This is a genomic window from Streptococcus koreensis, assembly GCF_003627135.1.
GTDB classification, from domain to species: domain Bacteria; phylum Bacillota; class Bacilli; order Lactobacillales; family Streptococcaceae; genus Streptococcus; species Streptococcus ilei.
This window is the reverse complement of record NZ_CP032620.1, coordinates 435,001-896,373: the sequence shown is the minus strand read 5'-3', so window position 1 is coordinate 896,373 and position 461,373 is coordinate 435,001. Positions and strand designations below refer to the sequence as shown.

The window sequence follows — 461,373 nt, the reverse complement described above, 5'->3', positions numbered from 1 at the left end:
GCATGATGACTTCAATGATTGGCGGAGGCATTGCAATGCTTTTCCCGAATGGATATAACAGATTGCTTAATGACGACATTTTGTCCACTCCACAAGCATTTTTGGGAGCCCTGGGCATTACCCTCGTCTATGGCTTTATTCTCCTAATCATTGGTTATAAAAAGTTTCAAAATTTAGAGTTTTGATGTGACAGGACTTGACCTGCTGCCTATAATCTAATGACGTATACCTTGTCTACAATGTACGATTGAAAGATACAGGTTTCTCTTTATCATTAAAAAAAGATTGGAACATAGCTCCAATCTTTTTTTCTTAACTCAACTCAGCCACAATGGCCTTGATTTGGTCTGCGGTGTGCACACCTGCTACTTGTTTGACAACTTGCCCATCTTTTTTAAAGAGTAGGGTTGGGATGGACATAATGCCGAAAGCACGAGCTGTATTTGGATTTTCGTCCACATCCATTTTCAGGATTTTTAATTCATCTTCTGAAAGTTCTTGGGATAATTTTTCTAGGATAGGGGCTTGCATGCGACATGGACCACACCAGGTCGCCCAAAAGTCTACCAAGACCAATCCTTCTTTTGTTTCTGCTTCAAATGTTGCGTCTGTAATTGCTTTTACCATTTTCTTTCTCCTTTAGTTTTTGTATTGATCGAGGTCTTGCTTCATCAAATAGAAGAAGACATCTCCGTAAGTTCCGTTGTAATCGAGTTCGTGCCCATTATAAGTCAATTTTTGAACTGGATAGTAATCCGCCACACCAATCAAGCAGGTCTGTTGAGAGCGTTCAAACTCTTCATAAGAATCAAAATGCATGACTCTTTCTTGTTTTGCACCATCTAGATATGTAATTTCAATCATATCAGTAACCTCTATTTCTTAAGATACACCCATTGTAACTCTGTTTATTACATCTGTCAAATGAAACGATTTACTTAGAATGATGAATCTTATTCGAAAAAAGACAATAAAAAAGAGGCTGGGCCAAAAGTCCTAGCCTCTCAATTGTCTTTGGATTGTCGAGCAAGACACAGTGGTTGAGTGGGCTCTACTACGCTGATTTCATCAGCTTTTACAGCCCTACTCAACTGTGCGGAGGTGGGACGACGAAATCGAATTCTAACGAATTACCGATTTCTGTCCAACTCTCTCCATTCTTGCTGGATAAAACGGTTCTAGACAAGGCACCGAGCCGAAGATAATATTGAAATTCTAGTAAAAAAAGAAAAGCTACTCTACAATAGAGTAACTTAACTTTTTTGTATTCAATCGAACACGGCCTAAGCACTTGGCAAAAAAGATAAAATTTCCTAGAAACTGAGGTTTCTTCGTCAATTTTCCTATTTTTGCTTTGTGCTTTTGACGGCCTTTGTATCTTGAATTAACGACGAAGGCCAAGAGAGTTGATCAACTCACGGTAACGGTTAACGTCGTTCTTACGAAGGTAAGCCAACAAGTTACGACGGCGACCGATTTTCTTCATCAAACCACGGTAAGTTGCGTGGTCTTTTTTGTGTTGTTTGATGTGGTCGTTCAAGTGGTTGATTTCCCAAGTAAGGACAGCAACTTGAACTTCTACTGAACCAGTGTCACCTTCGTGACGTGCGTATTGTGCAATGATTTCATTTTTTTTCTCTTTTGAGATTGCCATGATAAGCTCCTTTTCTTTATGCTCTATCCGAGTGGCAGGTTTGGCATATCCTGCTACCAAGAAAGAGTTAGTTGTCTATTCGACCTATCCATTCTATCAAGATTTCATCTTTCTGTCAAACACTTATGCTCCCTTCAAAAACAGAAATACGCTTCTTTGAATCATTTATTCTAGAAGCCCTTTAACAGAAAAAGACAAGAATCTTTTCAGATCATTGTCTTAGAATAGAGACAAATTTTTTTACATAAAAAAGTTAGATAATTACCCGAAAATGACTTTTATTTTTAGCCATTTAAGAAGATCAAAACTTTCCGCTGTGAGAAAAATGCCTGAAACATAATTGTTTCAGGCATTCGGAATTATTGAGACCTTAGGCTCAATAATTAGTCATGGAACTTTGATGAAGTTCGCTGACGTCTGTACTCACCTAAGGAAAATTTTTCAGAAGACTTTATCTTCAATCTGAGACAATTATCTTTTCAGATCATTGTCTTATTTATATTGTAGTTGTTAGTCAGCTTTCCGTTTACCACTTAACAGCATCGCTGCACCAACAAGAGCTAACAGAGCACTTACTCCGAACAAGCCATAAGAAGTGGCTTCACCAGTTGATGGAAGAATTTTTCTCTTTCCTTCTGTTGGTGTAGTTGGAGTTCCTGGTTTCTCCGATGTGCTTGGTGTGGTGGTCGATGGAGTCGTAGATGCTGGTGGAGGTGTAGTCGTAGACGGTGGCGGGGTTGTCGGTGGTGTATGACGGTTGGTTACCGTAAAACCATCGATAGTTGCTGTATACCCTGCTACTGGATCCTCTGTAATCGTGTAGACAATCTTCTTGCCTTCCTTGTATACTGGTAGATCCGTAAAGCTTGCCTGCCAATTGTCAGTAGCGGTGATTTCTTTTACGGCCACTTCTTGACCATCCGCAAGCAGACGAACTGTTACCTTATCTGGTCGAAGGCCATCTTTATTTTCCTTATCATCCCAGACTTTCTTGACAGCTACTTCTGTCACTTCTGGTGTACGGCTATTGGTAATATTCGTTCCTTCAACACTTGTTTCATACCCTGCAACAGGTTCTTCTGAAACTGTGTAGGCAATGAGATTACCAGCATCGTCAACAAGATCAAGATTGTCGAACTGATAGAGCCAATTGCCTTCCGCATCTGGTTTCACTTCTTTAGAAGCTACTTTTACACCGTTCGCTAAAAGATTGATGGTGATGGCTGATGGGCGTTTACCATCATGATTGTCATTGTCATTCCAGGTTTTCTGACCAGAAATGCTAGTTTTTTCTTTTTTGTTGATGACTTCACGCGAAATCGCAAGGTCATTTCCAAAATCTTCTTTGCTGATCTTAATTGGCTCTTCTGAGAGGACGTATCCTGTCGGAGCTTGAATCTCTTGAACAGTATAAGCTTGCTTGATCAAGCCAGCAACGGTTCCTGTACCCTTCTCATCTGTGGTAATGGTTCCGACTTGCTCACCAGTGTCATCTGCTGTCACAGTAAAGACAGCACCTGCAAGTGCTTGACCATTTTCTCCTTTTTTATGGATTGTGAAGGAATATTTCTCACCATTGAAGGCTCCTTCAAAGAATTGGTATAGAATATCTGCTTCTTTGTGTTGCTCTTTGACTTCTGTGGCAGTCATCGTCGCATTGTTTTTATATTCTGTATTGATGGCTGGGACCTTGTCCAAATAGACATCATAGCGAATGGTCATCCCTTGCTCAGGAGCTAGATCCCCGATATGAACAGTTAAAAAACGACCGTCCTCACTGACAACCGGAGAATAATGGCTGGTTACATTTGTGGTATCCCGCAAATGATAGGCACCATCTTCGTCACTGATCTTCCAAGTTCCTGTATGGATATTAACTGAATCTACCTTGATTTTACCATCTGTAAAGGCTAATTGGTCCTTAATATCAATATTATGGAGGGCAGTGTGACCTTGATTGATGTTCAAGGTATAAGTCAATTTCAATTTATCGCCTGAGTTTGTCCAGCCCCATTTGCTAAAGACCTCTGGAGTTGGAGGATACTCACCTGGATTGACTCCTTTATAATCAACCTTTCCACCTGAAATGACTGTTTTATCAACTGAAAGCGTAAAATCAAGTGTTGTATTTCCCTTAATCACGGAGTGGTCTACACGAGCAAAGAAACGCAACTTCCCTGTTACATTGGCCATTTTTTCAGGATAGTCTGTATAGGTCACCGTGATGACTTTTCGTTGATCATCTACTGTCGCAGTTGCAACTTTTTGGCCAGTTGGATCCAATAGGTCAATGGTATCTGTTTCAAAAACCTTAAAACCATCTCCAAGTTGGATGACTGTTTGATCGCCTGCTTTTACACGACCATTCGGTAAAACAAAGTTTGCTTCAACATTGAAACTTTCCCAAACACCGAGTGGTTCTGTTAAGTCACCGCCAGTCGCTTTAGAGATGTTCACAGAGCTTACAACATCATTGATCGTATCGGCATGTGCTTTAGTAACCCCATTGGGTTTAGCAAATCCTAAAGCTGCTAATAAAAACAAGGCAACTGTTGTCACAACAGCATAGAGCCACTTTTTCATAAACGATTTTTCTCCTTTTTACGTTTAGTAGATAAGTCCAGCCAGTAACGAAGATGATGCCCTATTACAGATTTTCACAAAACCTATCTTTTCTCATTATAGTTGATTTGCTTTGATAGTACAAGCAATTTTATATATTTTTTGTCTGTAACGTTCATTTTTTTGACACAAACAAAAAACTAGCTCCCTGTATCCTCAGTTTGCTAGCTTTCCCTTTGTTTATAATGGGATTCCAAAGACCTCTAAAAAAGCCAATTCAGAGGGCTGGAGCCTACGCCACTGCCCCAATTTGAGAGCGGGATCTAGACTCAATGGACCCATGGAAATCCGCTCGAGATCGGTGACTTCCTTGCCACAAGCTGCGACCATGCGCTTGACCTGATGGAATTTTCCTTCAGCGATGCGGATCTGAACCAAGCAACTATCGGCTTCTCGATCAACCTCCAGAATTTCCAAATCAGCTGGCAGGGTAGTGAAATCCTTCAATTCTATTCCTTCTTTGAAGCGGACGACATCTTCCTGGGTCATGATTCCAGCCACTTGAGCACGGTAGACCTTGTCCACATGCTTCTTGGGCGATAGCATGGCATGAGCCAGCTTACCATTATTGGTCAAGAGGAGTAAGCCATGAGTATCGATATCCAGCCGTCCGACAGGAAAGACTTCCTTGCGTCTCGCTGTATCATCTAGCAAATCTAAGACTGTTTGATGGTGGTCGTCTTCCGTTGCTGAAATGACCCCCTTGGGTTTATTGAGCAGATAGTAAACAAACTCTTCATGGAATAAACTTTCTCCCAGATAGCTCACTTGGTCTTTATCTGGATCAATGTGAACCTTGGCAGATGTCTCCACCTTCCCATTGACTTGAATTTTTTTCTGCTTGAGGACTTGCTTGACTTCTGTTCGGCTTCCCACTCCACAGTCCACTAAATATTTATCTAGACGCATGCTTATCTCCTTCATTCTTCTTATCATTATACCATGAACTGGCCTAAGATTCTTTCCTTTCCTAGTTTACAGCCCGTCTAGTCCATCAGCACCCCTCAATCAATTGGGAAACTTTCATTCTAGAAGGAATTATGATATGATGGTTTCTAGAAAAAAGGAGTGAATGAGAACATGTCTGCAATTGAAACCATTACAAAAGCTGCCCATCTAATTGATATGAATGATATTATCCGCGAAGGCCATCCGACTTTAAGAGCTATCGCAGAAGAGGTCACTTTCCCACTGTCAGATCAAGAGATCATTCTTGGGGAAAAAATGATGCAGTTCTTACACCATTCACAGGATCCTGTCATGGCGGAAAAATTGGGTCTTCGAGGAGGAGTTGGACTCGCTGCCCCTCAATTAGACATTTCTAAACGCATCATTGCTGTCCTCGTCCCAAACCCAGAGGATGAAGAAGGAAATCCTCCAAAAGAAGCATACTCCATCCAAGAAGTCATGTACAATCCTAAAATTGTCTCCCACTCAGTCCAAGATGCGGCTCTCGGAGACGGAGAAGGTTGTCTCTCTGTAGACCGTAATGTTCCCGGTTATGTGGTCCGCCACGCGCGCGTGACGGTGGACTACTTTGACAAAACAGGAGAAAAACACCGCATCAAACTCAAAGGCTACAACTCCATCGTCGTTCAACATGAGATTGACCACATCAATGGGGTCATGTTCTACGATCGGATTAATCCAAAAGATCCTTTTGCTGTTAAAGAGGGTATGCTCATTTTAGAATAAAAAAAAGACCGATGGGTCTTTTTTTATTAGGGTGTGACAGAAAAAGTTGTTGGAATCTCAATCCCATTTTGTAAGAGGGCATCATGATAGAGTTTATAATAAAGATGGTAAATGGCCACTTGGCTCCCCGACTGGACCATCATAGCGACGCGGAAGGAATAGCGACCCGTTCCCTTTTCGATTTGAGGTCCTAAAATCGTTGGACCATCTAAGATTTCTGGATGTTTCTGTGCCTGTTCATCGTTGACTTGCTGGAATATTTGATAAATCTTATCGAGATCAGTTTGAGCAGAAATCGGCATATCAATTAAGACGCGCTGGTTGCCCCGAGAGAGATTGCTGACAACCATAATATTGCGATTGGGGATAAAATGCAAGGTCCCATCTGCATCTCTCACCTGGGTTGTCCGAATGCCGACACTCGACACTGTCCCAGCGATGGTAATCGGACCATTCGTCACTCGAACAGTATCTCCAACATCCAATTGGCGCTCAAGGAGAATAAAGAAACCATTGACCAAATCCGATAAGAAGCCTTGAGCTCCCATCCCAATGGCAACTCCTGCAATTCCCGCTCCAGCTAAGAGACTAGAAACAGGTAAGCCGAGGATGGAAAGAATCCAGTAAATGAGGATGAAATAAAGGCAGTAAGTTAACAGACTTTCTACCAAACGCAAAATCGTTTTCTTCCGAGCGTCATCTTGTCCTACATAGTTCAAAGATGGTTTTAAAATCCGTTTCACCAAGCTACGAAGTAGTTTTTTTGCAAGTAAAAATAAGATAAATAAAATAGCTAAGGAAATCAATTTCGAAACCAATTCATCCATGATTTTGGTCCAATCAAACTGACTGACATAGCGAGAAAAAATATTCTTCATACCTTCTATCAATCTCCTTCTCTCTTTTTCTAATGGTTTGATTATATCAGATTTTAGGCTATAGAACCAGCACCCTTATTTAAATAACCATTGATTTTGCGCCCTTTCTATCGTATAATGGACGATAAACTTTCGAAAAAGGAGGTCCTTATGGTTAAACGGCTCATTCAAACTTGGAACAAAACCAACCTTATGAAGCGGATTGCAATTGGAATCTTCGTTGGAGCTCTCTTAGCTTTGCTTCTTCCTCAAGCATCTGCAATTGGTCTATTAGGGGAAATCTTTGTAGGTGGCTTGCGGGCAATTGCTCCTCTTTTAGTTTTCGCCCTTGTCGCTAACGCCCTCTCCCAACACCAAAAGGGAACCCAAACCAATATGAAATCAGTCATTGTCCTCTACCTCCTGGGAACTTTTGCGGCAGCCTTGGTAGCGGTCCTGGTTAACTATCTCTTCCCTATTACCATTTCTTTAACGGGAACTAGTGCTGAAGGAACTTCTCCCGATGGACTAGGGGAAGTCATCAGTAACTTTCTCTTAAAAATTGTAGACAATCCCCTCAACGCCCTTATTCAGGCCAATTATATCGGGATTTTATCCTGGGCCGTAGTCTTTGGTGTTGCTATGAGAGAAGCTAGCGAGCACAGCAAGGATCTCCTGCAAACCCTAGCAGATATTACTTCCAAGATCGTCGAATGGATTATTAACCTAGCTCCATTTGGAATTCTAGGCTTGGTCTATACGACGATTGCTGGACAAGGCTTTGATGGACTCAAGAGCTATGGGCTCCTCTTACTTCTCTTAGTTGGCACCATGTCCTTCGTTGCTCTCGTCATCAACCCGATTTTTGTCTACATCATGATTCGCAAAAATCCTTATCCACTAGTCTTTAAATGTCTACGAGTGAGTGGATTAACTGCCTTCTTTACTAGAAGTTCCGCTGCTAACATCCCTGTCAACATGAAACTTTGTAAGGAACTAGGTCTCAATCCCGATACTTACTCAGTTTCTATCCCTCTGGGATCTACTATTAATATGGCCGGAGCTACCGTCACTATTAACACCTTGACCCTAGCTGCTGTCAATACCTTAGGCATTCAGGTCGACTTTGGGACTGCCCTGGTCCTCAGTATCGTTGCAGCCGTCTCAGCCTGTGGGGCTTCTGGAGTAGCTGGTGGTTCCCTCCTCTTGATTCCTGTCGCCTGCAGCCTCTTTGGTATCGACAATGATATTGCTATGCAAGTAGTCAGCGTGGGCTTCATTATTGGTGTCATCCAAGATTCTTGTGAAACAGCCCTCAACTCATCAACAGACGTCCTCTTTACAGCTATTTCTGAAATGAAAGATTGGCCCAAAGAAAAACGCTATTAATTCAGAAAAACCAGATCACACGATCTGGTCTTTTTCTTTTTTCATAAAGTAGCTTTTGCTTTCCCTAAACATCGGAGGCGAAAGAGCGAATAAAGCAATTAGATGATATTTACGTTTTCAGAAGTTTCCATGAAAATTCCCCAGCAATCCCCAACTAGTCACTCAAAGAGAAACGGTTGGTCATCAAGTTGCTTGCATCTAATAAGACCTTATCCAACAAGCGATCCGTCGCTTCTTGAATCTGATCACTCATGGCTTGATTTTCTTTTTCAAAGTCAACGATATCCCCTGTTGCCAAGGCTTGATCCACTCGTCCAATCCGGGCATGTCCAAGGGCCATAGTGCTTTCTTGGTAATCTTCTAAATCTCCAACATGATGACTATAGTGGGCATCTGCTAAACCAGCAATAATCCGATTGGTCCAATAGAAGGAATCCGTTGTCACTTTTTCTGTCGTGTTAGCAAAATAATCCGGTGTCGTATCTACCTGTGTAAAGAAAGGAACGGCCGTATTGAAAGGCATAGATCCATAGCAAAGCCATTGAATGCCGGTTGTTTCTTGTGGACGATTTGGCCGCAATTGGAGAATCGCAGTCTGGCTAGTCCGGTTGATGCCAATGGTACGGAAGGTCCGACGACTATGAGTATCCCCTTCTGAACCATAGGGGTCATAAACTGAATCCTGATAGTGACTGCTAAGGACATATTTGACATCTTCAATCGTAATCTTGCGATAAGGTTTTTGACACCAAGGAAGGAAGAAGGAACGAGGATCTTGCTCTACTTCTGGGTTGAGGAAACGTTGAATATCCCAAGCACGTGGTGTGTTGTAATGACGGTCCTTGTCTCGTTGGCTACCAAAAGCATAACGAGGGTTAAAGGACGAACCATCGAAATCCAAGGCCAAGTGGTGACGTTCCACGAAATCTTTCAAGTCTGGATCACATAAAAACTCTTCCGGACGATCAAACTCAAAGCGATCACTTCCCAATTGATTGGGATTGGTCACATAGGCATCGTCAGGTACACGGCGGGCCATCCAGTGATGACCTCCGATGGTTTCCAACCACCAGATTTCATTGACATCGCTGATAGCCACTCCATTAGACTCATAAGTCCCGTATTCCTCTAGGAGTTTCCCCAAGCGTAGTACGCCCTCACGAGCAGTCTGGACATAAGGAAGAACTAAAGTCAACATGTCTTCCTCTCCAATGCCACTTTCCACCAGAGGGTCCGCCCCCAGGACTCGGCTATTGGTCGTAATGGTCTCTGTCTCACTCATGGCTACATTGTAACGATTGATCCCTGCTTCTCCCCAGATACCATCTTTTGGAATGGCATCCGGAACTGCTGTGTAACGAACAGGATTGTCGGGCAGGTCTATCTCAAAACGAGATAAGACTGACCGATAATGACGGGGTTGATCCTCTGGTTGAACGACGATAAATTTCTTAGGGGTAAACACTCCATTTTGAGAGTCTTCCGTGCGAGCTACAATTGTTGAACCATCATAACTGGCATCTTTTCCGACTAGAATGGTGGTGCAAGAATCTGACGAACGATTAGGGGTCATAAGCTTTCCTACTTTCCGTTTAAACTGACTGTATTATAGCAAAAAGCGTGCCTGATGGAAAGGCACGACTGACTCTTTGCTTATTTAAAAGTAACAATTGTTGCTCCGCTTCCTCCTGCATTTTGAGGAGCGTATTCAAAACTTTTCACATGCTTATTGCGACGAAGGTACTTGGTGACCCCTTCCCGGATGACCCCCGTTCCAATTCCGTGGATGATATCGACTTGGGCCATATTGTTGAGAAGGGCTTGGTCGATAAAGCTGTCTAATTCTTCCATAGCTTCCTCATATCGTTTGCCACGAAGGTCCAAGCGAGCCCGAGGCCCATTCGTGTTTGAACGTTTGACCACGTGGACCTGACGTTTTTTCGGTTGAAAAACGTCCTTTTCAGCTTTCAGGAGATTAAATTCTTTTTCTTCCAAGATCATTTTTATTAGTCCCACTTGGGCTTCCCAACGACCATCCTTGAGCTGCTTGGTAAGACTTCCTCTTTGCCCATAGCTGATCACCAAGATCTCATCTCCTACTTTTGGAGCACGGGCTTTTTTAGCCTGTTTCAAGACCTTGTTTTTCGATAGGTCGACCGTTTCTGGAGCCAATTTCTTCAACTGAGACTTGGCTTCAATAATTTCATGGGGCTTCAGTTGCGATTTGGCATGGAGACCTTGTAAGATCTGGTCGCTTTCTGCTAGAGCCAAATCTACAATTTCTTGCGCTTCTTTACGAGCCTTGTTGAGCTCTGTCTCCCGCTCTCGGGTCAATTCATTGTACAATTTCTTGAGGACGCGGTTGAATTTCAGATTTTCCTGTTCGACATCTCGAATGGACTCGAGGCGTTTGCGACTTTCCAAGGTCTGTGCTTCCAATTTTTCAATGATACGGTTGACATCCCGATCCTGATTGGTCATTCCTTGCGCGTGATTCACGATCACTTCTGACAAGCCTAGGCGACGCGCGATTTCAAAGGCATTGGAGCGCCCCGGAACCCCCTGCATAAAGCGATAAGTTGGTCGTAAGGTATCAGTATCAAATTCCATGCTGGCATTCTGGACACCAAGGGTCTCAATCCCATAGGCCTTGAGCTCTGGATAGTGAGTGGTTGCCATGGTCTTGATCCCTCGCAACCGGAGATCTTCTAGAATAGCGATAGCTAGCGAGGCCCCTTCCTGAGGATCCGTTCCGGCCCCCAACTCATCTAGCAAGACCAAGGATTCCTCATCGACCTGCTCTAAAATAGAAACAATATTGGTCATGTGACTGGAGAAGGTGGAAAGGCTTTGCTCGATCGATTGCTCATCCCCAATATCTGAGAAGATTTCTGTAAAGACAGCCACCTTGCTCCCAGACTCCGCTAGGATAGGCAGCCCTGACTGGGCCATTAATTGGGCTAGTCCCAAGGTTTTCAGCATGATGGTCTTCCCACCCGTATTAGGTCCTGTAATCACAATCTCTGTGAGGTCTTTTCCGAAGTGGACATCATTGGGAACAGCCTTCTCAATCAAGGGATGGCGAACCTGCAAGAGCTGAATTTCACCTTGATCTGACAAGGCTGGAATGGTCCCTTTTCGATCCTGTAAAAAGCGATGTTTGGCACGAACGAGGTCAATATGACCAATTAGCCAAGCATTGTTCCGGATTTCCCCCGCATGAGGACGAAGAAGGTTTGAAATTTCTTCCAATATCCGAAGCATCTCAAAGCGTTCATCCGCACGATGGTTAGCAATCTCTTCATTGAGATTGACGACCGCTCGAGGTTCGATATAGACGGTATTTCCACTAGCTGAAATATCATGCACCACACCGGCAATCCGATTACGGTAAGTGTTTTTAACCGGCAAGACATTTCGCCCATTTCTGCTAGCAATGATCTGATCAGCCAGCATTTCTGACTTGGTCTTCAGCAATTCTTGGAGAATGTCTCTTACTTGGTGTTCATTCTCTTGAATACGCCGACGAATTTTGGCCAAGGTTTCACTGGCAAAGTTTTCAATAAATCCAGCCTCATTAATGGCATGTAGACTTCCCTGCAACTGTGGAAGATCGACTAGATTTTCAAAAATTCGATCCAGTTTTTCCAAGCGGACATTTTCTAATTCATCATAAAAATTTCGCAATTCATGGGTCACGCGCAAGACTTTCTTCACCGCTAATAATTCATCAATATTGAGCGATGTTTCTAGTTCTAAACGTTTGGTCACTGGACGAATTTCTTGGATGGTGGGCACGCTAAAGTGCGGATGCTCCACAAATATCTGAGCCATATCCGCCATCTCAAGAAAGGCGGTTTCAATTGCTTCTTTTTTTGCAAGCGGGGCTAATTCCTGCAACTCTACTTCACCCTGCTCCGTTTGCAAATAGGGCTCTACTAAGTTTTTGACTTTTTGAAACTCTAAAGTTTCGAGAATTTTTTGATTCATGTTTCTCCACAACAGAAAAGGAGGCTGATTTTGGTCTGAGCCTCCCCTTCCTTTCTATAATATCTCTCATGAACTTTACACATGATGAGAAGTGATTACGCACCTAAGATTTTTACAACCCAAAGTTGTTTCAAGAGGCCTGCTGTAAGGGGACTATACTGCACCATAAATCGAATGAGGAAACTTCCATGGAGTCGATCTTGAATGGCTGCCATGGGGATTGTTGATAGAATTGTGAATCCCATTTGCAGAACAAAGTAGGTCACCAGGACAGCTAAAACACCACTGGCGATCTGAAACGGAAACTCCTCCCATTTTTCAGGCGTTGGAATCAAGGGAATAAAGAGTCCAATCACTCGACCAATCGCATAGACCAAAACAAACAAGATGAAATAAGCCAAACCAGCGTAAAAAACTTTGTCTAAGTGAAAGAGTTGGTCTGCACCATAAAAATAGGATTTTGAAGCTTGTGTTGCACTCGAAAATGGAATCCATAGACTAATGGTTTTTGCCAAGGACTGATAGCCTGAGCCTGCGACCAACATGGCCACCATCATGGTTAAAAAATAATATCCTTGAAGCAAAAATCCTCGTGAATACCCAATATAAAAACTCCAAGCTAGGATGAATAAAATCAGGATTGAAAACATGCAACTCCCCTTAATTAGATGATCTACCGACCAGGCCATCTAGGGCCTTGCGACGAAAATCTTCCAATTCTTTTTCCTTATCGTCAAACTCAATCTCACGACTTAATTGTGTTGATAAACTATTGATTGCTAATAAAATGGCCAGAGTCTCATCATCAGCAGCTGGCATTTGTTCTTTAATCGCTTCATATTTTTCCTTCGCGACCCGTTCAACTTCTTCCATGAAGAGATTATCATGATTGGTTGTGAGAGTCAGCGATTTATTACCGAAAGTAAATTTGTATCTATTTAAGCTGGACATAAAAAATCACCTCACGATATTATATCAAAATCTAGCCCGCTTGTCAGTAGGAAAATCCCCTTCCCATAGGAAATACTGGAGGTACTAGGGCCACGGTTTAACTTTTTTCGACCCAAGCGTGATACAATAGAGAAAGTAGGAAAGGACGTGTAAAATGACTATCTATGATTTCACTGTAATCGCCCAAGATGGGAGCCCCTTCTCCCTAGAAGCTTATCGAGGCCAAGTACTCCTCATCGTCAATACAGCAACAAGTTGTGGCCTGACCCCTCAATACCAGGGATTGCAAGAGCTCTATGAGCGCTACCATGACCAAGGTTTTGAAATCCTGGACTTTCCATGCAATCAGTTTATGGGCCAAGCGCCGGGGAGCGCAGAAGAAATTAATCAATTTTGTAGCCTCCATTATCAAACCAGCTTCCCTCGCTTCGCCAAAATAAAAGTCAATGGGAAAGAAGCCAGCCCCCTCTACCAATGGTTAAAAGAACAGGCTAGCGGTCCCTTGGGTTCCCGCATTGAATGGAATTTCGCCAAATTCTTGATTAATCGCCAAGGCCAGGTCGTCCACCGCTTCTCTTCAAAAACCGATCCTCAAGCAATTGAAGCAAGCCTAAAAGAAGTTCTTTCAGACTAAACTCAGCTGGTCTTTTTCTGGCCTTTCATCTAGCTTTTATGATACAATAAGGACTATGGAAACAATTACATTGTCCCCTCAAAATGAGGATATCCAAGCATTTGTTGGTCAGTACCAAGACCATCTGGCACCTTCAAAAAATCCATATATCCGTTATTTTTTTAAGGCACCTGGTGCAACAATTTCGATTTACACATCAGGAAAAGTTGTCCTACAAGGTAGTCAGGCGACGCGCTATGCAGAGTTCTTCGGTTACCAACAAGATCCGATAGACCAAGCACAGGCCGGACAAGACTTCCCCTTAATCGGAACAGACGAAGTCGGAAACGGCTCTTACTTTGGAGGGCTTGCTGTAGTGGCTTCACTGGTCAGCCCGGACCAACATGCCCGCTTAAAAAGTCTAGGAGTTGGGGACTCTAAGACCCTGGATGATCGAAAAATTCGAGCTCTCGCACCGATTCTCAAAAAAGAAATCCCACATCAGGCCTTACTGCTGACACCTAAAAAATACAATCAGGTCATCGCCTCTGGCTACAATGCGGTTTCTGTCAAGGTCGCTCTCCACAATCAGGCTATTTTTTTGCTCTTGCAACAAGGGGCAAAAGCTCAAAAAATTGTGGTCGATGCCTTTACGACCAAGAAAAACTATGATCGCTATGTTCAGGCAGAAGCGAATCAGGTCCCACAAGTCGTCACCCTAGAAGAGAAGGCCGAAGGAAAATACCTGGCGGTCGCTGTGAGTTCCATTATTGCTCGTGACCTCTTCCTCCAAAATCTGGAAGACTTGAGTCAAGAACTAGGCTATACCCTTCCTAGTGGGGCTGGTACTCCCTCAGATAAGGTTGCTGCTCAACTATTACAGGCCTATGGCATTCAAGCCCTTGACTACAGTGCCAAACTTCACTTTAAAAATACAGAAAAAGCAAAAAAATTGATAGAAAGATAAGTCATGAAACGTTCAAAAAAATCAAATAATCCAGTCCGTTCTTTCCTGAAAGAATGGGCGCTCTTTGGCCTCATTATTGGAGCCATTATTCTCTCGCGTATTTATCTGTGGACTCCCGTACGTGTCGATGGCCATTCTATGGATCCAACCTTGGCAGACAGTGAATACCTTCTTGTTATCAATAAACTACCTATCGACCGTTTTGATATCGTAGTCGCTAGTGAAACAGAAAATGGAAAAACCAAAGAAATCGTTAAACGAGTCATTGGACTCCCTGGCGAAACAATTGAGTACAAAAACGATGTCCTCTATATCAACGGCAAAGAAACTGACGAGCCCTACTTGAAAGAATACATTCAAAAATTCAAAGAGGATAAATTACAGTCAACCTATTCTGGAAAAGGGTTCGAAGAAAATGGAGAGCTCTTCCGCCAAATGGCACAGATAGCCGAAGCTTTCACCGTTGATAAAGACGGAAGTGCGACCTTCACGAAAAAGCTCTTGGATGACGAGTATCTACTCCTTGGTGATGATCGCATCGTTTCAAAAGATAGCCGACAGGTTGGGGCTTTCAAGAAGGATCAAATCAAAGGAGAAGCCGTTCTTCGCCTCTGGCCACTCCTTCCATTCCAGACTTATTAACCCATGATGAGAGTGGGACAGAAATCGGTCATTCGTTAGAATTCGATTTCGTCGTCCCACCTCCGCACAGTTGAGTAGGGCTGTAAAAGCTGATGAAATCAGCGTAGTAGAGCCCAATCAACCACTGCGTCTTGCTCGACAATCCAAAGACAATTGAGAGGCTAGGATTTTGTCCCAGCCTCTTTCAATATCTTTTTGAGAGATAACCTCTCTCTGATTACTACTTAAAAGGAAACTCTGCATGGAATACTATTTCTCAGGAACCATTGAGCGGGTCATTTTTGAAAATCAAAGTAGTTTTTTCCGTATCTTATTGTTGGATATCAATGATACAGATGCAGAGGACTATGATGACTTTGAAATTATCGTCACTGGAACAATGGCGGATATCGTCGAAGGAGAAGATTATACCTTCTGGGGAGAACTGGTCCATCATCCGAAATATGGCCAACAGTTGCAAATGACTCGCTATGAACGAGCCAAACCCACTAGCAAAGGCTTGGTTAAATACTTTTCTAGTGACCATTTTAAAGGAATTGGACTCAAAACCGCCCAAAAGATCGTGGATCTCTATGGTGAGGATACCATTGATAAAATCCTTCAAGCACCTGAAAAGCTGGCCTCTATCTCCGGACTTTCTAAAAAGAATCGCGAGGCCTTTGTCGAAAAACTACAGCTCAATTATGGTACGGAACGGGTCCTCGCCCAACTTGCTAACTATGGCATCCCCAATAAACTAGCCTTCCAAATCCAAGATTTCTACAAGGAAGAAACCTTGCAAATCGTCGAATCGGCTCCCTATCAACTGGTCGAAGATATTCAAGGAATGGGCTTTAAGATTGCCGATCAACTAGCAGAAGAATTAGGGATTGCCAGTGATGCACCTGAACGTTTCCGAGCTGGGCTTGTCCATAGTCTTTTGACCCTCTCATTAGAAACAGGGGACACCTACGTTGAAGCCAAAGAATTGCTCCAGGCCACCATCCAACTCTTAGAAGCATCCCGGCCCGTCGAGCTAGATCCAGCCAGCATTGCCCAAGAATTGGCCGGCCTCATCGAAGAAGACAAGGTGCAAAACATTGACACTAAGATTTTCAACAACAGCCTCTTCTTTGCAGAAGAAGGGATCCGAAGCCATATCGGTCGCCTACTAGAAAAAGGAAAGCAAGAATCTTTCGAGCTAGAAAAAATCGAGGAAACAATCAAACAGATTGAAAAAGAGCTTGCTATCCACTACGATCCCATACAACGGAAGGCCATCCAAGAAGCGATCCAGCAGAAAGTCTTTGTACTAACAGGTGGACCAGGAACAGGAAAGACAACCGTTATCAATGGGATTATCGGAACCTACGCTCGCCTGCACCAATTGGACCTTCGGAAGAAATCTCAATTACCAATTCTCTTAGCGGCTCCAACCGGTCGAGCAGCCCGCCGGATGAGTGAACTAACTGCTCTTCCTAGTGCAACCATCCATCGCCATTTGGGAATGACGGGAGACGACGACACGAGTCACTTGGACGATTATTTAGATGCTGACTTCATCATTGTCGATGAATTTTCTATGGTGGATACTTGGTTAGCCAATCAGCTTCTCAGCAATATCTCCTCCAATACTAAACTCTTAATTGTTGGTGATGCCGATCAACTTCCTTCTGTGAGTCCTGGACAAGTCTTGTCCGATCTCTTACAGATCCCAAGCATCCCTCAAGTCAAATTGGAACACATCTTCCGTCAAAGCGAGGATTCAACCATCGTCACTTTGGCCAGCCAGATTCGAAAAGGTCACCTGCCTCCTGACTTCACGGAGAAAAAGCCGGATCGTTCCTACTTTGAAGCGCCGAGCGAGCTCGTCGCCCCCATGATTGAAAAAATCACCAGCGCTGCCCTTCGCAACGGCATCCCGGCCCGGGACATCCAAGTCCTTGCTCCTATGTATCGCGGTTCTGCAGGTATTGATCAAATAAACAGCCTCATGCAAGAGCTTCTCAATCCATTAGAAACAGATGCTCTATTCTTTCAAGCGCTGGATTGCCAGTATCGAAATGGTGACAAGGTCATCCACTTAGTCAACGATGCTGAGAGCAATGTTTTTAACGGAGATATTGGTTACATCACCGACCTCTTACCGGCTAAATATACCGAATCCAAGCAAGATGAACTCACCATTCAATTCGACGGCAATGAATTGGTCTACCCACGCAATGAATGGTACAAGATTCGCCTGGCCTATGCCATGAGCATCCACAAGTCTCAGGGGAGCGAATTCCCTGTGGTCATTCTTCCCTTGACCAATCAGAGTCGACGGATGCTTCAACGCAATCTGATCTACACGGCCATTACTCGTTCCAAGAGCAAGCTCATCCTCCTGGGAGAATACACTGCATTTCACTTTGCGACACAGAATACTGGTACTGCTCGCAAAACCTATCTGATTGAACGCTTTTCTGATGTGCCTCCTCAGCGTACAGACTCTTCCTCACAGAGCCCTGTCCATCTGGAAGAGCCCGCTAAAAAAACAGAGCCCCAGAGCAAGCTCGTCTCAGTTGAAAACCACTCTGACTCATCTGATTCCCAACTTTCTCAACAAGGCTACCGATTAACAGAAGACAATTACTTAAGCATTGATCCCATGATCGGACTCACAGAGGAAGAGATTCAACATTTCTTCAAAAACTAGTTAAAAATTCCCCGTAGGGCAAGTATACCTACGGGGTTTCTTCTATTAAAGATCCTTCATACGATTCCTGAGACTCAGAAGAAAAATTAGTGAGGGTCAATCCTAAGAGGCGAATACCTGATGGGTTGGCCTCCAGACTCTGATAGAGCTCCTGGGCCACTCTTTGAATGACTTCTGGATCTCTGGTTGCTTCTTCTAAACTTCGTCTTTTAGTCAAGGTTGAAAAATCTGCATAACGAATCTTGAGAACCAAGGTCTTACCAATTTTCTGATGCTTGGTCAAACTGTTCGCCACCTTTTCAGATAGGTTTGCTAGTTCTTTTAGCACATCATCTTCTGCCACCAGCAATTTTCGATAGGTGCGTTCTTTTCCAATAGACTTGCGAATGCGATTGCTCTTGACAGGACTGTTATGGATCCCCCTGGCCTTTCGATAGAGGTCAAAACCAAAGCGACCAAAGTGATCGATTAGAGTCATTTCTGGAACTTCTAAGAGATCTGCTCCCGTATAAATTCCCAAATCATGTAGTCGCTCTACCGTCCTTTTCCCCACGCCATGAAACTTAGCTACGTCCAGCTGACTCAAAAACTCTTGAGCCTGCTCGGGTAAGATGACAGTCAGGCCCCGAGGCTTCTGGTAATCACTGGCGATTTTTGCTAGAAACTTATTGTAGGAAACTCCAGCAGAAGCGGTTAAGTGCAATTCGTTCCAAATGTCATGCTGAATCAAGCGGGCTATTTTGACAGCAGAATGAATACCAAGCTTATTATTGGTCACATCCAAATAGGCTTCGTCGATGCTCATGGGCTCAATTAGATCAGTATAGCGTTTGAAAATTTCTCTGACTTGGAGACCAACTGCTTGATACTTCTCGTAGTTGCCAGGGATGAAAACGGCCTGAGGACACCGTTCATAGGCTTCTTTGGAACTCATCGCCGAATGGACGCCATATTTTCTAGCCTCATAATTGCAGGTCGATACCACGCCTCGTCCGCCAGACAAACGGGGATCATGTCCGATGATGACCGGCTTTCCCTTTAATTGGGGATTGTCGCGTTCTTCAACGGACGCAAAAAAGGCATCCATATCCATATGAATAATCTTACGGCTCGTATCATTTACTAAAGGAAATATGAGCATAGGCAACCTCCTTTTTCATTATATCTCTATTAACGATTTTTTCCTACTAATTCCCACTTTTCTCAAGGCAAAAATATAATACAGTTTATTCAAAACTCCTGCTCTGTATTATAAAAGAATACATTATCTTTTTGTTATTCCCTTTGTGAAACCGATTTCTATGTGGTATACTACTATTGTAAGTGCAACAGATTTGTTGCTAGAAAGATATAAGAGGATTTAAACATGGTTGTTAAAACAGTTGTTGAAGCACAAGACATTTTTGACAAAGCCTGGGAAGGCTTCCAAGGGGAAGACTGGAAAGAAAGAGCCAGCGTCTCACGCTTTGTACAAGCTAACTACACTCCTTATGATGGAGATGAAAGCTTCCTAGCTGGACCAACTGAACGTTCTCTTCACATCAAGAAGATTGTTGAAGAAACAAAAGCGCACTACGAAGAAACTCGTTTCCCATACGATACTCGTCCAACATCTATCGCTGATATTGCAGCTGGATACATCGACAAAGAAAACGAACTCATCTTCGGTATCCAAAACGATGAGTTGTTCAAATTGAACTTCATGCCTCGTGGTGGTATCCGTATGGCGGAAACTACTTTGAAAGAAAATGGATATGAGCCAGATCCAGCTGTGCATGAAATCTTCACTAAATATGTAACAACAGTTAACGACGGTATCTTCCGTGCTTATACTACAAACATCCGTCGTGCACGTCACGCTCACACTGTAACTGGTCTTCCAGATGCATACTCACGTGGACGTATCATCGGGGTTTATGCTCGTTTGGCCCTTTATGGAGCTGACTACTTGATGGCTGAAAAAGCAAACGACTGGAACGCGATTACTGAAATCGATGAAGAAACAATCCGTCTTCGTGAAGAAGTAAACCTTCAATACCAAGCACTTCAAGAAGTTGTTAAATTGGGTGACCTTTATGGTGTAGACGTACGTCGTCCTGCCTTCGATACAAAAGAAGCAATCCAATGGACAAACATCGCCTTCATGGCTGTCTGCCGTGTGATCAACGGTGCTGCTACTTCTCTTGGACGTGTGCCAATCGTTTTGGATATCTACGCTGAACGTGACTTGGCTCGTGGTACTTACACTGAATCTGAAATCCAAGAATTCGTTGACGATTTCGTTATGAAATTGCGTACTGTTAAATTTGCTCGTACAAAAGCTTACGACCAATTGTACTCAGGTGACCCAACCTTCATCACAACTTCTATGGCTGGTATGGGTAACGACGGACGTCACCGTGTTACTAAGATGGACTACCGTTTCTTGAACACTTTGGACAACATCGGTAACTCTCCAGAACCAAACTTGACAGTTCTTTGGACTGACAAATTGCCATATAGCTTCCGTCGCTACTGTATGCACATGAGCCACAAACACTCTTCTATCCAATACGAAGGTGTAACAACAATGGCCAAAGACGGATACGGTGAAATGAGCTGTATCTCATGTTGTGTATCTCCACTTGACCCAGAAAACGAAGAACAACGTCACAACATCCAGTACTTCGGTGCTCGTGTAAACGTGCTTAAAGCTCTTCTTACTGGTTTGAACGGTGGTTACGACGATGTTCATAAAGACTACAAAGTATTTGACATCGAACCAATCCGCGACGAAGTTCTTGAATTCGAATCAGTTAAAGCAAACTTCGAAAAATCACTTGACTGGTTGACTGACACTTATGTAGATGCTTTGAACATCATCCACTACATGACTGATAAGTACAACTATGAAGCAGTTCAAATGGCCTTCTTGCCAACTCACCAACGCGCTAACATGGGATTCGGTATCTGTGGATTTGCTAACACTGTTGATACATTGTCAGCTATCAAGTACGCTACAGTTAAACCAATCCGTGACGAAAATGGCTACATCTACGATTACGAAACAATCGGTGAATACCCACGTTGGGGTGAAGATGACCCACGTTCTAACGAATTGGCAGAATGGTTGATCGAAGCTTACACTACTCGTCTTCGCAGCCACAAACTTTACAAGAACGCTGAAGCGACAGTTTCACTTCTTACTATCACTTCTAACGTTGCTTACTCTAAACAAACTGGTAACTCTCCAGTCCACAAAGGGGTATACCTCAACGAAGATGGTTCTGTGAACTTGTCTAAATTGGAATTCTTCTCGCCAGGTGCTAACCCATCTAACAAAGCGAAAGGTGGATGGTTGCAAAACTTAAACTCACTTGCTAGCCTTGACTTTGGTTATGCAGCTGACGGTATCTCATTGACAACTCAAGTATCACCTCGTGCTCTTGGTAAAACTCGTGACGAACAAGTTGATAACTTAGTAACAATCCTTGATGGTTACTTTGAAAACGGTGGACAACACGTTAACTTGAACGTTATGGACTTGAACGATGTTTACGAAAAAATCATGAGCGGTGAAGATGTTATCGTACGTATCTCTGGATACTGTGTAAACACCAAATACCTCACTCCAGAACAAAAAACTGAATTGACACAACGTGTCTTCCACGAAGTTCTTTCAATGGATGATGCATTGAGCTAAGATTCAAATAGATCTTTCAAACCAGTCGGAAACGGCTGGTTTTTTCTTGTCCTATCTTGACTAAATCTGTGGCAACTCTAGTACAAATCAGCGAATTTTTGATATAATGGAAGCAATCTATTAACAGAACAGGAAGAACAATGGAAGCGTCTAAAGATATGGACCGCGTGATTGATGTCCTCATGTTGGCAGGAACCCTCCTTTTAGAGAGTGGTTCTGAAATCCATCGGGTGGAGGATACCATGATCCGGATTGCTCATTCTCAAGGAATCGATGATTGTAATGCCTTAGCGATGCCAGTCGCTATTTTCTTTTCAATCGAAAATGCCAATATCACGCGGATGAAGCGGATCCTGCGGACCAATTACAATATCGAGAAGGTCTGTGATGTCAATCAGATTTCTCGCCAATTAGTCTCCGGACACATCAATCTCGAAGAAGCCTACCAAGCCTTGAGCCAATTGAAACAAAAGGCAGTCCCTTATACCAATCTGCAGTTAACCATTGCAGCTACTCTTAGTGCCCCTTTTTTTTCCATTATGTTTGGCGGGAATTTCTATGATGCGATTGGAGCAGGTATTGCGACTGTCTTTGCCTTTGCTTTCTCTCTATTAGTTGAGAAATACGTGCGCATCCCTTTTGCCACTGCTTTTGCGGCAGCCTTTGTCTTTGGCTTTTTGGCCCATATTTGGTCTCAATATAGTGGTTTTCCTTCCAATACCGATCTCATTATTGCCGGTTGTGTTATGCCCTTTGTTCCTGGTATTGCCATGACCAATGCGGTGCGAGACCTGATGAACAACCACCTCAATTCTGGGATGAGTAAACTCTTTGAGACTCTCCTCATTACTCTTGCCCTTGGTGCCGGAACGACCGTCGCCCTAGTCCTTATGAAATAAAATAATGAACCTAACAGACTTTTTAATCCAAGCGGTGGCCAGTTTGATTGCCATCATCACCTTTTTAATCGTCCTCAACGTGCAACGTTCTATGCTCATCCCGGGAGGCATTCTAGGCATGGCCATTTGGTTGCTCTACTATATCTTGAAAGGACCTACCAATGTTATTATCGCGACGTTTATCGCCGCCATTGTCGGTTCTTGTATCAGTCAAATTTTAAGTATCATCTACAAGACGCCTGTCGTTGTCTTTATGCTGGCTATTCTCGCTCCCCTGGTTCCTGGATATATTTCCTATCGGACTACCTCCTTCTTTGTCAGTGGCCAATATCAACAGGCAGTAACCAGTGTAACCCTGGTTGTTATTCTGGCCTTGGTCATCTCCATCGGGATGGCTAGTGGGTCTGTCGTCTTGAAACTCTACCATTCTTACCAACGCCATCAAAAAAGAAAAATGACCAATGCCAATTAGCATTGGTTTTTCAAAATTTATCTATGTAATCGCTTGCATTTTTGATTAAAAGGAGTACAATGATAGTGAAATAACAAATCCTTTAGAGTATGCGAGGTGCTGTATGATGATAAACAAGTATGTCAAGTATCTTCCTTGGATGATCCTAGGAGCCCTCCCCTCCTATCAATCAGCGACTTACTATGCCCGTAATTCATTTGACTTGTTCTATCTGACCTTGAACTTTCTGATTGTGTACATCGCTTTAATCGTCTTCTACGAAAAAGTTCTAAGAGACAAATGCAAAGAACTCTTCATACGAATCATGAGCAATCCTAAAAAAGATAAGCAAGACTAACAGGTGAAAGAGAGTGGGACAGAAATCGGTCATTCGTTAGAATTCGATTTCGTTGTCCCACCTCCGCACAGATGAGTAGGACTGTAAAAGCTGATGAAATCAGCGTAGTAGAGCCCACTCAACCACTGCGTTTTGCTTGATAATCCAAGGACAATTGAGAGGCTAGGACTTTTGTCCCAGCCTCTTTTTGATTTTCCTCCTCTCTTTTTCAAACAATCCCCTTGTCCAACTCGGTCCTAAGAATGATTTCCATTCTGTTCTGGCTTTTTCAAGGGAGTTTTGCTCTCAAATATGGTAAAATAGTAACGAAATATACTAGTAGATATCAAATTAAAAGAGGTTATTTATGACAATCGGTATTGATAAGATTGGATTTGCGACCAGCCAGTATGTCTTGCGCTTAAGTGAGCTTGCGGCTGCTCGAAATACAGATCCAGAAAAACTCAGTAAAGGGCTTTTATTGAAAGAACTGAGTATTGCCCCTATTACAGAGGATATCGTCACACTTGGAGCAAGTGCCAGCCATAGTATTTTAACCGAAGAAGAAAAAGAAGAAATCGATATGGTCATCCTAGCGACTGAGTCAGGAATTGACCAGAGTAAGGCTGCTGCTGTTTTCGTTCACGGACTTCTGGGTATCCAACCCTTTGCCCGGAGCTTTGAGATGAAGGAAGCCTGCTATGCTGCAACGGCCGCTTTGGACTATGCTAAACTCCATGTTGAAAAATTCCCACAAAGCAAAGTCTTGGTCATTGCTAGTGATATTGCAAAATATGGAATCGACACCCCTGGAGAGCCGACGCAAGGAGCTGGAGCTGTCGCTATGTTGGTGACGCAGAACCCACGTATCCTAGCATTCAACGATGATAATGTGGCTCAAACCCGGGATGTTATGGATTTCTGGCGCCCCAACTACTCAAGCACCCCCTTTGTCAATGGAATCTATTCAACTCAACAGTACTTGGATTGCTTGAAAACAACTTGGACAGAGTATCAAAAACGGACTGGTTTGACCTTGGATGATTTTGCGGCGGTCTGCTTCCACCTACCTTATCCGAAGCTTGCTCTTAAGGGCTTAAAAAAGATTCTTGACAAGAGTCTTTCTCCTGAGAAACAAGCCCAATTGCAATACAATTTTGAACAATCGATTCTCTACAGCCAAAAGGTTGGGAATATCTATACGGGTTCCCTCTTCCTAGGTTTGCTTTCTCTCTTAGAGAATCAACCTCAACTGGTTGCTGGCGACCGGATTGCCCTCTATGGATACGGAAGTGGCGCAGTTGCTGAGATTTTTAGCGCTCACTTGGTTGAAGGATTTGAGCAAATGCTCCATCCAAACCGTATGGCAGAATTGGATCAGCGAAAAGCTCTTACGATTGCCGAATATGAGAAGATCTTCTTCGAAGAGGCACAATTAGATGCTGAAGGCAATCAAACCTTCCAAGGTTACCAAGATCAAACCTTTGCCTTATCAGAAATCAACGAACACCAACGAACCTATGTAAAGGTAGAACACCATGGTTAAATTAACTGGTTTTTCAAAAGCAAGTCCAGCAGAGCGTATCGAGAAACTGGCTCAGGCCGGACTCCTTTCAGAAGAAGGACTACAAACATTAAGGGACAATGAAACATTGCCCCTTTCTCTTGCCAATGAAATGGTCGAAAATGTCCTTAGCACCTTGGCCTTACCCTTTGGTCTGGCTCCCGGCTTCCAGATAGATGGGCAGGAAGTCCAGGTCCCAATGGTGACGGAAGAACCTTCTGTCATTGCCGCTTCCTCATACGCTGCAGGCCTAATCAAGCGTTCAGGCGGTTTTCAGACCCAGGTTCACAAGCGCCAAATGATTGGGCAAGTAGCTCTCTATGATGTGAGCAATAAAGAAAAGGCCATTCAGGCGATTACAGGAGCTAAAGAAGACCTTCTCCAGCTGGCCAATCAAGCCTATCCTTCCATCGTTAAACGGGGAGGAGGTGCACGAAACCTCTGGATTGAGGAGAAAGGGGACTTTCTCATTTGCTACCTGTCCGTTGATCCCAAAGAGGCCATGGGGGCTAACATGCTCAATACTATGCTAGAAGCCCTGGTCGACCCTTTAGAAGACTTATCCGGGGGTCAAGGCTTAATGGCTATTTTGTCCAACCTAGCGACAGATGCTCTCGTCACTGCCAGGTGTAAGATAGACTACCGTTTTCTCAGTCGCGATCCCAAGGAAGCTGCCGAAATCGCTCAGAAAATGGCTCTGGCCAGTCAATTAGCGGCTGTTGATCCTTATCGAGCAGCCACTCACAACAAGGGCATTTTCAATGGCATCGATGCTGTCGTCTTAGCAACTGGGAATGACTGGCGCGCGATTGAAGCAGGTGGCCATACCTATGCTAGCCTCACAGGACAAGCTCAAGGACTATCTAGTTGGATCCATCATCCAGAACAGCAAGTCCTAGAAGGTCAGCTGACCCTTCCTATGCCCATCGCTACCAAGGGAGGCTCCATCGGACTCAATCCAAGTGTTCAGGTGGCTCATGAACTACTTGGAAATCCCGATGCCCAGACTCTTGCACGGATTATTGTATCCGTTGGCCTGGCGCAAAACTTTGCTGCGCTTAAGGCCTTGGTCAGCACCGGCATTCAACATGGGCATATGAAACTTCAGGCTAAGTCACTCGCCCTGCTTGCTGGCGCTACTCCGTCAGAGGTAGCTCCCGTGGTGCAAGCCCTGCTAGAGGATAGACCCTTTAACCTAGAAAAAGCTCAAGCTGTTTTAGAGAAAATTCGTCAAAATAACTAAAAAATCCTTCCGTGTAAACGGAGGGATTTTTGCTAGTTTCTTGAAGTTAATCATGGATGGAAGAGATTTGTTCGTACCCTTCTTTTACACGGCCATAGAGAAGATAGGGAACCTTTCTTAAATCGGCAATTGTCTGACAAGAAAGAGCACACATAATCAGGCGTAAATCCTCTTTCCAACCATTGACTTGGGCGATGACCTCTTCAACAGACTTCGTCTCTACCAGTTCTAAGATGGTTCGAGAAAGACCGACCCCCTTGGCTCCTAAAACAAGCGCCTTGATCATATCCAAGGGATGACGAACGCCACCAGAGGCAAGAATCTCAACCTGATTCATCAGTGGTTGAGTCCCAAGTAGGGCTTGGACTGTTGTTTGTCCCCAGTCATTGAGATAGGAACGATTTCCTCCCCGACGGTTTTCGATATAGGCAAAACTGGTTCCGCCTCTACCAGAAATATCAACGGTCCTGACACCTAGTTCGATGGCTCTTTGGATAGTTCCGGCATCCATACCAAAACCGACCTCTTTTAGCACCAACGGCACAGGTAGATGCTTTGCATAGTCTGCTAAATGGTCTTGCCAGTTTCTAAAGCTTCGTTCTCCTTCGGGCATGAGAAGCTCCTGCATGAGGTTGACATGGAGTTGGAGAAAGAGAGGCTGGGTCTCCTCAATGGTCCGCAAACCTAGCTCAAGCGGTTTGTCGATCCCGATATTGGTCGCAAAGAGAAGGTCCGGGTAAAGGTCCTTGACTCGATAAGACTCATCTTGGGGATCCTTTAGGGCTGCACTATAGGAACCCGTCACAAAGAGAATGCCACAGGCTTCTGCCACCTGGGCCAACTTTCGATTGATTTCTCCCCCCTTGGCACTACCACCTGTCATGGCATTAATATAAAAAGGGTATTCCCAATCACGACCCGCAAAATGAGTCGTCAAATCGACCTGATCTAAATCAATACTTGGTAAAGAGGAATGAATCAACTCAACCTCATCAAAGCTATTGTAACCTGGAGTCTGCTCCAAGGCCAAGCGAATATGTTCATCCTTTCGGTTGGTCGTCATACTCTCCCATCCTTTCTGAATATAATAAATCAATCCCTGCTTCTTGCCAGCGTCTGACGATCTCTTGGGCATCAGCCTCCTCAAATGCGAGGGCAATCCCACAATCTCCTCCTCCAGCACCACTGGATTTTGCGATGACCTCTAGTCCCTCTTCTGACCTCTTTAATTGGGCTAGTTTTTTGGTATAAATCAACTCACTCAGAGATAGAAGTAAATCACTAGCTCGACGGATAGAGGACCAGGCTAAGTCTCGGTCTGCTTCTTGAAAGGCAACTAAGAGGTCTTGTACAGCCTGCTCCGTCCCCTCTAAGAAGACTGGATCAATGGCTGAACGAACCTGGTTAATCAAATCTCTTGAAATAGCAGGTTCTTGGGTCCAACCCACTAAAAAAGTGTAGGCCAACTGAGGGGCAAGGGGCCGAATTTCATAGCCCCAATCAAGGGCTAAGACCTGGTTTAAATCCTGATTTTGTAATTGTTCAGCTAGTGCACGTCGGTCAAAGGATCGGTAGCTAACCAAGCCTTCATAGGCAATACAGGCTAGGTCTCCCATAGAGCCATTGTCTCCACGCCGAATCAACACCAAACAGGCCAAGCGAAAGAGCAAGTCTGCTGACAAAGGAAAGTCATAAAAAGCTGCCATGGCTTTGAGAGTCAACAAGACGACACTTCCACTAGAACCAATCCCGAATTTCTTACCCTCTCGCTCAAATTTCCCCCAAATACGTAAATCAAAAGGAACAGGTGTTACTCCTTGTGACTGGAGATAGGCGTTCATCAGATGCACGGTCTCTTGGATCAATGCATAGTCTGCCTGCGGAGTCAAGTCAACCGCGTAGGGAAACATATCCGACTGAATCCGATACATAGGGGCTGGTTGGATTTCTGCCTGCATGTAAATAGTGATAAACTGAATAACCGCTGTTTGTCCAGGAGTTAATACAGAATATTCCCCAACAATATAAAGCTTCCCACCTGCTCGAACTTCTTTCTTATTCTTCATGGGTCAAATCCTTGGTCTTGGAAACAATGATACGGTAGTCTTTTTCAAAAAGTGGAACCAACTGCTCCAGATCCTCTTCTAGACAGAGAACTTTCACATTGGGGCCTGCATCCATGGTGAAGTAGCATCGTTTCCCTTCTTCACGAAGAGAGCGCACGAACTCCATGGCCTCATAGCTCTTATCCGTCAAATAGGAGAAGGGTGGACTTGCAGTCTTGGTTGTAGAATGCATGAGAAGAGCATTCCGTTCGGTCAATTCTCCTACTTTTTCAAAATCATTGTCCTTCAGATAACCCAGCATATCTTGGTAATCTTGGGCTGACTGGCTAATCCATTCTTGGAAATTGGCAGAGGTTTCTGTGCACCGTTTCATTCCTTCCCGACTGGAAAGAATCTTTTGCTGGTCGTTTAACACCAGCATGATCATGGCCAGTTTGAGATCCGTTTCTACTTGGTAGATTGCTCCAGTATCCTTGTCCCAAGCAGCCAAAGGCCCAAAGAAGGAACGAGATGACGAGCCGGAAGCAAACTTAGCCGCTTGAGCTTGTTCTGCCTGAGTCATGCCCAGTTGGTAATAGCGATTGCAGGCTTTTACCAATGCAGACAAACCACTAGAACTAGAAGAAAGTCCTGCAGCTGTCGGCATATTGTTGCTGGTATCAACCCGAACAAAGCCTGTCTCCCCTTCTGGTTTAAAGCGGTCGATGACTGCTCCAATCTTGGCCTGCTCCGCTTCATTCTGGAAGACCCCATCAATATAGAAGGCATGAGCCTTGGCTTCAGGTCCCAAAGGGCTGAGGCGAGTCTCCGTATACATATTTTCCAAGGTCAAGGAAATGGAACTAGTTGATGGTACCATCGCTTCACTGTTTTCCTTACCCCAATACTTAATAATGGCGATATTGGCATACGATTTCACACTTACAGGTTTTCGATCCATAACTCCTCCACTCCTTTATTTCTTAGTTCTTTTGCGATCATCTCTGCTTGTTCCTGATCTGCAGCAAGGGCAATGATACAGCCACCGAGCCCGCCACCGCTCATTTTGGCTCCCAAAGCTCCACTCGCTAAGGCTAGTTCCACCAGTTGATCCGCTTCTGGACAACTCACTCCTACTGCCTGCAAATAATGATGACAGTCTGTTAAGATACGTCCCAAGGTGGGAGCATCTTTTTGGGCAAGAGCTTTTTCTGCTTGCTCAGTTAGAAGTCCAATTTCATGGAAACTTGCCAGGGCCTCTGTACCCAAATCCTTGACCTTCTGAATGGCTTCTTTGGTATGGCCACGGATACCTGTATCTGCAATAACCAGCTTGGCACCCAAATCAACCTCTAATTCACTAAAACCGACATTTCGAATGAATTTAATAGGCTTATCACTTAGACAGGTCTTGGCATCCAGCCCACTAGGATTCATATGGGCAATCATTTCCGCTCGATTGACCAAGATTTCCAAAGTCTCTTGACTCAAATCCCGCTTGAAGTAATCAAAGACTGCTCGAATTGCTGCAATACTGACAGCAGCCGAAGACCCCATCCCCCGCTGGGACGGAATCATGGAGTCAATTCGGCAAGCGATGGCCGCCTCCTCAATCCCCAAATACTCTAAGGAAGCGTAAACAGCCATAGATAAGCTATCATTCTCAAAAAGGACCCACGGACGATCCGCAGGTACAATCTGACAGGTGACCTGAATGTGAAGGAGAGGCAAGGCAATGGCTGGATAGCCATAAACAACTGCATGCTCTCCTATTAAAATAATCTTGCTATGTGCCTGTCCGACACCTATCGATCTAGTCATACGTCTCTCAGTTATCTTCATTCTTTCTGCTATAGATTGCTTGATACAATCCTCTCTCCTACCATTTTAATATAAAAAAAGAAAAAAAGCGATGGCTAAACCACGCTTCTTTCTCCGTCTTAGGAAGGATTTTTACTGGCCACTTCCATTTCTGTTTTGATGAGCTCCATCAGTTGATTTCGATCTAGTATCCATTGAGCCCGCTCATCTTTTTCATAGGTCCGATTGGATAGAAAAATAGCCGCCAATTGGAGCTTGCGGTTATAGAGAAGGAAGGTTCCTGTATAACCTGTATGGTCCAACCAGTCTCCTTCCAGATTCCAGGCCAGAGAGCGCGTCTTCCCTTCTTCTAAGGCATAGTTCTGCGATAGAATCTCTGCAAAAGGATCCTGTAAATAATGCTCCAGGAAAATTTCCATATCTCTAATAGTCGAGAACAGGCCTGCACTTCCAGCATGGACTCCCAGCACACGCGCTTTCGGATCATGGACGACGCCACCTGGAAGGCCACGAAGAGTTGGAACGGCTTGAGAAACCGGGCCAAAAGTAGTCTCCTTCATTTGCCAAGGTTCAAAGACTTGCTCCTGAAAAATATGGTCTAAGTCTAGACCAAACCACTTCTCCAGAAGAAAGCCCAACAAAAGAAAATTGACATCCGTATAGTGGAACTGGCGATTGTCCTTGAGTTTCAAGCAGTGCAAGGCTTCTTTTAAGCCCTCAGCATCCAAGTCATCTCGTCCAGGGATGAAAGGATCCAGTCCAGAAGTATGAGTCAAGAGCTGACGGATAGTCACCTCTGCTTGCTCCATATCCGGATAGTAGGAGGCTAAGGGGCGATCGATATCGATTTTCCCTTGCTGGACCAAGAAAGCAAAAATCGTTCCAACTCCGACTACCTTACTCACACTGGCCAAATCATAGGTTAGTCCGGCAACAACAGGCTCTTTTTTAGCTGGATCAGCTAGCCCCAAGTAATACTCCTGCCAGCTTCCTTTCTGATAGAGCGCAAGAGAGGCACCTGGGTAGATGCCTGCTCCTATTTGCTCTTGAATTTTTTGGATGATTTTTTCCATTTTTCTTCACTCATTTCAATCAGCCAAAGACTTGCTTAGGCTTCGAACCACCATTCAATCTTGCTTGGATCCTCAACCAAGACAAATTGTTGCCTTTTTGGTACAAAAGTCACCTGATCTCCAAAGCAAGAGGCCACTTCACTTGCTACAAATGGCTCTAGAATGACCTTGACCTGACAAAGGTCCCAAGTCTGTCCATTAGCTAGTGTGAGGTCCGGACCATCTGATGCTTCTAAGTCTAAATACTCTTCTAAGCCAGGTAGTTGTTGATAGAAAGCTGTAGAAGTCTCTACATTAGGTACACGAAGAACTATCTTTTCTACGAAAAACTCCGTCAAGGTTGTAAACTCTTCATTCGCTTGAAAATCTGGAACTTCCTCAATTTCAGTTAAACTGTCCACTTGCTCTTCCGCATGGAGCAAGATACGATCTCCTTCTGGCGAAAGAGCTTCAAAGGCATAGCCATTTTCCCCTCTGAAGAGGCGATCAACTTGATGACCACGAGCCAGAAGCCACTCAATTTCTTGCGGGTTGGTCACGCGAATCTTTAAGCAAGCCAAGCGTTTTGGTCCCTCAACCTTACGGGTTCTCATACTAGGGGATTCCTCTAAATAGAGGCGGTCTGTCTTCGATTGATCTCCAAGGGATAATAAAGCCCCATCTTCCAACAGGGTTTTCATTCCTAAGACCTTTTCAAAAAATTCTTGATTGACATTTCGATTGTTTGTTTTTAATACGGGTGAAATACTACTAATCTTATTTATGCACATAATTCCTCCAAGTCTTTTATATTTTAAAAGATTTTCTTTTTTTTTACAAGAAATCTTGTGCAAAAAAGACAGATTTCTCAAAATTTTGAATCTGTCTTTCTTTACTTAATATACTGTTCGTGTATGGACCCGCCCGTTTGGAGCTTCAAATTCGTATTCTAAGTAATCCTGATAGGTCCCTGGTGCAATCACTCCACGCACATCTAATACAGCCGTTCCCGCCTGTCCCACAATGGAATCTGCTAACAGGCAGCAATTCGTAGACAGAACAAAGTAAGATTTAAAACGCGAAGAAGTAAATTTATATAGCTCAGCCCCTAAATCATATTTCAATTTGTAAGCGTAGGTCGGCTGACCGTCTTCCAGTAACCTACTAGGTGGATCCCAAGGTTCTAACAACTGATCAATTTCAGCTAGACGCTTCTCTACTGCCTGATTCTCTTCTTCGGTAAGGGATAGGCTGTAGCCAAACAGCGTCTTTTGACTCTCTTTTTTACATAGTTCGATGTATGGTTCCTTATCCACTTTAAACAGTACGCCATCCCCAATCGTCCCAAATAGACGCTCTGAAAAGGGATCGTAACTTCCGTAAGAAATGACCTTCCCCTGATAACAAATATCTACATGCCCAATCGCTCCAAATAAGTTGCTGTCAGAAGTATGAACCAAAATTTCTAATTCCCTTGCCTCTTCTTCTTTTTTCACCAATCGATAAGGGCCTGTGTGTCCCGCCGAGCTCCCTTTTTGAAGAAACTGGTTAAACCGTTTTAACTCCTTAGCAGGGATAAAGGCTGCAAAGATAACCGGTAGGCTAATACGAAAGCGACGTTTTAACTCTTGGCCTTGTTGGTCTTTGTCAAATAAAATACCATCTCGAATATTAGAAATCCCCAACAAGACCAGATAAGCCCCCAAGAGGATAAATTGGAAGTGCCCATCTGAACCAGGTTCCAAGACAGTTGCTAGACCAATCCCACCGTTTAAAAGCGCATCCCATAAATAGAGCCAGCCTCCTTTTACCCGATTGGCCTTATAAAGCCAAAATGTGATCCCATAGACAATGGCACTCCCCAACTGATATGCCCCTAAACAAATCACAACTAAGTTTACGGGCAGACTACTCAGTCGATTCAACCAGATCAACGCAAGTGAAAGAAAAATAAACCAAATAGAGTGGCTATAGGAAATAGACTTGCTACGTAACAAAAAGCGAAGAAGAAAGCTTCCTAGTCCATCAACTAAAAAGTAAATGGCTAATAGATCCAAGGAAAATTTTGTGAAACCAACACCGTTTCGAAAAATGAGGATCCCAAAAATGACGGCAAGAACCCCAAACAATAAAGTCCGTCTTCTTGCAACTTCTTCAACAGATAATTTTCTCACCATGACACCCTCCTTCAGAGATCAAAGGTCTTTAGACAAATACTATTTTATCACGTATAATATAAGAAGTAAAGAAACAGTGAAGCTGATAAAAGGAGCATCCTATGAAATTCAATCAATATAGCTATCTACCAGTCGACCAAGCAGACATTCTAAAGGAACTGAAAGAAATCGGGTTTGACCTTCCCCTTCATCTTACAGAGAAAGAACTGTTTGAATGGTTTGTTCGCAAGGTTTATTTCACCTACAAAAATACAGATTATCCTCTCTCTAACCTAGTGGCGGATGCTGAAACAGATCTCCTGAGCTATTTCCAATCTGACCGCGAATGGTCGCCGGAGATTTTTTACACAGTAGCTCTCCAGTTGCTCGGTTTCCACTATTTTATTGACTTTGAAGATACGGACAGCTTTTTGAAAGAAGTCCAATTTCCGATTAAATATGGAAACTTGGTAGAGAATCTCTATCACCTCCTCAACACTCGAACAGTCAAAGGGAATTTACTAATCGAGCAGTTGGTCAGTGATAGCTTGATCCCTGAAGACAATCGCTACCACTTTTTCAACGGAAAAAGTCTAGCCACTTTTAACTGCCATGATGTGATCCGTGAGGTGGTCTATGTGGAAAGTCGGATTGATAGCGATCAAGATGGTCTTCCGGATCTGGTCAAAGTCAATATTATTCGCCCTCGCTATCAAGGTCAGATTCCAGCTGTTATGACTGCCAGCCCTTATCACCAAGGAACCAATGACAAGGCCAGTGACAAGGCGCTCTATAATATGAATGTGGACCTGGAGAAAAAAGAAGCAAGAAGCATCCAAGTCAGTCAACCCACGCTCGAAATCGTTGACCCAGTTGGAGAAGCTCAACTGGTCTCTGAGGCTGAAGAAACCCTCACTCATATCAACAGCAGTTATACTCTCAATGACTACCTTCTCGCCCGTGGCTTTGCCAATCTCTACGTCTCTGGTCTAGGGACCAAGGACTCCCAAGGCTTGATGACCAACGGGGATTACCGCCAAATCGAGGCCTACAAGAATGTCATCGACTGGCTCAATGGACGCTGTCGTGCATTCACAGACCATAGTCGCCAACGCCAAATCAAGGCTGATTGGTCTAACGGCAAGGTTGCTACGACGGGCTTATCCTACCTAGGGACCATGTCCAATGGACTGGCTACCACAGGGGTTGATGGCCTAGAAGTCATCATCGCAGAAGCCGGTATCTCTTCTTGGTACAACTACTACCGCGAAAATGGCCTTGTCACAAGTCCTGGTGGCTATCCTGGAGAGGATTTTGATTCGCTCGCTGAGTTGACCTATTCACGTGCCCTTCGGGCTGGAGACTATCTCCGCCACCATGCAGCCCATGTCGCTGATTTGGGACGGCTCAAGGAACAAATAGATCGCAAAACAGGGGACTACAACCAGTTCTGGCACGACCGTAACTACCTCCTCCAGGCAGACAAAGTCAAGGCTGAAGTCGTCTTCACCCATGGTTCGCAAGACTGGAACGTCAAACCCCTTCATGTCTATAATATGTTCCAGGCTCTTCCAGCAAACATCAGGAAACACCTCTTCTACCACAATGGGGCCCATGTCTATCTCAACAACTGGCAGTCCATTGACTTCCGTGAAAGCATGAATGCCCTACTTTCTAAAAAATTACTGGGCTACGATTCAAGCTATGAATTGCCAACTGTCATCTGGCAGGACAATACAGGAGAGCAAAGCTGGACTAGCTTAGAAGATTTTGGCAGCCAAACAGCTCGGCGGACCTTCTCTCTTGGTGACAGTGAAAAAGTTATCCAAAACCGCTATGCTACAGAAGACTATGAGCGCTATGGCAAGGCCTATCCAACCTTCTTAACCGATCTTTACCAAGATAAGGCCCAGCAAGTGACCATTGATCTTCCGATAGAAAAAGACCTACACCTCAACGGAAAAGCTCGCCTTCACCTACGGCTCCAATCTAGCACTGACAAGGGCTTGCTCTCAGCCCAACTGATGGAGCTAGGAAGCAAGAAGTACCTCCAGCCTTATCCAGCCGTCCTATCCGTCCGTACCCTTGATAACGGTCGTTACCATATGCTAGACAACTTGACCGAGTTGCCCTTCAAGGAAGCCGGCCAACGAGTAATTACAAAGGGGTATCTCAACCTTCAAAACCGTCATGATCTTTTACAAGTCGAACCTGTAACCCCAGGGGAATGGATGGAATTCGACTTTGAGCTCCAACCAACCATCTACAAGCTGGAAAAAGGGACTACTCTTCGCCTTGTCCTTTATACAACCGATTTCGAGATCACTGTCCGCGACCAAACGGACTACCAACTCACCATTGATCTGGCCAACTCCAGCCTAACCCTTCCTGAAATGGATTGAGAGATTACAGCCTTTTCTCCAGTCGTTCATTCGCCTGCTTGATTTGACAGCCTTGCCTACTTATGATAATATCTAAGAGAGTATTTCATAGAAAAAGAGTTTAGAGGATATTATGGCTATCGAAAAAACAGTCAGCGAAATTGCTGAAATTCTAGGAGTTAGTCGCCAAGCGGTCAATAACCGTGTCAAGGCCCTAGATCCTGAAGATACAGAAAAAAATGATAAGGGAGTTACCGTCGTAACCCGTAGTGGCTTAATCAAACTAGAAGAAATCTACAAAAAGACCATCTTTGAAGACGAGCCTGTCAGTGATGATGTCAAGCAACGGGAACTAATGGAGATTCTAGTCGACGAGAAGAATGCTGAAATCGTTCGTCTCTACGAACAACTAAAATCAAAAGACGACCAGCTAAAATCTAAAGATGAGCAATTAGCTAAAAAGGATGAGCAGTTGCGTGTCAAAGATGTTCAGATCGCTGAAAAAGACAAACAGCTCGACCAACAACAACAGCTAACCCTCCAGGCTATGAATGACCGCGAAACATTGAAATTGGAATTAGATCAAGCCAATGAAAAGGTTCAAGAACAAGAGAGTAAAGGCTTCTGGAGACGTGTCTTTGGTCGCTAAAAACTGACTTCGGTCAGTTTTTTCTATGCCTTTCCCTCCCCTCAACAATTAGAAAATCCAAAAACACCCATTAGATGAAGGAGTTCCCTTGAAAGAATTAAGCCACTATGTCTCCTTTGATTTAGAATTTAATCAATTTGAAGGAAAGTACCACATTATCCAAGTTTCTGCCGTCCGCTTTGCAGATGGCCAAGAAGTTGCCCACTACGATTCCTATGCCTATACGGATAAACCACTAAAGAGCTTTATCAATGGCCTCACCGGGATTACATCTGATAAAATCCTCCAAGCTCCCCCACTCGAGCAAGTTCTAACGGAGTTTCGAGATTTTGTTGCAGATAGTCCCCTCATTGGATACAATGCCATCAAGAGTGACCTCCCTATCCTAGCGGAAAATGGGCTAGAGTTCACAGACCAATATGCTGTTGATGTCTTTGAGGAAGCTTCTAAACGCCGGCCTTCTGACCTCCATGGGATCAAGAACTTGCAGCTCCATACAGTTGCTCAGTTTTTAGGGGTGGCTGGAAAATCCCACGATAGCCTAGAAGATGCCCGGATGACTGCCCTTGTTTATGAAGCCTTTCTCGAATCAGACCGGGCCCGGCAACTCCTAACCGAACAAGAATCCTTTTCTACCTCTCCTTTTGGTGGATTGGACCTCTCCAATTTTTTTAACGACTAAAAAGAGGCTGGGACAAAAGTCCTAGTCTCTCAATTGTATTTGGATTGTCGAGCAAGACGCAGTGGTTGAGTGGGCTCTACTACGCTGATTTCATCAGCTTTTACAGCCCTACTCAACTGTGCGGTGGTGGGACGACGAAATCGAATTCTAACGAATTACCGATTTCTGTCCCACTCTCTTTCTCTGTATGCTTAGAATGGCAATTTACCAGCAAAAGCTCCCAATTTTTTCTTGGTTGCCGCATCAATTTCTTCGATGGCCGCATTGATGGCTTGAACCGTCATATCAGCAAGAGTTTCTGTATCTTCTGGGTCCACTACTGCCGGATTAAATTCGATGGATACCACCTTCTTATCACCTGTCAAGGTAGCTACTACCAAATCCTGAGCAGACTTGCCAACAAATTGAGAAGCCGCCAACTCTGCCTGGCTTTGTTCCATTTGTTTCTGAAGCTTTTGTGCTTGCTTCATCATGTTTTGCATATTCATCATAAAATTTTCTAGATTCCTTTCGTATCAAGGGTTTAGACCCTGTTGCTTAATTTTTACTGCCCACTTCTGCCCATTTTTTTAAAAATCGTCAAATGCGTTAGCGACTTCTTTTTGTTGTGATGGGAACAAATGTGAGTAGATATTTATTGTTGTATTGATAGAACTATGTCCTAGTCGTTTCATTAGAGTGAAAAAGATATAATCCTTTCCTTCTCCTCTCCTCAATCCCTGATTTATCAAAAAAGCTACATGTGAATGCCTAAAATCATGGTTTCGAATCAATTTGAAGTCTTCTGGCAATCGTTTCTTGAATGCTGCTCTAAAGTTAGAGACATTCGGAGCAGTCATAGGCTCCCCTGAAAATTGGAAAATCTGCAAATCATCTGTTGAATCAGTTAGCTTAGACAGTCTCTGACTTTGTACTGACTTCCAGGTTTTCAACTCATCCACAAAAGCTTTATGGATATAGATTTCTCTATTTGATTGAGTCGTCTTTACAGATCCAATATGTATTTTCCCATTGCGATAATAGGCTGACTTACGGATCTTAATATATCCCTCGTCAAGAAAAACATCTCTCCAAGTTAAGGCAAGTGCCTCCCCCATACGAATTCCCGTAAACATGAGTACACGATACAGAAGTTTAAAAGGATACTCACTTTCTTCAAAATAAGATTCAAACTCCTTGAATTGTTCAGGAGTATAATAAGACATTTCTTTATGCTTTTCTGGAAGTTTCCGAATGGCATCACATGGATTATCCTGTCTATATCCTTTCGAAATAGCAATATCAAACAACTTATGAACAAAAATCATTTGTTGGTTAATATGCATTGGTGTAAGTGTCCCACCTTTTACACTTGGCTGTTCAATTAGCCAATCTCGATATTTTTTTACATCTTGAATGGTAACTGAAGACATATCAGCGTATTCAAAGAATCGCGCTACATATTGGGTATAGTATGAGTTCTGGGTATCTACTGTACCTTTTTTATTTCCACGAAGCTCATCTTCTTCTTTTAACATTACATAAAGAGAGGAAATGGTAAGTTTTTGTGTATTCTGTATCTGATTTAACTTATGGATACGGTAATAAGCCGCATATTCCTCTGCTTCTTTTTTTGTTAAAAAATTAGATTTACGATGTCGTGTACGTTTGCCAGTTAAGGAACTTTTACCATCACTAATATCAACTAGCCACAGTCCATCATCCTGTTTAATTACCGCCATGCTATTTTTCTCCTTCAGTCATGACAGCGTTTTGAAGGTTCCCCTCAATTATATCATTTTTTAATTGTATTTGAAAACCAAGAATGGATTCAACTGTGATAATTGGTACACGTCCAATGCGTTTGTTCTTATACCATTCAAATCCTTCTTGTACAAGCTGGCTCTTAGCTTTTCGTATTAATTTACTAGCTTGTGTTTCAGAATATCCAATCAATTCCATTAAATCATTTTTATCTACAACTTGAATCATCTATATCTATTCCTTTCTAATGTCCAATAACATAGGTAAATTGTTTGGCAGTTTCTGCATCAAATGTGCGGTAACTAATGATCCCTAACCCTTTTACATTACACTCTGAGACGAGAATTGAACCATCTGATTTGACCTGTTCCACAAATGAAATGTGTCCGTATATTGGATCAGCTCCAGCTTGTCCAGGGCTAAACGATAGAGCAGAGTGTTCTGTTGGTGTATGGGTTGTTGTGAAACCTGGCTTATTCATCCATTGTCCACCATTTCCCATAAATGGATCAAAGTTGACTCCGACTTGTTTTCCACGGTTGAAGACATACCAGGTACATTGTCCCCAAGGATAGGTACTAGTGATATATCCTGTGGTATCAATAGCTGTTGTCAGACTGTAACCTACCGGTATATCATTTGAAGTTACTCCTCCACCATCTCTAGTTTTTCCTGTAGTTTGTTCAGGAGCTTTTGGTGTTCCTCCATGTTCATCAATGAAGGCATCCAGTTTTTGCATGGTTTCTGCACGTCTTTTTCCCGATCCTGTGGTATCTGTGAAATAGACCCCGCCATCAGTTGCTGGATTGAGCGTTCCATTCGCAAACTTTTTAGCCTTGTCATCTTGAATTTTGAAAGTTTGGTTTTTATTTCCAATGATGGTTTGTTGGGTTAATCCGACAACAGCAACCTCATCGTTAAAGTTATTGGCATATTCTGGATTGGAGTCATAGGCCCCAAAACCAAACATATTGGCTCCAGGATTAGTGGCTACCCCAGCAGTTCCAAGAGAACTTTCATTCAGTGCAATTGCAACGATTCCACGGACATCAAGATTAGATTTAGCTTCCCATTCGAGGAGCTTTTTCCCATTAATTCGGTTCTTATCATAGGAGATTCCTAACGTATCTAAAAAGCCATCTAATTGCTCTGCTGTAATACCGAAGCGATGAACCAGTAGGTTGTGAGTATAGGGATCTCCATCTGACCAGTGATCCGCATAAGTCACTCCATTTTGGGATTGGGGTGAGCCATTCGTCCCACCACCTCCGACAGCCCCCATAAGGATAATGATTATGAGGACCGGTAGAAAGAGAGGAATGAGACCGGCTAATAGAAACCATTTTAGTTTTTTCATCGAATCTCCTTTCTAGTTAATGTCTTATATAAGCAGTGAACAAAACAGTCCCAAAACGCCATTTTGCATCTAAAACGACTGAATAGGACTTAGCCTGTAGGATGATTTGGTCTCTTTCTTGTTCTGAGACTGGAAACAAAAGAAGGAAATCGACTGAGCGTTTTCCTTCTTGGTAGGCTTGATAAAGAGTTTCTTCAAGAACTCTTGGAAAAGCAGTTCTTGAGCGTATCTTGGTATTCATATCATTCTCCTCTAAGTTGTTTTAAGCGTTCTGTTAATCGGTCTCTTCGTTCAATATTGGCTCTCAATTTATCATCTCGTGTCATAGTCTTTCTATAAGCACGAGTGAAGGCATTCGATCCTTGGGCTTTGTACATAGCTTGAGGGTCTTTATATCCTTCTAATTTGCGCTCAATACTATTAATGCGGAGTTGTTTAAATGGAGAAATCCATTCTTCTTTAAGAGTTTGGAATTCCTCGTTTGAACTTGGTGTTGGCTCCGCTGTGATTGGGGATTCCATTGAAGGAGTTGGTGTTTTTTCCTCAACTGGTTTAATCCCTTCTAGCATTGGCTTCGTTTTCGGAATGTTTGGTTCTGGAGCATCTGGACTTATTGGAGTCTCAAGCGTTTCCGTTGGGACCACTTCATCAGGTTGGTGCTCTGATTCCTTATTGGTAAAGAAAGAACCAACATTTTGGAAGTGACTCTTGGCATTCATCATCATCCCAGCTCCAAAACCAGCACTTGCTAAGGCAAAGTTTCCAAGGTGTTGAGCAGATGAAAGGCTTCTAGATGGCACTTGTGAAGCCACCTCTCTGGTCTTTGTGACTCCTTTTTCAACTTTGTTTCCAATATCACTCGCCACCATTCGTGCTTTAGAGCCAAGAATGAATTGGATCAACTCAGCTTTGTATTTCCATAGAAGGAAATATACAAGTCCTTTTGAGACAACTGAAATGAGTAGTTTAAAGACAAGGCCAAAGATGATCAAGGATGGAAGAGTTTTAAGGATGCCATCAAAGCCAGTAATGACGATGTTTTCAATCATTTTCTCAATGTAGAAGACTAACAAAGTCAGTAGACTCGTGATAGCTGGGAAAAGCAACCCGCCAAACATGACTTTCAAGACTCCAAAAATCAGATCCTGCATTCTTGGTACAAAAGACATCAATAGCACAATCGGAAAGAGCAGGATCATCATCAGGACAAGTGTCTGAGCAATGACGTTTAACATCTGAATCAAAATAACCGGTATCGCTAATACGAAGGCTTCACAGATTTTGAAGATGACATAAAACATGCGAGTGAAAATGAAATCGGGCATAGCTGAAACCCACCGGTTCTTTTCACCATCATCATTGGCTCCATTTCCTAGTTCATCCAGATATTTATTACGATCTTTCGATTTAACCGCTTTAAAGTTTCCATTCTTATCGCCTGTTCCTAATACCTTACTATCGTCAAAAGTCTCTTGTTTCCCATCTTGGCTGTTCTTATATTTCCCATTTTCTTGTCCAGTATTGACGAAAACGTAAGCTTTATAAGAGGTTTCTGCTATATAGCTATCTGCCATGGAATCACCAATTTTAATGGATTTATTATTTCCATACTCCACCTTGATATTCGTGATATTTTTAGTGACATCTTGAGAGACATGGTTAATGGTATCTAGTAGATACAGACCACCTGATGTTCCAGCGATTGTTCCAAAGTAACCAAAACCGAGGATAAGAACTAAAAAGACATGAAGGAGAGTTCTTGAAAAAGCTCCTTTCGAAAAGAAAAACTGATAAAAGAGATAGAAAGCTAGTATTAGAAGCAACATTGAAACGAGTGATTGTTTTGCGACTCCTCCAGAACTTGAACCGATGAATCCTTTCCAGATATTCATCGCTCCATTAAATACATAGTTCTTGTAGTTGGAATAGAGATCAATCTTTTCAAGAATTCGAATCAGCAAAGAAAAGAAGCCCACCACTGCGTTTAGAATGAAAAAGAAGAAGTTGACGAAAAGCTCATTAATCAGAACCCAAGCCCCGTTAAAGGAAGCAAACCCAGTTGGCTCCATATAGGACTTGAGAGAGAAGATATCGACTCCTCTTAATTTGTCAAAAGCTTCTTGCATGGATTCACCTCCTAACTAGCGTATTTATTTTCAAGGCTTGATGATACCGTAGCTTTCATTGGTTTTAGAAGCATATCAATATCTTCAAAGATGTTGTGTACAGAGATCATATTGAGATTACCATACACGTCATAGTACAGGCATTGACCAGAGATCATATTGTCAATCCATTCGAGATTGCTTTCAGTGACTTCGAGATTGACGTGTTTTAGGATATCTTCCCGTTCAGACTTTTCATAAAAGGCAAAGATGGTCCCAAATCCAGTTGTGTCATCATCATTTTCTGCATCATGTACAGATTGAGTAATCAGTGCCAAGGTATTATTTTTGGAGCGTCCAATCCGACGCATATTTTTGATAACGGCTTTTCCTTCTGCGGACTTCATAAGAATCCATGCTTCATCAAAGAACTCAATGGTATCTTCATTTTCATTTCGTTCTCCAAAGTGGGTACAGAAGGCTCCAAGCGCAAACATGAGAGCAATAGAGTTGCGTTCATGATCTGAAATTTTTGTGGAATCATCTTTTGGTAGTTTGAGGTTATTGACCTCTAGGATGGTCACTCGTGATTCATAGTTAAGGCCTTGAGTGGTCCCATCTGAAAAGGCTAGTTCCAAGATAGAGTTCGTCACAATTGATGTCAGATAACGACCAACTGACGCTATCTCAGAGGAAGTGGAGTCTCTCAGCACTTTTAGGACGTGTTTAAAGCCGACTTTCTCTCCAGCGACTCGTTTTTCTACAATCGCATTAATAGCTTCTGTGATCGCTGTTTTCTGGTCCATCGTGACATCATCTACTGCTTGTAGTAGAAACTCGAGCATGTTTTTTGCGACCTCTACAGCTTGTTCTTTATCTAGAACGACAATAGGATCTAAGACACCGTGGTTTGATGGAAGCGAGCTATCTAGTGTCACAAAGTTAAAGTTCTCAATCTGTCTCTTTCGTTCAGGATAGAGGCGTGCGAATTCAGGTGAGTTAATCACTTCTTGATAGTGATTTCTAAGTTCTCGTTTAGGATCAATGTAAAGGGTTTTGACATTCTGTAAAGCTACACTTAAAAAGATGATCTGAGCAAGGAAAGATTTCCCTTGTCCTGTTGCGCCCGTAATAATGATGTGTGGGTTCTTAGTGATCTTTCCAGCGATATCTTCCTTATTTCCCACTGTCGCATTGTAGAGGACGATATTTTTAGAAGAGTCAATAGCTTTAGCGATATTGTCCCAACGACCTGTCCAGTTATCTACTCGGCCGATATACCAACCGATACGGTTCCCAGAAGAGGTATTGGTAAAGGGCATGAGTTCTGAAAATCCACGAGCTGTGACCATATGTGTCCAGGTGCGAGTTTTCTTTTGGAGGTTTTCTCCATAGAGCAGCGCTTGAAAGAGATAGGGTCCGTCTTGAGAGGCCTCACTAATTTCGACTCCCATATCATCAAAGTAGTTCAAAACCACTTGTCGTCTTTGACGGAGCTGATTCACACTTGAAGCAGAGATAATCAGATAGGCTCCATATTCGATGATATCTTCCTTGTTTCCGACTTTCTTCATTAAGTCCTTTAGGGAGATGGAACCCATAATGATCTCATCTTGTTGGACAGTATCAGTATTTTCTGCCTCTTCCATGATGTTTCTGTAACGTGTATTCGATCGTCCCATTCGTCCCTTGATCTTGTTGGTATCAATGAATTCTGCCTTGATTCGTAGCTCAACGGGAAAGTTTAAGCGTTGGATAAATTCGCCAAGATGAAAACCATTGAATTGAACAGGAAATTTACCAACCGGAAGAATAGTCACAAAAGAAGATCCATAAGGGCTTTCTAGCTTAAGAAAGCCACCTTTTAGGACTTTGATCAAGGTATCTGTGATATTGAATTGAGCACGATTAGCGAGCACCTCCTTCTTGTAGTGAGGGATATAGCGAAGGTACTGCATCCGCTGGTAATAAAAGAGTTCTTCATTGGATAACCGTTTTGCCCGAAGAACGGAGAAGGCTTGAAAAATAGTGAATTCATCACTTTTATAGTCTTCATACCAAGTGGGACTTAATTCATATTCATAGCCAAGACCCTTGGCAATTTTTTCTGAGAACTCATTGAAGCTCTCATAGGCCAAGTCTTTGACGGTCGCTCCATGATTTTGTTTGCGTAAGGTCACTCCAACGACCCAATCAAACTGATAAGGGATTTCCATTTCATCTGTTAGACGATCCACTGTATAAAGAAGCAGTTCTTCTCCTAGTCCAAAACTATCATCTGCTAGAGCATCTGAAAAGTCCCGCATTTTCTCTTCTAAGAGATAGTCTTTAGGGATCAGAGATATTTCAAAGAACTTGTTTTTCTGGAGCTTCTTCATCATTTGAGCAACAGTGATTTTGTGTTTGCCCTTTTTTTCATCATCCGTAATTGTGATAGGAGTGTTGGGAATACGATAATAAGCCACGACTGTTTGATCTTTTTTGAGAGCTAGATTTTCATGTGTTTCCCTAATAGGATAGGTTAAAGTAATACTCATAGGTCCTCCTTTTCTATAGATTTGTTTTTTCAAAGACAATTTCTTCTATAGGCTCTATCCGATCTTCATGGTAGATAGCTTTTTTATTGATCTTAAAGTCCCAAAAGTAAATCAGGTAATCTCCAATAAAGACGTGCATCTTTTTACCGTGAGGCTCGTATTCAGTATAAAATTTGGCCAATTTGTAAGGAAGATACCAATAGAGCAAGAGAGAAATTGAGTGAGTGATTTTTGCGAGTGGCACAAAGATAAATCCTCCAAAGAGTAACATGGCCACAAAAATGATGATAAAAACAATGAAAAAGGACAACTGCATAGGTGTCGCAAAGTACCATAGTCGTGTGCCCTTTTTTGTCTTAATTTCTTGGATCCAATAAGGAGCATTTAGGCCCTTACTGTAGTCATAAAGTCTTTCTTCATTCATACTTAAAGTCCTGATTCAATACCGAAGAGTCGCAGGAACCAGCCGACTGCTTTTAGGATATCTTGTCCTTTCGCAATCGAAACAATAACGGCATAGAAACCAACGACTGAGAAGAGTTGAAGCCAAGAACTGTTTCGCCAGGCTTTGATCGCTAAGAGCACGGCAATAGCTGTTAGGATCCAAATTCCATCGCCTTGGAGGAAGATTCGTAGATTGTCTGTATTCATAGAGTTCTCCTATTCTTTATCATTTGCATAATTCAGTGGAATGATGTGTTCTAGTTTTGTGACATAGTAGGTCTTTTCTTTTTCTGAGAGAATAAAGGTGAAGTTTTCTGAATGAGTGGTCCATCCAACCTCAAAAGTTGCTTGGACATATGCGATTAGATTCTGACCGTCTTTTTTTAGATAGATATAATCAATTGTTTTGAAGGTGGTATTGGCTATAATATCCACATCCTTAGCAATCAGATTAAGGTTATCTTGGTTAGTAGTATAGTTGGTAAAGAAGACCTTGAGGAACTTTTCAACCTTCTTACGCTGAGTATCTGAAAAGTGATCGCTAGCGGTTAATTGAAGCTGATCGTCTTCGCTAAAGTGTCCAGCTTGTGAGGATTCTATAGCAGAAAACCAAGGAAGGCCAGAAACATAATATTTCCCATCTTTTTCATCAAATGGAATATTGAAACCTGTCACAATTTCTTTTTCTTCTGTGTTGTTATCCCGACGGATCGTTTCCTTATATTTGATCTTATAGGTCGCAACTTTTCCTTCTACAGTCACTAACTGAGAGTAGAGAAGTTCACTAGGATTTCGAACTTGACCTTGAGCTTTCACATCAGGAATGAAGTTGTAAAAGCTATTTAAGTATTCCACTTGAGCTTGTTGCTTATCCCCTTCTTGTGGAAGGGTGAAATAAGCATAGACATAGTCGTTCAAGTAGTACTGGAGTTTATAGTCGTATTTTCTACTAGACTCCATTGGCTGTGCCTTTTGTTTTTTAGTAGCCTCTACTTGAGCTTGTAGTGTACCTACCTTATTTGATAGTGTGATAGCACGAATAGATCCCAAGAGACCAACAAAAAGGAGGAAAGCAATTCCTCCTATGACTGCAATATTGACGGTCTTTTTATTGGTGACTTTTAGTTTTGGTGGACCTCCTTTTTTCTCCACCTTTTTAAAGTGAGAGAGATATTCTTTTGCTTGAAGCAAGTAGCGTTTGGCTTTATCCATAGATCCTCCTTTTAGAGAGTAGCGAGTTCAATGAGCTTTGAGCCTTTTGCATAGAGGCGCTTATTGGCTTTTTCGATCTCGCCATTAATGTAATAGTAGCCTCGTAGCTCAGTTTGGAGTTGTTCGATCAGGTCAGGTTTTAGGTCTTTGGCTTCTTCTTTTTTAAGGAGACTATTTAATTCTCCAGCCTTGGTCCAAGCCTCTCTGTGATCTTTCTTTTTAAGTAATTCTCCCAGTTCATTCGTGACTTGAGAGACTTTCTTTTCAAAAATAGTTTTAGTAGCCATTTCAATTTCCTTTCTAAATTTTTCTTGGTTTTCTTTGATGGTCTTTTGAATATAAGCAATGAGTGAGGGGCGCATTTTCTTATTTACGCTCAACACTTGACCATCTAAGGTAAAACAAGCATGTTCATAGTTATAGAACCCTCTACTATCTGGAAGATCTTCTGTACACCTGCCTGCACATTCATAGTAGAAGTCCTTTCCTTTTCGTAAGAGGATATACATATTCCAGAATTCATGTTCTGGAAGAAGTAAAAAGTCAGCTTGATAGATCTTCTTTAACATCTTAAGAAGCCTCAAGCAGATCATCGTAGCCTAGAGCTTGGTAGATAAAATCTGAATCGAACCAGAGCCAGTCATTGATTTGTCCTTCAGTTGGTGTATCACCAGAGAAGATATCTTCACAAATGACAGTTAGGGCATCTACTCCACCACGTTCACGGACAGTGTTCAAGGTGGTTAGTCCACCAGACCAAGCTTTAAAGTTTTCTAGTGAATTGATTTGAACTTTGTATTCCATATTGCTTTTCCTTTCTAGTGTTCATAATGTTTATTGGCTTTGAGAAGTCGTAACATGGCTTTTCCTCTATCTGTGATCTCTCCGCTGTTCTGAATCATTTTCATGTATTCTGTTTGCAGGATTTTATCTGCTTCAGTGACTAGTGCAAGGGAGTTCGCAACTTGATAGGTCAGCCAGCGAATCGTTCGCTCAATACTGTAAGGCTGTGGGTTGGTTGAAAGTTTTAAGGGTTCGACACCCCCAAAGAGCCGTTGCCATTTTTCATCGGGTTTATATGCTCCAAAACGAGTAACTCCATCATAGACTTGGATTTCTTTGTTTATGATGCCTCTAGCGATTTCTCCGAGATCTACACCATTGATGTATTCCTCCACAATGCCTTGAGCTTTCTGATCTGAAAAGCGGAGTTCATAGCGATTCCAGATACCAAAAATCTCCAAGGATTCGTCCAAGGAGATGTTTTCCATTCGAGCAATTTCATAGCGCTTTTCATAAAAGTTGAAATAGAGTTGACTTTGACGACTTCCAAAGTAAATGGACAAGCCGTGATTCGCTTCCATGTCTTCATTATCTGTGAAAGATCCACCACCCGTGATATTCCATTTCTTGATCGTGTCTAGGACAATCTCTTTGGAATAGAGTTTATCAATCAATTTGGGAATTTGAATTTGTTCGTCCTCGTGACCATAACCCTTATAGAGTTCATCTAGAGCGATATCGAGTCGCTTCACCCGAACGTCTTCATAGGAATAAAGAATGTTTTGAAGAAAGATCTGCCAAGTGATCCCCTTGTCTTCTAGAAGTAGTTCTAACTCACGGCATCCTTGCCCGGATAGCTGAAGGCAAGTTTGGTAGTCATTGGTCACAGACTTATCAAAGAAATCAAAAATCCAGATATCTCCTCGTTGCCACAAGTGGGTATAGTTCATAAGGCGAGTTTCTTGATCTGTAAATTCGCTTAAGTGACAGTGAAGGAAGTTTTCACAGAAAGCATCTAAATCTTTTAATCTAGGAAAGGTCAATCGTAGATAGTCGATTTGAGCTCGAAGACTGTTTTTATCGCAGTCTTGATAGTAACCGAGTCTCTCTTTTAGTTCTCTAAACTTATCAATCGTCAGTCCTCTTTCGCCTGTTTCATAGGAGCGATAGGTTCTTGTAGGTAGATCAACAGCTTGTGCAAATGCTTTTTGACTAAGTCCTGTTTGTTTTCTGAAATTCTTAATATGAAAAGGACTAATTTTGTCCATTCATCGCAACACCTCTTTCTAACAAAGTGACACACTTTTTTGACGAAAGTGACACACTTCATAAAAATTGAAAACCCAACTCCCATAAGGAATGAGGAGGGGTGGACTTGGCGTTTTTGCCAAATGTAACCCCCCTATTAGAAAACGGGGGTTGAAGTTTCATCATGGCCTAGAAACTTCGGGCTACGGTCTGCGCCTGACCTGCGGTCAGGCTTGCCCTTGCCCTTGTCCTAGCCCATGATGAACAATCGTCGCTTCAACTGCTTTTGGATAAGACCTGCGTCCTCCCTCTTCAAATTGAGCAAGGATTTCAAGAAGAAGTTTTTCTTGAAAAGGATCCACTAGAATAGCGGATACAGTCCGTTCAAAGATGATCCCTTGTTCTGTTAAGAGATAGATAATCTTGCGTAAGGTTGGCATTTTAAGATTTTGTTCGTCCGCAAATTCCTTGAGTGGTCGCTTGTTTGGTTCGTTTTCTACAACCTTCTCTTTCTCTATAGGATCAATTGTTTCAACTGGTGGTTTGTATTCTTCAAATACTGAAAAATCTTCTCCTTCAAACTCCATAATAGGAATTTTAGAGTAGGCATCGTAGAAGGAAAAGCCTTGATCAAGCGGTACATAGGGAGAGAAAAACTCACCAGCCAGCTCACCGTTGTTTGCGATATAGCCCCGTCCTTTGACTTTCACTCCGTTAATCTCATCTAGCTTTTTAAACTCTTTTGTTTTATTAGCATCTCCAAACATCATGTCATATCCTGTTGATTCTAAATGACCGACGGAGAGACGCTTCATAAAGTTATCCCGAAGAGCAGTTTTGATAAATTCCCCATCGGGCCGTTGCATAGCAAAGATAATAAAGACTCCAGCTTGACGACCTTCTAGAACTAACTGTGAGAGATATTCCATGAGTTCTGACTGTTGGCTATAGTCACGATCAATCTTTGCCATGAGAGCTGCCCACTCGTCGACCAGAATAAATTTTGGTTTCATGTCATAGTGAGTAAAGTTCTTTCCAGCTTGGAATTTTTGTGAAGTAGACATCAATTCATAGCGTTTTTCCATGAACTCTACATTCTCTTTAAAACAGTTGATGATATCTTCCTTACTGGTATAGACTCGACTATGGAAGACTGGTATTTTCTTTAATCCAGCCAGGTCCGAATTCTTTGGATCGCAGATATCGACAAATCCGATTTTAGCTAGAGCGTAGATAATGGTCATGAGAACAACGGTTTTTCCTCCACCTGTTCCACCGCCAATGAGAAGATGAGGTTCTTCAATATAATCCCAAGATACATCTTTCATTAGCTGGAGTTTGGATCCCTTGACTTTTACTTCATCAATTGTGATTCGGCTATCAATTCGGTTAATAGCAATTTCATATTTGATAAAACGGTTATCAAAGGTTTTATTACGAAAGTCCCCGTTAAACATGACTTCAAGCGTAGCTCCCAGATTTAAAAAGCGATCTTGGAACTTATTGCCTTCTAGAATGAAGCTCACTTCAATCTTGTAGCGAGACTGTTTGATATACACTTGAGGCAAGGTGATTTTTTCAATGATCTTGTTTTCACGTCTGACCTTTTTAACTAGATAAAGGTTATTCTCGAGCAAAAAGCGAGAAAGAATTCGAAGACTATTAAGTTTTTGAAAAAAGAGCATCTTCCTGTAGCAAACTCGATTAATAAACCAAGAGAGAAGCAAAGAAAAGAGAAATCCAGCTCCTAGAAAATATCCTTGAGGTAAGGGATGAACTTTTAATTCTTCTATATGTAAGTAGCTGTAGTAACTAATAGCCAACAAAAAAGGAAACCACCAGATAAACCATGTGATTCCCTTTAGTTTACGATGAAAAACACGAACTCTTTTTCCCCGATAGGTAAAGAGTTTCATCCTATATCACCTCCTAGTTTTCCTTCTTATTTTCTACCGGTTTGTTTTCTTTAGTCGGTGCGACTCCAGTTTTTTTCTTGATTTTAGAAGCAAAGAGCTTATAGATATCATTGCGATTGACATGGGTATGCGTGATAACAATATCTTCTAGTTCAATTTCTTCTCGGTATTTAATGCCCAGGTCTTCAATTTCAGACTCAGACATATCTGCGATAGTGAAAAATAGAGTTTCGTGCTGTACAGAAGAATGAATCCCTACGACAATTCCACGGATCTCACCTGTATTGACTTGTACAAATGAGCCATCAGGATTTCGTTGAGAGCGATCCACTTCAAAAATGATATCAGGACCTTCAATGCCTCGGAAAGTTAGTTTTCCAAGGACAGCTGGGACATCTAACCCGTCTGTAATAACACGATAAGTCTTGTCAGCAATTTGTAGTTTTTCTCCGTAGTTTAATCCAATTTTAGCCATGTGAATTTCTCCTTCTATTTCTTATTTTTTAAGTACCAATTTTTCCGCAAAGACATTGAGATAAGGTGCAACAGTATTGCCATTTAAAGCAGTGTCTGGGAAAAAGATTGGGTTGACAGTTTCTACTAGAGCATCTTCTGGGAAAACTGTTGTAGAGGCTGGTGTAATGACATGAAAGGCACCGTGCTCTGCGCTGTTTAGAATGTGACGTTGGTATTTGCCTTCTTTTCTAAAAATAGATTTAGGAGCATCTCCTAAACGTTCATAGTAAGCAGGGCCAATAAATTCTGGTTTCATTTTAAGTGTTTCTGAGATCATAAGATTTTCCTTTCTGAGTGTAAAATAAAAAGAGTTAAGCTAGTTGCTTCACTCTTGAGTAATAGTGATTAAAAATTTTGCGTTTATACATGCGACTATAAAGATCGATATCTCCATAAGCAAATCCTGTTTCTTTTGCCTTAGAGACCAAACGATCGATATCTACCAGGGCTTGACTATATAGTTTAGCTAGCAGACTTTCTGAGCTATCAAACATCTCATAAGTAAAGAGATAGTTATCATAGAGTCGTTTACATTGTAGTGCGAAAAAAGTTTGTCATATCATTCTCCTTTATTGTAATAAGTAAAAAAGCTACTAAGTGAAAAAAGGAAAGAACTTAGTAGCTTGAGAGTAAGTCTATCTTATTAGATAGACAGCAGTAAAGAAAAGTTATTTGGTTGGAAAGATCCCTCTTTCCACGGTGGCAACGTTTAGCAAGGTGCTTTGCGTCAATTACCATCGCTTTCCCAGCCAATCTCTTTAGGTAGTCATGATCATACCCAAGGGATTCTCTTACGCCCTTTGGCGAAGCCAGTTCACTTTACTATTCGGAAAAGTGCGAAAGTCCGAAATGCGTGGAAGCCCACAAGAATTGATTCTTGTTTTTTATCTTCACTTCAACCATAAAACGGACTTGACTTTTAGTATCAAAACATTTACAATAAAGGTACGAAGTTTAGTGTAGTTTGATAGTCAGTCCTCTGGTTGTCAGACGCACTTTTTATTTAATTGTCAATGATCGTGATTTAGCCTTGAAGATAAGGTTATTATTTTCAATTGCTATACAACTATCAGTTGTTGATTATATTATACAACCGTTAGTTGTAAATGTCAACGGTTTTCTGCAAAAATTTAAAATATTTTTTTGAGGTCACATATGGAATTCGCAGAACGCTTGAAAACACTAAGGAAACAAGTAAAACTAACACAGACTCAAATAGCTGAAAAACTAGATATTTCCCAACAAGCATATGCTTCATGGGAACGTGGAGCAAAAAAACCAACACAAGAAAATCTTGTTAAAATTGCACAAGTTTTAAATGTGTCCGTTGATTATTTAGTCGGGAACTCGGAAGAAAAATCAGATGAATTAGACAATATTGAATTGCTTTTTCGCATGAATTCAAAAGGATTGACCGAGGAAGAAAAGAAAGTTTTTAAAAGAGAGTTAATAGAATTTATGGAAGAGCGTAAGAAACTTTTTGATGAAAAATAAAATTTCTTTACTTTTTAGAAAGTTTTAAGAATAGATAAGTAGATCTATGCATACGGAGTAGAGAAATGAAATTTTTAAAAGAACTTAGAAAATTTAAAGTACTAACCAGAAGTTAACTCGCCAAACAATTTGGTATATCAGAACGTACAGTAGCTTGTTGGAAAAATAGGGAGACGGATATGTATCTGAGCACAGAGGTGACGTTAGTAAAATTCTATGATGTTAGTATGGATATTTTTGTAAGTAACTACAAAATATTAACTAATAATCAATTTTGGAAGTATTTTATTGAATAACTAAAGGGAAAAAATAATGGATTTTGGAAATGGGATTTTGTATATATTTATTGCATTACTAACTTTTTTAGTTGATAGTGCGATAGGATCATTGACTGATGCAGTTGAAAGCAAAGATAATTTTAAAAAAAGAATAAGAAAGTATAGTATAGCTAGCCTTATTTTCGTTTGCTTATACTTTATTATTTTTTATTTGACGACACAAACGAGCAAATTCAAATTTACTAGTGAAGATGGAGTTGCTTTACTAATAGTTTTTGTTATATCAATCTTGTATTTCTATTTAAATGCAACTGTTTCAACTTTTACAAAAAAGACTTTGGAAAAAAGACATATAGCAAAAATAAAGGCAAAAGAGGAAGCAAAGGTTAAAGCAGAAGCAAAATCGAAAAAACTAGCTGAGTCTGTAACTATAGAAAGTAATGATGAAATCAAATCCGAAGCAAAAGCTCTTATTACTAAACCTAAACCAAAAGAAACGGATAGAAGGGAGCTACTATGGGTTTACATGATCATTTTCAATTTTTTAATGATCTTTGTCATCTTTCTATTGAATTCAATTCTGCTAAGAGGAAAAAATTACATAAACGAGGATACAAGAGCGACTTTAACAATGGGAAGCAAAAAATATGAAATAGTGATTCCAAAAGATACGCTCTTTACTGTTGAATATTCTGCTCAAAATCGAAAAACTAATAATCCTATTGATGAAATCTTTAACTTTCAGGTAAGTGGCTCAGAGTATAAAATGCAAAAAGGTACATCTATTACGTTATTGGAAGATACTTTTTTACAAGCTGGACAGGAACTTTCGGTAAAATTAGTGAATAATAAAGAAGTATCTGACGTTAACTTTTATACAAACGATAAATCTGCGATAAAATTGATAAGGAAAAAAACTGTAGAATTATCCGAAGACTCAGTAGTATTACTTCACCAACAGGATTCCTACCTTGTTGTTGCTTTAGTATCTTTATATACTCAGATTATAATGCTGATTGTTTACTATCCTATTAAACATCAATATAATTTATAAAAGTAAATTTCCAGTGGACACTCGTCCACCTTTTTTATATAATTAACTCAACCTTATTGGTTTAGTTTAGTAAATAATACTTAAAGGAGGTATCATTCTGTGGATGAATTGTATACAAGAATAAGTACGTCTACAAAACATGTGTTATACCAATATATGAAAGATAATGATATTTCATTACTAAACTATAATTTCAATTACTTTTTTCAACATTGTATTGAGAAATATCAGATTCAAGTAATTAGTCACCACTTCTCGAATCACAAGATTGAGGGATTAACTGTTATTGATGAATTAGGTGTTAGTATTTCTTATGAAAAGGATAATCCAATTGTAAAACAGAATTTTACTCTGTGTCATGAACTGGGGCATTTTATACTTAAGCATGAAGGCACTTATTTTGCTGAATCTATTGATAATCAAGAGAACCTACTAGAGCGAGAAGCGAATATCTTCTCTGCTGTAGTATTAATGCCTGACATTGTTTTGTTGTCAAAGATTTATTATAGTTGCGACACCTTTCAACACATTAAAAATAGTCTGGATGTTTCAAAGCAGGCATTGTTTTTTCGCCTTTTAGATCTTCTTAGAGAGTATTATCCCGAACAAGAAAGTACCATTAAACAAGCTATCGATGCTTATATTGATGGACAAAATGCTTCTCTACTCCTTTTGTTTCACAGCATCAAAGAACAGATTATTACAGAGTTTAACGACTACCAAACTTCTCTAATTAAGAAGATAGAACTATCCATAAGCAAAAGAGGCTTCGTTACTAGTCAAGAGTACCCTGAACTTCTAAATCAAGAGAATTGGAAAACCATAAAGGATTGTCATGACAATCTAAAAGTATGGCTCGTTTATAACAAAGGAAAATCTATAGCTTATGTCTGGGATAAAAATAAGCTAACAGAAAAAGAGGCAAAACAAAAAGCTGAATTGAAATTACTATTAATGTGAGGTAAGTGATGTATCAATCAGAAAAACTAAAAATTCGTAGGAAAGAATTGAAATTAACACAAAAGGATATTGCAGATCAATTGGGTATTAGCTATCAAGCCTATTCCGCATGGGAACGTGGAGTAAAAGAACCATCTAGAGAAAAGGTAAAGCAGTTAGAGCAGATTCTAGAGGTCCCAATAGGTTATTTTACAGAGCCTGAAATCGTCCGGCTATATAATACTCTATCAGATGAAGGGAAGGGTCAAGTACTTAGCTATGTCAAAAACCTAGTTCAGAAAGAACAATGTAAGAATGTTATTTCAATATCAGAAAAACTATACGAATACCGTGTTTACGAAAAAATGTCTGCCGGTATCGGTTCATCGGTTTATAACGATCAGGGCTATGATACTGTTTATTTTGATAAAGAACTAGCTCATGATTTTGCCTCATGGATCTCTGGAGACTCGATGGAGCCCAAATATCAAGATGGCTCTGTGGCTCTCATTCGTGAGACAGGTTTTGATTATGATGGTGCAGTTTATGCCGTAATCTGCAATAGCCAGACCTACATTAAACGAGTTTATCGTGAGGAACATGGATTAAGATTAGTTTCTATCAATCCAAAGTATATAGATATTTTTCTTTCATATGATGAAGATCCGCGAATTGTGGGGATTATCGTTGGAAATTTTATACCACTGTATTGATTACATTATTTTATGATGTAGATAAAGTAGAAGAAGAAAGTTTCTCGACAGTAATTAAGTTTTTTAGAGATTAGTTTGGCTTTACATATTTACTCAAAGCTAACGCACTAAATATTGACTATAAAATTATATCAAAAACAAGCTTATAGTAGTTTATTATGCTGGAGGATTAGATAGATTAAAATGATTAACAGTTTCTAATTACTATTTTAAACATCACGAGGTATCAGGTATCAATCCTCCGGTTTAAAGAAGTGTGGATCTTTTCGGATCAGAACAAATCGCTTTATAGATGAGATGACTGAAAAATAAGTTGATTTTTTAGTACTATGTTAGACAATAAAATAGAACATTCGTGTTCTAATACCGAAATAATAAGTTCTCCATATTTAGTTAAATCTACAAATGGAATTTCTAACCAATTAAATGACGGATTTAAGCTTATTTAAACTGAATAAAAAACTTCAAAGAAAATAGAGATCATTATTATCGCTCCGATATAATTAATAGTGCATAGAGAGAATTAATTCTGATTTAATATAGCAGTATGATAGTGAAAGAATCATAGTAAAACACATGTTTTATACAAAAAAAGACCAAACTGATAGAAGAAAAAGCAGTTTGGTCTTTTTAGTTTAATAAAATTAAAGAGCTGTTTATTTTAATTGTATTGACAGGATATTAAAACAAATCACCACGTCAAAAGGAGTTGATCATTTACTTTCTTATTTTTCATTTTTTTCCCACTATTTTGTAAACGATCAATCATAGATGTACCACAATTTACAAGTAAGCTTCTTTCAAATAGTCCCTCAGGAGGGGTGATAGAAATATCCTTCTTCTTAGAGTCTCGCATACCGTTGATAGAGAGAATAACCCTTGCACCCCTACTCTTGCATTCCTCTATTTTTTTCCATAGGATATTAATGTCAAAGTCTTGAGCACCATAAATAATGCTTTGAGAATGTGTGTAAGGAGGATCGCAATAAACAACGTCTCCCAGTCCAGCACGATCCATTGACTCTGTATAACTCATGACATCAAAAGATGCTTTTTCTAATAAAGAACTCCAGAGTTCAACTCTTTTGGTGAAAGTCTCTGGCTTGATAGGGTTATGAGGGCCTCTAGGAGTGCTCATAAAACCATCAGATTTTCTAAATCTTATAACGCCAGAATAGCATGTCCTAGACAGGAGACAAAAGTCAAGTGGATTTTGCGTATTATTAAATCTGTCTCGTATTTCCAAATACTTGGTATCAGGATTATCATAGTATTCAGTTATTTCTCGTTCATAATAATCTGTAAGTTCATGTGGATTATTTTTTACTAGTGAGAAAATATCTACTAAGAAGGGGAGAATATCACTCCCATATGCATGATTAAATTTTGGAAAGAGTTCATTCTTATCTGAATTTAGTAGCTGAGCCAAAACAGCTCCACTACCTAAGAATGGCTCATAATAATTGTTGAATTCATTAGGCATATATGAGATTATCTCTTCAGCAAATCTTTGCTTGTTGCCAATCCATTTTAAAAGTGCAGGTACCATTTTTCCGTTTCTAACCTATTGTTACTTATAGTCTGTAGACTTATCGTATTCATTGGTATTATACTAGATTAGATTAGAGGTGTCAAGAATATGGTAAGTATACAAGTGAATTTTGGTGTAAAAGTAAGAGAATTGCGTCAAAAAAAATGTATGTCTCAGGAATACTTTGCAGATTTGTGTGGGCTGCATAGAACATATATAAGTGATGTAGAATTGGGAAAAAGAAATATATCTATAGAAAATATTCAAAAAGTTGCACTAGCATTAGAAATATCAATATCTGATTTATTTTACGAGGTTGAGAAGAATGAAACCATTTGACAAATACAAAAATCAAAATCTAGAGTTCTGGGCTTTCATAAAATATATATCTGAAAAACTAGGTTATAGTGAGAGAGGAAACGATTCAGTTAAATTTTATAGTTTAGATGAAATAAAAAATTTCTGTAATGAAAATAGTATCTTTTACGATGAAACTTTAGTTCAAAATGCTTTTGAATATATTGATGACAGGGCTAAACTGCTAAATAGTATTAAAGATTTATTTATGAAAGCAGAAGAGGCAGAAAAAGAATTTGAAAAACTAAAAAAGGTTTATGATGCAAATTCTTTTAGTTGTCTTTTGCCTATGAATAAACAGAGAAATGAGAAAAAAAAACCTGCATTTTTGACTTGTATGGTGAATATCTTAACTGAACAAACGCTTAGAGAATTGCTTGGGGAAACAGGGTCTCTAAATTTTGATTGTGATCCAAGAAATCTTACCTATGTTAAAGATTCTAAGAACCGATTAATAGGAGCTTCATCGAGACGCTTTGATGGAGCTTACCCGGCGACTATTTCTCCGAAAATAGTTTGGGAGATCAAAGAATATTATTACGCAACTACATTTGGAAGCCGTATTGCTGATGGTGTTTATGAGACTCAATTGGATGGTTTTGAATTTAAGCAAATTTTTGATGAAAAAGGTGTGAAGGTTCATCATATTTTATTTATAGACTCATACCATACGTGGTGGAAACAAGGTAAATCTTATTTATGTAGGCTTGTTGACGCATTAAATATTGGCCTTGTGGATGAAGTAATAATAGGTAAAGAAGTACTACAAAGATGGCCGGAATTGTTGAGTGAAATAATTCAAGATACCCCTAATTGAAAATTATAATTCTGACTTTTCCATTGATTTTACATTTTAATTTAAAATAAAAAGAGATAAGAATTTGAACTGCATCCCAAAAGTTAGACAAAAAATCTAACTTTTGAGGTGTTTTTTTGTTGCACTATATTTTACAATTTATCCAAATAAGGTAGAGTTTGAATTGAAATACTGTGCAAAATATCGCATTTGGCAAAAAGAAAAAACGCTTGAAATCAGCGTTTTTCTTATGTATTGATTCGTATTGAATGCTTACTTCACTTCTGTAAAAACAACGTTTATAAAAAATTATGCTCAAAATACTTCTTCCCTATCCATAAGTGGATAGGGTTTTTCGTTGTTCATTACACGTTCTAAACATTCAACACTAGATTGCAGATGAAACATTTCATATTTTCTATCTACTTCATCTCGAGAATTCCGTAGTCCTTCTAGATGTCGCTTTATATGCCATATCGCTCTTCTAATATTTTCTTCTTTTAAATTATTCATGAATACATTGTATAATAAAATATAATCCAATCTCTTTGATTAAACTAATTTGCATGAAATATAAACTATTTGGTTAAGAATAAGCTTAAAAGTTTTTTGAAGTAATCTATTCAGCACAAAAAAACACCTATTCAGTAAAATAGGTGTGAATGATGTTATTTATATCCATATTGTTTTAGAGCCTTTTTATACGCTTCACTATCTTTAAGATAGTAGTCATGCTTAACTCCACTAATATTAACAGAAAAGACCCCATCTTTAAATGAATATTCTTCTGTTCGACTTGCAATATTTTGTCCAGTTAATTCGATCGTATTCTTTTGTTTGTTAATAGTAAAGCCGTCAGCTTCTCCATGCTCAATGGAAGCATTATTTCCTTTAATAGTAAACGCTAACTCGTTTCTTTCACTTGAGATCCAATAATACTCACCATCTAAAGATTGGTAGTTGTTTTTAGAGCAAGCAATTAACGTAATTATTGATAATGAAAGTAGTAGTATACCTATTAATTTTCTCATAATCTGTGCCTCCTTCTATAATTTTAATTATACCAAAATAATATTACAAGAGTATGTCAGTGTCTGTTATAACGGAAAAATGAAGAAATGTCTATTATAACCTCAAATAACTATTCAGAATATAATTTTTTACTGAATATAATTAAGAAAAAACTAATCACGGTACTACCCTGGAACGTTATTTAGTTACCCTGTTTGAAGATTATAATTTCAAGCAAAGTCAACGAATCCATAATGGGTTTGGCTAATGTTCTGACACACTTGAAAGCTTATTTGATTAAAACTCCATAACTCTACTAGGGTGTTTACACAAAATTATTGACAGTATCAAATAAAATCAGATAGATTGAACTAAATGATTACCCAGAAGTAACTTTCATAATTCTTTTCACACTATCATCTTTGTCAACTAGAAAGCAATCTGGAAAAGTCATCTGCTTCCATTTTTTATAATCAAAATTTGGATCAAAATGATTGATTAAGATTCCTAGCAAATTTCCATGAGAACTTAGTAAAATAGTTTTATCTGAATACCTTTCTTCTAAATCCTGCAATAAATCTAAGATTCTCATTAATGCTTCTTGATTAGACTCACCTCCAATAAGTGATTTATATGGATTTTGCCATAAATATTGAATCGTTTCTTCAAACTCAGAATCTTCAATAAATCTTGAGGATAATTTTCTTTCACGCAAACGATCATCAAGCACTATCTTATCAAATTGTACAGGAGAACTATTTACTGTCTCAAAAGCTCGCTTATAAGGACTAGAAAAATAGTAATCAATATTAAAAGAATTCAAAAACTCCAACTGCTTAAGAGATGAAAATCCTTTTTCCGATAAAGTTCTATTAAAATCATCACTCGAAAATCTCGAATGGGCATGTCTAAGTAAAATATAAGAATTGTTCATAAATTATAATTACGCTGAAAATACATATAAGGAGGAAAGTTGTTTTATAAGCTCATATTATCTTACTTAACTATTAATTGTCAAGTAGATTCATTCATTTTACTCACACAAAAACCCCACCCAATGGGCAGGTTTTATCTGTTTTATTCAGCTTAATTTGACTATTAGCTTATATTGATAGTTAGATTTTTATTCAGAGCAAGTGCAATTTTGCTCATTGTTTCAATGCTTGTGTTATTTCCACGTTCAATGCGAGCAATGGTAGACTGTGGGACATGAGATAGGGAAGCTAGCTCTCTTTGGGTGAGACCTGCTGTTTGTCGTGCGTCATAAACTGCAATAGCACTTTCCAAAATAGCTTTTTCAGTTAAAAAGCCTTCTTTAAAATTATTGTCTGCTAGTTCGTTTTCTAAAAAATCATCAAATTTAATTGTGGTCATGGTTGTTGTCCTCAAATTCTTTCTTTAAATCCTTAGCGTGTTTTATCTCACTCTGGGGTGTTTTTTGTGTTTTTTTGGTAAAGCCATGGGTGATGATATAGCGTTCATTGATAACATGAAAATAAAGTGCCCTTTGAATGTTAGAAGCAACCTTTGAGCGGATTTCAAAGATGTCGTCATCTAGCTTTTTCACCCATTCCATACGTTGAGCAACTAAAAGACCATGCTCTTGTATAGTGGCGATAGTTGCCAGTAATTTTTGTTTGTCTTTAATTGGTATAGTTTGTAAAAATTCTAGGAACTCGGTGTGTCCATTTAACCGAGTATAAAATTCAAATTTTGGCTTTTTCATTGTACCTCCATGATAGCATATATTGTTCTTTTCTTCAAGAATAATGGTGTGAACTTTATCCAAATGCTATGCTACAATCATATAGTAATTATGTATTTTTTATTCTTAATCTTAGTTTTGGTTGTGAAAATAGTAGTAAATTTATTCCATCTGTTGACGGTTGAGATAAACTCTAAGTGACATTTATGTATGCCAAAGGAACACTTTGGGTATTTCTTGTAATTTTAGATTAATTTCTATATTAGGATAGTGTTGTATCATGTTGTTAAAAAATTGAAAAGATAAATATCATAGATTCGATTTGGTATAATAGTAATTGAAATTGATGTGCAGTAATTTTTGTTTAACTTGAGAATTGTTTTATAAGTTAGAATGGGATCATAATGTCGAAAATCACATTTCATGATAAAAACATGATAAAAAAATTTTTTAATGAGGGTGGATATGTTCTAGATTTTTCAAATCGTACTTTTGATAAATTTACTTATCACTCCATTGGTGTAAAAATTCAGGAAAAGTACGGTTTATCAAAAGGAAAGTCATTTGAAGCATATATAGATGAAGCTCTTGATAACGATATTATTAAGTTGGTAAGGGATTTACTAACTTATTATGATGACCTTCCAGATAGTAGTTCTGAAAAGACTGATATTAAGAATAAACAAGCAGAGAAGTTAAAAGAAAAGCTAAATTCCTATGCCCATATGGGGAAAGAAATAATAAAAACTGACGAGTCCTTTCTCACTAAAGGTGGCTTTGCTGAAATTTATTTACAAAATCATTCTCAACGGATTGTGAAAAAGTTGAAAAATGAATATAAACAGAACTCTGCTCTAAAAAGTCGCTTTAAAAGAGAGTTTGAAATTATGCAGTCTCTATCGCAAATAAATGGGATTATTAAAGTTTATGAATTCGATGAGTCAGAGTTTAGCTATACGATGGAGAAAGCTGATTTTACTTTAAATGATTATATTGTAAATAATGAATTAAAATTAAACCAAATATTTAATCTGTTGTTTCAAATATTGACAATAATGGCTGATGTTCATTCTCGAGGTATCTATCATAGAGATTTGAGTCCAAGCAATATTTTTCTATGTGATGGGCTTATAAAGATATCTGATTTTGGATTGGCTAAAGATTCTACTGTCAATCATTCTCATTTGACTATGAATACAAATAATTATGGGCAGTTTTATTATTGTGCGCCAGAACAGATAACTGGTCTAAAAAATGCAACTAAAATGAGTGATGTCTATTCATTAGGAAAGGTGGTTAATTTTTGTTTAACTGGAAACCCAACTAACGAAAAACATGTTCTACGAACTTTTGTTCAAAAAGCCACCTCTTATCAACCAGAATTAAGGTTTAGAGATGCAGGGGAAATGCTTGAACAACTAAGTTATCACCTGCGAATTTTTCATCAAAAGGATTCAAAGCAGAAAATATTAAAAAAAATTCAACAGAGAGAATATGATGAAACAATAACGATATATCTTAATAATATTTCGAATGTGGATTTGTGCCGGGAACTTATTGACATAGGAGAGAATTACAAATTGGCTTGCATTAAATTTATGAAAATAAGCCCAGAAAATGCACTATTCTTGATTCAAAAACTTTTTCCATCATTAAAAGAAGTTGCAACCTCTTTTTCTTCAAATGATATTTTTGCATCTCTTGCATTTGATGTATTAAAAGATGAGCATTTTGATTACTTGAGTAAAGAAATGGCTGCAAGGATGTTATATTATGTAGCTCGGGAAGTAAATCGTTTCTATGCCCAGAGGCTTATAGAGGACTTGAAACATAGTTCTATCGAACCAATGTTAGAAAATATTTTAGATGGTGAGTAGTTATGGATACTGTCAATAATTATGTGTAAACACTCAAAAAGAGGCATTTAAGCCTCTTTTACTCTCCTTCAAACACTCTGTCACTGTCCATTTACTGTCCAATATAATGTAATATTATTGAATATCGTTAATTTTTTTGAACTCTAAAGCCTTTAAAATCAAGATTTCTAATGATATCAAGACCTAAAGAATCTTAAATTAAGTCTTGCATGTTCATCATAAGATTTTCTAGATTCCTTTCCTAGCAAGGGTTTAGGCCCTTTTGTTTAATGCTTATTGCCCATTTCTGCCCAATTTCGAGCGCGATGGGGACTTCTCTCCTATTATAGCATGTTTTCCCCGTCCGAAAAAGCTGATTTTTTATTTAAACAGCGTTGTGACAATGAGTTGGACGTTTAAAAGAGTCAGAAGAGTAGCTACTCCGTAAGCTAAGTAGGTATTCCATTTTGCATTGACAAATTCTCCCATGATTTTTTTATTGGAGGTAAAGTAAACCAAGGGGAAAATTGAAAATGGTAAAGCCAGAGATAAGAAGACTTGAGAATAGACCAACAAATCATCTAGAACACTTTCCTGATCCCCAAATAGAAAGGCGACAATCAGGACCGGAGTGAGGGCCAACATCCTAGTAAAGAGGCGGACAAGCCATTGAGGAAGCCGGAATTTAAGAAAACCTTCCATGACAATTTGTCCCGTCAGAGTGCCTGTAATGGTTGAATTCTGACCACTTGCTAACAAAGCAACAGCAAAGAGGGTTGACAGAAAAGGACTTGCAATAGCTCCTGCAATGGCATTGTTTTGCAAGGCGTCATACATACTAGAGAAGGCTCCAATTTCTTCAGCGTGTCCAAAAAAGAGGGCCGCTCCGAGAATCAACAAGAGAGAGTTGACAACAAAAGCCAGGGTCAATTCAATATTGGAGTCCCAGGTCATGAAACGTACAGCCCGACGAACATCTGCAGGATCCTCATAATCGACCTTCCGTGTCTGTGAAATAGAGGAATGCAAATAGAGATTATGGGGCATGACGGTTGCACCAATAATCCCCAGGGCTAGCGTCAAGGCTTGTGATCCTTTAGGAAGACCAATGCCTACGATTTCCTTTTTGGGAATAAACCCAGCAAAAATTCCACCTATATCTGGTTTTGATAGGACCACAAGATAGATAAAAATCCCCAAAATGGTCAAAATCAAGGTGGAGACAATGGCCTCAATCTTGCGAAAACCTAAGTGCATGAGTCCAAGGAGGAGGAAGACATCCAGGATGGTGACCAAAATAGAAAAGAGCAAGGGCCATCCGAACAGCAAATGGAGCGCAATCCCCGAACCAATGACTTCTGCTAAATCTGTCGCCATCAAAGCTAATTCAATCACTAACCAGAGAATATAGCGGAGCCACTTGGGCAAATGCGTCGCTGTTGTCTGGGCCAAATCTTTCCGATGGACAATCCCTAGTTTCCCAGCCATCTGTTGCAATTGCATGGCAATCAAGGAAGACAAGAGAACCACCGACAAAAGCAAGTAACGATAGTGAGCCCCTCCAACAACGCTGGTGATCCAGTTCCCAGGATCCATGTAGCCCACTGCTACTAGGCTCCCTGGACCTGAAAATAATAACAAGGTCCTCCAAAAAGAAGTTCCCTTGGGAACCTTGACGGATTGATTGATTTCTTGGAGCGATTTCCGCTCTAACTGTTCTAAACTCATGATACCCTTCTTTCCACGACGTTACTTCCCCTTGATTATAGCACAAATGAAAAATTTCGGTAAATTTTCTCTGCATTTTCAATAAATCCCCTCCTAGCTCCCGCTTCACCATTTTCTTCGTATTCCTTTAGCGATTTTTTCTCCTTTGTTCCTCCAAATTGAACCGAATAGCTTCAAAAATGAACCAAATAGATTTTTCACCCTATCCTACTGCAAAAGCTTGTATACTAATCGTAACTGAAATACAGCTCAGTTATTTATTGAACAGCAAAGGAAAGAAACTATGATCTATGTCATTGAATACAATTATCCCTCTAAGATGTTGGTCGAACATATTAACAACTATCTGGAGAAAAAACGGGTTCGTAATCTACCAGTCAAGCTGGTCTATAATGGAAATATCTCCTATATTGACTATGACTTGAAAAACATCTACTTCTTCTCCTGTCAAGGAAATTCTGGAATCAACGCCTACAAAGAGCTCGAACGCATCCGGAGAAATGATCCTTTCGGACGCATTATCGTTCACTCTAACAAGGTGGACGGACGCAGACTCATGGACCACAAACTACAAGTATATGGTTTGATGGAACTAAGCCTTAGTGACTACGGAAAGCCAGACCTCTATTATCAAGAGCTTGACTTTTTGCTAGGTGATCTCTACGAAGAGCTCTGGGAAATGGCTGCAGAAGCCAAGTACGCTGCTGGGAAGAAAACCAATCAGCTCTTCCCACGCTGGGGTCCTGAAATCGGAATTTACCCACCTAAGCGTTATTCCATCCACCTCCGTCAAAATCCAAACGAAGACGATTAACTCATAAAAAGTGGAGCCTGGGGACAGGGTCCATTTTTTATGTTACAATGAACTGGAAATGAAATGAGATGAGAAAAAGGAGATCTTATGAACCACTACGATACCATTGTCATCGGAGGAGGCCCTGCTGGTATGATGGCTACTATCTCTAGTAGCTTTTATGGTCAGAAAACCCTTCTCATTGAAAAAAATCGGAAACTCGGAAAAAAATTAGCTGGGACTGGTGGAGGACGATGCAATGTGACCAACAATGGAAGCCTGGACGATCTCCTTGCAGGAATTCCAGGCAACGGACGCTTCCTTTACAGTGTCTTCTCCCAGTTTGATAACCATGATATCATCCGCTTCTTCACAGAAAACGGGGTCAAACTCAAGGTCGAAGACCATGGTCGCGTTTTTCCAGCCAGCGACAAATCGCGAACCATAATCGAGGCTTTGGAAAAGAAAATCATTGAACTTGGTGGACAAATTGCTACTCAAACAGAGATTATTTCGGTTAAAAAGATAGACGACCAGTTTGTCCTGAAATCAGCAGACCAGACCTTTACTTGTGATAAACTCATTGTCACCACTGGTGGAAAGTCCTACCCTTCGACGGGCTCTACCGGTTTCGGCCATGAGATTGCTCGCCACTTCAAACACACTATTACCGAGCTTGAAGCTGCCGAGAGTCCTTTATTGACGGATTTTCCGCATAAGGCCTTGCAGGGTATTTCACTGGACGATGTGACTCTCAGCTATGGCAAGCATGTCATCACCCATGACCTGCTCTTTACTCATTTTGGCTTGTCAGGCCCTGCTGCACTACGCATGTCTAGCTTTGTCAAGGGTGGTGAAATCCTCTCCTTAGATGTCTTGCCACAACTTTCTGAAAGTGATTTGCTATCATTTCTTGAAGAAAACCGTGAAAAATCCTTGAAAAATGCTTTGAAAATCATGCTCCCTGAACGCTTGGCAGAATTCTTTGTTCAAGGATATCCTGAAAAAGTCAAACAGCTAACTGAAAAGGAACGTGAGCAACTTGTCCAGTCTATCAAATCTCTCAAAATCCCTGTGACTGGCAAGATGTCCTTGGCCAAGTCCTTTGTAACGAAAGGTGGTGTCAGTCTCAAGGAAATCAATCCCAAGACCTTGGAAAGCAAACTGGTTCCTGGCCTCCACTTTGCGGGTGAAGTCCTGGACATCAACGCCCACACAGGTGGCTTTAACATCACTTCTGCCCTCTGCACCGGTTGGGTGGCAGGAAGTCTGCATTATGATTAAATATCAAAGGTTGTAAAAAATGAACAGAAGAGAATCAGTCGAATTTGTTAACATGTGTATGATTAAAAATGGGGACAAGGTTCTGGTTCAAAATCGAGTTAGTCCTGACTGGCCTGGCATTACTTTTCCTGGCGGACATGTTGAACGTGGCGAATCCTTTGTCGATGCTGTCATTCGTGAAGTGAGAGAAGAAACGGGTCTAACCATTTCTAAAACCCAACTCTGTGGCATCAAGGACTGGTACGATGATGAGGATTACCGTTATGTCGTCCTTTTTTACAAGACCGAACACTTTACTGGTGAGCTCCAGTCTTCAGACGAAGGAAAGGTCTGGTGGGAAGAGTTTGAAAATCTATCTCGTCTAAAACTTGCAACCAATGATATGTCTGATATGCTTCGTGTTTTTTTGGAAGATGATCTCAGTGAATTCTTCTACTATAAAGACGGTGACGACTGGCTTTATGATTTAAAATAGAAAATAATCGGCGGAGAGTCCTCCGCCGATTATTTTATTTGCTCTGTTTTTCAACATAGTGGGCAATCACATCTGATGTGTACTGGGCTGTTCCAGGTCCAAATTTATCAATATTCTCCTTGAACTCAGGGTTATAGACGTATCCTTTACCGATATATCCGAAGACTTCAATAGAGCAGTCAAATCCATAAGTACGGATGGCTTGCAAGAGCTTGCCTGCTTGCTTTTGGTTTTCAGTTGCTGTTGCAGGTAAACCAGCTTGAAGATTTTGTGCTAAGGTTTGAAAGACTTGGTTAAAGGCGACCGTAGACTCATCTTCGCGACCTTTTTGGCGTTCGAGGGCTTGATCCATGACTTCTTGTCCATATTTCTCTACCGCTTCTTGCTGATATTTTTGATGATCTTGATAGCTAAATCCAGTGAATTTTTCCTCAATGGTCATTTTTCTTTCTCCTTTTTGTTCTTGAATGGTTTTTTGCAAGGTGGAAATCAAGGTATCCAGATGTTGCCTTTCTCGAGTTAGATACTCCAACTGCCTAGTCAAATGGGGCAATAAATCTTTCCTTTCTTCCTTTAACAGCTCTGCTATTGTTTCTAAAGAAAAGCCTAGATATTTGTAGTAAAGAATGACCTGAAGGCGTTCCAAATCCTCTTGACTGTATGTTCGATAGCCGTTTTCCGACTTTAAGGGGACTAAGAGTCCTATCTTGTCATAGTGGTGCAGGGTCTTGACAGAGACACCTGAAAGCTGCGCAGCTTCTTTTATTTGGTACATGATTTCCTCCTTATACTCAATGAAAATCAAAGAGCAAACTAGGAAGCTAGCCGCAGGCTGTACTTGAGTACGGTAAGGCGACGCTAACGTGGTTTGAATTTGATTTTCGAAGAGTATTACATTGATAGTATAAACCCTCCCCTTAGGTCAGAGTCAAGTATTTTTGAGAAAATTTTTTAACTTTTTGAGAAAACTATGAAAACCTGAAAATCGCTTTCTTGACAGTCTTTAAAAATCATGATAGGATAATCAAGTCTATCAATCAAAGAAAAGGCTCAAAAGAGCCATTGAGAGAAGGCTATTTGACAACTCAAGTAGCCTTTTCTTAATTTAGAAAATAGAACGGAGTTTAACGATGTCTGAAAAATCGCAATGGGGCTCAAAACTTGGCTTCATCCTAGCCTCTGCAGGTTCTGCAATTGGGCTTGGGGCTGTTTGGAAGTTTCCCTATATGACCGCTGCTAACGGAGGTGGAAGTTTCCTCCTCGTTTTTTTGATAGCGACTCTACTCATCGGCTTTCCCCTCTTACTGGCTGAATTTACTCTAGGACGTGCAGCTGGTGTCTCTGCCATTAAAACCTTTGGAAAACTCGGTGGCCGTCGCTTCTACGATGGAATTGGCTGGATTGGAGCCTTTGCTCTCTTCATTCTTCTCTCCTTTTACAGTGTCATCGGTGGTTGGATCCTGATTTATTTAGGAGTTGCCTTGGGAGAATTATTTCAAGTCTTGACAGTTAGAGACTACACCCAGCTTTTCGGGGACATTATTTCAAATCCCTGGTTAGCTCTTGGAGCCCAAGCGATCTTCATCCTCCTCAATGTCTTGATAGTTTCCAAGGGGGTAGAACAAGGGATTGAAAAGGCCTCAAAATTCATGATGCCTCTTCTCTTCATCATTTTCTTAGTCATAATTGGTCGTTCCTTGACCTTAGCTGGTGCTTGGGAGGGAGTCAGCTATTTCCTCAAGCCAGATTTCTCCAAGATGACCAGCCAAGGTCTGCTCTATGCCTTAGGCCAATCTTTCTTCGCCCTCTCTCTTGGGGTAACGGCCATGTTGACCTATGCTTCCTATTTGGACAAGGACACTGATCTGGTCCAATCCGGCATTTCCGTCGTCTTCATGAATATTGCTGTTTCCATCATGGCGGGCTTGGCGATCTTCCCAGCTATGTCAGCCTTTCAAATTCCTTCTACTAGTGGACCGGGACTCCTCTTTGTGGTCCTTCCACAAGTCTTTGACAAGATGCCTTTTGGGACCCTCTTCTATCTGCTCTTCCTGCTCCTCTTTCTTTTTGCGACCATTACCTCATCCGTCGTCATGTTAGAGATTAATGTCGGAAATGTCACCAACCAAAACAACAAAAAGCGGGCTAAATGGAGTCAAATTATTGGCCTTCTGACCTTTATCTTTGGGATTCCATCAGCTCTATCCTATGGTATTCTCTCCAAATGGACCCTCTTTGGAAAATCCTTCTTTGATTGCATGGACTTTTTGGTTTCTAACCTCCTTATGCCTTTTGGGGCCCTCTGCCTGTCTTTATTTACAGGTTATATCTTTGACCAAGTCCTAGCTCAAGAAGAACTCAAGGTTGGAGAAGAGAAAGCCAAACGCTTCCTCTTCAAGACTTGGATTTTCTTGCTTCGCTTTGTGATTCCAATCGTCATCCTCATTGTCTTTATTACACAATTTATCTAAAACAAAATCCACGAGTCCATAGGGATTCGTGGATTTTTCTTTATTTTGTAAGGGAAACACGGAAATCATTGTATTTGCTATAATCAAAGTCTTCATTAAGTCCTGTTACAAATACAATCGGTGTATAATGGCCCTCTTCCAAAATGAAACCGGCTTTTACCTTCATATTGGCTCCACCAAGTCCAGCAATACCTGGAAGGAGAGCATCAAAAGCTCCAGGTTCGTCTGTTTCCCAGTAGTAGATATTGCCAGAAGCTTGGACTGCCTTTGCTTTCGTCGTTGCAGTACGAACAGGATTCAAATCAGCTTGATAGAAGTTCGCTGTCGTAGTAACTGTTCCGTCCGCAGCCACTGTCATTTGGACATCTTTGGCAATTTCAGTTGTTCCTGTCCAAGTCCCTACTAGCTCTTCTGGAACCATTTGAGACGAATCTGTAGCCTTATTAGCGCTTGCAGAACCAGATCCTGTATCGGTTTGACCTGAGTTTGCTGCATCTTGTGAAGCAGCTTGTGCTCCTTCTTGTGAAGCAGCTTCAGTAGCTTTTGTCTCTTTCTTTCCAGAAGCTGCCTTTGCTTTTTTCTGACTAGACTTCACCGTCGTTTGTGCTTCTTTGGCAGAAGAGTTGTTCTCCTCTTTTTTTGAGCCACAGGCTACGAGTAGGCTTGCAGAAGTTAATCCTAAAACTGCTAAACTTGTCCATTTTTTCATCATCATGATCCCTCACTTCATTTGATAGACACTATTATATTACAATATGACACAATGTCAAGTATTTTTTGAAATATTTTTGTAACATTCGTAATAAAAAGAAATCTATCTAAAAATTCAGGAGATTCAGGCAACAAGCAATCGTAAGAGAGCGACCAAGACAATTCCAAATAGAACAGTGCCCATTAGGTTTTTGTAGCGAAAGGCTACCAGCATGGTTGGGATGGCTGCTAGCAGATCCAACCATCGAACCTGAGGGAGCTGGCCCACCTTCCCATCCACTAAACTTGAAAGGATCAAGGCAAAAATGATGGCAATGGGAAGATACTTTAGAAAACGCAGGACTGGATCTGGTAGGCCCCGGTATTTGACCAAAACAAAAGGCAAAATACGTGGAATCCAGGTCACCACTGCTGAAATCAAAATAACCAAGAATACCCAACTATTCACGCGCATCACAAATCACCCCCACTAAACAACCTGTTAAAGTAGCCACTAAGACCGCCAACGATTGGGTCAAAAAGAAGGTTAAAAGGAAAAAGCTAAGGGCCACAGCAGCTAAAACAAAGAACATCGTTTTCAGCTTTTCCGTCAAGCGCATCCCTTGAAACTGACCTGCAAAAATCCCAATAAACATGGCAACTAAGGCAAAGTCCAGGCCAAAGGCACTAGGATTGGGCAAGAGTGAACCCAAGGCGGTCCCTAAAATGGTTGAGGAGCCCCAGGCTAGATAACCGACCACGTTATTGCCATGCATCCAGGGAACAGTGATCCGGTCACTTTTCAATTTTTCACTCAAATAAACCCCGTAACTCTCATCTGTCAACAAACTACCAATTCCAATATTATGGACCAGGCTAGCCTCCTTAAAATCAGGGGAGGTATGCAGACTCATAAGCATATTGCGCAAATTGATGAAAAAGACGGTTAAGGCAATATTCATGAGGGACGAATGAACGGCAATCAAAGAGATCATAGCAAACTGAGAAGCCCCCGCGTAAACCAAGAGACTCATCAAGCCCATTTCTAAAGGGGAGAGATAGGGAGACGCCACCACACCACAGGCCAAGCCAATACTGATATAACCCAAGGCTGTCGGAAGGGCATCCCTGACCCCCTGCTGAAAATTCTTTTCCACTCTTTCTTCCTTTCTTTTTTGATGCTATCTATTATAACAAAAAAGGGACGGGAATCGTCCTCCCGTCCTTTCTGTTCGTTAGTTAACTATTCTAAATTCTCTTCTATCGAGTCAAAAGCGAGACTTGGTTTGGCATTTAAGTCTAAGCTAGCAAAATTCCCCTTATTCCATTCGCTGACACTGGCATAGGCAATCATCCCAGCATTGTCCCCGCAAAGGCGTAAGGGTGGAATAATGACCTTGACATCCGTGATTTCTGCCGCCAGGCGTTCTCGTAAGCCTTGGTTGGCTGCGACTCCTCCAGCTACAACCAGGGTTTTAACTGGGTACTTTTCTAAGGCTTTTTTGGTTTTTGCCATGAGAATATCCATCACTGCTGCTTGGAAGGAAGCCGATAGGTCTTCCTTGGACAGGGTCTCGCCTTTTTGCTCGGCATTGTGGTGAAGATTGATAAAGGCAGACTTGAGCCCTGAGAAGGAGAATTCCAGATTGTCTTCCTTGATCATGGCACGGGGGAAATCATAAACATCCTGACCTTGGTGGGCCAATTCATCAATCTCACGACCGGCTGGATAGGTCAAGCCCATGACGCGTCCGACCTTATCATAGGCCTCACCGACCGCATCATCACGGGTTTCTCCAACAATCTTATAATCACCCGCCTCCGATACGTAAACCAACTCGGTGTGTCCACCACTAACCAATAGAGCTAGCAAGGGGAACTCCAAAGGCTCGACACTCTGAGCAGCCATCAAGTGACCAGCCATGTGGTTCACAGGAATCAAAGGTATTCCATGCGCCCAAGCAAAGGCCTTGGTAGCAGCAAGGCCGACCAAAAGAGCTCCAACGAGACCTGGTCCATAGGTCACAGCAACCGCTGTGACTTCTTCCTCTGTAATTCCCGCTTCTTCTAGCGCTTCCTCGATACAGGCCGTAATGACTTCGACATGATGCCGACTGGCCACTTCCGGAACCACTCCCCCGAAGCGTTTATGACTTTCAATTTGACTGGCAATGACATTGGATAAGAGCTCTGTGTCGTTCTTTAAAACGGCGACACTAGTCTCATCACAGGATGTTTCAAATGCCAAAATATATCTATCCTTCATTTGCTTCCCTTTTCATCATAATGGCGTCTTCGGTAGGTGCATGATAATACCCTTTCCGGCAACCAATTTCTTTAAATCCTTGTTTCTGATAAAGAGTCCGAGCTGGAGTATTTCCTTCTCTCACTTCTAAAAAGACCTCTTTCTCCCAGGGGATGGTTTCGAACAACTGACGAGCAATCCCTTGACCCTGCCACTTTTTTCGAACAGCAATTTGGACCACTTCTAACTCGTATAGGTTTTCTTGTATGCCCAAGAAACCGACCAATTCTTCCCCATGATAGGCGAAGGCATACCAATTTTGTGCTTGTCCAAGATCCGCGAGGATTTGCTCCAAGGTCCAAGGACTTTGTCCATAGACATCGTCTAAGATTTCTACCAACTGATGGGCTAAATCGAGTCGCCCCGCTTCCTTCTCGATTCGGATCATAGGCGTTTGATGTAGGACTGACCAGACTCTTGATGGTCCTTGAGCCAGTTTTCCTCTGCCTCTACGCGCTTGAGGTAATTGGGCACAAAGCCATGGACAGAGACAGGTTCTTTTTTAAGTCCCAATCGGCCGATCCGTACCGCATCCGGTAGACTTTCTCTTATCAAAGCATGTGGCAAGGCTTCTTGAATCTGTTCTCTAAAGGCTTCCACTTCACCGAGGAAGGTCACCTTCTCAGCGCCCTTGGCTCTTTCTAACACAGCCTCAAAAGAGAGGTGAGCCTCCGGATAGAGAAGTGTATCCTCTTTGTAAAAGCCCGCATAGACATGGTTGCGCCGGGCATCCATTACTGGAATGGCCAGACCTTCTATCCCTTCTGGCACCAAGGCTAGTAAACTAGACACCCCTACTAAATCAATCTTTAGGGTTTGAGCTAGAGTTTTAGCCGTTGCTACTGCAATCCGCAAGCCAGTATAGGATCCTGGTCCCTCTGCTACTACAATACGATCCAAGTCAGTTGGTTTCCAATCAATACTGGCCATCAAAAATTCAATGGTGGGCATCAAGGTAATGCTATGGTTTTTCTTGATCGTAAGCGTCAACTCCGCTAATCGGTTTTCTTCCTCCAAAAGGGCAACAGACAGGGCCTTACTGGAGGTGTCGAATGCTAATACTTTCATATTTTCTCCTCTTTGTCTGTCTCATATTATACTACAAATAGACGCCAAACGGTAGAGGAAGCACCCCCAGACTGTGAAATCACCTGCTCTCTATTCCTTCTAAAAAAGCGCTTCCTTCTGCTTTCAGACCCTGCTTGCATCTTTTCCTTAGAGCCTATTTATGGTATAATGAATAATAATTGTATCGAATCAGGACAACATAAAGCAAGAGTAGGTGTCTCAGCTAGCTACTAGCTGTTTCTTTTCTGCTACAGTCCGAATAAGTGAAAGGAACCGAAACGAAATGATTTACAAAGTTTTCTACCAAGAAACAAAAGAACGCAACCCTCGTCGTGAAACGACTCATGCCCTCTATCTCGATATTGATGCGAAGAATGAGTTAGAAGGACGCATTGAAGCTCGTCGCCTTGTTGAGGAAAATACATCTTACAACATCGAATTTATCACCCTCTTGTCAGACCAACACCTAGAATATGAAAAAGAGTCTGGCGCATTTGAAATTACGGAGTTCTAATCCATGGCATATACCTTAAAACCTGAAGAAGTTGGTGTTTTCGCCATTGGAGGTCTCGGGGAAATTGGTAAAAATACCTATGGGATTGAATACCAAGACGAAATCATCATTGTAGATGCGGGGATCAAGTTTCCTGAAGATGATTTGTTAGGGATTGATTACGTTATTCCTGACTATTCCTATATCGTTGAAAATATCGACCGTGTCAAAGGGGTCTTGATTACTCACGGACACGAAGACCATATCGGAGGAATTCCCTTCCTCTTGAAGCAAGCCAATGTGCCTATCTATGCTGGACCTTTGGCCCTAGCCCTTATTCGTGGAAAATTAGAAGAGCATGGCCTCCTTCGTGGTGCTAAACTCTATGAAATCAACCAAAATACGGAGTTGACCTTTAAGCATATTAAAGCGACCTTCTTCCGTACGACCCACTCTATTCCAGAACCTTTGGGGATCGTTCTCCACACGCCTCAAGGAAAAATTGTCTGCACGGGAGACTTTAAATTTGACTTTACTCCAGTTGGTGAGCCAGCCGATCTGCACCGGATGGCCGCACTAGGAGAGGAAGGCGTTCTCTGTCTGCTTTCTGACTCAACCAACGCGGAAGTCCCAACCTTTACCAACTCTGAAAAAGTCGTTGGCCAATCCATTATGAAGATTATTGAAGGCATTCATGGACGCATCATCTTTGCTTCCTTTGCATCAAACATCTTCCGTCTCCAACAGGCTGCAGATGCCGCTGTTAAAACTGGCCGTAAGATTGTTGTCTTTGGACGCTCGATGGAAAAGGCCATTGTCAACGGGATTGAGCTGGGCTATATCAAGGTACCACCTGGAACAATTATTGAACCAAGTGAGATCAAAGACTACCCGGCAAACGAAATCCTCATTATGTGTACAGGGAGCCAAGGGGAGCCAATGGCGGCACTATCTCGTATCGCTAATGGAACCCACCGCCAAGTGCAATTGCAACCGGGTGATACCGTTATCTTCTCATCTAGTCCGATTCCTGGCAACACAACTAGCGTCAACCGCCTGATCAACATCATCTCTGAAGCAGGAGTCGATGTCATCCACGGTAAGATTAACAATATCCATACCTCTGGACACGGTGGTCAACAAGAACAAAAGCTCATGTTGCGCTTGATCAAGCCAAAATACTTCATGCCTGTTCACGGTGAGTACCGCATGCAGAAAATTCATGCTGGACTTGCGCGTGATTGCGGAGTAGAAAAGGATAACATCTTCATCATGAGCAACGGTGATGTCCTTGCCTTAACAGCCAACTCGGCTCGTATCGCAGGAAGTTTCAATGCTCAAGATATCTATGTCGACGGAAATCGCATCGGAGAAATCGGAGCTGCTGTCCTTCGTGACCGCAAAGATTTATCAGAAGACGGTGTTGTCCTAGCTGTTGCGACAGTTGACTTCAAGTCAAAAATGATTTTAGCTGGACCAGATATTCTCAGTCGTGGTTTCATCTATATGAGAGAGTCTGGTGACCTGATCCGTGAAAGTCAACGTATCCTCTTCAATGCTATCCGAATCGCCTTGAAGAACAAAGATGCCAACATTCAAACCGTACACGGTGCTATTGTCAATGCCCTCCGTCCTTTCCTTTACGAAAGTACGGAACGTGAACCCATCATCATCCCGATGATTTTGACACCAGATGAAGAAAACTAAGTAAAAAGAATGAGGCTGGGACAAAGGTCCTAGCCTCTCAATTGTCTTTGGATTGTCGAGCAAGACGCAGTGGTTGAGTGGGCTCTACTACGCTGATTTCATCAGCTTTTACAGCCCTACTCAACTGTGCGGAGGTGGGACGATGAAATTGAATTCTAACGAATGACCGACTTCTGTCCCACTCTCATTTTCTATCTATGAAAAATGAGCTAGGTAATCAAACCTAGCTCATTTTTTGTATGGATTTGATTAGTACAAGTCCAAGTAGTTATCAATTTCCCATTGTGAAACGAAGGTTGCATAGCTTGCCCACTCGATGCGTTTGGCTTCTAAGAAGCTCGTGTAGATGTGTTCACCGAGAGCATTCTTAACTACTTCATCTTCCGTCAAGGCTTTCAAAGCATTGTGAAGAGTAGATGGAAGATCCGTAATTCCAGCTTCTTTACGCTCTTCAGCTGTCATGATGTAAATATTTTCTTCGATAGGAGCTGGCGCTTCAATCTTGTTCTCAATCCCATGCAAACCAACTTCTAAAAGAACAGCCATAGCGATGTATGGGTTAGCCATCGGATCTACGGAACGCAATTCCAAACGAGTTCCCATACCGCGTGAAGCAGGTACACGCACCAATGGGGAGCGGTTGCGTCCAGCCCAAGCGATGTATACAGGAGCTTCAAAACCTGGTACCAAACGTTTGTAGGAGTTGACAGTCGGGTTCATGATGGCTGTGTAGTTGTAAGCGTGCTTGATCAAACCACCAAGGAAATGATAAGCTGTTTCTGACAACTGCATTCCTTTTGGATCATTTGGATCAAAGAAGGCGTTGTTCCCTTCGGCATCAAACAAGGACATATTGCAATGCATACCAGAACCAGCGATACCAAATTTTGGTTTAGCCATAAAGGTTGCATACAAACCATGTTTACGAGCAATGGTTTTTACAACGAGTTTAAAGATTTGAATCTTGTCACAGGCGCGAAGAACTTCATCGTACTTAAAGTCAATTTCATGCTGACCTACAGCCACTTCGTGGTGACTGGCTTCTACCTCAAATCCCATTTGGGTTAAGACATTGACGATCTCACGACGAGTGTTATCCGCAAGGTCTGTAGGTGCCAAATCAAAATAGCCACCCTTGTCATTCACTTCAAGAGTTGGGTCTCCATTTTCATCCAGTTTAAAGAGGAAGAACTCTGGCTCTGGTCCAAGGTTGAACGATTTGAAGCCAACTTCTTCCATGTGACGAAGAGCACGTTTGAGGTTTCCACGTGGATCTCCTGCAAATGGTTCCCCTTCTGTTGTATAGACATCACAAATCAAGCCTGCGACACTACCGTTCTCATCTCCCCAAGGGAAAACAGTCCAAGAGTCCAAGTCAGGATAGAGATACATATCAGACTCATTAATCCGAACAAACCCTTCGATAGAAGATCCATCAAACATAGCCTTGTTTGATAAAACTTTTTCCAACTGTTCATCTGTCGCTGGAATTTCAACGTTTTTCATGGTTCCTAAGATATCTGAGAACATCAACCGAATAAAGGTTACATTTTTTTCTTTGACTTCGCGACGAATATCTTCAACAGTAATTGACATGTGTGTCTCCTTATGAATAAAGCAATAAGTAAAAAGAATGATCAGCGTAACTGACCATATGGCGATGAGGTCGTATGAAAGCGACTTTGCTGAAGAATGTCGCGATGAAGGGCCTTGCGAACTTCCTTCTCGCTAACTACCTTGGCAGCTTGGCGTTTAGCTTCTTTCTCAGCAATCCGTTTTTTGATTCCTGCAATATTAAGGCCTTCAGATAAGTAATCCTTAATCTCCAACAGGCGATCCATATCGTTGAGAGAAAACATCCGACGATTGCCCTCTGTACGATCCGGAGTAATGAGTTGTTGATCTTCGTAATAGCGAATCTGACGAGCTGTTAAATCTGTCAATTTCATAACACTACCAATCGGAAAGACCGCTAACGTTCGTCTTAATTCCTTTTCTTTCATATCCGACCTCCTTTCCCTTCTATTATAACGCAAAAAAAACCGATGTCAAGATTAAAATGTCATATAATCTCACATGGGTTTTCTTTTTTCTTTTATAAAGTCTCGAATGCGATCCACATCTGAATTAACTAAAATCGCTACAAAGACACCGATAAAGGTTTCAAAAATGCGGGCAAAAACATATAGGAAAGTTTCACCTGTAGGAATCGAGAGAGTAATAATCAGCATAGCTGATACGCCTCCGATAATTCCGGCTTTATTGTTCATGGCAACATTGGTCATAATGGTTAACATGGTCGCAATCGGTACAAAAATCAGGGTGACCCAATAGGCATCGTGGAAGAGGATCTTGATCATAAAGAATAGCAGAGCATAAAAACCACCGATGCTGTTGCCCATCACACGCGAAGCTCCGAAGTGAACACTCTTATCAAAATCTTCTCTCAAGCTAAAAACAGCTGTCAGAGCCCCAATTTGCAGTCCTCTCCAACCAAAGATACCAAAAATCAATAGAACCAGAAAAACGGCTATCCCTGTTTTGAAGGTCCGCATTCCCAATCGAAATTTGGAACGGTCAAATTTATGTCGTTTAAAGTAATCCATTGTCCCCTATCTTTCTATCTCTTTTATTCTAACATATTTCCAGAAAGGTTCAAGCAGGGAAATGAAGATCGACTAGCTTCCTTCTAATCTATAAAGACATCTTAAAAACTTTCCTTAGGTGAGTACGGACGTCAGCGAACTTCGAAGAAGTTCCATGACTTAGTTTTGAACCTAAAGTTTCAAAACTCCCGAGTGCTTGAAACAAATGTTTCAAGCACTTTTCTCACGGCGGAAAGTTTCGGGATTTCCTTGATTAATTTCAAAAATGAGATCATATTTTATTTCGATACAGAATCACTTATCTTATATAAAAATAGTTTGTATACATTCTAAAAAAAGCACCTTTCGGTGCTTCTTCTATGGTTTATGAGGAACCGTCTTATTTTTCTGTAAGTGCAGCCAAACCTGGCAATACTTTACCTTCAAGGAGTTCCATTGAAGCGCCTCCACCAGTAGAGATCCATGAGAACTTGTCTGCACGACCAAGGTTGATCGCTGCGGCAGCTGAGTCACCACCACCGATGATTGATTTAACGCCTGGTTGTTTCACGATAGCGTCCATGACACCGATTGTACCAGCTTGGAAGTCAGGGTTTTCAAATACACCCATAGGTCCGTTCCATACAACTGTTTTCGCACCAGTCAAAGCTTCGTCAAATTTAGCGATAGATTTAGGACCGATATCCAAACCAAGGAAGCCTGGGTCAACTGCTTCACCTTCAGTGTCTTTCACTTCAGTGTAGTCAGCAAATGCGTTCGCTTCTTTTGAGTCAACTGGCAAGATCAATTTGCCGTTTGCTTTTTCAAGAAGAGCTTTAGCGACATCTAATTTGTCTTCTTCTACAAGTGAGTTACCGATTTCGATACCTTGAGCTTTGTAGAATGTGTAAGTCATCCCACCACCGATAAGAACTTTATCAGCTTTTTCAAGCAAGTTTTCGATAACACCAATCTTGTCTGAAACTTTTGAACCACCAAGGATAGCCACGAATGGACGTTCTGGAGCTTCAACTGCTTCTTGGATGTAGGCAATTTCGTTTTCAAGAAGGAAGCCAGCAACAGCTTTTTCAACGTTTGCTGAGATACCAACGTTTGAAGCGTGTGCACGGTGAGCTGTACCGAATGCATCGTTTACGAAGATACCATCTCCAAGTGATGCCCAGTATTTACCAAGTTCAGGATCGTTTTTAGATTCTTTCTTGCCGTCAACATCTTCAAAACGAGTGTTTTCAACCAAAAGAACTTGTCCATCTTCAAGAGCGTTAATCGCAGCTTCCAATTCAGCACCACGAGTAACACCTGGAAGGAAAGCAACGTCTTGACCCAATTTAGCAGCCAAGTCAGCAGCTACAGGAGCAAGTGATTTTCCTTCTTTGTCTGCTTCTTCTTTTACACGTCCAAGGTGAGAGAAGAGGATTGCACGTCCGCCTTGCTCAAGAATGTACTTGATTGTTGGAAGAGCAGCAGTGATACGGTTGTCGTTTGTAATCACGCCATCTTTTACAGGAACGTTGAAGTCAACACGAACGAGAACTTTTTTCCCTTTCAAGTCAACGTCTTTAACAGTCAATTTTGCCATTGGATATGACTCCTTCTATTTTTAATACATGATAATTATATCACAAAAGATGTAAAAGAGGTAGAAAAATAGTGGATTTCTACTTCATAATAGCCTATCTGGATTGATGCTCCTGATTCAGAATCTACATCATGAAACCTCCCTTGTTTTTCACAAAGGAGGTTTATGATTGATTTTAACTTTTTTAAGCCTCTAGAAAACCTTACTCTTCTTTCTTCTTACCGGCCAAGAGGAAGCCTCCAAGTGCCGCTAAGAGTACAGCTTCTGCTGCAAAAGTAGCCTCTAAACTTGCAGTTGTTGGCAATTCCTTGTCAGTTTCTTTGCTTGTTTGATCTTGTTGAGAAGAACCTTCTTTAGACGGTGTTAAGTAGCGACTCAAAACTTGTTGAACTCGTTGATCCAGAAGATCTGATCCGTTTTCCTTTTGATTCAATGGATCAGTTGGTTTCATCGGATTCAATTGTTCTGGGGATTTTTGATTATCAGTCGGTTGGTCTGGTTTTGTTGGATTCTCCGGCTGAATCGGTTGATCTGGTGTCGCAGGTTTCTCTGGCTGAACCGGTTGATCCGGTGTCGCAGGTTTCTCTGGCTGGATCGGTTGGTCCGGTGTCACAGGTTGATCTGGCTGGATTGGCTGATCTGGTCCTTCCGTTTTTGCTAGCTTATAGACAATCGCATAGTGAGTAAAGTGTGGAGCTGTAAAGATGACTACATCTCCTACACGCTCAAAGGCTAAAGATTGAGGTGTTTGACCTTCTGGGAAGAAGAGGACTTGCTCCACTTCTCTATCTTTATCCACAGGTATTTTCACAAGTGATGAATGCTGTGTATCGACATCCTGACCACTTGCATCGACTCCTTCGATATCAAAGATAGCCGCTTCTCGTCCCTTCAGCTCTTCTTTTTCTACCTGATTTGCTTCAACTTTCGCGACTTTCAACCCCTTAACAACAGTAGGTTCCAAATTAGAGAACTGAACTTCAACTCCAGTTGCAGAGTCTACAAAGACTGCCGGCTTATCTTCTTTCAAGAGCGCAATCAAGGTTTCTAGGCCTGTTTTTGCGGTTGCCAGCGCTTCAGGAGTGAGTTCTGAAGAGTCTAGGACTTCTTTATTTTTCTCAACCAGTGCCTTCAAAGCATCACCAGAAGGATGATTTGGCTTGCTTGCTAATAGAGTGGTCGCTTCCTCTGTCAGAGCAGAGAGAGTTTCTTTTTCTTTTGTTAGATTGGCTTGTCCATCCAAGGCTTTCAAGAGAGCGGTCAATTGGTTTAACTGCTCATTGACTTGATCTTGTGTGCTGATATCATGCTCTTTCAAGACTTTTTCAGAAGCAGCTATTCCAGCCAACAAGGCTTCTTTGACTTCAGGAGTGGCAAAAGTAAAGTCTACTTTGGCTTTTGCAGCTTCAGCTTCAGCCAATTTTTGCTTGAGGTATTCATCATTGAGAGCTGGTTTTGGATTCACGAGGACATCAAAGCTTGTGCTAGCTCCCTTGTAATGGACGGTGATAGTTTGACGACCTTCCTTGCTCGCATCAAAGCCAGTTACTTCAACACCTTCATCGGTCAAGGCGTGCGTTTCAGTCGTTTCATCTTCAAAGACGACTGTAAAGCGTCCGCCTTCTTTTTCAAATGCTTCTCCGACAATATATTCGACTTTTGGTTTGTCAGTCAATTCTAGACCAGCAACGGCTTTTTCACCTGCTTCCTCTGCACTGACCACAAAAACAGTGAGAGTCTTATCCAATTTCTGACCAAGATAAGAAACTTCTAGGTGTTGTTCTCCAAGCTTGCTACTGTCAAATCCATGAATCTCTACACCTGAGTTGGTGAGGTTGACCAGTTGATCTGCTTGTCCATCTTGATAATGAACGCGAAGAGTCGCTCCTTTCAAGGAGAGAGCATCTCCTTCTCTGTACACCTTCTTAGCTAAGCCCTCTTCTAATTGAACTCCACTAATTTCTTTATCATTTTTTGGAACTTCAATCGCTAGAACATTACTGATCTCTTTTCCTGGTGCTTGTGCACGATAGTAAAGAAGAGATGGAGTCGATTCAAAAGCGAGCGGTTTAAAGATCAGATTTCCAGCTTGATCGGCTGTCATAGTCGCAATTGGGCTAGTCGCTTCTTTATCGGCATATAGAGTCAGCGTAGTATTGGCTGGAACATCTTTGAAGCCGACTTGGACAAAATGATTGCCTAAGTTTTGCGCTGCAGCATCCTTCATCGGGATATTGACTGTTTCGGTATCTAAACTTTCATACATTTTCCAGTTATAGATTCGAATAGCCTGCCATGGAGTCCCATTATCGGCTGTAATGACATGGAGACGCCAATCTTGGGCCTTAATCGGTTGATCGAGTGTAATATCGGACACATGGGCTTTGTTACCACGGACTTCCTTGGCCAATTTCCACTCGCCGGCTTCGTCCTTGTAGTAAAGATCGAAGTCACGGGTATTCATCTTGCCATCATCGACAGATTCACCACCCGCACCTGCATGGTCCATAACCCAACGAACAATCGTCCGTGGTTGTGTCAAGCGAATATCGACAGTTCCACTCAATTGAGCCGAAGACCATTTATCTGAAAGGCTCGTAATGGTTCCATTCAACATCCCCTCGATACCTTCACTACCATCTGCATCTGGGAAACTTGAACCGATGACTTTCGCCCCAATCACTACGTTTGGCGCCAATGCTTTTGGTAGGCTGGTATCCGACACTGTCATGCCCCAATCAAAGGCTACAGTTCCCGCATCTGAACGTTGACCGTTTTTCCCAACAGCAACAACCTTGAGTTCTTGAGTGGTCCCTTCAGCACTTGCTGAACGACTAACTTTTGGAAGATAGACAGTTGTCGCAGAAGACCCTGTTAAGAGACGCCAGTTATCCCCATCTTTCTCATAGACTTCATAATAATCTGCATCCGCAACTCCTTTAAAGTTTAGGACTGCTTCTGCTTCTTGCGCATTTTGCAGGCGTTTGCCTTTCACGGTTACTTCAGAAGGAGCAGCTGGTTTTTCTTGGTTCGACGTAATCGACAATTGGCCGAGATTGAACTTGTAGTCTTTGACATCTGCATCATGGTCAAAGAACATCTTAACGGCATAAATGGTCTTGCCAGCTAGGTCTCCCAAATCGAAGGTTTGAGTGGACCAATCTGCGTTTGGCGTCAATTCCTTCCATACGTATTCCGAGTAATCTTCTTTTGTAGCAACAGCTACCCAAGCAGCCGCACCAACCCCACCCTTGTGAGAGACACTTAATTTTGTTGTTTCTGTCACAGGGATCTTGGTCGAATAGAGCATGACATTTTGACTGCTATTAGCTTTCAAATCGCCTTCAAAGGTTAGCGAGTTTCCTCCATTATAGGCTTGATCAAAGTCATAGCGCCCTTTCAATGGCGTGCTATCTTCACTATGTTCTACCCACCAGCGCCATGTTGGAAGGTAGCCAGAGACGGATCGGTAATTCCACTCGCCATCTTTTGAAATTTTCCCATCTACAAACCAATATTTTCCGTGACCAGTATTGAATGAAGTATTAAAATCAGCATTTGTGATCGGAGTTTTATCCACGACTAGATTGGACATCCCGTACCAAGATTGATCTGCTGGTTTTCCTTTGGTTGGATCACCTTGGAAACCTGTCCAGAATAGATCTTCATGGGTATGATACCCCTCTCCTGTCTTTCCTAGACCCGTAATGGTGTCAGGTGCATAAAGCCCCAGGGATAGACGCAACTTGCCATGTTCATCTAAAATCGCATTCCAGTCCACATTGGTCTTATAAGAGCCCCCTTTTTGAAGTTCGAGTCCCGCTAAAACATCATAAGGATTGCGCTGAATCCATTTGGCTGTGCTGATAGAATAATCAACTTCTGATTTGCCCCAGTTGAAGTTGGCAAAGAAGGTATCAACTGGATTTTCCCCATTTTCAGGTTGCATGAAATTATAGTTGTATTCACCCAGTGCATTTTCATGGTAACGACCATATTCATAGGTCATGGCATCATACCAAGAGTACTTGATAGGGTAGTTAATACTCTTCGCATACTCCTTGGTGTAAAGAAGGAAATCTCTTAATTTTGGTCCTAAAGGTTCTACTAGGTTCCCTGTCGTTTCTTGGTTAATAAAGTAGCCATCGAAACCATAATACTTAGCTAGATCAACTAATTTCCGTGCGATCGGGAAGGTTTTAGAGCCTTCACTATCTTCTTTCAAGGTTTCTGCAAAATGCTCTTGATCCTTGATGCTACTAGACCAGTTATAAAAGAGTGTTCCATAGATGGGCACCCCATTTCGGTGAGCAGCATCAATCACATCCGCTGATGGTACCAGACCTTCCCAGAATACCATGGAATCCAAATACTGCCAATAGTCAAAAGCATAGGCCTTAAACTCTTCCCCACCGACGGAAGCATGATCCTTAGCCTTTGAGTTCATGTTAGACAGAGCCTGAATCTTTGCATCAGGGTTTGCTTGCTCGTTGATTTGCTTCCCTTGAAAACGGCTAGCGAGGGGGACACTTGCTCGGTTCAAATCATCATCTACTCGTTTACCAGGTTCCCATTTCAACAAATCGTCCCATGTATCAAATTTGACCTCTTTCGGTCTTAATTGTTTTTCTTCATTAGTTGGTAAATCTTCTACTTTTTCTGTGCTTGCTTTTGGCTGTTCTGTCGCTGAAACCGCTGGACTATCTGTGGTCGTCGGGCTAACTTCGGGAGTTGCTGAAGTAGCCTCTGGAGTTGCTGAAGTGGCTTCCTCAACTGGTTTCGCTGATTCTGTAGTTGGCAAGACAGCATCTGCAGTGTAGACACCAGCTTCTCTGATCAAATGATTTACATCTTCTGCAGTTGCTGAAGTGGCTTCTAAGGGTTGTTCATTCGCAGCATGCGTCTCATCCGCTGAGACAGCCCCCGTCCCTAAAAATGCCAATCCAATCAGTGCAGAACAAACTCCCACACTGAATTTTCGGATACTAAAACGTTGTTGTTTTTCAAATTGATGACCTTTCATCTTGACCTCCATCTTATTTTACTAATTTCCAATCTCCTAAAACACTTCTCCTTTGCTCTCGTGCAATCGCTTACATTTTGTTTAATTGGAAATCTTCACTCAAATTTAGTTTACCCCTTTAAAGAGAGGTCTGTCAATCCATTTTAGCAAATCCTATAATAAGGTGAGGAGGAACTAAAAAAAGTACAAAAAAAGAGGAGGTCACCCTCCTCTCATCATACACATGAATTATTTAGCAATTTTTGCGAAGTATTCAAGAGTACGTACAAGTTGTGCAGTGTAAGACATTTCGTTGTCATACCATGAAACAACTTTAACCAATTGTTTACCATCAACGTCAAGAACTTTAGTTTGAGTTGCGTCAAACAATGAACCGTAAGCCATACCTACGATATCTGAAGATACGATTGGATCTTCTGTGTAACCGTATGATTCGTTAGCTGCTGCTTTCATAGCTGCGTTCACTTCATCAACAGTAACGTTCTTTTCAAGAACTGCAACCAATTCAGTAACTGATCCAGTTGGAGTTGGAACGCGTTGTGCAGATCCGTCCAATTTACCGTTCAATTCTGGGATTACCAAACCGATAGCTTTAGCAGCACCAGTTGAGTTAGGAACGATGTTAGCTGCACCAGCGCGAGCACGACGAAGGTCACCACCACGGTGTGGTCCGTCAAGGATCATTTGGTCACCAGTGTAAGCGTGGATAGTAGTCATCAATCCTTCTACAACACCAAAGTTATCTTGAAGAGCTTTAGCCATTGGAGCCAAGCAGTTTGTAGTACATGAAGCACCTGAGATAACTGTTTCAGTACCATCAAGAATGTCGTGGTTAGTGTTAAATACAACTGTTTTAACGTCGTTTCCACCAGGAGCAGTGATAACAACTTTCTTAGCTCCACCTGGGTGCAAGTGTTTTTCAGCAGCTTCTTTCTTAGCAAAGAAACCAGTTGCTTCAAGAACGATTTCTACACCGTCGTTAGCCCAGTCGATTTGTTCTGGATCACGTTCAGCAGAAACTTTAACGAATTTACCGTTAACTTCGAATCCACCTTCTTTAACTTCCACAGTACCGTCGAAACGACCTTGAGTTGTGTCATATTTCAACAAGTGTGCAAGCATAACTGGATCTGTAAGGTCGTTGATGCGAGTAACTTCAACACCTTCTACGTTTTGGATACGACGGAAAGCAAGACGACCGATACGACCGAAACCGTTAATACCAACTTTAACTACCATTCGTGATTTCCTCCTTATGAAAATCAAAAAATTTTTTATGTGAAAAGAGTAACTTGATAGGTTACAAATCATCTTTCAACAATATTATTATATACTTTCTTCCCCTAAAATGCAACTGATTTCAGTAGGATTAGAAATATTACACAAACTTTCATATTCATTTTCACTATCTCTTATGAGGAAGAGGGGTTGAACTCTTTCGAATCAAAAAAGCCTTCCTCCTAAGAGGAAAGCTTTTAGCTAGACGGCAAAATTATGCTTCACCTTTAGCTTTTTTAATGATTTCTTCTTGTACTGATTTCGGTACATCTTCGTAGTGGTCAAATACCATCATGAAGGTACCACGTCCTTGAGTTGCAGAACGAAGGACAGTAGCGTAACCGAACATTTCAGCAAGTGGTACATAAGCACGAACGATTTGGCTTGCACCGTGTGCTTCCATACCGTCTACACGTCCACGACGAGCAGTTACGTGACCCATAACATCCCCAAGGTTTTCTTCAGGAACTGTGATGGTTACAAGCATCATTGGTTCAAGGATAGCTGGTTGTGCTGATTTAGCTGCTTCTTTAAGAGCAAGAGATGCAGCGATCTTGAAGGCAGTTTCAGATGAGTCGACATCGTGGTATGAACCATCGTAAAGCTTCGCTTTCACGTCAACCATTGGGTAGCCAGCAAGAACACCGTTCGCCATAGATTCTTGAAGTCCTTTTTCTACTGCAGGGATGAATTCACGTGGAACCACACCACCGACGATTGCATTTTCGAACTCGAATCCTTTTCCTTCTTCGTTTGGAGTAAATTCGATCCATACATCACCAAACTGACCTTTACCACCAGATTGACGTTTGAAGAATCCACGTGCTTGTGTAGAAGCGCGGAATGTTTCACGGTAAGATACTTGAGGAGCACCAACGTTTGCTTCAACCTTGAATTCACGTTTCATACGGTCAACAAGGACATCCAAGTGCAACTCACCCATACCAGAGATAACTGTTTCACCAGTTTCAGGGTTTGTTTCAACGCGGAATGTTGGATCTTCTTCAGCCAATTTTTGAAGGGCAATACCCATCTTGTCTTGGTCTGCTTTAGATTTAGGCTCAACCATCAATTGGATAACTGGTTCTGGAACTTCGATTGACTCAAGGATAACTTTTGCTTTTTCATCTGTCAATGAGTCACCAGTTGTTGTATCTTTCAAACCAACAGCAGCTGCGATATCTCCAGAGTAAACTGTTTCGATTTCCATACGAGTGTTGGCGTGCATTTGAAGGATACGTCCGATACGTTCACGTTTACCTTTAGAAGTGTTCAATACGTATGAACCAGAGTTCAAGACACCTGAATAAACACGGAAGAATGTCAAACGACCTACAAATGGGTCAGTCATGATCTTGAAGGCAAGAGCTGCAAATGGCTCGTCATCAGATGCTGGACGTTCTTCTACTTCATCTGTATCTGGGTTTACACCCTTGATTGCAGGGATATCAAGTGGGCTTGGAAGGTAGTCAAGGACCGCATCCAACATCAATTGAACCCCTTTGTTCTTGAAGGCAGAACCACACAATACTGGGAAGAATTCAACATTGATAGTCGCTTTACGGATACCAGCTTTCAATTCTTCGTTAGTGATTTCTTCACCTTCAAGGTATTTCATCATCAAATCTTCGTCAGTTTCAGCAACTGCTTCGACCAATTTTTCACGGTATTCTTGAGCTTGTTCAAGGTATTCAGCTGGGATATCTTCTTCAAGAATATCTGTACCAAGGTCGTTGGTGTAGATTTCAGCTTTCATCTTGATCAAGTCGATGATTCCACGGAAGTCATCTTCTGAACCGATTGGCAATTGGATTGGGTGAGCATTTGCTTGAAGACGGTCATGAAGAGTGCTTACTGAGTAAAGGAAGTCAGCACCGATTTTATCCATCTTGTTCGCAAATACGATACGAGGAACTCTGTATTCAGTTGCTTGGCGCCAAACAGTTTCTGTTTGAGGCTCAACACCTGATTGTGAGTCAAGAACGGTTACAGCACCGTCCAAAACGCGGAGTGAACGTTGAACTTCGATCGTGAAGTCCACGTGTCCTGGTGTGTCGATGATGTTTACACGAGTATCTTTCCATTGAGCTGTTGTAGCTGCAGAAGTGATAGTGATACCACGTTCTTGCTCTTGCTCCATCCAGTCCATTTGTGACGCACCTTCGTGAGTTTCACCAATTTTGTGAATCTTACCAGTGTAGTAAAGGATACGCTCAGTTGTAGTTGTCTTACCAGCATCGACGTGGGCCATGATACCGATATTACGAGTTTTTTCAAGTGAAAATTCGCGTGCCATGAGGTTTGTTTCTCCTATATTTTTTATTTCTATACTATTATAACATGATTTAACAAAAACGGATAGGCAGGACCTACCCGTTCTCAGTGTTCTCATGTATGTGTTGGTTTCAACTTACGAGATGGTAAGTTGAATTGAACTAAAGAGCGGACCGAGCTCAATTGAACCCGGGCTAAAAGCTCGGAAAATAGATAAGCTTTCCTAGAATCTTTGATTCTTCGTCAAGCTTCCTAATTTTCAGTCGCTTTTTTAACGCCCTTAGTATCTTAATCTTACCAGCGGAAGTGTGCGAAGGCACGGTTAGCTTCAGCCATACGGTGAGTGTCTTCACGTTTCTTAACAGCTGCACCAGTGTTGTTTGCAGCATCCAAGATTTCTTTAGCAAGGCGGTCAACCATTGTGTGCTCACCACGTTGACGAGCGATTGTTACCAACCAACGAAGTCCAAGTGTTGTACGACGTTCTGGACGAACTTCAACTGGGACTTGGTAGTTTGATCCACCAACACGACGTGCACGTACTTCAAGTACAGGCATGATGTTTTCCATAGCTGTTTCAAATACTTCAAGTGCGTCATTTCCAGTAGCTTCTTTGATTTGCTCAAAAGCACCGTAAACGATTGAAGCTGCTGTACCACGTTTACCATCAAGCATAACGCGGTTGATAAGACGAGTAACTAGTTGTGAATTGTAAAGCGGATCTGGCAATACGTCACGTTTTGGAGCTCTATTTTTACGACTCATTTCTCTTTATCCCCTTTCCTTATGCTTTTTTCGGACGTTTAGTACCGTATTTAGAACGGCCTTGTTTACGATCGTTAACACCTGCAGTATCAAGTGCACCACGGACGATATGGTAACGTACCCCTGGAAGGTCTTTTACACGTCCACCACGAAGAAGCACCACGCTGTGCTCTTGCAAGTTGTGTCCGATACCTGGGATGTAGGCAGTAACTTCGATCAAGTTGCTCAAACGTACACGAGCAAATTTACGAAGGGCAGAGTTAGGTTTTTTAGGTGTCATAGTTCCAACACGAGTTGCTACACCACGTTTTTGTGGTGAAGAAACGTTTGTTTGAACTTTTTTATGACTGTTGTAACCAACGTTCAAAGCTGGTGATTTAGATTTTTCTACTTTTGATTTACGCGGTTTGCGAACCAATTGGTTAATTGTAGGCATCTACATTCTCCTGTGTTTTTTTATTTTTGGTGATGATACACTTGGTGACAGCTATCATCTGTGTGTACTTTTGCAACATTTGTCAGCACGTCCCTGTACACTCTTGAGAGACCAAAAGTAAAAAGTACCGTCTATTATTGTAACATAGCGGTACTTTCACTGTCAAGATTTTTTTCTCTTTTTTGCACGATTGCTTCTTCTTAAAACCGTGCTAAATTATTGTTCATATTGTTGCGTTACAGCTGGAATTGTAGCATTCGAAACTTGAGGAACTTCATTGGACTGATATTGAGGAACTTCTGCCGGAACCACTTGTTGAGGTTGCCCTGTTTGACTAGCTTGATTCGTATCAGTTGATTGAGTATTCTGGTTGGTTTGCATTCCATAGTAGTCTACAATGTACTGAATTCGAGCTTGGAAGGCCTGTTTCTTTGTTTCGTCCTTCACTTTTTCCACGGCTTCTCGGGCAGCTGTTAAGGTTTCTTGGGTTGCAGTCGTTTCAAAATGAGCGACTGCCTTTTCTGCATCTTCAGCGATTTTCGCTTCCTCTTCTTCTTTTGCTTTTTTAGGGTCTTTCTTTTTAATAGGAAGAGAACCTGTCTTTTTGGCTTCTTGTTTCACCACTGTAACTTGGTCTGCAGAATTTTTTCGAACCGTATAAAGCCCACCGACAAGAACTCCTGTCAAGATGAATATCGTTGCCAATCGAAGCCATAGGGGGCTACGATCAAAACGGTCTAAAATTGTTTTCATTTTCCTATCTCCCTCTCCAGACTTAATCCTTATCGAAAATATTTCCGATTTCTACATCAATTTTATTTTCTGCTACATCAATGTTGGTTACACGTAGAAGTGACTTGTGATCAAATAAATCTTTACTTCTAGCCGAAGCATTGTCCGCAAAAATAGCGACTCCTGCTAACTCTGATTCGAACTCAGCCAAGAGGCTAACCATCCCACTGATAGTTCCCCCCCCTTTAAGGAAGTCATCGACAATCAAGACACGGCTGCCTGCTTTCAAACTGCGTTTGGACAAAAACATTTTCTCAATCCGATCGCCACTGGAACCTGATACATAGTTCACACTGACCGTTGATCCTTCTGTAATTTTTAGATCTCGTCGCACAATGACAAAGGGAACATTTAAGACATTGGCTACCGCGTTTGCTAATGGAACTCCCTTGGTTGCCACCGTCATAACAGCATCGATTTTTTGATCTCGAAAGGCCTTGGCAATAATGCGCCCAATATTATTTAGGATTTTTGGATTGCTCAATAGGTCTGAAAGGTAGATATAACCACCTGGTAAAATCCGATTGCTTTCTGACAATTGATTGCACAAGTTTTGGACAATTTCTCTTGAATCTGCATCCGAAATCGATGGTGTAAAGATGACCCCTCCACCTGCCCCAGTGAGAGTTTCAATGTGTCCAATTTCCATTTCTTCAAAGGCCCGTTTAATAATAACAATGTCCTCAGAAATAGAGGATTTGGCAGATTCATATTTCTCCGCAAATGTATTTAAACTTGTCAATTCGTAGGGATGATTAATCAAGTAGTTCGAGATCACAACCATCCGCTCACTTCTTCTTAGCTTCATTATCTCTCCACATAGTTTTTTATTGTATTATACCATATTATACCAAAAAACGAACATTGTTAGTCTTACAACATTCGTTTCTCGTTTTTTTACTAACAAACTAAGAGAAGGCTTTTTTGCTCTAGTTTATTAGGAATCTTTTAAATTTGGCTTATAGAAGGAGCGGTTATCCAAGGCAAAAATCTTATTGGTCATTTCACCAGGACCCACTAAAGCCAAGGCTGAAGTCATCATCATCATTTCGGCATCTAGATTATCAATCATATGAATGATCTCTGCTTCCATAATTTTCGGACGAACTGGACTACCATACTCTAATAGACCATGGTGACTTAAAATGACATGTCGTAACACAATCACATCTTCTTTTTGATCATCAATCTTCAGCTCTTGTAAGACCTTGGTAATTTCTTCATCAATCAGAGCAATGTGTCCGATGAGATTCCCCCTGACCGTATATTCCGTATTTTCAGGACCTGAAAGCTCCAGTACCTTGGCAAGATCATGGAGCATGATCCCTGCATAGAGGAGACTTTGATTTAATTGAGGGTAAACTTGAGAGATGCTCTCGGCCAATCGAACCATGGTTGCTGTATGATAGGCCAAGCCAGTCTCAAAAGCATGGTGGTTGGTTTTGGCCGCAGGATACGAGTAAAACTCCTTGTCGTACTTGTTGTAGAGCGCCCTCACCACACGTTGCCAAACTGGATTTTCTATCTTGAAAATCATCCCCGACAGGTAATCTTTCAAATCAACTGGATTCACCGGAGGTTTTTCTTTAAAGTCTGCTGGATTAGACGGTTCCCCGCTTTGAGGCAAACGCAAGGTCAATTGATTGACCTGGGGCGTATTGTTGTAGACCTCCCGGCGTCCGCTCATATGAACTACGCGACCAGCTTGGAACTGCTCCACATTATGCGGCTGAGCATCCCACAATTTTCCTTCAATCGTGCCTGTCTCATCTTGAAAGACAAAGGCAAGATAGTTCTTTCCAGCCCGTGTCTGACGAACATCTGCTGACTTAATAAGGTAGAAGCCTTCAAACAATTCGTCTTTTTTCATTTGATTAATTTTGACCATCATCTTCTCCATCTTCTAAATTCAATAGGCTTGCCATATCTAGATTTTCTGACGTTTCTATACTTCGAAGAGTACGCTCGATAGCATTTGTTCTTCGGTTTAAGAGTTCATCGATGTTTCCAGAAGCATGTTTCAACTGCCGTTGGGTCTTTTCTAAAACGCCTCCAAATTTTTGGAACTCTGTCTTGACTGAAGCAAGGACCTTGCTAATATCATCTGCACTTCGTTGAATATTCAGAGTCTTAAACCCAACCGATAGGGAATTTAACAAGGCTGAAAGAGTACTTGGCCCCGCGACGACGATCTGTTCCTCTCTTCGGAGACGATCAAAGAAGGCTGGGTCGCGGACCACTTCTGAATAGAGGCCTTCCGTCGGCAAAAAGAGAATCCCAAAATTAGTAGTGGCAGGCGGATATAGGTATTTTTGATGAATGTCCTTGGCAAATTGTTTAATACTAGCCTGGAGGAGCTTGCGACACCGTTCAATCTCCTCTTTCTCTCCACTTTCATAGGCTTCTTCCAGTCGGTAATAACCCTGCAGAGGAAACTTAGAGTCTATTGGCAGATAGACGTATTCCCCTCTTACCTGACCAGGCATCTTAATTGCATACTCGACGCGTTCGCTGGAATGGGGAACTGTTACAAACTCTCTCTCGTATTGGGCGGGAGTTAGGATATCTTCAATGATCTGGCCCAGTTGAAGTTCTCCCATAATCCCACGAGTTTTGGTATTAGAGAGGACCTTATTGAGACTCCCCACATCTCTAGCGACCGTCTGCATTTCCCCAAGGCCTTTATTAACCGACTCCAATTGTTTGGAGACAGTCTCAAAAGAGGTTTGGAGACGACTATGCAAGGTTTTTTCCAACTTTTCTTCGACCGTTTGACGCATCTGCTCCAACCGCAAATCATTGGAGGCTTGAATCTGTTGCATCCGTTCGTCCGTTTTGTCTCGGTTTTTAGTAAAATTCTCAGCAAGTTCTGCTCGTAAAGCAGTCGTTTGCTGATGCATTTCTGTCCGTAATTCCATTAGACGGTCACTGATCGCCATCTCTATCTGCTGACCAGTGATTTGCTGAGCTTGTCGCTCTCTCTCAAATCGGTAATCCAGCTGATCCGAAAGATGATCTTCTTGGTCTTCTAGTAAGTCACGGATCCGTTTGTTATCAGCTGTCCGTTGTTGGTACAGCAAGAAGAGCAAGACAAGATTTCCCACTCCTAATACAAAAAGGATTAATTCCATCTTATTTCCCATCCTTGCTATAAATGATAACAGCATAGCCTCGATCAACGCTTAAGGTGATCGGCTGATTGCTAAACTCGTTGGAACCATAAATAGCTTTTTTAAAATAATTGGTCGAATTTAAGGGATACTTGGCTCCTTCAATCTGGATGGAAGCTCCCTCAACCGGCATGAAAGCTACATACGTATAGCCTGCTAGGGGCTGAATGGTGTGGCGACCTGCTGGACGATAGCAGAGATAATTTTGTCGGTCCATCAAGCAAAGTTGCGACATAAGGGGAGCAATCTCTGGATCAGTGGGCAAAAAAACGCTGGCCAAGTGGTGATCCATGCGACCACCAAAGGCTCCAAAGATTAGAATTTCCGCTTGAGGCCAACGTTCTACTACTTCCTTAATCGCCAATTCCAGGTCAGTATCATTTTTTTCTGCTACCGAAGTCCGTAATTCGTGAGCCGCAGATTGAATCCTCTGGAATTCTTCTGGCTCAACAGAGTCAAAATCTCCAACTGCTAAAGATAGTTCCAGCCCTTGCTCTAATAGGAAAAGGCAACCTGCATCCACTCCGACATAAACATCCAAGTCTAACGGAATGGTTTCCACTTGGCCTCCAGCTACAATCGCAACCTTAGTCTTGGATGGCTGCTCGAAGGGTTTGAACTCGTTCATTCACATCTCCATTAAATACATAGGAACCTGCTACAAAGACGTTTGCCCCTGCTTCTTTCGCAGCGTGAATCGTCTTGTCGTCAATTCCCCCATCCACTTCAATATCGAAATCCAAGTCTTTCTCTTCACGCAATTGAACCAATTGACGAATCTTATCCATGGTTTCTGGCAGGAAGGCTTGCCCACCAAATCCTGGATTGACAGTCATGACAAGTACTTGATCCACCAAGTTCAAAATGTGTTGGATACTTTCAACAGGGGTTCCTGGATTGATGACCACACTTGGTTTAACCCCTGCCAAACGAATTTTTTGAAGGGCGCCATGGATGTGTGGAGTCGTTTCTACGTGAATGCTAATGATATCTGCCCCGGCACGCGCAAACTCTTCGATATGTTGCTCAGGATTGGTCACCATCAAGTGGCAGTCAAACACTAGCTTGCTGTGAGGACGCATACTAGCAACTACACCAGCACCAAAGCTGATATTCGGTACAAAGTGACCATCCATCACATCGATGTGAGCGTACTCCGCACCAGATGCTTCCAATTTCTTCAATTCACTTTCAAAATTTGCATAATCTGCACTCAAAATAGATGGAGCTAATTTGTTTGTTTTCATATTATTCAGGTCTCCTTATTTGGGTAATTTTTTCGATACTTTTTTATAGGTTTCTCGTCTATTTTCGATCTCACTCAAGAACTGTAAGTAATTCTCAAAGCGGAAGGAAGCAATGATCCCTTCCTCGACAGCAGGTTTGACGGCACAAGATGGTTCATGTGTATGGGTACAAGTACGGAACTTGCAATCCTGGCTTACCTTGGCGATGTCTGGAAAAGCATGATTCAGATCTTCTGCATTGTCGACTTCATAATCTAAAGAGGAGAAGCCAGGGGTATCCGCAATCTTGCCACCATTGAGATCATAAAAGCTGACGGCTCGCGTCGTATGGCGGCCTCGTCCAAGGCTGTCGGAGATCTCTCCTGTCTCTAGTTCCAACTCTGGAGCCAAGGTATTCAAGAGGGTTGATTTCCCCACTCCCGTTTGGCCCATAAAGACCGTCACCTGATCCTTCAAGAGAGGCAAGAGCTCTTCCTTGTCAGTGACAAAGTCATACCCCATTTGGCGATAGACTTCTTGGAAAGGAAGCATAACTGCCGGATCTTCTAGTAAGTCCATTTTTGAAATATAGACAATCGGATGAATGACTTTTTGCTCCAAGAGGACCAAAAAGCGATCCAATAAATTAACATTAAAATCGGGCTCTTTGGCGGACATGATAACGACAGCCTGATCAACATTAACAATCGGTGGACGGACTAAGCTATTCTTTCGAGGGAATATTTTTAAAATATAGCCTTCCGAATTTTCTTCAGCTGAAAATTCTACTTTATCTCCAACATAGGGAGTTTGTCCTTTTTTCCGGAAATTTCCTCGGGCGCGTGTTTGGTAAATTTTCCCTTCACACTCCACATAATAAAAACCGGCCAAGGCTTTAACAATCGTTCCTTGCAACTAGCACTCCTTTAAAGTTAATACTACCATTATATCAAAAAATATACGATAGCGCTTGCTTACTTAGGTATGAAAAAAGAAGTCCATTCAGTTTTTTTGAGCAAGATGCACATAAGAGGTTGTAAACGTTTTCAGATAGGTTTATAATAGAGGGAAAGGACATAATATATATATGTCTCTTGTGGGAAGTGCAGACTATTTGACAGAAAGGAAGTGACGGAGACTGATACATTTATTGACGAAGCTACCTGATTAGTAATGAAAGGAGCCTATTTTTGTGGCAGTATTTCTGACTTTCTTACTAATCCCTGCCAGTTATAAGGAGGTCCTTTATGAGTTTTTCATTTCTTTCCAAGAGTAACCCTCTCGTTTCTAATGTAAAAAAAGGGAAGTTTTTAACCCCTTGGTTTTTAGCTCCCTTTATTCTCTATTACATCACCCAATACATGTCTCCAATTAGTACAGCTTCCACAAACTTCTTTTTGAACAAACAAAGTTGGATTCCTGACTGGTGGAATATTCTAGACCTTTTGTCCTTCCTCTACACCATCATTGCCTTCTTCCTCTGGGTGAAACTCATTGAAAAACGACCGATTCGGACCATGGGCTTTACCAAAGGAAACGGCCTGTCCGAATTCGCTAAGGGGGTCTTGGTCGGTGCCATTATGATTACCACGGTCTTAATCATCTTCTTTATCACTGGTGATGTCCGTTTCGACCGCATTCAATTTAGTCTTCCTTTCCTCGTATCTTGGATCTTAGTTCTGATTGGCTATATTTTTCAAACAGCTGCTGAAGAAATTTATATCCGTGGCTGGCTCATTCCAATTATTTCTTATCACAAAAATGCCTACCTTGCCATCCTCATTTCTTCCACTATGTTCTCTTACTTCCACTTGAATAACAATGGTGCTTCTTGGCTGTCTACGGTCCACCTCTTTATTTTCGGCCTCTTCACAGCTGTCTATGCCTTGAAGAGAGGAAATATTTGGGGGCCTTGTGGTTTCCACTTTGCCTGGAACTTCATCATGGGCAATGTCTACGGCTTCCATGTTAGTGGCTTTGATAGTGAATCTTCTCTTATGTACTTCACGACTTCAAACCGGACCTTTATCACAGGTGGTGAGTTTGGACCTGAAGGCGGGATCCCTGGCTTAGTCGTTTTTCTTCTTGCTCTCTTATGGGCTATCTTCCTTCTCAAAGATACCTCTGCAGAACAAGAAGAACTTTATCCTCAAGTGAGTTATGAATAAGTAAAAGAAAGAAGAGAGTGGGACAGAAATCGGTCATTCGTTAGAATTCGATTTCGTCGTCCCACCTCCGCACAGTTGAGTAGGGCTGTAAAAGCTGATGAAATCAGCGTAGTAGAGCCCACTCAACCACTGCGTCTTGCTCGACAATCCAAAGACAATTGAGAGGCTAGGACTTCTGTCCTACTCTCTTTTCTGTTAGCTCCATACATTCGATAGAAAGTATGCTATTTTTTCTTGGCATTTCTTTTAAAAAGAGTATAATAGAACTATGCGGAGGTGGTGGAACGGCAGACACGCATGCTTCAGGCGCATGTGCCCCTTCGGGCGTGAGGGTTCAAATCCCTTTCTCCGCATCTTGGAAAGGTGGCCCAGCTTGGTACGGCACCGGACTCGAAATCCGGCAAGTGGATTTTCTTCACGCGCGGGTTCAAATCCCGTCCTTTCCTTTTATTACTCAAAAAGACATGGGCTTTGAAGCCCATGTCTTTTCCATTATTTAATTCCTGCTTCTAGAAGACTGTCAGCTAGACGGGCGAAATCTTCTAAACTAAGAGCTTCTCCTCGTACAGATGGCTTCAAACCGGCTGCTTGGATTCCGGCTTCCAATTTTGCCTTCACGTCTTCGGCCTTGCCAAAGCGACTGGTCAAGTTGTTCCAAAGAGTTTTTCGACGGTGGACAAAGCTAGCTTTGCTGACGGAGAAGAAGAAATCTTCATCCTTGACTGCCACTGCCGCTTTTTCGCGACGCACCATCTTGAGGATGGCAGAGTCGACGTTTGGCGCTGGCACAAAGACGGTGCGCGGCACAATAAAAGCTACCTTAGCTGTCATATAGTATTGGACCGCAATGGACAAAGACCCATAAGCCTTGGTATTCGGTTGAGCTGAGATGCGGTCTGCCACCTCTTTTTGCATCATAACCACAAATTCTTGGAAAGGGATTTTGGATTCAATCAAGTGCATGAGGATCGGAGTCGTGATGTAGTAAGGAAGGTTAGCCACTACCTTGATCGGAAGCTCTGGATTTTTAAACTCAGCGATATACTGGTTGAGATCCACCTTGAGGATGTCTTGATTGACAACGGTCACATTGTCAAAATCCCGCAAGGTATCCGCTAAGATAGGAACCAAGCGGTCATCAATCTCAAATGCCATCACTTCTGCGGCATTTTCCGCCAAAAACTCTGTCAAAGCACCGATTCCGGGTCCGATTTCAATCACATTGACCTGTTTATCAATCTCAGCGGTGTCCACAATCTTTTGAAGGATGTTGGTATCGGTCAAGAAGTTTTGACCGAAGGATTTTTTAAAGGTAAAGCCGTGACGCTCCAGCACTGCCTTGGTCACACTATAATCTGCAATTCTCATTTTTTCTCTTTTCTAATCAGTTTAGGACTATAGCCCTCTTGTTTTTCTCCACAGGCTAGTCTAACAGTCTTCTACAAATGCGTTCTTCTCCGCTTGGTAGACATAAGCTTCTCCATCCTTGTCTAAGACCGTCTCCAACAAGGGTTCGATATCCAGGGCCGCTTCAAGGCTAATGATGGCAATCTTAGACGGATCGTCCAAGTCTTCTTGAGACTCATAGCCTGTAAAAAATTGCCAACCACTATCTTGCGGGTGATGAGGTAGATCGTGAACTGCCCAATTTATCTCACGTCGTAGGAAGCAATCCTTGGTAATCATTGCCCCTTTTTGTGTATCAAGATTCAACTGGGGGACCATCAGGCTTGCAATATGTTCCCGCGCAAAATCCAGCTCATCTCCAAGCTGGATGGAGGTAATATAAGCGGGTTGATTGGTTAAACGTCCTTTGAACTTCCCATCGCGGATTTCAGTGAGTTCGACCCACATACGCTCTGCTCGACACCCATTCTCCAAGACTGTATCCAGCACAAAGATGAGGCGAACCTGGTCCCCAAGCTTCAATTGGTTAATTTCTTCTTGACTGGGAATCAAAAAGTGCCGCGGATTCTTTTGATGTTTTGCTTGAACATCCTCTAAAGAATATCCTATCCCTTTTTTCTTATCTGTAAACAAGTCGAACAATCCCATCTGCTACCTCCATCGCTATTTTTTATAACAAGCCAAGGCCTCTTCTACTTGAGACAGACAAACCCCAAACAACTCCAAACGTTTGAGCAGTTGTTTGCCATTACAGTAGCCGATGCGGAGCTCTTCTCCCAAGTATTCCCGTCGTTTGCGACTGTCACTGCCCATCAAGAGACCGAGACGCATCAGGTCTGACTTGGTAATATCAAAGAAATGCTCATCTTCATAGGAGCCAACCAGTCCAGATAAGGCCTTTTCTAAGTCTTCATAGCTGGCATGCTCTACTCCCAAGGAACGCCCCTTGGTCTTGGATTTGGGTACTGCTTCGCCACGATTTAAAAAGGCATGCTTGGCCTGCGGAATTTCTTGCATGATGATTTTACGAATCCGCTCCCCATTGTAATCTGGATCAGTAAAGACAATGACTCCACGCAACTCTTGCAATGTAGCAATTCGTTCTAAATCATCCTGATTAATAGCAGAGCCACGTGTCTCATAGGTATCCACCTCATAATAGCGTTTCAGATTGGCCGTATCGTCCTTGCCTTCAACAACAATCACTTCTGGTATTTTTCTTTTCTCAGTCAAGGCCAAATACCTTTCTCGCATTGTCATAGGTCGCTTGTGCCACTTCTTCTGTCGTTAAGCCACGTAGTTCTGCAATAAAGTCTACTACATAACGGGTGTAGGCTGTTTTATTTTCTCGGCCACGCTTAGGAACTGGTGCCAGATAGGGGGCATCTGTTTCAACCAAGATTTTGTCCAAAGGTAATTCTTTGGCTGCCTCCTGAATGTCTGTCGCCTTCTTAAACGTCACCACTCCCGAGAAAGAGATCATCATGCCTAAACCCATGAAGCGTTTGGCATCTTCCAGACTTCCTGAGAAAGAATGCATGATCCCACCGCGTGGGCCAACTCCTTCACTCTTGATAATGGCATAGGTATCTTCGAGAGCATCACGCGTATGCACTACAAATGGTAAGTCTAGTTCCTTAGATAGCTGAATCTGACGGCGAAAGACCTTCTCTTGAACTTCCTTAGGTGCTGTCATCCAGTGGTAGTCCAGACCGATTTCCCCTAAGGCGACGACTTTAGGATGTTTCAGCCGTTCCAGTAGATAAGCCTCTACCTCAGGACTATAATCACCTGCCTCAGTAGGATGCCAACCAAGGGTGAGATAAACTTCTGGGTGCTGGTCTGCCAATTCTATTGCTCGTTCGATGGTTGGTTTGTCAAAACCAACAACATTATGGGCAATGACTCCCAGCTCTTTTGCTAGTTCTAATTCCTCTTGTTCTCTCCCTGCAAACTCTTCAACGTTGAGGTGAGTATGGGTATCAAAAATCTGCATATGGATCCTTTTCTACGATATTTCTCACTCTATTATAACAGAAAGCATAGCTGAATACACTTTTGGCAAAACAAAAACCAGTAGTCTCGAGTTTCTACTGGTTTTTAGGTTTTTATCTGAATTACGCAGCCAAAACTTTGCGTCCTTTACGACGACGAGCTGCCAATACGCGACGACCGTTTTTAGTTGCCATACGGTGACGGAAACCATGTTTGCGCGCACGACGAAGTTTACTTGGTTGATAAGTACGTTTCACGATGAATACCTCCTCATAGATTTTGTATTCGTTTAGCCGGCTATAATGTGATCAGTTACTAAACATACTTTACTATTCTATCTGATTCAAGGCTGTTTGTCAATAGCTATGAAAAATTTGTTGGGTCAGGTTCAATGATACCGCTTTTATTAGGCATCTCCTTCTATCCTTTGACGAGTTGCTTCATAGTATGGAAGCAAGCAGGCCATTCCTTTTTTTAATTCCTCAAGAATGGCATCTCGGCTAGTCGCTTGTGATAGATTTACATCGACTTTAACCAAGACCTTTCGGACTTGGCTAGCTTCCACACCTTTGAGAAGTCTCAGACGATTGGCTTCTGTTCCTTGAAATCGTTGGCTGACACCTTCTATTTGGGCGAAATAATAGACTGGCGAAGAAACCGGAAGAGTTAAAACTCGGTTCTGCTTTTGTAGACTCTCCTCATCCTTCTTGCGTTCGATAAAACTCACTTCCAAGGATACACCAAAGTCCTTCGCATCCCCATAAAGTCGCAAGGCGAACATCGGATCCGCTATTTCTCCCTCTCCTTGGAGATAGGCCCAAAAATGAGGGCGAAGAATTTGGGCTTGATTCATCCACTGACTGGTCCGCTCTTGTTTTAAGTGCGGAAAAATCTTCTGAAAATCACTGACCAGATGAGTGAACTCCTTGCGAGCTTCTTGGCCCATCTCTCGATAGACCAACATTCGCTCCGCATCCTCACCTGCTTTAGCAGGGGCTAGGTACTTGATCCCCTGACAATTCAAAAAGTCTTTAATCTTAACAAACATACTGCTATTCCCTTCTCAAAAATAAAAGGAGAGACCAAGCTTACACTCCTCTCTCCCTTTTGAAATCTTCTTTTTTAGACGGTAGATTAACCTTCAATATCGACGACAACGTAACGATTTGGTTCTTCCCCTTCTGAATAGCTCGTTACTCCATCCATTTTCGATACGATACGGTGGATGATCTTGCGTTCGCTATTAGACATTGGATCTGTATGTTGTGCTTGACCTTCTTCTAGAGCACGACTTGCCAATTTTTGCGCATAGCTTTGAAGGACTTCTGCACGGTGTTCAACATAATCATTGACGTTAATAGCAATGTAGAAATTCTTAGAATACTGATTGTAAAGATAGTTCTGCGCCAACAATTGAAGGGCTTTGAGAACTTTCCCGTGGTATCCAATCACACGGCCTGGCTCATTGGTATCAATCTGCATATTGATGGTTCGGCGGTTGTAGCTACTTGAAATGCTAGCTTCTACATCCATTTCATCAATTACTGTTTGAACATAGGAAGTGACATCAGAAACAACCTTTTCGATGTCATAGCTTTCTTCTACTTCAATGCCCAAATCAGCAAAATCAGACGTTTGGCGTGACTCAGCTTCTTTAGGACTTGAATTGAGAATCTCCCCATGACCTTGTTCTTCAAGAATGGTTTCAGGAGCCTTCTCATGTTTAAGAATCTCAGCCTTCACCTCTTCCGAAACTTCTTGGCCTTCTTCTTCAACTTTTTTAATCGCAGCCACCACACGACCCAAATCAACAGTCTCTTCACTGACACTCTTGACAGGTTCGTTTTGAACATTTATTTCCTCAGGAACTCCCTTAACAGCTTGTTGATTAGCTTTTGTAACCGTAGTTTCTGCAATCGGTTCGATGTCTACCACAGCTGGCTTCTTACCAAAGAGACCGAGGAACCCTTTCTTTTCACGAGAAACGACAGTAATATGTGCTTTCATGCGTGGGATATCTAATTCTTTCAAACCATTTTGAATGGCTTCTTCAACATTGACTCCTGTATATTGGACCATCTGTCAAACTCCTTCTTAGTTTTTCTTTTTCTGTGCTTTATTAAATGCACGTCGTTTTTGTTTTTCTATATCTTTGATTGCCTGTTGCTCTGCTTCACGCGCCGCAATGATCTTAAATGGATTGTTCAACAGGTAAGTTTGCCCAACTTGGTAGGCATTGGAAACTACCCAGTAGAGAGCAACCCCGCTGGCTGAGTACATGGCGAAGAAGAAAATCATGACTGGCATCGCATACATCATGGCTGTCATTCCACCATTTTTTTCTGGCATGGCTTTGTTGCTCAACCAGGTACTAAAGAAGGTGAAGACGGCTGCCAAAACTGGCAAAATAAAAGTTGGATCTGTTGCGCTCATATCCAACCAAAGGAAATGACCGACTTTTAGGAATTCTACCCGACTCAAAGCTTGGAACAAGGCCATCAAAACTGGCATTTGGATAAATAGAGGCAGGAAGGCAGAGGAAGTCTTCACACCTTTTTCTTTGTAAAGCGCCCGCATTTCTTCTGACATACGAGTGCGGCTTTCCAAATCCTTCCCAGGATACTTGGCCTGGATTTCTTTCACTAGTGGCTGAATCTCCTGCATTTTGCGCGAGGAGGTCATTTGGTATTGGAAAACTGGCAAAAGAATTGTCCGAATCAAGAGAGTGAAGAGGATAATCCCAACTCCGATGTTTCCTCCGATAGAAAGAAAACGGATGACTTCTGCAAAGAAGTAAACGAATTTTTCCCAAACGCCTGATGATTGGGAAGTCACTTCAGACGTTCCACAGGCTGTTAATAAAAGGAGGGTCCCTCCTAATAAGCTAGCTACTTTTAATTTCTTTTTCACGTAATTACCTTTCCTGACGATAGACTTGCGCTAATTTTAATACATGGACTAGATTTTTTTCAACTTGGTCAAAATCCAGCTCTTCAACACCCTTTCGAGCAATCACAACAAAATCATCTGCTACAAGATGATCCTGATGCTTCATCAAAACATGACGAATCAAGCGCTTGATTCGGTTGCGTGTCACAGCATTTCCTAGTTTTTTACTAACAGATAAGCCGACACGGAAATGGGGCTGCTCTTGTGGCAAACGGTAGATCACAAATTTTCTATTCGCACAATTCATACCACTTTTAAAAATGGCATTGAAATCTTTTTCTCGCTTGACACGATAGCTTTTTCTCAAACTCCCACTCCCTCTTTTAAATTTATTCTATTATACCATAATTTCAAAAAAAACCAACGACCTTCTGGCCCTTGGTTTGAAGCTTCCTCCAGTACTGTTAAAACGACTAGGAGAAGAGATGCTGGATAGTTGACAAGATGATGGGTAGGCTATAAATGAAGTTCAGTCCGATATGAGCAAGGATAGGATAATACAAGGAGCCTGTCTTTTCATTCAGTAATCCAAACAGAAGAGAAGGGATCGTATAGATCAAAAAACTCAAGACAGTAAAGGGATGCTGGAGGAATTGAAATCCGCTATAGATGAGGGCAGGCGCCCATACACTCGCATAGAAGGGCCATTTTTTAAAATAGGCTTGGACAAGCGCTCCACGGAAGACCAATTCTACTGTCATCGGTCGAATGATGACCACTAGGACAAAGAGGATGAGAGATCCTAAGGCTTCCAAGGTCACCGGAAAGGAGTGATAAATAGCTAGACGTCCTTTGGTAAAACCACTGAGAAAGTAGTCCAGCCAATAGATGGCACAACTAGTGAATATAGTAGCGTAGATAGCGGGGAGGAATTGTTTCTTCTTCGCCCACTGAAAAACGGTACGTGGACTGTACTTCTTCACAAATGAAAAAACAAGCATCAGATAACCTGCTTCTAAAAAGAGAAGGGTCCAAAAATAGCTAAGGGCTTGGCCGACTTGGTTGCTGACTAGCTGGGCTAACTCGCGGAATTGCGGCCGTACCAAGATGTAAAAGACCAGCAATAAAAGTGGATAAAAGAGCTTGGCCTTTGTCTTTAAAAATTTCATACATTCCTTTCAAGGGATTAAAAATGATTTATTGCATCTTACCATAATCATTCCTAGGATTCAATTAGAAAGTGGATAAAAAAGAGGTCGAGACAGCCATCTCTAACCTCTAGTTTCTATTGGAATACCAGCTTATTGTAGCGATTATCAAGCTTTCTTCTACCCTTTTCTGTAAGTCGTAAAGCCCACTAGCACAGACACAAGAATGGCTAGGCAAAGAATGGTTTCTAGCCAGACAAGGGGCCTTAAAAGAGGACTTTGTAATAAGTCTTGGGCCATTTTCAGGGAAGTAGCTGTGATGACTGTGGGAAAGGTTAAGGCTGAAAAGGCTGGTTGAAACCCTTCTTTTATCATTCTGGGCAGACGCGTTAAAACGAAGAAATAAAAACCTTGAGAGAGACCGATCATGATATATAAGAGCCAAACCGGCAGACTAGCTCCACCAAGACGAACGAGGGCCGCTAACAGAAGAGAAAAGGGCGCACAATAAATGCCTTCTTGCCCCAATAAGTGGCTCGGTAAAGGGGTAGTTTTCAATCCCTGATAGATTAGCGGGTAAAGAATCAAGGTTAAGACAAAGCCAAACCCGAGAGTCAGATAGGCCAACTCAACCACCCCTACCACTGGATAGGTCAAGGCTGCCACAGCAATCCCTACATAAAGGACGGTCCAACTAGGGGTGGCATTGGCTCTTGGTTTTGCAAAAATATGGGTCTTGGTAAAGTAGCAAATTAAGCTACAATCTAAGAGGAAAGCAGACCACCAAACTATCTGGACGAGTCCTCCAAATGCAGGAAACAGTCGGAGGAGATAAGTCGATAGAATCATCCCAGCCATGGGAAAGGTCGCCATTCCAGATAGAAGGGCTGGTTCTTGAAGTTCGATCTTCGTTTCTTGCCAGTAGATCAGATGGTGAAACAAAAAGAAAACCCATAGAATCAAACCCGTCAAACTGAAAAAATGGGCCAGAACTGGGAAGGTATCAGACAGAAGGTTTCCCGCTCCTGCTAAACCTAATAGACAACCTGAAAATGCTAAAGGAATCTTTTTCATCTTGATCTCCAATTATTTTATCGCTTTCAGTATAACATAAAATACCAGGAGGCATCATCAAAAAAAGAAGTAGATATAAAATCTCCTTCTCATTTTCTTATTTTTAAGCTTAGCTCCATCATTTCATGCACAAGCTTGGTTCTTTTACGCGTAGGGCTGCAATTCTGGATTGATAGGTGTATTGGCCAAGTTATTGGCATAGTTACAGAGACTAGCCAGACTCACACCTAGGACCACATCCAAAGCATTTTGGTGACTATAACCTGCTTCTAAAAATTCAGCTAAGGCCTCATCTCCAACGCGTCCCTTGGTATTGATCACTGCTAGGGTGAATTTAGCCAAGGTATCCAATTTCGGATCTGTTTCAATCGGAGTACGATTGCGCAGAGCTTGAAGAAGGTCGTCATTCATTTGGATCTGTTTGATCGAAAAAGCTGTATGCCCTGCCACACAGAAGGCACAACCGTTGGTCACCGCGGCAGTGATTTGGACCACTTCACGTTCAACTGGTGTCAAACTGTTGCGACGGTTAATCGCACCGACTGTGCGATAGGCTTCTAGAGCTGTCGGCGCATTTGCTAAAAGACCGATGAGATTTGGAATATAGCCGTTATTATCTTTTTGAACAGTTTCAAGAACCTCTTTTACCTCTTCTGGCGCTGTCTCAACTGTATGAATCTGAAATGTTGTCATAAATCTACCTCTTTTTCTCTTGGTGACACTTAGTCTATCATAGAATAGAAAGCTTGAAAAATATATATTTCATATACCTTCCATAAAAAATAGTTATCACCAAGAAGAAAAGATTCAGACCTATCGACCCCACTTCTGCTCCCGTTTAAAGTAGCTGTTTCAAGAGAAAGGTCCTTCTTCTTATTTTCCTATCCTTCTAAGCCCGAGCAAGTAGCAGATAGATTAACAAGACTAAGAAAAAGAGGACACTAACGATCAAGGTCGCTAGCTTCATCCCTCGACGGGCTAGCCAATAATTTGGCTTCCCTAAGTTACTGGTCGCATCTGTTGACAGCGATTGTTGTTGACGAGGTTGAAACATCACCAACAAAATTAAACTGATCGATAGAAGGAACATCAGCACAACAAATAGCATTTCCATCTTATCCTCCAAAAACTCGGAAAAGGGTGAGCAGTACCCCCAACAAGATAACGAGACCGATAACAACATTTAAAGTCAGGTTGACTTTTTCCGAGCGCGTTGCTTTTTCTTTTTCCGCGGATCGGCGCTTCAGAGCATTCATTCGTCCTTCTACTTCTTTATAGAACAAGTCCTTCTTCTGATCAGGCATTTCTATCACCTATCCTTTCTTGGAATCTCGAACGGAATACTTCCTGTTCGATCGCATTAGACTGTGCAATTTGATTTGAAACTGCGTGTCGATAGTTCTCTATTGATTGATAAATTTCTTTAATGCGTGCTACGAGTTTGTCTTTTTCTCCTTGCCTAAAGACATTTTCTTGAGCAAGATAAGGCGGGTCATGTAAGGTCTGCTCAAAGCCAAGGATTAGCTGTTGGTGCTCAAAGGCCTTGCGAACAATCCCTTGTACCTCCCCAAAATGATTGATGTCTAGATAGATACTAGATTGGTGAAGGAGCTCCTTGATCCGCTCCTGGCTAATATTCTGATACAGGACCAAATTGGGGTAGCGGACTAGAGACATGAGCTCTGGAGACATTTCTGTCACTGCAGCAACTCGGAAGGTCACATCCGGTAATTGCTCTAACAAATAAGGTAAGGCTTCAATTTGATCTGAATTTGTTAATACAAAAGCATCCTTACGAACATCATCTTTGATTACAAAATCATAGATATAACCAAGAGGGGCAAAAAAGCCCTGTTGCTCTGGTGATACCAACTGTAGAGCACGGAGATAGGTCTCCCTTTGAGGGATGAAGATCTTCTTCGTCCGTATATCTGGACTGTTTAGGATGAGTTGCATATTGCCTGGCAGACTATCCCGTAATGGCTCTTGCCAAACCAAGACATCTCGGCCTACCAGCCCCATTTTGCCGAGTTGCAAACTCAAAGCAAAAGACTGAGCCAATGTATTGAAAAGGACCTGATCTAACGTAAATCCTCGGTATTGGACATAAAAGACATAGAAATCTAGTCGATTTTTAAAGATACGCATAGGCTCCTGGTCCAGTGTCAAGATCAGATCACCAGTTTGATGATTTTCTGTCAGGCGTTCAACTTCTTCTTCGAAGTAGGTGGTTAACAAAGGATTGCCCTGACCATCACAGCTGGTTACCGCTATTTTGCGACCATACTGATCATAGCGATCCACTGTCCTTACTTGTCCCTCTTGATTGAACCACTCTACCCGCTCAACGATTCGCTTATGAGTCGCTCCTTGGTAATGGATACGGGCTTTTTCTTGGCCGTAATAGGAAATCCGGCCACCAGACGCATCTCCAGTAATTTCCCAAAAATCAGGAACTAAAACTTCGTTAAAGAAGCGCCCCCGTTTTTCGCCTGTCGGTCGACCTAAAAAGTAAAGAAAGGGCGACTCCACTCCATCGGGTAAAAAACCATTTGGTTCCAAGACGATTGTTGGATGCGTGTAACCTGCTCTTTGTAAAGAATAGAGCAGATCTTGGCTTTCGCGCGAAAACCGATCAAACACATTAAGCATGGGTCACCTCCTCAATCAACTGAGACCAAGCTTTTTCAACCTTACTGGTTAGAAAATCTTCTGCACGCGCATAAGATGCTTGACGCATGGATGCCATCTTTTTGCTCTGGTATAACAAGCGGATCATTTCAGCGAAGGACCTCGCTATCCTGTCCACAACCTGATCTGGTTCAGTCGGAAGCAAGTAGCCATTCTCCCCATCTCTAACAAAGTTCTGATTGCCGTAGGGCACATCAAAGCCAATGATGGGAAGACCAGAACCAATCGCCTCCATCAAGGTGAGACCAAAGCCTTCACTGGTTGAAGCTGATAGATAGACTTCATAATCTTTGTAAATATCGGTCAAATCCATATGCCCTTTGAGCTGGATATAGTCCGTCGCTCCTAACTCTTCAATCAGCGACCGCAATTTCTCCTCCTCCCCACCTTTTCCATAAATATCAAAAGAGAGGGCTGGGAGCTCTTTTTTTGCTTCGACAACTGCTCGAATTAACCAGTCGATGTGTTTTTCTGTCGCCAGACGCGAAGCAGTTATCAAAGAAAAAGGTTTACGAGAGTGCTTTTGCGGTAGACTTTCAAGACTTCCTACCGGAATGGTATAAATAGCAGGAGAATGCTGAGTATATTTTTCAAATTGCGCTGCCAAAACTTCCTTTTGGCGATCTGTCGCGACAATAAAGAAGTCCACCTTATCCGCATTAGTAAATTGGTAATCGTAATAATTGTTCCACAAAATATATTGATCATCAGTACTGTTGACACTATAGTGCTCCGCATGGACCACGACTCCTAGACGAGCTTTTTGGGCCTCTTCAAAAATGGGTTGGCCGATGTCCGTCTCCCGATCCAAAATCACCAAATCTTGTTTGGTCAAGTTGAGGGTTTGCATGAAATAGCGAATCAATTCCTGCCGGCCCAGGAGATAACGATCTGGGAAACGGTAAATCTCCTGACCATCTGCCACCTGCATCCGATAGGCCACACTTCCGTCTTCATTGTAGAAACGCCGTTCAATCAAATGGGCTTGATTATTTTTGGGGATAAAGTACTCTGTACAGTAGCGAGTATAGGAAAAATAATCTTTTCTGACTAGGATCCCTCCAGAAACATACTCACAGCGCTCTACATAGGGACTCTTTTCGTCCCGAAGATAGCAGGTCAAAAAACTGTCTTGGTCTTCGTAGAAATAGCGTTTCACCTTCCCTGTGGTCTCTTCTCGCGTTGGGCTCCCAGCGAACCCAGCCAGGACTTGCTCCACCGTGTAAGTCGTAGGCGCAATTTTTATATCTGTAAAATGGGTGTAGAGCCATATGATTTCATGGTCTTTAAAGCCAATATTCTCTGTTAAGTGTTGAATATTGTCTGCTAATATCATATCCATAAAAATAAATTTTGCGGGTTCTTGGATCTGTCGTAGCAACTTGGCCCGATAGGCTTGTGCATACTCGACGCCACTACTGGCCCATCCAATCCCAAGATTGATATTGTATACTGTCATAAATCCTCTTTTATGGGAAATACAGGACAATTTCCCCTTTTGTATTGATTTCTACTCGACTGAGTAAAAGATTGCGAACCATCTGCTCTTTTGCCAAAGCCTTCATCCGATCGAAAGACAAGTAGGCTTCTTGGTAAAATTCGACCAGCGGATTCTTTTGACTGGTGTACTGGCCAGATAAGGCCACACGTAATTGTTGCAAATAATCTACTTGTTCCACCCAATTTTCATCAATAGCCTTTAATAGTACCATCCGTTGAAATTGAGCAATGATCTCGTCAGATTCAAGCGTTTGATATTTAGCAAGCAACTCAGAGCGGGCTAGCTCCCAGAGAAAATCCTCTTTTGCCTGTTTAGAAGGAAAGGCTTGAGGAATCTGGGTAGGAACAACCTGATAACTGATATGATCTAGAATATAGTGATAGAAGGCCATCGGGTCTTGGTACTTCTTGTTTCTAGCTACCTGGGCAAAAACTTCTCGAGCAATTTTCTCGATCAGTCCATCCAAGCGTCTATCTAACCTGATTAAATGATCCCGTTCCTTATAAACCAAATCTCGTTGAATGTTCATACTCTCTGCGAACTCTAAGGTCAAGCGACGACTAGCTTGCGCAGCACTTTCACTCGCATCCTGAGCTTGAGCGATTATACGTTGGTATTTTCTCCGAGTCAGAGGTTTGGCTTCTTGGAGTCGATCCTCTACGTCATAATCTTGATACCTATCTTGGATCCAGTTTGGACCCCAGTTTTTGATCAAGTCATCCTCCAGAGAGACAAAAAACTTGGTTTTTCCAGGATCTCCTTGACGTCCTGATCGTCCTCGAATCTGGAGATCTATCCGGCGATTCATCATCCTCTCCGTCCCGACGACCACTAATCCGCCTAAGGCAGCAACATCCGGCCCTAATTTGATATCTGTCCCCCGACCTGCCATCGAGGTCGCAACTGTCACTGCTCCTTTTTGACCAGATTCAGCAATCATCTGTGCTTCACGAGAAGCCTTGTTGGCATTCAAGAGATTATGGGGAATTCCTTCACGAAGGAGAAGGTTTGAGTACAAGACAGACATCTCAACCGATCCGGCAAAGATCAAAATCGGATTTCCCTTGGCATGGACTTCTTTGATGTAGGCCATAGAGGCATAAACTTTTTCTGGCAAGGTCTGGTATATCTCATCTGGAAGATCCTGGCGGATGCGTTTTCGATTGGTTGGGATCTGAACCACTGACATGGCATAGGTCTCCAGAAATTCAGCTTCTCCAACCTTCCCGGTTCCCGTCATACCGCCGAGTTTCCGAAACATCTTGAACAAGTTTTGGTAAGTGATCGAAGCCATGGCCCGTGTCTCCGGTGTCAAAGGAAGTCCTTCCTTGGCTTCAAGTGCCTGATGAAGTCCCCCTTGAAGGCGAGTCAATTCCATGAGACGCCCCGTTGCTTGATCTAGAAGGACAATCTCCTTCTCCCCTTTTTCATTAACACGGACGACATAATCCTTATCTTTTGTATAGTTTTGATGCGCTTGTAATGCCAAATTGATATGGCGAACGAGATCACGATGTTGAGGATTATACAAATGTTGAATGGATAAAAAAGCCTCGGCTGCCTTCACCCCTTTAGGGGTCAACCAAACTTGTTTCTTGTCTCCGTCAATCTTGTATTCTTCTCCTTTTTGAAAGGTTCGGACCAAGGTATCTACAATCCCATATAGATTGGATTGAACTCGAGGAGAACCTGAGATAATCAAGGGCGTCTGAGCACTATCCAACAAGATAGAATCGATTTCATCCACAATAGCATAGTTAAACTTTGCTAGGAATTGACCTTCGACAGAGGCTGTTAAATTTTCTGAAAGATAGTCGAAGCCCAAGCTACTATTAGTGGTGTAGACAATGTCAGCTTGGTAGAGCGTCCGCTTCCTAGCTGGGGAGAGTTCGCCCTCCCTATCTTGGAGTGGAACCCCGACCGTTAAACCTAGGAAACGATAAATCTTACCCATTTCTTCCGCATCACGAGTTGCCAGATAAGTATTGGGGGTAATCACCATAACCCCCTTCCCTTCTATAGCATTCAGGTAAGCTGGCATGGTTGCCGTTAGGGTCTTTCCTTCCCCAGTTTCCATCTCTGCAATATTTCCTTGGTGGAGAACGATAGCTCCCATGACTTGAACATCGTAAGGAAACATCCCCAAGACTCGCTGAGAAACTTCTCTCACGACTGCATAAGCTTCTGCTAGCAAATCGTCCAGTGACTCCCCTTTTCGGAAACGACGGCGGAATTCCTCTGTCTTTTCTTGTAACTGCTGGTCTGTCAATTGAGACATTCTATCTTTCCAGCCATTAACCTCTTTTAAAATCTTTTTTATTTTTTTCAATTGAATAAAATCCACTAGGTCCTCATTTAATGCAATCTATTTAGTCTGTATCAGAATAGCTCCTTGTTCAGACGAAATCGGAGAAATCGTGATATGGTGAAAGGTAAACTCTTGCATCCCAGCACTGAGGAGACGCACTTGGTAAGAATAAGCTTGCTCTGGATAAACAAACCTGACCTGCCCCTCTGTACTGACCTGCCGGTCCACCATCTTACCAAAACGGTCTTGGCAAACAATTTCCAACATTACCGTATGAGCAGGCCTAGAAGTCATATGAACCTCAAGTAAGTACGTTTGTCCTCTCTGCAAAAGTGGCAGACTGGGTGCCATCCGATCCTCCCCATAGCTTGTGAGGGATTTCCAGGTTTTTAAGACTTGGCCAGAAGGCATTAAAGGATTCGTAAACCGAATCTGATCGACTGCCAATCTCTGAATAACAGACCCCCATAAATAGTCTGCCGAAGAGGTTGACCCCCAATAAATCTGGCGACCTTTTTGTTTTCTCATCCTAATCATCCGCTTCTACCAAAATCTCTTTCCATGATTTCTTTGTATTGGGTCAAGAACCACTCGATGATGGATTCCGTTGCATCATTGTGGCGACCCGGCCGACTCGAACTAATGATCCGAACAGGTTGGTGATAAAGAGCTTCTAAAATATCCGAATAAGCCTTCTGGTCGTAGTCATCATCTCTCATGTAAGCCAAGGCTAATAGAGTATCCTTTAACGCTGCTTGACCAAATCGATCCCAAAAACGCTTGTTCAAGGCCTCAATCCCTTCACTCGTCACTTGACCGACTAGCAACTGCATCATATCGAGTGATGTCCCAAATTCATCTGGCCGTTTAAACTTCAGATTGGCCGCTACATCCCCAAGATTGACAATAGGTTTTCCAACCAAGATTGCATGGGGTGAATATGAAGCTCCATAGTAGAGGGCTCCATAAGTGCCCATTGATAGACCTGAAAAGTTCAATTCTTTTGGACCAAATCCTAAGGATTGGAGATGGTAATCGATAAAATCCTGAATCTTCTTTTCTAACTCTGGAGAGCCTAGGTAGAAGCATCCTCCCTCTAGACGCGGATCCGAAAAGAGAATGAAGGGAGCTCCCATATTTTTCATCATGGAAAAGCCTTCAAAACCCTCCGCAGGACGATAGCCAGAGAAATAGATATTCAGCGGTGGCTTCAGGTCTCCTGGATGGAAATAAGCAAAAATTTCCTGACGCTTGCTGTCTCTGAGAACCTGGGACCCAAGAGAAATTTCTCCAAAGGGACCGTGAGAGAAGCGCTTGTGCAAAGCACCGATAATCAGTTGTCCCTGCCCCCTCGCTTCCAGTAAAAAGGATAGGTAATAAGGACTAGTCTCGTCAATTAGAACCGGCCTTTCCAAGTCTACTTCCGAATAGACGAGTTCCTTCTCTAACGATCCCAGACTACCACTCTGGAAAAATTGGACCCGCAAACGGATTTGACAGCCTGCCGTTTTCTCGTACTCTAACCATAAATCTGTAGGAATTGTCCCATTATAAGAATAGGTGTTGACCCACTGGGCTATAGGAGTATACTCCTCTCCATATGAACCGTCTAATTCCAAAAAGTGTTTCCCTCTGACCGTTTGCATCCCTTCAAAGTCTGCTCTAATTCGTAAATCTCTGACGCTAAAAGCATCTCCGTACTGACCGTCATAAAGGAAACGATGAAGTTGATAGAGAAAGTGAGCCTTATCAGAAAAATCCCAAGCCTTAGCCTGAACCAGTTGCATCAAACGATCCAGTTCTTCTGTAAATGACTCTTGATCATATGTTTGATCATAGAAAACAGTGTAGGGCTGAAATAGAGCAAGTTCTTCTTTGAAGTTCAATAGCCTTTCAGGATGATCCAGCACCAAGGCCTTAAACTGCTTGATGCCTTGCTCCGCCATGTAATCCTCTATCTGTAGAGGTGTTTGGATAGAAAAATAATGCCAGTTCAGACCTTCTGGGATCGTCACTTCTCCCTGCCAATTTGTAGGTCCAATTTGAAGAATATGGCCTGTTTCCAACTTTCTGTCCATCCTAGTTTTCCATCCATCCTTCCCATTTGGCGATCAAGCACTGGCCTGTGTATTCTTGAATCTTTTCGACGGAATAAATCAGCGATTCATTCCATGGTTTAAGATCTCTAAGGAAATAGTCCATCGCTTTTTCTAGCTCTTCCTCCATCTCCCCCAGGACATATCCATTTTTTAAATGGTCTACATACTCCGTTTGGCTGCGATTGATCTGAGGAATCCCTGCCGAAATGCCTGCAATCTGTGTATACAGATTGGGTTCCTCACTCATATCTACTATTAAGCGAGTCTGTTCTAATTCTTTGATGATGTCGTTCTCATGAAAGAAATTTTGAACCTTATAACGATCTAGCTTCTTTTCAAAAAGAGAAGCATCTTCGAGGATGTGGTTTTCTCCCAGCTCGCGAGAATCAACCTGAACACCTCTAGCAGCCATCCCCATCTCGCCAGCTAAGTCTTCTAACTGCCGATCCAGTGTCGCTACTGCTTCATCAGAAGCATTGTAGATTGCGAAAACGACTTCAAATAAAGGGTTTTTCGCTAAGATTTCGAACACTTTCTCTAAAGCGGATTGAGAGGGGAGGTTCTTTTCATCCAGATAGAAAAAGATTTTCGACTCTTTCCTCTCTTGACTGCTTCCCAATCTCAGCCGCGAATCAAAGGACGTCAGGCGATGGACCTTAGAAGCAATACTTGGAGCAAGACGAAGCAAATCTTGTTTCGTTTTTTCACTATCAGTTAGCACCAAGTCAACCTCTTTTAAAGAAAAATGAAGCAAGGAATCTTCTTGTGATAGTGGCTGGCGTTGCCCATAAAAAGAGAGAACCTTTGAAATGCCCCGCTCCACTTGTTGGATAAAGGGTAGATTAGCTGGATGGGCTGCAATCACCATACGATCGTGACCGGGAACTAGGTCTTCTAGTATGGCTTTCATTTTTTCAGCAACCACTTCTCCCATGTCCGAGTAAGTTTCTCGTTTAAACTGCTTCTGAAAGGCTTCATTAACAAAGACCATGTGGCTAGCATCCGTCAATAACTCTCTCAAAACCCAGTCCCCTTCGGGGGTTAGATAGTCTTGGAAATACGGACTTCCCTCTTTGTAGTATAAGACACTGGAAATAAAGCCTCGGTCATCTAGATACTGCACATAAACCGTTTCTTTATCCTTTAGCCGATTAACTGAAAGAAGATTCCCATCTGTCCCCAAATCGATATTAGCGATGACCTGACCGCGACAGAAAGCCACTATTTGAAAAGGAGTATAGGCAAAGCTTGTTTGAGCTGGCCATTCTAAATCCTCGACCTGGACCGGTATCATCTCTTGGCGAGGGGAAATCCCCTGAATGTGATCAAAAATTGACAGATAGTCTGTTTCCAACAAATCTTGCCGATGGAGGTAGTAACGCAGTTGTGGGTAATAATGTGGAAGCACTAATTTCCGCTCCACTCCCGCTTCCTGGAAGACTCGAATTTGATGAATGGTCTCATCAAATTCAATCATATCTTTCGACCAATACCAAGGCGTCGTCGTACTGTGCCAAATACGCTCGCTGCCATACCAGGCTGGGATAAAGTAATACATAGCAACTCCTAAAACAATCTTGTATAGCGTTGGTTCACGCGAAGAGCTCGAACTTCCTCCCGGATCGTCGAGATCATCCCCACAAACATGAGAAAACTTCCTGGAATCATGACCAAACGCAAGAGCCCTCTATCCCAAAGCAGAAGAAGGAAGGGCAACACGGTAAACAGGATTAAATACAGCGTCCCAAAAACCGTTAAACGAAAGACAATTCGATTGATGTACCTACGCGTCTCTTCTCCAGGATAAACGAAATCAATATACTCTGAGTTTTTCATCATTTTGTCTGCAATTTCTTCCCCATTGACCGTTACAAAGGCAAAAGCAAAGGACAGAAGGACCATCATCAGACCGTAGAGAAATATCCAGGCTGGCTCTCCTATTACCAACTCCTTAGCAATAGTGCCAGCCCATGAAGCATGGGGATTAATGGCTTGGACCAGCAAAAATATGTATTGCGGGATAGAAACCAAGGTCATGGCATACATAAAGGGCATGCCTCCAGCTGGATTGAGCTTCACATCTAAAAACGTGTGAGCTTTCAAACTGTTGTGAATCCCCAGCTTATTCACAGGGATCCGATAGCGAGCATACTCGATGCATACGACCATATACATAAATGCTAACAAGAGGAGAAATAGAAACAGAAGGCTGTATGCTGGAAGCCCACTCTTTGATAAGGTCCCAAGGACATCCTCTGGTAAGTACAGAAGCATCCCCGCCATCATGATCACAATAGAATTCCCCAAGCCTAGTGCGGTATTTAAATCAGCTAACCAGACTAAGAAAAAAGTACCTGCTATCATAATCAAGGCATTAAGCGAGACCACTAGAAGAGGGCTCAGGTCTGTTTCTAACGGGAGATAGAGGGAAACTGCCAAAGATTGCACAAGAGCCAAAGCAAGTGTCAGATACATCTTCCGTCGCTCCACAAGGTCCGAACTGGTTCTCTCCAGGTTATGACGTTTAGATACTGTAAACAACCGCCACAAGATCATTGAAGACATCCAAGGCGAAAGCCCGAGGGCAAAAATGGACAAGCCACGAAGGTTTCCACCCATGATAGCACTCGTCAACTCCAGACCCCTTGCAGTACCTTCGTTCACATTTAAAACCTTCGCTAGGTCCACAAAGGGTAAGGTGATTTTACTTCCTAAAACATAAACAAAGACGAATAGGATCGTCCAACATAATCGATTCCTAACTCCAGATTGTTTCATCATATCCTACTCTTCTACTCCCCCTTCTCTCAAATGGTTATCCTACCTAAATCCGCTCATCAAACACTCGCATAAGACTGAACCATTTCACCTAAACAATCTCTTATCTATAAGAGAAAAAAGTTCTTCAGAAGATGATCTGAAGAACCACTATTCATCTAGCTTTTCTCCGGTCATTATACCATATTTCACGAGGCTTTTCACCCCGACATTCTCAAAGAAAACCGACAAATCCTCTCATGGATCTGCCGGTATATCAGAGGAATCGAAATAAGCAAATTTTCAATTTTAAGAAAGATAATTGTATTTACTTTTTACGATGGAAAAATGAGGCCAAGCCTGCAAAGAAAGCTACTACAAGCGTGATGAACAGCTCACGTGAAGTCACTCCGAGAGAGTCCGACGTCGATTTTGCTTCGGATACAGAAGCAGCCGATTTCTCTCCAGAGGAGCTCATCTGAGGAGTCGCTTGACTTTCTGAATGAGATTGGCTTGCCGAGCTAGAAGTAGACCGACTCGTTGAAAGAGAAGTCGATTCCGATAAGAGCTGGCTTGCTTTTGATGAAACAAGTGTACTCCTTGGTTCCTGAGGGCTCGCCGAAGCAGACTCGTACACCACTGTAGATTCGTTTACCGCGTTTGAAGCCAAAGCGGAAACAGATGACCAATTTGATGTCAGTGACATCGAATGACTAGACGAAGCCGATCTATCTGTCGAAGGCTGGTTGGATACACTCATTTGGAACGATGCTGATGCCAATGTTGAGATAGATCCAGATGTTGAGGCTGACTCTAAGGCAGATGCTTGCTTGCGTGAAGTGGATTCAGAGCTACTGATTGAAACAGACTCTGAACTCAAGACTGATTCTGAGGCACTTGCTGAAATTGACGCACTTGCTTCTGACACACTGGTTGATGCTGAAACGGAAACACTGGTTGATGCCGAAGTCAACTCAGATACAGATGCAGAATACAGGGCAGATTCAGATGCGCTTACTGAAATTGATTCACTTGCTTCTGACGCACTTGTCGATACAGAAGTTGACACGCTAATGGATTCAGAAATCAATTCAGAGACTGAGACTGATTGTAGTTCAGAAGATTCCATTTGAGCTACAGATGCTGAAGTACTTGTTGAGACTGATGCAATCGATTCCGATACAGACTCACTAGTGGACACTGAATCAGATGTTGATGTTGACTCTAACTCAGAAGCTTGCTTGATTGAATCAGATTCAGATACACTGATTGAAATAGACTCGGAATTCAATACTGATTCAGATGCGCTTGCTGAAACCGATGTAGAATTCAAAACAGACTCTGAGATACTTACTGATACTGACTCACTAGTTGAAACTGACTCTGAGGATGAAGCGGATGCCAATTCAGAGGCTTGCGTGCGTGAAGTGGATTCAGAGCTACTGATTGAAACAGACTCGGAATTTAAGACTGATTCGGATGCGCTTGCTGAAATCGATGTAGAATTCAAAACAGACTCTGAACTACTTACTGATAAAGACTCACTGATTGAGACTGAAGCAGATACTGAAACTGACTCTAACTCAGATACTTGTTTGCTTGAGGTAGATTCTGAGGCACTTGCTGAAACTGATTCAGAATTCAAAACAGACTCGGAACTACTTACCGATACAGACTCACTAGTGGACACTGAAGCAGATGTTGATGTTGACTCTAACTCAGAAGTTTGCTTGCTTAAATCAGATTCAGATACACTGATTGAAATAGACTTAGAATTCAATTCAGATTCGGACGCACTTGTCGAAGCAGAAACTGAAACACTAGTGGATTCAGAAATCAACTCGGATACTGACACACTTGTTGACGCTGAAACTGAAACGCTGGTTGATTCCGAAGTCAACTCAGAGACTGAGGCAGACTGAAGTTCAGACGACTCCACTTGAGCTACAGATACTGATGTGCTGGTTGAAACTGAATCAGATGCTGAAACAGATTCCAACTCTGAAGCTTGTTTGCGTGAGGTTGATTCTGAGGCGCTTGCTGAAACCGATGTAGAATTCAAAACAGACTCGGAGCTACTTACCGATTCAGACTCACTGGTTGACACTGACTCCGAGGCTGAAGCGGACGTCAACTCAGATGCTTGCTTGTATGAAGTTGATTCAGAACTACTGATTGAAACAGACTCGGAACTCAAGACTGAATTAGATGCACTTGCCGAAATCGACGCACTTGTTGATGCTGAAACGGAAACGCTGGTTGATTTCGAAGTCAACTCAGAAACTGAGGCTGATTGAAGTTCAGAAGATTCCATTTGAGCTACAGATGCTGAAGTACTTGTTGAGACTGACTCTGAGGCTGAAGCCGACGCCAACTTAGATGCTTGCTTGCGTGAGGTTGATTCTGATGTACTGATTGAAACAGACTCGGAATTCAAGACTGAATCAGATGCACTTGCTGAAATCGACGCACTTGTTGATGCTGAAACGGAAACGCTGGTTGATACCGAAGTCAACTCAGAGACTGAGGCTGATTGAAGTTCAGAAGATTCAATTTGAGCTACAGATTCTGAAGTACTTGTTGAGACTGATGCAATCGATTCTGACACAGACAGGGAACTACTTAATGACTCAGAAGCGGTTTTCTCTGAAGTTGATAGAGAGCTGCTTACTGATTCCGAAACGGTTGCCTCTGATGCTGATACCGAAGCGCTTGTCGATGCTGAAGTAATTGACTCTGACACAGACAGGGAACTACTTAATAACTCAGAAGCGGTTTTCTCTGAAGTTGATAGAGAGCTGCTTACTGATTCCGAAACGGTTGCCTCTGATGCTGATACCGAAGCACTTGTCGATGCTGAAGTAATTGACTCTGACACAGACAGGGAACTACTTAATGATTCAGAAGCGGTTTTCTCTGAAGCTGATAAAGAGCTACTTGCCGATGCTGAAGAGATTGACTCTGATACAGATAAGGAACCACTTAATGATTCAGAAGCGGACTTCTCTGAGGCTGATACCGAAGCGCTTATCGATGCTGAAGAGATCGACTCCGATACAGACCTGGATCCACTCACTGATTCAGAAGCGGACTTCTCTGAAGCTGATAAAGAGCTACTTACCGATTCCGATACCGAAGCACTTGTTGATGCTGAAGAGATCGACTCTGATACAGACACAGATCCACTTAATGATTCAGAAGCGGACTTCTCTGAAGTTGATAGAGAGCTGCTTACTGATTCCGAAACGGTTGCCTCTGAGGCTGATACCGAAGCGCTTGTCGATGCTGAAGAGATCGACTCCGATACAGACACAGAACCACTTAATGATTCAGAAACGGTTTTCTCTGAAGTTGATAAAGAGCTACTTAATGATTCAGAAACTAACTTCTCTGAGGCTGACAAGGAGCTACTTACCGATGCTGAGGCAGAGACCTCTGAATCATTCTGCAAATCAGACTGAGAAGAAGATAGCGATTGAGATTCGAGCACCTGTGAAATGGATAGGCTATCTGATGCTGAATCACTATTTGACATCGACTCAGATAAGGAGGTTGATTGACGAGCCGACAGAGAAACAGCTGCAGATAGAGATTGAGACTCTGAAGCAACTACTTGTGAGCTGCTTTCTGAGTAGGAAAGACTATCTTGTGCTGACATCGAATGAGAAGCTGAATAACTGAGTGATTGAGATCGCAATTCAGAAGGAGTCATTCTTCGGTAATAGTAATTCACACTCTTCGATGGCGAGTAACTCACCCCGGTCGAAACTGTATGATAAAACTTAGAAAATCCGTCAGCGCCTTGCAGTGATGCATCATCACCCACAATATGGCTACCACTCAGCTGTGCCTGCTTTTCTGGAGCGGAAGTATATGGTTTACGAAAAGAATATTCCTTACCCGTTTTTTCATCCGTATAGCTTACCTTCTCTGTCAAGGAGAACCAACCTGAGATTTTTAACTTAAAGTTTTTTCCATCTGAAAAATCAGGAGTAACTGTAAGAGAATAATCTTCTTTCTTGCTTTTTACCTCTCGCGTCTCAAGATGTTCAAAGGTTTCATTCCAATGATCGTTTCTAAAGGCCTTTTCATACACTAAGGTATAATTTGCAAGATCAAATACTGTACCGTTATCTCCTTTGCGGTAATTCCATAGTTTAGAAGGATCCAAGACATAGTATTTTAAGGTATAATCACCATTTGGACTCGTTACTTCTCGGACAAGCTTAATATAGTGGTCTCTTGCCCCTCCTCGATAGGTTTCGACAGTCTGTTTCCCGACTTCACTAAGATCAAAGACACCAGACATCTTATTCTGATGATAGTCTACCAGTGGAACTTGCACAAATCCGTCCAATTGTCGAGCAGCTGAAGCTGTGTACTCCTGACCTTCAATACCAACCTGGGCATAAGAGGCCAAAACAGTTTCTCTACCATTCGGAACGTAAGCTCCTTGCCGGAATTCTCCCTTGTCGTCAACGAGCTTGTAATAAGTGACGTGTTCAGCACTTCGTGATGGGACAATTGATGCTACGGTCGATGGTGCATAAATACCTACATTCTTAGGTTCTACCACATCATAAAGCTGATGGATCATAAACTTAGGAGTCTGGTAATCCACACTTTGCATCCGTATAACTCCAGGTTTCCCATCATCATAAATTGAGTAAGAAACCCTATATTGGCGGTTTGTATCTGAACCTGTTAATTCCTTTGGTAAATCAAATTCAACCACACTATTTGCTTTAACTGTTTGAGCAAAAACCTCCGTACCACTAGATTTTTTAACCAGACGGAAGTATACATCGAGACCTTTAGGAGTAGTTGAACCAATCGAGCTACGGTCGACGGATAAGGTTGCATAATAATCCAGAGGGTCCGGCTTCACTCGATTAACGAAATCCCAAATAGCAAAGGTATAGCGCGTCACATCATGTTTCTCAGACAGAGACTTAAGAGTCACAGGATCGAGATTTATTACCGATTTATCTAAATTCGGATCCTTTTCTATATCTTCATATTTCAAAGCAACGTCTTCTATGCTAGCCCCGTTTCGATCATCCAAATTAGGAGTGATATTGGACAACTCTTTAGAGTCTGTTACGATTTCATAAATCGGTGCCAACTGAGCTGCAATAGCAGGTTTGCCGTTTACACTGCTATTCCCCACAAAACCTGTCGCTTTCAGTACAAGCATCATTTCATCAACAGACTTATTTAACCGTTGACGTTGATCCACATAGGCTTGCATCCCCACATGTTCATTAAGCAACTGAGTACCAGTTGACAATTCTGTTTGTACCTTAGCAATCGCAACTGAGAGAGCTGTTTTCTGATCCGCATCTGCAAGGTTTGAGGCATGATTTTCAGCCATCTGGGTCAATAAGGTAGCCTCTGACACATTTTGTTCCAGGATAGACTTATCCGTTTCTCCCAGAACCGTTTCGGTCGTTTCCTCGTTTGACTCTGATGTCGTCAATGTTTCTGAAGTAGATTCACTCTGAGACACAGAAAGACTCTCAGATGTTTGCTCGCCTAAAGAGGCAGAAGAACTTGTCGATTCTAGACTTTCTTCTGACATTGATCTAGCATCAGATACAGAACCAATCACCAAGCTATTCGCTTCTGCTAAGGTTTCTTTCTGTAATTCAGAAGTTGTAGCTACATCAACACCTGCTTCATCCGCATAAGCCGTATTGATAATAGCGGTGGCACCAACAGTTGCTCCTGTCGCCAATAAGCCTTTCAGTACGAATTGACTTGTAGAACGGATCCCATCCCGCTCCTTATCTGACTTCGTTACGACTGTTGTTTTTACTTCTCCACGAACAATTTTAAATAAACCTAAGGTAGAATTTTCAGATCGAACCCAATGCTTCCCAGACTTGATTAACTTGAAACGAGTCGTTCGATCCAGCTCCCTAACTTTTCCATTCAAACGTTTAAATAACATGAATATCCCCTAAACATTATAGTCATTAATATTATACATCATTACTATACATATTCAAGTAATTTGAGGTAGATAACCATTCAATTTTCAAAAAATTTCCTTCCCAAAAGTAATTCCGTTTTCTTTTACTAAAATCCGTGAAATCTACTAGGGTAAAATAGAAAAAAAGAACCTCAAAATGAGATTCTTTTGCAGACACTTTGAATACTAGACGGATATTTTCCTATAAAGAAATGCCGTTATTCTTCCTCTTCTTTTTTACGGCGTCCCAATAGAGTTAGTCCAATGAAAGATGCAAGAGTAGCAAATAAGGTTGATGCTGTAGATTTCTTTTCACCAGTTGCTGGAAGAACGGTTTTCGATGAGCTTTCTTTATTGGATAGGATCACTGGAGTAGAAGAGGATAGGGACTGAATGAGCACTCCCGAAGTCCCACCAGAATGAGCTTCACTTGCTGAGTCATGCATTGAAACAGACCGAGAAGGACTGATTGACTCTGATTGTCTATGCGAGTTAAATGAGGACTCTAAAAGGGTTTCACTTCTTGAGATAGAACCACTCAAGGATTCTGATGACGACTCGGTTAGACTGAGTGAATCAGACTGACTGTTAGACCTAGACTCCGGTGTCGAAACGGACTCGCTTGATAGAGCAGATTGACTCGAAGAACTCGAGATAGATTCTGAACTCCTTACAAACTCGGATTGAGAAGTCGACATAGATTCACTGGCGAAAATTGAGGTACTCATGAATTTAGAGACTGACTCTGATAACATGGCTGATGTCAGCTGGCTTGTCGACTCGAACTGGGAAGTTGAAACCGACTCTCTTGTAGAATCCAAGGTACTCAAAGAAATGGATTCTAATTCAGAACTACTTTCCGATTGACTATCCCAGACAACTTGAGAAGCTGAAACACTTTGAGAGTCTGAAAGGGAGTCTAAGATACTTACCGATGCAGACTGACTTAACGACTCTGACTCAAAGGTCGAAACAGAATTGCTTGTAGAAACCAAAGTTCTCATTGATTCTGAAATTGATTCTGAGCTGCTTAACGACCCTGAGACTGATTCTGATACACTTACCGATACCGATCGACTGATCGACTCTGACTCAGACGTCGAAATAGACTCACTCGCGAAAACCGAGGTACTTAAAGATTCTGAGACTGATTCGGAAACAATTGCCGATACCGACTGGCTGACCGACTCGGATTGAGAAGTCGAGATAGAATCACTTGTGGAAACAGAGGTACTCAACAAGTACGAGACTGATTCGGAAACACTTGCCGAGACTGACTGACTTAACGACTCTGACTCAGAGGTCGAAACTGAATCACTTGCGGAAACTGATGCACTCAACGAGCCTGAAATTGATTCGGAGATACTTAACGATGCAGACTGGCTGACTAACTCTGAATCAGAGGTCGAAACAGACTCACTCGCGGAAACTGATGTATTTAACGAGTCTGAAATTGATTCGGAGATACTTAACGATGCAGACTGGCTGACTGACTCTATATCAGAGGTCGAAACAGAATTGCTTGCTGAAACCGAAGTACTCATTGATTCTGAAATTGATCCGGAGATACTTAACGATGCAGACTGGCTGACTGACTCTGACTCCGAAATCGAAAGAGATTCACTTGTGGAAACAGAGGTACTCAAGGATTCGGAGATTGTTTCTGAAACACTTGCCGATGCAGACTGACTGATCGACTCGGACTCAGAGGTCGAAACTGAATCACTTGCGGAAACTGAAGTACTCAAGGAGTCCGAGACTGAGTCGGAGACACTTGCCGACGCAGACTGACTGATCGACTCTGACTCAAAGGTCGAAAGAGACTCACTTGTGAAAACAGAGGTACTCAAAGAGCCTGAGACTGAGTCTGAGACACTTGCCGACACAGACTGACTGATCGACTCTGACTCAGAAGTCGAAACTGAAGCACTCAAGGAGTCCGAGACTGACTCGGAAACACTTGCCGACGCAGACTGACTGATCGACTCTGACTCAAAGATCGAAACAGAATTGCTTGTAGAAACTGAAGTACTCATGGAGTCCAAGACTGACTCGGAAACACTTGCCGACGCAGACTGACTGATTGACTCTGACTCAGAGGTCGAAACTGAATCACTGGCGGAAATCGAGGTACTCATGGATTCGGAGACTGAGTCGGAGACACTTGCCGACGCAGACTGGCTTACCGACTCCGACTCAGAGGTCAAAACTGACTCACTGAAAGAAATCGAGGTACTCATGGATTCGGAGACTGACTCTGAAATACTTGCCGACGCAGACTGGCTGATCGACTCTGACTCAGAGGTCGAAATTGACTCACTCGTGGAAACAGAGGTACTCAAAGATTTTGAACCACTTACAGATGTTGACTGACTCTCAGATACCACCACACTGACTGATGTAGACTCACTCTCTGAGGCCACAGCAGATTCTGAAAGTCTTTCTGATTCTAAAACACTCAAAGATTGAGATGCTGCTTTTGATACCGAGAGACTTGTAGAAAGCGAGGTGCTTTGAGAAGCGACGATTGATGTTGAAGCACTCTCCGATTCTGAATAGTTCTCAGACAAAGACTCTGATAACTTAGCCGATTGTGACCGCATTTGAGAAGTACTTTGCGCTTCAGATACGCTCTGTGAATAACTCACCGAGAGCGACTGCGTTCGAGGATCCTCTGTCAAAGGTACTTTCACAGTATTAGACGTATTATCCTTGAAGACAACCGTAATTTCTCCAGTTGCAGAGACTGAATAGCTCTTAAAATCTTTAGACGCCAGTAGACGTGGATTTGCCTCCTTAAATTTTTCCAAAACCTGCGCTTTTTCTGATTCTGTCAGATTGGTCAAATCGGTCACTTGAGTATTAGAAGTCACCGGAGCAATCGGATTTCGGATGCCATCATTTTGAGGTAAGACTTTAATGCGGAAAGAACGGTCGAGAAACTGATTTCTAGAATTGATAAAACGAACCGTGATTGTATAAGTTTTCCCAGGCTCGACAACCTCTGTACCTCCGACTTTCCCTTCGATCAACATGGGAGCAAAAGGCGATTTCAAGGTTGCGTTGGGAACGAGAACCCCATCAACCCGTTCACTGTTGGGAGCATAGCCCATATAGGTGAGAATAACGCCACCATTCTGCTCTCTCACAATATATTGCAACTTAATCGAATCAGAATTATAAGCTGTGATCAGATGATTATTTGCCGGACCACTCATGACAAATGGAGTACGAAATGCACTGTCCACTTCTAAGGCACTACCTGTACGCGGATCTCTCTTCCCTGATTGCTCTCTTAACACAGCATTGACCAAGCGATTCCGAGCAGATTTCGCCTGAAGAAGAGTCACCTCTCCATCTTGATTCGGATCGGCTAATTGGTTACGGATCGCCTCTAGAGCTCCTTCCGCTTCCAACACAAGTCCCTCTCCATCCTTCAATTCTTTCGCTTGCTCTATATAAGAATAAAGGTCTTGAGCTATACGTTGAAGCTGTTTATCCTGAGCAGGATCTGAGACGGCTACAGACTCTTGGTCCCCATTTGAAAGGACGCTAGCTTCCGCTATTGAAGTAGAGGGCACTGCTGAACTCGTCGTAGATAATGTAGTAGAAAGGGAATCACTCTGTAACTCTGATGGAGACCACTCGCTCGTAGACAGACTCGTCGTTGACGACTGTCCCACACTGCTCAGCACTAAGCTATCTTTACCTACTACTCCCACTTCCGAAGCTATTTCTGACTGTAAAGTTGGACCTGCTAGCTCATCAGCATCCGTCGGATGCACGATTGACGTAGCACCCATAATAGAACCAGTAGCAATCAAACCTTTTAAGGCTATAGATCTTGGCGCATCCATACTAGAATGATTGGAAACATCTCTTCCTTTTTTAGAGCGCAAAAAAGAAGCATTCGAACAGGCTACTCGAATCCAATGTTTTCCCGATTTCACTAATTTAAATCTCGTCACTCTATTCCATGTTTTTTTTAGCAAGGTAAGGGTGCCCCTCTCTCCTCAAAAATTATTCTCTCTTGATTATACATGATTGAATCCTATTTTCAATCATTTTGGCTATATCTATGCTCTATCTCAGCAAAAAAAGCCATCGAATTGATGACTTTTTAGAAATGAACAGCATATTTTCAAAAGTTGAATCCTATTTTGCAATTTCTTCCAACATTTTTTCAATGTGCTGGATAGATTTTTCACGACCAAGTAAGTAAATGGTATCTGGTAGTTCTGGTCCATGCATCTCCCCTGAAACAGCGATACGGATCGGCATGAAGAGATTTTTCCCTTTGATACCTGTTTCCTTTTGAACCGCTTTGATTTGTGGGAAGATATTTTCTACCACAAACTCATCGTCTGACATGGCTTCGAGTTTTGCTTTGAAGGCTTCAAGTACAGTCGGAACCGTTTCACCAGCCATGACTTCTCGCTCAGCTGCTGTCAATTCTGGGAAGTCTGAGAAGAAAAGGTCTGTCAATGGAACGATTTCGTCCACCGACTTCATTTGTGGTTTGTAGAGTTCCACCAATTTCTCAGCCTTGTCTGTCAAACGACCTGCTTCTTCAAGGAATGGTTTGGCCATTTCAAAGATAGTTGCCAAGTCAGCTCTCTTAATGTAGTCGTTGCTCATCCAGTCTAGTTTCTTCTGGTCGAAGGCTGCTGGAGACTTGCTAAGGCGATTTTCATCAAAGAGTTTGATCAGTTCTTCGCGAGAGAAAATCTCGTCCTCTCCACCAGGGTTCCAACCAAGAAGAGCAATAAAATTAAAGACTGCTTCTGGAAGGTAACCTTTCTTACGGTAATCTTCGATAAATTGAAGGGTATTGGTGTCACGTTTAGACAACTTCTTACCCGTTTCAGAGTTGATGATCAAAGTCATGTGACCAAACTCAGGTGCTTCCCATCCAAGCGCTTCATAAACCATGAGCTGTTTTGGTGTATTGGCAATGTGGTCATCTCCACGGATAACGTGAGAGATTTGCATATCGTGGTCATCGATGACAACGGCAAAGTTGTAAGTTGGGTAGCCATCTTTCTTTTGGATAACCCAGTCACCACCAATATTGCCACCTTCAAACTCGATATCGCCTTTGACCATATCATGCCACTTGTAGATACCTGACTCATTAACAGCTAAACGAACTGTAGGAACAATACCCGCCGCTTCACGTTCAGCGATATAAGCTGCTTTTTCTTCTTCGCTCATACCAAGGTATTCGTTGATGTAACGAGGTGTTTCACCTGCAGCTTCTTGACGTTCACGTTCCGCTGCCAACTCTTCTTCTGTTACATAAGACTTGTAGGCTTTTCCTTCAGCCAAGAGTTGGTCGATGTATTTTTGATAGAGTTCCAAACGCTCAGACTGGCGGTAGTTCTCATGCGTCTCAGGACTTTCATCCCAGTCCATGCCCAACCAACGAAGGTTTTCAAGTTGGGAACGTTCGCCGTCTTCCACATGGCGTTTACGGTCCGTATCTTCGATGCGGATGATAAAGGTTCCACCATGGTGGCGCGCATATAAGTAGTTAAACAATGCAGTACGGGCATTACCGATGTGTAGTAGTCCAGTTGGACTTGGTGCATAACGCACACGAATATCTTTAGTCACGTATATTTCTCCTAATTGTTCATTGATTCTGGGCTTCTCATCTAACTGGCCCAGGCACTTTTCACTCTATTATAGCATATCTCCGAAGGAGTAGCTTCCTAATCGAGTCGTTCTTCTAGTTCAAAATCGATCGGCAGGGTTGCTAAGAAATGCTCCAACTCCCGCTCCCAATAAAACCATTCATGTTTTCCTGGCCCATGGCTATAGGTGATATCAAATCCGAGGTCCTTCAGATGATCCACAGCTGTATTGTTGGCCTCATACAGAGCATCTTGCTCTCCACACCAAGCCCATAAGACCGTCTTTTTATCTGAATACTTGTCCGCAATACTTTCCAAGGAGTAAGGACTCGTCGTCCAATCTTCTAGCTCTCCAAAGACCCCTTTCCAGTAAGCTGCACTTCCAAGGTCGGTGTCTGCCAGTTGACGCCCCTCAAAGCTAAGAGCACCAGAAAAGCTAGCAGCATGCGAGAAGCGATTGGTTTGAAGGGCCAGTTTGAAAGATCCATAGCCCCCCATCGATAGACCAGCGATAAAGGTCTTCTCTCGTTTCTTGGTCATATTGGGGAAGAAGCGTGCCAAGGTCTTAGGCAGTTCCTCTGCAATGGCTGTGTAGTAGGGATAACCATACTGAGTATCCGTATACCAACCATTATTGGTATTAGGCAAGACGACAATCAAATTGGTCGAACGTAGAATCCGTTCTACATTGGTCCGTTTCAACCAGGAGTACTGATTACCATTCATCCCATGAAGGAGATAGAGGACCGGGATATCTTGATCATCCGGATTTTTCACTCGAGACGCATCTGGATAGAGGACGTTGATCCCCCACTCCATTGCGAGCGCTTCTGAATAGTATTCAATCTGCATTACTGCCATCTATCTTTCCTCACCATTTCTTTCTTCCTTGACAAGAAAAAGCCGACGATCGACTTTTCCTCTTATGTTCATCCTAGCGTACTTCCATGATTACTGGCAAGATAGCTGGTCGACGTTTGGTCTGGTCAAAGAGGTACTTAGCCAAACTATCACGAACAGCACCCTTGAGCTCACCCCAGTCGAAGCTGTCCTGAGCTAAGTATTCTTCCACACTTTGGTTGACAATCTCTGCACTTTCGCGCAAGATATCGCGACTCTTCTTCACATAGATAAAGCCACGGGTGTGAACTTTTGCCTTCGAGATGATGCGTTTCTCACGACGGTTAACCGTAATAGCCACAATAAAGATCCCATCTTCTGAAAGGACTTTCCGGTCACGGAGAACGACATTCCCAACATCTCCAATGGCATTCCCATCGATGAGGACATCTCCAGCAGAGACACTACCGGCAGGAACGAAGTCATCATTGTCATATTCCATGATGGTGCCTTTCTTCGGAATGAAGATATTTTCAGGCAAAATCCCCACTTCCATAGCAAGCCGTGCATGGGCATCCAATTCGCGGTATTCCCCTTGGATTGGGAACAGATAGTTGGGACGAAGGAGGTTGATCATCAACTGTAAATCACGCGCATTTCCATGTCCTGATACACGCAAGCTTTGAGTAATTTGTTTCACTACTCCGCCTGCTTGGTAGACCATGTTTTCTACACGTGCCATAACCGCTTCTTTGGCGATAGATGGAGTCGTTACGATATAGACCAAGTCACCATCCTTGATTTCGACATAACGGTGACGGCCAATGGACATCTTACGAAGTCCGTTGATCGGCTCACCCATACGTCCAGTTTCAAGAATAATCAATTCATGATCCTCAAAACGAGACATTTCTTTTGGCTTGATCAACAATTTTTCGTTGGCCAAAGAAAGCTTATTTAAACGAATCCCTGTCCGGACGATATTTTCTACGTCAAATCCAGTCAAAACAACCCGACGCCCTGTCTCTGCAGCTGCGTCAAAGACCTGCTGGATCCGTGATAGGTTACTAGCAACAGCAGCAACAATGACACGGCCATCCCAGTCCCCAATGGTATCTAGGATTTCATCTCCAACTTCTTGCTCACTAGCAACTTGAATCTTGCTATCTGCATTGGCAGAATCACTCAGGAGCGCCAACACCCCTTCACGACCAATCTCTGCTAAACGACCAAAATCTGTCGCATAAGACTCACTCGCTGTTTGGTCAAACTTGAAGTCTCCTGTATAGACGATATTTCCCTCAGGAGTCTTGATGACAATTCCTAAACTTTCTGGAATGGAGTGGGTGGTCTGGAAGAAGGAAACAACGGTTCCTCCAAAATCAATTTCTGAATTGGCATCGATCACATGGAAGTCATTGAACTTCTTGACACTGTCATTGCTCTTGACAAAGAGCTTGGCCAACTCGACGGTCAACTCCGACCCAAATACGGGAACTTTAGCTTCCGCTAAAAGATAGGGAAGAGCTCCGATGGCATCCGCATGCCCGTGCGTTAAAAAGACTCCTGCGATACGATCGCTATTCTCAAAGAGGTAGTCCATGTTGGGAATAACAACATCGACCCCTAGTTGCTCATTTTCTGGATACTTGAGTCCAGCATCCAAAACAAAAATAGAGTCATTTACTTCAGCTATGTAGAGGTTTTTCCCGTTTTCACGGACTCCACCTAAAGTAATCAACTTAATGTTACTCATGTTTTCTCCTTTATGTGATGGTTCATACTTACGGTCCTTGGCTCACCAAGTCGAATTACAGTTTTGCAAATTTCTTGCATATCTAGAACATTATACTATTTTTTCACGATTTTTTCAAAAATCAGATCAAACAAAAGCCCTCCATCATCTGATAGAGGACCCTTTATTAAGACGAAGATCAAGAGCCTAGATTGTCAGCTTGGTAAAGAAACACTAGTCCGTATGATAATCATTTTTCTTATTCTCAATCACCCGTATCGCCGCCTTGATCACGTGAAACTCATTTAGCAGTTCTTCCAAATGCTGGTAATTCCGATCGCTGAGAGCCCCCTTCTTAAGGGTTTGAGACAAGCTATAAAATCGATCCAGATGCTCTTCAATATTGGCTAGTAACTCTTTGGCTTCTTTCAAGCGATAGCGATTCAGGAGCTTGCTTTGACTATGTTTATAGGCTAGCACATTCTCACGATGAATATCTTGACAGGCCTCCTTCTGCTCTTCATCCACCGTCAAATTGACAGCTTGGAAGCAGGTAATAAATTCCCGATTCTTCAGATCACACACAAAGACGACACCGTCCTCTGCTACATAGGCTTCCGTATCGGGCCGTTGATCAAAACTGCTATCAAAATGATGAAGCGAGGGCACGTGTTGATTGACCCAGCGTCTCAACTGATCTTCATCGACTCCAAATCGTTCCATTGCTCTTTCTTTAAAGTGAGCTCGACAGCTATATTCATGTGCATACGGCAATCCCACTGCCCTCACCTCGACTTTCTACCATGACAGACAAAAAGACCTCCAGTCTTACGGGACTAGAGGTCTGGTCTGCTTCACTGACAAGAGGCGATTAACCATTTAGGCTAACGAAAACAACAGTTATGATTTTCATTTCTATTCATGGTACGTTTTTACATACCAGTGGTTTTCTTTGCAATTTCTCTTTCAGTTTTGTTACAAAGCACTCAGTTGAGCATACCGAAGTTCGAAAACCATCTAAAGCTTCCACTACTATTTCCACGTATTTCAATGTCATTTAGTAAGTTAAGCAGACTTACTTGACGGCTCAACCGATTTAACATTTCCGACGTTCTAGCTTTTTTATAAAAAGCACAATCAAGTGTCAGCGAAGACAGACCTAAAGCGAAGTAACCTAATGTATGAATCTATAAGGCATTGGTATCAACCCCTTCTCCCTTATCTTCACCTATAGTATACTCCTTTAATATCGGTATTGCAAGCGATTACACACTGAAACTAGTTTCTAAATTTACTCAAAGAAACGGTAGTAATCAGACAAGGCCATCTTAGCCTTTTCCTCTTGATTCAAGTCCTGGATAATCTTTCCATCCTGCATAACAATCAAGCGATTTCCGTACTTGAGCGCATCCTCCATATGGTGGGTAATCATCAAGGCAGTCAGTCGATCTGTTTTGACAAAACGATCCGTCAGCTCCATCAAGGCTTGACTCGTCTTGGGATCGAGCGCAGCTGTATGTTCGTCCAAGAGTAAGAGTTCAGGGCGTTTCAGGGTAGCCATCAAAAGGCTCAAGGCTTGACGTTGTCCGCCAGATAAGAATTCTACCGCCGTATCGACATGCCTCTCTAAACCATTGCCAATCTGGCTCAAAACCTCTTTAAATTCGTCTTTGTAGTGGGCAAGGCGACGAGGAACCAAACCTCGCTTTTCTCCTCGGAATTTTGCAATCAGGAGATTTTCAGCCACTGTCATACGAGGGGCTGTCCCCATCTTTGGATCTTGGAAGACACGGGATAGGTATTTTGCCCGTTTTTCTGGACCATAGTGAGTCACATCCTCTCCCTTGATCAAGACTTGACCACTCGTCAGCGGAAGGGTCCCAGCCAAGGTGTTGAAGAGAGTTGACTTCCCAGCACCATTGCCCCCAAGAATGGTGATAAAGTCATGCTCATGAATCTCCAATGAGACATTATCCAAAATGACTTTTTCTTCATTCAAGCCATTATTCACCACTATGGTGGCATTTTTTAATTCTACAATTGCGGTCATTTGCTGAGTTTGACTCCTTTCAGCAGTTTCTCTTTAAAGGTTGGAATCATGAGACAGATAGCCAAGATGATAGCACTAAAGATACGGATATAGCTGGTATTTACCCCAATAGCAATCACAGCCCAAATCAAGAATTGATAAATGATCGATCCAATAACGATACTGAGTAAACGTTCTGCTAAGGTCAGTTTTGAAAAAAGAACCTCTCCGATAATCAAGCTAGCCAAGCCAACGACGATAACCCCGATCCCTCGAGAAGCATCTGCATAGCCTTCTTGCTGGGCCATCAAGGCACCTGACAAGGCAATAATCCCATTGGAAACCACTAGCCCCATCAACTCCATCCGACTGGTATGGATCCCAAAGCTTTTAGCCATCTCAGGATTGTCCCCTGTCGCAATATAGGCCTGCCCCAGTTTGGTATCTAAAAAGAAGAGCATAGCAGCAATCACCAGGGTCACAAAGATGATCCCAATGATAATCTCGTTCACACCACTGGCGATAGGAATCATATCTTGGATTTTTGAGTAGCCAAGCAAACCCAGGTTGGCCCGTTGCATCACAAAGAGAATGACTGAGTTACAGGAAGTCATCACCAAAATCCCTGATAACAGCGTCGGAATCTTCCCTTTGGTATAAAGAAGACCTGTTGCTAATCCAGCCAAACAACCCGCACCAACGGCGGCTAGGGTGGCTAGCAAAGGATGAACCCCTTTGGTGATCAGAGTTACCGCAACGGCTCCCCCTAATGGGAAAGAGCCCTCTGTAGTCATATCTGGGAAATCCAAGATACGAAAGGTCATAAAAATCCCCAGTCCCAAAATAGCCCAGATCAAGCCTTGTGAAATAATCGAAATAAGCATATCTTTGTCCTAACTATTGTAAATATCCTCTATTGTATCATATTGCAAGACGTGATTTCAATGCTTTCAAAAAATAACAAAAAGGCCCCACTCCTTAGAGCGAGGCCTCCTTGTGGAAAACTAAACCATTTACGATCCTAACGGGAATCGTTAGTGTCTACCACTTGTTTAGTCTTCGTTTTTCTTGCGTCTTGCAAGACCAGCAAGTCCTACCAAACCAAGAGCAGCGCCTAACAATGCAGCAGAAGCTGATTGTTCTTCACCAGTAGAAGGAAGTTCTGGTGCTGGCGGTGTTACCGGTGGTGTTGGTGGTGTCACCGGTGGTGTTGGCGGTGTTACCGGTGGTGTTGGCGGTGTTACCGGTGGTGTTGGCGGTGTTACCGGTGGTGTTGGCGGTGTTACCGGTGGTGTTGGTGGTGTTACTGGTGGTTTCGGTGGAATTACCTTGTTGTTGAACTCAGTATCTTCCGGTAATTGAGAAGTTGTTGTTAAGACTTTGCCTTCTTTAGTAACTGTTACTGTTACTGTAGCTACCATCTTATCGTATTCAACTCCTGCGTCAGTACCTTTAACCTCTTCCACAGTGTAAGTGTGAGTTCCTTCTTCTCCACGTTTGAACTCTAATGCAGAGAACTTGATGTTTCCTGATGCATCGTTCTTAACTGTTTCAATAACTTTTCCATCTTTATCTTTAAGTACGAAGCTAAATTCACCTTCTTTTAGCTCACGTCCTTCAAGTTTCTTAGTGAAGTTAAATTCAACTTTAGTTGGGATGTTAACGACACGTTTTTCTGTTGGTTTTTCTGGTTTCTCAACAGATTTCTTAGTTGGATCGTATTGGTGAACAGTTTGTGAAGCAGTGTTTTCGATATCTACACCATCTTTAGCTGTTGCTTTGATAGTTGCAGGGATTTCAAACTTGTAGTAACGTCCGAATGCCAATTTAGCAGTGTCGATTACTGGAGTGTTTTCTGTGTCACCAAGTGACTTAGTCAAGTCTGTCTTAGAAGTTGCAGTAATCACACCATTTTCAACTTTGATATCAAATTTAGCTGTCACATCTTCTCCTGTTACAGAGTCGTATGCTTTAATTTCTGCTACGTTGACGTCTAAGTTTTCGCTGTCATATTTATCTGTTACACCTACAGATTGAATATTGTGCGCTTCAGTGAACTTAGTTGTATCCAACCATACTTGGTAGTATACTTTATCACCCTTCTTAAGTGTCTTCGTATTGATATTTTGAGCTTCGTTGTTATCAACCTTATCGGCATATGGATCTTTATTAGTATCCGCTACCTTGTCTGCTAACTCTTTATCGTCGTCAACAAGTTTGTCACCTGTAATATCGAATTTAGATTCATTCAGGATATACTTCTCTGGGTTGAATTCTGGAGTTTCTGGTGGAGTCACCTTGTTGTTGAACTCTTTGTCTGCTGGATCTGTTACGTTAGTGATGAGAGCTTTCGCTGTTCCGTCATGTTTAACTTCTACAGTTACTACTGCTTTCATCGCATCGTAAGTGACAGTTCCGTCAGTACCTTTCACTTCTTCAACTGTGAAGTTGTGAACTCCTGCTTGTTCTTTCTTGAATTCAAGTTTAGAGAACTTAACGTTACCAGATGCATCGTTGCTTACAGTTTCAACAACTTTACCTTCTGAATCTTTCAGTACGAAGCTGAATTCGTTAGCTTTCAATTCACGTCCTTCTAGACGTTTAGTGAAGTTAAATTCTACTTGTACTGGTACGCTGTTGACACGTTTTTCAGTTGGTTTGCTTGGTTTTTCAACCTTCTTAGTTGTTGGGTTGTAGTAGTTGACTACTTGAGCCGCAGTATTTTCGATGTCTACTCCACCTTTAACGTCCGCTTTAACAGTTGCCGGAATATCAAACTTGTAGTAACGTCCGAATGCGAATTTAGTTGTATCGATGATTTGAGTATTTTCTGCGTCTCCAAGTGACTTAGTGAAGCCATCTTTAAGGGTTGCTGTGATTACTCCGTTAGCTACTGTGATATCAAATTTATCTGTTACATCAGCACCAGTCTTACCGTCGTAGGCTTTAATAGTTGTAGCTTCAACATCAACTTTAGCCTCATCGTAGTCATCTGTGATTCCTACTGATTGGATGTTGTCTTTGTTGTTTGCATCAAATTTAGTTGTATCAAGCCATACTTGGTAAACCAATTTATCTTTTGGTTTAACAGTCTTCGTATTGATGTTTTGTTTTTCGTTGTTAGATGCATCGTCCGCATATGGGTTCGCATTTGTATCTGCGACCTTATCTGCCAACTCTTTATCATCATCTAATAATGAAGTTCCAGTTAAATCAAATTCTTTTTCGTTAAGAACGTATTTCTCTGGGTTGAATTCTGGAGTTTCTGGTGGTGTTACACGGTTGTTAAATTCTTTATCCGCAATGTCACCAACAGTAGCCACAAGAACTTTAGCTGTTCCATCGTGTTTCACTGTGACTGTTACATTCGCTTTCATGGTGTCGTATGTAACGGTTGCGTCGCTTCCTTTAACTTCTTCTACTGTGTAGTTGTGAACGCCTTCTTGGCCTTTCTTGAATTCAAGAGCTGAGAACTTAACGTTACCAGATGCATCGTTGCTTACAGTTTCAAGAGTCTTACCTTCTGAATCTTTAAGCACGAAGCTGAATTCGTTGGCTTGAAGTTCGCGTCCTTCCAACTTCTTAGTAAAGTTGAACTCAATTGAAACCGGTACGTTGTTTACACGTTTTTCAGTTGGTTTGCTTGGTTTTTCAACCTTCTTAGTTGTTGGGTTGTAGTAGTTCACTACTTGAGCCGCAGTATTTTCGATATCTACACCAGCTGCCACATCAGCTTTCACTGTTGTTGGGATGTCGAACTTGTAGTAACGTCCGAATTCGAACTTAGTTGTATCGATGATTTGAGTATCTTCTGCATCTCCAAGTGACTTAGTGAAACCAGCTTTAAGAGTTGCAGAGATCACTCCACCTTCAACTGTGATGTCGAATTTATCTGTTACTTCTGCGCCTGTTACTGAGTCGTAAGCTTTGATCTTAGTAGAATCAAGATCCAACTTCGCTTCATCGTAGTCATCTGAGATTCCTACTGATTGGATGTTTTCTTTGTTAGTTTCAGAGAATTTAGTTGTATCCAACCAGACTTGGTAAACCAACTTGTCGCCACGTTTCACAGTCTTGGTGTTCAAGTTTTGTTTTTCGTTGTTAGATGCATCGTCCGCATATGGGTTCGCATTTGTATCTGCGTACTTGTCTGCCAATTCTTTGTCATCATCAACGAGTTTGTCACCTGTGATATCGAATTTCTCTTCAGAAACAACGTATTTCTCTGGTTGGAACTTAGGTTCTGTTGGAGGAGTGACACGGTTGTTAAATTCTTTATCCGCAATGTCGCCTACAGTAGCTACAAGAACTTTAGCTGTTCCATCGTGAGAAACAGTTACTGTTACATTCGCTTTCATGGTGTCGTATGTAACGGTTGCGTCTGTTCCTTTAACTTCTTCTACAGTGTAGTTGTGAACGCCTGCTTGTTCTTTCTTGAATTCGATAGCTGAGAACTTAACGTTTCCTGCTGCATCGTTGCTTACTGTTTCAACAACTTTACCTGTTGAATCTTTAAGCTCGAAGCTGAATTCGTTGGCTTTAAGTTCACGACCTTCCAAGCGTTTAGTGAAGTTGAACTCTACTTGTACTGGTACGCTGTTGACACGTTTTTCAGTTGGTTTGCTTGGTTTTTCAACTTTCTTAGTTGTTGGGTTGTAGTAGTTTACAACTTGAGCCGCAGTATTTTCGATATCTACACCAGCTGCCACATCAGCTTTCACTGTTGTTGGGATGTCGAACTTGTAGTAACGTCCGAATTCGAATTTAGTTGTGTCAATGATTTGAGTGTTTTCTGCATCGCCAAGTGACTTAGTGAAGCCAGCTTTAAGAGTTGCAGTAATCACACCGTTGTCCACAGCGATATCGAACTTCTCTGTTACATCATCGCCTGTTACTGAATCGTAGGCTTTGATCTTAGTAGAGTCAAGATCCAACTTCGTTTCATCGTAGTTATCAGAGATTCCTACTGATTGGATGTTGTCCTTGTTAGCTGCATCAAATTTAGTTGTATCCAACCATACTTGGTAAACCAACTTGTCGCCACGTTTCACAGTCTTCGTATTCAAGTTTTGTGCTTCGTTGTTTGATGCATCATCCGCATATGGGTTCGCATTTGTATCTGCGTACTTGTCTGCCAACTCTTTATCATCATCAACGAGCTTGTCACCTGTGATATCGAATTTCTCTTCAGAAACAACGTATTTCTCTGGTTGGAACTTAGGTTCTTCTGGAGGTGTTACAACGTTGTTAAATTCTTTATCAGCCGCATCTGTTACGTTCGCAACGATCGCTTTAGCTGTACCATCGTGAGATACCTCAACTTTGACTGTAGCGACCATTGAGTCGTATGACACGGTTGCGTCTGTTCCAGCTACTTCCTCTACAGTATAGTTATAAGTCTTACCAAGATCGTCTTTACCAAATTCAAGAGTCTTGAAGGTAACTTTACCAGCAGCGTCATTCTTCACTGTTTCGACAACATTGCCATCTTTCTTAAGAACGAATGTGAATTCTTGATCTTTCAATTGACGACCTTCAAGAGATTTCGTGAATTTAAGATCAAGTGGAACTGGAACACTATTTACACGTTTTTGTGTTGGTTTTTCTGGAGTTTCAACCTTCTTAGTTGTTGGGTTGTAGTAGTTGACTACTTGAGCCGCAGTGTTTTCGATATCTTCACCAGCTTTAACTGTTTGTTTAACTGTTGTTGGAATATCAAATTTGTAGTAACGTCCAAATTCAAATTTAGTTGTATCAATAACTTGAGTATTGTCTGCGTCTCCAAGTGACTTAGTGAAGCCAGCTTTAAGAGTTGCGGTGATGACTCCGTTATTAACTGTAATATCGAACTTATCTGTTACTTCTGCACCTGTTACTGAATCGTAGGCTTTGATCTTAGTAGAATCAAGATCCAACTTAGCTTCATCATAGTCATCTGAGATGCCTACTGATTGGATGTTTTCTTTGTTAGTTTCAGAGAATTTAGTTGTATCCAACCATACTTGGTATACCAACTTGTCGCCACGTTTCACAGTCTTCGTATTGATGTTTTCTGCTTCGTTGTTGGTATCTTTGTCAGCATATGGGTTTGCATTTGTATCTGCATACTCATCTGTCAACTCATCATCATCGTCAACGAGTTTAGAACCAGTGATATCGAATTGTTCTTTGTTAAGAACGAATTTCTCTGGTTGGAACTTAGGCTCTGTTGGAGGTGTTACTACGTTGTTGAACTCTTTATCAGCGATATCACCAACAGTAGCTACAAGAACTTTAGCTGTTCCATCGTGAGAAACAGTTACTGTTACATTCGCTTTCATTGTGTCGTATGTAACGGTTGCGTCGCTTCCTTTAACTTCTTCTACTGTGTAGTTGTGAACGCCTGCTTGTTCTTTCTTGAATTCGATAGCTGAGAACTTAACGTTTCCTGCCGCATCGTTGCTTACAGTTTCAACAACTTTACCTGTTGAATCTTTAAGCACGAAGCTGAATTCGTTCGCTTTAAGCTCACGGCCTTCCAAGCGTTTAGTGAAGTTGAATTCTACTGGTACTGGTACGCTGTTGACACGTTTTTCAGTTGGTTTGTTTGGTTTTTCAACAGTCTTGCTTACTGGGTTGTAGTAGTTTACTACTTGAGCGGCAGTATTTTCGATGTCTGCTCCACCTGGTACATCCGCTTTAACTGTTGCTGGGATATCGAATTTGTAGTAACGTTCAAATGCGAATTTAGTTGTGTCAATGATTTGAGTGTTTTCTGCATCTCCAAGTGACTTAGTGAAGCCAGCTTTAAGAGTTGCAGTCATCACACCATTTTCAACCTTGATGTCGAATTTGTTTGTTACATCGTCACCAGATACTGAATCGTAGGCTTTGATCTTAGTTGAATCAACGTCAACTTTAGTTTCATCGAAGTCATCAGTGATTCCTACAGATTGAACGTTTTCTTTGTTGTTAGCTGAGAATTTAGTTGTATCCAACCATACTTGGTAGTAAAGCTTATCTCCGCGATTAACAGTCTTGGTATTGATGTTTTCTGCTTCATTGTTGTTAGTTTGGTCTGCGTATGGGTTCGCATTAGTATCTGCGTACTTGTCTGCCAACTCAGCATCATCATCAAGAAGCTTGTTATCAGTGATAGAGTATTTCTCTTTATTCAATACATACTTCTCTGGTTGGAACTTAGGTTCTGTTGGAGGAGTTACTGTGTTGTTGAACTCTTTGTCAGCTGGTTCAGTTAGGTTAGCAACCAATGCTTTAGCTGTACCGTCGTGAGATACTGTCACAGTTACTTCTGCCTTCATAGTATCGTAAGTGACAGTTGTGTCTGTACCTTTCACCTCTGTTACAGAGTAAGTGTAAGTACCTTCTTGACCCTTCTTGTACTTAAGGGCTGTAACTTTTTTACCAGCTTTATTTGTGTACTCCACTGGAGAGAATTTAATCTTACCATCTGCATCGTTGGTTGCAGTCGCAATCACAACATTGTCGCTGTCTTTCAACTCGAATGTAAATTCGCCAGCTTTAAGATCACGACCTTCCAAACGTTTTGTGAAGTTGAATTCTGCAGTGATTGGTACAGAGTTTACACGTTTTTGAGTAGGTTTTTCTGGAGTTTCGACAGATTTGCTTACTGGGTTGTAAACGTGAACGATTTGGTTGGCTTTGTTTTCGATGTCTACCCCACCAGGAACATCAGCTTTAACTGTTGCTGGGATATCAAATTTGTAGTAGCGACCAAATGCAAATTTAGTTGTATCGATAACTTGAGTGTTATCAGCATCACCTAAAGATTTGTTCATAGAAGCTTTAGATGTAGCTGTAATGATTCCGTTAGCTACTGTAATATCAAATTTAGATGTTACATCAACTCCTGTTTCGCTATCGTAAGCTTTAATATCAGCAGCGTTAACAGTCAATTTATCTGCTTCGTATGTATCAGAGATACCTACAGATTGGATGTTGTTCTTGTCAGTGAAGTTCTTAGTATCCAACCATACTTGGTAAACTAATTTATCACCACGTTCAACAGTCTTGGTATTGATGTTTTCCGCTTCGTTGTTCTTGGTTTGATCAGCATACGGATTTGCATTTGTTTCTGTGTACTCATCCTGAAGCTCATCGTCATCGTCCATTAATTTTGTACCTGTTAGGTCAAATTTTTCTTTTTTAAGGACGAATTTTTCTGGTTGGAACTCAGGAGTTTCCGGAGGAGTGATTTTGTTGTTGAATACTTTATCTTCAGTACCATCAGTTGATGCTCCATTATCATCTACACCACCAGTTGATGATACACTTGTTACCGTAGTAAGTGTATGACCGTTCTTAGCAACCTTGACTGTAATAGTTGCCTTCATAGTATCGTAAGTCATACCAGCTTCTTTCGTTGCTGGAACAACTTCTTCTACAGTATAGGTATGTGTACCAATTTTCGTATTGTCAAATGACAATTCAGTAAATGTCACTGTACCATCTTTTTTGTTGGCAACAGTTTCAACTTCTTGACCTCTTGAATCTTTAAGAACAAAGTTGAATTCTCCGTCTTTAAGTTCACGTCCAGCCAATTTCTTACTGAAGTCAAACTTAGTCTTAACTGGTGCTACAACATAGTTGTTGAAGATTTTATCTTCATCACCTGACTTGAATCCACCTTCAGCACTGTATTTAACAGTAGCTTGTAAATCACCTTGAGCATTTTCAGTTACCTTAACAGTCATGGTAACAGTCATTGCATCGTATTCAACGTTTGCATCTGAACCTGGAGTCTCAGTGATTGTGTAAGTGTAAGTACCAACTTTGTTAAAGGTAAGTTTGCTAAATGTAGCTTTACCATCTTTATTGGTAACTGTTTCTTCATGTTTATCAGGGCTGCTGCTCTTTTCTGTTAACTTGAAAGTAAACTCACCGTCAACAAGTACACGTCCTTCCAATTGTTTTTCAACTTCTGGAGTAACTTCGACTGGCTCTTGTTTTACATAGTAGTAAACAGTCGGTTTATATGGTGTTAACGAGTTTAATAAGTCAACGTTTGTACCAATTTGTACATATGCACCATTTGTTAATTGACTATTTGGTGAAAGGTGACCAATGTTATCTCCCAAGAATGGAACGAAGACAGTCTTCTTCGGTGTGTATCCAGCAGCTGTTTGGAAGTCAAATGAAACTTCTTTCCCGTCTGGATAGTTTACACCTTTACTATCTGTGAAAGGAATGGTGTGAAGTGGTGATTTCTTAACTGCTAATTCTTGTTTGTTATAATCACCTGGTTTAATCGGCTTGGTTTCTGCTAACAACATGTAGCCATCTGTTTCCAATGTGCCATCAGAACGTTTACTTTGTTGTTTTGGATCAAGAAGATAAACACGAACTACTACTGATCCATCTTCACCTACGATTTCTTTAATCCGTTTAATTCCTGCACGCTCAGCGTCCATGAATTTAGTACCAACTACGTAAGGACGACTTACAAAGCCAGTTGTCGAATCTGGATTTGCTGTTTGGTAAAGTTTGTATCCATCAAATTGACGCTCACCAGACGCTGTGAAATGTTGTCCTTCCATAGCTTTAGTTGCATATTTAGCTAAATCAACTTCATTACCATTTGGTACGTAGTCTTGAACTGTTACATCAGTTTTATTTGCATTGAATGTAGCATTATTTTTATCGACTACTCTATAGTAAGTCGGTTTTTCGACAAATTTTGGAATTTTAGCGTTTGAATCAGTAATTGTACGACCGTTATAAGCTGGTTCCACAACGTTAATAATATCAGTTGATGTACGAGCGTTATAAACATCTTGATATAATTTTTGTTCAGCTTCATTTTTTGGATTTACTAAAGCTTGAATACTAGCACCAACTTCATAACCAAATTGAATAAATGGTTCGTCAGTTTTACCAGCTCCTGCTCCTAAACCTTTGTCGTAATCATATTTCACAGTTAATTGACCATTAGAGGCCGCAGTTGTAGTTGTGAATTTTTGAATACCGCTTGACGCAGAAAGAGTTCTAGTTTCTACTACATTACCAGTAGTTTTATCAATTAATTCAACAGTTGTTTCTGTAGAATCATCAAATCTTTTATACGCACGGGTATAATAATTTGTATTATATCTCTCATTGAAGCGAGTAAGGTCTATGATACTGTAAGTATACACATCTCCTTCTTTTCTTGCGTACCCAGCTGGTACAGGTTGAGAGCTTACAGTTGCCCCATTAGCATCTTTAATTTCTGGAGTTACTTTTTCCCCATCTTTTAAGTAAGTGCTTACTGCTACTGGGTTAGAGTTGTGGTCTCCAGTAACAGCTTCGTTAGTAACAGCACGACGATTACGTACTCTTGGTTTGTTTGATTCATGTGAAGCTGGTTTTGCTTCAGCTGCTGGTTTTACTTCAGGTGCAGCTGGTTTTGCTTCTTCAGCTTTTTCTGCTGGTTTGGCAGTTTCTTCTGCAGTAACACCTGCTTCAGCAACTGCTGGTTTTGCAACCACTTCTGCTTTTGGAGTTGCTTCTACAGCTGGTTTTGCTTCAGGTGCGGCTGGAGTTTCAGTCGCAGCTTTTGCCTCAGCTGCTAAAGCAGGGTTTGGAAGCTCCACTTTAGGTGCAGGTGCTCCCTGAGCGTAAGTCTCACCTGGAGCTGTAGTAGCAGTATCTTGAGGCGCTTGGTCAGCCTCGGGTTGAACGCTTTCTACAGTTTCCTTGCTTGTGTCAGTAGACGCACTAACTCCATCCGCAGCTACTGTCGGAGCTCCGACAGCAAAAAGCGCTGTCCCTAGTAATACAGAACAAACGCCAACGCTATACTTTCGCAAAGAAAAGCGCTGACGTCTATTAAACATTTCCTTCATTTATTTGTATCTCCTTTTTCATATTTTTATTGTTTGATACATAACAAATGTTATCAAACTTGTTCATCTCCGTCAACTAATTATATCAAAGTTGTTACTTATCGTAAAACTTTCTGAATATTCAGACGAAGTTTCCCTCTATTTTTTAACATTTTTTTACTTTTTTTCCCATTTAGTCCATTTTTTTATTATTCATTTTTTTGACACATTTTCATCCTTTATATAGAAAGAGGCTGGGACAAAAGTCCTAGCCTCTCAATTGTCTTTGAAGTGTCGAGCAAGACGCAGTGGTTGAGTGGGCTCTACTACGCTGATTTCATCAGCTTTTACAGCCCTACTCAACTGTGCGGAGGTGGGACGACGAAATCGAATTCTAACGAATGACCGATTTCTGTCCCACTCTCTTTTTAAGAAATTTATTCCTCGTTGAGGAAACTTAAGCATGCTCCTCTTCCCATCTTTTTCTTATGATAAGGAGACTCACAACTGCGACAATAGACAATAGGGCACCGATCAAGCTGCCTCTGGTTTTGAAGACAAACTCGACCTTATGTTTCCCTTTGGTGATTGGGAAAGATAGGAAACTATTCCAGGCTCTTTCGGTCGTGACGGATTGACCGTCCACTTTCACCTGCCAGCCGGCACTGTATGGGATGGAGGTCATCATGACATCACTATCATCCGTAATGGTGACATTTCCCTCAATATGAGTATTGCTGAACTTGGTCACCTTCAGACCTTGTTGCTTGCGCTTCTCTAGCACTTCTTGGATCTGATCCAGCTCGGCCCGATAGACACCTGCCTGGCTCATGTCGATGGCATCCGTTCTAAAGCGGAACTCAATGACTGACTCTTGATTTTCAGTCATGTCCGTCAGCTGCCAGATTTGCCTTTGGGTAAAGGTCTTACTATTTGGCAACCATTTGTTGTTGACCAGGACAGAGTAATCTTGCTTGGGAATCAAGGAGGCTGGTACAAAGAAGTAATAGGTATTGTTGGACTGAGGGATAACCTTATAACGGATAATGCCTTCCTTAGAAGAATCTGCCCGTCGATAGATGGCCTCTCCTGTATCCTTGTTGACCTTTTCTTCTATTAAATTTTCCGTTTCAATCCCAGTAAAAGCTAAGGGTTTAAAATACTCGACATAATCGCCCGTATTCTTTTGATGGCCTTCCATAGAGTTAAGGATAATGTTTTGGTTCGCAAAGGCATTGTTGGCCCCAAACTGAATGTTCTTCACGAGAGAATTAGTCCCATAGACCAAAGGGAAAGAATGAGGGTTTTTATAGACGACAAAGCGATTGTCTTCATAAACAGTCTCTGTGTAGTAACGCCCCATGTCAAAGCGGTTGGTAAAGCGATAGAAATACATCTTTTCTGGATGTGCTTCCATCTCTTTCGGATTGAACTCCTTGGCATGCATGTAATAGCGAACACCGTACAAGGCATCCGTCAGGGGCGTCCCATTGCTATACTCTGTGGCTGCATTGACCCCCAGATCTCCCATGTAAGCAAAGTGGTCCATGGTCGACCGTTCTAAGCTCGAGCTGAATGTACTCAAGCCTGGATAAGATACCAAGGATGGGACCGTTCGAGAATAGGCGAAGTCAGTCGCAATCCGGTAGAACTTCTCATCCGCATCTGCCTGGACTTTATCCGTTACACGCTTGACCGAAACAGCAGCATCTGCAAATTTGTAGACACTGTCATAGCCCAAGGTCACCTGAGAGAGATAGGCATTATAGCCCAGCTCAAAGAAGGTCAAGACAGATAATACCACGACTGACAAGCGGGTCCATTTTTTGTTCAAGACCAGAAGGACAAGCAGATATAGTAGAACTGTGATTCCAACTTGGGACAACAAATAGCCTACTTTCAAGAGGATGAGGGCAAGGACAAGGAAGCCAGCAGTCCAGCCAATCCGAATGAGCTTTTCTTTCCGGCTCTTCTTGGATCTGTCCCAATAGCTGTAAAAGCCATAGGAAACAACGACCAGGAGCCCCAACAAATGAAGGGCAGTAAATCGGCTGATGTAACGGGAGACACCAGACGGTTGAAGCTTGGCAATAAAGCTATAGTTCTGCGAATAGACATAGACAACTGCCAAGGCTAACACCAGACCAATCACTAGGTTGGCTAGGCGTGAAAGCACAATTTTTTCTTTCATCGCTTGGTAGGCTAGGACCAACATAAAGAAGGAGAATAGCCAAGAGAAGCGGAAAAAGAAACCAGCTGGATTTTGCCCCATATGCCAAATCTTGCTGACAAATTCATTGACAAAGGAAATAAAGAAAACGAAGGTGACCAGACCGGCAGCCCATTTCTTGACGGTGACAACTTTTTTCGACAAGAAATAGGATACAAAGCCTAGTAGCCCCAAGGCTCCGATATAGATATTAGGAAGGTTTGGCCCAGCAGACCAGCCTGAGGTGTTATCAAAGCCACCCACAACTAGCTTGGCAAAAATATCTAAGGGGTTAATTTGAAAGGCCAATGAGAAGGTCATCCCTCCTCCGACCTGGCCCTTACTTTCAATGAGGTTGAAGAAGACCGGCAAAAGGATGACAGAGGCTAGCGCGATCCCGATAATCGAATAGATTACAGCCTGCAAGATGGGAAGACTAACATTTCTAATTTTCTTCTTCCAATCTCCTTCGACCAGCAGCCTTGGCGATACATAGTAGCAAGTATACAAGGCGATGAAAATGGAGATCATATAACCCATATAAAATTGGAGCAAGACCGTCAAGCCTAAAGCAAAGGCATAGCGATAGGGAGCTCCTCCATCCAATAGCTCTTCTAGGTAGACAATGACGATGGGAAGCATGATCATGGCATCGTAAAAAATGACATTCATCTGATACGACACCAGCATCCCAGATAGGGCATAAGCCGTCGCAAAGAGGGGCACTAGCCATTTCCTAGATTCCAAGCCCTTATACCGCTTGATCAAAAGGAAGGAAAAGGCCATCCCAATAGCCCCGTAACGGAGCCAAATGGTCAAGAAGACCGCAAACCCAAAGTACTTGAGGGGCATCAAAATATAGATAATATTAAAAGGACTCATCAAATAATAGCCGAGCACCCCAATCATATCTCCCCCCAGAGACTTGGTAAAGGAATAGCTCAAACTAGATAAATCTCCTGAGAGCACGGCATTTTTCAACAAGCCAAAGAAGCTGATGTATTGTTGACCAAAGTCAACAGCCATCAAGCTTTTGTCTCCAAATGGAAAAGTCCCCATAAAAGCCCAAACGACCAGCATGATGGCCATTGGGAGCAGGGCGCTAAAAGCATACAGCAAGCTCTTCGGATTTCTCTTCCAAAGCTCTTGCCAAGGCTTGGTCCAGACAAACATTCTTCTATCTCCTATCTTCCTTATCCAATGCTATCCTCTTTCGCCTTTTCAATATTGGTGTCTTCAATAATGAAATGAGGGCGACGCTTCACTTCATAGTAAATCTTCCCGATGTATTCACCAAGAATTCCGATAAAGATTAGCTGAACCCCACTAAAGAGAATGATGGCCGCAATGGTTGTAAAATACCCACTCACATAATCCCCCTGAGAAAAGATATACTTTATCAACTCAAAAACCAAGTAGAGAATAGCCAAGCCTAGACAGATAAACCCAAACTGGATACACACGCGAAGAGGGCGGTCATTAAAGGAAATAATCCCTTGAATGGCATAGTTCATGGATTTCTTAAAGCCAAACTTGCTCTTTCCAGCCTTGCGAAGTTCATTTTTATAGGGGATGACTTTCTCCTTGAAGCCAATCCATTCGTACAGACCTTTATTAAATCGATTGTATTCCGGCATGGAAACAAAAGCATTGATAGCCTTTCGACTGAGAAGTCTGAGCTCGGATTTTCCATCCGTCAAATGAACATCCATGGAGCGGTTGGATAGGAAGTAAAATAGACGAGCAAAGGTGCTGCCCACAAAGGATTCACCATCACGAGTCCGCTGTCCACTGACGATATCGTAGCCTTCCTTGTAAGCCTCTAAAAAGAGGGGGATGAGATAGGGCGGATGTTGCAAATCTCCATCCATGACCATGACAGCATCTCCCGTCGCATACTTAAAACCAGCCAAGATACCACTCTCCCGGCCGAAGTTTCGACTAAAGCGAATATATTTGACCCGATCATTGTCTCTGGCAAGCTCTTCGATTAGCTCAAAGGTCTTATCATTGCTTCCATCATCAATATAAAGGATTTCATAATCCAAAAGATCTTTCCCGAGCATGTCTTCCAGCTGAGCCGAAATAGCTGCATGAGTCTGAGCTAGCACTAATTCCTCATTGAGTAGTGTAATGAGTATTGATAATTTCATCCCTTTTCTCCATCTATCATTCTCCCAAAAAAGAGAGAGCTTTCGCTCTCTCCATCATACGGAAACTCTTTGTTTATTTATTAGAAATTTTGCGTTTTAAGACAATCGCACCAATGAGGATAATAACTCCCGAAATAACGAGACCAGTTGCTACGACCTCACCAGTACTTGGAAGAAGTTTCTTACGGCCTCCACCAGTACCACCTCCCGGTGTTGGTTCAGTGGTTTCACCAGTGGTTGGACCACCAGTTGTTGTCGTAGTAGTGGTTGTTGGACGTCCTTCACCAGTCGTAGTCGTAGTTGTCGTCGTTGTTGACGTAGTTGATGGTTCCTCAGTCGTCGTTGTTGACGTAGTTGTTGGTTCCTCGGTCGTCGTTGACGTGGTTGTTGGTTCCTCAGTCGTTGTTGACGTAGTTGTTGGTTCCTCAGTTGTCGTCGTTGACGTGGTTGTTGGCTCCTCAGTCGTTGTGGTCGACGTGGTTGTTGGCTCCTCAGTCGTTGTGGTCGACGTGGTTGTTGGTTCCTCAGTTGTCGTGGTCGACGTGGTTGTGCTTGTTGTTGTAGTAGTTGTTGTAGTAGTTGTTGTAGTAGTTGTTGTAGTAGTTGTTCGATCCCCACTACCGCTACCTGAAGCACTTTCCAAACGTGTCAAGGCGTTGATTGAGCGAGACTTGTCAAAATTGCTAGCTGACCATTCTAGGACATTGGCCACTTTACTTCCTTCAGGAAGTGTTGACTTCAACTCTGTTGTGTACTCAATGTACATAGCCCAGTTCCAGTTATCCCCAAAATTAATCGTGAATCCTGTAATACCGCCATCCGCATTTCTGGTAAACTCAGCTTTCTTGGTGAAGTTATCGATTGGTTCCAACTTAAGGAGAGCCGCTTCATTTGGAATCTTCTCTGGCTGAGTTGCATACCGAACTGCACGTAGAGAACCTTCGACTAGGACTTGACCACTGTCGCTGAAGTCATCTTTGATGACCATGTTGTTCAACTTGTCTTGAACCGCATTCAAGACAATGCGCCATTTAATCCGGTTAGGATTTTCTGGATCTTGGTAACCATACTTCATTTCATAGTCACCAGCTTCACCATCATCCTTGTTGTAGTTTAGTGTGAAGTCAGTACTACCAAATGTAAAGTAGTAAGTTCCCGTCTTTGGCAAGTTTGCTGCATTTGGACGGACATTGTACTTCAAGGTCATTACCTTATCTTTGTAATTCTCAGAGAAATAGTCTGTAAAGGTAATGGTCACCTTTTGCGTACTTGGATCTGTCACTGCATTTGCAATTACTTCTCCGCCTTCGTGTACAATTGGAAACTCTAGCTTGGTCACTAGGCCTAGTTCTTTTGGAAGATCTAGAACCAATGTGTCACCAGCATTGATCTGCTGTGAGTCAGGGAAACTAATCTCGTTGGTTGCCTCCATCGTTTGACCAGTGGTGATCTTCGTGTCGGCAGTTAACGGTTGGTTGTCAACCTTAATTTCAGTTTTTATCGTATAACTGGTTACTTCAGTTGCAAAGACTGTCGTAAAAACTGTCAAGGATAAAACTAAAAGACTCATAAATGCTAAAACTCGCTTCACGCGTGCTTTTGTGGTCTGCATATTATGCTCCTTTATAAATTATTTGATTATTATTGTAACATATCTGTTTATAAATGCAAGATTTTTTAATTATTTTTCACTAATTGTTCAGTTTTTTGTCAATCCGATTTTATAGGAGAGCCAAAGCCTCTCAAACACTGCAACGAAGGCCATCTCCAGTGATTCGATACCCAGCGAAAATCATCTTAATATCCATGTTTTTTCATTAAATTTTCACAAACTTTTCCTGTTTTTCCTCGACTTTCATCATCACTTGGGAACAAAAATTCAGTCCTTGCATCGCAAAGACTGAATTCCTATTTCCTTATGAAGCAAGAGGATGACTTTCTGGTCTATTCTCTTTCTTCCAAATAGTAAATAAGGTAATTAGACTTAATACAGAGGCACCTAGACCAATGGTGGACCATTTTTGCTTAAAGAAAAATTCAACTTTATGTTTCCCTCGTGAAATTGGAAAAGATAAAAAACTATCCCATGATTTCTTCGTTTCGACTGGTTTACCATCAACCTCAATTTTCCATCCTTCATTATATGGAATCGAAGTCATCATAACGGTACTCTCATCTGTGATGTTCACCTTACCGATAAGATGGGTGTTGCTAAACTGCTCTACATTCAACTCTTGATTCTTTCTCGAATCTAGTACTTCCTTAATCTTTTCAACATCAGCCCTATATAATACTAAATGAGATAAATCAATGTCATCAAACTGGAATCTGAACTCAATAACCGATTCCTTTTGTGAAGTTCGATCTGTAATCTGCCAAATTTGCCTTTGAGAGAAAACAATTAAATTACTTATCAAATCACCGTTTACTGAAACTGTATAGCCACTTTTACCAGTTAGTGTTTGTGGAGAAAATAAATAATAAGTATTGTCAGTTTGAGGCGTGAATTTATAGCGGATTACTCCTTCTTTTGTATTATCTTTTCTCTTATAGACGTATTCTCCACTGTCCTTATTTTCTTTGATAACTTCTACATTTTCCACCTCAATATCGTTAAAACCTAAAGGTGTAAAATAATCAACATAATCAGGACTTTCAACTGAAACACCCTGCATCGCATTTAAAATTCTATTTTGGTTGTTTATAGCATCATCTCTGTTGAATTTTAAGTCACCCACAAGGTTATTTGTTCCATATGCAATAGAAAAAGAATTTGGATTTTCACGAACGATGTACCGTTCATCCTCATACACTTTTTTAGTAAAATACCTTCCCATATCATAACGATTCGTATACCGAGTAAATTTCATTTTCCCAGATTGAGATTCCTTCTGCTTATCAACTCCATCTTTGAAATCCATATAGTATCGAACACCATAAAGTGCATCTGTTAGTGGAGTTCCATTTGCATAAATTGTTGAGAAATATCCCCCTATATTTCCCATATATGAAAAATGATCAATTGTTGATTTTTCAAGAGTTGAACTAAAGTTCTCCAAGCCAGGGTATGTTAAAAGTGAAGGACTTGTCCTAGAATACGCAAAGGTAGAGGCCATACGATAGAATTTATTATCAGCATGTTTTTTAACATAATCCGTCACTCGTTTCACTGAAGTAGTTGCATCTACAAACTGATCAATTTCATTATAATAAAAACCAACTTGTGCTAAATATGCATTATAACCTAACTCAAAAAATGTCATTCCATACAGCAAGATAACCACTGCTTTGGACATTTTAGGCTTAATGGAAAAAATTACAAAGACATATGTGAAAAGAGTTAAACAGATTTGTGAGAATAGGAATCCTTTCACAGCCAAGATGACTGAAATCAGGATTAACACACTCGTTAAAATAACTCTTGTTATTTTCTTTTCCAAATTATCTTTTGACAACTTCCAGTATAGATACAATATTATGCTAGCATTGATTATTGTAAACAATACAATTAACTGCAAGTGACCAGAAATAATCAGAGTGAGAGGCTCCGGTTGCAGTTGTTTTATATAATCGAAAGTTGCATTAGATAAATAGGAACACGCAGCCACCAAAAGAATAAGTGAAATCACTTTTCCTTTTTTGGAAATCTCCATTCCTTCTTTTAGTGCTTGAAATGCCAAGACTAGCATAAAAAATGAAAATAGCCAAGAAAAACGATAAAAGAATCCTAATGGCATTTGCCCCATATGCCAAATTTTATTTACAAATTCATTTACAAACGAGATAAAGAAAACAAAAGTAACGACACCTGCTGACCATTTCTTTATACTACTAATTTTTTTACATAAAAAATATATAATAAATCCGACGAATCCAAAGGCACCTATATATATATTCGGTAGATTTGGCCCCGTTACCCATGCTCCCGAATCAAATCCACCAATTGTTAACTTCGATAAAATATCCAGAGGCTTAATCATTAAATCTAATGAGAAAGTCATTCCTGGGTTATAACCACCTCTACTTTCGAGAAGACTTGATAAAATAGGCAGTAAACTTACAGAAGCCAAACCACCCCCAATAATTGAATAACCTAATGCTCTAATTAGTGGATGAAAATAGTTCAATATCTTTATCTTAAAAGATCCGTCTACACTTAATTTAGGTGATACATAAAAACAAGCATACAATGCTATAAAAATAGAGGACATATACCCCATATAGAACTGGAAGAATAGCATCATCCCCAGAAAAATAGAGTATTTAATGCCCTGACCTCCGTCTAGCAACTCCTCCAGATAAGCGATGACTATCGGAAGCATAATCATAGCATCATAGAATATTACATTCATCTGATAGGCCACTAGCATACCAGACAAAGCATACGCTGTAGATAGCAAGGGAACAAGATACTTCTTCGAACTCAATCCCTTATATCGCTTAATCAATAGAAAAGCAAATGCCAATCCTATTGCTCCGTACCTCAGCCAAATTATGAGAAAGACGGCAAGCCCATAATATTGAAATGGGGTAATAATAAAAATCAGATTAAAAGGACTCAGCAAATAATATCCAACCAATCCTGCCATTGGTCCCCCGAGTGACTGGGTAAACGAATAGCTCAGGTTAGAGAAATCTCCCGATAAGACTGAATTCTTCAATAATCCAAAAAAACTAATGTACTGTTGTCCAAAATCAACAGACATTAAACTTCTGCTACCAAATGGGTATAAACCAATTATAGCCCATACAATAAGCATGATTAGCATAGGGAAAAAAGCACTCAAAAAATAGATTACTTTTTTAGGGTGCTTATCTAATAATCGTAATATAGGTTTCGATAACGATACCATTTTACTGTCTCCTAAATTATTTTCCTTTTATAAAAATAATTAATCTCCCATCGTCACTCCCAAGACGAATGGGAGACATTTAATCTCTCACCTCAGTGATCAATCCTGTATCGACATCATAGACAGCTCCTGAGATAATGACATCGTCTGGAATCAGCGGTGAGGCTTTTAATAGAGCAACATCTTCTCGGACGCTCTCGTTGATATCTTGAAAGGGTAGGAAGTCTTGGTTTCCGACATCAACTCCCAGTTCCTTCTTCAGATGCTGACGGAATCCTTCATTCTCAAAGGTTTGCGCCCCACAGTCTGTGTGATGCAAGACGACGATTTCTCGCGTTCCCATCTGTTGCTGTGAGATAACCAAGGAACGAATCATGTCCTCTGTCACGCGCCCCCCTGCATTCCGCAAAATATGGGCATCCCCCAGAGCAAGACCTAGTGCCGGTGCGACGTGAAGACGAGAGTCCATACAGGTCACAATGGCCACTTGCGTTTTCGGTTTGATCGGGAGATGAAGGTCTCCGTGCAATTCAACATAGGCTTGATTGGCTTTTAAAAAATTCTCAAAATAGGACATAAGAACTTCCTTTCTGGTTGGTAAAATAGTTTGAACTCCAAATTATTTACTCTCTATCTTACCATCTTTTTCCCAGATTGTCAGTTGCCAGCCTACATGAAAAAGAGAGTGGGACAGAAATCGGTAATTCGTTAGAATTCGATTTCGTCGTCCCACCTCCGCACAGTTGAGTAGGGCTGTAAAAGCTGATGAAATCAGCGTAGTAGAGCCCACTCAACCACTGCGTCTTGCTCGATAATCCAAATACAATTGAGAGGCTAGGACTTTTGTCCCAGCCTCTTTTATGCATTATGATCGTCTTGGTAAATAGCGATTCAGCAAGCCAGCAAAGGTCTGAAGGTTGAGACTTTGAACATAGATCTCACCAGTCCCTCTAAATGTATTGACTACTCCCTCACCTGTTCCGATTGATTGCCAGAAACCATTTTCCAAATGAATACGATAATCCAAAGACTGGCTCCAAGCAACGACATGGGCATTATCGATGGTGATTTCTTGATTGTTCAGCTCAATTTTTTTAATAGAGCCGTATGCATTCACCAAGAGAGTCCCTTGTCCTTGGGTCGTCATGACGAAGAATCCTCCCTGACCACCAAAAAGAGCCTTACCGATTGATTGGAACTCCATTGTATAGAAGGCCGTGCCATCAAGGGCTAGAAAAGCACCATCGTTCAATCGATACTGCTTTTCACCCAAATATAGTGGTACAACCTGACCTGGTGAGTCAGGTGCCAATGCTAGGTAAGCATTATTAGACTGGGCAAAAACCTGGGTGATAAAAGTACTTTCACCCGAAACCATTGACCGTCCAACTGCTTTTACAAAGCGTCCCACACCAGAGCCACTTGCATTTAATTTGGTGTTGAGGGTCACATTAGGTGTATGGTAGACCATACTCCCCCGCTGAATATAGACAGTCTCACCTTGATTGAGAGATAACTCGACCAAAGGGAATTGCACATTGTTGTCTGTAAAAAATTGCATGATAATTAACCCCTATCCTTAAGTAAGTATAGACAAAGTATAGCACAGGAAAAGCCTTTTCGCAAACGATTTCAAACTCTGGTTAAGAAAAGACTTTTTTCAGAACCTCTCCTACAGTGGAGACCGCTATCACTTGAATACCATCTGGGATTGTGATGCCTTGGAGAGAATTTTTTGGCGCATAAATCTTAGTGAAGCCAAGTTTAGCCGCTTCGTTGATCCGTTGCTCAATCCGAGTCACTCGACGAATCTCCCCAGTCAAGCCAATCTCACCGATAAAGGCCTCTTGAGGATTGGTTGGAAGCTCCTTGTAGCTAGACGCAATGGCTACCGCTACGGCTAGGTCAATGGCCGGTTCGTCCAGTTTGACACCACCAGCTGACTTGAGATAGGCATCTTGATTTTGAAGAAGAAGTCCGCAACGTTTCTCTAAAACAGCCATAATGAGGCTGACCCGATTAAAGTCAAGACCTGTCGTCGTCCGCTTGGCATTTCCAAAAACAGTTGGGGTCACCAAGGCCTGAACCTCCGCCAAGATTGGTCTACTTCCTTCCATGGTGACGACAATAGCAGAACCAGTCGCCCCATCCAAGCGTTCTTCTAGGAAGACCTGACTCGGATTGAGGACTTCGACTAGGCCACCTGATTGCATCTCGAAAATCCCAATTTCATTGGTGGATCCAAACCGGTTCTTGACCGCTCTCAGGATCCGGAAGGTATGGTGGCGCTCCCCTTCAAAGTAGAGCACTGTATCCACCATGTGCTCCAACATCCGAGGACCTGCCAAGGTTCCTTCCTTGGTCACATGGCCAACGATGAAGATGGCGATATTATTGGTCTTAGCCAGCTGCATGAGCTCTGCCGTCACTTCCCGCACCTGAGAAACCGATCCCTGCACCCCTGAAATCTCAGGAGACATAATAGTCTGGATAGAGTCAATGATAAGGAAGTTAGGCTGGAGGCGCTCCACTTCTGCTCGCACGCTTTGCATATTGGTCTCCGCATAGAGATAAAACTCACTGTCAATATCCCCCAAGCGCTCTGCCCGAAGTTTGATTTGCTGGGCTGACTCCTCTCCACTAACGTAGAGGACCGTTCCCACTTGAGATAGTTGGGTCGATACTTGTAAGAGGAGAGTCGATTTACCAATTCCAGGATCTCCACCGATGAGGACCAGACTTCCTGGGACGACACCGCCTCCAAGGACGCGGTTGAATTCCTCCATCTCGGTCTTAGTACGATGGACATTGATAGAGGTCACATCCGCCAGTTTCATGGGTTTTGTTTTCTCACCTGTCAAGGACACCCGGGCATTCTTGACCTCTGCGACCTCAACCTCCTCGACAAAAGAAGACCAAGAACCACAGTTAGGACAGCGCCCTAGGTATTTGGGTGAATTGTAGGCACAATTTTGACAAATAAATGTCGTTTTTTTCTTAGCGATAAGATACCTCTTTCTAAATCTCTATCTCACACTCAATAACTTGGCAAAAATCAATGGTTTCATTTGGCACAAACTGGCGCATGAGCATTCCGTGAGTTACAATGATAATAGTTTTATAATTTCTATATTTTTCCAAAGCTGTTAAAAAACGATGACGCATCTCTAGATCAGTTTCATAGCGATAAGGAGAATCTTCAGATAAAGCTCCTTGATGTTTTAGATAATATTCATGAGCTACCAATACACTAGTTAAATCAGAGTTAGTGCCATCTATGTCTGGACGCCACTCATGAAAAAACGGCTCCACAAATAAGCCCAATCCTGTTTCAACTGCTATATAATGTGCTGTTTCTAAAGCCCTCGTCACAGACGATGAAATAATAATCTCTGCCTTTCCAAAACATGCAGTTTTAGCAACTTCTTTTGCCAGACTGCGACCTTTTCCTGTCAATGGTGCTAAATCACGACCAAAACCACTATAGAGTTGCGGATTTTCAAGTTTATCAAGCATACTATAATCTGGCTCCCCATGACGGACAAAAATAATTTTCATATTAAGATCCCCATAAAACTATCCAATCTTGATTCCGCAATCTTGCCACTGCTTCAGTGTTTTAGAGAATTTCTTCTGGTTGGCAACTCCGACAGCAGACAAATCGACAGAAACCTGATAATTCTCCTTGACAGCTGCCAAAACGGAAGCCTTGACACAGCCATTGCCATCTACCCCTATAAATTCTATGCTTTTAGCACCATTTCCCTCTAAAAAATCTTTTAAATCTGGATTAGTAAAGCAAGAAGCCCGACGCTTCTCAAAGATACGAGAAGATACAAGCAGCAAGCCGGTCGCAAATTTCTTCTTTCTGTCTTTTCTCTCCCAGAAAAAACGATTGAGAATATAGATAACTCGGTCGCTGGGATAGGTAGCAATTTTGTCATTTACAGCTGCAGTCAGTTCTTCATGATATGCTTTTCCTACAGCAACATAATCTGACTGCATGTCTACAACTAATAAATAGTCTGCCATTTTATTCCTCTATTTCCCAGTTGATCCAAAACCACCAGTTCGAACACCGTCAGCTTCATCTCCATCTGCGATTAAAAATGGTGCAAAGACAGCCTGAACCACACGTTCCCCAACTTCAAGAATCACTTCTTTATCTGTGATATTTTTCATCTGTGCAAAGATATGGCCTTCATTTCCTGGATTGCCATAGTAGTCTCCATCAATAACGCCCACAGAGTTGATCAAGACCAGGCCTTTTTTGCGAGGATTAGACGAACGGTCGTAAAGATAAAGCACCTCCCCAGCTTGCATATAGGCCTTGACCCCAGTTGGGACGAGGACGATCTCACCTGGTGCAATGACCGTACGCTCTGCTACCTTTAAGTCGTAGCCAGCTGCATGGGCTGTCTCCCGTTTTGGTAGCAAGTCTTGATTGGTATAGGTTGATACAAGTTCAAATCCACGAATTTTTGTCATCATGATTCCTCTTTCATTCTAAATAGTTTCCATCTCTTCTATTATACCATCACTTTGGTCTAGCGTCTCCCCTATACTACTATTCGTATTTTTCCTGACAAAGGCACAAAAGTCCCCTCAAAGGAGGAGACTTTTGCAGGAGATTATATGAAAAAAGTAAACTGTATCAAACAAAGTTAGGAGGTCTTTGTTGATGAGACTAGTTTACCTCTTTCTCCTTAAAAAATCCTAAAGAGTTTACAATTCTTGTAAAAGATAGCGGAAGAGTTCGAGATTGCCTTTTTCTTCTTTGACTAGGAACTCTGGATGCCATTGCAAGCCGATGATGCGATGACCATCCACCGCTTCGATGGCTTCAATGGTCTGATCTCGTGGATCAATAGCTGTCACTCGAAAGTTAGGCGCCAAATCTTTGATACTTTGGCGATGAACAGAATTGATCTGGCTGGCTTGCCCAAAGAGTCGCTCAACCACACTGCCTTTTTTGGTCTCAATTGAATGAGATGTGCCAAAAGGAAGCCCCTGCCAGTGCCCTTCCACTTCTTGATGGAGAGTCCCACCGAAGGCAACATTGACCAACTGAACCCCTCGGCAGATAGCTAGGACGGGCTTGTTTTGACGGACTGCTTCTTTTAACAAGGCCAATTCAAACTGATCACGCTCGAGATTGTAGTCATCACTCTCGATGGTGATCTCTTCTCCATAAAAGCTAGGATGGACATTTTGCCCCCCACTGAGGATAAGCTTGTCCACTGTTTCGATATAATCTTTGGCAAAAGATGGGTCTCCCACTGGGATGACCATAGGAAGGCCACCTACTTGCTTAATGGTTTCCGCAAACTTACAAGATACAGACGAATGGATATTTTTTCCATCTGGATCCACTGCACATAGATTGGCAGAGACTCCAACAATCGTTCTACACATGGCCTTCCCTCCTTTGATATTTCTATTCCCTATTTTATCATCCCACCCTTAGAGCGTCTAATATGTATTTTTTAAGGGCCTGATAGATATTTTTTATCACCTAAAGCAAAAAAACAGGCTTGTCTAGCAAGGCTAGAACAAAACCTGTTTTAGAGATTAATTCTCACGTTTTTTGTAAATCAAGGCACTTCCAGCAACCGCCAATGCGAGTCCTGTAGCCACTAGTCCTTCACTCATTGATTGACCAGTAGAAGGAAGAACTTCTTTTTTATCTTCTTTTGGAGGATTTGATGGAATTTCTTTTTCTGGTTTTTCAGTAGAAGGTGGTGGGGTATTCCCTTTTGGAGGATTTGATGGAATTTCTTTTCTTGGTTTGTCAGTAGAAGGTGGCGGGGTATTCCCTTTTGGAGGAGTCAGTTGATTGACAACATTCCCTTTATCTACTACCAAATCTGTCGCAGCAGTTAATTCCGCCGCAGAAACAGTGATTGAATCAGTTGAAAGTTGGTATCCTGCTGGAGCAGTCAATTCTTTCACCACATAATCCTTAGCCTCAAAGCCTACAAATCTTACAAGACCATTGGCATCAGATGTTGCTGTCGCTTGACCTTCGCCATATGGATTGGCAACTGGTGTCACACCATCTGCCTCAAAGAGTCCGAAGACTGCTCCTGCTAGATCTTGGTAGAATGGATTTACCTTGTGAAGCTGAATGGTATAAAGCTTCAATTCTGGTTTCTCAACTACCGGTGGAGTTGGTGGAATAGCAGTGAATGGTTTATTGACAACTTTACCTTGATCAAGTACTTGATTGGTTGAAGCAATCAAGTGACTAGATGAGACAGTAATCGCTTCTTCAGAAAGTTGGTATCCTGCTGGAGCAGTGATTTCTTTCACTACATAATCCTTGGCTTCAAGCCCTGTAAAGGTCACAAGACCATTGGCATCGGATGTCGCTGTCGCTTGACCTTCGCCATATGGATTTGCAACTGGTGTCACACCATCTGCTTCAAAGAGTCCAAAGACAGCTCCTGCCAAGACTTGGCCTTCATTGTTAACTTTGTGCAATTGAATGCTGTAAAGAGTCAATTCCGGTTTTTCAACAACTGGCGGAGTTGGTGGGATTTCAGTAAACGGTTGGTTCACTACATTTCCTTTATCCACTACCAAATCTGATGCAGCGCTCAATTCTGTTGCAGAGACAGCGATTGAAGCAGTTGAAAGTTGGTAACCTTCTGGAGCTGTCAATTCTTTCACTACATAATCCTTAGCCTCAAAGCCTACAAAGCTTACAAGACCATTAGCATCGGATGTCGCTGTCGCTTGACCTTCGCCATATGGGTTGGCAACTGGAGTGCTACCATCCGCTTCAAAGAGTCCAAAGACAGCTCCCGCTAAAGCTCGACCTTCACCATTGACCTTGTGAAGCTGAATCGTATAAAGCTTAGCTTCTGGTTTTTCAACGACTGGTGGAGTTGGTGGGATTTCACTTGTGACAAAGGTATTGGTGAAGGATGTCTTCGCACCATACGCCACTGTAGCCTTGATGGTATTGCTTGCATCATCTTTCGTAACAGTTACTGTCACTTCGATGCTCGCTTGATCGTAGGTCATTCCTTTTTCTTGAGATTGAGGGATTACTTCCTTAATCGTGTAGTGGAAAGTTTTTCCTGCATCTTCTTGTGAATAAGAAATTTCGTCAAATGCTACAGAACCATCTGCTGCATTTTGTTTTGTTTGAAGAACTTCTCCAGCTTCATCCAACAAGTTAAAGGTGAATTCGCCATCTTTTAGGTCACGACCTTCTAAAATCTTGCTCGCTGAAATCTGAGCTTTTGCTGGACTTGGAGCTGAGTAAGTATTTGCAAAGGCCTTGCTTTCTGGATAGACAACTGTTGTTTTAAGGTTGTCTCCATCTTTAGTTACCTGAACGGTTACTTGTTTTTCGGCTGTATCGTATGTGATACCTGGGGTAGTCCCTTTGACCTCTTTCACAGTGTAAGTGTGTTCACCTTCTGCTGTGTAAGAAATAGCGTCAAAGGTCACTTTACCAGATTTGTTGGTGACAGTTTGAAGTTTATTCGCACCTTCGTACAATTCAAAACTAAACTCGCCATCTACCAAGTCACGACCTGTCAACTCTTTTGTCAACTCAATTGTTGCAGTTGTTGCGTTTGGTGTGAAGGCATTGGTAAATGTTTTGTTTTCTGGATAGACGACTTCTGCCTTCAAGGCATCTCCGTCACGAGTAACTTTAACAGTCACTTGTTTTTCGGCTATATCGTAAGCAATTGTGGCATTATCGCCTTTGACTTCTTTCACAGTGTAAGTGTGTTCACCTTCTTCTGTGTAAGAGATAGCATCAAAGGTTACTTTGCCAGATTTGTTGGTAACAGTTTGAAGTTTGTTTGCACCTTCGTACAATTCAAAGCTAAACTCACCGTCTACCAAGTCACGACCTGTCAACTCTTTCGTCAACTCAATTGTTGCAGTTGTTGCGTTTGGTGTGAAGGCATTGGTAAATGTTTTGTTTTCTGGATAGACGACTTCTGCCTTCAAGGCATCTCCGTCACGAGTAACTTTAACAGTCACTTGTTTTTCAGCTGTGTCGTAAGCAATAGTGGCATTATCGCCTTTGACCTCTTTCACAGTGTAAGTGTGTTCACCTTCTGCTGTGTAAGAGATAGCATCAAAGGTTACTTTGCCAGATTTGTTGGTAACAGTTTGAAGTTTGTTTGCACCTTCGTACAATTCAAAGCTAAACTCACCGTCTACCAAGTCACGACCTGTAAGGGCCTTATCTAATTCAATGACCGCACTGGTTGGTGTCGGTTCTTTGACAATTTTCTTATTTGTAACTGTTTTAAGGGCTGTTTTTGTTGTTCCAAAATCTTCTGCTTTGACATCAATTGGAGTTGCATCCAATTCATATCCTTCTGGAGCTTTTGTTTCAACTAATTGGTAAGCTGTGTTCAACAAGCCACCAATACTTGCTTCTCCTTTTGCATTGGTTGTCAACTTACCGACAACTGCACCTGTTGCAACACGGATCACGTTAAATTCAGCACCTGCTAAAGCAGTGTTTTCATCCTGGCTATCAACTTTCTTGAGGTTGATGGAGAAGGTATATCCTTGGGCTTCCCCACCAGCAGTTTGATAAACGAATGGGTTGCTCTTAGTTTCAACAACTTTTTTTGCATTCAAGGTTACATTGTTGAGGAACTTTTCCCCATTTGCAGGGGTATAAGGAATCTTCACCTTATAAGCAATTGAGTAACCTTCACCTTGGGCTACATTTCCCAAGCTGACCTTGAAACTCTTCTTATCTGCTCCAAACTCAACTGGTAAAGAGACAACTTGCCCGTTTTTCAATTCTAATTTATGCGAACTGTTAACGGCCCAATTCCCTTTTTTAATCACAAAGGAATCTTCTACATAGTTCATTCCTTCTGTTTGCAATTGGTCAGTCACAACCGCTTCTGTTAAAGGAGCATTCGTGGCATTGACACGTACTTCATATTGACGAGTGATGCTACCATCTGCTAAGGTTTCTGTCCCCCAGCTAACCTTGTCCAAGGTCTTTTCAGCATTCCCTGGGTCAACTACAAAGTCAACTTTTCCTACAGGGACAGGATTGTTGTCCACATTCAAGGTGATTGGCACCTTGCTTGGAGACTCAGTTGCAGGCTCTACCCGAACTGCAAAGAACATGCTTCCTGAAATATTTGATTTCTTTTCCACATAATCTTCATAGGTCAAGGTGATGGTTTTATTTGCAGCATTAATGACTGCTTTTGCAACCACTGATTGACCATCAGGACTCATTACATCAAATGTTTGATCCGAGATGAATTTTAGATTCTGAGGGAGGGTAATAACCGCTTGATCCCCAGATTTGACCCCGTTCGGAACATTGAAAGTTAGATCAACTTTAATGTCCGTGTACTGGTCCACGGGTGACTTAGCAGGTGTGATCGTTTTACTTGTAATTTGGATCTTTCCTGTTGAGCCATCAGCATGGGCCGACCGAATTTTGGACAAACCAAAGACACTAGCTAAAACTAATACTAAGGTCAGTATTATTTTTAAGCTTTTTTTCATCATAAACTCCTTTTTCTTTTTTGTTTCTCCTATATATCACTAGCTAGAGTAATATACGAAAGCAATATTACCATATTCAGAATATAAATGCAAGAATAATTTACTAAAATTACTAACATTTTTTCAGTTATCATATTATTTGCTTTTCCTATGAAATTCAGCTAGATTCCAAAGCTTTTTTCTCTATAGTATGGTAAAATAGAAATGAAATCTTCACGAAGGAGAATACTATGGATAAACAAACCGTTGCGGTCATCGGTCCTGGTTCTTGGGGAACTGCCCTTTCTCAAGTCCTCCACGATAATGGCCATGAAGTACAGATCTGGGGAAATGTCCCAGAACAAATCGACGAAATCAATCAAGAACATACCAACAAACGCTACTTTAAGGATGTCCTTCTAGATCCAGGGATCAAGGCCTACCATAACTTGGACGAAGCACTTTCTGGAGCGGATGCGGTCCTCTTTGTCGTTCCGACTAAGGTAACTCGCTTGGTAGCTAAACAAGTCGCTGAGACTCTGGACCATCCTGTCAAGGTCATGCATGCGTCCAAAGGATTAGAGCCAAACAGTCACAAACGGATTTCGCAAATCTTAGAAGAAGAAATCCCTGCTTCTCTACGTAGTGAAATTGTGGTCGTTTCTGGGCCAAGTCACGCCGAAGAAACCATCGTTCGCGATATCACTCTGATCACAGCGGCTTCTAAGAATTTAGAAACAGCTCGTTATGTTCAAGAACTCTTCAGCAACCACTACTTCCGCCTCTATACCAATACAGATGTGATTGGGGTAGAAACGGCTGGAGCTCTTAAAAACATTATCGCAGTCGGAGCTGGAGCCCTCCACGGGCTTGGATTCGGAGACAACGCCAAGGCTGCCATCATCACGCGCGGCCTAGCTGAAATTACCCGTCTAGGTGTTAAACTAGGTGCCAGCCCCTTAACCTATAGTGGACTATCCGGAGTTGGGGACCTGATCGTGACAGGGACTTCCATCCACTCTCGGAACTGGCGAGCTGGGGATGCCCTCGGTCGTGGTGAAAAACTGGAAGATATCGAAGCCAACATGGGCATGATCATCGAAGGGATTTCAACCACTAAGGCTGCCTACGAACTGGCTCAAGAGCTAGACGTCTACATGCCAATCACACAAGCCATCTACCAAGTAATTTATGAAGGGCAAGATATTCGTGAAGCCATCAACTTCATGATGAGCAACGAATTTAAAGAAGAAAATGAGTGGAACTAAGGAATTCTTCCTTCCCAATCAGATCAACAACCAATCATTCTTCAGTTAGAAAGGAATTATTATGACAAAAGTTAGAAAAGCAGTCATTCCTGCGGCTGGACTTGGAACTCGTTTCCTACCTGCTACTAAAGCTCTGGCCAAAGAAATGCTGCCAATCGTGGATAAGCCAACCATCCAATTCATCGTTGAGGAAGCCCTTAAGGCTGGCATCGAGGATATTCTCGTTGTTACTGGTAAATCAAAACGTTCGATCGAAGACCACTTTGACTCAAACTTCGAACTTGAGTACAACCTCAAGGAAAAAGGGAAAAATGATCTGTTGAAACTGGTCGATGAAACTACCGGGATGCGCCTCCACTTCATTCGTCAAAAACATCCGAACGGCCTTGGAGATGCTGTCCTTCAGGCGAAGGCCTTCGTTGGGAATGAGCCTTTCGTTGTGATGCTGGGTGATGACCTCATGGATATTACAGATGATACAGCGACTACGCTCACCAAGCAATTGATGAATGACTACGATGAGACACATGCTTCAACCATTGCTGTCATGAAAGTTCCCCATGAAGAAGTTTCTGCCTACGGTGTCATTGCTCCTCAAGGGGAAGGCATCAACGGACTCTATAGCGTTGAAACCTTTGTCGAAAAACCGGCACCTGAAGAGGCACCGAGTGACCTTGCCATTATCGGTCGTTACTTACTGACTCCAGAAATCTTCCAGATTTTGGAAAACCAAAAACCAGGCGCTGGAAATGAAATCCAATTAACGGATGCCATTGATACCTTAAACAAGACCCAACGAGTATTTGCCCGTGAATTTAAGGGCAGACGCTACGATGTAGGGGATAAGTTTGGTTTTATGAAAACATCTATTGATTATGCCTTGCAACACCCACAGGTTAAAGATGATCTCAAACAATACATCATTGATCTTGGAAAAGAATTAGAAACATCTGAACAAACTTCGGACTAAAGCATATACGAATCTGAAGGATGCAAAAGAGACTGACCATATGGTGTAAGTGGTTCGCCACTCTACAAAATGGTCAATCTCTTTTTTCTTGTAAAAAAGAAGAGAGTGGGACAGAAATCGGTCATTCGTTAGAATTCTATTTCGTCGTCCCACCTCCGCACAATTGAGAGGCTAGGACTTTTGTCCCAGCCTCCTCTTTCATTTATTCTCTTGTTTATCTATTTTTTAAGGATGAACATTGTAAGAATAATTTGTATTTGGGTAAGTCTCAATTTCGCCTGGATTGAAATTAGATCCGAAGCGATTATTGTTGTTTACACTGTTTCCTGCTACAGGAGCTTCAGCTGGAGCTTGAACAGTTTCTTCAGGCTTCGCAGGGGTTGCTACTTGGGTAGGTGCAGATGGTTGTTTGTCCTTGTTAGCAGCATAGCCAAAGCGATTGTTTGGATTTCCTTCTGCATTTGCTGGGATATCCTTATTAGAAGGGGTAGCCCTATAATAAGAAGCAGGAATTTCAATTTTTGTAATATTTCCGTCAACTTGTGGTTTTTCTGAAACTGTTGGTGTGTCTGGTTTCTTAGGCTCTTTAGGATCTTTAGACTCTTCAGGATCTTTATAATTATCTGGTTTAGAAGCACGATAAGGATCTGACTTGCGTCCAGCTGCCTCTAATTGTTTTTCCATCAATCTTTCATAATCTTTGAAGTGTTGGAAAAGGCGATCAGACAAGTCAAGGGCATCTTTCGTTACTTTATCTTCAGCAGCTTTTGCAGCTTCCGGTTGATCTTTTAGTGAATAATATTCAATATCTTTCTTCTCTTGATCAGCAATAAATCCTTTTTCTAGTGCTTTCCAATGTTCTTGGACGGTTTTTCCAAAGATATCTTGATTGTTGATTGCCATGTTGTCAATATGCCAAACAGTCCAATACCAAGAATTTGGATCATAGGTTTCTGTTTGTGGTTTAAAGACTTCATGAGTGTCTTTCACATTTCCATAGAATGGGACATATGGAGTGTTCCGTGATGGTCCCATTCCTAGCCAAACTGTACCACCAAATGATTTTGGTAGTTTTGGATTGATTTGATAGACATGGGCATCAATAACATTTTCATTACCTAGTGCATATTTGTATTGATCTTTGCGAACTGTGTCGTTTGCACCATTGTCACCTTGTTTCTTGACACCGATTTGATCGTCCGGTACAAAGCGACCATTCAAGTGTTCAAAACGGTTGCGTTGGAGAGCAAAGGCATCTTCTAATGTAAATTTCTTATTTGGATCTGTTGGTGAGCGGAAGAGTTCGTATTCATCATCTTCATAAGTCACTTTTGATTTTGGATCCAATAGAGTGATTCCTGCATAGGTACGTGAACGATCGCCTTCAGCATATTTTTCAGGTCCGTAAGATTTAGCAATATGGAAGTTGCCATCTTTATCAGTCTTGTAACTTCCTGATTCTTTGGCTACTTTTTCAACATCTTTTGAAGCAATCACATTTTCCTTATCATTCAAATCAACATGACCGAGGTAATAAGTATTGGCAAAGACTGCATATTTATCTTCTGGTACCTTCACCGCTACATATTGGTGACCTGAAAGGATTTCCATATACCAGGTTTCGTTTTGGTCAGCAACTACAACTGTATTTCCTTCGGCTGATCCCTTTTCTTCGATAACTTTTCCAAGTAATTCGATTGCTTCACGAGCTGTTTTTGCACGAGGTAAAATCACGTCGAGCATAGCAGCTTCTGGAAGTCCATCTTCTTTTAGTGGATCTTTTGCTAATACTTTTTTATTTGGGATTGCTGTAACAGTGGCAGTCATTGAAACACCCGCTTCGTTGAAGCCATGTTCTCCGAAAGCACCGTTGCTACCGTCTCCACGAGCGGAGTCATAGGTAGCTGTGTATTTCATTTCACTGGCAGCATGAGGATAGGTGAAACCATTGGATTCGTCCTGAATTTTGTCCCCTTCCTTATAATTCTTGGCATCAACAACAACATAGTTTTTGTTGTGTTTTCCGCCATTTGGATAATAAGGATAGTCCTCAGTCCGACCAAACAGGGTGGTACCATCCTTGGTCAACTGACGTCCAATGATAAATCCACAGCAAGCCTCAACAGCTTGAAACGGAAGGAGCAATATAGCCATCGCTACTAGCGAGAGCTTAATCAACCATTTTTTCATTGCAAATCTCCTCTTATTTAATATTTTATCCATTTTTATGAATGGATAAGAAAGATATTTACAATTGTTAGTTTACTCCTTTTCAACCCTTTTTGCAAGCGCTTTCTTATGTTGTCTTTATTCACCTTTAGAGCATCTTTTTGGGTGTATCTGCTTGTTTTTGGTTTTTATATACAAAAAAACTGAGACTTCACTCAGTTTTCAGATAATTTACAAATTCGTTACAAATTCTTTGAAGGGCTAAAATATAAAAGGCCAAGCGTAAAGAAGGGTGGCTCCAGCTATATAAAGGAGCAGAGCTCCCAAGCGCCAAGTTTTTTTCACGCTATCTCGCTCACCATAGACTGGAAAGACAAAGGCTAGAATCCCTCCTCCTACCAAGCCTCCTAAGTGACCTGCCAGACTAATCCCCGGCATAAAGCTAAAGAGAATATTGACCAGGATCAATGAAGTATAACTTTGGCTCAGATACTGAATGTAGGGACTCCGAGCAATGAAGCGCAAACTGGCAATGGCCCCAAAGATGCCGAACAAGGCGGTAGAAGCCCCAGCTGCGACGACTTCTGGGGAAAAGGTCATCACAAAAAGATTGCCCATTAAACCTGATAAGATGTAAAGGACTAGAAAAGCTTTGGAGCCAAATAAATCCTCTGCGATTCTTCCGAGAAAATAGAGGGTAACCATGTTTAAAACAAAATGTTGCAAGCCAATATGAACAAACATGGCAGCAAGCAAACGCCAGCTCTGGCTCGGGTCCATTTGGATTTCCGCCCCTAAGACACCCCCAAAGTCGTAAACAGTTTGGACCGATTCATAGTCAAAGCCACGAAGCAATAACATGGCTAGAAAAACGCCGGTTGTTAATAGGAGCAAGCTACTGGTCACTGGGTATTTCTTATCAAATAGTTGATTCATCCACTAGAACCTCCTTAACAGGGATATCATGGGGAGCAGGTGAAAAGTCTGCTTCTTGGCAAGCATAGATGGTGCTGACGGTCGCTCCGTCAAAATCTGCCAAATAGCGATCGTAATAGCCTCCTCCATAACCCAGCCGATAGCCATCCTTTTGAAAGGCTACTCCGGGAACATGGATCAGGTCAATCTCCGACTGATCTACCACTTGAGCCCCATCCTCTGGTTCCAAGAGGCCAAAGGATGTTTGTTTCAACTTCTGCGGATCATAGGCCACAAATTCCATGCGTCCTTTTGGATAGGTTTTTGGAATGACGACCTGCTTGCCATCAGCTTGAGCTGCATCAATCAGAAAACTCGTATCCACCTCATGCGGGAAGGATAAATAGGTCGCTATAACGCTTGCTTCTTGGTAAACTGACAAAGAGCGCAACCGCTGGATCAAGGCTTGATCAGCCTTTCGCTTGTTCTCCGGCTCCAAGCCTTTCATCTTCTTCAATATACTTTTTCGAATACTTGCTTTCATTTCCATCTCTCTTTATTGGTTGGCTTTCATTTTTAAGAAAGGACTAATGGCTTTGACACCAAAGTGCAGGGTTTCTTCCTTGGGACTCATCTGAGGGTGATGAAGGGCATAAGGACTGTCCACTCCCAACCAGAACATGACTCCATCCACTTTTGACAAGAGATAACCAAAATCCTCTCCGGTCATGGCGGGTAGGATATCCATCAAGGTCACATCTTCTGCTTGATCAAAGAAAGTCATCAATTCATCTGCCAAGTCTGGATTGTTTTCCACCGGCAAATAGCCCCCTTGCTTGAGTTCCAACTCTAGGTCCATATCAAAAGCAGCTGCAACTCCTCTCGCAATCGTCTCGAGTCGTTTCTGGGTCAAGAGGTTCATTTCCATGGTCAGGGTCCGGATGGTCCCATGCAGAAAGGCCGTTTCTGCAATGACGTTATTGGTCGTCCCCGCATGCATGGAACCGAAGGTCACAACTGCCCCCTCAATAGGATCGACATTACGGCTGACAATGGTTTGAACTTGAGTGACAAAATAGCTAGCAGCGACTAGGGCATCCTTGGCTTCATGCGGAAAAGCAGCGTGTCCACCTTTTCCTTTAAAGGTCAGCTTCACTTCACAGGTCCCTGCAAAGAGCGTCCCCCGATTGGTCGCGATTTCGCCTACCTTTAAGTCCGGACGGACATGGAGGCCGTAGAATTGATCAGGCAACCAATCTCCAAAGGCCCCATCTTCATACATAAGCATGCCTCCAGCTTCATTTTCCTCGGCCGGTTGAAAGAGGAATAAGAGATTGTTCTTCGGCTGTTCTTGAACCAATTGCTCCAACAAGCCCAAGGCTAAGGTCATATGAACATCATGGCCACAGGCATGCATCCGACCTTCGTGGCGGGAGGCAAAGTCAAGGCCAGTTTGCTCGATAATGGGCAGGCCATCGATATCCGTCCTCCAGCCAATGGTCTTTTCTGGATTGGATCCTTTCAGAAAAACCAGGATCCCCGTCCGCCAGGTCCGCTGCTCGACGAATTCTTTTCCCTCGGTGATTTCTGCGATGCGCTCCAAGAGATAGGCTTGTGTTTTAAATTCTTCTAGTCCAATTTCTGGGATTTGATGCAGGTCCCGCCGAATTTTTACTAAATCAAGTGTCATATCTATCTTCCTCTTTTGAGAAGAAGCCGAGGTATCCCCCAGCTTCCTTTTCTTATTCCTCTATTATAGGTTACGCAAGGCATCCTCAAGTGCTGTTTTTTGTTGTGTCTGTTCGTCAATCGTCTTGATCACGCGCGCAGGTACACCTGCTACCACTACATTTTCAGGTACATCTTGGGTAACAATCGCACCCGCCGCTACGACGGAGCCATTACCAACTTGAACCCCTTCGATGACGACGGCGTTGGCACCCACCAAGACGTTATCCCCGATACGAACTGGTTCTGCAGAGGCTGGCTCAATGACACCTGCAAGGACTGCTCCTGCTCCTATATGGCTATTTTTACCAACCGTTGCACGGCCACCAAGAATAGCCCCCATATCGATCATGGTCCCCGCACCGATTTCAGCACCGATATTGATGACCGCTCCCATCATGATCACCGCATTGTCTTCAATGGTCACCTGGTCTCGAATGATCGCACCCGGTTCAATCCGGGCATTCAAATAACGCTTGTCCAGCAAAGGTACCGCTGAATTGCGACCATCTTGCTCTACGATATAGTCTTTGTTTTCTGTTAAGTTGGCAAGAAGGGGCTCAATCTCTTTCCAGTCTCCAAATAGGACATTGCCTAGCTTTACAACGGATGCTGGAAGCTCTCCTGCCAATTCCCCTTCAAAGGTCACTTTTACGTTGGTTTTCTTTTCTGCATTGCCGATAAAGGCGATAATTTCTTGTGCAGTCATTTTTTGTGCAGTCATGGCGATACCTCTTGTTCTATGTAGTCAGTCCTCTAGGAAGATAGGCTACTTTTGAACTCTTTGATTTTACTATTATAGCATAATTTGCAAGAATTCTTTCTCATCTAAAGATTTCATCAAAGCAACACGTTCTGGACCAATAGAGACAAGTAGAGAGGCCAGAATTTTTTGACAACCCCTAAATAGGAATTCTCAGGTGATCTTATCGATTATGATTTATCCTCAACACTCCTTATACTTTTCAAACGGAATCTTCCCCCAGTTTCATCAAAAGACATAAAGACACTCATCTTATCCCTTGTAGTATAGACGATTGTAATTCGTTTGACTCCCCCAATAGCATAATTATTATGCATAAAGTCAGGAGTTCCTAATTCTTTTACAGCTTCTGTCAACTCTAGACCTTCTTCAGATGAAGCTTGCAAAGCCTTATAGTCTTTACTTGTTTTCGTGACTTCTCCTCTAAAACTTTTCCTAGTATAATAGGTCACACTACTGAGTTCCATAGAATCTTGTTCTTTCAGAAAATTAAGAGACAAGCGCCCTGTATCCCCGACGAGCTCATATTCTAATCCGATTCTCTGGCTACCGTCGGAGCTAGAGGACAGGTGACCAGAGACCGCTTTCCCAATCTGATCGACAATCTGCTCTGGCGTTACATTAGGTTCATTCGCTTTTCTCACTAAAGAAATGAAATCCTCTATGGACAATTCAATTCTGTGGTCCTTGTCAATATAAGGAGAATCTTCTCCAAAAAATGTAAATTCAGTTTTTACGGATGAATCTGTTGGGAGCTTCTCAGTCTTTTTAGTGGTTGAATAGGAATCTCTTTGATGGGAAAGGTATCTTACATAGTGGAGAGCCCCACAAAAGAGACACACAATGACGACAAGACCTATCCCTAGCTTCAGGAGACCACTGCGACGAGAAAACCAGGATGCTTTGAACTGGCCCATTTGGGATGCGTATACTCGATCTGATCTCGAATATTTGTCTTCCTCAAATTGATCTTTGGATTCAAATACCTCTCCTTGTGGTTGACCTTCTGAAAACACCTCCGGTACTTTTTTATTCCCCCCTGGCACTTTTGACCATTCTCGTTGAATTTTTCTACCTTTTTGCATTTCACTCTCCCTTATTCTCGTTTCTCAGGATGGAAGAAAACGGAATGAGACTCCTCCTTCTCACTTTAGTTATTCTTTTTTATCCTTTAATTTCGTCATACTTCCCAAACGGAAAAAATCTCCATCTTGATCAAAATACAAGGTAACTCGCATCTCATCACTTGCTTTATAGGAGATAGCAATTTGAGCCTCCGTCCCAGGTAAAAAACTGGAATAGAGCCAATCTGGTACTCCCAATTCTTTGATAGCTTCCATCAACTCCACCCCCTCTTGACCTGGCTGAGGAATAAGAGCACTATAATCATCACTTGTTCTTTCAGTTGATTCTCTCTGGCTTTCTAGGGTAAAATACTGAATCGAATGCAGAAGGAGGCGATTCTCCTTTTCACTAAAATCAAAGTCCAGTGCTGCTTTATTATCGGTAAGGAGATACGTCAATACACTTCCTCGACTACCATCAGAGTCTATACTCACATATCCATCTCTTGCTTTTCCTAATTGGTTGAAAATATCATCCATAGTAAGGTTGGCATCATTAATTTTTCTAATGTATGCGACAACCTCCTCTATATTGATATCAATTTTATGATTTGGGTCTGTATAGCGAGAGTTTTTATTAAAAAGATTTTTAAATTCCTTATCTGATAAACGAGCCTCTGTCCCCTTGCTTAATTTTACAGAGTGAGAATCATGCGCAGGTGATTTCACATATCGAGACACAATGTTAAAAAGGAACAAGAGGAACAGACCTCCTAGCACTAGCTTGAAGAAAATAGAGAAATGAGCTAAGTAAGACTTCTTAAGCACACTTTTTTGAAGATTCTCTCCACCATTTCGCTTCCCTGTTTTTGCTTCTTTGACCCTGCTTGGTAGTTCCATCCTATCATTCTGCAGATTACTTTTTGAAGAGAGCTCTGAAGAGATTTTATTTCCACCTGGGACCTTAGTCCATTCTCTCTGAATCTTTCTACCTTTTTCCATTCAATTTCTCCCCTCTATCAGGTAAGACTTGTAATCCCTTGAGAGTCCACCTGGCTCTTTCGCAACAAATAGCAAGAACCATCCATTATTTTAATCTCTAATAAATAAGATTTCCCCTTCTCATCCTGAAAGGATAGTTGAAATCCTTCCTGATCAGGGCTGATTTGGCGTCGGACGAAGGATTGTAGGCCCTGATAGCTACCTAGAAGTGCTTTAAGATCCATCTTTTCTCCAGGTTCTAAGCTCTGGTAAACTTTTTCTGAAAAAGCTTTGTTCCCCTCCCGGTCTAGATTGGCTAGACTGGCGTCGATCTCTTCTAGCAGATAGCTCCCATCAGCCCCCTTGCTAAAAAGCAAACGGATGGAGGCTCCCTTTCCCCTATCGTCCCATCGATAGAGCAGGGAGAGACTGGGTTGCTTGCTTGCTGTAGATTGAAAGAGAACTTTCTCTTGGGGGTGCCCCATCTCCTTCAGAAGGGTCTCCAGGCGACTTCCAGTCTGCTTCAGACTACCGTTTTGGTTCTTTATCGATAGAGGGAAGCGCTCGATCTGTTCCAAGGTCCATGGCGAATCCTTTTTTTCATTCGTTTCTTTTAAGAGTCGCTCCCCTTGAAATTCTTTCGCTTTAAAAGTTGATAAGTTCTTTATTTCACTTATCGCTGTAGAACTTTTGGGTGGATGACTAAGGACCTCTAGACCCATCCCTAAGAGGAACGCTAGCAGCAGGAGACCAGGAATTTTTAGCTTCTTGATGACTGTATCCATTTACTCCTCCTTATTCGACCTTAACTAGATGATAGTGAGCATCTTTTTGGGCTTGCAAAGTGAGAAAGACGAGCCCCTCTTGTGCACGGTAGGTTAGGACCAAAACTGTCTTTCCATCCTTACGATTCAAAAGCAATGATTGTGGCAAGCCAACCTTTTGTAAAATGTCTTCTAGTTTCATGCCAGTTTTCTCTTTCCCACTAGCAAGACTGGTCAAGGCTGCCTTTTTCAGCTGTTTACTTTCTATATTCTGCTTAGAGGTTGGTTGATAGCCCTGAATAGCTGTTAGATAGTAGCCATCCTTCATATGGGTAAATTCAAATTGGTATCTATCTCGACCATCTTGTGTCGTTCCATAGCTGAGACGAAGGAGCTGCGTTCTAGCTTTTGACTCCAGCCGAGCTTGCTTGGCTCCCCCTAATTTTTTGACCAGGGTCTCCGGTGTCGTCCCCTTGGTGCTTAGCTCACCAGTCCCATCTCCTATTTTAAATTCTAGCAATTCCTCCAAATGCACCCCAACTTCTGGTCGATCTGATTTCGCCAGGAAGGCCTGCAGATAAGCTTCTTCCTTACGAAAGGTCACTTGCTGGTCTGGATTTAGCTGGTCTTGTGGACTCCCAGAAGCAGCAAGCCCATATCCTACTCCCAACATTGCGAGGATCCCTAAAAGAATCCCTCTTTTTTGGATGAAAGCTAAGAGGGTCTTCAGATGTTTTCTTGTTATTTCCTTTACATTATCCATTCTGCGATCGTATCTGTATCCCTTTCCGTCCAACTGTTCACACCTATTTCCTTTGGCAACATATTCTACTATACCATAAATAGCTCGTCCCCGCTAGAACAGAAAAAGATCTGAAAATGCCATTCCAGATCTTTTTAGGGTTTTAGGTGAATGGATTTTTCCTCCCTTACCTCTTTCGAAAAGAATGAATGAAGAGCCCCTTCTTCATCATAATTTTTTTTCAGATAAAAGGAAATCTCCATCAGATTGTCTCACAAAAGTCAACCTATATTCAGAAGAACTTGAGGATTTTATATTTACTGTCATTGTAGTAACAATATCTTTAGTTTTGTAGTCTTCATCTGCAGACATTGAAAGACTAGAAATAGTATGATCCTTAATCACTTCCTTGTAGGATACTCCATCCTTACCAGTTTTAGCATCTCCCACTTTCAGTTTATCATAGTAAGATGAGGTCATAAAATCGTCCTCAGCTTCTTTATGATTCCCTAAGTAATAGAGGTTTTTTAAATAGTAATTATCTCCTTTCTTCTGAAACGTAAGGCGCATTTCACGAACAGTACGATAACTAGTCAGTGTATCATCCTGATCTTCTTGTAACTCGCCCCATTCTAAATCAATTTTATCTTTTCTAAACGTGCCTTTCAAAGCTTTGCCATGTACATCCACAACATCTTCAATGCTTGTTCCTAAATCTGGAGTTTCGTATGTACCAAACTCCAAATCAGCTAAATCATCAATGTTCCAAGAAAATTCTGCTTCTTCCGGATCAATATACTTACCAGCCTGATCTCGTTTTGATTCCCCTGCGTTAGCTGTTGGGTGAAGGGCTGGTTCGCTACTTTTAGCATTTGTTGCACCAAAAGAACGACCAAGAAATAGACCTGCAATGACTCCTAAGACTGCAAAAACACTAACACAAGCGATTAACAGACCTTTCCCTGGCTTCTTTTGATTACCAGTTTCTGGCACACCAAATGGTGCCTGTGATTGATTCATATTCATCTTTCATCTATCTCCTCTATATTAATAACGCTCTGGACCAATGTATAAGAAATCTCCATCTGGTTGTGCTAAGAAGCGCAATGTCTTATAATCGTCACCGACCTTAAAGTTTACGGTTGCAATAACACGAGTAGAGTCATACTTTTCTCCGTCCTCAGTCATTTTTGTTTCTGTTCCAATTCGAACAACATTTGATTTATGCTTTTTCAAAACTTCTGATAGGGAAGTTCCACCTTCACCAGTTTTCTTATCTCCTGTTTTCAGATTTTTGAATTCTTTTGTACTCAACTCACGATCTGCAGAAGTATCTTCATCTTCATCGTCTTCTTCGTCTGCATAGAATTCTTCTAAATCAAAAGCTTCCACAGTTTTCAAATAATAGTTGCCATCAACTTTTTCAAATCGGAAATAAACATTCTGATGTTCAGCATTCTTTGCGCGATCCCAATAAAGAGTAAGGCTATTCTTATCATACTCTACACTGGAAGCCAATCCATAGGTTTCAACAATCTGATCAGCAGTCAACCCATAACCATCCTTGTTGGTATAACTCAAGGTAGCAAGGTCTTTAAGAGTCCAGGTGAAAACAGTCTCCTTCTTTTCTGTAATGAAGCTGTTCTTTACCTTCTTTGCTTCTTCATTAGCGAGTTCTAAGCGTTTTGTTCGATTAGCATCTGCTTGAGGCTTAGATGAATGTCCCCAGAAATAGCCTGCTCCGCCACCAATCAAGCCACCAAGAAGGAGTGCAAGAAGGGAGAAGACAACAATTTTCGTCCATCCACGCTTCGGTTTTGGCTGAACATTCCATTGCGATTGGAAGGCTTGAGGGTTCCCTTGTTGGTAGAAAGGATTGTTTTCTACCTGAGGAGCTTGGTTTTGGAAAAATTGTCCCTGCCCACCAGCTTGTGGTCCTTCTACTGGAGAAGACTGTTGAAAGGCTTGCGCTCCTGGTGCGCCAAATGGCTCATAAGCTGTTTGACCAGTTTGTGCTCCAAAAGGTTCTTGAACGTTTTGACCAGTTTGGGCTCCAAAAGGTTCTTGAACAGTCTGCCCTCCTTGTGCTCCAAAAGGTTCGTGAACGCTTTGACCAGTTTGGGCTTCAAGAGGTGGTTGAACGGTTTGTTCGTCTTGCGCTCCCAAAGGTTCTTGGACAGTTTGTCCCTCTTGTGTTCCAAAAGGTGTCTTGTCTTCTGTTGTCATAATCTCTCCTTTACTAAGAACCTTCGCCCATCATCCTCCCCACTTTTTGTGGCCATAGTTTGACGTGCAAAGTATAAATATCGTAGTTCTACTATATCATAAAACCGTCTACTTTTCCACCTCATTCTGAGATATTGAAAGCGATTAAAAAACGACCTCTTTCGAGATCGTTTTGTCTGTCGATTAAAGACGAGCGTTCAATTCTTTGCTCAATTCTTCAAATCCTGGTTTACCAAGAAGGGCAAACATGTTGCGTTTGTATGCTTCAACACCTGGTTGGTCAAATGGGTTGATCGCGTTCAAGTAACCTGAAAGGGCAATGGCTAATTCGAAGAAGTAGATAGTGTAACCAAGAGTGAAGGCGTCTTGCTCAGGAAGAGTCACGTACATGTTTGGTACGTCACCGTCAGTGTGGGCAAGAAGAACACCGTCAGTCGCTTTTTTGTTTACAAAGTCAACATCTTTTCCTTGAAGGTAACCAAGCCCATCAAGATCTTCTTCCAAAGTAGGGATGATCACGTTCTTACGAGGTTTGTCAACACGGACAACTGTTTCAAACATGATACGAGTTCCCTCTTGGATAAATTGACCCAATGAGTGCAAGTCTGTTGAGAAGTTAGCTGAAGTTGGGTAAATCCCTTTTTGGTCTTTCCCTTCTGACTCACCAGCCAATTGTTTCCACCATTCTGAGAAGTATTGAAGGGATGGCTCGTAGTTTACCAAGATTTCAGTAGCGTATCCTTTACGGTAAAGGATGTTACGAACGGCTGCATATTGGTAAGCTTCATTTTCAGCAATCTTATCTGAAGTGTAGTCTTTACGAGCAGCGTTAGCACCTTCCATAAGGGCTTTGATGTCTGCACCTGATGCAGCGATTGGAAGCAATCCAACTGCGGTCAATACTGAAAAACGTCCACCGATGTCATCTGGAACTACAAATGTTTCCCAACCGTTAGCATCTGCTTCAACCTTAACAGCACCTTTTTGGCGGTCAGTTGTTGCGTAGATCCGTTTGTTAGCTTCCTCTTGGCCGTATTTCTTCACCAAGAGTTCTTTGAAGACACGGAAAGCGATCGCTGGTTCAGTTGTTGTACCTGATTTCGAAATCACGTTTACAGAGAAGTCTTTGTCTGAAACATACTCTACCAAGTCAGCAAGGTAAGTAGATGAAATTGAGTTTCCAGCGTAAAGGATTTGTGGCGCTTTGCGTTCTTCTTTTGTTTGCAAGTTGGCAAAGTGGTGATTCAAAAAGTCAATCGCAGCTTTCGCTCCAAGGTATGATCCACCGATACCGATCACCACCAAGACATCGCTGTCTGATTTGATTTGCTCAGCAGCTTTCAAGATGCGGTCAAATTCTTCGCGGTCATAGTTTTCAGGAAGGTCCAACCAACCCAAGAAGTCGCTACCAGCACCAGTTCCTTTACGAATCAATTCGTCAGCAGCTGTTACTTGTGGTTGCATGTATTCCACTTCGTGTGGTGCAACAAATTTGTCTAATACTTTTGAATAATCAAATTTAATATGTGACATAGTATTCCTCCAAAATTTCTTCTTCTCTATGATATCGCTTTACAGGGATTTTATCAAGGAAAACCATTCTGTAAAACGTTTTCAATTGCTAATTTTTTAATTTTCACAAATCAAGCAATGACGCAATAGCAATCGTTTGCATGCAGCCCCTTGTTTTAAGCGGAACAGACAAAAAAAAGAAGAGGCTGGGACAAAAGTCCTAGCCTCTCAATTCTCTTTGGATTGTCGAGCAAGACACAGTGGTTGAGTGGGCTATACTACGCTAATCTCATCAGCTTTTATAGCCCTACTCAACTGTGCGGAGGTAGGAAGACGAAATCGAATTCTAACGAATTACCGATTTCTGTCTCACTCTCTCTATTTTCACGCTATTATTCTTTGAATCCGCTAATGAATTTCGAAGTGATACTAGTGAATTATAGGACTGATTCATTAACGCTATAGTCCTCACGTCGCTACGCTCCTCAGGATCAATATCTCTAGGATTCGTCTGCGTCACTTGGACTTGACTCTCTGTATATTTCGGAACGTAGTTCTCGCTTTGCTCGAACTGCGTCAATGTACCTAAGTTCATCCGCATCTGTTGGACTTGATTCACTAAGGTACATAGAAAAAGAGCACACAGTTCACTTCGCTTAGGGCTGCTGGATTCCTCCCCTGACCCGCTTCACGCAGAACTGTTGCTCCGATAGGTATTATATCATAAATTGTTTCTTTTGCAAAGGACTGGTTTTTATTCTTGTGTTTCGGTCTTGGCTGCGAGCTTGGCTTGTTTTTTTCGTTCCCGGCCTTGGCGGAAAAAGGTCTGCATAATAGCTGCACATTCTTCTTCTAGGATTCCTGTTTCTACTTCTACCCGGTGGTTGAGACGCTCATCTGTCAAAATGTCATAGAGGCTCCCTGCTCCGCCAAATTTCTGATTGGTCGCACCATACACCACTTGAGGAATTCTAGCTAGGCCAATGGCACCACTGCACATAACACAGGGCTCAATGGTTACAAATAGGGTGGTGTCTAGCAGACGCCAACTCTCTTCGTGCTGATTGGCTTCTTCGATCGCCATGATCTCTGCATGCATGACAGCCCGCTGCAATTCCTCCCGCGCATTGTGGCCACGCCCAATAATCTCACCGTCTTTGACGATGACACAGCCGATGGGGATTTCCTCATAGGCCAAGGCGATTTCCGCCTCTTTTAAAGCCTCTCGCATAAAGGCCTCTTTCTCTTCTAGGGTATAGTCTCTCACTAATAACTCTCACTTACTTTTTATGTTCATGTTCTATTATATGATGAAGCCACAAAAAAAGCCACCAATGGGTGACTTCTTATAGGGAGATATTATGAAAAAAAGTTTGGATTCTAAACAAAGTTAGGAGGTCTTTGTTTATGGTCTTAGTATAGACCACGTGTCTTAAAGTAAGCTTAAGAAGTAAAAAAGTTGAGAGAGTTCTCCCAACTTTCTTTTGTTTATTTACTTGACCAAACACTTTCAAGGATATTGGTTTGGTCACGATCTGGTCCGACTGAGAAGGTTGAAATGCGCACACCAACCAATTCACCGATCCGGCGAACATAGTTGCGGGCATTTTCTGGAAGCTCATCCAGGTGGCGGACACCCGTGATGTCTTCTGACCAACCTGGCAATTCTTCATAGATTGGTTTGCAACGTTTGAGTTGCTCCAAGCTTGCTGGGTAGTAGTCGATGCGTCCCCCATCCAAGTCGTAGGCTACACAGATTTTTACCGTGTCCAAGCCTGACAAAACGTCGATCGAGTTCAAGCTAAGGTTGGTAATTCCTGACACACGACGGCTATGGCGCATGACAACTGAGTCAAACCAACCAACACGACGAGGACGACCGGTAGTTGTCCCATACTCATGGCCAACTTCACGGATCCGATCACCTACTTCATCGAAGAGCTCTGTAGGGAATGGACCATCACCGACACGGCTGGTATAGGCTTTACATACACCGACAACCTTATCGATCTTGCTTGGGCCAACTCCTGATCCGATAGTCACCCCACCAGCGACTGGGTTTGAAGAGGTTACAAATGGATAGGTTCCTTGGTCAATATCCAACATCACCCCTTGGGCTCCTTCAAAGAGCACGCGCTTGCCGTTATCCAAAGCATCGTTCAAAATCACGGAAGTATCGGTTACATATTGTTTGATTTGTTGACCATATTCATAGTATTCTTCGAAGATATCGTCAAAAGAAAGAGCTTCTGCATCATAGAGCTTGGTAAATTGACGGTTCTTTTCTTCCAAGTTGATGCGAAGGCGTTCCGCAAAGACCTCACGATCCAAGAGATCCGCGATCCGGATTCCCACACGCGCAGCCTTGTCCATATAGGCTGGTCCAATCCCTTTGATGGTGGTTCCGATTTTGTTTTCGCCTTTAGACTCTTCTTGGAGACGGTCCAATTCGATGTGGTAAGGGAGGATGACATGGGCACGATCAGAAATGCGAAGACTGTCCGTTGATACCCCTTCTTCATGGAGATAAGCCAACTCTTTGACCAATGATTTAGGGTTGACCACTACTCCGTTTCCGATCACTGAAATCTTTTCAGGGAAGAAGATACCAGAAGGAATCAAGTGCAACTTGAACTTTTTGCCGTCGATCACGATGGTGTGACCGGCATTGTCCCCACCTTGGTAACGCGCAATGACTTCTGCATTGGCTGATAGGAAGTCTGTAATCTTCCCTTTTCCTTCATCACCCCATTGGGTTCCTACTACAACAACTGATGTCATAATTCTTTTTCATATACCATAGATAGTTCCCTATCTATGCCTTTCTTCAAACTAGGGGCAGGAGTCTCACCTGCAAGTTTGTCTTACACCCTATTATAAGAAATTTCCTCTTTTTTTTCAAGGTCAGCTATTTCTTTGCTTGGTTTTTTACCCTTAAAAGTTGTCTCTCATTTTCTAAACATCCATCTTTTGGCCTTCATATCCCAGCTTATACAATGATCGTTCGTCTTTTACCTTCTTTTCTCCCTAAATTAGATCTTATTCTTTTCAGTTTTTAAGCAAGGTTCTCCTCAGAAAGATTTTTTCCCTTTCAAGTCTAAATAAATCAAGTTACTCCCTTCACCTCTTTTCTTTTTTTATGCTAAAATAGAAGCTATGGACAAAATTATTAAAACTATCTCAGAAAGTGGCTCCTTCCGTGCCTTTGTACTTGACAGTACAGAGACCGTGCGAGCAGCCCAAGAACACCATCAGACACAAGCAAGCTCAACAGTGGCCCTCGGTCGGACCCTCATCGCTAGCCAAATTTTAGCGGCCAATGAAAAGGGAAATACCAAGATTACGGTGAAAATCCTAGGTACTAGCTCACTGGGGGCTATTATCACTGTGGCAGATACTCAAGGAAACGTCAAAGGCTACGTTCAAAATCCTGGTGTGGATATCAAGAAAACAGCGACTGGTGAAGTTGTGGTCGGACCATTCGTCGGAAATGGGGAATTCTTAGTCATCACCGACTATGGCACAGGCAATCCTTACCACTCCATGACGCCCCTGGTCACTGGCGAAATCGGTGAAGACCTGGCTTATTATTTGACTGAAAGCCAACAAACGCCATCTGCAGTGGGGCTCAATGTTCTACTCGACGAAGAAGACAAGGTCAAGGTTGCTGGTGGTTTCTTGGTGCAGGTCTTGCCAAATGCCAAGGAAGAAGAAATTGCCCGCTTTGAAAAACGTATCCAAGAAATGCCGGCCATTTCTACCCTTTTAGCGTCTGACGACCATATTGAAGCTCTTCTTGCTGCCATCTATGGCGAAGATCCCTACAAACGTCTCTCTGAAGAAGAACTTCGTTTCCAATGCGACTGTAGCAAGGAACGTTTCATGGATGCCTTGGCTAGCTTACCCGCCAAAGACCTTCAAGAAATGAAGGACGAAGACCAGGGAGCGGAAATTGTTTGCCAATTCTGTCAGACAGCTTATCACTTTGACGAAAACGACTTGGAGGAACTCATTCGTGACAAATCTTAATACACCTTTTATGATTGGGAACGTCGAGATCCCAAACCGGACGGTCCTAGCACCTATGGCCGGTGTGACCAACTCCGCTTTCCGGACGATTGCTAAAGAACTGGGAGCAGGGCTTGTAGTCATGGAAATGGTCTCTGATAAAGGAATCCAATACAACAACGAAAAGACACTGCATATGCTCCATATCGATGAAGGAGAAAATCCTGTATCGATCCAACTTTTCGGGAGTGACGAAGATAGCCTGGCACGCGCAGCAGAATTTATCCAAGAAAATACCAAGACCGATATCGTGGATATCAACATGGGCTGCCCAGTGAATAAAATCGTGAAAAACGAGGCGGGGGCTATGTGGCTCAAGGATCCTGATAAGATTTACTCCATTATCAACAAGGTTCAATCCGTCCTTGATATCCCTCTCACTGTCAAAATGCGGACAGGTTGGTCGGATCCTTCCCTAGCAGTGGAGAATGCCCTCGCAGCTGAAGCTGCAGGTGTCTCTGCCCTGGCTATGCACGGACGGACCCGGGAACAAATGTACACTGGTCACGCTGACCTTGAGACCCTTCACAAGGTTGCGCAAGCTCTGACCAAGATTCCATTTATTGCAAATGGAGACATCCGGACAGTTCAAGACGCCAAACAACGCATCGAAGAAGTTGGTGCTGATGCGGTCATGATTGGCCGTGCCGCTATGGGCAATCCTTACCTCTTCAACCAAATCAATCACTACTTTGAAACAGGAGAAATCCTGCCTGATTTGACCTTTGAAGACAAGATGAAGATTGCTTATGAGCACTTGAAGCGCTTGATCAATCTCAAGGGTGAGCACATTGCCGTCCGCGAATTCCGTGGCTTAGCCCCTCACTACCTCCGTGGTACCTCAGGTGCTGCCAAACTACGCGGAGCAATCTCGCAGGCTAGCACCCTAGCAGAGATTGAAGAACTTCTTCAATTAGAAAAAGCTTAATGACAAAGAGGCTAGGACAAAAGTCCTAGCCTCTTAATTGTCTTTGGATTGTCGAGCAAGACGCAGTGGTTGAGTGGGCTCTACTACGCTGATTTCATCAGCTTTTACAGCCCTACTCAACTATGCGGAGGTGGGACGACGAAATCGAATTCTAACGAATGACCGATTTCTGTCCCACTCTCTTGTATGTTATTGGTCCTTTTGGCCTTCGCTTTCTTTCCAGCGATAGGTCTTGCGTGGTTTTTTCTTAGGTACCCGCTTGACTCCTACTTCTTCCACATAGGAACCGTAGGTGACAAGGAAATTATTGGTCAAAATTTCTTTATCTGGATGGATCAGGTTCACCAACTCCGTCGCCTCGTATACGGTGAAAGGTTCTTCTAGGAGATGGAGGAAGGTTGGATTCCAAGCCAAACGCCCTTGGATCCGCTTGATGGATTCTTGGACAATCTCATAGTGGTCAAAGGCAAAATCTTCAGCCGTCAAGACACGGCCATCTAGGGAACACTCCCCTTGTTTGAAGTCCACATCGAGGAAAAGAACCTCTTTGGCATCATCCCCAGCTCGGACCAAATTGACGGCCTCCGCAGGCAAGTAGACCAGGTGGGCAATGGTGATGACCCAGCCCCGTGGATCCCGTCCAGGAGTCGAAACGGTCATTAACTGCTCGACTTTTTGAGGGGTCAACTCTAGTCCAACTTCTTCCTGGACCTCACGGATACAAGCCTGAATAGCATCTTCATGCTTTTGCAAGAATCCTCCAACCAAGGCTACCCGATGCTGACAAGGATGCGTTTTGCGGCGAATCACCAAGAGTTTCAAGCGCCCCTCCACAAAGCAGTAGGCCACCATATCAGCAGTTACGCTCGGATTTTCATAGGTAGGGTGATCCTGTTCCTTATACCAACGGAGAAATTCTTCCTCGCTGACGACCCTTTCGTAGTATTCCTTTTCGTTCATTCCTTCCGGAATGCTTGTTGCTGTCATTTAAGCAACCTCCTTTTTCACTGCTTTACTCCACTGATACCAACCGACAAGACTGTTAAGGGTATAGACCCAGTACATGCCTTGAATATGGATGCTCTTTCCCCACCAGAGGTAAATACTGAAGAGGTTGGTCGCAATCCAGAAAATCCATTGTTCGCGATAGAGACCAGTCATCAGAAGCTGTCCAACACCATTGGTCGCATCTGTTATACTATCACGGAAAGGCCGAGCACTGTGGATGCTTTTATAGGCGTAGCCCATCCCGATCCAAATCAGAGCTGTTAGGGCCAAGTACTTGATCCATTCCATTAGGTTTAATTTCTTGGCCTCAAAATGAGATTCTTCCGCTTCCCCCTGATCATTGATCCGATTCGACAACCAGACATAGAGACCAATTGGCTGCATAACGAAGAAATACAAGGTCGTCAAGACTTCTCCATAGAAGTTTTTGTTCAAGGCTAGGATTAAATAAATAGCTGAGTTTACTGCTCCAAAGAGATAGTTACTAGCCCGACCTTCTGCTACTAGTATAACACAAACTATTCCTGTCCAGGATGCAAAGAGCCCCAACCAATCATGACTCGCTTCCTGATTGGTAAATTCTAAGATAAAGGGCACGCTGGACAAAGCAAGCAAATAGAGCCATTGTGTCAATGTGCGGCCAGCGAACAGGTCTTTCCAAAGGAGTTTCATAATGCCTACAAAGCCACGTTTGCCTGCTTCTCGATGGACATTTTTTAAATGTTCCCCAAATGTTTGAATTTTTTCTTGTAATCGTTTCATGTTGCTTCTCCTTTAATCAGCTTGATAAATCGTATCGATGACACGTTTCGCTTCTTCATAATTCCCCAAGTAGTCTTGCCCGAGATAGGCTGTAGGGATATCCGAGAGGTATTGATGGCGGAGGTAATCCAGGTGATTTGAAAAACTGTTGCGAATTTCATCATCTGCCATGGTCATATCACGGAAACCATCATTAACATAGGAGCCAATAGGTTGGACAAATAAGATTAAATCCCACTTTTCCTTAGCTAAGATGCTGACAAAGAGATTGTCAAAGGTATCCGTCATACCGGTCTCTTGGCCTTCTACTTCCATATAGTAGTCGTAATAGCCCTTCGTCACCAGAGAATTTGTATCCGCAATGACTAAGCCACGATTGGCACTACTATCGATTAATTTTGAGGTTTGATCGTATTGTCCGAGTAGGAGATAATAGTAATCTTTTGGTGTTAGTTCATCATCCCGTACATTATTTCTAATTTGGTACTCCCGAGCATATTCCAAGCTCACTGGCGCATCATAGAAACGGGCCAAATCCTTTGCCAAGGTCGTCTTCCCATTACTAGCACTACCCATAATGAGAACCTTTTTCGTAAACTGACGACGGAAGGGTTGGGCAATATATTTCCAATATTTGCTCGGGTTCTCTCTGATGAGGGTTCCTGAGATGCCAAACTGACGCTCCTGCAGGCGGGCTTCAAAGCCTCGCGCTTCAAGTTCTTCTTGGTAAGCCTTCTCTCCAACAAAGAAGATCAGCTCTTCTCTCTCTGCATGATATTGAATGGTTTCTAAGGCTGTTTTCAACCAAGGCTCCCATCCCAAAGGATAGCGGGGAAGATCTGTCTCGTCAAGTTTATATATTTGAGTGAGTTCATCATTTGAAAAACCTTCTCGGATATAGCGAAAACGTTTCTGCAAAGGAAGTCCAACTTCTTCTCCACGGTCTCCTTTGTACCCAGAAACAATTACACGAACGCGGTCACATTGGCGCTTTGCCCGTTGAATTAAATCAATATGCCCTTGATGAAGGGGGGCAAATGTTCCAAAAACCACTGCCACTTTTTCTTTCATCTTACTGGCTCCTTTGTATTATTATTTCAAAACATGCTTTGCTTATACTTTTATTATAAACTATAATTAGCCAGTGTCAATACTTTTTTATAAAAAAATATATTTTTATAAAATAAAAATTAAAAAGATCCAACTCTGTATGTTATTATACAGAATTGAACCTCTGATTTCAATCATTTTTTTAATATTTCTTAATGGCGAGTCATTATTCCCGAACCAAGGCGTGCGCATGTCCATTTTCAGCCACTTGAACACTTGCCACTTGACCATCTTGACCGACGACTATATCCAAGCTAGCTGTAGATCCATCTTGAGTGGAAATCAAGCCAGCATGATAATGACCATGATCCAAGTTGTATTCATAGCTTCCAATCGTATAGCCCACTGCATCGCCACCTGGAGTTTGAATGGTCACTTGACCTCCTTGCCCAATTGTTACGCCGGTATCGCGACCATCGGTCCAACTACCTGCTGCTGTAGAATAATCCCCTGAGGCATAAGCTAACACACCTTTATAGCGTGGGTTCTCTGTCTTAGAGGCTTGCTCTTTAGCACTCGTGCGACCTTCCTCCAAGCTAGGTAGTTTTGCTTTTTCAGGTGCTGGTGTCAATGCTGGATGCGTTTCTTTGGAAGGAGTTGGGGCCAGGCCTTGACTGACTTCTGGAACTCTTGGTGTCACCGGAGTTGACGGACTTTTTTGGCTCGCTTGTGTCTCGCTCGAAGCGATGGTAGGAGATGCTGCCACCTCTGCGCTTTGTTGGCTTTGTGTGGTTTTGCTTATAGCCTTTTTCTCTTCTTTTTTACTCGTAGAACTTTGTTTTACTTGTGCAATTTTATTAGTTGAAGATGGACTGGTTTCCTTTTTCTTTTCTGATCCACAGCCGCTTAAGAGAAGAGCAGCTGTTAGAGCAAGGGTGGATAGACTAAATAAGGTTCCTTTCATTTTCATGGCAATACCTCTCTTTTGTAACATTTGTTACATTTTGTAATATAATTGTAACATTTATCTATAGGGACGTCAAGAGGATTCACAATTCTTATAAAAAATAGAAACTAGTTTCAAAAAAAGAGTGAACCCATGGAGTCCTAGTCCAAGCATTCACTCTTTTTCTTATTGATAGACTTCTTGATAAAATTCGATAGTGTCTCCATCTTGGACAGTGGTCTCTGCTGCCCCTTTTGGTGCCATCTCTCCATTGATCTTGTACATCCAATAGAGCCCCTTGCTTTCGTCTTGGGCTACTCCATCGATCGAGGTGATGAGGCCACCCTTCTCCTCAATTTTGTAGTTGCCTTTAAGGACTTCCATCAAGTTGGCTTTTTCTGCAACCTTTAGGGTCTTGCTTTGAGCTTCTTGCCCTTCAGGGGCGATACTTACCGTAATGGTACTTTCTTTTTCTTTTGCTACTTGTGAGCTAGAAGCTGAGTTTTTCGTAGCTGATGGTGTGCTTTGTCCGCAGCTAACCAAGACAAGAGCCGCTAAGACAGTAAACAAGCTATAAAGTGTTTTTTTCATGATACAATCTCCTAAATATGACATAAAGTAAAGGATAAAAACAAGCGGTGGAAAGGGCGTGGGCTAGGTTAAAGCTAAAGCCATTTACCAGAGCATAGGTCCACCAAGGCATGTGATAGAGGACAGCATAAACGCTATCAATCAACATCCCGTAGAGAAAGGATAAGATGCCGACCACTAGGGTTTGGACTTCCAAAGACAGGTGGCGATAAAGCCCCCGCCAAAGAGTCAAGAGGAGGGCAAAGACTAGAATCTGAGCGACTACCACTGGACTCATCCCCAAGAGAAAGGCTGAAGTAAACATAGTGACAGCCATCACCAAACAGGCGAATGGCCAGTCTTCGAATAGCACCAGCAAAAAGAAGATGGCACTAATGGGTTGGACATTGGGTAGAAAGGCAAAAGCTTGTCGCAGCACCACACAGAGTGCTGCTAGGAGGGTGATTCGGGTCAAGCGTTTGAGAGGCACTGCATATCCTCCTAGTCAATCGTAAAGTTAAGCTGACCAGACTTGACACCTACCTTGAGGGTTTGACCTTCTGCAACTTCTCCTCTCAAGAGGATTTCTGCCAAGTAGTCTTCCACCTGGGTCTGGATGGTCCGACGCAAAGGACGCGCTCCCATCTCTGGATCATATCCGTGAGTTGCCAGCCATTTAAGGGCAGACGCTTGGAATTTCAGAGTAATGCCCTTCTCTGCTAGGGATTGAATCAATGGTTTTACCATAATCTTGACAATCTCGTGCATTTGGTCACTGGTCAAGCTATGGAAGACAACCTTTTCATCAATCCGGTTAATAAACTCTGGTCGATAGGTCTTCTTCAACTCTTCGAAAATGCGTTTTTCCATGTTGGCTTGGTCAAAGCGAATATCCTTGGCTCCAAAACCAACTGTCTTATCATCTCGTAAAGCAGTAGCTCCCAAGTTTGACGTCATGATAATAATGGTATTGGAGAAATCCACCTTACGTCCCTTGCTGTCGGTCAAGACACCATCATCCAAGACTTGCAAGAGAACGTTAAAGATATCTGGATGGGCTTTTTCCACCTCATCAAACAAGAGGACTGAATAAGGTTTGTTGCGGACTTTTTCCGTCAACTCACCGCCTTCTTCATAGCCAACGTAACCCGGAGGAGCTCCGTTGAGACGACTAGCTGCAAATTTCTCCATGTATTCACTCATATCAAAGCGAATCAAAGCGGACTCGTCATCAAATAGAACCTCAGCAAGCGCCTTGGCTAGCTCGGTTTTCCCGACTCCTGTCGGACCGAGGAAGAGGAAGGAACCAATTGGTCGCTTGTGAGACCGGATTCCAGATTGATTGCGGCGAATCGCTCGGCTGATACTTGAGACGGCCTGATCCTGACCGATCACGCGCTTATGAAGTTCCGCTTCTAATTCAAGGTATTTCTTAGCTGCTGTTTGGGTTAGTTTCTCCACAGGAATGCCAGAAAGCTGACTGAGCGTCTTCAGAATATCCTCTTCCTTGACTTCTAACTGATAGCCTTTCGGACTGGCGTCTTCTTTTAGTAACTGAGCAACTTTTTTCCACTGTCCCTTGAGCAAGGCCTGATCGGCAGCTGTCAAATCGGACTGAAGACCCGCTTGAGGCCCCTTGTTTTGTACAGTCGCTGCCGCCTCATCCAAAAGATCAATGGCTGAGTCTGGCAAGAGGCGACTGGTCAAATAACGATGGGCATAGACAACGGCTGTCTCAATGGCTGCATCCGTAATATGGACACGGTGGTGACGCTCATAGGTCTTCTTGAGCCCTTGCAAAATAGCAATGCTATCCGCAACAGACGGTTGCTCAATCAAAACCTTGGCAAAACGGCGTGACAGAGCGGCATCTTTTTCGATGTGTTTTTGGTATTCTTCTTGCGTAGTCGCTCCTACGGTCCGTAAGGTCCCGCGAGCCAAGGCAGGCTTCAAGATATTGGCTGCATCCAAGGTGGAGTCAATCCCTGATCCAGATCCCATAATGGTATGGAGCTCATCAATGAAGAGAATGACATGGCCATCTTCTTCAATATCATTGATGATGTTGTTCATCCGCTCTTCAAAATCCCCACGGAAACGCGTTCCCGCAACAACATTCATCAAGTCTAACTCTAAGACACGCATCTTAGCAAGTTCAGTTGGGACATCTCCACTGGCAATCCGTTGGGCCAAGCCCAAAGCCAGAGCAGTCTTTCCGACACCGGCATCTCCAACGAGGACTGGATTATTTTTCGTTTTGCGGCTCAAAATCTGAATCATCCGCGAGATTTCTTGCCCCCGACCAATCACCGGTTCCAAACTGCCATTGCAAGCCATTTCTGTCAAATCTCGGGTGTAGTCTTCCAAACCACCGCTGGTAGAGGCTGGCATGCCCATCATATTTCCCATGGTTTGACGATTTGGTTGCTGGGACCGATAGAGAGAACGGATAGCCTTGACAGCTTCCTTGTCCCAACCTGCTCGTTGTTCCAAACTCTTACGAAGTTCGACGATTTTAATGCCATCTTCCTGATCATCATAGCGGAAGCCCACATACTCCAACACTTGAGAAGCTAAGGTTCCCCGCTCTAGTAAGAGCGCCAAGAGGACATGCTCTGTTCCAAGACTTTTGGCATGGACTGCCTGGGCAATCTCTTGGGAACGGTTCATGATTTCTTCTACACGGAAAGAAAAAGGAAATACCTCATAGCGACCATCCCGTTGGTAGACTTGGCCCGTGATGTGCTCAGCTGCGTCTTGAAAATCATCAATCTGCATAGGATAGTCACTTAAGACGGAACCAGCTACACTATAGGGGTTATTTGCTAGGGCCACTAGGATATGCCAGGTATCTAGGGTTTGGGAATCAAAATGACCCGCCAAGATTTGAGCGGCTTCAATCGTTTCTAATAGGGCTTTTGAATAGTTCATAAGGAGATTACATTCCCTTTCTATCGACTTGTTGGATAATTTTTCGTAGGATATTGGATCGTAAGCGATGGGCTTCACTTCCCAAAACCTCGTCTGTTGTCATCACTGACAAGAGCTCTGCTTCTCTCTTTGTAAGGAGTTTTTCTTCAAATAGCATCTGGAGGATATCACAGAATACAGTCTGACTGATCTGTTCTCCAATGCTTGCGCCAAGCTCTGTTAGCATCTGGTGTTGGTCTGAAAATTGAATCTTGCCAATCCGGATATAACCTCCGCCTCCACGCTTGCTCTCTACGATGTAGCCTCGACTTTCGGTGAAGCGGGTCTTAATCACATAATTGATTTGACTAGGAACAACTTGGAAAACATCCGCTAATTCGCTTCTCTTGAGCTCAGCGATTCCTGCTTGAGCCAGTAGCAACTTGATATAGGCCTCGATGCTATCTGATGTATTTTTACTTGCCATGATGCTCCTTTCTGATGGTTTCATTCTAGATGGACTCTCTGCTCTTCAGAGGATAAAAAATGGTCTCATCATCCATGATGTCATTATTGACCTTATCTGACTATTATACAATTTTTACGCCTGTAAATAAAGCAAAGACTACGTCCAGATGGAATCTGAATCCCCCTTACTGGTAGCCAGAAGAAACAAAAAAGAGGCTAGCGATTGCTAACCTCTTATAGAAGGTGCCTTAGGATTTCCGACGAGCGAATTTTACTCTTCCGCCTAAGAAACCTAAGCCGAAAAGTCCCATCCAGGCTAAGAAACTTGCCTTCTCTGATCCTGTCTGTGGCAGTTTACCTTCCGGTTGTAGAGAAGGACTTTCAACCTCTTCTACTACTGGATGCTCGGCAGTCAAAACAGAAGTTACTTCTGGAGTCGTCTCTTTCAGAAGAACCGGAGTTTCTTTCTCTTTTTTATCATCTACTGTTGAATGATGTGCATGAACTTGTAAGTCTTTACTTGGAGTTACAGGTGTTATTGGAGTCGGTAGATCAGGTGTCACAGAATGTTCTTCTACCACTCCTGTTCCGACTTCTGTAATCTGGTCCTGGGCTTCCACTTCGACAAAGGCATCGACTTCTGTCCGAATTTCTTTGCCTTCTTCTTGTCGAACCTCGATCAACTTCAAGCGGCGTCCAACCTTCCCTGCTTGAAGGATCCGGCTTTCACCCTTGGTTAAATCCTTGTTTTCACGCGTTTGACTCTCAAATGGAATCTCCTCCGCTTCGATGAGAAGTTCTGGCTTTTCAAGAATCAAATCCCGGACACCTTCGTCTGGGCGTGTCTGCGTCAGCGGTTCATAATTATGAGCATCTTCTAAGATGGTCTCAAGGGCTTCCACTTGATTCGCTGTAGCAACCAAATCTGGTCGCTCTTGATTCAACAACTGAGTCAATTCCGTCAATTGCTCTTGGACAGTTGATTTGAGATTTGCTTTCAAGCGATCGAGAGAAGTAGCCTTGATCTTTTCTACTCCTTCTTTGATAATCTGTTGGAGCTCTTCTTGACTGAGCAACTGACTATCTTTTCCTGATAGGATAAAGCGGTCTACCTGAATGGCTCTAGATGACTGAGGATCATTGAGAGATGGATCCAAGTGCAGACGTAATTGGTGGTAGCCTTTTGCTAGACCTTGCAGATTGACCAAACTCTGGTCCAGTTTGCGTTGATCTCCATAGCCACTGAAGTAATGGTCGCCTTCAATCTCATAGTCATGACCACGTCCTTCTTCAAAGGCCATTTCTTTTCCATCTAGGGTGACGCTGTAGAGACCATGGCTTGGATCAACCACTCCTCGAACTTCCACACCAGTTCCCTTGAAGGTGATGGTCACATCAATGTGTTTCTTTCCTTCTTCATCGGTTACTTGGTTGAAGCTAGACCAAGATTCCGTTCCATTTGAGAAGTCTCGATTGTCCGTCTCATGATTCCAGCCTTGACTGTAGTGCAGTTTTGGATCTTGATCATCCACTTCTTTGCGATTTTCTGGAAGTAGGTCCTCGTTCATCACTTGGACTGTCAGTTCTGGAATAAAGCCGACCAGGCTGCCTTGATCTGGATGCAACAATTTGGCCTTAAAGTCATAGACATCGGTCGCTTTTCCTGCAAAATCAAGGGTTGGGACTTGGACTGTTTTTTCTGTCTCTCCATCTGCGAACTCAAGGGTGACATTGGTATCTTTGTAGACCTTGCCATGAACCCCTGTTCCTGGTTCTGTGATTAACTTAAGACTGGCACTTCCTTTAGAGCCACCTTTTCTTTTGACGACGATTTGCGCTGGCTCTCCTTTTTTAACAGCTAAGGTTGGCTGAGCAAACTCAAAGAGGCCTTTTTCTTGGTTATTGAGGGCATAAATCCCTTCCGTTGCGATAGCATCTCCCTTGCTATTGACCAAGGTCAAGGTATGGGAACCTGCTTTCAAATCTGGTGTTTCATAAACCTTTTGGCTGCGTTTGCGAGTTGGACTTTGGGTATTGACCGTCGCTAGTTTTTGCCCATCGACATAGACATCCATTTCCCCATGACCTGGGTCTACAGTTGCGACCACATAGGCCTTGGTCCCTTCGAATTGATAGGTTGCAGAAGCTCCCGCTTCCTTGGTCCACATAGAGGTGCCTCGAACGCCTTCTCCCTCTTCATTCCATTGGCTATTGCCCCGGTCAGCAGTCCGGTCAGAATGATAGGTCAAACCAAGCGGATAGCCATCGGTTTCTTCGATGCTGGCTGGTGTCTTATAGACAGAGACACCGTTCAAGATTGGAGTGGCTTGGGCATCAGTAATTGACACTCGGAGGTAGCGACTATCAACTGGTTGCCCTTTGATCAAACGGCGATATCCAACGGTTGACCCAGCCCCAAAAGGAACCCATTGGCCATTCACCGCTACATCGATGGTGAAACCGGAAATCCGTTGGCCTTTCTCGATGGTTTCTTTGAGCTCTACCACATCAAAGTGTTGCTCTTTTCCAAGGTCGAGCACGAAAGAGCCGGTCTTGGCATCATCGGCAGGGGCCCAACTGGTCTTTTCATCGCCATCTGTCAAATGGCTAGCTGCGTAATGCGAATTGCGCCGTGTCGAGTCAGCTTCTACCAAAGCGCCCGCCGCATAGTCCACGCTGTAGAGTTGATCCAAAGTCTGGCGGAATTCTTTCAAACGAGCCACATCGGCATCCGCAAATTTTCCATCTTGATTGGGTGGAATATTGAGCAAGAGTGGCGTTCCACGACCGACAGATTTGAAGTAAATGTCCATCAATTCACGCAGGGACTTAGGCTCTTGATTGTCATGGTAGAACCAGCCAGAGCGAATAGAAACATCCGCTTCCCCCACTGAGTATTGCTTCCCTTCCGGATCTCCATGGTTGAGATAGCTATTGGATGGATTGTTGCGAATCTTATCCGGATTGACCTTATGCCAAACTGGATCTCCAGCAATTCCCTTTTCATTTCCTATCCAGCGAACATTGGTGGGCTCAGCTGAGAAGATAGCAATATCCCCTTGGGCTTTACGGATGGCGTCAAACCACTTATCGAAGGTATAGGTTACTTTTTGAGCCCCATCGCCACGCGCTCCATCCATCCAGACTTCAACAAATTTGCCTTTGTTTCCATATTTAGGATTTTCAAGGATTTCTTTGAGCTGGTTGAGATAGTATTCGTTGTATTGGTCCTCTGTATCCACATGGTAGAGCGGGCTGTGAGCATCCCAAGGGGAGAGGTAGACCCCCATATCCATGTCATACTTGCTAGCAGAAGCCGAAACTTCGGCTAGGATATCGCCTTTTCCTTCCTTCCAACCACTTTTGGCAATGGTATGGTCAGTGTATTTAGAAGGATACAAGAGGAAACCATCGTGGTGCTTGACGACCATGATGGTCCGTTTGAAGCCAGCGTCTTTCAGGGTTTTGATCCACTGATCAGTATCCAGATGCTCTGGATAGAAATAATAAGGGTCTTCTTGCCCATCTCCCCACTCACGATCGTAGTAGGTGTTCATCCCAAAGTGGATGAAGGCTGCCAGTTCTTCGCGATGGTATTGCATTTGGGCCTTGCTTGGAAGCGGTCCGTAATCCGCAATCTCAGGCTCCTCATCTAGAGAAGTGGCTGGTTGGGCTGCTTCTGTCCCTTGGCTGACTGCTCGGTTTTCTTTCTCACTCGTTACGGGTGAGGAATGTTCTGATTCTTCTTGGTGCTCTTTCACAGCTTTTTCCTCCTCCCCTTGATGCTCGACATCACTTGTGTTGACTCGTTCTTCACGAGTCTCACTTCTCTCAGCTTGTTCCTCTGCATAACTGGTAGTGACTCCTAAAAAACAAGTCGCTACGACTACAGAGCAAACCCCTACTGAAAGTTTGCGGATGCCAAATCGATTTCTCTTATCAAATAATCTTTTTCCCATATTCCATTCCTTTATGTCATCAGGTAAAGAGGGTGGAGACTTTCCCCATCCTCTTTCTGTTACCTGTGATCTTTTCACCGTATGTTTGCTGGTTTATCCAGCTTTTTTACTTGGCCTTATCGGCTCTTTTTTTCTTGTCATCCAGCACAGCACCGGCAACTCCTGCTGCTAGGAGACCTGCAACGAGGCTTGCGACGCTTTCTTCTGTTCCCGTATTCGGTAAAGTCCCTTCGGAAACTGGAGCAGGCGAAACCGCTGGAGTTTGAGCTTCTTTCTCGACTTCCTTACCTGCCACTTCCGTCACTTCATGGTGCACCGCTTTAACCTCCATAGAGGACTGATGAGTTGTTGCTTGCACTGGTCTTTCTGGCACAAGAGGAACTCCCGGGTTTGGAAGTGGTTGTGGTTGTGGTTCTGGTTGCGGTTGTGGCTGTGGTTGTGGTTCTGGCTGCGGAGTCTCTGGCACCTCTTCTTTAGTACCCACCTCTGTAATTTCTGCCACTGGCTCTAGTTCTACAAAAGCATCGACTTCCTTACGAGATTCCACTCCATTTTCTTGTGATACTTCCACCAAGCGCAATTTACGGCCTTTTTGCCCTTCTTGAACCACACGCTTCTCACCCTTCGGCAAGCTATCATTTAGACGTTCTTCACGCGCAAAATCAAGTTCCTCTGCCTCAATGATGAGTTCTGGCTTGGTATGGACCAAATTCTTCACACCTTCTTCAGGAATAGCTGAGCCTATTGGTGCTTTCGCTAGGAGTGAGATTTGATATATTTTCTCTATCTTACCATCTTCTGATACAACCTTGACAAGGACAGGTGCATTAGAATCTTTAGCATCAACAACTGTAACGGCTGCTCCATTCTTACCTTGTGCTGAAACTATTGGACGTTCTCCCTCGTACTCTAGATGATAATCCGTCACATCCGGATTGAACCCTTCCAACTCTTTGCCATTTACTTGGATAGAGACATCCGTCGTTGCATTAGGTTCTTCAGTTGGAGCATAGGCACTCAATTCAACGATTCCAATTCCTTTTAGATTTTCATCACGGACCATTCTTAAACGGATGGCTTTGGTTCTGGTTTCATTGAAGCTGAGGTTAGAGATATAACCAGGCTCAAAGGCGTAATCCAAGCTATAAGGAATTTCTTCCCAGTTAGAGGCTTGGTTAAATGGATGTTCTGGAAGGTTTTTCAGATTGCCATAATCATCCGGAACATCAAAGTCTGGGCCAATATAGCGTTCAAGAACCGTCTTGGTTGGCAGGCCTGTTTCCTGATCTGCAAAGAAGTCGACCGCTACTTTATTGACTAAACGCTCTGTTACTTGACCATTTTTCTTGAAGATGAGACCGGCAAACACTTCTGTTTGATCTGGTTCTCTCTTCCAGTTGGTCCAACGATAATACTCGTTGTAGCCACCATCATTGATGTAATCGATATAGTCGATTTGGTTTGGATCGAGATCATTGGTTTCACTGGCAAAGGCTCTGGTATCCTCTGCATTGTAGTCACGGTTCACAGAGAGGATTTCTCCCGTCTTTTCTGACACCCGGACGGTCAGATGAGCTGTCAGATCATAGCCAAGGACTTTTCCTTCTAGCGTGAAGCTGCCTTCATGAGAAAGGGCATCAGCTGGTACAGATTGCCAGTCTACCGTCAGTTCTTTGCGATCATAGCCTGTATCCCCTTTGAAGTAGACGCCTACTGTAGATGGTAAAACTAGATTTTGACCGACTTTGACAAAACGGCGACCCGCTTCCACTGCTACTGGAGCAGATTGTTTCAGTTTTTCTGCATCGCTTGTGAGATGGAGGCGGTATTCTTGTAAGATGGTACCATCTTCCGCTTTGTGGATGACACGGATTGGCTCACCTTCATGGACGCTTGGCACAACCGTTGCAAGGCCGTGATGGCTAGCTGTGGCTTCCACTTGTGGATAAGCCCGATCACGCGCATCGATGTAGTAATCTGTCACACTTGGGTTGACCCCTGGCAAAACCTCACCATTGACACGAATGGTCACTTGGCTCTTTTCTTCTGCCGCAACCTTATTGGCAAATACCTGAATCTCTGAAATAGAGCTTCCACGTTTGCCTTCTGGTGTCTTCATGCGGATCCGAACCGCATAAGTGTCGACTTTATCAAAACTAAAATGATTCATCTTGCCAGCTGCTACCGGTTCTTGAACAGTGAGGTTGCTGACTTCTTTCCAGTTAGCTGGGTTGTTAAATGGATGATCTGTTTCGTCTTTGACGCGATTTGGATTGCTTGGTACTGTTGGGATTTGCTCACCCGCATAGTACTCGATCACATATTCACTCGGAGCCCCAACGCCGTGGTCTTCGTGGAAACCAACATGGAGGTTATCCACTGCACGCTTGGTCAAGATACCAGAATCCCCAAACAAGATACCAACAGAATCTTCCGCATTGTCACGGCCCCAGTTGGTCCAACGGTTGGCTGGAGCATCGGTAAAGGAGATGACCTTGTCATTGACCTTAGCAACTGGATCCGCATCGTTTGAATCACTTGCAAAAGCGAGTGGCAAGACTGAGCCTGTCCATTGTTCTGCTACATTGGCCCCTTTGACTGTGTTTGAGGAAACACGAATATGGAGACGGGTTGGAAGGTTGGTTCCTTCTACACGACCGGAGACAACAACTTCTCCTTCTTGGGCCAAGAGTTGCGGATCTACCGCATCCCAGGCTACCTTGGCAGCATAGGTCTTACCATTGGAGTGATAAGTCCGCACGCTTTCTGGAAGTGCTGGTTTTTCACCGACTGGAGTTGTGGTGCTGACTTCTTCTACAGCAATAATGCCTTCAACTGTGACTTGGGCTTGGGCTTCTTTCTCCACACCCTCTACCTGACCTGTGACAGTAAAGCTATGGTAATCCTTGACTTGATCTGCTGTTACGGCATCCCAGGTCACGCGTTTTTCTTTCGGAAATCCCTTGTCATACTCAACCAACACTGTCTCTGGAAGAGCTGGCAAAACGTTTCGATCAGTGCTGATCCGTACAGGACGTACTTTGACAACTGTCTTTTCTTCTGGATTTGGCGTGATGGTAAAGGTTAATTCTCCTGTTTGTCCTTGGAAGCTAGCTTGTAAATGAACCAATCCTGCTTCCCGTAGTTCCAAACCTTTCTTGCTTGCGACTGCTTTTCCTTGACTACCGGCTGCTGTTACCACATCGATTTGATCCGCTTGGAGACTAGCCACACTGCCATCTTGGTAATGAGCTAGGACATCAAGCGTGACTGTTTGGTCTTCCTTGAGCTCTTGGCCTTCTGGCAGACGCAATTCTAAACGCTGGATCTGTGGACTTTCTTCCTGGAATTGCACAACATAGGTCTGTACAGCTCCCGTATCCTTAGCAGTGACAAAAATTTGAGCTTTCAAACCATTTTCTCGATTGGCTTGTAGGACCGTCACTTGGGCATTTTCTGCACTCGCTGTGACCTGACCAGGCTCTTGACCATAAGCTAGCGGACGGAAAATCGTATGGTTGCCACTACCAAATTTTGGAAGCGCTACTCCATCTAGCTCCACTGTTGGTTTCTTAGCCTTGCTGACTGTTCCACCTGCAACCACTAGTGTCGCTTGGACTGTTTCCCCATTGCTTAATAGTCCTGTCGCCTTCAAGCGAGCACCTGGTGTAGACAATTGCTCTTCTTGACCGGCTTCCAAGGTCCATTGATCAACGTCATAGCTAGCTGTTCGACCATCTGTAAAGACCAATTGCACAGCCTTATCCACAGTTGCTAGATCCGCTCCCTGCGGGATTTGTTTGATGACCGGAAGGACTTGTTCCACGCCGATTACATCGACCAGAGCCTCTACCGTCCGGCCTTGAACATGACCTGTCACACGAACTTGCCCAGCACGACTAAAGTCTGCTGCATCCCATTCAACAGCTTCTTCTTGGGCCGTGCCATCGCTATAAACAACAGATACGCGACTTGGAAGCTCAGGTCCCTCACCTAAGTAAACTTGTGTCCGAACCGGTTCTACTCCCAAGATAGAGCGTTCTTCCTGGTCCTTCTTGCCTGTAAAGAGGCTGACTTGGTCTGATTGCAAGCGGTCTGAGTCAGCATAAAGAGTAAAGGATCCTGCTTGCTCAGTTGATTTGACAATGACCACCCCTTTGCCGTTAAAGGCCCGACGTTGCCATGAGCCATCTTCCTGTGCTTTGTAGCGTTCACGGCTGGCTTGTTCCCCGTTGTCGACGCCGACAATTTGGCCTTGTCCATGCAGATGGAAATGCACCAAATTATTGGCAGTTGGCACGACACGGCCTGCTTCATCAACGATTTCATAGGTAATATAAGTTAAATCTTTACCGTCTGCCGCAATGGCGTGCTCTTCTTTTAGCAGACGAACACCTGCTGGCTTCCCAGCTGTTTCGATCTGATCGCGGGCAATTACTTCCCCTGCTTCGTTGCGAGCAATGGCTTCCACTTTACCCGGTACATAAGAAACCAACCACTCTAGATAGAGTTCATCCGGATTTGCCCCTTCCTGATAGGTACGGCCATCAGCTGTGGTTTTCTTAGTAAAGGTCTTCACCCCTTGTGATTCCCCATTGACAATCAATTCCACACTATGAGCATTGGAGAAGGTACGGACAGGAATCCGTCCTTCTTCATCCATGACACGATTGGCCAATTCTGGATTGTCCCAGTTCCAATGTGGCAAGAGATGGACCATTGGATGTTTCTCAGCTGACAACCATTGACTTTGGTAAAGATAAAAATCATTCTTTGGAAGTCCTGCAGTATCCACGATACCGAAATAAGAACTTTTCACAGGTGTATCATTTTGGTTGTGCCATGGTGTTGGCTCACCGATATAGTCTGTACCTGTCCAGATAAATTGACCTGCATAGCCGGCATGATCGCGGTCAAAGGTCCAAGAGGCTGTCGCTGTCCGACCCCAACCAACCCGGTCATTGCCGTAGTCTGATTGTTCATAATGGCGATCTTCTTGGTTGCTTCCTACCCATTCTCTTTCAGGATGATAGTAAGAGCCCCGTGTCCGCGTTGCAGAGGAGGTTTCAGAACCGTAAATGAGCCAATTGGGATGTTTAGCTCGTAGGCTTTCGTAGTTGGCCTCTGAATAGTTAAATCCAACCGCATCGAGCTCTGCTGCCACCTTTTCATGGCCTCCTGAACCATCGCCAAAGCGGAATTTATCAGCCCCCATGGTAACATAGCGGGTTGCATCCACTTCCTTGATGGTCTTGACGAGACGACGGACAGTTGCGACAGACTTATCAGACCCATCTGCTTCACCGATTTCGTTACCGATGGACCACATCACAATAGAAGGATTGTTCTTGCCCCGCTCTACCATGGTCCGAAGGTCATAGTCAGACCACTTATCCCCTTTACGAGCTTCTGGATGCGTCGCATCCTTTTCGAAGAAACGACCGTAATCGTATTGTTTCTTGCCACCATACCAGGTATCAAAAGCTTCTTCTTGGACCATCAAGCCCAATTCCGCTGCAATTTGCAGAGTTTGTTCACTCGCAGGGTTGTGGGTCGTCCGGATAGCATTGACTCCCATATCCTTCATCTGTTTGAGACGGCGATATTCAGCCTTGTAATTTTCCTCGGCTCCGAGCGCACCGTGGTCATGGTGAAGGGAAACACCGTGGAATTTCGTAGCCACTCCATTGAGGAAGAAGCCACCTTCTGGCGTCCAGTTCAGATAACGGTAGCCAAAACGTTCCTTTTGCACATCGACCAACTGCGAATCGCGATAGACCCTAGTATAGAGAGTATAGAGGGCTGGGTTATTGGTTTTGACATCCCAGAGGGTCGGTTTTTCAACATGAAGGGTATGAGACAGGTTGAGCTCTTGACCAGCCAAAACGGATTGCACTTCACTACGCACCTTTTCACTGACCACTTGACCATTTTGATCAACGATTTCGTATTCCGCATAAATACTATGGGCTTGATCATCTTGGTTGACAATACGACTCTTCACTAGAGTATCGACTGCCCCATTCTTTTGTTCTTCTAATTTTGGACTAGTGATCGTGGTCCCATACTTGGCCACATGAACCTTGTCTGTCACACTGAGTTTGACATCCCGATAGATCCCACTTCCTGAATACCAACGACTACTTGGTTGTTGGTTGACCACATGAACTGCGATGGTGTTTTCGCTTCCATCCGCATTTAAATAAGGGGTAATATCATAAGAAAAGGCATTGTAACCATTTGGATAATGACCAACCAATTGCCCGTTTACATAGACTTTGGAATCCATGTAAACTCCACCAAATTCCAAGCGCACCTTCTTATCGAGGTCCTTGTCGTCCAAACGGAAGGTCTTGCGATACCAAGCATCCCCGCCGTTTAATTGTCCGCCTTCATTTTGAGCCGGAGAGTTGTGGTCGAAGTCAAAGAAGATCGACCAATCGTGAGGCAAATCTAATTTTTTCCAGTTTTTAACATCCACCTGGCGACCTTCTGCACCAGGAGCTGCATTTAATTTGAAATACCAGTCCTTGTTAAAGTCTCGTTCGCGATCTTGCACCATGTCCTCCGCTACTTGTTTTTGGTCCTTCGTAGCCTCTTCAGTAGCCCCAACAGAACGTTCACTTGTTTGAGGTCCCACCTGTGGCTGTTCTATTTCTCTCTCATTTCTTTCAGGGGTAATCACAGCAGGAGCCTCTATGGTTGTTGAAACTTTATCACTAGTCCCAACCTCCCCATTCGTTAGCTCTGATGTTTCCGTTGTGGCTGTCGTCTCCTCTTCCGTTACAGCTCTTCCTTCTTCTTCAGCTAAAATAGACGGAGCTCCAAAAAAAGATACACCGATTAATACAGAGCAAGCTCCAACCGCAAACTTGCGAATACTAAATACACTGCGCTTTTCAAAAAAAGACTTTCCCATATTTAACCTCCTCTTGGGATTTTTACAATTGTAAGCGCTTTCTAAAATGCTTTTGCAAATAAAGAAACTCTACATTTTAACTATACCAAAAGTTGAGCCTTTAACAAGAGAACATGCAAAGAATATATAGTTTGTACTAAAAGAACTATACTTTGTCGAACAGATTCTTATTAGCATAAAATAGGATTGTAGGGATACTAAAGCTCTTTCAGATACGAGAAATGGATCAAGAAGATAGTGATGACATCCATCATTCAGTATAAACGATTCCCCCTCTATTTCTCCTGTTTGAAATAGTTGTCATTCCAGCAGAGATAAGGTAGAATGAAAAGGATGAATTGAAAGGATACCACATGAACTACATTATTACTTTTTTGATCTCCATGATTCCTCTGGTGGAGCTTCGTGGAGCTGTTCCCTACGCTATCTCTAGCGGAATTCCTCTTTGGCAAGCCCTCCTGATCGGGGTCATTGGCAATATGCTTCCTGTCCCTATTATCTTCTTTTTCGCTCGCCATATCCTGGAATGGGGGAAAGAGAAACCTCTTATCGGGAATTTCTTTACTTGGTGTCTTAATAAGGGGCATCGTGGAGGTCAAAAATTAGAAGAGGCTGCAGGAGATAAGGGAATCTTTTGGGCCCTGCTCCTCTTCGTCGGCATTCCTTTACCAGGAACTGGAGCTTGGACTGGAACCCTTGCTGCCTCTATTCTAGACTGGGACTTCAAACGGAGTGTCCTAGCGGTCATGTTGGGAGTCATTCTAGCAGGGCTTATCATGGGTACTCTCTCGCTTCTTTTTGGACTCAATACCTTTGCGCATTAATCATAAAAGAGGTTGGGACAAAAGTCCTAGCCTCTCAATTGTCTTTGGATTGTCGAGCAAGACGCAATGGTTGAGTGCTCAAAGCACTGCTTTAAGGTGGTGGATAGAACTTGCGAAGCAAGTATCCTAAGTCTTTGTTCGCTTTTTAAGCTTCAAAGATGCCCTATGTTGACGGAAACTATGTTTCCTTTATCTGCAACCTTCAACAGTCTCCCAGACTGTTGAAGCTGTGCGGAGGTGGGACGACGAAATCGAATTCTAACGAATGACCGATTTCTGTCCCACTCTCTTTTCATCTTGAAAAAAAAGAGGTTTCTATGGAAACCTCTTTTCTTTTTATTCTTAGTTATTAAGAGCTGCTGCCATTGTAGCTGCAACTTCTGCTTCAAAGTCATTTGAAGCTTTTTCAATACCTTCACCAACTTCAAAGCGAACAAATTCAACAACTGAAGCATTTACTGATTCAAGGTAAGCTTCTACTGTCTTGCTGTCGTCCATGATGTAGACTTGTGCAAGAAGAGTGTATGCTTGGTCAACTTTTGTGTTGTCCAAGAAGAAGCGATCCATTTTACCTGGGATGATTTTATCCCAGATTTTTTCTGGTTTACCTTCAGCTGCCAATTCAGCTTTGATATCTTCTTCAGCTTGAGCGACAACTTCGTCAGTCAATTGAGCTTTAGAACCATACTTCAAGTGTGGAAGAGCTGGTTTACCAACCATTGCACGGCTTTCGTTGTCTTGGTCGATCACGTGGTTCAATTGTGCCAACTCATCTTTCACGAATTGCTCATCCAATTCTTTGTATGAAAGAACGGTTGGTTTCATTGCAGCGATGTGCATTGAAATTTGTTTAGCAAGGGCTTCGTCTCCACCTTCGATAACAGAGATAACACCAATACGTCCACCGTTGTGTTGGTAAGCACCAAAGTGTTGTGCATCTGTTTTTTCAAGCAAAGCAAAACGACGGAATGAGATTTTTTCTCCGATTGTAGCAGTTGCAGATACGTATGCTGCTTCAAGAGTTTCACCTGAAGGCATTGTCAAAGCAAGAGCTTCTTCGTTGTTAGCTGGTTTACCTTCAGCGATTACTTTCGCAGTTGCGTTTACCAATTCAACGAATTGAGCATTTTTCGCAACGAAGTCAGTTTCAGCATTTACTTCAACTACTGCTGCAACGTTACCGTTCACATAAACACCAGTCAAACCTTCAGCGGCAACACGGTCAGCTTTTTTAGCTGCTTTAGCCATACCTTTTTCGCGAAGCAATTCGATCGCTTTTTCGATATCACCTTCAACTTCAACCAATGCTTTTTTAGCGTCCATGACACCAGCACCAGATTTTTCACGCAACTCTTTAACAAGTTTAGCTGTAATTTCTGCCATTTTGTTTCTCCTATATTTTTTTAAAAATAGGAGAGCCGGGCTAAGCCCCGCCCTCCTAGGTAATTACTATTTATACGAATTAAGCGTTGTCGCCTTCAACAACTTCAACGATTTCTTCGATTGAATCTGCTTGAGTTTCAGTTGCTGCCAATTCAGCTTCAACTGATGCAACTGCATCTTCACCTTGACGTCCTTCGATAACAGCATCAGCCATTTTCGCAGTGATCAATTTAACAGCGCGGATAGCATCATCGTTAGCTGGGATGATTACATCGATATCGTCTGGGTCAGTGTTTGTGTCGACCATCGCTACAACTGGGATACCCAATTTCTTAGCTTCTTTAACAGCGATTTGCTCTTTGTGTGGGTCAACAACGTACATTACGTCTGGGATACGAGGCATATCTTCGATACCACCCAAGAATTTTTCAAGACGAGCGCGTTGTTTGTTAAGAAGTGCAACTTCTTTCTTAGGAAGAACGTCGAAGATTCCTTCTTCTTCCATGCGTTTGATTTCTTTCAAACGAGCGATACGTTTTTGGATTGTTCCCCAGTTAGTAAGGGTACCACCCAACCAACGGTGGTTGATGTAGTATTGACCTGAACGAACAGCTTCTTCAGCAACAGCTTCAGCAGCTTGTTTCTTAGTACCAACAAACAATACAACTGCGTCGTTTGCAGCAGCTTCACGCATGAAGTCATATGCTTGGTCAGCGTATTTTACAGTTTGTTGCAAGTCGATAACGTGGATTCCGTTACGCTCAGTGAAGATGTACTTAGCCATCTTAGGGTTCCAGCGACGAGTTTGGTGACCGAAGTGTACACCAGCCTCAAGAAGTTGTTTCATTGAAATTACTGCCATGAGTAAATTCTCCTTTTTGTTTTTTTCTCCTCTCCCAGACGTCAGCTTGCAACACGACCACAAGGGCAACGGTGCCACAATGGTTCCGGGATGAGTATTTATTGCCTTACGCAACTTTATAAGTATAGCAGATTTAGAAGCTTTTTGCAAGTAATTTGAGAGAAATTCCTAGACATTTCTGCTTTTCTTCAGAGTCTCCCTCCTTCCCTTATTTTTTTCTCCACGATTCTCATTCTTTCCCTTTCATTGGACTTTTGTCTGAAATTTTTTCTTGACCTTATCTGATTTTTAAGATAAAATAGAATATGTTGTGGCGGTATAGCCAAGTGGTAAGGCACGGCTCTGCAAAAGCTTGATCGTCGGTTCAAATCCGTCTACCGCCTTCACAAACAAATATCAATGAGCCCAGCAATGGGCTTTTTTGATACATCAGCTTGATTGAATCTCACTTTCGCTGCTTTGTCAGTGATCGTGTTTTCCAATCATGAAAGGAAAAGATATGATGAAAAAAGTGACCTTATATGCTCTCAGTATCCTCTCTTTGGCCATGCTTACAGCTTGCCAACCAGCACAAAAAGAGACTCAAGAAAGAAAGCCTCTTGTTAGCAGCTCTAAAAAAACCTCTAAAAGCTCTAAGAGTTCTAGAAGTTCATACTCTAAAAAGTCATCTAGCAAAAAGGATTTTTCATCAGGCTTCGATGACGATCATTCTTCTAGCTCTTCAGACTCTAACACGCGCGAGGATCCTAACTATACGATGAGCTTGATGGATCAGGGAGAATCACTAGAAGCTATCGGGGATATCCCTGAAATGCCAAAATGGGCTGCCTTCAAAGAAATTAAAGTGGAAATCCTCGTTGGAAATGAAGCCCTTGCTCCTACTTCAAAAGAAGAAGCCATCAGCAAGTTAGGTCCTACTGATTCCACTTCTGGCAATGGTGCTTACTGGCATGGAGATGGCAGTGCTATCTTGATTGATTTTAATGAAAAAGGTCAAGCCACTAACAAAATTGCAACCTTGCCTAACTCTAAAAAGGTTACGAATCTCAAGGATATTCAACCTGGAATGACAGCTAAAGAAGTCGTTGAAAAACACGGCCGTCCAGAAACTGTTTTCGTCTTTGGCTACGCGACGATTTTTACTTGGAAAGGTGAAGACGGAAAGGACTACTCTGTCGGTTTTGACAAAGAAACAGTCTTCCAAGTCTCTGAACCTGCATAAAATTCCCTTTTTCGGGATTCTTTTCTGATCCTATTCAAGCGCTCAGCTGATTTTCTCACCGATGGGATAGAAGTCCTTTTCATAACACACAAACCCTCCAAGACATTGGTCTTGGAGGGTTTTTTTGAATAGAGGCTGGGACAAAAGTCCTAGCCTCTTAATTGTTTTTTGATTGTCGAGCAAGACGCAGTGGTTGAGTGCTCAAAGCACTGCTTTGAGGTGGTGGATAGAACTTGCGAAGCAAGTATCCTAAGTCTTTGTTCGCTTTTTAAGCTTCAAAGATGCCCTATGTTGACGGAAACTATGTTTCCTTTATCTGCAACCTTCAACAGTCTCCCAGACTGTTGAAGCTGTGCGGAGGTGGGACGACGAAATCGAATTCTAACGAATGACCGATTTCTGTCCCCCTCTCTTCTTTGAATAGAGGGATAGCCCCTCTTTCATCCATTACAATTCTGCAATTTGATTGAGGTTGACTTCTGCCACAGTGTCATTTCCAAACATGGTGATAATCATTTTCACCTTGTTGTTATCGATTTCTGTGATCTTACCAGTGTAATCTGCAAAAGCTCCATCGATGATGCGTACAGTATCTCCTACCTTCACATCAATGTTGAAATCTTGAACTGTTTGTCCCATTGAGATCAAGATGTTACGGATTTCGTCTTCCAAAAGGGGAGTTGGTTTTGAACGGTTCCCGTGTGATCCAACAAATCCTGTTACGTTTGGTGTATTCCGAACAACAAACCAAGCTTCATCAGTCATGACCATTTCTACTAAGACATAACCAGGGAAGCGATTTTCTTCGATTTCTTTTGTTTTCCCGTTCTTCTCGATTTGCACAGTTTGAGTAGGGATTTCTACACGCAAGATGTTTTCCAACATGTTATATGTTTGTGCGCGTTGAAGAAGGTTTTCCTTCACTTTGTTTTCATATCCTGAGTAGGTCTGTAGGACAAACCAGCCTTTGTCAAAACTATCCATTTTTATTTCCTTTCTTATCTACCAGAAGGGGTTCGTTTCATCACGATACTAAAAAAAGCCTTCTGGCTCTTGTTTTCCTAGCTCCATTATAACATAAAACCGGAGAAAGCAAAGAAGTTTCTCTTGTTTTTCTTCAGCAAGACAAGAAAAAAAGCATCCACAGGGGACGCAGATTTGTTCTTTTTTTAGAACATATCGATGATCTTCAAAATACCTTTAGCCACTACTTGGTCAAACAAATAAATCAAAGCTACAAAGAAAGCGGTGTACTCAATTACTGAGATAAAATTTTTCCATCTTTCCTTGCGATTTGGCCAAGTCGTGTTTTTCAGCAAGACAAAAATATCTTTAAAAAATTTCACAACATTCTCCTATCTGGTTTCTTTATGAATTGTATATTTGCTACAATGTTTACAAAATTTGTTAACTTCTAGACGTTTTGGTTTTGGCGTCGCACTCAACTTGATTGAGTAGTTGCGTGACCCACAAACCGTACACGCTAGACTTGCTTTTTTTAATGCCATAACGCCTCCATTCACACCATTATAGCAAGTTTTCTACTATTTGACAAGTTCTTCTGCTCTCTGGAAGCGCATTTTGTTTGGCTTTTCTCTACGATTTGGTACAATATAGAGGATAAAGGAGAAATTATGAAAAGCGATCATCTGAAAGAAAGTAAAAACATTGAAGACCGTCGCGGGCAAAGTGGTGGAAGCTACTCATCTGGCCGCTCTGGTGGGAATTTAGGGGGTGGTATTTTACAAATCCTCCTCTCACCTGGAAGCTTCAAGAGCAAACTAATCTTGATTCTGGTCCTCATCTTTTTGAGTGGCGGGGCTGGATTGAGCGGGCTCTTTGACCAGGGCCAAACCACGCAGAACTATAACTCAGGCCAAGTCACTCGCCAAAGCAATACTCAGGTGAGTGATGGAGATAGCAAATTCGTCAGTCAAGTCCTTGGAACGACTGAGGATTTCTGGGGGCAAACCTTCCAAAATGAAGGGCGGACCTATCACAAGCCAACCTTGGTTTTCTATACAGGTCAAACTCGAACTGGCTGTGGTGTAGGCCAAGCATCTGCCGGTCCCTTCTACTGTCCGACAGACCAAAAGATCTATTTGGATATCAGCTTTTATAAAGAGCTAACCACCAAATACAAGGCTAGCGGCGATTTTGCTATGGCTTATGTCATCGCTCACGAAGTCGGCCACCACATCCAAAACGAATTGGGGACTCTTCAAAGTTACCAGCGAGCCATCCGAGGGAAAAGTGAGACAGAAAAAAATGCCTTAAATGTCCGTTTGGAACTTCAAGCTGACTATTATGCGGGTATGTGGGCTCGCTACATTGAAGAGCAGGGCCTCATGGAGACGGGAGATATCGAAGAAGCGCTCAATGCTGCCCACGCCGTGGGTGATGACACCCTTCAAGAACAAGCCTATGGCTACTCCGTTCCTGATAGCTTCACCCACGGAACTTCTGAACAACGTATGCGCTGGTTTAAACGTGGTTACCAATACGGAGACTTTGAACACGGAGATACCTTCAGCGTCTCTGATAAAGACTTGTAACAAACCTAAAACCAAAAGCCTTTCAGATTATCTGAAGGCTTTTTTAGCACCCTATCGATAGCTATCTAAGCAAGGAAAATTATTTAAAAAATCCTTTCCATTCAAAATCTTCTCAGAAACTTTCCTTAGGTGAGTACGGACGTCAGCGAACTTCGAAGAAGTTCCATGACTTAGTTTTGAGTCTAGGGTTTCAAAACTCCCGAGTGCTTGAAACAATCGTGTTTCAAGCACTTTTCTCACGGCGGAAAGTTTCGAGATTGAGTTGAATAATTTCATAAAATAGAAATCATCTTTTTTATTGAAGGATCTCCCAGTTATTTTATGTAAATATAGTTCCTATACAATCTAAAAGAGAGTGGGACAGAAATCGGTCATTCGTAAGAATTCGATTTCGTCGTCCCACCTCCGCACAGCTTCAACAGTCTGGGAGACTGTTGAAGGTTGCAGATAAAGGAAACATAGTTTCCGTCAACATAGGGCATCTTTGAAGCTTAAAAAGCGAACAAAGACTTAGGATACTTGCTTCGCAAGTTCTATCCACCACCTCAAAGCAGTGCTTTGAGCACTCCACCACCGCGTCTTGCTCGACAATCCAAAGACAATTGAGAGGCTAGGACTTTTGTCCCAGCCTCTTAACGTCTATTTTTTAGAATCCAAACCAACCTTTGAAGGTATCCCAAGCATTTTGCGCTTTTCCAGGAATATCTGCTTCATCGATTGCTTTTTTGGCATCGTCTACGATCCCTGCAGCGCGTTCTTTGACCGTATCAAAGAAGCCCTTGTCCTCTTCTGGACTCTCCGTTTCTGTTTCTTGACCGACAGGAGCAATTCCATTTTCCTGGTAAGAATTTTCCTCATTATCAAAGCTGGTTCCTTCTGTATAAGGAAGGACGCTATTGGCTACATTTCGGAAGATCACTGATGCAGTCTCTGCACTGGTTCCTGTCAAATAGTGGGTTTCATCCGTCTTAGGGAATCCTAGCCACTGGCTAATGACCACATCTGGCGTGTACCCAATGACCCACTGGTCTCCGGAAAGATCGGGGTTGAAATCCGTTTCAGTCGTTCCTGTTTTACCAGCCATGGTATAGCCATATGGTGCTGCGTTGACACCCGTACCGTTGGTAAAGGTTCCCAACATCATATTGGTCATCTTTCTATTGGCGGAGCTGCTGAGCACGCGTTTCGATTTTTGACTATGACTTTTCACAACCTGACCGCTAGCATTTTCAATCTTCGTAATGAGATGGGCATCATTCATCACTCCATCGTTGGCAAAGGTACCGTAGGCCTGAGCCATCTGAAGCGGATTGGTCGTCACTCCAGATCCGAGGGCTACTCCGAGGGATCTGTCCACCTTGTCCATATTGAGACCAAATTTTGTCCCATAATCAAAGACAGTATTGAGTCCCAACTCATTGGCCGTCGCTACAGCTGGAAGATTGAGAGATTCTGCCAAGGCTTGGTACATGGGAACGGTCGGGCTACCCTGAATGCCGCCGTAGTTATCGACTGTATAACTGCCGTAGACCTTGGTCGTATTGTCCAATTCTTTGTTGGTCGACCAGCCCTTGGCAACAGCTGGACTATAAACGACGAGAGGTTTAATGGTAGAGCCAGGACTTCTCGCAGATTGAGTCGCATAGTTATAGCTTCTGAAACCAGCATTTTGGTCACTAGCCACGCGTCCGACGATTGCCCGCACTCCTCCAGTCTTAGGATCCAGAGCTACGCTACCAGATTCTGCCCGCGTGCCATCTTCAGCAACTGGGAAGAGATCTACATTGTCGTAGATAACCTGCATGCTGGCTTGGTAATTCTGGTCCATCTCTGTGTAGATCCGGTAACCATTCTTGATGATATCTTCTTCTGTTAGACCATATTCGTTGACAGCCTCATTGATAACCGCATCGAAATAGGACGGGTAGCGATAATCTTCTGACTTGCCTTCATAGGCATCCACCAGTTGTCCATGAATGTCGACTGCAGCGGATTGATCTGCTGTGGCTTGGTCAATATAACCAGCTGCAACCATATTTTGTAAGACCGTATTGCGACGATTGGTTGCGTTCTCGACGGAATAAAGGGGATTATAAATTTCTGGCCCCTTGAGCATACCGGCAAGGACAGCTGACTGATCCAGAGTCAACTCACTAGCGGAGACCCCAAAATACTTCTTAGAAGCGTCTTCAATCCCCCAAACCCCATTCCCAAAATAGGCATTATTGAGGTACATGGTCAGGATTTCTTGCTTACTATATTTTTTGTTAATCTCGAGGGCCAGGAAGAACTCCTTGGCCTTCCGCTCAACCGTCTGATCCTGAGAAAGATAGGCATTTTTCGCCAACTGCTGGGTGATCGTCGATCCCCCACCTGAACGACCGGCAGTCAAAATCGCCAGGAAGAAACGACCGTAGTTAATCCCACTATTTTTGTAGAAACTTCGGTCTTCCGTCGCAATAACCGCATTTTGTAAGTTTTCGCTAATCGCATCTAACTCAACATAGGTCCCTTTTTGCCCCGTTAGGCTACCTGCTTGATTCCCATCCTTATCATAGATGATCGTGGTCGCCTTGAGGGCGTTTTGCAGATCCGCTACATTGGTCGTCTTGGCTATGTAAAAAAGATAACCTCCGACGACGAGACTAAAGGTCAGGCCAATCAATAAGAAGATCTTGGTCAAGTGATACTTGCGCCAAAAGCGTCTGATTGGATGTTGGGAGTGAGATTTTCTCCGTGACTTATCCGACCGGCTATAGGTTGGAGCTTGCTCCTCCCCGTCCGTTGATAACTCAACCTCTTCCGCAATCTTCCTAGGTTCTTTCTCTCGTTGGAAATGACGAATCATTCCCTCCATTAATTCTTTTAATTTGTTCATAGTCCCTATTTTATCACCTTCCTAACGTCTAGACAAGAAAGACCTTCGCAGAAACGGATGCTTTTAGTTTTCTTTAAGGTTGCCATCCAGTCCACTCTAGAGCGGGTATCAGCCACTTCTTTCCCCTCTCCTTTTCCTCCTTCTCATCTTTTCTTTCCCTTTGCTTTCTGATACAATAACACTATGCAGTATACTATAACGATACCAAGCGCCTTGCCCGCTATGACAGTCAAAGAGGCCCTGGAAGATTATTTTCTCATCCCACGAAAGATTCGTCATTTTTTGCGAACCAAAAAACATGTCCAAGTCAATGGGGAGACCGTCCACTGGCAATCAATGCTTGAAGCGGGTGACCAACTCACCCTCACCTTTGATCCGGAAGATTATGAAGAAAAGGATCTCTTGACAGGGGATGCTAGCCTGGTCGAAACCCTCTATGAAGATGAGCACCTCATCATCGTAAACAAGCCGGAAGGCATGAAAACACACGCCAATCAACCAGATGAAATCGCCCTTCTTAATCATGTCTCCACTTATGTTGGGAAGACCTGTTATGTCGTTCATCGCTTGGACAAGGAAACCAGTGGAGCTCTTGTCTTTGCCAAGAATCCCTTTGTCTTACCCGTCCTGAATCGGCTGCTAGAAGACAAGAAAATTCAACGAGACTATTGGGCCCTAATCTTAGGCACCTTACCCAAAAAGCAACTGGTTTATAAGGACAAATTAGGCCGTGATCGCCATGATCGACGCAAGCGTATTGTCGATCCTCGAAAGGGCCTCTATGCGGAAACCCATGTGACTAGCTTAAAGACTTTCAAGCGCACCAGCTTAGTCAACTGTCAGCTCCAGACAGGTCGCACCCACCAGATCCGAGTCCACCTCTCTCATCATGGCCATCCGATCGTGGGTGACCCTCTCTATAACCCAGAAAGAGCGCCTCGTCTCATGCTCCATGCCCACCGCTTGCGGCTTACCCATCCCTTTACCTTAGAGAAAATTCAAGTTGAGGCCCCTTCTCCAAGTTTTGAGAAAGGCTTAAAAGAGAGTGGGACAGAAATCGGTCATTCGTTAGAATTCGATTTCGTCGTCCCACCTCCGCACAGTTGAGTAGGGCTGTAAAAGCTGATGAAATCAGCCTAGTAGAGCCCACTCAACCACTGCGTCTTGCTCGACAATCCAAAAACAATTGAGAGGCTAGGACTTTTGTCCCAGCCTCTTTCTGTTATTTCTGCATTGGTCCTATTCCGTCGTTTCTTCACTTACGACTGGACTGGCTTCTGTTTTTTCTGACTCTGGTGATGGGGTCTGAGCAGGATCTGAAGCCTCTTCCTTATTTAGGCTAGGATCGATTGTGGCAGGACTTTGAGGTTCTGGGTCTGCTTTGTCTGCTTCCGCCACTGCTGTCGATGGAGCTGCTAGCAATTCATCTCGAAGAGCTTGGATCGCTTGTAGCAAGGCTTTCTTGTCGCTCTTTGGATCAGCTAGTTGATCAAAGAGAGCTTCTAAGCGTTCAAACTGAGCATCACTGGCCCCCTTTTCAACCAATTGTTGGTGGAGAGCGATCAACTGGTTATAAATCTCTTGATAGAGGGCCACGTCTCCAAGTTTTGGTTCTTCTGTTTTCTTTTGCTTTTGTTGTTCAATCGTTTCACCAACTTCACGCAAAAGAGTTTTTCCAGCAGTCAAGGCCTTGTCAGCATCGGGCTCTTGGCGTACCTGTTCTAAACGTTCTTCAAAAGCAGGACGCTTGCTTTCTTCTACTTGTGGCAAAAGAGAGTTGATTTGTTCCAAAAGGGTTGTCAAGATACTAGAGCGTTGACGGGACTCTGTCTTTTCATCCAAGTCACCATAGACCCCTTTGAGGAAGTCGTAAACAGCTAGGTTATAGGATGGAGCATCGGCTCCCTTTTGATCCAGAACTGTTTTGTCAATTGGATAGGTTGGAGCATTTTCTTGGGACAGTAGCTGGTCAATCGCTTGCTTAGCTTGGTAGAGTTCCATGAAATGGGCTTTTGAGTCCCAAGCTTCTTCAAAGGCCTGAGCCCGGTAAAGCTTCAAAGCAAGGTCTGCTGCTGTCGCACGCAATTCCGGTGTCAAACGCACATCGCTTAAACTTTGGTAGAAATACTTGAGGTAGTCCACCGAAGTCACACCAGTCCGATCTTGCATCTCCTGAATAGCTTGCAACAATTTTCCTTGCTGATCCAAGCCTTGGCTATCTTTAGCTGTATAGGCTTCCTGCAATTGAGAAACAAGGCTTTCTTTCTTGAGTTGGAAGGCTTCGGTATCAAGCAAGCGAACCTGTTCCAACAATTCCTGATAGCGACGATCCAAGGCTGTTTCTTCTTTTGGCTTGACTTCTTGGGTCGCATGGATATATTCTTTATCAACTTGGTCAAGACTCGCCAAGTAGCCTGCTGTCGAATTGCTTGGGAAGTTTCTAACTGTTTCTAAGAATTGACCCAAGTTCAACTCAATCCGTCGTTGTTGCAGAGGGTCTGATGCGTACAAAGTCCGACTTTCTGCTAGGAGTTGGTTGACCTTGTCCTCTACAGCTTTCTGGTCCAAGTCACCTTTCTGGTAAGTTGCTTGGATGGTCGGTAGACGGTGAGCCAAGTAGTCCGCCAATCCTGCTGAGCGTACCTTGATGTAGTGGTTATGGTCTCCATGCGGAATGACAAACTGGCCGTTCTCGATTTGCATCGTATATGGTGAAATACCGGAGCGAAGTGCTGTTGCATAAAGCTCGTTGATAAAGTCTAGCTCAGGATTCCCTGTTTCAAGCGGAATCCGAACATGTTCCTTCCGTACTGCATAAGGGTGGATATGGGTTGGATCGTATTCTTGGTCTGGATTGTTAAAGACAAAGAAACCATTGGAAATCTTGATAGCTTCCCGAGGGACGCCGTAAGTCTGGCTAATGTACTGAATTTTTTCTTCATCCGAAGCATCGCGCGAATAGCTGGCAACATCATCTGTCAGTGGTTGACCCTTGTCCTCTTCCTTCTTACCAGCTAACACTGCCTCTGCCGCTGCGATCTCTTGAGGAGAGAGATCCTTCTTGTAGAAGTAATGAGCATGGTCTCCGTGAGCGACCATATAGCCCTCGTCATCCTTGCTGATGACATGATCTGCATGGAAACCATGATCATGCTCATGGGCCTGTTCATTTTCATGATGATGATCATGATCGGCTTCATGGTCTTCATGATCATGCTTGTGATGAGGATCCTCCTTCTCATGGTCGTGATCCTGATCGACTGGTTTTGTCTCTGGACTTGAAGGTTGAGTTGGCTTTTCTTCTTTTGCAATACTTCCACCTTGTGTACGGGATAGTTGGAACTGTCGTGCCAACTCCCGCTCTAGAGGCGAAAGGCGACTATAAGGAATGAAATGGAAATGATCCCCGTGAGGATACACTACCCCTTGATCTGTCCATTTAGTAATCTTACTTGGATCAAAGACAGAACCATCCGACTCAACATGGCGCGCTGAAAGCGGAGTGTTTTGCAACTCTTCCAAAAGGCTCGGCAAGGTCCTCCCTTTATTCGTCACTGTTGGATGAGGCACAGAAGCTGTAATCGTTGGAGTGACCGGGTCTGCGATTGGCTGATTCGGATTAACCGATGAAGCTAGCTGGCTAGAAGCTGGAGCAATGGGATTTACTTCATTTTTTCCTCCTCCATTTAGAACCGCTAAGGCAGCATATAATTCTCCAGCTGATAAGGCACTTTTCGGAATATAGTGGTAGTGCCCACCATGCGGCACGATAAAGCCATCCCCTGTATCAGAAATCACATCCCCAGGATGGAAGACATAGCCGTCATCTGTCCGGTAGCCACCTTGACTAGGCTTAACTCCAGCTGTTAGACTAGAGACTGTTTTCCCTTCTCGTAGAGCCTGACTCGGCTGGCTGAAGTCACGAGTTTGTCCAGCTTTTTGGACACTATCTTTCGAACCTGAGACTAGCTCTCCTTTTTTCTGTTGGGCTATTTCCTCCACCGAACGGACATTTAGCGTATGTTGCGGATTGGTTAGGTAGAGGTAGTAGGTCCCATCCTTCTTGATAATATAGCCATCTCGCACCTGTGTGACAATATCCGATTGTTGCAGTTGGTAAGTAGGATCACGTAAAATCAGCTCCTCACTAAAAATCGCATCGTAAGGGACTTTGCCATTGTAGTAATGGAAATGATCTCCATGGGAAGTCACAAAGCCCTCATCCGTAATTTTGACCACAATCTGCTCTGCCTGGATCTTTTCCTTCGAGTTGACGGTTTCAATGCTTTCTTCCTGCTTGTTTGAGCTACTAGCTGACTTTTTCTTGTCTCCTTGTAAATACTGCACCTGATTCTGATTCTTTTTGTCTTCCTTGACTGGTGCTTGCTGACTTAAGGCATAGGCGCATAAACCCAAACCTAAGGTTGCTACTAATCCAATTGTTCCTTTTTTCTTCATTCTTTCTACTTACTCCTGTAATTCTTTCGCTAGACTCGCCATATTTTCTTCTAGGTTATCCAAGAAATCTTTGTTATTTTCCGGATCTGCTTCGAGAGGATCCAAGACCTTCACTTTTGCCCCTGTCGCCTTGGCAATGCTATCAGCCACCTTGGAAGAGGTATGCTTCTCAACAAATATGGTATGAACTTGGTAGTCCTTGACAAACTGCTGAATCTCCGCTAATTGACGGGCCGTTGGTTCCTGTTCAGGTGAAATCCCTGCGATTCCTAATTGTTTCAAGCCAAAGCGCTTGGCTAGATAAGAAAAGGCTGTATGCTGAGTCACGAAGGTTTTTTGTGTCACTTTTTCAAAGAGAGGCTGGTATTTTGCCACCAAATCCTCACAGCGTTTTTCAAGTTTTTGGGCATTGGCCTCATAATAACTTCTATTTTCTGGGTCAATGTTTCCCAACTCTTGGGCGATGATCTTCCCTTCTTCGGCAATTTTCAGTGGGTCCATCCAAGTATGAGGGTCATACAAGTGTTTTGTATCCTTCCCTTCCGTATCCTCAATATCCTCTAATCCAGCAACCTTATCCAATTCCATTCCTTTGCTGGCTTCGATGACCCGCAGTTTCGAGTCTTGCAAGCTAGGATCTAGACGTCCGGCCCAAGATTCGAGTGTTTGAGAATGGTAGACGAAGACATCCGCATCATAGATCTGGGCTGTCTCCTTGGCCGAAGGTTCGTAATCATGAATCCCCGCACCTGACTGAACCATCCAGATCTCGTTTCGATCACCTGAGATTTCCTTCACCAAGGAATAGACAGGGTAAAAACTCGTCACAATTTTAAGCCCCTTTTTAGTAGAGCCAGCTCCCGAACTCCTCTGGCTCCCACAAGCCACTAGCAACAAAAGGCAGATGAATCCTATTCCTAAGGCCCTTAGTTTCCTCCCAAACATGTATAAATCCTTTCTTTTTCTTAATCGGTTTATTAAACAGTTAATTAACTAGTTAATGATAACGCTAATTTTTTAGTTTGTCAAGAATTTTTTTGTATTTTTTTCACACAGAAAAAAGAGGCCCCTAGGGGCCTCTTCTATTCTCTTGATTAGTTAGACAAGATTAATCAAACCATGCGCTTATTTTTTCTTCTTTTTAAGGAGATAAGCTGCACCGCTTGCGACTACAAAGGCTAATACCAAGCTAATCAAGGAGATAGTGGTACCAGTGCTTGGCAAGATACCAACCTTCTTACCTGGTTTCTTAGGTTCTGGTGTCACTGGCTCTGTTGGTTCATGTTTATTGGTCAGAACAACATTACCTTGACCGTCATCTGTTTTCGTCACTTGGTAACCTGTTGGAACATCGACTTCTTCCACCGTATAGGTGACAGCTTTGCCCTTGACATGTTTGTCTAAGTTCGCAAAGGTATGAGTCCACTTGTTCTCAGCCGACAACTCAATGACTTCACCAGACTTCTTACCATCCGCATACAGTTGCACTTTCACACTCTTCGGACGAAGGCCGTCTTTATTCTCTTGGTCATCCCACTGTTTAGTTACCGAGAGGGTCGTCTTACCTGGAGTGTGCGTATTGGTAATGGTATAGCTTTCTTGGTCAATACTTGGTGAATAATTCTCAACTCGTTCTTCTTGAAGAGTGTAGACAATTTTCTTACCATCCTTAAATTCAGGAAGTCCAGTAAAGGTTTCTTTCCAATCTGTCTCGCTTGTGATATCTTTGTGGGCCACCTTTTCACCGTTGGCATAAAGATTCACAGTAATCTTAGCCGGACGAAGGCCATCTTGGTTGTCATTGTCAGCCCAGATCTTCATGACTGGAATATCCACCGTACTTGGGGTATGTGTATTGGTCAAGACAAGATCACCCTTCTCCTGGCTCTCTTCTGTTACGGTGTAGCCTTTAGGAACTACTACTTCCTTAACAGAATAGTGAATGATCTCTCCATTTGCTTTTTCTGGAAGTTTAGTAAAGGTATGAGTCCACTTATTGTCAGAAGACAAGACAACTTTCTCGCCTACCTCTTGATCACCTGCATACAATTGAACTTGAATTTCTTTTGGACGAAGGCCATCTTGGTTATTCGCATCTTCCCATTTCTTGGTTACCTTAACCTGAGTGACAGTCGGCTCATGCTTATTGGTCAAGATAGGATGTGCTGGATCCTTGTCATCAATTGAAAGGGTATAGCCTTCTGGAACATTCTCTTCTTTCACAGTGTAGTGAATGGCCTTACCGGCTGCTTTTTCATCAAGATTTTCAAAAGATCCTTGCCACTGGTTAGCTTCTGATAATTCCAGGGTCTGGTCTGTAGCAACTCCATCTTTATAAAGTTTGACCGTAATCGTTGCTGGGCGAAGGCCATCTTGGTTATTGGCATCTTCCCATTTCTTGGTTACTTGAACTTTCGTCTTAGAAGGAGTGTGCGTATTGCTAATCACTACCTGACCTGGATTGGTCGCTTCTACTGTTTGAGTATACCCTTTCGGTACTTCAATCTCTTTCACTGTATACTGAACAGCTTGACCAGCTTTTTTCTCATCCAAGTCAGAGAAGGTATAGGTCCAGTCGTTATCTGCAGAAAGTTCTACCTCTTTACCTGATTTTTGGTCATTAGCATAGAGTTGAACCTTGATGCTCTTCGGACGAAGGCCATCTTGGTTTTCTGCATCAACCCACTTCTTGGTTACTGTTACACTTGTTTTACCTGGTTTGTAGCTGTTGGTAATCGTCGAACCTTCGATAGCTGTTGAGTAGTTAGCAACTGTATCTTCTGTTACCGTATAGACTAGTTTTTGACCATTCTTGTAGACTGGTAAATCTGTGAAGCTGTGGCTCCATGTATCTCCCTCACCAGATAGAGTAGCAGTCTGTACTTCCTCTCCATTCGCTAAGAGATGCACCGTGATGGTTGACGGACGGAGACCGTCTTGATTTTGAGCATCGTCCCAAACTTTTTTCACCGTTACTTCTGTCGTTTCAGGAGTACGCTTATTGGTAATCGTTGCTTTTCCATCGACAAACTGTGCTTCTTGACTATCAGTTGTATAATGAGTTGGAACTTTTACTTCTTTAACGGTATAGGTAATCACCTTGCCGTCTTTATCTTTATCTGGAAGATTGTTAAAGGTTACTTTCCAGTCATTTCCTGCTGAAAGGGCTACTGGTTTCCCTTCTGCTTTTCCATTCTTGTACAATTGGAACTCAATGGATTCTGGGCGAAGACCTTCTACATTGTCTTGGTCATCCCAATCTTTAGAAGCTTCCAGATTGATATAATGGATATCTTTCTCATTTTCGATCACTTTTGGTGAAGCTTTTGAGCCCGTCGCTTCGCCATCGATCGTCACATGGTAGAGCTGTTGATCCGCATCGTAGGTCACAAGGACTGTATGTTCTGTCTCATCCAACTTGTAGTTGTCTGGAGCTTTAGTCTCTTTAAGTGTGTAAGTTCCTTCTGTTAGGGTGGTGAAGGCAAGGTCGCCATCCTTATCAGAAACTTGGGTCGCAAGGACAGCACCAGTAGCATCTGACAAGGTGAACTCTGCACCGGCCAAGCCTTTGCTCGTATCGTCTTTATCAACTTTCTTCACATGGAAGCTAGCCGCAAAGATTTGAGCCGTTACGGTGTTGGATTCACGGTTTCCTTCATGGCCTTTCGCCTTGTAACCAAATTGGTTATGGGCTTGAACGACACCTGAACGGCCACCATTGTCCTTGTTGTCTTCTGTACGATCTAGCATCAATTGCTTAACTTGATCTGTCAATTCACTTGGATTAACAACAGGTACAGCAATATCTACTTGGCTACGTGCACCGATAGTGGTTCCTTCGTTGGCAACAACCTTGATTCCTGTTACTTTACTATAGTCTGTGACAACTGCTGACCAAATATCTTTATCTGCAGCTTGTGCCATGGTGCTAGCTGTAACTGTGGTATCTGTTGTGTAGTATACTGTCCATCCTTCCGGAGCAGTGACTGGTCCGCGAAGACTAACGGTGTATTCTGTCTTACGGGCTGAAGCATCCAGTGTATTGACATCTCCAACTTTAGGGAGAACGTCATAGATAACCGTGTTTTCAACTGGACTATCTGTGTTGTTTTTAATCGTTAACTTGTAATTAAAGGTTTCCCCTGGTTTAAAGGTTCGAGTTACTGTTGAAGCATCAGACAAGTCATCGTTCTTGGCGATGAACTTACGAGAATAAACCCCTTCAGCTGCGACAATAGTATAGTTGGATTCCGCATGAGGAATCTTATCCGTTGTCGAACCATTGTTGTTTAAATCATAGCTATCTACTGCAACTGTATTCGGGTTAGCAGTTTCTAGATCCCAGAGGCCTTCTCCTGCCAGATAGATATGGTTGGTAAAGGTTCCGCCATCAGCCTTCCCTTTTAATTTAGTATAGATGAATGGTAAATTAGCCTTGCCACCAGTCTCTAGGGAGCGTTTGATAAATTCCTTTTGATCCAAATGGATAATCAAGGCAGAACGTCCAGAATTGTGGTAGTTTTCAATGACCTCATAGGATTTGTACCAAGGGGCATAAAAACGAGTGTTATTCTTATCAAAGTATTGATCTAGGTATTTGAAGTCAATATCCAAGGTATTTGGATCAAAGAGATCAATAACACGCAAGTCCTTGTAATCCTTACCTGGATCTAAGCGAACATTATTAGCAGATAGGGCAAAACGAATGGTTTTTCCATCTGTGAATTGGACATTGTTATAATCTGTATTCTTAGTCAGTTCAACATTTTCTGTCAATGGAAGAAGTTTGAACTGCCATTTAGCAGATTGGTCTCTGTCTGCCCCTGACTGGGTTTTATAGGTGATCCGTCCAGTATTTTCATAGGCATTCTTGGACTCATCATTTTGATCGATATGGGTCTTTTCTGGATCCTTGAAGGCTGTATAGGTAGAAATATAAATCCCTTGACCAGATGGAAGCGCGAAGTCATCTTTCATCTCCAGTCTCCAGCCGACAACCGTTCCATATTTGGTCAAATCAATGTTTCCAAATCCATCCTTGTCTGCCTCTGGTTGGATTTCTTTAGTTGAGCCATCTTCCATGGTTAGGATGATGCGTTTCACGTATTGATTGATCAGAGGTCCATTTCCATAGATTCCAATCATCATGCGAGCATATTCAATCTTAGTAAACTTCAAGCGCGAGTCTACTTGCTCATCATAAAAGACAACATTCTTTTGAGCAAATGGTGTGGTGTTATTGTATTTCAAGAGCCACTTGTAGTTAGCTGCCTTGTAGTCTGTCGAATCGTAGACATTGCCTTCAGCTTGTTTGGCAAAAGACCCTTTTCCTTCCAAGTCACGAGAAGTAAGTCGGAAGATGAGAGAATCTTCAGCCCTTACATCCGGTTCTCCCTCACCGCGTTCCGCAGGAATCCCAACGACAGTTGCAGTATTGGTCAAATCTTTCACTAAGACATCTTCTAAGGTTTGGTCTTTTTCCATGACCAAATCAGGGAATTTCAAGTATAAGAAACTCTTATCTTGGATTTTTTGCATCAAATCTGAGTGGTAACTTTGAACATTTTTATTTTCATCAGCTACAAAAGTTTTTGATACAGTTCCGTCTCCATTATCGACCCAGCCTTCTGATTTTTCTGTATCTAGAACCGCTGTACGTGTTTTTCCATCTTTGTCCGTATAGGTTGGGAGCTTATCTGTAATTGTTGCAGATTCCAACTGACGATAGCTACCATTGTACTGTCCACGCATCCCATCTAACAAGAAAGCAAACGGAACTGAAGTAGCTTTTTCGATGTACTTTTTGCCATCTGCTCCAGTTACAATCCCTGGAGATGCTTCCGCATAGTCTCTGGACATCGTCGCATCATAGTTCTGATTGACAAACTTGGTCAAGGTATAATCCTTGTATTGAGGTTTCCAAGTGATACTATTTATAGCAGTCTCAGCACCATTGATATTGAGTGTCCCTGTGATATCCATCGAGTAGTTGGTAGGAGGGAATCCTAACTTAAACTTGGCGATAAATGGCAGGGTCAAGACCTCAGATTTTTGGTAGTTGGTAAAATGTAGACTAACATGGTAATCATCTCCTACCTTGGTCACTGTTGGTTCGTCATGTTGTGAACTACTAGTGAAACCTGGAACACTGACTTCCGACAAGTATTTCCCTGGGAGCACTAGGTTCACAACCACATCATCGAGATCTGTTGTCAGATTTTTAGGGGTAATCTGAATATAGCCAGACATGGTGTCAGACGTGGTATAGGCCATGCCGCCTGGATGCTCTTGCTTATCTCCATACAAGAGGCTAACATCTAAGGCACCATTATCTCCGACCGCTAGCTCTTGCGCCAAGGCTGTTATAGCCCCTTGACCCAATTGACCCAGCATCATTAAAATGGTGAAGAGGGCAAACCCTTTTTTCAAAAAGGTTGTCCATAAGGACGGTCTCTTTTTCATTCTTTCATCTCCTTTTATCATTTTGAACCCAAAAAGTTCCTCATTACACTTTTATCATATATGAGTCAATTAAGCCAACGATTTTATAAAAAATGTCTCTAAATGAACAAATGAATGACCTAGTGTTCCTTTTTAAATAAGTTTTATTGATTTCTGCATCAATCAGCCAATTTAGGTTAAGCTCTCCAAAAATATGATTGCAAGCTGTTTTTTTGGATCTGTTTCAACCCTTCATTCCTTGATTTCATAACTTTTTTATACCTTTCCAAAATACCTCTAAAGATCTTGCATGGATATCCTTAGGATAGCTCTGAAATTTTTGACACAAGCTCCTTGTCTAATGACTTCTCCTGTCATCAAAGGGATGCAAAAAACCAGCCCCTTCATAGAGCTGGTTACCTTTCTATTATAAAAAAGTCCTTAGGCAAAAATGCTGAAAAGCTTGTATCTTATTTATAACGTGGTGTCGCAAATCCGCGGATATTGCCGTGTCCGATACGGTATACATTGCGTTTGACAGTACCAACAACACCGGAATTTCCTTCGATTGTATGAATCAGTCCATTTTCGACGCGTTCTACAATCCCAATATGATCCGCAAATCCATTATTCTGTTGAGAGTCTTGGTCCCAGTTAAAGGTAATAATATCACCCGCTTTTGGTGTAGAAGCTCCATCCTCATTCCAAATACCGAGACGCTTAAAGATTTGGATATGGCGCTCTACGCCACACTCCCGACCAATCAAATGACTAAGGCCTTCGCGTTGGAAAACTGTTGTTACAAACACATCACACCAATCATCAGAATTTTTCACAGCGTATCCAACTGGTAGGGGATTTATGCTATTGTAATCGTTGACCAATTGATGATGGGCTGCACTTCCGCTACGAACACCGACAAGACTTGCTGCAGCTCGTAAAACACGATCTCGTTGACCATTAGAAACATGAGGATTGTATGCTGCTTGATCAACTATCTCACGAGGTGAAAGAGCTGTTTGCCCCAGGTTAAAGCCTTCAACGCCACCGTCCACATAGTCCACATAGACGTGCGTTGTATAGTTCCCTTTCTGGTACTGGTGATTTGCTGCAGAGACTTGCACTTCTGTATGCGTACCAGAAGGTGCTGTAGAATACCAGTAGAGGTTTTCTTGATGAGCTTGAGACCAGGCAGCAACACGGATATTCTTGATCTGACGTCCCTGAGGTGCTTGGTCCACTGTTACCGTATAGGTTCCCGCACCAGAATTAACATTCTTGATCCCTGTTTGGGTCCTGGTCGTCAGATTTCTAAATTCCACTTCTGTGGTTGTTGTTCCAGCCCCTACACGCGAACCATCATTTTGGATGTAATAAAGATGAACATGGTATTTGCCAGTAGAGTTCTTGTGATCGCTAGCCTTGACAGAAACCTTGTAGTCTCCGTTCGCTTGACGAGTCGCTTCATACCAACGGATATCATCTTGACCATCCTTATCAGACCAAGTTGGAACTTGAACAGTCCGTACGCCTTTAGGGCTGTAGACATCCTTAATGATGACGTCAAAAGTTCCCGTATCCTTGTTATTGTTTTGGATTACAATCGTACCAGAACGACGGGCTTGACGTACTTCTGCTGTAGTTTCTGTAATATAGTTTCGTTGGTTGTCATTGTCCACATAGTAGACATGGACATTGTATTTGCCGTCCTCATTTTTATGATCTGAGGCTTTGATAGTAGCTCGGTAACTGCCGTCACTTTGACGAATCGCTTTGTGCCAAACAAGATCATCTTGCCAGTTCTTATCTGACCAGGTCGGAATCAAAACTTCTTTCAGTCCATTTGGTGCAACAACATTACGAATTACTGCATCAAAGGTGCCTGTCTCAGAATTATTGTTCTCTATCGTTACAGTTCCATTTGGTTTTACGTGACGCACTTCTGTAGTGGTTTCTGTGATATAGCTTCGTTGGTTATTTTGATCTACATAGTAGACATGAACATTGTATTTGCCATCATCATTTTTATGATCTGAAGCTTTGATGGTAGCTCGGTAACTGCCGTCACTTTGACGAATCGCTTTGTGCCAAACAAGATCATCTTGCCAGTTCTTATCTGACCAGGTCGGAATCAAAACTTCTTTCAGTCCATTTGGTGCAACAACATTACGAATTACTGCATTAAAGGTGCCTGTCTCAGAATTATTGTTCTCTATCGTTACAGTTCCACTTGGTTTTACATGACGCACTTCTGTAGTAGTTTCTGTGATATAGCTCCGTTGATTATTTTGATCTACATAGTAGACATGAACATTGTATTTGCCATCATCATTTTTATGATCTGAAGCTTTGATGGTAGCTCGGTAACTGCCGTCACTTTGACGAATCGCTTTGTGCCAAACAAGATCATCTTGCCAGTTCTTATCTGACCAGGTCGGAATCAAGACTTCCTTCAAGCTATTTGGCGCGAAAACATTTCGCACTACTGCATCAAATGTACCAGTCGAAACATTATTATTTTCAATCGTTACCGTACCACTTGGATAGGATTGACGCACTTCCGTCGTGGTTTCTGTGATATAGTTTCGTTGGTTGTCATTATCCACATAGTAGACATGGACATTATACTTACCGGTGTCATTCTTATGTTCAGATGCCTTAATGGTTGCACGATAGCTGCCGTCAGCTTGCTTAGTTGCCTTATGCCAAATAAGGTCATCTTGCCAGTTCTTATCTGACCAGGTCGGAATCAAGACTTCCTTTAAGCCAGTTGGGGACACTACATTGCGAACAACTGCATCAAAGGTACCTGTGACTTCGTTGTTATTTTCTATACTTAAATTCCCTTGAGGACGACTTAAAGTACTAACTATACGGCCAGACGGAGCCTTGGAACTAGCGCTATAGAAAGTAGTGGTCCCCGTTACAGGTTTCGCAATTGACTCAGAAGATGGGACAGATTGCCCCGCTGAAATAGACTTAGTTTCTACCTTTGGCTCGTCTGCCTTCGTAACATCTGAGCTAGTGACTGGAAGCTCTGTTACTGGAGCTGGCGCCACATATTGATGAGTCCCTACTTCTTGCTTTTCCTCGACAACTGGTACTGAGCTAGCTTGTGTCGTTACTGCTTCACTTTCAGTGACTGCCGATTCTTTCACTCCCACTTCTTCTTTCACTCCCACTTCATCGGCATGGGCAACTTGAACTGAGGCAGCTAGCAATACAGCTGCACTGGCAAAATAAATGAAATCCTTTTTTCTCATTTCTATTCCCTTAATCATATTTTATACTGTTCCTATTTTAGCATACCGAGAGGGATTCGAAAAGGTTTCTAGGCGTTTTTTCTACGGAATATAAAAAGGAAGCCTTTCTAGGCTTCTATTTTACAATTTTATTCAAGGCGTTTGTTAAATAACTTCCATTACGAATCTTTTGGCCAATCCTTTTTGCATTGACAAGCAAGTCTTGGTAGTCCTTATCGTCTAACTGTTCAAGCGCTTGAGAGAGATCATACAACGATTCCACTGCAATCCCACAACCATTCTCTAAGACAAAATGCGAGAGAGCAGACTGTTTCCAAACCACAAGTGGGAAGCCCGATGCCAAGTAAAGAGAGGCCTTGTGAGAGTTGTTGTAGCGAAGGTATTCACCAAATACGCCACTACAGGTCTCAGCGCTATCCCCGTCCCAGACAAGACCAAAGCCACCTTCAAGTGCTACAGGAAGCTCATCCGGCAGGAAGGAGCCAAAATAGGTCTCGTTGGCGAGAGCTCTGTTCTCATCAAAACCAACACCATAAAGATTGTAGGCCGGCCTAGCAGGCAATTGATAAAGGTAACCTGCTTTTTCTTGGGCTAAATTCCCTGCTACAATGATTGGCAGATTCTTCGTTAGCCCTGTCTTCTCTTGGAAGTTTGGAATCAAATAGTCGAAAATGCCAAGGCTAACAATCTTATCTTCCTCAACCCCTTTATCCACCAAAACAGATTTCATGATTGGATTATGGGCAATAATACCATCAGCTGCATCAAGAAGACCTGATTCTTGAATTTGAACTCGAATCTTATGCTTCAAAGGGATATTATCAACTTTAACATAACGAAGAGCTTCTAAATCATGGATAATAAAATGAACTTTTACACCCTTTTTCTGAACTTTCTTTACATGATGCGTTGAGAAAAAGCTATGGTGAAGCATGGGAAACTGGATCAATAACTCATCACCTTGTTTTAATTGATCCAAAGCCTGACCAAAAGCCTTAGATTTATGAAGCTGTGCTTTAAGTGTACTCATCTCGTACCAATTATCAACTGAAAGAACCAAGGCTTTATAACCTTCTCTCGTTACAATTTCTTCAACATCATTACGTGCCTTATTACCGGCATTTTTTACATTGTTATCGTGTAAAAACTCTTCTTTTAAATAGTATTTCATCTCTTATTTCTCATTTTTCAAAAGCTGATTTTTCAGGATAGCGTTCTTTCAAGATTTCCTTAAAACGAATGATATTCTCCTCTTTAAAGTCAACTTCATCATTCACACAAAGCAATTTTTTATGTTTATCTTTAAAGATACTCTCTAACCTATCTATTTGATGTAAATTAATCGTTTCACCAAAATTCTTTGATATAGGATAAAACTGATTACTTTCAATCTGCCAATACTGACAGATATATTGATTAACGTCTACTTCATAGTCTCTAATTTTATTTCGTGACGTTCTATCTAAGGTTGCACCCTCAATTTTCCACAAATACGCCAAGGTGCTTTTTTTCATAGGTGTAGCTAAATGGTTGTTCACATAGCCTGTTGGCCCCCATGGCAAGAGTAACAAGTTTTTCAAAACCAAATACCCATAGCGGTAATTAAAAAATTTCCAAGGCGAAGACTTTAGGGCCTTCTTATTAGGAAAATGACGATAAATTAACTCAACATTTTTGTAATAAGTATTTGTATATGATGACCAAGGAACCAAAGCATCATATACAGCAAATAGCTTAGGTTGACCATTTTTATAAAAATCCGAAGGTTGACTATCTCTAATCAAGTACACATCATCATTGAAATAGAGATAATTTTCCGACAAACCTTCAATCCGATGGAGGTTAAGCTCAATGGCCGCAGAATTATAGGTAGGTAGATACTCTTCAGGCATAAATTCCTTATGAGTAATCCATCTGAGTTTTGGATGATCTAAATTCAACCATTCAGGCTTTTGACCGTTGGTGACTAAGTAAACATTATTAACCCAAGGGGCATGCTTTTCAATCATTCGAAACCAGTAATTAAAAATTCCAAAATCACGGTATCTTAAATCTCCATCAACTAATTCGTTAGAAACTGAGATTCGGCCTGTTACTTCTTGTTTCTCACGGATAAACTCTGGATCACTACCATCAACCCAGAGAACCACGATATCAATCTTTTCTTGTGTCATTTAGTAAATTCTTTCTCGACGACTTCCAAGGCACGCTCAATGACCACGTGCATGTCGTAGTATTTATAGTCTGCTAGACGTCCACAGAAAATGACCTTGTCATTTTTAGCTGCTTCTTCTTGGTACTTAGCAAACATAGCATTGTTTTTTTCATCATTGATTGGGTAATAGGGTTCGTCTCCTCGTTTCCAGTCAGCTGGGTATTCACGGGTGATGACTGTCTTCGGTTGGGTACCATATTCGAAATGCTTGTGCTCAATGATCCGAGTATAAGGAATTTCACGCTCGGTGTAGTTAACCACGGCATTTCCTTGATAGTTTTCCTCATCCAAGGTCTCATGCTCGAACCGAAGGCTGCGGTATTCCAACTCCCCATGTTTGTAATCGAAGTACTGGTCAATCATCCCTGTAAAGACTACTTTTTCCGCTGACGCTTCCAGCTCTTCACGATTGGCGAAGAAATCAACCCCAAGTTCTACTTCTACATCACCCAGCATATTTTCGATAATAACATTGTAGCCTCCGATTGGAATCCCTTGGTAACGGTCGTTAAAGTAGTTATTATCAAAGGTCAAACGAACCGGAAGACGTTTAATGATAAATGGAGGCAGGTCTGTTGCAGAACGTCCCCATTGCTTCTCTGTATATCCCTTGATCAATTTTTCATAGATATCTGGACCAATCAACTTGATGGCTTGTTCTTCCAAATTCTTTGGTTCAACATCCTTCATATCAGCCGTTTGCTCTGCAATCTTGTCCTTGACTTCTTGCGGAGTCTTGGTTCCCCACATAGCGTAGAAGGTATTCATGTTGAAGGGAAGATTGTAAAGGCTCCCCTTGTAGTTAGCCACCGGTGAGTTGATATAGTTGTTAAACTCAGCGAACTGGTTAACATAGTCCCAAACTTTTTTGTTGGACGTATGGAAAATGTGGGCACCATACTTGTGAACATTGATGCCCTCAACATTTTCACAGTAGATATTTCCACCAATGTGATTACGCTTGTCAATCACTTTTACTTTTTTGCCACGCTTGGTTGCCTCATGAGCAAAAATTGCCCCCGATAAACCAGCACCAACAATCAGATAATCGTACATAGTTGTCTCCTATTTATAATTTAACGATTCGATTGAAATAAGGGATTTTCATTAATATTCCAACCACAATAAAACTTACACTCAATGTGAAGATGAGAAAAAGCAAATATGCTCCTGCAAAACTAAATCCAACTGATTTCTCCCACACTTTCATAACATATGTATGTATAATGAAAACACCCATAGTTTGATTAGAAAGATAGATTATCCATCTGTTTTTATCTGCATTTAAATCAAACGTCAGCACCGTCAAAAAAGTCCCTAGACTTATAACTTTCACAAAAATACTATCATAAAAATATTCAGCAAAAAGATTATGGTGAGTATTTTTCGCTAACATAAATAAAAATAATGGTGAAGCAAATAGCAAAACTACGGTGATTACTTTCATCCAACTTCTATAACACTTTTTAAGAGTATCCAAGTTAAATTGTGCTAGAAATCCACCTAAAATATAATAGAAAAACCAGGTCCATAATCGAAATGTCTGTATAACATAAACTTGCACTGGCATTTGAAGTAAAATATTTGTCAGCTCAAAAATCAAACCGATAATTACCAGTACAGAAAGAATCAACAAATACCGATTTTTTGATTTTAGAAATTTTTTCAAAATTGGTAGACACAAGTAAATAAGGATTAAAGCACCAAAAAACCAAAACTGGAAAAAATAACCTCTTTGTAACAAAGAACCCAAAACTTTTTTTATTGGGTTTTCTGGAAAATCCCTCTTATAAATCCAAATGATTAAAGTCCATGTCGATACGGTTACAAGAATCCATTTTATTTTTTGCAGGATGTATGAATAGCTTATTTCATTTTTTCCCAATAATAAATAGCCATTTACCATAAAAAATAGCGGAATTGAATAGGTACCTAAGTAATATAAATATGTTAAGTAATTCCAAGATCCAGTTTCTTTAAATCCTGGCATTGTGGTATGGAGTAGGACAACTCCTACACAAGCCATAATTTTAAGCAAATCTAGGTTCGTATTCCGTATTTTCTTCATTTCGATTGTTTTCCTATTATTTGTTTTAACTCTTTCACATCTACCACTTTCAGAACTAGAATAGCAAGCAGGTAAATGAGGCCACCAAGCACTGCATACACAAGAACATTTAAAGTAGGTGAAAAATGCAAGAATGGTTTTGCACTTAGCAACAAGCCATACATTATAGCAGATGCACATACAATTTTTGCCATAGCCCCAATAATCGGAACTTCCTTGAGGTAATGACGGGTATAGTACAATTGAATTCCCCAGACCAAGGATTCTGTTAAAACCGAAACAATGGCTGCACCGATAAAACCAAAGTGAGGCAAGAAGAGCAAATTCAACCCGACACTGACAATGGCAGGAACAGTGGTCGAAATCATAAATTCTTTGTTTTTATCATGCGGGATGAGGATTTGAATCCCCATGATATTGGTCCAGCCGATAAAGAACATTCTGAAAATCATGATGGCAATGGCATAACGCGCATCCTGGAAATCCTTTCCTAGGAAGAACTGAACAAAGTCATCATTGACAATCAGCATGCCGGCAATGATCGGGAAAATGACCAAATTATAAATCAAAAAGGACATTTGGTGCATCTTGTTGACAGCCTTGTGGTCCCCTGAGGATAAGAGGCTCGATACCCGAGGCAACATGACACTTCCCAGTGAGGTCACTAGGGTCAGCAAAATATTGACCAATTTCAAGGCCTGATCATAGATCCCCACATCCTTTGTAGAGGCGAGAGCCCCCAGCATGGTCCGGTCAAGGGTGACATAGAGGGAAATAGCAATCTGCGGTAAAAAAAGCAGAATGACCGGTTTTAAATGCACCCGTGCATAAGCCATATCAAAATGGGCTTTCCCAATAAATTCACGGGCGGGCAACCACATACTGAGCTGACCTAATAATTCAAAGATCGTTAGTAAGAATACATAGAGATAAAGATCATTAGCAGACTTAACAAACAAGAAGATGGAGATGACTCCAACCAGTTTGACCGTGATATTCCGAATCGTAATCTTGCGAAAGTCCTCTAAGCCCTGAAAGAGCCAGGAAATATCGAGCCCTTTTGATACTAAGCTAAGGCCCAAGATATAGGCAACAGGATTTTGCATGGAAGGAAGCGCCAAGCAAAGCAAGAGATAGAGTAAAATGGAGACAAAGGTCGCGCCTAACTGGAGAGTATAAATCCCCCAGAAATTCTTTTGGATGTCCTTGCGGTGTCCTGAGATCTCCTTGGTTCCATAATTGGCTACTCCTAGGGTCGCTAAAAGGATAAAGTAGGTGACAATGGAGTTGAAATAGCCGTAAGTCCCTAAGTCATCTGAACTAAAAACCCGTGTCACATAAGGTGTGGTGATAATCGGTAGAATAATCACTAGCAACTGGTAGGAGAGATTATAGGCGTAATTTTTAAGAACTTTCATAAGGATGTAACTCGTCTTAATCTTTCTTTTTAACTGGACTTAACTCTTTTTATTCAATTTTATTATCTGGATTCATAATAAACAATCGACTGATGAACAAAATTAATGGAGAGTAGCGAAGAACCAACATCTGAGGATCGAACATTCCATGGATAATCATAATTCCTAGGCAAGCCAGTACGATATCTTTTTGAATGGATATGAAATATTTCATAACTTTAGTAAGAGCAAACAACATGAAGGCACTGACAATCAAGCCATCAATAACCAATAATTGAACAAAAGAGCTATCAATATAATTGTAATTACTAGTGAAATTTCCAAACATATCAAGAGTTGTAAAGGAAATTGGTTGCCCTAACCAAGATACACCAAAATTTCGGAAACCATCCACACTGAGACGCAAACGATTATGCGTAAATTGATCGACTAAGTGAAATAAATTGCCAGATGAATAAAAACAAAAATACAAGATAACCGCTAAAGCTACAATAAAACCGTACTGCGCAAGTGCCTTTGACAAGAAATTTCCAATGATAAACTCTTTTTTAAAGATTTTAATACTCAACAAGGCATAGGTTAGTATCAAAATACTTAAGTAAAATGGACTAGATGTCGAAGTTTGTTGGTACATATAAATCGTAGCCAAGAGTAAGGCCAACAATTCAAGATACGAAATTCTTTTACCCCGAAACATCAGATAAGTACACAAGGCAAAGAACAGTCTCTGTGATGCAAATGATACATAGTTAAATCCTAGACTAAAACGGTAGCCACCATCTGCATTCATAAACATATTGGTAATCATACCTTTTTGACTGGCATAAATTGTCAAACAAAGCACCAGGAATGTCGCCACAGAAAAAGTTCCTAATAATCTCCTAAAATCAATATCTCTAGCGGAAAAAACAAGAAGCAACACATTTATATCTAACAATCCATCGCGATTTTTTGCAACTATAAACATTGCAATAAAAAATGCCGTTACTATTAATAATTGTTGCCAATGAAATCTAAAGTAATATAGCGTTTTCGGAAAGTTCATCAACTCCTTTATCAACAGCATAATAATTGTAAAGTAAAGGAGTAAACGATAAAGCGATAGAAAACCATCTAATCGAACAAAATAAGTGGTTGTGACTAACGAAGCGACAACAACCCATATAAACAAGGTAAATAAATAAATTTTTTCTGACATAAAACGATTGTTCATCACAACAGTCATCCAAACCTTTCAATCATGATCATATAGTCTTATTACTGGTATCTATAAAAACCTTTCACAACTAAATAGCGAATTTCCCTATTTTATCAAGGTTTGCAGTTTCTTTAAAAAAATTACTGTCAGATACATTCTGAAATGTAGTAACCGTCTAACTAGAGGGTGGAGTGGAGAAGTAGCTTTTTTTAACAAGGCAATCATCTCTTGATTTCTACACAAGACCTCAACATAGTGTCGTTTTTTAGAAAGAGACATCTTTTGCTCTGATATGTTCTGAATATTACTCATCAGGATGCGTGCCTTTATTTGATCTATAAATTGATCATCATGAATATTCCAGCTTGTCATCAACTGATCAACTTTTCCTAGTTCTTCCAATTGGTAGATCATACGATTAGGATTATACTGTCCCATCGCAGAATCTACTCTTCCTGAAATATAGACATAATAACCAGATTTCAGCAAGAAAACCGCATTAACATGCTGGTAAACATTCAGATTGAAACGAACATCTTCTCCTAATTCATAGGATTCAAAAACAATTTGATGTTCCTCCAGAAATTCTCTACGGTAAATTTTATTCCAAACAGTATACATCATGTCTGTTAACCATAATTCTTGAAAAAGCCCAATAAAATCACTTTTGTCTTTTTTTCCTTCAGTAGGGAGTATTTTTTCCGATCGATTTATTTCTGATAAGTTCTTTTCAATCGAATTATAGTAACTAAACACTACTAAGTCTAATTGTGAATCTAATTGACTTTCTATATCTGAAAATAGATTTCCCACAAGATAGTCATCCGCATCCACAAAACAAATGAACTCGCCTTTTGCTTTGGATAAGCCAAAGTTACGGGCTGAACCGACACCCTTATTTGGAATATGATAGGCTGTAATATTTGCAAACTGAGCCGCATAATCCTCACAGATTTGACCACTCTGATCTTTGGAGCCATTATCAATCAACAAAATTTCCAAATCCGCATAATTTTGAGCAAGTAGACTATCGATACAACGAGGGAGATAATTCTCTACATTATATACCGGTACAATGACTGAATACTTTATCATAATCTCCTAAATTTCTCTCACTTCATCCCTTGTATAGCGAAAGCCAGCTTTAATAAACGCATACGGTACAACAAATATTTGATTCTATTTGGAATAGATTTTATTTCACTACACGTCAATTTATTTTTTTCTAATTCCTGTTTCACTTCACTTGTAATATCACTATAATTTTTATGTAGTTTAGCTTTATATAAACTAGCCAGTATGTGCGTTAAACCATTTACATAATAAAGTTGTGAGATGTGGAACTCCTCTTGGTTCAATTGAGAACGAACAAAATCAGAATAAAAAACTTCTTTGTAGAACCCAAACATATCTCTAAACTTCTTCTCATTCCAAGACTGTGTAATGGAATCCGGGTTATCGATTAAGTAGTGATAGTACTTCTGATTTGTCGCATAAACCTTCTTTGCTGACAGAAAAAGCTTGTAATTTGTTCCAAGATCCTCATAGTATTTACCAATTGGAAACTGAACGTTATGATCAGTGAATAAGGATTTTCGATAGATTTTGTCATTAGCGAAACCAGTAATATAACTATGCTTCAGCATTTGCACAAAAGCATCTTTACCTTCAAAGACTTGAGTCTCTACTGGATCTGAAATGATCACATCTTCTTCACCCTTGACAAACTCACGATTAAAAGAAATAATATCAAATTTTTGAGATTCTAGCGCTTCTGCCAAGGCTATAAAGGTATCTGGCTCAATCCAATCATCGGAATCAGGAAAATAAACATATTCTCCTTTAGCCTGAGAAAGACCCGTATTACGAGCATCTGAAAGTCCACCATTCTCTTTATGAATGACTGAAATAAAGTCATATGCTTTAACATAGTCATCACAGATTTGAGGAGAACGATCCGTACTTCCATCATCAACCAGTATGATGTCATAGTTTTTCCACCCTTGAATAAGGATGCTCTCAAGACAACGGTTTAAATACTTTTCGACATTATAAACTGGAATAACGACAGTTAAAAGTGGTTTCATATATTTTTCACCTGAACTTTTATTTTAGTCTGTATTTTCATAATCTGTTTTACTGACTTTACAACATTTAATAATAATGGTAATTCTTTAAAGCAGACAGGAAATAGTTCTATTTTTCAACCAATTTTATTTTTTAGTATTTCCTATACAACTCCGAAAAATTCCGAATATAACTTTGTAAGGAGAAGAGTTCTTTTTGACGTTTGACTGATGCCTTGCCAAATTGCTCTCTCTTCTCAGTGTTCTCGGCTAAATCTTGAATAGCCTTCGACAATTCTGCAGGCTGATTTGGAGTGGCTAGGAGACCGTTTTCACCTTCCTTAACCATTTCACAGACACCACCATGACGATAACCAACTACAGGTTTACCACAAGCCATGGCTTCTAGGACGACTGTTGGGAGAGGATCTGGATTGGTACTTGGCAAGACAAAGATATCAAACATATTATAGAGTTCTGTCGTCTTGCTATAATAGTTGATACGCTTGATTTGACCAGCTACCGGTGAGCCTGAGATTGCTTTTTCCAACTCATCAACACGCCACTCTTCACCCTCAAATGCACTACCTGCCAAAAAGGCAACTGCTCTTGGATTAGCCTTCAAGATCGGAGTCACAGCTTCTAAAAAGTCACCTTGCCCTTTCCAGGCATTCACTCGACCAACCATACCGATAACAAGCGCATCTTGTGCGATCCCAAATTGGTCACGGACAGAGCTAGCATCGATTTCATGATAGACGGCATTGTCGACCCCATTATAGATCACTTGAACCTGATCGTCTTTCACATAACGAGACTGTTTCACGTGGTTGGCTACAGCATTTGAAACTGTCACAATCGTATCCGCATAGCGCCCCATCAAAAAGTTGATGAAATCTGAAATTGCTTTTGGTTTGACGATAATTTCGTGCACATGCCAAATCAAAGGAAGTTTCAACTTCCGCTTGAGGTAAATTCCTTCAAGAACCGCTGTCGTGTTGTTGTGAACAAGGGTAATCCCATTTACTTTAGCATATTGAGCAATTTGCTTTGAATAACGATTATAGGAGCCAAAATACTCAAGAATTCCCTTAGGATTAAAATATTTACGGCGTAAGATTGGGTAATCAATGACTTTAACCTTAGCACCAACCTCTTCCAATGCACTGACTAAGACACCATCATTGGGTAAGATAACATGTGCCTCAAAAGCATCTTGATCCAATCCTTTAATAAGCTCTAACAAAACCTTGTCAGCGCCATACATTTCGGCACCAGCATGGAGATATAAAATTTTCTGCATTTCTATCCTTTAAATACTTTTTCGTAGTCTGTAACAATCTTTTCCCAAGTAAAGGCTTCAGAGATACGTTTACTTGATTTTTGATTGAAGTCTTCGATAGTTTGAGCATCCAATTGTTCAGCTTGATCAATAACGCTTGCCAATTGGTCTTTCTTCCAATAGAGTGCCCCCTCTTCACCGACTTCACGGTTAAAGCCAACATCTAACAAGAGGTTGAGTTTAGTAGACTCGAGCGCCTCAAGAAGTGAGGGATTGGTCCCGCCTACCTCATGACCATGGAAATAAGCAAAAGCATTCTCACGAATGTATTTGAGTAATTCTTGATCATAGACAGTTCCTACAAACTTCACTCGAGTATCTTGATCAAATCCAGTATCTTTACGCAACTGTTCATAGAACTTGTTTTGTTCCACATTGGTAATAAGGACAAAATCTTTCTGGGAGTTTGACCGCATAAAACCACGAATCATGGCCTCGTAGTTATTTTCAGGTACAAAACGTCCCACGACAAGATAGTAGTTTCCTTCTGAGACTTGCTTATCTGCAAACCAAGTCCGTACTTTCTCGTCCTCTTTGCTCAAGCTAGACTTGCTTGTATCCGTTCCATAGGCAATATAGATCGTCTTAGGTTGATACTTAGCGTAGTCCTTTTGAATATAGGCTTCGATGTTCTTGCTATCACAGATCAAAAGATCAGCGTGTTTAACCATGAGTTGCTCAGAAAACTTCCAGTACTTACGGACTGGAAGACTCCATTTCGCGCGAAGCCATTCATGACCATCTGGATTGACCATCAGAGTCCCTCCGATTGCCTTTATTTTCTTCTTGATTCCAGCGATGAAAGGTCCGATACGGCACGCTAGGACATAAAAGATAGGAGCTTGATCCTTGTTTTCTTTAGCCATTTCAATGGCCTTATTGAGAGCTGCAATATCATAAGCAATGGCACGCGCAGGACCGATATTAGGGACATCAATGTTATAACAGATAGCTCCATTATGCTCGAAAGTATCCGCAGTAATCCCTGATTTTGCAGAATTCTCCCGCATACAAGCCACATAGTATTGAATCTCTCGGTCTTGTTGGCACTCTGTCAGCTTTTCGACAAAGGTTTCAAAACCACCATATTTCGCTGGAATTCCCTTAGAACCCACGATATAAACTGACTGTTTCATTTTTCTCCTTACATGGAAAGGACGAAGCAGGAATTTCCTACTTCGCTCCATCTCGTTTAAACACAACTTTGATCGTTTTCAGCAAGATTTTAATATCTGACCAGATCGTCCAGCCATCAATATAAGATATATCTAAGCGAACGACTTCGTCAAAGTCTGTAATTTCGCTACGACCACTCACCTGCCAAAGCCCTGTAATACCAGGCTTAAAACTCAAGCGGCGTTTTTGTTCTGGAGTGTATTTCTCATACTCATCCACTGTTGGCGGACGGGTTCCAACCAGACTCATATCTCCCTTTAGAACATTGAAGAATTGTGGTAACTCATCTAGACTGGTCTTGCGGATAAAGCGCCCAATCGGCGTAATCCGAGGGTCATTGTCCATTTTGAACATGCCACCGGTCATGGTGTTTTGATCCAACAATTCTTTTTTCCGCTCCTCTGCATCGACATACATCGAACGGAATTTATAAAATTTGAAATAGCGCCCATTTTTCCCGACTCGTTTCTGGACAAAAATAGCAGGACCTCCATCCTTGCGAATCAAAGGTACCAATACAATCGCTACCAAGCCACAGATAACCAAGCCTACCAAGGAGCCACAGATATCGATCACACGTTTCGCGGTCACGTGGCTAGGTTTGTAGAAGTTAGTCGAGAAAGTGACGACATTGAGCCCAGCCACTTCTCGAATCCGTTTGTTGCCAGCAAAGTTCAAATCAAAAGCATTGAGGTTAACGGTGACGTCAATCCCCATAGTCTCAAATTGTGAGACATACTCACCAATGTCATACTCTTCACTTGGAAGATTGAGAAAGACTTCGTCTACCACTTCATAGGTCGCAAAGGTTAACAGGTCTTCCTTCGGAACAACCCGAACAGTTGGGTGTTGAAAGTTTGGGCGGTCCAATACTGTGACAGCTATTACTTCTCCACCGCTATCATTTGACGAAAGAAGCCGATCCAGAACTTTATCCAGACGAGAATTTGCCGTAATCAAGAGAATCTTGTGACTTCCTTTAAGGCTGTAATAGAAGCGTCGCCAATAGCGTTTGATGAGGTAGTTCATCAAATAAAGGACAAGAGTATGAATCACCAAAAAGTAAATCATCCCCCGACGAGAAAGGGAGAACTTCTCCTCCAAAAAGAAGCTCGAAAAACTGATGGCGAGCGCGAAACACAAGCTATATTTCAAAGTTTGTAAGAAATCAACTAGATGGCCTCGCTTGAAATAATCTTGGTTGTAATCGCTGACGTAGAAAGCTACGTAATGCAACAAATATAGATAGAAAATTGTATTAGAGTGGATTTCTGTCTCTGTCACAAAACTAAACACATAAGCCACAACTAAGACTGGTAAACTTTGAACAAAGGCCAAAGCAAATTTGTGAAATCCCCTTCCTTCTGTCATAATATCCCTATCCTATTCCTTATCTTTTTTTCCCATAATTGCCATAGTTCCCGTAATTACCATAGGAACCATATTTCTCTAATTGAATATCAAATTTATTAAGGACCACTCCTAGGAAAGGTGTCCCCGTCTGTTCCAGCTGCTCTTTGGCCTTCTGCACAGCCTTGCGACTCACAGCTCCTGCCGCCGTCACAATCAAGCTACCATCACAGCGTTGAGCAATAATCGCTGCATCAATCACCATCCCAATTGGTGGGGTGTCTACGATGATGTAGTCATAATGATTGCGAAGCGCCTCAACGATGACCTCGAAATTTTTACTTTGCAAGAGACCTGTCGGGTTTGGAGAAATCTGACCTGACAAGAGAACGTCCAGTTTTGGATAGTCTGTTGTCGCAATCGCTTGGGAAATCTCAGTCTTCCCAGAAAGTACTTCTGTCAATCCAGAGACACGACCTTGGCTCTTGAAGACACCTGTCATGACCGAGTTACGGATATCCGCATCAATCAACAAGGTACGATAGCCCGCACGCGCAAAGGCTGTCGCCAAATTCGTAGAGATGGTTGATTTTCCTTCGTTTGGTTGTACAGATGAGATGGCAACGACCTTAATATTGGTCCCACTCAACTGAATATTGGTACTCAAGGCATTAAAATACTCTTCAGCCTGAGTCATCGCTGTTAATTTGCTTTTTACAATTTCTAAGGTTGCCATGAATTCTCCCTCTTACAGTTTCTTCACATTAGGGATCACACCTAATAGAGTGATGCCCATCACTTCTTCGATATCTTCTGGTTTCTTCACACGGTCATCCAATACCTCTGACAAGATCACCAGAATAGAAATCAAGACACCACCAAGGACAAAGCCAATGACAACATTTCGTTTGATATTTGGTGAAGAAGGATTTTGCGGGACAACTGCCTCATCCAATGTTGTCACGTCAGACACCTTGGTTACAGCAATAATTTTTTCTGCCGCTACATCTTTCAAGCCATTCGCGATGCGAGCTGCTTCTTGTGGATCTGGGTCTGATGCAGTGATGGACAAAATCCGAGTATCTGTCGGAACTGCCACTGAGACTTTCTTAGCAAGCTCTGCTGGAGTCATTTCCAACTTCAACTCTTCAATGGCCTGGTTCAAGACATTTTGAGAAAGGATAATCTCGCGATAGTCTTTAACCAAATAGGATCCCGCTTGAAGATCTTGGTTAGTCAAGGCATTGTTTTCTTGGTTCTGACGGCTGACCACGTAGATACGGCTGGTACTTTGATAGATCTTTTTCGCTACAAAAGCGCTGTACCCTAGGGCTCCAATCGCAAACAGCAAGGCCGTAATGATAATTGAGAATTTACGACGCCATAAGGTTTTAAAGAGGGAGACCACATCCAACTCGATCTCTTTGCTCTCTTGGTTTTTCATATTCACTTTCTCCTTTTCAATCCCCGTGATGGAACTTGATTGTTAAAATAATTCGTTATCCAATAATGTTTGTTGATTTTCAACAAAGAGGGCACGTGCCCGGTCACTACCGTAGCGTTTTTCAATCAACTGATAAGCTTTTTCCATGTATGGAGGGCGCTGGTCGACATTGTGCATATCGCTTGCAACAAAATGGACCAAGTCCTTGTCCAAGAAATATTGGGCACGATGTTTCATGAACTTGTAGCGATCACCAAACAGTTTAGGCTTGAGGACACTAGAACTATTGATCTGGGTATAGCATCCCATTCGGATCAATTCCCGCACCCGTTTTTCATTCTTTTCCAAACAGTGGTACCGTTCAATATGGGCAACCACCGGAGTCACTCCTAAGCGCAAGACTGCACTTAAGGCTTGATGAATCTCCTTGTAAGGCGTCGCCATACTAAATTCAATCAAGGCAAAGCTGGTCTCAGCCAGCGTTGGAATGGTCCCAGCTTCTAGCTTTTCTAGGATATCTCGCGTATAGTAGATTTCTGCTCCGAAATGCAAGGTCATTTCTGGCAGATAGGTCTCCACCATCTCTTTTACTGCCAAGTAGTTTTGATAGATCTTTTCTTCTGGGGTTTCAAACATCCCTTTTCGACGATGAGATGTCGAAACGATGGTACGAACCCCCTGACGGTAGCTTTCCTCGATGAGGAGCTTGCTATCCTCAATCGTCTTTGGTCCATCATCCACATCAAAGACAATGTGTGAATGAATATCAATCATTGTTTTTTCCTTCCATGGTTTGGTTTATCTTTTCTTTGGCTTGTGCCACACTATCAGCATTCAGCTCCATCATGTAGAGGGCGGATCCTGGCATAGCATATGAAGGCAAATCATTTCGTCCTTGTCCAGTGACAGCTTGTGAAGTCACCTTGTAACTTCCGCCAGTCTCCAACTGGGTATTCACCAAATTCATAATCGTTGGCAAGGGCATATTGGTTTGCAAGGAATCTTGTAAACCAGAAATGATTTCATTGTAATTGCTCAATGCTTTGGTCGATGTTAATTTATGGATAATGGCTGCGATCACTTTTTCTTGGTTCTTCCCACGATCGTTGTCTCCACCTTCGAGAGAGTAACGTTCACGGACAAAGCCAAGGGCCTGTTCCGAATCCAAGTGGACTTTTCCTACAGGGAAGTGGTAGTTCCCGTGTAGACTTGTAAATTCTTGATCATTTTCTACATCAATCCCTCCGACTAAGTCGACAAGCTTCAAGAAGGAGGTGAAGTTCAAACGGACATAGTAGTCAATCTTGATGCCATACAGATTTTCTAGGGTATGAATAGATGCATCTACTCCATAAATCCCAGCGTGGGTCAATTTATCCCCTTGGTTGTTTCCGCCATCGGCGATCGGTACATAGGCATCACGCGGAGTGGTGGTCAACAAGACTTGCTTGGTCTTTCGGTTGACCGTCATAATAATATTGACATCAGATCGAGAAACCGAAGTGACTGGACCGTAAGTATCAATCCCACTGACATAGATGTTAAAGGTGTCCGCATTCGCATCCGCCTTAGCTTTGGTTTCAACTTGACGGCGAATCTTATAGGAGTAAATTTTCTTTAGTTTTTTCGCATAGTCAGCATCCACACTTGCAATGGTATCTTCAAAGGTACTATTCAAGGCAATGGCTTTTGTCTTGTCTTCTTGTAGGGCCTGGTAAGCTGCCACATAAGATTCCACATCTTCAATCGTCAAGTCATGCTGGCGCGTTTTCTTCACTTCCTCTACCAAGGCTTGAAGATCGTCTGCATTGTTATTCCCCGTAGGTGCCGCTACACTACTAATTTCTTTGATATCTTGGATTGGACTATCCGCTTTGACATAGACAGCCATTTCAAATTCCGTATAGTTGGCATTTCGGTTCACATTTCCAGCGACATCGACCAATTGCTGGGTAACATAGGTCCCCACGGAGGTCCCTAGCAAGCCCAGAACCAATAAAAATAGCGTCGTCTTTTTAGCCTTGCCTGCAAGGATCAAACCCAAGGTTAAAAAAAGTCCGCCAACTAGCAAGGCCGTCACAAGGATATTCAAATAACGGAAAGCTAGGATATTGTAGCTAAAGATATTATAAAGAAAGAGTCCAGCCACAAGTAGCGTTAAGACCCAGAGACCACTATTGACAATACGTAGCTGATCCCAACTGCTCGTTCTGGTTGAACGTTTGTTTTTTCTACTTCGATTCATTTCATCCCCCATACTATTTTCTTAAATATTATAACATAAAATCATCCTAAAAATCGGAATCTATGCCCAATTCTCCACTATTAATTTTATACTATTCTGAGCTCCCTGTACAGCAATACGGGAAAAAGAAATGGGAAAATAAAAAAGGTGAGTTTCCTCACCTTTTTTATGGGTTTATACTTTATCTTTTGAGGTTGAACCTGTGTCTGAATCCTTGCTAGTTGAAGAATCACTCTTTGAGGTATTACTTCCTTTACGAGTTTCAGCTCCATCAGCAGAGTATTCGTTTACAAAGATTTCCTTACGCAATTCAAGGAAGCTTTCATCACTAAGGATGTAACGTCCTTCTTTGGTTTTCGTCAATTCCAAAGTGTACTCGCGTGGTTCGATGTAACCAAAGTCTTCATTCAAGCGGTCAAAGGCATAATAGAACAAGAAGTTGTTCAATAGAGACAAGCGTTTTTCTAGATCTGGATCTGTGTTGTCTTCTAATTTTTTAACATCTTCAATTCCGTTTTCAAAAAGACTAGATTTTGCACGGTTGATCAAGTTAGCCAAGTCACGTGTTGCAATGGCACGAGATTTGAACGTAACTGTCGCAGTATCTCCTTCGTCTTCAACCTTAGTGATTTCATAGTCATCACCAATAGTTGCTAGCACTTTGAAACGAGCTTGGTCAAACAATTCTAAGATTTTTTCTGGCGTGAATGTTTCAGTTGAGAGTTCAAGTGTGAAGTCTTCTGCAGGTAGATATTTTGAGGCATTTTCATCAACAAATTTTTCGGTAATTTGTTTTTTCCACTTGTCAACTGACGTTCCCATCAAGGTTGTGAAACCAGAAGAATGGTCAGTGAAGATGGCACGAAGAATGATATCTCCATCTTTCTCAATTTGTTTTTTTGTTTTTTCCTCTTTTGACTCACTAGATTGTTCTACTTTATCCTCTTTGGCTGCTTTTTTCTCAGTAGCTGGCTTTGACGAACAAGCTGCCAACAACAACAAGCAGGCTGGTAAGACACCATATTTTACGAGCTTTTTCATAAGTTCTCCTTATTTTTTATAGATTATGTTCATTATACCAAAAATAGCCTCCCTGAACATTCTTAGACAAGCCTACGTAAATAAATTGTAATATTTTGTCTCTACTTCGTAATAAAAAAGACCCCTTCTCTTGCGGAGGGATCTCATCGCCTATAGCATGGGCGCAAATAACTGCATAATCTCTTTGATCAAATACTGGTACCAGGTGATTCGGAAAGTGTCCAATTTGATCTGCTGAGACACGGAGAAAATCTCTTCAAAATCAGTTCGGATCTTGGTCAATTCTGGGCTTCGATACATCCAGACAGCATTCTCATAGTGATGGACTAGACTCCGATAGTCAAAATTGATGGTCCCGACTACTGCGACTTCATCATCGGCCAATACTTGCTTGCTATGGATAAAGCCTGGAGTGTACTCATAGATTTTTACCCCTGCTTCCATCAGGTCTGGATAAGCCCCTCGTGTAACGATTTGGATCAACTTTTTATCCGGAATGGAGGGGGTCACGATGCGTACGTCAACGCCTCGGAGTGCCGCATTTCGAATATCTTCTGTCAAATCATAATCAATGATTAAATAAGGGGTCGTAATATAGACATAGTCCGTTGCCTGATTGATGATATTCTGATACACAGCCTTACCAACCTGGGACTTATAGATCGGTTTCGGTCCACTACCAAAGGGGATATAGAAACCTTCACCATCTACCGCTTGGTTTTCCATATGGTATTTATCAAAATCTTCAATTTCTCCCTGGTTAATGTACCAGTTCATGAGAAAAAGTCGCGTCAAGGCCTTGACGGCTCGACCGTCCAAGCGCACTGCACTATCCTTCCAATGGCCGAAGCGTTCTCTCTGGTTGATATACTCATCCGCTAGGTTGGCCCCACCTGTATAGCCAATCTGACCATCAATGACCAATATCTTTCTGTGGTCTCGGTTGTTATAGGACACCGTTAATCGTGGCACCACCTTGTTAAACTTATGGGCATCAATCCCTAACTTGCGCAAGCGTTTGGAATAGTTTCCCTTGAGGGTCGCCATACAGCCAATATCATCGTATAACAGCTTCACTTCGACCCCTTCTTTAACTTTCTCAAGTAGGATATCTAGGATGCTGTTCCACATCAGACCTTCCTCGATGATATAAAATTCGAGAAAGATAAATTTCTTGGCTGAGCGCAAATCCTCCAACAATTGTGGAAACATCTGATCCCCTAGTGGGAAAAAGGTCGAAGCTGTCCCGTTGTAGAGGTCTGCATTGTGGTCCATGGATAGAATAGACTTGACCACCCCATAAACGGCCTTACTCTCTTCCTTTAACTGGAGGCGAAGCTCGCGGCTGTTGTCCTCACGGAAATTCATGGACTCCATATTTTCCAACTGAACCATTTCTTTTTTGGACAGACGACGCTCCCCAAACATGAGGTAAAGAAGGGAACCAAAGACGGGGATGACGGCAATCAAGAGCCAGGTCACCTTGCTCTCTGGAGGCATATTGCGGTTGACGATCGCCAAAATGGTCGAGATATACAAGAGGACCATGATAGTGACAGACATCCAATTTGGGAACCATTCATTAAGCCAAAAGAAGGCCGCAAAAGACAGCCAGAGTTCGAACCCCATAAAGAGGATACTGAACCCATATTTGGACATTAACAATCGAATCTTTCGAAAACTCACCCTCATTCTCCTTCTTTTATAATCCCTACTAGTATACCAGTTCTAAGAAGGGAGCGCAAACCCGATAAAATGAAAAAGAGAGTGGGACAGAAATCGGTCATTCGTTAGAATTCGATTTCGTCGTCCCACCTCCGCACAGTTGAGTAGGGCTGTAAAAGCTGATGAAATCAGCCTAGTAGAGCCCACTCAACCACTGCGTCTTGCTCGACAATCCAAAGACAATTGAGAGGCTAGGACTTTTGTCCCAGCCTCTCTTCTGCTATTTTATTGCTTGGTCAGAACGATTGTATCCTGATCATCCAAGTCTTGGTCCGCTTCTTTCAGGGTCAATTGTTGCCCCTCCAATTGATAGCGGTAACCATCATCTCCGATAAAAATGATCTGGTTGGCAGCATCTAGCTTGACCTGTTTCAGCTCTTGCTCTCCATCTGCCTCTACAGCTGTCCAAGTCCCTGAATCACCAGTGATGACGAGAGTCACTTGATCACTTTCATCCATTCCCATATAGGTTCCGTCAAGACCAGTTTGGTTCACCTGCGGACTGGTTGTTGTCTGTTTAGAAGAAGTCGCCGTTGTTGTCGTCACACTTGATGGAGTATTCGTTTGCGATGGTGTTTGCTGATTTGAACACGCTCCAAGTAGGAGGACTGTAGCTGTTGCTAATAAAACAGTCATTTTCTTTGCCATGGATGGTCTCCTTTCGCGCCAACTTTTTTAACGGACTTCCCCGTTCATTTGTGGCTCACCTTTAGTATACGATAGAGGTAGTTTTCGGTCAATCTTTATGACTGACCGATGAGGGTTACTGCCTATAAAGGATTCTTTCCTTGCTCTAGTAGATAAGCGCGTACTTCTGAAATGAAGTAGAGTGAGCCAGTGACAAATAGCACCTCTTGGCCATCTTGTCGGCTATAAAAATCCTGTAAGTAATCTCTGAAATCAGCTACATAAGGATAGCCTAAGCCATCCGCCTCTTGGACAACTTCCCCATAAGCAAAGGTCGTCACCGTTAAGTCCGCCTCCGGCAAGTCTCTTGAAAAGATCTCCAACATCCCCTTGTAATCTTTGCGCTTTAACGCACCAAAGAGGATTTTCACCCGTTTATCTGAAAAGGTGCGCGCATATTCGACCAATCGATGGATAGCATGAGGGTTGTGAGCGCCATCTAGATAGACTCCTTGGCCAAAGCTTTCCAGACGACCCGGCCAGCTAGTCGTTTGCAAAGCCTCCCGAACACAGTTTTCATCGACCAGCTTCCCTCTCTGCTCCATAAAGAGGAGAAAGGCTTCGAGAGCCACCGTAGCATTCTCTTCCTGGTAAGCTCCATTGAGCCCCACTTTTAGTGAATCAAACCGATGCCGGGCATCTTGGAAGACACCCTTTACCAGTTGGAAATCTTCTCCATAGCGAGCTAGCGGACAGCCTGTTGCTTTGGCCTTTTCTATGCAGACTTGCTCAGCCTCTTCAGCCAGTGGACCAATAACAGCCGGCTTCCCTGCTTTAAAGATTCCAGCTTTTTGAGCAGCTATGGCCTCTAGACTTCCTCCCAGGGTCTCTTGATGATCCAGACCTACTGAGGTAATCACTGCTACTTCTCCTGTGATGACATTGGTTGTATCGAGAAGCCCTCCGATCCCAACCTCAATCAAGGCCAAGTCTACTTCTTGCTCATGAAAATACAAAAAGGCTAAGAGGGTGACAATCTCAAAGTAGGAGAGTTGGTCGTGAGTCTCGAGAAGCTGAGACTCCATTGCTTGGATTCTCTGACCCAAGCGAATCAGATCCTGATCCGAAATCGGTTGCCCATTTATACAAATCCGATCATGCATACTAACGATATGCGGAGAAGTAAAGGTCCCGACTTTCAGACCATGCTGCTGGAATAGTTGGCGCATAAAAGCAATGGTTGATCCCTTCCCGTTTGTCCCTGTCACATGGATCATCGGAACGGCTTCATGAGGGTTCCCTAAGAGCTTTACAGCCTGTTGCATGCGCCCCAAGCCTGAACGAAAATTGAGTCCAATCCGACTATTCATCCATTCTTCAATTTGATTCATTTCTTTCTCCTAAAAGAAAAGAGCGATCAAACCATATTACTGGCTCACGCTCCGCTATTTCTTTGATCGCTATTCCGCCGCTTCAAGTGTTTTTTGAAGCAAGGCTAAAAACATCCACTGGATGTTCCTGCGGTTTGTATTTCTTGCGCAGGGGTGATACAGTCTCCCAGACTTGCTTGCGTTTTTTGTTTCTAGCGCAAGGGTAAAAACGTCCCCCGGACGTTCCAACTCTTCTAATTTCTAGGAGTTGGGGTAAAAACATCCACTGGATTTACTTGCGGTCTGCATTTTCAACGCAAGGGTAAAAATGTTCACTGAACTTACCAACTCTTTCCAGTCTCTTGGAGTTGGGGTGATACAGTCTCCCAGACTGTATCACTCCTCCATAAAGCTGTTGAAGACTTCTTCAATCATGTTCCATTCATCATCTGAATCTTCTGGGATTGGTTGAAGGTCGCCTTCTGTTCCGTCTTCGTTTTCAGTAAATGAATATGCTTGGATTTCTACTTCACCATTTTCATCTTCTTCTGCATTTGCAGGGATCAAAAGAACATAGTTTTTACCAAACTCTTCTTTTCCATCAATGGTCAAAAGAATTTCAAACAAGGTTTCATTTCCTTGCTCATCCACCAATGTAATCAATTCGCGTTCGTCATGGTTGTGATCATGATCATGATTGTGTGCCATCTTATTTCCTCTTTTTTCTAAAATTTTCGATCTAAATAATTTTGTAAAATCAACTGGGCAGCCAATTTATCAATGACTTTTTTACGCTTATTTCGGCTGATATCTGCTTGCTCAATCAGCATTCGCTCCGCCGCAACGGTCGTCAAACGCTCATCCTGATACTCAACCGGCAAGTTGAATAACTCTTCAAGACGCTTCCCATAAGCTTGACTCGCTTCCACGCGAGGGCCGCTTGTGTTGTTCATGTTTTTGGGTAAACCAACGACAAAGCGATCAACCCGGTATTCCTTCACCAGTTCAGAGAGACGGTCAAAGCCAAACTCTCCTTTCTCCTCATTAATCTGAATAATCTCCAGACCTTGAGCAGTAAAACCTAATGGATCACTGATGGCTACTCCGACTGTCTTCGAGCCAACGTCTAGTCCCATAATTCTCATTAGAGATCGATCCCTTGCCCTTTCAAGTAGTAACGAACCAATTCTTCAACAATTTCATCTCGTTCGTACTTACGAATTTGGTTGCGAGCGTTGTTATAACGAGGTACATAAGCAGGATCACCACTGAGTACATAACCAACGATTTGATTGATTGGATTGTAGCCCTTCTCATCCAAAGATAAGTAGACATCCTTTAATGTATCACTAATTTCTTTACGGTTTGAATCGTCAAGATTGAAACGTACTGTTTCGTCTGTAAATCCCACAATACCACCCTCTTTCTTTATATTAGTACTATTATACCATAATTTCCATACCTTTTCAAACGAAAAATATTGATTTTACGGGCTTTCTTGGACTTTTTATCACTTATTTTTGAAAGCAATCTTCTGCATTTTTCAATGACATTATTTTACTTCTTTAAAGCCATTTTTTTCCATGTTTTTGATGAAGAGCGTTGGAGAGTAAGTCTTGATCATTTTGCAAATTTCTCCTAAGTCTTCACTGTTTTTAATGTCATCAAAGTCTACTTTATCAGGATCAATCTCAATCTCAGAGACCATTGCTTCACCTGTCCAATCTGATGTCACGGTAATCCCATCGTAGTCTCTTAGTTCATCAATGCCCCCTTCTCCTTCATAGCCCTCAATCAAGGCTCGCTTGGCACCCTCTTTATCATCCTCAGCATCGATCAACTTCTTGATTTCGGCTTTAAATTCATCCGACACATGAGTCGCTAGTTTGATTGAAACTTTCTTGTATTTCTTTCCTTGGTAGGATACTGTCACTGTAATTTCCTGTTTACCTACCTCGTCAACCTCATCGACATCTCTATCGATCTTAAAGGTCCGAGTGACGACGCTATCTTTCGATAAGGACTTGCCCCCTTTTGATTGAGAATTCCCACAACCGACCAAGACAAGCAATCCTGCAACGACTAGTAATAAAAGTTTTTTCACGTTTTTCTCCTTATTCTTCTTTTGCTCCATTACGGAGTAGATTATTCATATATTCTGTTGGTGTCAACTTCAACAAATCTGCAACATTGGCTGTTTTGAAGTACTCTAACTCCAACGCTTTTTTCGTATCCAACTGGGTGAAATCATAAGTAATGACCGTTTGGTATTCATTTTCATTTGGTAGGGTCAGTTCAATTGTAAAACCTGGAAGGGCCCGCGCCTGTCGGAGTTGTTCATCCTTGTCCATCGACTCTACCATCAATCGTTGGGCTTCTTCGAGACCGACCTCTTGAATGGCTTTTTTCAATTCATCACTGGCAGGAGTGGTATTGGTCATGACCAATTTTTGTAATTGTTCCCCTTGATAAGTGATGGTCTGTTCTTGGCGAATACCTTTCTCATCTGTTGGAAGAACAAAATGTTTGGTAAAGACTTGCTGCTCTTCCGCCTTCTCTAACAGATTTCGATTTTCTTTATTAAATGATTCAATTTTAGCACTGTTGGATTTTTGAACACTGGAAGAATCGGTTTTCCCATGTTTCTTCTGTCCACAAGCTGTCAACGTCAGGAGCAAGACTCCTAGACAAATAAGCTTCTTTTTCATGTTTTCTCCTTTAATAAGCTTCTATAAAGGGATTTTCCCCACAGAAGTATTGTACCATAGAATCCCCCGCAAAAACATTCTTACAAGCATTTTTTGTGGATTCTTTATCGAGACACAAAAGAAAAAGTCGAGATCGTAGGATCTCGACTCTTCTCAGTAGCTAAACGATTGGCTACTTGTTTCTTATAGGGCTGCTCTTAAGCGAGCCTCCGCATTTTCAACATTTCGTACAGAACGTGGTAAAAAGGCCCGAATATCGTCTTCCTTATAACCAACTTGAAGTCGCTTGTTATCCACTAGGATAGGGCTTTTCAAGATTCGTGGTGTTTCTAAGATGATATCGATAACTTCATTCATGCTGAGGTCTTCAATATCGACTCCTAGATTCTTAGCGTATCGGTTTTTTGAAGAGACGATACTTGCAATTCCATTTTCTGTTTTGGTCAAAATATCGAGTAATTCTTCTTTTGTAATCCCTTCTTTACCTAGGTTTTGTTCTTTATAGATCAACTGATGAGCATTTAGCCAAGTTTTGGCTTTTTTACAACTCGTGCAACTTGAAACTGTGTAAATTTTAATCATGTATGCACTCCTTTCGCCACACGATAATAACATTGTAGTATATTATACCATAAAAACCATCAGTCTTTCGACCTATTTTGAAAAAAATTACTCTTCAATCTCAATTGCATCATCAAGATCTAGTGTTACTTCTTCAACAAGTGAGCTTTCAGCTACTTCATCTTGTGCAACTACAGCAGTGTCATCATCGATCAAACCAAAGCGTACGCGCACTTGGTGATCAATCTCATCAAAAATTTCTGGATGGTCTGCCAAGTATTTCTTAGCATTTTCAGAACCTTGGCCAATCTTCTCACCGTTATAAGAATACCAAGCACCAGCTTTTTGGATCAAATCAAGATCTGTTGCAATTTTCAGCAATTCGCCTGTACGTGAAATTCCTTCTCCGTACATGATTTCAACCATAGCTTCCTTGAACGGTGGAGCTACCTTGTTTTTCACAACCTTGATCTTGGTTTCTTTACCAACGTTGGTATCTTTTTGATCACCCGTTCCCTTGATCTGGGTATTTCCACGGACGTCTAGACGAACAGAAGCGTAGAATTTAAGGGCACGACCACCAGGAGTTGTTTCAGGGTTCCCAAACATGACCCCAACTTTTTCACGCAATTGGTTGATAAAGATGGCAATGGTCTTGGTCTTATTGATCGAAGCTCCGAGTTTGCGCATGGCTTGGCTCATCATCCGTGCTTGCAAACCAACGTGGCTATCACCGATATCTCCATCGATTTCTGCGCGTGGTACTAAAGCAGCAACAGAGTCGATCACGACCAAATCAACGGCACCTGAGTCGATCAATTTACCCGCGATTTCAAGTCCTTGTTCCCCTGAGTCTGGTTGAGACAAGAGGAGCTCATCAATATTGACCCCGAGAGCTGCTGCATAAGATGGGTCCAAGGCATGCTCGGCATCGATAAAGGCAGCAATGCCTCCTTCTTTTTGTGCTTGCGCTACTGCATGAAGGGCAACGGTTGTTTTACCTGATGATTCTGGACCATAGATTTCGATGATCCGACCCTTTGGATAACCACCAGCACCCAAGGCAATATCAAGAGCCAAGGAACCAGAGCTCATGACTTGTACTTTTTGTTCTGCGCGTTCGCCCAGACGCATGATGGAACCCTTACCAAAGTCTTTTTCGATCAACTTCAGGGCATCATTGAGGGCTTTTTCACGCTCATCTCCAAATTTCTTTGAGATATCATCTAATTTTTTCTGTTTTTTCGCCATTCTTTTCTCCTATATTCAAAGCGTAGTGTTTTACACCTTCTTTTTATTATAGCAAATTTTCATCTAATAATACAGTCTTGCGTACCAGATTAAAAGCATGGAGGACTGCGACTTTACGAACATCCATACGACTCCGGCCAGCGATATTGACCTTGATCGATTGGACTCCTTTAGGGCCCGCAATTCCAATAAAGACAGTCCCTGCTGGATGCCCTTCCAGACTGTCTGGACCAGCAACACCTGTCAGACTGACTCCATAGTCAGCCCCTGTTAAGAGACGGGCTTGTGCCGCCATCCGCTCAGCTGTATGGGCAGAGACCACTCCATGTGCTTGCAACTCAGTTAGGGGAATTTGGAGCATTTTGCTCTTTTCCTCTATGCTGTAGGTAACGAAACCTCCCGGTAAGACCGCTGAGGCTCCTGAGAAATTAGCCAGAGTCGACTGGAACATCCCGGCCGTCAAGCTCTCCGCTGCAGTCAGGGTCAAGCCCCGCTCGCGCAAGAGTTTAAAAGCCACCTCAGCTAGGGAATTGTCATCTCCATAGCCATAGAAGAGCTGGCTCAAGGATTGGGCATCCAAGGTCTCATGACGGAGAATCACTTGCTCTAGATGATCCAATTTCTGATCTGCCTGTTCTTGTGACGAAGCCTTGGTTGACAAGCGCAAGGTGACTTCTCCGGTCTTGGCATAAGGGGCCAGGGTCGGGTCTGTTTGGCTATCGATCACATCTGCCAAGACGGTTACCAGCTGGCTTTCCCCAATCCCAAAGAAGCGCAAGACACGTGAATAGAGCTTCTCTCCTGTCGCTAGAAGAGGCACCAACTCATCCGTAACCATAGGTTTCAATTCACTCGGAGGGCCAGGCAAGACCACATAGCTAACGCCCTCTACTTCGATCATCCCTCCCACTGCCAAACCGGTTAGGTTTTGGAGGGGCGTAGATCCCGTTACTATTTGAGCTTGTCTCAGATTATTGGGAGTTCGGACATGGTCTGGCCGACTGGCAAAGAAGCGATCCAACTTGGCCATTGCTTCGGGATCAAAGGTCAAGTCTCTATCCAAGAATTGGGCCAGGGTTTGCTTGGTCAGATCGTCTTCGGTCGGTCCGAGACCTCCTGTGAGGATAACGAGATCACTTCGATCACGCGCAATCGCAAGAACAGACAAGAGACGATCTGCATTATCTCCAACTGCAGTTTGGAAATAAACGTCGATCCCTAGACCGGCCAACTTTTCTGATAAGAATTGCGCATTGGTATTGACAATTTGTCCAGTGAGAATTTCGGTTCCCACTGCAATGATCTCTGCTTTCATAATGCCTCCACTTATACTATTCGTAATTTTTCTTCATTGTAACACAATTTCCTAAATTATTTTAAAAACAGGTTGAAGAAAAAGTTCATTTTAGGTAACTTTCTTCAATCTTTTTCTTTTAGAGTATTATAAAGTAAAAAACTCTTATAAAATCCGTTACATCAACATTCCTAAGAGATTTAACTACGTGGTAACCAACTTCTAAAAGGGCTTGCCTATATTCTGAAGTAAGCACATCGAGCGGTTATTTTTCTGTTGCTTTATTGACATAAAATCGTATCTCTAACGCTATTCCTTATATTTTTCTATCATTTTTTATGATACAATAGCATCAATTTATTTTTAGGAGGATAATATATGACTTCTACTATTGGTATTATAAGTTTATCTAGTGGGACTATGGGTGAAGACTTTGTCAAGCACGAAGTGGACTTGGGTATTCAACGTCTCAAGGACCTCGGACTCAACCCTATCTTTTTACCTCATTCGCTAAAAGGCTTAGATTTTATCAAAGAACATCCTGAAGCTCGTGCAGAGGATTTGATTCAGGCCTTTTCTGATGATAGCATCGACATGATCCTATGCGCCATTGGTGGAAACGATACCTATCGCTTGCTACCTTATCTTTTTGAAAATGACCAACTACAAAAGGTTATCAAACCAAAGATTTTTCTCGGTTTCTCGGATACGACCATGAACCATCTCATGTTGCATAAACTAGGAATCAAGACTTTTTACGGCCAATCATTTCTAGCAGACATTTGTGAGTTAGACAAAGAAATGTTGCCATATAGCCTCCTCTACTTCAAAGAATTGATTGAGACGGGAAGAATCTCAGAAATTCGACCTAGTGACGTTTGGTATGAGGAACGGACTGATTTTAGTCCCAAAGCCTTGGGAACACCTCGTGTCAGACATGCAAATACAGGTTTTGACTTGTTACAAGGCAATGCTCAGTTTGAGGGAGAAATCCTCGGTGGTTGTCTTGAGTCTCTCTATGATATTTTTGACAACTCTCTACACGCAGATAGCACAGACCTCTGCCAAAAATACAAACTTTTCCCTGACTTATCCGACTGGGAAGGAAAGATTCTATTGCTAGAAACAAGTCAAGAAAAGCCTGAACCTGATGATTTCAAAAAAATGTTGCAGGCTTTAAAAGAAACTGGGATATTTGAAGTCATTAGTGGACTCTTGATCGGAAAACCTATGGATGAAACCTTCTATGACGACTATAAGGAGGCTTTAATGGACACCATTGATAGCAATATCCCGATTGTCTATAATCTGAATGTCGGACACGCAACTCCAAGAACAATTGTCCCCTTCGGAGTCCACGCCCATGTAGATGCAAAGAAGCAAGTCATCCACTTTGACTATAACAAAGAAAGCTGAGATAAGACTCTCAGCTTTTTCTATATTCTCTGATGTTCTAGTCATCTAACGTCACTTATTTCCACTTTTCCATTCACAATCATTCTCATGATCATCAACCAAACCTGCAGCTTGTAGAAATGACAAAACTGCAACGGGACCTGTAAACTTGAAACCACGCTTTTTGAGATCTTTAGCCAACTGCTCGGAAAGAGCTGTCTTCGCAGGAGCCTGCCGGTAATCCGGAACATCATTCACGATGGTTTTCCAATCAACAAAAGACCATAGATAGGCATCAAAAGAGCCGAATTCTGCTTGGACTTGTAAAAAGGCCTGGGCGTTAGCCCGTGTCGCAAAGATCTTGGCTCGATTTCGAATGATAGCTGGATTGTCTAACAAAGCTTCCAGCTCCTCATCCGACATCTCTGCGACACCTTGAAGGTGATAGCCATGAAAAGCCTCACGGAAAGCTTGACGTTTATTGAGCACCGTCTCCCAAGACAGACCAGCTTGATAGGTCTCTAAGCAAAGCAACTCAAAAAGGGCGTGGTCGTCATGGAGGGGCTGGCCCCACTCCTCATCATGGTAGGCTACATATAGTGGGTTATTCATTTTAACCCAGTCACAGCGTTTTGGCATAGACTTCTCCTATTTCACCAACATCTTAAGAGCTGATTTGATATAGTTCTCTGCTGTATCGGTCGTACCTTCAAAGAATTTCTTGATTTTCTTGAGTTCCGTCACCTTGTAGCCCAAAGCCAACATGGCTTCCATAGCTTCTTCAAGAGCTTGATTTTCCTCGGATGCTTTAACTTTAGTCTGAGCCGGTGTATCTTCTAGATCAAGATTAATCTTACCTTCTAGATCCAAGACCATCTGTTGGGCTGTTTTCTTACCAATCTTCGGAAACTTGGTCAAGTAGGTGATGTTCTTACTTTCGATGGCTTGGACAAGGCCTGCATTGTCATCCGCAGCGATGATGGCTAGAGCTGAGACTGGGCCAATTCCAGAGACCGAGATCAAGTTCAAAAAAAGCTTTTTCTCTTCTTCGGTCGCAAAGCCATAGAGAAGGTGAGCGTCTTCACGGACTACTTGATGGAGATAGACTTGCACCTCTTGGTTCATTTTGCCAGAGTAGGCATAGGGATTGGCCACATGCAAGAGATAGCCGATCCCAGCTGTCTCCACCACGATGTATTTGGCGGTGATTTTCGTTAAGATTCCTTTAATGTATTCGTACATAAGATTCCTTTATTCTTTGTTTAATATTTGCCCAATTCCCGCAGACTGGTGTGATTTTCTTGAATGCGACGGAACATCTTTTCCATGTCGGACTTGGTGAAGTTGACCAAGACCGGACGACCATGAGGGCAGTTATAAGGGTTGTCACATTGGGACAGTTGGTAGATGAGGTCGCGCGCGGAGTAATCATCCAGGGTGTGATTGGCCTTAATGGAGCGTTTGCAAGACATCATGATAGCCAACTCTGCTCGGTACTTCTTGATGGACACTTCCTTGGTCAAAAGGAGCATGTCACACATCTCATAGATGCCCGACTCGATCTCTTCTTCCTTCATCCAAATCGGATGCTCCCGCAGGATCAACTGGTTAACTCCATATTCTTCCAGGTAGACTCCCACTTCTTCTAGGAGGTGCTTGCGCTGTTGCAGGCGGATCAGATCGTCCGCAGGAAACTCAAAGATATAAGGAACCAGCAGTTGTTGCTGACTACCGTCTACGTCCCCGATGCTCTCCCGGTATTCTTCGTATTTGACCCGCTCTTGGGCCGCATGCTGGTCAATGATGTAGAGACCCCCATTGCCTTGGGCAAAGAGATAGGTCCCATGCATCTGGCCAAAATATTCCAAATCTGGGAAGGTCGATGCTTCCTCTCCCTCCAGCTTGTCATAGGCCTTGTCTAGACTAGCCAGATCCAACTCTGGGTGGTCTAGTTGGTCGTACTGAGGCGCCTTTCGCTCCGCAAACTTGATGGCTGGTGACTTAGTCTCCTGATTTCCCTCTTCTGGAGCAAAGAGAACCGTTTGCTCTGGGCTTATTTCACCACTTGGCCGAGATTCCCCAACCTCTGGACGGACAAAGAAATCTCCCTTGTCTCGGTCGTAATAGAGGCTATTTTCTTTTAGGGGGAGACTGGTCTGAACTGGCTTTTCTGTTCGACGAAGCGTCGATTTGGCCAGATTTTCTAAAGCATCTGGAATCAGATCTTGCTCTTTCAAAGCGGAAACAATCGCTTGGGAGATCAAGCCCATCAGTTCTCGTTCTTTAGAAATACGTACCTCTTGCTTGGTCGGGTGGACATTGACATCAGCTAGATAGGGGTCAATCTGGATATTGATGACCGCTATCGGGAAGCGTCCGACCATGAGTTTACTACCATAGCCATCCAAGATAGCCCGGTTAAGCAAGAAATTCTTGATGTAACGGCCGTTGATAAAGAGGCTAATATAGTTGCGATTGGCCCGGGTCAGTTCTGGCAAAGAGACGAAGCCGGACACTTCAAAGTCCAAATCACCTGTCTCGATGGCAACCATTTTCTTGGCGGTAGCAAGGCCGTAGACTCCTGCGATGGCTTGGCGGAGATTTCCCGTCCCTGCCGTCCGTGTCATTTCATGGCCGTCATTGATCAAGGTGAAGGCAATCTCTGGATGGGCCAGACTCAGGCGGTTAAGAATGTCGACGATATGGGACAACTCTGCCTGTTGGCTCTTCATATATTTGAGGCGGGCTGGTGTATTGAAAAAGAGGTCCTCGATCTTAATTTTGGTCCCCACTGGACTAGTCGCTGGCTCAAGAGAAGTGATCTCGCCCCCTTTAGCCCCGAGCTTGGTTCCATGACTGGCTCCTTCCTGAGCTGTTAGGATGGTCATAACACTGACAGAGGCAATGGAGGGTAAGGCCTCGCCACGGAAGCCTAGGGTCCGAATCCGAAAGAGATCCGCTTGACTCTTGATCTTACTAGTCGCATGGCGACGAAGGGCTAATTCCACTTCCTCGTGGGCAATCCCCTGTCCATTATCCGTGATTTGAATGGTCTTTAAGCCCGCTTCTTCAATCTCTACGACAATCTGACTGGCTCCTGCATCGATGGAGTTTTCAACCAGTTCCTTGACCACACTAGCAGGGCGCTCGATGACCTCACCGGCAGCGATCTGATTGGCTAGAATTTCTGGTAATTCGATAATCTGTGACATAGCTTCCCCTCTTATCTTTTATACGCGCATAGGTAGAACTATTATACCATATCTCCAGGGAAGGCCTCTCTTTATAAAACCTTATACCCTAGCTCCACGAAAGATACTGGCCTTCTACCAGATAGACAGACAAAATGACCGAATATGCAAAAAACCTTGTCTTGATGCCTGAAAAAGTGTTTAATAGAATTGTAAGCAAGAGGTCCTGCTAGCGGATCGCTTACCTGACGTCAATCAGTTAGAAGGGATTTGTATGAAAGTAACAGTTACCATTGACCCCCATTTTCAAGAAGAAGGCGTAGCTATCACAGCGCCACAACCTAGCGAACGCATCCATAAAGTCCAACAATTCATAGAGGAATTGGACCAGAGGGAACGCTTGCGAGCGAAAAAGGATGGGGAAACCTATCTTGTAGAGACCCACTTGTTTCATCGTTTCTATATTGAAAACCGGCAAGTGGTGGGGGAAACAAAGGATGACCACTTCATCCTCACAGGTCCGCTCTACCAACTCTCTGAAGATTTGCCCATCTACTTTTTAAAAATTTCTCAATCTGAAATTATCAATACCAAAGAAATCGATCACCTGCATTTTACCGGTAGCGGATCGGTTCAAATCTATCTCAAAAACGGAAGGATGACTTACTCCTCTCGTCGTTATTTAAAAGCTATTAAGGAGAAACTCTCATGATGAAAAACCATTTTACCAACGCTCTGAAAGGGATCTTGATCGGTCTCATCCTCTCTATCCTCTTTTCTTTTTTAAACTCCCCTTCCACTTATACGCCTCTCAGTCCTAGCTCAGTTGTCGGCCAGTGGATGCAAGCCCACGAAGTTCATGGATCCCTTGTTATGCTCTATTGTACCCTTATCTGGGCTGGCATCGGACTCCTCTTCAGCTTGGGGAGTGTCCTTTTCAACAAAGATTGGAGTTTGTTGCGCGCGACCGTCAGCCACTACCTCTTAATGCTCTTTGGTTTCCTACCTTTAGCAACCTTGGGTGGTTGGTTCCCAATGCAAATCAGTTTTTATCTCTCTGTCATTCTTGAGTTTAGCTTCGTCTATCTCATTGTCTGGGCTGTCTCTTACTACCTCAATAAAAAGAAAGTGGATGACATCAACCGTCAGTTACAAGGGAAAGCCTGATAAATAAAAAGAGGCTGGGGCAAAAGTCCTAGCCTCTCAATTGTCTTTGGATTGTCGAGCAAGACGCAGTAGTTGAGTGGGCTCTACTAGGCTGATTTCATCAGCTTTTACAGCCCTACTCAACTGTGCGGAGGTGGGACGACGAAATCGAATTCTAACGAATGACCGATTTCTGTCCCACTCTCTTTTATATTCTCTTTTTCATCTCGGTAACTGCCATCATGACTTCCATCGGGGTCATGTTGTAGATATCGAGATTGTTTAATTCTTCTAGTACTGGGTGAGTGGTGTCTGCTGCAAACAGAGATAACTGCTCTCCAAGCTCTTGAGAGGGTTGCTTGGTTGGAGCTGCTACTGGCACTTCTTGGATTTGGCCTTCTAGTTGACTCAGGATGGCATCTGCCCGCTTCAATAGATCGCTTGGCAGGCCTGCAATCTTGGCCACATGGATCCCGTAGGACTTATCAGCAGGTCCCTCTTCGATCCGGTGCAAGAAGGTCACTTGGCCATCCTTCTCCAAGGTAGCGACGTGGACATTGCGCAAGCGAGATAGGGTCTGCTCCAAGTCGGTTAGCTCATGGTAGTGGGTGGCAAAGAGTGTCTTGGCCCCTGTCCGGTCATGAATGTATTCGATAATGGCTTGGGCCAAAGCCATGCCATCATAGGTCGCCGTTCCCCGTCCCAACTCATCAAACAAGATAAGAGAGGCTGGAGTCGCTTGGCGAATAGCATTGTTGGCCTCCATCATCTCAACCATAAAGGTCGACTGGCCGGACACCAAGTCATCTGCCGCCCCAATCCGAGTGTAAATGGCATCAAAGAGAGGGAGGGTCGCCGCTTGAGCTGGTACAAAGGAGCCAATCTGGGCCATAATGACAATGATAGCCAATTGACGCATATAGGTGGACTTCCCGCTCATATTGGGCCCCGTAATCAACTGGATATCACAGGTCTCATCCATGAGGATACTATTGGGAATGTAGCTTTGAGCTCCCATTACCTTCTCAACAACCGGATGACGGCCCTTTTCAATCCGGATATCACGCGCCTCTTGGAAGACTGGACGGGTCAGTTGTTGCCTTTCAGCCACACAGGCCAGCCCCTGCAAGACGTCCACCGTTGCCAGAGCTTGGGCTAGTGACTGCAAGCGCTGAATGTACTTGCCGACTTCTTCTCTGATTCGTAGGAAAATCGCATACTCCAGGCTGGTTGATTGTTCCCGAGCTTCTAGCATCTCGCCTTCGATCCGAGCCAATTCTTCTGTCCCAAAGCGCTCGGAGTTTTTCAAGGTCGCCTTGCGGAAGAAATGAGCTGGCACACGGGATAATTGGGAGTTGGTCACATGGAAATAGTAACCATCTTTTTTGTTGTAGTCAATTTTAAGACCGGTAATACCGCTGGCTTCACGTTCCTTGGCTTCAATCTCTGCAATCCAGCCAGTCCCTTCTCGAAGAACGACACGGTACTGATCCAGGGTTGGATCAAAGCCGGTACGAATGATATTGCCTTCTGTCAGAACGATAGGGGCATCCGGATCAATAGCCGCTTCGATGAGACGGCAAAGCTCTGGTAGCTCATCTAACTGAGCAATGAGGAGGTCTAGAATAGGCTCTCCCATCTCGACCAAGAGCGACTTGATCAAGGGAACGTGGCGCAGCGTTTCGCCCAATTGCAAGAGGTCCTTGGGAGTAATCTTACCAAAGGAGACCCGACTGGCCAAACGCTCGATGTCATACACACCCTTGAGACGATCTGCCAGATCACTTCGCTCAAAGAAATGGTCCAAGAAGACTTGGATAATCTCTTGGCGCTCTTCGATCCGATGACGGTCCATTAAGGGTTTCTGGATCCAAGCTCGCAAGAGACGTCCTCCCATGGCTGTCTTGCTTTCATCTAGGAGCCAGTAGAGGCTGCCATGTTTTTTACCTGTCCGGGCATTCTCTGTCAAATCCAAACTCGCCTTGGTCGCATAATCCATCTGCAAGAAATCACGGACTTCATAGTGATGGGCAGGCTTGATATGGTGGAGCTCCCGCTTCTGAGTTTCCTGTACGTATTGGAGCAGACCTCCAGCCGCTATTCTCTCCAAATGAGTCAACTCAGCCCCTAGAAGTTGGACATCCTCCGCCACTTCTGAGATAGGGGAGAGCAAGAGGTTCATTTGGCCAAGAAGGACTCTTTCTTCACCTTCTGACAAAGAGTAGGTCAAGACAATCTCACGCGCCCGTAGGTTGCGGATCTCCCCACAGACCATGGCAAAATCATTCAAACTAGTGACCTGAAACTCTCCAGTCACCAAGTCCATATAGGCAAGGCCATAATCCGTCTCATCATGAGACAAGGCTACCAAGAAGTTGTTGGCGCTGTCTGGCTTGGTCGAATCGACAACGGTCCCTGGAGTAATGACTTGGACTACTTCCCGCTTGACCACACCGACGGCTTGCTTAGGATCTTCCATCTGCTCTGCAATAGCCACCTTATAGCCTTTTTCGATCAAAACATCGATGTACTGCTGGGCCGAATGATAAGGTACTCCAGCCATGGGAATCGGATTTTCTGCATTTTTATTCCTTGAAGTCAAGGAAATCTCTAAAATCTGTGCGGCATTGACGGCATCTTCATAAAAGAGCTCGTAAAAATCCCCCATCCGAAAGAGCAAAAAAGCATCCGGATAGTCTTTTTTGATATCTAGGTATTGCTGCATGCCAGGTGATAGTTTTTCTGCTGCCATATCGCTCCTTTTCTCTATCATTTCATTCATTCTGAGAACTTGCTCCAACACTAAACTGACATAAAAGGAGGGCCGATCCCTTTCTGGACTGGTCCCTCGCCCTTGACTAGTGACTAGAATGTTGGAGAATGGTCTGCTGGACCGTTTGTGCGACTTCTTGGTCCTTGCAAACAATTAAAAGGGTATTGGCCCCTGCGACGGTTCCAAGGATTTGATCATCCAAAATTTCATCGACTGCATTGGCTAAAATCGCCGCCTCTCCAAGCTCCGTCCGAACAACCAGTGTGAACTCTGCTCTCGAGACCACTTGTGCATATTGAGCAATCAGTCTAAAAATATCTGTTCGATCAGGTTCATCGGCTAATTTATAATAGAGACCACCCTTCTCTTTTACTTTGATCAGACCAATTTCTCGTAGGTCTCTGGATAAGGTTGTCTGGGTCACTCCCGCCCCTCTCTGATCTAAACGGTCTTGAATTTCTTTTTGCGTCGATAACTTCTCATGTTGGATAATTTCTCGAATCAAAAGCTGACGTTCATCTTTTTTCATTTTTGCTCCACTTTTGAATAATTATACTTTGATTATACCAAAAAGTTTGAAGAAAGGCCGAATTTTGTGATAGAATAGTAACAAAAGACCAAAGGAGCTACTATGAATCATAAAGAACTTATTGCAAGTGAATTGGCAAAAGTCATCGAAGGCTTAGACCAAGAAACTATCTTAAATTTACTAGAGCAACCAAAATCTTCAGACCTCGGAGATATCGCCTTTCCTGCCTTTTCTTTGGCTAAAATCGAACGCAAAGCTCCTCAAGCGATTGCTGCTGATATTGCGGAAAAAATCGATGCCTCTCACTTTGAAAAAGTCGTTGCTACTGGTCCTTACGTAAACTTCTTCTTAGATAAATCACAAATCTCTGACCAAGTTATCAAGGCCGTTATCCAAGCGGGTGCAGCCTATGGACAACAAGAAGAAGGTCAAGGAGCGAACGTGACCATCGACCTTTCAAGTCCAAACATCGCAAAACCTTTCTCAGTTGGTCATTTACGTTCAACCGTGATCGGGGATGCTATTTCAAACATCTATAAAAAAATGGGCTACAATACCATTAAAATTAACCACTTGGGAGACTGGGGCAAACAGTTTGGTCTCTTGATGGTCGCTTATAAAAAATGGGGTAGCAAGGAAGCTGTCGAAGCCAATCCAATCGATGAATTATTGAAACTCTATGTCCGCATCAATGCCGAAATCGAAAACGATCCTGCTTTGGATGAGGAAGGACGTCTCTGGTTCAAGAAATTGGAAGATGGAGATCCAGAAGCGACTGAATTGTGGCAATGGTTCCGTGACGAGAGTTTGGTAGAATTCAACCGTATCTACAAACTACTCGGTGTTGAATTTGATAGCTTAAACGGAGAAGCTTTCTACAATGACAAGATGGATGAAGCTGTCCAAATCCTTGAAGAAAAAGGCTTGTTGAAAGAGTCTAAGGGAGCTAGCATCGTCGAGTTGGATGATGTCAACCTTCCACCAGCTATGATTAAGAAATCAGACGGTGCCACTCTTTATATCACTCGTGATATCGCAACCGCTATCTACCGTGCACGGACCTACAACTTTGTGAAAAACATCTATGTTGTGGGGCAAGAACAATCCAACCACTTCCGTCAGTTGAAAGCTGTTTTGAAGAAAATGGGATTTGACTGGAGCGACGATATGATCCACGTTGACTTTGGTTTGGTTACAAAGAACCGCCAAAAATTGTCAACTCGTAAAGGAAATATCATCCTACTCGAACCAACTCTTCAAGAAGCCATCTCTCGTGCCAAAGCTCAGATCGAAGAAAAGAACCCTGAACTTGAAAACAAGGAAGAAGTGGCACGTGCAGTCGGTGTCGGTGCGGTTAAATTCTACGACTTGAAGACAGACCGTCGCAACGGGTATGACTTTGACCTTGAAGCTATGGTATCCTTCGAAGGGGAAACTGGACCATACGTTCAATACGCATACGCACGTATCCAATCCATCCTTCGCAAAGCCAACTTCACACCATCTGCAGATGCGACTTATAGCTTGAGCGATCCTGAAAGCTGGGAAATCATCAAGCTTCTCCAAGACTTCTCTCGTGTTGTCAAACGTGCTGCTGAAAACTATGATCCATCCTTGATTGCTAAATATGCCATCAACTTGGCTCAAGCCTTCAACAAGTACTATGCTCACACTCGGATCTTGGATGAAAGCCCAGAACGCGATAGCCGTCTTGCTCTTAGCTACTCAACAGCAGTTGTTTTGAAAGAAGCGCTTCGTCTATTGGGTGTGGATGCGCCTGATAAGATGTAATATCTTTCTTACTTTTTGATAGGAAACCGTCTTTTTTAGGGGTGAGAGGAATAGCTAAATAAGCCTTATTTAGTTCCATCTCACTCCTTTTCTCATGTTACATACACCTATATTTTTAGGAATTAGCGCTTCCCTTATCTATTATCTTATCTTCTGGAGAACCCTATGAACCAAACCGTTTACATTCTTATTTTAGTTAGTCTAGTCATTCTCTTTTTAATCAATAAATACGAGAGAGAAAAACTGCAAAAGATTTTACAAGAGCAACTCTTAAAAGATGAAACCTTCAAAGCAGGCATCAAGGAGCAAATCCAAACGACGGAAAACATCAACGATGTCATCCACGCTATCAACAAGGACTATCGCCTCGGCCTCTTACTTTCGAAAGAAATTACAGATCAATTAAAATAAGCAACAAAAGAGAGAGTGGGACAGAAATCGAATTCTAACGAATTACCGATTTCTGTCCCACTCTCTTCTAATTTTAAAAGTGATACAAGTCTTCGATAATACCAGCTACTTTTTTGATATCCCCTAGCATCCCTCGCATCTCAAAGTCTGCTAGCATAGGGAAACCAAAGCGTTGGCTGTACTGCTTGGCCGTTAGGCAATATTGATTGTTGAAGTTGCGGTTTCCAGATCCTACAACTCCCAAGCATTTAGTGGCATTGTCTCCGTAGGCAATAAAGTCTGCTACATCGGTCGTTAAAATCTCCACATCCCCATTATCAACACCATTTCCTCCTTCAAGATAGGTAGGTAAAAAGGCGATAAAAGGAGTCTCGACTTCAAAGAAAGGCTTCCCTTCTTTGACCAGGTCTTTGACATGGATTTTTTCAATAACCAAGTCAGGGTACTGCTCCCATAGATAGTCACTGAGGCGACGGACAAAACTTTCAGTATTGCCACTTAAACTGATATAGACAAAACATACTTTCATTTTCTTCTCCAATCAGACAAGCTCCTCCTTCTTTGTCTAAGACTAGGCTAGAGGAGCTTTTGAATGCTGTCATCTAAGCTGAGAGGTCGTTAGCTGGTCTATTTTTTAATTTGTAGAGAAGGATTCCCAGGTAAACAAGGGCTACAACTATACTCAAGACAAGCGCATATAAGCTAGAAGCCTGTATCAAGGTCCGCAATTTATCTGTTGTGATCACCGACATGGAAGAACGATAAGACCAGAAATTGTGCAAGCTTATTAGGACAAAGGCTCCAATTTGACCCATATAAGCATAGGTTGCCTTGACAATATCCTTTTTAGACAGGAAGAAATAGCCAACAGCAATTAAGCCCCCAATTAAAAGAGATAGCAACAACCAAGCAATCGGTCCGCGTAGCGCTACGATTAATTTTTCAAGGAAGGCTTTATATTCTTCCCGTTCAATTGCAGTGGTTAAGTTCAAAGAAGCTGCCGTTTCATCTGTGATCTCCACTTTAGCCAATCCAAAGAAGGACTGAGCAGTTAATAGAGTTCCCATCGCTGAGAGGGCTAGCAAGACATACATATAAATCGGATTTTTCTTCATTGTATTTCCTCGTTTCTAATATCCATAGTATTTATTATAACGTGAACCTAAGGGAAGCGCAAGTTTAGATTTCCCCACTAGTCCTGTACTAAAAAAGCTCCCTCTAAATCAGGATATGATCCAAAAGGAGCTCTTCTTTTCTAAGTATATTGCTTCTAGAGTACTAAAGGCAAATTAGTTCAAGTGCCAGATATCTTCGTTGTACTGAGCGATGGTACGGTCAGATGAGAAGAATCCTGCTTTTGCAATGTTGACGATCACTTTATCCAACCATGCGTCACGATCTTCGTAGTCTGCAAGCATTTGCTCTTTCACTTTGATGTAGTCTTCCAAGTCAAGAAGAGTCATGAACCAGTCTTTGTTGATCAACTCATTGTGAAGACGTTCCAAGCGTTCTTTCTTACCTACTGCAAGAACAGCGTCGCTCACGATGAAGTCAACCAATGGTTTGATAGCTTCACGAGCGTAAAATTCGCTTGATTTGTAAGCTGATTTAGCGTAAAGATCGATAACAGTTTCTGAATCTTCACCGAAGATGTAGATGTTTTCGTCTCCAACCAACTCAGCGATTTCCACGTTAGCTCCATCCATGGTACCAAGAGTCAAAGCTCCATTCAACATAAATTTCATGTTACCAGTACCTGAAGCTTCTTTAGAAGCCAATGAGATTTGTTCTGAAATATCACATGCTGGGATCAAGAAGCTTGCTGCAGTAACGTTATAGTTTTCAACCATTACCACTTGCAAGTGTGGAGCTACTGCTGGGTCATTAGCGATAACTTCTGACAAGCAAAGGATCAAGTGGATGATATCTTGTGCGATGGTATAGGCAGGGGCTGCTTTACCACCAAAGAAGACAGTGATTGGACGTGCAGGGATGTTACCAGCTTTGATGTCCAAGTATTTGTGGATCACATACAAAGCGTTCATTTGTTGGCGTTTGTATTCGTGAAGACGTTTGATTTGGATATCAAAGATAGAGTTTGTCTTGATTTCCACCCCTTGTTGTTCTTTCAAGTGACGAGCCAATTTACGTTTGTTGTGAGCTTTGATATCTTCCAATTTTGCTTTGACAGCAGCCTTATCTTCATATGAGAGAAGGTCTTCCAACTTAGAAGCATCATGGTGCCAATCGCGTCCAAGAATCTCATCCAAGTAGTGAGACAAGCTTGGGTTCGCATGCATGAGCCAACGACGGAATGTGATACCGTTTGTTTTGTTGTTGAATTTTTCTGGGTAGATGTCGTAGAAGGCTTTCAACTCAGAGTTCTTCAAGATTTCTGTGTGGAGTGCTGCTACCCCGTTAACACTGTATCCGTAGTGGATATCCATGTGAGCCATGTGTACACGGTCGTTTTCATCAATGATTTGAACAGCTGGATCTTTGTATTCTGCTTTAACACGGCGGTCCAATTCTTTGATGATTGGTACCAAGTGAGGAACCACTTCTTCCAAGAATTCAAGAGGCCATTTTTCAAGAGCTTCAGCAAGGATGGTGTGGTTAGTGTAAGCTGTCATGCTACGAACGATAGAAATTGCTTCATCAAGTTCGATTCCACGTTCAGTCAAAAGACGAATCAATTCAGGGATCACCATTGATGGGTGAGTATCGTTGATTTGTACAACTGCGTAGTCAGCAAGGTCATGCAAGTTGCTTCCTTTTTCGATCGCTTCGTCGATAATCAATTGCGCACCATTTGAAACCATGAAGTATTGTTGGAATATACGGAGTAATTCACCTTGACGGTCACTATCATCTGGATACAAGAAGAGAGTCAAGTTGCGAGCGATGTCTGTCTTGTCAAAGTTGATACCATCTTTGATGATTGAAGAATCAACTGAGTCCAAGTCAAACAAACGCAAGCGGTTTTTAGTCGCTGTTTTGTAACCAGGTACATCGATATCGTAAAGAGTAGATGTCAATGTAAAGTGTGCAAATGGCACTTGGTAGCTACGGCTTGAACGCACCAACCAGTTTTGGTCAGTCAACCATGCATTTGGAATGGTTTCTTGTTGGTTGTTTTTAAGAACTTGTTGGAAAAGACCGAAGTGGTAGTTCAAACCAACCCCGTCACCGTTCAAACCAAGTGTAGCGATTGAGTCGATAAAGCAGGCTGCCAATCGTCCCAAACCACCGTTACCAAGTGATGGTTCCAATTCTACTTCTTCGATTTCGATCAACTCTTTACCTGCATCAGCAAGTTCTTTCTTAACTTCGTCATAAAGACCAAGATTAATCAAGTTGTTAGACAAGAGTTTACCAATCAAGAACTCAGCTGAGATATAGTAAACTTTCTTCTTGCCAGTGTTGACTGGTTTTTGGCTACTTGCAAGCTTGCTGTAGTTAAGAAGAGCAAGATAAAGCTCTTCGTTACTACATTCTGCAATAGATTTATTGTAACGATTTTGTACAAATTCTTTTAATGGTAACATTTTTGTGTCTCCTGAAATTTTCTATTGGTTTGAATCCACCAAATTTTCATTGATTCGGCGATAAATGGTTGTCAAGTCAAGTAAGTTTTCCTCGACAGCTGGTGTCAATTGATCTGCTGTCATTCGCCATGACCAGTTTCCTCCAAGGGTAGATGGGAAGTTCATCCGAGCTGAACCATCCAACTCCAACAAATCTTGCATGGTAGCGATGGCCATAAAGCTGACAGAAGCAAAGACCGTACGAAGCATAGCATGTGGAACAGTTTCGTATTCTTTACGATTGGTGTAACGTGCAAGATACTCACGAGTTGGATCGTCAATCTCATTGCGGTACCATCCAAGAACCGTATTGTTATCATGCGTTCCTGTGTACATGACAGAGTTGTTTGGCGCCAAGTGTGGGCTATCGATACTTTCATCGTCAGGATTGAAGGCAAATTGAAGAATCTTCATTCCTGGGAATCCTGTACGCTCACGAAGTTCGATGACTTCGTCAGTCATAAATCCAAGGTCTTCTGCGATGATGTTCAAGTCACCAAGCTCTTCTTTAACCGCTGCAAAGAGTTTGTAGTCAGGTCCTTTTACCCATTTACCAGGTGCTGCTGTTTCAGAACCAGCAGGGATTTCCCAGTAAGACTCAAATCCACGGAAGTGGTCGATACGAACGATATCGTAGATTTTAAAGCTTTCACGCAAGCGTTCAATCCACCATTTGTAACCATCTTTGTCCATTGCTTCCCAGTCATAGATTGGGTTCCCCCAAAGTTGACCAGTTGCTGAGAATTCATCTGGTGGGCATCCTGCAATGCAGGTTGCTTTCCCATTTTCATCTGTTTTAAAGAGATGTGGATTTGCCCACATATCACTTGAATCTTCCGCTACGTAGATTGGCATGTCTCCTACGATTTCGATGTGGTTGTCGTTAGCGTATGCTTTTAATTTCAACCATTGTTTGAAGAAGAAATACTGTGTCACTCGATGGTAAGTCAATTTATCTTCCAATTGAGCGCGGTAGGAAGCAAGAGCTTCTGGTTGACGAGCGCGAATCGCTGCATCTGGCCACTCTGTCCATGCTTTTAATTCAAAATGTTCTTTAATGGCCATGTATTCAGCGAACAATTCCAACCAAGCTGCATTTTGCTCTGCAAATCGGCCAAAGTCATCCCAATCACCTGTTTTGAGAAAAGCTTCAACCGCTTTTTCTAGAAGAGGACGACGTTGCTCGAAGATCTTGGCATAGTCTACTTCTGTTGGATCTTGACCAAAATCAACTCCTTCTACATCAGATGCATCCAAGAGTCCTTGTTCAATTAAAAGATCAAAGTCAATAAAATGGGTGTTGCCTGCAAAAGCCGAGAAGGATTGGTAAGGAGAATCCCCGTAGCTTGTTGTTCCGAGAGGCAAAATTTGCCAATACCGTTGCTTGGTACGAACGAGGAAATCCACAAAATCGTAAGCTGCTTGGCCAAACGAACCGATTCCATACTTCCCAGGCAAGGATGAAATGTGCATCAAGACACCACTTTGGCGTTTTTTCATTGAGGGTACCACCTTTAGTTTAATATTTTTTTGTTTTAAGAAAATAGACGAATCTTCTATACTGTTTCTGATCCACTCCAACTCTCAGAAAGAATTGAAGAAGAGCAGTCAGCAGACATAGAACTGAATTTAACCTATTTATAAATGACCCTAGATCATCTTTATGCAACGCTTAAGGAAAACGTTTGCGTTCTTATCCATTATAAAGTAATCCTGTGGTTTATGCAAGAGGTTTCCTAAACTTTTATGTTTTTTCTGCATGTTAACCCTATGCCTAGTGTATCCCTTTCTCATTTTCTTGTCAACTATTTGTGTGTATATATAGAAGATAAAAAAATTTTAAAAAAATTTTGCACAAATGCTTGCAAACGTTTTCTCCCTGTGATATACTATTCGTGTTAAGGAAAACGTTTGTCTAAAACGTTTTCAACTAATAATCTTATTTTTATTCTTTAGGAGGAATAAATCATGAAACGCACAATTCTTCGAAGCGCTGCTGTACTTGGTACAGTTGGATTCGCATCACTTCTTTTGGTAGCTTGTGGAGGCAAAAAAGAAGATTCTTCTTCTGCTAAAAACTCGTTAACCGTCTACGTTGATAATGGTTACAAATCATATATGGAAGAAGCTGCGAAAGCTTTTGAAAAAGAAAGTGGTACAAAAGTAACTATCAAGACTGGTGACGCTCTTGGTGGTTTGGACAAATTGTCTCTTGACAACCAATCTGGTAAAGCTCCAGACGTTATGATGGCACCATACGACCGCGTAGGTGGTCTTGGTAACGACGGTCAATTGGCAGAAGTTACATTGAACAAAGACAGCAAGACTGACAAAACAACTGAATCACTTGTAACAAACGGTGGCAAAGTATATGGAGCACCAGCAGTTATCGAAACATTGGTTCTTTACTACAACAAAGACCTCCTACAAGAAGCTCCAAAAACATTTGGTGAACTTGAAGAATTAGCAAAAGACAGCAAGTATGACTTCGCTGGTGAAGAAGGTAAAAACACTGCCTTCCTTGCTGACTGGACAAACTTCTACTATGCATACGGACTCCTTTCAGGTAACGGTGGATATGTCTTCGGTAAAAATGGTACAGATCCAAAAGACGTAGGTTTGAACAACCAAGGTGCCATCGACGGTATCGAATACGCGAAAACTTGGTACGCTAAATGGCCTAAAGGATTGCAAGACACTAAAGGTGCTGCAAACTTCATCCAAACTCAATTCCAAGAAGGTAAGACAGCTGCCATCATCGATGGACCATGGAAAGCATCTTCATTGAAAGAAGCTAAAGTAAACTACGGTGTAGCAACTATCCCTACCCTTCCAAACGGAAAAGCATACTCTGCCTTCGGTGGTGGTAAAGCTTGGGTTATCCCTGCAGGTGCTAATAACCCTAAAGCAGCTCAAAAATTTGTTGACTTCTTGACTTCAACTGATCAACAAAAAGCCTTCTACGATAAGACTAACGAAGTGCCAGCTAACACAGAAGCTCGTGAATACGCTGTTGGTAAAAACGATGAGTTGACAACTGCCGTTGTTAAACAGTTTGAAAATGCTCAACCAATGCCAAACATCTCTGAAATGAGTACTGTTTGGGATCCAGCTGCAACTATGCTCTTCGACGCTGTAAGTGGTAAGAAATCTGCTAAAGATGCTGCTGACGATGCTGTTAAATTGATCAAAGAAACTATCGAACAAAAATTCGGTGGCAAGTAAAACAGTTCCCAAGGGGCTGGGAATCTTTCCCAGCCTTTCGCTGTGATGTGGCCTCTGACCGCTCACATATAAGGAGTCGATATGGAAACACAACAAAATCCAAAAAAGGCAATGTGGTTATCCCTCATTCCTGGCTTGGGACAAATCTATAACAAACAGAAAGCAAAAGGATACATCTTTCTCGGTGTAACGCTTGTCTTTCTCGCTTACTTTTTCGGGCTTGGTTTGGGGGAATTGTCCAAACTCATCACCCTCGGTACCGTCCGTGGACAAGATAACTCTCTTTTTATCTTAATCCGTGGTGCCTTCCACTTAATTATCACAGTCGTTTATTTGATGTTCTACGCTCTGAATATCAAAGATGCGGGTACTGTAGCCAAGCGGATTAATAATGGCATTCGAGTACCGATGACTCTAAAAGAGATGGTGAATGCTATCTATGAAAATGGCTTCCCATATCTTTTGATCATCCCTTCTTATATTGCTATGACCTTTGCAATCATCTTCCCCGTTTTGGTTACCCTGATGATTGCCTTTACCAACTACGACTTTAAGCATACAGCTCGCTTTACGCTCCTTGATTGGATCGGACTTCAAAACTTCACCAACATGTGGACTTTGAGTACCTTCCGTTCTGCCTTTACATCTGTATTAGGCTGGACCTTGATCTGGGCCTTGGCAGCTTCAACACTTCAAATCGTTCTTGGTATCTTGACAGCCATTATTTCTAACCAACCATTCATTAAAGGAAAACGCATCTTTGGGGTCATCTTCCTTCTTCCATGGGCGGTCCCTGCCTTCATCACTATCTTGACCTTCTCAAACATGTTCAACGATAGTATCGGGGCCATCAATGCGCAAGTCATTCCTCTATTTGCGAAGATTTTCCCATTCTTAGATGGGGTTCTCATTCCTTGGAAAACGGACCCTACTTGGACAAAAATTGCTTTGATTATGATGCAAGGTTGGCTCGGCTTCCCTTACATTTACGTCTTGACACTCGGAATCTTGCAATCTATTCCAAACGATCTTTATGAAGCAGCCTACATTGATGGGGCGAATGCTTGGCAAAAATTCCGCAACATTACCTTCCCAATGATTTTGGCTGTTGCGGCACCAACGCTCATTAGCCAATACACCTTCAACTTTAACAACTTCTCCATTATCTACCTCTTTAACGATGGTGGACCTGGATCTGTTGGAGGAAATGCTGGTTCGACAGATATCTTGATTTCTTGGATCTATAAATTGACAACGAACTCATCACCTCAATACTCAATGGCTGCTGCGGTTACGTTGATTATCTCTCTGATTGTGATCTCGATCTCGATGATCGCCTTCAAGAAACTGCACGCATTTGATATGGAGGATGTGTAAAATGAAAAATTCAGTTCAATTTAAACGCCGCCTTAATCATTTCTTGACTTACCTCTACTTGGTTGTCCTATCCATCGTCATCATCTATCCTTTGTTGATTACGGTTCTTTCAGCCTTCAAAACTGGTAACGTCAGTGCCTTTACGCTTGATTTCAGTGGCAGTCTCAGCTTTGATAACTTCCAAAAACTCTTTACGGATACCCTCTATGGCACTTGGTATCTCAATACCTTGATTATCGCCATTATTACCATGGTTGCTCAAACATCCATCATTACTCTAGCAGGGTACGCCTACAGCCGTTACAACTTCTTGGCTCGTAAGCAAAGTTTGGTCTTCTTCTTGATTATCCAAATGGTGCCTACCATGGCTGCTTTGACTGCCTTCTTCGTTATGGCCTTGATGTTGAACGCCTTGAACCACAGTTGGTTCCTGATCTTCCTCTATGTCGGTGGAGGAATTCCCATGAACGCTTGGTTGATGAAGGGTTACTTCGATACCGTCCCAATTTCACTTGATGAATCTGCAAAATTGGATGGTGCTGGACACTTCCGTCGATTCTGGCAAATCGTCCTTCCATTGGTTCGCCCAATGATTGCGGTCCAAGCGCTTTGGGCCTTCATGGGACCTTTTGGAGACTACATCTTGTCTAAATTCTTGCTTCGTGACGAAATCAACTACACGGTAGCGGTTGGTCTTCAAACCTTTATCAGCGACCAAAAAAATCAAAAGATTGCCTTCTTTGCGGCAGGTGCGATTCTGATTGCAGTCCCAATCTGTGTGCTCTTCTTCTTCCTCCAAAAGAACTTTGTTTCAGGCTTGACAGCTGGTGGGGATAAAGGATAAAATAAGGTTTTCTATCAGAAGTTTGTCACCTTCCATGAATAGGTACAACTTCCATCATTGAAAAAAAGAAGGAGAATTTTTCTCATACTTTTCTCTCAGTCACATAAATTTTATCTTTAAGGAAAGGATGGGAGTGGGACAAGGATAGCAAGTTGCTTGATTTGCTACCGGTCTCTCTCCCATCTTTGGTTAAGGATAAAATCTGTTATGCTCTCCACCATTTCGGAGATTAGAAAGGTCAATTCATGCCCTATCCATTTAATTATTTTTCTAGCCTTTTTAAGGTTAGAAAAGCATTTGCCAACCGCAAACAACTCAGTTGGTTCCAAATGATTTTTACCTCACTCTTTCTTCTATCCTTGACCCTCATTCCTGTCGCCGTTCAAAATGCAGAACTCCAGACCTACCCCTTAACTACCTTCGTTAGCGATGTCTTTGATCCCTTAACGGAGGATGTTATGAAAGACTTGAAAGAAAGTGTCCGTATTGACCAGCATGAACTAGTCTATAACAGTCATTTTGGAGTTCATAAGAACAAAGCTGGCCATGTTATCATCGGTCATCACGAAGGGACTTCATTAGGTGAAAAATTAACCCTCTATTTCGATAAGACCCAACTAGTAATTAGCAGAGAAAATAAAGAACTTGCAAGCATTCCTTATCAGGCAATTAATCAAAAGAGTCTTGAAAACAAAGATGCTTTAAGCCAAGCCATCTCCAAAGATTGGTTCCAAGCCAATCGATTGGCCGTTAGCCTCTTCCTCGTCCTCTTCTCAGGTTTCTTATCTGCTGTGAATTTTGCAATTTTAGTATTTGGAGCTTCCTTCTTCCTCTTCTTGACACGGAAGTCACGTCTCTTCTCTCTCAAGACCTTCAAAGAATGCTTCAACTTCACTCTCAACTGTCTTGGATTGCCTATTCTTGCGAGCGTCCTAATCAGTTTATTGTTCCACCAAGTCTTTACCACAATCATCTTGATCCAAAATATCCTATTTGTCTTGTTCCTAGCGCTTGCCTTCTATAAGACTCATTTCCGGGATCCAGATTACAAACCTTAGGGAGGTCTTTTATGCGTGTCACCATCAAAGATGTCGCCAAACTAGCTGGCGTTGCACCATCTACCGTTACACGAGTGATTCAAAATAAATCTACCATCAGTGAAGCCACTAAAAAGCGGGTTCGTTCTGCCATGAAAGAACTGGATTACCATCCAAACCTAAATGCTCGTAGCTTAGTGAGCCAGTCCAGTCAGGTGATTGCCCTTGTCTTGCCCGATGAAAGTGATGTGTTCTTCCAAAACCCCTTCTTCCCTACGGTCCTCCGTGGGATTAGCCAGGTCGCCTCTGATCATGGCTATGCGATTCAGATTTGTACAGGGGCTAATGAACCCCACCGCCTCGCTCAACTCAAACAAATGATTTATGGTAAGCGGGTGGATGGACTCATCTTCCTCTATTCCAAATTGAATGATCCTCTGGTTGACTTCTGTATTGAAGATAAATTTCCTTTCTTGATTTTAGGGAAAGCAACTTCCCCTTTTGTATCATTAGTCGATAACGACAATGTTAAAGCAGCCTTTGATGCGACCGAATATTTTATCAACAAGGGATACCAACATATCGCTTTCCTTGGAGGAAATAAGGAATTGGCTGTTTCTCAAGACCGCTACAAGGGTTATCAAGAAGCTCTGGCCAGTCATCAAATCCCTCTTCGTGAAGAATTGGTCAAGTTCTCCTTTGGTTTCTTGCTCGAAGAAAATTCATACCAAATCATGGATACCCTGCCTTTTGAAGAACTCGAAGCTCTCATGACAACGGATATTCTCGTTGCCGAAGGGGTCCGGCGATACCTGAGCGACAAACAAGTCGATCTTCCGATTATTTCCTTCGACTCTATTAAACCACGGATTCCAATTGATGCCTATATTGATATTAATACGGTTGAATTAGGACGTGAATCTGTCAGAACCCTACTCCAAATTATTAAGGACAACAAGGAAAACAAAACTGTTTGCTACAGACAGCTTATTGAACATTCGATTATTGAACTTTAGGAGAACCTATGACAACTCATTTTTCAGCTTATTTAGATGACCAAGACTTGATTCGCGTGGAAGGAGGAGAGAGCGTAATGGCCTCTCTTCCTTTTACATTGACGTCTGGTTCGAAAACGATTGAACTCCTGCCGACGGAGGAAGAAAAAACTCTTCGAAGCCCCCTTCCCATCGACATGAGTCAAATTTATACTCTTTCAAATGGTAAAGGAGAGTCCTGCCTCCTCCACTTCCGGGATATCGTCCGTCAACCCATCTTTGATCAGCTTTATGCTTATGATGGAGAGGATTTAGGAGCTCATTACTCAAAAGAAAAAACGACCTTTGCCTTCTGGGCTCCTATCTCTCAAGAGGTTGAGCTCTTGATCAACCAAACTGCCTACCCGATGGAGCGGACAGAAAAAGGAGTTTGGCGTCTAGTACTCGAGGGAGATTGGGAAAAAGCCTCTTATTACTACCAGCATCAGGTCAATGGTGTAACCCATATCGTTCATGACCCTTATGCCCTTTCTTCTGAAGCTAATTCAGGAGCTAGCTATGTCATCGACCGCCACAAGATTGAGCGCCCCATTCAGCGTGCAACGACACAACTGGATCCGACTCAGGCCGTTATTTATGAACTGAGTGTCCGGGACTTCTCCATGCAAAAAGAAGCAGGATTCCAACACCCTGGGACCTTCCCAGCCTTATTAGAATCTCCTAAACATGGAAACCAGACCTTTGGCTTTGACTACTTGAAATCCCTGGGCATTACTCATGTTCAGTTCATGCCCCTCTATGATTTTGGAAGCGTGGATGAAACCAACCCTGTCGCTGGCTACAATTGGGGATATGACCCTGTCCAATACAATGTCCCTGAAGGAAGTTTTAGCACCCAGCCAAATGATCCTTACCAACGGATCCTTGAGCTACAACAAGTGATTGATGCCTACCATAAGGCAGACCTCAGCCTCATCATGGACGTCGTCTATAACCATGTTTACCTCTCTGATGATTTTGCTTTTGAGCAAATTGTCCCAGGCTACTTTTATCGCTATGACCAAGACCGCCAACGGACCAACGGGACCTTCTGTGGTAATGATGTAGCTAGTGAACGGGCTATGGTCCGCAACTATATCAAACAATCTGTCAAACAATGGGTTCAACTCTACGGATTTGATGGCTTCCGCTTTGACCTGATGGGCATTCTTGATTGCCAAACCATGGTGGAAATTCAAGAAGAATTAAGCGCTATTTACCCCAACATTTACCTTTATGGGGAAGGGTGGAAGATGGATACCGGACTGGATCCTGAACTCCTGGCTCATCAATACAATGCCCGTCACCTTCGTCCTTATGGCTTTTTCAGTGACAACTTCCGAGATACCGTTAAACGAAGCATCTTGAAAGAAGGACGTGTAGAAAGTCGCTATCAGGCCAATGATCTTGCCAATATTTTGACTGGCAATGTCGGGCTCAAAGGAGCAGCCCACTTTGTGCGTCCTCAACAGGCGATTAACTATGTGGAATGCCACGATAACGCAACCTTCTTTGACTATCTCAAGGTTGAAGATCCAAACATTTCAGAGGAGAAGCGACAGGCTAAAGCCCGTCTCGGCTTGCACCTCGTCCTCTTGTCTCAAGGCGTTCCCTTCCTACATGCTGGCCAAGAGTTCTATCGCAGCAAAGGCTTAGAAGAAAATACTTACAATCTTCCAGATGCTCTAAATCAACTAGACTGGCTTTCTTCTACAGCCTATGAAAGAGATATTCAGTTCCTTCGTGAATTGATTGCCTATCGTAAAGAGGAAGACCTCCTCCACCTAGAGAAGGCCCAAGACATTCGAGACTACTGTCAAGTCACCTGGACTTCGGAAAACACTTTCTCTTACAGCATCGAAAAAGATGGACGCAAACTTCTTATCTTGGTCAACCTGGGGGATCAAGAGTGGACTTATTCACTCAAACAGCCTGCTAGATTAGCAATTGCTCACCCCCATGTTTATACTAGAGAGCAACAAATTTCTCAAAGAGAATTCACCATTCCAGCCTATAGTTGGATTTTGGTAGTACAAGCATAAAAAAATTCCTGCAAGCCTATCTTGCAGGAATTTTTTAATCCTCCACTTCGACAAAACGTCCAATAATATGAACATTTTCTGATATGGTAATAAAAGCTTCAGGATCCTCTTTTTTCATTAAAAATTTAAACTCATTAAACTCTGCTCTGGTAATAACGGTGAGCAAGACCGCTTTTTCCTGATGATTATAAGTCCCTTCCGCATTGTGGATAATGGTTGCTCCACGATGCAAACGCTTATGAATTTTCTCAATTATCTTATCCGGTTGGCTAGTGACAATCATAGCCTGCATCCGCTTCTGCTTGGTAAAGACTGCATCTGTCACTCGACTGGACACAAAAATGGTAATCATCGAATAGAGGGCATATTTCCAACCAAAGGTCATCCCTGCTATCAACATGATGGTCCCATTGACGATGAGAGAAATTTTTCCGACGTTCTTGCCCGTTCGCTTTCGAATGGTCAAGCTAACAATATCGGTTCCCCCACTGGAGATATTGTTGCGAAGCGCAAATCCAATCCCTGTCCCCATTACAACTCCCCCAAAGAGAGCATTCATAATAGGATCATTGGTCAGGGTAACCACTGGCATAAATTGGATAAAGAAGGAACTCATAGACACCGTGATAAAGGTGAAAATAGTAAACTTATGACCAATTTGATACCAAGCGATGATCATTAATGGCAGATTGATGGCATAGAATGACAAAGAGACCGGAATGGTAAAGCCTAAAAATCGATCACTAAGGGCGGATATAATCTGGGCCAATCCTGTCGCACCACTGGAATACACACGTCCCGGCTGGAAAAAGAAGTTCACAGCAACAGCAGATAGGAAGCCATAGACCAAAGAAGCCGAAATCTTTTCATCGTACTTCTCTCGGGAAATACTTTTTAAGACCCGTAGTAATTTAAAGTTATAGGCCAATCTTCGTATATAATAACGCAAGATCTTGCCTAAGCGAGTTTTTTTCATGATTATCTCTCAATTTATAAATAAAGGGAAAATCCCACAAGTAGCTTATGGTAATTTTCCGCTTTTACTTTTCTTATTCCTCAGTTTTTACTTCTACTTGTAGGCTCAACTCTTCCAGTTGTTTATCAGCTACTGTAGAAGGGGCTTGGGTCATTGGATCCGTTGCCTTATTGTTCTTAGGAAAGGCAATCACTTCACGGATATTCTCCTCACCAGCTAACAGCATGACAAAACGGTCCAAACCAAGAGCTAATCCACCATGTGGAGGGAAACCATAATCCATGGCTTCTAGCAAGAAACCAAATTGCTCTGTCGCGTCTTCTTTTGAGAAACCGAGAGCGGTAAACATCCGTTCTTGCAATTCTTTTTGGTTGATCCGAAGACTACCACCACCAAGCTCGTAACCATTGAGCACAATATCATAGGCAATGGCCCGTACCTTGGCAAGATCGCCCTCTAATTCATGAGCTGTATCTGCTTGCGGAAGTGTAAATGGATGGTGGGCACTCATGTAACGACCTTCTTCTTCAGACCACTCAAACATTGGCCAATCGACCACCCATAGGAAGTTGAATTGACTATTGTCAATGAGGTCCAATTCCTTGGCAATTCTACAACGAAGGGCACCTAGAGTTGCATTGGCCACTTCTAGTGTATCAGCTACAAAGAGAACCAAATCCTTTTCTTCCAACTGTAAAGCACTTGTCAACTCTGTTGTCACACCTGTCAAGAACTTAGCTACTGGCCCATTTAAAGCACCATCAACTACCTTGACCCACGCTAGACCTTTTGCCCCATATTGCTTGGCTACTTCAGTCATCTTATCGATATCTTTACGAGAATAGTTGTCTGCTGCGCATTTAACAACGATGGCTTTAACGGCAGGTGCTTCTGAGAAGACCTTGAAGTCTACACCCTTTACAACTTCTGTCAAGTCTGTCAAGAGCATCTCAAAACGAGTATCTGGTTTGTCAGAACCATAAAGAGCCATAGCATCGTCGTACTTCATCCGTGGGAAAGGAAGTGTCACTTCGATTCCCTTAGTTTCTTTCATAACACGTGCGATTAAACCTTCCGTAATATCTTGAATTTCTTGCTCTGTCAAGAAGGAAGTTTCTAAATCGACCTGCGTGAACTCTGGTTGACGGTCGCCACGTAAATCTTCATCACGGAAACATTTGACGATTTGATAATAACGGTCAAAGCCAGCATTCATCAACAATTGTTTGGTAATTTGAGGGCTTTGAGGTAAGGCATAAAAGTGACCCTTGTTGACGCGAGATGGTACGAGGTAGTCACGCGCCCCTTCTGGAGTTGATTTAGAAAGGAATGGTGTTTCCACATCAATAAATTCCAACTCATCCAAATAATTACGGATAGAATGGGTTACCTTGGCACGCAATTTTAAGTTTTCCAACATTTCTGGACGACGCAAGTCCAAATATCGATAGCGTAGACGAGTATCATCGTTTGCTTCAATGCCGTCCTTGATCTCAAATGGCGTGGTTTTTGCAGTATTGAGGATAGTCAAGGAAGACACATGCATTTCAACCTGACCTGTTGCAATTTTATCATTCGCTTGCTGTCTGGCAGCAACTTGACCTGTCACTTCGATAACATATTCGCTACGAAGACTCTCGGCCGTTGCCATGACTTCCGAACGAACAGTTTCTGGATTGATGACCAATTGCATAATCCCTTCACGGTCCCGCAAATCAATAAAGATCAAGCCACCCAAATCACGGCGTCGACTCACCCATCCTTTGAGGGTTAGTTCTTGTCCAATGTGTTCCTCGCGAACACGCCCAGCATACATGGAACGTTTCATTGTATTTTTACTCTCCAAACTAATATTCTTCTTTCTATTTTACCATAAAGCCTGTTAGATAAGTGCTTTCCCAGAGATTTTTCCAGAAAAAACAATTTTTTTATTCAGCTTCTTTCTTGGTTGGAGCTTTCTCTTTTTTTACCTCTTCATCATATAGCGTTGGGGCCAACATTTTCATCAGACTTGCTGTTCCAAAACGCATGACAGCTGCCAAGACTCCAAATATTGGAGCCAAGCTACGGAAAAAGAAATCTCCTCTGACTAATTGGGTGATGAGGCCCGTAATTAGAAAGATCACTATTCCTTGAAGAATCGCATGAAAAGCTATTTTCTTCATTGTTTTCATCTTGTACCAGTTCCTCTCGTGTATTAGACAGACTTATCCACAGGTTTGTGGATAAGTCTGTGAATATGGGGATAAGTTCATTCAAAACCATAGGAAAAAAGGTTGAGACTGGGTATTCTCAACCTCTTCGCATCTTACTTAAATTGATCCGGCTGACCTTTATAGTTAGCCCAGTCCTGACTTAAGAAACGATTGTTAATCTTGTATTCAGGGGCAGGTTGAGGGTTGGAGACAAAAGGATCAACTGCTTTATCAAATGCCAACCATCCATTCCAGCCCATATGAATGGTATCTTGCATAAAGTAGGGTTTATCACCATCTTTAGAAAAATCAGCAATATGGGTAAAGCCTTGACTTTCTAATTGGTAACGGATTTTTTCAACTGTCCGTTGATACATTTCTTTACTCAAACCTGTATAGGCCATCCATTTAGAGTTAACTGGAGGGATGACAAATATCACATTGGTTTTCGATTGAGCAAACTGATCCAAGACGAGTTGTAAATCATTGTATTCTGGAGATTGCTCATAGGATTCATTCTTTTGGAATCCTTTGAGTTTCTTTAACTTACTTGCAAGTCGATGGTTGTAAAAGCTATTACTAATGCCTAGTTTGTTATTATTGGTTTTCTTTTTGGCTTCCGCAGTCGCTACCTCTTCCAAAGCTTCGTAAGAAAATGTATCTGGCAAGTCATCTAAGCGAGAGAGTACTTTTTTCTCATAGTTGCTATTGTTCATTGCCGTAAAGTTGCTAAAGAAGGCATCCTCCCGACGAACAAAGCGCATGAGGGTCTGATTGAGTCCTTTTTCAAAACCAGATAGATTCTGACCCTTGGCCAACTTCTGAACTTCTCCCTGCATAGCAACATTAGGGTATTGTTGCAAAAGACGGGACGCTGCATATTGGCTTGCTGGTCCAGCTTCATGGTTGGCCAAAAAGCTAGTTAATTGATCGCTGTTAAAGTATTGCTGAAAGGCTGATGAATCATAGCCATCCTTAGTAAACCACTGGGGTGATACCACATAGACAGCTGTTTTCCCTTCTAGTTGAGGAAGAATTTGCTGCATCCCAAAATATTGGTTCAAGGACGCTGCTCCTCGTTGCCCTAGAAAATACGGACGATAAGAGCGATCATACTTCTCAGCTAGTACTGCTGGGTGGACGATATCAAACCGCAACCATTCGCTGGAACCAAAGAAGGGTACAAAACGATAGTTAGGATCCCCGAGCGCTTCTTCTTTGCGGGCACGACTTTTAAAACCTTCTGCTGTCAAGCTCACTGCGGCCTTTTTCTCTTCTGTCAAATCATGTTTGTGGTTAATCGGATAGAAAAAGAGAAGGGTAGCGACCAGAGCCATAGCGCAAAAGACAGGACCCAGAATCAGCCACAATCGTTTAAGCATTCTGAAGCTCCATGACACCTTCTACGATTTTGTTGGCTGTGTTCCAGTCATCACGACCAAATTCAGATACAGGAACCCGAATATCGAAGCGGTTTTCCAATTCCACAATCAACTCAACGGTTCCCATGCTATCAAGAACACCCGCATCAAAGAGATCCTCATCCATCATATCTGAGACATCTTCCATAAACAATTCGTCAATAATTTCAATTACTTGTGATTTTACATCCATTTTTCATTTTTCCTTTTCTTATTTCATTTTTGGAAACCATTGCTGATCCAAGAAACCTGAGAAAATCAGGAAGGACAGCATAACGGTATTGAAAGTAATAAAGATACCAAGAGCCTGGGTCCAGCGATTGTCTGGTAGGGGCTCCAGTCCTTTTGCTTTGCGTTCTTTATTGATGGTCTTTTTCTTCCGCAACCAAGCGTCGTTGATTACAAGACCCAGACCGTGGAAGAGACCATAGGCTACATAATACCAGGTCACCCCATGCCAGAAGCCCATGACCAACATGTTAATGATATAGGCAACGTTTGACGTTGTAATCCGACTCTGAAAGACCTTGTTGCGCATCAAAACCATGACTAGACGCATAAAGACAAAGTCACGGAACCAGAAGGACAAACTCATGTGCCAACGATTCCAAAATTCCTTTAAGTCACGTGACTTAAAAGGGAGATTAAAGTTGATTGGGCTCTTAATTCCCATCAAATTAGATGCCGCAAGGGCAAACATAGAATAGCCTGCAAAGTCAAAGAAGAGATCCAAACCAAAGACATACATGACCCCTAAGGTGCCTAGGTTAAAGATTCCCCCTTGAAGAAGGGCATAGGTCTTGACGTGTCCTAGTAAGAGATGGCCAAAGATATGAGCTAGAATAAACTTATAGAGGAAGCCAAGCATGATATACTTGACGCTCTGCTCCAACATATCTAGAAGCTCATCTCGATCCGGAATCGTCAGATAATCTTCATTGAAGCGTTTGAAGCGGTCGATCGGCCCACTTGAAAAAGTCGGCATAAAGAGCAAGAAACGCAAGAATTCCCAGAGACTAAAGTCTTTGAGGGTTCCGTCTCGCATCTCGATAATCATGCCCACTGCTCGGAAGGTCAGATAAGAGATCCCAAGGAAGCCCATCCAAGACTGGGTGCCATCAATGGCTGGTTGCACCTTCACAAAAACCAAGGGCAAAACGACCAAGAAAGAGTGGAGGTAAAAGACCCACTTGTTGTCACGCTGGCTTCGATAGAATTTATAGGAGTAGACCCAAAGGATTTGCCAAAAGAGGTAGAAAAGAACCGCATAGATTTGTTTCAAATCCGTCCCTGTCAGCATTAGAACAATAAAGGCGAGACTGACCAAGGCTTCATAGACTGGGAATCGCTTTTTAAAGAAGAGGCCAACAAAGATGGGCAATAAGGCCCCAATCAGATAAATAAAGTAGACCGGGGTCCCATAGGGTTCTAAATGAGGGAGCTGTTTCAAAAACTCGATCATCGGTTGTTAACCTCACTAATCAACCCTTTGATGTCGATTTTCCCGTTTGGAGTTAGCGGTAAACTATCACGGTAAAGGAATTTTGAAGGCATCATATAAGACATCATGATGTGTTCCAAATCTTCCTTGATGGCTTTCGTAATATCAATCTCGCGTTCAAATTGCTCTTTGACGCCATCTTTTAAGATGACATAGGCCAAGAGATTTTGAACCTTATGATCTTTGTTGTAGCGTGGCACTGCAACAGCCGAGTCGATGTACTGAGATTTGTTCAAGTTTTGAGAAACATCTTCTAGCTCAATACGATAGCCGTTAAACTTGATCTGGAAGTCCATCCGACCACCATAGAGAAGAAGACCTTCATCTGTCATGGTACCAACATCTCCCGTATGGTAGGCTGGAAGTCCTTCAAATTCGAAGAAGGCTTCTGCTGTTTTCTCTGGATTATTCATATAACCTTTTGAAACAGCTGGTCCAGACACGATAATCTCTCCTTGCTCTCCATTTGGTAATTTGTTTCCTTCCTCATCAATGATGAAGGTTGGAGAATCTTCTTTAGTATAACCAATTGGCAAGCGTTTAAGAGTCGCTAGCATCTCATCTGTGATAGCAACTGCCGACAAAGCTACCGTCGCTTCTGTTGGTCCATAAGCATTGATAATCCGAGCATTTGGGAAACGCTCGCGCAGTTTTTGAGCCGTTTTAACCGTTAACTCTTCCCCATCAAAGTAGAAATGGGTAATGCCTGGCATCTTTTCAGCATTGAAATCTTCAGACAACATGGCCATATCTGCAAAAGATGGCGTTGAAGTCCAGATAGCAATCGGAAGAGAAAAGATGGTCGCAAAGAGTTGTTTAAAGTCTTGAGTAATGGCTGATGGAAGGGCAAAAAGGGTCCCTCCAAGAGCTAAGGTTGGTGCCCAGTACATGACAGACAAGTCAAAGGAATAGGGTGGTTGCGCCAACATTTGCGGACGCTCTGGCGTCGCAAATTCCTTGTCAGTAATCATCCAGTTGGTGAAGCTGAGCAAGTTGTCGTGCGAAATTTGCACCCCTTTTGGTTTACCAGTTGTCCCCGAGGTAAAGATAATGTAGTAGTTATCATCCCCTTTGACCGGATGTTGCAAATCATACGCATTCTGAGCAGCATAAGCTTCACGCACTTGCTCCAAAGACATAACTGGAGCAGCTGGGTTTTCAATTGGAAACTCATTGATAGCGATAATTAAGCTTGGCTCAGCTACTTCAACAATAGCAGACACGCGTTCCAAGGCAGAGTGGCTGTCGATTGGGATATAAGCATGGCCAGATTTTGTCAGGGCCACAAAGGTTGCCAACATTTCATATTCTTGTCCACCAAAGACCACAACAGGTGACTTTTCAGGAAGTCCCATTTGGTCAATGTGGGCCGCTAAGCTATCTGAATCAGCCTTCAATTGGCCATAGGTATGCTCTTCTCCAAGGACATTGTAGACAGGATAGTCTGGTTGCAGTTGGGCGAAACGTTCAATCGCCTCAATCATATCAGTAATTGGTTGGTTTGACACGGTAGGGATCTCCTTTAAAATTCATTGTAAATAAAGCCGCCTTGACCTTGACCAAGGTAACTAAAGAAATAGAGTAGGGCTAAGAAAATAGCGAAATACAAGATTGTTTGCCCTATAAATTTATAAAGTGTTTTATGTTTCATCTTTTTCACTCTTCATTTTGATTATCACTGACTATTTTACCATTTTTTGTTCAGTCAAAGCAATCCAAACACAAGGAAAAAATACTAGAAAACGTTACCATAAGAGACAATTGAGATCTGCCCTTAAATTGATTGCTTTTCTGATTTAAGTCAACCATCATCTAATCTAAGCCTTATTTTGCCGTTCCGCGACTCTGACGAATCAATTCCAAACACTTGTCTACTTCTACGTCTCTTTCAAAATGAGCTGGAGTCCAGGGAATTTCTATATCCGGTTCAACACCTTTATCCGTCATTCCTCTACCTTGATCTACGCTTAGACAGCGAGAAGTAGGAAACATCAATCGATAATCACCATAATCAACGGTACAACAATTGGAATAGTCTAAAATTCCGAGAGTTGGTCTACCTACCACCGTTACCTTCTTAAACTGCTTCATCATCTGGACAAAATTGTCCCCAGATGAAGCACAATAGATATCTGATAAGATAAAGATCTGTTCGGGATATTGGCCGCCTCTAACCTCTGGGAAGAATTCCTCGTTTTCTTGCTGGTACAGCACATAGCCTTTGCCCCGATAGCGGAGTAGATCCTCTTTCATCTCTTCAAGGAGTTTAATTGTTTCGGAACTAATCTCTTCCTGTTGCATCCAGTCCTCAAAATCCTTCAAGCGTAAGTCGACATTACGTTCCGTGTAGAGAATTTCCATGCCATCATCATCCCAGTCAAGCGAATCATAGCCCTGACCCTTCTCTAAGCCTAGATGTAATAGAGGGAAATATAAAGAATCTGTCCCTCCACCGTTCTGTCGGACATCAATGAGAAGGAACTTGACTTCCGTCATCATCGGTAAACACTCTTGGTATAAGCGACTAATAGCTTCTTCATCCATAAAGTTATCCAGACAAAGATAAAGAATGTCATCGTCTAACCGTTTCCAAAAAATCTGATCTTGGATCGGCTCTCGACTGGGCGCTACTTCAATGGTCTTTTCTACCCCTTCTCGAAGCAGGGTGACTCTTTTGGACTGAGAGACCAAATCCGCCCATTCTCGGTAGTGTCTTTCGGGGGTCTTACTTATAAAATAGTCCTTATGAAGAGACGCCACCTGCTCCAAGTCACTTCCATCCAGACCTAGGATCTGATCCCCTGCCTGGAGACCAGTGTCTGCATGCGCCTTTTCAACATAAAGTTGATGGTCCATTACACGTAAGAGAAAGCCTTTCTGACCAGCTTTTTTATTCTGAAAGGAGATGTGCCCAATAATACCAAAACTGGCTAGGTAGGACCTGACTTGATAAAGAAAGGCATCATCCGCCATATCATCTGTTATTTTTTCCCGAAAAGGCTCTGGATCACATCCTTTTCGATCTTTGATAGTAGATGAATCGTGAGTCATAATGGAGACGATATCTTCAAAAATAGCTCTCTTTCTCATGCAAGACTCCTTAATTTTTTTAGAAACAGTATACCACTTTTCCTTAAAAAGTTCTTAAACCCCTAAAAAGAGGCTGGGACAAAAGTCCTAGCCTCCTCGCTTCAAATAAGATCACAACGAGCTATCCCTTACAGGAGAGAAAGATTGTATGAAATAAATACCTACTTCGTACAGCTTCTCTCCTATTTTTTCGTGCTTTTCGAGCTTTTATAGTGTACAATAGAAGAAATGACGCTCTATGATTAGAAAGGGATTTATATGATGTCTAAAAAAATCACTCTCCTTGCAACTCTCTTTTTGAGTCTTTTCTTCTTGACAGCCTGTATGTCTGATTTTCAATCATATTTCAAACCGGAAGAAACAAGCACTCGTCCCTCCTCTAAAAAACAAGAGAAAAGTGAAAAAGAAGCCTCATCTTCTAAAAAATCATCTAAAACTAGCTCTTCGAACAAAGAAAAGAAAGAGTCTAAGATAAAAACCAGCTCAAGCAAAAAAATGGAGGTGTTCCCTGCCAATGCTAGCGAAGCCCCCAAGGACAAGATCTATGCAACTGGTGATTCTGTCGTTTACTATAAAAAATATGACGGTGGATTAAAAGTGCATACACCTGATTTCGAAGGCTATACAACAAAAATAGTCAAAAAAATTCTTGGAAAACCTGAAAAAACCCATGTTGATTCAAATTATATGCTCGAGACCTTTTCAGAAAAGGAACAAGAAAACCTTGTTAATCTCTATCAAGAGGGCCTTTTAACTGACGAGCAACTCCATGCTTTTTGGGCTGGTGTAGTCGATCTAGCTCAAACGGCTCAATTAGAGCATACTTTTACAGTCTTTACCTACAAAGAAGGACAAGTTCAACTTGTCTTTAAGGATGACAACCTTGTCTATGTTACTCCAGATCCAGAAGTGCTTTATTTTAACTAAGAAAAATCCCCTTTCTCTTCAGAGAAGGGGGATTTGTTTCACATGAAACTATGGATAGAGGAAGTTTAGTCTTCTTCCATCTTTTGAGGTTGATAGGCCACCATTCCTAAACCAATACACAGCACCAAAACCAGGGTAAGGAAGGTGACTTGCCCGCCTATCTGACCAGACAAGGAAATGGTTTCCCTTAGTCCCGATACGGTATAGCTCATCGGCAACAGCGGATGAACGGTTTGGAAGAAACGATTAGTGAGGGCAAGCGGATAAGTTCCTGCACTAGAAGCCAGTTGAAGAAGCAAGAGAATCAAAGAGATAAAAGCTCCTACCTTGTTGTTCCATGTCGTTAAGGCAGTCACCATGGACATGAAGGTTGCACTTCCTAGCACACAGAGGAAAAGAGTCAAAGCTTCATGGTTTGCTGCCATCCCTAGCAGATGAACAGCTCCGTAGACCAGGACACCAGCCAAGACAGCAATTATCCCGTTCACTTCCAATCTCGATTTCAGCCAAGCCCAACGACTTTCTGGATGACGCCCAGATGGCAATTTGGCAAAAATCATATTGGTAGAAAGAGCAGCGACGAAAAGGGCAACTGATATCATATAAGGCGCCATTCCCACTCCATTCACTGAAACATTATCATGGTCTGTCTTTGAAAGGGTAATTGGATCTGACAATACGCTGGCATTTTCTTTTTCAGTGCTAGCGCTATTTAATTGGTCCTTAGCTGAACTCAAACCTTGACTGAGATTCTGACTACCTGTTTGGAGATCCCCCAAGCCCCCGACAAGAACCTGGCCTCCTGTCGCTAATTGACCAGAGCCATCAGCTATTTTACTTGCACCATCTGCCAATTGATGAGAACCTGATAATAACTGACCTGATTTATCCGATAACTGATCAACACCTGATACGAGTTGATCAACACCACTAGCCAAGACTGGTGTTTGAGTATTTAATTGACCAATCCCACTGGCCAGTTGTCCAGCACCTGTTGTTAATTCGCTAGACTTACTAGTCAATTGGTTGGCCCCTGAAACTAATTGGTCCATTCCCATAATCAGAGTTGGCATCTTTCCATTTAGTTCTCCCAATCCTGTTGCTAGTTGACTGCTTCCAGATACCAAATCCGCAGATTTCTGCTCCAGTTGACTGGTCCCCTCACTCAATTGACTAGCGCCTGCTATCAAGGTGCTACTATTATCATTAAGCTGACTAGCTCCGCCAGCTAACTGATCTACCCCTGTCGTATAGAGTTGCACTCCTTGGTTGAGAGTTTGGCTAGCTGGTAGAAGTTGCTCTGTCACTGCTGTCTGCACGGAGCTCAAGCTAGTTGAAAGAGTATTCAAGGTAGACGAAGCTGTTGGCAAGATCTGATTAGCACTTTCTTTTACTTTGGCCAAAGGACTCTCGGTCGTTAAGCCTTCTTGCAAACCTTGAACGGTAGTTAAAATCGCTTGAGCAGCAGTCTCCGTCGTACTTGAAGTAGCAGACACAGCAACCGTCAGTTCTGCCTGTTGTTCGGCTGTCATCGATTGATAGGCAGCAGTAGCTTGAAGATTGGCTAGTACTGAATTGCGGTCAGCCTGTGCTGCAGCTGAAATCCCTTGAGCAGAGGTGGCAATGGTTGCCAATGCTGTGCTGAGTTGACTAGTATCTCCGCTCGTGTTCTGAATAGCTTCTTTTAATCGGGTGAGGCCTGCTGTTAATTGGGCAAGCTGCTCTTGTTGATTTGGTGACGGAGAAAGTTGTGTAGATAAGGTTTGAATTCCTGTTTCTAACTGAGACACTCCATTTCTCAATGCTTCCGATTGACCACTTAATTGACTAGCTCCACCACTGAGAGTAGCAAGCCCTGTGCTATAGTTTGTTAGACCATTCGTCAAATTGCTAGCACCAACATTCAACTGACTGACTCCTTTTGTGTAGGTATCCAGTCCTGTTGTGAGAGTGTTCATTCCTGTATGCAATTGGCCAATTCCAGAGGCTAACTGAGGCGTTTGACTAGCCATTTGGTTCAAACCATCTCCAAGTTGTCCAACACCAGACGTATAGGCCGTCAGTCCACTACTAAAGGAGGTAAAACCATTATGAAGTTGCCCAACTCCCGATACGAGGGTCGGAACTTTCTCCTTCATTTGGTGAAGACCTGTCGCTAATTGACCAACTCCACTGGTGTAGGCCAAGAGTCCTGTGCTAAGAGTCTGTGCCCCATTTGAGAAAGACAGACTCGAATTGGACAAGGTTGTCAAATGGTCTGTCAGGGTTTGCCCACCCTCTTTTAACTGACCAGCACCGGTTGCCAGCTTTTGACTTCCTTCAGCTGCTGTTCCCATTCCTGTCTTCAAGCTTCCCATCTTTTCAAAAAGAGCGTTGGTATAGGTTTTGGTAACATTACTAGCAACGGTTTGCTGAATTTTTATCATGGCTGAATCACTCATTTTACCAGCAATAAAGCTATGGCCACTAGATGTTTGGTAGGCAATGGTCATTTGTTCGGGATGATTGCTTAAGATAGAAGCTGCTTTAGCGGATAGATCTTGGGGCAAGGTCACCACCATATAATAATCACCCTTTTTCAGTCCTTCTTTAGCTGCTGTTTCATCTACAATATGAAAATCCAGGGCATCACTCTTCTCAAAATTGGACACCATGTCTTTTCCAATTGTCAATTCTTGTTCTTGATAACGAGCTGGCTGATCTTGATTGACAACTGCTACCGGCAAGTTCGAAACCTTGCCATAAGGATCCCACATAGAAGATAGAAAGATCACATTATAGAGAGCTGGGATCAAAGCAACCCCTATCATCACAACGATAACGGTCGGTTTCCTAAAAATCGCTTTCCATTCTTTAAACATTTTTTGTCTCCTTTTTATACACACTGTCTAATTTTTTGATATAATTGATTATACAGTTCTTTTGAAAAACCGCAAGTTAAAAAAGCGATTTTTGGACACTGTGTATAATTTTGTATATAAAAGAAAGGGACTAGAATGGTTACCGAAAGCAACAAGCGAATAAAAACAAAACATATCATCCAGGAAGCCATGGTTGACCTGCTTCATAGAGAGTCCTTTGATGAGATTTCAACCGTTCAGTTGGCAAAAGAGGCTGGTATCAGCCGGAGTAGCTTCTATACCCACTACCGCGATAAGTATGATATGATCGAGCGCTACCAACAGGAATTTTTCCACAAAGTTGAATACATCTTTGACAAACAAAAAGAAGATAAACACCAAGCCGTTACCGAAGTTTTCGAATTTCTCACCAAGGAGCCCCTCTTTGCTGTCCTTCTAACCGAGAATGGGACAAAAGAAATTCAATCCTTCTTACGGCATAAACTACAAGTTCTACTAGTCGATAGCTTGCAAGAGCGTTATGGCCATCGATCTTTGACAGAAATCGAAAGAGACTACAGTTCTGTCTACCTCACCAATGCCTTCTTTGGAGTCTGTCAAATGTGGGTTGCGCGAGGCCAAAAAGAAAGCCCGCAACAAATGGCTGACTTCCTATTAAAAATGCTGGAATAAAAAAGAGACCTCGGTCTCTTTTTCTATTATCCTTCTTTAGTTCCCCGCTCCTAAAAATTGATCCACAAAGAAACTGAAGTAGGATTTTTCTCCTGTAATCAAGACACACTTCCCTTCCAAACCGTACCGTAGGAGCTTGGCCTCATGATCCTTAAGACGAAGAACTCCCTCTATTTTGAAAAAGTTGCCTTGTTCTGTCCGAGTTGCACTCGAAGCTATTGAGCTAATACGGACTTCTAGCGTAATTGGTTTTTGTTTACTTCCCTGCGTGCTAAAGCGAATCCGATCTCCCACATGAATCGTGGCTATATCTTTTGAAGGAATATAGGTGACAATCTTGACTTCTTTTTCTTTCTGAATGAGAGGATAAACTTGAGCCAGAGGAGTCCCTTCCGCTACAATACTCGCTCCTTTTGTTTCATCATTCAAATGAAGCACCCCTTCATCCTTCGCTAGAATCCGAGTCTTCTGAAGAAGAGTTTCTTGTGTTTTTACCTTACTTTCTAGATCTGCGATTTGCTGAGAAAGAAGCAGAAGATCTTGTCCGACCTTACTCAGTTGTTGAGCTTTCAGGGAGGCTATTTGACTATCTAAACTGGTCGAATAAGCTTGTTGGCTTCCGGATCCCGCATATTGGATTCGATAATTAGAAATACTTGCCTCTAACTGCTGGATTTGACTATCCAGCTGGCCAATAAAAGAAGCTTGTGCTTGAGCATTTTCCTCTCCGTGTGCTTGCTGAGCGTAACTCTGGTAGAAAGAGTAAAGTGGATGAGTCACATCCAGACTTCTCCCCTCTAGTAGAGCTGATTTTAGACTATGGTAATCAGCTAAGCGCTTCTCTTGGTCTTGGATAACTTGGCCAATTTCTGCTTGACTGGAACTTGCACTGGCATTTTGAGAAGCAATGGTTGCATTTTGTTGATGGGCTTGAGCTTGGAGAATCGCTATCTGTTGCTGGTAATCCTTAAACAGCTGGTCATAACCAAAATGCTCATTTCCTGTAAACTGGCTCTCCCCTGTCTCAATGCTAGTTTTCAACAATTTTAATTGTTCCTCCTGTTTCTTTAAGAGGTCTAGCTGTTGCGTTAAGCTCATTCCTTGTTGTTTTTCCTGGTCCTCTTGGTATTCTACCAAGATTTCTCCCTTCTTAATCTCTTTATTTTCCTTTAGATGGTTGACTTGAATGGGAGAATTACTGGTTGATTGGATTTGATCAATCACGCGCGTAGCTTCAATTGTCCCTCGACTAGACAAGGTCACTTCCTTCTTGGCAAAGACAGAGAATCCCACAACAAAAAGTAGTAAAAGAAAACAAGGGACTACCCATAAACTAGCAAAATTATGGAAACGTTTCTGATAGAATTCTGCACTTTCAAAATATTTTTCGTTCATCATACTCTCTTTTTTCTCCTAGTCCTCTCTTAACAAGTAACCAAATGGCTGTAATAGCCATTCTTTTTCAGTAATTCTTCATGGCTTCCTTCTTCCTTAAGACAACCTTGGTCCATGAGGAAGACTTTTTCAGACCGTTCTGCAATCGTTAACCGATGGGCGATAAAGATAATGGTCTTATCTAAGGCCATCAAGCGGTCCACAATTTTCTTCTCCGTCAAGATATCTAGGCTGCTGGTCGCTTCATCCAGAATCAGAATAGGAGCGTCCGTTAACAAAGCACGCGCCAAAGCAATCCGCTGCCGTTGTCCACCAGAAATTCCCATACCATCCGTTGTTAATTCCGTTTGGTAATTGAGGGGCATGCGCTCAATATCTTCTCGAATTCCTGCGATTTCAACAGCGCGCAAGATATCTTCCTGACTCGTTCCTTCCCGTGCTCCTAGTAGCAAGTTCTCTAAGATTGTGCCATTAAAGACATAGGGCTGCTGGGGTAAATAATTGATTTGCTGGCGGAGCAAGGTTTTATCCACTTGCTGGATATCCCTTCCTCCCAGACGAATCGTTCCTTTAGTGGGTTGGTAGAAATTCACCATCATTTTAGCTAGCGTTGTTTTTCCAGAACCTGAAATACCGACAAAACTGACCTTGCTCCCTCTTTTGATTCTTAAGTTAATATCTGTTAGAACATTGGCCCCGAAACCGTACTTGTAATCTACTCCCTCAAATACTAGATCACCATCGAGAGCCTCACGCTCTTGAAGGGGCTTCTTCTCTGCGAACTCAGAGTCTATCAGATAGACTTCATTCAGACGGGTATTAGCTACTCGGGCGGCTTGAAGTTTGGTTTGGAGGTTGATCAAATTCTCTAGAGGCCCTGTGAAATAAACAAGGAGAGTATTGTAAGTAATCAGCTGACCCAAACTCAATTCTTGCTTCATGACCAAATGAGCTCCCATCCACAAGACCAAAACATTCAAAATCAACTGAGCCAAGTGCTTGAGCCCCTTTTGAAGACTTTCCGCCTTGCTCATGGCAAAGGACTTCTTCAGATAATCCACAAATTCTGAGTCAATCTTTTGATAACGACTACGCTCACTGGTAAGAGACTTGATGGTTTCAATCCCATTGATATCTTCGATAATAGAAGAAGACAAGACACTATTGGCTTCCATAGTTTCATTATTTAAGCGCTCAAAAGGCTTCATAAAGGCAAAAATAATGACTGCATAAATCGGCAGCAAGAGAATGGTCAAGAAAAAGAGGTGAGCGTTTTGGCTAAACAGGACTACGGATAAAATCAAAACAATGGACAGATCCAAAAAGATTGAAAGCAGCGTACTAGCCAGAGCATCGATAATGCGGTTGGCATCTGTAAACCGCGACACCACTTCCCCTGTCCGTCGAGTTGCAAAGAAACTCATGGGCAACTGAAAAACATGCTTAATATAGGACAGAATGACATCAATAGACAAGCGTTGACCTAATACCAAGAGCAAATAATCCTGAGCGTAGGTGAGGATTTGCTGTAAGATGTAAACCACAATCAAACCTAGTGAAATCACAGTCAAGGTCTGCTTCATCTGATCAGGCACATAGGTATCAATAATTGATTGTAGGTAGTAAGAACCAACAATATTGATAAGGGTTACCAATAAAGTTGCAAGAACAATATGAAGGACCAATTGTCGCTGTTTAAACAAAAGAGGGACAAAGTCTAGGAGCCCATTTTTCTTTTCCTTACTAGGTTGATAGGCCGGAGTCGGGGCCAAGGCAATGACAATCCCTGTCCATTCCTTTTCAAACTCTTCGATCGTCAATTTGGTCATCTTTACTTTTGGATCTGGATCTGCTACGTAAAGATGTTTTTTATCTTTCTTATACACTACGTAATAATGAGGGAGACGCCCATCCTTGATCACGTGGACAATCAATGGATAGGTCACTCCTTCTAAGTCAAAAAGAGTGCGGTCTGCTCGAAAGGCGCGTGTCTCAAAGCCCAACTCTTCAGCTACCTTGACCAAACCTAAGGCAGTCGTTCCATCTGCAGTCGTTTTTGCCTTCTCCCGCAGACTAGCTAAAGAATAGTATGATCCATAGTAGCCAAAGACCATGGCTAAAGCTGCAACACCACAGTCTCTCATGTCAACTTGTTGGCGATAATGTTTTTTCTTAAATCCCATAAGAACCCTTTCCAATTGTTTGTTTCATCTTAACAAAAAGGACTATCGGAGAAGAAAAAATCGCTATTTGGTTTATTATTTTAAGTATTTGGTCATAAAAATCTCCAAATCAGGAGAATGATCATTTATTTTGAAAAAGAAAAACCGCCTATTTTTACAGGCGGTCATTTCTTTCTATGAAGCAAGCATAGGGAACAAATATCTAAGCAAACCCAAGAAATCAACATTTTAAGACAAAACAAAAAGCCCACTGTTGTAGGCTTTCTGCAAGTTTTTTCTTAAAATTAAAGCATTTTGTTGTAGAATTCAACCACAAGTGCTTCGTTGATTTCTGGGTTGATCTCATCACGTTCTGGCAAGCGAGTCAATGAACCTTCCAATTTTTCAGCATCGAATGATACGAATGCTGGACGTCCAAGAGTTGCTTCAACAGCTTCAAGGATAGCTGGGACTTTAGCTGATTTTTCGCGAACTGAGATCACTTGACCTGGAGTTACACGGTATGAAGGGATATCAACACGTTTTCCGTCAACAAGGATGTGACCGTGGTTAACGAATTGACGAGCTTGGCGACGAGTAGTCGCAAGTCCAAGACGGTAAACAACGTTATCCAAACGACGTTCCAAAAGAAGCATGAAGTTGAAACCGACAGTTCCTTCTTTGATCTTAGTAGCTTGTACGAACAAGTTACGGAATTGTTTTTCACCAAGTCCGTAAGAGAAACGAAGTTTTTGTTTTTCAGCTAATTGCAAACCGTATTCTGACAATTTTGAACGGTTGTTTGGTCCATGTTGACCTGGTACGTAGTTACGACGTGCCAATTCTTTACCTGTCCCTGTAAGTGACAAGCCAAGACGGCGAGATTGTTTCCAAGATGGTCCTGTATAACGTGACATTTGAAATGTCCTCCTATAAAAATAATTTTTTGTAGGAAATAACGTTTTAGACAAACCTGATTCGTTCAGAAAGCCTTCGCCCAAACAGCAAAGGTTACTTTTCTAGCTGGCTTCCTGTTGACGAGCTTCATTTTGTCCTGCTGTCATTTCGCACAAATTCTATTATACCACCAATACCAGTCCTTGTAAAGTTGCTTTCTCGTTTTTTGTATTTCTTTCTATAAGTGAAAAGTAAAATGGGCGCTTCTAGCTAGCGACTTTCTAAATCGCTAATTTCTGACTTCGATTATCATGTATTTCCTTTTCTATCCTCTCATTTTTATTTTGTTTACATGAATCTTTACAACTTTTTTACAACTTGTCAAGCATGATTGTTTTAACAGTCTCCCAAATGTCTCTATTTTAGAAAGATTAAGAACAAAAGCCTTTAAAAGATCCCCTGTCTATTATTGACAGATTGGATTGTAAAATTGACAGCTTTGTCAATATTTTTACATAGCTATAACAATCATATAATTAAAAAAACCATCTCCGAGAAGAGACGGTTGAAATTTGGAGCTCACCCTAACCAAATTAGTCTAAGTAATGAATCAGATTTTTCTCAGTTAAAATATCTGAGTAAGTGTAAGATTCTACATAGGTTGTTGCTGGTTCACCAGGTAAACTATTTTCATTTGTGTATTCAATAATAAACAAAGAAGGATAGACTTCAATTAATCGACCAAACTTATTTTTTTGACGTTTACGGCCATTTTCCAAGGTCATTTCTACAATTTGACCTTCATGAGCCTTGATTTCTTCTTTGATTTTTTTCATTTTTGCTACATCAGTAAATGCATCACTCATCCATTATTCCTCTACTCTCTTTGATATGCTGGAGAATTTATTATATTCCTTTTGGAAGATTAACTCCACTGTTCCACGCGCACCCGAACGGTTTTTTTCAATAATGACTTCAACCTTATTATTCGGCATGCCTTCTTCTTCCTCACCCGCACGTTCATAATAGTCATCTCGATATAGAAAGGCAACAATATCTGCATCCTGCTCGATGGATCCTGACTCACGAATATCGGATAGAACCGGACGTTTATCTTGTCGTTGTTCGACTCCCCGAGATAGCTGACTGAGGGCAATCACAGGAACCTTTAATTCTTTCGCCAAAATTTTTAATTGACGAGAGATTTCTGATACTTCCTGTTGACGGTTTTCACGTCCAGTCCCAGTAATCAACTGCAAGTAGTCGATGAGGATTAGACCGAGATTACCGGTCTCTTGTGCTAATTTCCTAGAACGAGACCGAATTTCTGTAATCCGAATACCGGGAGTATCATCTATATAAATGCTTGCATTAGCTAGATTTCCTTGTGCAATTGCATATTTCCGCCACTCATCGTCTGTCAGCTGACCAGTACGAATAGAATGGGATTCAATTAAGCCCTCTGCTGCCAACATCCGGTCTACCAAACTTTCAGCACCCATTTCTAGCGAGAAAATAGCAACTGTTTTATCCAACTTGGTTCCGATATTTTGGGCAATGTTTAGAGCAAAGGCAGTTTTACCAACCGCTGGACGAGCTGCAAGAATAATCAACTCTTCTTCATGAAGACCTGTTGTCATATGATCAAGATCTCGATATCCCGTTGCAATCCCAGTAATATCCGTTGTCTGCAAAGACCGAGTTTCAAGACTTCCAAAGTTGATATTTAAGATATCCTTAATATTCTTGAAACCACTCCGATTAGTCTTTTCACTAACATCAATCAGAGCTTTTTCTGCACCTGCAATAATCTCATCCGACGGACTAGCTCCATCATATGCTTGATTTATACTCTCCGTTAAACGAGCAATCAAGCGTCTTAGCACCGCTTTTTCAGAAACAATTTTTGCGTAATATTCCGCATTGGCTGAGGTTGGAACAGAGTTGATGACTTCGGCTAGATACGAGAGACCACCGATATTTTGCAAATCCCCTTGACTATCTAGAATATTGCGAACTGTAGTCGCATCAATAGCATCTCCCCTGTCTGCAAGGTCAATCATCGCCTTAAAAATTAACCGATGGGCATATTTAAAGAAATCTGCTGGCTCAATAAACTCACGAACAAAAACCAGTTTTCCCTCATCGATAAAGATGGCTCCTAAGACAGATTGCTCTGCTTGGATATCTTGAGGCTGGCTTCTTAATTCTTCTATCTCAGCCATAGTCATTCCTTTCTAACGATTTACTTAACCTTCATTTACTCGAATTCGGATAACACCTGTAATATCCTGATAAATTTTAACAGGCACATCAATCAAGCCAACAGAGCGAATTGGAGAAGCCACTTGAATGTGACGCTTATCGATTTTGATTCCAAATTGTTTTTGTAGTTCTTCTGCAATTTTTTTATTGGTAATAGAACCAAATGTACGTCCATCAGGACCAATTTTTTCTGTAAATTGGACAACGGTCGTTTCTTCTGCTAATTTTGCTTGAATTTTTTTCGCTTCTGCGACTAGTTCCGCATGGGCTTTTTCTTCAGATTTTTGCTTACCACGAAGCTCCCCAATCGCTTGGGCGTTGGCTTCCTTGGCTAAATTCTTTTTAATCAAAAAGTTTTGAGCATAACCTGTTGGGACTTCTTTAATTTCCCCTTTTTTTCCTTTTCCTTTTACATCTGCTAAAAAGATAACTTTCATTCTTCTTCCTCCTTATCCTTTTGGACCTCTTCTCGAATACAGTCAATCAACTGGGCACGAACCTGATCTATTGTTACATCTGACAATTGAGAAGCCGCAGAATTAAAGTGGCCTCCGCCTCCCATTTGCTCCATAATTTTTTGCACATTAACTTTGCTTCTGCTTCGAGCTGAAATGGAAATGCTTCCTTGTTCATTCAGAGCAATAACAAAGGTAGCTTCAATTTTGGACATGGCCAACATACTATCCGCTGCTTTACTAATGGTAACTGTCCCATAAGGAACATCTTCTGCTCCCGTTGCCACAATAATATGTGGGAAGACCATTTGACCATTTAGGATCAATTCATTTACTTCGCGGTACTCATCGAAGTTAATAGCTGAAATTTCCTGGATGAGGACACTATCACTGCCTCGGCTTCTCAAATAACTAGCTACATCAAATGTACGACTTGTCACACGAACTGAGAAATTCTTGGTATCCAACATAATACCTGCCATCAGAACACTGGCTTGAATCTTATTCAAGCGGTTCTTCTTAGAATTCTGGAACTGAAGCAATTCAGTAACCAACTCACTCGCACTACTTGCACCACTTTCAATATAAGTGATCATGGCATTTTCAGGGAAGTCTTCATCCCGTCTATGGTGATCGATGACAATGACTTGGGAAAACTTCTCATACAAATCATTCGAAAGCGTAAGAGCTGTCTTCGAATGGTCCACCATAATCAAAAGGGATTGATCAGTTACCATCCGTAAAGCATCTGAAACCGTTAATAGTTTAGTCGCTCCATCAGATTGAATTTTTTCAACCGCTCGTTTGATATCCTGAGCCATGGACGTATCATCATAAACTGCATAAGAGCGTTCGTTGATATTGTATGCAAATAATTGCATCCCAATCGATGCTCCTAAAGCATCCATGTCTAATTTTTTGTGGCCAACAACAAATACCTGATCAACCGATTTAATTTTTTCAGAAATAGCTGTCATCATAGCACGAGTTCGCGTACGAGTGCGCTTGATAGAAGAAGCTGTCCCACCTCCAAAGAAAATAGGATCCTTACCTTCTTCTCTTTCTTTCACTACCGCTTGATCGCCTCCTCGAACTTCAGCTAAGTTTAGATTCGATAAAGCAACTCTACCAATTTGATCATGATTACCGTCCCCGTATGAGAATCCCATACTTACCGTAATTGGTAATTCACGATTTTTTGCTTCCTCACGGAATTGGTCAATAATAGAAAATTTGGATTCCATTAATTGTTCAAGGACCGTATAGTCGGTAAAGAGATAAAAACGATCCATCCCAACTCTTCGATAAAACATATGGTATTTTTCCGAGAATTCTTCAACAAAGTTTGCAATAAATCCATTGATGCTACTGATATCTGAATCAGACACAACATCTTCTAAGTCATCATAGTTGTCTACAGACATAATCCCGATAACCGGTCTAGTGGTAACAAGACCGACGTTGGCTTCGTACTCGCTTGAAGCATCAAAAAAATAAACGACACTGGCTTGGGAATCCATATAAACCGAATATTTTTTATCCCCAATGGTTGCGTAATGGCCTTTCCCCTCAAATGGAATTGCCAAAACTTGTTGCAGGTATTCCACATCAAATTGTCCATCCTCAGTGGAGAAAATCAACTCCGCATAGGGATTAAACCACTCGACTTCATTGGTTTCACCGTTTACCTTAATCACACCAACTGGCATTTTATCTAGTAGCGAGGCCAATCCATTTTCAGCCTGATGATTGACATATTGAATTTGTTCTAACTCATCTAACTCTACTTGCTTTAATTGATGAAGAAAAAGATAGATGACACCGGAAAGGATCAACAGAATCACAAATAAATTTGCAATTGTACCACCCATTAATCTGGAACTGATGGCTAATATAATAAATGCTAACAAACCTACCATACAATAATGGATAGGAGTCATACGAAATTTTTTCATCATAAACCTCTGTTGGGCCATTATACCATAAAATATAAGAAAAAGCGAGGCCAGTCAAGCCTTTCCGCCAAACAAATGGCTAATATGGATCATGGATTGATTGATCACTTGTCTAACAGTGTAAAGGATCTTTACACCATTGTAAACAAACTATAAAACGAGAAAAGAAGTAGCTCTTCAGCCACTTCCTTCACATATTTACATCCTCATCAAGTTAGGATTCTTTTTCTTGGTTTTTCGAAATACTCCGACTCTTGCCTTCAAGATAAACCATCAAGATAGAAATATCAGCTGGGTTGACACCTGAAATCCGACTAGCTTGACCAATGGTCTCTGGATTAATCAGTTTGAACTTTTGACGAGCTTCTGTTGCGATGGAGTCAATATCATCCCAGTCAATATTGGCAGGAATTCGTTTTTCTTCCATTCGTTTCATCTTTTCAACCTGGTCTAAAGCTTTTGAGATATATCCCTCATACTTAATTTCTGTTTCAATCAGTTCGATGATCTTATCATCTAACTCTTCCGCAGCAGGTCCGATAAAGTTGACAACATCTTGATAGGATACCTCTGGTCGACGTAAAAATTCTTTGGCAGTAACTGCATCTGTTAATGGTTTGAAGCCAAGTGCTGTAACTTTTTCATTGGTTTCCTTTACAGGTTTTAACTTGATACTGTCAAGACGTTTCATCTCATTTTCAAACTGATACTTCTTGGTTTCAAAACGGTTCCAACGTTCATCGTCAACCAAACCAACCTCGCGCCCAATTTCTGTCAAGCGCATATCTGCGTTATCATGACGGAGAATCAAGCGATACTCAGCACGACTGGTTAACAACCGATATGGTTCGACTGTTCCTTTGGTCACCAAGTCATCAATCATGACCCCGATATAGCCATCACTCCGTTTCAAAATGAGTTCTGGTTTCCCTTGAATTTTCAGAGCCGCATTAATCCCTGCTACAATTCCTTGGCCAGCAGCTTCCTCGTAACCAGATGTTCCATTCGTTTGGCCCGCTGTAAAGAGACCTGATATTTTCTTTGTTTCTAAAGTTGCTCGTAACTGATGTGGAAGAACCATATCGTACTCAATTGCATAACCGGTACGCATCATCTCAGCATTTTCTAGCCCCTTAATTGAATGAACTAGTTCTCTTTGCACGTCTTCTGGTAAACTGGTTGACAAGCCTTGAACATATACTTCTTCTGTATTGCGTCCTTCTGGTTCTAGGAAAAGTTGGTGACGTTCCTTGTCAGCAAAGCGAACAATCTTATCTTCAATAGATGGACAATAACGAGGACCAACACCCTTTACAACACCTGTAAACATAGGGGCCCGGTGTAAATTGCTGTTGATAATCTCATGGCTTTGACTATTGGTATAGGTGAGCCAACAAGGGATTTGATCCTTTAAATAATCCTCGTCACGCGAATTGTAAGAAAAGTGATTTGGATTTTCATCACCAGGTTGAATTTCCGTTTCTTCATAATTGATTGACGATGCCTTGACACGAGGAGGCGTTCCTGTTTTGAAACGACCAATTTCAAGTCCTAGGTCTCTTAAATTATCAGCCAGTTTAATCGAAGCAAGGCTGTGATTTGGTCCTGACGAATACTTGAGATCCCCGATAATAATTTCTCCTCTGAGAGCTGTCCCTGTCGTGACAATAACAGCCTTGGCTCCATAGGCTTGATGAGTCGCTGTTACAACTCCTCTGACCTTCCCGTCTTCGACGATGATCTCATCAATAACTGATTGGCGAAGAGTCAGATTTTCTTGGTTCTCAACCGTCTTACGCATTTCCTTAGAATAAAGTTCCTTATCCGCTTGGGCACGAAGCGCACGGACTGCTGGACCCTTTCCTGTATTCAACATCTTCATTTGAATGTAGGACTTGTCAATATTCTTGGCCATCTCTCCACCGAGGGCATCTACCTCACGGACCACAATCCCTTTTGCAGAACCACCAATCGAAGGATTACAAGGCAAAAACGCCAACATTTCTATATTGATGGTTGCAAGTAGAACTTTACAACCCATCCGGCTCGCAGCAAGTGAGGCTTCTACACCCGCATGTCCTGCTCCGATTACAATAATATCGTATTCTTCTATAAAATTATAAGTCATCTTTTCTCCTATTTCTCCAGCTGTATGTGTTGTAATTGTCCGTTCCATTCTGGTAAGGCCGTTTTTAAAAATGCCGGCTTCAGGTCAACAGTAGATAAGGCCTCTATAGCAAGCCACCGGCATGGTAAGGACTTTGTATCTTCCTGCATGGTTAAAGGGGCATCTTCCAGCAAGTCCACCAAATAATGAAATTCAATATTATGGTAGTGGATTCCAGCTTGATTAAAGCGATTTTCAACAATGAAAGCTAGCTGACCAGCTCTAGAAGCAACGCCAAGTTCTTCTTTGACTTCCCGAACCACAGCATCTTCTGTAGCTTCATTCACTTGAAGAGCGCCACCGATTGTATAGAAACCATCCTTGTCTTCTATAACTAACAATCGACCATTTTCTACAATTAAAGCAGTGGCTCTCACACCAAAAACCGTCTGATTCAACTTGGTCCGAAAATCCTGTTCTTGCATGTTACTTCCTTTCGAAACGACACAAAAATAGTCAAAACTCTGAGAAGTGCAGGACAAAAAAGCCTGCAACATCCATGAGCTTTGACCATCATTTCTATTGCTTTTCTTATTGTAGCAAATTGAGAAAATTTGTCAATTTAAATATACTGACAAACTTCTCCATCCCGGTAAGCATTGTCAATCAAACCACCTCCGAGACACTCTTCACCATCGTAAAAGACAACAGCCTGACCTGGTGTAATGGCCCGTTGAGGTTCTGCAAAAATAACCTCAGCCTTGTCACCCTTGACATGAACCGTCACTTTGGAATCTGGCTGGCGATAGCGGAACTTGGCTGTACACTCTAGTGTAAACTCTTCTGGCATATCTCGTGTAAAGTGAACTTGACTAGCTTGTAAACTTGTTGACATGAGTGCTTCATGATAGAAGCCTTGACCGACATAAAGAATATTTTGACTCAGATCTTTACCAACTACAAACCATGGGGCATTGTCCCCACCTTGTTGACCACCAATTCCAAGACCACCCCGTTGACCGATTGTGTAATACATCAAACCAGCATGTTCGCCCATATCACGTCCATCTACAGTCATCATTCGGCCTGGCTGGGCAGGGAGGTAGTTACTGAGAAACTCTTTAAAATTCTTTTCACCGATAAAGCAGATCCCAGTGGAATCTTTCTTTTTAGCTGTTGCCAATCCAGCCTCTTCTGCCAAACGGCGAACCTCAGGCTTTTCCAAATGTCCCAATGGGAACATGGTTTTTTGAAGTTGCTCCTGAGACAACTGGCTTAAGAAATAAGTTTGATCCTTCCCATTGTCAACGCCACGTAGCATATGAACAATGCCGTCCTCATCTCGTGCCACGCGCGCATAATGCCCGGTCGCTACATAATCGGCACCGAGAGTCATGGCATAATCTAAGAAGGCCTTAAATTTGATTTCCTTGTTACACATGACATCCGGATTTGGTGTACGGCCTGCACGGTATTCTGCAAGGAAGTATTCAAAGACGCGATCCCAGTATTCTTTCTCAAAGTTGACAGAATAGTAAGGAATGCCAATTTGGTCTGCAACTGCTGCTACATCTTTGTAATCTTCCGTAGCTGTACAGACCCCATTTTCGTCTGTGTCGTCCCAGTTTTTCATGAAGATGCCAATGACATCGTAACCCTGTTGCTTTAACAACAAAGCCGTTACAGATGAATCGACACCACCACTCATTCCAACAACAACACGTGTGTTCGAGTTATCACTCATAGATTTCTCCCATCTTTTCGTTTCTCACGATTGAAGGTCGTGGTTTGCTTCAACGATTGAAGGTCGTTTTGAGCATTATCAATTGTAACACGCTTTATAGTAGAAAACAAGCATCTTGCCATTCTTCTTATTTACTATTTTATCTACGTTTACAGCTCTGTAAATCAAAAAAAGTCCAATTGCTGAACTCTTTCATGTACTTTAATACCAACCATTGGTCAACCAGAAGTTTTTAGCTGCAGACCATGATCCATAGCGGTTAACGACATATTGATTGGCTACTTTCTCCTGATTTTCAGGTGATAAATCTCCATTTAAATACGTGATTGTTAACTGATATCGACCATAATATTGGCCATTTTGTGCTGTATAACTGCCGCTTGATTCTTTCTGAGCAATCCATTCTTTAGCCGCTGCATCCTCTGCACTCAAGCCATTTGATGCAGAACCCGTCGTTGTTGCTTGTGTAGTGTCAACTTTACTGGTGGTAGCTTGCTCAGTTGTCTGTTTAGTTGAGCTAGTTTCTTCAATCTCAAGAACTTGTCCAACTGTAATGAGATTTACATTGCTAATCTTATTTTTCTTAGCAATTTCATCAACAGTGGTGTTCTTTTCCTTAGCGATAGCAGATAAGGTATCCCCTGACTTTACAGTGTAAGATGCTGCACTGGCGAGGACAGGAATAAACATCCCTGATAATAAGCTAAGTCCGATAACACGTTTTACAAACATTTTTTTATTCATGGTTTTACACTCCTTTTCTGTATGTTCTCTATCTTACAGAAGAAATGTTTCGGAAATTTTATGAAATCACGTCAAATGTTTCAACAATGTGTTAGCGAGAATAAATAACACCTCAAATAAAATAGTTTTAAGTATCTTTTAAGTTTAAAACAAAATTTCCCTCTCAAATAGAAGAAAACATGCCCTAGATTTGTTATAATGAAAGAAAAGAAACCCTAAGGAGCAGACTGATGAATTCGCTTAAATTCCAATCCGTATTTGATATTATTGGACCAGTTATGATTGGACCTTCTAGTAGCCATACTGCTGGAGCCGTTCGTATTGGAAAAATTGTCTCTTCTATTTTTGGAGAGGATCCGACAGAAGTTGAATTTCAGTTGTTTAATTCCTTTGCCAAAACCTATCGCGGTCACGGAACAGATTTGGCCCTGGTAGCTGGAATTTTAGGCATGGATACAGATGATCCAGAGATTCCAAATAGCCTAGAGATTGCTCATAAAAGAGGAATCCGCATTGTTTGGAGCATTCAAAAAGAGAGCAATGCGCCTCATCCAAATACGACGACCATCACGGTAAAAAATGAGCATAAAACTATCTCCGTCACAGGAATTTCTATTGGTGGGGGGAATATTCAGGTAACTGAGTTAAATGGCTTCGCAATTTCACTGAACATGAACACCCCAACTATTATTATCGTTCACCAAGACGTTCCTGGGATGATTGCCCATGTTACAGAAGCCCTTTCCCGCTATGATATCAATATCGCCCAAATGAACGTAACCCGCGAAAAAGCCGGTGAAAAGGCTATTATGATCATTGAAGTAGATTCTCGAAATTGTGACGAAGCGATTGAATTAATCCGTCAAATTCCCCATTTACACAATGTGAATTTCTTTCAATAAGGAGACCCCATGTTTTATTCAATTACCGAACTAGTTGAGCAAGCGACCCTCCACTATGAAGGAAATGTCGCAGAATTAATGATTGCTACCGAGTTTGAACTAACTGGCCGTGAGCGAGAAGAAGTTCTGACTCTTATGACACGTAATCTTGAGGTCATGAAAGAATCTGTCCACTTAGGCCTCAATGATCAGCTTTCTCGAAGTGGCTTGACAGGAGGAGATGCTGCAAAACTAGATCGCTATATTCAATCTGGAAAAGCCCTCTCTGACTATACTGTCCTAACTGCAGCCAAAAATGCTATCGCTGTCAACGAACACAATGCAAAAATGGGCTTGGTATGTGCTACTCCAACAGCCGGATCGGCCGGTTGCTTACCTGCTGTTCTTACTTCAGCCATCGAGAAACTCCATTTAGATGAACACCAACAATTGGAATTCTTATTAACGGCTGGAGCCTTTGGTCTGGTTATTGCCAACAATGCATCGATTTCTGGAGCCGAGGGAGGTTGTCAAGCAGAGGTTGGGTCAGCATCTGCTATGAGCGCAGCAGCTTTAACGCTAGCAGCGGGAGGAAGTCCCTACCAAGCTAGCCAAGCTATTTGTTTCGTCATTAAAAATATGCTAGGCCTGATTTGTGATCCTGTTGCAGGACTAGTTGAGGTTCCTTGTGTCAAACGAAACGCTATGGGTGCAAGCTATGCCTATATTGCGGCAGATATGGCCCTGGCAGGAATTGAATCCAAAATACCTGTTGATGAAGTCATCGATGCTATGTATCAGGTCGGATCAAGCCTACCAACTGCCTTTAGAGAAACGGCTGAAGGTGGTCTGGCAACTACTCCAACTGGGAAACGACTACAACAAGAAATTTTCGGAGAGTAATCTATGAAGTATATATTTTTCGACTTGGATGGGACCTTAGTCGATAGTTCCGAAGGTATCGAGATCACCTTTCTACACACTTTTAACCTGCTGGGGGTTCCTGCACCTGATAAAGAGACTATTCGAACCTTTATGGGCCCTCCACTCGAGGTTACATTTACAAACCATGTTCCAAAAGAACTGGTCACAAAAGCTGTAGAAATCTATCGCACCTATTACAAAGAAAGCGGCCAACAGCAAACCTATCTCTACCCAGGTATCAAAGAACTCCTTCATCAATTGAAGGAATTGGATTACCACTTATTCATCACCACCTCTAAGAATCAGGAAGTGAGTCTTGAAATAGCCCATTCACTAGGAATTAGTGATTACTTTGAAGGGATTTATGGTTCTATCCCTGGATCCATGCACAAAGCTGATATCATTCAGCGTGTACTGTTGGATCATGAAATTCCAAAAGATGAGGCTTGTATCGTTGGGGATACTAAATTTGATATCATTGGAGGAAAAACCATTGGCATTCATACAATTGCAGTCAGTTGGGGTTTTGCTCCTCTAAATCAATTAAAAGAGGAAACTCCCGATACCATCGTAGATTCTCCTCTAGCTTTACTGACTCATTTAAGTTAATAAAAGAGGTTTACAAAATTGTAAACCTCTTTTTTGTATAAAATCACGCCTGGGTAAGACTACACATCGGTCATCAAGGTTGACGAATACTATTGTACCTCTTTACAACTCTTTCCCGCACTTGTCAAGATAAGAAACAAAATAAAAAGAGGGTTCCCCCTCTTTTTTAGTATCCCCAAGCTGAAAGTCCTTGGTTTGAATAGGCATTATAAGCTGCTTGGATTTGATCATCAACTGTAGCAGTTGAACCCCAACCTGGCATTGTTTGGAAAAGACCACTAGCCCCAGATGGGTTTGCTGCGTTCACTTGACCATTTGATTCGCGGGCAATAATGGCTTCCCAAGTTGATGCAGGAACTCCTGTCATTTCAGCCATTCGAGCTGCTGCATAAGATCCAGTTTCTCCAGCAGTATTTCCATTTGCAAGTACAATCCCATTTCCAGAATTCGTAACAACTGGTGCCGCATTATAAGTAGCAGTAGTTGTTGTTTCTGCTGCAACTTGATTTGTAGAAGCTCCAGCTACTGGTTCCTGACTTGTTTTGGCAGTATTTACTTTGTTGATCAATGAGTTTGAACGTTCACCCAACTCAATAATTTGACCAGCATGAATCAAATCTTGATTGCTGATTTGATTCAATTCAACAAGCTTTTCGATAGTAGTGTTATTCTTAATCGCAATTTCTGATAAAGTATCACCATTTTTTACTTCGTATGTTTCAGCATTCACTACCACACCAGTAACAAAAAGTGAAAGAGCTGAGATAATAGAAGTTAATGTCCATTGGACTTTTTTTGTGTTCATCAATACATTCTCCTTTCGAACATAATACTATCTTACACATTAAATGTTACAGTTAGTTATATTTTATGTTACAAAGGTTACAAAAACATGTATTTTTCATGCAAAAAACGCTATAAATAGCGTTTTTCTTCATCTTTTTAGAAAAAACACCCTATATGTAGTGGTGGTATTCTAATATTTCAACCAAAAAATGATAGCACCAACTGCCACTATAGATAGAATAGCTATACTATCTAAGGCTTGCCATTTTAACTGCCTGTATCGGCTTCTTCCCTCTCCACTTTTATAACCTCTTGCTTCCATGGCAATTGCAAGAGCATCTGCACGTTTAAAACTTGATGCAAACAAGGGAATTAAAATCGGTATAAAAGAGCGGATTTTCTGAAGGAGATTTCCTTCTCCAAAATCAACCCCTCTAGCTCTCTGTGCATTCATAATGCGAATTGTATCATCCATCAGAGTGGGAACAAAACGGAGGCTCATAGACAACATGAGCCCAATTTCATGAGCAGGAACTTTGATCATTTTAAAAGGAGTTAACAATTTTTCTACTGCATCTGCTAAGCTTAAGGGTGTGGTTGTCAGCGTTAAAATCGTTGAAAATACAACAATGAGAATAAAACGACAAAAGATCACACCAGCTTGCGCAAGACCTTTATCCGTTACAGTCAAAAAATAAAATTGAAATAAAGTCTTACCACCAGTCGTCGCAAACAACTGAAAGAGGGTGGTGAATGCGATGATAAAGACCATAGATTTCAAGCCATTAATAAAAAAACGAAAGGGGATTTTAGCAATCAAAATCAAAGCAAGGGCCAATAAAAATAACAGGGCATTTGTCATCACATTATTAGCCCAAAACAAAATAACAATTAATAAGAAAAGTCCCAGTAACTTTGCTCTTGGATCCATACGATGGAGAATGGAATTACCTGGTACATATCGTCCTAAAATCATACTATTCATGTCCAATTAACTCCTTAAACTCCTGTAAAGTGATTGGTAAAATTGGCAAAGATAGTCCTTTTTGACGTAAACGCCAAGCAAATTTCGTCACTTTAGGTACACCTAATTGAATATTTTCTAACCCTTCTACATCCTGAAATACGTCCCTTGGGTGCCCAGACCTCACAATTCGTCCTTTTTCCAAAACATAAACAAGATTTGCGTATTCTGCCACATCTTCCATAGAATGACTAACAAGAACGATGGTCATGCCAGCTTGATGAAGTGACGCAAATAGCTTCATTAATTCCCGTCTGCCTGAGGGATCCAAGCCAGCTGTCGGCTCATCCAGTACCAAAATTTCAGGTTCCATCGCTAAAATGCCTGCAATAGCAACCCGTCTCATTTGTCCTCCAGATAATTCAAAGGGACTCCGTTCAAACAACTCTTCAGAAAGACCGACTAAAGTCAATTTCTCCTTGGCAATGCTTTCAGCTGACTCTTGGTCTACTCCAAAATTTTGAGGACCAAAAGCGACATCTTTTACCACAGTCTCAGCAAAAAGTTGACTTTCTGGAAATTGAAAAACAAGACCAACTTTCTTCCGAAGGTTCTTTAACTCTTTTTGAGAGGACTCAGAATCAATGTGTAAATCATTCATTTGCACTTCCCCTCGACTGGGTAAAAGTAGACCATTTAATAATTGGAGAATGGTTGATTTTCCACTTCCAGTATGCCCAATTAGGGCTGTATAAGAACCGCTTGGGATTTCCATATTCACATCAAAAAGAGCCGCTCCTTCAAATGGAGTTCCTTCTTGATAGGTATAACTAAGCTGTTTTAAAGCAATTCCCATAATAGTTTTTCTAGCTCTCCTTCAGTCTGATAGGTTTCTCCGACTGGAAAACCTTTTTGATGTAAAATGCTTCGCAATCGATTCGCGAAAGGTTCTTCTAGTCCAATTTCATCTAAATCATCTCGAGAAAAGAGTTCTCTTGGAGTCAGATCCAAGGTCGCTTTCCCTTTTTCAAAGAGAATAACCCGATCACTTAGGGAAACTTCCTCTAAATCATGGGTAATAGAAATAACCGTTAAACCGTATCGTTCTTTAACTTCTCGAACCGTACGAATCAGTTCCAAGCGCCCCTCAGGATCCAACATGCTGGTCGCTTCATCTAAAATAATGATTTTAGGTCGTAAAGCAATAATTCCTGCTATCGCAACCCGTTGCTTTTGTCCACCGGATAACCTAGCTGGTTCTCGATCCTTAAACTCATCCATGCGAACCATTTTCAAAGCTTCATCTACTCGTTGAACCATCTCATCTCTTGGAATCCCTTGATTTTCTAATCCAAACGCCACATCATCTTCTACAGTAGCTCCAACAAACTGGTTATCCGGATTCTGAAAAACCATACCAATCTCACTACGTTTATCCCAAACGTTTTCAGGAGTTAGCAAATCTCCAGAGATATAGATTTCACCCGATTCGGGTTCCAACAAGCCATCAATCAAACGAACCACTGTTGATTTACCACTTCCGTTATGTCCGATAATGGATAACCATTCACCATGTTTCACGTGAAACGAAATATCATTTAACTGATGGTTCTCATCTGTTTTTTGGTATTTAAATGTAAGATTTCGAACTTCTATAATATTATTCATTTATCTAAAGGTATCTTTAAAGAGGTAGGCACTGCCTTTAAAGTATTCATATCCAGAGTAGACTGTAAAGATTAGCGCAACATAAAGCGTCAATTTGCCCAATAAATCCCAATGAAAGAGAAGGAAAATAATGGAAAACATTTGTGAGAAGGTTTTAATTTTTCCAGGCATAGCTGCTGGCAAAACAACTCCTCCTGTTTCAACCAATAACAGACGGAGGCCAGTAACAGCTAATTCACGGCAAATAATAACTGCCGTAATCCAAGCCGGAACCATCCTTAATTCAATCATCATGATAAAGGCAGACATGACAAGAAGCTTATCAGCCATGGGATCTGCAAATTTTCCAAAGTTACTAACAACTTCCCATTTACGAGCTAGATAACCGTCTAAATAATCGGTTATACTTGCAACCGCAAATACGATAGCTGCTGCTACATGCCAGCCATAACTTTTGCCAAATATTAGCATCAAAATAAAAATGGGAATAAACACAATTCGAATCAGTGTTAAGGCATTAGGAATATTTTCTTTTTTCATTCTAGTCTCCTTACTAGTTTACATAATAGTTTACATCTAATTGACAAAGCCGACCTCGATTTAATTCGACAAAATCATCATTCCATTCTTTTCCCATTATTTAGGGAAAATGATAAAGTCCGTCATATCACAAGCGTTGACAAAATCTCGCCCAACCTTTACAACGTCTTGTAAAGAAATACTTTGTAAAATTTTTGGAAGGTCAAATAGATTTTCACCCGTCTCAATTGGATTAAATTGAGTAGCAATATAATCCAAGGAATTCAAACCATGTAAAAAATCACCAAACATTTCGCTTTTAATCGTATCCAAATGCTCTTGAGTCACATCGGGATCTTTCTCAAAATTCTTTATGGCAGTTCTGAACTGATGGGATATACTGACAGGTTCAGAAGTATCCATCGTTAACATCACAAAGTGAAACGAAGACTCGACTTCAATTTCTAATGTCAAGGAGTTGTCAAGTTTACCAACTTCATAAAGCGACTGAAATCGTTTGGATGTCCACCCAAACATCATTGCAAACAATAATTTGAGGATAATCTTGTAGCGATACTGGTACATAGGAGGAATTTGATTTCTTCCACGAATTCCAATTGCTAATTTTGGTGAAGCAACTTCCATCCGACTTGTCTCATTTTGAACAACTGGATTTAAGTCTACAGGTGAAATGTGAGGAAGAGGATTTGAAGAAGTTTTCATCTCAAATTCAGAAACAAGGTTCACAAGACTGTCAAGATCAAAATTTCCGACAACTACTAGATGCATGTTGGATGGTTGGTAGAATAAATCGAAATTATCCTGTAAACTCTCTTCATCAATTTGAGAGAGAGAAGCTGTAGTACCTGCAATATCTTGGGCCAATGGTGTATCTGGATAGAGATTCGCCAGCGCCCTAAAGAATAATTGATAGTCAGGACTATCTTGGTACATTTCGATTTCTTGTTGAATAATCGATTGTTCCTTCTTTAGAGAATCCTTTGAGAGATGAAGAGATTGTGTCATCTCCAGTAACAATTTCAGACTTTCATTGACATACGAGGTAGTCGAAAAGAGATAACTGGTCTGTGTAAAGCTAGTAAAAGCATTACTTTCAGCTCCCAACCGTACAAAATGTTGTAAATAATCTTGACCGTCTTGATCTTCAAATAATTTATGTTCAAGAAAATGTGCAATCCCTGCTGGAAATTCTTTTACACCTTCTACTCCATCCATTGTAAATCTTGTGTCAACTGAACCGAATTTAGTAGAAATGATTGCATAGCTTTCATTAAAATCCGTTTTTGGAATTAAATATAACCTCAATCCATTTTGGAGAGTTGTCTGATAAACGCATTCTCCAACAGCTGGATACTCTATTTTATCCAAATCTTTCTTTATCATTCTCTTCCTTCCATAAAATAGACCGCTTGTAATTTGAGTGATTTGGCAACAGCCATAATTTCATCTTTCGTCACCAGTTGAATGGCTTGAATCCAATCATCAATTGACAAGAACTGTTTTCTTAAAGTGGATTTTAGATAAGCTCTTTCAATCAAGGTGCCAGGTCGATCCTGCGACAATTTTGCAGCATTTATTATCATTTCTTTTGTCAAGCGAAGCTCTTCACTGGTAAACTTCCCTCTCTTCAAGTCACTCACTTGACGACTCATCAGAGTCATCGTCCGGGTTCTATTTTTTCTATCAATCCCTGCATAGATACGCATAAAATGAGAAAAAATATCAAAATGGCTGGAGATAGTATAAGCCAACCCTTCTTTTTCTCGGATGACTGTAAACAATTTTGAGTGAGAGAAAGTGCCCAGTAAACCATTTAAAACAATTAAAGCAAAATGCTCTTTCTCTCCATACTGAACAGGAAAGTGATAACCTAATTCTAAAATAGATTGATGAGTCTCTCGCTGCTCCAATCCTTCTCTGACAACATTCGAGAAAGATTGTGTGTAAAAAAGGTTGACATTAGATTTACGAGGTTGTAAACCAAAGTTACTGATCCTTTCAATGACCGCTAGTTCATTGAAATCACCCATAAAGAAAAAGTCAATCAGATTTGTTTGAAGCATTTCTTGAAATGCTTGATAAGCTGACTCTTCATCCTCATTCTGAATCTGCTGGACACTTCCATACTTACTTAGTTTCATGTCAGCTTGATCATAAAACAACCGATTCAATTGTTGGTGAGCATAATAAAAATGATTTTCAATTTCTGCTTCTAGTTCTGTGATAAGATTTTTTTTCTCCACTAAAAAAGTTTCTGAATGAAAGCATCCATTTTCTGCAAGAGGAGCATTAAGAGATACCTTTAATAAATCCAACATCTGATCTGTCAAGACATTTTTCTTGCTCAAAAAAGCATCACGGACATAGGATAAATTAATATCAACGTAGTGTGTTTGGCCGCGTTTTGAAACAGAAGTAGAAAAATTGGCTCCATACAAGTTCGCCAACTGTTCTCTAAATTGCTGAGAAGTTGGGTAAAGTTGATTGGCTGTTTCGATCATGCGTGAGGCTAAAACCCGTCCTGCTATTGTTTCTTCAGAAAGGGGGGCCGAGAATCGCACTTTTATCTCATTGGTCTTAAATTTTTCTGATTTCATAAAATGGATTCGAACACCAGTAACTAATTCCATCGTCATCCTCGTTCTAACAAATATTACTCTTCATTATATCATGAAATCCCAGTAAAATCTTTCCCAGACAGATTAAAAAACGTTTACACTGACTCGCCCTATTTTAGGTTTTTCATCCTTTTGTGGTATAATAACAATCATTGAGGTGAACTATGAACTATAAACTTTTTGATGAATTTATCACATTACAAGCTCTATTTAAAGAACTGGGAATCATCCAAAGCGGTGGAGCTATCAAAGCCTTTTTAATTGAAAATCAAGTAGAGGTCAATGGAGAAGTGGAAACCAGAAGAGGACGTAAATTACGAGTAGGAGATACAATCGAAGTAATTGGTGATAAGGAAATCGTAACGATTACGCAACCTAGTCCAGAAGAAATTGAAGACTACCAAGCGGACAAGCTAGAAAAAGAACGCGTTGCTCAATTGGTGAAGAAATTAAACAAAGAACAGAAACAAAAAAAAGACACAAAACCAAAAAAAGATACAAAACCAAAAAAAGAGGAGAACAAACGGAAACCCGTTCGTTTCCCAGGGACATAATATGTGGCTTAAATCCATACATATTCAAAAATTTCGAAATTATAAAGAAGTAGAACTCCAATTCCACTCCGGTTTGAATATTTTCTTAGGCCAAAATGCTCAAGGCAAAACCAATCTCCTTGAGTCTATCTACTTTTTAGCCTTGACGCGCAGCCATCGGACTCGTTCCGATAAAGATTTAATTCATTTTCAAGAGGAACAATTTACCGTTTCAGGAGTGTTAGAAAAAAAGACAGGCTCTATCCCTCTAGAAATTTCCTTATCCTCAAAAGGAAGAGTCACTAAAGTGAACCACTTAAAACAAAGCAAGTTATCAACATATATCGGTAACATGAATGTGGTTCTCTTTGCTCCAGAGGATTTACAACTCATTAAAGGATCACCCTCTCTTCGTCGCAAGTTTATTGATATTGATTTAGGGCAGATGAAACCCGTTTATCTATCGGATTTAACAGCCTATCATCATGTTCTAAAGCAGCGCAACAGTTACTTAAAAACGGCGAACACAGTAGATCCAACCTTTTTAGATGTTTTAGATGAACAATTAGCAGATTATGGTAGCCGAGTCTGCATCCATCGGAAAGATTTTCTTAAAAAATTAGAAAACTTTGGCCAGGAAAAACATTTTGAAATTTCCAATCAAGCTGAAAAACTCACTATTCGGTATGACTCATCTGTTCCTTTTCAAGATGAAGAAACACTTCGCCCAACTTTTATCAAATTACTTCGAGAAAATCGGACCAAGGATCTCATCAAAAAAACAACCAGTGTCGGTCCTCACCGAGATGACATTAGTTTTTACATCAATGACATGAATGCGACTTTTGGTAGCCAAGGTCAGCACCGCAGTGTTGTTCTTTCATTAAAACTAGCAGAGATTTCGTTGATTGAATCCTTGACGAATGAAAAGCCTATTTTACTCTTAGACGATGTCATGAGTGAACTTGACAACAATCGTCAACTACATTTACTAGAAGTTATCTCTCGTGACATCCAAACATTTATTACAACTACAACTCTAGATCACCTAAAAGACTTGCCTGAAGACTTAAAAATCTTCAATATTCACTTAGGTCAAATTGACGAATAATTAACAGTGTTGTCAATTTAAATTTACATCTTTTTGACACAATAAAAGTGTGAAATAATAGAATTTCACACTTTTTCTTTTTTATTGAACGGAGTAGTTTGGTGCTTCGTTGGTAATTTGAACATCATGTGGATGACTTTCTTTTAAACCTGCCCCGGACATTTCAACAAATTGCGCATTTTCATGCAATTCTTGAAGGTTGGCAGCTCCAACATAGCCCATACCAGAACGAATACCACCAATCATTTGGAAGACGATATCGGCTGCTGATCCTTTATAAGCAACCCGACCTTCGATTCCTTCTGGAACCAATTTGTTGGCTTCATTGACAGAACCTTGGAAGTAGCGGTCACTAGATCCCTTCTTCATAGCTGCAATAGATCCCATACCACGATAGGTCTTAAATTTACGTCCTTGGAAAATTTCAGTTTCACCAGGAGCTTCATCTGTTCCGGCAAACATGGAACCAAGCATAACTGCATGACCACCTGCAGCTAAAGCTTTTACAATATCTCCAGAATACTTGATTCCACCGTCAGCAATGATTGTTTTTCCATATTCACGCGCGACAGCAGCTGCATCATAAATCGCTGTAACTTGAGGAACCCCAACACCAGCAATTACACGAGTTGTACAGATTGAACCAGGTCCAATTCCAACCTTAACGACGTCAACACCTGCATCATAGAGAGCACGCGCTCCTTCAGCTGTAGCAATATTACCCGCAATCAAAGTGCGGTCTGGGAAATGAGCCCGAATTTCAGCAATCTTACGAAGAACCCCTGCAGAATGACCATGGGCCGTATCGATCACAATCGCATCTGCACCAGCTTCAAACAATGCTTCTGCACGCTCAAATGTGTCAGAAGTAACACCCACCGCACCTGCTACTAAAAGACGACCAAATTCATCTTTAGCTGCATTTGGAAACTCAATGACTTTTTCAATATCCTTAATGGTAATCAAACCAGACAAACGACCATTCTCGTCTACCAATGGCAACTTTTCAATTCGGTGTTCTTGGAGGATCCGTTCAGCTGTTTCTAAATCTGTACCAACTGGTGCAGTCACAAGATTCTCGCTGGTCATATGGTTGGAAATTGGTTGATCATAATCAGAAATAAAGCGTAGGTCACGGTTGGTCAAGATCCCTACTAGTTTACGATTTTCCAAAGTTTCAACCACAGGTACACCACTGATCCGGTAACGTCCCATAAGTTCGTCTGCCTCAGCAATGGTATGTTCAGGTGTTAAGAAAAATGGGTCAATAATAACGCCGTTTTCAGAGCGTTTTACTTTACGAACTTCATCTGCTTGTTGGGCAATGGACATATTTTTGTGAATAACCCCAAGTCCTCCAGCACGGGCAATGGCAATAGCCATTTGGCTTTCAGTAACTGTATCCATCGCAGCTGTGATGATTGGGATATTCAACACAAGGTTATCCGCCAATTTTGTACGAAGATCTGCATCGTTTGGTAATACATGACTTTCAGCTGGAATGAGCAATACATCATCGAAGGTATAACCTTTTTTCAAAAATTTAGTGTCCCAATTTGACATTCCCATTTTCCTCTTTTCTTTCTTTTTGAGCCAAGCTCGTCTTTTTTGATTGATAATATCATACCATTCTACGATAATTTGTCAATCATTTGTACAATATTTCAAAAAGAGGTATTAAAACCTCTTTTGAATCATTTTTTTATTGAATCATCTCAATATCAAGAGCTTACTTGAAATAGTTTAATCCCATAGCAGATTTGACTTGATCAAGCGTTTCTGCTGCAACCGAACGGGCTACTTCACTACCTTTTTGAAGCATATCATAAACTTGACCCATATCTTTAGCAAATTCAATCCGACGTTCGCGAATAGGGCCCAACTCTCTTTCAAGAATCTCTAACAAATAGCGTTTGGTTTTAACATCTCCTAAACCACCCCGTTGGTAATGGTCTTTCATTTCTTGAATGGTCGCTTGATCTTCTTCTTTTCCAAACACATCTAAATAATGGAAAACCATATTTCCTTCGATTTTTCCTGGATCTTCGACACGAATATGCTCAGGATCTGTATACATACTCATGACCTTTTTCTTCAAGGTGTCCATATCATCGGCTAAATAAATACCATTTCCAAGAGATTTAGACATCTTAGCATTCCCATCCAATCCAGGCAAACGACCCGCGGCCTCATTTTCTGGGAAAATTCCTTCCGGTTCAACCAAGACATCACAATGATACGCATGATTAAAGGAACGAACGATTTCACGAGTTTGCTCAATCATGGGCTTTTGGTCAGTTCCAACAGGTACCAGATTGGCTTTAAAAGCGGTAATATCTGCAGCTTGGGAAACAGGATAAACCAAGAAACCAGATGGAATAGACTCACCGAATCCTTTTTGGGCAATTTCTGTCTTAACGGTTGGGTTTCGTTCCAAACGTGAAACAGAGACCAAATTCATGTAATACATGGTCAATTCCGCTAGCTCAGGGATTTGACTTTGAATAAAAATAGTTGATTTCTTTGGATCTAAACCAGCTGCTAAATAATCTAGAGCAACATTTCCAATAGACTCAACAATGGTTTGTGGATCTTTAGCATGATCCGTTAGGGCCTGCTGATCGGCTAAAAAGACAAACATCTGGTACTTGTCTTCATTTTGCATAAGAACTCGATTCTTCAACGAACCGACATAGTGTCCAATATGGAGCTGCCCAGTCGGGCGATCTCCAGTTAAAATAATCGGCTTTGTCATTTTTCTTCCTCCCTGAAGTACAAAATAAAAGCCCACGCATAGCAAAAACTATGCGAGGGCGTCTGAGACACGGTGCCACCTCACTTAGAACAACATCTGCTGTTCCCTCTAGCTCATCATAAATGAGCTGCACATAAGGCCTGCTAGCCGAATCTCTATTTGTTTAGATTCTATTTGAACATCAGTCCATTTCATGCTAGTTCATTGCTTATTTTCAGCGACCATAAGCTCTCTAAAAAACGAATCTAGACTACTCTTCTGATTGATTTTCATTATATAATGACATCAAGGGAAAGTCAAGTTCTTCTCTCTTTTATCCTCCATAATCATCTCCCTCAAATGCTTAAGGGTATTCATTGAAAAATCAAGCGTTTTCTAGTAAAATAGGCTTATATAGACAGAAATAGAGGAGAAATATACGTGCTAACAGTAACAGACGTCTCACTACGTTTTAGTGATCGAAAATTGTTTGATGATGTTAACATCAAATTTACAGAAGGAAATACCTATGGTTTGATTGGGGCCAATGGTGCTGGGAAATCAACCTTTTTAAAAATTTTAGCTGGGGATATTGAACCAACAACTGGTCACATCTCTCTTGGTCCAGACGAACGTCTTTCTGTTCTTCGTCAAAATCACTTTGACTACGAAGATGAGCGTGCCATTGACGTCGTTATCATGGGGAATGAAAAACTTTATAGCATCATGAAAGAAAAAGATGCTATCTATATGAAGGAAGATTTTTCAGATGAAGATGGTGTCCGCGCAGCAGAGCTTGAAGGTGAATTCGCTGAACTAGGTGGTTGGGAAGCAGAAAGTGAAGCTTCACAACTCCTCCAAAATCTGAATATTCCAGAAGAGCTCCACTACCAAAATATGAGTGAACTAGCAAATGGGGATAAAGTGAAAGTCCTCCTAGCCAAAGCTCTCTTTGGTAAACCAGATGTCCTTCTTTTGGACGAGCCAACCAACGGTCTTGATATTCAATCCATTACCTGGTTAGAAGATTTCTTGATTGATTTTGAAAATACTGTTATCGTTGTATCCCACGACCGTCACTTCTTGAATAAAGTCTGTACCCACATGGCCGACCTGGACTTTGGAAAAATCAAACTCTATGTCGGTAACTATGATTTCTGGAAAGAATCATCTGAACTGGCTGCCAAGTTGTTAGCAGATCGTAATGCCAAAGCAGAAGAAAAAATCAAACAATTACAAGAATTTGTGGCTCGTTTCTCTGCCAATGCTTCAAAATCTAAACAGGCAACTTCGCGTAAAAAGATGCTTGACAAGATTCAGTTAGAAGAAATTGTCCCATCTAGCCGGAAATACCCATTTATCAGCTTTAAAGCTGAACGAGAAATCGGGAATGATTTGTTGACAGTAGAAAACTTATCTGTAAAGATTGACGGTGAAACTATACTTGACAACATCAGCTTCATCTTGCGTCCAGGTGACAAGACAGCTCTTATCGGACAAAACGACATCCAAACCACTGCCTTGATCCGCGCTATTATGGGTGAAATCGAATATGAAGGAACTGTCAAGTGGGGTGTCACAACTAGTCGCTCTTACTTGCCAAAAGACAATTCAGCTGACTTTGCAGGTGGAGAGTCGATCCTTGACTGGCTCCGTCAATTCGCAAGTAAAGAAGAAGATGACAATACCTTCCTTCGTGGATTCCTCGGACGTATGCTCTTTTCTGGAGACGAGGTTAACAAGCCTGTAAACGTCTTGTCAGGGGGAGAAAAGGTGCGCGTGATGCTTTCAAAACTCATGCTTTTGAAGTCAAATGTTCTTGTACTTGACGATCCTACAAATCACTTGGATTTGGAATCTATTTCAAGCTTAAACGATGGATTGAAAAACTTCAAAGAATCGATCATCTTTGCCAGTCACGACCATGAGTTTATTCAAACTCTTGCCAACCATATCATTGTTCTTTCAAAAAATGGTGTCATTGACCGGATTGATGAATCCTATGACGAATTCTTAGAAAACCAAGAAGTTCAAGAAAAAGTCAAAGAACTTTGGAAAGACTAAGAAATCACTCAAAATGATCAAAAACCCTGGAACCTTTGTTTCAGGGTCTTTCAATAGACTATATGAAATTTAAAAACTATTTATCACACCCCATCATATTTTACTTTACAGCTTTTTTACTTCCCTTTACAATCTTATTTTTTGTTTACCTCAGTCAAGGTATTTATTGGGGTAGTGAAACTTCTCCTTTATTAGGCGATGGTTTTCATCAATACGTTATTTTTGACGTTACCTTACGAAATATTTTACACGGAACCGACAGCCTTTTTTACAGCTTTACAAGTGGACTGGGTTTGAATTTTTACGCCCTTTCTAGCTATTATTTGGGCAGTTTTTTATCTCTCTTTGTCTTCTTCTTTGACAGTTTATCCATGGTTGATTCCGTCTATCTCTTTACACTGATAAAAATAGGATTGATAGGATTGTCAACTTATCATTCCATTAAAGGAATCTATCCTCAACTACAAAAATTCTTGATTCTTTCACTGTCAACTTCATTTGCTTTAATGAGTTTCTCTATCAGCCAGATTGAAATCAAAACCTGGCTCGATGTCTTTATTTTAGCTCCTCTCATTCTGTTAGGTTTACACCGTCTAATGACTCAGAAGAAGCGCGTCCTCTACTTTACAAGCTTGACTATCCTCTTCATCCAGAATTACTATTTTGGATTTATGATGGCTCTCTTCTTAACTTTATGGTATTGTACTCAGCTTTCCTGGAACTTTAAAAAAAGAATATCTTCCTTTTTAGACTTTACAATTGTGTCAATTTTAGCAGGGGTCACTAGCTTGATCATGATTTACCCCACTCTTTTAGATTTACGAACTCATGGGGAAAACTTCACTAAGATAACAAGAACCTTTACAGAAAATAGTTGGTACTTAGACGTCTTTGCAAAAAACTTAATTGGTAGCTTCGACACAACAAAATATGGGGCTATCCCTATGATTTATGTTGGTCTGTTCCCGTTTTTACTTGCCTTCCTATTTTTCTTTGTCAAATCGATTCGGTTTCACGTGAAACTAGCCTATTTGACTTTATTAGTCATTCTTATTGCAAGTTTCTATTTACAAGCTTTAGATTTATTCTGGCAGGGGATGCATGCTCCCAATATGTTTCTTCACCGTTATGCCTGGCTTTTTTCATTGACTATTTTGTTCATGGCGGCAGAGGTCCTCAATCGGATAAAAGAAATCAATTGGCAACGACTCTGCCTAGCTTTCAGTTTAGTTAGCATTGGATTTATCCTCACCTTTCTCTATCGCAAGCATTATCCTTTCTTGACAAGTAGTCATTATGTATTGACACTAGAATTTCTTCTTGTATTTTTTACTGTGACACTTTCCTTTACAGTTCGTAAACTTTCTTATCCAATTTTTTCTGCTGTGATTCTTTTCTTCTGTCTGTTTGAAGTCAGTATCAACAGCTATTATCAGATCGATGGGATTGCAAATGAATGGGTATTTGCAGCTCGTTCTTCTTACCAAGGAAAGATTCCATCAATTGATAAGTTGACATCAAGTTTACAGGATGATCAAAATTTTTACCGAACAGAGATTCTCCAACCTCAAACAGGTAATGATAGTATGAAATACAATTTTAGAGGGATCTCCCAATTTTCATCTGTCAGAAATACAGATACCAGTTCGACCCTAGATAAACTCGGTTTTAAATCAGATGGAACGAACTTAAACCTACGCTATCAAAACAATACTTTACTAATGGACAGTCTGTTCGGGATCAAATACAATATTTCAGATAGGAATCCTCAAAAGTTTGCTTTTCATAAATTGGAAACGCAAGGAAATCAGACCTTGTATCAAAATGAAAAAGCTCTTTCACTAGCATTTTTAACCGCAAGTCCCTACAAGGATATCCAATTTTCTAATCTAACCTTGGATAACCAAAAGAATTTTCTCAATCATCTAACAGGCCAATCCTTGACCTTCTATCAGCGATTATATCCACTGAAAACTAGCTCAGACAATCCTTCTCAAGGACCTCAAAATGCTAAAGTTGAAGCAGATAGTTTTCTAACTTATGCCAGTATCGAATATGAGCTCTACGTTCAAAATGATAGTCAACTTTATGTGAACCTTCCTTCTTTAGAATTTGAGAATGAAGATTATACCGACGTTGAAATCATCACGAATGGCCAAGTCAACCGCTATACAACAGACAATGTATTTCCCTTCTTCACCATTGGTCACTTTAAAGCAGGAGAAACTGTTAAAATTCGAATTGCCTTCCCTGAAAATTCGACAGTAACCTTCCAAAATCCAGAATTTTTTGCTTTGAACCTTCAAGCCTACCAGGAAGCCTTTGAAACTTTACACCAACAAAAAGTTCATGTGCAAACCAAAGGAAATACTGTCACTGCAGATTTTACAGCAGATCATCATACAAGTCTCTTTTTCACACTTCCTTATGATAAAGGGTGGACAGCGACGATGGATGACCAGCCTGTCCCTATTCGAAGAGCTCAAAAAGGATTCATGGCTGTTGATGTCCCTAAAGGAAAAGGACAGGTTATTCTACAGTTTATTCCACATGGGTTGAAAGAAGGAACCATGGCTTTTCTACTTGGGATTCTTTCCTTCGCTGGCTACAATGCTATTCGACATAGATCTCAATCCTCAAAAAATCAGTAGAGATGCATCATAAAGAGGCTGGGACAAAAGTCCTAGCCTCTCAATTATCTTTGGATTGTCGAGCAAGACGCAGTGGTTGAGTGGGCTCTACTACGCTGATTTCATCAGCTTTTACAGCCCTACTCAACTGTGCGGAGGTGGGACGACGAAATCGAATTCTAACGAATTACCGATTTCTGTCCCACTCTCTTATTTTAAACAAAAAAAGCATCCCTTAGGATGCTAGTTTAGCTCCGCCAGTAGGACTCGAACCTACGACATCATGATTAACAGTCATGCGCTACTACCAACTGAGCTATGGCGGAATGAGATATAGTCCGTACGGGATTCGAACCCGTGTTACCGCCGTGAAAAGGCGGTGTCTTAACCCCTTGACCAACGGACCATGTCATTAACAGAACATATCCCATTATACCATCGATTCAAAAATTGTCAAGCCTTTTTCTGTATTTTATTTAATAATTCTTCGACCTTTTTCACCTGTGTACGAGAGACAGGGCAAGTTGTCTCCTCTTCTAACATCAAGAGTCTCTTGCGACGATCAAAGTTGACAATCATTCTTTGATTCACTAGATAGGACTGATTGGGACTGAAGAAATGATTGTCTACATCTTTTTCAAGTATATCCTTGATAGTCCCTAAAAATTCCTTTTGAAAATTCTTTCCAACAAGTCGCAATTTGTGGGAAACTCCAGTTGTCTCAATGTACAATATATCTCGATATGGAACTCGAATTTCCATATTTTTGAAACTATACTCAAAGAAATCAACGATATTTTTATTTTCAATCACATTCTTCTTCAAGTAGAGAATACATTCTCGAATTTTTTCTTTAAACAAGTTTTCATTCAAGGTTTTTTCAATAAATTCGAGAGCTGATACCTTGTAACGATAGGTAATGGTAGCAAATTCCGATTTCGTCGTGATAAAGGCAATAATCGCAAAAGGATTAACTTCACGAATCATTTGAGCTGCCTTGATACCAGCTTTTTCATCCCCTTTGATATCAATGTCAAGGAAGAAAAGCTGATGAAAATCACCATTGGTTAGATATTCCTTTAGTTCAGTTATTTTACTGGTTGAAACAATATTTAATCGTAGGCCTTCCTCCTCAGCGATAGCTTTCACATGTTTCTCTACTCGAACTTGTTGAGAAATTTCGTCCTCTAGCAATACAATATTCATCTATCTTCCTTTCTCTCCAATAACTAAGCTCTGCGTAAATCTTCCATTGATTAATTCCGTCTCTAGAAAAATCGCAGCATATTCTCCAATAATATCTTTTACAATCGCAAGGCCCATTCCTCTACGATCCCCTTTAGTTGAAAATCCCTTTTCATAGAGTCGATTCCAATTAATCGGCTCATCAGAAATAGAGTTCTTTATAATCAGATGCACTCCATTTGGCATATTAAAAACCGCTATTTGAACTTCTTTTTCTTGACTCATTTTAGCAGCTTCAATTGCATTATTGACTAAAATTCCGACAGTTCGTACGAGATCCAACAATCTCATTGGAACCTTTTCAATAATGTCTTCTGTTTCAAAGGTTAATTTGACACCCATTTCCTCTGCATAGATCCACCCCCTACTTAGGATACTTCTCAAAGCAGAATCTCGAATATTTCCTAGGTCAAATCCTGTATATTCTTCTTTTTGGAGTTGGCCATAGCATTCCTCAAGAACATCTTTTTGAATTCGTTTAATATCCTCAATATTCTCTTCCTCAATCGCCAAATTTAAGGAAGTGATAATATTTCCAAAATCATGACGAAAACCTTTTAATTCTAAATAGAGGCCTTGAATTTTATTCATATACTGTTCCATTTGGCGCTGTTCAAACCTCTTTTGCTTCAACTCCATTTTCTTTTCATACCAATCTCGAACTGTCTTCATCTGAACCATGGTTCCGATAAACATCAAGAAACAAATCGTTGCTACCATACTACCAAAACTATTGAAATGACCAATATCACTTATCCAATGAGAAACATTCAATACTATGGTTAAAATAAGATAACTAACAATCAATTGCTGGACAAATTTCTTAAAAACCCGCTCTTTAAAATAGAGAAGATTCACTTCGAGAATGGTTAATAACTTCATGATTAAAACAAGTGAGATAATTCGGATAGTCAAAAAATAATAGTCAGAGTATTGGTGAATTATACTATCGCCAAAAACAGAAGAAGTGATTACAGATAAAAATGTATCTGTACTTTCAACTGCTAAATAAATGACGAATGAATATAAAATAGCTATCTGACGTTGAAGATTACAAATAAAATAGTAATAAAGATACAGAAATAGTGGCCATAAACATAACATTAGATAATCGATATTTAAATCAAAGTAATCTAAGAACATTGTAATCACAAATACAACAACAATGCCTAATCCTAAAATGAATCTATGACTGTACTTGTTAAGTTTTTGATCAATTTTTAAAAAAGATAAAATAATTGTAAAAATAGTTAAAATTGAGAATAGGGTATTTAGAAACATCAGTTTCCTCCCCTACCAAAAATAAGCCCAATAAGTTCAGAAAAGTTGTTTTTTTTGCGTTTATCCCCTCCACAAATTTGCTGCAGTTCTTTTTCTGTAAGAACTTTAAATGCCTTAGAAACTGTTGATGGATTATTTTTCATAAAAAACTCCTTATAATTTATTTGATTATTAAATTATTAAATTTAATATACATAAATTTTAGTAAAAAATCAAAGACTTTTTTAACATTTTCGCTATTTGGTTCATTTTTACAGCTATTTGGAATGAAAAATTTAGTTTTTGCAATTTTTTTATCCCATATGTTTAGAAAAAATCTAGTTTCTTTTAAAAACTAGATAACAAAAAAACGTGATTTGTATAAAAATCACGTTCTTTTATTTTGATCCCAGCAGGATTCGAACCTGCGACCGTTCGCTTAGAAGGCGAATGCTCTATCCAGCTGAGCTATGAGACCAGATGTCTTCTTATTCTATCAGAAAATAGGAGGAGCGTCAAGATTCATTTATGGTAAGGACTTCCCTGTTGAATCATAAATGCCCGATAGATTTGTTCTATCAAAACAAGCTTCATCAATTGATGGGGAAGAGTTAACTTTCCAAAACTCATGAGTAAATTCGCTCGTTTTTTTACAGCTAGAGACAAGCCTAGGCTCCCTCCAATCACAAAAGTAATTTCAGAATATCCTCTTACTGTTACCTCTTCTAAGGTTTGACTAAACTTCTCAGATGGAAATTGTTGTCCTTCAATTGCTAAAGCAATCACATAGTCACGATCTCCAACTTTTGCTAAAATGCGATTTCCTTCTTTTTCAAGGATTTGCTGATTTTCTAAGTCACTGGCCCGATCTGGAGTTTTCTCATCCGGCAATTCTATCATTTCTACCTTCGTAAACCGACCCAAGCGTTTAGTATACTCAGCAATACCATCTTTTAAATACTTTTCTTTTAATTTTCCAACTGTTACAATCTTAATTTTCATATTCATATTCTAACACAAATAAACTTATACACAAGTCTTCAATAAACAGGCCTGAATCTATCTTTCGAAAAATGGCTCTATACTCATGTTTTTCACACTTATACACAGTTTTCCACAAGTTGTGGAAAAAATTTCCATTTTAAGTTATAATTAAGAAATAAGTTCTATACTTTTCCATAATTGGAACAAATAGGAGAAAACTATGAAACAATCATCAAATTTTCTAAAAAAAGCTTTGCAACTTTTACTTGTTCTTGTCATTGGTTTTACTGGAGGAATCTTAGGAACCTTAACCTCTTTCCAGTTTACCAAAGGGAATTCTGCAAATTCTAGCCAAGAAATAAAATCTACCAAAGTCAATCGCGCTTATAAGAATACAACATCAACTAGTGAAGCTGTTGATAAGGTTAAAAATGCAGTTGTTTCTGTTATTACCTACGCTGAAACCTCTGAAAAAGGCTTTATTAATGGAGAAACAGATTCTGATCCAGAAGTGGCTAGTGAAGGTTCAGGTGTTATCTATAAAAAAGATGGTAAAGATGCTTATGTAGTAACCAATGCTCATGTATTGATGGGAGCAACAGAAGCCGATATTCTCTTTGCAGACGGAAATAAAGTATCTGGAGAGGTTGTTGGTTCAGATACTTTCTCAGATATTGCGGTTGTTAAAATCAGTTCAGACAATGTTACGACCGTGGCTGAATTTGGGGATTCATCTAAATTGACCGTCGGAGAGACCGCAATCGCTATTGGTAGTCCTTTAGGGACAAAATTTGCCAATTCCGTTACTCAAGGGATTGTTTCTAGTCTTGGACGTACTGTGAAGCTCAAATCAGAAGACGGTCAAAATGTGTCTACAAAAGCTTTGCAAACGGATGCTGCAATCAACCCAGGGAATTCTGGTGGTCCCCTTATCAATATTCAGGGACAAGTCATCGGAATTACCTCAAGTAAAATTTCTTCAAATGGGCAAACTGCGGTCGAAGGAATGGGATTTGCTATTCCTGTAAATGATGTGCAAAATATTATTGAACATTTAGAAAAAGATGGTAAAGTCATTCGTCCAGCACTTGGAATTACCATGATGGACCTGGCTAGCCTATCCTCTTCTGATCTTAGCCAATTAGACATTCCAAGCAAACTCAAAGGTGGGGTTCTTGTCCGCTCAGTTGAAAATGATATGCCGGCATCCAAATATTTACGTCGACTAGATATCATTACAAAAATCGATGATACAACCATTGAATCAACTGCAGATTTACAATCTGCCCTCTATTCTCATCAAATTGGTGATAAAATCAAAGTCATTTTCTATAGAGATGGTAAGCAAAAAACGGCAACCATTGAACTAACAAAATCTACAGAAAATCTTGGAAATTAAGTAAATTTACAACAGTGTCAACACACCTTAACGAAATTGTAAAGGTGTGTTATGCTATATACATCATGGAAAAAATTGATATTATTGACGTAAAGCAAATACGAACCAATCCTTTTCAACCTCGTCAAACCTTTGTAAAAGAGAAATTAGAAGAACTCGCAGCCTCAATCAAAGAAAATGGATTAATCCAACCTATTATTGTTCGAAAATCTCCTATTGTTGGTTATGAACTACTTGCTGGAGAAAGACGCTACCGAGCAGCTCAAATGGCTGGTTTCAAAGAAATCCCTGCGATTATAAGAGAATTATCAGATGATGACATGATCAAACAAGCCATTATCGAAAATTTACAAAGAGAAGATTTGAATCCAATTGAAGAGGCCGAATCCTACCAACATCTTATTAATAAAGGGGCTACCCATGAAGAAATTGCTCAATTTATGGGAAAATCTCGTCCTTACATCAGCAACATGGTCCGTTTACTTCATCTCTCACCAGCTGTCAAAGACGCTATCAAAAACGAAAAAATTTCACAAGGACATGCCCGTATTTTAGTTCCCTTAAAGGAAAATCTACAAATCTATTGGCTGGAACGAATTCTGAAAGAAGGACTAAGCGTTCGTAGTTTGGAAGAAAAGGTTGGTCAAAAAAAGAAAACACCAAGTAAAAAAGAGAAAGAACTCTTTTTAGCAAAGGAAGAAAATAGACTAAAAAAGATTCTAGGAACCGAAGTAGAAATCCATCTGACGAAACAAGAAAAAGGAAGTATTCATATTTCATTTAACAACCTTGATGAATACCAACGAATTATTAACAGTCTCAAATGAGGCTGTTATTTTTTATAGAAGAATCAACAGATTTATCCACTTATTTAAAACTCTTCCTTACTTGCTATTCCTACTTTATTCGATCTTATCCCCAACTTGTGGATAACTTCTACACACATTGGGGATAACTATTCACATATTGTGGAAAAACTCTTTTTTATTCCCTCAGAATAAGTTGTGGAAAACTCCCTCCTTTTATGATAAAATAAGAAAAACATAGCAAGTAAAAATGAATAGGAGGGCGATAGGTGTCAAGAGAAGAAACATTCTGGAATCGTGTGATTGAATTAAGTAAAAAGACATTTAAAAAAGAAATTTTTGACTATTTTGTCCTTACTTCAAGACTCATCAAAGTCGATCAACAAGAAGCCATTATTTATTTAGATGCGGAAGTAAAGAAATTATTCTGGGAAGAGAATATGACAAAGGTGATTCTGACTGCTGGTTTTGAAATTTATGCAGTAGAATTAACCATTTCCTATCAATTCAATCTTGAAGAAGAGGAAGAAGAAAAAGAGTTTGTCCCTCTTTCAGAAACGAATAGAGACTATGCAGTTAGCCATACTCCAATCATCGATTTGCCTCCTATCCAAACAGGGTTAAAAAAGAAATACACCTTTGATAATTTTGTAAGTGGAGACGGAAATCAATGGGCTTTGGCTGCCGCTTTAGCAGTTTCTGAAAACCTAGCTACCACTTATAATCCTTTATTTATCTATGGAGGTCCTGGTTTAGGAAAAACGCATTTGCTCAACGCAATTGGGAATCAGATTATGGAAAACTACCCAAATGCTCGAGTAAAATACATCCCAGCAGAATCCTTTATCAATGAATTTTTAGAGCGTCTTCGCCTCAATGATATGGATACCTTTAAAAAAACCTATCGAAACTTGGATCTGCTCTTAATTGATGATATTCAATCTCTTGGAGGGAAAAAGGTTACAACTCAAGAAGAGTTCTTTAATACCTTTAATGCTCTTTATGGGGATAACAAGCAGATTGTCCTAACCAGCGATCGTAGTCCTGATCATTTAGATAGCTTAGAAGAACGTCTAGTCACGCGCTTTAAGTGGGGCTTGACTCAAAATATTACACCACCAGATTTTGAAACTCGAATTGCTATTTTGAGAAATAAAATCGAAGACCTAGACTTTACTTTCCCAGATGATACTCTTGAATACCTAGCAGGTCAATTTGATTCGAACGTCCGAGACTTAGAAGGTGCTTTGAATGATATTTCTCTCGTGGCAAGAGTTAAAAAAATCAAAGATATTACAATTGATGTCGCAGCCGAAGCCATTCGAGCTCGTAAGAATGAATCTTTACAAATCACTGTAATTCCTATTGAAAAGATTCAAGCTGAGGTTGGAAAATTTTACAATGTCAGTGTCAATGAAATGAAAGGCACTCGACGGGTTCAAAATATTGTCCTAGCTCGACAAGTAGCGATGTACCTCGCCCGCGAAATGACTGATAATAGTCTTCCCCGTATTGGTCGTGAATTTGGAGGAAAAGACCACACAACAGTCATGCATGCTTATGAGAAAATCAAAGGGATGATCGAAATTGATGACAATCTCAGACTCGAGATTCAAACCATCAAGAAAAAATTAAAGTAATCTCATGTGGATAATCATAGAAAAACTTGCTTCTTTTTCCACATGTTGTAAACAAGGAACTTTTCAATTCCTGTCTGGCTTTAGAAGACTTTTCCACATGTTCCACACACTCTACTATTACTATTAACTTACTAATACTAAAATAATAAAAGGAGATCTCATGATCAATTTTTCTATTAACAAGGCCTATTTCCTACAAGCTTTAAATACGACAAAAAGAGCCATTAGTTCAAAAAATGCAATTCCTATCTTATCCACTATTAAGATTGATGTAACTTCTGAAGGAATTACTCTCATTGGATCAAATGGACAAATTTCAATTGAATACTTTATTTCTGTTAAAGATGAAAATGCAGGCCTTCTAGTAACAACCCCAGGCGCTATTCTCTTAGAAGCAACTTTCTTTATCAATGTTGTATCGAGTCTACCAGATGTCGTTTTAGATGTGAAAGAAATCGAACAAAAACAAATTGTATTAGTTAGTGGGAAATCAGAAATTACCCTTAAAGGGAAAGATGCAGAACAATATCCTCGCATTCAAGAAATTTCAGCTAGCAACCCTCTAACGCTCCCAATTCAAACCTTGAAGAAAATCATTTCTGAGACAGCTTTTGCAGCAAGTACCCAAGAAAGTCGTCCGATTTTGACAGGAGTTCATTTTGTTCTTTCTGATCACAAGGAATTGAAAACGGTGGCAACAGATTCTCATCGAATGAGTCAAAAAAATATTACTCTTGAAAAAAACGGGGATAACTTTGATGTTGTGATTCCAAGCCGTTCTTTACGCGAGTTAACGTCTGTCTTTTCAGATGAAATTGAACAGGTTGAAGTCTTCTTTGCGAATAACCAGATTTTATTTAGAAGTGACAATATCAGTTTCTATACACGCTTACTAGAAGGAAACTATCCAGATACAGATCGCTTGATTCCAACAGAGTTTAGTTCTGAAGTAACCTTTAAAGTTGCTCATCTTCGCCAAGCAATGGAACGGGCCCGCCTTTTGTCTAACGCTACTCAAAATGGTACTGTTAAATTAGAAATCGCTAGTGGAGTCGTTTCTGCTCACGTAAATTCTCCTGAGGTAGGGCGTGTGAATGAAGAAATTGATACAGAAGCAGTTTCGGGAGATGATTTGAACATCAGCTTTAATCCAACTTATTTGATTGACGCTTTGAAAGCTATTGAAAGTGAAAAAGTCGTCATTCGCTTCATCTCTGCAGTTCGTCCCTTTACATTGGTACCAGCAGAGGAATCTGAACGCTTCATTCAATTAATTACACCAGTTCGGACCAATTAAGGGCCAAAAGCTAGCATCAAAAAGGCTAGCTTTTCGTCTTCTATGTTGATGAAAGGAAAATCCATGTATCAGGTCGGTGATTTTGTAGAAATGAAAAAACCCCATGCTTGTATCATCAAAGCAACAGGGAAAAAAGCCAATCGTTGGGAAATTAGGCGAGTAGGGGCAGATATCAAAATTCGTTGTAGCAATTGTGATCATATGGTCATGATGAGCCGTCACGATTTTGATCAAAAAATGAAAAAAGTATTGTAAAAGAGGCTGGGACTTTTGTCCCAGCCTCTCAATTGTCTTTGGATTGTCGAGCAAGACGCAGTGGTTGAGTGGGCTCTACTACGCTGATTTCATCAGCTTTTACAGCCCTACTCAACTGTGCGGAGGTGGGACGACGAAATCGAATTCTAACGAATTACCGATTTCTGTCCCACTCTCTTTTGTATTATTATTTTAATTCTTCAAATTTTCCATCTTTTACTTCTTTGAAACCATTGGATTTAAAGGTTTTAAGCGTTGTCTTGTAGCCGATGTAATCAACATTTTGATTTTCTTGTGCAGCAATTAACTGATTTTCTTGTAATTCTTTTAAATCTGCCTTGGTATAATCAATCTTTGTTTTTTCAACGACATAGTCATCCTTGTATTCTGCAGAGTGTGAGAATCCTTTGACATCTTTGAATTTCTTATCATATTCATCAATAACTTCTTTTAATTGTTCTTTTGGCAAGCCTGTTCCTTCGTAGTAAATAATACTTGTTGAATCTGTACTTAAAATTTTATCACCTTGATATTCAAGAACTACACGAATGTCTGTTTTCTTATCTTGGTCAATTAATTGAAGATAACCTTTTTTTGTGCTTTGTCCACAAGCTGCCAGTAGAAAGAGAGTAAAGACTGCTAAAAGAGGCAGAAGGATAGATTTAATTGATAGTTTTTTCATGACAAAAACTCCTTTATTATTGTTGGTTTGATTATATCATATTTTTACTTTAGGAAACGTTACAGTTTAGTAATAATTCAGAATCCATTTTTCATCCCTTTGTTCTTTGAATTATGATATAATAGATAAGATTGAAATGGGAACGGAGAAGAAGAAAAATGGCTTTAACAGCAGGTATTGTAGGTTTGCCAAACGTTGGTAAATCAACCCTATTTAACGCAATTACAAAAGCAGGAGCAGAGGCTGCAAACTATCCCTTTGCGACCATTGATCCAAACGTTGGAATGGTAGAAGTTCCAGATGAACGCCTCCAAAAATTGACGGAAATGATTACTCCTAAGAAAACAGTTCCAACAACCTTTGAATTTACAGATATTGCAGGGATTGTTAAAGGAGCTTCTAAAGGGGAAGGGCTCGGGAACAAATTCTTGGCCAACATCCGTGAAGTAGATGCTATTGTCCATGTGGTTCGTGCCTTTGATGATGAAAATGTCATGCGGGAGCAAGGACGTGAAGATGCCTTTGTCGATCCACTAGCAGATATTGATACCATTAACCTAGAATTGATTTTGGCTGATTTAGAATCTGTGAATAAACGCTATGCGCGTGTGGAAAAGATGGCACGTACGCAAAAAGATAAGGAATCCGTTGCAGAATTTAACGTTCTTCAAAAGATTAAACCTGTTCTTGAAGATGGAAAATCAGCTCGTACCATCGAATTCACAGACGAAGAGCAAAAAGTAGTTAAAGGTCTTTTCCTTTTGACCACGAAACCAGTTCTTTATGTAGCAAATGTGGATGAAGATGTGGTTGGAGACCCAGAATCTATCGATTATGTGAAGCAAATTCGTGAATTCGCAGCAACAGAAAATGCGGAGGTAGTGGTGATTTCTGCGCGTGCTGAAGAAGAAATTTCTGAGTTAGACGATGAAGATAAAAAAGAGTTTCTTGAAGCCATTGGGTTGACAGAATCAGGTGTTGATAAGTTGACCCGTGCAGCTTACCATTTACTTGGACTGGGAACTTACTTCACAGCAGGTGAAAAAGAGGTTCGTGCTTGGACATTTAAACGAGGTATGAAAGCTCCTCAAGCAGCTGGTATTATCCACTCTGACTTCGAAAAAGGATTTATTCGTGCAGTAACGATGTCTTATGACGATTTGGTGAAATACGGATCTGAAAAGGCTGTAAAAGAAGCGGGACGCTTGCGTGAAGAAGGAAAAGAATATATCGTTCAAGATGGCGATATCATGGAATTCCGCTTCAATGTGTAAAGAAAACAAGTAAATAACCAAAAGGTTGGAAAAAAATTCCAGCCCTTTTGGCTTTTGAAAGGGAAAGCAAATGACAAAATTAATCGTCGGATTAGGAAATCCGGGAGATAAATATGTAGAAACCAAACACAATGTGGGGTTTATGCTAGTGGACCAGCTGGCGAAGTCTCTCAATCTCACCTTCTCACATGATAAGATTTTTCAAGCAGATGTAACCTCCACCTTTATAGATGGAGAAAAGGTCTTTTTGGTCAAACCAACCACTTTTATGAATGAGAGTGGCAAGGCCGTACACGCGCTTTTGACCTATTATGGCTTAGATGTGGAAGATTTGGTCGTGATTTATGACGACTTGGATATGGAAGTCGGCAAGATTCGTCTTCGTGCCAAAGGATCAGCTGGAGGCCACAACGGGATCAAATCGATCATCAACCATATTGGAACTCAGACCTTTAATCGAATCAAGATTGGAATCGGAAGACCAAAGCATGGCATGTCAGTGGTCCACCATGTTTTAGGGAAATTCGATCAGGATGATTATGCTACCATCCTCCTTGCTATCGACAAATCAGAAGAAGCCCTTCGCTTTTATTTAAAAGAAGGTCAGTTTGAAAAAACAATGCAACAATACAATGGATAAATATAAGACACTGGTTGATCTATTTCAACAAAACAAAGATATCAGAAAATGGCAACAGGACCAGCAAAAAAGAAGTCGCTCTCTTTTACTAGGTCTGTCTTCATCTACTAAAGCCATTACAATGGCAACAGCTGTTGAAGATGGTCACAAGGTCTTGGTCTTGACCTCTTCTCAAAATGAAGCAGAACGGCTCGCCAGTGATTTACTGGGATTATTAGGTGAAGAAAAGGTCTATCTTTTCCTCGGAGATGACAATCCCTTGGCAGAATTTGTCTTTGCTTCCCAGGAACGGGTCTTTTCTCGTTTGGAAGCTCTGAACTTTCTCCTAGCTCCAGAAAAAGAAGGAATCGTTATTGCCAATGTCAGTGGTAGCCGTTTGCTCTTACCTAATCCAAAGACTGTCAGCTCAATGATTCAATCTTTCTCTGTTGGAGAAGAACAAAATCTGACAGAATTGAAAGAGACCTTACTGGCCATGGGCTATCAAAAGGTTTCACAGGTAAGCCAACAGGGTGAGTTTAGTCTTCGAGGGGATATTTTAGATCTTTTTGAAGCCAGTCAAGATTTCCCTTATCGCCTGGAATTTTTTGGAGATGAGATAGATGGCATTCGGACTTTCTCTCCAGAGACTCAACGTTCACTAGAAAATCTAGATGCGATAAGGGTTCATCCAGTTAGTGATATGCTACTAACGAAAGATGATTTTTTAAGAGGACAGAAGAACCTAGAAAATCTGATTCAAAAAAGCCCTAATCCAGAGCTAAAATCCTATTTGACTGAGATTCTCACAGAGGCGCATCACCAGCGACTCCATGCAGATAGTCGAAAATTTCTCTCTCTTTTTTATCAGCAAACCTATACTCTCTTTGATTACCTGCCCAAACATGCTCCTGTTTTTTTGGATGATTACCATAAAATCATGGATCAGGAAACGCGGTTTGATGTAGAAGTTGCTAATCTTTTGACAGAGGATTTACAAAAGAGTCGGTCTTTTTCTGAAGCTCAGTATTTTGCCGACAATAGCGCGCTCTTACGCACTTATAAACCAGCTTCTTATTTTTCAAATTTCCAAAAAGGCTTGGGAAATCTGCGATTCGATGCTCTCTATTCTTTTAACCAATACCCCATGCAGGAATTCTTTAGTCAATTTACTCTCTTAAAGGATGAAATTGACCGTTTCCGTAAACAAGATTACACAGTCATCCTTCAAGTGACGAGTAAACAAGGTTTCCAGCAGTTACAAGAGCACTTGAGAGACTATGGGATCGACCTGGATTATCTTACACCCGATCATCTTCATCCAGGACAGAGCCAGTTGATCATCGGTGGTTTGGCACGTGGATTCCATTTTGTGGATGAGAAGATTGTCCTCATTACAGAGACAGAAATCTTTCAGAAAAAGGTTAAAAGAAAGATTCGTCGGCAAACCATTTCCAACGCTGAGCGGTTGAAAAACTACAATGAGTTGGAAAAGGGAGACTACGTCGTTCACCAGGTTCATGGAATTGGTCAGTATTTAGGACTAGAAACCATTGAAATTTCTGGCGTTCACCGAGACTATGTCTCCATCCAGTATCAAAATGGAGACCGGATTTCCATTCCTGTGGATCAAATCCAGATGCTGTCCAAGTATGTTGCGAGTGATGGCAAGCCTCCTAAAATCAACAAACTGAACGATGGTCGCTTCCAAAAGGCTAAACAAAAGGTCCGTCAAGAAGTAGAGGATATTGCAGATGATCTGATTCAACTCTATGCAGAGCGAAGTCAATTACAAGGCTTTGCTTTTACTCCAGACGATGAGAATCAAGAAGCTTTTGATCAGGCCTTTCCTTATGTTGAAACAGATGATCAGATTCGCTCTATCCAAGAAATTAAAAAAGATATGGAGTCTTCAAGCCCCATGGATCGCCTCTTGGTCGGTGACGTAGGCTTCGGGAAAACAGAAGTTGCTATGCGAGCGGCCTTTAAAGCTGTCAAAGACCACAAACAAGTAGCCGTATTAGTTCCGACAACAGTCTTAGCTCAACAGCACTATGCCAATTTCAAAGAACGCTTCGAGGCCTTTCCAGTAGAAGTCGATGTCTTGAGTCGTTTCCGGAGTCGTGCTGAGCAAAAAGAAACTTTGGAAAAACTAAAAAAAGGCCAGGTCGATATTCTGATTGGAACCCATCGCCTCTTATCTAAGGATGTGGAATTTGCGGATCTCGGTCTTATCGTGATTGATGAGGAGCAACGGTTCGGTGTCAAACATAAGGAAACCCTCAAGGAATTAAAGAAAAAAGTCGATGTCTTAACCTTAACGGCAACGCCCATTCCTCGTACCCTCCACATGTCTATGTTGGGAATTCGGGATCTATCTGTTATTGAGACCCCGCCGACCAATCGGTATCCTGTTCAAACTTATGTCCTAGAAACCAATCCAACCATTATACGAGATGCCATTCGTCGGGAGATGGATCGGGGAGGCCAGGTCTATTATCTCTACAATAAGGTGGACACCATTGAACAAAAGGTTTCAGAACTACAAGAATTAGTTCCAGAAGCCTCTATTGGTTTTGTCCATGGACAGATGAGTGAAGTGCGGTTAGAAAATACCTTGATGGACTTCATTGAAGGTGAGTATGATATTTTAGTCACAACCACCATTATTGAGACAGGAGTAGATATTCCTAATGCCAATACCCTCTTTATTGAAAATGCCGACCATATGGGCTTGTCTACCCTTTACCAATTGAGAGGCCGGGTCGGACGAAGCAATCGCATTGCCTATGCCTACTTGATGTATCGGCCGGACAAAACCTTGACAGAAGTTTCTGAAAAGCGCCTAGAAGCTATCAAAGGTTTCACTGAATTGGGATCTGGTTTTAAGATTGCTATGCGAGACTTGTCTATTCGAGGTGCGGGAAATATTTTAGGAGCTTCTCAGTCTGGCTTTATTGATTCTGTCGGATTTGAAATGTATTCACAGTTACTCGAAGATGCTATTGAGAAAAAACAAGGAAAAGAGAAAAAACGTCAAAAAGGAAATGCAGAACTCAATCTCCAAATTGATGCCTACATTCCAAGTGACTATATTTCCGATGAACGTCAAAAAATTGAAATTTACAAACGCATTCGAGAAATTCAAGTTCAAGAAGATTATGAGCTTTTGCAAGACGAATTGATTGATCGATTTGGAGAATACCCAGATGTGGTAGCCTATCTCCTAGAAATAGGGTTTATCAAATCTTATCTGGATCAGGTCTTTGTTAAAGTAGTCGATCGAAAAGACCAGCAACTAACGGTGAAATTTGAGCCAATTACTAAGCAACTTTTCTTGACTCAAGATTATTTTGCTGCCTTATCAGCAACGAATTTAAAAGCTCGTATTGCAGAAAGCCAAGGCTTGATTGAATTAATCTTTGATGTGCGAAATAAGAAAGATTTTGAAATTTTAGAAGGCTTGCGACGATTTGGGGAAAAATTACTAGCCATCAAGCAGGAAAAACTGGAAAAACAAGACTAGAAAAATAGATTTTACTGGGCTCTTTCTAAAAAAATGGTACAATAATACATTAGAGGTGATACGATGAGATTAGATAAATATTTAAAAGTTTCCCGCATTATCAAAAGACGCCCTGTAGCTAAAGAAGTAGCCGACAAGGGGCGCATCAAAGTTAACGGGGTCCTAGCAAAAAGTTCAACCGACTTAAAGGTAAATGACGAAGTCGAAGTTCGCTTTGGAAATAAGCTATTGACAGTAAAAGTGTTGGAAATGTTAGATAGCACCAAAAAAGAAGATGCGTCTAAAATGTATGAAATTATTCGTGAAACAAGGATAGAAGAAGATGCCTAAAAATATTGTACAAATGAATAATCGGTATATCCAAGACGAACATCAACGTCAGAAATACCAGAATGAAGAGCGGAAAAAACAAAACCGATTTATGGGTTGGGTTCTCATTTTAATTATTTTATTGTTCATCCTTCCAACCTATAATCTGGCTCAGAGTTACCAGACGCTTCAAAAACGCAAACAACAATATGTTCAATTGCAAGAACAATATCAGCAAACCCTTGAGGAAAAAGAATATCAAAAGGATATCGTAGAGAAATTGAAGGATGACGAATACGCTGCAAAATATGCACGCGCAAAATATTCCTTCTCTAAAGATGGCGAATATATTTATACGATACCTAACTTATTACCGAAATAATGGAAAATATTGTAAAAACAGTTCAACAATTTCTAGAATATTCTGATACAAAATTAGAAGAGTTAGCTAAAAAGAATCAAGCTTTAAAATTGCAGGAAGAAAATCAAGAAAGGAGCAAGGATGAATAAGTTAGTTTATTGGATGGTTTTTCCTACTTTCTTAGCCACCCAACCCTTATCTGATTCCTCCCAGCCCCAAATTCCTTTAACTTCTGATTCTTCTTACACTAGCCAAATAGGGACTCAAGACCATTTCTTTGTCTCCATCCCGTCCAATCCAAATGTTTATCAGCCAATCGTGACCTATTCAGATCCAGAATTGAGTCAAAAAGCTGGGGAAATCAAGCCTGATACTCCCTTTACTGTTGATCAATTATTTGTGAATGACCAAGGGAAATCTGTTTTTAAATTATCGAATAAACAGTATGTAGTAGCTGATCAAGATCAAATTTACGAAGATTCGATTTTGGAATTAACAGAAGAAAAAAAGACCATGTGGCTGTCATCCTCTTTTACAGTTTATGATCAACCTTTGGTGAATGGCGCAAAAAGTAAAAAAACAAGTCTGGCTCCCTATAGCAAGGTTCAAGTCACCAAGAGTGCCAAAACTTCAAAAGGGATCTACCTAGAAATTTCTGGCCAGGGTTGGATTTCAAAAGATGAACTTTCTGCTACAGATAATCGGATGGAAAAAGTCCAAGAGATTCTGAATCAGAAGTACAACAAAGATGGAATTGCAGTCTACGTGAAGCAAGTGGATACTGGAAAGACTGCCGGGATACATGAAGATCAGGAAATGTATTCTGCCAGTATAGCCAAGCTTTTATATTTGTACTATACTCAAAAAGAGTTGAATGAGAATCAAGTAGATTTGCAGACTTCTTTAAAGTATACAAAAGAAGTCAATGATTATCCTGGATCTTATGAACCGGAAGGTAGTGGAAGTATTTCAAAAACACCAGATGATAAAGATTATACCGTCGCTGATTTGATTAATCGGGTGGCCAAAGAATCTGATAATGTAGCTCATAATATTTTAGGCTATTATGTGACGCATCAATCAGATAAAGAATTTCAAAAGGTGACCAATAAGATTGCAGGAAAAACATGGAATGTAGAAAATAGAATGGCATCTGCAAAAATGGCAGGAAATGTCATGGAAGCTATCTACCAACAAAATGGTGGGATCATTGATGCTTTGTCGGATACTCGCTTTGATGATCAACGAATTTCAAAAGATATCCCAGTCAAGGTTGCTCACAAGATTGGAGATGCATATGATTTTCGTCATGATGTCGCCATTGTTTATACCGATTCACCATTTATTTTAGCTATTTTTACGGATCACTCTGATTACGAGACTATCTCAGAAATTGCAAAAGATATTTATGAGGTCTTACAGTAATGAAAGAAAAATTTCTTCAGTTCTGTCAAAAGGAGGGACTTTTTGAATCTCATCAAAAAGTCCTTTTGGCTTTATCAGGAGGAGTGGACTCCATGACCTTACTGGATTGGCTCTACCATTATCAGCATCAATTGGGAATCAACCTTGTTCTTGCTCATGTCAATCATCACCAACGCATTGAAGCTGATCAGGAGGAAAGAGGAATTTGGGAATTAGCTGAAGCAAAACATCTACCACTGAAGGTTGCCCATTTCTCTGGTCCTTTTTCTGAAAGCCGAGCTAGACAATTCCGCTATGACTTTTTTGAAAAAGTTATGAAAGAAGAAGCTTGTAGTGCTCTCGTTACTGCTCATCATATGGATGATCAGGCAGAAACCATTTTGATGCGTTTGATTCGTGGAAGTCGTCCGCGGCATTTAAAAGGAATTCCTTTAAAACAACCATTTGGGCAGGGTGTGTTGATTCGCCCTCTCTTATATTTCAAAAAAGAGGATTTTCCAGAAATTTTTCATTACGAGGATAAAAGCAATCAGTCTTTAGACTATTTTCGTAATCGTGTTCGTCATCGTTATCTCCCACTGTTAGAGGAAGAAAATCCTCAAGTGACGAGTGCTTTGGTCAACTTAGGTGAGGATCTCAGTCATTGGCACCAGGCCTTAAAAGAGTTGACCAAAGATTTGAATCCACAAGATGTGACACAGTTTCAAAAACAATCACCAGCTGTTCAAATTTATTTGCTAGAAGAGTATATAGCTAGCTTTCCAGATTTGCAGTTGAGTCGGGCGCAATTTGAACAACTGCATAGAATAGTAGTGAATAAATCCAATACGCAGCAAGTTCTAAAGAATGGTTATGAAATTTATAAAGATTACCACTATTTTGAAATTCGGAAAATCAGTCGTAGGACGGATGACCGACTGTCAGAAGATTTGTTACAATTTGGAACCATAAAGGCAGTAGGGGCTTATCGCTTTTTATTTGGAGTGGAACCGAGCGATTCATATATAGAGGCTATCCCACTTCCAAGCAACCATCCAGTTTCTATTCGATCCCGAAAAAAGGGAGATCGTATTCTAATGAACGGTCACCATAGAAAAATTAGCAGATTATTGATTAACCAAAAAATTCCCTTACATCAACGAAATAATCTGGTAGTTTTAGAACAAGATAAGCAAATATTGGCTATTCCTGAAATTGCGATCAGTGATTTGAGTAAGGAATTAAAAAATGATATAATGAGAGATACAATTTATATCCAGAAAATAGATAGGTAGAAAAGATGTTAGAGAACGATATCAAAAAGATACTCATTTCCCACGATGAAATCGTGACTGCAACACGTGAACTTGGTCAAAAACTGACAAAAGATTACCAAGGAAAAAATCCAATTTTAGTAGGGATTTTAAAAGGATCCGTCCCATTTATGGCAGAATTGATTAAGCATATTGATACGCATATTGAGTTGGATTTTATGTTGGTTTCTAGTTATCATGGTGGAACATCAAGTACAGGTGTGATCAATATTATCAAAGATATGGACCAAGACATTAAGGGAAGAGATATTCTCTTTGTTGAAGATATCATTGATACAGGTAAAACTCTCAAGAGTTTGAAAGAATTGTTTGAAGGCCGTCAACCGGCATCTGTTAAAATTGCCACCTTATTGGATAAACCTGAAGGTCGCTTGGTTGAAATTGAAGCAGATTACACTTGTTTCACTATTCCAAATGAATTTGTCGTGGGTTATGGTTTAGACTACGATGAGAACTATCGAAACCTTCCTTATATTGGAGTTTTGAAAGAAGAAGTATATTCAAAATAGAGGAAATTAGATGAAAAATAACAAAAACAATGGTTTTGTTCGAAATCCTTTTCTATACTTATTGATTATAGTGGCTGCTGTTACAGGTTTTCAGTATTTCTTTGCTGGAAACAGTATTGGACAAAGTCAGCAAATCAATTATACAGAATTGGTAAAAGAGATCAAATCAGACAATGTCAAGGAAATTAGTTACCAGCCAAACGGTAGTGTCATTGAAATTTCCGGTACCTATAACAAAGCAAAAACCAGTAAGGATGATACAGGGGTTCAGTTTTTCACTCCAAGCCCAAGCAAGGTCACTCGCTTCACTAGTGTGATCTTACCGTCCGATTTGACGGTTCAAGAATTACAAAACTTAGCATCCGAACATAAGGCTGACATCACTATTAAACGGGAAAGCTCAAGTGGAATGTGGATTACCATTCTGACTTCAATCGTTCCCTTTGTGATTGTCATGTTCTTCTTCTTCTCCATGATGAACCAAGGTGGTGGCGGTGGTGCCCGTGGTGCCATGAACTTTGGTCGTAACAAAGCGCGTGCTACCAATAAGGAAGATATCAAGGTTCGTTTTTCAGATGTTGCCGGGGCTGAAGAAGAAAAACAAGAACTCGTTGAAGTGGTTGAATTCTTAAAAGATCCAAAACGCTTTACAAAATTGGGTGCCCGTATTCCAGCAGGAGTCCTTCTTGAAGGCCCTCCAGGGACTGGTAAGACCCTTCTAGCAAAAGCAGTAGCAGGTGAAGCTGGAGTACCTTTCTTTAGTATTTCAGGTTCTGACTTTGTTGAAATGTTTGTCGGTGTCGGTGCAAGCCGGGTTCGTTCTCTATTTGAAGATGCTAAAAAAGCAGCACCAGCCATTATCTTTATCGATGAGATTGATGCTGTGGGACGTCAACGGGGCGTTGGCCTTGGCGGAGGAAATGATGAACGTGAACAAACCCTCAACCAGCTCTTGATTGAGATGGATGGTTTTGAAGGAAACGAAGGCATCATCGTGATTGCAGCCACTAACCGTTCCGATGTTCTAGATCCAGCCCTTCTTCGTCCAGGTCGTTTCGACCGGAAGGTTTTAGTCGGTCGTCCGGATGTAAAAGGACGAGAGGCTATCTTGCGTGTCCATGCTAAAAATAAACCATTGGCCAAAGATGTTGACTTGAAACTGGTTGCCCAACAAACACCAGGATTTGTTGGAGCAGATCTTGAAAACGTCTTAAACGAAGCAGCTCTAGTAGCGGCTCGTCGCAATAAGAAGGTCATTGATGCATCTGATATTGATGAAGCAGAAGATCGTGTGATTGCTGGTCCTTCTAAGAAAGACCGAACAGTTTCTCAAAAGGAACGCGAATTGGTTGCTTACCATGAGGCAGGGCATACCATTGTCGGATTAGTCTTATCTAATGCTCGTGTTGTCCACAAAGTAACCATCGTCCCACGTGGTCGTGCTGGTGGTTATATGATTGCTCTTCCTAAAGAAGACCAAATGCTTCTTTCTAAAGAAGATATGAAAGAGCAATTGGCTGGATTGATGGGAGGACGTGTTGCGGAGGAAATCATCTTCAATGTTCAAACCACAGGAGCTTCCAATGACTTTGAACAAGCGACCCAAATGGCGCGTGCTATGGTAACGGAATATGGAATGAGTGAAAAGCTTGGTCCAGTTCAATACGAAGGCAACCATGCCATGTTTGGAGCTCAAACGACTCAAAAATTCATTTCAGAGCAAACAGCTTATGAAATCGATGAAGAAGTAAGAAGTCTCCTAACTGAAGCTCGCAATAAAGCAGCCGAAATCATCCAAAATAATCGTGAGACTCATAAATTAATTGCAGAAGCCTTGTTGAAATACGAAACCTTGGACAGTGTTCAAATTAAGTCCTTGTATGAAACAGGTAAAATGCCAGAAGATACTGATTTAGAATTAGAAAAAGAATCTAAACCATTATCTTATGAAGAAATTAAATCAAAAATGGAAGAAAAATAGCAGATAACCTTTTAGTCTTCCAAATTTTATAAAAGGAGCCGAAATTTTCGGCTCCTTTTTTTTAAAAAAGTGTTGACAGATGAAAATGAACTGATATAATAGATTACGTTGTAAAAATGGTCCGTTGGTCAAGGGGTTAAGACACCGCCTTTTCACGGCGGTAACACGGGTTCGAATCCCGTACGGACTATCGCAAAAAGTTGTTACATTAGTAGCAACTTTTTTTGTATGCTAAAAACACTATTCTGCCATTCTTATCAAAATTATAACCGATTAGAGTTAGAAAAGATTCCAAATAGAAAATAAGAACAAAAAAATCCTAACCTCCTTTAAAATAAAGACAAGTTAGAAAGGAGGTCCAATGAACTTTAAAAAATCATATGAAAAAGTAAAATGGATAGTATGGAAATGTGAAAAGGAATTTTATATTCATCTTTGGGATCATGCAGATTGGGAACAAGAAGGTAGACTGGTACTATATGAGCTACAAATAAGTAATCCTGAAGTAGAAGAAAATGAAGAAATTCTATTAACCTACTTCAAAACAAAGTTTCGCAATCACATAAAGGATAAAGTTAGAAAACAAGAGAGTGATAAAAGGAAGTTAAATAAGGTACCCTATACAGAGATTGGAGAGATTAGTCATCGACTCCGATCAAAAGAACTCTTTTTGGATGAACTAGTCTTATTAAGAGGAGCCTTAAAGGAGTTCCGAAAAAATCTAACCGATCAAGAAAAAGAAGATTACGACAAATTACTGATGAACCAACGTTTCTCAGGAAGAGCAAAGATGCGTAGAAGGCTACAAGAATATTTAAAAGATTTCAAGGATAATCATTTATGAAAAAGGATGTAAGAAAGCATCCTTTTTCATAAAAATAAAAATTTTAAAAAATAGAAAAAAGATATTGACAAGGAGAAGAGGTCGTGATATACTAATATAGTTGTCGCGCGAGAGCGACAAAGACCTTTGAAAACTGAACAAGACGAACCAATGTGCAGGGCGCTATAACGGAAGTTATAGTAACTGAACAATAAAAAAACAATAAATCTGTCAGTGACAGAATGAGTTTAAGACAAACAATTATTTTAATGAGAGTTTGATCCTGGCTCAGGATGAACGCTGGCGGCGTGCCTAATACATGCAAGTAGAACGCTGAAGCTTGGTGCTTGCACCGAGCGGATGAGTTGCGAACGGGTGAGTAACGCGTAGGTAACCTGCCTGGTAGCGGGGGATAACTATTGGAAACGATAGCTAATACCGCATAACAGTAGATATTGCATGATATCTGCTTGAAAGGTGCAAATGCATCACTACCAGATGGACCTGCGTTGTATTAGCTAGTTGGTGAGGTAACGGCTCACCAAGGCGACGATACATAGCCGACCTGAGAGGGTGATCGGCCACACTGGGACTGAGACACGGCCCAGACTCCTACGGGAGGCAGCAGTAGGGAATCTTCGGCAATGGGGGGAACCCTGACCGAGCAACGCCGCGTGAGTGAAGAAGGTTTTCGGATCGTAAAGCTCTGTTGTAAGAGAAGAACGAGTGTGAGAGTGGAAAGTTCACACTGTGACGGTATCTTACCAGAAAGGGACGGCTAACTACGTGCCAGCAGCCGCGGTAATACGTAGGTCCCGAGCGTTATCCGGATTTATTGGGCGTAAAGCGAGCGCAGGCGGTTAGATAAGTCTGAAGTTAAAGGCTGTGGCTTAACCATAGTACGCTTTGGAAACTGTTTAACTTGAGTGCAGAAGGGGAGAGTGGAATTCCATGTGTAGCGGTGAAATGCGTAGATATATGGAGGAACACCGGTGGCGAAAGCGGCTCTCTGGTCTGTAACTGACGCTGAGGCTCGAAAGCGTGGGGAGCAAACAGGATTAGATACCCTGGTAGTCCACGCCGTAAACGATGAGTGCTAGGTGTTGGGTCCTTTCCGGGACTCAGTGCCGCAGCTAACGCATTAAGCACTCCGCCTGGGGAGTACGACCGCAAGGTTGAAACTCAAAGGAATTGACGGGGGCCCGCACAAGCGGTGGAGCATGTGGTTTAATTCGAAGCAACGCGAAGAACCTTACCAGGTCTTGACATCCCTCTGACCGCTCTAGAGATAGAGTTTTCCTTCGGGACAGAGGTGACAGGTGGTGCATGGTTGTCGTCAGCTCGTGTCGTGAGATGTTGGGTTAAGTCCCGCAACGAGCGCAACCCCTATTGTTAGTTGCCATCATTTAGTTGGGCACTCTAGCGAGACTGCCGGTAATAAACCGGAGGAAGGTGGGGATGACGTCAAATCATCATGCCCCTTATGACCTGGGCTACACACGTGCTACAATGGCTGGTACAACGAGTCGCAAGTCGGTGACGGCAAGCTAATCTCTTAAAGCCAGTCTCAGTTCGGATTGTAGGCTGCAACTCGCCTACATGAAGTCGGAATCGCTAGTAATCGCGGATCAGCACGCCGCGGTGAATACGTTCCCGGGCCTTGTACACACCGCCCGTCACACCACGAGAGTTTGTAACACCCGAAGTCGGTGAGGTAACCTTTTAGGAGCCAGCCGCCTAAGGTGGGATAGATGATTGGGGTGAAGTCGTAACAAGGTAGCCGTATCGGAAGGTGCGGCTGGATCACCTCCTTTCTAAGGATAAGGAAACCTGCACGTTCGTCTTGTTTAGTTTTGAGAGGTCTTGTGGGGCCTTAGCTCAGCTGGGAGAGCGCCTGCTTTGCACGCAGGAGGTCAGCGGTTCGATCCCGCTAGGCTCCATTGGTGAGAGATCACCAAGGATGAACATTGAAAATTGAATATCTATATCAAATAGTAACAAGAAAATAAACCGAAAACGCTGTGAATATTTAATGAGTTTTCTAATTTTTGAAAAAATTAGGTTAATAAGGTTAAGTTAATAAGGGCGCACGGTGGATGCCTTGGCACTAGGAGCCGAAGAAGGACGTGACAAACGACGAAATGCCTCGGGGAGCTGTAAGTAAGCGCCGATCCGGGGATGTCCGAATGGGGGAACCCAGCAGGTGATACCTGTTACCCATATCTGTTAAGGATATGAGGAGGAAGACGCAGTGAACTGAAACATCTAAGTAGCTGCAGGAAGAGAAAGCAAAAGCGATTGCCTTAGTAGCGGCGAGCGAAACGGCAGGAGGGCAAACCGAAGAGTTTACTCTTCGGGGTTGTAGGACTGCAATGTGGACATAAAGATTATAGAAGAACTACCTGGGAAGGTAGGCCAAAGAGAGTAACAGCCTCGTATTTAAAATAGTCTTTATACCTAGCAGTATCCTGAGTACGGCGAGACACGTGGAATCTCGTCGGAATCTGGGAGGACCATCTCCCAACCCTAAATACTCCCTAGTGACCGATAGTGAACCAGTACCGTGAGGGAAAGGTGAAAAGCACCCCGGGAGGGGAGTGAAATAGAACCTGAAACCGTGTGCCTACAACAAGTTCGAGCCCGTTAATGGGTGAGAGCGTGCCTTTTGTAGAATGAACCGGCGAGTTACGATATGATGCGAGGTTAAGTTGAAGAGACGGAGCCGTAGGGAAACCGAGTCTGAATAGGGCGTTTTAGTATTATGTCGTAGACCCGAAACCATGTGACCTACCCATGAGCAGGTTGAAGGTGCGGTAAAACGCACTGGAGGACCGAACCAGGGCACGTTGAAAAGTGCTTGGATGACTTGTGGGTAGCGGAGAAATTCCAAACGAACTTGGAGATAGCTGGTTCTCTCCGAAATAGCTTTAGGGCTAGCGTCGACATAAAGATTCTTGGAGGTAGAGCACTGTTTGGGTGAGGGGTCCATCCCGGATTACCAATCTCAGATAAACTCCGAATGCCAATGAATTATGGTCGGCAGTCAGACTGCGAGTGCTAAGATCCGTAGTCGAAAGGGAAACAGCCCAGACCACCAGCTAAGGTCCCAAAATAATTGTTAAGTGGAAAAGGATGTGGGGTTGCACAGACAACTAGGATGTTAGCTTAGAAGCAGCTATTCATTCAAAGAGTGCGTAATAGCTCACTAGTCGAGTGACCCTGCGCCGAAAATGTACCGGGGCTAAAACAATTTACCGAAGCTGTGGATACCTTTAATGGTATGGTAGGAGAGCGTTCTATGTGTGAAGAAGGTATACCGTGAGGAGTGCTGGAACGCATAGAAGTGAGAATGCCGGTATGAGTAGCGAAAGACAGGTGAGAATCCTGTCCACCGTAAGACTAAGGTTTCCAGGGGAAGGCTCGTCCGCCCTGGGTTAGTCGGGACCTAAGGAGAGACCGAAAGGTGTATCCGATGGACAACAGGTTGATATTCCTGTACTAGAGTATGTAGTGATGGAGGGACGCAGTAGGCTAACTAAAGCGTGCGATTGGAAGTGCACGTCTAAGCAGTGAGGTGTGAATTGAGTTAAATGCTTAGTTCTATAACATTGAGCTGTGATGGGGAGCGAAGTTTAGTAGCGAAGTTAGTGATGTCACACTGCCAAGAAAAGCTTCTAGCGTTTAAACATACTCTACCCGTACCGCAAACCGACACAGGTAGTCGAGGCGAGTAGCCTCAGGTGAGCGAGAGAACTCTCGTTAAGGAACTCGGCAAAATGACCCCGTAACTTCGGGAGAAGGGGTGCTGACTTTATGTCAGCCGCAGTGAATAGGCCCAAGCAACTGTTTATCAAAAACACAGCTCTCTGCTAAATCGTAAGATGATGTATAGGGGGTGACGCCTGCCCGGTGCTGGAAGGTTAAGAGGAGTGCTTAGCGGTAACGCGAAGGTATGAATTGAAGCCCCAGTAAACGGCGGCCGTAACTATAACGGTCCTAAGGTAGCGAAATTCCTTGTCGGGTAAGTTCCGACCCGCACGAAAGGCGTAATGATTTGGGCACTGTCTCAACGAGAGACTCGGTGAAATTTTAGTACCTGTGAAGATGCAGGTTACCCGCGACAGGACGGAAAGACCCCATGGAGCTTTACTGCAGTTTGATATTGAGTGTCTGTGCCACATGTACAGGATAGGTAGGAGCCATAGATATCGGGACGCCAGTTTCGATGGAGGCGTTGTTGGGATACTACCCTTGTGTTATGGCCACTCTAACCCGGATAGGTGATCCCTATCGGAGACAGTGTCTGACGGGCAGTTTGACTGGGGCGGTCGCCTCCTAAAAGGTAACGGAGGCGCCCAAAGGTTCCCTCAGAATGGTTGGAAATCATTCGCAGAGTGTAAAGGTATAAGGGAGCTTGACTGCGAGAGCTACAACTCGAGCAGGGACGAAAGTCGGGCTTAGTGATCCGGTGGTTCCGTATGGAAGGGCCATCGCTCAACGGATAAAAGCTACCCTGGGGATAACAGGCTTATCTCCCCCAAGAGTTCACATCGACGGGGAGGTTTGGCACCTCGATGTCGGCTCGTCGCATCCTGGGGCTGTAGTCGGTCCCAAGGGTTGGGCTGTTCGCCCATTAAAGCGGCACGCGAGCTGGGTTCAGAACGTCGTGAGACAGTTCGGTCCCTATCCGTCGCGGGCGTAGGAAATTTGAGAGGATCTGCTCCTAGTACGAGAGGACCAGAGTGGACTTACCGCTGGTGTACCAGTTGTCTCGCCAGAGGCATCGCTGGGTAGCTATGTAGGGAAGGGATAAACGCTGAAAGCATCTAAGTGTGAAACCCACCTCAAGATGAGATTTCCCATAACTATATGTTAGTAAGAGCCCTGAGAGAAGATCAGGTAGATAGGTTAGGAGTGGAAGTTGTGTGAGCAATGGAGCGGACTAATACTAATAGCTCGAGGACTTATCCAAAAAGTAACTGAGGATATTTACAGCCGTTTAGATTTTTGTTAGAATATAGGTATTCAATTTTGAATGTTCATCATTCAGAGTTAAGTGACGATAGCCTAGGAGATACACCTGTACCCATGCCGAACACAGAAGTTAAGCCCTAGAACGCCGGAAGTAGTTGGGGGTTGCCCCCTGTGAGATATGGTAGTCGCTTAGCAAGATTGAGTCTAGAGAGATCTAGGCTCATTTGGGAGTTTAGCTCAGCTAAGGAGAACGAAAGTTCGACTTTGTCGAAACTGACGCAAGTCAGTGCACGACAGGGATCCAGTGAGTTAAACGACCATTTGGGAGTTTAGCTCAGCTGGGAGAGCATCTGCCTTACAAGCAGAGGGTCAGCGGTTCGATCCCGTTAACTCCCATAGGTCCCGTAGTGTAGCGGTTATCACGTCGCCCTGTCACGGCGAAGATCGCGGGTTCGATTCCCGTCGGGACCGTAGGAACATAGTTTCTAGAAGATAATGATACGACTCGTTAGCTCAGTTGGTAGAGCAATTGACTTTTAATCAATGGGTCACTGGTTCGAGCCCAGTACGGGTCATTATAGCGGGTTTGGCGGAATTGGCAGACGCACCAGATTTAGGATCTGGCGCTTTACGGCGTGGGGGTTCAAGTCCCTTAACCCGCATAAAGGAATAATAATGAGCCGGCTTAGCTCAGTTGGTAGAGCATCTGATTTGTAATCAGAGGGTCGCGTGTTCAAGTCATGTAGCCGGCATTTTTTTATATAAAGAAACAGATGCGAACGTAGTTCAGTGGTAGAACACCACCTTGCCAAGGTGGGGGTCGCGGGTTCGAATCCCGTCGTTCGCTTGAGGAGGCCGGGGTGGCGGAACTGGCAGACGCACAGGACTTAAAATCCTGCGATTGGTAACGATCGTACCGGTTCGATTCCGGTCCTCGGCATAGACTTAGGTTGGAGAAGAAGCACCCTTAGCTCAACTGGATAGAGTACCTGACTACGAATCAGGCGGTTAGAGGTTCGACTCCTCTAGGGTGCATGGTCGCAAGACTATGTAAGAATTGAATAAGAACGAGCACCCTTAGCTCAACTGGATAGAGTACCTGACTACGAATCAGGCGGTTAGAGGTTCGACTCCTCTAGGGTGCATAAAGCGTAAGCTTTAGTTCGGGAAGTAGCTCAGCTTGGTAGAGTACTTGGTTTGGGACCAAGGTGTCGCAGGTTCGAATCCTGTCTTCCCGATTTATGGCGGTGTAGCTCAGCTGGCTAGAGCGTCCGGTTCATACCCGGGAGGTCGGGGGTTCGATCCCCTTCGCCGCTATACTATTGATCTTGTCGGACCTTTAGCTCAGCTGGTTAGAGCTCTCGGCTCATAACCGAGTGGTCGTAGGTTCAAGTCCTACAAGGTCCATAATTAGCTGGAGGATTACCCAAGTCCGGCTGAAGGGAACGGTCTTGAAAACCGTCAGGCGTGTAAAAGCGTGCGTGGGTTCGAATCCCACATCCTCCTTAATATTAACGCGGGATGGAGCAGCTCGGTAGCTCGTCGGGCTCATAACCCGAAGGTCGTAGGTTCAAATCCTGCTCCCGCAATATTTGGCTCGGTAGCTCAGTTGGTAGAGCAATGGATTGAAGCTCCATGTGTCGGCGGTTCGATTCCGTCTCGCGCCATTTTCTTTTAATACTAAGCGGGTGTAGTTTAGTGGTAAAACTACAGCCTTCCAAGCTGTTGTCGCGAGTTCGATTCTCGTCACCCGCTTTGAACATTCGTTCAATACCAAGTTTTTTACTTGGGCGCGTAGCTCAGGTGGTTAGAGCGCACGCCTGATAAGCGTGAGGTCGGTGGTTCGAGTCCACTCGTGCCCATTAGGAGAATTACTCAAGAGGCTGAAGAGGACGGTTTGCTAAATCGTTAGGTCGGGTAACCGGCGCGGGGGTTCGAATCCCCCATTCTCCGTATAAAATTAAGTTAGCTTTCTAGCTAACTTTTTTTGTTATTTTAATACATCAATAGAAATAAAAATGTAACAAAGGCGTAACATAAAATCTTTCATTTTCTGTTATACTAGTTAGTGTCTTATATGAAGGAGTCTTTTATTTTATGAAGAAAAAATTATTAACGACTATTTTACTTAGTACAGTTGCTTTATCACAAGTAGGTACAGTTATTTCTGTAGGAGCTGATTCTACTGATGATAAAATCGCAGCACAAGATAGTAAGATTGCTGATTTGAGTTCAAAAGAACAAAGTGCTCAAGCAGAAGTTGATCAAATTCAATCTCAAGTTTCTGAAATCAAAAAACAACAAGAAACTCTTAAAGCCGAGAATGAACGTTTGAATGAAGAGTCTGCTCGTCTCTCTGCTGAGATTGAAGAACTCTCTAAAAACATTGTTGCTCGTCAAGAATCATTGGCGAACCAAGCACGTAGTGCTCAAACAACAGGAACTGCTACAAGTTACATTAACGCTATTGTAAGTTCTGGTTCTTTGACTGAAGCTATTTCACGTGTTTCTGCTATGAATGAAATTGCTAGTGCTAACAACAAAATGCTTGAAGAGCAAAAACGCGATAAAGAAGCAATTGACGCTAAGCAAAAAGAAAACAATGAAGCAATCAACACTGTTATTGCCAACCAACAAAAATTAGATGAAGATTCGCAAGCATTGACAACTAAAGAAGCTGAGTTGAAGGTTGCACAATTGAATTTGGCAGCTGAAAAATCAACTGCAGAAAATGAAAAGAATGCTTTGCTTGCAGAAAAAGCGGCTGCAGAGAAAGCAGCAGCTGAAGCAGCAGCGGCTGAAGCAGCATACCGCGCACAACAAGAAGAGCAACGTAAGGCTGTAGAAGCATCTGCTAATACGAACTTGCAAGCACAAGTGCAAGCTGCTACTCAAACACCAGCAGCTGAAGCAGCACAACCTCAAGCAACTGTTTCAACTCCTGTAGCACCAGCAGTTCAAACTCAAACTGTTGCTACACCTGCTGCAACTAGTCGTCCAACATACAGCAGTTCTGCAAGTTCATATCCAGTAGGTGAATGTACTTGGGGTGCGAAAGTATTGGCTCCTTGGGCTGGTGATTACTGGGGGAATGGAGCGCAGTGGGCTGCAAGTGCTGCAGCAGCTGGATTCCGTACTGGTAGCCAACCACAAGTCGGGGCTATTGCTTGTTGGAATGACGGTGGATATGGACACGTAGCAGTGGTTACAGCTGTTCAGTCAACTACAAGTATTCAAGTATCTGAATCTAACTACTTAGGTATCCGTAGCATTGGGAACTACCGTGGATGGTTTAACCCAGTTAATGCACAAGGAACAGTTACTTATATTTATCCAAACTAAGAATTTGAAACACCCGCTTTTAGTGGGTGTTTTTTACTATAGTTACTATTTTAATTTTTGGTGGATTATGGATTGAAAAATCGTGTAAAAAGCGTTACAATGGGTAAAGAGAAGATTTGTACAATTTGTACATTGTGGTTAAATTTATGTGGAGGAAATCATGTCGTTTTCGGATTTAATGCTGTTTGCTTTATCTTCTAACCAAGATTTGGCTAAACGTGTCTCTAAGGAGATGGGACTGCCACTTGGTAAGTCGACCGTACGTCAATTTTCTGATGGGGAAATCCAGGTTAATATTGAGGAGTCTATTCGTGGTAAAGAGGTTTATATTCTTCAGTCTACGAGCTCTCCTGTAAATGATAATTTAATGGAAATTTTGATCATGGTAGACGCTCTAAAACGTGCCAGTGCTCAAACCATTAATGTAGTGATGCCCTATTATGGTTATGCTCGTCAAGACCGTAAAGCTCGTGCTCGTGAGCCGATTACATCCAAATTGGTTGCCAATATGTTAGAGATTGCTGGTGTAGATCGTCTTTTGACCATTGATTTGCATGCAGCTCAGATTCAAGGATTCTTTGATATTCCGGTGGATCATTTGATGGGAGCTCCATTGATTGCTGACTACTTTGAACGTCGTGGAATGGTTGGCTCTGACTATGTGGTAGTAAGTCCGGACCATGGAGGTGTGACCCGTGCTCGTAAGCTAGCCGAATTTTTGAAAACACCGATTGCCATCATTGATAAACGTCGGAGTGTCGATAAAATGAACACCAGTGAAGTCATGAACATCATTGGGAACGTTGAAGGGAAAACTTGTATCCTGATTGATGATATGATCGATACTGCGGGAACAATTTGCCATGCAGCGGATGCACTTGCTGAAGCAGGAGCAGTAGAAGTCTATGCTAGCTGTACGCATCCGGTATTGTCTGGTCCAGCTATGGACAATATTCAAAAATCAGCAATTAAGAAGTTGGTGGTGTTGGATACCATTTACCTACCTGAAGAGCGCTTAATCGATAAAATTGAACAAATCTCCATCGCAAAACTATTGGCAGAAGCGATTATCCGCATCCATGAAAAACGTCCTCTGTCTCCACTATTTGAAATTGGAAATGCGAAAAAATCTTAAAAATGTAAAAAAGAGGTTGTAGAGAGCCTCTTTTTTAAGAAAGGAAAGATATGCTTTTCAACTGGCTAAAAAAAGAAAGTAAGATAAAAAATCAGAGGGAGGAGTTGCTGAAAGAAGCACAAAAAAATGAGGATAGAATGGATCCTTGTCTACCCAAAAAGACCTTGCCAAAAAGTGGTGCAATCAAATAAAAGAAGTAAAACACTTACAAAATAAAAGATTTCTACTTTAAAAGTCAAATCTTCTCTTACCTAAAAAAATATAAAATTAATTTAAAAAATAGGTCAGATTTTATTGACAAATAAAATATATCGTAGTAAACTAGTAATAGTTACGAAGTAACGAATTATTTTTTAAAATGAAAAAAGGAGATAAAACAATGAAAAAAGTTTTATTATCATCAGTAGCAGCTCTTGCAGTATTTGCAGCAGCAGCGCCAGCATTTGCGAATGAAAACCCAATTAACGGTGGAGCTAACACTCCAGGCGCTTACGATCAACCAGTAACTGGTGGCGGTGTTAACGATGCTTACAACTCTCAATCTGAGTTTAAAAATGGTCGTAAAGCTAACGAATATGTTGGTGGTCACCAAGAAGACGTTGATGCTAAAGCATCACAAGACCCAGCAGTAGTTGAGGCTAAAAAAGCATTGGATGCTGTTGAAGGTGGATCACACCTTTACGGTGAAAAGAAAGCTGCTTACGAAAGCGCATTGAACGATGCTCGTAATGCTGTTCGTAACGCTAAAATCCAAGAATCTCAAAAAACATACAACACTGCTGACAAGGCACAAGGTTCTTACTACATCTTGAACGAAACTCCAGAACAAGCTAACGCACGTTACTTGAAAGAACATGGAATTTCTAAAGAAGAAGCAGCTAAACAATCTAAAGAAGAAGCAGCTAAAGCAGAAGAAGCAGCTAAAGCAGCAGCAGCTGGTAAAGCTGGATCTAAACAAGCTGACAAAGCTCTTCCAAAAACAAGCGCTGTTAAATAATTTTTATTAATTAGCTCTTAAATTAAATATCACTGAGCCTTCGGGCTCGGTGTTATTTTTTAGAGTAAACGGTATATAGGGGATCTTATTTTTATGAATCGTACAGATAAACATTCTAGTTCTAAAAGAAAGGGCATTTCGCTTATTCTTGCTTTGCTTGCTCTTATTGCCCTTGTAGGTGGTTTTGTCCTCTTTAACCCATTTGGGAAACAGACTTCATCTGATAAAAAGGACACGAGCTCATCATCTAGTGCAAGTAGCAAAGAGGTCAAGGAAGTTAAGTATGAGCCAAGTCAAGAAGAAAAAGAGTATTTAGCCAACCGCTTTGCTCAATTAACTGCTGTCAATCCAGAAGCGATTGCCTATGTTTATGCTCCAGGAACTCAGTTAGATGAGCCTGTTGTTCAAACAGGGGACAATGCTACTTATTTGGATAAGACGTTTGAGGGTGGAAACCAACCTTTAATGGGAACTGTTTTCATGGATACTGATAATAAAAAAGACTTTAGTGATCGTTTGACCTGGTTATTCGGTCATGCTCGTGGTAGCCAGGTTGAAGATCATCGGATGTTTAACGATGTTAACTTCTATGATAACCAAGAGTACTTTAATCAGCACCCTTACGTAGTTATTGAAACACCTGAGCGTAAGTATTATTATGAAGCAATGGGCTTGGTCATTGTTCCTGAAACAACAGCTTTCTATCGTACCAGCTTTTCAGATGATGAAGATTTCACTACCCAGTTGAAAAACATCTATGAGTCAGCGCGTACAAAGAATCCAAATATTAAAATCAATGCTTCTGATAAGTACCTAGTCTTGTCTACTTGTCGCGAAGAAGATGAAACGATCCGTTCCAATCTCTACCTTCGTCAAATTCCGGATTCGGAAATGAAGGATTTCTTGGCGAAACATGGTGATCAGTTGAATTATGTTGCAACACGTGGTCAAGAATAGAAAAGATTTGGTAAAATTTATTCAATGAGAGGATTTAGCATGTGCTAAGTCCTTTTTTGATGAGAAAGGCCATTATTGTATCATTTTAGTTGGGACTAGCCCCTTTTTTGCGATGCTTTTCCATTTATAGTATAATGGTGATAGAACTTTTTTTGGAGGTGGCTATGGATTTAACAAAACGGTTTAATCAAAATTTGAATCGAATCGAGATTTCTTTGATTCGTCAGTTTGACCAAGCCATTTCTTCTATTCCAGGTGTTTTACGCTTAACCTTGGGGGAGCCAGATTTTACGACGCCAGATCATGTAAAGGAAGCAGCAAAAGCAGCTATTGACGCCAACCAGAGCTATTATACGGGTATGAGTGGCTTGCTAGCTCTACGTGAAGCTGCTAGTCAGTTTGTCGCTGAAAAATATAACCTACAGTATCGACCAGAGGATGAAATTTTGGTTACGATTGGGGCAACGGAGGCCCTTTCTGCGACCTTGACCGCTATATTGGAACCGGGAGATGTGGTATTATTACCAGCACCTGCTTATCCCGGTTATGAACCCATTATTAAACTGATGGGGGCTAGTGTCGTCGAAATCGATACGACTGATAATCGCTTTGTCCTCAGTGCAGAGGCTTTAGAAAAGGCCTTAGAAGAGCAAGGGGATCGCGTCAAGGCGGTTATTCTCAACTATCCAGCTAATCCAACAGGTGTCACCTACTCTAAGGAGCAGATGCAGGATTTGGCTAGTGTCTTGAAGAAATATGAAGTTTTTGTCGTTTGTGATGAGGTCTATTCAGAATTAACCTACACAGGTCAGCCTCACGTTTCCTTGGGATCCTATCTACGGGACCAAGCCATTATTATCAATGGTTTATCTAAGTCTCATGCTATGACAGGCTGGAGACTCGGTTTTATCTTTGCGCCGGCTCCATTGACAGCTCAATTAATCAAGAGTCATCAGTATTTGGTGACTGCAGCGGGGACCATGAATCAGTATGCAGCCATTGAAGCCTTAACGGTTGGTAAAGACGACGCAGAGCCGATGAAACGGGAATACATAGAGCGTCGAGATTATATCATCAAAGAAATGTCTGCCATGGGTTTTGATATTATCCGCCCAGATGGGGCCTTCTATATTTTTGCTAAGATCCCACAAGGTTATAACCAAGACTCCTTCGATTTTTTGAAGCTCCTAGCCCAAGAAAAGGCTGTTGCCTTTATCCCAGGAATGGCTTTTGGCCCATATGGAGAAGGATATGTGCGCTTGTCTTATGCAGCAAGTATGGAAGTAATCCAAGAAGCGATGAGTCGGTTGAAGGAGTTTGTGAAAGAACATGCTGGAGAGCATTGAGAGTCGTGGCATCGTCCTCTACCATCGGGATTACCGAGAGGACGATAAGCTGGTTAAAATCTTTACAGAGCAAGCTGGCAAGCTCATGTTTTTCGTGAAACATGCCAATCGTTCTCGGTTGAATTCTATGATCCAACCTTTGACTTTAGCGGATATGTATCTGAAAATCAATGATGACGGACTCAGCTATATCGAAGATATTCATGAGGTTCAAAGTTTCCAAGGGATTAATCAAGATCTTTTTCGTCTTTCCTACGCAAGCTATATACTGGCTTTGGCAGATGCTAGTATACAGGATCGTCAACCTGATCCAGCTTTATTTGCTTTTTTAGAGCAGACCTTGCAATTGATGGATCGGGGCTTGGATTATGAAATCTTGACCAATATTTTTGAAATGCAGATTTTATCCCGATTTGGTGTTGCCTTAAACGTTCATGAGTGTTGTGTCTGTCATCGAGTGGGGTTGCCTTTTGATTTTTCATTCCGCTTGGGTGGTGTCCTTTGCCCAGATCATTATGATCGTGACGAAAGACGAGCCCACTGGGATCCAAATGCCCTCTATTTGCTGGATCGTTTTCAAGCTGTGAAATTTGGTGAGTTAGAGACGATTTCCATCCATGATGCGATGAAGAAAGAGTTGAGAAAGTGCCTAGACCAACTCTATGATGAATATGTAGGCATTCATTTAAAAGCTAAGAAATTTATTGATTCCCTGGGAAGCTGGGGAGAGATCTTAAAAGATCAGTCTGGAGGTAAGAAATGAAAAAAATTGCAGTTGATGCAATGGGTGGAGATCATGCTCCACAGGCCCTAGTAGAAGGGGTCAATCAAGCCATACAAGAATTTAAGGATATTGAAGTCATTTTGTATGGGGATGAGACTAAAATTAAGCAATATCTGACAGCAACTGAGCGGGTATCCATCGTCCATACAGATGAGAAAATCAACTCAGATGATGAGCCGACTCGTGCGATTCGTCGGAAAAAGCAAGCCAGTATGGTCTTAGCAGCGCATGCAGTTAAGAATGGGGAAGCGGATGCCATGCTTTCTGCAGGAAATACAGGAGCTCTTCTTGCCTCTGGTTACTTCATCGTCGGTCGGATCAAGGTCATCGATCGTCCAGGTTTGATGTCGACTCTTCCTACCCTTGATGGGAAGGGCTATGATATGTTGGATCTGGGGGCAAATGCTGAAAATACGCCAACTCACTTGCACCAATATGCGATTATGGGAGCCTATTATGCAGAGAATGTCCGTGGCATTAAGCGACCTCGTATCGGTCTCTTAAATAACGGAACTGAGGAAAGCAAGGGGGATCCCCTCCGCAAGGAGACCTATCAATTGTTAGCAGCAGATCCTTCTCTCAATTTTGTAGGAAATGTGGAAGCACGTGACTTGATGGATGGAGTTGCTGACGTTATTGTTACAGATGGATTTACAGGAAATGCTGTCCTTAAGACCATGGAAGGAACTGCTTTGGGTCTCTTTAAACAGTTGAAAACAGTCCTGACTGGTGGTGGCTTGAAGGCTAAGATTGGTGCCTTCCTCTTGAAGAATGATTTACGAGGTTTGAAAAAGACTTTAGATTATTCAGATGTTGGAGGTGCGGTCTTGTTTGGCTTGCAAGCCCCTGTCGTAAAAACCCATGGTTCTAGTGATGCCAAGGCAGTCTATAGCACGATTCGCCAGATCCGGACCATGTTGGAAACAGATGTGATTCGTAAATCTGTGGTTGAATTATCAGAATTGGAGGAAGAGAAATGAGTCGTCGTCAAGAAATTTTTAAACTAGTTGAAGGGTTGATCAAAGATCATAAAGGATCTGAGTATGAGGTTTCTATGGATTTAGATTTACGAAAGGACTTGGAAGTGGATTCTGTTGATCTAATGGAATACATTATTTATTTGGAAGAAGCCTACCAAATTGACATCCCAGATAAAGACATTGATGCCATGGCAACCGTGGGAGACATGGTAGACTACGTTTTAAAGAAAACAAGCAAATAAAGTTCGGTTTTTACGAAAGAATAAGTATCTAAAAATAAGAGATTGAATCTTTTTGGTTCAATCTCTTATTATTTTTGTGTTACAAACGAACAAGATACGGATTTAACTTGAAAAAACAACCTCTCTGTGATACACTGTAAGGGATAAAAGATGAAAGGCGAACAAGAAGATGTCCGATCAATTAATTTATACGGGGAAAGCAAAAGATATTTATAGTACGGAAGACGAACATGTGATTAAGTCAGTCTACAAGGACCAGGCAACCATGCTGAATGGAGCTCGCAAAGAGACCATTGAGGGCAAAGGTGTGCTGAATAATCAGATTTCGTCTCTTATTTTTGAAAAATTAAATGCTGCGGGTGTAGCGACACACTTTATCGAACGTATTTCTGACACCGAACAACTCAACAAGAAGGTGACCATCATTCCTTTGGAGGTTGTGCTTCGTAACGTGACTGCGGGTTCTTTCTCAAAACGTTTTGGTGTTGAAGAAGGTTTAGACTTAAAAACTCCAATCGTTGAATTTTACTACAAAAACGATGAGTTGGACGATCCATTTATCAATGATGAGCATGTCAAGTTCTTGAACATTGCCAATGATGAACAAATTGCTTATATCAAGGAAGAAACGCGTCGGATCAATGAGTTGTTGAAGGATTGGTTTGAGCAAATTGGTCTTCGTTTGATTGACTTTAAATTGGAATTTGGTTTTGATAAGGATGGCAAGATTATCTTGGCAGATGAATTTTCACCAGATAATTGTCGCCTTTGGGATGCTGAAGGTCATCATATGGACAAGGATGTTTTCCGTAGGGACTTGGGAAGTCTGACAGATGTGTATAAGGTTGTTTTAGAAAAATTGCAGGGCTTGAAGTAATATTATCTTCGTCTTCAGTAACCTATTTGAATAGAAATAAAGGAAATAAAATGGATAAACGTATTTTCGTTGAGAAAAAAGCTGATTTTCGCGTGAAATCTCATTCTTTAGTAAAAGAATTACAGCATAATCTTCAGTTGAAAACTTTGAAGGATCTTCGGATTGTGCAGGTTTACGATGTCTTTAATTTGGCAGAGGACTTGTTTGCGCGTGCGGAAAAACATATCTTCTCTGAGCAAGTGACTGATACTGTTTTGGATGAAGCTACAGTTAAAGCTGACCTTGAGAAGGTTGCTTTCTTTGCTATCGAAAGCTTGCCTGGTCAGTTTGACCAACGTGCAGCATCTTCACAAGAAGCCTTGTTGTTGCTTGGTAGCTCAAGTGATGTAACGGTGAATACAGCTCAATTGTACTTGGTCAACAAGGATATTGATGCGAATGAATTGGAAGCTGTCAAGAACTACCTCTTGAATCCAGTGGACTCTCGTTTCAAAGATATCACTGTTGGCATTGCCAAACAGGACTTCTCCGAGTCTGACAAGACCATTCCAAACTTGGATTTCTTTGAAACTTATACGGCAGAAGATTTTGCACAGTATAAGTCAGAGCAAGGATTGGCCATGGAAGTGGATGACCTGCTCTTCATCCAAGACTATTTCAAATCCATTGGACGGGTGCCAACTGAGACGGAGCTTAAGGTTTTGGATACTTACTGGTCTGACCACTGCCGTCACACTACTTTCGAGACTGAGTTGAAAAACATCGACTTCTCAGCTTCTAAATTCCAAAAACAATTGCAAGCGACTTATGACAAATATATCGCCATGCGTGATGAGTTGGGACGTACAGAAAAACCTCAAACCTTGATGGATATGGCGACTATTTTTGGTCGTTACGAGCGTGCCAATGGTCGTTTGGATGACATGGAAGTGTCTGATGAAATCAATGCCTGCTCTGTTGAAATTGACGTGGATGTCAATGGTGTGAAAGAACCATGGCTTCTCATGTTTAAGAACGAAACTCACAACCACCCAACGGAGATTGAACCATTTGGTGGAGCAGCTACTTGTATCGGTGGTGCCATTCGTGACCCATTGTCAGGGCGTTCCTACGTTTACCAAGCTATGCGTATCTCGGGTGCTGGTGATATTACAGCTCCGATTGCTGAAACACGTGCTGGGAAATTACCACAACAAGTCATTTCTAAAACAGCGGCTCATGGTTATTCTTCATATGGTAACCAAATTGGTCTGGCAACAACCTATGTGCGTGAATACTTCCACCCAGGTTTCGTTGCCAAGCGTATGGAACTAGGTGCCGTTGTCGGTGCAGCTCCTAAGGAAAATGTAGTTCGTGAAAAACCTGAAGCTGGTGATGTGATTATCTTGCTCGGTGGTAAGACTGGACGTGATGGTGTCGGTGGTGCGACCGGTTCTTCTAAAGTTCAAACGGTTGAATCAGTTGAAACAGCTGGTGCTGAGGTTCAAAAAGGGAATGCTATCGAAGAACGGAAGATTCAACGTCTTTTCCGTAATGGTGAAGTGACCCGTCTGATCAAGAAATCCAATGACTTTGGAGCTGGTGGAGTTTGTGTGGCTATTGGTGAATTGGCAGATGGTCTTGAAATTGATCTAGACAAAGTGCCATTGAAATACCAAGGCTTGAATGGTACAGAAATTGCTATCTCCGAATCACAAGAACGGATGGCCGTGGTGGTTCGTCCAGAAGACGTAGAGACCTTCGTTGTGGCATGTAATAAAGAAAATATTGATGCGGTTGTCGTGGCAACTGTGACGGAGAAACCAAATCTTGTCATGCACTGGAATGGCCAAACCATTGTTGATTTGGAACGTCGTTTCCTTGATACAAACGGAGTACGGGTAGTTGTCGATGCGAAGGTGGTTGACAAGGATGTCAAGCTTCCAGAAGAACGCCAAACATCTGCTGAAACCCTTGAAGCAGACACTCTTGAAGTCTTGGCTGACCTTAACCACGCTAGTCAAAAAGGTTTACAAACCATCTTTGATAGCTCAGTTGGTCGTTCAACAGTCAATCACCCACTTGGTGGTCGCTACCAAATCACACCAACGGAAGCTTCTGTTCAGAAATTGCCAGTCCAACATGGCGTGACCACAACGGCCTCTGTCATGGCGCAAGGTTTTAACCCTTATGTAGCTGAATGGTCTCCATATCATGGAGCTGCATATGCGGTCATCGAAGCAACTGCTCGTTTGGTTGCTGCTGGTGCAAACTGGTCTAAGGCTCGTTTCTCTTACCAAGAGTACTTCGAGCGGATGGATAAACAAGCAGAGCGTTTTGGTCAACCAGTAGCTGCTCTTCTTGGATCTATTGAAGCTCAGATTCAACTTGGTTTGCCATCTATTGGTGGTAAGGACTCTATGTCAGGTACCTTTGAAGAATTGACAGTACCACCAACCTTGGTTGCTTTTGGGGTGACAACTGCAGACAGCCGTAAGGTTCTTTCTCCAGAATTTAAGGCTGCTGGTGAACATATCTACTACATCCCAGGTCAAGCTTTAACCCAAGAGATTGACTTTGATCTCATCAAGTCGAACTTTGCTCAATTTGAAGCCATTCAAAAGGCTCACAAAGTGACAGCAGCATCAGCTGTCAAATATGGTGGTGTCCTTGAAGCTCTTGCCCTTGCAAGCTTTGGGAACCATATTGGTGCCACTGTTCAATTAGCTGATCTTGACACCAGCTTGACAGCTCAATTAGGCGGATTTGTCTTCACATCTCCTGAAGAAATTGCAGGTGTTGAGAAGATTGGACAAACAGTTGCAGACTTTACACTGCTTGTCAACGGTGTAACGCTTGATGGACACCAGCTTGACAGTGCCTTCCAAGGTAAATTGGAAGAAGTTTACCCTACTGAGTTTGAACAGGCTACTGAACTGGAAGAAGTACCTGCTATTGCATCAAATCCTGTGATCAAAGCTAAAGAAATAGTGGAGACACCAGTGGTTTACATTCCAGTATTTCCAGGGACCAACTCGGAATACGACTCCGCTAAGGCCTTTGAAAAAGAAGGTGCCAAAGTCAACTTGGTACCATTTGTAACACTGAATGAAGAAGCGATTGTCAAGTCGGTTGACACCATGGTTGACAATATCGAAAAAGCCAACATTATCTTCTTTGCGGGTGGCTTCTCAGCAGCGGATGAACCAGATGGATCTGCTAAATTTATCGTCAACATCTTGCTCAATGAAAAAGTGCGTGCTGCTATTGATAGCTTCATCGAACGTGGTGGTTTGATCATCGGTATCTGTAATGGATTCCAAGCCCTTGTTAAATCAGGTCTCCTTCCATACGGTAACTTTGAAGATGCAAGCAGTACCAGTCCAACCCTTTTCTACAACGATGCCAACCAACACGTGGCTAAGATGGTGGAAACACGGATTGCAAACACGAACTCACCATGGCTTGCTGGAGTGGAAGTTGGTGACATCCATGCTATCCCAGTATCACACGGTGAAGGGAAGTTTGTCGTGACAGCTGAGGAATTTGCAGAGCTTCGTGACAATGGTCAAATTTTTAGCCAATACGTTGACTTCGAAGGAAAACCTAGCATGGATTCTAAATACAATCCAAATGGTTCTGTCCATGCGATTGAAGGAATCACTAGCAAGAACGGTCAAATCATTGGGAAGATGGGACACTCAGAACGTTTCGAAGACGGTCTCTTCCAAAATATTCCAGGAAATAAAGACCAGCATCTCTTTGCATCAGCGGTTCAATATTTTACTGGAAAATAAAAGGTATACAACATGACATACGAAGTAAAATCTCTTAATGAAGAGTGTGGAGTCTTTGGGATTTGGGGACATCCAGACGCTGCGAAACTCACCTATTTTGGCCTTCACAGTCTCCAACACCGGGGACAAGAAGGGGCAGGAATCCTGGCCAATGATCAAGGAACCTTGAGACGCCATCGGGATACCGGTCTACTTTCAGAAGTCTTTCGAAATCCTTTAAATCTGGAAAAATTGACAGGAAGTTCTGCTATTGGGCATGTTCGCTATGCGACAGCAGGGGAAGCTTCGGTGGATAACATCCAACCTTTCCTCTTCCGCTTTCAAGATACCCAGTTTGGTCTGGCCCATAATGGGAATTTGACCAATGCCCAATCGCTCAAATCAGAATTAGAAAAAAATGGAGCCATCTTTAGCTCAACCTCTGACTCAGAAATTCTGGCTCATTTGATTCGTCGGAGCCACAACCCTTCCTTTATGGGAAAAATCAAAGAAGCACTCAATACGGTCAAAGGTGGTTTTGCTTATCTGATGCTGTTTGAAGATAAGCTGATTGCAGCTCTGGACCCCAATGGCTTCCGTCCTCTATCCATCGGAAAAATGTCTAATGGAGCCTTGGTTGTTTCTTCTGAAACCTGTGCTTTTGAGGTTATTGGAGCAGAATGGATTCGAGATGTGCATCCTGGCGAGCTCGTTATCTTTGATGAAAATGGCATTACCTATGATCGCTATACGGATGATACCCAACTGGCGATTTGTTCCATGGAGTATATCTATTTTGCCCGTCCTGATTCCAATATTCAAGGGGTCAATGTCCATACGGCTCGCAAGCGGATGGGAGCACAGTTGGCACGAGAATTTAAGAACCAAGCAGATATTGTAGTGGGGGTTCCAAACTCCTCTCTCAGTGCTGCTATGGGCTTTGCGGAAGAATCTGGATTACCAAATGAAATGGGCTTGATCAAGAATCAGTATGTCCAACGGACCTTTATCCAACCGACTCAGGAATTGCGGGAACAAGGGGTGCGGATGAAGCTTTCTGCCGTATCTGGTGTCGTGAAAGGCAAACGAGTTGTCATGATTGATGACTCTATCGTGCGTGGAACCACCTCTCGTCGGATTGTGAAATTGTTGAAAGAAGCAGGGGCTACAGAAGTCCATGTGGCAATTGCTAGCCCAGCTCTAGCTTATCCATGTTTCTACGGAATTGATATTCAGAGCCGTGAAGAGCTGATTGCAGCCAATCATACAGTAGAGGAAACTTGTGAGATTATCGGTGCGGATAGTTTGACTTATTTATCTGTTGAGGGCTTGATTGATTCTATAGGGATTGATACCGATGCACCAAACGGTGGCCTTTGTGTGGCTTACTTCGATGGGAAATACCCAACTCCTTTGTATGACTACGAAGAACGCTATTTGGAAAGCTTGAATGAGCAGACATCCTTTTATTAGGGATTTTTGCAAGTGAATCTGTCCATTCACAGTAGGATCTAGAAACGGAAAAAGGAATAAACAAATGACAAATAAGAATGCATACGCCCAGTCTGGTGTAGACGTTGAAGCGGGTTATGAAGTTGTTGAACGGATCAAAAAACACGTGGCACGTACGGAACGTGCAGGTGTCATGGGAGCTCTAGGTGGTTTCGGTGGCATGTTTGACCTTTCAAAAACGGGTGTCAAAGAGCCTGTTCTAATTTCAGGAACTGACGGTGTCGGTACCAAACTCATGCTGGCTATCAAGTACGACAAGCACGATACCATCGGACAAGACTGTGTGGCCATGTGTGTTAACGATATTATCGCTGCAGGTGCGGAGCCCCTTTACTTCCTTGACTACGTAGCAACTGGTAAAAATGAACCAGCTAAGCTAGAACAAGTGGTTGCTGGTGTGGCCGAAGGGTGTGTGCAAGCTGGTGCAGCCCTTATCGGTGGGGAAACGGCTGAAATGCCTGGTATGTACGGTGAAGACGACTATGACTTGGCTGGTTTTGCAGTCGGTGTTGCAGAAAAATCTCAAATCATCGACGGTTCAAAAGTAGCAGCAGGTGATGTCCTTCTTGGACTTGCTTCAAGCGGTATCCACTCAAATGGTTATTCCCTTGTTCGTCGTGTCTTTGCGGATTATACAGGTGAAGAAGTCTTGCCAGAATTGAAAGGTAAGAAACTCAAGGAAGTTCTTCTGGAGCCGACTCGGATCTATGTCAAGGCTGTCTTGCCACTCATCAAAGAAGAATTAGTCAACGGGATTGCCCACATCACAGGTGGTGGTTTCATCGAAAATGTCCCACGGATGTTCTCGGATGACTTGGCTGCTGAAATTGACGAAAGCCAAGTGCCAGTTCTTCCAATTTTCAAAGCCCTTGAAAAATATGGTGAAATCAAACATGAAGAAATGTTTGAAATCTTCAATATGGGGATTGGTCTCATGCTTGCGGTGAAACCAGAAAATGTGGAACGTGTCAAGGAACTTCTTGATGAACCTGTGTATGAAATCGGTCAGATTGTGAAGAAGACAGAAGCAAGTGTGGTGATTAAATAATGGCTAAAAGGATTGCTGTTTTTGCCTCTGGCAATGGCTCAAACTTCCAGGTGATTGCGGAACAATTTCCAGTAGAATTTGTCTTTTCAGATCACCGGGATGCCTACGTACTGGAGCGAGCAGAAAAGCTTGGGATTTTAACCTATGCCTTCGAAGTCAAGGAGTTTGAGAGCAAGGCAGACTACGAAGGAGCACTTGTCGAACTCTTGGAAGAACACCAGATTGACTTGGTTTGTCTAGCAGGCTACATGAAAATCGTTGGTCCGACTTTGCTCGCTGCTTACGAGGGTCGTATTATTAACATTCATCCAGCTTACTTGCCAGAATTTCCAGGTGCTCATGGCATTGAGGATGCCTGGAATGCAGGTGTTGAGCAGTCTGGCGTGACCATTCACTGGGTGGACTCTGGTGTGGATACCGGCAAGGTCATCAAACAAGTCCGTGTCCCACGGCTATCAGATGACACCCTTGATACTTTCGAGACTCGCATCCACGAAACAGAGTACAAATTGTATCCAGAGGTGTTGGATAGTTTGGGAGTGGAGAGAAGGTAAGGAAGTGTTAGAGCGGAACGAAAATTTTCGACTGTAGCAGAGAAAGAACTTTAAAAAGGAAAATAAAATGACTAAACGCGCACTAATTAGTGTCTCAGATAAAGCGGGCATTGTTGAATTTGCCCAAGAACTCAAAAAACTTGGTTGGGATATCATCTCAACGGGTGGGACCAAGGTTGCCCTTGATAATGCTGGGGTAGAGACTATTGCCATCGATGATGTGACTGGTTTCCCAGAAATGATGGATGGTCGTGTCAAGACTCTTCATCCAAATATCCACGGGGGTCTTCTCGCTCGTCGTGACTTGGATAGTCACTTGGAAGCGGCTAAGGACAATAACATCGAATTGATCGACCTTGTGGTGGTCAACCTATACCCATTCAAGGAGACTATTCTCAAACCAGACGTGACTTACGCTGACGCGGTTGAAAACATCGATATCGGTGGGCCATCCATGCTTCGTTCTGCAGCGAAGAACCACGCTAGCGTGACAGTTGTGGTAGATCCTGCTGACTATGCTGTAGTTTTGGAAGAATTGGCGGCCAAGGGCGAAACCACTTACGAAACTCGCCAACGGTTGGCAGCAAAAGTTTTCCGTCACACAGCGGCTTATGATGCCTTGATTGCAGAATACTTCACAGCTCAAGTGGGTGAGGAAAAACCTGAAAAACTCACTTTAACCTATGACCTCAAACAAGCCATGCGTTACGGTGAAAATCCTCAACAAGACGCTGATTTCTACCAAAAAGCTTTGCCAACAGATTACTCGATTGCATCCGCTAAACAGCTCAACGGGAAAGAATTGTCCTTCAACAATATCCGCGATGCGGATGCGGCGATTCGGATCATCCGTGATTTCAAAGACCGTCCAACCGTTGTGGCTCTCAAACACATGAACCCATGTGGGATTGGTCAAGCTGACGATATCGAAACTGCTTGGGACTACGCTTATGAGTCTGACCCAGTTTCTATCTTTGGTGGGATCGTTGTTCTCAACCGTGAGGTAGATGCTGCGACAGCTGAGAAAATGCATGGTGTTTTCCTCGAGATCATCATCGCACCAAGCTACACAGACGAAGCACTTGAAATCTTGACCAATAAAAAGAAAAACCTGCGTATCCTTGCCCTGCCATTTGATGCTCAAGATGCTAGCGAAGTGGAAGCAGAATACACAGGTGTTGTCGGTGGACTTCTCGTCCAAAATCAAGACGTTGTGAAAGAAAGCCCAGCTGACTGGCAAGTGGTGACCAAACGCCAACCAACGGAGACAGAAGCGACTGCTCTTGAGTTTGCATGGAAAGCCATCAAGTACGTTAAATCAAACGGTATCATCGTGACCAACGACCACATGACGCTTGGTGTTGGACCAGGTCAAACTAACCGTGTGGCTTCTGTTCGCATCGCCATTGACCAAGCCAAAGACCGTCTTGACGGCGCGGTTCTTGCTTCAGATGCCTTCTTCCCATTTGCGGACAACGTAGAAGAAATCGCCAAAGCTGGTATCAAGGCCATCATCCAACCGGGTGGTTCTGTACGTGACCAAGAATCTATCGAAGCAGCTGATAAATACGGTTTAACCATGATCTTTACAGGTGTTCGTCACTTCAGACATTAATCAAAACAGGCACTCATCCATCGATGAGTGCCTTTTCTGCTGGTTAAGAAACCTTAATTTGGGTAGATATAGCTGACCCTTCCCCAGACAACATTCGTTGGGTCAAACCAGCCACGGAAATTGTTGATAGTCCGATTTCCATTGTAATTAGCTTCCTTTACTTGGATTTTTTGATCATGTTCAACCTCTGTCACGACTGCAACATGGCCATAGCCTCCATTATCCCAGCAGGCGATAGCGCCAACCTCAGGGGTATGTCCTGTCCGGAAGCCTGCAACGCGAGCACTAGCAGCCCACATGCCACCGTTTCCCCACCAGTTTTGTGACCAAGGAGCCAGCTCTTTTGCTGCCCAGGTACATTCGCCAACTGGATAGTAATTATCCGGCTGGGTGACCAGTGGAGCAACTTTAGCCTGTTCTACCTGAAATGTTGTGGCGAGCAGGCCTTTTAAGTGTCCCTTGTCTTTCTGGTAGACATGGAGATGAAAGGTTCCTTTCCCTTTATGTTTTTCAGCATTGAAGGACAATTGATAGCGGCCAGGTGCCGTTCTTTTTGCGGGATACCAGATCAAGTCGTCTTGGCCATCTTGTTCAGACCAGATGGGAAAGACGACTTCCTCCACATCTTCAAAGAGCTGGAGTTGGATCTCAAATAGCTCTGCAGTGCTAGGTCGGACTGTGATCTTGGGTTGGGAAGATGCGAGGTCTTTTTTCTCAACGATTGTCTGTAGTGGAAACAGTCCTTCAAGGTTTCCGTAAGAATTGATGCCGTAAACATGGATATGGTAAAGTCCTGCTTGATCCAAATGATTGGTCAGAGGTACTTGCAAATCAAAGCCATTTTCTCCTCGTCGAACAGGATACCAAATGAGGTCGTCCTGGCCGTTTTGCTCGGACCAAATGGGGACGCTAACGCTTTGGAAGCGATCTGGAATGGTCCCGATATGGACAACTAATTGTCCCTTTTCCTTGTAGATGTAATTGATGTTTTGGTCTGCTCTTGCAACTTGTGAAGCCCCCGCCCAGAAAAGGCAAGCTGCCAAGAGTAGTTTCTTCATTCCCTGCATAAAACTCCTTTTTTAAAAAATAGTAGAGGTCTCAATTATAATATTCGTAAAAAGGAGTAGAAATTTAAAAAATAATGAAAAAAGTTTGTTTTCTAACGAAAATTATCGGACATTCCTTGAAATATTAGAATAAAACGAACGATTATGATATAATTTAATAAAATAATTCGCAAAAGAGGTTCGAGATGAAACTTTTGGTTGTTGGATCTGGTGGTCGTGAGCATGCGATTGCCAAGAAATTGTTGGAGTCTAAAGACGTTGAGCAAGTTTTTGTGGATCCTGGTAATGACGGGATGCGATTAGACGGTCTAGATTTGATCAATATCGGAATTTCCGAACATTCTAAGCTGATTGACTTCGCAAAAGTCAACGATATTGCTTGGACCTTTATCGGTCCAGATGATGCCCTTGCAGCTGGCATCGTGGATGATTTCAATGCAGCTGGTCTCAAGGCTTTTGGTCCAACCAAGGATGCGGCTGAGCTGGAGTGGTCCAAGGATTTTGCTAAGGAAATCATGGTCAAATACGACGTTCCGACAGCAGCCTATGGCACATTTTCAGATTTCAAAGAAGCCAAGGCCTATATCGAAGAAAAAGGTGCTCCAATCGTCGTCAAGGCAGATGGTTTGGCCCTTGGGAAAGGTGTCGTCGTTGCGGAGACAGTTGAGCAAGCCGTTGAAGCGGCTCACGAGATGCTTTTGGACAATAAATTCGGTGATTCAGGTGCGCGTGTGGTCATCGAGGAATTCCTGGATGGAGAAGAGTTCTCTCTCTTTGCCTTTGTCAATGGGGACAAGTTCTACATTATGCCAACTGCTCAAGACCACAAGCGTGCCTACGATGGAGACAAGGGTCCTAATACTGGGGGAATGGGGGCCTATGCGCCAGTTCCTCATTTACCACAGAGCGTGGTTGACACAGCGGTTGACACCATTGTCAAGCCAGTTCTTGAAGGCATGATCAAAGAAGGTCGCCCTTATCTTGGTGTCCTTTACGCTGGTCTTATCCTGACAGCTGATGGGCCAAAAGTCATCGAGTTCAACGCTCGCTTCGGAGATCCTGAAACGCAAATCATCTTGCCTCGTTTGACATCTGATTTTGCGCAAAATATCACAGATATTCTGGATAGCAAGGAGCCAAACATCACTTGGACGGATAAGGGTGTGACTCTGGGTGTGGTTGTCGCATCAAACGGTTACCCACTCGCTTATGAGAAGGGTGTCAAGCTTCCAGCCAAGACAGAGGGCGATATCATCACTTACTATGCCGGTGCTAAATTCGCTGATAATGGCCAAGACCTCCTCTCAAACGGCGGACGTGTCTACATGCTCGTCACAACAGCAGACACCGTCAAAGACGGCCAAAACATTATTTACAACGAACTCAACAAACAAAACACAGAAGGCCTCTTTTACCGAACAGATATCGGAAGCAAGGCGATAAAAAATTAACAGAGCGAGCGAAAGCGAGCTAAACGAAGATAATGGTCGTTTGATTTGCGAGCGTTAGCGAGCTAGTATAGGATAATCGTCGCAGTAGTGGAACTCCTAGTAGCTCTGCTACTAGGAGCGGAAAACTGGAGACTCAGGCTCCAGTTTTAGTAATGGAACGCCATAGGCGGTCGCTTACGTCCGCACTACAATAGACGATTATTAAAAAAGGAGAAGAAATGAAACCAGTAATTTCCATCATCATGGGCTCAAAATCCGACTGGGCAACCATGCAAAAAACAGCAGAAGTCCTCGATAACTTCGGTGTCGCTTACGAAAAGAAAGTTGTTTCTGCTCATCGGACACCTGACCTCATGTTCAAACATGCGGAAGAAGCACGGAGTCGTGGAATCAAGGTCATCATTGCTGGTGCGGGTGGCGCAGCGCACCTGCCAGGGATGGTAGCAGCTAAAACTACCCTTCCAGTCATTGGTGTGCCTGTCAAATCTCGTGCTCTTAGCGGTGTAGATTCACTCTATTCTATCGTGCAGATGCCAGGTGGTGTGCCCGTCGCAACCATGGCAATCGGTGAAGCCGGTGCGACAAATGCAGCCCTCTTTGCCCTTCGTCTCCTCTCAGTAGAAGACCAAGCTATTGCGACAGCGTTAGCGGATTTCGCAGAAGAACAAGGAAAAATCGCAGAGGAGTCGACAAATGAGCTCATCTAAAACAATCGGAATTATCGGTGGTGGTCAGCTGGGTCAGATGATGGCCATTTCTGCTATCTACATGGGCCACAAGGTCATCGCGCTGGACCCTGCAACGGATTGCCCAGCATCTCGTGCGGCAGAAATCATCGTGGCGCCTTATAACGATGTGGATGCCCTTCGTCAGTTGGCTGAGCGTTGCGATGTTCTGACTTATGAGTTTGAAAATGTCGATGCCGATGGTTTGGACGCTGTCATCAATGAGGGGCAACTTCCACAAGGGACAGACCTACTCCGTATTTCTCAAAATCGGATCTTTGAAAAGGACTTTCTCTCAAACAAGGCCCAAGTCACTGTAGCACCCTACAAAGTCGTGACTTCTAGTCAAGACTTGGCAGATATTGACCTGTCGAAAAACTATGTCCTCAAGACGGCGACAGGTGGCTACGATGGGCATGGACAAAAGGTCATTCGTTCAGCAGAAGATTTGGAAGAAGCCAATGCGCTAGCTGACTCAGCAGATTGTGTCTTGGAAGAATTTGTCAACTTTGACCTGGAGATTTCTGTCATCGTGTCTGGTAATGGCAAGGATGTGACAGTTTTCCCAGTTCAGGAAAATATCCACCGCAACAATATCCTGTCTAAGACCATTGTGCCAGCTCGCATTTCAGAAAGTCTGTCAGAAAAAGCCAAAGCTATGGCCGTGCGAATCGCAGAACAACTAAACTTGTCTGGAACCCTTTGTGTGGAAATGTTTGCGACGGCTGACGACATCATTGTCAACGAGATTGCCCCCCGCCCACACAACTCTGGGCACTACTCAATCGAAGCCTGTGACTTTTCACAGTTTGATACCCATATCTTGGGTGTTCTGGGAGCACCATTGCCAGCTATCCACCTGCATGCTCCAGCTGTTATGCTCAATGTCCTCGGCCAGCATGTCGAGGCAGCTGAAACATATGTGACAGAAAATCCAAGCGCCCACCTCCACTTATATGGTAAACTAGAAGCGAAGCACAACCGCAAGATGGGACATGTGACTTTGTTTAGTGATGTGCCGGATGAGGTGGCTGAGTTTGGGGAGGGGATTGATTTTTAAAGGAGAAAACAGATGTCAAACTTTACTATGAAAATCCGAAATGTTAAAAATATAAAAAAATTAGATTTCGATATTCCGACAGAGAAAGGATTATATGCATTAACTGGAGAAAATGGTTCAGGGAAAAGTACGATTATTGCATCTGCGGCATCATCATTTTACGTTCCTTGGTTGTACGACTACTTTGGAGAACCGAGAGAGACTTCTAAAATAACATTTGATTTAGATGGAAAAAGAAGAGAGATTGTAGCCAAAGAGAACAAGAGTTGGAGCACTCCAAAAGAGCATATAGACATAAATGGTTTTTACGAAGGAAGCATTGTATATGGCAACCGTTTTAGAAATTCTGACTATGAATTGGTTAACAAAATATCCCGAGTTTCGTCGGAACAGTTACGTCCAGCTAGCGAATTTGTAAGAAAACAATTAGGATTAATCTTACGTGATGATGAAGATTATTACGATGAAAAATTATTTACTTTAAAGAGAGAGCTAAAGCTAACTTTTGAGAAAAAATATAAGATAAAAACGGATTTATTTTATTTTAGTAATCAAGGTAGTTTAGTTAGTCAACTTCAGATGTCCACGGGGGAAAACTTATTACTCACAGTACTACGTTCACTTGAATTAAGAACTAATAAGAAAAATGATAGTAAATATCCCACATATGTTTACTTAGATGAGATAGAGTTAGCATTGCATCCGGCTGCAATACATAGGTTTATTTTATTTTTAGAAGAATTAGTTGAAAAATTTAATTTAATTGTGTTTTTCTCAACGCACTCTTCAGATATTTTGAGAAGAATTACGCCTGATAATATTTTTTATGTGCAGAATATGTTAGGAGGTGAGGTGAAATTACTTAACCCATGTTATCCTGCATTTGCAACTAGGAAGCTAGAAGCAGCTAATTATGGATACGATTTCTTAATTTTTGTTGAAGATTACCTTGCACAACATATTATAGAAAAAGTTTTGAAAGAACAAAGATTACTTAGCCAAAGGAAAATTTTAGTATTACCTATTGGTGGATGGAAACAAGTCCTAAAGTTTGCTTCGGATATTATCCACTCACATCTTGCACCTGCGTCAACTAAAATCTTGATAGTGCTTGATGGAGATATAAAGGAACAAGTACCGAGCTTTATAGAGGAGGCAGAACTTAGATTTTCAAGACCTCCACAGTATCTTCCAGTTCCGAGTTTAGAAAAGTACTTACTACATAATCTTTATGAGAACTTAGATTATGATTTGATGAATGAATTAAATGATTATATTTTCCAAATTACTTCAGTAGAAGATATTATCAATAATTATAAGAAAAATATAAAAAGTGGAGAGTACACTAAATCAAATGGTAAATTAAATTCGGGAGTTAATAGTGGGAAGAACTTATATTTCTTGTTTAATACCGAGTTGAAAAAACAAAGAAAAACAGAGAAAGAACTTGTAGACTGTATCACGGAATATTTATTTAGAACTAATGATAAAAATTTACAAAAACTGAATGATTTCTTTAGGGAGCAGCTATCAAAATAAGGAGAAGCAACAATGATCGAACGTTACTCTCGCCCTGAAATGGCGAACATTTGGACTGAAGAAAATAAATACCGTGCTTGGCTTGAGGTGGAAATCTTAGCTGACGAGGCATGGGCTGAGTTGGGAGAAATCCCTAGGGAAGATGTGGCTTTGATTCGCGAAAAAGCGGACTTTGACATCGACCGTATTTTGGAAATCGAGCAGCAAACTCGTCACGATGTGGTGGCCTTCACACGTGCGGTTTCTGAGACTCTTGGTGAAGAGCGCAAGTGGGTGCACTATGGTTTGACTTCTACTGACGTAGTCGATACTGCCTATGGTTACCTCTACAAACAAGCCAACGACATCATCCGTAAAGACCTTGAAAACTTCCTTACCATCATCGCTGACAAAGCGAAAGAACACAAGTTCACTATCATGATGGGTCGTACCCACGGTGTGCATGCGGAGCCTACAACTTTTGGTCTTAAATTGGCAACTTGGTACAGCGAAATGAAGCGTAACATCGAGCGTTTCGAGCATGCGGCTGCTGGTGTGGAAGCTGGTAAGATTTCTGGTGCGGTTGGTAACTTTGCCAACATCCCACCATTCGTTGAAAAATACGTCTGCGACAAGCTTGGTATCCGTGCTCAAGAAATCTCTACACAGGTGCTTCCTCGTGACCTTCACGCTGAGTACTTTGCAGTTCTTGCCAGCATCGCGACTTCTATCGAGCGGATGGCGACTGAGATCCGTGGTCTTCAAAAATCAGAACAACGTGAAGTGGAAGAGTTCTTTGCCAAAGGTCAAAAAGGGTCTTCAGCCATGCCTCACAAACGCAACCCGATCGGTTCTGAAAACATGACTGGTTTGGCGCGTGTTATCCGTGGTCACATGATTACAGCTTATGAAAACGTCGCTCTCTGGCACGAACGTGATATCTCTCACTCATCAGCTGAGCGTATCATCACACCAGATACAACCATCTTGATTGATTACATGCTTAACCGTTTTGGAAATATTGTTAAGAACTTGACTGTCTTCCCAGAAAACATGATCCGCAACATGAATTCTACCTTTGGTTTGATTTTCAGCCAACGTGCTATGCTTACCTTGATTGAAAAAGGGATGACCCGTGAGCAAGCTTACGACCTTGTTCAACCTAAGACTGCCCAATCATGGGATAACCAAGTAGACTTCAAACCACTTCTTGAAGCAGATCCAGAAGTGACTTCACGCCTCACTCAAGAAGAAATCGACGAAATCTTCAACCCAACTTACTATACCAAACGGGTGGATGAAATCTTCGAACGCATCGGTTTGGGAGACTAGGCGCAACAAAAAACGGGAATTTGAAAAATAGACGAAAAGAGGCTGGGACAAAAGTCCTAGCCTCTTAATTGTTCTTGGATTGTCGAGCAAGACGCAGTGGTTGAGTGGGCTCTACTACGCTGATTTTATAAGCTTTTACAGCCCTACTCAACTGTGCGGAGGTGGGACGACGAAATCGAATTCTAACGAATGACCGATTTCTGTCCCACTCTCTTTTCTTTTCCTATAACAGGTGCTCTAGACCCTGAATTTATCATAATAAATTTTGACTTATTAAACTATTTATAGGAAGTCTATCACTAATTATAGATTATTCGTTTTACATGTTTTAGGAACTATTTTTTCATGCTATAATTTGTATCATAAAAGTCTGAGGCCAGACCCCAGACTTTGAATGATCAATGATCACGATCACAAGAGATAAATTTGATTTTATAGTAGTCGCCGCGTTTATAGGTTTCGCTATATTCGAGAATTTGACCGGTCGCTTCCAATTTTGTCGTCTTCACTTGACGGACAGTTGGGAAGTTTTCATCGATATTCAACACAGAAGCGATTTTGCTTGGTGTTGGAAATACAATATCATTGATTTCTTCAAAGTGTTCATCATTCATGTGAATATGATAATCTTCTTTAAAGCGATCATAAATCGAACTATAGTAATCTAAGCTTGGATAATTTGGGTTAATATATTGCTCTGGGACATAGGTCTGGTGGTAGATATAGGTATCTTCACCAATATGACGAGTCCGATCAATCTTATAATAGAATTGAGTAGGAGCGAGTCCCAGTTTATCCAGGATATTCAGCGCGTTGCCACGCTTAATAGAGAGAACTTTTACGGTCGCTTTTTGGATAGGGAAGGTTTCAACGTCTGAAAACTCAACCAGTTTGTGTTTTCTAGCGCGCGAAACAAACGTTCCTTTCCCTTGTTGGCGGACGATGTATCCATCGCTAGCCAAATCGTTCAAAGCACGAACAACAGTAATCGAGCTAACATTATAAATCTTAATCAGCTCGGCTTCTGTGTAAAATTTATCTCCATTTTCGAATTTACCTGAGATAATTTGTTGCTTCAAATCATCTTTGATGTGTTGGTATTTTGGGATTGCCATGTGCTTCACCTCTTCTTTCGATATCCCTTGTTAATATTATTTTAACATATTTTTTCAAAAGTGGTTGACATTTTTTTATTAATATATTATATTGATAAATGAAAAGGGTTTCTTAGAAGGAGGTTCTCAGTATGGGGGCATTTGAAATCCGTGAAGATTTTTATTTAAATGATCAACCTTTTAAGATTTTATCTGGTGCAATTCATTATTTTCGGATCGATCGTGAGGATTGGTATCATTCCTTATATAACCTAAAAGCTCTAGGTTTTAATACTGTTGAAACCTATGTTCCATGGAATGCTCATGAGCCACAAAGAGGCCACTTTCACTTTGAAGGGAATTTGGACCTGGAGCACTTTATCCAAGTAGCTCAAGAGTTGGATCTATATGTGATTCTCCGTCCGTCACCGTTTATCTGTTCGGAGTGGGAATTTGGGGGCTTGCCAGCCTGGTTAATCGAAGAAGACCTTCGGATTCGCTCATCGGATCCGGCCTTTCTCAAGGAAGTGGCTCGCTATTACGACGAGCTCCTGCCACGTGTGGCCAAGTACCAATTGGATCGTGGGGGCAATATCCTCATGATGCAGGTTGAGAACGAATATGGCTCTTATGGCGAAGACAAGGCCTACCTTCGGGCGATCAGAGATCTAATGATTGAGCGGGATATTACTTGTCCACTCTTCACCTCTGATGGACCTTGGAGGGCGACCCTTCGAGCAGGGACCTTGATTGAGGATGGACTCTTTGTAACCGGTAATTTTGGTTCGCGTGCGAATTACAACTTCTCTCAGATGAAAGAGTTCTTTGCTGAGCATGACAAAGAGTGGCCACTCATGTGTATGGAATTTTGGGATGGCTGGTTCAATCGGTGGAAAGAACCTATCATCAAGCGAGATCCAGAAGAGTTGGCAGAAGCAGTCCATGAAGTCTTACAAGAAGGCTCTATCAATCTCTATATGTTCCATGGTGGGACCAACTTTGGATTTATGAACGGCTGCTCAGCACGAGGGACCGTGGATCTGCCACAGGTGACATCCTACGACTATGACGCTCTCTTAGATGAGCAGGGCAACCCGACTCCTAAGTATTATGCGGTCAAGCAGATGATGGCGACCCACTATCCAGAGTATCAACAGATGGATCCGCTTGTGAAGTCGAGTTTATCTGAACGAACATTGGAGTTGACCAAAAAGACTAGTTTGTTCGGCAACTTAAACGAGATTGCTCAAGTCACCGAAAGTCTTTACCCACAGACCATGGAAGAAATCGACCACCCATTAGGCTATCTGCTCTATGAGACAGAAGTGGAAATGGATGCGGAAGAAGAGCGCTTGCGTATCATCGATGCGCGTGATCGGGTACAGGTTTATGCCAATGATCAGTTGATTGCCACTCAATACCAAGAAGAAATCGGTCAAGATCTTTTTTTAAACGGAAAAAAGAAAACGATTACAAACTTAAAACTCTTGATCGAAAACATGGGACGAGTCAATTATGGGCACAAACTCTTAGCGGACACCCAACGAAAAGGAATCCGAACAGGGGTTTGTATCGATCTTCATTTCAAGCTTCATTGGAAACAACATGCGCTTGATTTTAGCCAGCTGGACCGCTTGGATTTTTCGAAAGAATGGCAAGAAGGTCAACCAGCTTTTTATCAATTTGCTTTTCATCTAGATCAGGTTGAGGATACCTTCCTTGATATGACTGGATTTGGAAAAGGGATCGTTCTTGTAAATGGCCACCATATCGGTCGTTTCTGGGAAGTCGGTCCAACACTCTCCCTCTACATCCCTCATGGTTTTCTCAAAGATGGGGAAAATGAGATCCTCGTCTTTGAGACAGAGGGCACTTGGAAGGAGACCTTGAAACTTGTTTCACAACCTACATTCAAAGAAGTAAAGGGGGAAAACTTATGACTATTGTAGGATGCCGTATCGATGGACGTTTGATCCACGGGCAGGTAGCCAATCTTTGGACTACCAAACTGAATATTTCACGTATCATGGTGATCGATGATGAAGTCGCTCAAAATGATATCGAAAAAAGTGGTTTGAAACTAGCGACACCACCTGGTGTCAAGCTCAGTATCTTGCCAGTAGCAAAGGCTGCAGAAAATATCTTGGCTGGAAAATATGACAGCCAACGTCTCTTCATCGTAGCCCGCAAGCCAGACCGCTTCCTTGGTTTGGTAGAAGCAGGTGTACCACTTGAAACCTTAAACGTAGGGAACATGTCTCAATCAGATGAGACTCGTCCGATTACTCGTTCGATCAACGTAGTGGATGCCGATGTGGAAGCTTTCCACAAGCTAGCTGAAAAAGGAGTTAAGTTAACTGCTCAAATGGTTCCAAATGATCCAGTTGAAGACTTCTTGAAGTTGCTCAAATAGTTTATAAATAAAAAAGAAAAATTTTAGGAGGAAATTGTCATGATACAATGGTGGCAAATTTTACTACTTACTTTGTACTCAGCTTATCAAATCTGTGATGAGTTGACGATCGTTTCATCAGCAGGATCACCAGTCTTTGCTGGTTTCATTACAGGACTTGTCATGGGAGATTTAAAGACAGGTCTATTTATCGGAGCTTCTCTTCAATTGACAGTGCTCGGTGTTGGTACTTTCGGTGGAGCTTCTCGTATTGACGCCACTTCTGGTGCCGTTCTTGCGACTGCCTTCTCAGTAGCACAAGGGATTGATCCAGAGCTTGCTATTGCTACAATCGCTGTGCCGGTAGCAACTTTGTTGACATACTTTGATATTCTTGGTCGTATGACTACAACTTACTTCGCTCACCGTGTAGATGCTGCGATTGAACGCTTTGATTACAAAGGCATCGAACGCAACTATCTCCTTGGTGCGATTCCATGGGCTCTTTCTCGAGCTCTCCCAGTTTACTTCGCGCTTGCTTTTGGTGGATCTTTCGTAGAAACTGTTGTTACAGGTCTTGCTAATGTACAATGGTTGGCAAACGGTCTGAAACTTGCAGGTCAAATGCTTCCAGGTCTTGGATTTGCGATCTTGCTCCGTTACCTTCCTGTTCGTCGTAACCTTCACTACTTAGCACTTGGCTTTGGTTTGACAGCTATGTTGACAGTGCTTTATAGCAATGTTCAAAGCCTTGGTGCTGCAGTGTCTAGCATTGTCGGTTCTGAAGTGTTCGCTAAACTTCCAGAAGAACAAGCTATTACTTTTGTTAACAACTTCAAGAGTGTATCTATGATTGGTATTGCCATTATCGGTATCTTCCTTGCAGTACAACACTTCAAAAACAGTCAACGTACAGTCGTAGCTGCTCCAGTAACTGAATCAGAAAGCGGGGAAATTGAAGATGACGAATTCTAAGAATTACAAACTCACTAAAGAGGATTTTAATCAAATTAACAAACGTAGTCTGTTTACTTTCCAATTAGGTTGGAACTATGAACGGATGCAGGCTTCTGGTTACCTTTATATGATTTTACCTCAGTTGCGTAAAATGTATGGTGATGGCACTCCAGAATTGAAAGAAATGATGAAATTGCATACGCAATTCTTCAATACTTCACCATTCTTCCACACTATTATCACTGGTTTTGATTTGGCCTTGGAAGAAAAAGATGGTGTGAAATCGAAAGATGCGGTTAACGGGATCAAGACAGGTCTCATGGGACCATTCGCTCCTCTTGGGGACTCAATCTTTGGATCATTGGTACCAGCGATTATGGGTTCAATCGCAGCAACTTTGGCTGTTGCAGGAAACCCAGCCGGTATCTTCTTGTGGATCGCTGTGGCAGTTGCTTATGACATTTTCCGTTGGAAACAATTGGAATTTGCCTATAAAGAAGGGGTTAACCTCATCAACAACATGCAAAGTACCTTGACAGCTTTGATCGATGCAGCTTCCGTTCTGGGTATCTTCATGGTTGGTGCCTTGATTGCCAGCATGATTGGTGTTGAAGTTTCTTGGGCTCCACACATTGGGGACAAAGCGATTGAAATTCAAGATATGCTCAACCTTATCTTCCCACGTTTGGTACCAGCTATCATCACAGGTGTAATCTACTGGTTGCTTGGACGTAAGGGTATGAACTCTACAAAAGCTATCTTGCTCATCATCCTTGCAGCAATCGCATTCTCAGCATTTGGCCACTTCTTCTTTGGAATGGCATAATGGAGTAAGGTATGGCAAAACAGTTAGTATTGGTCAGTCATGGTCGCTTCTGTGAAGAGCTCAAAGCCAGTACAGAAATGATTATGGGACCACAAGACAACATTCATGCCGTGGCCCTCTTGCCAGAGGAAGGTCCTGAGGAGTTTACAGCCAAGTTTGAAGCCTGTGTTGCAGACTTTGAGGACTACATCGTCTTTGCGGATCTTTTGGGAGGCACTCCTTGTAATACGGTTAGCCGTCTGATTCTTGAAGGGCGCGCCATTGACCTCTATGCAGGGATGAACTTGCCAATGGTGATTGAATTTATTAACCATAGCCTTGTCGGTGGAGAAGAGAACTATCCAGAACGTGCGCGCGAAAGTGTCGTGAAGGTTAATGATCTCTTATCCAGCTTTGATGATGACGAGGACGAATAAGAAAACCGCTTGAACATTTGGAATGAGGCTGGGACGATTGTCTCGGCCTCTTACCGCTTATAAGGTGGGTAGAAAAGAGGAGAAGCATGCTAGATTATACAAAAGAAGAACTGCTTGAACTGGGGGCTGAAATTACGACTCGCGAAATTTACCAGCAACCGGAAGTTTGGAAAGAAACCTATCGTCTCTATCAAGAGAAAGCAAAAGAAATCCAAGAGTTTTTAGAGACTATTGGGAAGCGTCATGGCTACATCAAGGTTATCTTGACAGGAGCTGGGACCTCAGCCTATGTGGGGGATACCTTGGTTCCCTATTTGCAGGAAGTGCACGATGAACGCCATTGGAATTTCCAATCCATTGCGACGACTGATATCGTGGCGCATCCACAAACCTACCTCAAAAAAGAAGTTCCGACTGTCTTGGTTTCCTTTGCACGAAGTGGCAACTCGCCTGAAAGTGTTGCGACAGTTGAGTTAGCTCAACAATTGGTGGAGGATCTCTATCAGATCACCATTACCTGTGCAGCCGAAGGAAAACTAGCCCAGCAGGCCCACGGAGATGAGCGCAATCTCTTGCTTCTCCAACCAAAAGAAACCAACGATGCCGGCTTCGCCATGACCTCCAGCTTTACTTCTATGCTTTTGACAGCCCTCTTGGTCTTTGACCCAAGTGAGGAAGAAATCAAGGAAAAACGAGTGGAAGAATTGATTTATCTGTCAGAGCAGGTCTTGGAGAAAGATCGCGAGGTCAAGGAAGTTGTAGATTTAGACTTCGAACGCGTCATCTATCTAGGAGCAGGACCTTTCTTCGGGCTAGCTCATGAAGCTCAGCTCAAGATTTTAGAGTTAACAGCTGGTAAAATCGCGACCATGTATGAGAGCCCTGTCGGCTTCCGTCACGGACCGAAATCCCTCATCAATGACCAGACCCTGGTCTTGGTTTTTGGATCCATTGATCCTTATACACGCCAGTACGATTTGGATTTGGTTGGAGAAGTGGCCGGAGATCAGATTGCCCGTCAGGTTGTCCTCTTGACCGACCAAGCTGCTGGGATTGAGCATGTACGAGAAGTGTTGGTAGAAGCATCAGCAGAGTCGCTGGATATCTACCGTGCCTTCCCATACATTATCTACGGTCAATTGATTTCTCTTTTGACTTCGCTCAAGGTTCAAAATCGCCCAGATACGCCATCACCAACTGGAACAGTCAACCGTGTTGTACAAGGAGTGGTGATTCACCCCTTTCACTAGAATGAACGATGTTGGAGGAGACAACTTGTGAAACACTATCAAAAATATCTATTTGGTCAATTAGATGGCCAAGATGTAGAAGCGTATCGCCTCGAGAATGACCTGGAGTATCAATTGTCTGTCATGACCTATGGAGCTACTATTCTAGAGTATGTGACACCAGACAAACAGGATCAATTCGCTAATATTGTATTGGGATTCGACAATTTCGATGCTTATGTTGGTAATAGCCCTAAGTATGGAGCTAGCATTGGCCCAGTCGCTGGTCGGATCGCAGGTGCCAGCTTTGACCTCAATGGTCAAACCTACCACTTGGTGGCCAATAATGGCGCCAACTGCAACCACAGTGGACCGACTGGTTGGGACAGCGCCTTGTTTAGCGTGGAGTCGGTAACAGACCAAGAAATCACTCTGTACACAGAGCGCGCGGATGGTACAGGTGGTTTCCCTGGAAATCTCAAGATCTGGGTAACCTATAGTTTGACTGAAGCAGGGGAGCTGGAAATCAGCTACCGGGTAGAGACAGACCAAGACACCCTGGTTAATCCGACCAACCACAGCTATTTCAACCTATCGGGCAACTTCACCCAGCCGATAAATGACCATGTCTTCCAGATCAATCATCAGGGGCTTTACCCCATTCATCCAGATGGCGTTCCTCTTCACACTGTGGATAGAGAAAGTCCAATTGTTCAGCATCTCTACCAAGCCATGCTGTTAGAGGATCTCTTCAAGGATTCTGATCCGCAAATCCGCCTGGTAGAAGGATTAGACCATCCCTTCGCTTTGTCAGAAGGGCATGAAAATGCAGGTTTCTTCTACCATCAGCCGTCTGGGCGCTTTTTGACCTTCAAGTCAGAAGCCCCAGCCTTGGTGGTGTATTCAGCCAATTTTGTAGATGAAACCGTTCATCTTCAAGGCAAACCAATGGTTCAGCACAATGGCCTGGCCCTCGAATTTCAAACAGTGCCAGATGCCATTCATAGTGACCAAGCTGAAAAGGTCATCTTGAGAGCAGGTCAAGTCTTTACCAGCAAGACCAGCTACCATGCCATCGCTAAAAAATAATGAGAAAAGGGGAGGCTCCAAACAAGGATGTAAAATTCTTGCTCAAGGCCTCCTCTTTTTTAGAAAATAGTTTTCAAAAATAACTATAAGGAAACTTTAAGCTTCCCGTCGTATACTAATACCATCATCAAAGACCTCCTAACTTTGAATGATAAAACTCCTAAAACTTTTTCATAATAACCTCCCTATAAGAGCCACCAAAACCGGTGGCTTTTCTATATCTCTTAATGAGGTAAACTCAAAGAGTTCAACCGAATTTAGAGATATTGATGCAGTTTGAGCGAAGCGAAAACTACGTTCCTTAAAAAGAAACAAGGTATTTCAAGAAGGAAATCGGTTCCTAATACTAAACAATCAATAATTAGTAATATACTAAATAGAATATGATTTTAAATCAACAGAGACATCATTTTTTGCTATAATAGACTGTATGAGTAGAATTTTAGACAATGAAATCATGGGCGATGAAGAGGCTGTTGAACGGACGCTACGCCCGCAATATTTACATGAATATATCGGCCAGGATAAGGTCAAGGACCAGCTAAAAATCTTTATTGAAGCGGCTAAGCTTCGGGATGAAGCGCTGGACCATGTCCTTCTTTTTGGCCCCCCGGGACTGGGGAAAACCACTATGGCCTTTGTCATTGCCAATGAGTTGGGTGTTAATCTCAAGCAGACTTCCGGTCCTGTCATTGAAAAGGCTGGTGACCTGGTAGCTATCCTTAATGACCTAGAGCCGGGTGATGTTCTCTTTATCGATGAGATTCACCGTCTGCCTATGTCAGTTGAAGAAGTGCTTTACAGTGCCATGGAGGATTTTTACATCGATATCATGATTGGTGCTGGCGAGACTAGTCGGAGTGTCCATCTGGACCTTCCTCCTTTTACCTTGATTGGGGCGACGACCCGAGCGGGTATGCTGTCTAATCCCTTGCGCGCTCGCTTTGGGATTACGGGTCATATGGAATACTACGAGCAAGATGATCTGACAGAGATTGTCGAGCGGACCGCTGAGATTTTTGAAATGGAAATTACCCACGAAGCTGCTGAAGAGCTTTCTCTTCGTAGTCGTGGGACCCCTCGGATTGCCAACCGCTTGCTCAAACGGGTGCGCGATTTTGCCCAGATTATGGGCGATGGCTTGATTGATGAGACTATTACCGACAAGGCCCTCTCCATGCTGGATGTGGACCATGAAGGACTGGACTATGTCGATCAAAAAATCCTGCGCACCATGATTGAGATGTATGGGGGAGGACCAGTTGGCCTTGGGACCCTATCGGTCAATATTGCTGAAGAGCGGGAGACTGTAGAAGATATGTATGAACCTTACTTGATTCAGAAAGGCTTTATCATGCGGACCCGTACAGGGCGCGTGGCAACCCGCAAGGCCTATGAACACCTAGGCTATCCCTACAATGGAGACTAGCAGAAGATGCTGACAGAAGAAACGATCGTAGAACAAATCCAAGCGGATCCGGAGATGATGGCGGTCTTGGCCATTATTCGAGATCTAGATTTGGCAGATGCTTGGTTAGCAGCGGGTGCAGTACGAAATTTTATCTGGAACCAGCTTTCTGGAAGACCAGGGTTTGATGCGACAACGGATCTGGATCTGGTCTTTTATGCCCCCGCGATCAGCTATGAGGAGACGCAGCAGATTGAGCAGGAATTAAAGAAGGTATTTCCCCAGTATGCATGGGAAGTGAAGAATCAAGTCTACATGCACCAGCATAGCCCGGGGACGGCCCCTTATCGCAGTGCTTGTGATGCGGTTTCTAAATACCCCGAGCAGTGTACGGCACTTGCGGTTCGCCTAAGGAAAGATGGTCAGTTGGAGCTCTTTCTCCCCTATGGGACAAGGGATATCGAAGACTTCGTCGTTCAGCCGACTCCACATTTTTTAGCCAGCCCAGAGCGCTTGGTGGTTTATACGGAACGCATGCGGAAGAAAGATTGGAAACGAAAATGGCCAGCCCTTCAGATCATCCTGCCTGACTAAAAAAAGAAAGTCAGCCCACCTCAACGGTGGACAGGCTTTTTTCGTCTTGCCTCAAAATTATAATTTTAGCAGATTATATTTTTCCTACATTCTGTTATAATAGAAAGGAGGTGCTGTCATGAAAAAAATCGTATTTGTGTGTTTAGGAAATATTTGTCGAAGCCCCATGGCGGAGTTTGTCATGAAGGACTTGACCAACCAGTATGAGATTGAAAGTCGTGCTACTTCTAACTGGGAGCATGGGAACCCTATTCACCAAGGGACTCAAAAGATTTTTCGTAGTCATGGCGTGCCCTATGATGCATCTAAAACATCCCTTCAAATCAGTGACCAAGATTTTCATACCTTTGATCTGATCTTAGGAATGGATGAGAACAATGTGTCCGACCTCAAACGAATGGCACCGCCTGGAACAGAGCACAAGATTCATCTCTTTGCAGGAGAAAGTGTCCCAGATCCATGGTACACAGGAGATTTCGAAGAGACCTATCGCCGTGTCCTAGCTGGTTGTCAAGAATGGTTGGAACGCTTAGAAGATTAGTTTCGGACTTGCTCCTTAAATGAGTAACCGGTTGAATAGAAACAGAATGAACAGAATATGGAAAAAATAAAAGAATTATATGAGACCTATAAGGTCTACGTTACGAGAGAGAATATTGAACGATTGTCCTTGGGGATTATTGTTCTGTCTGCTTTATGGGTTTTTCTTTCCTCCATTCCTTTCAGAGGTGTTTTGACCCTCGATAAGGGAGCTATTCGCTACGACGGAAGTATCGTCCGTGGCAAGATGAATGGCCAAGGGACGGTGACCTTTGAAAACGGAGATACCTACAAGGGAAATTTTGTCAATGGGACCTTTAGTGGTCATGGAACCTTTACAGCCAAGGCTGGTTGGAAATATGAAGGTGAATTTGTCAATGGCCAACCAGAAGGCCAGGGAACCTTGACGACAGAACAAAATGTTGTCTATAAAGGAACGTTTAAACAAGGAATTTATCAAAATGCGAATTAAATGGTTTTCATTGGTACGGATAACGGGACTTCTTCTCGTTCTTCTCTACCATTTCTTTCAAAAAGTTTTTCCTGGTGGATTTATTGGAGTCGATATCTTCTTTACTTTCTCAGGATTTTTGATCACGGCTCTTCTGATCGATGAGTTTGCCCGTCATCAAAAAATTGACCTCAAAGGCTTCCTGCGACGACGCTTCTACCGGATTGTTCCTCCGTTAGTCTTTATGGTCTTGCTGGTCATGCCTTTTACCTTCTTGGTCAGACGAGACTTTATTGCTGGAATTGGGACACAGATTGCGGCCGTCTTTGGCTTTGTGACCAACTTCTATGAGATGTTAAGTGGCGGAAGTTACGAAAGCCAGTTCATCCCTCATCTTTTCATTCATACCTGGAGTTTGGCTCTTGAAGTTCATTACTACGTACTCTGGGCTCTTTTGGCTTGGTTTTTGGGTAAAAAAGCTAAATCAGTTGGCCAATATAGAGGTTATATCTTCCTTTCTTCGACAGGTCTCTTTTTGGTGACCTTCCTGACCTTCTTTGTCGGAGCAATGGTCACGAAGAATTTGTCCAATGTCTATTTTTCTAGCATCGCTCACGTCTTTCCTTTCTTTGTGGGGAGTGCTTTAGCGACAGTAACAGGGATTACAACGACCAGCCCAAATCTTACTCAATTAGTGAAGCAGTTATCTCTACAGAAGACGTTAGCAATTTTAGCTGGTGCTTTTCTAGTCTTGTTGCTCTTGACCTTTATTCTTCCGTTTGATAGTGTTTGGACCTATTTATTTGGCTTTTTAGTAGCGACTCTTGCTGGATCTGTGATGATTGTGATGACTCGTGTCCTCCATGAAAAGACGCCAGATCAGAAAGAACCTGCAGTGATTACCTTTATTGCGGATACAAGTTATGGGGTCTATCTCTTCCACTGGCCATTTTATATCATCTTTTCTCAATTAATGACCAATGGCTGGGCTTCTCTGCTAACAACACTGGTATCCTTTAGCCTTGCTGCTTTAAGTTTTTATATTATTGAACCAACCTTGGCTGGACGTGAACCAAAGATTTTTGGCATTTCTATGGATCTCAGAAGTTTCACGAAACCACTCTTTTACAGCGCGATTCCGTTGACCTTGCTCATGTTTGGGATTGCACTTTTTGCGCCACGCGTCGGAGCCTTTGATGAAAACCTGATTACCGAAGGGCTTCGTCAATCCGACAGCAAGATGCAGATCACGCGTGCCCAAGTAGACAATGCTTCAGCGACTTCTTACAATGTGTCAGATGGAGTGACCATGATCGGAGATTCTGTAAACCTCCGGGCATCAGATTATTTGAAACAAGTGCTGCCAGATATCCAATTAGACGCTTTGGTGAGTCGTAATCTGGACTCGGGCTTAAAAGTATATGAAACGGATATTGCCAATAGAGTCTTGCTCAAGAACGTGGTGATTGCACTTGGAACCAACTCTTCTAATAATTACCAAGAATTGTTGGATAAGTTTGTTCAAGAATTACCAAAAGGACATCGCTTAATTTTCGTAACGCCATATGACGGGCGTGAAGCCAATGATAGCAATAGTGTCACCGTTCAGACTCGACAGTATGAGCTGGAGTTGGCTAAAAAATATGACTATGTCTATATAGCAGACTGGTACCAAGCTGCTATCGATAACCCAGCTATTTGGGCTGGAACGGATAATGTCCACTTTGGTTTAGAATCAGATGGGTCCATCGATGTTGGAGGAAACCTGTACGCCAAGGTCGTGAAAGAAGCAGTTGATCAAGCCAATCAGGGGCCGGTTAAACCGTAGAAATTTACTAAGCTATTTAAGCAATTTTCACTTGAAGAAAATTGCTTTTTTTAGTAAAATTAAGAAAACGCTTACATAAATTGCGTGAAAATATTTGCTTGTGAAATTGAAGTGCTTTCTCAAAAAAATCCTTCAATTTTTTCTTGGAAATACTCCTATATAGAAGGAGAAGGAGGGTTCATAGAAAAAAGTTAAAAAAATCTTTGTGAAACTATTTACAAATTTTCTAAAATAGAGTACAATTATATTGTGAAAAAATTAACAAATCGAAATTTCTTACACTATTCTTGAAAGTTTTTGAAAACAAGAAAAAGTTCCGGAAAAGGATAAGGGTTTCAAACATTGGAGGAAAGCATCAAATGGCTGATAAAAAATCTCTCTCACCTGAAGAAAAGAAACTCGCTGCTGAAAAACACGTAGACGAGTTGGTGCAAAAAGCGCTTGTGGCGCTTGAAGAAATGCACAAATTGGATCAGGAACAAGTAGACTACATCGTTGCAAAAGCATCTGTAGCTGCTCTTGACGCACACGGTGTGCTTGCTCTTCATGCTTATGAAGAAACTGGTCGTGGGGTCTTTGAAGACAAGGCGACAAAGAACTTGTTCGCTTGTGAGCACGTCGTGAACAACATGCGCCACACCAAGACAGTTGGTGTCATTCAAGAAGATGACGTCACAGGTTTGACCCTTATTGCTGAGCCAGTCGGAGTCGTCTGCGGGATCACTCCTACAACCAACCCAACTTCAACAGCAATCTTTAAAGCTTTGATCTCATTGAAGACACGGAACCCTATCGTCTTTGCCTTCCACCCATCTGCTCAAGAATCCTCTGCTCATGCGGCACAAATCGTACGTGATGCAGCAATTAAAGCAGGAGCGCCTGAAAACTGTGTACAATGGATCACGCAACCATCTATGGAAGCAACTAGTGCGCTTATGAACCACGAAGGTGTTGCAACAATCCTTGCGACCGGTGGTAACGCCATGGTGAAAGCAGCTTATTCTTGTGGGAAACCAGCTCTTGGGGTAGGTGCAGGTAACGTTCCAGCTTATGTTGAAAAATCAGCTAACATCCGCCAAGCTGCTCACGATATCGTTATGTCTAAATCATTTGACAACGGAATGGTCTGTGCATCTGAACAAGCGGTTATCATCGATAAAGAAATCTACGATGAGTTTGTCGAAGAATTCAAATCTTACCATACTTACTTTGTTAACAAAAAAGAAAAAGCCCTTCTTGAAGAGTTCTGCTTCGGTGTCAAAGCGAATAGCAAAAACTGTGCAGGTGCGAAATTGAATGCGGACATCGTTGGGAAACCAGCAGCATGGATCGCTGAACAAGCTGGCTTCTCTGTACCAGAAGGAACCAACATCCTTGCTGCAGAATGTAAAGAAGTTGGTGAAAAAGAGCCGTTGACTCGTGAAAAATTGTCACCAGTTATCGCTGTCTTGAAATCTGAAAGCCGTGAAGACGGAATTAACAAAGCACGCCAAATGGTTGAATTCAACGGTCTTGGTCACTCAGCTGCTATCCATACAGCAGACGAAGAATTGACCAAAGAATTTGGTAAAGCAGTCAAAGCCATTCGTGTCATCTGCAACTCTCCTTCGACTTTCGGTGGTATCGGGGATGTTTACAATGCCTTCTTGCCATCATTGACACTTGGATGTGGTTCTTACGGACGCAACTCTGTTGGGGACAACGTTAGTGCCATCAACCTCTTGAATATCAAAAAAGTCGGACGCCGGAGAAATAACATGCAATGGATGAAACTTCCTTCAAAAACATACTTTGAACGTGATTCAATTGAATACCTACAAAAATGTCGTGACGTTGAACGTGTCATGATCGTTACAGACCACGCTATGGTAGAGCTTGGTTTCCTTGATCGCATCATCGAACAGCTTGACCTTCGTCGCAACAAGGTAGTTTACCAAATCTTTGCAGACGTAGAACCAGATCCAGATATCACAACCGTTGAACGTGGTACTGAGATCATGCGTGCCTTCAAACCAGATACCATCGTTGCTCTTGGTGGTGGATCTCCAATGGATGCGGCCAAAGTAATGTGGCTCTTCTATGAGCAACCAGAAGTGGACTTCCGTGACTTGGTTCAAAAATTCATGGATATCCGTAAACGTGCCTTCAAGTTCCCATTGCTTGGTAAGAAGACTAAATTCATCGCCATCCCAACAACATCTGGTACAGGATCTGAAGTAACACCATTTGCCGTTATCTCTGATAAAGCAAACAACCGTAAATACCCAATCGCTGACTACTCATTGACACCAACTGTGGCAATCGTAGACCCTGCTTTGGTATTGACAGTTCCAGGATCTGTTGCAGCGGACACTGGTATGGACGTCTTGACTCACGCAACAGAAGCTTACGTATCTCAAATGGCAAGTGACTACACTGATGGTCTTGCTCTTCAAGCCATCAAACTTGTCTTTGAAAACTTGGAAAGCTCAGTGAAGAACGCAGACTTCCATTCACGCGAAAAAATGCACAATGCGTCAACTATCGCAGGTATGGCCTTTGCCAATGCCTTCCTCGGTATTTCTCACTCAATGGCCCACAAGATCGGTGCACAATTCCACACGATTCACGGACGGACCAATGCGATCTTGCTTCCATACGTTATCCGTTACAACGGTACACGTCCAGCCAAGACAGCGACATGGCCTAAGTACAACTACTACCGTGCAGATGAGAAATATCAAGACATCGCTCGTATGTTAGGACTTCCATGCTCTACACCAGAAGAAGCAGTAGAAGCTTATGCAAAAGCTGTTTACGAACTTGGTGAGCGCGTAGGTATCCAAATGAACTTTAAAGCACAAGGAATCGATGAAAAAGAATGGAAGAAACACTCTCGTGAATTGGCCTTCCTTGCTTACGAAGATCAATGTTCGCCAGCTAACCCACGTCTTCCAATGGTGGATCATATGCAAGAAATCATCGAAGATGCTTACTACGGTTATAAAGAACGTCCAGGACGTCGTAAATAAGGCGCTACTGAACAAATGATGTTTATCAGCTATCCCTCACTCGAAAGAGTGGGGGATTATTTTTTGAAATACTTTTATAAAAAAACCTAATAAATATGTTGCAAGCGCTTACTTTGTATGTTATAATATTCACAAAGTAGAAACTGTAATAAAATGGTTTGATAAAACCAACAAAAAAGGAGTCGCTTATGAAAGCAGCAACATATGTATCCGCAGGAAATCTTCAGTTGATTGATCAACCAAAACCAGTCATCAAGAAACCAACTGATGCAATTGTTCGTTTGGTAAAAACGACCATTTGTGGAACAGACCTCCATATTTTGGGAGGAGATGTTCCAGCTTGTAAAGAAGGAACCATCCTCGGCCACGAAGGAATCGGGATTGTCGAAGAAGTCGGTGATGCGGTCACTAACTTTAAGGTTGGAGATAAGGTTATCATCTCTTGTGTAACGGCTTGTAACACCTGCTACTACTGTAAACGTGGTTTGCCTTCCCACTGTGAAGATGGGGGCTGGATCCTTGGTCACTTGATTAATGGTACCCAAGCAGAGTATGTCCATATCCCTCATGCAGACGGCAGTCTCTATCATGCACCTGCCTCTGTTGATGACGAAGCCCTGGTTATGCTCTCAGATATTCTCCCAACTTCTTATGAAATCGGGGTGCTCCCATCTCACGTGAAACCAGGAGACAACGTTTGTATCGTTGGTGCGGGACCAATTGGTTTGGCAGCTCTCTTAACCGTACAATTCTTCTCTCCAGCTACTATTATCATGGTAGACTTGTCAGAATCTCGTCTTGAAGCTTCTAAGAAATTTGGAGCGACTCATACCATTTGTTCAAGTGATATTGATGAAATCAAGGCCTTTATCAATGAAGTGACCGACGGTCGTGGTGTCGACATCTCGATGGAATGTGTGGGCTATCCAGCAACCTTCGATGTCTGTCAAAATATTATCTCTGTCGGTGGTCATATTGCCAACGTCGGAGTGCATGGTAAACCAGTTAGCTTCAACCTTGACGATCTTTGGATTAAGAACATCACGCTTAATACTGGTTTGGTTAATGCCAATACAACCGAAATGCTTCTTAATGTCTTGAAATCTGGTAAGATTGATGCGACCAAGTTGGTAACCCACCACTTTAAACTTTCAGAAGCAGAGAAGGCATATGAAATCTTCAAACATGCTGGCGAAAACAATGCCTTGAAAGTGATTATTGATAACGACCTCAGCTAAGAAGGTTCAATCGTTTGATGTTGAAATAAATAGGACAGGAACTGTTTCATGTTTCTGTCCTATTTAACAGATGTAGTAGTTGTTCTTGTCACATCTATTTACTTGCCACTCCTAATAAAATAGACTATAATATAATTATAAATGTAACATAAATAGAAAGGTGTGATCTTATGAAAATGTTCCATTATCATCGTGAGTTCTGGTTGGACTTCCATTTCTGGCTTTTGGTCTTGCTTTTAGTGACTGTAGCTATGATGACACAGGATCCGCTTTCGGTTGTTAGCCGTGCTTATTTTGCTTTTGTAGGGATTTTGATTCTTCTTCAGGTCTTTCAACCGCAGGTGTCCAATCGCCAGTATCCAGTAGGTAGCTACCATTTCAATTGGGACTTTTATCGTGACACCAGACTGTATATTGATCTCTTTTTATTGGCTGGTCTCTTAGAAGGTCCGTTCACTTCAACGGATATAGTTTATTGGATCTTGCTTGGGGCATTCGTCGGCTCTATTGGCTTTGTGTTTGTCGTAAAGGAAAAACCGGTTCAAAAGGTGGCCCAGTGAATTGAAAGTTCTAGAAGATATTTATTTGGGATCTCTCTCCTCGATGATGAAGAGGGAGAATAGAAAAAGGTCTTGCTTCGTTCACACGAAAAAATCCTAGCTTTTTTAAAAGCTGGGATTTTTTGTACTGTTTAGTGAGATGATAAAGAAGTGTTACTATTTGCCTCGTTTGCGAGCGTATTCGTCAAAGGCGCCAGCGAAGGTTCCCATGAGTAGGGGAGTTGCGATCAGTCCGACAGTAATCCAGACGGATCCACCGTCCACATGACTGAGTTCCTGCTCGGACAAGCTTCTAAAACGTGTTTCTTCGAGTTTCATGCTTGCTCCTTTCTAGTGCATAATGCCGTTGATGATACTACGGCCAAAATCACGTCCGGAATTGTATAAAATATTCCATGTTTGAACGATGAATTTTGCCGAGTCAAAGACGGAGGCTCCCCCGTCAATGGTCGCAAGTTCAGCTTCCGTTAGGCAAGTATAATGGATGCTTGTATCCATAGCTATCCTCCTTAATGTAAGATCGTGTAGAGTAAATCAATTGCCTCGTTCAGAATGGTGAAAGTGACCATGAAGGCAATGGCAAATTTAGGAAAGTACCCTTCTACCTGTTTGGGTGCTTTTTTATAAAGAATGCAGTACCCTGTCAAAAGGATGAGGGTGATAAAGGGTAGAGAGATCATGGAAGTACCTCCTTTTAGGAGAATTTCTTTCGAAGATCTTTGCCGATTGTATAGGATAGAGCGAATAGGGAGACGCAGATTGTTGCTGAAATTACTGCTCCACCACCAACATCGACCAGTTCATCTTCCGTCAAGGTTACAAAGTTTTGTTTGAATTCTGTTGTCATTTAGTTTTCCTTTTTATGTTTTACTTGTTTTAGAGCAGTATCGACTGCCAAATAGATTGTAGCTGCAATGGCTAAATTAATCTGCGGTTGAAATGCAATCAGATGTGCATCGTGTAAAATCGTTAAAGCAATGATGATCGCAAATAGAATGGTGTGTAAATGTTGTTTCATAATCCTTACCCTAAAAGCCAACCTAAGGCTAGACCAGTGATGATGCATCCTCCGTATACGATGAAGGGAGCTACCCCTCCATTGACATGAGTTAACTCTTCATCCGTCAGAGTAGTGAATTGGTTGTCAATCAGTTGATTTGTTTGTGTCATAAACTATCTCCTTTTTAATGTATTGTCTGTTATTACTTTCTTTGGCAACTACTTAAAGCCAAGATTCCAAGTGGAATTAAGATGAGAGGGATGAAACCTCCAGTACATTCTTCTAGTTCAGCGTCGTTTAGTTTTGAAAACTTTTTATCAATAGTTGTCATGATATTTCCTTTCTGTTAGAGCACATTGGCTAGTGTTTTTCCGAGTTCGTAGCCTACTTGATAGATGCCATACATCAAAATGGGTGCTAGGATGGTAGCGAGTATGATGAGGGTCATTTTTTTATTTTTCCTTGCTTTCATGATTTCTCCTTACAGGATGATCAGTGATAAGAATAGTAATAGAATAAAAAATTGTGTATTCTTTTTCATGTTAGGTATTCCCTTTCCTTATTTATTTGCGGAAGAAGTAATACAAAAACCATGGGATGATAATGGGAGTATAGTACATCTGTGGTCCTCCTTTCTTTTGTTTGGTCACTTATACTATTCGTATTAAAATCTGGAAATGGGAAAAATTTTTTAAAAGTTTTAGAATGTTTAAATCTCTGAAACTAGTTTCAGAGGGAGGAGATAATAGTTTAAAATATGAAACTATTATCAATTTGATTAGTTAATATTGTAAGCGCTTTAAAAATACTATATAATAACTTTACAAGTACTCGAGTTGACGTAATAAACAAAGGAGATGGAATGTATGTCCAAGATCACGAAAGAAGAATTAATTCAACAGATCAAAGACGGCATTATCGTTTCTTGTCAGGCGCTTCCTCATGAACCTCTCTACACAGAGGCTGGAGGTGTGATTCCTCTCTTAGCGAAAGCAGCTGAGCAAGGAGGAGCGGTTGGAATCCGGGCCAATAGCGTCCGCGATATCAAAGAAATCAAGGAAGTGACAAAGCTTCCGATTATCGGGATCATCAAACGAGATTATCCTCCTGAAGAACCATTCATTACTGCTACGATGAAAGAAGTAGATGAATTGGCTGTATTAGATATCGCAGTGATTGCACTGGATTGTACCAAACGTCCGCGTCATGACGGTCTATCGATTGTCGACTTTATCCAGCAAGTGAAGGAGAAATATCCTGACCAACTCTTGATGGCAGATATCAGCACCTTTGAAGAAGGCTTAACAGCTGTCGAAGCAGGGGTTGATTTTGTCGGAACGACCTTATCTGGGTACACAGATTATAGTCCGAAAATAGACGGACCTGACATTGAGCTGATTCGCCAACTCTGCCAAGCGGGTGTCGATGTGATTGCTGAAGGTAAGATCCACTATCCTGCACAAGCCAAAGAAATTCACGACCTGGGGGTCAGAGGGGTTGTGGTAGGGGGAGCTATTACGCGACCTAAAGAAATTACAGAGCGCTTCGTCGCAGCTTTAAAATAGAAAAAAAGAACAGTAAAAAGAGACAAGGAGGAAGCTAGGAAGAGAGAAGTCATCCAGTAGAAATGAGAATACTTAATGACCACTGTCCTCAGTGAGGATACACTAAGTAAGAGAAATCTTACCGCAAACGTGAGGAGAAATCACATGAAAATGAAAAAAGTACTGTACTCGTTAGTAGCTGGTGCAGCGGTGCTAGCACTTGCAGCTTGTGGATCTGGAGGAGGATCTAAATCTGAATCTTCAAGCGATAACTCTGGTAAAACAGAAATCACTTGGTGGGCCTTCCCAGTCTTTACTCAAGAGAAAGCTGATGATGGTGTAGGAACCTACGAAAAATCTATTATCGAAGCTTTCGAAAAAGCCAATCCAGATATCAAAGTTAAACTAGAAACCATCGACTTCAAATCTGGTCCTGAAAAAATCACGACAGCTATCGAAGCAGGAACTGCTCCAGATGTGCTCTTTGACGCACCAGGGCGGATCATCCAATATGGTAAAAATGGTAAATTGGCTGATTTGAATGATCTCTTTACAGAAGATTTTGTAAAAGATGTCAACAACGACAATATCATCCAAGCTAGCAAGGCTGGCGACACTGCCTACATGTATCCAATCAGTTCAGCACCATTCTACATGGCCATGAACAAGAAAATGTTGGAAGATGCAGGAGTTCTAGACCTTGTCAAAGAAGGCTGGACAACAGATGACTTCGAAAAAGTCTTGAAAGCTTTGAAAGACAAGGGTTATACACCAGGATCACTCTTCAGTAATGGTCAAGGTGGAGACCAAGGTACTCGTGCCTTTATCGCCAACCTTTACGGTGGTTCTGTAACTGATGAAAAAGTAACCAAGTATACAACGGATGATCCAAAATTTGTCAAAGGTTTAGAAAAAGCTTCTAAATGGATCAATGACGGTTTGATGATGAATGGTTCCCAATTTGATGGTGGAGCAGACATCCAAAACTTTGCCAACGGTCAAACTTCTTACACTATCTTGTGGGCACCTTCACAAAACGGTATCCAAGCTAAATTGTTGGACGCAAGTAAAGTTGAAGTAGTCGAAGTACCATTCCCATCTGATTCAGGCAAACCAAAATTGGAATACCTTGTCAATGGTTTTGCAGTCTTCAACAACAAGGATGAAAAGAAAGTAGCAGCAGCTAAGAAATTTGTTCAATTCATCGCAGATGACAAAGAATGGGGTCCTAAGAACGTTGTTCGTACAGGTGCCTTCCCAGTTCGTAGCTCATTTGGTAAATTGTATGATGACAAACGGATGGAAACCATCAGCACTTGGACTAAATACTACTCACCATACTACAACACAATCGACGGCTTTGCAGAAATGCGTACACTTTGGTTCCCAATGTTGCAATCTGTTTCAAACGGAGATGAAAAAGCAGAAGATGCTTTGAAGACATTCACCGAAAAAGCAAACGAAACGATCAAGAAAAAATAGATCATCTATGAAATTAAAATGATCCTTTCATAGAAATAAGAAAGCATAGGCCCCTCGATTTCTTATCTCCATGTGTAGATTGAAAGAGGGGCCTTTGTGTTTTCATTCTTCCTATTGATTCTTTATTTGAAGCAACATGGAATTGCTTCAAATAAAGAATCAAGTAATCAAAATAGAAAAAGAACATCAGGAGGTGCCTTATTGTGAAGGTAAACAAAATCCGAATGAGGGAGACGCTGGTTTCCTACGCATTCTTAGCACCCATTTTAATCTTCTTTATTGTCTTTGTATTAGCACCAATGATTATGGGGTTTGTCACTAGTTTCTTCAATTACTCTATGACCTCCTTCAAATTTGTTGGTTTTGAAAATTATTCCCGCATGTTTGCGGATAAGGTCTTTATCAAGTCCTTGATCAATACCGTTATCATCGTTATTGGATCCGTTCCAATCGTAGTATTGTTTTCCTTGTTTGTGGCTTCTCAGACCTATCATCAAAATGCCATTGCCCGTTCCTTCTACCGTTTCGTCTTCTTCCTTCCTGTTGTTACAGGGAGTGTAGCCGTTACAGTAGTATGGAAATGGATCTATGATCCACTATCAGGTATTTTGAACTTTGTATTGAAATCTGGACATGTCATCAACCAAAATATTTCTTGGTTGGGGGACAAACACTGGGCTTTAATGGCCATCATCATTATTTTGTTGACCACCTCTGTTGGTCAACCAATCATCCTCTACATCGCGGCTATGGGAAATATTGATAATTCTCTCGTAGAAGCAGCGCGTGTCGATGGTGCGACAGAACTTCAAGTTTTCTGGAAGATCAAATGGCCAAGCTTGTTGCCAACAACCCTGTATATTGCGATCATTACGACCATTAACTCTTTCCAATGTTTCGCCTTAATCCAATTGTTGACATCTGGTGGTCCTAACTACTCAACAAGTACCCTTATGTACTACTTATATGAAAAAGCCTTTAAACTCTCTGAATACGGTTATGCCAACACCATGGGTGTCTTCCTTGCGGTGATGATTGCCATTATTAGTTTTGCGCAATTCAAGATCCTCGGAAACGACGTAGAATACTAAAGAAAGGAGCCTCAGATGAAATCAACACAAAAGAAACCCATCACTGCCTTTACAGTGATTTCCACCATCGTTTTGCTCCTTTTGACAGTCTTGTTCATTTTCCCATTTTATTGGATTTTGACAGGGGCCTTTAAGTCTCAACCAGATACCATTATGATCCCACCTCAGTGGTGGCCAAAGACACCAACCATGGAAAATTTCCAACAGTTGATGGTACAAAACCCAGCTCTACAATGGTTGTGGAACAGTGTCTTCATCTCCCTTGCCACCATGCTCTTAGTGTGTATGACCTCTTCCTTGGCAGGATATGTCTTAGCTAAGAAACGCTTCTATGGTCAACGAATTCTCTTCGCTACCTTTATCGCAGCCATGGCCCTTCCGAAGCAAGTTGTCTTGGTTCCATTGGTACGGATCATCAACTTTATGGGAATTCACGATACCCTAGCAGCGGTTATCTTGCCACTGGTTGGATGGCCATTCGGGGTCTTCTTGATGAAGCAGTTTAGTGAAAACATCCCAACAGAACTCTTAGAATCCGCTAAGATCGATGGTTGTGGAGAGTTACGGACTTTCTGGAGCGTTGCCTTTCCGATTGTCAAGCCGGGATTTGCAGCCCTTGCCATCTTCACCTTCATCAACACTTGGAACGATTACTTTATGCAATTGGTTATGTTGACCTCTCGTCAAAACTTGACCATTTCACTAGGGGTTGCGACCATGCAGGCTGAAATGGCTACTAACTATGGCTTGATCATGGCTGGGGCAGCCCTAGCGGCGGTGCCAATCGTTACGGTCTTCCTTGTTTTCCAAAAATCCTTCACCCAAGGGATTACTATGGGAGCGGTCAAAGGATAAGTTGTCCGTTTCGACAAACGATAGTTGTGTACAGATACTTTTTTCTAGGCTGAAAGGTGTAGGGCTCTTGGGAGCTCCACACCTCATCGGTGTCTAGAAGGGGCTGGGGAAGAAACCGCTTGTTTTCTTTTCTCGTCTTAAGATGTGTCGAAAGGATGAGTGCATGATATTTGATGATTTAAAAAACATCACCTTTTACAAGGGAATCCACCCCAATCTAGATCAGGCCGTTGATTTTCTCTATGAGCATCGGAAGGATTCTTTTGAATTGGGGAGATACGAAATTGATGGGGATAAGGTTTTTCTTCTTGTTCAAGAAAACATCCTCAATAAAGAAGTAAGCGACCGCTTTGAGCATCACAAAAAATATGCCGATTTGCATCTATTGGTAGAAGGGCATGAGTTTTCGAGTTATGGATCTCGTGTGACAGATGAGGCTATCGCATTTGATGAAGCATCGGACATCGGATTTGTCCATTGTCAGGAGTCTTATCCGCTACATCTGGGTTATCATAATTTTGCGATTTTCTTCCCAGGAGAACCTCACCAGCCTAATGGTTATGCGGGTCAAGAAGATAAGGTTCGAAAACAGTTAGTGAAGATTTTAATCGATTAAGAGAGTCAGAAAGGAGACGGTATGTCACAAAGAGAAACAGGATTGATCAAAACAGTTTTTAATACAGATAATCTGGTGATGCGAATCAGCGAGAAAATAGCGGACTTAGTCACAGTCAATCTTCTTTTTGTGCTGAGCTGTCTACCGATTGTTACCATCGGAATCGCGAAGATTAGTTTGTATCAAACGGTTTTTGCGATCAAACATCAGCGTCGCCTACCAGTCATTCGGACCTACATCAGCGCCTTTCGCGAAAATTGGAAGTTGGGTCTTCAGCTCGGAGGAATTGAGTTGCTCGTTTCAGGGATCTGTCTCTTTGACTTGTTGCTCTTTTGGAACCAGACAGCTTTGCCGATGCAGGTGTTAAAAGCTGTGTGTCTAGGACTCTTCATATTCCTCCTTCTGGTCATGCTAGCGGCCTATCCAATTGCGGCGCGTTACCGCTTGACTTGGGTAGAGTGTCTTCAAAAAGCTCTGATTGTAACCGGTTTGTATTTCCCATGGTTTTTCGTTATGGGGACTTTCTTGTTGCTAGTAGCTATGGTTTTTGTGACTTCTGTCTTAAGCTTTCTACTAGGGCTCATGGTCTTCTTCTTGATTGGTTTTTCTAGCCTGACCTTCCTACAGGTTGGATTGATGGAAAAAATATTTGCTCGTTTTAAAGAATAAAAAAGAAAAAATAGGATTTTGTAAACATTCGTGAAAGGAAAAAAGAATGTCAGATTTAAAAAAATATGAAGGAGTCATCCCAGCTTTTTACGCTTGCTATGATGACCAAGGAGAAATTAGCCCGGAGCGGGTGCGTGCTCTCGTAGAATATTTTATCGCGAAAGGTGTGCAGGGCTTGTATGTCAACGGATCTTCCGGCGAATGTATCTATCAGAGCGTGGCCGATCGCAAGCTAGTCTTGGAAGAAGTCATGGCAGTGGCTAAAGGGAAATTGACCATCATCGCTCACGTAGCCTGCAATAACACCAAGGATAGCGTGGAATTGGCACGACATGCAGAAGAACTAGGAGTAGATGCCATTGCGGCCATTCCGCCAATCTACTTCCGCTTGCCAGAGTATAGTGTCGCCCACTATTGGAATGAAATCAGCGCAGGAGCGCCAAACACAGACTTTGTCATCTACAATATCCCGCAATTGGCAGGGGTAGCTTTGACACCGAGTCTGTATAAAGAAATGTTGAAAAATCCACGGGTGATTGGGGTCAAGAATTCCTCTATGCCTGTTCAGGATATTCAGACCTTTGCTTCTTTGGGAGGCGATGACCATATCGTCTTCAATGGTCCAGATGAACAATTCTTAGGTGGCCGTCTGATGGGGGCAGGAGCGGGGATTGGAGGTACTTATGGTGCCATGCCTGAGCTCTTCTTGAAACTCAATCAATTGATTGCGGATAAGGACTTGGAGACTGCGCGTGCCTTGCAGTTTGCCATCAATGGTATCATCGGAGTCTTGACGTCTGCTCATGGAAACATGTATGGAGTCATTAAAGAAGTCTTGCGGATCAATGAAGGTCTAGAACTGGGATCTGTTCGGAGTCCATTAACTCCAGTAACTGAAACAGATCAGGAAGTGGTTCAAAAGGCAGCTAGTTTAATCCGTGAAGTTAAGGAACGTTTTCTTTAAAAAGGAATGGAAATCGGAAAGGAGAGGTGTATGGCCTATTACCTAGCGATTGATATCGGTGGGACCAATATTAAATATGGTCTGATTGATGAAGCAGAGAATTTGATTGAGTCGCATGAAATGCCGACAGAAGCTGAAAAAGGGGGACCTGGAATTCTAGGGAAAACCAAAGCTTTAGTAGAATCTTACCTCGAAGAAAATAATATTCTTGGAGTCTGTATTTCGTCAGCTGGCATGGTTGATCCCGATAAGGGGGAAATCTTTTATGCGGGACCTCAGATTCCCAATTATGCGGGAACTCAGTTTAAAAAAGAAATTGAAGATGCCTATCATATTCCCTGCGAAATTGAAAATGACGTCAACTGTGCTGGTTTAGCAGAAGTCATGTCAGGGAATGGCCAGGGGGCTCAAGTTGCGGTCTGTTTAACAGTCGGCACTGGAATCGGTGGCTGTCTCCTAATCAATGGGGAGATTTTCCATGGATTTAGCAATTCTGCCTGTGAAGTCGGTTACCTCCATCTTCAAGATGGCGCCTTCCAAGATTTGGCTTCAACAACAGCTTTAGTTGAATATGTTGCCAAGCAACATGGGGACCCTGTCGAACAATGGAGTGGTCGTCGTATTTTCAAGGAAGCGACCCAAGGAAATACCATCTGTATGGCGGGAATCGATCGTATGGTCGACTACCTAGGTAAGGGGCTTGCCAATATCTGTTATGTTGTCAATCCTCAAGTGGTCATTCTTGGTGGTGGGGTCATGGGACAGGAAGCTATATTGAAACCAAAAATTTCAGTCGCCCTCAAAGACTCCCTCGTTCCAAGCCTTGCAGACAAAACACAATTGGAGTTTGCGCATCATCAAAATACGGCGGGGATGATAGGAGCTTACTACCATTTCAAGCAACAGCAAGCTAGACGCAATTAAATCGAAAAGGCTGGGACAAAAGTCCCAGCCTTTCAATTTTCTTTGCATTGTAGAGCAAGACGCAGTGGTTGAGTAGGCTCTACTACGCTGATTTCATCAGCTTTTACAGCCCTACTCAACTGTGCGGAGGTGGGACGATGAAATCGAATTCTAACGAATTACCGATTTCTGTCCCACTCTCTTTTTGTGGAAAAGAAAAACCAGGTGCCGAAGGCAAAAGCCCTTGGCGCCTGGTGATACATATGGAGACTACCGTCTACGTGAATCGTAGCCATTGAGTTTTTTGTTTTCCCAATAGCTATTGAAAATTCTCTCTTTGCGCTCCCGATCCATTTCAAGAAAGTGAGCGTAGATTAAATCAATCGTGGTTAAGAATGGCAGGGTCGCCGTAATACGGTCAATATAGGTGCTTCCAGGTAGGGGAGCAACTGGTAAAATTTCCGTAAAGTCATCTTTGATAGCGTCTGGTTGAGCCGTAAGAAGAACGGTTTTTGCCCCCATTTCTTGAGCATCCAAGAGGCTATGGATAATCGAGCGTGTGGTTCCCGACAGAGAGAAGGCAATGACCAGACAGGATTTATCCAAGATACTGGTCGTCCATGCAAAGCCGTCTTGATCGGTTAAGGCCTCACAAATAACGCCTAGTCGGAGGAAACGAAGTTTCATCTCAGAAGCCACCAATCCTGAGCTTCCTTTTCCAAAGAAGTAGACCCGATCTGCTTGAGTGATTAAGTTAGCGACTTCTTTGATTTGGTCATCTTTTGCTAGGTTTTCTGTAGCCTGAAGGACATGTTGGTAGCGACGCAAGACATCCTGGGTTAATTCATCGTGCGGGGATTGTTGTTTTTGAGATTTGGTTTCTTCGTTAAAGTGATAGATAAATTCTCGATAGCCTGTGAAGCCACACTTTTGGGAAAAACGGGTCAAAGCAGCTTTGGATACATGCAACAGTTCCGTCACTCTAGACGAGGAAAGAGAGTGTTGCTGTGCTTCAGGAGATAAAAAATAGCGGGCGATGTCTAACTCTAGCTCCGTCATTTCTTCTTGATGGCTCTTAATAATGCTTCGGAGATCACGATCTTGTTTCACAGCGGTCCTCCTTTCAACTGAGGTTACACATGGAGAAAATCCTATAATATATTTCACAGTATAACATAAAAAACCGGGATATACAAGGAGTACGACCAGCGAACGACTGAAAGAAGGAACAGAATCAGCGTCTCTTTTGAATCAACTTTGTAAAAAAAATAACCTCTGGAAACAAAGGAAAGACGCTGAAAAAAGTTGTTAAAATATGTTATAATTTACACAAGAATTTGTTCCTTCTCGTAAAGGAAGAGGTAAGGAGGTGGAGTGATGGCCAACGCAACTCTAGAAATGATGCAAGAGATTGAAATGGCGGCAGAAGCCGTTGTCGCAAGTTACGAAGATCAGGTCCAAGATTTGCGCCAACAGTTAGGTGATCACCTACAGGAGGTGGCAGCATCCTATGACAAAGAGACCGCAAAGCTAGTAGCAGAGCGGGAAGAGTCCTCGAGAGCGACGATTGCTAGCTTGGCAGCAGACCTTGCAGTGACCAGCCAGCGCAATGACGAAAAGGTGCAGCAAGCCATGACAAATAAGCGAGCAGCTTTGGTAGACGAAATTGTAGAAAAGGTGGTAGCAACCTATGGCAATTAGCCCAATGCAACACCTTTCCCTAGTCTTGCCCACAAATCTAATGGACGAGCTTCTCTTGTCGCTCCAGTCAGAGGAATCCGTCCAAATCTATGATTTGAGCGAGCAAGAGGACTGGCAAGTTGCTTTCCAGACGAGTGATAGGACCAAAGGATCAGCTCAAAGACTGGATGAACTAAGACGTCGGGAAGAGCAGTTAGAAAAGGCCATTCAAGCTTTGGAGCCTTTCATTCCTCAAAAGAAGGGATTAGAAAAACTAAAAGAAGCTCCCTTGTCTTTATCTTTTCACGATTTAGAGTCTCATGGGCTTATCCGTGATGAGCAACGTCTCTTACAGTCGGTGCAAAAACAATTGGCTGTCTTAGCAAAGGCGCGGGATCGCATCCAGCTAGCCCAAGAAGAGCTTGCCTCTTTGGAAAAATGGGTTGACTTGACAATGACACCGGACCAGCTCAAGCGTTTCCGCTATGTTCATGGCTTAATCGGCACCATTCCCAATAGTGAACAGGATCAGGCGCGTCAAGCCTTGCTAGCGCACCCAGATGTAGAGGTTGATGTAGTTTTCAGCTCGGAAACAGAGCATGGAGTCGTTGTCCTGTATAAGTCTGGTGACTTAGCGGATCTTCAAGATACGCTGACCAGTTCGCATTTCAAAGAGTTTGACTATCAGGGAGAGACCCTGCCGAAAGAACGTTTGGAGCAACTCAAGAGAGAGATCAAAGAACAAGGAGCTGTTGAAGCGGCTACTTTGGAAAGGCTCAGCCAAGCCAAGGAAGATCTCAACCAACTCAAGTACCAACTCGATTATGTCTTGAGTCTAGGAGCTCGGGAAGAGGCTAAAGGCTCTCTTGCCAGTACAGCCCATCTAGTCGCATTAGAAGGATGGATTGAGACCTCTCAACTCGAAGCTTTAAAGGGCAAACTTCAAAAGGAATTTGGGAACCAAGTCGTCTTGCAGACGCGAGAGGCTACCCAAGAAGAATGGGATCAGGTGCCAATCAAACTGAAAAACAATGCCTTGGTGGAGCCTTTCGAGTTGGTGACTGAGATGTATGCCCTGCCCAAGTATTACGAGAAAGATCCGACGCCAATCGTCTCTCTCTTCTACTTTGTTTTCTTTGGAATGATGGTAGCAGATATTGGCTATGGCCTCTTGTTAACGCTGGCAACTGGCCTTGCTCTAAAAGCTTTCCAGCTACGGCCGAGCGCAGCAAAAAACCTTCGCTTTTTCTGCCTCTTAGGAATCTCGGTAGCCCTTTGGGGAGTCGTATATGGTTCCTTCTTCGGCTTTGAGATGCCCTTTGCTTTGATCAGCACGACCACCAATGCTATGACCATCTTGATCCTATCGGTTGTCTTTGGTTTCATCACCGTTTTGGTTGGTCTCTTCCTAGGAGGGATGAAAAATGTCCGTCTGAAAGACTATACGGAAGCCTACAATGCAGGCTTTGCCTGGGTCTTGATCTTATTAGGTTTGATGCTCTTAGCAGTCGGGAATATCCTACCAGGCTTATCCTACCTAGTTCCCATTGGCCAGTGGCTAGCTATTCTCAATGCGATTGGGATTCTGGTGGTGTCCATTGTCAGTGCCAAGAAATTATCAGGATTAGCAGCAGGTTTGTTTAACCTCTACAATGTTAGTGGCTATGTCGGAGACCTGGTCAGCTTCACCCGTTTGATGGCGCTCGGTTTATCTGGGGCTAGCATCGGGTCAGCCTTTAACTTGATTGTCAATCTCTTCCCGACTCTGGGACGGTTCACAGTCGGCCTTGTCCTCTTTGTCCTACTCCATGCTATCAACATGTTCCTGTCCTTCTTATCAGGCTACGTGCACGGGGCTCGTTTGATCTTTGTCGAGTTCTTTGGCAAGTTCTACGAGGGTGGTGGCAAACCCTTCCGACCTCTAAAACCGTCAGAACGCTATGTTAAAACAAAAAAATAATTCAGTAAATCAATCATAAAAAATTTTATAGGAGTATATTCATGGAATCTTTAGCTTCATATTTCTCAACCCATGGGGGTGCCTTCTTTGCAGCACTTGGTGTAGCCATTGCAGTGGCTCTTAGCGGAATGGGTTCAGCCCTCGGTGTTGGTAAGACTGGTCAAGCTGCTGCCGCACTCTTGAAAGAACAACCAGAAAAATTTGCCCAAGCTTTGATCTTGCAATTGTTGCCAGGTACACAAGGTCTGTATGGTTTCGTTATCGGGATCTTGATCTGGTTGCAAATTAAGCCAGATATGGCTCTTGAAACAGGAGTTGCTTACTTCTTCACAGCTCTTCCAGTAGCGATTGTTGGCTATTTCTCAGCGAAACACCAAGGGAATGTCGCAACTGCTGGGATGCAAATCTTGGCAAAACGTCCAGAAGACATGATGAAAGGGGTTATCCTTGCAGCCATGGTTGAAACCTATGCCATCTTGGCCTTCGTTGTGTCCTTCCTTTTGACTCTTCGCGTCGGCTAATTTAGACACACCTAAGTCAAAGAAGAGGAGGCTTCTCTTCGTCTTTTATCGGTGGGGAAGAACTCCAAAGGAGGAAATAGAAACAATGACGGATTATTCCCAATTAAAGGACTCCATCCTTGAACAGGCCCATGAAAAAGGCCGGAAATTAGTGGCGGAAGCGACGGCTAAGGTCCAAGCAGAAGCCCAGTTGCAGGAAGCTCGTTTGGTAGAAGAAAAGTTACACCAACGGGCGGTTCAATTGCAGACCATTGAGCGCCACTTGCAACGTGAAAGCCAACAAATCGAAAATCAAAAACGCCAATCGACATTGGTCACCAAGCAACGGGTTTTAAAAGAGTTGTTTGCGGACGCCTACCAAAAAATGGCGGCTTGGTCGCGTGAAGAAGAACTCGCATTTCTTCACCGCGTTCTTCCTCGTTATGAAGACCAAGCAATGGTCTTAACCCTAGGTGCTGTGACGGCAGAAAAACTGACGGATCAAGATCGTCAGGATTTGATAGAGGCCTATCCACAGCTTCAGTTAGCAAAAGAAACTCTTGCACAAGAAGCAGGTTTTATCCTTTCCTTTGGCAAAGTGGATGCCAGCTATCTCTACCGAGATCTCGTCGATGCTGTACGGGAGGAGCAGAGCTTCCATATGGCAGCCAGCATTTTTAAAGAAGAGAAGAACTAGGAGGGCCTATGAGTGAACGGACGTATTCTCAAGTAAATACCGGGATTAGTGTACGTGAAGCTAGTTTTTTGAGCCCAGCTCAGTTTGATGCCCTTCTGAACAGCCCTGATGCAGAAGCGCGTGCCAGTCTCTTGCAAGGGACGGCCTATGCCTTGGAGGCGGATCAATTGCGTCAAGTCCAAGTGGTCGAGCAAGCCTTGATGAAGCACCTTCTAGCAGAGTATGATTGGGCTTATCAAGTAGCTCCGAATCCAGCTGTGGTTGACCTCTTTGCCCTCAAGTACACCTATCACAATCTCAAGGTCTTCTTGAAAGAGCGAGCAACGGGGCGGGAGCTGAACTTCCTATTATTGGATGCAGGTCCCTATTCCTTAGCAGTTCTTGAACAAGTAGCCAAGACCTTTTCTTCAGAGAACTGCCCAGAGTTTATGGCTCAAGAAGTAGCAGCAACCTGGCAGGAATATGTCGACTATCAGGATATTCGGGTTCTGGAAATCGGCATGGATCTAGCTTACTTTGATCATCTCAAACGCTTGGCAGAAAACCTCGAGCATCCACTTTTAGAATCGCTGGTCACCTTGACCATTGATTGTTACAATGTCATCACAGTTGAGCGAGCCCTCAGCCTGAAAAAGCCAGGAAGCTTTATGAAGCAACTCTTGTCCGATGCTGGAACTCTCTCAGCAAGAGAAGTCATCCAATGTGTGAAGCAGGGCAACCTCATCAGTTGGTTTCAACAAGTCAATCCCTTGCCTTATGATGTGGAATTGACTCGGTACGAAGAGCAGATGCGAGCAGGGAGAGTGAGCGCTGAGACAGTGGAATACCTGGAGCATGTGATTAAGTACCGAATTTTGGAACAAGCTTCCTTTGAGACAGACGGCCCCTTGCCTTTAGCTCGCTATCTTTTCGGAAAAGAGCTAGAGGTGAAGAATTTACGTTTGGTCTTGACAGGTCTGGACAATCAGCTTCCAATTGACAAAATAAAAGAAAGGATGAGACCGATCTATGGCCAGTAAAACGCAAAAAATTGCCGTTGTGGGAAACCGAGATGCTATCCTTCCTTTTCAGATGATTGGCTTTCAGACCTTTCCCGTAGCAGAGGCTCAGGAAACCATTAATACCTTACGTCACTTGAGCCAAGAAGATTTTGGCATCATCTATCTGACGGAAGATATGGCTCAGGAAATCCCAGATACCATTGCCCACTACGATCGCCAAGTAACTCCAGCAGTCATCTTGATTCCTACTCATAAGGGATCGACTGGGCTAGGACGGAAACGCATTCGCGATAATGTCGAAAAAGCAGTGGGGCAGGATATTTTATGAGAATAAATGAATTTGGCCAAGCGATTGGAGATGCGCTGCCGGATTTTACACCGGGGCGTCTACCAGCTATTGAACGGATCGAGGGTCGCTATACCGTAATCGAGCGCCTGTCAAAGGAAAAACACGGAGCGGATCTTTATCAGGTCTACGGGCCAGCCTCCCCAGCAGATATGTGGACCTTTCTGTTCAAAGGCCCTGCCCACAATGAGGCTGAGTGGGACCGCTTGTTGAATGATTTCTTGACAGCCCAAGATCGCTTTTACTATGCGATTGTAGACAAAGATTCCGGCAAGGCTTTAGGGACATTCTCTCTCATGCGGATGGATCAAGCCAACCGGGTGATCGAAGTTGGAGCAGTGACCTACTCACCAGCGCTCAAGAAGACGCGCATGGCAACCGAAGCACAGTATCTCTTGGCGCGCTATGTGTTTGAGGATTTAGGATATAGACGCTATGAGTGGAAATGTGATGCCTTAAACCAAGCTTCGCGCAAAGCAGCTGAGCGTCTGGGATTCACCTATGAAGGCTGTTTCCGTCAGGCTGTTGTTTATAAAGGTCGGACTAGAGACACAGATTGGTTGTCCATCATTGACCAAGAATGGCCAGCTATCAAAGAGCGCTTCGAAGCTTGGTTAGATCCAACTAAAATGGTCAACAAAAGCAATCTCTAGCCGATATGGTGCAAAAGTAATACAAAGAAACAAAGGATTCCCAGGAGGAATACATGACTCAAGGAAAAATTATTAAAGTTTCCGGTCCCTTGGTGGTCGCATCAGGGATGCAGGAGGCCAATATCCAAGATATTTGCCGGGTCGGCGATCTTGGATTGATTGGCGAAATTATTGAGATGCGTCGGGATGAGGCATCTATCCAAGTATATGAAGAAACGTCTGGAGTCGGACCAGGTGAACCGGTGGTCACAACTGGGGCTCCCCTCTCTGTTGAGTTGGGACCAGGTTTGATCTCTCAGATGTTTGACGGGATCCAACGCCCCTTGGAACGATTCCAAGAAGTCACAGCCAGTGACTTCCTTATTCGTGGGGTTCAGGTTCCAAATCTAGACCGTAACACCAAATGGACCTTCGAACCGACTGTGGTAGAAGGGAGAGAGGTGGTCGCTGGAGACATCGTCGGTACCGTTCAAGAGACCAATATGGTGGAACACCGCATCATGGTGCCTTACGGAGTCAGTGGGCGTGTGACCAAGATTGCAGCAGGTTCTTACACAGTAGAGGAGCCAGTTTATGAGATTGAGCAGGCTGATGGCAGCCTCTTTACCGGAACCTTGATGCAAAAATGGCCGGTTCGTCGTGGCCGCCCCTTTGCACAAAAACTGATCCCAGTAGAGCCTTTGGTCACAGGTCAACGGGTTATTGATACCTTCTTCCCAGTGACAAAAGGTGGTGCTGCGGCAGTTCCTGGACCTTTCGGAGCTGGAAAAACCGTCGTGCAACACCAGGTGGCTAAGTTTGCCAATGTTGACATCGTAATTTACGTTGGTTGTGGAGAACGTGGAAATGAAATGACAGACGTTCTGAATGAGTTTCCAGAATTGATTGATCCAACAACTGGCCAATCCATTATGCAACGGACGGTTCTGATTGCCAACACTTCTAATATGCCAGTGGCGGCGCGGGAAGCTTCCATCTACACAGGGATTACTATTGCAGAATACTTCCGTGATATGGGCTATTCCGTTGCCATCATGGCCGATTCGACATCGCGCTGGGCAGAAGCTCTTCGTGAAATGTCTGGTCGTCTAGAAGAAATGCCCGGAGATGAAGGCTACCCAGCCTATCTTGGTAGCCGGATTGCCGAGTACTACGAACGGGCCGGACGGGTCAAGACACTTGGTACCACTGCACGTGAAGGATCTATTACCGCCATCGGTGCCGTTTCCCCTCCGGGTGGAGATATCTCAGAGCCCGTAACGCAAAACACCCTGCGAATTGTCAAGGTCTTCTGGGGACTAGATGCTCAGTTGGCGCAACGACGCCACTTCCCAGCCATCAACTGGTTGAGCTCTTATTCCCTTTACCAAGATGAGGTAGGCCAATATATCGATCAGCATGAGCAGATTAGCTGGGCAGAAAAAGTGACCCGTGCTATGAATCTGTTGCAAAAAGAGAGTGAATTGCAAGAGATTGTGCGCCTGGTTGGTTTGGACTCCTTGTCTGAAAAAGACCGCTTGACTATGAATGCGGCCAAGATGATCCGCGAAGACTACCTGCAACAAAATGCCTTTGATGAGGTAGACACCTATACTTCTTTCAGCAAGCAGGTTGCCTTGTTGACCAATATTCTGACCTTTGACCAAGAAAGTCAAAAAGCGTTGGAATTAGGGGCCTACTTCACAGAAATCATGGAAGGAACGGTAGATCTTCGGGACCGCATTGCCCGTAGCAAGTTCATCCATGAGGATCAGTTGGCCACCATTCAAGCCCTGAAAGAAGAAATCGTAGAAACCCTACACCAAATCGTAGCCCAAGGAGGAGTAGACAATGAGCGTGATTAAAGAATACCGTACTGTCAGCGAAGTTGTTGGCCCCTTGATGATTGTCGATCAGGTTCAAGGGGTTCGCTACAATGAACTCGTAGAAATCAAGCTCCATGACGGTACAACGCGTCAGGGACAAGTCCTCGAAGTCCAAGAAGACAAGGCCATGGTCCAGCTCTTTGAAGGATCTAGCGGGATCAACTTGGAAAAAGCCAAAGTCCGCTTTACCGGACGTCCCTTAGAACTTCCAGTGTCCGAAGACATGGTGGGCCGCATCTTTAACGGGATGGGCAAACCCATCGATGGTGGTCCGGAGATTATTCCAGAGAAGTACTTGGACATTGATGGGCAAGCCATCAACCCTGTTTCGCGGGATTATCCGGATGAGTTTATCCAGACAGGAATCTCGGCCATTGACCACTTGAATACCCTGGTTCGGGGCCAAAAACTCCCAGTCTTCTCCGGTTCTGGTCTTCCTCACAAGGAGTTGGCAGCTCAGATTGCCCGTCAAGCGACGGTACTGAATTCCGAAGAAAACTTTGCCGTGGTCTTTGCGGCGATGGGGATTACCTTTGAAGAAGCAGAGTTCTTTATGAATGACCTTCGGGAAACAGGAGCCATTGACCGCTCTGTCCTCTTTATCAACCTAGCCAATGACCCAGCTATCGAGCGGATAGCCACTCCTCGGATTGCCTTGACAGCGGCAGAATATTTGGCCTATGAAAAAGACATGCACGTCTTGGTCATCATGACCGACATGACCAACTACTGTGAAGCCCTTCGGGAAGTATCCGCTGCCCGCCGGGAGGTTCCAGGACGTCGGGGCTATCCAGGTTACCTCTATACCAACCTATCCACCCTCTACGAACGTGCCGGACGCTTGGTTGGAAAGAAAGGATCTGTGACCCAGATTCCGATCCTCTCCATGCCGGAAGATGACATCACCCACCCTATTCCTGACTTGACAGGCTACATCACCGAAGGTCAGATTATTCTGTCCCGTGATCTCTACAACAGTGGCTACCGTCCACCGATCAATGTCCTTCCATCTCTTTCTCGTTTGAAAGACAAGGGATCTGGTGAAGGGAAGACTCGGAAAGATCATGCGGCGACCATGAACCAGCTCTTTGCGGCCTATGCCCAAGGGAAACAAGCAAAAGAGTTAGCCGTGGTGCTTGGGGAGTCTGCCTTGTCAGATACAGACAAGCTCTATGTCAAATTTACCGATCGCTTTGAGAAGGAATACATCAACCAAGGCTTTACTACCAATCGGAGCATTCAAGAAAGTCTAGATCTGGGCTGGGAATTGCTGGCTATCTTGCCAAGGACAGAGCTCAAGCGGATCAAGGATGATATGATCGACGAATACCTCCCAAAAACTTCCAAGGAAGCACAAGCCTAGGAGTAGAAAGGAGGAAGTCAAATGGCACGATTAAATGTCAAACCCACCCGGATGGAGTTAAACACCCTCAAAGAGCGTCTGAAGACAGCAACTAGAGGGCATAAACTTCTCAAGGACAAACGAGACGAGCTCATGCGACGCTTCATCGAATCGGTCCGTGAAAATGACCGCCTCCGCCAGAAGGTTGAGGCAGCTCTCATTGGCAATATGCAAGAATTTGTCCTCGCCAAATGTCTGGAAAATGACCTCATGGTCCAGGAAATTTTTGCGGTGCCGACGCGTGAGGTCAGTCTGCATATCGAGACGGAGAATATCATGAGTGTGCGCGTGCCCAAGATGCATGCCCATATTGATAATCCGTATGGAGACGATGAGGGAGACGTGGTCTACAGCTACGTGGCTTCCAATAGCCAGATGGACAACACCATTCAAGAAATGGAAGAGCTCCTTCCAGACCTGTTGCGCTTAGCAGAGATTGAAAAAACTTGTCAGCTCATGGCCGATGAGATTGAAAAAACGCGCCGTCGGGTCAATGGACTGGAGTATGCGACTATCCCAGACCTCAAGGAAACCATCTATTATATCGAAATGAAACTCGAAGAAGCCGAACGCGCCAATCTGGTCAGAATGATGAAGGTCAAATAAGATATAAAGCCCACAAAATGCAAGATGAAATTAGGAAATCCAACGACGGAGTGATTGCTCCTAGTTGGATTTATCTTTTTCCAAAGAGTTGGAGGCGTGTTCTATTAACAAGATACAAAGCCGTTAAAAATAGCACCCCGAGTGATGTTTACAGGAGACGAACTTGGGGTGTTTTTAGCTTCTATTTTAGCTGAAAAATCCTCTAAAATCTCTTTGTTCAGGGCGTTTGAAGGCTTCTGATACAACAAATTTATTTGATTATCCAAATAGTACTAACTGTCACTAAATGTTAAGAGAATGTAACAAGAAAGGGTTAATGTTACAAATTAGGGTCAGTTAGATTAAAAGAAAAGAAGGGTCATTCCTCGGGCAAAAAATGTGGTAGAATATTAAATGTATCTGTCTGGAGATAAATCTCCGATAATAAGAAAACGAGGAAATAACGTATGAAGAAAGTAAACAAAAAAGCTCTAATTGCTTCGACTGTTGCTATGGCGGTCTTGCCATTTACAACTGGTAAAGCAGAATCAAATGGAGACTGGGTTGCCCGTTCTGTAGATGAAATTCGTGCAGATATTTCAACTTCAGAAAACAAACAAACCTACACTATCAAGTATGGGGATACCCTAAGCACGATTGCGGAAGCTTTGAATGTTGACGTAACTGTTTTGGCAAACTTGAACCAAATCAGCAACATTGATTTGATTTTCCCAGGAACTGTCTTGACAACAACTGTCAATGATCAAAACCAAGTGACAGGTGTAGAAATCCAAACTCCTACAGCAGGTAATGCTGATGCAACTGTGACAACTTCTGCTGATTTGACCAACAACCAAATTAAAGTAGACAACCAAACTGTTGCAGTGGGTGATTTGACAAAACCAGTAGCAGATGAGAGCAACCAACCTGTAGAACTCCCTCAAGCACCTGCAGTTGTAGCAGCAGTGGCAGACCAAGTATCAGAAAGCTTGTCAACTCCAGAAGCACCAGCAGAAACACCTGCACCAGCAGCCCCAGTAGCAGATGAAGCACCAGCACCAGTTGTTGAAGAGGCACCTGCGCAACCTGCTGCAGCGCCAGCTGAAGTAGCGGCTCCTGTAGCAGCACCAGTTGTTGAGGAAGCACCAGTAGCTCCAGTAGCTGAACCAGCTCCAGTCGTTGAAGTTCCAGCAGAACCAGAAGTTACTGCGGTTGCTTCAACACCACAATATGGTGCACCAGCACCAGTTGTTGACACGACAGCTTCAACTCCTTCAACTGCGACACCTACTTCAAATGAAGGTCTTCAACCTCAAGCGATTCGCTTCAAAGAACAAGTAATAAATGAACTTGGCTTGACTGATATCGGTGGTTACCGTCCTGGTGACCCAGAAGATCACGGTAAAGGTCTTGCGATCGACGTTATGGTTCCAGAAAGTTCAGCGATTGGTGATCAAGTAGCTCAATATGCAATCGATCACATGCAAGAAAATGGAATTTCTTACATCATCTGGAAACAACGTTTCTATGCTCCAGTAAATAACATTTATGGACCAGCAAACACTTGGAATGAAATGCCAGATCGTGGTAGCGTTACAGAAAATCACTACGACCACGTACACGTGTCATTCAACCCATAATCAAGTCATAGCAAAGAGGTTGGGACAAAAGTCCCAGCCTCTTAATTGTCTTTGGATTGTCGAGCAAGACGCAGTGGTTGAGTGGGCTCTACTACGCTGATTTCATCAGCTTTTATAGCCCTACTCAACTGTACGGAGGTGGGACGACGAAATCGAATTCTAACGAATTACCGATTTCTGTCCCACTCTCTTTTTTTGTATAAAAAATAAACCCCATTTGATCAATGGGGTTTATTGGATTAAAGGATAACATCAGATTGTTCTACTTGATAGAGAGCAATACTCATAAATAAAGCAACGACAAGAAGAATTAGAATCCCGGGTGTCCAAGAGTGGAAGATTTGTTGGCTTGAACCAAATAAGATAGGTCCAAGTGCAGCAAAGACGTATCCTCCTGTTTGAGCTAGTCCAGAGAGCTGAGCAGTTTTCTCAGGAGAGCTAGACTTCATGGAGAAGGTGACCATGAGGTAAGGAAATAAGATACTCGTAAAACTTCCAATCAAGATATTCAGAATCAACCAGTAAATGAAGTTGTCTGTCTTTAGTAACAGCATGGCAATTCCAGTAAAACCAGCTAAGACAGTCGTTATCAGCATGATGCGACGGTTTCGTTCAGAAAGGCTGGTGGTGAGACTTGGAATGGTCATAGAGAAAGGAAGACTCATCAGGGTGAATACAGATGCTAAAATTCCGGCATTGGCTTGACTGATACCAGCTTGGGTTGCCATAGTAGGAAGCCAGGTCATCGTGGTATAGAATAAGAGAGACTGGAGACCACAGAAAAGCATGATGGCCCAAACTTTGCCATTCTTATACCAGCTAGTCTTATTTTCATGAGAAGAAGAGCTTTTTTTCAAATAATGATTGTGGCGAGCATTAGGGAGCCAGATCACAAGAGCGACCGCACAGACAACTGTCAGCACCCAGACCAAGCCTTGCCAAGAGGTAGCTTGAGTAATAGGAACAGCGACAGAAGAAGCTACCGCAGTAGACAAGCCCATTGCAGTGATATAGAGGGTTGTTAAGAAGCCAAGACGTTTTGGTTCATTAGCTTGGATCAAGCTTGGTAGAAGGACATTGATAAAGGCAATAGCAGCACCAATCAAAAGAGTTCCCACATAGAGGAAAGGCAGATTGATGGTGCGTAGAGCAGATCCAATCGTCATCAGGATCAAAACTCCAAGAAAGAGTCGCTCAATCCCAAAGCGTCTCGCCCAGCTAGTAGCAAAAGGAGAGAAAATAGCGAATGTTAGGAGGGGTAGACTTGTCAAGAGGCCGAGAGAACTCACCTCAACACCAAAGCTAGCAGCAATATCTGATAAGACAGTGGAGAGGGTCGTAAATGGGGCCCGTAAGACCACTCCTAGTAATAAAATTCCTGGAATGAGAAAACGTGAATGGTTTTGTTTCATAGTGTACCTCCTTGCTTGAAAATGAACAGTATCCGTATCATTATAGCACAAGAACTTGGAGGAGGCAAAAGGATTATCGATGAATAAAGCTTGTAAAGTAGCTGTTTTGCCTATAAATATAGTAAACAATAGAAAGATAGAGCTGAAAAAAATATTTTGAAGGTTTTCAAACTTTCTTCGCATATATATTTATAGGAACGTAGTTTTCGCTCCGCTCAAATTGCATCCATATCTCTAAATTCGGTTGAACTCCTTGAGTTCACCTCATTCAAATTTCTAAGGATCGTAGTTCTCACTAGCGTTCAAACTGCGTCAACGTACCTAAACTCACGGATGCTCGTAAAGATAAGGAACGTAGTTCTCTCTGTCGTTCGAACTGCATCAATGTACCTAAGCTCATCTACGTCCTTGTTAGGATTGGTTTAAGGAAATAGGTTTGGTAATAATTACATAACGCAGTGGTTGATTGGTATCTTTGTTCGCTCTTATAGCTCCAAAGATTACCTAATCAACTGTGCGGGGGGTGAGACAACGAACAATTTTAAAAAATTGTTCTGTCTCACTCCCATAAAAAAAGCCACCTGATTTGGTGGCCTTTATGGGAGATTATTATGAAAAAGTTTAGGATTTTCTATCAAACAAAGTTAGGAGGTCTTCATTTGATGGTATTAGTATAAATCGGAAAACTTAAAGAAAGCTTAAGATACCTTCCTGTAATTTAAAATCAGTCTTAAGACGGATGGTTTGATTTGTAGCTGTCATTCGATCTCATTCTAGGTTAACTTGCATTATTGTCAGAATTGTGAGAAAATAGTCTTCATCAAAGGAGGGAAAGGATAGCGAGATGAGAGAGGATATCAAGATTAACGACCGTGCCCTAGCACTGGAGAAACAATTGATTGAAAAGTTAGAGCTTGTGTTTGATACCGATGTTGAATTGGACGTCTACAACCTTGGTTTGATTTACGAGTTGGATCTGGATGAGGAAGGGACTTGCAAGGTAGTCATGACCTTTACCGATACCGCTTGTGACTGTGCGGAAAGTTTGCCTATCGAAATCGTCGCTCGCCTAAAAGAAATTGACGGTATTGAAGACGTCAAAGTAGAAGTAACCTGGTCGCCAGCTTGGAAAATTACCCGGATCAGCCGTTATGGACGTATTGCACTTGGCCTTCCACCGCGATAAATCAATAAAACTCACTTTACAAATTCGTAAAGTGAGTTTTTTCATATCTTATTGTTTACCAGACTGTTCCATATTCCAGAAGTCGGTTACGGCACCGCGTGAAGCAGAGGATACCGTGTGGGCATATTTTCCAAGAACCCCACGGCTATATAGTGGTGGCAAGGTTGTTTCAGCCTTCCGTTTCGCCAACTCTTCGTCTGAGACGTGCATGGTGATTTCTTTAGTATCTTGGTCAACTGTTACCAAATCACCAGTGTGGAGGTAGGCGATTGGACCACCGACCTGGGCTTCAGGTGCAATGTGTCCGACAACGAGACCATAAGTACCACCAGAGAAGCGTCCGTCTGTCAAGAGAGCCACCTTGTCTCCTTGGCCTTTCCCAACAATCATGGATGACAAGGACAGCATTTCAGGCATACCAGGACCACCCTTCGGACCTACGAAACGAACGACAACAACATCGCCATCCACGATTTCGTCCGAAAGAACAGCTTCAATGGCAGCTTCTTCGGAGTCAAAGACCTTAGCAGGACCGGTGATGTTACGCACTTTCACACCTGATACTTTGGCAACCGCCCCTTCTGGAGCCAAGTTCCCTTTCAGGATGATCAATGGACCATCCGCACGTTTTGGATTTTCAAGTGGCATGATGACTTTTTGACCTGGTGTCAAATCAGCGAAAGCTTCCAAGTTTTCTGCAACAGTCTTACCAGTACATGTGATACGATCCCCGTGAAGGAAACCATTCTTCAGAAGGTATTTCATGACGGCTGGCACACCACCAACATTGTAAAGGTCTTGGAAAACATATTGTCCAGAAGGTTTCAAGTCTGCCAAGTGAGGCACGCGCTCTTGGAAATCGTTGAAGTCTTCAAGCGTCAAGTCCACATTGGCCGCGTGAGCGATCGCAAGCAAGTGAAGGGTCGCATTGGTTGAACCACCAAGGGCCATAGTCACCGTAATGGCATCTTCAAAGGCTTCACGGGTCAAGATGTCAGATGGTTTGAGGCCCATTTCAAGCATCTTGACAACTGCACGACCTGCTTCTTCGATATCGGCCTTTTTGTCAGCTGATTCAGCAGGGTGGGAAGATGAACCTGGCAAGCTTATCCCAAGGACCTCAATCGCTGTCGCCATGGTGTTGGCAGTGTACATTCCACCACAACCACCAGGGCCAGGGCAGGCGTTACATTCCAGTTGCTTCACTTCTTCGGCCGTCATATCACCATGGTTCCATTTCCCGATCCCTTCGAAAACAGAAACCAAGTCGATGTCCTTACCGTTTAGATTACCTGGTGCAATGGTACCACCGTAGGCAAAGATTGCTGGAATATCCATGTTAGCAATGGCAATCATGGAACCAGGCATGTTCTTGTCACAGCCACCGATAGCCACAAAGGCATCAACGTTATGACCCCCCATAGCAGCTTCGATAGAGTCCGCGATGATATCACGAGAAGTCAAGGAGAAGCGCATCCCAGGCGTTCCCATAGCGATCCCATCCGCAACAGTAATAGTTCCGAATTGGACCGGCCAAGCTCCCGCATCTTTCACACCTTCTTTGGCAAGTTTCCCAAAATCATGCAGGTGCATGTTACACGGTGTATTTTCTGCCCAAGTAGAGATGACCCCTACGATTGGTTTTTCAAAGTTTTCATCGGTCATCCCAGTTGCCCGAAGCATAGCCCGGTTAGGAGATTTAACCATGCTATCGTAGACGCTACTGCGATGGCGAGTATCTAATTCTGTCATCTGATTCCCTCTCACGTATTTTTTTATTATTATAGCACAATTTACAGCCCAACGATAGAAGAAAATTCTTGAATTTTCAGACAATTCAGCTCACTTAGTTTTTGCTAAAATAATTTACAGTTATATCTTGACTTTTAAAAGCAAAGTGATATCATTTAGATATCACAAAGAAAGAAGGGCTCGTCCCATGGAAGAAAAAATTTTAACCCAAAAGAAAAACGGCTTAGCTGTCCTTGTAGGCTTGCTAGTTGGAGATCTTGTTTTAGTTTTTGCCTTTATTAGTGCGATTGCTAGTTTACCAGAAGGCTTCCCGCTTGCAATTGGAGTTATTACCTGTATTTTTCTCTTTATTGCTAGTCTGGTGTGCTATGCGGGGATCAAAATTATTAAACCGCAAGAGGCCTTGGTCTTGACCTTGTTTGGGGACTATATTGGAACCATTCGCGAAGCGGGTATTTACTTTGTCAATCCCTTCTGTGTCGCTGTCAATCCTGCCAATAACACCCGCTTGGGCCAAAGTGGTGATGTCACCACCAAGTCCCCCATGTCTGTCAGTAAAACAGCAGAAGGCAACAATATTTCCATAGAGACAGGTAAAAAGAATATTTCCTTAAAAGTGATGACCTTGAACAACTCTCGCCAGAAGATCAATGACTGCTTAGGGAATCCTGTAGAAATTGGTATTGCAGTTACTTGGCGCGTAGTGGATACGGCTAAAGCAGTCTTCAATGTGGATAACTACAAAGAATATCTCTCATTGCAGTGTGATAGTGCCCTTCGTAATATTGTCCGCATCTATCCTTATGATGTAGCTCCTAATGTCGATACGACAGGAGATGGCCAGGCAGATGAGGGTAGTCTCCGAGGCTCCAGTGAAATCGTGGCCAGTCGCATTCGAGAAGAGATTCAGGAGCGTGTTAAAGATGCTGGGCTTGAAATTCTAGAGGCTCGCATTACTTACTTGGCCTATGCTCCAGAAATCGCAGCTGTGATGCTTCAACGCCAACAAGCGTCTGCCATTATCGATGCGCGGAAGATGATTGTCGATGGAGCAGTTGGGATGGTTGAAATGGCCCTTGAACGCTTGAGCGAAGGAGAGATTGTAGAGCTAGACGAAGAACGGAAGGCTGCCATGGTATCGAACCTTCTTGTCGTTCTCTGTGGCAATCATGATGCACAACCAATTGTCAACACAGGAAGTCTCTATTAAGAATGGCTGATCAAAAGAAAAAGCAAATTCCACTTAGACTGTCAGCCAAGTTATATGCTGCTCTCGCATCATGGGCAGAAGATGACTTTCGATCGGTCAATGGTCAGATCGAGTACCTGCTGACAGAATGTGTCAAGCAACGAAAAAAGGATGGCAAATACGTTTCGGAAATGATTGATGAGCCATTTGAAATAGACCTTTAAGGAGAACTCCTGTCCCATTTGATGAGGCAGGAGATTTTTTTAATAATTTTTTGTCAAGTAACTTTACTTTACAAAAAAGTTTTGTTATACTGTTAAAGTTGATGAAAATCAAACCTAATTGAATTTATATCTTAAAAGGAGAAAAACGAAATGGCAGTACCTGCACGTCGCACATCAAAAGCGAAGAAAAACAAACGTCGTACGCACTACAAAGTAACAGCTCCATCTGTAAACTTTGACGAAGCAACTGGAGATTACTCACGTTCACACCGTGTATCACTTAAAGGATACTACAAAGGACGTAAGATCGCTAAAGCTGCATCAGCTGAATAATAGAAGGGAGATACCATGCGCGTAAATATTACACTTGAACACAAAGAATCTGGTGAACGCTTGTACCTTACTTCTAAAAACAAACGTAACACTCCAGACCGTCTTCAATTGAAGAAATACTCACCAAAACTTCGCAAACACGTTGTGTTTACAGAAGTGAAGTAGGGGTTCAATACGAATCAATACATAAGAAAAACGCTGATTTCAAGCGTTTTTTCTTTTTGCCAAATGCGATATATTGCACTGTATTTCAATTCAAACTCTACCTTTTTCTCTACCTTTTTTCTTAAGACCTGGTTTGGAAAGTGTGGGTTTCAGTTGGACTAAAAACAGAGGAATATTTTTAGTTCTGTAAGTATTAATCTATACGCTTACATATATCTTTTGGTCTCTATCCTTTAGGTGAAAATACCGATTTTATGGTATAATAAGGACAACTCTATACAAGGAGGTGTGCCATGACTCTTGATGTAAATAAAGAAGAATTAACAATTTTAGGGATTCCCTTTGATAACTTTTCAGATTTTGATACTGTCTGGTATGCTATTGGGTCATCAATGATTGAAAATTATGAACCTACTGTTCAAGATGTGATTGATTTAAAAACTTATGTTATCAACAAACGAAAGGAATTGAATATTGGTTAAAAATCAATACGAAGGCTATGAGTACATTGACCCCAATCACCAATATACCTATCCAAATTCCACAGTCTTAATCAATAAACAAAATGTTACAAATATTGAAGAAGCCTACCGAAATGAACACTTATTCGTTACTAAAAGACTTGCAGATTTGCGCTTGAAAGCCATTAAAGTCTATTCCATGAGTAATATTTTAGCCATTCATAACTATTTGTTTCAAGATGTTTATGCTTGGTCAGGACAATATCGCAAGGTGAATATCTCTAAAAGTGGTAATCCTTTTATGTCGATACAGTCGTTTAATGCTGCGGAAACTTATATAAATCATCTCATTCATTCCTATCATCAAACTGCCAACTCAAGAGATGAAATCATTAAACATTTAGCAAAAATTCTTGATAATCTTAATTATTTCCATCCCTTTCGAGAAGGTAATGGACGAACTCAACGGGAAGTTATTCGTTCCTTAGCACTATCAAAAGGATATTCTGCACAAATACGAGTGGAACAAGATGATGAAGTTTACAACCTTTATATGGACGGAACTGTCTATGGAGACTTAGGTAAGCTAGAAGAATTATTTGGTAAAATATTAAAAGAAATATAGATTGTAATACTTGATAATTACAAAGGTTAAATAATTGAGATTAAAAACCTTGAAACTCAGTTTCAAGGTTTTTTCTTTTCAAAATTTATACCATTTTTTCATCATTTGATCTTGAAAAAGATACACAAAAAACCTCTAGCCATTAGCTAGAGGTTGAGATTTAGTCATCTTTATTGATGTGAGAGTTTACGTTTCAATAAGATAGCACCTGATAGAACAACTGCTCCGAGAACAATGAATCCAGTAGCGGCAACTTCACCTGTACTTGGGAGAACTTTCTTCCGACCTTTACCTTTGCCATCGCCGGTACCTTCAGTTGTTGAAGATGACGGAGTTGGGTTTGGAGTAGTCGTTACTTTAGTAGTAGGTTCTTCGCTTGTGGTAGTTGTTGTCGTTGTTTCACCTGTCGTAGTAGTCGTTGTTGTATCTTCTTTGGTTGTTGTAGTAGTTGAAGATGTAGTAGGTTCTTCAGTTGTAGTCGTAGTTGTCGTTGTTTCACCTGTAGTGGTTGAAGTAGTAGTTGGCTCTTCGGTTGTTGTCGTAGTCGAAGTTGTTGTCGTAGTCGTTGTAGTCGTGGTCGTAGTCGTAGTAGTAGTCGTGGTTGTTTCTTCCTTCGGATTGACGATCGTCTTAGTTACTGAGTGATCGGCTCCGAAATCTTCAGTATTGACTTCTGTATCTGCAGATTTGATGGTGTAGCCTGCGGGTGCTTCTGTTTCAGTTAAGATATACTTATCTTTTAGCAAAGCACTGACAGTAATGTTCCCGTTTTCGTCGGTTACATACTCACCGATGACTTGGTTGTTCGCTTGACGTACGACCTTGAATTTGGCACCTTGAAGAGGTTGGTTGGCATCATCTACTTTGTGGATATTGATAGTAAATACATAGCCAACACCAGAGCCACCAGCGATTTGTACAGCGGCAGCATTGGTTACTTCTTTCACTACTGTATTTTTTCCTTTTAAGATGGCATCATTTTTTAGGAGTTCGCCATCTACAGGCTCGTAGTTGAGCTCAACGTCGTAAGCAATACGATACTGGTCGTTTTCAGTGATATCGCCTAAGTCAACTACAAAGGATTGACCATCTTCACTAATGGTCACCTTGTGTTGGTCAGTGACATCTGTTCGGTTGCTAAATTGCCATTCACCTGCTACAAAGGCAAAGGTACCTTTTAAGATTTTGATGCTACCAGGCACATAAGAAGCATTGGTAAATTTCATGTGATCTTCAATGGTCACGCTATTGATATTTTCTCTGGTCCGGTTGACAGAAATGGTATAGGATACCTTCTTGTGATTGTCTGAATTCACCCAGCTCGTCTTTGTCAAGACTTTGGGATTCCCGTCTCCAACTCCTTTGAAGGTCACCTTTCCGCCGATTTTTAGTTCGTTGTTAATGGTGATTTCAATCGGGATTTCTCCTTTTTCAGGGTGCTTCTTAAAATCAATCCGTGCATAGAAGAAGAAGGAGCCGTTTGTGTCAGAGTGTTTTTCAACATAATCTGTGTAGGTGAGGGAAATCGATTTTTTTGCAGCATCTACGGTTGCATGAGCAATGATCTCGTTGGTATTAACATCTCGAATCTCGAAGTTATCCGAAGTAATCATTAAAGCATCTGGAACCGTCACGACCGTAGTATCCCCTGCCTTGACATTTTTTCCGGCCAAATCGTAGGTGGCATTAATTCGGAAAGTTGCCCATTGTTCTAACTCCCAAGTGAGATCTCCGCCCTCGTTATTGGTGACGTTGACACTGGTAATCGTGTCCGCAAATTTTCCTGTTATCGAGACGGTTGGTGTTTCAGCAGATGATTTATTCAAACCTAAAGTGAATAGGGTGGCTAGTAGACAAAGAACGAATGGAAAAATCCAAAATTTCTTTTTATCCATAATTTTCTTCCTTTTTCATAAAATGGGTGTTTAATAAACAATCCTACTCTTAGTTCAAATAAGACTATCAGTAGGTTTCCAAAAGATGGAGTCGATATTAAACTACACGGTGTTGCGACAGGTTACTAGGTTGTTCGTTACGAAGTTGTTAAGAATAAAGCCCTCCCTTTGTTAAAAAAATCACAAGATTATCTTCTTAGGTAAATTGTAGCACAAAAAGCACCTTATTTCAACAGTATAACTTTGATTGTTAAAATAAAAATGAGTATAAAATAGATGGGTTAATTAGCTGAAAGGAGACAATCTTTAGAACGGCTGGCAAACGGCTCTTTTCGAAGCGGTAACTATTGATTTTTCTCTAAAAAAGGGTATAATCAAAATCAAACTATTTAAAGGGAGTCTCTATGAAGAAGAGTTTTATTCACCAGCAAGAAGAAATTTCATTCGTAAAAACTACGTTTACCCAGTATTTGAAAGACAAGCTAGAAGTTGTCGAAGTCCAAGGACCTATCTTGAGTAAGGTGGGAGACGGGATGCAGGATAACCTATCTGGAGTGGAAAACCCTGTCTCTGTAAAGGTCTTGCAAATTCCCAACGAGACCTATGAAGTGGTTCATTCCCTTGCGAAATGGAAACGCCATACCTTAGCGCGGTTTGGATTCGGGGAAGGGGAAGGTCTCTTTGTCCATATGAAGGCCCTTCGTCCGGATGAAGATTCCTTGGATGCGACCCACTCAGTTTATGTCGACCAATGGGACTGGGAGAAGGTTATTCCAAATGGTAACCGCAACCTCGCTTACTTGAAAGAAACAGTTGAAAAGATCTACAAGGCCATTCGTTTGACGGAGTTGGCTGTTGAAGCTCGCTATGATATTGAGTCTATCTTACCTAAGCAAATCACCTTTATCCATACAGAAGAGTTGGTAGAGCGCTATCCTGATTTGACACCAAAAGAACGGGAAAATGCCATCACCAAAGAATATGGAGCAGTCTTTTTGATTGGGATTGGTGGCGTCTTATCAGATGGCAAACCGCACGATGGACGGGCGCCGGACTATGACGACTGGACAACGGAGACCGAAAATGGCTACAAGGGCTTAAATGGGGATATCCTTGTTTGGAATGATAACCTTGGGGCGGCTTTCGAATTGTCTTCTATGGGGATCCGGGTTGATGAGGACACCCTCAAGCGCCAGGTTGCTATTACAGGAGATCAAGATCGTTTGGAATTGGAATGGCATCGTGCGCTTTTGAATGGCCTGTTTCCACTAACTATCGGAGGCGGGATCGGTCAATCGCGGATGGCTATGTTCTTGCTTCGTAAGAAACATATCGGAGAAGTCCAAACTAGCGTCTGGCCACAGGAAGTTCGCGAACAATATGAAAATATCTTATAAGATAGTTGCAAGTAAAGCGACGAAAGAAATAGAGCCTTGCATTTGATGCGGGCTCTATTTTTATGGGACTGGAGAAGCTAGGTTTTTCTGTTCCCAATGGGCTTGTGGGATGATTTTATCGCTTGAGCACTGTCACGAACTAGAAATTATGATAGAATAAATAGTACAAAGCAAGCAAAGGAGTGGTGTCTATGAAATTACAAAAACCAAAAGGAACCCAAGATATCCTGCCACAGGAGTCCGCTAAGTGGCAATATGTAGAAGGATTTGCTCGCGAAACCTTTAAAAAATACAATTATGCTGAGATCCGTACACCGATATTTGAGCATTACGAGGTAATTAGTCGTTCTGTTGGGGATACAACGGATATCGTGACCAAGGAGATGTACGACTTCTATGATAAGGGAGATCGTCACATTACTTTGCGTCCAGAAGGGACAGCACCGGTGGTCCGCTCCTATGTTGAAAATAAACTATTTGCACCAGAGGTTCAAAAGCCAAGCAAGGTCTATTATATCGGTCCCATGTTCCGCTATGAGCGCCCTCAAGCTGGCCGTTTGCGTCAATTCCACCAGATTGGAGTAGAGTGTTTTGGATCTAGCAATCCTGCAACGGATGTCGAGACGATTGCCATGGCTGACCAATTCTTCAAAGAGATTGGCATTGAAAATGTCGTCCTCCACTTGAATACCCTTGGTAGCACAGCCAGTCGGACGGCTTATCGTCAAGCTTTGATCGACTACCTCCTTCCGATGAAGGACCAACTTTCAAAGGATAGCCAACGCCGTTTAGAGGAAAATCCGCTCCGCGTTTTGGATTCGAAAGAAAAAGAAGATAAACAAGCGGTTGAGAATGCTCCATCTATCCTAGACTACTTGGACGAAGAAAGCCAGGCACACTTTGATGCCGTGCGGGCTATGCTAGATGGACTAGGAATTGACTATGTCATCGATACCAATATGGTTCGTGGCCTAGACTACTACAACCACACCATTTTCGAATTCGTGACAGAAGTAGATGGAAATGAATTGACCGTTTGTGCGGGAGGTCGTTACGATGGCTTAGTAGAATATTTTGGTGGACCTGCAACTCCAGGATTTGGTTTTGGGATGGGACTTGAGCGTCTCTTGTTGGTTCTTGATAAACAAGGAGTTGAACTTCCTGTAGAGGCATCGTTAGATGTCTATGTAGCTGTCCTGGGTTCAGAAGCAGAAGTGGCCAGCTTGGAATTGGTTCAGGCTCTTCGTCGTCAAGGCTTTATCGCAGAACGTGATTACCTAGGACGTAAGTTGAAGGCTCAGTTCAAGTCAGCTGACGTCTTTGGGGCAAAAACTATCATTGCCTTAGGTGGTAGCGAGGTCGAAAGTGGCCAAATCACCGTCAAAAATAACCAGACTCGTCAGGAAGTGACCACTTCCATCGAAGAAGTAAAAAACGATTTTCAGACTATCTTGAATCAACTTTAAAAAGAAAAGACGGATGCCGAGAAGGTATCGGTCTCAGATTGAAGAAAAAGAATTCCTAGAATCTTTCCTTAGGTTCAAAACTCCTGAATGCTTGAAACGCCACTGTTTCAAGCATTTTTCTCACGGCGGAAAGTTTCAGAGATTCTTAGATGACTCAAAGTAATAGGAGTCATTTTTTTGAACAATTATCTAGCTATTTTAAGTGAAAAATAGTCTGTCTTTTTGTGTGTCATCTATTTTCTCTTTGTGGAGAAAGCTGACAGCCGGGTCCATTTTTGATATACTAGTAGGGCATGCATGTGCCCTTTAGCACTTGCAATTCTAGTAAAGGAAAAAACAAGGTATGAGTGAAAAAGAAAAAGAATCGCATAAACTTGGCTTAAGTGTCGGATCCAATTTTCAAGATACTCAAGAGCTACGAAAGGTATTGGAGCAATCGATTAGCCGGGAAGAAGAAGTTTTGACTGCTAGTCAACCGGTGGAATCAGATCAGAACCAGGAAGAGAGCCAGGTTAATGGAGAAGGGGTCGAAACAGAAGCTTCGACCGAAACTCTAAGTCGTTTATCACGATCTGGTCATAGTCGTAAAGAGAAGCTTGAAGCGAGGTCAAGAGACCAAGAGGATGTAGAAGAGTCGTTAGAAAACCAAGAAGATGAAAAGCCCTTGGGGCGCTATGCCATTAAGCGACCAGTTCCCTTGTCACTACCAATTGCTTTAAGTGTCCTACTTGGGATGGTCCATGTAGCTCTTCCTTTTATCAACTTAGTTGCGACTAACCAACAAACCCAGGACTTATATGCCGGTTGGGCGATTTCTCAAGGTCAAGTTCCTTATGGTCATTTCTTTGGGGTCAATGGTTTGCTCTACTATGGGCTCAGTGGTTTAGGAAGTTTGGTAGGAGGTCAAGTTCTCTTGGTGGCCTTCCAGATTTTAGCCTACTTTTTTGCTGGGACGAGCCTGTATCGGATGGTCAGAAGCTTGGTTGCAAGTGAAAAAATTGCAGGACAAGTTCAGCTACTCTTCTACCTTCTTGCTGGAGTGCTTGGCTTTGGTGGGAACTATGCTGTCTTTTATGCCCTTCCCTTCTTGTTTGGCTCTATGAATTTCATCCTTGCTTATCTAGAAGGTGAGAAAACGGACGAATCCTTTGTCGCCTATGGTGCAGGAGCCTGTTTGGCCTTTATGATTGTGCCATGGCTGAGTGTGATTTTTTATCTGCTTGCTTTTCTCGGATTGACAGCCTATCATGTGAAGCAAAAGAAATTAGCCCACGGCTTCTATCAATTCCTTGCTGCCCTCTTGGGATTCTCTCTTGTTTTCTATCCCTTGGGCTACATTACTGTGTGGAACGGCTCATTTGGGTATGCGATCCATCAGACCTTGTATAGTCTCCGCTTCCTCCAGTTTGATGCCGGGCATCTATTTGCCAACCTAGTTTATTACTGTTTATTGCTGTTGACGCTTGGTTTCGCTTCAGCTTTCGTCATGTCCTTCCGAAAAGTGTCGACAAGTGGTCAACGTGTGATTCGGTTTATGAGTTGGTTCGGTCTTCTGCTAGTTGTTGCAGTTGTGGTTGGGACACCAGAGCAAGGGGCCTATCAGTTCCTTAGCCTGTTACCTTTTGGTCTCCCCTTGTTAGCCCTTTGGTTTGCCGGGGATGAGTCTACTTACCAGCGCCGGAAGATGAAGAATAATTCTATCTGGGACCTTTATTTCTCCAGTCAAGCCTTCCTACCGATTTTGGCAATGGCTTATTTAGTGGGCTATCCAGTTGTGAATCAATTGGTTCTCCAAAGCAATCTAGCTAGTGACCGAAGTGCAATCGCTCAGTATATCAAGAGTCATAGCGATTCTAAAGATACGATCTATGCTTGGGATCAGACGGCTCATCTCTATCAAGAAAGTGGCCGTTTAGCAGCTTCAGCCCTCCTAACCCCAACTGCCTATATGGGGCCGAAGGAAAATCGAACCAATCTAATCAATCAGATTAAGCAAGCTAAGCCGAAGTTTATTGTGGTCAATAAAGACCTAGATGTAACGTCTGCTCTGCAAAAAGTTCTAACCAAAAATTACGAAAAAGTGAACCAGAAGGGTTCGCAGTACACCTTGTACCGATATAAATAGACTATCAATATCTTGTGGTTTTGAAATGAAATAACATTTTTTGCCACAAGATATTGATTTTTTATTTTTGAGTGATATAATATGGGGTGAATTCTATTTGTATTAAAAAGAAAGTGGGCGAGAGTATGATAACGTTACGAGAAGAGCATATCCAAAGTCTCCCCCAACTCTTTGTGGAAAAGAGAGATGGGCGGAAGGTCAAGTTTGATGTCGATAAAATTTACCGTGCTTTGGTCAAGGCGACAGAAGAAGTGACAGGCCTCACTCCGGCCCTGGAAGCGAAATTAGAAACCGTAACAGACCGGATCGTGGCTGAAGTTTTGGAACGCTTCCCTCGTGGCGTGAAAATTTACGAGATTCAAAATGTCGTCGAGCACGAGTTATTACAAGCCAATGAGTATGCGATTGCTGAGAGCTATATTACTTATCGGACCCAGCGGGATTTTGAGCGCTCAAAAGCGACGGATATCAATTTTACCATCGGCAAACTCCTCAATAAGGACCAAGCAGTGGTGAATGAAAACGCCAATAAGGACAGCGATGTTTTCAACACCCAGCGTGATCTGACTGCGGGGATTGTCGGAAAATCTATTGGTCTCAAAATGTTACCCAAGCACGTGGCCAATGCCCACCAAAAAGGGGATATCCACTACCATGATTTGGATTATAGCCCTTATACTCCAATGACTAACTGTTGCTTGATCGATTTTGAAGGTATGTTAAAGAATGGCTTTAAGATTGGGAATGCAGAAGTAGAAAGTCCTAAATCCATCCAAACTGCAACGGCTCAAATCTCGCAAATTATTGCCAATGTGGCCTCTAGCCAGTATGGTGGTTGCTCGGCAGACCGGATCGATGAAGTTTTGGCCCCTTATGCAGAAAAGAATTATAAGAAGCACTTGAAGGATGCTGAGGAGTGGGTTCTCCCTGAAAAACGCGAGGATTATGCTTGGCAAAAAACGAAAAAAGATATCTATGATGCCATGCAATCGCTGGAATACGAGATCAATACCCTCTTTACCTCCAATGGACAAACTCCCTTCACCTCGCTAGGCTTCGGTCTCGGAACCAATCGTTTCGAACGGGAAATTCAAAAGGCCATTCTGGAAATTCGAATTAAGGGACTCGGTTCAGAACACCGGACCGCTATTTTTCCGAAGTTGATTTTCACCTTGAAGAGAGGCCTCAACTTAGAGCCGGGGAGTCCCAATTATGACATCAAACAGTTGGCCTTGGAATGTGCAACCAAACGCATGTATCCGGATGTCCTCTCATATGATAAGATTGTCGAATTGACGGGCTCCTTCAAGGTACCCATGGGCTGTCGTTCTTTCCTTCAAGGGTGGAAGGATGAAAATGGTGTCGAAGTCAATTCTGGCCGGATGAATCTGGGAGTTGTGACGGTTAATTTGCCCCGGATTGCCTTGGAATCTGGCGGAGACAAGGAAAAGTTCTGGGAAATCTTTAATGAGCGGATGAACATCGCGGAAGATGCTTTGGTCTATCGGGTAGAGCGGACCAAGGAAGCAACCCCAGCTAATGCACCGATTCTTTATCAATATGGCGCTTTTGGGAAACGCTTGGGCAAATACGACCAGGTAGACCAACTTTTCCGCAACCGTAGAGCGACGATTTCACTCGGCTATATTGGATTGTATGAAGTGGCGACGGTCTTTTATGGGCCTAATTGGGAAGAAAATCCAGAAGCCAAACAATTTACAATCGAGATTATTAAGGATATGAAGAAACGGGTCGAAGAATGGTCCGATCAGTATGACTACCACTTCTCCATCTATTCGACACCGTCAGAAAGCTTGACAGACCGCTTCTGTCGCTTGGACACGGAGAAATTTGGGAAGGTTCCGGATATCACAGACAAGGAATATTACACCAATAGTTTCCACTACGATGTCCGCAAGAACCCAACCCCGTTTGAGAAATTGGACTTTGAAAAAGTCTATCCAGAAGCTGGAGCGACGGGTGGCTTTATCCACTATTGTGAGTACCCAGTTCTCCAACAAAATCCAAAAGCCCTTGAAGCGGTTTGGGATTATGCCTATGACAGGGTCGGTTATCTCGGAACCAATACGCCAATCGACCGTTGCTACAAGTGTGATTTCGAAGGGGACTTCGCGCCAACCGAACGTGGTTTTACTTGCCCAAACTGTGGCAATAGTGACCCCAAGACAGTGGATGTCGTCAAACGGACCTGTGGCTATCTAGGAAATCCTCAAGCTCGCCCCATGGTCAATGGCCGCCATAAGGAAATCGCTGCGCGGGTTAAACACATGAACGGGTCTACTATCAAATCAGCTGGACACCAAGTGAAAGATTAGAAAAGGAAGATTATGGGAAAATACCAATTAGACGATAAGGGCAAGGCTCAGGTACAACGATTCCACGAAAAACATTCGACAGGCGGAATCAATAAAAAAGACCGGGTAGCCAGCCTGAGAGAGCAATTTTTAAAGAAAGCTAAGAAAAAATAAAAGTGAGAGTTCGCTCTCGCTTTTCTCGTATGGGGAGGTAAAGATGGAATTACGCAGACCAACTCTAGCAGATAAAGAAACTGTATTAGACATGATGACAGAGTTTGAAGAGACCCAATCAGCCCATGACGGTGGATTTTGGGATGCTGAAGCTTTTGTTTATGAAGACTGGTTGAAAAGCAACCGTGATATGGAAATGGGGCTAGGGATCCCTGATGGTTGGGTGCCTGCTGTTCAGTTAGTCGCTTTTGCTAGAGACGGTCAAGCGGTTGGCTTTCTCAACCTCCGATTGCGTCTGAGTGACTATCTCCTAGAGGAGGGTGGGCATATTGGTTATTCCATCCGTCCCTCTGAACAGGGCAAGGGCTATGCCAAGGAAGCTCTCCGTCAAGGTCTTCAAGTAGCTAAGGAGAAGAACATCCATCTTGCTCTGGTGACCTGCAGTATTGACAATCCGGCTAGTCGAGCTGTTATCTTAGCTAACGGTGGCCAGTTGGAGGATGTTCGAAATGGAACGGAGCGTTATTGGATAGAGGTGGAGTAGAAGGATGACATGGAATACACCAAAACCAGGCGAATGGAAAAGCGAGGAACTGAGTCAAGGTCGGATTATCGATTACAAGGCCTTTAACTTTGTCGATGGCGAAGGCGTGCGCAACTCCATTTATGTGGCAGGATGCATGTTTCACTGCGAGGGCTGTTACAATGTAGCCACCTGGTCTTTCAATGCAGGAATTCCCTACACCAAAGAGTTGGAAGAGCAGATCATGGAGGATTTGGCCCAACCCTATGTTCAGGGCTTGACCCTGCTTGGGGGTGAACCTTTTCTCAACACTGGCATCCTGCTGCCCTTGGTCAAGCGGGTGAAAAGAGAACTCCCTGACAAAGATATCTGGTCTTGGACCGGTTACACCTGGGAAGAAATGATGCTGGAGACACCGGACAAACTGGAGCTACTTTCTCTGATTGATATTCTGGTGGATGGTCGCTATGATAAGAGCAAGCGCAACCTGATGTTGCAGTTCCGAGGCTCTTCTAACCAGCGGATCATCGATGTCCAACAGTCCCTCAAAGAAGGAAAAGTCGTCATCTGGGACAAGCTCAATGATGGCAAGGAATCCTATGAACAAGTGAAAAGAGAGTAGCGAGAGTCGGGGGGCAGATAAATCGATGAAGAGAGGTTTTCGTTGATTTTCAGTTTGCAAGAAGGGAGCTCTTTTTCAGACAATTTCATTCTCACTGATAAAATTCAGAAGAATTCATGGTATAATGGAATAGATTGTACAAAAGCTAGAACAGTCTAGCCCGTACAGTGAAGGAACAGAATGAGGAAATTTACATGACATTAGTTTATCAATCAACGCGTGATGCGAAAAATACTGTTACAGCCAGCCAGGCGATTTTGCAAGGTTTGGCTACTGATGGTGGCTTGTTCACTCCAGTGAGCTATCCAAAGGTGGACTTGGACTTTGACATATTAAAAGACGCTTCTTACCAAGAAGTTGCGAAACTGGTCTTGTCAGCCTTCTTGGATGACTTTACAGCAGAAGAGTTAGACTACTGTATCACCAATGCCTATGACAGCAAGTTTGATACACCAGCTATTGCCCCTCTTGTTAAGCTGGATGGCCAGTACAACTTGGAATTGTTCCACGGTTCAACCATCGCCTTTAAAGATATGGCCTTGTCTATCTTGCCATACTTTATGACAACTGCTGCCAAGAAGCACGGCTTGGAAAACAAGATTGTCATCTTGACAGCGACATCTGGAGATACTGGAAAAGCTGCTATGGCAGGTTTTGCGGATGTTCCAGGTACTGAGATTATCGTCTTTTATCCAAAGGACGGTGTCAGCAAGGTACAAGAGTTGCAAATGACCACACAAACTGGGGACAATACCCATGTGATCGCTATTGATGGAAACTTTGACGATGCCCAGACCAATGTGAAACACATGTTCAATGATGTAGCCCTTCGTGAGAAATTGGCAGCTAACAAGCTTCAGTTCTCATCAGCTAACTCTATGAATATCGGTCGTTTGGTCCCACAGATTGTCTATTATGTTTATGCCTACGCTCAGCTTGTTAAAACTGGTGAGATTAAGGCTGGTGACAAGGTTAACTTCACCGTACCGACAGGAAACTTCGGTAATATCTTGGCTGCCTTTTATGCTAAACAAATCGGCCTACCAGTTGGCAAGTTGATCTGTGCTTCAAATGATAACAATGTCTTGACAGACTTCTTTAAAACTCGTGTCTATGACAAGAAGCGTGAGTTTAAGGTAACTACCAGCCCATCTATGGATATCTTAGTCTCTTCAAACTTGGAGCGCTTGATTTTCCATCTTTTGGGGAATGATGCAGTTAAGACAGCTGAACTTATGAGTGCCTTGAACACCCAAGGTCAGTATGAGTTGACTGATTTTGATGCAGAAATTCTTGATCTCTTTGCAGCTGAATATGCGACTGAAGCAGAAACAGCTGCAGAAATCAAACGTGTTTACGAATCAGATTCTTATATTGAGGATCCTCATACAGCAGTTGCCTCAGCCGTATTTAAAAAATACCAAGAAGCGACAGGCGATGCGGCTAAGACCGTGATTGCATCAACTGCTAGTCCGTACAAGTTCCCAGTAGTTGCAGTAGAAGCTGTAACTGGAAAATCAGGACTTAGCGACTTTGAAGCCTTGGCACAGTTGCATGAGATTTCAGGTGTTGCCTTGCCACCAGCAGTGGATGGTCTTGAAACAGCTCCAGTTCGTCACAAGACAACGGTTGCAGCAGCAGAGATGCAGTCTGCAGTAGAAACTTATCTAGGACTTTAAAAGAGAGGAAGTAAACTCGGTTGGGAAACTAACTGAGTTTCTTTTCATCAGGAGGAAAGTGTGTCTCGTCAACAACAAGTAGATCGACAAATTTTAAGGATTGCCCTTCCAGCCATCGGAGAAAATTTTCTCCAAATGCTCATGGGGATGGTAGATAGCTACTTGGTCGCTCAGTTGGGTTTAGTAGCCGTATCGGGTGTATCCGTTGCAGGTAATATCATCACGATTTACCAAGCTATTTTTATCGCCCTTGGAGCAGCGGTCGTGAGCCTCTTGTCCAAAAGTATGGGGCAAAAAGATCAGAAGGCCATAGCTCATCAAGCTACTGAATCTATCAAAGTAACAGTCTTATTAAGTCTTGTTTTAGGGGCTTTATCCCTCTGCTTTGGCAAGGAATTGATTGCCCTCTTGGGGGTTGAAACAGCGGTTGCAGCAGCTGGGGGCCTCTATCTAGCCCTAGTTGGAGGGAGCATCCTGTTTTTGGGCCTCATGACAACTTTTGGAGCCCTAGTCCGTGTGGCCCACAACCCGCGGACACCTATGTATGTCAGTTTGTTGACCAATGTGCTGAATGCTTTGTTATCTGGCATCTTGATATTTGTTTTTAGGCTGGGCATCACTGGGGCTGCCTTAGGAACGGTTCTCTCTCGCCTGTTAGGGAGCTACTTGCTCTGGCGTCAAGTTCAACTTCCCTTGGCTCCTTTTCGTTGGGGCTTGGATCGAGACTTGCTCTCCCTTGCCTTGCCTGCTGCTGGTGAACGGCTCATGATGCGAGCGGGGGATATTGTCATCATTGCTATGGTGGCTGTTTTTGGGACCAGAGCGGTAGCTGGGAATGCCATTGGGGAAGTCTTAACCCAGTTCAACTATATGCCGGCTTTTGGGATTGCGACAGCGACAGTCATGTTGGTCGCCAAAAGTTTGGGACAGAATGATTGGCAAGGTATCAAGCAAATCACCAGTCGGAGTTTTTGGCTCTCCTTTCTTTCCATGTTTCCTCTCGCCCTTACTATCTTCTTATTTGGAAGTCCTTTAACAGCCCTTTACACCAAGGATCCAGGGGCCCTTGCTGCCTCCTTGTCTGTCATTTTGTTTTCCTTACTCGGGACACCTCTGACAGCTGGGACGGTTATCTATACGGCTGTCTGGCAAGGTCTGGGGAATGCCCGCCTTCCTTTTTATGCAACCACGATCGGTATGTGGGTGATACGGATTGGCTCTGGTTATCTGATGGGGATTGTCCTTGGATGGGGCTTACCAGGTATTTGGGCAGGTACCCTCTTGGACAATGGATTTCGCTGGTTTTTCTTAAAAACACTCTATCATCGAAAATGGAAGGAATAAGACCTATGACACGAGCTTTTATTTGGGATTTGGATGGGACGCTTTTAGACTCTTATGAAGCTATTTTGGATGGAATTGCTGAGACTTATGCCCATTACTCTATAGACTTTGACCGGGAAGCGGTCTATGCCTTTATTCTCAATCAGTCTGTCCAGGCTCTTCTTGAAGAAGTGGCTAGAGAACATGACTTGGATGCAGAAGAGATGAATCGCTATCGCGCTTCTAGTCTGCGTGAGAAAAATGCCCAGGTCCATCTAATGCCAGGAGCTAGAGATATTTTAGCTTGGGCGAAAGAGGAAGGGATTGTTCAATTCGTCTATACCCACAAGGGGAAGAACGCCTACCCAATTCTGGAAGATTTAGGGATTCTATCCTATTTCCAAGAGGTCGTTACAACAGACAATGGCTTTAGGAGAAAGCCAGATCCAGAAGGAGTCGATTACCTAGTGGACAAGTACCAGCTGGATCGGAGTGAAACGTATTATATTGGTGATCGAACCTTGGATGTTGATTTGGCAGACAATGCAGGAATCGGGAGTATTAATTTTTTGGATTACAAACCGGATGTGAATCATACGATTCATCGTTTGGATGAGATTCGTCTCTATTTTAAACAAGAAAAAAGTTAACTTCTTTAACAAAGTAAGGTTTCTTTGTTGCTGAAATAGCGCTATGAAAAGAATCCGTAAACAATTTGTTTTGAAAATGAAACAATTCCTTAAGAAATCTTTAAGATAAATCCGATATAATAAAACCATAAACAAAGACCTCCTAACTTTGTTTATGAAATCCTAAAACTTTTCTTTTTCATAATAATCTCCCTAAAAGGCCACCAAATCCGGTGGTCTTTTACTTTGTTCTTCTTAGGAAGAGATAATTTCGTTTGAGGGGAGCAAATTTCTTGCCTCGACTTTTTTTAAATGATATACTTGACAAGTCAATTATTGATAAATCAACAAACAGATCGGAGAGAAGGAATGGCAGAAATGCATGATTTGCTTTATCGGTTGAAGCTAGCTGATCAGTCTTCGACCCAATTATTTGAAAAGCAATTGGGAATTAGTCTGACCCGTTATCAGATGCTTCAGTTCTTATTAGCAGAAGCTCCGTGTAGCCAAGCGGCCCTTCAGGAGAAACTAGCGATTGACCCTGCAGCCTTAACCCGCCACTTCAAGGTCTTAGAGGCTGGGGGCTATGTTACTCGTAGTCGCAATCCAGAAAATCAACGGGAGGTTGTGGTGGAACTGACGGAGCTTGCCAGAGATCGGTTGTTGGTCCATCCTCCAGCGCATCATCTACAGGTAAAAACCCAGATGGATCAGATTCTCTCTGAACAAGAGCGGAATCAGTTGAATGACTTACTCGAAAAGTTGGTATCTGGCCTCGAACAAATGACACTTTAAAAGGAGAATGATATGTCTGTTTTAACCATTGTTTTTGCAAGCTTTGCTGCTTTCGAACATTTTTATATTTTTTATCTAGAGAGTGTGGCAACCCACTCGGCATCGACTAGCCGTGTCTTTAATATGGATCAGGAAGAATTGACTCGTCCATCTGTGACGGTCCTCTTCAAAAACCAAGGCATTTATAATGCTCTGATTGGTGTCTTTCTCCTCTATGGCCTCTTTATAGCTAAAAATAGTGAAATTGTCGCGATCTTTCTGTTCTTTATTATTGGTGTAGCAGCTTATGGTGCTGTGACTTCTAATAAAAAAATTATCTTGACTCAGGGTGGGCCAGCGATAGTCGCCTTAGCCAGCTTTCTTCTGCTTGGTTAACTGTCAACTCTTTCGGAAGTGAGAGAGTTTTTTCATTCCTTCTCTTGGGTCTACGATGATAAAGACTTCATCTTCAGCTACCGGTCTGCAGGAAACACCAACCACGCCTTCCGCACTCAACTTTTAGTTTTCTTGAAGCTTTCTATAAGAAATGGTTTAGGTTTCTCTTGTATACTGTACTCATCCAATAAGAAATGAGGTACAGAAAATGAAAATCTCAGTAAATTATCCAAAACGTTTTAAGAAAATGCCACAACAAGGTTCTTGTTACGGTGAGTAGACGCTTCTCCTCATTTTTCATAAGAAACTCCTAAAGAAGACTCTACCCGAAAGGGTAGAGTTTTTATGTACCAGAGACCTTGTGATTCGTGGTATAATAGGCCTATGGAAAAAAAGAATAAATTACTACTCATCGACGGCTCTTCCGTCGCTTTTCGTGCCTTTTTCGCACTTTATAATCAAATCGATCGCTTTAAAAATGCCAATGGGTTGCATACCAATGCGGTCTATGGCTTTAATCTCATGTTAAGCCATCTCTTGGAGCGCATCCAACCAACCCATGTTCTCGTCGCCTTTGATGCAGGAAAGACCACCTTCCGGACGGAGATGTATGCCGACTACAAAGGGGGGCGGGCAAAGACACCAGATGAATTCCGCGAGCAGTTCCCTTTCATTCGCGAGCAATTAGACCATCTGGGAATTCGCCATTATGAGCTGGCCCAGTATGAAGCGGATGACATTATTGGAACGCTAGATAAGATGGCAGAAGCCACCTCGGTGCCCTTTGAAGTCACTATTGTCTCTGGGGACAAGGACTTGATCCAGCTAACGGATGACAATACGGTGGTTGAAATCTCTAAAAAAGGAGTGGCAGAGTTTGAAGAATTCACTCCAGCCTATCTGAAAGAAAAGATGGGGCTGACACCGGAGCAATTTATCGACCTCAAGGCCTTGATGGGGGATAAGTCGGATAATATCCCAGGTGTTACCAAGATTGGAGAAAAGACCGGGATCAAACTACTCCTAGAGTACGGGTCTCTTGATGGCATTTACGAGCATATTGACGAGATGAAGCCTTCTAAAATGAAGGAAAATCTCATCAACGACAAGGAGCAGGCTTACTTGTCCAAGACCCTTGCGACCATCGATACCAATGCACCTATTGAGATTGGCCTGGACGATATCACCTATACAGGTCCCCATCTTGAAAATCTGGCTAAGTTTTATGAGGAGATGGGCTTCAAGCAACTCCGTCAGGCCTTGGATTTAGGCGGAGAAGAAGCTGCTCCCATAACCATTAACTACACGGAGGTAGAGCAGGTCACCTCGGATATGCTCACAGAAGATAGTTTCTTCCATTTTGAGATCTTTGGAGACAATTACCATACAGAACCGATCATCGGTTTTGCATGGGGGACAAAAGGTCAGCTCTACGCTAGCACAGACAGTAGTCTTTTACAAACACCAATTTTTAAAGAATTTCTTGAAAAAACGCCCCTCAAGGTTTATGACTTCAAGCGGGCCAAGGTCTTGCTCAGCCACTTGGGCATTACCTTGCAAAAGCCGGCTTTTGATAGTCGGTTGGCCAAGTATCTCTTATCGACCGTAGAGGACAATGAAATTTCAACTATTGCGAGCCTCTATAGCCAGATTGCGCTACCGCTCGATGAAGTGGTTTATGGCAAGGGGGCCAAAAAAGCCATTCCAGAAAAGGCGGTCTTATTAGAGCATTTGGCACGAAAAGTCGCTGTTCTACTAGATACGGAAGAGCCCATGATGGAGCAGTTGCAAGCCCATGACCAACTAGATTTGCTCTATGATATGGAGCAACCACTAGCAGCTGTTTTGGCCAAGATGGAAATCGCGGGGATTAAGGTAGAACGCCAGACCCTCCAAGACATGCAGGTGGAAAACGAAGCAGTCTTGGAGCGTCTGACCCAAGAAATCTACGAGTTAGCAGGAGAAGAGTTCAATATCAATTCTCCAAAACAATTGGGGGTCATCCTCTTTGAAAAATTGGAACTCCCTCTTGAATATACCAAAAAGACCAAAACTGGTTATTCGACTGCTGTTGATGTCTTGGAACGCCTGGCTCCAATTGCACCGATTGTGTCTAAGATTCTCGAATACCGCCAGATTGCTAAGATTCAGTCGACCTATGTCATCGGGCTTCAAGATTGGGTTTTGGAAGATGGGAAAATCCACACCCGCTATGTGCAAGACTTGACGCAGACAGGCCGTTTGTCTAGTGTGGATCCCAACCTGCAAAACATCCCTGTCCGTTTGGAACAAGGTCGTCTCATTCGTAAGGCTTTTGTTCCAGAAGAGGAAAACAGTGTCTTGCTCAGCTCGGACTACTCACAAATCGAATTGCGCGTCTTGGCCCATATTTCGGGCGATGAGCATTTGATTGATGCCTTCAAGCATGGGGCAGATATCCATACATCGACTGCTATGCGGGTCTTCAATATTGAAAAGCCAGAAGATGTGACACCAAATGACCGTCGCAATGCCAAGGCAGTAAACTTCGGCGTGGTTTATGGAATTTCCGATTTTGGACTGTCTAACAACCTAGGGATCAGTCGAAAAGAAGCTAAAGCCTACATTGAGACCTACTTTGAACGCTACCCGGGCATCAAGGATTATATGGAGAGAGTGGTGCGGGAAGCACGTGACAAGGGCTATGTAGAAACCCTCTTCAAGCGTCGCCGGGAAATTCCAGATATCAATTCTCGAAACTTCAATATTCGAGGATTTGCGGAACGGACAGCCATCAACTCACCAATCCAAGGATCGGCAGCAGACATCTTGAAAATTGCTATGATCCACTTGGATGAAGCGCTAGAAGCAGGGGCATACAAGACCAAGATGCTTCTTCAGGTCCACGATGAAATCGTCCTACAAGTGCCGAAAGAAGAGTTGGCCAAGATTAAGCAGTTGGTCAAAGAGACCATGGAATCTGCTATTGAACTAGCGGTTCCACTGGAAGCTGATGAGAACGAAGGGCAAACCTGGTATGAGGCCAAATAAGATTGAGGTCGGAAAAGCACGTCTAGTGCTATCCAAATTGTTATAGCAAGAAATAGATAAAAAGGAGATTCATATGGCTTATTCTTTTCGCAATCCTAGTGATGGCGTTATCAAACATTACCTAGAAACTAGCAAGATCATCGCCGTGGTCGGACTATCTGACCGTGAGGATACGACCAGCCATCGTGTCAGCAAGGAGATGCAAGAGCGGGGCTATCGGATTATTCCCATCAATCCTCGTGCGGCAGGAGGCCAGGTCCTTGGAGAAACGGTATATGCTAGCTTGCAGGAAATTCCTTTCCCAGTAGATATTGTAGATATATACCGTCGCAGTGAATTTTTACCAGATGTTGCGCGTGATTTTATTGAGACGGATGCGAAGATCTTCTGGGCCCAATTGGAGCTGGAAAATCAAGAAGCAGAAGACATTCTTCGTGGAGCTGGACGAGAAGATATCGTCATGAACCGCTGTATCAAACGCGAGCATACTCGTTTGGTCTTGGGAGAAGAATAGTCTTTGATCCATCTCAGAACCTCGTGTGTTTCATCCAGTGATGAAGATGACACGAGGGTTAAAATAAATAAGGAGTGATTTCCTTATAGAGAATAAAGAACCCACCTAGTGCTTTGGAGAATGGCTCCAATCGAAGGTGGGTTCTCTTGTTTTCTTTGTTAATCGAGTGGGTTAGACTTAGGTAGATCCGGCGCCTTTTGCTGAAAGCGACTGCCCGCCTGCATCCGTTTTTGAAGGAGGGTATGGTAAAAGACGATTTGGCAACTGGTTGCATAAGGTTTGACATAGAAATTAGCAATTCCTAAAGTGAAAAATGATAGAAGTTGCCAACCGATCAGACTCAAATCAAGAACAAAGCGGTGGCTCTTAAAACCTTTCATCTCTTCCTTACTTTGACGGAGGATAGACATGGGACCGTCATAGGTTCCTGTCATCAGTCGACTATACAGGATCAACTCGACCAAACTATACTGATAATAAAAAGGGAGGAAGAGCAGGAGGCCAACCAGAGCCATTAAGAGTCCAGTCGTCATTGTTGGCGCTAACTTGAGAATCGCTTGAACTTCTGGAGTATCCGCTCTAAGGGGAGAGGTAGAGGAGAAGGATTCATTGATAGTGAGAACTTGATAGCTGACTACCGTTAAGAGGAGCTGACTCCCATAGAGGAGACTCCCCCACAAAGATAGAATAACTTGCTTAATGAATAGCGTCAAAAATGCTGGTGTAAAATATTGGCTCTGAAAGATGGTGAAGATAGTAAAGTTCTTTTCTCCCTTGTTAGAGGCAGACATTAAAAAGCGAAAGGTTGCTCCTAAATAGAGGAAAGAAAGGATAAATCCAATGATGGCAGGGAAAATCTGTCGGCTTAGAAGAAAGAGCATCCCTTCTCTGAGTTCCATGTGAGCAAGTGTTTCAGTGATGTCTGTCCCTGTCAAAATGTAACTTGCAAGAATTGTCAGGAAAGTTGGCAAGGCGAAGTAGGAGAAGACCATAGGGTGTTGCAATTGCAGTTGCCGGGCTTGAGCGCGAACCAATTTGATATTCATAATGTCCTCTTTCATGGTAGTAGTACCCTTTATTATAACACAAGTCCGTGACAGAGCTGGTAAAATTTGGTACAATCGTACAGGTGCTCACAGGAGAACCTGTGACAGGAATAAGAAGGCTGGGACTGTCTTTCCCAGTACGGAGGTAACCATGACAGATTCACCGATTCAATATCGCTTGATCAAAAAAGAAAAGCATACAGGTGCCCGCTTGGGAGAAATTATTACCCCTCACGGGACCTTTCCAACCCCAATGTTTATGCCTGTAGGGACTCAGGCAACCGTTAAGACCCAATCGCCAGAAGAGCTCAAGGAAATGGGTTCAGGAATTATCTTGGCCAACACCTACCATCTCTGGCTTCGTCCAGGGGATGACTTGGTCGCAAAAGCAGGAGGGCTGCATCAATTCATGAACTGGGACCAGCCAATTTTGACAGACAGTGGAGGTTTCCAGGTTTATTCACTAGCGGATACCCGCAATATTACTGAAGAAGGGGTAACCTTTAAAAACCACCTCAACGGCTCGAAAATGTTCCTCTCTCCAGAAAAGGCCATCTCCATCCAAAATAATCTAGGGAGTGACATCATGATGTCCTTTGATGAATGTCCTCAGTTCTATCAACCCTATGATTATGTGAAAAAATCAATCGAACGGACCAGCCGTTGGGCAGAGCGTGGTCTTAAGGCTCACCGTCGCCCTCACGATCAAGGACTTTTCGGGATTGTACAAGGGGCTGGCTTTGAAGATTTGCGCCGTCAGTCTGCCCGTGATCTGGTCAGCATGGACTTCCCAGGATATTCTATCGGTGGGTTAGCTGTTGGAGAAAGCCATGAAGAAATGAATGCGGTGCTTGATTTTACAACTCCCCTCTTGCCGGAGAACAAGCCTCGCTACCTGATGGGAGTGGGAGCTCCAGACAGTCTAATCGATGGGGTAATTCGTGGAGTGGATATGTTTGACTGTGTCTTGCCAACGCGGATTGCGCGAAATGGTACCTGCATGACCAGTCAAGGACGCCTGGTGGTGAAAAATGCGCAATTTGCTGAAGACTTTACGCCGCTAGATCACGAATGTGATTGCTACACTTGTAAGAATTACACCCGGGCCTATCTCCGCCACCTCCTCAAGGCGGATGAGACCTTTGGAATCCGCTTGACTAGCTACCACAATCTCTATTTCTTGATCAACCTCATGAAGCAGGTCCGTCAAGCGATCATGGATGACAATCTCTTAGAGTTCCGTGAGCATTTCGTCGAAAAATATGGCTATAACAAATCAGGTCGGAATTTCTAGGAAGAGCTACATATAAAGAACAAAGGCTGGAGAAAAGACTACAGCCATCTGAGAATAATAGAAACAACTGCTAGACGCAGTGGTTGATTGCTATCCTTGGAGCTTATGAAGCTCCGAAGATAACCCAATCAACTGTGAGGGAGCGAGACAGAACAAATTTGGATATAAATTTGTTCCATCTTGCTCCTTTTTTCTATATAATAGCAACTTTTTTAGTACTCTATTTCTTTCGAAAACACTTTCATTAAAAAAACGAAAAAAATCTGTTCAAATCCCTTGCATTGAGCCTTTCATTGTGTTAAACTACTATGGTGCTGTGAAAAACAGCTATTAGCTTTGATGCAAGAGGTTGCGACACGCTCGGTTGCATTGCCACGCAACGCATGTCGGTTTTCTTGTGGAGCTAGCCTATTATCTTAAATAGACGAAAAGGAGAAAAAGATGGCAAACAAAAAAATCCGCATCCGTTTGAAAGCGTACGAACACCGTACACTTGACACAGCGGCTGCAAAAATCGTAGAATCAGCTACTCGTACAGGTGCACAAGTTGCGGGTCCAATCCCACTTCCAACTGAGCGTAGCCTCTACACAATTATTCGTGCGACTCACAAATACAAAGATTCTCGCGAACAATTCGAAATGCGTACACACAAGCGTTTGATCGACATCATCAACCCAACTCAAAAAACAGTTGACGCTTTGATGAAATTGGATCTTCCAAGTGGTGTAAACGTAGAAATCAAACTTTAATCTAAAGCTTGATACATTGAGCATGAAAAACGCTCGTTAAAAACTTTTTGAATAAAAAATTATAGAAAAGGAACTATTTTCTCATGACAAAAGGAATCTTAGGGAAAAAAGTGGGAATGACTCAAATCTTCACTGAAGCTGGCGAATTGATCCCTGTAACAGTTATCGAAGCAACTCCAAACGTTGTTCTTCAAGTTAAAACTGTTGAAACAGATGGTTACAACGCTATCCAAGTTGGTTTCGATGACAAACGCGAAGTATTGAGTAACAAACCTGCTAAAGGACATGTAGCAAAAGCTAACACGGCTCCTAAGCGCTTCATTCGTGAATTCAAAAACGTTGAAGGCTTAGAAGTTGGTGCTGAAATCACAGTTGATACTTTCGAAGCTGGAGACATTGTTGATGTAACTGGTACTTCTAAAGGTAAAGGTTTCCAAGGTGTTATCAAACGCCACGGACAATCACGTGGACCTATGGCTCACGGTTCTCGTTACCACCGTCGTCCAGGTTCTATGGGACCTGTTGCACCTAACCGCGTATTCAAAGGTAAAAACCTTGCAGGACGTATGGGTGGCGATCGTGTAACCATTCAAAACCTTGAAGTTGTACAAGTTGTTCCAGAAAAGAACGTTATCCTTATCAAAGGTAACGTACCAGGTGCTAAGAAATCTCTTATCACTATCAAGTCAGCAGTTAAAGCTGGTAAATAATAAGGAAAGGGGAATACAGTCAAAATGGCAAATGTAACATTATTCGACCAAACTGGTAAACAAGCGGGCGAAGTTGTTCTTAACGATGCGATCTTTGGTATCGAACCAAACCAAGCAGTTGTATTTGATGTAATCATCAGCCAACGTGCTAGCCTTCGTCAAGGAACTCACGCAGTTAAAAACCGCTCTGCCGTTTCAGGTGGTGGACGCAAACCATGGCGTCAAAAAGGAACTGGACGTGCTCGTCAAGGTTCTATCCGCTCTCCACAATGGCGTGGTGGTGGAATCGTCTTCGGACCAACTCCACGTAGCTATGCGTACAAACTTCCTCAAAAAGTTCGTCGCCTTGCGCTTAAATCTGTTTACTCAGAAAAAGTTGCTGAAAACAAATTTGTAGCCGTTGATTCTCTTGAATTTACAGCTCCAAAAACTGCTGAATTTGCAAAAGTTCTTGCAGCTTTGAGCATCGATTCTAAAGTCCTTGTTATTCTTGAAGAAGGAAACGAATTCGCAGCTCTTTCAGCTCGTAACCTTCCAAACGTGAAAGTTGCGACTGCTACAACTGCAAGTGTTCTTGACATCGCAAATAGTGACAAACTTCTTGTTACTCAAGCAGCTATCTCTAAAATCGAGGAGGTTCTTGCATAATGAATTTGTATGATGTTATCAAAAAACCTGTTATCACTGAAAAGTCAATGGCTCAACTTGAAGCAGGCAAATATGTATTCGAAGTTGACACTCGCGCTCACAAACTTTTGATCAAACAAGCTGTTGAAGCTGCCTTTGAAGGTGTGAAAGTTGCGAATGTGAACACTGTAAATGTAAAACCAAAAGCAAAACGTGTTGGACGTTACACTGGTTTTACTTCAAAAACTAAAAAAGCTATCATCACGCTTACAGCTGATTCAAAAGCAATCGAGTTGTTCGCTACTGAAGCTGAATAATCTAAGGAGGAAATATCGTGGGAATTCGTGTTTATAAACCAACAACAAACGGTCGCCGTAATATGACTTCTTTGGATTTCGCTGAAATCACAACAAGCACACCAGAGAAATCTTTGCTTGTTTCATTGAAGAGCAAAGCAGGTCGTAACAACAACGGACGTATCACAGTTCGTCACCAAGGTGGTGGACACAAACGTCATTACCGTTTGATCGACTTCAAACGTAACAAAGACAACGTTGAAGCAGTTGTAAAAACAATTGAGTACGATCCAAACCGTTCTGCAAACATCGCTTTGGTACACTACACTGACGGTGTGAAAGCATATATCATCGCTCCAAAAGGTCTTGAAGTTGGTCAACGTATCGTTTCAGGTCCAGAAGCAGATATCAAAGTCGGAAACGCTCTTCCACTTGCTAACATCCCAGTTGGTACTTTGATCCACAACATCGAGTTGAAACCAGGTCGTGGTGGAGAATTGGTACGTGCTGCTGGAGCTTCTGCTCAAGTGTTAGGTTCTGAAGGTAAATACGTTCTTGTTCGTCTTCAATCAGGTGAAGTTCGTATGATCCTTGGTACTTGCCGTGCTACAGTTGGTGTTGTCGGAAATGAACAACATGGACTTGTTAACCTTGGTAAAGCAGGACGTAGCCGTTGGAAAGGTATCCGCCCAACAGTTCGTGGTTCTGTAATGAACCCTAACGATCACCCACACGGTGGTGGTGAAGGTAAAGCACCAGTTGGTCGTAAAGCACCATCAACTCCATGGGGCAAACCTGCTCTTGGTCTTAAAACTCGTAACAAGAAAGCGAAATCTGACAAACTTATCGTTCGTCGTCGCAACGAGAAATAATTTTAAACTAGTCGCTTAAGTGGCTAGAGAATCCGCCAGCTCGGTAGCGCTCCTTGGGAGCGCAAGCCGCTGTGGTACTATATTTAAAGGAGAAAATAATAAAATGGGACGCAGTCTTAAAAAAGGACCTTTCGTCGATGAGCATTTGATGAAAAAAGTTGAAGCTCAAGCTAATGACGAAAAGAAAAAAGTTATCAAAACTTGGTCACGTCGTTCAACGATCTTCCCAAGTTTCATTGGTTACACTATCGCAGTTTATGATGGACGTAAACACGTACCGGTTTACATCCAAGAAGACATGGTAGGTCACAAGCTTGGTGAATTTGCACCAACTCGTACTTACAAAGGTCACGCTGCAGATGACAAGAAGACACGTAGAAAATAAGGAGAACATAAATGGCAGAAATTACTTCAGCTAAAGCAATGGCTCGTACAGTGCGTGTTTCACCTCGTAAATCACGTCTTGTTCTTGACAACATCCGTGGTAAAAGCGTAGCCGATGCAGTAGCAATCTTGAAATTCACTCCAAACAAAGCAGCTGAAATCATCTTAAAAGTATTGAACTCAGCAGTAGCAAACGCTGAAAACAACTTTGGTTTGGAAAAAGCAAACTTGGTAGTATCTGAAGCATTCGCAAATGAAGGACCAACTATGAAACGTTTCCGTCCACGTGCGAAAGGTTCAGCTTCACCAATCAACAAACGCACAAGCCACATCACAGTGGTTGTGACAGAAAAATAAGGAGGTAACATCGTGGGTCAAAAAGTACATCCAATTGGAATGCGTGTCGGCATCATCCGTGATTGGGATGCCAAATGGTATGCTGAAAAAGAATACGCGGATTACCTTCATGAAGATCTTGCAATCCGCAAATTTATTCAAAAAGAATTAGCTGACGCAGCGGTTTCTACTATCGAAATCGAACGCGCAGTAAACAAAGTTAACGTTTCACTTCACACTGCTAAACCAGGTATGGTTATCGGTAAAGGTGGAGCAAACGTCGATGCACTTCGTGCAGCTCTTAACAAATTGACAGGTAAACAAGTTCACATCAACATCATCGAGATCAAACGTCCTGACTTGGATGCTCACCTTGTTGGTGAAGGAATTGCTCGTCAATTGGAGCAACGTGTGGCTTTCCGTCGTGCTCAAAAACAAGCGATCCAACGTACTATGCGCGCTGGAGCTAAAGGAATTAAAACTCAAGTATCAGGTCGTTTGAACGGTGCAGATATCGCCCGTGCCGAAGGATATTCTGAAGGTACAGTTCCACTCCACACACTTCGCGCAGACATCGATTACGCTTGGGAAGAAGCAGATACAACTTACGGTAAACTTGGTGTTAAAGTATGGATCTACCGTGGTGAAGTTCTTCCGGCTCGTAAAGACGCTAAAGGAGGTAAATAACCAATGTTAGTACCTAAACGTGTAAAACACCGTCGCGAATTCCGTGGTAAAATGCGCGGTGAAGCCAAAGGTGGAAAAGAAGTATCATTCGGTGAATACGGTCTTCAGGCTACAACTAGCCACTGGATCACTAACCGCCAAATCGAAGCTGCTCGTATTGCCATGACTCGTTACATGAAACGTGGTGGTAAGGTTTGGATCAAGATCTTCCCACACAAATCATACACCGCTAAAGCTATCGGGGTACGTATGGGATCTGGTAAAGGGGCACCTGAAGGTTGGGTAGCACCAGTTAAACGTGGTAAAGTAATGTTTGAAGTTGCTGGTGTATCTGAAGAGATCGCTCGCGAAGCGCTTCGTCTTGCAAGCCACAAATTGCCAGTTAAATGTAAATTCGTAAAACGTGAAGCAAAATAAGGAGAGGTCATGAAACTTACAGAAGTAAAAGAATTTGTTAAAGAACTTCGTGGTCTTTCTCAAGAAGAACTCGCGAAGCGTGAAAATGAATTGAAGAAAGAATTGTTTGAACTTCGTTTCCAAGCAGCTGCTGGTCAATTGGAACAAACTGGACGTTTGAAAGAAGTGAAAAAACAAATCGCTCGTATCAAAACTGTTCAATCAGAAGCTAAATAATAGACTAGGGAAGGAGAATTTCAATGGAACGCAATAATCGTAAAGTTCTTGTTGGACGCGTTGTGTCTGACAAAATGGACAAAACAATCACAGTTGTAGTTGAAACTAAACGTAACCACCCAGTCTATGGTAAACGTATCAACTATTCTAAAAAATACAAAGCACATGATGAAAACAACGTTGCCAAAGAAGGCGATATCGTTCGTATCATGGAAACTCGTCCGCTTTCAGCTACAAAACGCTTCCGTCTTGTAGAAGTTGTTGAAGAAGCGGTCATCATCTAATCTGACCTGAAAGGAGAAAACTTAAATGATTCAAACAGAAACTCGTTTGAAAGTTGCTGACAACAGTGGTGCACGCGAAATCTTGACCATCAAAGTTCTTGGTGGTTCAGGACGTAAATTCGCAGGTATCGGTGATGTTATCGTAGCATCTGTAAAACAAGCTACTCCTGGTGGTGCGGTTAAAAAAGGTGACGTTGTAAAAGCTGTTATCGTTCGTACTAAATCAGGTGCTCGTCGTAAAGATGGTTCATACATCAAGTTCGACGAAAATGCTGCAGTGATTATCCGTGAAGACAAAACTCCTCGCGGAACTCGTATCTTTGGCCCAGTCGCTCGTGAATTGCGTGACGGTGGTTTCATGAAGATCGTATCACTTGCTCCAGAAGTACTTTAATATAAAAATCACAAACACAGTCCCCTGGCTCATTGGCCAGGGTGCCCAACGGGCGTAAGAATAAAAGGAGAATAAAATGTTTGTAAAAACTGGCGACAAAGTTCGTGTAATTGCTGGTAAAGACAAAGGTGTTGAAGCTAAAGTCGTTGCTGCTCTTCCAAAAGTAAATAAAGTTGTTGTTGAAGGTGTAAACCTTGTTAAGAAACACCAACGTCCAAATAACGAAAACCCTCAAGGTGCTATCATCGAAAAAGAAGCTCCAATCCATGTATCAAACGTTCAAGTCTTGGACAAGAACGGTGTTGCTGGACGTGTTGGCTACAAATTCGTAGACGGCAAAAAAGTTCGTTATAACAAAAAATCAGGCGAAGTGCTTGACTAATCACGAAGGAAAGGAGAAGTATAATGGCTAATCGTTTAAAAGAAAAATACCTTAATGAAGTAGTTCCAGCTTTGACTGAACAATTTAACTACTCATCAGTTATGGCAGTGCCAAAAGTTGATAAGATCGTTTTGAACATGGGTGTTGGAGACGCTGTTTCTAACGCTAAAAACCTTGAGAAAGCTGCTGAAGAATTGGCATTGATCTCAGGTCAAAAACCACTTATCACAAAAGCTAAAAAATCAATCGCCGGCTTCCGTCTTCGTGAAGGTGTAGCGATCGGTGCGAAAGTAACTCTTCGTGGCGAACGTATGTACGAATTCTTGGACAAATTGGTTTCAGTTTCACTTCCACGTGTTCGTGACTTCCACGGTGTTCCAACAAAATCATTTGACGGACGCGGAAACTACACACTTGGTGTGAAAGAGCAATTGATCTTCCCAGAAATCAACTTTGATGATGTTGATAAAACTCGTGGTTTGGATATTGTAATCGTAACTACTGCGAACACAGACGAAGAATCACGTGCATTGCTTACTGGCCTTGGTATGCCGTTTGCAAAATAATATAGGAGGTAAAACTAATGGCTAAAAAATCTATGATTGCTAAGAACAAACGCCCAGCGAAGTTCTCTACTCAAGCATACACTCGCTGTGAACGTTGTGGACGTCCACACTCAGTTTACCGCAAGTTTAAACTTTGCCGTGTTTGCTTCCGTGAATTGGCATACAAAGGACAAATTCCTGGTGTCACTAAAGCATCTTGGTAATTCTAGCTTTCAATCCCGTCGTGAATCGTCGTTATCTGCTTTTGCCTAACTCAAGTTATGCTTGCAAGCAGATGCCTAGACTCACTTAGGAATTGAAACCTAGAAACATATTTTGAGCTTAGCTCAATCATTAACTAGCAAGTGAAAATTTCAAACTACTAGTAAGAGGAGAAATATAAAATGGTTATGACTGACCCAATCGCAGACTTCCTAACTCGTATTCGTAACGCTAACCAAGCAAAACACGAAGTACTTGAAGTACCTGCATCAAACATCAAAAAAGGGATTGCTGAAATCCTTAAACGCGAAGGTTTTGTGAAAAACGTTGAAGTGATCGAAGATGACAAACAAGGAATCATCCGCGTGTTCTTGAAATACGGAGCAAACGGTGAAAAAGTTATCACAAACTTGAAACGTGTTTCTAAACCAGGTTTGCGTGTTTACAAAAAACGTGAAGATCTTCCAAAAGTTCTTAACGGACTTGGAATTGCTATCCTTTCAACTTCTGAAGGTTTGCTTACTGATAAAGAAGCACGCCAAAAGAACGTTGGTGGAGAAGTTATCGCTTACGTTTGGTAATATTTAGCTCCCAATTTCGTTGTGACTCTTCGTTATCGTCTCTTGCCTAACTCAAAGTTATGCCTGCGAGACGATGCCTCGATTCACTTAGAAATTGAGACCTAAACATTATTTTTTAAATCAAAAAGATTTAAACCCCGTGAAAACTGGCCGTCATGGCCTGACAATTTAACAGGAGAATAAAAACATGTCACGTATTGGTAATAAAGTTATCGTGTTGCCTGCTGGTGTTGAACTCACTAACAAGGACAACGTAGTAACTGTAAAAGGACCTAAAGGAGAACTTACTCGTGAGTTCTCAAAAGATATTGAAATCCGTGTGGAAGGTACTGAAGTAACTCTTCACCGTCCAAACGATTCAAAAGAAATGAAAACCATCCACGGAACTACTCGTGCCCTTTTGAACAACATGGTTGTTGGTGTATCAGAAGGATTCAAGAAAGAACTTGAAATGCGCGGGGTTGGTTACCGTGCACAACTTCAAGGAAACAAACTTGTCTTGGCTGTTGGTAAATCTCACCCAGACGAAGTTGAAGCTCCAGAAGGAATTACTTTTGAACTTCCAAACCCAACGACTATCGTTATCAGCGGAATTTCAAAAGAAGTAGTTGGTCAAACAGCTGCTTACGTACGTAGCCTTCGTTCACCAGAACCTTACAAAGGTAAAGGAATCCGTTACGTTGGTGAATTCGTTCGCCGTAAAGAAGGTAAAACAGGTAAATAATGTTGAGTGGTTGTCTATCAACCACCCACCTATTTTCCAACTCAGTGCTTAGCACATGATTTTAAAATTAAGAGGTGAAAATTGTGATTTCGAAACCAGATAAAAATAAAATCCGTCAAAAACGCCACCGTCGCGTTCGCGGAAAACTCTCTGGAACTGCTGATCGCCCACGTTTGAACGTATTCCGTTCTAATACAGGCATCTACGCTCAAGTAATTGATGACGTAGCGGGTGTAACGCTCGCAAGCGCTTCAACTCTTGACAAAGAAGTTTCAAAAGGAACTAAAACTGAACAAGCCGTTGTTGTCGGCAAACTTGTTGCTGAACGTGCAGTTGCTAAAGGTATTTCTGAAGTGGTGTTCGACCGCGGTGGATATCTATATCACGGACGTGTTAAAGCTTTGGCTGATGCAGCTCGTGAAAACGGATTGAAATTCTAATAGGAGGACACTAGAAAATGGCATTTAAAGACAATGCAGTTGAACTTGAAGAACGTGTAGTTGCCATCAACCGTGTTACAAAAGTTGTTAAAGGTGGACGTCGTCTTCGCTTTGCAGCTCTTGTAGTTGTTGGTGACCGTAACGGACGTGTTGGTTTTGGTACAGGTAAAGCTCAAGAAGTACCAGAAGCAATCCGTAAAGCAGTAGAAGATGCTAAGAAAAACTTGATTGAAGTTCCTATGGTTGGAACAACAATTCCACACGAAGTAACATCAGTATTTGGTGGAGCTCGTGTATTGTTGAAACCAGCTATCGAAGGGGCTGGGGTTGCTGCAGGTGGTGCAGTTCGTGCCGTTGTCGAATTGGCAGGTATTGCAGATGTAACATCTAAATCACTTGGATCAAACACTCCAATCAACATTGTTCGTGCAACAGTGGAAGGATTAGCTCAATTGAAACGCGCTGAAGAAGTTGCTGCCCTTCGTGGTATTTCAGTTTCTGACTTGGCTTAAGAAAGGAGATTCAAATGGCTCAAATTAAAATTACTTTGACTAAGTCTCCAATCGGACGCATCCCGTCACAACGTAAAACTGTTGTAGCACTTGGACTTGGCAAATTGAACAGCTCTGTTATTAAAGAAGATAACCCAGCAGTACGTGGAATGATCACTGCAGTATCTCACTTGGTAACAGTTGAAGAAGTAAAATAATCTATTTATAATAGAACAAGGTTTTCAGGGGTATGGGAAATTTCTCATCCCCTAAAACTAAATATAAGTATAGGCGAGTTTGTAGTCAGGACACCTTTTCCTGATTGCATGCGTTAGCAATTTACAAAAGAGGAGAAATTAAATAATGAAACTTCATGAATTACAACCTGCTGCAGGTTCACGTAAAGTCCGCAACCGTGTTGGTCGTGGTACTTCATCTGGTAACGGTAAAACTTCTGGCCGTGGTCAAAAAGGTCAAAAAGCTCGTAGCGGTGGCGGTGTACGTCTTGGTTTTGAAGGTGGACAAACTCCATTGTTCCGTCGTCTTCCAAAACGTGGATTTACAAACATCAACGCTAAAGAATATGCTATTGTAAACCTTGATCAGTTGAACGTCTTCGAAGATGGTGCTGAAGTAACACCAGTTGTACTTGTTGAAGCAGGTATTGTAAAAGCTGAAAAATCAGGGATTAAAATTCTTGGTAACGGGGAATTGACTAAGAAATTGTCTGTTAAGGCAGCTAAATTCTCTAAATCAGCTGAAGAAGCTATCACTGCTAAAGGTGGTTCAGTAGAAGTCATCTAAGAGGGGTGACCTATGTTCTTTAAATTATTAAAAGATGCATTTAAGGTAAAACAAGTAAGATCAAAAATTTTATTTACCATTTTTATCATACTTGTTTTTCGAATCGGAACCACGATTACGGTTCCTGGTGTGAATGCGAAAATCCTTAACAACTTACAAGATGTTTCCTTCTTGAATATGATGAGCTTGGTGTCAGGGAATGCCATGAGAAACTTCTCTGTCTTTGCCCTAGGGGTGAGTCCTTACATCACGGCTTCCATCGTTGTTCAGCTCCTTCAAATGGACTTGCTTCCAAAGTTTGTTGAGTGGGGGAAACAAGGAGAAGTTGGACGGAGAAAGTTGAATCAGGCAACACGTTATATCGCTTTGGTTCTAGCTTTCGTTCAATCCATTGGAATTACAGCTACTTTCCACACCTTGTCACAGGCTAAATTAGTGTCGACACCAAACGTTGAAACCTACATCTTAATTGGTGCAATTTTAACGACAGGTTCGATGATTGTGACCTGGTTAGGAGAACAGATTTCAGACAAAGGATACGGAAACGGTGTTTCTATGATTATCTTTGCGGGGATTGTTTCTTCAATTCCAGAGATGATCAAAGGTGTTTATGAAGATTCATTTGTTAACGTTCGTTCTGGACAATTGACTAATTCACTAATTTTCGTAGGTCTGTTAATCTTAGCGGTATTAGTGATCATTTACTTCACAACCTTTGTGGAACAAGCTCAGTATAAAATTCCAATCCAATACACAAAGATTGCACAAGGAGCACCATCTAGCTCATATCTTCCATTGAAGGTAAACCCAGCTGGAGTTATTCCTGTCATCTTTGCTAGTTCGATCACGGCTGCACCGGCAGCAATTTTCCAGGTCATTAGTGCCATGGGTTACAATGCTGGATGGGTTCGAACAGCACAATCTATGTTAGCAACCAATACACCTACTGGTGTAGCAATGTATGCTTTGCTAATCATTTTGTTTACTTTCTTCTACACATTTGTACAGATTAACCCAGAAAAAACTGCGGAAAATCTACAAAAGAGTGGTGCTTACATTCCAGGTGTGCGTCCTGGTAAGGGAACAGAAGACTACATGTCACGTCTTCTTAGACGTTTGGCTACGGTCGGTTCTCTATTCCTTGGATTTATCACTATTATTCCAATCCTTGCTCGGGATATCTTTGGTCTGACAGATACAGTTGCCCTCGGAGGAACTAGTCTCTTGATCATCATCTCGACTGGTATTGAAGGAATGAAACAATTAGAAGGTTACTTGTTGAAACGCAAATACATTGGTTTCATGGATACAACAGAATAGAATTAGGTTGACATTGTCAACCTTCTATTTTGTTTTTGAATAAGTTTGTTAAATTGTAACAGGCTTATTTAAAAACAAAATAAGGAGCAAATGATTATGAATTTATTAATCATGGGATTGCCTGGAGCAGGTAAGGGGACGCAAGCAGCTAAAATTGTAGAACAATTTCAAGTTGCACATATCTCAACAGGGGATATGTTCCGTGCTGCAATGGCCAATCAAACCGAAATGGGTGTGTTGGCAAAATCATTCATCGATAAAGGTGAATTGGTGCCGGATGATGTAACCAACGGGATTGTAAAAGAACGTTTGGCTCAAGACGATATTAAGGAAAAAGGATTCCTTTTAGACGGTTTTCCTCGCACGATTGAACAAGCACATGCTTTGGATCAAATTTTGGTAGATCTTGGCCTTGAACTTGAGGGTGTAATCAACATCGAAGTGGATCCATCTTGCCTTCTTGAACGCTTGAGCGGTCGTATTATTCACCGCGAAACAGGAGAAACCTACCATAAAGTATTCAACCCACCAGCTGATTACAAGGAAGAAGACTATTACCAACGTGAGGACGATAAACCAGAAACAGTTAAACGCCGCTTGGATGTGAATATCGCTCAAGGTGAGCCGATTCTTGCTCATTATCGTGCAAAAGGTTTAGTCCATGATATCGAAGGAAACCAAGATATTAACGACGTCTTTAAGGATATCCAAAAAGTCTTAGAGAATTTGAAATAAAAACGTTTTAGTTGCTTGCAATAATTGACAACAAGTGATACAATGAATTAGTCTGACTTATAATTGTTACCTCTGTGCTCAGAGGAATGAATCGAAATTTATGGAGGTACTTTTGCGTGGCAAAAGACGATGTGATTGAAGTAGAAGGCAAGGTAGTTGATACAATGCCGAATGCTATGTTTACGGTTGAACTTGAAAATGGACATCAGATTTTAGCAACAGTTTCTGGTAAAATTCGTAAAAACTATATTCGTATTTTAGCGGGAGATCGTGTTACAGTGGAGATGAGTCCGTACGATTTGACACGTGGACGCATCACATACCGCTTTAAATAATCGAAAAACTTGGAGGGATAAAAATGAAAGTAAGACCATCGGTCAAACCAATTTGCGAATACTGTAAAGTAATTCGTCGTAATGGTCGTGTTATGGTAATTTGCCCAGCAAATCCAAAACACAAACAACGTCAAGGATAAGATAGAAAGGAGAAAACATGGCTCGTATTGCTGGAGTTGACATTCCAAATGACAAACGTGTAGTAATTTCATTGACTTATGTATACGGTATTGGACTTCCAACATCTAAGAAAATTCTTGCTGCTGCAGGAGTTTCTGAAGATATTCGTGTTCGTGACCTTACACCAGATCAAGAAGATGCTATCCGTCGTGAAGTTGACGCAATTAAAGTAGAAGGTGACCTTCGTCGTGAAGTGAACTTGAACATTAAACGTTTGATGGAAATCGGTTCATACCGTGGTATCCGTCACCGTCGTGGACTTCCTGTTCGTGGACAAAACACTAAAAACAATGCTCGCACTCGTAAAGGTAAAGCTGTTGCGATTGCTGGTAAGAAAAAATAAGAAAATAAAATAAGGAGGTAAAAATCTTGGCTAAACCAACACGTAAACGTCGTGTGAAAAAGAATATCGAATCAGGTATTGCTCATATTCACGCAACATTTAATAACACAATTGTTATGATTACTGATGTGCATGGTAACGCAATTGCATGGTCATCTGCAGGTGCTCTTGGTTTCAAAGGTTCTCGTAAATCTACACCATTTGCTGCACAAATGGCTTCAGAAGCTGCTGCAAAATCAGCTCAAGAACATGGTCTTAAATCAGTAGAAGTTACTGTTAAAGGTCCTGGTTCTGGTCGTGAGTCTGCTATTCGTGCTCTTGCTGCTGCTGGTCTTGAAGTTACTGCAATCCGCGATGTGACTCCTGTGCCACACAATGGTGCTCGTCCTCCAAAACGTCGCCGTGTATAATCATCAACAATTACACAGCTTTTCGTTTCAGAGGGAGTATAGCAAATGATTGAGTTTGAAAAACCAAATATAACAAAAATTGATGAAAATAAAGATTACGGTGTATTTGTAGTAGAACCACTTGAACGTGGTTATGGCACAACACTGGGGAACTCTCTTCGTCGCGTATTATTGGCTTCACTTCCAGGTGCTGCTGTTACTTCAATTAATATTGAAGGTGTATTGCACGAATTTGATACAGTTCCAGGTGTCCGCGAAGACGTTATGCAAATCATTCTTAACGTTAAAGGGATCGCTGTAAAATCTTACGTCCAAGACGAAAAGATTATTGAGCTTGATGTAGAAGGTCCTGCAGAAGTAACTGCTGGAGATATTCTTACGGATAGTGACATTGAAATTGTAAACCCTGATCATTATCTTTTTACAATCGGTGAAGGATCAAGCTTTAAAGCAACTTTGACTGTGAATAGCGGTCGTGGTTATGTTCCAGCTGATCAGAATAAAAAAGATGATGCACCAGTTGGTACACTTGCAGTAGATTCAATCTATACGCCAGTGACAAAAGTTAATTACCAAGTTGAACCAGCTCGCGTTGGTAGCAACGATGGTTTTGACAAACTAACCCTTGAAATTTTAACAAATGGAACAATTATTCCAGAAGATGCCTTAGGTTTATCTGCTCGTATTTTGACAGAGCACCTTAACCTCTTTACTAACTTAACAGAAATCGCAATTGCGACAGATGTAATGAAGGAAGTAGATACAGCATCAGATGATCGAGTATTAGAACGTACCATCGAAGAATTAGATCTTTCTGTCCGTTCATATAACTGTTTGAAACGTGCCGGTATCAACACTGTGTATGATTTAACAGAAAAATCTGAACCAGAAATGATGAAGGTTCGTAACCTTGGACGTAAGAGTCTCGAAGAAGTTAAAGTTAAGCTTGCCGATTTAGGCCTTGGGCTAAAAAACGATAAATAGAGGAGGAATACATGGCTTACCGTAAACTAGGACGCACTAGCTCACAACGTAAAGCAATGCTTCGTGATTTGACAACAGATCTTATCATCAATGAAGCAATCGTAACAACTGAAGCACGTGCAAAAGAAATCCGTAAATCAGTTGAAAAAATGATTACCTTAGGTAAACGTGGTGACTTGCATGCACGTCGTCAAGCAGCTGCTTATGTACGTAATGAAGTTGCATCACAAAACTTTGATGAAGAAACTGGTAAATATTCAGAAACAACAGCACTTCAAAAATTGTTCTCTGAACTTGCACCACGTTATGCTGAGCGCAATGGTGGATATACTCGTATCCTTAAAACTGAACCACGCCGTGGGGATGCTGCGCCAATGGCAATTATCGAATTAGTATAAAATCATCAATTTTGTTGAGTGTTATGATGTTGGGAGAACTATACAGTTCTTCTTAGTCTAGCTCTGGTCTGCCGCTAGGATTTATCCTAGCGGTAACACTCATCATATTGAGGTAAATGGTAGACGCTTGTTTACGAAATTGCTTTAATTTAAAACAATTTCGTAAGCAGGCGTTTTTTGATATAATAGAAGAGTTATGACAGTAAAAGAAAAATCACAAACACTGGCCCAGCAACTATTGGCGAAGCGTTACCTGGCTTCCCTGAAAGAAAATCCAGATCAGTACATTGGAGTTGAACTAGAATTTCCGATCGTAAATACCTTGGGAAATAAAACGGATGTATTGGTTGCAAAGGCTCTTTTTAAGTATCTGCAAGAGGTTGAAGAATTTATAGCGATTAAACTAGATGAAGACGGCAATCCAGTCCAGTTGCAACATGAAATAAATAAAGATCAAATTGTATTCGAGTTATCCTACAATACCATTGAATTTGCGTTTGAAAAAGCTAAAACAATTCAAGAAGTTGAAAGACGTTTTAATCACTATTTAAGCATCATTCAACCATTTTTAAGAGAGAAACAGCATCAAATTGAAGGATGTGGCCTTCATCCTTATTGGAGAATAAACGATAATCAACCTGTAAAAATTGATCGTTATAAAATGCTGATCCAATTCTTACAACTAGCTGAACAAGCTACCAACCGTCAATTTCATAACTATCCAGACTATGGAACCTTTATTTGTGGAAATCAAGTGCAACTGGATGTTTCAAGAAATAATTATTTAAAAGTGATTAACGCGATGAATAAGGTGGAACCTGCAAAAGCATATCTGTTTGCTAATTCCATTTTCGATGGAGAAAACTGGGATACGACGATATCAAGAGATATTTTCTGGGAAGAGTCTATGCATGGTTATTACCAGGAAAATGTTGGTGTGAATCCTAAAGCGTTTATAAATGAACAGGACTTTCTGGATTATTTAGCGAAGACAGCCATGTTTTATGTTTATCGTGAGGAAGAAATACTATATTTCGAACCTATTAGAGTAGAGGATTACCTAGCGAGAGAAAAAATAGTAGCTTATCGATTAAATGGAACGAGACAAAATATAAAACCACAAGAAGAAGACCTAAAGAATCATAGAAGCTACCATTTTCAAGATTTAACAACAAGAGGAACTATCGAATACAGAAGTGTTTGTACTCAACCGTTACATAAAACATTTGCACCAATTGCCTTTCATGTAGGATTGCATTATAATATCAAAGAATTGGAAGAGTATTTAGCTCAAAATAATTATTTTGATTTTAGCAAAGAAAATCCAAAAGAATTAAGAAGACAATACTCTAAAAAACATTTAACTAAAAATGAATTGGAGAAAATTAAACACTATTCATTGGATCTACTAACAATCTCTAAAAGAGGATTGATTGACCGTGGAAAGCAAGAAGAAGTTTATCTCGAAGGAATAATGAATGAGTTAGGGAAGTGCTAATTTAACAGCATTTCCTTTTTAAAATCAAAAAAATAACAAAAAAAATAAAAAAATAGAAAAAAGATATTGACAAGAAGAGAAGGTCGTGATATACTAATATAGTTGTCGCGCGAGAGCGACAAAGACCTTTGAAAACTGAACAAGACGAACCAATGTGCAGGGCGCTATAACGGAAGTTATAGTAACTGAACAATAAAAAAACAATAAATCTGTCAGTGACAGAATGAGTTTAAGACAAACAATTATTTTAATGAGAGTTTGATCCTGGCTCAGGATGAACGCTGGCGGCGTGCCTAATACATGCAAGTAGAACGCTGAAGCTTGGTGCTTGCACCGAGCGGATGAGTTGCGAACGGGTGAGTAACGCGTAGGTAACCTGCCTGGTAGCGGGGGATAACTATTGGAAACGATAGCTAATACCGCATAACAGTAGATATTGCATGATATCTGCTTGAAAGGTGCAAATGCATCACTACCAGATGGACCTGCGTTGTATTAGCTAGTTGGTGAGGTAACGGCTCACCAAGGCGACGATACATAGCCGACCTGAGAGGGTGATCGGCCACACTGGGACTGAGACACGGCCCAGACTCCTACGGGAGGCAGCAGTAGGGAATCTTCGGCAATGGGGGGAACCCTGACCGAGCAACGCCGCGTGAGTGAAGAAGGTTTTCGGATCGTAAAGCTCTGTTGTAAGAGAAGAACGAGTGTGAGAGTGGAAAGTTCACACTGTGACGGTATCTTACCAGAAAGGGACGGCTAACTACGTGCCAGCAGCCGCGGTAATACGTAGGTCCCGAGCGTTATCCGGATTTATTGGGCGTAAAGCGAGCGCAGGCGGTTAGATAAGTCTGAAGTTAAAGGCTGTGGCTTAACCATAGTACGCTTTGGAAACTGTTTAACTTGAGTGCAGAAGGGGAGAGTGGAATTCCATGTGTAGCGGTGAAATGCGTAGATATATGGAGGAACACCGGTGGCGAAAGCGGCTCTCTGGTCTGTAACTGACGCTGAGGCTCGAAAGCGTGGGGAGCAAACAGGATTAGATACCCTGGTAGTCCACGCCGTAAACGATGAGTGCTAGGTGTTGGGTCCTTTCCGGGACTCAGTGCCGCAGCTAACGCATTAAGCACTCCGCCTGGGGAGTACGACCGCAAGGTTGAAACTCAAAGGAATTGACGGGGGCCCGCACAAGCGGTGGAGCATGTGGTTTAATTCGAAGCAACGCGAAGAACCTTACCAGGTCTTGACATCCCTCTGACCGCTCTAGAGATAGAGTTTTCCTTCGGGACAGAGGTGACAGGTGGTGCATGGTTGTCGTCAGCTCGTGTCGTGAGATGTTGGGTTAAGTCCCGCAACGAGCGCAACCCCTATTGTTAGTTGCCATCATTTAGTTGGGCACTCTAGCGAGACTGCCGGTAATAAACCGGAGGAAGGTGGGGATGACGTCAAATCATCATGCCCCTTATGACCTGGGCTACACACGTGCTACAATGGCTGGTACAACGAGTCGCAAGTCGGTGACGGCAAGCTAATCTCTTAAAGCCAGTCTCAGTTCGGATTGTAGGCTGCAACTCGCCTACATGAAGTCGGAATCGCTAGTAATCGCGGATCAGCACGCCGCGGTGAATACGTTCCCGGGCCTTGTACACACCGCCCGTCACACCACGAGAGTTTGTAACACCCGAAGTCGGTGAGGTAACCTTTTAGGAGCCAGCCGCCTAAGGTGGGATAGATGATTGGGGTGAAGTCGTAACAAGGTAGCCGTATCGGAAGGTGCGGCTGGATCACCTCCTTTCTAAGGATAAGGAAACCTGCACGTTCGTCTTGTTTAGTTTTGAGAGGTCTTGTGGGGCCTTAGCTCAGCTGGGAGAGCGCCTGCTTTGCACGCAGGAGGTCAGCGGTTCGATCCCGCTAGGCTCCATTGGTGAGAGATCACCAAGGATGAACATTGAAAATTGAATATCTATATCAAATAGTAACAAGAAAATAAACCGAAAACGCTGTGAATATTTAATGAGTTTTCTAATTTTTGAAAAAATTAGGTTAATAAGGTTAAGTTAATAAGGGCGCACGGTGGATGCCTTGGCACTAGGAGCCGAAGAAGGACGTGACAAACGACGAAATGCCTCGGGGAGCTGTAAGTAAGCGCCGATCCGGGGATGTCCGAATGGGGGAACCCAGCAGGTGATACCTGTTACCCATATCTGTTAAGGATATGAGGAGGAAGACGCAGTGAACTGAAACATCTAAGTAGCTGCAGGAAGAGAAAGCAAAAGCGATTGCCTTAGTAGCGGCGAGCGAAACGGCAGGAGGGCAAACCGAAGAGTTTACTCTTCGGGGTTGTAGG

Annotated in this window: 402 protein-coding genes, 27 tRNA genes, 5 rRNA genes, 1 other RNA gene, 2 pseudogenes and 1 other annotated feature (2 of these 438 cut by a window edge); of the genes and pseudogenes, 208 read left to right on the top strand and 229 right to left on the bottom strand. The window is 42.3% G+C overall.

Annotation, left to right across the window (positions count from 1 at the left end):
• A protein-coding gene (locus D7D50_RS04590; RefSeq protein ID WP_120701609.1) for a hypothetical protein crosses the window boundary here: on the top strand, nt 1–185 show its 3' end. 589 nt of this gene lie to the left of the window's left edge; 185 of the gene's 774 nt are visible here — the last part of the coding sequence; the start codon falls outside the window, past its left edge; the stop codon is at nt 183–185.
• A gap of 127 nt (nt 186–312) precedes the next feature.
• Here D7D50_RS04590 and trxA read toward each other — a convergent pair whose 3' ends face one another.
• The 5 genes from trxA to D7D50_RS04565 all read right to left on the bottom strand — a co-directional run bounded on the left by trxA (nt 313) and on the right by D7D50_RS04565 (nt 5,185).
• Nucleotides 313–627, bottom strand: coding sequence for a thioredoxin (trxA, locus tag D7D50_RS04585; RefSeq protein WP_023024416.1), 315 nt, complete (start codon nt 625–627; stop codon nt 313–315).
• Between the two features lie 12 nt (nt 628–639).
• Nucleotides 640–864, bottom strand: coding sequence for a DUF4649 family protein (locus D7D50_RS04580; RefSeq protein WP_023024418.1), 225 nt, complete (start codon nt 862–864; stop codon nt 640–642).
• A gap of 520 nt (nt 865–1,384) precedes the next feature.
• The gene (gene rpsO / locus D7D50_RS04575; RefSeq protein ID WP_004193424.1) at nt 1,385–1,654 is read right to left on the bottom strand and encodes a 30S ribosomal protein S15; all 270 of its coding nucleotides are present in this window, start codon (nt 1,652–1,654) and stop codon (nt 1,385–1,387) included.
• Between the two features lie 510 nt (nt 1,655–2,164).
• Nucleotides 2,165–4,237, bottom strand: a complete 2,073-nt coding sequence (locus tag D7D50_RS04570; protein WP_120701608.1) for a Cna B-type domain-containing protein — start codon at nt 4,235–4,237, stop codon at nt 2,165–2,167.
• A 219-nt stretch (nt 4,238–4,456) separates the two neighbouring features.
• The gene (locus D7D50_RS04565; RefSeq protein ID WP_120701607.1) at nt 4,457–5,185 is read right to left on the bottom strand and encodes a pseudouridine synthase; all 729 of its coding nucleotides are present in this window, start codon (nt 5,183–5,185) and stop codon (nt 4,457–4,459) included.
• Nucleotides 5,186–5,356: 171 nt separating this feature from the next.
• Here D7D50_RS04565 and def point away from each other — a divergent pair, with 171 nt between their 5' ends.
• On the top strand, nt 5,357–5,971 hold the full coding sequence (gene def, locus D7D50_RS04560; RefSeq protein WP_120701606.1) for a peptide deformylase: 615 nt from the start codon (nt 5,357–5,359) through the stop codon (nt 5,969–5,971).
• A 26-nt stretch (nt 5,972–5,997) separates the two neighbouring features.
• Here def and D7D50_RS04555 read toward each other — a convergent pair whose 3' ends face one another.
• A complete protein-coding gene (locus tag D7D50_RS04555) occupies nt 5,998–6,849 on the bottom strand; it encodes a mechanosensitive ion channel family protein (RefSeq protein WP_120701605.1) in 852 nt (283 codons plus the stop codon).
• 150 nt (nt 6,850–6,999) lie between these two features.
• On the opposite strand from D7D50_RS04555, the gene sstT reads away from it, so the two are divergent.
• The gene (gene sstT / locus D7D50_RS04550) at nt 7,000–8,217 is read left to right on the top strand and encodes a serine/threonine transporter SstT (protein WP_120701604.1); all 1,218 of its coding nucleotides are present in this window, start codon (nt 7,000–7,002) and stop codon (nt 8,215–8,217) included.
• A gap of 154 nt (nt 8,218–8,371) precedes the next feature.
• Here the strand turns inward: sstT and D7D50_RS04545 are convergent, their stop codons facing one another.
• The 4 genes from D7D50_RS04545 to D7D50_RS04530 all read right to left on the bottom strand — a co-directional run bounded on the left by D7D50_RS04545 (nt 8,372) and on the right by D7D50_RS04530 (nt 13,158).
• Complete coding sequence (locus D7D50_RS04545; RefSeq protein ID WP_120701603.1) at nt 8,372–9,790, bottom strand: C69 family dipeptidase; 1,419 nt, start codon at nt 9,788–9,790, stop codon at nt 8,372–8,374.
• A gap of 80 nt (nt 9,791–9,870) precedes the next feature.
• Nucleotides 9,871–12,207 carry an endonuclease MutS2 gene (locus D7D50_RS04540; protein WP_120701602.1) on the bottom strand — a complete coding sequence of 779 codons (2,337 nt, stop codon included), beginning with the start codon at nt 12,205–12,207 and terminating at the stop codon, nt 9,871–9,873.
• Between the two features lie 95 nt (nt 12,208–12,302).
• On the bottom strand, nt 12,303–12,857 hold the full coding sequence (locus D7D50_RS04535) for a CvpA family protein (RefSeq protein ID WP_120701601.1): 555 nt from the start codon (nt 12,855–12,857) through the stop codon (nt 12,303–12,305).
• Between the two features lie 10 nt (nt 12,858–12,867).
• Entirely contained in the window at nt 12,868–13,158 is a 291-nt protein-coding gene (locus tag D7D50_RS04530; protein ID WP_023024429.1) for a cell division protein ZapA, read from the bottom strand.
• 154 nt (nt 13,159–13,312) lie between these two features.
• Between D7D50_RS04530 and D7D50_RS04525 the strand changes: the two genes are divergently transcribed.
• The 4 genes from D7D50_RS04525 to recD2 all read left to right on the top strand — a co-directional run bounded on the left by D7D50_RS04525 (nt 13,313) and on the right by recD2 (nt 18,057).
• Nucleotides 13,313–13,792, top strand: a complete 480-nt coding sequence (locus D7D50_RS04525) for a glutathione peroxidase (RefSeq protein ID WP_120701600.1) — start codon at nt 13,313–13,315, stop codon at nt 13,790–13,792.
• A 55-nt stretch (nt 13,793–13,847) separates the two neighbouring features.
• Nucleotides 13,848–14,738 (top strand): ribonuclease HIII, encoded by an 891-nt coding sequence (gene rnhC, locus D7D50_RS04520; protein ID WP_120701599.1) that lies wholly within the window; start codon nt 13,848–13,850, stop codon nt 14,736–14,738.
• A 3-nt stretch (nt 14,739–14,741) separates the two neighbouring features.
• Nucleotides 14,742–15,380, top strand: a complete 639-nt coding sequence (gene lepB, locus D7D50_RS04515) for a signal peptidase I (RefSeq protein WP_120701598.1) — start codon at nt 14,742–14,744, stop codon at nt 15,378–15,380.
• A gap of 241 nt (nt 15,381–15,621) precedes the next feature.
• On the top strand, nt 15,622–18,057 hold the full coding sequence (recD2, locus tag D7D50_RS04505) for an SF1B family DNA helicase RecD2 (RefSeq protein WP_120701597.1): 2,436 nt from the start codon (nt 15,622–15,624) through the stop codon (nt 18,055–18,057).
• A gap of 28 nt (nt 18,058–18,085) precedes the next feature.
• Here recD2 and dinB read toward each other — a convergent pair whose 3' ends face one another.
• Nucleotides 18,086–19,198 carry a DNA polymerase IV gene (gene dinB, locus D7D50_RS04500; RefSeq protein WP_120701596.1) on the bottom strand — a complete coding sequence of 371 codons (1,113 nt, stop codon included), beginning with the start codon at nt 19,196–19,198 and terminating at the stop codon, nt 18,086–18,088.
• Between the two features lie 225 nt (nt 19,199–19,423).
• Between dinB and pflB the strand changes: the two genes are divergently transcribed.
• The 6 genes from pflB (at nt 19,424) to D7D50_RS04465 (ending at nt 26,233) form a co-directional block, all read left to right on the top strand.
• Complete coding sequence (gene pflB / locus D7D50_RS04495) at nt 19,424–21,739, top strand: formate C-acetyltransferase (RefSeq protein ID WP_120701595.1); 2,316 nt, start codon at nt 19,424–19,426, stop codon at nt 21,737–21,739.
• Nucleotides 21,740–21,879: 140 nt separating this feature from the next.
• Complete coding sequence (locus tag D7D50_RS04490) at nt 21,880–22,638, top strand: threonine/serine exporter family protein (RefSeq protein WP_120701594.1); 759 nt, start codon at nt 21,880–21,882, stop codon at nt 22,636–22,638.
• Between the two features lie 4 nt (nt 22,639–22,642).
• Entirely contained in the window at nt 22,643–23,110 is a 468-nt protein-coding gene (locus tag D7D50_RS04485) for a threonine/serine exporter family protein (RefSeq protein ID WP_120701593.1), read from the top strand.
• Between the two features lie 106 nt (nt 23,111–23,216).
• Nucleotides 23,217–23,447, top strand: a complete 231-nt coding sequence (locus D7D50_RS04480; RefSeq protein WP_120701592.1) for a hypothetical protein — start codon at nt 23,217–23,219, stop codon at nt 23,445–23,447.
• A 346-nt stretch (nt 23,448–23,793) separates the two neighbouring features.
• Nucleotides 23,794–24,972, top strand: a complete 1,179-nt coding sequence (locus tag D7D50_RS04470; protein ID WP_120701591.1) for a hydroxymethylglutaryl-CoA synthase — start codon at nt 23,794–23,796, stop codon at nt 24,970–24,972.
• On the top strand, nt 24,965–26,233 hold the full coding sequence (locus D7D50_RS04465; protein ID WP_120701590.1) for a hydroxymethylglutaryl-CoA reductase, degradative: 1,269 nt from the start codon (nt 24,965–24,967) through the stop codon (nt 26,231–26,233). Before D7D50_RS04470 ends, D7D50_RS04465 begins: the two co-directional genes overlap by 8 nt.
• A gap of 46 nt (nt 26,234–26,279) precedes the next feature.
• On the opposite strand, the gene fni is transcribed toward D7D50_RS04465, so the two are convergent.
• The 7 genes from fni to D7D50_RS04430 all read right to left on the bottom strand — a co-directional run bounded on the left by fni (nt 26,280) and on the right by D7D50_RS04430 (nt 33,328).
• Nucleotides 26,280–27,296, bottom strand: coding sequence for a type 2 isopentenyl-diphosphate Delta-isomerase (gene fni, locus D7D50_RS04460; RefSeq protein WP_120701589.1), 1,017 nt, complete (start codon nt 27,294–27,296; stop codon nt 26,280–26,282).
• The gene (locus D7D50_RS04455; protein WP_120701588.1) at nt 27,274–28,299 is read right to left on the bottom strand and encodes a phosphomevalonate kinase; all 1,026 of its coding nucleotides are present in this window, start codon (nt 28,297–28,299) and stop codon (nt 27,274–27,276) included. The genes fni and D7D50_RS04455 overlap by 23 nt, the downstream gene beginning before the upstream one ends.
• A complete protein-coding gene (gene mvaD, locus D7D50_RS04450) occupies nt 28,289–29,239 on the bottom strand; it encodes a diphosphomevalonate decarboxylase (RefSeq protein WP_023024453.1) in 951 nt (316 codons plus the stop codon). Before mvaD ends, D7D50_RS04455 begins: the two co-directional genes overlap by 11 nt.
• Nucleotides 29,221–30,099 carry a mevalonate kinase gene (mvk, locus tag D7D50_RS04445; RefSeq protein WP_120702326.1) on the bottom strand — a complete coding sequence of 293 codons (879 nt, stop codon included), beginning with the start codon at nt 30,097–30,099 and terminating at the stop codon, nt 29,221–29,223. The genes mvaD and mvk overlap by 19 nt, the downstream gene beginning before the upstream one ends.
• A 119-nt stretch (nt 30,100–30,218) precedes the next feature.
• Nucleotides 30,219–31,172: a serine hydrolase domain-containing protein gene (locus D7D50_RS04440; protein WP_120701587.1), complete on the bottom strand. Its 954-nt coding sequence runs from the start codon at nt 31,170–31,172 to the stop codon at nt 30,219–30,221.
• 35 nt (nt 31,173–31,207) lie between these two features.
• Nucleotides 31,208–31,942, bottom strand: a complete 735-nt coding sequence (locus D7D50_RS04435; protein WP_023024457.1) for a CppA N-terminal domain-containing protein — start codon at nt 31,940–31,942, stop codon at nt 31,208–31,210.
• A 105-nt stretch (nt 31,943–32,047) separates the two neighbouring features.
• On the bottom strand, nt 32,048–33,328 hold the full coding sequence (locus D7D50_RS04430) for a DUF308 domain-containing protein (protein WP_023024458.1): 1,281 nt from the start codon (nt 33,326–33,328) through the stop codon (nt 32,048–32,050).
• Nucleotides 33,329–33,429: 101 nt separating this feature from the next.
• Between D7D50_RS04430 and D7D50_RS04425 the strand changes: the two genes are divergently transcribed.
• From D7D50_RS04425 to D7D50_RS04415, 3 genes are all read left to right on the top strand, one after another.
• Nucleotides 33,430–35,709, top strand: a complete 2,280-nt coding sequence (locus tag D7D50_RS04425) for a Xaa-Pro dipeptidyl-peptidase (protein WP_120701586.1) — start codon at nt 33,430–33,432, stop codon at nt 35,707–35,709.
• Between the two features lie 112 nt (nt 35,710–35,821).
• Nucleotides 35,822–36,337: a DUF536 domain-containing protein gene (locus tag D7D50_RS04420; protein ID WP_120701585.1), complete on the top strand. Its 516-nt coding sequence runs from the start codon at nt 35,822–35,824 to the stop codon at nt 36,335–36,337.
• A gap of 88 nt (nt 36,338–36,425) precedes the next feature.
• Nucleotides 36,426–37,019, top strand: a complete 594-nt coding sequence (locus tag D7D50_RS04415; RefSeq protein ID WP_120701584.1) for a 3'-5' exonuclease — start codon at nt 36,426–36,428, stop codon at nt 37,017–37,019.
• Nucleotides 37,020–37,210: 191 nt separating this feature from the next.
• Here the strand turns inward: D7D50_RS04415 and D7D50_RS04405 are convergent, their stop codons facing one another.
• The 16 genes from D7D50_RS04405 to D7D50_RS04330 all read right to left on the bottom strand — a co-directional run bounded on the left by D7D50_RS04405 (nt 37,211) and on the right by D7D50_RS04330 (nt 51,157).
• Nucleotides 37,211–37,510, bottom strand: coding sequence for a YbaB/EbfC family nucleoid-associated protein (locus D7D50_RS04405; protein WP_023024462.1), 300 nt, complete (start codon nt 37,508–37,510; stop codon nt 37,211–37,213).
• A 78-nt stretch (nt 37,511–37,588) separates the two neighbouring features.
• Nucleotides 37,589–38,740 (bottom strand): site-specific integrase, encoded by a 1,152-nt coding sequence (locus tag D7D50_RS04400; protein WP_120701583.1) that lies wholly within the window; start codon nt 38,738–38,740, stop codon nt 37,589–37,591.
• 1 nt (nt 38,741) lies between these two features.
• Nucleotides 38,742–38,990 carry a DUF3173 family protein gene (locus tag D7D50_RS04395; protein ID WP_049486003.1) on the bottom strand — a complete coding sequence of 83 codons (249 nt, stop codon included), beginning with the start codon at nt 38,988–38,990 and terminating at the stop codon, nt 38,742–38,744.
• Nucleotides 38,991–39,006: 16 nt separating this feature from the next.
• Nucleotides 39,007–40,119 carry a CHAP domain-containing protein gene (locus D7D50_RS04390; RefSeq protein ID WP_061454880.1) on the bottom strand — a complete coding sequence of 371 codons (1,113 nt, stop codon included), beginning with the start codon at nt 40,117–40,119 and terminating at the stop codon, nt 39,007–39,009.
• A 16-nt stretch (nt 40,120–40,135) separates the two neighbouring features.
• Nucleotides 40,136–40,360 carry a hypothetical protein gene (locus D7D50_RS04385; protein WP_009731701.1) on the bottom strand — a complete coding sequence of 75 codons (225 nt, stop codon included), beginning with the start codon at nt 40,358–40,360 and terminating at the stop codon, nt 40,136–40,138.
• A 1-nt stretch (nt 40,361) separates the two neighbouring features.
• Complete coding sequence (locus tag D7D50_RS04380) at nt 40,362–42,245, bottom strand: conjugal transfer protein (RefSeq protein WP_120701582.1); 1,884 nt, start codon at nt 42,243–42,245, stop codon at nt 40,362–40,364.
• A gap of 11 nt (nt 42,246–42,256) precedes the next feature.
• A complete protein-coding gene (locus tag D7D50_RS04375; protein ID WP_120701581.1) occupies nt 42,257–44,761 on the bottom strand; it encodes an ATP-binding protein in 2,505 nt (834 codons plus the stop codon).
• A gap of 13 nt (nt 44,762–44,774) precedes the next feature.
• Nucleotides 44,775–45,185, bottom strand: a complete 411-nt coding sequence (locus D7D50_RS04370; protein ID WP_120701580.1) for a conjugal transfer protein — start codon at nt 45,183–45,185, stop codon at nt 44,775–44,777.
• A gap of 2 nt (nt 45,186–45,187) precedes the next feature.
• Nucleotides 45,188–45,412 (bottom strand): TcpD family membrane protein, encoded by a 225-nt coding sequence (locus D7D50_RS04365; protein ID WP_120701579.1) that lies wholly within the window; start codon nt 45,410–45,412, stop codon nt 45,188–45,190.
• Nucleotides 45,413–45,421: 9 nt separating this feature from the next.
• Nucleotides 45,422–46,417: a conjugal transfer protein gene (locus D7D50_RS04360; RefSeq protein ID WP_120701578.1), complete on the bottom strand. Its 996-nt coding sequence runs from the start codon at nt 46,415–46,417 to the stop codon at nt 45,422–45,424.
• Between the two features lie 11 nt (nt 46,418–46,428).
• The gene (locus tag D7D50_RS04355) at nt 46,429–46,986 is read right to left on the bottom strand and encodes a conjugal transfer protein (RefSeq protein WP_120701577.1); all 558 of its coding nucleotides are present in this window, start codon (nt 46,984–46,986) and stop codon (nt 46,429–46,431) included.
• Nucleotide 46,987: 1 nt separating this feature from the next.
• Nucleotides 46,988–47,221 (bottom strand): hypothetical protein, encoded by a 234-nt coding sequence (locus D7D50_RS04350; RefSeq protein WP_120701576.1) that lies wholly within the window; start codon nt 47,219–47,221, stop codon nt 46,988–46,990.
• A 14-nt stretch (nt 47,222–47,235) separates the two neighbouring features.
• Nucleotides 47,236–48,468, bottom strand: a complete 1,233-nt coding sequence (locus tag D7D50_RS04345; RefSeq protein ID WP_120701575.1) for a replication initiation factor domain-containing protein — start codon at nt 48,466–48,468, stop codon at nt 47,236–47,238.
• A 207-nt stretch (nt 48,469–48,675) separates the two neighbouring features.
• On the bottom strand, nt 48,676–50,364 hold the full coding sequence (locus tag D7D50_RS04340) for an FtsK/SpoIIIE domain-containing protein (RefSeq protein WP_120701574.1): 1,689 nt from the start codon (nt 50,362–50,364) through the stop codon (nt 48,676–48,678).
• A 13-nt stretch (nt 50,365–50,377) separates the two neighbouring features.
• Complete coding sequence (locus D7D50_RS04335; RefSeq protein ID WP_120701573.1) at nt 50,378–50,839, bottom strand: conjugal transfer protein; 462 nt, start codon at nt 50,837–50,839, stop codon at nt 50,378–50,380.
• A 21-nt stretch (nt 50,840–50,860) separates the two neighbouring features.
• Nucleotides 50,861–51,157, bottom strand: coding sequence for a cytoplasmic protein (locus D7D50_RS04330; protein WP_120701572.1), 297 nt, complete (start codon nt 51,155–51,157; stop codon nt 50,861–50,863).
• Nucleotides 51,158–52,035: 878 nt separating this feature from the next.
• On the opposite strand from D7D50_RS04330, the gene D7D50_RS04320 reads away from it, so the two are divergent.
• The 4 genes from D7D50_RS04320 (at nt 52,036) to D7D50_RS04305 (ending at nt 55,358) form a co-directional block, all read left to right on the top strand.
• On the top strand, nt 52,036–52,374 hold the full coding sequence (locus tag D7D50_RS04320) for a helix-turn-helix domain-containing protein (RefSeq protein WP_120701570.1): 339 nt from the start codon (nt 52,036–52,038) through the stop codon (nt 52,372–52,374).
• Nucleotides 52,375–52,686: 312 nt separating this feature from the next.
• Nucleotides 52,687–53,706 carry a hypothetical protein gene (locus tag D7D50_RS04315; protein WP_120701569.1) on the top strand — a complete coding sequence of 340 codons (1,020 nt, stop codon included), beginning with the start codon at nt 52,687–52,689 and terminating at the stop codon, nt 53,704–53,706.
• Between the two features lie 99 nt (nt 53,707–53,805).
• Nucleotides 53,806–54,666, top strand: coding sequence for an ImmA/IrrE family metallo-endopeptidase (locus D7D50_RS04310; protein WP_120701568.1), 861 nt, complete (start codon nt 53,806–53,808; stop codon nt 54,664–54,666).
• Between the two features lie 8 nt (nt 54,667–54,674).
• Nucleotides 54,675–55,358: a helix-turn-helix domain-containing protein gene (locus D7D50_RS04305; protein ID WP_120701567.1), complete on the top strand. Its 684-nt coding sequence runs from the start codon at nt 54,675–54,677 to the stop codon at nt 55,356–55,358.
• 691 nt (nt 55,359–56,049) lie between these two features.
• On the opposite strand, the gene D7D50_RS04300 is transcribed toward D7D50_RS04305, so the two are convergent.
• A complete protein-coding gene (locus D7D50_RS04300; protein WP_120701566.1) occupies nt 56,050–56,907 on the bottom strand; it encodes a Dam family site-specific DNA-(adenine-N6)-methyltransferase in 858 nt (285 codons plus the stop codon).
• 90 nt (nt 56,908–56,997) lie between these two features.
• Between D7D50_RS04300 and D7D50_RS04295 the strand changes: the two genes are divergently transcribed.
• Complete coding sequence (locus D7D50_RS04295) at nt 56,998–57,228, top strand: helix-turn-helix domain-containing protein (protein ID WP_120701565.1); 231 nt, start codon at nt 56,998–57,000, stop codon at nt 57,226–57,228.
• The gene (locus D7D50_RS04290) at nt 57,215–58,063 is read left to right on the top strand and encodes a DUF7687 domain-containing protein (RefSeq protein WP_227877761.1); all 849 of its coding nucleotides are present in this window, start codon (nt 57,215–57,217) and stop codon (nt 58,061–58,063) included. The genes D7D50_RS04295 and D7D50_RS04290 overlap by 14 nt, the downstream gene beginning before the upstream one ends.
• Nucleotides 58,064–58,710: 647 nt before the next feature.
• Here the strand turns inward: D7D50_RS04290 and D7D50_RS04280 are convergent.
• The 4 genes from D7D50_RS04280 to D7D50_RS04265 form a co-directional block, all read right to left on the bottom strand.
• Entirely contained in the window at nt 58,711–59,073 is a 363-nt protein-coding gene (locus tag D7D50_RS04280) for a hypothetical protein (RefSeq protein ID WP_120701563.1), read from the bottom strand.
• 359 nt (nt 59,074–59,432) lie between these two features.
• Nucleotides 59,433–59,987, bottom strand: coding sequence for a histidine phosphatase family protein (locus tag D7D50_RS04275; protein ID WP_120701562.1), 555 nt, complete (start codon nt 59,985–59,987; stop codon nt 59,433–59,435).
• A gap of 164 nt (nt 59,988–60,151) precedes the next feature.
• Entirely contained in the window at nt 60,152–60,427 is a 276-nt protein-coding gene (locus D7D50_RS04270; protein WP_075565654.1) for a helix-turn-helix domain-containing protein, read from the bottom strand.
• Nucleotides 60,414–60,779, bottom strand: a complete 366-nt coding sequence (locus tag D7D50_RS04265) for a type II toxin-antitoxin system RelE/ParE family toxin (RefSeq protein ID WP_061597416.1) — start codon at nt 60,777–60,779, stop codon at nt 60,414–60,416. The genes D7D50_RS04270 and D7D50_RS04265 overlap by 14 nt, the downstream gene beginning before the upstream one ends.
• Before the next feature lie 413 nt (nt 60,780–61,192).
• Here D7D50_RS04265 and D7D50_RS04260 point away from each other — a divergent pair, with 413 nt between their 5' ends.
• Complete coding sequence (locus tag D7D50_RS04260) at nt 61,193–62,635, top strand: serine/threonine-protein kinase (protein ID WP_227877760.1); 1,443 nt, start codon at nt 61,193–61,195, stop codon at nt 62,633–62,635.
• Nucleotides 62,636–62,995: 360 nt separating this feature from the next.
• Here the strand turns inward: D7D50_RS04260 and D7D50_RS04255 are convergent, their stop codons facing one another.
• Nucleotides 62,996–64,342 carry an Nramp family divalent metal transporter gene (locus D7D50_RS04255; protein ID WP_120701560.1) on the bottom strand — a complete coding sequence of 449 codons (1,347 nt, stop codon included), beginning with the start codon at nt 64,340–64,342 and terminating at the stop codon, nt 62,996–62,998.
• 283 nt (nt 64,343–64,625) lie between these two features.
• On the opposite strand from D7D50_RS04255, the gene D7D50_RS04250 reads away from it, so the two are divergent.
• The 3 genes from D7D50_RS04250 (at nt 64,626) to D7D50_RS04240 (ending at nt 66,894) form a co-directional block, all read left to right on the top strand.
• A complete protein-coding gene (locus D7D50_RS04250; protein ID WP_023024466.1) occupies nt 64,626–65,156 on the top strand; it encodes a hypothetical protein in 531 nt (176 codons plus the stop codon).
• Between the two features lie 87 nt (nt 65,157–65,243).
• Nucleotides 65,244–66,419, top strand: coding sequence for an aminoacetone oxidase (gene aao, locus D7D50_RS04245; RefSeq protein WP_120701559.1), 1,176 nt, complete (start codon nt 65,244–65,246; stop codon nt 66,417–66,419).
• A 19-nt stretch (nt 66,420–66,438) separates the two neighbouring features.
• Nucleotides 66,439–66,894, top strand: a complete 456-nt coding sequence (locus D7D50_RS04240; RefSeq protein WP_120701558.1) for an 8-oxo-dGTP diphosphatase — start codon at nt 66,439–66,441, stop codon at nt 66,892–66,894.
• 34 nt (nt 66,895–66,928) lie between these two features.
• Here the strand turns inward: D7D50_RS04240 and D7D50_RS04235 are convergent, their stop codons facing one another.
• Entirely contained in the window at nt 66,929–67,669 is a 741-nt protein-coding gene (locus D7D50_RS04235; RefSeq protein WP_120701557.1) for a MerR family transcriptional regulator, read from the bottom strand.
• Between the two features lie 355 nt (nt 67,670–68,024).
• Between D7D50_RS04235 and D7D50_RS04220 the strand changes: the two genes are divergently transcribed.
• Nucleotides 68,025–69,365 carry a sodium-dependent transporter gene (locus D7D50_RS04220; protein ID WP_120701556.1) on the top strand — a complete coding sequence of 447 codons (1,341 nt, stop codon included), beginning with the start codon at nt 68,025–68,027 and terminating at the stop codon, nt 69,363–69,365.
• A gap of 40 nt (nt 69,366–69,405) precedes the next feature.
• Here the strand turns inward: D7D50_RS04220 and D7D50_RS04215 are convergent, their stop codons facing one another.
• The 6 genes from D7D50_RS04215 to tsaB all read right to left on the bottom strand — a co-directional run bounded on the left by D7D50_RS04215 (nt 69,406) and on the right by tsaB (nt 73,428).
• Nucleotides 69,406–70,080 carry a hypothetical protein gene (locus D7D50_RS04215; protein ID WP_120701555.1) on the bottom strand — a complete coding sequence of 225 codons (675 nt, stop codon included), beginning with the start codon at nt 70,078–70,080 and terminating at the stop codon, nt 69,406–69,408.
• A gap of 120 nt (nt 70,081–70,200) precedes the next feature.
• Nucleotides 70,201–70,530 (bottom strand): AzlD domain-containing protein, encoded by a 330-nt coding sequence (locus tag D7D50_RS04210; protein WP_120701554.1) that lies wholly within the window; start codon nt 70,528–70,530, stop codon nt 70,201–70,203.
• A complete protein-coding gene (locus D7D50_RS04205) occupies nt 70,517–71,212 on the bottom strand; it encodes an AzlC family ABC transporter permease (protein ID WP_120701553.1) in 696 nt (231 codons plus the stop codon). Before D7D50_RS04205 ends, D7D50_RS04210 begins: the two co-directional genes overlap by 14 nt.
• Before the next feature lie 86 nt (nt 71,213–71,298).
• On the bottom strand, nt 71,299–72,321 hold the full coding sequence (gene tsaD / locus D7D50_RS04200; RefSeq protein ID WP_120701552.1) for a tRNA (adenosine(37)-N6)-threonylcarbamoyltransferase complex transferase subunit TsaD: 1,023 nt from the start codon (nt 72,319–72,321) through the stop codon (nt 71,299–71,301).
• Complete coding sequence (gene rimI, locus D7D50_RS04195; protein WP_120701551.1) at nt 72,311–72,748, bottom strand: ribosomal protein S18-alanine N-acetyltransferase; 438 nt, start codon at nt 72,746–72,748, stop codon at nt 72,311–72,313. The genes tsaD and rimI overlap by 11 nt, the downstream gene beginning before the upstream one ends.
• The gene (tsaB, locus tag D7D50_RS04190) at nt 72,745–73,428 is read right to left on the bottom strand and encodes a tRNA (adenosine(37)-N6)-threonylcarbamoyltransferase complex dimerization subunit type 1 TsaB (protein ID WP_120701550.1); all 684 of its coding nucleotides are present in this window, start codon (nt 73,426–73,428) and stop codon (nt 72,745–72,747) included. Before tsaB ends, rimI begins: the two co-directional genes overlap by 4 nt.
• Nucleotides 73,429–73,711: 283 nt before the next feature.
• On the opposite strand from tsaB, the gene D7D50_RS04185 reads away from it, so the two are divergent.
• The gene (locus D7D50_RS04185) at nt 73,712–73,942 is read left to right on the top strand and encodes a DNA-dependent RNA polymerase subunit epsilon (RefSeq protein ID WP_006595537.1); all 231 of its coding nucleotides are present in this window, start codon (nt 73,712–73,714) and stop codon (nt 73,940–73,942) included.
• A gap of 3 nt (nt 73,943–73,945) precedes the next feature.
• Nucleotides 73,946–75,628 (top strand): ribonuclease J1, encoded by a 1,683-nt coding sequence (rnjA, locus tag D7D50_RS04180; RefSeq protein WP_023027298.1) that lies wholly within the window; start codon nt 73,946–73,948, stop codon nt 75,626–75,628.
• Nucleotides 75,629–75,877: 249 nt separating this feature from the next.
• Here rnjA and glnA read toward each other — a convergent pair whose 3' ends face one another.
• The 16 genes from glnA to rsgA form a co-directional block, all read right to left on the bottom strand.
• A complete protein-coding gene (gene glnA, locus D7D50_RS04175; RefSeq protein ID WP_023024488.1) occupies nt 75,878–77,224 on the bottom strand; it encodes a type I glutamate--ammonia ligase in 1,347 nt (448 codons plus the stop codon).
• A gap of 41 nt (nt 77,225–77,265) precedes the next feature.
• Nucleotides 77,266–77,631, bottom strand: a complete 366-nt coding sequence (locus D7D50_RS04170; RefSeq protein WP_023024490.1) for a MerR family transcriptional regulator — start codon at nt 77,629–77,631, stop codon at nt 77,266–77,268.
• Nucleotides 77,632–77,700: 69 nt separating this feature from the next.
• Nucleotides 77,701–78,234 (bottom strand): FUSC family protein, encoded by a 534-nt coding sequence (locus D7D50_RS04165; protein ID WP_023024492.1) that lies wholly within the window; start codon nt 78,232–78,234, stop codon nt 77,701–77,703.
• Nucleotides 78,235–78,613: 379 nt separating this feature from the next.
• Nucleotides 78,614–79,813 (bottom strand): phosphoglycerate kinase, encoded by a 1,200-nt coding sequence (locus tag D7D50_RS04160; protein ID WP_048715731.1) that lies wholly within the window; start codon nt 79,811–79,813, stop codon nt 78,614–78,616.
• Between the two features lie 202 nt (nt 79,814–80,015).
• Nucleotides 80,016–84,836 carry an endo-beta-N-acetylglucosaminidase gene (locus tag D7D50_RS04155; protein ID WP_120702322.1) on the bottom strand — a complete coding sequence of 1,607 codons (4,821 nt, stop codon included), beginning with the start codon at nt 84,834–84,836 and terminating at the stop codon, nt 80,016–80,018.
• 228 nt (nt 84,837–85,064) lie between these two features.
• Nucleotides 85,065–86,075 (bottom strand): type I glyceraldehyde-3-phosphate dehydrogenase, encoded by a 1,011-nt coding sequence (gene gap, locus D7D50_RS04150; RefSeq protein WP_006595530.1) that lies wholly within the window; start codon nt 86,073–86,075, stop codon nt 85,065–85,067.
• Nucleotides 86,076–86,328: 253 nt separating this feature from the next.
• The gene (gene fusA, locus D7D50_RS04145) at nt 86,329–88,410 is read right to left on the bottom strand and encodes an elongation factor G (protein WP_023027302.1); all 2,082 of its coding nucleotides are present in this window, start codon (nt 88,408–88,410) and stop codon (nt 86,329–86,331) included.
• A gap of 272 nt (nt 88,411–88,682) precedes the next feature.
• On the bottom strand, nt 88,683–89,153 hold the full coding sequence (rpsG, locus tag D7D50_RS04140) for a 30S ribosomal protein S7 (protein ID WP_003003105.1): 471 nt from the start codon (nt 89,151–89,153) through the stop codon (nt 88,683–88,685).
• 19 nt (nt 89,154–89,172) lie between these two features.
• Entirely contained in the window at nt 89,173–89,589 is a 417-nt protein-coding gene (rpsL, locus tag D7D50_RS04135; RefSeq protein WP_001142333.1) for a 30S ribosomal protein S12, read from the bottom strand.
• 216 nt (nt 89,590–89,805) lie between these two features.
• Nucleotides 89,806–90,342 carry a hypothetical protein gene (locus tag D7D50_RS04125; RefSeq protein WP_023024500.1) on the bottom strand — a complete coding sequence of 179 codons (537 nt, stop codon included), beginning with the start codon at nt 90,340–90,342 and terminating at the stop codon, nt 89,806–89,808.
• Nucleotides 90,343–90,364: 22 nt separating this feature from the next.
• Entirely contained in the window at nt 90,365–91,189 is an 825-nt protein-coding gene (purR, locus tag D7D50_RS04120) for a pur operon repressor (protein ID WP_042507484.1), read from the bottom strand.
• Between the two features lie 129 nt (nt 91,190–91,318).
• Entirely contained in the window at nt 91,319–92,269 is a 951-nt protein-coding gene (locus D7D50_RS04115) for a 3'-5' exoribonuclease YhaM family protein (RefSeq protein ID WP_023024504.1), read from the bottom strand.
• Nucleotides 92,256–93,512, bottom strand: a complete 1,257-nt coding sequence (locus D7D50_RS04110; RefSeq protein WP_120701549.1) for a DNA recombination protein RmuC — start codon at nt 93,510–93,512, stop codon at nt 92,256–92,258. Before D7D50_RS04110 ends, D7D50_RS04115 begins: the two co-directional genes overlap by 14 nt.
• 1 nt (nt 93,513) lies before the next feature.
• Complete coding sequence (locus tag D7D50_RS04105; RefSeq protein ID WP_023027306.1) at nt 93,514–94,179, bottom strand: thiamine diphosphokinase; 666 nt, start codon at nt 94,177–94,179, stop codon at nt 93,514–93,516.
• Nucleotides 94,139–94,798 carry a ribulose-phosphate 3-epimerase gene (gene rpe / locus D7D50_RS04100; protein WP_117744749.1) on the bottom strand — a complete coding sequence of 220 codons (660 nt, stop codon included), beginning with the start codon at nt 94,796–94,798 and terminating at the stop codon, nt 94,139–94,141. Before rpe ends, D7D50_RS04105 begins: the two co-directional genes overlap by 41 nt.
• A gap of 15 nt (nt 94,799–94,813) precedes the next feature.
• Nucleotides 94,814–95,692, bottom strand: a complete 879-nt coding sequence (rsgA, locus tag D7D50_RS04095; protein ID WP_023024512.1) for a ribosome small subunit-dependent GTPase A — start codon at nt 95,690–95,692, stop codon at nt 94,814–94,816.
• A 332-nt stretch (nt 95,693–96,024) separates the two neighbouring features.
• Here rsgA and D7D50_RS04090 point away from each other — a divergent pair, with 332 nt between their 5' ends.
• The 3 genes from D7D50_RS04090 to D7D50_RS04075 all read left to right on the top strand — a co-directional run bounded on the left by D7D50_RS04090 (nt 96,025) and on the right by D7D50_RS04075 (nt 97,391).
• The gene (locus tag D7D50_RS04090; RefSeq protein WP_120701548.1) at nt 96,025–96,945 is read left to right on the top strand and encodes a CPBP family intramembrane glutamic endopeptidase; all 921 of its coding nucleotides are present in this window, start codon (nt 96,025–96,027) and stop codon (nt 96,943–96,945) included.
• Nucleotides 96,946–97,215: 270 nt separating this feature from the next.
• Nucleotides 97,216–97,298: transfer RNA gene (locus D7D50_RS04080), tRNA-Leu, on the top strand.
• 4 nt (nt 97,299–97,302) lie between these two features.
• A tRNA-Ser gene (locus tag D7D50_RS04075) sits at nt 97,303–97,391 on the top strand.
• A gap of 46 nt (nt 97,392–97,437) precedes the next feature.
• On the opposite strand, the gene rsmA is transcribed toward D7D50_RS04075, so the two are convergent.
• The 42 genes from rsmA to D7D50_RS03850 form a co-directional block, all read right to left on the bottom strand.
• On the bottom strand, nt 97,438–98,313 hold the full coding sequence (rsmA, locus tag D7D50_RS04070) for a 16S rRNA (adenine(1518)-N(6)/adenine(1519)-N(6))-dimethyltransferase RsmA (protein WP_120701547.1): 876 nt from the start codon (nt 98,311–98,313) through the stop codon (nt 97,438–97,440).
• A gap of 60 nt (nt 98,314–98,373) precedes the next feature.
• Complete coding sequence (locus D7D50_RS04065; RefSeq protein ID WP_120701546.1) at nt 98,374–99,000, bottom strand: immunity protein Imm33 domain-containing protein; 627 nt, start codon at nt 98,998–99,000, stop codon at nt 98,374–98,376.
• Between the two features lie 15 nt (nt 99,001–99,015).
• The gene (rnmV, locus tag D7D50_RS04060; RefSeq protein ID WP_174705365.1) at nt 99,016–99,606 is read right to left on the bottom strand and encodes a ribonuclease M5; all 591 of its coding nucleotides are present in this window, start codon (nt 99,604–99,606) and stop codon (nt 99,016–99,018) included.
• On the bottom strand, nt 99,578–100,348 hold the full coding sequence (locus tag D7D50_RS04055) for a TatD family hydrolase (RefSeq protein WP_120701544.1): 771 nt from the start codon (nt 100,346–100,348) through the stop codon (nt 99,578–99,580). Before D7D50_RS04055 ends, rnmV begins: the two co-directional genes overlap by 29 nt.
• Nucleotides 100,349–100,469: 121 nt before the next feature.
• Complete coding sequence (gene rpmH, locus D7D50_RS04050; protein WP_003003086.1) at nt 100,470–100,604, bottom strand: 50S ribosomal protein L34; 135 nt, start codon at nt 100,602–100,604, stop codon at nt 100,470–100,472.
• Nucleotides 100,605–100,753: 149 nt separating this feature from the next.
• A complete protein-coding gene (locus D7D50_RS04045) occupies nt 100,754–101,395 on the bottom strand; it encodes a hypothetical protein (RefSeq protein ID WP_023024524.1) in 642 nt (213 codons plus the stop codon).
• An 86-nt stretch (nt 101,396–101,481) separates the two neighbouring features.
• On the bottom strand, nt 101,482–102,426 hold the full coding sequence (gene jag / locus D7D50_RS04040; RefSeq protein ID WP_120701543.1) for an RNA-binding cell elongation regulator Jag/EloR: 945 nt from the start codon (nt 102,424–102,426) through the stop codon (nt 101,482–101,484).
• A 15-nt stretch (nt 102,427–102,441) separates the two neighbouring features.
• A complete protein-coding gene (locus D7D50_RS04035) occupies nt 102,442–103,257 on the bottom strand; it encodes a YidC/Oxa1 family membrane protein insertase (RefSeq protein ID WP_120701542.1) in 816 nt (271 codons plus the stop codon).
• A 4-nt stretch (nt 103,258–103,261) separates the two neighbouring features.
• Nucleotides 103,262–103,603, bottom strand: coding sequence for a ribonuclease P protein component (gene rnpA, locus D7D50_RS04030; RefSeq protein WP_023024530.1), 342 nt, complete (start codon nt 103,601–103,603; stop codon nt 103,262–103,264).
• Nucleotides 103,604–103,709: 106 nt separating this feature from the next.
• A complete protein-coding gene (locus D7D50_RS04025; RefSeq protein ID WP_120701541.1) occupies nt 103,710–104,405 on the bottom strand; it encodes a CPBP family intramembrane glutamic endopeptidase in 696 nt (231 codons plus the stop codon).
• Nucleotides 104,406–104,564: 159 nt separating this feature from the next.
• Nucleotides 104,565–105,458, bottom strand: coding sequence for a TDT family transporter (locus D7D50_RS04020; protein WP_120701540.1), 894 nt, complete (start codon nt 105,456–105,458; stop codon nt 104,565–104,567).
• 144 nt (nt 105,459–105,602) lie between these two features.
• A complete protein-coding gene (locus tag D7D50_RS04015) occupies nt 105,603–106,151 on the bottom strand; it encodes a carboxymuconolactone decarboxylase family protein (RefSeq protein WP_023024535.1) in 549 nt (182 codons plus the stop codon).
• 196 nt (nt 106,152–106,347) lie between these two features.
• Nucleotides 106,348–106,572 (bottom strand): accessory Sec system protein Asp5, encoded by a 225-nt coding sequence (asp5, locus tag D7D50_RS04010; protein WP_023024536.1) that lies wholly within the window; start codon nt 106,570–106,572, stop codon nt 106,348–106,350.
• Nucleotide 106,573: 1 nt separating this feature from the next.
• Nucleotides 106,574–106,762, bottom strand: coding sequence for an accessory Sec system protein Asp4 (gene asp4, locus D7D50_RS04005; RefSeq protein ID WP_023024538.1), 189 nt, complete (start codon nt 106,760–106,762; stop codon nt 106,574–106,576).
• On the bottom strand, nt 106,755–108,110 hold the full coding sequence (gene gtfB / locus D7D50_RS04000; RefSeq protein WP_120701539.1) for an accessory Sec system glycosylation chaperone GtfB: 1,356 nt from the start codon (nt 108,108–108,110) through the stop codon (nt 106,755–106,757). Before gtfB ends, asp4 begins: the two co-directional genes overlap by 8 nt.
• A complete protein-coding gene (gene gtfA, locus D7D50_RS03995; RefSeq protein WP_120701538.1) occupies nt 108,103–109,608 on the bottom strand; it encodes an accessory Sec system glycosyltransferase GtfA in 1,506 nt (501 codons plus the stop codon). Before gtfA ends, gtfB begins: the two co-directional genes overlap by 8 nt.
• Before the next feature lie 10 nt (nt 109,609–109,618).
• Nucleotides 109,619–111,994: an accessory Sec system translocase SecA2 gene (gene secA2 / locus D7D50_RS03990; RefSeq protein ID WP_120701537.1), complete on the bottom strand. Its 2,376-nt coding sequence runs from the start codon at nt 111,992–111,994 to the stop codon at nt 109,619–109,621.
• Between the two features lie 21 nt (nt 111,995–112,015).
• Nucleotides 112,016–112,486, bottom strand: a complete 471-nt coding sequence (gene asp3 / locus D7D50_RS03985) for an accessory Sec system protein Asp3 (RefSeq protein ID WP_227877759.1) — start codon at nt 112,484–112,486, stop codon at nt 112,016–112,018.
• A gap of 5 nt (nt 112,487–112,491) precedes the next feature.
• Nucleotides 112,492–114,036, bottom strand: a complete 1,545-nt coding sequence (gene asp2 / locus D7D50_RS03980; protein WP_120701535.1) for an accessory Sec system protein Asp2 — start codon at nt 114,034–114,036, stop codon at nt 112,492–112,494.
• A gap of 1 nt (nt 114,037) precedes the next feature.
• Nucleotides 114,038–115,615, bottom strand: a complete 1,578-nt coding sequence (asp1, locus tag D7D50_RS03975; protein WP_120701534.1) for an accessory Sec system protein Asp1 — start codon at nt 115,613–115,615, stop codon at nt 114,038–114,040.
• Nucleotides 115,616–115,623: 8 nt separating this feature from the next.
• Nucleotides 115,624–116,838, bottom strand: a complete 1,215-nt coding sequence (gene secY2, locus D7D50_RS03970; RefSeq protein WP_120701533.1) for an accessory Sec system protein translocase subunit SecY2 — start codon at nt 116,836–116,838, stop codon at nt 115,624–115,626.
• 304 nt (nt 116,839–117,142) lie between these two features.
• Nucleotides 117,143–122,767 carry an accessory Sec-dependent serine-rich glycoprotein adhesin gene (locus D7D50_RS10355; protein ID WP_162614523.1) on the bottom strand — a complete coding sequence of 1,875 codons (5,625 nt, stop codon included), beginning with the start codon at nt 122,765–122,767 and terminating at the stop codon, nt 117,143–117,145.
• A gap of 239 nt (nt 122,768–123,006) precedes the next feature.
• Complete coding sequence (locus tag D7D50_RS10205; RefSeq protein WP_162614522.1) at nt 123,007–126,738, bottom strand: LPXTG cell wall anchor domain-containing protein; 3,732 nt, start codon at nt 126,736–126,738, stop codon at nt 123,007–123,009.
• A 205-nt stretch (nt 126,739–126,943) separates the two neighbouring features.
• Nucleotides 126,944–128,404, bottom strand: a complete 1,461-nt coding sequence (gene gltX, locus D7D50_RS03950) for a glutamate--tRNA ligase (protein WP_120701531.1) — start codon at nt 128,402–128,404, stop codon at nt 126,944–126,946.
• A gap of 98 nt (nt 128,405–128,502) precedes the next feature.
• Nucleotides 128,503–129,285: an alpha/beta hydrolase gene (locus tag D7D50_RS03945; RefSeq protein ID WP_023024561.1), complete on the bottom strand. Its 783-nt coding sequence runs from the start codon at nt 129,283–129,285 to the stop codon at nt 128,503–128,505.
• Nucleotides 129,286–129,358: 73 nt separating this feature from the next.
• Nucleotides 129,359–131,020, bottom strand: coding sequence for a ribonuclease J (locus tag D7D50_RS03940; protein WP_023024562.1), 1,662 nt, complete (start codon nt 131,018–131,020; stop codon nt 129,359–129,361).
• Nucleotides 131,021–131,233: 213 nt separating this feature from the next.
• Nucleotides 131,234–131,722, bottom strand: coding sequence for a hypothetical protein (locus D7D50_RS03935; RefSeq protein ID WP_023024564.1), 489 nt, complete (start codon nt 131,720–131,722; stop codon nt 131,234–131,236).
• A gap of 568 nt (nt 131,723–132,290) precedes the next feature.
• A complete protein-coding gene (locus D7D50_RS03930) occupies nt 132,291–133,049 on the bottom strand; it encodes an ABC transporter ATP-binding protein (RefSeq protein WP_120701530.1) in 759 nt (252 codons plus the stop codon).
• On the bottom strand, nt 133,046–133,912 hold the full coding sequence (locus D7D50_RS03925; protein ID WP_120701529.1) for an ABC transporter permease: 867 nt from the start codon (nt 133,910–133,912) through the stop codon (nt 133,046–133,048). Before D7D50_RS03925 ends, D7D50_RS03930 begins: the two co-directional genes overlap by 4 nt.
• A gap of 168 nt (nt 133,913–134,080) precedes the next feature.
• The gene (locus D7D50_RS03920; RefSeq protein ID WP_120701528.1) at nt 134,081–143,872 is read right to left on the bottom strand and encodes an SspB-related isopeptide-forming adhesin; all 9,792 of its coding nucleotides are present in this window, start codon (nt 143,870–143,872) and stop codon (nt 134,081–134,083) included.
• A gap of 436 nt (nt 143,873–144,308) precedes the next feature.
• Nucleotides 144,309–147,233 (bottom strand): glycosyltransferase PgfM1, encoded by a 2,925-nt coding sequence (gene pgfM1 / locus D7D50_RS03910; protein ID WP_120701527.1) that lies wholly within the window; start codon nt 147,231–147,233, stop codon nt 144,309–144,311.
• Between the two features lie 20 nt (nt 147,234–147,253).
• Entirely contained in the window at nt 147,254–148,213 is a 960-nt protein-coding gene (pgfS, locus tag D7D50_RS03905; RefSeq protein WP_120701526.1) for a glycosyltransferase PgfS, read from the bottom strand.
• A 73-nt stretch (nt 148,214–148,286) separates the two neighbouring features.
• On the bottom strand, nt 148,287–149,825 hold the full coding sequence (locus tag D7D50_RS03900) for an LPXTG cell wall anchor domain-containing protein (protein ID WP_099747331.1): 1,539 nt from the start codon (nt 149,823–149,825) through the stop codon (nt 148,287–148,289).
• A 304-nt stretch (nt 149,826–150,129) separates the two neighbouring features.
• Nucleotides 150,130–153,066 carry a glycosyltransferase PgfM1 gene (pgfM1, locus tag D7D50_RS03895; protein ID WP_120701525.1) on the bottom strand — a complete coding sequence of 979 codons (2,937 nt, stop codon included), beginning with the start codon at nt 153,064–153,066 and terminating at the stop codon, nt 150,130–150,132.
• Nucleotides 153,067–153,145: 79 nt separating this feature from the next.
• Nucleotides 153,146–153,643: a beta-class carbonic anhydrase gene (locus D7D50_RS03890; protein WP_120701524.1), complete on the bottom strand. Its 498-nt coding sequence runs from the start codon at nt 153,641–153,643 to the stop codon at nt 153,146–153,148.
• Nucleotides 153,644–153,931: 288 nt separating this feature from the next.
• A complete protein-coding gene (locus D7D50_RS03880) occupies nt 153,932–154,627 on the bottom strand; it encodes a TIGR00266 family protein (protein ID WP_023024583.1) in 696 nt (231 codons plus the stop codon).
• An 82-nt stretch (nt 154,628–154,709) separates the two neighbouring features.
• Nucleotides 154,710–156,047, bottom strand: coding sequence for a DNA repair protein RadA (gene radA, locus D7D50_RS03875; protein WP_237394714.1), 1,338 nt, complete (start codon nt 156,045–156,047; stop codon nt 154,710–154,712).
• A 37-nt stretch (nt 156,048–156,084) separates the two neighbouring features.
• Nucleotides 156,085–156,624 carry a histidine phosphatase family protein gene (locus tag D7D50_RS03870; RefSeq protein WP_120701522.1) on the bottom strand — a complete coding sequence of 180 codons (540 nt, stop codon included), beginning with the start codon at nt 156,622–156,624 and terminating at the stop codon, nt 156,085–156,087.
• 18 nt (nt 156,625–156,642) lie between these two features.
• Nucleotides 156,643–157,098: an isochorismatase family protein gene (locus D7D50_RS03865; protein WP_120701521.1), complete on the bottom strand. Its 456-nt coding sequence runs from the start codon at nt 157,096–157,098 to the stop codon at nt 156,643–156,645.
• A 9-nt stretch (nt 157,099–157,107) separates the two neighbouring features.
• Nucleotides 157,108–157,554, bottom strand: coding sequence for a dUTP diphosphatase (locus tag D7D50_RS03860; protein WP_070437493.1), 447 nt, complete (start codon nt 157,552–157,554; stop codon nt 157,108–157,110).
• A gap of 237 nt (nt 157,555–157,791) precedes the next feature.
• On the bottom strand, nt 157,792–158,481 hold the full coding sequence (locus D7D50_RS03855; protein ID WP_120701520.1) for a gamma-glutamyl-gamma-aminobutyrate hydrolase family protein: 690 nt from the start codon (nt 158,479–158,481) through the stop codon (nt 157,792–157,794).
• 156 nt (nt 158,482–158,637) lie between these two features.
• Nucleotides 158,638–162,582 (bottom strand): SpaA isopeptide-forming pilin-related protein, encoded by a 3,945-nt coding sequence (locus tag D7D50_RS03850; protein ID WP_162614521.1) that lies wholly within the window; start codon nt 162,580–162,582, stop codon nt 158,638–158,640.
• A gap of 230 nt (nt 162,583–162,812) precedes the next feature.
• Here D7D50_RS03850 and D7D50_RS03845 point away from each other — a divergent pair, with 230 nt between their 5' ends.
• Together D7D50_RS03845 and galU are read left to right on the top strand one after the other, a co-directional pair.
• A complete protein-coding gene (locus tag D7D50_RS03845) occupies nt 162,813–163,829 on the top strand; it encodes an NAD(P)H-dependent glycerol-3-phosphate dehydrogenase (protein WP_120701518.1) in 1,017 nt (338 codons plus the stop codon).
• 61 nt (nt 163,830–163,890) lie between these two features.
• Nucleotides 163,891–164,799 carry a UTP--glucose-1-phosphate uridylyltransferase GalU gene (galU, locus tag D7D50_RS03840; RefSeq protein ID WP_120701517.1) on the top strand — a complete coding sequence of 303 codons (909 nt, stop codon included), beginning with the start codon at nt 163,891–163,893 and terminating at the stop codon, nt 164,797–164,799.
• A gap of 225 nt (nt 164,800–165,024) precedes the next feature.
• Here galU and D7D50_RS03835 read toward each other — a convergent pair whose 3' ends face one another.
• The 15 genes from D7D50_RS03835 to D7D50_RS03760 all read right to left on the bottom strand — a co-directional run bounded on the left by D7D50_RS03835 (nt 165,025) and on the right by D7D50_RS03760 (nt 180,444).
• Complete coding sequence (locus D7D50_RS03835) at nt 165,025–166,989, bottom strand: C69 family dipeptidase (protein ID WP_120701516.1); 1,965 nt, start codon at nt 166,987–166,989, stop codon at nt 165,025–165,027.
• A 240-nt stretch (nt 166,990–167,229) separates the two neighbouring features.
• A complete protein-coding gene (locus D7D50_RS03830) occupies nt 167,230–167,904 on the bottom strand; it encodes a rhomboid family intramembrane serine protease (RefSeq protein WP_120701515.1) in 675 nt (224 codons plus the stop codon).
• The gene (locus D7D50_RS03825) at nt 167,888–168,427 is read right to left on the bottom strand and encodes a 5-formyltetrahydrofolate cyclo-ligase (RefSeq protein ID WP_120701514.1); all 540 of its coding nucleotides are present in this window, start codon (nt 168,425–168,427) and stop codon (nt 167,888–167,890) included. Before D7D50_RS03825 ends, D7D50_RS03830 begins: the two co-directional genes overlap by 17 nt.
• A gap of 12 nt (nt 168,428–168,439) precedes the next feature.
• Complete coding sequence (locus D7D50_RS03820) at nt 168,440–169,573, bottom strand: N-acetyldiaminopimelate deacetylase (protein WP_120701513.1); 1,134 nt, start codon at nt 169,571–169,573, stop codon at nt 168,440–168,442.
• A gap of 63 nt (nt 169,574–169,636) precedes the next feature.
• Nucleotides 169,637–170,335, bottom strand: coding sequence for a 2,3,4,5-tetrahydropyridine-2,6-dicarboxylate N-acetyltransferase (dapD, locus tag D7D50_RS03815; RefSeq protein WP_006595464.1), 699 nt, complete (start codon nt 170,333–170,335; stop codon nt 169,637–169,639).
• A 209-nt stretch (nt 170,336–170,544) separates the two neighbouring features.
• Nucleotides 170,545–171,459, bottom strand: a complete 915-nt coding sequence (locus D7D50_RS03810; RefSeq protein ID WP_023024610.1) for a hypothetical protein — start codon at nt 171,457–171,459, stop codon at nt 170,545–170,547.
• A gap of 69 nt (nt 171,460–171,528) precedes the next feature.
• Entirely contained in the window at nt 171,529–172,440 is a 912-nt protein-coding gene (locus D7D50_RS03805) for a hypothetical protein (protein ID WP_023024612.1), read from the bottom strand.
• Between the two features lie 17 nt (nt 172,441–172,457).
• Complete coding sequence (locus D7D50_RS03800) at nt 172,458–173,204, bottom strand: hypothetical protein (RefSeq protein WP_023024614.1); 747 nt, start codon at nt 173,202–173,204, stop codon at nt 172,458–172,460.
• Nucleotides 173,205–173,214: 10 nt separating this feature from the next.
• Complete coding sequence (locus D7D50_RS03795) at nt 173,215–173,946, bottom strand: hypothetical protein (protein ID WP_117744785.1); 732 nt, start codon at nt 173,944–173,946, stop codon at nt 173,215–173,217.
• Between the two features lie 207 nt (nt 173,947–174,153).
• On the bottom strand, nt 174,154–174,951 hold the full coding sequence (locus D7D50_RS03790; RefSeq protein WP_023024619.1) for a hypothetical protein: 798 nt from the start codon (nt 174,949–174,951) through the stop codon (nt 174,154–174,156).
• Between the two features lie 21 nt (nt 174,952–174,972).
• Nucleotides 174,973–176,151 (bottom strand): hypothetical protein, encoded by a 1,179-nt coding sequence (locus D7D50_RS03785; RefSeq protein WP_120701512.1) that lies wholly within the window; start codon nt 176,149–176,151, stop codon nt 174,973–174,975.
• A gap of 183 nt (nt 176,152–176,334) precedes the next feature.
• Complete coding sequence (locus D7D50_RS03780) at nt 176,335–177,684, bottom strand: glucose-6-phosphate isomerase (RefSeq protein ID WP_120701511.1); 1,350 nt, start codon at nt 177,682–177,684, stop codon at nt 176,335–176,337.
• 606 nt (nt 177,685–178,290) lie between these two features.
• Nucleotides 178,291–178,376: signal recognition particle sRNA small type (ffs, locus tag D7D50_RS03770), an RNA gene on the bottom strand.
• A 41-nt stretch (nt 178,377–178,417) separates the two neighbouring features.
• Entirely contained in the window at nt 178,418–178,930 is a 513-nt protein-coding gene (gene tadA, locus D7D50_RS03765; protein ID WP_120701509.1) for a tRNA adenosine(34) deaminase TadA, read from the bottom strand.
• 221 nt (nt 178,931–179,151) lie between these two features.
• On the bottom strand, nt 179,152–180,444 hold the full coding sequence (locus D7D50_RS03760) for an adenylosuccinate synthase (RefSeq protein ID WP_120701508.1): 1,293 nt from the start codon (nt 180,442–180,444) through the stop codon (nt 179,152–179,154).
• Nucleotides 180,445–180,819: 375 nt separating this feature from the next.
• Here D7D50_RS03760 and hslO point away from each other — a divergent pair, with 375 nt between their 5' ends.
• Nucleotides 180,820–181,692, top strand: coding sequence for an Hsp33 family molecular chaperone HslO (gene hslO, locus D7D50_RS03755; protein WP_023027349.1), 873 nt, complete (start codon nt 180,820–180,822; stop codon nt 181,690–181,692).
• A complete protein-coding gene (dusB, locus tag D7D50_RS03750) occupies nt 181,679–182,659 on the top strand; it encodes a tRNA dihydrouridine synthase DusB (protein WP_006595451.1) in 981 nt (326 codons plus the stop codon). The genes hslO and dusB overlap by 14 nt, the downstream gene beginning before the upstream one ends.
• Before the next feature lie 189 nt (nt 182,660–182,848).
• On the opposite strand, the gene D7D50_RS03740 is transcribed toward dusB, so the two are convergent.
• The 10 genes from D7D50_RS03740 to D7D50_RS03695 all read right to left on the bottom strand — a co-directional run bounded on the left by D7D50_RS03740 (nt 182,849) and on the right by D7D50_RS03695 (nt 201,251).
• The gene (locus D7D50_RS03740) at nt 182,849–183,646 is read right to left on the bottom strand and encodes an NUDIX domain-containing protein (protein ID WP_023027350.1); all 798 of its coding nucleotides are present in this window, start codon (nt 183,644–183,646) and stop codon (nt 182,849–182,851) included.
• Nucleotides 183,647–184,429: a nicotinamide riboside transporter PnuC gene (gene pnuC / locus D7D50_RS03735; protein WP_023024637.1), complete on the bottom strand. Its 783-nt coding sequence runs from the start codon at nt 184,427–184,429 to the stop codon at nt 183,647–183,649.
• A 12-nt stretch (nt 184,430–184,441) separates the two neighbouring features.
• Nucleotides 184,442–185,500, bottom strand: coding sequence for an AAA family ATPase (locus tag D7D50_RS03730; RefSeq protein WP_120701507.1), 1,059 nt, complete (start codon nt 185,498–185,500; stop codon nt 184,442–184,444).
• 205 nt (nt 185,501–185,705) lie between these two features.
• Nucleotides 185,706–186,449: a hypothetical protein gene (locus tag D7D50_RS03725; protein ID WP_120701506.1), complete on the bottom strand. Its 744-nt coding sequence runs from the start codon at nt 186,447–186,449 to the stop codon at nt 185,706–185,708.
• 162 nt (nt 186,450–186,611) lie between these two features.
• Nucleotides 186,612–187,016 (bottom strand): DUF4430 domain-containing protein, encoded by a 405-nt coding sequence (locus D7D50_RS03720; RefSeq protein ID WP_120701505.1) that lies wholly within the window; start codon nt 187,014–187,016, stop codon nt 186,612–186,614.
• Nucleotides 186,997–187,485: an ECF transporter S component gene (locus D7D50_RS03715; protein WP_120701504.1), complete on the bottom strand. Its 489-nt coding sequence runs from the start codon at nt 187,483–187,485 to the stop codon at nt 186,997–186,999. The genes D7D50_RS03720 and D7D50_RS03715 overlap by 20 nt, the downstream gene beginning before the upstream one ends.
• An 11-nt stretch (nt 187,486–187,496) precedes the next feature.
• Nucleotides 187,497–189,926 carry an ATP-dependent Clp protease ATP-binding subunit gene (locus tag D7D50_RS03710; RefSeq protein ID WP_120701503.1) on the bottom strand — a complete coding sequence of 810 codons (2,430 nt, stop codon included), beginning with the start codon at nt 189,924–189,926 and terminating at the stop codon, nt 187,497–187,499.
• 7 nt (nt 189,927–189,933) lie between these two features.
• Entirely contained in the window at nt 189,934–190,392 is a 459-nt protein-coding gene (locus D7D50_RS03705) for a CtsR family transcriptional regulator (RefSeq protein ID WP_042361280.1), read from the bottom strand.
• 229 nt (nt 190,393–190,621) lie between these two features.
• Nucleotides 190,622–194,332, bottom strand: coding sequence for an alpha-L-fucosidase (locus tag D7D50_RS03700; protein WP_120701502.1), 3,711 nt, complete (start codon nt 194,330–194,332; stop codon nt 190,622–190,624).
• Nucleotides 194,333–194,438: 106 nt separating this feature from the next.
• Nucleotides 194,439–201,251, bottom strand: coding sequence for an Ig-like domain-containing protein (locus D7D50_RS03695; protein ID WP_120701501.1), 6,813 nt, complete (start codon nt 201,249–201,251; stop codon nt 194,439–194,441).
• Nucleotides 201,252–201,604: 353 nt separating this feature from the next.
• Here D7D50_RS03695 and D7D50_RS03690 point away from each other — a divergent pair, with 353 nt between their 5' ends.
• Nucleotides 201,605–202,075 carry a COG2426 family protein gene (locus D7D50_RS03690; protein WP_023024646.1) on the top strand — a complete coding sequence of 157 codons (471 nt, stop codon included), beginning with the start codon at nt 201,605–201,607 and terminating at the stop codon, nt 202,073–202,075.
• 342 nt (nt 202,076–202,417) lie between these two features.
• On the opposite strand, the gene tsf is transcribed toward D7D50_RS03690, so the two are convergent.
• Both tsf and rpsB read right to left on the bottom strand, forming a co-directional pair.
• Nucleotides 202,418–203,458 (bottom strand): translation elongation factor Ts, encoded by a 1,041-nt coding sequence (gene tsf / locus D7D50_RS03685; RefSeq protein ID WP_023024647.1) that lies wholly within the window; start codon nt 203,456–203,458, stop codon nt 202,418–202,420.
• Nucleotides 203,459–203,537: 79 nt separating this feature from the next.
• The gene (gene rpsB, locus D7D50_RS03680; RefSeq protein ID WP_048716695.1) at nt 203,538–204,320 is read right to left on the bottom strand and encodes a 30S ribosomal protein S2; all 783 of its coding nucleotides are present in this window, start codon (nt 204,318–204,320) and stop codon (nt 203,538–203,540) included.
• Between the two features lie 312 nt (nt 204,321–204,632).
• On the opposite strand from rpsB, the gene D7D50_RS03675 reads away from it, so the two are divergent.
• Nucleotides 204,633–204,703 (top strand) — tRNA-Cys (locus D7D50_RS03675).
• 116 nt (nt 204,704–204,819) lie between these two features.
• Nucleotides 204,820–205,542 (top strand): hypothetical protein, encoded by a 723-nt coding sequence (locus D7D50_RS03670; RefSeq protein WP_227877758.1) that lies wholly within the window; start codon nt 204,820–204,822, stop codon nt 205,540–205,542.
• Between the two features lie 447 nt (nt 205,543–205,989).
• On the opposite strand, the gene nusG is transcribed toward D7D50_RS03670, so the two are convergent.
• The 3 genes from nusG to rpmG (D7D50_RS03655) all read right to left on the bottom strand — a co-directional run bounded on the left by nusG (nt 205,990) and on the right by rpmG (D7D50_RS03655) (nt 207,050).
• A complete protein-coding gene (gene nusG / locus D7D50_RS03665; protein ID WP_006595435.1) occupies nt 205,990–206,526 on the bottom strand; it encodes a transcription termination/antitermination protein NusG in 537 nt (178 codons plus the stop codon).
• 185 nt (nt 206,527–206,711) lie between these two features.
• Entirely contained in the window at nt 206,712–206,888 is a 177-nt protein-coding gene (secE, locus tag D7D50_RS03660) for a preprotein translocase subunit SecE (protein WP_023024653.1), read from the bottom strand.
• A 9-nt stretch (nt 206,889–206,897) separates the two neighbouring features.
• Nucleotides 206,898–207,050 carry a 50S ribosomal protein L33 gene (gene rpmG, locus D7D50_RS03655; protein WP_006595433.1) on the bottom strand — a complete coding sequence of 51 codons (153 nt, stop codon included), beginning with the start codon at nt 207,048–207,050 and terminating at the stop codon, nt 206,898–206,900.
• A 126-nt stretch (nt 207,051–207,176) separates the two neighbouring features.
• On the opposite strand from rpmG (D7D50_RS03655), the gene ypfJ reads away from it, so the two are divergent.
• Nucleotides 207,177–208,097, top strand: coding sequence for a KPN_02809 family neutral zinc metallopeptidase (gene ypfJ / locus D7D50_RS03650; protein WP_120701500.1), 921 nt, complete (start codon nt 207,177–207,179; stop codon nt 208,095–208,097).
• 646 nt (nt 208,098–208,743) lie between these two features.
• On the opposite strand, the gene pbp2a is transcribed toward ypfJ, so the two are convergent.
• Nucleotides 208,744–210,975 (bottom strand): penicillin-binding protein PBP2A, encoded by a 2,232-nt coding sequence (gene pbp2a, locus D7D50_RS03645; protein ID WP_120701499.1) that lies wholly within the window; start codon nt 210,973–210,975, stop codon nt 208,744–208,746.
• A gap of 183 nt (nt 210,976–211,158) precedes the next feature.
• Here pbp2a and D7D50_RS03640 point away from each other — a divergent pair, with 183 nt between their 5' ends.
• Nucleotides 211,159–212,082: an RluA family pseudouridine synthase gene (locus tag D7D50_RS03640; protein WP_227877757.1), complete on the top strand. Its 924-nt coding sequence runs from the start codon at nt 211,159–211,161 to the stop codon at nt 212,080–212,082.
• Between the two features lie 272 nt (nt 212,083–212,354).
• On the opposite strand, the pseudogene D7D50_RS03635 reads toward D7D50_RS03640, so the two are convergent.
• The 32 genes and pseudogenes from D7D50_RS03635 to D7D50_RS03480 form a co-directional block, all read right to left on the bottom strand.
• Nucleotides 212,355–214,512 (bottom strand): annotated as a pseudogene (locus tag D7D50_RS03635) (pneumococcal-type histidine triad protein); the annotation flags it as partial.
• Nucleotides 214,513–214,656: 144 nt separating this feature from the next.
• Nucleotides 214,657–215,433, bottom strand: a pseudogene (locus D7D50_RS10380) (pneumococcal-type histidine triad protein); the annotation flags it as partial.
• 9 nt (nt 215,434–215,442) lie between these two features.
• Nucleotides 215,443–216,378, bottom strand: coding sequence for a metal ABC transporter solute-binding protein, Zn/Mn family (locus D7D50_RS03630; protein WP_120701497.1), 936 nt, complete (start codon nt 216,376–216,378; stop codon nt 215,443–215,445).
• Nucleotides 216,379–216,558: 180 nt separating this feature from the next.
• On the bottom strand, nt 216,559–221,895 hold the full coding sequence (locus D7D50_RS03625; RefSeq protein WP_120701496.1) for a Cna B-type domain-containing protein: 5,337 nt from the start codon (nt 221,893–221,895) through the stop codon (nt 216,559–216,561).
• 449 nt (nt 221,896–222,344) lie between these two features.
• A complete protein-coding gene (locus tag D7D50_RS03620; protein ID WP_120701495.1) occupies nt 222,345–225,137 on the bottom strand; it encodes a GBS Bsp-like repeat-containing protein in 2,793 nt (930 codons plus the stop codon).
• Nucleotides 225,138–225,252: 115 nt separating this feature from the next.
• Entirely contained in the window at nt 225,253–226,308 is a 1,056-nt protein-coding gene (locus D7D50_RS03615; RefSeq protein WP_120701494.1) for a glycosyltransferase, read from the bottom strand.
• Between the two features lie 10 nt (nt 226,309–226,318).
• Nucleotides 226,319–227,311, bottom strand: a complete 993-nt coding sequence (locus tag D7D50_RS03610; RefSeq protein ID WP_120701493.1) for a stealth family protein — start codon at nt 227,309–227,311, stop codon at nt 226,319–226,321.
• Complete coding sequence (gene glf / locus D7D50_RS03605) at nt 227,308–228,408, bottom strand: UDP-galactopyranose mutase (RefSeq protein WP_120701492.1); 1,101 nt, start codon at nt 228,406–228,408, stop codon at nt 227,308–227,310. Before glf ends, D7D50_RS03610 begins: the two co-directional genes overlap by 4 nt.
• 13 nt (nt 228,409–228,421) lie before the next feature.
• The gene (locus tag D7D50_RS03600) at nt 228,422–229,420 is read right to left on the bottom strand and encodes an acyltransferase (protein WP_120701491.1); all 999 of its coding nucleotides are present in this window, start codon (nt 229,418–229,420) and stop codon (nt 228,422–228,424) included.
• The gene (locus D7D50_RS03595) at nt 229,417–230,838 is read right to left on the bottom strand and encodes a flippase (RefSeq protein WP_120701490.1); all 1,422 of its coding nucleotides are present in this window, start codon (nt 230,836–230,838) and stop codon (nt 229,417–229,419) included. Before D7D50_RS03595 ends, D7D50_RS03600 begins: the two co-directional genes overlap by 4 nt.
• A gap of 49 nt (nt 230,839–230,887) precedes the next feature.
• Entirely contained in the window at nt 230,888–232,063 is a 1,176-nt protein-coding gene (locus tag D7D50_RS03590) for a polymerase (protein WP_174705352.1), read from the bottom strand.
• A 78-nt stretch (nt 232,064–232,141) separates the two neighbouring features.
• A complete protein-coding gene (locus D7D50_RS03585) occupies nt 232,142–233,131 on the bottom strand; it encodes a glycosyltransferase family 2 protein (RefSeq protein ID WP_120701489.1) in 990 nt (329 codons plus the stop codon).
• 17 nt (nt 233,132–233,148) lie between these two features.
• The gene (locus tag D7D50_RS03580) at nt 233,149–234,123 is read right to left on the bottom strand and encodes a glycosyltransferase (RefSeq protein ID WP_120701488.1); all 975 of its coding nucleotides are present in this window, start codon (nt 234,121–234,123) and stop codon (nt 233,149–233,151) included.
• A gap of 133 nt (nt 234,124–234,256) precedes the next feature.
• Entirely contained in the window at nt 234,257–235,405 is a 1,149-nt protein-coding gene (locus D7D50_RS03575) for a glycosyltransferase family 4 protein (protein ID WP_120701487.1), read from the bottom strand.
• A gap of 2 nt (nt 235,406–235,407) precedes the next feature.
• Nucleotides 235,408–236,580: a beta 1-4 rhamnosyltransferase Cps2T gene (cps2T, locus tag D7D50_RS03570; RefSeq protein WP_120701486.1), complete on the bottom strand. Its 1,173-nt coding sequence runs from the start codon at nt 236,578–236,580 to the stop codon at nt 235,408–235,410.
• Between the two features lie 37 nt (nt 236,581–236,617).
• A complete protein-coding gene (locus tag D7D50_RS03565) occupies nt 236,618–237,991 on the bottom strand; it encodes a sugar transferase (RefSeq protein WP_023024690.1) in 1,374 nt (457 codons plus the stop codon).
• Between the two features lie 19 nt (nt 237,992–238,010).
• A complete protein-coding gene (locus tag D7D50_RS03560; protein ID WP_023024691.1) occupies nt 238,011–238,706 on the bottom strand; it encodes a tyrosine-protein kinase in 696 nt (231 codons plus the stop codon).
• 12 nt (nt 238,707–238,718) lie between these two features.
• Complete coding sequence (locus D7D50_RS03555) at nt 238,719–239,414, bottom strand: Wzz/FepE/Etk N-terminal domain-containing protein (protein WP_023024692.1); 696 nt, start codon at nt 239,412–239,414, stop codon at nt 238,719–238,721.
• 42 nt (nt 239,415–239,456) lie between these two features.
• A complete protein-coding gene (cps4B, locus tag D7D50_RS03550) occupies nt 239,457–240,188 on the bottom strand; it encodes a capsular polysaccharide biosynthesis protein Cps4B (RefSeq protein WP_023024693.1) in 732 nt (243 codons plus the stop codon).
• Entirely contained in the window at nt 240,181–241,659 is a 1,479-nt protein-coding gene (gene cpsA, locus D7D50_RS03545; RefSeq protein WP_042507535.1) for an LCP family glycopolymer transferase CpsA, read from the bottom strand. Before cpsA ends, cps4B begins: the two co-directional genes overlap by 8 nt.
• 174 nt (nt 241,660–241,833) lie before the next feature.
• Nucleotides 241,834–242,700: a hypothetical protein gene (locus tag D7D50_RS03540; RefSeq protein WP_174705351.1), complete on the bottom strand. Its 867-nt coding sequence runs from the start codon at nt 242,698–242,700 to the stop codon at nt 241,834–241,836.
• A gap of 150 nt (nt 242,701–242,850) precedes the next feature.
• Nucleotides 242,851–244,386, bottom strand: a complete 1,536-nt coding sequence (cls, locus tag D7D50_RS03535) for a cardiolipin synthase (protein WP_117744818.1) — start codon at nt 244,384–244,386, stop codon at nt 242,851–242,853.
• A 264-nt stretch (nt 244,387–244,650) separates the two neighbouring features.
• Nucleotides 244,651–245,073: an SP_0198 family lipoprotein gene (locus tag D7D50_RS03525; protein ID WP_120701485.1), complete on the bottom strand. Its 423-nt coding sequence runs from the start codon at nt 245,071–245,073 to the stop codon at nt 244,651–244,653.
• A 122-nt stretch (nt 245,074–245,195) separates the two neighbouring features.
• On the bottom strand, nt 245,196–246,443 hold the full coding sequence (locus D7D50_RS03520) for a bifunctional folylpolyglutamate synthase/dihydrofolate synthase (protein WP_120701484.1): 1,248 nt from the start codon (nt 246,441–246,443) through the stop codon (nt 245,196–245,198).
• A gap of 375 nt (nt 246,444–246,818) precedes the next feature.
• Nucleotides 246,819–247,130, bottom strand: coding sequence for a DUF1292 domain-containing protein (locus tag D7D50_RS03515; RefSeq protein ID WP_006595405.1), 312 nt, complete (start codon nt 247,128–247,130; stop codon nt 246,819–246,821).
• Between the two features lie 17 nt (nt 247,131–247,147).
• Entirely contained in the window at nt 247,148–247,567 is a 420-nt protein-coding gene (ruvX, locus tag D7D50_RS03510) for a Holliday junction resolvase RuvX (RefSeq protein WP_117744821.1), read from the bottom strand.
• The gene (locus D7D50_RS03505) at nt 247,567–247,833 is read right to left on the bottom strand and encodes an IreB family regulatory phosphoprotein (RefSeq protein ID WP_006597020.1); all 267 of its coding nucleotides are present in this window, start codon (nt 247,831–247,833) and stop codon (nt 247,567–247,569) included. Before D7D50_RS03505 ends, ruvX begins: the two co-directional genes overlap by 1 nt.
• A gap of 141 nt (nt 247,834–247,974) precedes the next feature.
• On the bottom strand, nt 247,975–248,526 hold the full coding sequence (locus tag D7D50_RS03500; protein ID WP_120701483.1) for a hypothetical protein: 552 nt from the start codon (nt 248,524–248,526) through the stop codon (nt 247,975–247,977).
• 10 nt (nt 248,527–248,536) lie between these two features.
• On the bottom strand, nt 248,537–249,130 hold the full coding sequence (locus tag D7D50_RS03495) for an SP0191 family lipoprotein (protein ID WP_120701482.1): 594 nt from the start codon (nt 249,128–249,130) through the stop codon (nt 248,537–248,539).
• A gap of 183 nt (nt 249,131–249,313) precedes the next feature.
• Nucleotides 249,314–249,712 carry a transcriptional regulator Spx gene (spx, locus tag D7D50_RS03490; protein ID WP_006595399.1) on the bottom strand — a complete coding sequence of 133 codons (399 nt, stop codon included), beginning with the start codon at nt 249,710–249,712 and terminating at the stop codon, nt 249,314–249,316.
• Nucleotides 249,713–249,799: 87 nt separating this feature from the next.
• Nucleotides 249,800–250,942 (bottom strand): recombinase RecA, encoded by a 1,143-nt coding sequence (gene recA, locus D7D50_RS03485; protein ID WP_117744824.1) that lies wholly within the window; start codon nt 250,940–250,942, stop codon nt 249,800–249,802.
• Nucleotides 250,943–250,988: 46 nt separating this feature from the next.
• Nucleotides 250,989–252,257, bottom strand: coding sequence for a competence/damage-inducible protein A (locus D7D50_RS03480; protein ID WP_120701481.1), 1,269 nt, complete (start codon nt 252,255–252,257; stop codon nt 250,989–250,991).
• A gap of 357 nt (nt 252,258–252,614) precedes the next feature.
• Here D7D50_RS03480 and D7D50_RS03475 point away from each other — a divergent pair, with 357 nt between their 5' ends.
• Entirely contained in the window at nt 252,615–253,652 is a 1,038-nt protein-coding gene (locus D7D50_RS03475; protein ID WP_120701480.1) for a S66 family peptidase, read from the top strand.
• A gap of 51 nt (nt 253,653–253,703) precedes the next feature.
• Here D7D50_RS03475 and D7D50_RS03470 read toward each other — a convergent pair whose 3' ends face one another.
• The 3 genes from D7D50_RS03470 to mutL are packed head-to-tail and all read right to left on the bottom strand — an operon-like array spanning nt 253,704 to nt 256,843.
• Nucleotides 253,704–254,270 carry a DNA-3-methyladenine glycosylase I gene (locus D7D50_RS03470; RefSeq protein WP_120701479.1) on the bottom strand — a complete coding sequence of 189 codons (567 nt, stop codon included), beginning with the start codon at nt 254,268–254,270 and terminating at the stop codon, nt 253,704–253,706.
• A gap of 9 nt (nt 254,271–254,279) precedes the next feature.
• The gene (ruvA, locus tag D7D50_RS03465; RefSeq protein WP_120701478.1) at nt 254,280–254,873 is read right to left on the bottom strand and encodes a Holliday junction branch migration protein RuvA; all 594 of its coding nucleotides are present in this window, start codon (nt 254,871–254,873) and stop codon (nt 254,280–254,282) included.
• 20 nt (nt 254,874–254,893) lie between these two features.
• Nucleotides 254,894–256,843, bottom strand: coding sequence for a DNA mismatch repair endonuclease MutL (mutL, locus tag D7D50_RS03460; protein WP_120701477.1), 1,950 nt, complete (start codon nt 256,841–256,843; stop codon nt 254,894–254,896).
• 253 nt (nt 256,844–257,096) lie between these two features.
• On the opposite strand from mutL, the gene D7D50_RS03455 reads away from it, so the two are divergent.
• Both D7D50_RS03455 and D7D50_RS03450 read left to right on the top strand, forming a co-directional pair.
• Nucleotides 257,097–257,534, top strand: coding sequence for a LytTR family DNA-binding domain-containing protein (locus D7D50_RS03455; protein WP_120701476.1), 438 nt, complete (start codon nt 257,097–257,099; stop codon nt 257,532–257,534).
• Nucleotides 257,531–257,989, top strand: coding sequence for a DUF3021 domain-containing protein (locus tag D7D50_RS03450; RefSeq protein WP_120701475.1), 459 nt, complete (start codon nt 257,531–257,533; stop codon nt 257,987–257,989). Before D7D50_RS03455 ends, D7D50_RS03450 begins: the two co-directional genes overlap by 4 nt.
• Nucleotides 257,990–258,176: 187 nt before the next feature.
• Here D7D50_RS03450 and mutS read toward each other — a convergent pair whose 3' ends face one another.
• The gene (gene mutS, locus D7D50_RS03440) at nt 258,177–260,720 is read right to left on the bottom strand and encodes a DNA mismatch repair protein MutS (protein WP_120701474.1); all 2,544 of its coding nucleotides are present in this window, start codon (nt 260,718–260,720) and stop codon (nt 258,177–258,179) included.
• A gap of 106 nt (nt 260,721–260,826) precedes the next feature.
• The gene (gene argR / locus D7D50_RS03435; RefSeq protein ID WP_120701473.1) at nt 260,827–261,270 is read right to left on the bottom strand and encodes an arginine repressor; all 444 of its coding nucleotides are present in this window, start codon (nt 261,268–261,270) and stop codon (nt 260,827–260,829) included.
• Nucleotides 261,271–261,372: 102 nt separating this feature from the next.
• On the opposite strand from argR, the gene argS reads away from it, so the two are divergent.
• Together argS and D7D50_RS03425 are read left to right on the top strand one after the other, a co-directional pair.
• Complete coding sequence (argS, locus tag D7D50_RS03430; RefSeq protein WP_120701472.1) at nt 261,373–263,061, top strand: arginine--tRNA ligase; 1,689 nt, start codon at nt 261,373–261,375, stop codon at nt 263,059–263,061.
• A gap of 165 nt (nt 263,062–263,226) precedes the next feature.
• Nucleotides 263,227–263,472 carry a hypothetical protein gene (locus tag D7D50_RS03425; protein ID WP_023024726.1) on the top strand — a complete coding sequence of 82 codons (246 nt, stop codon included), beginning with the start codon at nt 263,227–263,229 and terminating at the stop codon, nt 263,470–263,472.
• Between the two features lie 73 nt (nt 263,473–263,545).
• Here D7D50_RS03425 and nrdI read toward each other — a convergent pair whose 3' ends face one another.
• The 4 genes from nrdI to malQ form a co-directional block, all read right to left on the bottom strand.
• Nucleotides 263,546–264,001, bottom strand: a complete 456-nt coding sequence (gene nrdI, locus D7D50_RS03420) for a class Ib ribonucleoside-diphosphate reductase assembly flavoprotein NrdI (protein WP_162614520.1) — start codon at nt 263,999–264,001, stop codon at nt 263,546–263,548.
• 73 nt (nt 264,002–264,074) lie between these two features.
• Nucleotides 264,075–264,587, bottom strand: coding sequence for an ABC transporter permease (locus tag D7D50_RS03415; protein ID WP_120701470.1), 513 nt, complete (start codon nt 264,585–264,587; stop codon nt 264,075–264,077).
• 174 nt (nt 264,588–264,761) lie between these two features.
• Nucleotides 264,762–267,020 (bottom strand): glycogen/starch/alpha-glucan family phosphorylase, encoded by a 2,259-nt coding sequence (glgP, locus tag D7D50_RS03410; protein WP_120701469.1) that lies wholly within the window; start codon nt 267,018–267,020, stop codon nt 264,762–264,764.
• A 21-nt stretch (nt 267,021–267,041) separates the two neighbouring features.
• A complete protein-coding gene (malQ, locus tag D7D50_RS03405; RefSeq protein ID WP_120701468.1) occupies nt 267,042–268,559 on the bottom strand; it encodes a 4-alpha-glucanotransferase in 1,518 nt (505 codons plus the stop codon).
• Between the two features lie 468 nt (nt 268,560–269,027).
• Between malQ and D7D50_RS03400 the strand changes: the two genes are divergently transcribed.
• The 6 genes from D7D50_RS03400 (at nt 269,028) to pulA (ending at nt 276,618) form a co-directional block, all read left to right on the top strand.
• Nucleotides 269,028–270,284, top strand: coding sequence for an extracellular solute-binding protein (locus D7D50_RS03400; RefSeq protein ID WP_120701467.1), 1,257 nt, complete (start codon nt 269,028–269,030; stop codon nt 270,282–270,284).
• Nucleotides 270,285–270,365: 81 nt separating this feature from the next.
• Nucleotides 270,366–271,661 (top strand): sugar ABC transporter permease, encoded by a 1,296-nt coding sequence (locus D7D50_RS03395; protein ID WP_023027397.1) that lies wholly within the window; start codon nt 270,366–270,368, stop codon nt 271,659–271,661.
• Between the two features lies 1 nt (nt 271,662).
• Nucleotides 271,663–272,505: a sugar ABC transporter permease gene (locus D7D50_RS03390; RefSeq protein WP_023024736.1), complete on the top strand. Its 843-nt coding sequence runs from the start codon at nt 271,663–271,665 to the stop codon at nt 272,503–272,505.
• Between the two features lie 245 nt (nt 272,506–272,750).
• Nucleotides 272,751–273,563 (top strand): DUF1189 domain-containing protein, encoded by an 813-nt coding sequence (locus D7D50_RS03385; protein ID WP_120701466.1) that lies wholly within the window; start codon nt 272,751–272,753, stop codon nt 273,561–273,563.
• 11 nt (nt 273,564–273,574) lie between these two features.
• Nucleotides 273,575–274,558 carry a LacI family DNA-binding transcriptional regulator gene (locus D7D50_RS03380; protein ID WP_120701465.1) on the top strand — a complete coding sequence of 328 codons (984 nt, stop codon included), beginning with the start codon at nt 273,575–273,577 and terminating at the stop codon, nt 274,556–274,558.
• Nucleotides 274,559–274,566: 8 nt separating this feature from the next.
• Nucleotides 274,567–276,618, top strand: coding sequence for a type I pullulanase (pulA, locus tag D7D50_RS03375; RefSeq protein ID WP_120701464.1), 2,052 nt, complete (start codon nt 274,567–274,569; stop codon nt 276,616–276,618).
• 34 nt (nt 276,619–276,652) lie between these two features.
• Here pulA and D7D50_RS03370 read toward each other — a convergent pair whose 3' ends face one another.
• The 9 genes from D7D50_RS03370 to D7D50_RS03330 form a co-directional block, all read right to left on the bottom strand.
• On the bottom strand, nt 276,653–277,594 hold the full coding sequence (locus tag D7D50_RS03370) for a YitT family protein (RefSeq protein WP_023024741.1): 942 nt from the start codon (nt 277,592–277,594) through the stop codon (nt 276,653–276,655).
• Between the two features lie 73 nt (nt 277,595–277,667).
• Nucleotides 277,668–279,422 (bottom strand): aspartate--tRNA ligase, encoded by a 1,755-nt coding sequence (aspS, locus tag D7D50_RS03365; protein WP_120701463.1) that lies wholly within the window; start codon nt 279,420–279,422, stop codon nt 277,668–277,670.
• A gap of 100 nt (nt 279,423–279,522) precedes the next feature.
• Complete coding sequence (locus D7D50_RS03360; protein ID WP_174705350.1) at nt 279,523–279,759, bottom strand: hypothetical protein; 237 nt, start codon at nt 279,757–279,759, stop codon at nt 279,523–279,525.
• A gap of 143 nt (nt 279,760–279,902) precedes the next feature.
• Complete coding sequence (dltD, locus tag D7D50_RS03355) at nt 279,903–281,171, bottom strand: D-alanyl-lipoteichoic acid biosynthesis protein DltD (RefSeq protein WP_120701461.1); 1,269 nt, start codon at nt 281,169–281,171, stop codon at nt 279,903–279,905.
• Nucleotides 281,164–281,403 (bottom strand): D-alanine--poly(phosphoribitol) ligase subunit DltC, encoded by a 240-nt coding sequence (dltC, locus tag D7D50_RS03350; protein ID WP_006595371.1) that lies wholly within the window; start codon nt 281,401–281,403, stop codon nt 281,164–281,166. The genes dltD and dltC overlap by 8 nt, the downstream gene beginning before the upstream one ends.
• A gap of 18 nt (nt 281,404–281,421) precedes the next feature.
• The gene (gene dltB, locus D7D50_RS03345; protein WP_023024745.1) at nt 281,422–282,672 is read right to left on the bottom strand and encodes a D-alanyl-lipoteichoic acid biosynthesis protein DltB; all 1,251 of its coding nucleotides are present in this window, start codon (nt 282,670–282,672) and stop codon (nt 281,422–281,424) included.
• Nucleotides 282,669–284,219, bottom strand: a complete 1,551-nt coding sequence (gene dltA / locus D7D50_RS03340) for a D-alanine--poly(phosphoribitol) ligase subunit DltA (RefSeq protein ID WP_120701460.1) — start codon at nt 284,217–284,219, stop codon at nt 282,669–282,671. The genes dltB and dltA overlap by 4 nt, the downstream gene beginning before the upstream one ends.
• A 14-nt stretch (nt 284,220–284,233) precedes the next feature.
• Nucleotides 284,234–284,362, bottom strand: coding sequence for a teichoic acid D-Ala incorporation-associated protein DltX (locus D7D50_RS03335; protein WP_006595368.1), 129 nt, complete (start codon nt 284,360–284,362; stop codon nt 284,234–284,236).
• Nucleotides 284,363–284,535: 173 nt separating this feature from the next.
• Nucleotides 284,536–285,801, bottom strand: a complete 1,266-nt coding sequence (locus D7D50_RS03330) for a S41 family peptidase (protein ID WP_120701459.1) — start codon at nt 285,799–285,801, stop codon at nt 284,536–284,538.
• A 258-nt stretch (nt 285,802–286,059) separates the two neighbouring features.
• On the opposite strand from D7D50_RS03330, the gene D7D50_RS03325 reads away from it, so the two are divergent.
• Nucleotides 286,060–286,728, top strand: coding sequence for a DUF4947 domain-containing protein (locus D7D50_RS03325; RefSeq protein ID WP_120701458.1), 669 nt, complete (start codon nt 286,060–286,062; stop codon nt 286,726–286,728).
• A 65-nt stretch (nt 286,729–286,793) separates the two neighbouring features.
• On the opposite strand, the gene D7D50_RS03320 is transcribed toward D7D50_RS03325, so the two are convergent.
• The gene (locus D7D50_RS03320; protein WP_120701457.1) at nt 286,794–289,589 is read right to left on the bottom strand and encodes a YhgE/Pip domain-containing protein; all 2,796 of its coding nucleotides are present in this window, start codon (nt 289,587–289,589) and stop codon (nt 286,794–286,796) included.
• 135 nt (nt 289,590–289,724) lie between these two features.
• Here D7D50_RS03320 and D7D50_RS03315 point away from each other — a divergent pair, with 135 nt between their 5' ends.
• The gene (locus tag D7D50_RS03315; RefSeq protein WP_023027409.1) at nt 289,725–290,261 is read left to right on the top strand and encodes a TetR/AcrR family transcriptional regulator; all 537 of its coding nucleotides are present in this window, start codon (nt 289,725–289,727) and stop codon (nt 290,259–290,261) included.
• 36 nt (nt 290,262–290,297) lie between these two features.
• Here the strand turns inward: D7D50_RS03315 and D7D50_RS03310 are convergent, their stop codons facing one another.
• The 11 genes from D7D50_RS03310 to apf all read right to left on the bottom strand — a co-directional run bounded on the left by D7D50_RS03310 (nt 290,298) and on the right by apf (nt 303,985).
• The gene (locus D7D50_RS03310) at nt 290,298–291,659 is read right to left on the bottom strand and encodes a bacteriocin secretion accessory protein (protein ID WP_120701456.1); all 1,362 of its coding nucleotides are present in this window, start codon (nt 291,657–291,659) and stop codon (nt 290,298–290,300) included.
• Nucleotides 291,660–291,685: 26 nt separating this feature from the next.
• Nucleotides 291,686–293,839, bottom strand: coding sequence for a peptide cleavage/export ABC transporter ComA (comA, locus tag D7D50_RS03305; protein ID WP_023027411.1), 2,154 nt, complete (start codon nt 293,837–293,839; stop codon nt 291,686–291,688).
• A gap of 284 nt (nt 293,840–294,123) precedes the next feature.
• Nucleotides 294,124–294,735, bottom strand: a complete 612-nt coding sequence (rpsD, locus tag D7D50_RS03300; RefSeq protein WP_003009175.1) for a 30S ribosomal protein S4 — start codon at nt 294,733–294,735, stop codon at nt 294,124–294,126.
• Between the two features lie 573 nt (nt 294,736–295,308).
• On the bottom strand, nt 295,309–295,581 hold the full coding sequence (locus D7D50_RS03295; RefSeq protein WP_006595358.1) for a Veg family protein: 273 nt from the start codon (nt 295,579–295,581) through the stop codon (nt 295,309–295,311).
• 3 nt (nt 295,582–295,584) lie between these two features.
• Complete coding sequence (dnaB, locus tag D7D50_RS03290; protein ID WP_120701455.1) at nt 295,585–296,940, bottom strand: replicative DNA helicase; 1,356 nt, start codon at nt 296,938–296,940, stop codon at nt 295,585–295,587.
• Between the two features lie 24 nt (nt 296,941–296,964).
• The gene (rplI, locus tag D7D50_RS03285; protein ID WP_120701454.1) at nt 296,965–297,417 is read right to left on the bottom strand and encodes a 50S ribosomal protein L9; all 453 of its coding nucleotides are present in this window, start codon (nt 297,415–297,417) and stop codon (nt 296,965–296,967) included.
• Nucleotides 297,414–299,390, bottom strand: a complete 1,977-nt coding sequence (locus D7D50_RS03280; RefSeq protein WP_472835742.1) for a GGDEF domain-containing protein — start codon at nt 299,388–299,390, stop codon at nt 297,414–297,416. Before D7D50_RS03280 ends, rplI begins: the two co-directional genes overlap by 4 nt.
• 214 nt (nt 299,391–299,604) lie before the next feature.
• Entirely contained in the window at nt 299,605–301,518 is a 1,914-nt protein-coding gene (mnmG, locus tag D7D50_RS03275) for a tRNA uridine-5-carboxymethylaminomethyl(34) synthesis enzyme MnmG (RefSeq protein WP_023027415.1), read from the bottom strand.
• Nucleotides 301,519–301,526: 8 nt separating this feature from the next.
• A complete protein-coding gene (locus tag D7D50_RS03270) occupies nt 301,527–301,982 on the bottom strand; it encodes an NUDIX hydrolase (RefSeq protein ID WP_023027416.1) in 456 nt (151 codons plus the stop codon).
• Between the two features lie 137 nt (nt 301,983–302,119).
• On the bottom strand, nt 302,120–303,241 hold the full coding sequence (gene mnmA, locus D7D50_RS03265) for a tRNA 2-thiouridine(34) synthase MnmA (protein ID WP_023027417.1): 1,122 nt from the start codon (nt 303,239–303,241) through the stop codon (nt 302,120–302,122).
• Nucleotides 303,242–303,442: 201 nt separating this feature from the next.
• Nucleotides 303,443–303,985: an aggregation-promoting factor gene (gene apf, locus D7D50_RS03260; RefSeq protein ID WP_120701452.1), complete on the bottom strand. Its 543-nt coding sequence runs from the start codon at nt 303,983–303,985 to the stop codon at nt 303,443–303,445.
• 230 nt (nt 303,986–304,215) lie between these two features.
• Between apf and sdaAB the strand changes: the two genes are divergently transcribed.
• From sdaAB to D7D50_RS03245, 3 genes are read left to right on the top strand one after another with little or no spacing between them, the layout of a single operon-like run.
• The gene (sdaAB, locus tag D7D50_RS03255; protein ID WP_120701451.1) at nt 304,216–304,887 is read left to right on the top strand and encodes an L-serine ammonia-lyase, iron-sulfur-dependent subunit beta; all 672 of its coding nucleotides are present in this window, start codon (nt 304,216–304,218) and stop codon (nt 304,885–304,887) included.
• Between the two features lie 9 nt (nt 304,888–304,896).
• Nucleotides 304,897–305,769, top strand: coding sequence for an L-serine ammonia-lyase, iron-sulfur-dependent, subunit alpha (gene sdaAA / locus D7D50_RS03250; RefSeq protein WP_120701450.1), 873 nt, complete (start codon nt 304,897–304,899; stop codon nt 305,767–305,769).
• 3 nt (nt 305,770–305,772) lie between these two features.
• Entirely contained in the window at nt 305,773–306,399 is a 627-nt protein-coding gene (locus D7D50_RS03245) for an HAD hydrolase-like protein (protein WP_120701449.1), read from the top strand.
• A gap of 166 nt (nt 306,400–306,565) precedes the next feature.
• Here D7D50_RS03245 and D7D50_RS03240 read toward each other — a convergent pair whose 3' ends face one another.
• From D7D50_RS03240 to yfmF, 7 genes are all read right to left on the bottom strand, one after another.
• Nucleotides 306,566–307,204: a LysM peptidoglycan-binding domain-containing protein gene (locus D7D50_RS03240; RefSeq protein ID WP_120701448.1), complete on the bottom strand. Its 639-nt coding sequence runs from the start codon at nt 307,202–307,204 to the stop codon at nt 306,566–306,568.
• Between the two features lie 171 nt (nt 307,205–307,375).
• Entirely contained in the window at nt 307,376–308,170 is a 795-nt protein-coding gene (locus D7D50_RS03235) for an energy-coupling factor transporter transmembrane component T family protein (protein ID WP_120701447.1), read from the bottom strand.
• Nucleotides 308,163–309,005: an energy-coupling factor transporter ATPase gene (locus D7D50_RS03230; RefSeq protein WP_023024785.1), complete on the bottom strand. Its 843-nt coding sequence runs from the start codon at nt 309,003–309,005 to the stop codon at nt 308,163–308,165. The genes D7D50_RS03235 and D7D50_RS03230 overlap by 8 nt, the downstream gene beginning before the upstream one ends.
• Entirely contained in the window at nt 308,990–309,817 is an 828-nt protein-coding gene (locus D7D50_RS03225; protein WP_023024787.1) for an energy-coupling factor ABC transporter ATP-binding protein, read from the bottom strand. Before D7D50_RS03225 ends, D7D50_RS03230 begins: the two co-directional genes overlap by 16 nt.
• Complete coding sequence (gene pgsA / locus D7D50_RS03220; RefSeq protein WP_120701446.1) at nt 309,818–310,357, bottom strand: CDP-diacylglycerol--glycerol-3-phosphate 3-phosphatidyltransferase; 540 nt, start codon at nt 310,355–310,357, stop codon at nt 309,818–309,820. It abuts the gene before it with no gap.
• Nucleotides 310,358–310,453: 96 nt separating this feature from the next.
• Nucleotides 310,454–311,740, bottom strand: a complete 1,287-nt coding sequence (gene yfmH / locus D7D50_RS03215) for an EF-P 5-aminopentanol modification-associated protein YfmH (RefSeq protein ID WP_120701445.1) — start codon at nt 311,738–311,740, stop codon at nt 310,454–310,456.
• Entirely contained in the window at nt 311,737–312,987 is a 1,251-nt protein-coding gene (yfmF, locus tag D7D50_RS03210) for an EF-P 5-aminopentanol modification-associated protein YfmF (RefSeq protein WP_120701444.1), read from the bottom strand. The genes yfmH and yfmF overlap by 4 nt, the downstream gene beginning before the upstream one ends.
• Before the next feature lie 152 nt (nt 312,988–313,139).
• Between yfmF and yaaA the strand changes: the two genes are divergently transcribed.
• Both yaaA and recF read left to right on the top strand, forming a co-directional pair.
• Nucleotides 313,140–313,529: a S4 domain-containing protein YaaA gene (yaaA, locus tag D7D50_RS03205; protein WP_120701443.1), complete on the top strand. Its 390-nt coding sequence runs from the start codon at nt 313,140–313,142 to the stop codon at nt 313,527–313,529.
• A 1-nt stretch (nt 313,530) separates the two neighbouring features.
• Nucleotides 313,531–314,619, top strand: a complete 1,089-nt coding sequence (gene recF / locus D7D50_RS03200) for a DNA replication/repair protein RecF (RefSeq protein ID WP_120701442.1) — start codon at nt 313,531–313,533, stop codon at nt 314,617–314,619.
• An 81-nt stretch (nt 314,620–314,700) separates the two neighbouring features.
• Here recF and guaB read toward each other — a convergent pair whose 3' ends face one another.
• Nucleotides 314,701–316,182, bottom strand: a complete 1,482-nt coding sequence (guaB, locus tag D7D50_RS03195) for an IMP dehydrogenase (protein WP_048691005.1) — start codon at nt 316,180–316,182, stop codon at nt 314,701–314,703.
• A 166-nt stretch (nt 316,183–316,348) separates the two neighbouring features.
• Nucleotides 316,349–317,374 carry a tryptophan--tRNA ligase gene (gene trpS, locus D7D50_RS03190; RefSeq protein ID WP_120701441.1) on the bottom strand — a complete coding sequence of 342 codons (1,026 nt, stop codon included), beginning with the start codon at nt 317,372–317,374 and terminating at the stop codon, nt 316,349–316,351.
• A gap of 51 nt (nt 317,375–317,425) precedes the next feature.
• Nucleotides 317,426–317,650, bottom strand: a binding site (T-box leader).
• Between the two features lie 144 nt (nt 317,651–317,794).
• Here trpS and D7D50_RS03185 point away from each other — a divergent pair.
• Nucleotides 317,795–319,417 carry an ATP-binding cassette domain-containing protein gene (locus D7D50_RS03185; RefSeq protein WP_120701440.1) on the top strand — a complete coding sequence of 541 codons (1,623 nt, stop codon included), beginning with the start codon at nt 317,795–317,797 and terminating at the stop codon, nt 319,415–319,417.
• A 62-nt stretch (nt 319,418–319,479) separates the two neighbouring features.
• Nucleotides 319,480–322,068 carry a YfhO family protein gene (locus tag D7D50_RS03180; protein ID WP_120701439.1) on the top strand — a complete coding sequence of 863 codons (2,589 nt, stop codon included), beginning with the start codon at nt 319,480–319,482 and terminating at the stop codon, nt 322,066–322,068.
• 231 nt (nt 322,069–322,299) lie between these two features.
• On the opposite strand, the gene D7D50_RS03170 is transcribed toward D7D50_RS03180, so the two are convergent.
• The 7 genes from D7D50_RS03170 to rlmH form a co-directional block, all read right to left on the bottom strand.
• Nucleotides 322,300–322,373, bottom strand: a tRNA-Asn gene (locus D7D50_RS03170).
• Between the two features lie 8 nt (nt 322,374–322,381).
• A tRNA-Glu gene (locus D7D50_RS03165) sits at nt 322,382–322,453 on the bottom strand.
• A gap of 47 nt (nt 322,454–322,500) precedes the next feature.
• Nucleotides 322,501–323,253 carry a response regulator transcription factor gene (locus D7D50_RS03160; RefSeq protein ID WP_023024804.1) on the bottom strand — a complete coding sequence of 251 codons (753 nt, stop codon included), beginning with the start codon at nt 323,251–323,253 and terminating at the stop codon, nt 322,501–322,503.
• Entirely contained in the window at nt 323,254–324,573 is a 1,320-nt protein-coding gene (locus tag D7D50_RS10215) for a sensor histidine kinase (RefSeq protein WP_227877756.1), read from the bottom strand.
• Nucleotides 324,573–324,716 (bottom strand): bacteriocin, encoded by a 144-nt coding sequence (locus D7D50_RS03150; protein WP_117744856.1) that lies wholly within the window; start codon nt 324,714–324,716, stop codon nt 324,573–324,575. Before D7D50_RS03150 ends, D7D50_RS10215 begins: the two co-directional genes overlap by 1 nt.
• A 240-nt stretch (nt 324,717–324,956) precedes the next feature.
• Nucleotides 324,957–325,030 (bottom strand) — tRNA-Arg (locus D7D50_RS03145).
• Nucleotides 325,031–325,074: 44 nt separating this feature from the next.
• Nucleotides 325,075–325,554, bottom strand: coding sequence for a 23S rRNA (pseudouridine(1915)-N(3))-methyltransferase RlmH (gene rlmH / locus D7D50_RS03140; protein ID WP_120701438.1), 480 nt, complete (start codon nt 325,552–325,554; stop codon nt 325,075–325,077).
• A 202-nt stretch (nt 325,555–325,756) separates the two neighbouring features.
• Here rlmH and htrA point away from each other — a divergent pair, with 202 nt between their 5' ends.
• From htrA to D7D50_RS03115, 5 genes are all read left to right on the top strand, one after another.
• Complete coding sequence (htrA, locus tag D7D50_RS03135; RefSeq protein ID WP_120701437.1) at nt 325,757–326,935, top strand: serine protease HtrA; 1,179 nt, start codon at nt 325,757–325,759, stop codon at nt 326,933–326,935.
• A gap of 65 nt (nt 326,936–327,000) precedes the next feature.
• A complete protein-coding gene (locus D7D50_RS03130; RefSeq protein ID WP_120701436.1) occupies nt 327,001–327,762 on the top strand; it encodes a ParB/RepB/Spo0J family partition protein in 762 nt (253 codons plus the stop codon).
• Between the two features lie 248 nt (nt 327,763–328,010).
• On the top strand, nt 328,011–329,381 hold the full coding sequence (gene dnaA / locus D7D50_RS03125; RefSeq protein ID WP_023024816.1) for a chromosomal replication initiator protein DnaA: 1,371 nt from the start codon (nt 328,011–328,013) through the stop codon (nt 329,379–329,381).
• A 160-nt stretch (nt 329,382–329,541) separates the two neighbouring features.
• Entirely contained in the window at nt 329,542–330,678 is a 1,137-nt protein-coding gene (dnaN, locus tag D7D50_RS03120; RefSeq protein ID WP_006595327.1) for a DNA polymerase III subunit beta, read from the top strand.
• 63 nt (nt 330,679–330,741) lie between these two features.
• Nucleotides 330,742–330,933, top strand: a complete 192-nt coding sequence (locus tag D7D50_RS03115) for a DUF951 domain-containing protein (RefSeq protein WP_006596995.1) — start codon at nt 330,742–330,744, stop codon at nt 330,931–330,933.
• A 187-nt stretch (nt 330,934–331,120) separates the two neighbouring features.
• Here D7D50_RS03115 and D7D50_RS03105 read toward each other — a convergent pair whose 3' ends face one another.
• Nucleotides 331,121–331,615, bottom strand: a complete 495-nt coding sequence (locus D7D50_RS03105; RefSeq protein ID WP_120701435.1) for a DUF1307 domain-containing protein — start codon at nt 331,613–331,615, stop codon at nt 331,121–331,123.
• A gap of 158 nt (nt 331,616–331,773) precedes the next feature.
• Between D7D50_RS03105 and ychF the strand changes: the two genes are divergently transcribed.
• The 48 genes from ychF (at nt 331,774) to purH (ending at nt 367,873) form a co-directional block, all read left to right on the top strand.
• Nucleotides 331,774–332,889 carry a redox-regulated ATPase YchF gene (ychF, locus tag D7D50_RS03100; protein WP_120701434.1) on the top strand — a complete coding sequence of 372 codons (1,116 nt, stop codon included), beginning with the start codon at nt 331,774–331,776 and terminating at the stop codon, nt 332,887–332,889.
• A 70-nt stretch (nt 332,890–332,959) separates the two neighbouring features.
• Complete coding sequence (gene pth / locus D7D50_RS03095) at nt 332,960–333,529, top strand: aminoacyl-tRNA hydrolase (protein ID WP_120701433.1); 570 nt, start codon at nt 332,960–332,962, stop codon at nt 333,527–333,529.
• Nucleotides 333,522–337,034: a transcription-repair coupling factor gene (gene mfd, locus D7D50_RS03090; RefSeq protein ID WP_120701432.1), complete on the top strand. Its 3,513-nt coding sequence runs from the start codon at nt 333,522–333,524 to the stop codon at nt 337,032–337,034. The genes pth and mfd overlap by 8 nt, the downstream gene beginning before the upstream one ends.
• A gap of 63 nt (nt 337,035–337,097) precedes the next feature.
• Nucleotides 337,098–337,364 (top strand): RNA-binding S4 domain-containing protein, encoded by a 267-nt coding sequence (locus tag D7D50_RS03085; RefSeq protein ID WP_023024830.1) that lies wholly within the window; start codon nt 337,098–337,100, stop codon nt 337,362–337,364.
• Nucleotides 337,357–337,725, top strand: coding sequence for a septum formation initiator family protein (locus D7D50_RS03080; protein ID WP_023024832.1), 369 nt, complete (start codon nt 337,357–337,359; stop codon nt 337,723–337,725). Before D7D50_RS03085 ends, D7D50_RS03080 begins: the two co-directional genes overlap by 8 nt.
• On the top strand, nt 337,725–337,853 hold the full coding sequence (locus tag D7D50_RS10320) for an SP_0009 family protein (protein ID WP_006595319.1): 129 nt from the start codon (nt 337,725–337,727) through the stop codon (nt 337,851–337,853). Before D7D50_RS03080 ends, D7D50_RS10320 begins: the two co-directional genes overlap by 1 nt.
• A complete protein-coding gene (locus D7D50_RS03075; RefSeq protein WP_120701431.1) occupies nt 337,846–339,129 on the top strand; it encodes a serine hydrolase in 1,284 nt (427 codons plus the stop codon). The genes D7D50_RS10320 and D7D50_RS03075 overlap by 8 nt, the downstream gene beginning before the upstream one ends.
• Nucleotides 339,129–340,403, top strand: coding sequence for a tRNA lysidine(34) synthetase TilS (gene tilS, locus D7D50_RS03070; protein WP_120701430.1), 1,275 nt, complete (start codon nt 339,129–339,131; stop codon nt 340,401–340,403). Before D7D50_RS03075 ends, tilS begins: the two co-directional genes overlap by 1 nt.
• Before the next feature lie 5 nt (nt 340,404–340,408).
• Nucleotides 340,409–340,951, top strand: a complete 543-nt coding sequence (hpt, locus tag D7D50_RS03065) for a hypoxanthine phosphoribosyltransferase (RefSeq protein WP_023024837.1) — start codon at nt 340,409–340,411, stop codon at nt 340,949–340,951.
• Between the two features lie 10 nt (nt 340,952–340,961).
• The gene (gene ftsH / locus D7D50_RS03060) at nt 340,962–342,932 is read left to right on the top strand and encodes an ATP-dependent zinc metalloprotease FtsH (RefSeq protein WP_117744867.1); all 1,971 of its coding nucleotides are present in this window, start codon (nt 340,962–340,964) and stop codon (nt 342,930–342,932) included.
• Nucleotides 342,933–343,050: 118 nt separating this feature from the next.
• Nucleotides 343,051–343,122: transfer RNA gene (locus D7D50_RS03055), tRNA-Glu, on the top strand.
• Nucleotides 343,123–343,293: 171 nt separating this feature from the next.
• Nucleotides 343,294–343,776 carry a sigma-70 family RNA polymerase sigma factor gene (locus D7D50_RS03050; RefSeq protein ID WP_120701429.1) on the top strand — a complete coding sequence of 161 codons (483 nt, stop codon included), beginning with the start codon at nt 343,294–343,296 and terminating at the stop codon, nt 343,774–343,776.
• Nucleotides 343,777–344,020: 244 nt separating this feature from the next.
• Nucleotides 344,021–345,569 (top strand): 16S ribosomal RNA (locus D7D50_RS03040).
• Nucleotides 345,570–345,622: 53 nt separating this feature from the next.
• Nucleotides 345,623–345,695, top strand: a tRNA-Ala gene (locus D7D50_RS03035).
• Nucleotides 345,696–345,824: 129 nt separating this feature from the next.
• Nucleotides 345,825–348,727: ribosomal RNA gene (locus D7D50_RS03030) — 23S ribosomal RNA — on the top strand.
• A gap of 80 nt (nt 348,728–348,807) precedes the next feature.
• Nucleotides 348,808–348,923, top strand: a 5S ribosomal RNA gene (gene rrf / locus D7D50_RS03025).
• The 16S, 23S and 5S rRNA genes sit together here with 19 tRNA genes alongside, the layout of an rRNA operon.
• Before the next feature lie 129 nt (nt 348,924–349,052).
• Nucleotides 349,053–349,125: transfer RNA gene (locus D7D50_RS03020), tRNA-Val, on the top strand.
• Between the two features lie 2 nt (nt 349,126–349,127).
• Nucleotides 349,128–349,200: transfer RNA gene (locus D7D50_RS03015), tRNA-Asp, on the top strand.
• 31 nt (nt 349,201–349,231) lie between these two features.
• Nucleotides 349,232–349,304, top strand: a tRNA-Lys gene (locus D7D50_RS03010).
• Between the two features lie 5 nt (nt 349,305–349,309).
• A tRNA-Leu gene (locus D7D50_RS03005) sits at nt 349,310–349,391 on the top strand.
• A gap of 17 nt (nt 349,392–349,408) precedes the next feature.
• Nucleotides 349,409–349,481: transfer RNA gene (locus D7D50_RS03000), tRNA-Thr, on the top strand.
• 23 nt (nt 349,482–349,504) lie between these two features.
• Nucleotides 349,505–349,576, top strand: a tRNA-Gly gene (locus D7D50_RS02995).
• Between the two features lie 7 nt (nt 349,577–349,583).
• Nucleotides 349,584–349,669 (top strand) — tRNA-Leu (locus tag D7D50_RS02990).
• Between the two features lie 21 nt (nt 349,670–349,690).
• A tRNA-Arg gene (locus D7D50_RS02985) sits at nt 349,691–349,764 on the top strand.
• 36 nt (nt 349,765–349,800) lie between these two features.
• A tRNA-Arg gene (locus tag D7D50_RS02980) sits at nt 349,801–349,874 on the top strand.
• Nucleotides 349,875–349,893: 19 nt separating this feature from the next.
• Nucleotides 349,894–349,967, top strand: a tRNA-Pro gene (locus D7D50_RS02975).
• 5 nt (nt 349,968–349,972) lie between these two features.
• Nucleotides 349,973–350,046, top strand: a tRNA-Met gene (locus D7D50_RS02970).
• 16 nt (nt 350,047–350,062) lie between these two features.
• Nucleotides 350,063–350,136: transfer RNA gene (locus D7D50_RS02965), tRNA-Ile, on the top strand.
• Between the two features lie 9 nt (nt 350,137–350,145).
• Nucleotides 350,146–350,235: transfer RNA gene (locus tag D7D50_RS02960), tRNA-Ser, on the top strand.
• Nucleotides 350,236–350,244: 9 nt separating this feature from the next.
• Nucleotides 350,245–350,318: transfer RNA gene (locus D7D50_RS02955), tRNA-Met, on the top strand.
• A gap of 5 nt (nt 350,319–350,323) precedes the next feature.
• Nucleotides 350,324–350,396 (top strand) — tRNA-Phe (locus D7D50_RS02950).
• A gap of 17 nt (nt 350,397–350,413) precedes the next feature.
• Nucleotides 350,414–350,484 (top strand) — tRNA-Gly (locus tag D7D50_RS02945).
• A 33-nt stretch (nt 350,485–350,517) separates the two neighbouring features.
• Nucleotides 350,518–350,591, top strand: a tRNA-Ile gene (locus tag D7D50_RS02940).
• A 3-nt stretch (nt 350,592–350,594) separates the two neighbouring features.
• Nucleotides 350,595–350,682, top strand: a tRNA-Ser gene (locus D7D50_RS02935).
• Nucleotides 350,683–350,826: 144 nt separating this feature from the next.
• Complete coding sequence (gene pcsB / locus D7D50_RS02930) at nt 350,827–352,071, top strand: peptidoglycan hydrolase PcsB (protein WP_120701428.1); 1,245 nt, start codon at nt 350,827–350,829, stop codon at nt 352,069–352,071.
• 160 nt (nt 352,072–352,231) lie between these two features.
• Nucleotides 352,232–353,206, top strand: coding sequence for a ribose-phosphate diphosphokinase (locus D7D50_RS02925; RefSeq protein ID WP_120701427.1), 975 nt, complete (start codon nt 352,232–352,234; stop codon nt 353,204–353,206).
• Between the two features lie 379 nt (nt 353,207–353,585).
• Nucleotides 353,586–354,203, top strand: a complete 618-nt coding sequence (abpA, locus tag D7D50_RS02915; protein WP_120701425.1) for an amylase-binding adhesin AbpA — start codon at nt 353,586–353,588, stop codon at nt 354,201–354,203.
• A gap of 93 nt (nt 354,204–354,296) precedes the next feature.
• Nucleotides 354,297–355,160 carry a class B sortase, LPKTxAVK-specific gene (gene srtB / locus D7D50_RS02910; protein WP_120701424.1) on the top strand — a complete coding sequence of 288 codons (864 nt, stop codon included), beginning with the start codon at nt 354,297–354,299 and terminating at the stop codon, nt 355,158–355,160.
• A 164-nt stretch (nt 355,161–355,324) separates the two neighbouring features.
• On the top strand, nt 355,325–356,506 hold the full coding sequence (locus D7D50_RS02905) for a pyridoxal phosphate-dependent aminotransferase (RefSeq protein ID WP_120701423.1): 1,182 nt from the start codon (nt 355,325–355,327) through the stop codon (nt 356,504–356,506).
• Nucleotides 356,490–357,269 carry a DNA repair protein RecO gene (gene recO / locus D7D50_RS02900; protein ID WP_120701422.1) on the top strand — a complete coding sequence of 260 codons (780 nt, stop codon included), beginning with the start codon at nt 356,490–356,492 and terminating at the stop codon, nt 357,267–357,269. Before D7D50_RS02905 ends, recO begins: the two co-directional genes overlap by 17 nt.
• Nucleotides 357,266–358,270 carry a phosphate acyltransferase PlsX gene (plsX, locus tag D7D50_RS02895; RefSeq protein ID WP_120701421.1) on the top strand — a complete coding sequence of 335 codons (1,005 nt, stop codon included), beginning with the start codon at nt 357,266–357,268 and terminating at the stop codon, nt 358,268–358,270. Before recO ends, plsX begins: the two co-directional genes overlap by 4 nt.
• Nucleotides 358,267–358,512 carry a phosphopantetheine-binding protein gene (locus D7D50_RS02890; RefSeq protein ID WP_023024858.1) on the top strand — a complete coding sequence of 82 codons (246 nt, stop codon included), beginning with the start codon at nt 358,267–358,269 and terminating at the stop codon, nt 358,510–358,512. The genes plsX and D7D50_RS02890 overlap by 4 nt, the downstream gene beginning before the upstream one ends.
• A 169-nt stretch (nt 358,513–358,681) precedes the next feature.
• Nucleotides 358,682–359,389 (top strand): phosphoribosylaminoimidazolesuccinocarboxamide synthase, encoded by a 708-nt coding sequence (gene purC, locus D7D50_RS02885; RefSeq protein WP_120701420.1) that lies wholly within the window; start codon nt 358,682–358,684, stop codon nt 359,387–359,389.
• 50 nt (nt 359,390–359,439) lie between these two features.
• Nucleotides 359,440–363,165: a phosphoribosylformylglycinamidine synthase gene (locus D7D50_RS02880; protein ID WP_120701419.1), complete on the top strand. Its 3,726-nt coding sequence runs from the start codon at nt 359,440–359,442 to the stop codon at nt 363,163–363,165.
• Nucleotides 363,166–363,177: 12 nt separating this feature from the next.
• A complete protein-coding gene (gene purF, locus D7D50_RS02875; RefSeq protein ID WP_117745156.1) occupies nt 363,178–364,617 on the top strand; it encodes an amidophosphoribosyltransferase in 1,440 nt (479 codons plus the stop codon).
• 64 nt (nt 364,618–364,681) lie between these two features.
• Nucleotides 364,682–365,704, top strand: a complete 1,023-nt coding sequence (gene purM / locus D7D50_RS02870; protein WP_120701418.1) for a phosphoribosylformylglycinamidine cyclo-ligase — start codon at nt 364,682–364,684, stop codon at nt 365,702–365,704.
• Nucleotides 365,704–366,258 carry a phosphoribosylglycinamide formyltransferase gene (purN, locus tag D7D50_RS02865; protein ID WP_120701417.1) on the top strand — a complete coding sequence of 185 codons (555 nt, stop codon included), beginning with the start codon at nt 365,704–365,706 and terminating at the stop codon, nt 366,256–366,258. The genes purM and purN overlap by 1 nt, the downstream gene beginning before the upstream one ends.
• 67 nt (nt 366,259–366,325) lie before the next feature.
• Nucleotides 366,326–367,873: a bifunctional phosphoribosylaminoimidazolecarboxamide formyltransferase/IMP cyclohydrolase gene (purH, locus tag D7D50_RS02860; protein ID WP_120701416.1), complete on the top strand. Its 1,548-nt coding sequence runs from the start codon at nt 366,326–366,328 to the stop codon at nt 367,871–367,873.
• 53 nt (nt 367,874–367,926) lie between these two features.
• Here purH and D7D50_RS02855 read toward each other — a convergent pair whose 3' ends face one another.
• The gene (locus D7D50_RS02855; RefSeq protein ID WP_227877755.1) at nt 367,927–368,931 is read right to left on the bottom strand and encodes a GBS Bsp-like repeat-containing protein; all 1,005 of its coding nucleotides are present in this window, start codon (nt 368,929–368,931) and stop codon (nt 367,927–367,929) included.
• A gap of 194 nt (nt 368,932–369,125) precedes the next feature.
• On the opposite strand from D7D50_RS02855, the gene purD reads away from it, so the two are divergent.
• The 5 genes from purD to purB all read left to right on the top strand — a co-directional run bounded on the left by purD (nt 369,126) and on the right by purB (nt 375,026).
• Nucleotides 369,126–370,391 (top strand): phosphoribosylamine--glycine ligase, encoded by a 1,266-nt coding sequence (purD, locus tag D7D50_RS02850; RefSeq protein WP_120701414.1) that lies wholly within the window; start codon nt 369,126–369,128, stop codon nt 370,389–370,391.
• Nucleotides 370,392–370,609: 218 nt separating this feature from the next.
• Nucleotides 370,610–371,098, top strand: a complete 489-nt coding sequence (gene purE, locus D7D50_RS02845) for a 5-(carboxyamino)imidazole ribonucleotide mutase (protein ID WP_049496665.1) — start codon at nt 370,610–370,612, stop codon at nt 371,096–371,098.
• Entirely contained in the window at nt 371,085–372,176 is a 1,092-nt protein-coding gene (gene purK, locus D7D50_RS02840; protein ID WP_120701413.1) for a 5-(carboxyamino)imidazole ribonucleotide synthase, read from the top strand. Before purE ends, purK begins: the two co-directional genes overlap by 14 nt.
• A 12-nt stretch (nt 372,177–372,188) precedes the next feature.
• On the top strand, nt 372,189–373,715 hold the full coding sequence (locus tag D7D50_RS02835; RefSeq protein ID WP_120701412.1) for an AAA family ATPase: 1,527 nt from the start codon (nt 372,189–372,191) through the stop codon (nt 373,713–373,715).
• 12 nt (nt 373,716–373,727) lie between these two features.
• A complete protein-coding gene (gene purB / locus D7D50_RS02830) occupies nt 373,728–375,026 on the top strand; it encodes an adenylosuccinate lyase (RefSeq protein ID WP_120701411.1) in 1,299 nt (432 codons plus the stop codon).
• 398 nt (nt 375,027–375,424) lie between these two features.
• On the opposite strand, the gene D7D50_RS02820 is transcribed toward purB, so the two are convergent.
• Nucleotides 375,425–376,141, bottom strand: coding sequence for a GntR family transcriptional regulator (locus tag D7D50_RS02820; protein ID WP_006595289.1), 717 nt, complete (start codon nt 376,139–376,141; stop codon nt 375,425–375,427).
• A 131-nt stretch (nt 376,142–376,272) separates the two neighbouring features.
• Here D7D50_RS02820 and D7D50_RS02815 point away from each other — a divergent pair, with 131 nt between their 5' ends.
• The 15 genes from D7D50_RS02815 to D7D50_RS02740 all read left to right on the top strand — a co-directional run bounded on the left by D7D50_RS02815 (nt 376,273) and on the right by D7D50_RS02740 (nt 392,659).
• Complete coding sequence (locus tag D7D50_RS02815) at nt 376,273–378,060, top strand: glycoside hydrolase family 35 protein (RefSeq protein ID WP_120701410.1); 1,788 nt, start codon at nt 376,273–376,275, stop codon at nt 378,058–378,060.
• A complete protein-coding gene (locus D7D50_RS02810) occupies nt 378,057–378,533 on the top strand; it encodes a PTS sugar transporter subunit IIB (RefSeq protein ID WP_048788704.1) in 477 nt (158 codons plus the stop codon). Before D7D50_RS02815 ends, D7D50_RS02810 begins: the two co-directional genes overlap by 4 nt.
• A 39-nt stretch (nt 378,534–378,572) precedes the next feature.
• A complete protein-coding gene (locus D7D50_RS02805) occupies nt 378,573–379,487 on the top strand; it encodes a PTS mannose/fructose/sorbose/N-acetylgalactosamine transporter subunit IIC (protein WP_023024887.1) in 915 nt (304 codons plus the stop codon).
• Nucleotides 379,474–380,295: a PTS system mannose/fructose/sorbose family transporter subunit IID gene (locus D7D50_RS02800; RefSeq protein WP_023027471.1), complete on the top strand. Its 822-nt coding sequence runs from the start codon at nt 379,474–379,476 to the stop codon at nt 380,293–380,295. The genes D7D50_RS02805 and D7D50_RS02800 overlap by 14 nt, the downstream gene beginning before the upstream one ends.
• An 11-nt stretch (nt 380,296–380,306) precedes the next feature.
• Complete coding sequence (locus D7D50_RS02795) at nt 380,307–380,711, top strand: PTS sugar transporter subunit IIA (protein WP_023027472.1); 405 nt, start codon at nt 380,307–380,309, stop codon at nt 380,709–380,711.
• An 86-nt stretch (nt 380,712–380,797) separates the two neighbouring features.
• Nucleotides 380,798–381,961, top strand: a complete 1,164-nt coding sequence (locus tag D7D50_RS02790; protein ID WP_120701409.1) for an SIS domain-containing protein — start codon at nt 380,798–380,800, stop codon at nt 381,959–381,961.
• A 27-nt stretch (nt 381,962–381,988) separates the two neighbouring features.
• Complete coding sequence (locus tag D7D50_RS02785; protein WP_120701408.1) at nt 381,989–383,029, top strand: aldose epimerase family protein; 1,041 nt, start codon at nt 381,989–381,991, stop codon at nt 383,027–383,029.
• A 430-nt stretch (nt 383,030–383,459) separates the two neighbouring features.
• Nucleotides 383,460–384,458, top strand: coding sequence for a Holliday junction branch migration DNA helicase RuvB (gene ruvB, locus D7D50_RS02775; protein WP_023024896.1), 999 nt, complete (start codon nt 383,460–383,462; stop codon nt 384,456–384,458).
• Nucleotides 384,459–384,464: 6 nt separating this feature from the next.
• A complete protein-coding gene (locus tag D7D50_RS02770) occupies nt 384,465–385,031 on the top strand; it encodes a nucleotidyltransferase family protein (RefSeq protein ID WP_120701407.1) in 567 nt (188 codons plus the stop codon).
• 118 nt (nt 385,032–385,149) lie between these two features.
• The gene (locus D7D50_RS02765) at nt 385,150–385,572 is read left to right on the top strand and encodes a low molecular weight protein-tyrosine-phosphatase (RefSeq protein WP_023024900.1); all 423 of its coding nucleotides are present in this window, start codon (nt 385,150–385,152) and stop codon (nt 385,570–385,572) included.
• A gap of 57 nt (nt 385,573–385,629) precedes the next feature.
• Nucleotides 385,630–386,043 (top strand): MORN repeat-containing protein, encoded by a 414-nt coding sequence (locus D7D50_RS02760; protein WP_023024902.1) that lies wholly within the window; start codon nt 385,630–385,632, stop codon nt 386,041–386,043.
• Nucleotides 386,033–387,850, top strand: coding sequence for an acyltransferase family protein (locus D7D50_RS02755; protein WP_023024904.1), 1,818 nt, complete (start codon nt 386,033–386,035; stop codon nt 387,848–387,850). The genes D7D50_RS02760 and D7D50_RS02755 overlap by 11 nt, the downstream gene beginning before the upstream one ends.
• Nucleotides 387,851–388,209: 359 nt before the next feature.
• Nucleotides 388,210–390,861 (top strand): bifunctional acetaldehyde-CoA/alcohol dehydrogenase, encoded by a 2,652-nt coding sequence (gene adhE / locus D7D50_RS02750; RefSeq protein WP_120701406.1) that lies wholly within the window; start codon nt 388,210–388,212, stop codon nt 390,859–390,861.
• A gap of 188 nt (nt 390,862–391,049) precedes the next feature.
• The gene (locus D7D50_RS02745) at nt 391,050–392,099 is read left to right on the top strand and encodes a zinc-dependent alcohol dehydrogenase family protein (RefSeq protein ID WP_023027479.1); all 1,050 of its coding nucleotides are present in this window, start codon (nt 391,050–391,052) and stop codon (nt 392,097–392,099) included.
• A 170-nt stretch (nt 392,100–392,269) separates the two neighbouring features.
• The gene (locus D7D50_RS02740) at nt 392,270–392,659 is read left to right on the top strand and encodes an ABC transporter permease (protein WP_120701405.1); all 390 of its coding nucleotides are present in this window, start codon (nt 392,270–392,272) and stop codon (nt 392,657–392,659) included.
• A 156-nt stretch (nt 392,660–392,815) separates the two neighbouring features.
• Here D7D50_RS02740 and D7D50_RS10145 read toward each other — a convergent pair whose 3' ends face one another.
• The 7 genes from D7D50_RS10145 to D7D50_RS10330 form a co-directional block, all read right to left on the bottom strand.
• Nucleotides 392,816–392,977, bottom strand: coding sequence for a hypothetical protein (locus tag D7D50_RS10145; RefSeq protein WP_006595272.1), 162 nt, complete (start codon nt 392,975–392,977; stop codon nt 392,816–392,818).
• A gap of 12 nt (nt 392,978–392,989) precedes the next feature.
• Nucleotides 392,990–393,157, bottom strand: a complete 168-nt coding sequence (locus tag D7D50_RS02735) for a hypothetical protein (RefSeq protein WP_023024913.1) — start codon at nt 393,155–393,157, stop codon at nt 392,990–392,992.
• 196 nt (nt 393,158–393,353) lie between these two features.
• Nucleotides 393,354–393,506 (bottom strand): bacteriocin, encoded by a 153-nt coding sequence (locus D7D50_RS02730; RefSeq protein WP_120701404.1) that lies wholly within the window; start codon nt 393,504–393,506, stop codon nt 393,354–393,356.
• On the bottom strand, nt 393,507–393,677 hold the full coding sequence (locus D7D50_RS10140) for a hypothetical protein (RefSeq protein WP_167444698.1): 171 nt from the start codon (nt 393,675–393,677) through the stop codon (nt 393,507–393,509).
• A 5-nt stretch (nt 393,678–393,682) separates the two neighbouring features.
• Nucleotides 393,683–393,829 (bottom strand): class IIb bacteriocin, lactobin A/cerein 7B family, encoded by a 147-nt coding sequence (locus tag D7D50_RS02725; RefSeq protein WP_120701403.1) that lies wholly within the window; start codon nt 393,827–393,829, stop codon nt 393,683–393,685.
• Nucleotides 393,830–393,861: 32 nt separating this feature from the next.
• Nucleotides 393,862–393,990: a hypothetical protein gene (locus D7D50_RS10335; protein ID WP_257791134.1), complete on the bottom strand. Its 129-nt coding sequence runs from the start codon at nt 393,988–393,990 to the stop codon at nt 393,862–393,864.
• Nucleotides 393,991–394,005: 15 nt separating this feature from the next.
• Nucleotides 394,006–394,131, bottom strand: coding sequence for a hypothetical protein (locus D7D50_RS10330; RefSeq protein ID WP_257791133.1), 126 nt, complete (start codon nt 394,129–394,131; stop codon nt 394,006–394,008).
• A 394-nt stretch (nt 394,132–394,525) separates the two neighbouring features.
• Between D7D50_RS10330 and D7D50_RS02720 the strand changes: the two genes are divergently transcribed.
• The 8 genes from D7D50_RS02720 (at nt 394,526) to D7D50_RS02685 (ending at nt 401,804) form a co-directional block, all read left to right on the top strand.
• Complete coding sequence (locus D7D50_RS02720; protein ID WP_120701402.1) at nt 394,526–395,224, top strand: N-acetylmannosamine-6-phosphate 2-epimerase; 699 nt, start codon at nt 394,526–394,528, stop codon at nt 395,222–395,224.
• A gap of 144 nt (nt 395,225–395,368) precedes the next feature.
• Nucleotides 395,369–396,685: an extracellular solute-binding protein gene (locus tag D7D50_RS02715; RefSeq protein WP_120701401.1), complete on the top strand. Its 1,317-nt coding sequence runs from the start codon at nt 395,369–395,371 to the stop codon at nt 396,683–396,685.
• 203 nt (nt 396,686–396,888) lie between these two features.
• Nucleotides 396,889–397,776 carry a carbohydrate ABC transporter permease gene (locus tag D7D50_RS02710; RefSeq protein ID WP_023027490.1) on the top strand — a complete coding sequence of 296 codons (888 nt, stop codon included), beginning with the start codon at nt 396,889–396,891 and terminating at the stop codon, nt 397,774–397,776.
• 15 nt (nt 397,777–397,791) lie between these two features.
• The gene (locus tag D7D50_RS02705; RefSeq protein WP_023027491.1) at nt 397,792–398,631 is read left to right on the top strand and encodes a carbohydrate ABC transporter permease; all 840 of its coding nucleotides are present in this window, start codon (nt 397,792–397,794) and stop codon (nt 398,629–398,631) included.
• Nucleotides 398,632–398,794: 163 nt separating this feature from the next.
• Nucleotides 398,795–399,247 (top strand): NanQ anomerase/TabA/YiaL family protein, encoded by a 453-nt coding sequence (locus tag D7D50_RS02700; protein WP_120701400.1) that lies wholly within the window; start codon nt 398,795–398,797, stop codon nt 399,245–399,247.
• A 21-nt stretch (nt 399,248–399,268) separates the two neighbouring features.
• Nucleotides 399,269–399,916, top strand: coding sequence for a YesL family protein (locus tag D7D50_RS02695; RefSeq protein ID WP_120701399.1), 648 nt, complete (start codon nt 399,269–399,271; stop codon nt 399,914–399,916).
• 46 nt (nt 399,917–399,962) lie between these two features.
• Nucleotides 399,963–400,880 (top strand): dihydrodipicolinate synthase family protein, encoded by a 918-nt coding sequence (locus tag D7D50_RS02690; RefSeq protein ID WP_120701398.1) that lies wholly within the window; start codon nt 399,963–399,965, stop codon nt 400,878–400,880.
• 30 nt (nt 400,881–400,910) lie between these two features.
• Nucleotides 400,911–401,804 (top strand): ROK family protein, encoded by an 894-nt coding sequence (locus D7D50_RS02685; RefSeq protein WP_120701397.1) that lies wholly within the window; start codon nt 400,911–400,913, stop codon nt 401,802–401,804.
• A gap of 249 nt (nt 401,805–402,053) precedes the next feature.
• On the opposite strand, the gene D7D50_RS02675 is transcribed toward D7D50_RS02685, so the two are convergent.
• A complete protein-coding gene (locus D7D50_RS02675) occupies nt 402,054–402,842 on the bottom strand; it encodes a MurR/RpiR family transcriptional regulator (protein ID WP_237394710.1) in 789 nt (262 codons plus the stop codon).
• 318 nt (nt 402,843–403,160) lie between these two features.
• On the opposite strand from D7D50_RS02675, the gene D7D50_RS02670 reads away from it, so the two are divergent.
• The 11 genes from D7D50_RS02670 to D7D50_RS02620 all read left to right on the top strand — a co-directional run bounded on the left by D7D50_RS02670 (nt 403,161) and on the right by D7D50_RS02620 (nt 414,112).
• The gene (locus D7D50_RS02670; RefSeq protein WP_023027497.1) at nt 403,161–403,484 is read left to right on the top strand and encodes a hypothetical protein; all 324 of its coding nucleotides are present in this window, start codon (nt 403,161–403,163) and stop codon (nt 403,482–403,484) included.
• A complete protein-coding gene (locus D7D50_RS02665) occupies nt 403,474–405,423 on the top strand; it encodes a V-type ATP synthase subunit I (RefSeq protein WP_120701395.1) in 1,950 nt (649 codons plus the stop codon). Before D7D50_RS02670 ends, D7D50_RS02665 begins: the two co-directional genes overlap by 11 nt.
• A gap of 41 nt (nt 405,424–405,464) precedes the next feature.
• Entirely contained in the window at nt 405,465–405,944 is a 480-nt protein-coding gene (locus tag D7D50_RS02660) for a V-type ATP synthase subunit K (RefSeq protein WP_023024938.1), read from the top strand.
• Between the two features lie 85 nt (nt 405,945–406,029).
• Complete coding sequence (locus tag D7D50_RS02655) at nt 406,030–406,620, top strand: hypothetical protein (RefSeq protein WP_120701394.1); 591 nt, start codon at nt 406,030–406,032, stop codon at nt 406,618–406,620.
• An 8-nt stretch (nt 406,621–406,628) separates the two neighbouring features.
• Entirely contained in the window at nt 406,629–407,639 is a 1,011-nt protein-coding gene (locus D7D50_RS02650; protein WP_120701393.1) for a V-type ATPase subunit, read from the top strand.
• Nucleotides 407,629–407,949 carry a V-type ATP synthase subunit F gene (locus D7D50_RS02645; RefSeq protein WP_120701392.1) on the top strand — a complete coding sequence of 107 codons (321 nt, stop codon included), beginning with the start codon at nt 407,629–407,631 and terminating at the stop codon, nt 407,947–407,949. Before D7D50_RS02650 ends, D7D50_RS02645 begins: the two co-directional genes overlap by 11 nt.
• Entirely contained in the window at nt 407,946–408,620 is a 675-nt protein-coding gene (locus D7D50_RS02640; RefSeq protein WP_120701391.1) for a GNAT family N-acetyltransferase, read from the top strand. The genes D7D50_RS02645 and D7D50_RS02640 overlap by 4 nt, the downstream gene beginning before the upstream one ends.
• Before the next feature lie 53 nt (nt 408,621–408,673).
• Nucleotides 408,674–410,464: a V-type ATP synthase subunit A gene (locus D7D50_RS02635; protein ID WP_120701390.1), complete on the top strand. Its 1,791-nt coding sequence runs from the start codon at nt 408,674–408,676 to the stop codon at nt 410,462–410,464.
• Nucleotides 410,451–411,848 (top strand): V-type ATP synthase subunit B, encoded by a 1,398-nt coding sequence (locus D7D50_RS02630; RefSeq protein ID WP_023024949.1) that lies wholly within the window; start codon nt 410,451–410,453, stop codon nt 411,846–411,848. Before D7D50_RS02635 ends, D7D50_RS02630 begins: the two co-directional genes overlap by 14 nt.
• Before the next feature lie 21 nt (nt 411,849–411,869).
• Entirely contained in the window at nt 411,870–412,493 is a 624-nt protein-coding gene (locus D7D50_RS02625; protein WP_023024951.1) for a V-type ATP synthase subunit D, read from the top strand.
• A gap of 446 nt (nt 412,494–412,939) precedes the next feature.
• The gene (locus D7D50_RS02620) at nt 412,940–414,112 is read left to right on the top strand and encodes a LysM peptidoglycan-binding domain-containing protein (protein WP_120701389.1); all 1,173 of its coding nucleotides are present in this window, start codon (nt 412,940–412,942) and stop codon (nt 414,110–414,112) included.
• 239 nt (nt 414,113–414,351) lie between these two features.
• Here the strand turns inward: D7D50_RS02620 and D7D50_RS02610 are convergent, their stop codons facing one another.
• Nucleotides 414,352–415,524 (bottom strand): CynX/NimT family MFS transporter, encoded by a 1,173-nt coding sequence (locus D7D50_RS02610; protein WP_120701388.1) that lies wholly within the window; start codon nt 415,522–415,524, stop codon nt 414,352–414,354.
• An 844-nt stretch (nt 415,525–416,368) separates the two neighbouring features.
• On the opposite strand from D7D50_RS02610, the gene D7D50_RS02605 reads away from it, so the two are divergent.
• Nucleotides 416,369–416,710: a metal-sulfur cluster assembly factor gene (locus tag D7D50_RS02605; protein WP_006595245.1), complete on the top strand. Its 342-nt coding sequence runs from the start codon at nt 416,369–416,371 to the stop codon at nt 416,708–416,710.
• 48 nt (nt 416,711–416,758) lie between these two features.
• On the opposite strand, the gene ilvD is transcribed toward D7D50_RS02605, so the two are convergent.
• Nucleotides 416,759–418,462, bottom strand: a complete 1,704-nt coding sequence (ilvD, locus tag D7D50_RS02600; protein ID WP_023024956.1) for a dihydroxy-acid dehydratase — start codon at nt 418,460–418,462, stop codon at nt 416,759–416,761.
• Between the two features lie 187 nt (nt 418,463–418,649).
• Here ilvD and D7D50_RS02595 point away from each other — a divergent pair, with 187 nt between their 5' ends.
• The 6 genes from D7D50_RS02595 to D7D50_RS02570 all read left to right on the top strand — a co-directional run bounded on the left by D7D50_RS02595 (nt 418,650) and on the right by D7D50_RS02570 (nt 421,459).
• A complete protein-coding gene (locus D7D50_RS02595; protein WP_120701387.1) occupies nt 418,650–419,672 on the top strand; it encodes an SPFH domain-containing protein in 1,023 nt (340 codons plus the stop codon).
• A gap of 2 nt (nt 419,673–419,674) precedes the next feature.
• Nucleotides 419,675–419,875: a type II toxin-antitoxin system antitoxin gene (locus tag D7D50_RS02590; RefSeq protein WP_120701386.1), complete on the top strand. Its 201-nt coding sequence runs from the start codon at nt 419,675–419,677 to the stop codon at nt 419,873–419,875.
• A gap of 150 nt (nt 419,876–420,025) precedes the next feature.
• Nucleotides 420,026–420,208: a 50S ribosomal protein L32 gene (gene rpmF / locus D7D50_RS02585; protein WP_003009516.1), complete on the top strand. Its 183-nt coding sequence runs from the start codon at nt 420,026–420,028 to the stop codon at nt 420,206–420,208.
• A 15-nt stretch (nt 420,209–420,223) separates the two neighbouring features.
• On the top strand, nt 420,224–420,373 hold the full coding sequence (rpmG, locus tag D7D50_RS02580; protein ID WP_001265622.1) for a 50S ribosomal protein L33: 150 nt from the start codon (nt 420,224–420,226) through the stop codon (nt 420,371–420,373).
• Between the two features lie 293 nt (nt 420,374–420,666).
• Nucleotides 420,667–420,855 carry a hypothetical protein gene (locus D7D50_RS02575; protein WP_000171299.1) on the top strand — a complete coding sequence of 63 codons (189 nt, stop codon included), beginning with the start codon at nt 420,667–420,669 and terminating at the stop codon, nt 420,853–420,855.
• Nucleotides 420,848–421,459 carry a Fic/DOC family protein gene (locus tag D7D50_RS02570; RefSeq protein ID WP_120701385.1) on the top strand — a complete coding sequence of 204 codons (612 nt, stop codon included), beginning with the start codon at nt 420,848–420,850 and terminating at the stop codon, nt 421,457–421,459. Before D7D50_RS02575 ends, D7D50_RS02570 begins: the two co-directional genes overlap by 8 nt.
• A gap of 170 nt (nt 421,460–421,629) precedes the next feature.
• Here D7D50_RS02570 and D7D50_RS02565 read toward each other — a convergent pair whose 3' ends face one another.
• Complete coding sequence (locus tag D7D50_RS02565) at nt 421,630–423,354, bottom strand: LPXTG cell wall anchor domain-containing protein (protein WP_120701384.1); 1,725 nt, start codon at nt 423,352–423,354, stop codon at nt 421,630–421,632.
• A 404-nt stretch (nt 423,355–423,758) separates the two neighbouring features.
• Between D7D50_RS02565 and asnA the strand changes: the two genes are divergently transcribed.
• From asnA to D7D50_RS02490, 14 genes are all read left to right on the top strand, one after another.
• A complete protein-coding gene (gene asnA, locus D7D50_RS02560) occupies nt 423,759–424,751 on the top strand; it encodes an aspartate--ammonia ligase (protein WP_061564605.1) in 993 nt (330 codons plus the stop codon).
• A 191-nt stretch (nt 424,752–424,942) separates the two neighbouring features.
• Complete coding sequence (gene hisS / locus D7D50_RS02555) at nt 424,943–426,217, top strand: histidine--tRNA ligase (RefSeq protein ID WP_120701383.1); 1,275 nt, start codon at nt 424,943–424,945, stop codon at nt 426,215–426,217.
• Nucleotides 426,218–426,560: 343 nt separating this feature from the next.
• Nucleotides 426,561–428,342, top strand: coding sequence for an MFS transporter (locus tag D7D50_RS02550; protein WP_120701382.1), 1,782 nt, complete (start codon nt 426,561–426,563; stop codon nt 428,340–428,342).
• Between the two features lie 125 nt (nt 428,343–428,467).
• A complete protein-coding gene (gene nrdD / locus D7D50_RS02545) occupies nt 428,468–430,678 on the top strand; it encodes an anaerobic ribonucleoside-triphosphate reductase (protein ID WP_023024970.1) in 2,211 nt (736 codons plus the stop codon).
• Nucleotides 430,679–430,690: 12 nt separating this feature from the next.
• Nucleotides 430,691–430,831: a hypothetical protein gene (locus D7D50_RS10135; protein WP_006595204.1), complete on the top strand. Its 141-nt coding sequence runs from the start codon at nt 430,691–430,693 to the stop codon at nt 430,829–430,831.
• 43 nt (nt 430,832–430,874) lie between these two features.
• Complete coding sequence (locus D7D50_RS02535; protein ID WP_023024972.1) at nt 430,875–431,375, top strand: GNAT family N-acetyltransferase; 501 nt, start codon at nt 430,875–430,877, stop codon at nt 431,373–431,375.
• Between the two features lie 4 nt (nt 431,376–431,379).
• Nucleotides 431,380–431,976 (top strand): anaerobic ribonucleoside-triphosphate reductase activating protein, encoded by a 597-nt coding sequence (nrdG, locus tag D7D50_RS02530; protein WP_023024974.1) that lies wholly within the window; start codon nt 431,380–431,382, stop codon nt 431,974–431,976.
• Between the two features lie 194 nt (nt 431,977–432,170).
• Nucleotides 432,171–433,655, top strand: coding sequence for a threonine synthase (gene thrC / locus D7D50_RS02525; RefSeq protein WP_120701381.1), 1,485 nt, complete (start codon nt 432,171–432,173; stop codon nt 433,653–433,655).
• A 60-nt stretch (nt 433,656–433,715) separates the two neighbouring features.
• Nucleotides 433,716–434,999: an MATE family efflux transporter gene (locus tag D7D50_RS02520; RefSeq protein WP_120701380.1), complete on the top strand. Its 1,284-nt coding sequence runs from the start codon at nt 433,716–433,718 to the stop codon at nt 434,997–434,999.
• A 5-nt stretch (nt 435,000–435,004) separates the two neighbouring features.
• Nucleotides 435,005–435,628, top strand: coding sequence for an HAD-IA family hydrolase (locus D7D50_RS02515; RefSeq protein ID WP_117745109.1), 624 nt, complete (start codon nt 435,005–435,007; stop codon nt 435,626–435,628).
• A 348-nt stretch (nt 435,629–435,976) separates the two neighbouring features.
• Complete coding sequence (locus D7D50_RS02505) at nt 435,977–436,402, top strand: MarR family winged helix-turn-helix transcriptional regulator (protein ID WP_117745108.1); 426 nt, start codon at nt 435,977–435,979, stop codon at nt 436,400–436,402.
• A 12-nt stretch (nt 436,403–436,414) separates the two neighbouring features.
• Nucleotides 436,415–436,777, top strand: a complete 363-nt coding sequence (locus tag D7D50_RS02500; RefSeq protein ID WP_117745107.1) for a DUF1304 domain-containing protein — start codon at nt 436,415–436,417, stop codon at nt 436,775–436,777.
• Nucleotides 436,778–437,161: 384 nt separating this feature from the next.
• On the top strand, nt 437,162–439,807 hold the full coding sequence (gene polA / locus D7D50_RS02495) for a DNA polymerase I (RefSeq protein WP_120701379.1): 2,646 nt from the start codon (nt 437,162–437,164) through the stop codon (nt 439,805–439,807).
• 73 nt (nt 439,808–439,880) lie between these two features.
• On the top strand, nt 439,881–440,321 hold the full coding sequence (locus D7D50_RS02490) for a CoA-binding protein (protein ID WP_120701378.1): 441 nt from the start codon (nt 439,881–439,883) through the stop codon (nt 440,319–440,321).
• Nucleotides 440,322–440,479: 158 nt separating this feature from the next.
• Here the strand turns inward: D7D50_RS02490 and D7D50_RS02485 are convergent, their stop codons facing one another.
• Entirely contained in the window at nt 440,480–441,367 is an 888-nt protein-coding gene (locus D7D50_RS02485) for a DUF975 family protein (RefSeq protein WP_042361315.1), read from the bottom strand.
• Between the two features lie 151 nt (nt 441,368–441,518).
• Between D7D50_RS02485 and tgt the strand changes: the two genes are divergently transcribed.
• From tgt to D7D50_RS02315, 34 genes are all read left to right on the top strand, one after another.
• Nucleotides 441,519–442,661 (top strand): tRNA guanosine(34) transglycosylase Tgt, encoded by a 1,143-nt coding sequence (tgt, locus tag D7D50_RS02480; RefSeq protein WP_023024993.1) that lies wholly within the window; start codon nt 441,519–441,521, stop codon nt 442,659–442,661.
• A 441-nt stretch (nt 442,662–443,102) separates the two neighbouring features.
• The gene (gene rpsJ / locus D7D50_RS02475) at nt 443,103–443,411 is read left to right on the top strand and encodes a 30S ribosomal protein S10 (protein WP_003009585.1); all 309 of its coding nucleotides are present in this window, start codon (nt 443,103–443,105) and stop codon (nt 443,409–443,411) included.
• Nucleotides 443,412–443,494: 83 nt separating this feature from the next.
• Nucleotides 443,495–444,121, top strand: a complete 627-nt coding sequence (rplC, locus tag D7D50_RS02470; protein WP_003010846.1) for a 50S ribosomal protein L3 — start codon at nt 443,495–443,497, stop codon at nt 444,119–444,121.
• 24 nt (nt 444,122–444,145) lie between these two features.
• Nucleotides 444,146–444,769 (top strand): 50S ribosomal protein L4, encoded by a 624-nt coding sequence (rplD, locus tag D7D50_RS02465; protein WP_003009591.1) that lies wholly within the window; start codon nt 444,146–444,148, stop codon nt 444,767–444,769.
• Nucleotides 444,769–445,065 carry a 50S ribosomal protein L23 gene (locus D7D50_RS02460; RefSeq protein WP_006595190.1) on the top strand — a complete coding sequence of 99 codons (297 nt, stop codon included), beginning with the start codon at nt 444,769–444,771 and terminating at the stop codon, nt 445,063–445,065. Before rplD ends, D7D50_RS02460 begins: the two co-directional genes overlap by 1 nt.
• A gap of 17 nt (nt 445,066–445,082) precedes the next feature.
• On the top strand, nt 445,083–445,916 hold the full coding sequence (gene rplB, locus D7D50_RS02455) for a 50S ribosomal protein L2 (RefSeq protein ID WP_006595189.1): 834 nt from the start codon (nt 445,083–445,085) through the stop codon (nt 445,914–445,916).
• Between the two features lie 103 nt (nt 445,917–446,019).
• On the top strand, nt 446,020–446,301 hold the full coding sequence (rpsS, locus tag D7D50_RS02450; protein ID WP_000533766.1) for a 30S ribosomal protein S19: 282 nt from the start codon (nt 446,020–446,022) through the stop codon (nt 446,299–446,301).
• Nucleotides 446,302–446,312: 11 nt separating this feature from the next.
• Nucleotides 446,313–446,657, top strand: coding sequence for a 50S ribosomal protein L22 (gene rplV / locus D7D50_RS02445; protein ID WP_006595188.1), 345 nt, complete (start codon nt 446,313–446,315; stop codon nt 446,655–446,657).
• A 12-nt stretch (nt 446,658–446,669) separates the two neighbouring features.
• The gene (gene rpsC, locus D7D50_RS02440; RefSeq protein ID WP_006595187.1) at nt 446,670–447,323 is read left to right on the top strand and encodes a 30S ribosomal protein S3; all 654 of its coding nucleotides are present in this window, start codon (nt 446,670–446,672) and stop codon (nt 447,321–447,323) included.
• 3 nt (nt 447,324–447,326) lie between these two features.
• Complete coding sequence (gene rplP, locus D7D50_RS02435) at nt 447,327–447,740, top strand: 50S ribosomal protein L16 (protein ID WP_023024998.1); 414 nt, start codon at nt 447,327–447,329, stop codon at nt 447,738–447,740.
• A gap of 9 nt (nt 447,741–447,749) precedes the next feature.
• Complete coding sequence (gene rpmC, locus D7D50_RS02430) at nt 447,750–447,956, top strand: 50S ribosomal protein L29 (RefSeq protein ID WP_003002350.1); 207 nt, start codon at nt 447,750–447,752, stop codon at nt 447,954–447,956.
• 23 nt (nt 447,957–447,979) lie between these two features.
• Nucleotides 447,980–448,240 (top strand): 30S ribosomal protein S17, encoded by a 261-nt coding sequence (gene rpsQ / locus D7D50_RS02425; RefSeq protein ID WP_000440801.1) that lies wholly within the window; start codon nt 447,980–447,982, stop codon nt 448,238–448,240.
• 25 nt (nt 448,241–448,265) lie between these two features.
• On the top strand, nt 448,266–448,634 hold the full coding sequence (rplN, locus tag D7D50_RS02420; RefSeq protein ID WP_023025002.1) for a 50S ribosomal protein L14: 369 nt from the start codon (nt 448,266–448,268) through the stop codon (nt 448,632–448,634).
• A gap of 76 nt (nt 448,635–448,710) precedes the next feature.
• Entirely contained in the window at nt 448,711–449,016 is a 306-nt protein-coding gene (rplX, locus tag D7D50_RS02415; RefSeq protein ID WP_006595185.1) for a 50S ribosomal protein L24, read from the top strand.
• Between the two features lie 23 nt (nt 449,017–449,039).
• Complete coding sequence (gene rplE / locus D7D50_RS02410; RefSeq protein WP_006595184.1) at nt 449,040–449,582, top strand: 50S ribosomal protein L5; 543 nt, start codon at nt 449,040–449,042, stop codon at nt 449,580–449,582.
• Nucleotides 449,583–449,599: 17 nt separating this feature from the next.
• The gene (locus D7D50_RS02405; RefSeq protein WP_001085699.1) at nt 449,600–449,785 is read left to right on the top strand and encodes a type Z 30S ribosomal protein S14; all 186 of its coding nucleotides are present in this window, start codon (nt 449,600–449,602) and stop codon (nt 449,783–449,785) included.
• Between the two features lie 180 nt (nt 449,786–449,965).
• A complete protein-coding gene (gene rpsH / locus D7D50_RS02400; RefSeq protein WP_006595183.1) occupies nt 449,966–450,364 on the top strand; it encodes a 30S ribosomal protein S8 in 399 nt (132 codons plus the stop codon).
• A gap of 187 nt (nt 450,365–450,551) precedes the next feature.
• Nucleotides 450,552–451,088 carry a 50S ribosomal protein L6 gene (gene rplF / locus D7D50_RS02395; RefSeq protein WP_023025004.1) on the top strand — a complete coding sequence of 179 codons (537 nt, stop codon included), beginning with the start codon at nt 450,552–450,554 and terminating at the stop codon, nt 451,086–451,088.
• Nucleotides 451,089–451,171: 83 nt separating this feature from the next.
• Nucleotides 451,172–451,528, top strand: a complete 357-nt coding sequence (gene rplR / locus D7D50_RS02390; protein ID WP_003010871.1) for a 50S ribosomal protein L18 — start codon at nt 451,172–451,174, stop codon at nt 451,526–451,528.
• Nucleotides 451,529–451,545: 17 nt separating this feature from the next.
• Nucleotides 451,546–452,040 carry a 30S ribosomal protein S5 gene (rpsE, locus tag D7D50_RS02385; RefSeq protein ID WP_006595182.1) on the top strand — a complete coding sequence of 165 codons (495 nt, stop codon included), beginning with the start codon at nt 451,546–451,548 and terminating at the stop codon, nt 452,038–452,040.
• 14 nt (nt 452,041–452,054) lie between these two features.
• Nucleotides 452,055–452,237 carry a 50S ribosomal protein L30 gene (gene rpmD, locus D7D50_RS02380; RefSeq protein ID WP_002894509.1) on the top strand — a complete coding sequence of 61 codons (183 nt, stop codon included), beginning with the start codon at nt 452,055–452,057 and terminating at the stop codon, nt 452,235–452,237.
• 145 nt (nt 452,238–452,382) lie between these two features.
• Complete coding sequence (rplO, locus tag D7D50_RS02375; RefSeq protein ID WP_006595181.1) at nt 452,383–452,823, top strand: 50S ribosomal protein L15; 441 nt, start codon at nt 452,383–452,385, stop codon at nt 452,821–452,823.
• A gap of 12 nt (nt 452,824–452,835) precedes the next feature.
• Entirely contained in the window at nt 452,836–454,143 is a 1,308-nt protein-coding gene (gene secY, locus D7D50_RS02370) for a preprotein translocase subunit SecY (RefSeq protein ID WP_023025007.1), read from the top strand.
• Between the two features lie 96 nt (nt 454,144–454,239).
• Nucleotides 454,240–454,878, top strand: coding sequence for an adenylate kinase (locus D7D50_RS02365; RefSeq protein WP_006597039.1), 639 nt, complete (start codon nt 454,240–454,242; stop codon nt 454,876–454,878).
• Nucleotides 454,879–454,994: 116 nt separating this feature from the next.
• Nucleotides 454,995–455,213 (top strand): translation initiation factor IF-1, encoded by a 219-nt coding sequence (gene infA, locus D7D50_RS02360; protein ID WP_001029883.1) that lies wholly within the window; start codon nt 454,995–454,997, stop codon nt 455,211–455,213.
• 23 nt (nt 455,214–455,236) lie between these two features.
• Nucleotides 455,237–455,353 (top strand): 50S ribosomal protein L36, encoded by a 117-nt coding sequence (gene rpmJ, locus D7D50_RS02355; protein WP_001808836.1) that lies wholly within the window; start codon nt 455,237–455,239, stop codon nt 455,351–455,353.
• Nucleotides 455,354–455,370: 17 nt separating this feature from the next.
• Entirely contained in the window at nt 455,371–455,736 is a 366-nt protein-coding gene (gene rpsM, locus D7D50_RS02350) for a 30S ribosomal protein S13 (RefSeq protein ID WP_003009631.1), read from the top strand.
• Between the two features lie 26 nt (nt 455,737–455,762).
• Nucleotides 455,763–456,146, top strand: a complete 384-nt coding sequence (rpsK, locus tag D7D50_RS02345) for a 30S ribosomal protein S11 (RefSeq protein WP_001118385.1) — start codon at nt 455,763–455,765, stop codon at nt 456,144–456,146.
• A gap of 45 nt (nt 456,147–456,191) precedes the next feature.
• Complete coding sequence (locus tag D7D50_RS02340; protein ID WP_006595177.1) at nt 456,192–457,130, top strand: DNA-directed RNA polymerase subunit alpha; 939 nt, start codon at nt 456,192–456,194, stop codon at nt 457,128–457,130.
• A gap of 11 nt (nt 457,131–457,141) precedes the next feature.
• A complete protein-coding gene (rplQ, locus tag D7D50_RS02335) occupies nt 457,142–457,528 on the top strand; it encodes a 50S ribosomal protein L17 (RefSeq protein ID WP_006595176.1) in 387 nt (128 codons plus the stop codon).
• Between the two features lie 196 nt (nt 457,529–457,724).
• Complete coding sequence (locus tag D7D50_RS02330; RefSeq protein WP_120701377.1) at nt 457,725–459,026, top strand: glutamate-cysteine ligase family protein; 1,302 nt, start codon at nt 457,725–457,727, stop codon at nt 459,024–459,026.
• 246 nt (nt 459,027–459,272) lie between these two features.
• Nucleotides 459,273–460,821: ribosomal RNA gene (locus tag D7D50_RS02325) — 16S ribosomal RNA — on the top strand.
• A 53-nt stretch (nt 460,822–460,874) separates the two neighbouring features.
• Nucleotides 460,875–460,947: transfer RNA gene (locus D7D50_RS02320), tRNA-Ala, on the top strand.
• 129 nt (nt 460,948–461,076) lie between these two features.
• A 23S ribosomal RNA gene (locus tag D7D50_RS02315) occupies nt 461,077–461,373 on the top strand (it continues 2,604 nt past the right edge of the window).

What these genes read in the sequence shown, in the direction of transcription:
- trxA (WP_023024416.1), bottom strand. Translation starts at nt 627, where the DNA reads ATGGTAAAAGCAATTACAGACGCAACATTTGAAGCAGAAACAAAAGAA.
- D7D50_RS04580 (WP_023024418.1), bottom strand. Translation starts at nt 864, where the DNA reads ATGATTGAAATTACATATCTAGATGGTGCAAAACAAGAAAGAGTCATG.
- rpsO (WP_004193424.1), bottom strand. Translation starts at nt 1,654, where the DNA reads ATGGCAATCTCAAAAGAGAAAAAAAATGAAATCATTGCACAATACGCA.
- D7D50_RS04570 (WP_120701608.1), bottom strand. Translation starts at nt 4,237, where the DNA reads ATGAAAAAGTGGCTCTATGCTGTTGTGACAACAGTTGCCTTGTTTTTA.
- D7D50_RS04565 (WP_120701607.1), bottom strand. Translation starts at nt 5,185, where the DNA reads ATGCGTCTAGATAAATATTTAGTGGACTGTGGAGTGGGAAGCCGAACA.
- def (WP_120701606.1), top strand. Translation starts at nt 5,357, where the DNA reads ATGTCTGCAATTGAAACCATTACAAAAGCTGCCCATCTAATTGATATG.
- D7D50_RS04555 (WP_120701605.1), bottom strand. Translation starts at nt 6,849, where the DNA reads ATGAAGAATATTTTTTCTCGCTATGTCAGTCAGTTTGATTGGACCAAA.
- sstT (WP_120701604.1), top strand. Translation starts at nt 7,000, where the DNA reads ATGGTTAAACGGCTCATTCAAACTTGGAACAAAACCAACCTTATGAAG.
- D7D50_RS04545 (WP_120701603.1), bottom strand. Translation starts at nt 9,790, where the DNA reads ATGACCCCTAATCGTTCGTCAGATTCTTGCACCACCATTCTAGTCGGA.
- D7D50_RS04540 (WP_120701602.1), bottom strand. Translation starts at nt 12,207, where the DNA reads ATGAATCAAAAAATTCTCGAAACTTTAGAGTTTCAAAAAGTCAAAAAC.
- D7D50_RS04535 (WP_120701601.1), bottom strand. Translation starts at nt 12,857, where the DNA reads ATGTTTTCAATCCTGATTTTATTCATCCTAGCTTGGAGTTTTTATATT.
- D7D50_RS04530 (WP_023024429.1), bottom strand. Translation starts at nt 13,158, where the DNA reads ATGTCCAGCTTAAATAGATACAAATTTACTTTCGGTAATAAATCGCTG.
- D7D50_RS04525 (WP_120701600.1), top strand. Translation starts at nt 13,313, where the DNA reads ATGACTATCTATGATTTCACTGTAATCGCCCAAGATGGGAGCCCCTTC.
- rnhC (WP_120701599.1), top strand. Translation starts at nt 13,848, where the DNA reads ATGGAAACAATTACATTGTCCCCTCAAAATGAGGATATCCAAGCATTT.
- lepB (WP_120701598.1), top strand. Translation starts at nt 14,742, where the DNA reads ATGAAACGTTCAAAAAAATCAAATAATCCAGTCCGTTCTTTCCTGAAA.
- recD2 (WP_120701597.1), top strand. Translation starts at nt 15,622, where the DNA reads ATGGAATACTATTTCTCAGGAACCATTGAGCGGGTCATTTTTGAAAAT.
- dinB (WP_120701596.1), bottom strand. Translation starts at nt 19,198, where the DNA reads ATGCTCATATTTCCTTTAGTAAATGATACGAGCCGTAAGATTATTCAT.
- pflB (WP_120701595.1), top strand. Translation starts at nt 19,424, where the DNA reads ATGGTTGTTAAAACAGTTGTTGAAGCACAAGACATTTTTGACAAAGCC.
- D7D50_RS04490 (WP_120701594.1), top strand. Translation starts at nt 21,880, where the DNA reads ATGGAAGCGTCTAAAGATATGGACCGCGTGATTGATGTCCTCATGTTG.
- D7D50_RS04485 (WP_120701593.1), top strand. Translation starts at nt 22,643, where the DNA reads ATGAACCTAACAGACTTTTTAATCCAAGCGGTGGCCAGTTTGATTGCC.
- D7D50_RS04480 (WP_120701592.1), top strand. Translation starts at nt 23,217, where the DNA reads ATGATAAACAAGTATGTCAAGTATCTTCCTTGGATGATCCTAGGAGCC.
- D7D50_RS04470 (WP_120701591.1), top strand. Translation starts at nt 23,794, where the DNA reads ATGACAATCGGTATTGATAAGATTGGATTTGCGACCAGCCAGTATGTC.
- D7D50_RS04465 (WP_120701590.1), top strand. Translation starts at nt 24,965, where the DNA reads ATGGTTAAATTAACTGGTTTTTCAAAAGCAAGTCCAGCAGAGCGTATC.
- fni (WP_120701589.1), bottom strand. Translation starts at nt 27,296, where the DNA reads ATGACGACCAACCGAAAGGATGAACATATTCGCTTGGCCTTGGAGCAG.
- D7D50_RS04455 (WP_120701588.1), bottom strand. Translation starts at nt 28,299, where the DNA reads ATGAAGAATAAGAAAGAAGTTCGAGCAGGTGGGAAGCTTTATATTGTT.
- mvaD (WP_023024453.1), bottom strand. Translation starts at nt 29,239, where the DNA reads ATGGATCGAAAACCTGTAAGTGTGAAATCGTATGCCAATATCGCCATT.
- mvk (WP_120702326.1), bottom strand. Translation starts at nt 30,099, where the DNA reads ATGACTAGATCGATAGGTGTCGGACAGGCACATAGCAAGATTATTTTA.
- D7D50_RS04440 (WP_120701587.1), bottom strand. Translation starts at nt 31,172, where the DNA reads ATGGAAAAAATCATCCAAAAAATTCAAGAGCAAATAGGAGCAGGCATC.
- D7D50_RS04435 (WP_023024457.1), bottom strand. Translation starts at nt 31,942, where the DNA reads ATGTGCATAAATAAGATTAGTAGTATTTCACCCGTATTAAAAACAAAC.
- D7D50_RS04430 (WP_023024458.1), bottom strand. Translation starts at nt 33,328, where the DNA reads ATGGTGAGAAAATTATCTGTTGAAGAAGTTGCAAGAAGACGGACTTTA.
- D7D50_RS04425 (WP_120701586.1), top strand. Translation starts at nt 33,430, where the DNA reads ATGAAATTCAATCAATATAGCTATCTACCAGTCGACCAAGCAGACATT.
- D7D50_RS04420 (WP_120701585.1), top strand. Translation starts at nt 35,822, where the DNA reads ATGGCTATCGAAAAAACAGTCAGCGAAATTGCTGAAATTCTAGGAGTT.
- D7D50_RS04405 (WP_023024462.1), bottom strand. Translation starts at nt 37,510, where the DNA reads ATGATGAATATGCAAAACATGATGAAGCAAGCACAAAAGCTTCAGAAA.
- D7D50_RS04400 (WP_120701583.1), bottom strand. Translation starts at nt 38,740, where the DNA reads ATGGCGGTAATTAAACAGGATGATGGACTGTGGCTAGTTGATATTAGT.
- D7D50_RS04395 (WP_049486003.1), bottom strand. Translation starts at nt 38,990, where the DNA reads ATGATTCAAGTTGTAGATAAAAATGATTTAATGGAATTGATTGGATAT.
- D7D50_RS04390 (WP_061454880.1), bottom strand. Translation starts at nt 40,119, where the DNA reads ATGAAAAAACTAAAATGGTTTCTATTAGCCGGTCTCATTCCTCTCTTT.
- D7D50_RS04385 (WP_009731701.1), bottom strand. Translation starts at nt 40,360, where the DNA reads ATGAATACCAAGATACGCTCAAGAACTGCTTTTCCAAGAGTTCTTGAA.
- D7D50_RS04380 (WP_120701582.1), bottom strand. Translation starts at nt 42,245, where the DNA reads ATGCAAGAAGCTTTTGACAAATTAAGAGGAGTCGATATCTTCTCTCTC.
- D7D50_RS04375 (WP_120701581.1), bottom strand. Translation starts at nt 44,761, where the DNA reads ATGAGTATTACTTTAACCTATCCTATTAGGGAAACACATGAAAATCTA.
- D7D50_RS04370 (WP_120701580.1), bottom strand. Translation starts at nt 45,185, where the DNA reads ATGAATGAAGAAAGACTTTATGACTACAGTAAGGGCCTAAATGCTCCT.
- D7D50_RS04365 (WP_120701579.1), bottom strand. Translation starts at nt 45,412, where the DNA reads ATGAATACAGACAATCTACGAATCTTCCTCCAAGGCGATGGAATTTGG.
- D7D50_RS04360 (WP_120701578.1), bottom strand. Translation starts at nt 46,417, where the DNA reads ATGGATAAAGCCAAACGCTACTTGCTTCAAGCAAAAGAATATCTCTCT.
- D7D50_RS04355 (WP_120701577.1), bottom strand. Translation starts at nt 46,986, where the DNA reads ATGTTAAAGAAGATCTATCAAGCTGACTTTTTACTTCTTCCAGAACAT.
- D7D50_RS04350 (WP_120701576.1), bottom strand. Translation starts at nt 47,221, where the DNA reads ATGGAATACAAAGTTCAAATCAATTCACTAGAAAACTTTAAAGCTTGG.
- D7D50_RS04345 (WP_120701575.1), bottom strand. Translation starts at nt 48,468, where the DNA reads ATGGACAAAATTAGTCCTTTTCATATTAAGAATTTCAGAAAACAAACA.
- D7D50_RS04340 (WP_120701574.1), bottom strand. Translation starts at nt 50,364, where the DNA reads ATGAAACTCTTTACCTATCGGGGAAAAAGAGTTCGTGTTTTTCATCGT.
- D7D50_RS04335 (WP_120701573.1), bottom strand. Translation starts at nt 50,839, where the DNA reads ATGGCTAAAATTGGATTAAACTACGGAGAAAAACTACAAATTGCTGAC.
- D7D50_RS04330 (WP_120701572.1), bottom strand. Translation starts at nt 51,157, where the DNA reads ATGATCTCAGAAACACTTAAAATGAAACCAGAATTTATTGGCCCTGCT.
- D7D50_RS04320 (WP_120701570.1), top strand. Translation starts at nt 52,036, where the DNA reads ATGGAATTCGCAGAACGCTTGAAAACACTAAGGAAACAAGTAAAACTA.
- D7D50_RS04315 (WP_120701569.1), top strand. Translation starts at nt 52,687, where the DNA reads ATGGATTTTGGAAATGGGATTTTGTATATATTTATTGCATTACTAACT.
- D7D50_RS04305 (WP_120701567.1), top strand. Translation starts at nt 54,675, where the DNA reads ATGTATCAATCAGAAAAACTAAAAATTCGTAGGAAAGAATTGAAATTA.
- D7D50_RS04300 (WP_120701566.1), bottom strand. Translation starts at nt 56,907, where the DNA reads ATGGTACCTGCACTTTTAAAATGGATTGGCAACAAGCAAAGATTTGCT.
- D7D50_RS04295 (WP_120701565.1), top strand. Translation starts at nt 56,998, where the DNA reads ATGGTAAGTATACAAGTGAATTTTGGTGTAAAAGTAAGAGAATTGCGT.
- D7D50_RS04290 (WP_227877761.1), top strand. Translation starts at nt 57,215, where the DNA reads ATGAAACCATTTGACAAATACAAAAATCAAAATCTAGAGTTCTGGGCT.
- D7D50_RS04280 (WP_120701563.1), bottom strand. Translation starts at nt 59,073, where the DNA reads ATGAGAAAATTAATAGGTATACTACTACTTTCATTATCAATAATTACG.
- D7D50_RS04275 (WP_120701562.1), bottom strand. Translation starts at nt 59,987, where the DNA reads ATGAACAATTCTTATATTTTACTTAGACATGCCCATTCGAGATTTTCG.
- D7D50_RS04270 (WP_075565654.1), bottom strand. Translation starts at nt 60,427, where the DNA reads ATGACCACAATTAAATTTGATGATTTTTTAGAAAACGAACTAGCAGAC.
- D7D50_RS04265 (WP_061597416.1), bottom strand. Translation starts at nt 60,779, where the DNA reads ATGAAAAAGCCAAAATTTGAATTTTATACTCGGTTAAATGGACACACC.
- D7D50_RS04260 (WP_227877760.1), top strand. Translation starts at nt 61,193, where the DNA reads ATGATAAAAAAATTTTTTAATGAGGGTGGATATGTTCTAGATTTTTCA.
- D7D50_RS04255 (WP_120701560.1), bottom strand. Translation starts at nt 64,342, where the DNA reads ATGAGTTTAGAACAGTTAGAGCGGAAATCGCTCCAAGAAATCAATCAA.
- D7D50_RS04250 (WP_023024466.1), top strand. Translation starts at nt 64,626, where the DNA reads ATGATCTATGTCATTGAATACAATTATCCCTCTAAGATGTTGGTCGAA.
- aao (WP_120701559.1), top strand. Translation starts at nt 65,244, where the DNA reads ATGAACCACTACGATACCATTGTCATCGGAGGAGGCCCTGCTGGTATG.
- D7D50_RS04240 (WP_120701558.1), top strand. Translation starts at nt 66,439, where the DNA reads ATGAACAGAAGAGAATCAGTCGAATTTGTTAACATGTGTATGATTAAA.
- D7D50_RS04235 (WP_120701557.1), bottom strand. Translation starts at nt 67,669, where the DNA reads ATGTACCAAATAAAAGAAGCTGCGCAGCTTTCAGGTGTCTCTGTCAAG.
- D7D50_RS04220 (WP_120701556.1), top strand. Translation starts at nt 68,025, where the DNA reads ATGTCTGAAAAATCGCAATGGGGCTCAAAACTTGGCTTCATCCTAGCC.
- D7D50_RS04215 (WP_120701555.1), bottom strand. Translation starts at nt 70,080, where the DNA reads ATGATGATGAAAAAATGGACAAGTTTAGCAGTTTTAGGATTAACTTCT.
- D7D50_RS04210 (WP_120701554.1), bottom strand. Translation starts at nt 70,530, where the DNA reads ATGCGCGTGAATAGTTGGGTATTCTTGGTTATTTTGATTTCAGCAGTG.
- tsaD (WP_120701552.1), bottom strand. Translation starts at nt 72,321, where the DNA reads ATGAAGGATAGATATATTTTGGCATTTGAAACATCCTGTGATGAGACT.
- rimI (WP_120701551.1), bottom strand. Translation starts at nt 72,748, where the DNA reads ATGATCCGAATCGAGAAGGAAGCGGGGCGACTCGATTTAGCCCATCAG.
- tsaB (WP_120701550.1), bottom strand. Translation starts at nt 73,428, where the DNA reads ATGAAAGTATTAGCATTCGACACCTCCAGTAAGGCCCTGTCTGTTGCC.
- D7D50_RS04185 (WP_006595537.1), top strand. Translation starts at nt 73,712, where the DNA reads ATGATTTACAAAGTTTTCTACCAAGAAACAAAAGAACGCAACCCTCGT.
- rnjA (WP_023027298.1), top strand. Translation starts at nt 73,946, where the DNA reads ATGGCATATACCTTAAAACCTGAAGAAGTTGGTGTTTTCGCCATTGGA.
- glnA (WP_023024488.1), bottom strand. Translation starts at nt 77,224, where the DNA reads ATGTCAATTACTGTTGAAGATATTCGTCGCGAAGTCAAAGAAAAAAAT.
- D7D50_RS04170 (WP_023024490.1), bottom strand. Translation starts at nt 77,631, where the DNA reads ATGAAAGAAAAGGAATTAAGACGAACGTTAGCGGTCTTTCCGATTGGT.
- D7D50_RS04165 (WP_023024492.1), bottom strand. Translation starts at nt 78,234, where the DNA reads ATGGATTACTTTAAACGACATAAATTTGACCGTTCCAAATTTCGATTG.
- D7D50_RS04160 (WP_048715731.1), bottom strand. Translation starts at nt 79,813, where the DNA reads ATGGCAAAATTGACTGTTAAAGACGTTGACTTGAAAGGGAAAAAAGTT.
- D7D50_RS04155 (WP_120702322.1), bottom strand. Translation starts at nt 84,836, where the DNA reads ATGAAAGGTCATCAATTTGAAAAACAACAACGTTTTAGTATCCGAAAA.
- gap (WP_006595530.1), bottom strand. Translation starts at nt 86,075, where the DNA reads ATGGTAGTTAAAGTTGGTATTAACGGTTTCGGTCGTATCGGTCGTCTT.
- fusA (WP_023027302.1), bottom strand. Translation starts at nt 88,410, where the DNA reads ATGGCACGCGAATTTTCACTTGAAAAAACTCGTAATATCGGTATCATG.
- rpsG (WP_003003105.1), bottom strand. Translation starts at nt 89,153, where the DNA reads ATGAGTCGTAAAAATAGAGCTCCAAAACGTGACGTATTGCCAGATCCG.
- rpsL (WP_001142333.1), bottom strand. Translation starts at nt 89,589, where the DNA reads ATGCCTACAATTAACCAATTGGTTCGCAAACCGCGTAAATCAAAAGTA.
- D7D50_RS04125 (WP_023024500.1), bottom strand. Translation starts at nt 90,342, where the DNA reads ATGAAAACAATTTTAGACCGTTTTGATCGTAGCCCCCTATGGCTTCGA.
- purR (WP_042507484.1), bottom strand. Translation starts at nt 91,189, where the DNA reads ATGAAGCTAAGAAGAAGTGAGCGGATGGTTGTGATCTCGAACTACTTG.
- D7D50_RS04115 (WP_023024504.1), bottom strand. Translation starts at nt 92,269, where the DNA reads ATGGTCAAAATTAATCAAATGAAAAAAGACGAATTGTTTGAAGGCTTC.
- D7D50_RS04110 (WP_120701549.1), bottom strand. Translation starts at nt 93,512, where the DNA reads ATGGAATTAATCCTTTTTGTATTAGGAGTGGGAAATCTTGTCTTGCTC.
- D7D50_RS04105 (WP_023027306.1), bottom strand. Translation starts at nt 94,179, where the DNA reads ATGAACGAGTTCAAACCCTTCGAGCAGCCATCCAAGACTAAGGTTGCG.
- rpe (WP_117744749.1), bottom strand. Translation starts at nt 94,798, where the DNA reads ATGAAAACAAACAAATTAGCTCCATCTATTTTGAGTGCAGATTATGCA.
- D7D50_RS04090 (WP_120701548.1), top strand. Translation starts at nt 96,025, where the DNA reads ATGAGTTTTTCATTTCTTTCCAAGAGTAACCCTCTCGTTTCTAATGTA.
- rsmA (WP_120701547.1), bottom strand. Translation starts at nt 98,313, where the DNA reads ATGAGAATTGCAGATTATAGTGTGACCAAGGCAGTGCTGGAGCGTCAC.
- D7D50_RS04065 (WP_120701546.1), bottom strand. Translation starts at nt 99,000, where the DNA reads ATGGGATTGTTCGACTTGTTTACAGATAAGAAAAAAGGGATAGGATAT.
- rnmV (WP_174705365.1), bottom strand. Translation starts at nt 99,606, where the DNA reads ATGCGAGAAAGGTATTTGGCCTTGACTGAGAAAAGAAAAATACCAGAA.
- D7D50_RS04055 (WP_120701544.1), bottom strand. Translation starts at nt 100,348, where the DNA reads ATGCAGATTTTTGATACCCATACTCACCTCAACGTTGAAGAGTTTGCA.
- D7D50_RS04045 (WP_023024524.1), bottom strand. Translation starts at nt 101,395, where the DNA reads ATGTTTGTTAAGATTAAAGACTTTTTGAATTGTCAGGGGATCAAGTAC.
- jag (WP_120701543.1), bottom strand. Translation starts at nt 102,426, where the DNA reads ATGGTCCAATATACAGGAGTCAATGTTGAAGAAGCCATTCAAAATGGT.
- D7D50_RS04025 (WP_120701541.1), bottom strand. Translation starts at nt 104,405, where the DNA reads ATGAAATTTTTAAAGACAAAGGCCAAGCTCTTTTATCCACTTTTATTG.
- D7D50_RS04020 (WP_120701540.1), bottom strand. Translation starts at nt 105,458, where the DNA reads ATGAAAAAGATTCCTTTAGCATTTTCAGGTTGTCTATTAGGTTTAGCA.
- D7D50_RS04015 (WP_023024535.1), bottom strand. Translation starts at nt 106,151, where the DNA reads ATGACAACATTTCAGATTCATACAGTTGAGACAGCGCCAGAAGAGGTA.
- asp5 (WP_023024536.1), bottom strand. Translation starts at nt 106,572, where the DNA reads ATGGAAATGCTATTTGTTGTGCTGATGTTCCTTCTATCGATCAGTTTA.
- asp4 (WP_023024538.1), bottom strand. Translation starts at nt 106,762, where the DNA reads ATGCCTGATCAGAAGAAGGACTTGTTCTATAAAGAAGTAGAAGGACGA.
- gtfB (WP_120701539.1), bottom strand. Translation starts at nt 108,110, where the DNA reads ATGCTTAATGTGTTTGATCGGTTTTCGCGCGAAAGCCAAGATCTGCTC.
- gtfA (WP_120701538.1), bottom strand. Translation starts at nt 109,608, where the DNA reads ATGACAGTATACAATATCAATCTTGGGATTGGATGGGCCAGTAGTGGC.
- asp3 (WP_227877759.1), bottom strand. Translation starts at nt 112,486, where the DNA reads ATGAGAAAACAAAAAGGTCGCCAGATTTATTGGGGGTCAACCTCTTCG.
- asp2 (WP_120701535.1), bottom strand. Translation starts at nt 114,036, where the DNA reads ATGGACAGAAAGTTGGAAACAGGCCATATTCTTCAAATTGGACCTACA.
- asp1 (WP_120701534.1), bottom strand. Translation starts at nt 115,615, where the DNA reads ATGTATTACTTTATCCCAGCCTGGTATGGCAGCGAGCGTATTTGGCAC.
- secY2 (WP_120701533.1), bottom strand. Translation starts at nt 116,838, where the DNA reads ATGATGAAACAATCTGGAGTTAGGAATCGATTATGTTGGACGATCCTA.
- D7D50_RS10355 (WP_162614523.1), bottom strand. Translation starts at nt 122,767, where the DNA reads ATGTTATTTAAACGTTTGAATGGAAAAGTTAGGGAGCTGGATCGAACG.
- D7D50_RS03945 (WP_023024561.1), bottom strand. Translation starts at nt 129,285, where the DNA reads ATGGCAGTAATGCAGATTGAATACTATTCAGAAGCGCTCGCAATGGAG.
- D7D50_RS03940 (WP_023024562.1), bottom strand. Translation starts at nt 131,020, where the DNA reads ATGAGTAACATTAAGTTGATTACTTTAGGTGGAGTCCGTGAAAACGGG.
- D7D50_RS03935 (WP_023024564.1), bottom strand. Translation starts at nt 131,722, where the DNA reads ATGGAACGATTTGGAGTCGATGAAGATCAGTTGAGACGCTGGGTCAAT.
- D7D50_RS03930 (WP_120701530.1), bottom strand. Translation starts at nt 133,049, where the DNA reads ATGACCGCAATTGTAGAATTAAAAAATGCCACCATAGTGGTGAATAAT.
- D7D50_RS03925 (WP_120701529.1), bottom strand. Translation starts at nt 133,912, where the DNA reads ATGCTTATTTCGATTATTTCACAAGGCTTGATCTGGGCTATTTTGGGA.
- D7D50_RS03920 (WP_120701528.1), bottom strand. Translation starts at nt 143,872, where the DNA reads ATGAAGGAAATGTTTAATAGACGTCAGCGCTTTTCTTTGCGAAAGTAT.
- pgfM1 (WP_120701527.1), bottom strand. Translation starts at nt 147,233, where the DNA reads ATGTTTGTCTGGACCAAGCCTTGGCAAGAGCTTTGGAAGAGAAATCCG.
- pgfS (WP_120701526.1), bottom strand. Translation starts at nt 148,213, where the DNA reads ATGAAATTATCAATACTCATTACACTACTCAATGAGGAATTAGTGCTA.
- D7D50_RS03900 (WP_099747331.1), bottom strand. Translation starts at nt 149,825, where the DNA reads ATGCAGACCACAAAAGCACGCGTGAAGCGAGTTTTAGCATTTATGAGT.
- pgfM1 (WP_120701525.1), bottom strand. Translation starts at nt 153,066, where the DNA reads ATGGTATCGTTATCGAAACCTATATTACGATTATTAGATAAGCACCCT.
- D7D50_RS03890 (WP_120701524.1), bottom strand. Translation starts at nt 153,643, where the DNA reads ATGTCCTATTTTGAGAATTTTTTAAAAGCCAATCAAGCCTATGTTGAA.
- D7D50_RS03880 (WP_023024583.1), bottom strand. Translation starts at nt 154,627, where the DNA reads ATGCAATTTTTTACAGACAACAATGTGCAATTCCCTTTGGTCGAGTTA.
- D7D50_RS03870 (WP_120701522.1), bottom strand. Translation starts at nt 156,624, where the DNA reads ATGAAAATTATTTTTGTCCGTCATGGGGAGCCAGATTATAGTATGCTT.
- D7D50_RS03865 (WP_120701521.1), bottom strand. Translation starts at nt 157,098, where the DNA reads ATGGCAGACTATTTATTAGTTGTAGACATGCAGTCAGATTATGTTGCT.
- D7D50_RS03860 (WP_070437493.1), bottom strand. Translation starts at nt 157,554, where the DNA reads ATGACAAAAATTCGTGGATTTGAACTTGTATCAACCTATACCAATCAA.
- D7D50_RS03855 (WP_120701520.1), bottom strand. Translation starts at nt 158,481, where the DNA reads ATGTGTAGAACGATTGTTGGAGTCTCTGCCAATCTATGTGCAGTGGAT.
- D7D50_RS03850 (WP_162614521.1), bottom strand. Translation starts at nt 162,582, where the DNA reads ATGAAAAAAAGCTTAAAAATAATACTGACCTTAGTATTAGTTTTAGCT.
- D7D50_RS03845 (WP_120701518.1), top strand. Translation starts at nt 162,813, where the DNA reads ATGGATAAACAAACCGTTGCGGTCATCGGTCCTGGTTCTTGGGGAACT.
- galU (WP_120701517.1), top strand. Translation starts at nt 163,891, where the DNA reads ATGACAAAAGTTAGAAAAGCAGTCATTCCTGCGGCTGGACTTGGAACT.
- D7D50_RS03835 (WP_120701516.1), bottom strand. Translation starts at nt 166,989, where the DNA reads ATGAAAAAATGGTTGATTAAGCTCTCGCTAGTAGCGATGGCTATATTG.
- D7D50_RS03830 (WP_120701515.1), bottom strand. Translation starts at nt 167,904, where the DNA reads ATGAATCAACTATTTGATAAGAAATACCCAGTGACCAGTAGCTTGCTC.
- D7D50_RS03825 (WP_120701514.1), bottom strand. Translation starts at nt 168,427, where the DNA reads ATGAAAGCAAGTATTCGAAAAAGTATATTGAAGAAGATGAAAGGCTTG.
- D7D50_RS03820 (WP_120701513.1), bottom strand. Translation starts at nt 169,573, where the DNA reads ATGACACTTGATTTAGTAAAAATTCGGCGGGACCTGCATCAAATCCCA.
- dapD (WP_006595464.1), bottom strand. Translation starts at nt 170,335, where the DNA reads ATGACTGCACAAAAAATGACTGCACAAGAAATTATCGCCTTTATCGGC.
- D7D50_RS03810 (WP_023024610.1), bottom strand. Translation starts at nt 171,459, where the DNA reads ATGCAAAAAGGTAGAAAAATTCAACGAGAATGGTCAAAAGTGCCAGGG.
- D7D50_RS03805 (WP_023024612.1), bottom strand. Translation starts at nt 172,440, where the DNA reads ATGGAAAAAGGTAGAAAGATTCAGAGAGAATGGACTAAGGTCCCAGGT.
- D7D50_RS03800 (WP_023024614.1), bottom strand. Translation starts at nt 173,204, where the DNA reads ATGGATACAGTCATCAAGAAGCTAAAAATTCCTGGTCTCCTGCTGCTA.
- D7D50_RS03795 (WP_117744785.1), bottom strand. Translation starts at nt 173,946, where the DNA reads ATGGATAATGTAAAGGAAATAACAAGAAAACATCTGAAGACCCTCTTA.
- D7D50_RS03790 (WP_023024619.1), bottom strand. Translation starts at nt 174,951, where the DNA reads ATGAATATGAATCAATCACAGGCACCATTTGGTGTGCCAGAAACTGGT.
- D7D50_RS03785 (WP_120701512.1), bottom strand. Translation starts at nt 176,151, where the DNA reads ATGACAACAGAAGACAAGACACCTTTTGGAACACAAGAGGGACAAACT.
- D7D50_RS03780 (WP_120701511.1), bottom strand. Translation starts at nt 177,684, where the DNA reads ATGTCACATATTAAATTTGATTATTCAAAAGTATTAGACAAATTTGTT.
- D7D50_RS03760 (WP_120701508.1), bottom strand. Translation starts at nt 180,444, where the DNA reads ATGACATCAGTTGTTGTAGTAGGAACCCAATGGGGTGATGAAGGAAAA.
- hslO (WP_023027349.1), top strand. Translation starts at nt 180,820, where the DNA reads ATGGACAAAATTATTAAAACTATCTCAGAAAGTGGCTCCTTCCGTGCC.
- D7D50_RS03740 (WP_023027350.1), bottom strand. Translation starts at nt 183,646, where the DNA reads ATGACAGCAACAAGCATTCCGGAAGGAATGAACGAAAAGGAATACTAC.
- pnuC (WP_023024637.1), bottom strand. Translation starts at nt 184,429, where the DNA reads ATGAAACGATTACAAGAAAAAATTCAAACATTTGGGGAACATTTAAAA.
- D7D50_RS03730 (WP_120701507.1), bottom strand. Translation starts at nt 185,500, where the DNA reads ATGAAAGAAAAAGTGGCAGTGGTTTTTGGAACATTTGCCCCCCTTCAT.
- D7D50_RS03725 (WP_120701506.1), bottom strand. Translation starts at nt 186,449, where the DNA reads ATGAAAATGAAAGGAACCTTATTTAGTCTATCCACCCTTGCTCTAACA.
- D7D50_RS03720 (WP_120701505.1), bottom strand. Translation starts at nt 187,016, where the DNA reads ATGAAAAAAACACTTTATAGCTTGTTTACTGTCTTAGCGGCTCTTGTC.
- D7D50_RS03710 (WP_120701503.1), bottom strand. Translation starts at nt 189,926, where the DNA reads ATGAACTATTCAAAAGCCCTATTAGAAACGATTGAAGCCGCTCAAATC.
- D7D50_RS03705 (WP_042361280.1), bottom strand. Translation starts at nt 190,392, where the DNA reads ATGGCAAGTAAAAATACATCAGATAGCATCGAGGCCTATATCAAGTTG.
- D7D50_RS03700 (WP_120701502.1), bottom strand. Translation starts at nt 194,332, where the DNA reads ATGGGAAAAAGATTATTTGATAAGAGAAATCGATTTGGCATCCGCAAA.
- D7D50_RS03695 (WP_120701501.1), bottom strand. Translation starts at nt 201,251, where the DNA reads ATGGGAAAGTCTTTTTTTGAAAAGCGCAGTGTATTTAGTATTCGCAAG.
- D7D50_RS03690 (WP_023024646.1), top strand. Translation starts at nt 201,605, where the DNA reads ATGAACTACATTATTACTTTTTTGATCTCCATGATTCCTCTGGTGGAG.
- tsf (WP_023024647.1), bottom strand. Translation starts at nt 203,458, where the DNA reads ATGGCAGAAATTACAGCTAAACTTGTTAAAGAGTTGCGTGAAAAATCT.
- rpsB (WP_048716695.1), bottom strand. Translation starts at nt 204,320, where the DNA reads ATGGCAGTAATTTCAATGAAACAACTTCTTGAGGCTGGTGTACACTTC.
- D7D50_RS03670 (WP_227877758.1), top strand. Translation starts at nt 204,820, where the DNA reads ATGATGAAAAAAGTGACCTTATATGCTCTCAGTATCCTCTCTTTGGCC.
- nusG (WP_006595435.1), bottom strand. Translation starts at nt 206,526, where the DNA reads ATGGATAGTTTTGACAAAGGCTGGTTTGTCCTACAGACCTACTCAGGA.
- rpmG (WP_006595433.1), bottom strand. Translation starts at nt 207,050, where the DNA reads ATGGCATTAAAAAAAGCAAGTCTAGCGTGTACGGTTTGTGGGTCACGC.
- ypfJ (WP_120701500.1), top strand. Translation starts at nt 207,177, where the DNA reads ATGAAAAGCGATCATCTGAAAGAAAGTAAAAACATTGAAGACCGTCGC.
- pbp2a (WP_120701499.1), bottom strand. Translation starts at nt 210,975, where the DNA reads ATGAACAAATTAAAAGAATTAATGGAGGGAATGATTCGTCATTTCCAA.
- D7D50_RS03640 (WP_227877757.1), top strand. Translation starts at nt 211,159, where the DNA reads ATGCAGTATACTATAACGATACCAAGCGCCTTGCCCGCTATGACAGTC.
- D7D50_RS03630 (WP_120701497.1), bottom strand. Translation starts at nt 216,378, where the DNA reads ATGTTTGGGAGGAAACTAAGGGCCTTAGGAATAGGATTCATCTGCCTT.
- D7D50_RS03625 (WP_120701496.1), bottom strand. Translation starts at nt 221,895, where the DNA reads ATGAAAAAGAGACCGTCCTTATGGACAACCTTTTTGAAAAAAGGGTTT.
- D7D50_RS03620 (WP_120701495.1), bottom strand. Translation starts at nt 225,137, where the DNA reads ATGAGAAAAAAGGATTTCATTTATTTTGCCAGTGCAGCTGTATTGCTA.
- D7D50_RS03615 (WP_120701494.1), bottom strand. Translation starts at nt 226,308, where the DNA reads ATGAAATACTATTTAAAAGAAGAGTTTTTACACGATAACAATGTAAAA.
- D7D50_RS03610 (WP_120701493.1), bottom strand. Translation starts at nt 227,311, where the DNA reads ATGACACAAGAAAAGATTGATATCGTGGTTCTCTGGGTTGATGGTAGT.
- glf (WP_120701492.1), bottom strand. Translation starts at nt 228,408, where the DNA reads ATGTACGATTATCTGATTGTTGGTGCTGGTTTATCGGGGGCAATTTTT.
- D7D50_RS03600 (WP_120701491.1), bottom strand. Translation starts at nt 229,420, where the DNA reads ATGAAGAAAATACGGAATACGAACCTAGATTTGCTTAAAATTATGGCT.
- D7D50_RS03595 (WP_120701490.1), bottom strand. Translation starts at nt 230,838, where the DNA reads ATGAAAGTTCTTAAAAATTACGCCTATAATCTCTCCTACCAGTTGCTA.
- D7D50_RS03590 (WP_174705352.1), bottom strand. Translation starts at nt 232,063, where the DNA reads ATGACTGTTGTGATGAACAATCGTTTTATGTCAGAAAAAATTTATTTA.
- D7D50_RS03585 (WP_120701489.1), bottom strand. Translation starts at nt 233,131, where the DNA reads ATGATAAAGTATTCAGTCATTGTACCGGTATATAATGTAGAGAATTAT.
- D7D50_RS03580 (WP_120701488.1), bottom strand. Translation starts at nt 234,123, where the DNA reads ATGAAACCACTTTTAACTGTCGTTATTCCAGTTTATAATGTCGAAAAG.
- D7D50_RS03575 (WP_120701487.1), bottom strand. Translation starts at nt 235,405, where the DNA reads ATGCAGAAAATTTTATATCTCCATGCTGGTGCCGAAATGTATGGCGCT.
- cps2T (WP_120701486.1), bottom strand. Translation starts at nt 236,580, where the DNA reads ATGAAACAGTCAGTTTATATCGTGGGTTCTAAGGGAATTCCAGCGAAA.
- D7D50_RS03565 (WP_023024690.1), bottom strand. Translation starts at nt 237,991, where the DNA reads ATGACAGAAGGAAGGGGATTTCACAAATTTGCTTTGGCCTTTGTTCAA.
- D7D50_RS03560 (WP_023024691.1), bottom strand. Translation starts at nt 238,706, where the DNA reads ATGGCAACCTTAGAAATTGTAAAAAGCAAATTAACAGCGATGACTCAG.
- D7D50_RS03555 (WP_023024692.1), bottom strand. Translation starts at nt 239,414, where the DNA reads ATGAAAAACCAAGAGAGCAAAGAGATCGAGTTGGATGTGGTCTCCCTC.
- cps4B (WP_023024693.1), bottom strand. Translation starts at nt 240,188, where the DNA reads ATGATTGATATTCATTCACACATTGTCTTTGATGTGGATGATGGACCA.
- cpsA (WP_042507535.1), bottom strand. Translation starts at nt 241,659, where the DNA reads ATGAATCGAAGTAGAAAAAACAAACGTTCAACCAGAACGAGCAGTTGG.
- D7D50_RS03540 (WP_174705351.1), bottom strand. Translation starts at nt 242,700, where the DNA reads ATGAAAAAGCTCGTAAAATATGGTGTCTTACCAGCCTGCTTGTTGTTG.
- D7D50_RS03525 (WP_120701485.1), bottom strand. Translation starts at nt 245,073, where the DNA reads ATGGCAAAGAAAATGACTGTTTTATTAGCAACAGCTACAGTCCTCCTA.
- D7D50_RS03520 (WP_120701484.1), bottom strand. Translation starts at nt 246,443, where the DNA reads ATGAATCAAATTGAAGAATGGATGAATAGTCGGATTGGACTCAATTTT.
- D7D50_RS03515 (WP_006595405.1), bottom strand. Translation starts at nt 247,130, where the DNA reads ATGGCACACAATCATGATCATGATCACAACCATGACGAACGCGAATTG.
- ruvX (WP_117744821.1), bottom strand. Translation starts at nt 247,567, where the DNA reads ATGAGAATTATGGGACTAGACGTTGGCTCGAAGACAGTCGGAGTAGCC.
- D7D50_RS03495 (WP_120701482.1), bottom strand. Translation starts at nt 249,130, where the DNA reads ATGAAAAAGAAGCTTATTTGTCTAGGAGTCTTGCTCCTGACGTTGACA.
- spx (WP_006595399.1), bottom strand. Translation starts at nt 249,712, where the DNA reads ATGATTAAAATTTACACAGTTTCAAGTTGCACGAGTTGTAAAAAAGCC.
- recA (WP_117744824.1), bottom strand. Translation starts at nt 250,942, where the DNA reads ATGGCGAAAAAACAGAAAAAATTAGATGATATCTCAAAGAAATTTGGA.
- D7D50_RS03480 (WP_120701481.1), bottom strand. Translation starts at nt 252,257, where the DNA reads ATGAAAGCAGAGATCATTGCAGTGGGAACCGAAATTCTCACTGGACAA.
- D7D50_RS03475 (WP_120701480.1), top strand. Translation starts at nt 252,615, where the DNA reads ATGACTTCTACTATTGGTATTATAAGTTTATCTAGTGGGACTATGGGT.
- D7D50_RS03470 (WP_120701479.1), bottom strand. Translation starts at nt 254,270, where the DNA reads ATGCCAAAACGCTGTGACTGGGTTAAAATGAATAACCCACTATATGTA.
- ruvA (WP_120701478.1), bottom strand. Translation starts at nt 254,873, where the DNA reads ATGTACGAATACATTAAAGGAATCTTAACGAAAATCACCGCCAAATAC.
- mutL (WP_120701477.1), bottom strand. Translation starts at nt 256,843, where the DNA reads ATGTCACAGATTATCGAATTACCAGAAATTCTAGCCAATCAGATCGCT.
- D7D50_RS03455 (WP_120701476.1), top strand. Translation starts at nt 257,097, where the DNA reads ATGAAAGTAACAGTTACCATTGACCCCCATTTTCAAGAAGAAGGCGTA.
- D7D50_RS03450 (WP_120701475.1), top strand. Translation starts at nt 257,531, where the DNA reads ATGATGAAAAACCATTTTACCAACGCTCTGAAAGGGATCTTGATCGGT.
- mutS (WP_120701474.1), bottom strand. Translation starts at nt 260,720, where the DNA reads ATGGCAGCAGAAAAACTATCACCTGGCATGCAGCAATACCTAGATATC.
- argR (WP_120701473.1), bottom strand. Translation starts at nt 261,270, where the DNA reads ATGAAAAAAGATGAACGTCAGCTTTTGATTCGAGAAATTATCCAACAT.
- argS (WP_120701472.1), top strand. Translation starts at nt 261,373, where the DNA reads ATGAATCATAAAGAACTTATTGCAAGTGAATTGGCAAAAGTCATCGAA.
- D7D50_RS03425 (WP_023024726.1), top strand. Translation starts at nt 263,227, where the DNA reads ATGAACCAAACCGTTTACATTCTTATTTTAGTTAGTCTAGTCATTCTC.
- nrdI (WP_162614520.1), bottom strand. Translation starts at nt 264,001, where the DNA reads ATGAAAGTATGTTTTGTCTATATCAGTTTAAGTGGCAATACTGAAAGT.
- D7D50_RS03415 (WP_120701470.1), bottom strand. Translation starts at nt 264,587, where the DNA reads ATGAAGAAAAATCCGATTTATATGTATGTCTTGCTAGCCCTCTCAGCG.
- glgP (WP_120701469.1), bottom strand. Translation starts at nt 267,020, where the DNA reads ATGTTACCATTAAAAGAATTTGTACAAAATCGTTACAATAAATCTATT.
- malQ (WP_120701468.1), bottom strand. Translation starts at nt 268,559, where the DNA reads ATGAAAAAACGCCAAAGTGGTGTCTTGATGCACATTTCATCCTTGCCT.
- D7D50_RS03400 (WP_120701467.1), top strand. Translation starts at nt 269,028, where the DNA reads ATGAAACGCACAATTCTTCGAAGCGCTGCTGTACTTGGTACAGTTGGA.
- D7D50_RS03395 (WP_023027397.1), top strand. Translation starts at nt 270,366, where the DNA reads ATGGAAACACAACAAAATCCAAAAAAGGCAATGTGGTTATCCCTCATT.
- D7D50_RS03390 (WP_023024736.1), top strand. Translation starts at nt 271,663, where the DNA reads ATGAAAAATTCAGTTCAATTTAAACGCCGCCTTAATCATTTCTTGACT.
- D7D50_RS03385 (WP_120701466.1), top strand. Translation starts at nt 272,751, where the DNA reads ATGCCCTATCCATTTAATTATTTTTCTAGCCTTTTTAAGGTTAGAAAA.
- D7D50_RS03380 (WP_120701465.1), top strand. Translation starts at nt 273,575, where the DNA reads ATGCGTGTCACCATCAAAGATGTCGCCAAACTAGCTGGCGTTGCACCA.
- pulA (WP_120701464.1), top strand. Translation starts at nt 274,567, where the DNA reads ATGACAACTCATTTTTCAGCTTATTTAGATGACCAAGACTTGATTCGC.
- D7D50_RS03370 (WP_023024741.1), bottom strand. Translation starts at nt 277,594, where the DNA reads ATGAAAAAAACTCGCTTAGGCAAGATCTTGCGTTATTATATACGAAGA.
- aspS (WP_120701463.1), bottom strand. Translation starts at nt 279,422, where the DNA reads ATGAAACGTTCCATGTATGCTGGGCGTGTTCGCGAGGAACACATTGGA.
- D7D50_RS03360 (WP_174705350.1), bottom strand. Translation starts at nt 279,759, where the DNA reads ATGAAGAAAATAGCTTTTCATGCGATTCTTCAAGGAATAGTGATCTTT.
- dltD (WP_120701461.1), bottom strand. Translation starts at nt 281,171, where the DNA reads ATGCTTAAACGATTGTGGCTGATTCTGGGTCCTGTCTTTTGCGCTATG.
- dltC (WP_006595371.1), bottom strand. Translation starts at nt 281,403, where the DNA reads ATGGATGTAAAATCACAAGTAATTGAAATTATTGACGAATTGTTTATG.
- dltB (WP_023024745.1), bottom strand. Translation starts at nt 282,672, where the DNA reads ATGATCGAGTTTTTGAAACAGCTCCCTCATTTAGAACCCTATGGGACC.
- D7D50_RS03335 (WP_006595368.1), bottom strand. Translation starts at nt 284,362, where the DNA reads ATGAAACATAAAACACTTTATAAATTTATAGGGCAAACAATCTTGTAT.
- D7D50_RS03330 (WP_120701459.1), bottom strand. Translation starts at nt 285,801, where the DNA reads ATGAGAAAGAGAGCTATTTTTGAAGATATCGTCTCCATTATGACTCAC.
- D7D50_RS03325 (WP_120701458.1), top strand. Translation starts at nt 286,060, where the DNA reads ATGATGTCTAAAAAAATCACTCTCCTTGCAACTCTCTTTTTGAGTCTT.
- D7D50_RS03320 (WP_120701457.1), bottom strand. Translation starts at nt 289,589, where the DNA reads ATGTTTAAAGAATGGAAAGCGATTTTTAGGAAACCGACCGTTATCGTT.
- D7D50_RS03315 (WP_023027409.1), top strand. Translation starts at nt 289,725, where the DNA reads ATGGTTACCGAAAGCAACAAGCGAATAAAAACAAAACATATCATCCAG.
- D7D50_RS03310 (WP_120701456.1), bottom strand. Translation starts at nt 291,659, where the DNA reads ATGATGAACGAAAAATATTTTGAAAGTGCAGAATTCTATCAGAAACGT.
- comA (WP_023027411.1), bottom strand. Translation starts at nt 293,839, where the DNA reads ATGGGATTTAAGAAAAAACATTATCGCCAACAAGTTGACATGAGAGAC.
- rpsD (WP_003009175.1), bottom strand. Translation starts at nt 294,735, where the DNA reads ATGTCACGTTATACAGGACCATCTTGGAAACAATCTCGCCGTCTTGGC.
- D7D50_RS03295 (WP_006595358.1), bottom strand. Translation starts at nt 295,581, where the DNA reads ATGAGTGATGCATTTACTGATGTAGCAAAAATGAAAAAAATCAAAGAA.
- dnaB (WP_120701455.1), bottom strand. Translation starts at nt 296,940, where the DNA reads ATGGCTGAGATAGAAGAATTAAGAAGCCAGCCTCAAGATATCCAAGCA.
- rplI (WP_120701454.1), bottom strand. Translation starts at nt 297,417, where the DNA reads ATGAAAGTTATCTTTTTAGCAGATGTAAAAGGAAAAGGAAAAAAAGGG.
- D7D50_RS03280 (WP_472835742.1), bottom strand. Translation starts at nt 299,390, where the DNA reads ATGAAAAAATTTCGTATGACTCCTATCCATTATTGTATGGTAGGTTTG.
- mnmG (WP_023027415.1), bottom strand. Translation starts at nt 301,518, where the DNA reads ATGACTTATAATTTTATAGAAGAATACGATATTATTGTAATCGGAGCA.
- D7D50_RS03270 (WP_023027416.1), bottom strand. Translation starts at nt 301,982, where the DNA reads ATGCAAGAACAGGATTTTCGGACCAAGTTGAATCAGACGGTTTTTGGT.
- mnmA (WP_023027417.1), bottom strand. Translation starts at nt 303,241, where the DNA reads ATGAGTGATAACTCGAACACACGTGTTGTTGTTGGAATGAGTGGTGGT.
- apf (WP_120701452.1), bottom strand. Translation starts at nt 303,985, where the DNA reads ATGAATAAAAAAATGTTTGTAAAACGTGTTATCGGACTTAGCTTATTA.
- sdaAB (WP_120701451.1), top strand. Translation starts at nt 304,216, where the DNA reads ATGAATTCGCTTAAATTCCAATCCGTATTTGATATTATTGGACCAGTT.
- sdaAA (WP_120701450.1), top strand. Translation starts at nt 304,897, where the DNA reads ATGTTTTATTCAATTACCGAACTAGTTGAGCAAGCGACCCTCCACTAT.
- D7D50_RS03245 (WP_120701449.1), top strand. Translation starts at nt 305,773, where the DNA reads ATGAAGTATATATTTTTCGACTTGGATGGGACCTTAGTCGATAGTTCC.
- D7D50_RS03240 (WP_120701448.1), bottom strand. Translation starts at nt 307,204, where the DNA reads ATGAACACAAAAAAAGTCCAATGGACATTAACTTCTATTATCTCAGCT.
- D7D50_RS03235 (WP_120701447.1), bottom strand. Translation starts at nt 308,170, where the DNA reads ATGAATAGTATGATTTTAGGACGATATGTACCAGGTAATTCCATTCTC.
- D7D50_RS03230 (WP_023024785.1), bottom strand. Translation starts at nt 309,005, where the DNA reads ATGGGAATTGCTTTAAAACAGCTTAGTTATACCTATCAAGAAGGAACT.
- D7D50_RS03225 (WP_023024787.1), bottom strand. Translation starts at nt 309,817, where the DNA reads ATGAATAATATTATAGAAGTTCGAAATCTTACATTTAAATACCAAAAA.
- pgsA (WP_120701446.1), bottom strand. Translation starts at nt 310,357, where the DNA reads ATGAAAAAAGAAAATATTCCTAATGCCTTAACACTGATTCGAATTGTG.
- yfmH (WP_120701445.1), bottom strand. Translation starts at nt 311,740, where the DNA reads ATGATAAAGAAAGATTTGGATAAAATAGAGTATCCAGCTGTTGGAGAA.
- yfmF (WP_120701444.1), bottom strand. Translation starts at nt 312,987, where the DNA reads ATGGAATTAGTTACTGGTGTTCGAATCCATTTTATGAAATCAGAAAAA.
- yaaA (WP_120701443.1), top strand. Translation starts at nt 313,140, where the DNA reads ATGAACTATAAACTTTTTGATGAATTTATCACATTACAAGCTCTATTT.
- recF (WP_120701442.1), top strand. Translation starts at nt 313,531, where the DNA reads ATGTGGCTTAAATCCATACATATTCAAAAATTTCGAAATTATAAAGAA.
- guaB (WP_048691005.1), bottom strand. Translation starts at nt 316,182, where the DNA reads ATGTCAAATTGGGACACTAAATTTTTGAAAAAAGGTTATACCTTCGAT.
- trpS (WP_120701441.1), bottom strand. Translation starts at nt 317,374, where the DNA reads ATGACAAAGCCGATTATTTTAACTGGAGATCGCCCGACTGGGCAGCTC.
- D7D50_RS03180 (WP_120701439.1), top strand. Translation starts at nt 319,480, where the DNA reads ATGAAATTTAAAAACTATTTATCACACCCCATCATATTTTACTTTACA.
- D7D50_RS03160 (WP_023024804.1), bottom strand. Translation starts at nt 323,253, where the DNA reads ATGAATATTGTATTGCTAGAGGACGAAATTTCTCAACAAGTTCGAGTA.
- D7D50_RS10215 (WP_227877756.1), bottom strand. Translation starts at nt 324,573, where the DNA reads ATGTTTCTAAATACCCTATTCTCAATTTTAACTATTTTTACAATTATT.
- D7D50_RS03150 (WP_117744856.1), bottom strand. Translation starts at nt 324,716, where the DNA reads ATGAAAAATAATCCATCAACAGTTTCTAAGGCATTTAAAGTTCTTACA.
- rlmH (WP_120701438.1), bottom strand. Translation starts at nt 325,554, where the DNA reads ATGAAAATTAAGATTGTAACAGTTGGAAAATTAAAAGAAAAGTATTTA.
- htrA (WP_120701437.1), top strand. Translation starts at nt 325,757, where the DNA reads ATGAAACAATCATCAAATTTTCTAAAAAAAGCTTTGCAACTTTTACTT.
- D7D50_RS03130 (WP_120701436.1), top strand. Translation starts at nt 327,001, where the DNA reads ATGGAAAAAATTGATATTATTGACGTAAAGCAAATACGAACCAATCCT.
- dnaN (WP_006595327.1), top strand. Translation starts at nt 329,542, where the DNA reads ATGATCAATTTTTCTATTAACAAGGCCTATTTCCTACAAGCTTTAAAT.
- D7D50_RS03115 (WP_006596995.1), top strand. Translation starts at nt 330,742, where the DNA reads ATGTATCAGGTCGGTGATTTTGTAGAAATGAAAAAACCCCATGCTTGT.
- D7D50_RS03105 (WP_120701435.1), bottom strand. Translation starts at nt 331,615, where the DNA reads ATGAAAAAACTATCAATTAAATCTATCCTTCTGCCTCTTTTAGCAGTC.
- ychF (WP_120701434.1), top strand. Translation starts at nt 331,774, where the DNA reads ATGGCTTTAACAGCAGGTATTGTAGGTTTGCCAAACGTTGGTAAATCA.
- pth (WP_120701433.1), top strand. Translation starts at nt 332,960, where the DNA reads ATGACAAAATTAATCGTCGGATTAGGAAATCCGGGAGATAAATATGTA.
- mfd (WP_120701432.1), top strand. Translation starts at nt 333,522, where the DNA reads ATGGATAAATATAAGACACTGGTTGATCTATTTCAACAAAACAAAGAT.
- D7D50_RS03085 (WP_023024830.1), top strand. Translation starts at nt 337,098, where the DNA reads ATGAGATTAGATAAATATTTAAAAGTTTCCCGCATTATCAAAAGACGC.
- D7D50_RS03080 (WP_023024832.1), top strand. Translation starts at nt 337,357, where the DNA reads ATGCCTAAAAATATTGTACAAATGAATAATCGGTATATCCAAGACGAA.
- D7D50_RS10320 (WP_006595319.1), top strand. Translation starts at nt 337,725, where the DNA reads ATGGAAAATATTGTAAAAACAGTTCAACAATTTCTAGAATATTCTGAT.
- D7D50_RS03075 (WP_120701431.1), top strand. Translation starts at nt 337,846, where the DNA reads ATGAATAAGTTAGTTTATTGGATGGTTTTTCCTACTTTCTTAGCCACC.
- tilS (WP_120701430.1), top strand. Translation starts at nt 339,129, where the DNA reads ATGAAAGAAAAATTTCTTCAGTTCTGTCAAAAGGAGGGACTTTTTGAA.
- hpt (WP_023024837.1), top strand. Translation starts at nt 340,409, where the DNA reads ATGTTAGAGAACGATATCAAAAAGATACTCATTTCCCACGATGAAATC.
- ftsH (WP_117744867.1), top strand. Translation starts at nt 340,962, where the DNA reads ATGAAAAATAACAAAAACAATGGTTTTGTTCGAAATCCTTTTCTATAC.
- D7D50_RS03050 (WP_120701429.1), top strand. Translation starts at nt 343,294, where the DNA reads ATGAACTTTAAAAAATCATATGAAAAAGTAAAATGGATAGTATGGAAA.
- pcsB (WP_120701428.1), top strand. Translation starts at nt 350,827, where the DNA reads ATGAAGAAAAAATTATTAACGACTATTTTACTTAGTACAGTTGCTTTA.
- D7D50_RS02925 (WP_120701427.1), top strand. Translation starts at nt 352,232, where the DNA reads ATGTCGTTTTCGGATTTAATGCTGTTTGCTTTATCTTCTAACCAAGAT.
- abpA (WP_120701425.1), top strand. Translation starts at nt 353,586, where the DNA reads ATGAAAAAAGTTTTATTATCATCAGTAGCAGCTCTTGCAGTATTTGCA.
- srtB (WP_120701424.1), top strand. Translation starts at nt 354,297, where the DNA reads ATGAATCGTACAGATAAACATTCTAGTTCTAAAAGAAAGGGCATTTCG.
- D7D50_RS02905 (WP_120701423.1), top strand. Translation starts at nt 355,325, where the DNA reads ATGGATTTAACAAAACGGTTTAATCAAAATTTGAATCGAATCGAGATT.
- recO (WP_120701422.1), top strand. Translation starts at nt 356,490, where the DNA reads ATGCTGGAGAGCATTGAGAGTCGTGGCATCGTCCTCTACCATCGGGAT.
- plsX (WP_120701421.1), top strand. Translation starts at nt 357,266, where the DNA reads ATGAAAAAAATTGCAGTTGATGCAATGGGTGGAGATCATGCTCCACAG.
- D7D50_RS02890 (WP_023024858.1), top strand. Translation starts at nt 358,267, where the DNA reads ATGAGTCGTCGTCAAGAAATTTTTAAACTAGTTGAAGGGTTGATCAAA.
- purC (WP_120701420.1), top strand. Translation starts at nt 358,682, where the DNA reads ATGTCCGATCAATTAATTTATACGGGGAAAGCAAAAGATATTTATAGT.
- D7D50_RS02880 (WP_120701419.1), top strand. Translation starts at nt 359,440, where the DNA reads ATGGATAAACGTATTTTCGTTGAGAAAAAAGCTGATTTTCGCGTGAAA.
- purF (WP_117745156.1), top strand. Translation starts at nt 363,178, where the DNA reads ATGACATACGAAGTAAAATCTCTTAATGAAGAGTGTGGAGTCTTTGGG.
- purM (WP_120701418.1), top strand. Translation starts at nt 364,682, where the DNA reads ATGACAAATAAGAATGCATACGCCCAGTCTGGTGTAGACGTTGAAGCG.
- purN (WP_120701417.1), top strand. Translation starts at nt 365,704, where the DNA reads ATGGCTAAAAGGATTGCTGTTTTTGCCTCTGGCAATGGCTCAAACTTC.
- purH (WP_120701416.1), top strand. Translation starts at nt 366,326, where the DNA reads ATGACTAAACGCGCACTAATTAGTGTCTCAGATAAAGCGGGCATTGTT.
- D7D50_RS02855 (WP_227877755.1), bottom strand. Translation starts at nt 368,931, where the DNA reads ATGAAGAAACTACTCTTGGCAGCTTGCCTTTTCTGGGCGGGGGCTTCA.
- purD (WP_120701414.1), top strand. Translation starts at nt 369,126, where the DNA reads ATGAAACTTTTGGTTGTTGGATCTGGTGGTCGTGAGCATGCGATTGCC.
- purE (WP_049496665.1), top strand. Translation starts at nt 370,610, where the DNA reads ATGAAACCAGTAATTTCCATCATCATGGGCTCAAAATCCGACTGGGCA.
- purK (WP_120701413.1), top strand. Translation starts at nt 371,085, where the DNA reads ATGAGCTCATCTAAAACAATCGGAATTATCGGTGGTGGTCAGCTGGGT.
- D7D50_RS02835 (WP_120701412.1), top strand. Translation starts at nt 372,189, where the DNA reads ATGTCAAACTTTACTATGAAAATCCGAAATGTTAAAAATATAAAAAAA.
- purB (WP_120701411.1), top strand. Translation starts at nt 373,728, where the DNA reads ATGATCGAACGTTACTCTCGCCCTGAAATGGCGAACATTTGGACTGAA.
- D7D50_RS02820 (WP_006595289.1), bottom strand. Translation starts at nt 376,141, where the DNA reads ATGGCAATCCCAAAATACCAACACATCAAAGATGATTTGAAGCAACAA.
- D7D50_RS02815 (WP_120701410.1), top strand. Translation starts at nt 376,273, where the DNA reads ATGGGGGCATTTGAAATCCGTGAAGATTTTTATTTAAATGATCAACCT.
- D7D50_RS02810 (WP_048788704.1), top strand. Translation starts at nt 378,057, where the DNA reads ATGACTATTGTAGGATGCCGTATCGATGGACGTTTGATCCACGGGCAG.
- D7D50_RS02805 (WP_023024887.1), top strand. Translation starts at nt 378,573, where the DNA reads ATGATACAATGGTGGCAAATTTTACTACTTACTTTGTACTCAGCTTAT.
- D7D50_RS02800 (WP_023027471.1), top strand. Translation starts at nt 379,474, where the DNA reads ATGACGAATTCTAAGAATTACAAACTCACTAAAGAGGATTTTAATCAA.
- D7D50_RS02795 (WP_023027472.1), top strand. Translation starts at nt 380,307, where the DNA reads ATGGCAAAACAGTTAGTATTGGTCAGTCATGGTCGCTTCTGTGAAGAG.
- D7D50_RS02790 (WP_120701409.1), top strand. Translation starts at nt 380,798, where the DNA reads ATGCTAGATTATACAAAAGAAGAACTGCTTGAACTGGGGGCTGAAATT.
- ruvB (WP_023024896.1), top strand. Translation starts at nt 383,460, where the DNA reads ATGAGTAGAATTTTAGACAATGAAATCATGGGCGATGAAGAGGCTGTT.
- D7D50_RS02770 (WP_120701407.1), top strand. Translation starts at nt 384,465, where the DNA reads ATGCTGACAGAAGAAACGATCGTAGAACAAATCCAAGCGGATCCGGAG.
- D7D50_RS02765 (WP_023024900.1), top strand. Translation starts at nt 385,150, where the DNA reads ATGAAAAAAATCGTATTTGTGTGTTTAGGAAATATTTGTCGAAGCCCC.
- D7D50_RS02760 (WP_023024902.1), top strand. Translation starts at nt 385,630, where the DNA reads ATGGAAAAAATAAAAGAATTATATGAGACCTATAAGGTCTACGTTACG.
- D7D50_RS02755 (WP_023024904.1), top strand. Translation starts at nt 386,033, where the DNA reads ATGCGAATTAAATGGTTTTCATTGGTACGGATAACGGGACTTCTTCTC.
- adhE (WP_120701406.1), top strand. Translation starts at nt 388,210, where the DNA reads ATGGCTGATAAAAAATCTCTCTCACCTGAAGAAAAGAAACTCGCTGCT.
- D7D50_RS02745 (WP_023027479.1), top strand. Translation starts at nt 391,050, where the DNA reads ATGAAAGCAGCAACATATGTATCCGCAGGAAATCTTCAGTTGATTGAT.
- D7D50_RS02740 (WP_120701405.1), top strand. Translation starts at nt 392,270, where the DNA reads ATGAAAATGTTCCATTATCATCGTGAGTTCTGGTTGGACTTCCATTTC.
- D7D50_RS10145 (WP_006595272.1), bottom strand. Translation starts at nt 392,977, where the DNA reads ATGAAACTCGAAGAAACACGTTTTAGAAGCTTGTCCGAGCAGGAACTC.
- D7D50_RS02735 (WP_023024913.1), bottom strand. Translation starts at nt 393,157, where the DNA reads ATGGATACAAGCATCCATTATACTTGCCTAACGGAAGCTGAACTTGCG.
- D7D50_RS02730 (WP_120701404.1), bottom strand. Translation starts at nt 393,506, where the DNA reads ATGACAACAGAATTCAAACAAAACTTTGTAACCTTGACGGAAGATGAA.
- D7D50_RS10140 (WP_167444698.1), bottom strand. Translation starts at nt 393,677, where the DNA reads ATGAAACAACATTTACACACCATTCTATTTGCGATCATCATTGCTTTA.
- D7D50_RS02725 (WP_120701403.1), bottom strand. Translation starts at nt 393,829, where the DNA reads ATGACACAAACAAATCAACTGATTGACAACCAATTCACTACTCTGACG.
- D7D50_RS10335 (WP_257791134.1), bottom strand. Translation starts at nt 393,990, where the DNA reads ATGACAACTATTGATAAAAAGTTTTCAAAACTAAACGACGCTGAACTA.
- D7D50_RS10330 (WP_257791133.1), bottom strand. Translation starts at nt 394,131, where the DNA reads ATGAAAGCAAGGAAAAATAAAAAAATGACCCTCATCATACTCGCTACC.
- D7D50_RS02720 (WP_120701402.1), top strand. Translation starts at nt 394,526, where the DNA reads ATGTCCAAGATCACGAAAGAAGAATTAATTCAACAGATCAAAGACGGC.
- D7D50_RS02715 (WP_120701401.1), top strand. Translation starts at nt 395,369, where the DNA reads ATGAAAATGAAAAAAGTACTGTACTCGTTAGTAGCTGGTGCAGCGGTG.
- D7D50_RS02705 (WP_023027491.1), top strand. Translation starts at nt 397,792, where the DNA reads ATGAAATCAACACAAAAGAAACCCATCACTGCCTTTACAGTGATTTCC.
- D7D50_RS02700 (WP_120701400.1), top strand. Translation starts at nt 398,795, where the DNA reads ATGATATTTGATGATTTAAAAAACATCACCTTTTACAAGGGAATCCAC.
- D7D50_RS02695 (WP_120701399.1), top strand. Translation starts at nt 399,269, where the DNA reads ATGTCACAAAGAGAAACAGGATTGATCAAAACAGTTTTTAATACAGAT.
- D7D50_RS02690 (WP_120701398.1), top strand. Translation starts at nt 399,963, where the DNA reads ATGTCAGATTTAAAAAAATATGAAGGAGTCATCCCAGCTTTTTACGCT.
- D7D50_RS02685 (WP_120701397.1), top strand. Translation starts at nt 400,911, where the DNA reads ATGGCCTATTACCTAGCGATTGATATCGGTGGGACCAATATTAAATAT.
- D7D50_RS02675 (WP_237394710.1), bottom strand. Translation starts at nt 402,842, where the DNA reads ATGACGGAGCTAGAGTTAGACATCGCCCGCTATTTTTTATCTCCTGAA.
- D7D50_RS02670 (WP_023027497.1), top strand. Translation starts at nt 403,161, where the DNA reads ATGGCCAACGCAACTCTAGAAATGATGCAAGAGATTGAAATGGCGGCA.
- D7D50_RS02665 (WP_120701395.1), top strand. Translation starts at nt 403,474, where the DNA reads ATGGCAATTAGCCCAATGCAACACCTTTCCCTAGTCTTGCCCACAAAT.
- D7D50_RS02660 (WP_023024938.1), top strand. Translation starts at nt 405,465, where the DNA reads ATGGAATCTTTAGCTTCATATTTCTCAACCCATGGGGGTGCCTTCTTT.
- D7D50_RS02655 (WP_120701394.1), top strand. Translation starts at nt 406,030, where the DNA reads ATGACGGATTATTCCCAATTAAAGGACTCCATCCTTGAACAGGCCCAT.
- D7D50_RS02650 (WP_120701393.1), top strand. Translation starts at nt 406,629, where the DNA reads ATGAGTGAACGGACGTATTCTCAAGTAAATACCGGGATTAGTGTACGT.
- D7D50_RS02645 (WP_120701392.1), top strand. Translation starts at nt 407,629, where the DNA reads ATGGCCAGTAAAACGCAAAAAATTGCCGTTGTGGGAAACCGAGATGCT.
- D7D50_RS02640 (WP_120701391.1), top strand. Translation starts at nt 407,946, where the DNA reads ATGAGAATAAATGAATTTGGCCAAGCGATTGGAGATGCGCTGCCGGAT.
- D7D50_RS02635 (WP_120701390.1), top strand. Translation starts at nt 408,674, where the DNA reads ATGACTCAAGGAAAAATTATTAAAGTTTCCGGTCCCTTGGTGGTCGCA.
- D7D50_RS02630 (WP_023024949.1), top strand. Translation starts at nt 410,451, where the DNA reads ATGAGCGTGATTAAAGAATACCGTACTGTCAGCGAAGTTGTTGGCCCC.
- D7D50_RS02625 (WP_023024951.1), top strand. Translation starts at nt 411,870, where the DNA reads ATGGCACGATTAAATGTCAAACCCACCCGGATGGAGTTAAACACCCTC.
- D7D50_RS02620 (WP_120701389.1), top strand. Translation starts at nt 412,940, where the DNA reads ATGAAGAAAGTAAACAAAAAAGCTCTAATTGCTTCGACTGTTGCTATG.
- D7D50_RS02610 (WP_120701388.1), bottom strand. Translation starts at nt 415,524, where the DNA reads ATGAAACAAAACCATTCACGTTTTCTCATTCCAGGAATTTTATTACTA.
- D7D50_RS02605 (WP_006595245.1), top strand. Translation starts at nt 416,369, where the DNA reads ATGAGAGAGGATATCAAGATTAACGACCGTGCCCTAGCACTGGAGAAA.
- ilvD (WP_023024956.1), bottom strand. Translation starts at nt 418,462, where the DNA reads ATGACAGAATTAGATACTCGCCATCGCAGTAGCGTCTACGATAGCATG.
- D7D50_RS02595 (WP_120701387.1), top strand. Translation starts at nt 418,650, where the DNA reads ATGGAAGAAAAAATTTTAACCCAAAAGAAAAACGGCTTAGCTGTCCTT.
- D7D50_RS02590 (WP_120701386.1), top strand. Translation starts at nt 419,675, where the DNA reads ATGGCTGATCAAAAGAAAAAGCAAATTCCACTTAGACTGTCAGCCAAG.
- rpmF (WP_003009516.1), top strand. Translation starts at nt 420,026, where the DNA reads ATGGCAGTACCTGCACGTCGCACATCAAAAGCGAAGAAAAACAAACGT.
- rpmG (WP_001265622.1), top strand. Translation starts at nt 420,224, where the DNA reads ATGCGCGTAAATATTACACTTGAACACAAAGAATCTGGTGAACGCTTG.
- D7D50_RS02575 (WP_000171299.1), top strand. Translation starts at nt 420,667, where the DNA reads ATGACTCTTGATGTAAATAAAGAAGAATTAACAATTTTAGGGATTCCC.
- D7D50_RS02565 (WP_120701384.1), bottom strand. Translation starts at nt 423,354, where the DNA reads ATGGATAAAAAGAAATTTTGGATTTTTCCATTCGTTCTTTGTCTACTA.
- asnA (WP_061564605.1), top strand. Translation starts at nt 423,759, where the DNA reads ATGAAGAAGAGTTTTATTCACCAGCAAGAAGAAATTTCATTCGTAAAA.
- hisS (WP_120701383.1), top strand. Translation starts at nt 424,943, where the DNA reads ATGAAATTACAAAAACCAAAAGGAACCCAAGATATCCTGCCACAGGAG.
- D7D50_RS02550 (WP_120701382.1), top strand. Translation starts at nt 426,561, where the DNA reads ATGAGTGAAAAAGAAAAAGAATCGCATAAACTTGGCTTAAGTGTCGGA.
- nrdD (WP_023024970.1), top strand. Translation starts at nt 428,468, where the DNA reads ATGATAACGTTACGAGAAGAGCATATCCAAAGTCTCCCCCAACTCTTT.
- D7D50_RS10135 (WP_006595204.1), top strand. Translation starts at nt 430,691, where the DNA reads ATGGGAAAATACCAATTAGACGATAAGGGCAAGGCTCAGGTACAACGA.
- D7D50_RS02535 (WP_023024972.1), top strand. Translation starts at nt 430,875, where the DNA reads ATGGAATTACGCAGACCAACTCTAGCAGATAAAGAAACTGTATTAGAC.
- nrdG (WP_023024974.1), top strand. Translation starts at nt 431,380, where the DNA reads ATGACATGGAATACACCAAAACCAGGCGAATGGAAAAGCGAGGAACTG.
- thrC (WP_120701381.1), top strand. Translation starts at nt 432,171, where the DNA reads ATGACATTAGTTTATCAATCAACGCGTGATGCGAAAAATACTGTTACA.
- D7D50_RS02515 (WP_117745109.1), top strand. Translation starts at nt 435,005, where the DNA reads ATGACACGAGCTTTTATTTGGGATTTGGATGGGACGCTTTTAGACTCT.
- D7D50_RS02505 (WP_117745108.1), top strand. Translation starts at nt 435,977, where the DNA reads ATGGCAGAAATGCATGATTTGCTTTATCGGTTGAAGCTAGCTGATCAG.
- D7D50_RS02500 (WP_117745107.1), top strand. Translation starts at nt 436,415, where the DNA reads ATGTCTGTTTTAACCATTGTTTTTGCAAGCTTTGCTGCTTTCGAACAT.
- polA (WP_120701379.1), top strand. Translation starts at nt 437,162, where the DNA reads ATGGAAAAAAAGAATAAATTACTACTCATCGACGGCTCTTCCGTCGCT.
- D7D50_RS02490 (WP_120701378.1), top strand. Translation starts at nt 439,881, where the DNA reads ATGGCTTATTCTTTTCGCAATCCTAGTGATGGCGTTATCAAACATTAC.
- D7D50_RS02485 (WP_042361315.1), bottom strand. Translation starts at nt 441,367, where the DNA reads ATGAATATCAAATTGGTTCGCGCTCAAGCCCGGCAACTGCAATTGCAA.
- tgt (WP_023024993.1), top strand. Translation starts at nt 441,519, where the DNA reads ATGACAGATTCACCGATTCAATATCGCTTGATCAAAAAAGAAAAGCAT.
- rpsJ (WP_003009585.1), top strand. Translation starts at nt 443,103, where the DNA reads ATGGCAAACAAAAAAATCCGCATCCGTTTGAAAGCGTACGAACACCGT.
- rplC (WP_003010846.1), top strand. Translation starts at nt 443,495, where the DNA reads ATGACAAAAGGAATCTTAGGGAAAAAAGTGGGAATGACTCAAATCTTC.
- rplD (WP_003009591.1), top strand. Translation starts at nt 444,146, where the DNA reads ATGGCAAATGTAACATTATTCGACCAAACTGGTAAACAAGCGGGCGAA.
- D7D50_RS02460 (WP_006595190.1), top strand. Translation starts at nt 444,769, where the DNA reads ATGAATTTGTATGATGTTATCAAAAAACCTGTTATCACTGAAAAGTCA.
- rpsS (WP_000533766.1), top strand. Translation starts at nt 446,020, where the DNA reads ATGGGACGCAGTCTTAAAAAAGGACCTTTCGTCGATGAGCATTTGATG.
- rplV (WP_006595188.1), top strand. Translation starts at nt 446,313, where the DNA reads ATGGCAGAAATTACTTCAGCTAAAGCAATGGCTCGTACAGTGCGTGTT.
- rplP (WP_023024998.1), top strand. Translation starts at nt 447,327, where the DNA reads ATGTTAGTACCTAAACGTGTAAAACACCGTCGCGAATTCCGTGGTAAA.
- rpmC (WP_003002350.1), top strand. Translation starts at nt 447,750, where the DNA reads ATGAAACTTACAGAAGTAAAAGAATTTGTTAAAGAACTTCGTGGTCTT.
- rpsQ (WP_000440801.1), top strand. Translation starts at nt 447,980, where the DNA reads ATGGAACGCAATAATCGTAAAGTTCTTGTTGGACGCGTTGTGTCTGAC.
- rplN (WP_023025002.1), top strand. Translation starts at nt 448,266, where the DNA reads ATGATTCAAACAGAAACTCGTTTGAAAGTTGCTGACAACAGTGGTGCA.
- rplX (WP_006595185.1), top strand. Translation starts at nt 448,711, where the DNA reads ATGTTTGTAAAAACTGGCGACAAAGTTCGTGTAATTGCTGGTAAAGAC.
- rplE (WP_006595184.1), top strand. Translation starts at nt 449,040, where the DNA reads ATGGCTAATCGTTTAAAAGAAAAATACCTTAATGAAGTAGTTCCAGCT.
- D7D50_RS02405 (WP_001085699.1), top strand. Translation starts at nt 449,600, where the DNA reads ATGGCTAAAAAATCTATGATTGCTAAGAACAAACGCCCAGCGAAGTTC.
- rpsH (WP_006595183.1), top strand. Translation starts at nt 449,966, where the DNA reads ATGGTTATGACTGACCCAATCGCAGACTTCCTAACTCGTATTCGTAAC.
- rplF (WP_023025004.1), top strand. Translation starts at nt 450,552, where the DNA reads ATGTCACGTATTGGTAATAAAGTTATCGTGTTGCCTGCTGGTGTTGAA.
- rpsE (WP_006595182.1), top strand. Translation starts at nt 451,546, where the DNA reads ATGGCATTTAAAGACAATGCAGTTGAACTTGAAGAACGTGTAGTTGCC.
- rpmD (WP_002894509.1), top strand. Translation starts at nt 452,055, where the DNA reads ATGGCTCAAATTAAAATTACTTTGACTAAGTCTCCAATCGGACGCATC.
- rplO (WP_006595181.1), top strand. Translation starts at nt 452,383, where the DNA reads ATGAAACTTCATGAATTACAACCTGCTGCAGGTTCACGTAAAGTCCGC.
- secY (WP_023025007.1), top strand. Translation starts at nt 452,836, where the DNA reads ATGTTCTTTAAATTATTAAAAGATGCATTTAAGGTAAAACAAGTAAGA.
- D7D50_RS02365 (WP_006597039.1), top strand. Translation starts at nt 454,240, where the DNA reads ATGAATTTATTAATCATGGGATTGCCTGGAGCAGGTAAGGGGACGCAA.
- rpmJ (WP_001808836.1), top strand. Translation starts at nt 455,237, where the DNA reads ATGAAAGTAAGACCATCGGTCAAACCAATTTGCGAATACTGTAAAGTA.
- rpsM (WP_003009631.1), top strand. Translation starts at nt 455,371, where the DNA reads ATGGCTCGTATTGCTGGAGTTGACATTCCAAATGACAAACGTGTAGTA.
- D7D50_RS02340 (WP_006595177.1), top strand. Translation starts at nt 456,192, where the DNA reads ATGATTGAGTTTGAAAAACCAAATATAACAAAAATTGATGAAAATAAA.
- rplQ (WP_006595176.1), top strand. Translation starts at nt 457,142, where the DNA reads ATGGCTTACCGTAAACTAGGACGCACTAGCTCACAACGTAAAGCAATG.
- D7D50_RS02330 (WP_120701377.1), top strand. Translation starts at nt 457,725, where the DNA reads ATGACAGTAAAAGAAAAATCACAAACACTGGCCCAGCAACTATTGGCG.